This window comes from Acidovorax sp. AC410 (assembly GCF_979253235.1).
The window spans coordinates 3,231,679-3,684,219 of the sequence record NZ_CEEDCG010000001.1 but is presented as its reverse complement, the minus strand read 5'-3'; the positions used below and the strand labels follow the sequence as shown (position 1 = coordinate 3,684,219).

General features: G+C 66.0%; 399 protein-coding genes, 1 tRNA gene, 5 pseudogenes and 1 riboswitch (2 of these 406 cut by a window edge). Of the genes and pseudogenes, 230 read left to right on the top strand and 175 right to left on the bottom strand.

Annotated features, from left to right (window positions below):
* Both AC0IZS_RS17115 and pmbA read right to left on the bottom strand, forming a co-directional pair.
* On the bottom strand, nucleotides 1-14 hold the 5' end (the start) of the coding sequence (locus tag AC0IZS_RS17115; RefSeq protein WP_471636697.1) for a class I SAM-dependent methyltransferase. It extends 796 nt beyond the left edge of the window; 14 of the gene's 810 nt are visible here — the first part of the coding sequence; its start codon is at nucleotides 12-14; its stop codon lies off the left edge, out of view.
* A gap of 326 nt (nucleotides 15-340) precedes the next feature.
* On the bottom strand, nucleotides 341-1,771 hold the full coding sequence (gene pmbA, locus AC0IZS_RS17110) for a metalloprotease PmbA (protein WP_471636696.1): 1,431 nt from the start codon (nucleotides 1,769-1,771) through the stop codon (nucleotides 341-343).
* A 64-nt stretch (nucleotides 1,772-1,835) separates the two neighbouring features.
* On the opposite strand from pmbA, the gene yjgA reads away from it, so the two are divergent.
* The 3 genes from yjgA (at nucleotide 1,836) to AC0IZS_RS17095 (ending at nucleotide 4,140) form a co-directional block, all read left to right on the top strand.
* Entirely contained in the window at nucleotides 1,836-2,495 is a 660-nt protein-coding gene (yjgA, locus tag AC0IZS_RS17105; protein ID WP_322594834.1) for a ribosome biogenesis factor YjgA, read from the top strand.
* Nucleotides 2,488-3,084 (top strand): molybdopterin adenylyltransferase, encoded by a 597-nt coding sequence (mog, locus tag AC0IZS_RS17100; protein WP_471636695.1) that lies wholly within the window; start codon nucleotides 2,488-2,490, stop codon nucleotides 3,082-3,084. Before yjgA ends, mog begins: the two co-directional genes overlap by 8 nt.
* Before the next feature lie 165 nt (nucleotides 3,085-3,249).
* Nucleotides 3,250-4,140, top strand: a complete 891-nt coding sequence (locus tag AC0IZS_RS17095) for a hypothetical protein (RefSeq protein WP_471636694.1) — start codon at nucleotides 3,250-3,252, stop codon at nucleotides 4,138-4,140.
* 36 nt (nucleotides 4,141-4,176) lie between these two features.
* Here AC0IZS_RS17095 and cysE read toward each other — a convergent pair whose 3' ends face one another.
* Both cysE and AC0IZS_RS17085 read right to left on the bottom strand, forming a co-directional pair.
* Entirely contained in the window at nucleotides 4,177-4,956 is a 780-nt protein-coding gene (gene cysE / locus AC0IZS_RS17090) for a serine O-acetyltransferase (RefSeq protein WP_179684011.1), read from the bottom strand.
* A gap of 34 nt (nucleotides 4,957-4,990) precedes the next feature.
* Nucleotides 4,991-5,767 carry an RNA methyltransferase gene (locus tag AC0IZS_RS17085; protein ID WP_471636693.1) on the bottom strand — a complete coding sequence of 259 codons (777 nt, stop codon included), beginning with the start codon at nucleotides 5,765-5,767 and terminating at the stop codon, nucleotides 4,991-4,993.
* A 158-nt stretch (nucleotides 5,768-5,925) separates the two neighbouring features.
* On the opposite strand from AC0IZS_RS17085, the gene AC0IZS_RS17080 reads away from it, so the two are divergent.
* Nucleotides 5,926-6,858 (top strand): inositol monophosphatase family protein, encoded by a 933-nt coding sequence (locus AC0IZS_RS17080; protein WP_471639543.1) that lies wholly within the window; start codon nucleotides 5,926-5,928, stop codon nucleotides 6,856-6,858.
* Nucleotides 6,859-6,897: 39 nt separating this feature from the next.
* Here AC0IZS_RS17080 and AC0IZS_RS17075 read toward each other — a convergent pair whose 3' ends face one another.
* The 3 genes from AC0IZS_RS17075 to AC0IZS_RS17065 are packed head-to-tail and all read right to left on the bottom strand — an operon-like array spanning nucleotide 6,898 to nucleotide 15,497.
* Complete coding sequence (locus AC0IZS_RS17075) at nucleotides 6,898-8,028, bottom strand: response regulator (protein WP_471636692.1); 1,131 nt, start codon at nucleotides 8,026-8,028, stop codon at nucleotides 6,898-6,900.
* A 26-nt stretch (nucleotides 8,029-8,054) separates the two neighbouring features.
* Nucleotides 8,055-12,923, bottom strand: coding sequence for a PAS domain S-box protein (locus AC0IZS_RS17070; protein ID WP_471636691.1), 4,869 nt, complete (start codon nucleotides 12,921-12,923; stop codon nucleotides 8,055-8,057).
* A gap of 27 nt (nucleotides 12,924-12,950) precedes the next feature.
* Nucleotides 12,951-15,497, bottom strand: a complete 2,547-nt coding sequence (locus AC0IZS_RS17065) for a sensor domain-containing protein (RefSeq protein ID WP_471636690.1) — start codon at nucleotides 15,495-15,497, stop codon at nucleotides 12,951-12,953.
* 375 nt (nucleotides 15,498-15,872) lie between these two features.
* Between AC0IZS_RS17065 and AC0IZS_RS17060 the strand changes: the two genes are divergently transcribed.
* Together AC0IZS_RS17060 and AC0IZS_RS17055 are read left to right on the top strand one after the other, a co-directional pair.
* Entirely contained in the window at nucleotides 15,873-16,331 is a 459-nt protein-coding gene (locus AC0IZS_RS17060; protein WP_471636689.1) for a DUF2141 domain-containing protein, read from the top strand.
* A gap of 26 nt (nucleotides 16,332-16,357) precedes the next feature.
* Entirely contained in the window at nucleotides 16,358-17,881 is a 1,524-nt protein-coding gene (locus tag AC0IZS_RS17055; RefSeq protein WP_471636688.1) for a carotenoid oxygenase family protein, read from the top strand.
* Between the two features lie 49 nt (nucleotides 17,882-17,930).
* On the opposite strand, the gene AC0IZS_RS17050 is transcribed toward AC0IZS_RS17055, so the two are convergent.
* Nucleotides 17,931-18,848 carry a LysR family transcriptional regulator gene (locus AC0IZS_RS17050; protein WP_471636687.1) on the bottom strand — a complete coding sequence of 306 codons (918 nt, stop codon included), beginning with the start codon at nucleotides 18,846-18,848 and terminating at the stop codon, nucleotides 17,931-17,933.
* Nucleotides 18,849-18,936: 88 nt separating this feature from the next.
* Between AC0IZS_RS17050 and msuE the strand changes: the two genes are divergently transcribed.
* From msuE to mutS, 4 genes are all read left to right on the top strand, one after another.
* A complete protein-coding gene (gene msuE / locus AC0IZS_RS17045; protein ID WP_471639542.1) occupies nucleotides 18,937-19,518 on the top strand; it encodes an FMN reductase in 582 nt (193 codons plus the stop codon).
* 43 nt (nucleotides 19,519-19,561) lie between these two features.
* Nucleotides 19,562-20,545, top strand: a complete 984-nt coding sequence (locus AC0IZS_RS17040) for a DUF1852 domain-containing protein (RefSeq protein ID WP_471636686.1) — start codon at nucleotides 19,562-19,564, stop codon at nucleotides 20,543-20,545.
* Between the two features lie 96 nt (nucleotides 20,546-20,641).
* Nucleotides 20,642-21,667 (top strand): methionine synthase, encoded by a 1,026-nt coding sequence (locus AC0IZS_RS17035; RefSeq protein ID WP_471636685.1) that lies wholly within the window; start codon nucleotides 20,642-20,644, stop codon nucleotides 21,665-21,667.
* A gap of 341 nt (nucleotides 21,668-22,008) precedes the next feature.
* Nucleotides 22,009-24,630, top strand: a complete 2,622-nt coding sequence (mutS, locus tag AC0IZS_RS17030; protein WP_471636684.1) for a DNA mismatch repair protein MutS — start codon at nucleotides 22,009-22,011, stop codon at nucleotides 24,628-24,630.
* 9 nt (nucleotides 24,631-24,639) lie between these two features.
* Here mutS and AC0IZS_RS17025 read toward each other — a convergent pair whose 3' ends face one another.
* From AC0IZS_RS17025 to AC0IZS_RS16990, 8 genes are all read right to left on the bottom strand, one after another.
* Nucleotides 24,640-25,623, bottom strand: a complete 984-nt coding sequence (locus AC0IZS_RS17025) for a Bug family tripartite tricarboxylate transporter substrate binding protein (protein ID WP_471636683.1) — start codon at nucleotides 25,621-25,623, stop codon at nucleotides 24,640-24,642.
* A gap of 109 nt (nucleotides 25,624-25,732) precedes the next feature.
* Nucleotides 25,733-26,545, bottom strand: a complete 813-nt coding sequence (hpaI, locus tag AC0IZS_RS17020) for a 4-hydroxy-2-oxoheptanedioate aldolase (RefSeq protein WP_471636682.1) — start codon at nucleotides 26,543-26,545, stop codon at nucleotides 25,733-25,735.
* Nucleotides 26,546-26,555: 10 nt separating this feature from the next.
* Nucleotides 26,556-27,359: a 2-oxo-hept-4-ene-1,7-dioate hydratase gene (gene hpaH / locus AC0IZS_RS17015; protein ID WP_471636681.1), complete on the bottom strand. Its 804-nt coding sequence runs from the start codon at nucleotides 27,357-27,359 to the stop codon at nucleotides 26,556-26,558.
* A gap of 5 nt (nucleotides 27,360-27,364) precedes the next feature.
* On the bottom strand, nucleotides 27,365-27,823 hold the full coding sequence (locus AC0IZS_RS17010; protein ID WP_471636680.1) for a 5-carboxymethyl-2-hydroxymuconate isomerase: 459 nt from the start codon (nucleotides 27,821-27,823) through the stop codon (nucleotides 27,365-27,367).
* 10 nt (nucleotides 27,824-27,833) lie between these two features.
* A complete protein-coding gene (hpaD, locus tag AC0IZS_RS17005; RefSeq protein WP_471636679.1) occupies nucleotides 27,834-28,751 on the bottom strand; it encodes a 3,4-dihydroxyphenylacetate 2,3-dioxygenase in 918 nt (305 codons plus the stop codon).
* 2 nt (nucleotides 28,752-28,753) lie between these two features.
* Nucleotides 28,754-30,211 (bottom strand): 5-carboxymethyl-2-hydroxymuconate semialdehyde dehydrogenase, encoded by a 1,458-nt coding sequence (gene hpaE, locus AC0IZS_RS17000; protein WP_471636678.1) that lies wholly within the window; start codon nucleotides 30,209-30,211, stop codon nucleotides 28,754-28,756.
* Nucleotides 30,212-30,243: 32 nt separating this feature from the next.
* Nucleotides 30,244-31,011, bottom strand: a complete 768-nt coding sequence (locus AC0IZS_RS16995) for a fumarylacetoacetate hydrolase family protein (protein WP_471636677.1) — start codon at nucleotides 31,009-31,011, stop codon at nucleotides 30,244-30,246.
* Nucleotides 31,008-31,682, bottom strand: coding sequence for a fumarylacetoacetate hydrolase family protein (locus AC0IZS_RS16990; RefSeq protein WP_471636676.1), 675 nt, complete (start codon nucleotides 31,680-31,682; stop codon nucleotides 31,008-31,010). Before AC0IZS_RS16990 ends, AC0IZS_RS16995 begins: the two co-directional genes overlap by 4 nt.
* Nucleotides 31,683-31,852: 170 nt before the next feature.
* On the opposite strand from AC0IZS_RS16990, the gene hpaR reads away from it, so the two are divergent.
* Nucleotides 31,853-32,314, top strand: a complete 462-nt coding sequence (gene hpaR / locus AC0IZS_RS16985; RefSeq protein WP_471636675.1) for a homoprotocatechuate degradation operon regulator HpaR — start codon at nucleotides 31,853-31,855, stop codon at nucleotides 32,312-32,314.
* Between the two features lie 49 nt (nucleotides 32,315-32,363).
* Here the strand turns inward: hpaR and AC0IZS_RS16980 are convergent, their stop codons facing one another.
* Nucleotides 32,364-33,569: an alpha/beta hydrolase family protein gene (locus AC0IZS_RS16980; protein WP_471636674.1), complete on the bottom strand. Its 1,206-nt coding sequence runs from the start codon at nucleotides 33,567-33,569 to the stop codon at nucleotides 32,364-32,366.
* A gap of 281 nt (nucleotides 33,570-33,850) precedes the next feature.
* Between AC0IZS_RS16980 and AC0IZS_RS16975 the strand changes: the two genes are divergently transcribed.
* The 8 genes from AC0IZS_RS16975 (at nucleotide 33,851) to AC0IZS_RS16940 (ending at nucleotide 45,390) form a co-directional block, all read left to right on the top strand.
* On the top strand, nucleotides 33,851-34,678 hold the full coding sequence (locus AC0IZS_RS16975) for a proteasome-type protease (RefSeq protein ID WP_471636673.1): 828 nt from the start codon (nucleotides 33,851-33,853) through the stop codon (nucleotides 34,676-34,678).
* A 69-nt stretch (nucleotides 34,679-34,747) separates the two neighbouring features.
* On the top strand, nucleotides 34,748-35,566 hold the full coding sequence (locus AC0IZS_RS16970; protein ID WP_471636672.1) for an alpha/beta fold hydrolase: 819 nt from the start codon (nucleotides 34,748-34,750) through the stop codon (nucleotides 35,564-35,566).
* Nucleotides 35,567-35,798: 232 nt separating this feature from the next.
* Nucleotides 35,799-36,623, top strand: a complete 825-nt coding sequence (locus AC0IZS_RS16965) for a carotenoid biosynthesis protein (protein ID WP_471636671.1) — start codon at nucleotides 35,799-35,801, stop codon at nucleotides 36,621-36,623.
* The gene (locus AC0IZS_RS16960; protein ID WP_471636670.1) at nucleotides 36,620-38,113 is read left to right on the top strand and encodes an oxygenase MpaB family protein; all 1,494 of its coding nucleotides are present in this window, start codon (nucleotides 36,620-36,622) and stop codon (nucleotides 38,111-38,113) included. Before AC0IZS_RS16965 ends, AC0IZS_RS16960 begins: the two co-directional genes overlap by 4 nt.
* 91 nt (nucleotides 38,114-38,204) lie before the next feature.
* Nucleotides 38,205-39,941 (top strand): diguanylate cyclase domain-containing protein, encoded by a 1,737-nt coding sequence (locus AC0IZS_RS16955; RefSeq protein WP_471636669.1) that lies wholly within the window; start codon nucleotides 38,205-38,207, stop codon nucleotides 39,939-39,941.
* A 282-nt stretch (nucleotides 39,942-40,223) separates the two neighbouring features.
* Nucleotides 40,224-41,984 carry a diguanylate cyclase domain-containing protein gene (locus AC0IZS_RS16950; protein ID WP_471636668.1) on the top strand — a complete coding sequence of 587 codons (1,761 nt, stop codon included), beginning with the start codon at nucleotides 40,224-40,226 and terminating at the stop codon, nucleotides 41,982-41,984.
* A 2-nt stretch (nucleotides 41,985-41,986) separates the two neighbouring features.
* Nucleotides 41,987-43,780 (top strand): diguanylate cyclase domain-containing protein, encoded by a 1,794-nt coding sequence (locus tag AC0IZS_RS16945; RefSeq protein ID WP_471636667.1) that lies wholly within the window; start codon nucleotides 41,987-41,989, stop codon nucleotides 43,778-43,780.
* A gap of 104 nt (nucleotides 43,781-43,884) precedes the next feature.
* On the top strand, nucleotides 43,885-45,390 hold the full coding sequence (locus AC0IZS_RS16940; protein WP_471636666.1) for an FAD-binding oxidoreductase: 1,506 nt from the start codon (nucleotides 43,885-43,887) through the stop codon (nucleotides 45,388-45,390).
* Between the two features lie 55 nt (nucleotides 45,391-45,445).
* Here AC0IZS_RS16940 and AC0IZS_RS16935 read toward each other — a convergent pair whose 3' ends face one another.
* Complete coding sequence (locus AC0IZS_RS16935; protein ID WP_471636665.1) at nucleotides 45,446-46,774, bottom strand: diguanylate cyclase domain-containing protein; 1,329 nt, start codon at nucleotides 46,772-46,774, stop codon at nucleotides 45,446-45,448.
* Nucleotides 46,775-46,909: 135 nt separating this feature from the next.
* Nucleotides 46,910-47,734: an undecaprenyl-diphosphate phosphatase gene (locus tag AC0IZS_RS16930; protein WP_471636664.1), complete on the bottom strand. Its 825-nt coding sequence runs from the start codon at nucleotides 47,732-47,734 to the stop codon at nucleotides 46,910-46,912.
* 207 nt (nucleotides 47,735-47,941) lie between these two features.
* Here AC0IZS_RS16930 and AC0IZS_RS16925 point away from each other — a divergent pair, with 207 nt between their 5' ends.
* The 8 genes from AC0IZS_RS16925 (at nucleotide 47,942) to AC0IZS_RS16890 (ending at nucleotide 54,203) form a co-directional block, all read left to right on the top strand.
* Entirely contained in the window at nucleotides 47,942-48,352 is a 411-nt protein-coding gene (locus tag AC0IZS_RS16925; protein WP_471636663.1) for a DUF2306 domain-containing protein, read from the top strand.
* 225 nt (nucleotides 48,353-48,577) lie between these two features.
* Entirely contained in the window at nucleotides 48,578-49,153 is a 576-nt protein-coding gene (locus AC0IZS_RS16920) for a DUF6622 family protein (protein WP_471636662.1), read from the top strand.
* A gap of 41 nt (nucleotides 49,154-49,194) precedes the next feature.
* Nucleotides 49,195-49,491, top strand: coding sequence for a 2TM domain-containing protein (locus tag AC0IZS_RS16915; protein WP_471636661.1), 297 nt, complete (start codon nucleotides 49,195-49,197; stop codon nucleotides 49,489-49,491).
* Nucleotides 49,492-49,515: 24 nt separating this feature from the next.
* Nucleotides 49,516-50,580: an alpha/beta hydrolase family protein gene (locus AC0IZS_RS16910; protein ID WP_471636660.1), complete on the top strand. Its 1,065-nt coding sequence runs from the start codon at nucleotides 49,516-49,518 to the stop codon at nucleotides 50,578-50,580.
* A gap of 33 nt (nucleotides 50,581-50,613) precedes the next feature.
* Nucleotides 50,614-50,910 carry a 2TM domain-containing protein gene (locus AC0IZS_RS16905; RefSeq protein WP_471636659.1) on the top strand — a complete coding sequence of 99 codons (297 nt, stop codon included), beginning with the start codon at nucleotides 50,614-50,616 and terminating at the stop codon, nucleotides 50,908-50,910.
* A 21-nt stretch (nucleotides 50,911-50,931) separates the two neighbouring features.
* Entirely contained in the window at nucleotides 50,932-51,996 is a 1,065-nt protein-coding gene (locus AC0IZS_RS16900) for a sensor histidine kinase (RefSeq protein WP_471639541.1), read from the top strand.
* The gene (locus AC0IZS_RS16895) at nucleotides 51,993-52,823 is read left to right on the top strand and encodes a LytR/AlgR family response regulator transcription factor (RefSeq protein WP_471636658.1); all 831 of its coding nucleotides are present in this window, start codon (nucleotides 51,993-51,995) and stop codon (nucleotides 52,821-52,823) included. The genes AC0IZS_RS16900 and AC0IZS_RS16895 overlap by 4 nt, the downstream gene beginning before the upstream one ends.
* A 123-nt stretch (nucleotides 52,824-52,946) precedes the next feature.
* Complete coding sequence (locus AC0IZS_RS16890; protein ID WP_471636657.1) at nucleotides 52,947-54,203, top strand: putative Na+/H+ antiporter; 1,257 nt, start codon at nucleotides 52,947-52,949, stop codon at nucleotides 54,201-54,203.
* Here the strand turns inward: AC0IZS_RS16890 and AC0IZS_RS16885 are convergent, their stop codons facing one another.
* On the bottom strand, nucleotides 54,204-54,815 hold the full coding sequence (locus AC0IZS_RS16885) for a glutathione S-transferase family protein (protein WP_471636656.1): 612 nt from the start codon (nucleotides 54,813-54,815) through the stop codon (nucleotides 54,204-54,206).
* 121 nt (nucleotides 54,816-54,936) lie between these two features.
* Here AC0IZS_RS16885 and AC0IZS_RS16880 point away from each other — a divergent pair, with 121 nt between their 5' ends.
* Nucleotides 54,937-55,923, top strand: a complete 987-nt coding sequence (locus AC0IZS_RS16880; RefSeq protein ID WP_471636655.1) for a helix-turn-helix transcriptional regulator — start codon at nucleotides 54,937-54,939, stop codon at nucleotides 55,921-55,923.
* Nucleotides 55,920-56,579: a hypothetical protein gene (locus AC0IZS_RS16875; RefSeq protein WP_471636654.1), complete on the top strand. Its 660-nt coding sequence runs from the start codon at nucleotides 55,920-55,922 to the stop codon at nucleotides 56,577-56,579. Before AC0IZS_RS16880 ends, AC0IZS_RS16875 begins: the two co-directional genes overlap by 4 nt.
* Nucleotides 56,580-56,600: 21 nt before the next feature.
* On the opposite strand, the gene AC0IZS_RS16870 is transcribed toward AC0IZS_RS16875, so the two are convergent.
* From AC0IZS_RS16870 to AC0IZS_RS16850, 5 genes are read right to left on the bottom strand one after another with little or no spacing between them, the layout of a single operon-like run.
* Nucleotides 56,601-57,173 carry a TIGR00725 family protein gene (locus AC0IZS_RS16870; RefSeq protein WP_471636653.1) on the bottom strand — a complete coding sequence of 191 codons (573 nt, stop codon included), beginning with the start codon at nucleotides 57,171-57,173 and terminating at the stop codon, nucleotides 56,601-56,603.
* Nucleotides 57,124-57,945 carry an ABC transporter permease gene (locus AC0IZS_RS16865; protein ID WP_471636652.1) on the bottom strand — a complete coding sequence of 274 codons (822 nt, stop codon included), beginning with the start codon at nucleotides 57,943-57,945 and terminating at the stop codon, nucleotides 57,124-57,126. Before AC0IZS_RS16865 ends, AC0IZS_RS16870 begins: the two co-directional genes overlap by 50 nt.
* A 14-nt stretch (nucleotides 57,946-57,959) precedes the next feature.
* A complete protein-coding gene (locus tag AC0IZS_RS16860; protein ID WP_471636651.1) occupies nucleotides 57,960-59,042 on the bottom strand; it encodes an extracellular solute-binding protein in 1,083 nt (360 codons plus the stop codon).
* Nucleotides 59,043-59,086: 44 nt separating this feature from the next.
* Nucleotides 59,087-60,115, bottom strand: a complete 1,029-nt coding sequence (locus AC0IZS_RS16855) for an ABC transporter ATP-binding protein (protein ID WP_471636650.1) — start codon at nucleotides 60,113-60,115, stop codon at nucleotides 59,087-59,089.
* Nucleotides 60,112-60,879, bottom strand: coding sequence for an ABC transporter permease (locus AC0IZS_RS16850; RefSeq protein ID WP_471636649.1), 768 nt, complete (start codon nucleotides 60,877-60,879; stop codon nucleotides 60,112-60,114). Before AC0IZS_RS16850 ends, AC0IZS_RS16855 begins: the two co-directional genes overlap by 4 nt.
* A gap of 181 nt (nucleotides 60,880-61,060) precedes the next feature.
* Here AC0IZS_RS16850 and AC0IZS_RS16845 point away from each other — a divergent pair, with 181 nt between their 5' ends.
* On the top strand, nucleotides 61,061-61,972 hold the full coding sequence (locus AC0IZS_RS16845) for a LysR substrate-binding domain-containing protein (protein WP_471636648.1): 912 nt from the start codon (nucleotides 61,061-61,063) through the stop codon (nucleotides 61,970-61,972).
* Nucleotides 61,973-62,035: 63 nt separating this feature from the next.
* On the top strand, nucleotides 62,036-62,434 hold the full coding sequence (locus AC0IZS_RS16840; protein ID WP_471636647.1) for a Cif family virulence factor: 399 nt from the start codon (nucleotides 62,036-62,038) through the stop codon (nucleotides 62,432-62,434).
* Between the two features lie 20 nt (nucleotides 62,435-62,454).
* Here AC0IZS_RS16840 and AC0IZS_RS16835 read toward each other — a convergent pair whose 3' ends face one another.
* From AC0IZS_RS16835 to AC0IZS_RS16810, 6 genes are all read right to left on the bottom strand, one after another.
* Nucleotides 62,455-63,909, bottom strand: a complete 1,455-nt coding sequence (locus AC0IZS_RS16835; protein WP_471636646.1) for an efflux transporter outer membrane subunit — start codon at nucleotides 63,907-63,909, stop codon at nucleotides 62,455-62,457.
* Nucleotides 63,909-67,043 (bottom strand): efflux RND transporter permease subunit, encoded by a 3,135-nt coding sequence (locus AC0IZS_RS16830; protein WP_471636645.1) that lies wholly within the window; start codon nucleotides 67,041-67,043, stop codon nucleotides 63,909-63,911. The genes AC0IZS_RS16835 and AC0IZS_RS16830 overlap by 1 nt, the downstream gene beginning before the upstream one ends.
* Entirely contained in the window at nucleotides 67,040-70,171 is a 3,132-nt protein-coding gene (locus AC0IZS_RS16825; RefSeq protein WP_471636644.1) for an MdtB/MuxB family multidrug efflux RND transporter permease subunit, read from the bottom strand. Before AC0IZS_RS16825 ends, AC0IZS_RS16830 begins: the two co-directional genes overlap by 4 nt.
* 35 nt (nucleotides 70,172-70,206) lie before the next feature.
* A complete protein-coding gene (locus AC0IZS_RS16820; RefSeq protein ID WP_471636643.1) occupies nucleotides 70,207-71,955 on the bottom strand; it encodes an efflux RND transporter periplasmic adaptor subunit in 1,749 nt (582 codons plus the stop codon).
* A gap of 148 nt (nucleotides 71,956-72,103) precedes the next feature.
* A complete protein-coding gene (locus AC0IZS_RS16815; RefSeq protein WP_471636642.1) occupies nucleotides 72,104-72,739 on the bottom strand; it encodes a LysE family translocator in 636 nt (211 codons plus the stop codon).
* 87 nt (nucleotides 72,740-72,826) lie between these two features.
* The gene (locus AC0IZS_RS16810; protein WP_471636641.1) at nucleotides 72,827-73,465 is read right to left on the bottom strand and encodes an ABC transporter ATP-binding protein; all 639 of its coding nucleotides are present in this window, start codon (nucleotides 73,463-73,465) and stop codon (nucleotides 72,827-72,829) included.
* Nucleotides 73,466-73,563: 98 nt separating this feature from the next.
* Between AC0IZS_RS16810 and AC0IZS_RS16805 the strand changes: the two genes are divergently transcribed.
* The 3 genes from AC0IZS_RS16805 (at nucleotide 73,564) to AC0IZS_RS16795 (ending at nucleotide 75,505) form a co-directional block, all read left to right on the top strand.
* Nucleotides 73,564-73,932: a hypothetical protein gene (locus tag AC0IZS_RS16805; protein WP_471636640.1), complete on the top strand. Its 369-nt coding sequence runs from the start codon at nucleotides 73,564-73,566 to the stop codon at nucleotides 73,930-73,932.
* A gap of 383 nt (nucleotides 73,933-74,315) precedes the next feature.
* Entirely contained in the window at nucleotides 74,316-75,224 is a 909-nt protein-coding gene (locus AC0IZS_RS16800; RefSeq protein ID WP_471639540.1) for a transglutaminase-like domain-containing protein, read from the top strand.
* Nucleotides 75,225-75,334: 110 nt separating this feature from the next.
* Nucleotides 75,335-75,505 carry a hypothetical protein gene (locus tag AC0IZS_RS16795; protein ID WP_007853534.1) on the top strand — a complete coding sequence of 57 codons (171 nt, stop codon included), beginning with the start codon at nucleotides 75,335-75,337 and terminating at the stop codon, nucleotides 75,503-75,505.
* Between the two features lie 105 nt (nucleotides 75,506-75,610).
* On the opposite strand, the gene AC0IZS_RS16790 is transcribed toward AC0IZS_RS16795, so the two are convergent.
* Nucleotides 75,611-76,528, bottom strand: coding sequence for a LysR substrate-binding domain-containing protein (locus AC0IZS_RS16790; protein ID WP_471636639.1), 918 nt, complete (start codon nucleotides 76,526-76,528; stop codon nucleotides 75,611-75,613).
* A gap of 124 nt (nucleotides 76,529-76,652) precedes the next feature.
* Between AC0IZS_RS16790 and AC0IZS_RS16785 the strand changes: the two genes are divergently transcribed.
* From AC0IZS_RS16785 to AC0IZS_RS16755, 7 genes are all read left to right on the top strand, one after another.
* Entirely contained in the window at nucleotides 76,653-77,651 is a 999-nt protein-coding gene (locus tag AC0IZS_RS16785; protein ID WP_471636638.1) for a Bug family tripartite tricarboxylate transporter substrate binding protein, read from the top strand.
* Nucleotides 77,648-78,538: an N-formylglutamate amidohydrolase gene (locus AC0IZS_RS16780; protein ID WP_471636637.1), complete on the top strand. Its 891-nt coding sequence runs from the start codon at nucleotides 77,648-77,650 to the stop codon at nucleotides 78,536-78,538. Before AC0IZS_RS16785 ends, AC0IZS_RS16780 begins: the two co-directional genes overlap by 4 nt.
* Before the next feature lie 91 nt (nucleotides 78,539-78,629).
* Complete coding sequence (locus AC0IZS_RS16775) at nucleotides 78,630-79,316, top strand: glutathione S-transferase family protein (RefSeq protein WP_471636636.1); 687 nt, start codon at nucleotides 78,630-78,632, stop codon at nucleotides 79,314-79,316.
* 265 nt (nucleotides 79,317-79,581) lie between these two features.
* Entirely contained in the window at nucleotides 79,582-80,688 is a 1,107-nt protein-coding gene (hppD, locus tag AC0IZS_RS16770; protein WP_471636635.1) for a 4-hydroxyphenylpyruvate dioxygenase, read from the top strand.
* Entirely contained in the window at nucleotides 80,685-80,987 is a 303-nt protein-coding gene (locus AC0IZS_RS16765) for a 4a-hydroxytetrahydrobiopterin dehydratase (protein WP_471636634.1), read from the top strand. The genes hppD and AC0IZS_RS16765 overlap by 4 nt, the downstream gene beginning before the upstream one ends.
* Nucleotides 80,988-80,996: 9 nt before the next feature.
* Nucleotides 80,997-81,899 carry a phenylalanine 4-monooxygenase gene (gene phhA, locus AC0IZS_RS16760; protein ID WP_471636633.1) on the top strand — a complete coding sequence of 301 codons (903 nt, stop codon included), beginning with the start codon at nucleotides 80,997-80,999 and terminating at the stop codon, nucleotides 81,897-81,899.
* Nucleotides 81,900-81,963: 64 nt separating this feature from the next.
* Nucleotides 81,964-82,473 carry a low molecular weight protein-tyrosine-phosphatase gene (locus tag AC0IZS_RS16755; RefSeq protein ID WP_471636632.1) on the top strand — a complete coding sequence of 170 codons (510 nt, stop codon included), beginning with the start codon at nucleotides 81,964-81,966 and terminating at the stop codon, nucleotides 82,471-82,473.
* Nucleotides 82,474-82,481: 8 nt separating this feature from the next.
* Here AC0IZS_RS16755 and AC0IZS_RS16750 read toward each other — a convergent pair whose 3' ends face one another.
* Genes AC0IZS_RS16750 through AC0IZS_RS16720 form a run of 7 tightly spaced genes read right to left on the bottom strand, consistent with a single transcriptional unit; the run spans nucleotide 82,482 to nucleotide 90,166 of the window.
* The gene (locus AC0IZS_RS16750; RefSeq protein WP_471639539.1) at nucleotides 82,482-83,558 is read right to left on the bottom strand and encodes an XdhC family protein; all 1,077 of its coding nucleotides are present in this window, start codon (nucleotides 83,556-83,558) and stop codon (nucleotides 82,482-82,484) included.
* Between the two features lie 58 nt (nucleotides 83,559-83,616).
* Nucleotides 83,617-84,300 (bottom strand): CoxG family protein, encoded by a 684-nt coding sequence (locus AC0IZS_RS16745; protein WP_471636631.1) that lies wholly within the window; start codon nucleotides 84,298-84,300, stop codon nucleotides 83,617-83,619.
* A gap of 33 nt (nucleotides 84,301-84,333) precedes the next feature.
* Entirely contained in the window at nucleotides 84,334-85,551 is a 1,218-nt protein-coding gene (locus AC0IZS_RS16740) for a vWA domain-containing protein (protein WP_471636630.1), read from the bottom strand.
* 1 nt (nucleotide 85,552) lies between these two features.
* Nucleotides 85,553-86,461 (bottom strand): AAA family ATPase, encoded by a 909-nt coding sequence (locus AC0IZS_RS16735; RefSeq protein WP_471636629.1) that lies wholly within the window; start codon nucleotides 86,459-86,461, stop codon nucleotides 85,553-85,555.
* Between the two features lie 4 nt (nucleotides 86,462-86,465).
* Nucleotides 86,466-87,257, bottom strand: a complete 792-nt coding sequence (locus AC0IZS_RS16730; RefSeq protein ID WP_471636628.1) for an FAD binding domain-containing protein — start codon at nucleotides 87,255-87,257, stop codon at nucleotides 86,466-86,468.
* A 13-nt stretch (nucleotides 87,258-87,270) separates the two neighbouring features.
* Nucleotides 87,271-89,658 (bottom strand): xanthine dehydrogenase family protein molybdopterin-binding subunit, encoded by a 2,388-nt coding sequence (locus AC0IZS_RS16725; protein ID WP_471636627.1) that lies wholly within the window; start codon nucleotides 89,656-89,658, stop codon nucleotides 87,271-87,273.
* A 37-nt stretch (nucleotides 89,659-89,695) separates the two neighbouring features.
* Nucleotides 89,696-90,166 (bottom strand): (2Fe-2S)-binding protein, encoded by a 471-nt coding sequence (locus tag AC0IZS_RS16720; RefSeq protein ID WP_057201248.1) that lies wholly within the window; start codon nucleotides 90,164-90,166, stop codon nucleotides 89,696-89,698.
* A 202-nt stretch (nucleotides 90,167-90,368) separates the two neighbouring features.
* Here AC0IZS_RS16720 and AC0IZS_RS16715 point away from each other — a divergent pair, with 202 nt between their 5' ends.
* Nucleotides 90,369-91,514 (top strand): helix-turn-helix domain-containing protein, encoded by a 1,146-nt coding sequence (locus AC0IZS_RS16715; protein ID WP_471636626.1) that lies wholly within the window; start codon nucleotides 90,369-90,371, stop codon nucleotides 91,512-91,514.
* 11 nt (nucleotides 91,515-91,525) lie between these two features.
* On the opposite strand, the gene AC0IZS_RS16710 is transcribed toward AC0IZS_RS16715, so the two are convergent.
* Both AC0IZS_RS16710 and AC0IZS_RS16705 read right to left on the bottom strand, forming a co-directional pair.
* On the bottom strand, nucleotides 91,526-92,302 hold the full coding sequence (locus tag AC0IZS_RS16710) for a TOBE domain-containing protein (RefSeq protein WP_471636625.1): 777 nt from the start codon (nucleotides 92,300-92,302) through the stop codon (nucleotides 91,526-91,528).
* 18 nt (nucleotides 92,303-92,320) lie between these two features.
* Nucleotides 92,321-92,953, bottom strand: a complete 633-nt coding sequence (locus AC0IZS_RS16705; RefSeq protein ID WP_471636624.1) for a LysE family translocator — start codon at nucleotides 92,951-92,953, stop codon at nucleotides 92,321-92,323.
* A 111-nt stretch (nucleotides 92,954-93,064) separates the two neighbouring features.
* Between AC0IZS_RS16705 and modA the strand changes: the two genes are divergently transcribed.
* From modA to AC0IZS_RS16670, 7 genes are all read left to right on the top strand, one after another.
* Nucleotides 93,065-93,823 carry a molybdate ABC transporter substrate-binding protein gene (gene modA / locus AC0IZS_RS16700; RefSeq protein WP_471636623.1) on the top strand — a complete coding sequence of 253 codons (759 nt, stop codon included), beginning with the start codon at nucleotides 93,065-93,067 and terminating at the stop codon, nucleotides 93,821-93,823.
* 42 nt (nucleotides 93,824-93,865) lie between these two features.
* Entirely contained in the window at nucleotides 93,866-94,546 is a 681-nt protein-coding gene (gene modB / locus AC0IZS_RS16695; RefSeq protein ID WP_471636622.1) for a molybdate ABC transporter permease subunit, read from the top strand.
* Nucleotides 94,546-95,637, top strand: coding sequence for a molybdenum ABC transporter ATP-binding protein (gene modC, locus AC0IZS_RS16690; RefSeq protein ID WP_471636621.1), 1,092 nt, complete (start codon nucleotides 94,546-94,548; stop codon nucleotides 95,635-95,637). Before modB ends, modC begins: the two co-directional genes overlap by 1 nt.
* A gap of 92 nt (nucleotides 95,638-95,729) precedes the next feature.
* Nucleotides 95,730-97,433 (top strand): EAL domain-containing protein, encoded by a 1,704-nt coding sequence (locus AC0IZS_RS16685; protein WP_471636620.1) that lies wholly within the window; start codon nucleotides 95,730-95,732, stop codon nucleotides 97,431-97,433.
* Nucleotides 97,430-98,569 carry a saccharopine dehydrogenase NADP-binding domain-containing protein gene (locus AC0IZS_RS16680; RefSeq protein ID WP_471636619.1) on the top strand — a complete coding sequence of 380 codons (1,140 nt, stop codon included), beginning with the start codon at nucleotides 97,430-97,432 and terminating at the stop codon, nucleotides 98,567-98,569. The genes AC0IZS_RS16685 and AC0IZS_RS16680 overlap by 4 nt, the downstream gene beginning before the upstream one ends.
* A complete protein-coding gene (locus tag AC0IZS_RS16675; protein WP_471636618.1) occupies nucleotides 98,566-98,934 on the top strand; it encodes a DoxX-like family protein in 369 nt (122 codons plus the stop codon). The genes AC0IZS_RS16680 and AC0IZS_RS16675 overlap by 4 nt, the downstream gene beginning before the upstream one ends.
* A complete protein-coding gene (locus tag AC0IZS_RS16670; protein ID WP_471636617.1) occupies nucleotides 98,931-99,410 on the top strand; it encodes a DUF2269 family protein in 480 nt (159 codons plus the stop codon). Before AC0IZS_RS16675 ends, AC0IZS_RS16670 begins: the two co-directional genes overlap by 4 nt.
* Before the next feature lie 7 nt (nucleotides 99,411-99,417).
* Here the strand turns inward: AC0IZS_RS16670 and AC0IZS_RS16665 are convergent, their stop codons facing one another.
* The 4 genes from AC0IZS_RS16665 to AC0IZS_RS16650 are packed head-to-tail and all read right to left on the bottom strand — an operon-like array spanning nucleotide 99,418 to nucleotide 102,562.
* Entirely contained in the window at nucleotides 99,418-100,230 is an 813-nt protein-coding gene (locus AC0IZS_RS16665) for a molybdate ABC transporter substrate-binding protein (protein WP_471636616.1), read from the bottom strand.
* Nucleotides 100,231-100,245: 15 nt separating this feature from the next.
* Nucleotides 100,246-101,082 (bottom strand): ABC transporter substrate-binding protein, encoded by an 837-nt coding sequence (locus AC0IZS_RS16660; protein ID WP_471636615.1) that lies wholly within the window; start codon nucleotides 101,080-101,082, stop codon nucleotides 100,246-100,248.
* The gene (locus tag AC0IZS_RS16655) at nucleotides 101,079-101,828 is read right to left on the bottom strand and encodes an ATP-binding cassette domain-containing protein (protein ID WP_471636614.1); all 750 of its coding nucleotides are present in this window, start codon (nucleotides 101,826-101,828) and stop codon (nucleotides 101,079-101,081) included. Before AC0IZS_RS16655 ends, AC0IZS_RS16660 begins: the two co-directional genes overlap by 4 nt.
* Complete coding sequence (locus tag AC0IZS_RS16650; RefSeq protein WP_471636613.1) at nucleotides 101,825-102,562, bottom strand: ABC transporter permease; 738 nt, start codon at nucleotides 102,560-102,562, stop codon at nucleotides 101,825-101,827. The genes AC0IZS_RS16655 and AC0IZS_RS16650 overlap by 4 nt, the downstream gene beginning before the upstream one ends.
* 49 nt (nucleotides 102,563-102,611) lie before the next feature.
* Between AC0IZS_RS16650 and AC0IZS_RS16645 the strand changes: the two genes are divergently transcribed.
* The 4 genes from AC0IZS_RS16645 (at nucleotide 102,612) to AC0IZS_RS16630 (ending at nucleotide 106,654) form a co-directional block, all read left to right on the top strand.
* Nucleotides 102,612-103,724, top strand: a complete 1,113-nt coding sequence (locus AC0IZS_RS16645) for a substrate-binding domain-containing protein (protein ID WP_471636612.1) — start codon at nucleotides 102,612-102,614, stop codon at nucleotides 103,722-103,724.
* Nucleotides 103,725-103,936: 212 nt separating this feature from the next.
* Nucleotides 103,937-104,476 carry a TRAP transporter small permease subunit gene (locus tag AC0IZS_RS16640; RefSeq protein ID WP_471636611.1) on the top strand — a complete coding sequence of 180 codons (540 nt, stop codon included), beginning with the start codon at nucleotides 103,937-103,939 and terminating at the stop codon, nucleotides 104,474-104,476.
* Nucleotides 104,477-104,594: 118 nt separating this feature from the next.
* Nucleotides 104,595-106,133, top strand: a complete 1,539-nt coding sequence (locus tag AC0IZS_RS16635; RefSeq protein WP_471636610.1) for a TRAP transporter large permease — start codon at nucleotides 104,595-104,597, stop codon at nucleotides 106,131-106,133.
* Nucleotides 106,134-106,159: 26 nt separating this feature from the next.
* The gene (locus tag AC0IZS_RS16630; protein ID WP_471636609.1) at nucleotides 106,160-106,654 is read left to right on the top strand and encodes a hypothetical protein; all 495 of its coding nucleotides are present in this window, start codon (nucleotides 106,160-106,162) and stop codon (nucleotides 106,652-106,654) included.
* A gap of 348 nt (nucleotides 106,655-107,002) precedes the next feature.
* Here the strand turns inward: AC0IZS_RS16630 and AC0IZS_RS16625 are convergent, their stop codons facing one another.
* The 5 genes from AC0IZS_RS16625 to xseB form a co-directional block, all read right to left on the bottom strand.
* Nucleotides 107,003-108,085 carry a TRAP transporter substrate-binding protein gene (locus AC0IZS_RS16625; RefSeq protein ID WP_471636608.1) on the bottom strand — a complete coding sequence of 361 codons (1,083 nt, stop codon included), beginning with the start codon at nucleotides 108,083-108,085 and terminating at the stop codon, nucleotides 107,003-107,005.
* 280 nt (nucleotides 108,086-108,365) lie between these two features.
* Nucleotides 108,366-109,448 (bottom strand): TRAP transporter substrate-binding protein, encoded by a 1,083-nt coding sequence (locus AC0IZS_RS16620; protein WP_471636607.1) that lies wholly within the window; start codon nucleotides 109,446-109,448, stop codon nucleotides 108,366-108,368.
* 181 nt (nucleotides 109,449-109,629) lie between these two features.
* Nucleotides 109,630-111,513, bottom strand: a complete 1,884-nt coding sequence (dxs, locus tag AC0IZS_RS16615) for a 1-deoxy-D-xylulose-5-phosphate synthase (RefSeq protein WP_471636606.1) — start codon at nucleotides 111,511-111,513, stop codon at nucleotides 109,630-109,632.
* Between the two features lie 111 nt (nucleotides 111,514-111,624).
* Nucleotides 111,625-112,572 (bottom strand): polyprenyl synthetase family protein, encoded by a 948-nt coding sequence (locus AC0IZS_RS16610; protein WP_471636605.1) that lies wholly within the window; start codon nucleotides 112,570-112,572, stop codon nucleotides 111,625-111,627.
* Nucleotides 112,569-112,811 carry an exodeoxyribonuclease VII small subunit gene (gene xseB / locus AC0IZS_RS16605; protein ID WP_007853400.1) on the bottom strand — a complete coding sequence of 81 codons (243 nt, stop codon included), beginning with the start codon at nucleotides 112,809-112,811 and terminating at the stop codon, nucleotides 112,569-112,571. Before xseB ends, AC0IZS_RS16610 begins: the two co-directional genes overlap by 4 nt.
* 350 nt (nucleotides 112,812-113,161) lie before the next feature.
* Between xseB and AC0IZS_RS16600 the strand changes: the two genes are divergently transcribed.
* The 5 genes from AC0IZS_RS16600 to flhC all read left to right on the top strand — a co-directional run bounded on the left by AC0IZS_RS16600 (nucleotide 113,162) and on the right by flhC (nucleotide 117,489).
* Entirely contained in the window at nucleotides 113,162-114,301 is a 1,140-nt protein-coding gene (locus tag AC0IZS_RS16600) for an aromatic ring-hydroxylating oxygenase subunit alpha (protein ID WP_471636604.1), read from the top strand.
* A gap of 126 nt (nucleotides 114,302-114,427) precedes the next feature.
* On the top strand, nucleotides 114,428-115,339 hold the full coding sequence (locus tag AC0IZS_RS16595; protein WP_471636603.1) for a DMT family transporter: 912 nt from the start codon (nucleotides 114,428-114,430) through the stop codon (nucleotides 115,337-115,339).
* 65 nt (nucleotides 115,340-115,404) lie between these two features.
* Nucleotides 115,405-116,307, top strand: a complete 903-nt coding sequence (locus AC0IZS_RS16590) for a sulfurtransferase (protein WP_471636602.1) — start codon at nucleotides 115,405-115,407, stop codon at nucleotides 116,305-116,307.
* Between the two features lie 248 nt (nucleotides 116,308-116,555).
* Nucleotides 116,556-116,882 (top strand): flagellar transcriptional regulator FlhD, encoded by a 327-nt coding sequence (flhD, locus tag AC0IZS_RS16585; RefSeq protein ID WP_007853391.1) that lies wholly within the window; start codon nucleotides 116,556-116,558, stop codon nucleotides 116,880-116,882.
* A 49-nt stretch (nucleotides 116,883-116,931) separates the two neighbouring features.
* The gene (gene flhC, locus AC0IZS_RS16580; protein ID WP_145695296.1) at nucleotides 116,932-117,489 is read left to right on the top strand and encodes a flagellar transcriptional regulator FlhC; all 558 of its coding nucleotides are present in this window, start codon (nucleotides 116,932-116,934) and stop codon (nucleotides 117,487-117,489) included.
* Between the two features lie 99 nt (nucleotides 117,490-117,588).
* On the opposite strand, the gene AC0IZS_RS16575 is transcribed toward flhC, so the two are convergent.
* On the bottom strand, nucleotides 117,589-118,155 hold the full coding sequence (locus AC0IZS_RS16575; protein WP_471636601.1) for a FlgO family outer membrane protein: 567 nt from the start codon (nucleotides 118,153-118,155) through the stop codon (nucleotides 117,589-117,591).
* A complete protein-coding gene (locus tag AC0IZS_RS16570) occupies nucleotides 118,152-118,919 on the bottom strand; it encodes a hypothetical protein (protein ID WP_471636600.1) in 768 nt (255 codons plus the stop codon). Before AC0IZS_RS16570 ends, AC0IZS_RS16575 begins: the two co-directional genes overlap by 4 nt.
* A 213-nt stretch (nucleotides 118,920-119,132) precedes the next feature.
* On the opposite strand from AC0IZS_RS16570, the gene AC0IZS_RS16565 reads away from it, so the two are divergent.
* A complete protein-coding gene (locus tag AC0IZS_RS16565) occupies nucleotides 119,133-120,452 on the top strand; it encodes an AI-2E family transporter (protein ID WP_471636599.1) in 1,320 nt (439 codons plus the stop codon).
* Between the two features lie 59 nt (nucleotides 120,453-120,511).
* Here AC0IZS_RS16565 and AC0IZS_RS16560 read toward each other — a convergent pair whose 3' ends face one another.
* The 3 genes from AC0IZS_RS16560 to ppc form a co-directional block, all read right to left on the bottom strand.
* A complete protein-coding gene (locus AC0IZS_RS16560; protein WP_471636598.1) occupies nucleotides 120,512-120,847 on the bottom strand; it encodes a hypothetical protein in 336 nt (111 codons plus the stop codon).
* Nucleotides 120,848-121,023: 176 nt separating this feature from the next.
* Entirely contained in the window at nucleotides 121,024-123,036 is a 2,013-nt protein-coding gene (locus AC0IZS_RS16555; protein ID WP_471636597.1) for an EAL domain-containing protein, read from the bottom strand.
* A gap of 166 nt (nucleotides 123,037-123,202) precedes the next feature.
* The gene (ppc, locus tag AC0IZS_RS16550) at nucleotides 123,203-125,992 is read right to left on the bottom strand and encodes a phosphoenolpyruvate carboxylase (RefSeq protein ID WP_471636596.1); all 2,790 of its coding nucleotides are present in this window, start codon (nucleotides 125,990-125,992) and stop codon (nucleotides 123,203-123,205) included.
* 108 nt (nucleotides 125,993-126,100) lie between these two features.
* On the opposite strand from ppc, the gene hemC reads away from it, so the two are divergent.
* The 7 genes from hemC (at nucleotide 126,101) to AC0IZS_RS16515 (ending at nucleotide 132,410) form a co-directional block, all read left to right on the top strand.
* Nucleotides 126,101-127,060 carry a hydroxymethylbilane synthase gene (gene hemC, locus AC0IZS_RS16545; protein ID WP_471636595.1) on the top strand — a complete coding sequence of 320 codons (960 nt, stop codon included), beginning with the start codon at nucleotides 126,101-126,103 and terminating at the stop codon, nucleotides 127,058-127,060.
* 1 nt (nucleotide 127,061) lies between these two features.
* A complete protein-coding gene (locus tag AC0IZS_RS16540) occupies nucleotides 127,062-127,865 on the top strand; it encodes a uroporphyrinogen-III synthase (protein ID WP_471636594.1) in 804 nt (267 codons plus the stop codon).
* Entirely contained in the window at nucleotides 127,862-128,941 is a 1,080-nt protein-coding gene (locus AC0IZS_RS16535; protein ID WP_471636593.1) for a uroporphyrinogen-III C-methyltransferase, read from the top strand. The genes AC0IZS_RS16540 and AC0IZS_RS16535 overlap by 4 nt, the downstream gene beginning before the upstream one ends.
* A gap of 14 nt (nucleotides 128,942-128,955) precedes the next feature.
* The gene (locus tag AC0IZS_RS16530) at nucleotides 128,956-130,233 is read left to right on the top strand and encodes a heme biosynthesis HemY N-terminal domain-containing protein (RefSeq protein WP_471636592.1); all 1,278 of its coding nucleotides are present in this window, start codon (nucleotides 128,956-128,958) and stop codon (nucleotides 130,231-130,233) included.
* A 308-nt stretch (nucleotides 130,234-130,541) separates the two neighbouring features.
* On the top strand, nucleotides 130,542-131,117 hold the full coding sequence (locus AC0IZS_RS16525) for a cytochrome b (RefSeq protein WP_471636591.1): 576 nt from the start codon (nucleotides 130,542-130,544) through the stop codon (nucleotides 131,115-131,117).
* A 62-nt stretch (nucleotides 131,118-131,179) separates the two neighbouring features.
* Nucleotides 131,180-131,752 carry a YceI family protein gene (locus AC0IZS_RS16520; RefSeq protein ID WP_471636590.1) on the top strand — a complete coding sequence of 191 codons (573 nt, stop codon included), beginning with the start codon at nucleotides 131,180-131,182 and terminating at the stop codon, nucleotides 131,750-131,752.
* A gap of 73 nt (nucleotides 131,753-131,825) precedes the next feature.
* Nucleotides 131,826-132,410, top strand: coding sequence for a YceI family protein (locus AC0IZS_RS16515; RefSeq protein ID WP_471636589.1), 585 nt, complete (start codon nucleotides 131,826-131,828; stop codon nucleotides 132,408-132,410).
* Nucleotides 132,411-132,490: 80 nt separating this feature from the next.
* Here AC0IZS_RS16515 and AC0IZS_RS16510 read toward each other — a convergent pair whose 3' ends face one another.
* A complete protein-coding gene (locus tag AC0IZS_RS16510) occupies nucleotides 132,491-134,212 on the bottom strand; it encodes an ABC-F family ATP-binding cassette domain-containing protein (RefSeq protein ID WP_471636588.1) in 1,722 nt (573 codons plus the stop codon).
* Nucleotides 134,213-134,437: 225 nt separating this feature from the next.
* On the opposite strand from AC0IZS_RS16510, the gene AC0IZS_RS16505 reads away from it, so the two are divergent.
* Entirely contained in the window at nucleotides 134,438-135,058 is a 621-nt protein-coding gene (locus AC0IZS_RS16505) for a VOC family protein (protein WP_471636587.1), read from the top strand.
* Between the two features lie 69 nt (nucleotides 135,059-135,127).
* Here the strand turns inward: AC0IZS_RS16505 and AC0IZS_RS16500 are convergent, their stop codons facing one another.
* Genes AC0IZS_RS16500 through AC0IZS_RS16480 form a run of 5 tightly spaced genes read right to left on the bottom strand, consistent with a single transcriptional unit; the run spans nucleotide 135,128 to nucleotide 141,389 of the window.
* A complete protein-coding gene (locus AC0IZS_RS16500; RefSeq protein ID WP_471636586.1) occupies nucleotides 135,128-136,756 on the bottom strand; it encodes a dipeptide ABC transporter ATP-binding protein in 1,629 nt (542 codons plus the stop codon).
* Nucleotides 136,757-136,794: 38 nt separating this feature from the next.
* Nucleotides 136,795-137,610, bottom strand: coding sequence for an ABC transporter permease (locus AC0IZS_RS16495; protein ID WP_471636585.1), 816 nt, complete (start codon nucleotides 137,608-137,610; stop codon nucleotides 136,795-136,797).
* Between the two features lie 11 nt (nucleotides 137,611-137,621).
* On the bottom strand, nucleotides 137,622-138,578 hold the full coding sequence (locus AC0IZS_RS16490; RefSeq protein ID WP_471636584.1) for an ABC transporter permease: 957 nt from the start codon (nucleotides 138,576-138,578) through the stop codon (nucleotides 137,622-137,624).
* 36 nt (nucleotides 138,579-138,614) lie between these two features.
* Nucleotides 138,615-140,192, bottom strand: a complete 1,578-nt coding sequence (locus AC0IZS_RS16485) for an ABC transporter substrate-binding protein (RefSeq protein ID WP_471636583.1) — start codon at nucleotides 140,190-140,192, stop codon at nucleotides 138,615-138,617.
* A 36-nt stretch (nucleotides 140,193-140,228) separates the two neighbouring features.
* A complete protein-coding gene (locus AC0IZS_RS16480) occupies nucleotides 140,229-141,389 on the bottom strand; it encodes a C45 family autoproteolytic acyltransferase/hydolase (RefSeq protein ID WP_471636582.1) in 1,161 nt (386 codons plus the stop codon).
* Between the two features lie 81 nt (nucleotides 141,390-141,470).
* On the opposite strand from AC0IZS_RS16480, the gene AC0IZS_RS16475 reads away from it, so the two are divergent.
* The 3 genes from AC0IZS_RS16475 to AC0IZS_RS16465 all read left to right on the top strand — a co-directional run bounded on the left by AC0IZS_RS16475 (nucleotide 141,471) and on the right by AC0IZS_RS16465 (nucleotide 145,275).
* A complete protein-coding gene (locus AC0IZS_RS16475) occupies nucleotides 141,471-142,346 on the top strand; it encodes a GntR family transcriptional regulator (RefSeq protein WP_471636581.1) in 876 nt (291 codons plus the stop codon).
* A 147-nt stretch (nucleotides 142,347-142,493) separates the two neighbouring features.
* Nucleotides 142,494-143,819 (top strand): omega-aminotransferase AptA, encoded by a 1,326-nt coding sequence (gene aptA / locus AC0IZS_RS16470; protein ID WP_471636580.1) that lies wholly within the window; start codon nucleotides 142,494-142,496, stop codon nucleotides 143,817-143,819.
* A gap of 10 nt (nucleotides 143,820-143,829) precedes the next feature.
* Nucleotides 143,830-145,275: an aldehyde dehydrogenase family protein gene (locus tag AC0IZS_RS16465; protein WP_471636579.1), complete on the top strand. Its 1,446-nt coding sequence runs from the start codon at nucleotides 143,830-143,832 to the stop codon at nucleotides 145,273-145,275.
* Nucleotides 145,276-145,306: 31 nt separating this feature from the next.
* Here the strand turns inward: AC0IZS_RS16465 and AC0IZS_RS16460 are convergent, their stop codons facing one another.
* From AC0IZS_RS16460 to AC0IZS_RS16445, 4 genes and pseudogenes are all read right to left on the bottom strand, one after another.
* Nucleotides 145,307-146,941: a SpoVR family protein gene (locus AC0IZS_RS16460; protein ID WP_471636578.1), complete on the bottom strand. Its 1,635-nt coding sequence runs from the start codon at nucleotides 146,939-146,941 to the stop codon at nucleotides 145,307-145,309.
* Nucleotides 146,938-148,208 (bottom strand): annotated as a pseudogene (locus AC0IZS_RS16455) (YeaH/YhbH family protein). The gene AC0IZS_RS16460 and the pseudogene AC0IZS_RS16455 overlap by 4 nt, the downstream one beginning before the upstream one ends.
* Before the next feature lie 79 nt (nucleotides 148,209-148,287).
* Nucleotides 148,288-150,210, bottom strand: coding sequence for a PrkA family serine protein kinase (locus AC0IZS_RS16450; protein WP_471636577.1), 1,923 nt, complete (start codon nucleotides 150,208-150,210; stop codon nucleotides 148,288-148,290).
* Between the two features lie 319 nt (nucleotides 150,211-150,529).
* Entirely contained in the window at nucleotides 150,530-152,383 is a 1,854-nt protein-coding gene (locus tag AC0IZS_RS16445; RefSeq protein ID WP_471636576.1) for a M48 family metallopeptidase, read from the bottom strand.
* 322 nt (nucleotides 152,384-152,705) lie between these two features.
* Here AC0IZS_RS16445 and AC0IZS_RS16440 point away from each other — a divergent pair, with 322 nt between their 5' ends.
* Both AC0IZS_RS16440 and galU read left to right on the top strand, forming a co-directional pair.
* Nucleotides 152,706-155,603 (top strand): valine--tRNA ligase, encoded by a 2,898-nt coding sequence (locus tag AC0IZS_RS16440; protein WP_471636575.1) that lies wholly within the window; start codon nucleotides 152,706-152,708, stop codon nucleotides 155,601-155,603.
* A gap of 85 nt (nucleotides 155,604-155,688) precedes the next feature.
* Nucleotides 155,689-156,576, top strand: coding sequence for a UTP--glucose-1-phosphate uridylyltransferase GalU (gene galU, locus AC0IZS_RS16435; protein ID WP_322594951.1), 888 nt, complete (start codon nucleotides 155,689-155,691; stop codon nucleotides 156,574-156,576).
* Between the two features lie 126 nt (nucleotides 156,577-156,702).
* On the opposite strand, the gene AC0IZS_RS16430 is transcribed toward galU, so the two are convergent.
* The 3 genes from AC0IZS_RS16430 to cysM all read right to left on the bottom strand — a co-directional run bounded on the left by AC0IZS_RS16430 (nucleotide 156,703) and on the right by cysM (nucleotide 158,541).
* Complete coding sequence (locus AC0IZS_RS16430) at nucleotides 156,703-156,942, bottom strand: sulfurtransferase TusA family protein (protein WP_471636574.1); 240 nt, start codon at nucleotides 156,940-156,942, stop codon at nucleotides 156,703-156,705.
* Nucleotides 156,943-156,947: 5 nt separating this feature from the next.
* Nucleotides 156,948-157,514, bottom strand: coding sequence for an NUDIX hydrolase (locus tag AC0IZS_RS16425; RefSeq protein ID WP_322594953.1), 567 nt, complete (start codon nucleotides 157,512-157,514; stop codon nucleotides 156,948-156,950).
* Nucleotides 157,515-157,638: 124 nt separating this feature from the next.
* Entirely contained in the window at nucleotides 157,639-158,541 is a 903-nt protein-coding gene (gene cysM, locus AC0IZS_RS16420; RefSeq protein WP_471636573.1) for a cysteine synthase CysM, read from the bottom strand.
* A 41-nt stretch (nucleotides 158,542-158,582) separates the two neighbouring features.
* Between cysM and AC0IZS_RS16415 the strand changes: the two genes are divergently transcribed.
* Nucleotides 158,583-158,667, top strand: a tRNA-Leu gene (locus AC0IZS_RS16415).
* A gap of 130 nt (nucleotides 158,668-158,797) precedes the next feature.
* Nucleotides 158,798-159,022: a hypothetical protein gene (locus AC0IZS_RS16410; RefSeq protein ID WP_471636572.1), complete on the top strand. Its 225-nt coding sequence runs from the start codon at nucleotides 158,798-158,800 to the stop codon at nucleotides 159,020-159,022.
* Between the two features lie 33 nt (nucleotides 159,023-159,055).
* Here AC0IZS_RS16410 and AC0IZS_RS16405 read toward each other — a convergent pair whose 3' ends face one another.
* Nucleotides 159,056-159,721, bottom strand: coding sequence for a GntR family transcriptional regulator (locus AC0IZS_RS16405; protein ID WP_471636571.1), 666 nt, complete (start codon nucleotides 159,719-159,721; stop codon nucleotides 159,056-159,058).
* Between the two features lie 181 nt (nucleotides 159,722-159,902).
* Here AC0IZS_RS16405 and pcaC point away from each other — a divergent pair, with 181 nt between their 5' ends.
* The 3 genes from pcaC (at nucleotide 159,903) to AC0IZS_RS16390 (ending at nucleotide 162,264) form a co-directional block, all read left to right on the top strand.
* Nucleotides 159,903-160,301 carry a 4-carboxymuconolactone decarboxylase gene (pcaC, locus tag AC0IZS_RS16400; RefSeq protein ID WP_471636570.1) on the top strand — a complete coding sequence of 133 codons (399 nt, stop codon included), beginning with the start codon at nucleotides 159,903-159,905 and terminating at the stop codon, nucleotides 160,299-160,301.
* Between the two features lie 14 nt (nucleotides 160,302-160,315).
* Nucleotides 160,316-161,179, top strand: coding sequence for an NAD(P)-dependent oxidoreductase (locus AC0IZS_RS16395; RefSeq protein WP_471636569.1), 864 nt, complete (start codon nucleotides 160,316-160,318; stop codon nucleotides 161,177-161,179).
* A 116-nt stretch (nucleotides 161,180-161,295) separates the two neighbouring features.
* Nucleotides 161,296-162,264, top strand: coding sequence for a tripartite tricarboxylate transporter substrate-binding protein (locus tag AC0IZS_RS16390; protein WP_471636568.1), 969 nt, complete (start codon nucleotides 161,296-161,298; stop codon nucleotides 162,262-162,264).
* A gap of 9 nt (nucleotides 162,265-162,273) precedes the next feature.
* On the opposite strand, the gene AC0IZS_RS16385 is transcribed toward AC0IZS_RS16390, so the two are convergent.
* The 3 genes from AC0IZS_RS16385 to AC0IZS_RS16375 form a co-directional block, all read right to left on the bottom strand.
* Complete coding sequence (locus AC0IZS_RS16385) at nucleotides 162,274-162,480, bottom strand: hypothetical protein (protein ID WP_471636567.1); 207 nt, start codon at nucleotides 162,478-162,480, stop codon at nucleotides 162,274-162,276.
* A 102-nt stretch (nucleotides 162,481-162,582) separates the two neighbouring features.
* Complete coding sequence (locus AC0IZS_RS16380; protein ID WP_007855510.1) at nucleotides 162,583-162,816, bottom strand: hypothetical protein; 234 nt, start codon at nucleotides 162,814-162,816, stop codon at nucleotides 162,583-162,585.
* 222 nt (nucleotides 162,817-163,038) lie between these two features.
* Nucleotides 163,039-163,968, bottom strand: a complete 930-nt coding sequence (locus AC0IZS_RS16375; protein ID WP_471636566.1) for a LysR family transcriptional regulator — start codon at nucleotides 163,966-163,968, stop codon at nucleotides 163,039-163,041.
* A 209-nt stretch (nucleotides 163,969-164,177) separates the two neighbouring features.
* On the opposite strand from AC0IZS_RS16375, the gene AC0IZS_RS16370 reads away from it, so the two are divergent.
* From AC0IZS_RS16370 to AC0IZS_RS16360, 3 genes are all read left to right on the top strand, one after another.
* Entirely contained in the window at nucleotides 164,178-165,377 is a 1,200-nt protein-coding gene (locus AC0IZS_RS16370) for an acyl-CoA dehydrogenase (RefSeq protein ID WP_007855513.1), read from the top strand.
* A gap of 102 nt (nucleotides 165,378-165,479) precedes the next feature.
* Nucleotides 165,480-166,733 (top strand): CaiB/BaiF CoA transferase family protein, encoded by a 1,254-nt coding sequence (locus tag AC0IZS_RS16365; RefSeq protein ID WP_471636565.1) that lies wholly within the window; start codon nucleotides 165,480-165,482, stop codon nucleotides 166,731-166,733.
* Between the two features lie 193 nt (nucleotides 166,734-166,926).
* Nucleotides 166,927-168,516 (top strand): methyl-accepting chemotaxis protein, encoded by a 1,590-nt coding sequence (locus tag AC0IZS_RS16360; protein ID WP_471636564.1) that lies wholly within the window; start codon nucleotides 166,927-166,929, stop codon nucleotides 168,514-168,516.
* A gap of 88 nt (nucleotides 168,517-168,604) precedes the next feature.
* On the opposite strand, the gene AC0IZS_RS16355 is transcribed toward AC0IZS_RS16360, so the two are convergent.
* From AC0IZS_RS16355 to AC0IZS_RS16345, 3 genes are all read right to left on the bottom strand, one after another.
* Nucleotides 168,605-169,102: a 6,7-dimethyl-8-ribityllumazine synthase gene (locus AC0IZS_RS16355; RefSeq protein WP_471636563.1), complete on the bottom strand. Its 498-nt coding sequence runs from the start codon at nucleotides 169,100-169,102 to the stop codon at nucleotides 168,605-168,607.
* 185 nt (nucleotides 169,103-169,287) lie between these two features.
* Nucleotides 169,288-169,486, bottom strand: a riboswitch (FMN riboswitch).
* A gap of 85 nt (nucleotides 169,487-169,571) precedes the next feature.
* Nucleotides 169,572-170,057 (bottom strand): hypothetical protein, encoded by a 486-nt coding sequence (locus tag AC0IZS_RS16350; RefSeq protein WP_471636562.1) that lies wholly within the window; start codon nucleotides 170,055-170,057, stop codon nucleotides 169,572-169,574.
* 156 nt (nucleotides 170,058-170,213) lie between these two features.
* Entirely contained in the window at nucleotides 170,214-171,191 is a 978-nt protein-coding gene (locus AC0IZS_RS16345; protein ID WP_471636561.1) for a LysR family transcriptional regulator, read from the bottom strand.
* A 147-nt stretch (nucleotides 171,192-171,338) separates the two neighbouring features.
* On the opposite strand from AC0IZS_RS16345, the gene AC0IZS_RS16340 reads away from it, so the two are divergent.
* The 6 genes from AC0IZS_RS16340 to AC0IZS_RS16315 all read left to right on the top strand — a co-directional run bounded on the left by AC0IZS_RS16340 (nucleotide 171,339) and on the right by AC0IZS_RS16315 (nucleotide 177,799).
* Nucleotides 171,339-172,349: a TRAP transporter substrate-binding protein gene (locus tag AC0IZS_RS16340; protein ID WP_471636560.1), complete on the top strand. Its 1,011-nt coding sequence runs from the start codon at nucleotides 171,339-171,341 to the stop codon at nucleotides 172,347-172,349.
* Between the two features lie 68 nt (nucleotides 172,350-172,417).
* Nucleotides 172,418-174,199 carry an IlvD/Edd family dehydratase gene (locus AC0IZS_RS16335; protein ID WP_471636559.1) on the top strand — a complete coding sequence of 594 codons (1,782 nt, stop codon included), beginning with the start codon at nucleotides 172,418-172,420 and terminating at the stop codon, nucleotides 174,197-174,199.
* Between the two features lie 51 nt (nucleotides 174,200-174,250).
* A complete protein-coding gene (locus AC0IZS_RS16330; RefSeq protein ID WP_471636558.1) occupies nucleotides 174,251-175,465 on the top strand; it encodes a fumarylacetoacetate hydrolase family protein in 1,215 nt (404 codons plus the stop codon).
* Between the two features lie 38 nt (nucleotides 175,466-175,503).
* Complete coding sequence (locus tag AC0IZS_RS16325) at nucleotides 175,504-176,088, top strand: TRAP transporter small permease (protein WP_471636557.1); 585 nt, start codon at nucleotides 175,504-175,506, stop codon at nucleotides 176,086-176,088.
* The gene (locus AC0IZS_RS16320; protein ID WP_471636556.1) at nucleotides 176,085-177,365 is read left to right on the top strand and encodes a TRAP transporter large permease subunit; all 1,281 of its coding nucleotides are present in this window, start codon (nucleotides 176,085-176,087) and stop codon (nucleotides 177,363-177,365) included. Before AC0IZS_RS16325 ends, AC0IZS_RS16320 begins: the two co-directional genes overlap by 4 nt.
* 113 nt (nucleotides 177,366-177,478) lie before the next feature.
* Nucleotides 177,479-177,799, top strand: a complete 321-nt coding sequence (locus AC0IZS_RS16315; protein ID WP_471636555.1) for a hypothetical protein — start codon at nucleotides 177,479-177,481, stop codon at nucleotides 177,797-177,799.
* 6 nt (nucleotides 177,800-177,805) lie between these two features.
* Here the strand turns inward: AC0IZS_RS16315 and AC0IZS_RS16310 are convergent, their stop codons facing one another.
* Nucleotides 177,806-178,756, bottom strand: coding sequence for a class I SAM-dependent methyltransferase (locus AC0IZS_RS16310; RefSeq protein WP_471636554.1), 951 nt, complete (start codon nucleotides 178,754-178,756; stop codon nucleotides 177,806-177,808).
* A gap of 964 nt (nucleotides 178,757-179,720) precedes the next feature.
* On the opposite strand from AC0IZS_RS16310, the gene AC0IZS_RS16305 reads away from it, so the two are divergent.
* The 7 genes from AC0IZS_RS16305 (at nucleotide 179,721) to AC0IZS_RS16275 (ending at nucleotide 185,219) form a co-directional block, all read left to right on the top strand.
* On the top strand, nucleotides 179,721-180,185 hold the full coding sequence (locus tag AC0IZS_RS16305) for a hypothetical protein (protein ID WP_471636553.1): 465 nt from the start codon (nucleotides 179,721-179,723) through the stop codon (nucleotides 180,183-180,185).
* On the top strand, nucleotides 180,182-180,499 hold the full coding sequence (locus tag AC0IZS_RS16300) for a hypothetical protein (RefSeq protein ID WP_471636552.1): 318 nt from the start codon (nucleotides 180,182-180,184) through the stop codon (nucleotides 180,497-180,499). Before AC0IZS_RS16305 ends, AC0IZS_RS16300 begins: the two co-directional genes overlap by 4 nt.
* Before the next feature lie 167 nt (nucleotides 180,500-180,666).
* Entirely contained in the window at nucleotides 180,667-181,326 is a 660-nt protein-coding gene (locus AC0IZS_RS16295) for a metallophosphoesterase (RefSeq protein ID WP_471636551.1), read from the top strand.
* Nucleotides 181,327-181,705: 379 nt separating this feature from the next.
* On the top strand, nucleotides 181,706-182,539 hold the full coding sequence (locus tag AC0IZS_RS16290; protein WP_471636550.1) for a metallophosphoesterase: 834 nt from the start codon (nucleotides 181,706-181,708) through the stop codon (nucleotides 182,537-182,539).
* A complete protein-coding gene (locus AC0IZS_RS16285; protein WP_471636549.1) occupies nucleotides 182,536-183,336 on the top strand; it encodes a metallophosphoesterase in 801 nt (266 codons plus the stop codon). Before AC0IZS_RS16290 ends, AC0IZS_RS16285 begins: the two co-directional genes overlap by 4 nt.
* A 38-nt stretch (nucleotides 183,337-183,374) precedes the next feature.
* Nucleotides 183,375-184,625: a type II toxin-antitoxin system HipA family toxin gene (locus AC0IZS_RS16280; protein WP_471636548.1), complete on the top strand. Its 1,251-nt coding sequence runs from the start codon at nucleotides 183,375-183,377 to the stop codon at nucleotides 184,623-184,625.
* Between the two features lie 42 nt (nucleotides 184,626-184,667).
* Nucleotides 184,668-185,219, top strand: coding sequence for an HAD domain-containing protein (locus AC0IZS_RS16275; RefSeq protein ID WP_471636547.1), 552 nt, complete (start codon nucleotides 184,668-184,670; stop codon nucleotides 185,217-185,219).
* Between the two features lie 705 nt (nucleotides 185,220-185,924).
* On the opposite strand, the gene AC0IZS_RS16270 is transcribed toward AC0IZS_RS16275, so the two are convergent.
* The gene (locus tag AC0IZS_RS16270; protein WP_471636546.1) at nucleotides 185,925-186,080 is read right to left on the bottom strand and encodes a hypothetical protein; all 156 of its coding nucleotides are present in this window, start codon (nucleotides 186,078-186,080) and stop codon (nucleotides 185,925-185,927) included.
* Nucleotides 186,081-186,466: 386 nt separating this feature from the next.
* Here AC0IZS_RS16270 and AC0IZS_RS16265 point away from each other — a divergent pair, with 386 nt between their 5' ends.
* The 4 genes from AC0IZS_RS16265 (at nucleotide 186,467) to AC0IZS_RS16250 (ending at nucleotide 191,637) form a co-directional block, all read left to right on the top strand.
* Nucleotides 186,467-186,892, top strand: a complete 426-nt coding sequence (locus AC0IZS_RS16265) for a helix-turn-helix domain-containing protein (RefSeq protein WP_471636545.1) — start codon at nucleotides 186,467-186,469, stop codon at nucleotides 186,890-186,892.
* 311 nt (nucleotides 186,893-187,203) lie between these two features.
* A complete protein-coding gene (locus AC0IZS_RS16260) occupies nucleotides 187,204-188,109 on the top strand; it encodes a TnsA endonuclease N-terminal domain-containing protein (RefSeq protein WP_471636544.1) in 906 nt (301 codons plus the stop codon).
* Nucleotides 188,097-190,361 (top strand): transposase, encoded by a 2,265-nt coding sequence (locus AC0IZS_RS16255; RefSeq protein ID WP_471636543.1) that lies wholly within the window; start codon nucleotides 188,097-188,099, stop codon nucleotides 190,359-190,361. Before AC0IZS_RS16260 ends, AC0IZS_RS16255 begins: the two co-directional genes overlap by 13 nt.
* Before the next feature lie 166 nt (nucleotides 190,362-190,527).
* Nucleotides 190,528-191,637, top strand: coding sequence for an AAA family ATPase (locus AC0IZS_RS16250; protein ID WP_471636542.1), 1,110 nt, complete (start codon nucleotides 190,528-190,530; stop codon nucleotides 191,635-191,637).
* 68 nt (nucleotides 191,638-191,705) lie between these two features.
* Here AC0IZS_RS16250 and AC0IZS_RS16245 read toward each other — a convergent pair whose 3' ends face one another.
* The 6 genes from AC0IZS_RS16245 to AC0IZS_RS16220 all read right to left on the bottom strand — a co-directional run bounded on the left by AC0IZS_RS16245 (nucleotide 191,706) and on the right by AC0IZS_RS16220 (nucleotide 199,365).
* On the bottom strand, nucleotides 191,706-192,641 hold the full coding sequence (locus AC0IZS_RS16245) for a TniQ family protein (protein ID WP_471636541.1): 936 nt from the start codon (nucleotides 192,639-192,641) through the stop codon (nucleotides 191,706-191,708).
* Nucleotides 192,642-192,664: 23 nt separating this feature from the next.
* Nucleotides 192,665-192,994 carry a hypothetical protein gene (locus AC0IZS_RS16240; protein WP_471636540.1) on the bottom strand — a complete coding sequence of 110 codons (330 nt, stop codon included), beginning with the start codon at nucleotides 192,992-192,994 and terminating at the stop codon, nucleotides 192,665-192,667.
* Nucleotides 192,995-193,141: 147 nt separating this feature from the next.
* Nucleotides 193,142-194,884 carry a TnsD family Tn7-like transposition protein gene (locus AC0IZS_RS16235; RefSeq protein WP_471636539.1) on the bottom strand — a complete coding sequence of 581 codons (1,743 nt, stop codon included), beginning with the start codon at nucleotides 194,882-194,884 and terminating at the stop codon, nucleotides 193,142-193,144.
* 670 nt (nucleotides 194,885-195,554) lie between these two features.
* Entirely contained in the window at nucleotides 195,555-196,946 is a 1,392-nt protein-coding gene (locus AC0IZS_RS16230) for an iron-containing redox enzyme family protein (RefSeq protein WP_471636538.1), read from the bottom strand.
* 170 nt (nucleotides 196,947-197,116) lie between these two features.
* A complete protein-coding gene (locus tag AC0IZS_RS16225; RefSeq protein WP_471636537.1) occupies nucleotides 197,117-198,415 on the bottom strand; it encodes a phosphoribosylamine--glycine ligase in 1,299 nt (432 codons plus the stop codon).
* Nucleotides 198,412-199,365, bottom strand: coding sequence for a methyltransferase (locus AC0IZS_RS16220; RefSeq protein ID WP_471636536.1), 954 nt, complete (start codon nucleotides 199,363-199,365; stop codon nucleotides 198,412-198,414). The genes AC0IZS_RS16225 and AC0IZS_RS16220 overlap by 4 nt, the downstream gene beginning before the upstream one ends.
* 675 nt (nucleotides 199,366-200,040) lie before the next feature.
* Between AC0IZS_RS16220 and AC0IZS_RS16215 the strand changes: the two genes are divergently transcribed.
* From AC0IZS_RS16215 to treZ, 7 genes are all read left to right on the top strand, one after another.
* Nucleotides 200,041-200,808 (top strand): histidine phosphatase family protein, encoded by a 768-nt coding sequence (locus AC0IZS_RS16215; RefSeq protein WP_471636535.1) that lies wholly within the window; start codon nucleotides 200,041-200,043, stop codon nucleotides 200,806-200,808.
* Entirely contained in the window at nucleotides 200,805-201,770 is a 966-nt protein-coding gene (locus AC0IZS_RS16210; protein WP_471636534.1) for an NAD(P)H-hydrate dehydratase, read from the top strand. The genes AC0IZS_RS16215 and AC0IZS_RS16210 overlap by 4 nt, the downstream gene beginning before the upstream one ends.
* Before the next feature lie 113 nt (nucleotides 201,771-201,883).
* Complete coding sequence (locus tag AC0IZS_RS16205; RefSeq protein ID WP_471636533.1) at nucleotides 201,884-202,105, top strand: hypothetical protein; 222 nt, start codon at nucleotides 201,884-201,886, stop codon at nucleotides 202,103-202,105.
* A 251-nt stretch (nucleotides 202,106-202,356) separates the two neighbouring features.
* A complete protein-coding gene (gene glgB / locus AC0IZS_RS16200; protein ID WP_471636532.1) occupies nucleotides 202,357-204,261 on the top strand; it encodes a 1,4-alpha-glucan branching protein GlgB in 1,905 nt (634 codons plus the stop codon).
* A gap of 21 nt (nucleotides 204,262-204,282) precedes the next feature.
* Complete coding sequence (locus tag AC0IZS_RS16195) at nucleotides 204,283-205,587, top strand: glucose-1-phosphate adenylyltransferase (RefSeq protein WP_471636531.1); 1,305 nt, start codon at nucleotides 204,283-204,285, stop codon at nucleotides 205,585-205,587.
* Nucleotides 205,584-207,776 (top strand): glycogen debranching protein GlgX, encoded by a 2,193-nt coding sequence (glgX, locus tag AC0IZS_RS16190; protein WP_471636530.1) that lies wholly within the window; start codon nucleotides 205,584-205,586, stop codon nucleotides 207,774-207,776. The genes AC0IZS_RS16195 and glgX overlap by 4 nt, the downstream gene beginning before the upstream one ends.
* Nucleotides 207,773-209,581, top strand: a complete 1,809-nt coding sequence (treZ, locus tag AC0IZS_RS16185; protein WP_471636529.1) for a malto-oligosyltrehalose trehalohydrolase — start codon at nucleotides 207,773-207,775, stop codon at nucleotides 209,579-209,581. The genes glgX and treZ overlap by 4 nt, the downstream gene beginning before the upstream one ends.
* Nucleotides 209,582-209,613: 32 nt before the next feature.
* Here the strand turns inward: treZ and AC0IZS_RS16180 are convergent, their stop codons facing one another.
* On the bottom strand, nucleotides 209,614-209,808 hold the full coding sequence (locus tag AC0IZS_RS16180) for a hypothetical protein (RefSeq protein ID WP_471636528.1): 195 nt from the start codon (nucleotides 209,806-209,808) through the stop codon (nucleotides 209,614-209,616).
* A gap of 139 nt (nucleotides 209,809-209,947) precedes the next feature.
* On the opposite strand from AC0IZS_RS16180, the gene treY reads away from it, so the two are divergent.
* From treY to AC0IZS_RS16150, 6 genes are all read left to right on the top strand, one after another.
* Nucleotides 209,948-214,558, top strand: a complete 4,611-nt coding sequence (treY, locus tag AC0IZS_RS16175) for a malto-oligosyltrehalose synthase (RefSeq protein ID WP_471636527.1) — start codon at nucleotides 209,948-209,950, stop codon at nucleotides 214,556-214,558.
* The gene (gene glgA, locus AC0IZS_RS16170; protein ID WP_471636526.1) at nucleotides 214,555-216,057 is read left to right on the top strand and encodes a glycogen synthase GlgA; all 1,503 of its coding nucleotides are present in this window, start codon (nucleotides 214,555-214,557) and stop codon (nucleotides 216,055-216,057) included. Before treY ends, glgA begins: the two co-directional genes overlap by 4 nt.
* Nucleotides 216,058-216,333: 276 nt before the next feature.
* A complete protein-coding gene (locus AC0IZS_RS16165) occupies nucleotides 216,334-217,347 on the top strand; it encodes an acyl-CoA dehydrogenase (protein WP_471636525.1) in 1,014 nt (337 codons plus the stop codon).
* A complete protein-coding gene (locus tag AC0IZS_RS16160; protein WP_471636524.1) occupies nucleotides 217,335-218,129 on the top strand; it encodes a PIG-L deacetylase family protein in 795 nt (264 codons plus the stop codon). The genes AC0IZS_RS16165 and AC0IZS_RS16160 overlap by 13 nt, the downstream gene beginning before the upstream one ends.
* Nucleotides 218,126-218,743 (top strand): class I SAM-dependent methyltransferase, encoded by a 618-nt coding sequence (locus tag AC0IZS_RS16155; RefSeq protein WP_471636523.1) that lies wholly within the window; start codon nucleotides 218,126-218,128, stop codon nucleotides 218,741-218,743. Before AC0IZS_RS16160 ends, AC0IZS_RS16155 begins: the two co-directional genes overlap by 4 nt.
* A gap of 217 nt (nucleotides 218,744-218,960) precedes the next feature.
* Nucleotides 218,961-219,116: a hypothetical protein gene (locus AC0IZS_RS16150; protein ID WP_179684605.1), complete on the top strand. Its 156-nt coding sequence runs from the start codon at nucleotides 218,961-218,963 to the stop codon at nucleotides 219,114-219,116.
* Nucleotides 219,117-219,255: 139 nt separating this feature from the next.
* Here AC0IZS_RS16150 and AC0IZS_RS16145 read toward each other — a convergent pair whose 3' ends face one another.
* The 7 genes from AC0IZS_RS16145 to ku form a co-directional block, all read right to left on the bottom strand.
* Nucleotides 219,256-219,507, bottom strand: a complete 252-nt coding sequence (locus AC0IZS_RS16145; protein ID WP_471636522.1) for a hypothetical protein — start codon at nucleotides 219,505-219,507, stop codon at nucleotides 219,256-219,258.
* A 21-nt stretch (nucleotides 219,508-219,528) separates the two neighbouring features.
* Entirely contained in the window at nucleotides 219,529-220,206 is a 678-nt protein-coding gene (locus AC0IZS_RS16140; protein ID WP_471636521.1) for a glycosyltransferase family 2 protein, read from the bottom strand.
* Nucleotides 220,207-220,246: 40 nt separating this feature from the next.
* Nucleotides 220,247-220,495, bottom strand: a complete 249-nt coding sequence (locus AC0IZS_RS16135; RefSeq protein WP_471636520.1) for a hypothetical protein — start codon at nucleotides 220,493-220,495, stop codon at nucleotides 220,247-220,249.
* A 515-nt stretch (nucleotides 220,496-221,010) separates the two neighbouring features.
* On the bottom strand, nucleotides 221,011-221,442 hold the full coding sequence (locus tag AC0IZS_RS16130; RefSeq protein ID WP_082608145.1) for a GFA family protein: 432 nt from the start codon (nucleotides 221,440-221,442) through the stop codon (nucleotides 221,011-221,013).
* Entirely contained in the window at nucleotides 221,439-224,876 is a 3,438-nt protein-coding gene (gene ligD, locus AC0IZS_RS16125) for a DNA ligase D (protein WP_471636519.1), read from the bottom strand. The genes AC0IZS_RS16130 and ligD overlap by 4 nt, the downstream gene beginning before the upstream one ends.
* 7 nt (nucleotides 224,877-224,883) lie before the next feature.
* Nucleotides 224,884-225,066, bottom strand: coding sequence for a DUF3606 domain-containing protein (locus AC0IZS_RS16120; protein WP_471636518.1), 183 nt, complete (start codon nucleotides 225,064-225,066; stop codon nucleotides 224,884-224,886).
* Between the two features lie 33 nt (nucleotides 225,067-225,099).
* A complete protein-coding gene (ku, locus tag AC0IZS_RS16115) occupies nucleotides 225,100-225,996 on the bottom strand; it encodes a non-homologous end joining protein Ku (protein WP_471636517.1) in 897 nt (298 codons plus the stop codon).
* 140 nt (nucleotides 225,997-226,136) lie between these two features.
* Here ku and AC0IZS_RS16110 point away from each other — a divergent pair, with 140 nt between their 5' ends.
* Entirely contained in the window at nucleotides 226,137-227,312 is a 1,176-nt protein-coding gene (locus AC0IZS_RS16110) for a sensor histidine kinase (protein WP_471636516.1), read from the top strand.
* Between the two features lie 98 nt (nucleotides 227,313-227,410).
* On the opposite strand, the gene AC0IZS_RS16105 is transcribed toward AC0IZS_RS16110, so the two are convergent.
* The gene (locus tag AC0IZS_RS16105; RefSeq protein ID WP_471636515.1) at nucleotides 227,411-228,811 is read right to left on the bottom strand and encodes an ATP-binding protein; all 1,401 of its coding nucleotides are present in this window, start codon (nucleotides 228,809-228,811) and stop codon (nucleotides 227,411-227,413) included.
* 4 nt (nucleotides 228,812-228,815) lie between these two features.
* Entirely contained in the window at nucleotides 228,816-229,439 is a 624-nt protein-coding gene (locus AC0IZS_RS16100) for a hypothetical protein (RefSeq protein ID WP_471636514.1), read from the bottom strand.
* Nucleotides 229,440-229,994: 555 nt separating this feature from the next.
* Here AC0IZS_RS16100 and AC0IZS_RS16095 point away from each other — a divergent pair.
* Nucleotides 229,995-231,362 (top strand): cation:proton antiporter, encoded by a 1,368-nt coding sequence (locus tag AC0IZS_RS16095; RefSeq protein ID WP_471636513.1) that lies wholly within the window; start codon nucleotides 229,995-229,997, stop codon nucleotides 231,360-231,362.
* Between the two features lie 554 nt (nucleotides 231,363-231,916).
* On the opposite strand, the gene AC0IZS_RS16090 is transcribed toward AC0IZS_RS16095, so the two are convergent.
* The 6 genes from AC0IZS_RS16090 to AC0IZS_RS16065 all read right to left on the bottom strand — a co-directional run bounded on the left by AC0IZS_RS16090 (nucleotide 231,917) and on the right by AC0IZS_RS16065 (nucleotide 236,206).
* Nucleotides 231,917-232,924 (bottom strand): hypothetical protein, encoded by a 1,008-nt coding sequence (locus tag AC0IZS_RS16090; RefSeq protein ID WP_471636512.1) that lies wholly within the window; start codon nucleotides 232,922-232,924, stop codon nucleotides 231,917-231,919.
* 153 nt (nucleotides 232,925-233,077) lie between these two features.
* A complete protein-coding gene (locus AC0IZS_RS16085) occupies nucleotides 233,078-233,632 on the bottom strand; it encodes a low affinity iron permease family protein (protein WP_471636511.1) in 555 nt (184 codons plus the stop codon).
* A 14-nt stretch (nucleotides 233,633-233,646) separates the two neighbouring features.
* A complete protein-coding gene (locus AC0IZS_RS16080; protein ID WP_471636510.1) occupies nucleotides 233,647-234,438 on the bottom strand; it encodes an SDR family NAD(P)-dependent oxidoreductase in 792 nt (263 codons plus the stop codon).
* 189 nt (nucleotides 234,439-234,627) lie between these two features.
* A complete protein-coding gene (locus AC0IZS_RS16075) occupies nucleotides 234,628-234,861 on the bottom strand; it encodes a hypothetical protein (RefSeq protein WP_471636509.1) in 234 nt (77 codons plus the stop codon).
* A 302-nt stretch (nucleotides 234,862-235,163) separates the two neighbouring features.
* Nucleotides 235,164-235,658 (bottom strand): hypothetical protein, encoded by a 495-nt coding sequence (locus tag AC0IZS_RS16070; RefSeq protein ID WP_235516165.1) that lies wholly within the window; start codon nucleotides 235,656-235,658, stop codon nucleotides 235,164-235,166.
* A 146-nt stretch (nucleotides 235,659-235,804) separates the two neighbouring features.
* Nucleotides 235,805-236,206, bottom strand: a complete 402-nt coding sequence (locus AC0IZS_RS16065) for a hypothetical protein (protein ID WP_471636508.1) — start codon at nucleotides 236,204-236,206, stop codon at nucleotides 235,805-235,807.
* 187 nt (nucleotides 236,207-236,393) lie between these two features.
* On the opposite strand from AC0IZS_RS16065, the gene AC0IZS_RS16060 reads away from it, so the two are divergent.
* The gene (locus AC0IZS_RS16060; RefSeq protein WP_057201342.1) at nucleotides 236,394-236,726 is read left to right on the top strand and encodes a hypothetical protein; all 333 of its coding nucleotides are present in this window, start codon (nucleotides 236,394-236,396) and stop codon (nucleotides 236,724-236,726) included.
* A gap of 59 nt (nucleotides 236,727-236,785) precedes the next feature.
* On the opposite strand, the gene AC0IZS_RS16055 is transcribed toward AC0IZS_RS16060, so the two are convergent.
* Nucleotides 236,786-237,832, bottom strand: a complete 1,047-nt coding sequence (locus tag AC0IZS_RS16055) for an SDR family oxidoreductase (RefSeq protein WP_471636507.1) — start codon at nucleotides 237,830-237,832, stop codon at nucleotides 236,786-236,788.
* Nucleotides 237,833-238,354: 522 nt separating this feature from the next.
* Between AC0IZS_RS16055 and AC0IZS_RS16050 the strand changes: the two genes are divergently transcribed.
* Nucleotides 238,355-238,615 (top strand): hypothetical protein, encoded by a 261-nt coding sequence (locus AC0IZS_RS16050; protein ID WP_471636506.1) that lies wholly within the window; start codon nucleotides 238,355-238,357, stop codon nucleotides 238,613-238,615.
* Between the two features lie 187 nt (nucleotides 238,616-238,802).
* Here AC0IZS_RS16050 and AC0IZS_RS16045 read toward each other — a convergent pair whose 3' ends face one another.
* The 3 genes from AC0IZS_RS16045 to AC0IZS_RS16035 all read right to left on the bottom strand — a co-directional run bounded on the left by AC0IZS_RS16045 (nucleotide 238,803) and on the right by AC0IZS_RS16035 (nucleotide 240,396).
* Nucleotides 238,803-239,387, bottom strand: coding sequence for a cysteine hydrolase family protein (locus AC0IZS_RS16045; protein WP_057267972.1), 585 nt, complete (start codon nucleotides 239,385-239,387; stop codon nucleotides 238,803-238,805).
* 310 nt (nucleotides 239,388-239,697) lie between these two features.
* A complete protein-coding gene (locus AC0IZS_RS16040) occupies nucleotides 239,698-240,048 on the bottom strand; it encodes a nuclear transport factor 2 family protein (protein WP_471636505.1) in 351 nt (116 codons plus the stop codon).
* Between the two features lie 108 nt (nucleotides 240,049-240,156).
* Entirely contained in the window at nucleotides 240,157-240,396 is a 240-nt protein-coding gene (locus AC0IZS_RS16035; RefSeq protein ID WP_057201347.1) for a hypothetical protein, read from the bottom strand.
* A gap of 677 nt (nucleotides 240,397-241,073) precedes the next feature.
* Here AC0IZS_RS16035 and AC0IZS_RS16030 point away from each other — a divergent pair.
* From AC0IZS_RS16030 to AC0IZS_RS16005, 6 genes and pseudogenes are all read left to right on the top strand, one after another.
* Nucleotides 241,074-241,571 carry a hypothetical protein gene (locus tag AC0IZS_RS16030; protein WP_082604096.1) on the top strand — a complete coding sequence of 166 codons (498 nt, stop codon included), beginning with the start codon at nucleotides 241,074-241,076 and terminating at the stop codon, nucleotides 241,569-241,571.
* A 59-nt stretch (nucleotides 241,572-241,630) separates the two neighbouring features.
* The gene (locus AC0IZS_RS16025) at nucleotides 241,631-241,876 is read left to right on the top strand and encodes a hypothetical protein (protein ID WP_057201348.1); all 246 of its coding nucleotides are present in this window, start codon (nucleotides 241,631-241,633) and stop codon (nucleotides 241,874-241,876) included.
* A 554-nt stretch (nucleotides 241,877-242,430) separates the two neighbouring features.
* Nucleotides 242,431-242,907 (top strand): (2Fe-2S)-binding protein, encoded by a 477-nt coding sequence (locus AC0IZS_RS16020; RefSeq protein WP_200961091.1) that lies wholly within the window; start codon nucleotides 242,431-242,433, stop codon nucleotides 242,905-242,907.
* Nucleotides 242,904-243,941 (top strand): FAD binding domain-containing protein, encoded by a 1,038-nt coding sequence (locus AC0IZS_RS16015; protein WP_057201350.1) that lies wholly within the window; start codon nucleotides 242,904-242,906, stop codon nucleotides 243,939-243,941. Before AC0IZS_RS16020 ends, AC0IZS_RS16015 begins: the two co-directional genes overlap by 4 nt.
* The gene (locus tag AC0IZS_RS16010; RefSeq protein ID WP_471636504.1) at nucleotides 243,938-246,280 is read left to right on the top strand and encodes a xanthine dehydrogenase family protein molybdopterin-binding subunit; all 2,343 of its coding nucleotides are present in this window, start codon (nucleotides 243,938-243,940) and stop codon (nucleotides 246,278-246,280) included. Before AC0IZS_RS16015 ends, AC0IZS_RS16010 begins: the two co-directional genes overlap by 4 nt.
* A gap of 668 nt (nucleotides 246,281-246,948) precedes the next feature.
* Nucleotides 246,949-248,109 (top strand): annotated as a pseudogene (locus tag AC0IZS_RS16005) (fibronectin type III domain-containing protein); the annotation flags it as partial.
* A gap of 1,962 nt (nucleotides 248,110-250,071) precedes the next feature.
* On the opposite strand, the gene AC0IZS_RS16000 reads toward AC0IZS_RS16005, so the two are convergent.
* Together AC0IZS_RS16000 and AC0IZS_RS15995 are read right to left on the bottom strand one after the other, a co-directional pair.
* The gene (locus tag AC0IZS_RS16000) at nucleotides 250,072-252,690 is read right to left on the bottom strand and encodes a sensor domain-containing diguanylate cyclase (protein ID WP_471636503.1); all 2,619 of its coding nucleotides are present in this window, start codon (nucleotides 252,688-252,690) and stop codon (nucleotides 250,072-250,074) included.
* A 407-nt stretch (nucleotides 252,691-253,097) separates the two neighbouring features.
* Nucleotides 253,098-253,385 (bottom strand): hypothetical protein, encoded by a 288-nt coding sequence (locus AC0IZS_RS15995; protein WP_471636502.1) that lies wholly within the window; start codon nucleotides 253,383-253,385, stop codon nucleotides 253,098-253,100.
* 455 nt (nucleotides 253,386-253,840) lie between these two features.
* On the opposite strand from AC0IZS_RS15995, the gene AC0IZS_RS15990 reads away from it, so the two are divergent.
* The 9 genes from AC0IZS_RS15990 to AC0IZS_RS15950 all read left to right on the top strand — a co-directional run bounded on the left by AC0IZS_RS15990 (nucleotide 253,841) and on the right by AC0IZS_RS15950 (nucleotide 263,018).
* Entirely contained in the window at nucleotides 253,841-255,229 is a 1,389-nt protein-coding gene (locus tag AC0IZS_RS15990; protein ID WP_471636501.1) for an RAD55 family ATPase, read from the top strand.
* A gap of 15 nt (nucleotides 255,230-255,244) precedes the next feature.
* Complete coding sequence (locus AC0IZS_RS15985) at nucleotides 255,245-255,691, top strand: response regulator (RefSeq protein ID WP_471636500.1); 447 nt, start codon at nucleotides 255,245-255,247, stop codon at nucleotides 255,689-255,691.
* Between the two features lie 992 nt (nucleotides 255,692-256,683).
* The gene (locus AC0IZS_RS15980; protein ID WP_471636499.1) at nucleotides 256,684-257,487 is read left to right on the top strand and encodes an alpha/beta fold hydrolase; all 804 of its coding nucleotides are present in this window, start codon (nucleotides 256,684-256,686) and stop codon (nucleotides 257,485-257,487) included.
* Nucleotides 257,487-258,623 carry a PAS domain-containing sensor histidine kinase gene (locus AC0IZS_RS15975; RefSeq protein ID WP_471636498.1) on the top strand — a complete coding sequence of 379 codons (1,137 nt, stop codon included), beginning with the start codon at nucleotides 257,487-257,489 and terminating at the stop codon, nucleotides 258,621-258,623. Before AC0IZS_RS15980 ends, AC0IZS_RS15975 begins: the two co-directional genes overlap by 1 nt.
* A gap of 200 nt (nucleotides 258,624-258,823) precedes the next feature.
* On the top strand, nucleotides 258,824-259,255 hold the full coding sequence (gene tnpA, locus AC0IZS_RS15970; protein WP_471636497.1) for an IS66-like element accessory protein TnpA: 432 nt from the start codon (nucleotides 258,824-258,826) through the stop codon (nucleotides 259,253-259,255).
* Nucleotides 259,252-259,587, top strand: a complete 336-nt coding sequence (tnpB, locus tag AC0IZS_RS15965; RefSeq protein WP_444825658.1) for an IS66 family insertion sequence element accessory protein TnpB — start codon at nucleotides 259,252-259,254, stop codon at nucleotides 259,585-259,587. The genes tnpA and tnpB overlap by 4 nt, the downstream gene beginning before the upstream one ends.
* 78 nt (nucleotides 259,588-259,665) lie before the next feature.
* Complete coding sequence (gene tnpC / locus AC0IZS_RS15960) at nucleotides 259,666-261,174, top strand: IS66 family transposase (protein WP_471639538.1); 1,509 nt, start codon at nucleotides 259,666-259,668, stop codon at nucleotides 261,172-261,174.
* A gap of 196 nt (nucleotides 261,175-261,370) precedes the next feature.
* Complete coding sequence (locus AC0IZS_RS15955) at nucleotides 261,371-262,444, top strand: hypothetical protein (RefSeq protein WP_471636496.1); 1,074 nt, start codon at nucleotides 261,371-261,373, stop codon at nucleotides 262,442-262,444.
* A 223-nt stretch (nucleotides 262,445-262,667) separates the two neighbouring features.
* A complete protein-coding gene (locus tag AC0IZS_RS15950; RefSeq protein ID WP_057267959.1) occupies nucleotides 262,668-263,018 on the top strand; it encodes a hypothetical protein in 351 nt (116 codons plus the stop codon).
* A 220-nt stretch (nucleotides 263,019-263,238) separates the two neighbouring features.
* On the opposite strand, the gene AC0IZS_RS15945 is transcribed toward AC0IZS_RS15950, so the two are convergent.
* Nucleotides 263,239-264,099, bottom strand: coding sequence for an NmrA family NAD(P)-binding protein (locus tag AC0IZS_RS15945; protein WP_471636495.1), 861 nt, complete (start codon nucleotides 264,097-264,099; stop codon nucleotides 263,239-263,241).
* Nucleotides 264,100-264,362: 263 nt separating this feature from the next.
* Between AC0IZS_RS15945 and AC0IZS_RS15940 the strand changes: the two genes are divergently transcribed.
* Nucleotides 264,363-265,037: a response regulator gene (locus AC0IZS_RS15940; protein WP_471636494.1), complete on the top strand. Its 675-nt coding sequence runs from the start codon at nucleotides 264,363-264,365 to the stop codon at nucleotides 265,035-265,037.
* 64 nt (nucleotides 265,038-265,101) lie between these two features.
* On the opposite strand, the gene AC0IZS_RS15935 is transcribed toward AC0IZS_RS15940, so the two are convergent.
* The 5 genes from AC0IZS_RS15935 to AC0IZS_RS15915 form a co-directional block, all read right to left on the bottom strand.
* Nucleotides 265,102-265,311, bottom strand: coding sequence for a DUF3606 domain-containing protein (locus AC0IZS_RS15935; protein ID WP_471636493.1), 210 nt, complete (start codon nucleotides 265,309-265,311; stop codon nucleotides 265,102-265,104).
* Nucleotides 265,312-265,826: 515 nt separating this feature from the next.
* Nucleotides 265,827-266,150, bottom strand: coding sequence for a hypothetical protein (locus AC0IZS_RS15930; protein ID WP_157422030.1), 324 nt, complete (start codon nucleotides 266,148-266,150; stop codon nucleotides 265,827-265,829).
* Nucleotides 266,151-266,197: 47 nt separating this feature from the next.
* Nucleotides 266,198-266,698, bottom strand: a complete 501-nt coding sequence (locus tag AC0IZS_RS15925) for a DUF4142 domain-containing protein (protein WP_471636492.1) — start codon at nucleotides 266,696-266,698, stop codon at nucleotides 266,198-266,200.
* 51 nt (nucleotides 266,699-266,749) lie between these two features.
* Complete coding sequence (locus AC0IZS_RS15920; RefSeq protein WP_471636491.1) at nucleotides 266,750-269,170, bottom strand: catalase; 2,421 nt, start codon at nucleotides 269,168-269,170, stop codon at nucleotides 266,750-266,752.
* 511 nt (nucleotides 269,171-269,681) lie between these two features.
* A complete protein-coding gene (locus AC0IZS_RS15915) occupies nucleotides 269,682-270,590 on the bottom strand; it encodes an alpha/beta fold hydrolase (protein WP_471636490.1) in 909 nt (302 codons plus the stop codon).
* Between AC0IZS_RS15915 and AC0IZS_RS15910 the strand changes: the two genes are divergently transcribed.
* From AC0IZS_RS15910 to AC0IZS_RS15885, 6 genes are all read left to right on the top strand, one after another.
* Nucleotides 270,580-270,771 (top strand): hypothetical protein, encoded by a 192-nt coding sequence (locus tag AC0IZS_RS15910; protein ID WP_471636489.1) that lies wholly within the window; start codon nucleotides 270,580-270,582, stop codon nucleotides 270,769-270,771. The genes AC0IZS_RS15915 and AC0IZS_RS15910 overlap by 11 nt on opposite strands.
* 263 nt (nucleotides 270,772-271,034) lie before the next feature.
* Nucleotides 271,035-271,832: a translesion DNA synthesis-associated protein ImuA gene (gene imuA / locus AC0IZS_RS15905; RefSeq protein WP_471636488.1), complete on the top strand. Its 798-nt coding sequence runs from the start codon at nucleotides 271,035-271,037 to the stop codon at nucleotides 271,830-271,832.
* Nucleotides 271,768-273,093: a DNA polymerase Y subunit UmuC family protein gene (locus tag AC0IZS_RS15900; RefSeq protein WP_471636487.1), complete on the top strand. Its 1,326-nt coding sequence runs from the start codon at nucleotides 271,768-271,770 to the stop codon at nucleotides 273,091-273,093. The genes imuA and AC0IZS_RS15900 overlap by 65 nt, the downstream gene beginning before the upstream one ends.
* Before the next feature lie 28 nt (nucleotides 273,094-273,121).
* Complete coding sequence (locus tag AC0IZS_RS15895) at nucleotides 273,122-276,220, top strand: error-prone DNA polymerase (RefSeq protein ID WP_471636486.1); 3,099 nt, start codon at nucleotides 273,122-273,124, stop codon at nucleotides 276,218-276,220.
* A gap of 105 nt (nucleotides 276,221-276,325) precedes the next feature.
* Entirely contained in the window at nucleotides 276,326-276,637 is a 312-nt protein-coding gene (locus AC0IZS_RS15890) for an HU family DNA-binding protein (protein ID WP_471636485.1), read from the top strand.
* Nucleotides 276,638-276,755: 118 nt separating this feature from the next.
* Nucleotides 276,756-277,205, top strand: a complete 450-nt coding sequence (locus AC0IZS_RS15885) for a helix-turn-helix domain-containing protein (protein WP_471636484.1) — start codon at nucleotides 276,756-276,758, stop codon at nucleotides 277,203-277,205.
* 44 nt (nucleotides 277,206-277,249) lie between these two features.
* On the opposite strand, the gene AC0IZS_RS15880 is transcribed toward AC0IZS_RS15885, so the two are convergent.
* The 4 genes from AC0IZS_RS15880 to AC0IZS_RS15865 all read right to left on the bottom strand — a co-directional run bounded on the left by AC0IZS_RS15880 (nucleotide 277,250) and on the right by AC0IZS_RS15865 (nucleotide 282,701).
* Nucleotides 277,250-277,525 carry a hypothetical protein gene (locus AC0IZS_RS15880; protein WP_471636483.1) on the bottom strand — a complete coding sequence of 92 codons (276 nt, stop codon included), beginning with the start codon at nucleotides 277,523-277,525 and terminating at the stop codon, nucleotides 277,250-277,252.
* Nucleotides 277,526-277,593: 68 nt separating this feature from the next.
* Nucleotides 277,594-281,076, bottom strand: a complete 3,483-nt coding sequence (locus tag AC0IZS_RS15875) for an AAA family ATPase (protein WP_471636482.1) — start codon at nucleotides 281,074-281,076, stop codon at nucleotides 277,594-277,596.
* 25 nt (nucleotides 281,077-281,101) lie between these two features.
* Nucleotides 281,102-282,382 carry a metallophosphoesterase family protein gene (locus AC0IZS_RS15870; protein WP_471636481.1) on the bottom strand — a complete coding sequence of 427 codons (1,281 nt, stop codon included), beginning with the start codon at nucleotides 282,380-282,382 and terminating at the stop codon, nucleotides 281,102-281,104.
* A gap of 46 nt (nucleotides 282,383-282,428) precedes the next feature.
* On the bottom strand, nucleotides 282,429-282,701 hold the full coding sequence (locus AC0IZS_RS15865; protein WP_471639537.1) for a hypothetical protein: 273 nt from the start codon (nucleotides 282,699-282,701) through the stop codon (nucleotides 282,429-282,431).
* Nucleotides 282,702-282,921: 220 nt separating this feature from the next.
* Between AC0IZS_RS15865 and AC0IZS_RS15860 the strand changes: the two genes are divergently transcribed.
* Nucleotides 282,922-283,332 (top strand): dihydroneopterin aldolase, encoded by a 411-nt coding sequence (locus AC0IZS_RS15860; RefSeq protein WP_471636480.1) that lies wholly within the window; start codon nucleotides 282,922-282,924, stop codon nucleotides 283,330-283,332.
* Between the two features lie 149 nt (nucleotides 283,333-283,481).
* Here AC0IZS_RS15860 and AC0IZS_RS15855 read toward each other — a convergent pair whose 3' ends face one another.
* Genes AC0IZS_RS15855 through AC0IZS_RS15845 form a run of 3 tightly spaced genes read right to left on the bottom strand, consistent with a single transcriptional unit; the run spans nucleotide 283,482 to nucleotide 287,433 of the window.
* Entirely contained in the window at nucleotides 283,482-284,219 is a 738-nt protein-coding gene (locus AC0IZS_RS15855) for a hypothetical protein (RefSeq protein WP_471636479.1), read from the bottom strand.
* A 9-nt stretch (nucleotides 284,220-284,228) separates the two neighbouring features.
* A complete protein-coding gene (locus tag AC0IZS_RS15850) occupies nucleotides 284,229-287,078 on the bottom strand; it encodes an HsdM family class I SAM-dependent methyltransferase (RefSeq protein ID WP_471636478.1) in 2,850 nt (949 codons plus the stop codon).
* Nucleotides 287,079-287,112: 34 nt separating this feature from the next.
* The gene (locus AC0IZS_RS15845) at nucleotides 287,113-287,433 is read right to left on the bottom strand and encodes a helix-turn-helix domain-containing protein (RefSeq protein WP_471639536.1); all 321 of its coding nucleotides are present in this window, start codon (nucleotides 287,431-287,433) and stop codon (nucleotides 287,113-287,115) included.
* Nucleotides 287,434-287,696: 263 nt separating this feature from the next.
* On the opposite strand from AC0IZS_RS15845, the gene AC0IZS_RS15840 reads away from it, so the two are divergent.
* On the top strand, nucleotides 287,697-291,521 hold the full coding sequence (locus tag AC0IZS_RS15840) for an RNA-directed DNA polymerase (RefSeq protein ID WP_471636477.1): 3,825 nt from the start codon (nucleotides 287,697-287,699) through the stop codon (nucleotides 291,519-291,521).
* Between the two features lie 361 nt (nucleotides 291,522-291,882).
* Nucleotides 291,883-292,605, top strand: a complete 723-nt coding sequence (locus AC0IZS_RS15835) for an SDR family NAD(P)-dependent oxidoreductase (protein WP_471636476.1) — start codon at nucleotides 291,883-291,885, stop codon at nucleotides 292,603-292,605.
* A 1,256-nt stretch (nucleotides 292,606-293,861) separates the two neighbouring features.
* Here the strand turns inward: AC0IZS_RS15835 and AC0IZS_RS15830 are convergent.
* Nucleotides 293,862-294,503 (bottom strand): NAD(P)-dependent oxidoreductase, encoded by a 642-nt coding sequence (locus AC0IZS_RS15830; RefSeq protein WP_471636475.1) that lies wholly within the window; start codon nucleotides 294,501-294,503, stop codon nucleotides 293,862-293,864.
* Nucleotides 294,504-294,611: 108 nt separating this feature from the next.
* Here AC0IZS_RS15830 and AC0IZS_RS15825 point away from each other — a divergent pair, with 108 nt between their 5' ends.
* From AC0IZS_RS15825 to AC0IZS_RS15785, 9 genes are all read left to right on the top strand, one after another.
* Nucleotides 294,612-295,514 carry a LysR family transcriptional regulator gene (locus AC0IZS_RS15825; RefSeq protein WP_471636474.1) on the top strand — a complete coding sequence of 301 codons (903 nt, stop codon included), beginning with the start codon at nucleotides 294,612-294,614 and terminating at the stop codon, nucleotides 295,512-295,514.
* 112 nt (nucleotides 295,515-295,626) lie between these two features.
* Entirely contained in the window at nucleotides 295,627-296,034 is a 408-nt protein-coding gene (locus AC0IZS_RS15820) for a nuclear transport factor 2-like protein (protein WP_471636473.1), read from the top strand.
* Between the two features lie 14 nt (nucleotides 296,035-296,048).
* A complete protein-coding gene (locus AC0IZS_RS15815) occupies nucleotides 296,049-296,909 on the top strand; it encodes a LysR family transcriptional regulator (protein ID WP_471636472.1) in 861 nt (286 codons plus the stop codon).
* Nucleotides 296,910-296,974: 65 nt separating this feature from the next.
* On the top strand, nucleotides 296,975-297,271 hold the full coding sequence (locus AC0IZS_RS15810; RefSeq protein ID WP_471636471.1) for an antibiotic biosynthesis monooxygenase family protein: 297 nt from the start codon (nucleotides 296,975-296,977) through the stop codon (nucleotides 297,269-297,271).
* A gap of 192 nt (nucleotides 297,272-297,463) precedes the next feature.
* A complete protein-coding gene (locus AC0IZS_RS15805) occupies nucleotides 297,464-298,423 on the top strand; it encodes a chemotaxis protein (protein WP_057203486.1) in 960 nt (319 codons plus the stop codon).
* A gap of 284 nt (nucleotides 298,424-298,707) precedes the next feature.
* Nucleotides 298,708-299,229 (top strand): hypothetical protein, encoded by a 522-nt coding sequence (locus AC0IZS_RS15800; protein ID WP_471636470.1) that lies wholly within the window; start codon nucleotides 298,708-298,710, stop codon nucleotides 299,227-299,229.
* A gap of 30 nt (nucleotides 299,230-299,259) precedes the next feature.
* Nucleotides 299,260-300,144, top strand: coding sequence for a DUF4124 domain-containing protein (locus tag AC0IZS_RS15795; RefSeq protein WP_471636469.1), 885 nt, complete (start codon nucleotides 299,260-299,262; stop codon nucleotides 300,142-300,144).
* Nucleotides 300,145-300,166: 22 nt separating this feature from the next.
* Nucleotides 300,167-300,880 carry a DUF4124 domain-containing protein gene (locus AC0IZS_RS15790; RefSeq protein WP_436219207.1) on the top strand — a complete coding sequence of 238 codons (714 nt, stop codon included), beginning with the start codon at nucleotides 300,167-300,169 and terminating at the stop codon, nucleotides 300,878-300,880.
* Nucleotides 300,881-301,059: 179 nt separating this feature from the next.
* Complete coding sequence (locus AC0IZS_RS15785) at nucleotides 301,060-301,956, top strand: hypothetical protein (protein ID WP_471636468.1); 897 nt, start codon at nucleotides 301,060-301,062, stop codon at nucleotides 301,954-301,956.
* Nucleotides 301,957-301,986: 30 nt separating this feature from the next.
* Here the strand turns inward: AC0IZS_RS15785 and AC0IZS_RS15780 are convergent, their stop codons facing one another.
* On the bottom strand, nucleotides 301,987-302,934 hold the full coding sequence (locus AC0IZS_RS15780) for an NAD-dependent epimerase/dehydratase family protein (RefSeq protein ID WP_471636467.1): 948 nt from the start codon (nucleotides 302,932-302,934) through the stop codon (nucleotides 301,987-301,989).
* A gap of 43 nt (nucleotides 302,935-302,977) precedes the next feature.
* Between AC0IZS_RS15780 and AC0IZS_RS15775 the strand changes: the two genes are divergently transcribed.
* Both AC0IZS_RS15775 and AC0IZS_RS15770 read left to right on the top strand, forming a co-directional pair.
* The gene (locus AC0IZS_RS15775) at nucleotides 302,978-304,039 is read left to right on the top strand and encodes a CDP-6-deoxy-delta-3,4-glucoseen reductase (RefSeq protein ID WP_471636466.1); all 1,062 of its coding nucleotides are present in this window, start codon (nucleotides 302,978-302,980) and stop codon (nucleotides 304,037-304,039) included.
* 57 nt (nucleotides 304,040-304,096) lie between these two features.
* Entirely contained in the window at nucleotides 304,097-305,080 is a 984-nt protein-coding gene (locus tag AC0IZS_RS15770; protein ID WP_471636465.1) for a Bug family tripartite tricarboxylate transporter substrate binding protein, read from the top strand.
* Nucleotides 305,081-305,123: 43 nt separating this feature from the next.
* Here the strand turns inward: AC0IZS_RS15770 and AC0IZS_RS15765 are convergent, their stop codons facing one another.
* Complete coding sequence (locus AC0IZS_RS15765) at nucleotides 305,124-306,437, bottom strand: aspartate aminotransferase family protein (RefSeq protein ID WP_471636464.1); 1,314 nt, start codon at nucleotides 306,435-306,437, stop codon at nucleotides 305,124-305,126.
* A 118-nt stretch (nucleotides 306,438-306,555) separates the two neighbouring features.
* Here AC0IZS_RS15765 and AC0IZS_RS15760 point away from each other — a divergent pair, with 118 nt between their 5' ends.
* The gene (locus tag AC0IZS_RS15760; RefSeq protein ID WP_471636463.1) at nucleotides 306,556-307,293 is read left to right on the top strand and encodes a TetR/AcrR family transcriptional regulator; all 738 of its coding nucleotides are present in this window, start codon (nucleotides 306,556-306,558) and stop codon (nucleotides 307,291-307,293) included.
* On the opposite strand, the gene folK is transcribed toward AC0IZS_RS15760, so the two are convergent.
* From folK to hda, 4 genes are read right to left on the bottom strand one after another with little or no spacing between them, the layout of a single operon-like run.
* Nucleotides 307,290-307,784 carry a 2-amino-4-hydroxy-6-hydroxymethyldihydropteridine diphosphokinase gene (gene folK / locus AC0IZS_RS15755; RefSeq protein ID WP_471639535.1) on the bottom strand — a complete coding sequence of 165 codons (495 nt, stop codon included), beginning with the start codon at nucleotides 307,782-307,784 and terminating at the stop codon, nucleotides 307,290-307,292. The genes AC0IZS_RS15760 and folK overlap by 4 nt on opposite strands.
* A gap of 14 nt (nucleotides 307,785-307,798) precedes the next feature.
* Complete coding sequence (gene pcnB / locus AC0IZS_RS15750; RefSeq protein WP_471636462.1) at nucleotides 307,799-309,457, bottom strand: polynucleotide adenylyltransferase PcnB; 1,659 nt, start codon at nucleotides 309,455-309,457, stop codon at nucleotides 307,799-307,801.
* Nucleotides 309,454-310,158 carry a histidinol-phosphatase gene (locus AC0IZS_RS15745; protein WP_471636461.1) on the bottom strand — a complete coding sequence of 235 codons (705 nt, stop codon included), beginning with the start codon at nucleotides 310,156-310,158 and terminating at the stop codon, nucleotides 309,454-309,456. Before AC0IZS_RS15745 ends, pcnB begins: the two co-directional genes overlap by 4 nt.
* 54 nt (nucleotides 310,159-310,212) lie before the next feature.
* Nucleotides 310,213-310,911, bottom strand: coding sequence for a DnaA regulatory inactivator Hda (gene hda / locus AC0IZS_RS15740; RefSeq protein ID WP_471636460.1), 699 nt, complete (start codon nucleotides 310,909-310,911; stop codon nucleotides 310,213-310,215).
* 271 nt (nucleotides 310,912-311,182) lie between these two features.
* On the opposite strand from hda, the gene AC0IZS_RS15735 reads away from it, so the two are divergent.
* The 3 genes from AC0IZS_RS15735 to AC0IZS_RS15725 all read left to right on the top strand — a co-directional run bounded on the left by AC0IZS_RS15735 (nucleotide 311,183) and on the right by AC0IZS_RS15725 (nucleotide 314,678).
* Nucleotides 311,183-312,400 carry an MFS transporter gene (locus AC0IZS_RS15735; protein WP_471636459.1) on the top strand — a complete coding sequence of 406 codons (1,218 nt, stop codon included), beginning with the start codon at nucleotides 311,183-311,185 and terminating at the stop codon, nucleotides 312,398-312,400.
* 75 nt (nucleotides 312,401-312,475) lie between these two features.
* The gene (gene purM / locus AC0IZS_RS15730; RefSeq protein ID WP_471636458.1) at nucleotides 312,476-313,519 is read left to right on the top strand and encodes a phosphoribosylformylglycinamidine cyclo-ligase; all 1,044 of its coding nucleotides are present in this window, start codon (nucleotides 312,476-312,478) and stop codon (nucleotides 313,517-313,519) included.
* Nucleotides 313,520-313,532: 13 nt separating this feature from the next.
* Nucleotides 313,533-314,678, top strand: a complete 1,146-nt coding sequence (locus AC0IZS_RS15725; protein ID WP_471636457.1) for an AI-2E family transporter — start codon at nucleotides 313,533-313,535, stop codon at nucleotides 314,676-314,678.
* An 18-nt stretch (nucleotides 314,679-314,696) separates the two neighbouring features.
* On the opposite strand, the gene AC0IZS_RS15720 is transcribed toward AC0IZS_RS15725, so the two are convergent.
* Complete coding sequence (locus tag AC0IZS_RS15720) at nucleotides 314,697-315,803, bottom strand: extracellular catalytic domain type 1 short-chain-length polyhydroxyalkanoate depolymerase (protein WP_471636456.1); 1,107 nt, start codon at nucleotides 315,801-315,803, stop codon at nucleotides 314,697-314,699.
* A 293-nt stretch (nucleotides 315,804-316,096) separates the two neighbouring features.
* Between AC0IZS_RS15720 and AC0IZS_RS15715 the strand changes: the two genes are divergently transcribed.
* The 6 genes from AC0IZS_RS15715 (at nucleotide 316,097) to AC0IZS_RS15690 (ending at nucleotide 320,047) form a co-directional block, all read left to right on the top strand.
* Complete coding sequence (locus AC0IZS_RS15715) at nucleotides 316,097-316,663, top strand: isochorismatase family protein (RefSeq protein WP_471636455.1); 567 nt, start codon at nucleotides 316,097-316,099, stop codon at nucleotides 316,661-316,663.
* Between the two features lie 14 nt (nucleotides 316,664-316,677).
* A complete protein-coding gene (locus tag AC0IZS_RS15710) occupies nucleotides 316,678-317,445 on the top strand; it encodes a carbon-nitrogen hydrolase family protein (RefSeq protein WP_471636454.1) in 768 nt (255 codons plus the stop codon).
* Between the two features lie 22 nt (nucleotides 317,446-317,467).
* Nucleotides 317,468-318,097, top strand: coding sequence for a DJ-1/PfpI family protein (locus AC0IZS_RS15705; protein WP_471636453.1), 630 nt, complete (start codon nucleotides 317,468-317,470; stop codon nucleotides 318,095-318,097).
* The gene (locus AC0IZS_RS15700) at nucleotides 318,079-319,083 is read left to right on the top strand and encodes a GlxA family transcriptional regulator (RefSeq protein WP_471636452.1); all 1,005 of its coding nucleotides are present in this window, start codon (nucleotides 318,079-318,081) and stop codon (nucleotides 319,081-319,083) included. Before AC0IZS_RS15705 ends, AC0IZS_RS15700 begins: the two co-directional genes overlap by 19 nt.
* Before the next feature lie 62 nt (nucleotides 319,084-319,145).
* Nucleotides 319,146-319,673 carry a GAF domain-containing protein gene (locus AC0IZS_RS15695; protein ID WP_471636451.1) on the top strand — a complete coding sequence of 176 codons (528 nt, stop codon included), beginning with the start codon at nucleotides 319,146-319,148 and terminating at the stop codon, nucleotides 319,671-319,673.
* Complete coding sequence (locus AC0IZS_RS15690) at nucleotides 319,670-320,047, top strand: response regulator (RefSeq protein WP_471636450.1); 378 nt, start codon at nucleotides 319,670-319,672, stop codon at nucleotides 320,045-320,047. Before AC0IZS_RS15695 ends, AC0IZS_RS15690 begins: the two co-directional genes overlap by 4 nt.
* A gap of 32 nt (nucleotides 320,048-320,079) precedes the next feature.
* On the opposite strand, the gene ppk2 is transcribed toward AC0IZS_RS15690, so the two are convergent.
* Nucleotides 320,080-320,994: a polyphosphate kinase 2 gene (ppk2, locus tag AC0IZS_RS15685; protein ID WP_471636449.1), complete on the bottom strand. Its 915-nt coding sequence runs from the start codon at nucleotides 320,992-320,994 to the stop codon at nucleotides 320,080-320,082.
* 171 nt (nucleotides 320,995-321,165) lie between these two features.
* Here ppk2 and AC0IZS_RS15680 point away from each other — a divergent pair, with 171 nt between their 5' ends.
* Together AC0IZS_RS15680 and AC0IZS_RS15675 are read left to right on the top strand one after the other, a co-directional pair.
* Nucleotides 321,166-322,224 carry a transporter gene (locus AC0IZS_RS15680; RefSeq protein WP_471636448.1) on the top strand — a complete coding sequence of 353 codons (1,059 nt, stop codon included), beginning with the start codon at nucleotides 321,166-321,168 and terminating at the stop codon, nucleotides 322,222-322,224.
* 65 nt (nucleotides 322,225-322,289) lie between these two features.
* A pseudogene (locus AC0IZS_RS15675) lies at nucleotides 322,290-323,131 on the top strand (ParB N-terminal domain-containing protein).
* A gap of 38 nt (nucleotides 323,132-323,169) precedes the next feature.
* Here the strand turns inward: AC0IZS_RS15675 and AC0IZS_RS15670 are convergent.
* Nucleotides 323,170-324,021, bottom strand: a complete 852-nt coding sequence (locus AC0IZS_RS15670; RefSeq protein ID WP_471636447.1) for a SirB1 family protein — start codon at nucleotides 324,019-324,021, stop codon at nucleotides 323,170-323,172.
* An 89-nt stretch (nucleotides 324,022-324,110) separates the two neighbouring features.
* A complete protein-coding gene (gene murJ / locus AC0IZS_RS15665; RefSeq protein ID WP_471636446.1) occupies nucleotides 324,111-325,682 on the bottom strand; it encodes a murein biosynthesis integral membrane protein MurJ in 1,572 nt (523 codons plus the stop codon).
* Nucleotides 325,683-325,975: 293 nt separating this feature from the next.
* On the opposite strand from murJ, the gene rpsT reads away from it, so the two are divergent.
* Nucleotides 325,976-326,275 carry a 30S ribosomal protein S20 gene (gene rpsT / locus AC0IZS_RS15660; protein ID WP_007848982.1) on the top strand — a complete coding sequence of 100 codons (300 nt, stop codon included), beginning with the start codon at nucleotides 325,976-325,978 and terminating at the stop codon, nucleotides 326,273-326,275.
* 196 nt (nucleotides 326,276-326,471) lie between these two features.
* On the opposite strand, the gene AC0IZS_RS15655 is transcribed toward rpsT, so the two are convergent.
* Nucleotides 326,472-326,807 carry a DUF3579 domain-containing protein gene (locus tag AC0IZS_RS15655; protein WP_471636445.1) on the bottom strand — a complete coding sequence of 112 codons (336 nt, stop codon included), beginning with the start codon at nucleotides 326,805-326,807 and terminating at the stop codon, nucleotides 326,472-326,474.
* 246 nt (nucleotides 326,808-327,053) lie between these two features.
* Here AC0IZS_RS15655 and AC0IZS_RS15650 point away from each other — a divergent pair, with 246 nt between their 5' ends.
* The 8 genes from AC0IZS_RS15650 to AC0IZS_RS15615 all read left to right on the top strand — a co-directional run bounded on the left by AC0IZS_RS15650 (nucleotide 327,054) and on the right by AC0IZS_RS15615 (nucleotide 334,664).
* On the top strand, nucleotides 327,054-328,250 hold the full coding sequence (locus AC0IZS_RS15650) for an aspartate aminotransferase family protein (protein ID WP_305745130.1): 1,197 nt from the start codon (nucleotides 327,054-327,056) through the stop codon (nucleotides 328,248-328,250).
* Between the two features lie 33 nt (nucleotides 328,251-328,283).
* A complete protein-coding gene (gene argF, locus AC0IZS_RS15645) occupies nucleotides 328,284-329,192 on the top strand; it encodes an ornithine carbamoyltransferase (protein WP_471636444.1) in 909 nt (302 codons plus the stop codon).
* Between the two features lie 11 nt (nucleotides 329,193-329,203).
* A complete protein-coding gene (locus AC0IZS_RS15640; protein ID WP_471636443.1) occupies nucleotides 329,204-329,884 on the top strand; it encodes an HD domain-containing protein in 681 nt (226 codons plus the stop codon).
* A 104-nt stretch (nucleotides 329,885-329,988) separates the two neighbouring features.
* Nucleotides 329,989-330,321 carry a YkgJ family cysteine cluster protein gene (locus AC0IZS_RS15635; protein ID WP_471636442.1) on the top strand — a complete coding sequence of 111 codons (333 nt, stop codon included), beginning with the start codon at nucleotides 329,989-329,991 and terminating at the stop codon, nucleotides 330,319-330,321.
* Nucleotides 330,322-330,432: 111 nt separating this feature from the next.
* Nucleotides 330,433-331,089, top strand: coding sequence for an arylformamidase (gene kynB / locus AC0IZS_RS15630; protein ID WP_471636441.1), 657 nt, complete (start codon nucleotides 330,433-330,435; stop codon nucleotides 331,087-331,089).
* 25 nt (nucleotides 331,090-331,114) lie between these two features.
* Nucleotides 331,115-332,422, top strand: a complete 1,308-nt coding sequence (gene kynU / locus AC0IZS_RS15625) for a kynureninase (RefSeq protein ID WP_471636440.1) — start codon at nucleotides 331,115-331,117, stop codon at nucleotides 332,420-332,422.
* 3 nt (nucleotides 332,423-332,425) lie between these two features.
* On the top strand, nucleotides 332,426-333,316 hold the full coding sequence (gene kynA, locus AC0IZS_RS15620) for a tryptophan 2,3-dioxygenase (RefSeq protein ID WP_471636439.1): 891 nt from the start codon (nucleotides 332,426-332,428) through the stop codon (nucleotides 333,314-333,316).
* Between the two features lie 91 nt (nucleotides 333,317-333,407).
* Nucleotides 333,408-334,664, top strand: coding sequence for an MFS transporter (locus AC0IZS_RS15615; protein ID WP_471636438.1), 1,257 nt, complete (start codon nucleotides 333,408-333,410; stop codon nucleotides 334,662-334,664).
* On the opposite strand, the gene AC0IZS_RS15610 is transcribed toward AC0IZS_RS15615, so the two are convergent.
* On the bottom strand, nucleotides 334,636-335,094 hold the full coding sequence (locus AC0IZS_RS15610; RefSeq protein ID WP_471636437.1) for a hypothetical protein: 459 nt from the start codon (nucleotides 335,092-335,094) through the stop codon (nucleotides 334,636-334,638). The two genes, AC0IZS_RS15615 and AC0IZS_RS15610, sit on opposite strands and share 29 nt — an antisense overlap.
* A gap of 86 nt (nucleotides 335,095-335,180) precedes the next feature.
* Between AC0IZS_RS15610 and AC0IZS_RS15605 the strand changes: the two genes are divergently transcribed.
* Nucleotides 335,181-335,534 carry a MerR family DNA-binding protein gene (locus tag AC0IZS_RS15605; RefSeq protein ID WP_436219228.1) on the top strand — a complete coding sequence of 118 codons (354 nt, stop codon included), beginning with the start codon at nucleotides 335,181-335,183 and terminating at the stop codon, nucleotides 335,532-335,534.
* Here AC0IZS_RS15605 and AC0IZS_RS15600 read toward each other — a convergent pair.
* The 5 genes from AC0IZS_RS15600 to AC0IZS_RS15580 all read right to left on the bottom strand — a co-directional run bounded on the left by AC0IZS_RS15600 (nucleotide 335,531) and on the right by AC0IZS_RS15580 (nucleotide 346,480).
* Nucleotides 335,531-336,769: an FAD-dependent monooxygenase gene (locus AC0IZS_RS15600; protein ID WP_471636436.1), complete on the bottom strand. Its 1,239-nt coding sequence runs from the start codon at nucleotides 336,767-336,769 to the stop codon at nucleotides 335,531-335,533. The genes AC0IZS_RS15605 and AC0IZS_RS15600 overlap by 4 nt on opposite strands.
* A gap of 37 nt (nucleotides 336,770-336,806) precedes the next feature.
* Entirely contained in the window at nucleotides 336,807-339,368 is a 2,562-nt protein-coding gene (locus AC0IZS_RS15595) for a putative bifunctional diguanylate cyclase/phosphodiesterase (RefSeq protein WP_471636435.1), read from the bottom strand.
* Nucleotides 339,365-342,715 carry an EAL domain-containing protein gene (locus tag AC0IZS_RS15590; RefSeq protein ID WP_471636434.1) on the bottom strand — a complete coding sequence of 1,117 codons (3,351 nt, stop codon included), beginning with the start codon at nucleotides 342,713-342,715 and terminating at the stop codon, nucleotides 339,365-339,367. The genes AC0IZS_RS15595 and AC0IZS_RS15590 overlap by 4 nt, the downstream gene beginning before the upstream one ends.
* A gap of 283 nt (nucleotides 342,716-342,998) precedes the next feature.
* Nucleotides 342,999-345,899: an aconitate hydratase gene (locus AC0IZS_RS15585; protein WP_471636433.1), complete on the bottom strand. Its 2,901-nt coding sequence runs from the start codon at nucleotides 345,897-345,899 to the stop codon at nucleotides 342,999-343,001.
* A 173-nt stretch (nucleotides 345,900-346,072) separates the two neighbouring features.
* Nucleotides 346,073-346,480 (bottom strand): hypothetical protein, encoded by a 408-nt coding sequence (locus tag AC0IZS_RS15580; RefSeq protein ID WP_471636432.1) that lies wholly within the window; start codon nucleotides 346,478-346,480, stop codon nucleotides 346,073-346,075.
* A 117-nt stretch (nucleotides 346,481-346,597) separates the two neighbouring features.
* Between AC0IZS_RS15580 and AC0IZS_RS15575 the strand changes: the two genes are divergently transcribed.
* Complete coding sequence (locus tag AC0IZS_RS15575; RefSeq protein ID WP_471636431.1) at nucleotides 346,598-347,473, top strand: helix-turn-helix domain-containing protein; 876 nt, start codon at nucleotides 346,598-346,600, stop codon at nucleotides 347,471-347,473.
* A 137-nt stretch (nucleotides 347,474-347,610) separates the two neighbouring features.
* Here AC0IZS_RS15575 and AC0IZS_RS15570 read toward each other — a convergent pair whose 3' ends face one another.
* Nucleotides 347,611-347,901, bottom strand: coding sequence for an H-NS histone family protein (locus AC0IZS_RS15570; protein ID WP_471639534.1), 291 nt, complete (start codon nucleotides 347,899-347,901; stop codon nucleotides 347,611-347,613).
* 137 nt (nucleotides 347,902-348,038) lie between these two features.
* A complete protein-coding gene (locus tag AC0IZS_RS15565; protein WP_471636430.1) occupies nucleotides 348,039-349,343 on the bottom strand; it encodes a hemolysin family protein in 1,305 nt (434 codons plus the stop codon).
* A 21-nt stretch (nucleotides 349,344-349,364) separates the two neighbouring features.
* Here AC0IZS_RS15565 and AC0IZS_RS15560 point away from each other — a divergent pair, with 21 nt between their 5' ends.
* Entirely contained in the window at nucleotides 349,365-350,207 is an 843-nt protein-coding gene (locus AC0IZS_RS15560) for a symmetrical bis(5'-nucleosyl)-tetraphosphatase (protein WP_471636429.1), read from the top strand.
* 173 nt (nucleotides 350,208-350,380) lie between these two features.
* On the opposite strand, the gene AC0IZS_RS15555 is transcribed toward AC0IZS_RS15560, so the two are convergent.
* The 3 genes from AC0IZS_RS15555 to ypfJ form a co-directional block, all read right to left on the bottom strand.
* Nucleotides 350,381-351,901: a DEAD/DEAH box helicase gene (locus AC0IZS_RS15555; protein WP_471636428.1), complete on the bottom strand. Its 1,521-nt coding sequence runs from the start codon at nucleotides 351,899-351,901 to the stop codon at nucleotides 350,381-350,383.
* A gap of 160 nt (nucleotides 351,902-352,061) precedes the next feature.
* On the bottom strand, nucleotides 352,062-354,176 hold the full coding sequence (locus AC0IZS_RS15550) for a SulP family inorganic anion transporter (protein WP_471636427.1): 2,115 nt from the start codon (nucleotides 354,174-354,176) through the stop codon (nucleotides 352,062-352,064).
* 56 nt (nucleotides 354,177-354,232) lie between these two features.
* On the bottom strand, nucleotides 354,233-355,117 hold the full coding sequence (gene ypfJ, locus AC0IZS_RS15545; RefSeq protein WP_471636426.1) for a KPN_02809 family neutral zinc metallopeptidase: 885 nt from the start codon (nucleotides 355,115-355,117) through the stop codon (nucleotides 354,233-354,235).
* Nucleotides 355,118-355,241: 124 nt separating this feature from the next.
* Here ypfJ and pcp point away from each other — a divergent pair, with 124 nt between their 5' ends.
* From pcp to AC0IZS_RS15530, 3 genes are read left to right on the top strand one after another with little or no spacing between them, the layout of a single operon-like run.
* Nucleotides 355,242-355,916, top strand: a complete 675-nt coding sequence (gene pcp / locus AC0IZS_RS15540) for a pyroglutamyl-peptidase I (protein WP_471636425.1) — start codon at nucleotides 355,242-355,244, stop codon at nucleotides 355,914-355,916.
* 52 nt (nucleotides 355,917-355,968) lie between these two features.
* On the top strand, nucleotides 355,969-356,973 hold the full coding sequence (locus tag AC0IZS_RS15535; protein ID WP_471636424.1) for a delta(1)-pyrroline-2-carboxylate reductase family protein: 1,005 nt from the start codon (nucleotides 355,969-355,971) through the stop codon (nucleotides 356,971-356,973).
* Nucleotides 356,970-358,676 (top strand): sensor domain-containing diguanylate cyclase, encoded by a 1,707-nt coding sequence (locus AC0IZS_RS15530; RefSeq protein WP_471636423.1) that lies wholly within the window; start codon nucleotides 356,970-356,972, stop codon nucleotides 358,674-358,676. The genes AC0IZS_RS15535 and AC0IZS_RS15530 overlap by 4 nt, the downstream gene beginning before the upstream one ends.
* On the opposite strand, the gene AC0IZS_RS15525 is transcribed toward AC0IZS_RS15530, so the two are convergent.
* Nucleotides 358,619-358,951: a hypothetical protein gene (locus AC0IZS_RS15525; protein ID WP_471636422.1), complete on the bottom strand. Its 333-nt coding sequence runs from the start codon at nucleotides 358,949-358,951 to the stop codon at nucleotides 358,619-358,621. The two genes, AC0IZS_RS15530 and AC0IZS_RS15525, sit on opposite strands and share 58 nt — an antisense overlap.
* Nucleotides 358,952-359,095: 144 nt before the next feature.
* Complete coding sequence (gene dcd / locus AC0IZS_RS15520; RefSeq protein ID WP_471636421.1) at nucleotides 359,096-359,668, bottom strand: dCTP deaminase; 573 nt, start codon at nucleotides 359,666-359,668, stop codon at nucleotides 359,096-359,098.
* 111 nt (nucleotides 359,669-359,779) lie between these two features.
* Here dcd and AC0IZS_RS15515 point away from each other — a divergent pair, with 111 nt between their 5' ends.
* Nucleotides 359,780-360,085, top strand: a complete 306-nt coding sequence (locus AC0IZS_RS15515; RefSeq protein WP_471636420.1) for a hypothetical protein — start codon at nucleotides 359,780-359,782, stop codon at nucleotides 360,083-360,085.
* Here AC0IZS_RS15515 and guaD read toward each other — a convergent pair.
* The 13 genes from guaD to AC0IZS_RS15450 all read right to left on the bottom strand — a co-directional run bounded on the left by guaD (nucleotide 360,075) and on the right by AC0IZS_RS15450 (nucleotide 374,676).
* On the bottom strand, nucleotides 360,075-361,364 hold the full coding sequence (guaD, locus tag AC0IZS_RS15510) for a guanine deaminase (RefSeq protein WP_471636419.1): 1,290 nt from the start codon (nucleotides 361,362-361,364) through the stop codon (nucleotides 360,075-360,077). The two genes, AC0IZS_RS15515 and guaD, sit on opposite strands and share 11 nt — an antisense overlap.
* Nucleotides 361,365-361,442: 78 nt before the next feature.
* Complete coding sequence (locus AC0IZS_RS15505) at nucleotides 361,443-362,576, bottom strand: BMP family ABC transporter substrate-binding protein (RefSeq protein WP_471636418.1); 1,134 nt, start codon at nucleotides 362,574-362,576, stop codon at nucleotides 361,443-361,445.
* A 113-nt stretch (nucleotides 362,577-362,689) separates the two neighbouring features.
* Nucleotides 362,690-364,264 carry a methyl-accepting chemotaxis protein gene (locus AC0IZS_RS15500; RefSeq protein WP_471636417.1) on the bottom strand — a complete coding sequence of 525 codons (1,575 nt, stop codon included), beginning with the start codon at nucleotides 364,262-364,264 and terminating at the stop codon, nucleotides 362,690-362,692.
* A 199-nt stretch (nucleotides 364,265-364,463) separates the two neighbouring features.
* The gene (locus AC0IZS_RS15495; RefSeq protein WP_471636416.1) at nucleotides 364,464-365,516 is read right to left on the bottom strand and encodes an adenosine deaminase; all 1,053 of its coding nucleotides are present in this window, start codon (nucleotides 365,514-365,516) and stop codon (nucleotides 364,464-364,466) included.
* Nucleotides 365,516-366,493: an aromatic ring-hydroxylating dioxygenase subunit alpha gene (locus AC0IZS_RS15490; protein WP_471636415.1), complete on the bottom strand. Its 978-nt coding sequence runs from the start codon at nucleotides 366,491-366,493 to the stop codon at nucleotides 365,516-365,518. The genes AC0IZS_RS15495 and AC0IZS_RS15490 overlap by 1 nt, the downstream gene beginning before the upstream one ends.
* A gap of 134 nt (nucleotides 366,494-366,627) precedes the next feature.
* Nucleotides 366,628-367,797 (bottom strand): BMP family ABC transporter substrate-binding protein, encoded by a 1,170-nt coding sequence (locus tag AC0IZS_RS15485; protein ID WP_057201412.1) that lies wholly within the window; start codon nucleotides 367,795-367,797, stop codon nucleotides 366,628-366,630.
* A 183-nt stretch (nucleotides 367,798-367,980) separates the two neighbouring features.
* Nucleotides 367,981-368,901 (bottom strand): ABC transporter permease, encoded by a 921-nt coding sequence (locus AC0IZS_RS15480; RefSeq protein ID WP_057201413.1) that lies wholly within the window; start codon nucleotides 368,899-368,901, stop codon nucleotides 367,981-367,983.
* Between the two features lie 48 nt (nucleotides 368,902-368,949).
* Nucleotides 368,950-370,023 (bottom strand): ABC transporter permease, encoded by a 1,074-nt coding sequence (locus AC0IZS_RS15475; protein ID WP_471636414.1) that lies wholly within the window; start codon nucleotides 370,021-370,023, stop codon nucleotides 368,950-368,952.
* Nucleotides 370,016-371,605, bottom strand: a complete 1,590-nt coding sequence (locus AC0IZS_RS15470) for an ABC transporter ATP-binding protein (protein WP_471636413.1) — start codon at nucleotides 371,603-371,605, stop codon at nucleotides 370,016-370,018. The genes AC0IZS_RS15475 and AC0IZS_RS15470 overlap by 8 nt, the downstream gene beginning before the upstream one ends.
* An 80-nt stretch (nucleotides 371,606-371,685) precedes the next feature.
* Nucleotides 371,686-372,618 carry a LysR family transcriptional regulator gene (locus AC0IZS_RS15465; protein ID WP_471636412.1) on the bottom strand — a complete coding sequence of 311 codons (933 nt, stop codon included), beginning with the start codon at nucleotides 372,616-372,618 and terminating at the stop codon, nucleotides 371,686-371,688.
* Between the two features lie 192 nt (nucleotides 372,619-372,810).
* A complete protein-coding gene (locus AC0IZS_RS15460) occupies nucleotides 372,811-373,281 on the bottom strand; it encodes a nucleoside deaminase (protein ID WP_471636411.1) in 471 nt (156 codons plus the stop codon).
* Nucleotides 373,278-373,913, bottom strand: coding sequence for a flavin reductase family protein (locus AC0IZS_RS15455; protein WP_471636410.1), 636 nt, complete (start codon nucleotides 373,911-373,913; stop codon nucleotides 373,278-373,280). Before AC0IZS_RS15455 ends, AC0IZS_RS15460 begins: the two co-directional genes overlap by 4 nt.
* A 91-nt stretch (nucleotides 373,914-374,004) precedes the next feature.
* Nucleotides 374,005-374,676, bottom strand: a complete 672-nt coding sequence (locus tag AC0IZS_RS15450; protein WP_471636409.1) for a GntR family transcriptional regulator — start codon at nucleotides 374,674-374,676, stop codon at nucleotides 374,005-374,007.
* A gap of 245 nt (nucleotides 374,677-374,921) precedes the next feature.
* On the opposite strand from AC0IZS_RS15450, the gene xdhA reads away from it, so the two are divergent.
* Both xdhA and xdhB read left to right on the top strand, forming a co-directional pair.
* Complete coding sequence (gene xdhA, locus AC0IZS_RS15445; RefSeq protein WP_471636408.1) at nucleotides 374,922-376,424, top strand: xanthine dehydrogenase small subunit; 1,503 nt, start codon at nucleotides 374,922-374,924, stop codon at nucleotides 376,422-376,424.
* Nucleotides 376,421-378,847 carry a xanthine dehydrogenase molybdopterin binding subunit gene (gene xdhB / locus AC0IZS_RS15440; protein WP_471636407.1) on the top strand — a complete coding sequence of 809 codons (2,427 nt, stop codon included), beginning with the start codon at nucleotides 376,421-376,423 and terminating at the stop codon, nucleotides 378,845-378,847. The genes xdhA and xdhB overlap by 4 nt, the downstream gene beginning before the upstream one ends.
* A gap of 6 nt (nucleotides 378,848-378,853) precedes the next feature.
* Here the strand turns inward: xdhB and AC0IZS_RS15435 are convergent, their stop codons facing one another.
* Nucleotides 378,854-380,965, bottom strand: a complete 2,112-nt coding sequence (locus AC0IZS_RS15435; RefSeq protein ID WP_471636406.1) for a sensor domain-containing diguanylate cyclase — start codon at nucleotides 380,963-380,965, stop codon at nucleotides 378,854-378,856.
* A 325-nt stretch (nucleotides 380,966-381,290) separates the two neighbouring features.
* Nucleotides 381,291-381,914, bottom strand: a complete 624-nt coding sequence (locus AC0IZS_RS15430; RefSeq protein ID WP_471636405.1) for a Crp/Fnr family transcriptional regulator — start codon at nucleotides 381,912-381,914, stop codon at nucleotides 381,291-381,293.
* A 229-nt stretch (nucleotides 381,915-382,143) separates the two neighbouring features.
* On the opposite strand from AC0IZS_RS15430, the gene AC0IZS_RS15425 reads away from it, so the two are divergent.
* Nucleotides 382,144-383,181, top strand: a complete 1,038-nt coding sequence (locus AC0IZS_RS15425) for a porin (protein ID WP_471636404.1) — start codon at nucleotides 382,144-382,146, stop codon at nucleotides 383,179-383,181.
* 30 nt (nucleotides 383,182-383,211) lie between these two features.
* On the opposite strand, the gene AC0IZS_RS15420 is transcribed toward AC0IZS_RS15425, so the two are convergent.
* Nucleotides 383,212-384,555: a glycerate kinase type-2 family protein gene (locus AC0IZS_RS15420; RefSeq protein ID WP_471636403.1), complete on the bottom strand. Its 1,344-nt coding sequence runs from the start codon at nucleotides 384,553-384,555 to the stop codon at nucleotides 383,212-383,214.
* Between the two features lie 112 nt (nucleotides 384,556-384,667).
* Here AC0IZS_RS15420 and AC0IZS_RS15415 point away from each other — a divergent pair, with 112 nt between their 5' ends.
* Nucleotides 384,668-386,539: an EAL domain-containing protein gene (locus tag AC0IZS_RS15415; RefSeq protein ID WP_471636402.1), complete on the top strand. Its 1,872-nt coding sequence runs from the start codon at nucleotides 384,668-384,670 to the stop codon at nucleotides 386,537-386,539.
* 28 nt (nucleotides 386,540-386,567) lie between these two features.
* On the opposite strand, the gene AC0IZS_RS15410 is transcribed toward AC0IZS_RS15415, so the two are convergent.
* Entirely contained in the window at nucleotides 386,568-387,878 is a 1,311-nt protein-coding gene (locus tag AC0IZS_RS15410) for a urate hydroxylase PuuD (protein WP_471636401.1), read from the bottom strand.
* Nucleotides 387,879-388,095: 217 nt separating this feature from the next.
* The gene (gene xdhC / locus AC0IZS_RS15405; protein WP_471636400.1) at nucleotides 388,096-388,983 is read right to left on the bottom strand and encodes a xanthine dehydrogenase accessory protein XdhC; all 888 of its coding nucleotides are present in this window, start codon (nucleotides 388,981-388,983) and stop codon (nucleotides 388,096-388,098) included.
* On the opposite strand from xdhC, the gene AC0IZS_RS15400 reads away from it, so the two are divergent.
* Nucleotides 388,982-389,533, top strand: a complete 552-nt coding sequence (locus AC0IZS_RS15400; protein WP_471636399.1) for a hypothetical protein — start codon at nucleotides 388,982-388,984, stop codon at nucleotides 389,531-389,533. The genes xdhC and AC0IZS_RS15400 overlap by 2 nt on opposite strands.
* Nucleotides 389,534-389,539: 6 nt before the next feature.
* Here AC0IZS_RS15400 and uraH read toward each other — a convergent pair whose 3' ends face one another.
* Nucleotides 389,540-389,890, bottom strand: coding sequence for a hydroxyisourate hydrolase (gene uraH / locus AC0IZS_RS15395; protein WP_471636398.1), 351 nt, complete (start codon nucleotides 389,888-389,890; stop codon nucleotides 389,540-389,542).
* A 90-nt stretch (nucleotides 389,891-389,980) separates the two neighbouring features.
* Here uraH and AC0IZS_RS15390 point away from each other — a divergent pair, with 90 nt between their 5' ends.
* The 5 genes from AC0IZS_RS15390 (at nucleotide 389,981) to ggt (ending at nucleotide 396,637) form a co-directional block, all read left to right on the top strand.
* Nucleotides 389,981-390,670, top strand: a complete 690-nt coding sequence (locus AC0IZS_RS15390) for a GntR family transcriptional regulator (protein WP_471636397.1) — start codon at nucleotides 389,981-389,983, stop codon at nucleotides 390,668-390,670.
* 4 nt (nucleotides 390,671-390,674) lie between these two features.
* Nucleotides 390,675-391,643, top strand: a complete 969-nt coding sequence (puuE, locus tag AC0IZS_RS15385; protein ID WP_471636396.1) for an allantoinase PuuE — start codon at nucleotides 390,675-390,677, stop codon at nucleotides 391,641-391,643.
* Between the two features lie 5 nt (nucleotides 391,644-391,648).
* The gene (gene uraD / locus AC0IZS_RS15380; RefSeq protein ID WP_471636395.1) at nucleotides 391,649-393,433 is read left to right on the top strand and encodes a 2-oxo-4-hydroxy-4-carboxy-5-ureidoimidazoline decarboxylase; all 1,785 of its coding nucleotides are present in this window, start codon (nucleotides 391,649-391,651) and stop codon (nucleotides 393,431-393,433) included.
* Nucleotides 393,430-394,689 carry a M20 family metallopeptidase gene (locus AC0IZS_RS15375; RefSeq protein WP_471636394.1) on the top strand — a complete coding sequence of 420 codons (1,260 nt, stop codon included), beginning with the start codon at nucleotides 393,430-393,432 and terminating at the stop codon, nucleotides 394,687-394,689. Before uraD ends, AC0IZS_RS15375 begins: the two co-directional genes overlap by 4 nt.
* Before the next feature lie 154 nt (nucleotides 394,690-394,843).
* Nucleotides 394,844-396,637, top strand: coding sequence for a gamma-glutamyltransferase (gene ggt, locus AC0IZS_RS15370; protein ID WP_471636393.1), 1,794 nt, complete (start codon nucleotides 394,844-394,846; stop codon nucleotides 396,635-396,637).
* A gap of 296 nt (nucleotides 396,638-396,933) precedes the next feature.
* Here ggt and AC0IZS_RS15365 read toward each other — a convergent pair whose 3' ends face one another.
* Nucleotides 396,934-397,152 carry a hypothetical protein gene (locus tag AC0IZS_RS15365; RefSeq protein ID WP_471636392.1) on the bottom strand — a complete coding sequence of 73 codons (219 nt, stop codon included), beginning with the start codon at nucleotides 397,150-397,152 and terminating at the stop codon, nucleotides 396,934-396,936.
* 298 nt (nucleotides 397,153-397,450) lie between these two features.
* Here AC0IZS_RS15365 and AC0IZS_RS15360 point away from each other — a divergent pair, with 298 nt between their 5' ends.
* A complete protein-coding gene (locus AC0IZS_RS15360) occupies nucleotides 397,451-399,133 on the top strand; it encodes a PAS domain-containing protein (RefSeq protein WP_471636391.1) in 1,683 nt (560 codons plus the stop codon).
* Between the two features lie 268 nt (nucleotides 399,134-399,401).
* Nucleotides 399,402-399,680 (top strand): annotated as a pseudogene (locus AC0IZS_RS15355) (gamma-glutamyltransferase); the annotation flags it as partial.
* Nucleotides 399,681-400,103: 423 nt separating this feature from the next.
* Here the strand turns inward: AC0IZS_RS15355 and AC0IZS_RS15350 are convergent.
* The 3 genes from AC0IZS_RS15350 to AC0IZS_RS15340 are packed head-to-tail and all read right to left on the bottom strand — an operon-like array spanning nucleotide 400,104 to nucleotide 403,406.
* The gene (locus AC0IZS_RS15350) at nucleotides 400,104-400,856 is read right to left on the bottom strand and encodes a hypothetical protein (protein ID WP_471636390.1); all 753 of its coding nucleotides are present in this window, start codon (nucleotides 400,854-400,856) and stop codon (nucleotides 400,104-400,106) included.
* Between the two features lie 19 nt (nucleotides 400,857-400,875).
* The gene (locus AC0IZS_RS15345; protein WP_471636389.1) at nucleotides 400,876-402,063 is read right to left on the bottom strand and encodes an AAA family ATPase; all 1,188 of its coding nucleotides are present in this window, start codon (nucleotides 402,061-402,063) and stop codon (nucleotides 400,876-400,878) included.
* A complete protein-coding gene (locus AC0IZS_RS15340; RefSeq protein ID WP_471636388.1) occupies nucleotides 402,060-403,406 on the bottom strand; it encodes a GmrSD restriction endonuclease domain-containing protein in 1,347 nt (448 codons plus the stop codon). Before AC0IZS_RS15340 ends, AC0IZS_RS15345 begins: the two co-directional genes overlap by 4 nt.
* Before the next feature lie 402 nt (nucleotides 403,407-403,808).
* On the opposite strand from AC0IZS_RS15340, the gene AC0IZS_RS15335 reads away from it, so the two are divergent.
* From AC0IZS_RS15335 to AC0IZS_RS15275, 13 genes are all read left to right on the top strand, one after another.
* The gene (locus tag AC0IZS_RS15335) at nucleotides 403,809-405,137 is read left to right on the top strand and encodes a C4-dicarboxylate transporter DctA (protein WP_471636387.1); all 1,329 of its coding nucleotides are present in this window, start codon (nucleotides 403,809-403,811) and stop codon (nucleotides 405,135-405,137) included.
* Nucleotides 405,134-405,829 (top strand): GntR family transcriptional regulator, encoded by a 696-nt coding sequence (locus AC0IZS_RS15330; protein ID WP_471636386.1) that lies wholly within the window; start codon nucleotides 405,134-405,136, stop codon nucleotides 405,827-405,829. Before AC0IZS_RS15335 ends, AC0IZS_RS15330 begins: the two co-directional genes overlap by 4 nt.
* 208 nt (nucleotides 405,830-406,037) lie before the next feature.
* Nucleotides 406,038-407,525, top strand: a complete 1,488-nt coding sequence (locus tag AC0IZS_RS15325) for a nucleobase:cation symporter-2 family protein (protein WP_471636385.1) — start codon at nucleotides 406,038-406,040, stop codon at nucleotides 407,523-407,525.
* Nucleotides 407,526-407,779: 254 nt separating this feature from the next.
* On the top strand, nucleotides 407,780-408,451 hold the full coding sequence (locus AC0IZS_RS15320; RefSeq protein ID WP_322595065.1) for a hypothetical protein: 672 nt from the start codon (nucleotides 407,780-407,782) through the stop codon (nucleotides 408,449-408,451).
* A 14-nt stretch (nucleotides 408,452-408,465) separates the two neighbouring features.
* Nucleotides 408,466-410,178 (top strand): phosphate ABC transporter substrate-binding/OmpA family protein, encoded by a 1,713-nt coding sequence (locus AC0IZS_RS15315; protein WP_471636384.1) that lies wholly within the window; start codon nucleotides 408,466-408,468, stop codon nucleotides 410,176-410,178.
* A gap of 10 nt (nucleotides 410,179-410,188) precedes the next feature.
* Nucleotides 410,189-410,992 (top strand): ABC transporter permease, encoded by an 804-nt coding sequence (locus AC0IZS_RS15310; protein WP_471636383.1) that lies wholly within the window; start codon nucleotides 410,189-410,191, stop codon nucleotides 410,990-410,992.
* Between the two features lie 48 nt (nucleotides 410,993-411,040).
* The gene (locus AC0IZS_RS15305; RefSeq protein ID WP_471636382.1) at nucleotides 411,041-411,883 is read left to right on the top strand and encodes an ABC transporter ATP-binding protein; all 843 of its coding nucleotides are present in this window, start codon (nucleotides 411,041-411,043) and stop codon (nucleotides 411,881-411,883) included.
* Nucleotides 411,880-412,770, top strand: a complete 891-nt coding sequence (locus AC0IZS_RS15300) for a hypothetical protein (protein ID WP_471636381.1) — start codon at nucleotides 411,880-411,882, stop codon at nucleotides 412,768-412,770. Before AC0IZS_RS15305 ends, AC0IZS_RS15300 begins: the two co-directional genes overlap by 4 nt.
* An 8-nt stretch (nucleotides 412,771-412,778) precedes the next feature.
* The gene (locus AC0IZS_RS15295; RefSeq protein WP_471636380.1) at nucleotides 412,779-413,633 is read left to right on the top strand and encodes a hypothetical protein; all 855 of its coding nucleotides are present in this window, start codon (nucleotides 412,779-412,781) and stop codon (nucleotides 413,631-413,633) included.
* Nucleotides 413,634-413,649: 16 nt separating this feature from the next.
* Complete coding sequence (locus AC0IZS_RS15290) at nucleotides 413,650-414,354, top strand: PspA/IM30 family protein (RefSeq protein WP_007861927.1); 705 nt, start codon at nucleotides 413,650-413,652, stop codon at nucleotides 414,352-414,354.
* 142 nt (nucleotides 414,355-414,496) lie between these two features.
* The gene (locus AC0IZS_RS15285; RefSeq protein WP_471636379.1) at nucleotides 414,497-416,329 is read left to right on the top strand and encodes an ATP-binding protein; all 1,833 of its coding nucleotides are present in this window, start codon (nucleotides 414,497-414,499) and stop codon (nucleotides 416,327-416,329) included.
* Nucleotides 416,326-416,643: a DUF6471 domain-containing protein gene (locus AC0IZS_RS15280; protein WP_471636378.1), complete on the top strand. Its 318-nt coding sequence runs from the start codon at nucleotides 416,326-416,328 to the stop codon at nucleotides 416,641-416,643. The genes AC0IZS_RS15285 and AC0IZS_RS15280 overlap by 4 nt, the downstream gene beginning before the upstream one ends.
* A gap of 238 nt (nucleotides 416,644-416,881) precedes the next feature.
* Entirely contained in the window at nucleotides 416,882-419,179 is a 2,298-nt protein-coding gene (locus tag AC0IZS_RS15275; protein WP_471636377.1) for an NADP-dependent malic enzyme, read from the top strand.
* A gap of 87 nt (nucleotides 419,180-419,266) precedes the next feature.
* Here AC0IZS_RS15275 and AC0IZS_RS15270 read toward each other — a convergent pair whose 3' ends face one another.
* The gene (locus AC0IZS_RS15270) at nucleotides 419,267-420,085 is read right to left on the bottom strand and encodes an HDOD domain-containing protein (RefSeq protein WP_471636376.1); all 819 of its coding nucleotides are present in this window, start codon (nucleotides 420,083-420,085) and stop codon (nucleotides 419,267-419,269) included.
* 329 nt (nucleotides 420,086-420,414) lie between these two features.
* Here AC0IZS_RS15270 and AC0IZS_RS15265 point away from each other — a divergent pair, with 329 nt between their 5' ends.
* The 10 genes from AC0IZS_RS15265 (at nucleotide 420,415) to AC0IZS_RS15220 (ending at nucleotide 428,984) form a co-directional block, all read left to right on the top strand.
* Nucleotides 420,415-421,446, top strand: coding sequence for an ABC transporter substrate-binding protein (locus AC0IZS_RS15265; protein ID WP_471636375.1), 1,032 nt, complete (start codon nucleotides 420,415-420,417; stop codon nucleotides 421,444-421,446).
* A 103-nt stretch (nucleotides 421,447-421,549) separates the two neighbouring features.
* Nucleotides 421,550-422,386 carry an ABC transporter ATP-binding protein gene (locus AC0IZS_RS15260; RefSeq protein ID WP_471636374.1) on the top strand — a complete coding sequence of 279 codons (837 nt, stop codon included), beginning with the start codon at nucleotides 421,550-421,552 and terminating at the stop codon, nucleotides 422,384-422,386.
* A gap of 15 nt (nucleotides 422,387-422,401) precedes the next feature.
* Entirely contained in the window at nucleotides 422,402-423,169 is a 768-nt protein-coding gene (locus AC0IZS_RS15255) for an ABC transporter permease (protein ID WP_322595077.1), read from the top strand.
* A 10-nt stretch (nucleotides 423,170-423,179) separates the two neighbouring features.
* Nucleotides 423,180-423,650, top strand: a complete 471-nt coding sequence (locus AC0IZS_RS15250; protein WP_471636373.1) for a nucleoside deaminase — start codon at nucleotides 423,180-423,182, stop codon at nucleotides 423,648-423,650.
* Nucleotides 423,651-423,718: 68 nt separating this feature from the next.
* Nucleotides 423,719-424,771, top strand: a complete 1,053-nt coding sequence (locus tag AC0IZS_RS15245) for a patatin-like phospholipase family protein (RefSeq protein ID WP_471636372.1) — start codon at nucleotides 423,719-423,721, stop codon at nucleotides 424,769-424,771.
* Nucleotides 424,772-425,032: 261 nt separating this feature from the next.
* A complete protein-coding gene (locus AC0IZS_RS15240) occupies nucleotides 425,033-425,668 on the top strand; it encodes a hypothetical protein (RefSeq protein ID WP_471636371.1) in 636 nt (211 codons plus the stop codon).
* A 348-nt stretch (nucleotides 425,669-426,016) separates the two neighbouring features.
* Nucleotides 426,017-427,051, top strand: a complete 1,035-nt coding sequence (locus AC0IZS_RS15235; RefSeq protein ID WP_471636370.1) for an ABC transporter substrate-binding protein — start codon at nucleotides 426,017-426,019, stop codon at nucleotides 427,049-427,051.
* Between the two features lie 13 nt (nucleotides 427,052-427,064).
* Nucleotides 427,065-428,045, top strand: coding sequence for an isopenicillin N synthase family dioxygenase (locus tag AC0IZS_RS15230; protein ID WP_471636369.1), 981 nt, complete (start codon nucleotides 427,065-427,067; stop codon nucleotides 428,043-428,045).
* Nucleotides 428,042-428,467: a VOC family protein gene (locus tag AC0IZS_RS15225; RefSeq protein ID WP_471636368.1), complete on the top strand. Its 426-nt coding sequence runs from the start codon at nucleotides 428,042-428,044 to the stop codon at nucleotides 428,465-428,467. Before AC0IZS_RS15230 ends, AC0IZS_RS15225 begins: the two co-directional genes overlap by 4 nt.
* Nucleotides 428,468-428,498: 31 nt before the next feature.
* Nucleotides 428,499-428,984, top strand: coding sequence for a ribosomal protein L7/L12 (locus AC0IZS_RS15220; RefSeq protein ID WP_471636367.1), 486 nt, complete (start codon nucleotides 428,499-428,501; stop codon nucleotides 428,982-428,984).
* A gap of 23 nt (nucleotides 428,985-429,007) precedes the next feature.
* Here the strand turns inward: AC0IZS_RS15220 and AC0IZS_RS15215 are convergent, their stop codons facing one another.
* Nucleotides 429,008-430,042: an isopenicillin N synthase family dioxygenase gene (locus AC0IZS_RS15215; protein ID WP_471636366.1), complete on the bottom strand. Its 1,035-nt coding sequence runs from the start codon at nucleotides 430,040-430,042 to the stop codon at nucleotides 429,008-429,010.
* A gap of 649 nt (nucleotides 430,043-430,691) precedes the next feature.
* On the opposite strand from AC0IZS_RS15215, the gene AC0IZS_RS15210 reads away from it, so the two are divergent.
* The 16 genes from AC0IZS_RS15210 (at nucleotide 430,692) to AC0IZS_RS15135 (ending at nucleotide 445,007) form a co-directional block, all read left to right on the top strand.
* Nucleotides 430,692-431,735 carry an ABC transporter substrate-binding protein gene (locus AC0IZS_RS15210; RefSeq protein WP_471639533.1) on the top strand — a complete coding sequence of 348 codons (1,044 nt, stop codon included), beginning with the start codon at nucleotides 430,692-430,694 and terminating at the stop codon, nucleotides 431,733-431,735.
* Nucleotides 431,732-432,253 (top strand): nucleoside deaminase, encoded by a 522-nt coding sequence (locus AC0IZS_RS15205; protein WP_471636365.1) that lies wholly within the window; start codon nucleotides 431,732-431,734, stop codon nucleotides 432,251-432,253. The genes AC0IZS_RS15210 and AC0IZS_RS15205 overlap by 4 nt, the downstream gene beginning before the upstream one ends.
* A gap of 105 nt (nucleotides 432,254-432,358) precedes the next feature.
* Nucleotides 432,359-432,889 carry a nucleoside deaminase gene (locus AC0IZS_RS15200; protein WP_471636364.1) on the top strand — a complete coding sequence of 177 codons (531 nt, stop codon included), beginning with the start codon at nucleotides 432,359-432,361 and terminating at the stop codon, nucleotides 432,887-432,889.
* Nucleotides 432,890-432,908: 19 nt separating this feature from the next.
* Entirely contained in the window at nucleotides 432,909-433,613 is a 705-nt protein-coding gene (locus AC0IZS_RS15195) for a TetR family transcriptional regulator C-terminal domain-containing protein (protein WP_471636363.1), read from the top strand.
* A gap of 133 nt (nucleotides 433,614-433,746) precedes the next feature.
* On the top strand, nucleotides 433,747-434,052 hold the full coding sequence (locus AC0IZS_RS15190; RefSeq protein ID WP_471636362.1) for a 2Fe-2S iron-sulfur cluster-binding protein: 306 nt from the start codon (nucleotides 433,747-433,749) through the stop codon (nucleotides 434,050-434,052).
* A gap of 16 nt (nucleotides 434,053-434,068) precedes the next feature.
* Entirely contained in the window at nucleotides 434,069-434,656 is a 588-nt protein-coding gene (locus tag AC0IZS_RS15185; protein WP_471636361.1) for an NAD(P)H-dependent oxidoreductase, read from the top strand.
* A 10-nt stretch (nucleotides 434,657-434,666) separates the two neighbouring features.
* Nucleotides 434,667-436,001, top strand: a complete 1,335-nt coding sequence (locus AC0IZS_RS15180; RefSeq protein ID WP_471636360.1) for an amidohydrolase family protein — start codon at nucleotides 434,667-434,669, stop codon at nucleotides 435,999-436,001.
* The gene (locus AC0IZS_RS15175) at nucleotides 435,998-436,468 is read left to right on the top strand and encodes a RidA family protein (protein WP_428002269.1); all 471 of its coding nucleotides are present in this window, start codon (nucleotides 435,998-436,000) and stop codon (nucleotides 436,466-436,468) included. Before AC0IZS_RS15180 ends, AC0IZS_RS15175 begins: the two co-directional genes overlap by 4 nt.
* A gap of 37 nt (nucleotides 436,469-436,505) precedes the next feature.
* Nucleotides 436,506-437,369, top strand: a complete 864-nt coding sequence (locus tag AC0IZS_RS15170; protein ID WP_322595091.1) for a creatininase family protein — start codon at nucleotides 436,506-436,508, stop codon at nucleotides 437,367-437,369.
* A 79-nt stretch (nucleotides 437,370-437,448) separates the two neighbouring features.
* On the top strand, nucleotides 437,449-438,453 hold the full coding sequence (locus AC0IZS_RS15165; RefSeq protein WP_471636359.1) for an ABC transporter substrate-binding protein: 1,005 nt from the start codon (nucleotides 437,449-437,451) through the stop codon (nucleotides 438,451-438,453).
* Between the two features lie 74 nt (nucleotides 438,454-438,527).
* Nucleotides 438,528-439,361 carry an ABC transporter ATP-binding protein gene (locus AC0IZS_RS15160; protein ID WP_471636358.1) on the top strand — a complete coding sequence of 278 codons (834 nt, stop codon included), beginning with the start codon at nucleotides 438,528-438,530 and terminating at the stop codon, nucleotides 439,359-439,361.
* Entirely contained in the window at nucleotides 439,358-440,254 is an 897-nt protein-coding gene (locus AC0IZS_RS15155; RefSeq protein WP_471636357.1) for an ABC transporter permease, read from the top strand. The genes AC0IZS_RS15160 and AC0IZS_RS15155 overlap by 4 nt, the downstream gene beginning before the upstream one ends.
* Nucleotides 440,255-440,482: 228 nt before the next feature.
* On the top strand, nucleotides 440,483-441,844 hold the full coding sequence (locus AC0IZS_RS15150) for an FAD-binding oxidoreductase (protein ID WP_471636356.1): 1,362 nt from the start codon (nucleotides 440,483-440,485) through the stop codon (nucleotides 441,842-441,844).
* A 69-nt stretch (nucleotides 441,845-441,913) separates the two neighbouring features.
* The gene (locus AC0IZS_RS15145) at nucleotides 441,914-442,753 is read left to right on the top strand and encodes an urease accessory protein UreD (protein WP_471636355.1); all 840 of its coding nucleotides are present in this window, start codon (nucleotides 441,914-441,916) and stop codon (nucleotides 442,751-442,753) included.
* 45 nt (nucleotides 442,754-442,798) lie between these two features.
* Entirely contained in the window at nucleotides 442,799-443,902 is a 1,104-nt protein-coding gene (locus AC0IZS_RS15140; RefSeq protein ID WP_471636354.1) for a M14 family metallopeptidase, read from the top strand.
* 202 nt (nucleotides 443,903-444,104) lie between these two features.
* On the top strand, nucleotides 444,105-445,007 hold the full coding sequence (locus AC0IZS_RS15135; RefSeq protein WP_471636353.1) for a hypothetical protein: 903 nt from the start codon (nucleotides 444,105-444,107) through the stop codon (nucleotides 445,005-445,007).
* Here AC0IZS_RS15135 and AC0IZS_RS15130 read toward each other — a convergent pair.
* The 3 genes and pseudogenes from AC0IZS_RS15130 to AC0IZS_RS15120 form a co-directional block, all read right to left on the bottom strand.
* Complete coding sequence (locus AC0IZS_RS15130; RefSeq protein WP_471636352.1) at nucleotides 444,997-445,518, bottom strand: GAF domain-containing protein; 522 nt, start codon at nucleotides 445,516-445,518, stop codon at nucleotides 444,997-444,999. The two genes, AC0IZS_RS15135 and AC0IZS_RS15130, sit on opposite strands and share 11 nt — an antisense overlap.
* 176 nt (nucleotides 445,519-445,694) lie before the next feature.
* Nucleotides 445,695-446,926, bottom strand: a pseudogene (gene alaC, locus AC0IZS_RS15125) (alanine transaminase).
* A gap of 133 nt (nucleotides 446,927-447,059) precedes the next feature.
* Entirely contained in the window at nucleotides 447,060-448,292 is a 1,233-nt protein-coding gene (locus AC0IZS_RS15120; RefSeq protein WP_471636351.1) for an MFS transporter, read from the bottom strand.
* Nucleotides 448,293-448,531: 239 nt separating this feature from the next.
* On the opposite strand from AC0IZS_RS15120, the gene AC0IZS_RS15115 reads away from it, so the two are divergent.
* The gene (locus tag AC0IZS_RS15115; protein WP_471636350.1) at nucleotides 448,532-449,257 is read left to right on the top strand and encodes a haloacid dehalogenase type II; all 726 of its coding nucleotides are present in this window, start codon (nucleotides 448,532-448,534) and stop codon (nucleotides 449,255-449,257) included.
* Nucleotides 449,258-449,273: 16 nt separating this feature from the next.
* Here the strand turns inward: AC0IZS_RS15115 and AC0IZS_RS15110 are convergent, their stop codons facing one another.
* The 4 genes from AC0IZS_RS15110 to AC0IZS_RS15095 all read right to left on the bottom strand — a co-directional run.
* On the bottom strand, nucleotides 449,274-450,359 hold the full coding sequence (locus AC0IZS_RS15110; protein ID WP_471636349.1) for an adenylate/guanylate cyclase domain-containing protein: 1,086 nt from the start codon (nucleotides 450,357-450,359) through the stop codon (nucleotides 449,274-449,276).
* Between the two features lie 180 nt (nucleotides 450,360-450,539).
* Nucleotides 450,540-451,547: a fumarylacetoacetate hydrolase family protein gene (locus AC0IZS_RS15105; protein WP_471636348.1), complete on the bottom strand. Its 1,008-nt coding sequence runs from the start codon at nucleotides 451,545-451,547 to the stop codon at nucleotides 450,540-450,542.
* Entirely contained in the window at nucleotides 451,544-452,359 is an 816-nt protein-coding gene (locus tag AC0IZS_RS15100; RefSeq protein WP_471636347.1) for a cyclase family protein, read from the bottom strand. Before AC0IZS_RS15100 ends, AC0IZS_RS15105 begins: the two co-directional genes overlap by 4 nt.
* A gap of 14 nt (nucleotides 452,360-452,373) precedes the next feature.
* Nucleotides 452,374-452,541: the final stretch of a tripartite tricarboxylate transporter substrate-binding protein gene (locus AC0IZS_RS15095; protein ID WP_471636346.1), read on the bottom strand. Its footprint extends 825 nt past the window's final position; only the last 168 of its 993 coding nucleotides appear in the window; the start codon falls outside the window, past its right edge; the stop codon is at nucleotides 452,374-452,376.

Sequence of the window (452,541 nt, the reverse complement as noted above, 5' to 3'; positions counted from 1 at the left end):
GCGAGGCGCGGCATGGCCAATTATTGCATGTGACTTTTTGCGGCAAACGCCGCGCGCGCGTGTCCTGCCGGTGAAGAATCGTCCCGCCATCGATCGGCCACGATGGTCCCGCTGGCTACCGTGAGACTCTCATCCTTGGAAGTGCTGGTACGGCGCGTCGCTTTCCAGCCAGACTGCCCCAGCTGGTCCTTTCCGCAGCAGCCGAAAAGTTGCCTCTTCGCGGTATGGAACCTGAACGAATGCTGCTGAGAGTGGAAAAGAAGCATATCCGCGCCCTCTGCAAAAGAAGCACAAGCGTACCGAAGTGGCACGCTCATGGGTACAGGGACACCGCGCTGCCTCAGCTGCCCGCCACCTTCATCCGGTTCACGAGGATGGAGCCGACGGTCTTGGCACCATAGTTGTAGGTGTCCGCGCCCACGGCCTCGATGCCCTTGAGCATGTCTTTCAGGTTGCCGGCGATGGTGATCTCGTGCACCGGGTAGGCGATGCGGCCGTTTTCGACCCAGAAGCCGCTGGCGCCGCGCGAGTAGTCGCCGGTCACGTAGTTCACGCCCTGGCCCATGAGTTCGATCACGAACAGGCCGGTGCCCAGCTTTTGCAGCATGGCATCGAGGTCGTCGCTGGCCTGGGTCAGGCGCGAGGTCATGGTCAGGTTGTGCGAGCCGCCGGCATTGCCGGTGGTCTTCATGCCCAGCTTGCGCGCCGAGTAGGTGGACAGGAAGTAGCCTTCCACGCGCCCACCCTTGACCACCTTGCGCGGTGCCACGCGCACGCCTTCATCGTCGAACGGCGAGCTGCCTTTGCCGCGCAGGATGAAGGGGTCTTCCTCGATGTCGATGTGCTTGGGAAACACGCGCTTGCCCAGCGAATCGAGCAAAAAGCTGCTCTTGCGGTACAGCGCGCCGCCGCTCACGGCCTGCACGAAACCGCCCAGCAGGCCGGCGGCCAGGGTGGATTCGAACAGCACCGGGCATTGCGTGGTCGGGATCTTGCGGCTGCCCAGGCGCGAGAGTGCGCGCTCGGCCGCATAGCGGCCCACGGCCTGCGGCGAGGCCAGCTCGGCTGCGTCGCGCATGGAGCTGTACCAGGCGTCGCGCTGCATCTCGGCGTTGCGGCCGGGCAGCGAGGCAATGGGCGCCACCGAGAAGCTGTGGCGCGACGAGGCATAGCCGCCGCGAAAGCCGCGCGTGTGGGCACTGAAGAAGTGGCTCTGCTGGGCCGAGACGCCTGCGCCTTCGCTGTTGGTGATGCGGCGGCTGGCCTTGAGGGCTGCGGCCTCGCATTCCATGGCCATCTTCGCGGCCTGCTCGCTGTCGATGGACCAGGGGTGGAACAGGTCCAGGTCGCGGTGGCTGTCGGCGGGCGCGATGTCATCGGCGTCGGGCAGGCCGGCCATCGGGTCTTCGGCCGTGAAGCGGGCGATGTCGTAGGCGGCCTGCGCCGTCTGCTCGATGGCCTTGCTGGAAAAGTCGGAGGTGCTGGCATTGCCCCGGCGGTTGCCGATGTAGACGGTGATACCGAGCGACTTGTCGCGGTTGCGCTCCACCGTTTCGAGCTCGCCCTTGCGCACGCTGACCGACAGGCCGCAGCCTTCGGAGGCCTCGGCCCCGGCGTCGGTGGCCCCGAGCTTTTTGGCATGCGCGAGGGCGCGGTCCACCAGTTCTTCGAAGAACGGACGGCTGTAGCTGAAGCCGTTGTCGGGGGTGCCGGATGCGGTGGCGGCCGGGGCGCTGGAGGCGCGCGGCGTGCGGATGGAGGGTTTATTCATAGCGGCAGCTATGATACTTGCCGCTGTGGCGCGCGCTGCGCCACCTCCCCATTTGCCCCCACCCATGTCACGCAAACCCAAAAAAGGCTACTTTGTGAAGGGCCAGTTCGTTGCCGAAGGCAGCGAAATGGACATTCAGCTCAAAGCCGAACTCAAAGGCACGCCCGATGCCAGCCGAACCGATCTCAAGCGCGAAAGCGATGCCCTGCAGGACCTGGGCAAGGAGCTTCTGAGCCTGCGCGCCGACCTGTTCGAGAAGGTGGGCCTGCCCGACAAGCTGGTGGACGCGCTGGCCGAGGCCAAGCGCATCACCAACTTCGAGGGCAAGCGCCGCCAGATGCAGTACGTGGGCAAGATCATGCGCAAGCTCGACCCCGAGCTGGTGCAGGCCGCGCGCCAGGCGCTCGAAGAGCAGCACAAGGGCTCGGCCGACGAGAAGCTCAACCTGCACCTGGCCGAACATTGGCGCGACCGCCTGATTGCCGACGACGAAGCCCTGGCCCCGTGGATGGCCGAGCACCCCGATACCGACACCCAGCAATTGCGCGCCCTGATCCGCCAGGCGCGCAAGGACGCGCCACCGGCCGACAAAGCCGCCGTGTCGCAGGGCCTGGCGCCGCGCAAGGGCCGCGCCTACCGCGACCTGTTCCGCCTGGTGCGCGAGCACATGGGCGATGTGCCTGCGAACGACGAAGACGGCGACGAGGACGGGGACCATGCCTGACGCCGCGCACGACGCCGTACGGATAGGCATCGTCTCCATCAGTGACCGGGCCAGCAGCGGCGTGTACGAGGACAAGGGCCTGCCGGCACTGCAGGATTGGCTCACCCGGTGCCTGCTCAACCCCATCACGTTCGAAGCGCGCCTGATCCCCGACGAGCAGGCGGGCATCAGCGCCACGCTGATCGAACTGGTGGATACCGCTGGCTGCAGCCTGGTGCTGACCACCGGTGGCACCGGCCCCGCCCTGCGCGACGTCACGCCCGAGGCCACGCTGGCCGTGGCGCACAAGGAAATGCCGGGCTTTGGCGAGCAGATGCGCCAGATCAGCCTGAAGTTCGTGCCCACGGCCATCCTTTCGCGCCAGGTGGCGGTGGTGCGCGGGCAGAGCCTGGTCATCAACCTGCCCGGCCAGCCGAAGGCGATTGCCGAGACGCTGGAGGGACTGCGCGCTGCCGATGGCAGCCAGAGCGTGCCCGGCATCTTCGCTGCGGTGCCCTACTGCATCGACCTGATCGGCGGGCCTTACCTCGAAACCCGCGACGAGGTCTGCAAGGCCTTTCGACCCAAGAGCGCGGTGCGCAGCCGCTGAGCACCTGCTTTGAGCGCGGCGGCCGGCGCCCGCCCCTGCGCTCCATTTGCACTTTGTAACCATCCATGCGATGGATGGCCCGGGCAGGTGCGCCCGGTCACACGTGCCTGCGCCGTGCGGCCCCTAGACTGGCCGGCACATTCACTTCACTCGACCGATAGCATGATGAAGAAAAGACTCGTTCTCCAGCTCACCCTGGTGGCCCTGCTCACTGCCTGCGGTGGTGGGGGCGGCGGCAGTGACGGCCCCGCACCGGCACCCCAGCGTCTGGTGGGCGAGATCTTCGGCACGCCCGAACAGGTGGCCACCTCGGACCTCGTGACCAATGCAGGCTACGGCGGATACGGTGGCGCACTGGAAACCTCGCGTGCGATCCAGAAGGCCGGCAAGACCAACATGCTGGACTTTTTGTTCCTGTTCAACATCTCCGACAAGGGGGCTGCCCGCCTCGCGGGCGACGCCCCGGCCCTGCTGGAGGCCTACATTGCCAGGAACAGCGATCTGCTGCAGCCCGGCGTCTATGTGTACCTGATCGACGAGATGTACCTCAAGGCCTCGCTGGTGGCCGACGACCCGGTGGAGTACCAGGCGCAGCTCGACGATCTGCGGCGTGCCGCCACGCTGGTGCGCCAGCGCCTGCCGCAGGTGAAGATCGGCCTGTCGTTCAGCCCGCATGCCACCTTCGGCCACCCGAAGGTCATGCCGTTCATCGCGCGGGCGATCGCACTGGTCGACTGGGTCGGCACCACCACCTACTGGCTCGGCGACAAGGCCACCACGGCCGCGCTGCACGAGTGGTCGCGCAGCCTGCCGGGCCTCGCGCGGGCCGCGCAACCCAAGGTGGAGACCTGGTACATCGCCCAGGCCTTCCGCGAGCCCGCATGGGACAGGCAGGCGTTCCGCGAGTTCATGCAGACCGAACTGCAGATCTCCGACAGCTACGACGCGATCATCTTCTTCGGCTGGCAGGAGACCTCGGAGCTGTCCAGGCAGACCGCCGGGCGCTACTTCGAGGCCGAGACGCGGGCGGTCTACAGCAGGTTCCTCAAGAAGTGATCGCGCGGATGAGCGGCAGGAGCCCTGGAACGGGTCCTACTTGCCCACCAGCTCGTTGAGCTTGCCGGCCTCGAACTGCTCGGTGGTCGCTGCATCGCAGGGCACGCAATCCCGGGTGGCTGGGGCCGCCGTCGAGAGCTTCTCGATGGCCTGCCACAGCAGCATGATCTGGTGCTCCTGCGAGGAGGCGTTGTCGATCAGGCCGCGCATGGCCTGCGACAGCGGGTCGTCCTCCTGCGTGATGCCGTAGGCCGTGAACTTGCGCGACTGCGGCTCGGTCACGTCGGCGCTCTGGCCTGCCTTGGAGGGGATGATGCGCGCCGGGATACCGACCGCCGTGGCGCCCGCAGGCACGGGCTTGATGACCACGGCGTTGCTGCCGATCTTGGCACCATCGCCGACCTCGAAGCCCCCGAGCACCTTGGCGCCCGCGCTGACCACCACGTCCTTGCCCAGCGTGGGGTGGCGCTTGGCGCCCTTGTAGAGCGAGGTGCCGCCCAGGGTCACGCCCTGGTAGATGGTGCAGCCGTCGCCGATCTCGGCGGTCTCGCCGACCACCACGCCCATGGCGTGGTCGAAGAACACGCGCTCGCCGATTTTGGCGCCCGGGTGGATCTCGATGCCCGTGAGCCAGCGTGCAATGTGCGAGATAAAGCGCCCCAGCCACTTGAAGCCATGGCCCCAGCACCAGTGCGCCGGACGGTGCAGCCAGATGGCGTGCAGGCCGGGGTAGCAGGTGATCACCTCCCAGGTGCTGCGCGCAGCGGGATCGCGGTCGAGGATGCACTGGATGTCGGAACGCAGGCGTGCAAACATGGCTATGGCTGTTTTTGGAATATGGAAATGCAGTCTAGCGCTTTGCCTGCGCTGTCTCGATCATGGCTTTTGCGACACCACGCAGGATGTGGATTTCCTCGGCCCCCAGTTGCGCGCGGTTGAAAAGCTGGTTCAGGCGCGGCATGAGCTTCTTGGGCGCCTCGGGGTCGAGAAAGCCGATGTCCACCAGTGCCCGCTCCCAGTGCGCGAGCATGCCGGCCACCTGGGCGGCATCGGCCAGCTCACGCGCCGGGGCGGCATCGGCCACCTCGCGCTCCGGCGCAGGCACAGTGGCCGGCCCATCGAAGCCGCCCAGGGCCATGCGCCATTCGTAGGCGACTACCTGGATCGCCGCGCCCAGGTTCAGCGAGCCGAAACCGGGGTTGGTAGGAATCGACAGCGCCACATGGCAGCGGTAGACGTCCTCATTGGCCATGCCGAAGCGTTCGGACCCGAACAGGAAAGCCACACCCGACTCCACGGCGGCGTCTGTGGCCCTGGGGGCGACCAACTGCGCAAAATGCTCGCGCGGCGAGCGGGTCGGTGGCCCGAAGTCCCTGGGTGTCATGGCCGTGGCGCACAGGTGGCTCATGCCGTCCAGGGCCTCGTCCAGCGTGGCGACGATGCGCGCCTTGTCCAGCACATCGAGGGCACCACTGGCGCGCTGGATGGTCTCTTCACGCCGCAGCACGTTGGCCCAGCGCGGCTCGACCAGCACGAGATCGTCGAAGCCCATGGTTTTCAGGGCGCGAGCGGCGGCGCCCACGTTGCCGGCATGGCTGGTGTTGATCAGGACAAAACGGGTCTTCATGGGATAACAGGGGGGCCGGATAAGCCCCAAACCAGGACAAAAAACGGCAAAGCAGGTAAAATTAGCGCCCTATTGTCGCCGCCCGCATCGCCGGACGGTGTTCCACGCTCCTCTTTCGCAAGGCGCCCCTGCCGGCGCACTGCTTGAAACCACAATTTATGTCGTCCAACCTGCACCCCATGCTCAACGTGGCCATCAAGGCCGCACGCGCCGCCGGCGCCATCATCAACCGCGCGGCCCTCGACGTGGAGGCCGTGCGCATCTCGCAAAAGCAGGTGAACGACTTTGTGACCGAAGTGGACCACGCGGCCGAGAAGATCATCATCGAAACCCTGCTGACGGCCTACCCCGGCCACGGCATCCTGGCCGAGGAGTCGGGTTCGGAATACGGCGCCAAGGATTCGGAATTCGTCTGGATCATCGACCCGCTGGACGGCACCACCAACTTCATCCACGGCTTCCCGGTCTATTGCGTGAGCATCGCCTTGTCCGTCAAGGGCAAGATCGAGCAGGCCGTCATCTACGACCCCTCGCGCAACGACCTGTTCACCGCGACCAAGGGCCGTGGCGCGTACATGAACGACCGCCGCATCCGCGTGAGCAAGCGCACCCAGCTCAAGGACTGCCTGATCTCCACGGGCTTTCCGTTCCGCCCGGGCGACAACTTCAAGGCCTACATGAACATGATGGCCGACGTGATGCAGCGCACGGCCGGCCTGCGCCGCCCCGGCTCTGCCGCGCTCGACCTGGCCTACGTGGCCGCGGGTTTCACCGACGGCTTCTTCGAGACCGGCCTGTCCATCTGGGACATCGCCGCCGGCTCGCTGCTGGTGACCGAGGCCGGTGGCCTGGTGGGCAATTTCACGGGCGAGGCCGAGTTCCTGGAGCAGCGCGAGTGCCTGGCCGGCACCCCCCGCATCTATGGCCAGTTGGTGCCCATCCTGGGCAAGTACAGCAAGTTCGCGAGCGCTGGCGACAAGGCAGCCGTGCGCCAGGCCGCCGATGCCGGTGAGCCGGATGCGGCCCCAGCGGCGGACGCCGCTCCCGACGCACAGGACGGCACAGCCAAGGACGAGAGCGCCCCGCTCTGACCACCTTTGGGGTGGCCCATCGCCACCCTCTCCACCCCATCAACCCGGGTCGGGGTACTTCTGCGCGATGACGCGGAAATCCTCGGCGATGTCCACGAAGGCATCCACCATGTCGGGGTCGAAATGCGTGCCCCGGCCGCGCACGATGGTGCTGCAGGCCTGGTCGTGTGAGAAGGCGGGCTTGTAGACGCGCTTGCTGATCAGCGCGTCGTACACATCGGCCACGGCCATGAGCCGGGCCGACACGGGGATGGCGTCGCCCGCCAGCCCCTCGGGGTAGCCCGAGCCATCCCACTTTTCCTGGTGGCTGTAGGCGATTTCCTTGGAGACGCTCAAGAACGCCACGCGCATGCCCAGGCGTTTTTCGGCGTCCTCGATAGCGGCACGGCCCAGCGTGGTGTGGGTCTTCATGACCTCGAACTCTTCCACCGTGAGCTTGCCGGGCTTGAGCAGGATGCTGTCCGGGATGCCGATCTTGCCAATGTCGTGCAAGGGCGCCGACTTGTACAGCAGGTCGATCATGCGGTCGTTGAGCACATGCTCGAAGCGCGGGTGGTGGCGCAGGCGCTCGGCCAGCGTCTTCACGTACAGCTGGGTGCGGCGGATGTGGTTGCCGGTCTCGTTGTCGCGGGTCTCGGCCAGCGAGGTCATGGCCATGATGGTCACGTCCTGGATGGCCTGCACCTCCAGCGTGCGCAGGGCCACCTCGCGCTCCAGGTAGGAGCTCTTGTCGCGCAGGAAGTCGGCCGTGGCCTTGAGCGCCAGGTGGGTGTTCACGCGCGCCAGCAGGATGGGCGGGCTGATGGGCTTGGTGATGTAGTCGACCGCGCCCAGGGCCAGGCCCATGCGCTCGTCATCGGGGTCGGAGCGGGCCGTGAGGAAGATCACCGGGATGTCGCGTGTGGCGGGCGAGGCCTTCAGGCGCCGGCAGACCTCGTAGCCATCCACCTCGGGCATCATGATGTCCAGCAGGATGAGATCGGGCTTGGTGTCCGACTGGGCGATCTTGAGCGCCTTCTCCCCGTGGTTGGCCACCTTCACCAGGTAGTGCTCGCGCAGCAGGCTGCCCATCAGCGTGAGGTTGTCGGGCGTATCGTCCACCACCAGTACCGTGGCAATCGGCTTGTCCACCAGGGTCGGCTGTTGCGAAGCGAAGGGCGCGTTGTCCATGGGCTTTCCTGCGAAGAGGGGACCGTTCAGGGGGCGATGGCGGAATCGGACGGGGATGGCGGCTCGGGTACCACGGAGGCGATGGTATCCAGCGCCTGTTCGAAATCAAAGTTCCGAATGTGCATATCCACTGCCTTGAACACCGGGTCCAGAAATCCCTCCAGCACGATGGCATTGTGTTGCAAAAACTCGGCGGCTGCCGGGTCGTCCTGCAACAACAGCGTGCGCAACTGGTGCAGCAACTCGGCGGGGGCCTTGGCCGGCGCCGCGCTGCCGGCATCGACCAGGTCCGGCGCGCTGGCGGTCCACTGCTGCAGCGCATCGATCAGGGGTTTGAGCGCGCCGTCCAGCGCCGCGAGCAGGGGTGCCGTGGTCTCGGGCGGTTGCGGGCCCCTGCGCAGCAGGTCTTCGAGCTGGTTGGCGCGGTCTGCCACGGGCTGCGCGCCGATGTTGGCGGCCACTGAACGCAGCGTATGCGCAAGGCGTTCCGCCAGGCCCACCTCCCCCGCGTTGAGCGCCGCCTGTATCTCCTGCACCACCGCCGCCTGACCATGCGCGAAACGGCCCAGCATGTCGCCATAGAGGGCGGGCTTGCCCAGGGCACGCTGCAGCCCCAGCACCGTATCCAGCCCGGCCACCAGCGGCCAGGCCACGGGCCTGGGCGGGTTCGGCGGCAGCGCGGCGCCGTTGCGCAGGGGCGGTGGCGGCAGACCCTGGGGAACGCCCAGCCCGGGGCGCGGCTGTATCCAGCGCGCCAGCGCCTTCCACAGGGCGGCCGGGTCGATGGGCTTGGCCACATGGTCGTTCATGCCGGCATCAAAGCAGCGCTGGCGATCGGCGTCCATGGCATTGGCTGTCATGGCCACGATGGGCAGTCGCGCAAAGCGCGGGTCGGCGCGCAGGTGCCGGGTGGCGGTCTCGCCGTCCATCACGGGCATCTGCATGTCCATCAGCACCAGGTCGTAGCTGTCCTCGTGCAGCCGGCGGATGGCTTCCTGCCCGTTGCCGACCACGTCCACGTCGAAGCCCGCATCGCGCAGCAGTTCCACGGCCACCATCTGGTTGAGTTCGTTGTCCTCCACCAGCAGCACCCGCGCGCCCCGGATGGCCAGCGGCAGCTCGTCGGACACAGGCGGCGGCACGTACTGGCGCTGCAGCGCGGGCAGTGCGTGCTCCAGGGGCTGCATCAGCGTCTCCAGCAGCAGCGAGGCATTCACGGGCTTGATCAGCACCGTCTCGATGCCCTGGGCACGCGCAGCGCGCATCACATCCTCACGCCCATAGGCCGTGACCATGAGCATCTGCGGCACCTGGGGCATGCCCAGGCTGCGGATGTGGCCCGCCAGCTCGACGCCGTCCATGCCCGGCATGTGCCAGTCGAGCAACAGCAGGCCGAAGAAACGGTTCTTCGCCATGGACTCGCGCAGGATCTCCAGCGCCTGCAGGCCGGAGTAGGCCTGCTCCACCTCGAAGCCCATGGCCTGCAGCATGTCCGACAGCACGGTGGCCGCCGTGTGGTTGTCGTCCACGACCAGCACCCGTCGGCCCACCAGGTCCGGCGGCGGCAGCAGCACCCGGGCCGGAGCGCCGCGCTCCAGCGGCAGGCTGACCCAGAAGGTGGAGCCCTTGCCGAACTCGCTGATCACCCCGACCTCGCCGCCCATCAGCTCGGCCAGGCTCTTGCAGATGGCCAGCCCCAGGCCGGTGCCGCCATAGCGCCGCGTGGTCGAGGTATCGGCCTGCTGGAAGCTGGCGAACAGCCGCCCCATTTGCTCGGCCGTGAGGCCAATGCCCGTGTCACGCACCTCGAAACGCAGGCTCACCCGCTTTTCGCTTTCTTCGAGCAGCCGCACGGCAATGCTGATCTCGCCCTGATCGGTGAACTTGATCGCATTGTTGGCAAAGTTGATCAGGATCTGGCCCAGGCGCAGCGAGTCCCCCACGAGGTTGGGCGGCACGTTGGCGGCGACATCGCACACCAGCTCCAGCCCCTTGGCCCCGGCCTTGTAGCCCACCACGTCGGTCACGCTCTCGAGCATGCGGTCGAGCACGAAGGGCTGCTTTTCGACCGTGAGCTTGCCCGCCTCGATCTTGGAGAAATCCAGGATGTCGTTGATCACGCCCAGAAGGTGCTGCCCGGCCTGCTGGATCTTGCTCACGTAGTCGTGCTGGCGCGTGTTCAGCCCCGACTTGAGCGCCAGGTGCGACATGCCGATGATGGCGTTCATCGGCGTGCGGATCTCGTGGCTCATGTTGGCCAGGAAGTTGGACTTGAGCGCAGTGGACTCCTCGGCCAGCTCCTTGGCGCGGCGCAGGTCCTCCTCGGCACGCTGGCGGTCGGTGATGTCCACGAAGGTGCCGATGGCGCCACCGGGCGAGCCATCGGCGCGCGCGAAGGCGTGCAGCCAGAACAGGGTGTGGTGCACCTGCCCGTCGGCATAGGGCATGTCCACCTCCCGGTGTACCGAGTGCAGGCCGTTCATGGCCTGCAGGTTGTCGCCCTGGAAACGCGTGCGCTGCTCGGGCGGCAGGAAGTCGAGGTCGAGTATCGTCTTGCCCACGAGGTCAGCGCGTCGCACCCCGAAGGCCTGCTCGTAGGCGCGATTGAAGCCGATGTAGCGGCCGTCGGCCCCCTTGTAGAACAGCGGCACGGGAATCGCGTCGATCAGCGCCTGCTGGAAGCCGAGCTGCTCCTCCACCTGCTCTTCGAGCTGCTTCTGGTCGTGGATGTCCACGCTCACGCCCACCACACGCACCGCGCGGCCCGCGCCGTCGCGCAGGATGCGCGCGGCCATCAGGAACCAGCGCACCTCGCCGTCCGGGCGCACGATGCGCCAGGAGTTGCGCAGATCGGTATCGTCCCCGTCCAGGCTGGCCCTGAAGTTGGCACTCGCCTCCTCACGGTCGTCGGGGTGCAGGCGGTCAAGCCAGTAGCCCAGGCCTGCGGGCTGCGTGCCCGCCGGCAGGCCCAGCATGGACACGAGCTTGTCGGACCAGACCACGGTGTCGGCCACCAGGTCGATGTCGAACACGCCCACCTTGCCGGCTTCCTGGGCGATCTCCAGCCGCTCATTGGCCTGCTGGATGGCGATCTCGCCCTTGCGCGCCTCGGTCACGTCCTCGATGACCCAGATGGAGGCCGAGCGGTAGCCCTCCATGTTGATGCTGCGCCCGGCCAGCCGGGCCTCGAAGCTGCTGCCATCCAGCCGGCGCAGCGTGGCGCGCTCGCGCAGCGCCTGGCCCGAGGCGAGCCGCTGCGCGATGAGCGCCGCAAAGCTGTCCGACTGCGCCTGGTCGCCGAACAGCGCGGCCACCTCGCCGCCCAGCAACTGCGAGGCCGTGCCGCGCATGAGTTCCACAAAGGCCGGGTTGAACTGGCGGAACTGCCCTTCACAGACCAGCAGGATGGGCGGCGCATTGTCGAAGATGGCCGTCTGCTGCTCCAGCAGCTCGTTGAGCAGGCGCTCGCGCCGCTCCAGCTCGGACTGCGCGCGCATGCGCTCCGAGACATCCTCGTGCAGCCCGACGATGGCGATGCGCTTGCCGCGCCCATCGAACACCGGCGACAGGGTGGCCTCGTCGTGGTAGATGCTCGCGTCGCGGCGCCGGTTCACGAAGCTGCCGCGCCAGGAGCGGCCTGACAGCAGGGTGGCCCACATGTCCTTGTAGGTCTGCGGCGGCGTCTGGTCGGTGGAGACGATGGACGGCTTCTTGCCGCGCACCTCGTCCAGCGCGTAGCCGGTGTTGCGCTCGTACTGGGGGTTCACCCAGTCGATGCGGCCGTCCCCATCGGTGATGACCACGGCCACGGGGCTGCTCTCCAGCGCCGCGCCCAGCACCCGGAAACGCTCCAGCGCCGCTGCCATGCGTGCGCGGCTGCGCAGCAGGTCCAGCAGCAGCAATCCCAGCAGGGCCAGCAGCACAAAGGCCGCAGCCCCCACCTGCCAGCGCAGCAGGGCCGGCACCAGGGTGCTGATATCGTCGAGCACCACCAGTTGCCACTGACCCCCAGGGTCGTTCCATTCGACGCCGCGGCTTGCCACCGCATAGGTCACCCCATTGAGCAGAACCTCGCCGGCATCGGGCGCAAACGGCAGTGCGGAGGCCACGCCGTTCTCGAAATGGCGCCCGAACTGGCGCGAAGCACGGATCGCGTCGATGCGTGCCTGCGTGAGCGGCGGCGCCACGGCGAACTGCCATTCGGGCCGGGTGGACGAGAACGCCACGCCCTGGGGTGACATCAGCAGGGCCGGAATGCCGGTGCTTGCCAGCAGCGCATCGACCACCTCGAAGCCCACCTTGAACATCACCACGCCGATGATGGTGCTGGTGGGCGAATCCGTCTCGTACAGGGGCGCCGCGTAGTACAGCCCCCGCTCCTGGCTGTTCACGCCAATGGCGGCATAGACGCTGATGGCGCCCTTCATGGCCTGCTGGAAATAGGGGCGGAATGCGAGGTTCGACCCCGTTGCCTTCTCGCCTGCCGTCTCGTGCGCGACCACCGTGCCATCGGCCGACATCACATACACGCCACTGATCAAGAAACGTCCACGCGCCACCGCCAGCCGCGCCAGCGAACCCGGATCGTCGGGCGGCGTGTAGCCGCGTGCCATGTCCTTGAGCTGGGGCTCGCTCAGGCCCATGAGCGAGACGGCCCCGATCAGGCCGCCCCCCGTGGTCTGCGTGATCAGTGCATCGGCCGCCTGCTGCACGATGCGCGTGCGCTCCAGCGCCCGCTCCTGGCCGCGCCAGTAGACCACCGCCTGCACGACCAGCCAGGCCCCCAGCAGCGACAGCGCCACCACCAGCGCCAAGCCCCGCGTCCAGGCGGGATCGCGTTCGAGCACGCGATCCAGGAATCTGCCCTCCTTGTCGTTCCTGTTCACCTGTGCCATGCACAGCCTCCCAGGCAGGTCGATGCATCAGCGCGTCGGGTCCAGCATTCCATCGATTTCCTCCACCGGCACAGGCCTGCCAAACAGATAGCCCTGGAAGCCCTCGCAGCCATGCAGCCGAAGGAACCCCAGTTGCCCCGTCGTCTCCACCCCCTCGGCCACCACCTGCAGGTCCAGGCTCTTGGCCAGCGCCAGTATGGTGCGCACAATGGCCGCGTCGTTGGGGTCGCTCAGCACGTCGCGCACGAAGCTCTGGTCGATCTTGATCTGGTCCAGCGGCAGCCGCTTGAGGTAGGAGAGGGACGAGTAGCCGGTGCCGAAGTCATCCAGCGCAAAACCCACGCCTTCGGCCTTGAGCTGCTCCATGCGCACGATGGTGTCTTCGATGTCGCCCAGCAGCAGGCTTTCGGTGAGTTCGAGCTTGAGCAGCTGGGGCTTGGCCTGGCAGTCTTTCAGGGTGCCCAGCACTTCGGCGACGAAGCCCGGCTGCCGGAACTGGCGCGCGCTGACGTTCACCGAGATGGACAGGTGGGCGGTGGTGGGCGATTGGCTCCAGCGCTGCAGTTGGCGGCAGGCGGTCTCCAGCACGTACTGGCCCAAGGGGAGGATGAGGCCGGTCTGTTCGGCCAGGGGGATGAAGTCGCCGGGGCTGATCATGCCGCGCTGGGGGTGGCGCCAGCGCACCAGGGCTTCGGCTCCCACCAGGCGGGCCTGGTGGTCGACGACGGGCTGGTAGTGCACGAGCAGTTCGTTCCTGGCCAGGCCCTGGCGCAGGTCGGCTTCCAGGTTGGAGCGGGCGTTGACGGCGGCCTGCATGTCCGGGTCGAAGAAGCGCTGGGTGTTGCGCCCGGCGGCCTTGGCCTGGTACATGGCCAGGTCGGCGCGTTTGAGGAGTTCGTCCACCGACAGGCGTTCGTCGCCAAACAGGGTGATGCCGATGCTGGGGGTGCTGTAGTGCTGCTGGCCTCCGAGGGCAAAGGGCTGGTTCAGGCTGGCCAGGAGTTTTTCTGCAACGGTTTCGGCCTGGGCGGCGGCGTCCTGCAGCTCGGGGTTCAGGTTGTCCAGCATGACGACGAATTCGTCGCCGCCAAAGCGCGCCACGGTGTCGGCTTCGCGCACGCTGCCCACCAGGCGGGTGGCGACCTGGGACAGCAGCTGGTCGCCCATGTCGTGGCCCAGGGTGTCGTTCAGGTCCTTGAAGTTATCCAGGTCGATGAACAGCAGGGCCCCGAGGTTCTTGCTGCGCTGGCAGGCGGCCAGCGAGCGTTGCAGCCGGTCCAGCAGCAGGCGCCGGTTAGGCAGTCCGGTGAGCGCGTCGTAGAACGCCAGGCGTTCGATCTCCTGCTCTGCGCGCTTGCGGTCGGTGATGTCCATGGTGAAGCCATGCGAGATCACCGAACCATCGGCCTCGCGGTGCGGCACGGCATTCGTCATGTGCCAGCGGATGCTGCCATCGGGCATGCGCACCCGGTACTCGCACTGCCAGGGCACGAGCTTGCGCACCGACTGCAGGGCCGAGCGCTGCAGGGCCTGCAGGTCCTCGGCCAGCACCCAGTTGGAGAGCACGCCATGGTCGGCCGTCACTTCGTGGGGCTCCACGCCCATGAAGTCGCGCACCGCATCGCTGATGTACTGGACGCTGGTGACGCCATCGAGGTGCAGGCGGTACTGGTAGATGAAACCCGGTATGCGGCTGGCGATGCGCTGGATGAACAGCAGTTGCTCGCGCAGTTGCTCGGCGGCGCGGCGCTCGTCGGTCACGTCCTGCACCACGCCCATGTCCACGCGCATGCCATCCTTGGCCGTGAGGCGGCGCACGCGCGAGCGCATCCAGCGGATCTCGCCATCCGGGCGCTTCCAGCGGTACTCGACATCGGCGCCGGTGCCGCGCTCGCGCGCGGTCTCGAACACATGGCGGTCCTCGGCCAGGATGCCGCTGACCGCACGCTCGGGGCTCATCCACTCCTGCCGCTCCACACCGGCGATGTCGCACAGGCCGGGGGACCACAGCAGCACTGTCTCGCCCGGGTCTTCGATGCGCCGCCAGTGCCCGGTCTGGGCCAGGCTTTCCATGGTGTTGAAGACATCGGTCTGCTCGCGCAGCTCGCGCCGCAGGTCCTGCAGCGCATGCTCGGAAGCGGCCAGCGCAGCGCGCAGGCCCTCGGCCTCGCTCGCATCGCGCACCGTGACGACGATGGAGCCGTTGTCGAGCCGGCGTGCCGACACGTCCCAGGCCACCAGCAGCCGCCCCGGCTCGCGCGCGACCTGGCGGCACTCGAGCAGCATGCCGGTGCGCGCCACCGTCTGCAGCTGGTCCACGAGGTTGGTGCCCGCCAGCAGGTCGAAGACATCGACCGCATCGGCACCACTGACGCGCACGCCCCCCAGGCCCGGCATGCGCCGGGCAGCGGAGTTGGCTGCGCGCAGCAGCAGTCGCCCATCCTGCGGACGGAATTCCATCAGTGCCACAGGCACGGCGTCGAGCAGGGCCTGCAGGCGAACCTGCGCCGAAGACTCCACAAAGTCCTCGCTGGCACCCGCAAACAGATCGGTCAGGAGTTCGGCAGAAATCACAGTCGCTCTGAAACCTCTCACAAACGATGGGCCGCACATAGTCATGGCGGCGGCAGCCACCAATGTACACCGCAAAGTATGTCAAAACGTAACAACCCTGGGTCACCCATTTGGGCAGGGGAATACCCGATGGCACAGGCGCATGTTCCCACGTTCTGCCGCCATGGCGCGCTTATTTGTGTGCTGGCCGGCATGCACCCAGGCCGGTGCCCGGCAGCGGGGGGCGAGCCTCCCCCGCGCCACCGGCGCCCTCTGAAGCCCCTTTCGCGCCCCGCTGGCGCCACTTCGTCGCACGCCGCTGGCGGCACGGCCAGGGCCTTCCTAGAGTGCGGGCACTGGAGACGCGGTGTCTCCATCCACCCTGGAGAACTGCACATGACGATGGCTTTCGCCCCTTTGGCCACCCCCTTCCTCCCCCGCACGGCACGCGCCCTGGCCCTGGCCGGCGCATGCCTGGCCCTGGGCAACGCACACGCGCTGGACCTTACCGTGGAGGTGAAGAACACCAAGGCGGACAAGGGGCCGGTGCTGGGCGCGGTCTATGGGTCTACCGACGGCTGGCTCCAGTTCAGCAAGGCGGTGCAGAGCGGGATGGCCCCCGTGTCGGGCGACAACGCCGTGATGGTGCTGCGCGACCTGCCCGCAGGCAGCTATGCGCTGTCGATCTACCAGGACGAAAACGGCAACGGCAAGCTCGACACCAATCTGGTCGGCATCCCCCAGGAGCGCACCGGCTTCAGCCGCGACGCCCGGGGCAACATGGGCCCGCCCCGCTTCCAGGATGCGGCCGTGGATCTGCAGCAGGACACCACCATCACCATCCAGCTGCGTTGACTGCACCGCGCACAAGGAGCATGCACATGGACCGCCGCCTCTTTTGCCAATCCCTGGCCTTGGGAACCGCCGGCAGCGCACTGACCGCTCTGCCTTTTGCTGCACACGCCGGCGGAGCCGAGGACGGGTCCACGCTGAGTGCCTTCAACGAGCAGCGCAGCCGCGCACCCTGGACCCTGGGCTTCGAGGGCCTGCAGGCCGACCTCGCGCCCCAGCCCATGCAGTTGCGCGGCAAGCTGCCCCGGGACCTGCGCGGCACCCTGCTGCGCAACGGCCCGGCGCAGCACAGCCTGGGCACTGTGCGCTACCAGCACTGGTTCGACGGCGACGGGATGATCCAGCAGTACCGCTTTGGCGACCAGGGCCTCACGCACCAGGGGCGCTTTCTGCGCACGCAGAAGTTTGTCGCCGAGAACGCCGCCGGGCGCCGCCTGCTGCACAGCTTCGGCACCGAGGTGGCCGGGGCCAGCCCCATGCCGACGGCCGACGCGGGCAACGTCGCCAACACCAGCGTGGTACACCACGCGGGCGAGACCCTGGCCCTGTGGGAAGGCGGATCGGCCACGCTGTTCGATGCCCGCACGCTGGAAACCGGCGGCCTCAAGACCTGGACACCGGAACACGCGGGCATGCCCTTTTCGGCCCACCCCAAGATCGGCGCCGACGGCAGCCTGTGGAATTTCGGCGTGAGCAGCGCCCATGGGCTGCTGTCGATCTACCAGGTCTCGGCCCGGGGGCAGGTGCGCACCGCCACGCTCAAGGTGCCGAACATGGCCATGGTGCATGACTTCGCGGTGACCGAGCAGCACCTGGTGTTCCTGCTGCCCCCGCTGATATTCGATGCGGACCGGGCCCATGCGGGCAGCACCTTCATGGACAGCCACGTCTGGAGGCCGGAACTGGGCATGCGGGCACTGGTACTGCACAAGGACCGGCTCGACCAACCGCAATGGATGGAGCTGCCCGCCGGCTTCCTGTTCCATACCGGCAACGCCTGGGAAGACGGCAAGGGCGTCATCCACCTGGACTACGTCCGCACGGAGGATGCCTCGGGTGTGGTCCAGGGCTTCCGCGCGCTGATGCGTGGGCAATTCGAGGGTGAGCCTTCGCATGCCGTGGCGCGGGTCGCACTCGACACGCGCAGCGGTCGCGCGCGGCAGAGCCTGCAGGCGCACCATGCCGAATTCCCGCGCATCGACCCGCGCTTCGTCGGCCGCCGGCACAGAGAGCTCTTCATGGCCGAGCGCGTGGCCGTGTCGAACCGCCCAGGTTTCGACTGCGTGGCGCGGCTGAACGTAGACACCGGCAAGGTGGACCGCTACCGCTACGGCGACGACGTGATGGTCGAAGAGCATGTGTTCATCCCCGCCCGCAGCGCCAGCGCCAAGGAGGGCGAGGGCTGGCTGGTGGGCACGGCGCTGGACCTGCTCCGCCGACGCACGCTGCTCTCGGTGTTCGACGCGCGCCGGCTGGCCCAGGGACCGCTGGCCCAGGGCAGCATGGACCGGGTGGTGCCACTGGGCTTTCACGGGACTTTCATCCCGGCCTAGGGTGCAGCAATCGAACGCGACACCAGCGGTTTGCGTTCGATCGCGGCGCTCAGCGTTTGGCTCCTTGCGCAACGGCGCTGCCAGCGGCAGGCTGGCGGGCCAGTTCGATGAAGGCCCTCACGTAGTCGATGGCGGTATCCGCCTCGCGTGCCCCCAGGAAGATCTGCTTGGCGATGCCGCGCGCGCCCAGCCGCACGGGCACCACGTCCATCTTGGCCGCGTACTCCTCGACCAGCCAGCGCGGCAGCGCGGCCACACCGCGGCCGCTGGCCACCATCTGCAGCATGATGTCGGTGGTTTCGATCGCCTTGTGGCGCCTGGGCGTTACGCCGGCGGGCAACAGGAACTGGTTGTAGATGTCCAGGCGCTCGATGTCCACGGGGTAGCTGATGAGCACCTCCTGGGTCAGTTGCTGTGGCTTCACGTAGGCCGCCGAGGCCAGGGCATGGCCCCGGGCCACGACGAGCACCTGCTCGTAGTCGAACACGGGCTCGAACTTCAGCCCGGGCTTGAACAGCGGGTCGGGCGTGACCAGGAGGTCGATCTCGTAGCCGAAGAGCGCGCCGATCCCGCCGAACTGGAATTTCTGCTTCACGTCCACATCCACGTCGGGCCATGCGGCCAGGTAGGGTGACACCACCTTGAGCAGCCACTGGTAGCAGGGGTGGCATTCCATGCCGATGCGCAGCGCACCGCGCTCGCCCTGCGCGAACTGACCCAGGCGCTCCTCGGCCAGGTCCAGTTGCGGCAGCACCCGGTTGGCCACCGCCAGCAGGTACTGGCCCGCCTGCGTCAGGCGCAGGCTTCGACCTTCGCGCAGCCAGACATCGGTGCCCAGTTGCTGCTCCAGCTTTTTCATGCTGTGGCTCAGGGCCGACTGGGTCAGGTTCAGCACGCCTGCGGCGGCCGTCAACGAGCCTTGCTTCTCGACCTGCTGGACGATGGCGAGGTGGATGCGCTCAAGCATTCAGATGATCCAATTTCATGGATTTATGAAATAAGACCATTTTACTTCATGACCAACCCCCACTAGCATCCACCCCATGAGAGCAAACATTGCACATCCACTGCGTATCGTCGCTGTTTCCGGCGGGCTGCAACGCCCCTCCAGGGCGGCAACCCTGGCAGGGCATCTGCTGGACCTGATCGCCGACGAACTCCCGTGCGAACAGCGCCTGGTCGAACTGGGCCAGCTCGCACCGCAGTGGGCCGGCGCGGTCTGGCGCTCGCAACTGCCCGACACGGTGGAGCGGGAACTGGCAGCGGTCGAACAGGCTGACGTTCTCGTGGTCGCAACACCGGTCTACCGCGGCTCGTACACGGGGCTGTTCAAGCACTTCTTCGACTTCATTCACCAGGACGCCCTGGTCGACAAGCCGGTCTTGCTGGCGGCCACCGGCGGCAGCGAGCGCCATGCCCTGGTGATCGACCACCAGCTGCGGCCGCTGTTCAGCTTCTTCCAGGCACGCACCCTGCCGCTGGGCGTCTACGCGACGGACCCCGATTTCGCCGACTACCGCCTGCAGAACGAGGCCCTGATCGAGCGCGCCCGGCTAGCGGTCCAACGGGCATTGCCCTTGGTCGAATTGGCACGCCACGCCCGGCCCTCACGGGCCGAGAACGTGGTTGTGGCCTGAAACAGGAACCGCCTTCTCTCCCACATCAGCCCACCCGATCGCCATGCACCAAGAACCTGCCTTTCACCTCAAGAGCATCTGTTTCGATGAAAACTACCAGCCATCGGACAGCACGCGCATCACCACCAACTTTGCCAACCTGGCCCGCGGAACAAGCCGGCAACAGAACCTGCGCAACACGCTGAGGATGATCGACAACCGCTTCAATGACCTGGCGCATTGGGACAATCCGACGGGAGACCGCTACGCGGTCGAGCTTGAGATCATCTCCGTCGAGATGAGCATTGGCGCCAAGGGCAGCAGTGCTGCGTTTCCGCTGATCGAGATACTGAAACCCTGCATCCTCGACAAGAAAACGAACAAGCGCATCGACGGCATCGCGGGGAACAATTTCTCCTCCTACGTGCGCGACTACGACTTCAGCGTGGTGCTGCCGCAATACAACGCCCATCGCGCGGAATTCGGCACGCCGGAGGATTTTGGCGACCTGCATGGCAAGCTGTTCCAGCAGTTTGCCAAATCAGGCCTGTACAAGGAGCGTTTCGGCAAGCCGCCTGTCATCTGCATCAGCGCCTCGACCAGCAAGACCTACCAGCGGACCGGCAACCAGCACCCGGTGCTGGGTGTCGAGTACCAGCAGAATGAACTGTCCTCAACCGACCAGTACTTTGCCAAAATGGGGATGCAGGTGCGATTCTTCATGCCGCCGAATGGCGTTGCGCCATTGGCTTTCTACTTTTTTGGCGACCTGCTGGGCGAATACACGAATCTTGAGCTGATCGGCACCATCAGCACCATGGAAACCTTCCAGAAGATCTATCGCCCCGAAATCTACAACGCCAATTGCGCCGCAGGCAAACTCTACCAACCGAGCCTGAAGAACCAGGACTACTCATCGACCCAGATTGTCTACGACCGCGAAGAACGCAGCCAGCTGGCTGTCACGCAGGGGAAATTTGCAGAAGAGCACTTCATCAAGCCGTACAGGAACGTTCTTGAACAATGGGTTGCCACCTGCGCGATCTGAGCGCGCGATCTGGTACCACGGCATAGCCCACCCATCGGGCACAACGGTCTGAGCATATGCTCACCCAACCCATCTTTGCTTTAAAGGAATTCTCAGATGTTTGAAACCTCCATCGCCGGCAGCCTGCCCAAGCCCGCCTGGCTGGCCGAAACCAACAAGCTCTGGCCCCAGTGGATGGCTGAAGGCGATGCGCTGCGCCAGGCCAAGGCCGACGCGACCCTGCTGTGGATCAAGGCCCAGGAAGATGCGGGCCTGGACATCGTGGGCGACGGTGAGCAATCGCGCCAGCATTTCGTGCACGGCTTCCTGGAGCAGGTCGAGGGCATCGACTTCGAGCACAAGGTGAAGATGGGTATCCGCGACAACCGCTACGACGCGATGGTGCCGCAGGTGGTTTCGGCCCTGCGCCTGAAGGGCCGCGTGCATGCCTTCGAGGCACAGCTGGCGCGCGCCCACACGAAGAAGAAGCTGAAATTCACCCTGCCCGGCCCCATGACCATCGTCGACACCGTGGCCGACCGCTTCTACGGCGACAAGGTCAAGATGGCCTTCGCCTTCGCCGAACTGCTCAACCAGGAAGCGCTCGCACTGCAGGCCGATGGCGTGGACATCATCCAGTTCGACGAGCCCGCGTTCAACGTCTACATGAAGGATGCCGCCGACTGGGGCGTGCAGGCACTCGAGCGTGCGGCACAGGGCCTGACGTGTACGACGGCGGTACACATCTGCTACGGCTACGGCATCAAGGCCAATACCGACTGGAAGAGCACCCTGGGCGACGAATGGCGCCAGTATGAAACGGTGTTCCCTGCCCTTGCCAAGAGCAGCATCGACCAGGTGAGCCTGGAATGCATCCACTCCCACGTGCCGCCCGACCTGATGAAGCTGCTGGCCGGCAAGGACGTGATGGTCGGCGTGATCGATGTGGCCAGCGACGTGGTCGAGACCCCCGAGGAGGTGGCCGACACCATAGCCCGGGCGCTGCAGTTCGTGCCCAAGGAACGGCTGTTTCCATGCACGAATTGCGGTCTGGCACCGATGGGGCGGGATGTGGCATGGCGCAAGCTGCAAGCGCTGGCGGCAGGCACCCAGCTGGCCAAGGAGCGGCTTGCCGCGGCGTGACGCGCACCCGGTCAGTCATCCTGGCGCAGGCGGCCGCTGTTGATCGCAACGGCCGCAAGACAGCCCATGGGGCCGGTGGGTCCGCGGCCACAGAGTCCCATTGAGTCACCCACAAGCATCTCCCGCTGCGGCGGGCGTTCCGCCTTGCATTGCGCGGCGGCAACCGCCCATGGCTGGAAGGCGCGAAAGCAAGTGATCAACGACTTCTCCCTACCCAGGCCCCGGCACTCCAGGCAGGGCGACCTGGTGCGGCGGGCGAGAATACGGCCCCGCGCACTGCACCGCATTGCGCCAGAATTACCCCCAGCGCTGGCCTCCATGCCGCCAAGTCATTGATTTAAATGGATAAAGCAGACCTGTCCTCGCACACCCCCATGATGCAGCAGTACTTCACCCTGAAGGCTGCACACCCGGACACGCTCGTCTTCTACCGCATGGGCGACTTCTACGAGCTGTTCTATGCCGATGCCGAGAAGGCCGCGCGCCTCTTGGACATCACGCTGACCCAGCGCGGCCAGTCCGGGGGCCAGCCGGTGATCATGGCGGGCGTGCCCTTCCATGCCCTGGAGAACTACCTGGGCCGGCTGATCAAGATGGGCGAGTCGGTCGCCATCTGCGAGCAGGTGGGCGACGTGGCCACGGCCAAGGGGCCGGTGGAGCGCAAGGTGGTGCGCGTGGTCACGCCCGGCACGCTGACCGATACCGAGTTGCTTTCGGACAAGACCGAGTCCATGCTGCTGGCCCTGCACCAGGGCCCGCGCGGGCGCGCCGGCCTGGCTTGGCTGAGCGTGACCCAGGGCCGCGTGTACCTGGCCGAATGCGCGCAGGACGAGGTGGGCGCCTGGCTGGCGCGCGTGGCGCCCAGCGAGGTGATCTACAGCGCCGGTGTGACCGAGCGCTTCGAGCAGCAGTTGCAGGTGCTGCGCCAGGGCGGCGCCTTCACCTGCCCCATGGGCCCCCGGCCGGACTGGCAGTTCGACGCCACGCTGGGCGAGCGCAAGCTGCTCGAGCACCTGGGTGCGGCCAGCCTGCAGGCCTGGGGCGCGCAGGAGCTGACCCAGGCGCATGCGGCCGCCGCAGGCCTGCTGGCCTATGCCGAGCACACCCAGGGCCGCACCCTGACCCACGTACACAGCGTGCAGGTGCAGCGCGGCGACGACCTGATCGACCTGCCGGCCAGCACGCGGCGCAACCTGGAGATCACGCGAACCCTGCGCGGTGAGGATGCGCCCACCCTGTTCTCGCTGCTGGACACCTGCATGACCGGCATGGGCAGCCGCCTGCTCAAGGCCTGGCTGCTGGAGCCGCCACGCGAGCGCACGGCCGCGCGCCAGCGCCTGGCCGCCACCACCGCGCTGCGTGGCGCGGGCGGAGCCGGTGGCGGCGCCGGCCCCTGGGCCACGCTGCGCGGCGAACTCAAGGGCGTGAGCGACGTGGAGCGCATCACCGCACGCATCGCCCTGCGCCAAGTGCGCCCGCGCGAGCTGGTGGGCCTGTGCAAGACGCTGCACAAGGCGGCCCTGCTGGCGCGTGCCGGCCAGGCGGCCGAGCCCTACCTGGCGGAGATCTTCGAGCAGTTGCACCCACCGGTGGACTGCCCCGAGCTGCTGCAGCGCGCCATCACCGAAGAACCCGCCGCCCTGGTGCGCGACGGCGGCGTGATGGCCACGGGCTTCGACAGCGAGCTCGACGAGCTGCGCGCCATCCAGACCAACTGCGACGACTTTTTGCTCGACCTGGAGACGCGCGAGAAGGCCCGCACCGGCATCGCCAACCTGCGCGTGCAGTTCAACAAGGTACACGGCTTCTACATCGAGGTCACCAGCAGCAACCTGGACAAGGTGCCCGATGACTACCGCCGCCGCCAGACGCTGAAGAACGCCGAGCGCTTCATCACGCCCGAGCTCAAGACCTTCGAGGACAAGGCGCTGTCCGCCAACGAGCGTGCGCTGGCGCGCGAGAAATGGCTCTACGAGCAGGTGCTGGACCAGTTGCAGCCCCACGTGCCCGCCCTCACCCGCCTGGCCCAGGCGCTGGCCGCGCTGGATGTGCTGTGCGCGCTGGCCGAGCGCTCGCTCACGCTGAACTGGTGCGCCCCGCAGTTCGTGGCCGAGCCCTGCATCGAGATCGAGGACGGCCGCCACCCGGTGGTGGAGGCACGCCTGGCCGAGGTCTCGGCCGGCAGCTTCATCGCCAACCACACGCGGCTGAACGCCAACACGCGCATGCAGGTCATCACCGGCCCCAACATGGGTGGCAAGTCGACCTACATGCGCCAGGTGGCGCTCATCGTGCTGCTGGCCAGCATGGGCAGCCACGTGCCGGCCAGTGCCTGCCGCCTGGGGCCCATCGACGCCATCCACACGCGCATCGGCGCGGCGGACGACCTGGCCAATGCGCAATCGACCTTCATGCTGGAGATGACCGAGGCCGCGCAGATCCTGCACGCCGCCACGCCGCACAGCCTGGTGCTGATGGACGAGATCGGCCGTGGCACCAGCACCTTCGACGGCCTGGCCCTGGCCAGCGGCATCGCCACCCACCTGCACGACAGGACGCGCGCCTTCACGCTGTTCGCCACGCACTATTTCGAGCTGACCGAGCTGCCCGCCAAGGCGCGGCACGCGGTCAACATGCACGTGAGCGCGGCCGAGGCGGGGGCCGACATCGTCTTTCTGCACGAGATCCAGCCCGGCCCCGCGAGCCGCAGCTACGGGATCCAGGTGGCCAAGCTCGCGGGCGTGCCCGGTGCGGTGCTGAACCACGCGCGCCATGCGCTGGCCGCACTGGAAGAACGCGCGGGCGAGGACGAGTTGCAGGTGGACCTGTTCGCCGTGCCGGCCATGCCCGAGAGCGCGGGCGCCAGCCCGGTCGAGGCGCTGCTGGCCAGCATCCACCCCGACGCGCTGAGCCCGCGCGAGGCGCTCGACGCGCTCTACCAGCTCAAGAAGCTGGTGGGGTGACGGGAAACGTCACTCCAGCTTCAAGCCGATGTCCTTGATGAGCTGGCCCCAGCGCGCACGCTCCACCTTGGCGTAGGCGTTCATCTGCTCGGGCGTGCCGGGTACGGCCTCCACGCCCAGGGTCTGAAAGCGCGCCTTCACCGGGGTGGAGTTCAGGGCCTGCTGCAGGGCGGCGTTCAGGCGCTGCACCTCGGCTGCGGGCATGGAGGCGTTGACCGACAGGCCCTGCCAGGCAAAGGCCTCGAAGTCATGGAGGCCCTGCTCCACCAGCGTGGGCACCTCGGGCAGCGTGGCCATGCGTTTGGCGCTGGCCACCGCGATGGCGCGCAGGTTGCCGCCCGTGATGTTGGGCAGGCCGCCGGCCGATTCGACGAACATGAAGGGCACCTGGCCGCCCATGATGTCCTGGATGGCGGGCGTGACGCCGCGGTAGGGCACGTGCGTCATTTTGAGGCCCGTGCGCTGGCGCAGCAGCTCCATGGCCAGGTGGTGCGGCGTGCCGGCTCCCGGCGATGCGAAGTTCACGCCCTCCGGCTGCGCCTTGGCCCAGGCGACGAACTCCTGGAAGTTGCGCACCGGCAGCTTGGGCGAGACCACCAGGATCAGCGGAAAGCGCACCAGCATGCCCACGGAGGCGAGGTCCTTGTCCACGTTGTAGCTGAGCTTGCTGTACAGCCAGGGGTTGGTGGCCAGCACCGCGTAATCGCCCGTGAGCAGCAGGTTGCCGGGGGTGGACGAGCGCGCCACGTAGTCGGCTGCGATGTTGTGCGCCGCGCCGGGCTTGTTGACCACCACGATGGTCTGGCCGAGCGTCTTGCCCATCTGGTCGGCCACGGTGCGGGCCACGATGTCGGTGCCACCCCCGGGGGACATGCCCACCACCCATTCGAGCGGGCGGCGCTCCTGGGCGCCGGCGCCCGGGGACAGGCAGGTGATGGCGAGCGCGGCGGCGGCGCACAGGGTCGAGCGGCGGTTGGGATGGGTCGTTGGCATGGCTTGTCTCCTCACGGGTGGTTGGCTGTAAAGGCGCTGGTCAAGTTAATTAATTAACTAGCTCACTGGCTAAATTGGAGTGGTGGCAATGGACTGGAATGCGGCGCACTCAGTACGGGCTTGCCACGCCCGGCACGGCCTGGATGGCCGGGCGACCGGCAAAGTGGCCAGCCAGCTCGGTCGCGGCGCGCACCAGCAGCGTGGTATCCACCCCCACCGCAACGAACAGCGCCCCGGCGTCGAGGTAGGTCTGCGCCAGTGCCCGGTCGGCCATCAGGATGCCAGCGGCCTTGCCGGCGCGGCGCACGGTGGCGATGCCGTCCAGAATGGCGCGCTGCACCTCGGGGTGCCCGTGCTGGCCGCGGTGGCCCATGGCGGCCGACAGGTCGGCCGGACCGAAGAACACGCCGTCCACGCCCTCGGTCTCGGCAATCGCCTGCAGGTTCTGCAAGGCCAGCGGTGTCTCGGCCTGCACCAGCAGGCACATCTCGTCGTTGGCGCGGTTCAGGTAGTCCCCCACCTGGTTCCAGCGCGAGGCGCGGGCCAGCGCCGCCCCCATGCCGCGCATGCCCTCGGGCGCATAGCGCATGGCGCGCACCATCAGCGCGGCGTGCTCGGGCGTATCGACCATGGGGATGAGCAGGGTCTGCGCGCCCACGTCCAGGTACTGCTTGACCAGGGCCACATCGCCCTGCACCGGGCGCACCACGGGCTGCACCGGGTACGGGGCCACGGCACGCAGCTGGTCGAGCACGGTGCGCACGTCGTTGGGCGCGTGCTCGCCATCGAGCAGCAGCCAGTCGAAGCCGCAGCCGGCCAGGGCCTCGGCGGCGTTGGCGTCGGCCAGGCCGACCCACAGGCCGATCTGCGGGCGGCCTGCGCGCAGCGCGTTGCGGAAATGGTTCTCGGGGATCTGCTGCATGGCGTGCCCCTCACACGAATCGGAACGAGACCGAACCCAAAGGCCCGTAGTCCCCATGGAAGTTGTCCCCCCGCACTGCCGCCACGGGCCGCGTGAAGGAGCCGGCCAACACCACATCACCGGCATTCAGTTGCTCGCCGTGCGGCGCGATCTTGTTCGCCAGCCAGGCCACGCCCGTGGCCGGGTGGTTGAGCACGGCGGCGGCCAGGCCCGTCTCCTCAATCACACCGTTCTTGTGCAGCAGGGCCCCGACCCAGCGCAGGTCCACGTCCATGGGCTTCACGGGCCGGCCGCCAAGCACGATGCCGGCATTGGCGGCAAAGTCGGAGATGGTGTCGAACACCTTGCGCATGGCCCGGGTGTCGCGGTCGAACTGCTCGATGCGCGCATCGATGATCTCGATGGCGGGCACCACGTAGTCGGTGGCCGAGAGCACGTCGAACAGCGTCACGCCCGGGCCCTTGAGCGGCCGGGCCAGGAGAAAGGCCAGCTCCACCTCCACGCGCGGGGCGATGAAGCGCTCGAAAGGGATGTCACCGCCGGCGTCGAAGAACATGTCGTCCATCAGCGGCGCGTAGTCGGGCTCGGTGATCTGGCTGGCCTGCTGCATGGCGCGCGAGGTCAGGCCGATCTTGCGGCCCTTGATGGTGCGGCCGTCGGCCTGCTCCAGTTTCACCCACTCGCGCTGGATGGCATAGCCGTCCTCGATGGTCATGCCGGGATGCTGGGTGGAAAAGTGGCGCAGCTGCGTGCGCTGCTTGCGCGCCTGGTAGAGCTGTTGCGCCAGGGCGGTGATGGTGTCGTTGGAAAGCATGGGGGTCACACGCCCAGCACGGGCTTGTTGAACAGGGGATGAAGGGAACTGTGCCTGGCGTCGAACACCTCGGGCCCTTCGTCGATCTGCAGGGTGACGCCGATGGGGCGCGAGGCCAGCAGCGGTGCGAAGTGCGCCTGCGCCACGGCAGACAGGGCCTGGCCCACGGCCTGGTGCGTGGCGGCGCTACGGCCGCGCCCCATGCGCAGGTTGAGGTACACGAAGCCGTAGCCCGGGGAAGGGCCACCGGCCGGCTCTGCCTCGCCATCGTCGGCCACCGCATGGTGCGCGGCCGGGTAGGCCAGCACGCGGATGCCGCCGGTGGGGAAGACCGGCTTGCCCGCCTCGTCCACCTGCTGGCGCATGGCGCCTGCCAGGGCGCGGCACAGCGCGCTCATGTCGCTGCCGCCCTGTGCCACGGGCCGGTCCAGGTCGGGGGTGTAGAGGATCACCAGGTGGGGCATGGCGCGCTCCTCACAGCCGGCTGGCCGATGGCTGCTGCCCCGAGGCCTGCGGCCCGGGCACCGCCCCACCCGTCTGCGGCGTGACCGGGAACACGGCATTGATCTGCCCCGTGCCCGAGGCGCCGAAATACGGCGTGAGCACCTCGGCCCGGCCCGCATAGTCCGACCAGCCGAGCGCGCCGATGAGCATGGCGGTGTCGTGCATGAAGCCCTCGCCATGGCCCTTGGCTGCGTACTCGGGCAGCATGGCGCAGAAGGTGGCCCAGTCGCCCGCCTCCCACATCTGGACCACGCGGTGGTCCAGCGTTTCGAGGAACGGGCTCCAGATCTTCGTGGCGAAGTCGGGGGCGGTGCCGTTCTGCGCGAAACGGTGGCTCAGGCTGCCGCTGGCCAGGATGGCCACGGTGCCCTCGTACTGCTCCTCGATGGCCTGGCGCATGGCCCAGCCCAGGCGGGCGCTGTCGTTGAGGTAATGCACCTGGCACAGGGCCGAGACCGAAACCACCTTGAAGCGCTGGTCGGCATTCATGTAGCGCATGGGCACCAGGGTGCCGTACTCGGGCGCCAGCGTGGTCGCAGGGTGGGCCAGGGTCTCCACGCCCTGCGCGCAGCAGGCCTGGGCCAGCAGTTGGCCCAATGCGGGGTTGCCCGGGAAGGCATAGGGCAGGTTGCTGATGAAGTGCGGCAGCTCGTTGCTGGTGTACACGCCCTCGAAGCGCGGTGCGCAGTTGATGTGGTAGCCCGCATTCACCAGCCAGTGCGTGTCGAACACGACGATGGTGTCCACGCCCAGTTCGCGGCAGCGCCGGCCGATCTCCACATGGCCGTCGATGGCGGCCTGGCGAAAGCCCTTGCGCGGGCCATCGAGCTCGCTCAGGTACATGGACGGCACATGCGTGATCTTGGCCGCCAGTGCGAGTGTGCCCATGTTCAGGCCCCCCAGTGTGGAATGTGGTGGCTGCCCAGCGAGACGGCGACGTTCTTGGGCTCCAGGAACACCTCGTAGCTCCAGCTTCCGCCCTCGCGCCCGGTGCCGCTGCCCTTGGTGCCTCCAAACGGCTGGCGCAGGTCGCGCACGTTCTGGCTATTGACGAAGCACATGCCGGCCTCGATGCCGGCCGCCACGCGGTGGGCGCGGCCGATGTTCTCGGTCCACACATAGCTCGACAGGCCGTACTGCGTGTCATTGGCCAGGCGGATGGCCTCGGCCTCGTCCGCAAAGGGGATCAGGCAGGCCACGGGGCCGAAGATCTCGTCCTGCGCGATCTTCATGCGGTTGTCCACGTCGGCGAACACCGTGGGCCGCACGAAATTGCCCTGCTTCAGATGGGCCGGCAGGTCCGGCGCCTCCAGCCCGCCGCACAGCAGGGTGGCACCCTCCCTGGGGCCCAGCTCGATGTAGCTGCGCACCTTGGCCAGGTGGGCCGGGCTGATCATGGGACCGATGATGGTCTTGTCATCCATCGGGTCGCCCACGGGGATGCGGCGCGCGCGTGCGGCGAACTTCTCGGCGAAGTCGGCGTAGATCGACTTGTGCACCAGGATGCGGGAGCCCGCGGTGCAGCGCTCGCCGTTGTTGGAGAAGATCATGAACACTGCGGCATCGAGCGCACGGTCCAGGTCCGCATCATCGAAGATGACGAAGGGGCTCTTGCCACCGAGCTCCATGCTGAACTTCTTGAGGCCTGCCGCCTGCACGATGCGGTTGCCCGTGGCGGTGGAGCCGGTGAACGAGATGGCACGCACGTCGGGGTGGGCGCACAGCGGCTCGCCGGCCTCCTTGCCGAAGCCATGCACCACGTTGAGCACGCCGGCCGGGATGCCGGCTTCGAGCGCCAGCTCGCCCAGGCGCGCGGCCGTGAGCGGCGACAGCTCGCTCATCTTGAGCACCGCCGTGTTGCCGAAGGCCAGGGCTGGCGCCACCTTCCACGTGGAGGTCATGAACGGCACGTTCCACGGCGAGATCAGCGCGCACACGCCCACGGGGTGGAACAGCGTGTAGTTCAGGTGCGTGGGGGTCGGGTAGGTGTGGCCGTCCACGCGGGTACACATCTCGGCGAAGTAGTAGAAGTTGTCGGCCGCGCGCGGGATCAGCGCCTTGCCGGTCTGGGCGATGACCTGGCCGGTGTCGCGCGTTTCGGTGGCGGCGATCTGCGGCACCTCGGCGGCGATCAGGTCGCCGAGCTTGCGAATCAGCTTGGCGCGCTCGGGCGCGGGCAGGCCGGCCCAGGCGGGGAAGGCGTCCTTGGCGGCGGCCACGGCGGCATTCACCTCGGCCGCGCCGCCGCTGGCCACCTCGGCCAGCACCTCCTGGGTGGCGGGGTTCACGGTCTCGAAGTAGTCGCGGCCGGGCACGGCCTTGCCGGCGATCAGGTGGTCTATGCGCATGGGATCAGTCTCCAGAATGTCAGTTGCAGGGCTCAGAGCCCGAAAGCCTCATCGCCCACGATGGTGTTGACCAAACGGCCGATGCCGTCGATCTCGGTCACCACCTCGTCGCCCACATGGACGTTGACCACGCCCTCGGGCGTGCCGGTCAGGATCACGTCGCCCGCGCGCAGGGTCATGAAGCTGCTCAGGTAGGCGATCAGCTCCGGGATGTCGTTGACCATGTTGCCGGTGTGGCCCTGCTGGGTCACTTTGCCGTTGACCAGGGTGCGCAGCGCCAGGTCGTGCGGGTCGGGCACGTCGGCCGCGTCCACAAACCAGGGGCCGAGCACGGTGCAGGTGTCGCGGTTCTTCACGCGCAGGTTGGGGCGGTACCAGTTCTCCAGGTAGTCGCGGATGGCGTAGTCGTTGCACACGGTGTAGCCGGCCACATGCTGCAAGGCGTCGGCCCGCTGTACGTTGCGCGCCGTCTTGCCGATCACCACGGCCAGCTCGCACTCGTAGTGCATGAAGGCAACGCCCGCAGGGCGGCGGGTCTGGCCCTTGTGGCCGATCAGCGCGCCCGGGCCCTTGAGGAACACCAGGGGCTCGTCCTTGGCGGTGATGGTCAGTTCGCCCGACAGCTCCTTGAGATGGTCGGCATAGTTGAGCCCCAACGCAATGATGGTGCCGACCTCGAAGGGCGGCAGCCAGACCACGGCGTCTTCTGCCACCACCCGGCCATCGGCCAGGCGGATCTTTTCTCCGTGGGGCATGGCCTCATGGATGGCGCCTGCGCAGGCAACCCTGGCCTTCTTCATGGAAGAGCTCCTTCGGCAACGAAATGGTTGTCGAGCTGGCCCAGGCCGTCAATCTCGATACGGGTTCGCTGCCCGGCCCGCACGCGCGGCGCCCCGGCCGAGGCGCCCAGCAGCAGCACGTCGCCGGGCGAGAGGGTCATGAAGGCGCTGACCTCGGCCAGCAGCCGTGCCACGGGGCGAATGCGCCCGCCCGTGCTCGTCCCGTGTACCAGTGCGCCATCGGCATGGACCTGCACCGCGAGCGCATCGGGGTCGGCGATCTCGCTGCGCGGCACCATGCGGGGCCCGATGGGGCAAAAGCCGTCGCGCGCCTTGAAGCGGATCGAGGGGCGGTAGAACGAATCGTGCGGCACACTGATGTCGCCCACGATGGTGTAGCCGGCCACATGCTCCAACGCATGCCCCTCGGGCACGCGGCAGGCGGTGCGACCGATCACGATGCCCAGGCAGGCGCCGACCTCCAGTTCCGGCACATCCGCCGGGACCACGATGGCGTCGCCATGGCCGGCCAACGTATTGCGCGGCTTGATGTACAGAACCGGTGCGACCGGTGCGGTGTTGTAGGGCGGCTTGTGGGCGGCAGCCTCCATCGCGGCCTGGGCGGGTGCGTGGTTGAGCAAGGCGCCATAGACGACGCCGGACAGTCGAAAAGGCGCGACGTCGAACTCCATCCGGCATGGGGCGCGTTGCGGGGTCTGGTACATTGCTAACATGTGAGTAGTTTATTTACTAACATGCTAGTAAGTCAATGGACCGCCGGCTCCTTCTCGTTCGGGTTTGTACCGAGGGGTGTCGCGGCGGCTGTGACCTGCTCCCCTGCTTTCGAGGATGATTTCGCCCCATGGATTCCCCACCACCGCAACTGGTCCACCGCAACCTGCCGCTCCTGTTCCTGCAGGCACGCGAGAGCGTCTTTGCGCGCTTTCGGCCCATCCTGCATACGGTCGGCCTGACCGAGCAGCAATGGCGCGTGGTGCGCGCCCTGCTCGACCACGGGCCGCTGGAGCCGCGCCAGATCGGCGACATCTGCCGCCTGTCGAGCCCCAGCCTGGCCGGCATCCTCGCGCGCATGGCGGACCTGGGCCTGGTGCTGCGCGAGCGGCTGGAGCATGACCAGCGGCGGGTGATGGTGTCGGTAAGCCCCGAGGGCAAGGCGCTGGCGGCAAAGCTCGCGCCCACCATCGAGGCGACCTACCGCGCGCTGGAGGAGGAAATGGGGGTGGAGTTCATCGGGCAGCTGTACGCCACGCTCGATGCAGTCATCGCACGGCTCGGTGAAGCGCCTGCGGGTGACGAAGGCTGAGGAATGCGTGCGGTACGGATGCCCCACCGCGGGGGCATCCGCGCAGGGATCAGAGGTCCTGCGCCACGGGCGCCAACTGGCCCAGCATGAAGTTGATGAACGGCGGCACGCAGCCGACGTGGCTCGAAGGCACGGCGGTGCAGTCGGTCAGGGTCACGAGGTCGCCCGCGCCCTGGGCGCGCATGGCCTGCAGGGTGGTGACCGAGCTGCCATAGGGCACGGTGACGTCGTCGCGGCCATGGTACAGGCGCACGGGCACCTGGGGCTTCCAGTCATGCACGCTGCTCACGCGGGCCACGGCCTGCACGTCATCGGCCAGGAAGTTGTCGATGAACTGGTTGTCGAAGCTCACGTCGGCATCGCCGGGCAGCAGGGCGCGCAGCAGCAGGCGCCGCACCTCGCGCTGCACGCTGCCGCCCAGGTAGCGCAAAAAGCCGGGGTTGATCAGCGCGCCGATCACGGGCTCGCGATCGCGCACCACATTCACCAGCCCGTCGAGCGTGGCCTGCACGTTGTAGGGGCCCGCGCCCGTCACCACCATGCGCAGCGCCTGGCGCTCGGGTGCCGTACCGGCCTGCAGCGTGCGGTGGGCGGCCATGGTGGCGTAACCGCCCTCGGAGTAGCCGGTGAGGAACAGCTGGCCGTTGTCGGCCGCATTGCCCTGGCCGCGCCAGGTGCGCGCTGCGGTAAGCATGTCCAGCGTGGCTGCCGCCGTGGGGGCCGACAGCAGGTAGGGGTGGGGCGTGCCCTTGGAAACACCGTAGCCCACGTAATCGGGCGCCACGACGATGTAGCCCAGCGAGGCCATCACCACCGCCACCTCGGAGCCCACGGCGTTGTTGCTGGGCGCCTCGGCGCTCGTGAAGATGGTGCCATGCTGGTAGCCCAGCACGGGGCTGCGCGCACCCACGGCCTTGACGGGCACGCTGACCAGGCCCGAGGCGCGCACCTCGCGGCCCTGGGCGTCGGAGGTGATGTACTCCAGCCGGTAGGAGGTGACGGAGTAGCGCGGCACGATGCCCTGCACCTTGGAGGCGTCCTTGGCGAGGGCCTCGGTGATCTGGGCTGGCGTGATGGTGTTGAGCAGCGCGGCCGACTTGAGTTCGCCGGCCGTGGCGACCGGCGGCGGGGTCGTGTCACCGCCCCCGTCGCTCTTGCTGTCCCCGCCTCCGCAGGCGGTCAGCGAAACGGCCGCAGCCAGGAGAACGCTGCGCGACAGGAGCGCAGGGCGTGCAAGGGTAGGAAAGTGGAACAAGATGCTGCTTTCAGGTGTGATTTGTGAATGATAGTAAGGAACGGCCCGCCAGGCCTTGTCGGAAAACACGCCGTGGCGGTGTCGGACATGGCCCCTGGAACAGGGGCTTGGCCCGCAGAAAAGCCCAGGCCGTACGATTGGCCATAAAATCAGACTTTTCTGCGGCACTTGCTGGCACGTTTGCTATTGTTTTTGAAACACCAGGCTGCGCAGGTCACAGAGTCCTTCGCTGCGTCGAAGGCGCCCCACAATGCTTCCCTTTTTGCCGACCTAAGCTTTCCATGACGTATTGCGTCGCCATCAAACTCAATGCCGGGCTGGTTTTCCTGTCCGATTCCCGCACCAATGCGGGCCTGGACCAGATCAGCTCGTTCCGCAAGATGATGCTGTACGAGAAGGCGGGCGACCGCTTCATGGTGCTGCTGTCCGCCGGCAACCTGTCCATCTCGCAATCGGTGCGCGAGATCCTGCAGACCGAGCAGATCATCGACCGCGACGAGGAAGAGCCGATCACCATCTGGAATGCCAAGAGCATGTTCGACGCCGCGCGCGTGCTGGGTGCCGCCGTGCGCCATGTGCATGAACGCGATGGCGCGGCGCTCAAGCGCTCGGGCGTGGACTTCAACGTGTCCATGGTCTTCGGCGGCCAGATCAAGGGCGAGGGCATGCGCCTGTTCCAGGTGTACTCGGCCGGCAACTTCATCGAGGCCACGTCCGAGACGCCCTACTTCCAGGTCGGCGAGTCCAAGTACGGCAAGCCCGTGCTCGACCGCGTGCTCACGCCCGAAACCCCGCTGGACGAAGCCGCCAAGTGCGCCCTGGTGTCCATGGACAGCACGCTCAAGTCCAACCTCTCGGTGGGCCTGCCGCTCGATCTGGTGGTGTACGAGGTGGACCGCTTCGCCACCGACAAGATCATCTGCATCGACGAGCACAACCCCTACTTCCGCATGCTGCACGACAGCTGGGGCCAGAAGTTGCGCCAGGTGTTCGACAGCATCGAAGATCCCGCCTGGGGCGGCGGCGACACGAGCGTGCCCATCATGGTGAACCCGTCACGCAGCAAGCCGCTCAAGAAGATCACCAACCACCTGGACAAACTCATCTGAGGGTGCACGCACGCGGCTGGGCGCCGATCGCCCGGCGCACTCGCGCGCGCCCCGGACTTCCCGCCTTCCATGCTCCCGATCGTCTTCTCGCACGCCAACAGTTTCCCTGCGGGCACCTACCGCCTTCTCTTCAAGCTCCTGAGACAACGGGGCTTCGACATCAGCGCGGTGGAGCGTTACGGCCATGAGCCGCAGTACCCGGTGTCCAACAACTGGCCGCACCTGGTGCAGCACCTGGCGGACTTTGCCGGCGAGCAGGTGCAGCGGCTGGGCGAGCCGGTGTTTCTGGTGGGACATTCGCTGGGCGGGTTTCTGAGCGTGATGGCAGCGGCCCGCCACCCGCACCTGGTGCGCGGCGTGCTGCTCATCGACTCGCCGCTGATCGGTGGCTGGCGCGCCAATGCGCTGGACGTGGCCAAGCGCACCCAGGTGGTGGGCTCCATCTCGCCCGGCAAGGTCAGCCGCCAGCGGCGCTTTTCCTGGGCCAGCAACGACGAGGCGCTGGAACACTTTCGCCGCAAGAAGGCCTTTGCCCACTGGCACCCCGAGGTGTTGCGCGACTACATCACCCATGGCCTGGCGGACCAGGACGGCAAGCGCGTGCTGGGCTTCGACCGTGCGGTGGAGACCGCCATCTACAACACTCTGCCGCACAACCTGGGCCGCCTGCTGAGCCGGCACCCGCTGCAGTGCCCGGCCGCCTTCATTGGCGGGCGCGACTCCGAAGAAATGAAACAGGTGGGCATGGCCATGACGCTGCGCGTCACCGAAGGCCGCACCATGATGCTCGACGGCAGCCACCTGTTCCCCATGGAGCAGCCCCAGGCCACGGCCGCCGCCATCGAGGCTTCGCTGCTGAACCTGGTCGCCGTGGCGGCACGCAGCTAGTCACTTGTCGGACGGGGCTGCCAGGGCCCCGGGCACATGGAACGCCCCCTGAATGGGGGCTTCTCTAATCCTTCCTGTCTATTCACGGGTGCGCGCAATTGACGCCACAATGGTTGAACCGATAAATAGAGGGGGAAAAGCGCGCTGTTGGCGGATTCTCAGGACAAAAAAGCGGGGGATCTGTCGCAACAATCCCCTACACTGGGGTTTTGTAACAGCGTGTACACGTTTCATGCCTGCTTCCAATTCGCTGACCGTCCGTCTGCCGGTGCTGATCTTCGCGCTGGTATCCGCTTACCTGATCTACACCTCGATAGGGCCCGGTAAAGGCGTCACCCTGGCCATTGCCATCGCCTCGGTGCTGATGTTCGCCGCCACCTGGGCCAGTGCTGCCCGTTTGCTGGGCGCTGCGGCCGCGCTGCACTTTCTGGTGATTTCCGTCTCGCTGGGCTGGTTTGCCGAGCAGATGGGCAGCACCCACGGCTGGTTCTTCGGCAGCTACACCTACACAGACGTGCTGGGCCTGCGCTTCGTGGGCGTGCCGGTGGTCATCCCGATGATGTGGTTCGCGCTGACCTATGCGGGCTATGTGATCAGCAACCTCATCGTCTGGCAGGCACCGGTGGACGGCGCGCCCGGGGTGGGCAATGCGCTGTTCCTGTCGTTCCTGGCGGCCATGATCGTCACAGCCTTCGATCTGGGTGCCGACCCCTACCTGGTGTACGTACTCAAGGCCTGGATCATGACCAAGACCGACGGCGCCTGGTTCGGCGAAACCGTGCAGGGCTTCTTCGGCTGGGTCTTCGTGAGCTTCTGCATCCTCTGCGCCTTCCGCTTCTCCACGCGCAAGATGCCGCTCAAGGCGGGCTCGGTCAACTTCCTGCCGCGCCATGCCACCGTGCCGCTGGGCATCTACAGCGCCGGCATCGTGTTCCAGGTGTTCCTGGGACATCCGGTGGAAATCAAGTCCATCGCCCCGTTTGCCATGGGCATCCCCCTGCTGTGCGCCCTGGGTGGCCTGCAGCGCTGGCGCAACCAGCTGAAAGCCGCACAATGAGCCACAAGAACACGGAGCCCACCATCTCCGACGCGGCCCTGGCGTCCATGGAGCAGCACGCCGATCCGCTGGCCGACGACACCATCGCGGACATCCTGGGCCCATGGCCGCCTGGAATGCCCGCGGTGAATGCCCCCCAATGGGAGCGCATCGCCACCGTCAACCGCCTGTTCGGCGACTGGACCACCAATGCCAGCATCGATGGCTGGACGGCCACCGGCCCCGGTGTGGACGACACGCTGGCCACCGCCCTGCAGAACTACCTGGCCACAGGGCAGGCGCTGCCCGACTGGGCGGACGCCCGCAAGATCGAGCGCGCTGAAAAGATATTCTTCGACCACGGGGCGCTGTCGTGCATCCTGCTGTTCTGCGCCAGCCTGCCCGAGTGCTATGTGATCCCCGACCTGTCGAGCGTGCTGCACACCGCCGGCCAGCTGGAGCAGCACACGGAGTACCGTATCCGCTCCACGGCGGCCATGATCTTCCCGGTGATGATGCATGGCGGACTGACCCGCGGCGATGGCGCCGGCGTGGCGCAGATCCTCAAGGTGCGCCTGATCCATGCCACCATCCGCAACCTGATCATGCGCGGCAAGCCCGAATCGGCCATGAAGGACCTGCTGGCGCAGTTGAACATCGTCGGCGCAGGCCAGCTTGGTGCACTGCCGGGCCTGCCGCCCAAGCCCACCATGTACCAGGCGCTGTTTGCGCGCGGCTGGGACCTGGCCAACGACGGCCTGCCCTGCAACCAGGAAGAACTGGCCTACACGCTGCTCACCTTCGGCTATGTGTTCCTGCGCAGCATGCGCCGCCTGGGCATCGGCCTGCCGCCGCGCGACGAGGAGGCCTACCTGCACGCCTGGAACGTGGTCGGCCACATCCTGGGCATCGAGCGCGAACTGATGGTCGAAACCATGGACCAGGGCAAGGAACTGATGGCCCGCATGCAGGCCCGCGGCCGTGCCGAACCCGTGACCCCCGACCCCCGCCCGGGCCTGGGCCAGGCACTCATGGCCACCATGGCCAACTCCATCCCCTGGGACATCGCCAAGCCCTTCCCGCAGCTGATGACGCGCTTCCTGTGCGGGCGCGCCACGGCGGGCGACCTGGGCCTGACCCAGAGCGTGCCCTGGTCCTCGGCCCTGCTGTTCTGGGGTGTGCTGCTGGTGGCCCGGGTCATCGACTGGGTGCTGCGCCTGGTGCTGCCGCGCTTTTCCATCGTGCGCACGCTCACGCGCATCCTGGGCTACCACTTCATGAGCCGCGTGCTGATGAGCCAGACCCGGCCGCTGCAGCTGCCCAGCGAGCTGCTCAACCAGGTGGACGGAGTGGTACACAGCTGGAGCGATGACCCCCATGTGCCCCAATGGATCAACCGCATCGAGGACCGCCTGACCACGCACGGCACCTGGAGCCTGAAGCTGGCCGCCAGTGCCCGCCCGGCGGCCACGGCCTCCCAACCTGCAGCCACCGCGCAGGAGACAGCGTAGCCCCATGGCCCGCCACCCCACCGCTCCCCGCCGCACGTCGGCAGGACACGCGAGCCGGCCGCCTGCGTGGCGCGGCGCATGGCGGCGGTGGATGGCATGGCTGGCCCTGGTCCTGCTCTGGCCGGCGCTGGCAGCAGCGGCAGCACCGGCCGCTCAGCCGCTGGTGCTGGACGACCAACAGCCCTCAGTGAACGCCTGGTCCCATGTGCGCATGCTGCCCGACGCCAGCCGCTACCAGACAGTGCAGAACATGATCGGGCGCCTGCCCGAGTTCGCGCCCCCTACAGGGGCACAAGGAACCCTGGGCGTGCGCCAGGATGCGGTGTGGCTGCACGTGCCGCTGACGGTAGCCCAGGCACCGGCCCTCCCCTGGATCCTGAGCATCGACTACCCCGTGCTCAACGAGGTCGATGTCTACCTCACATCGCAGGGCGCGGTGGTCCAGCAGGCCCTGATGGGCAATCTGCGTCCCTTCTCCGATCGGCCGCTGCGCGGGCGCACGCCATCGATGATGTTGAACCTGCAGCCCGGCCAGCACTACGAGCTGCTGGTGCGCGTGCGCACCGGGGGTGCGATGATCGTGCCGCTGACAATCAGCAAGGCCCAGGTGCTCCTGCCGCTGGCCCTGCGCGAGCAGATGCTGCAGGGCCTGTTGGCCGGCCTGGCCCTGTGCCTGGTGGTCTACAGCCTGACCCAGTGGGCCAGCCAGCGTGAGAAGCTGTTCCTCTTCTACTCCCTGCTGGTCACGGGCAGCGCGGGCTTTTCGATCCAGTTCTTCGGCATCGGCAGCCAATTCCTGTGGAGCAACAACCATTGGATGGAGGTCCATGCCGCCAGCTCCGCCGGGCTGCTGGCCCTGGGGGCTTCGTTCCTGTTCATGGGCTATGCGCTGGCGGGCGACAATCCGCGCAGCCGCTTCCTGCGCATCATGCAGGGCGGGGCCACGCTGTGCGGCCTGGTGGGCATCGCCTTTCTCACCGACCTGATCGACACCCGGCAAGCCACCGCCTTCCTGAGCGTCTTCGGCCCGCTGCCCTCGCTCATCAGCCTGCCGCTGGCCTTGAAGCGGGTGCGCCAAGGCGACACCGTGAGCACGACGCTGCTGGCCGCCTGGATCGCCTACTTCGTTGCGGCCGCCGTGATGGTGGGCCTGGTGCAGGGCTGGGCCCCGCTGTCGTTTTGGACCCTGCATTCCTTCCAGATCGGCGCCACGGTGGACATGCTGCTCTTCCTGCGCGTGCTGGCCCTGCGCACCGACGCGCTGCGCACCGCCACCGACGATGCCCTGCGCGAGCGCGACGCCATGCGGGCCCTGGCCTATACCGACGCGCTCACGGGACTGCCCAACCGGCGCGGCCTGCAACTGGCCCTGAACTCGGCCATCTCCCTGTGCGCGCCCAACCGCCTGGTGGCGGTGTACCTGCTGGACCTCGATGGCTTCAAGCCCATCAACGATCTGCACGGCCATGACGTGGGCGACGACCTGCTGGTGGCCGTGAGTCACCGGCTGCAGGACCACGTGCGCCGCAAGACGGACGTTGTCGCGCGCCTGGGTGGCGACGAATTCATCATCATGGCCGCCGACCTGGTCCGCGCCGAGCAGGCCGAGGACCTGGGCAATGCGCTGCTGCACGCGTTCCGTGAGCCGTTCGTGATGAGCCATCTGCAGATGCATGTGGGCCTGACCATCGGCTATGCACTGGCCCCCATCGATGCCGCCGAGCCCCGCGAGCTGATCCGCCTGGCCGACGCCGCCATGTACAAGGGCAAGCAAAACGGCAAGCACTGCCTGGTCCGCAACGAAGCCAGCGTGGCGCTGCCAGCCTGATCCCCATGCGCCTGACGAGCCCCGCCCCCCTGCTCGGCATGCTTTGTGCACGTGTCCCGCATTCCGAAGGCATACTGGGTAGCCACCGCCTACCAAACGGCCCTACAGGCCTGCCGCCACCGCGCATGCACCCAGCCCCCTGACAACCATGTCCAGCGCTTCGTCCCCCTGCATTGCCGATGCCTGGCACCGGCTGCCACCGCCACCCCGATGGCGCAAGGCAGGGCCTGGGCATCTGGCCACCTCTGGGGCGGCCCATCGATGAGTGTGCTGCACCGTTTCATGCGTTCGGTGGCCCGCCACGCGGCGGTGGCCGCCGTGGCGGCGCTGTGCCTGCTCATGCTCCCGGCACTGCCCGTGCACGCGGCCACGCCGCTCGTGCTCAGCCCCGACGCCCAGAGCCTGGACGCCTGGAAGGTGATCACGGTGCAGGCCGATGCCTCGCGTGAGCTCACGGTCCAGGACATGCTGGGGAGGCTCGACCGGTTCGATGAGCCGGCCCGTCGCGGCGGCGCGCTGGGCCTGCGCCCGGAGGCCATGTGGCTGCATTTCCCCTTGGTCACGCCCGCCACCTTCTCCAACCAGTGGATCGTCAACATCGATTACAGCTCCCTGCTGGAGGTGGACTTTTACCTGACCCGGGACGGCGAGGTGCTCCAGCACTCCCTGCAGGGCTACCAACGCGCGCCTGGCAAGGAGGCCGGCGCCAGCCGGACTCCGGCCATGGCACTTGACTTGCAGCCGGGGCAGCACTACGACGTCCTGATCCGCGTGCGCACCCTGGGGCCAATGACCCTTCCCATCACGGTCAGCGAAATGCCCCACCGGCTGAAATTGGCGCTGCGCGAGCAGATGCTGCAAGGCCTGCTCAACGGACTGGCCTTCTGGCTGCTGCTGTACAGCCTGCTGCAGTGGGTAGGGCAACGTGACCGCCTGTTCGCCTACTACGCGCTGGTGGTGTTCGGCAGCGCGACGTTCTCCCTGCAGTTCTTCGGCATCGGCGTGCAGTTCCTGTGGCCTGGCAATGCCTGGATGGAGGGGCACTCGGCCATCATCGCGGGGTTGCTGGCGCTGGCGGGCTCTTTCCTCTTCCTGGGCCATGCGCTGGCGAGCGACGCACCGCGAGGCCGGTATGCGCGCACCATGCAGGGCTGCGCCGTGATCACAATCCTGGTGTGCCTGGCCTTCCTCCTCGACGTGCTGAGCGTGCGGACGGCGAACGTCTACATGGCCCTTTTCGGTCTGCTGCCCACGGTGCTGAGCATTCCTGCTGCACTGCGCCAGGCGCGCCACGGTAACCCTGTCGGCGGCACGCTGCTGGTGGCCTGGACCGTGTATGCCGTCGGTGCCGGCACCATCGGTGCACTGAGCCAAGGACTGGTGCCCGCAAACTTCTGGACCCTGCACGCCTTCCAGTTCGGAGCCACGGTGGACATGCTGCTCTTCCTGCGCGTGCTGGGGCTGCGCTCGGAAGCATTGCGCAAGGCCACGCTCGATGCCCTGCGCGAGCGCGATGCCATGCGCTCGCTGGCCCACACCGACCCGCTCACCGGCCTGCCCAACCGCCGCGGCATGCAGATCGCGCTGAACTCTGCACTCCAGCAATGCGCGCCCGACCGCATGGTGGCGGTGTTCCTGCTGGACCTGGACGGTTTCAAGCCCGTCAACGACATGCATGGCCATGACGTGGGCGATGACCTGCTGGTGGCGGTGGGCAACCGGCTGCGAGACAACGTGCGGCGCCAGACCGACGTGGTGGCGCGCCCTGGTGGCGACGAGTTCATCATCCTGGCCCCCGAGCTCGCCCGGCCCGAACAGGCCCGGGAGATCGGCGAAGGCCTGCTGCATGCGTTCCGCGAGCCGTTCACGCTGCGCAACCTGCGCGTGCATGTAGGCCTGACCATCGGCTACGTGGTAGCCCCCTTCGACGGCAAGGATGTGCGCGAACTCATCGCCAAGGCCGACGCCGCCATGTACAGGGGCAAGCAGGCCGGCAAGCACTGCCTGCTGCGCGGTGACGGCCCCATGGCACTCGCATCCTGACCATGCAAGCCGTCGCACACCGCCCATCCACCCACCCGCTGCCCGCATTGCGCAGGTTCTGGCTGGTCGCGGCATGCTTGCTGCTGGGCATGCTGGCGGGCGCCGGCAAGGCCCATTCGGCAGAGCCCCTGGTGCTGCACGACAGCAAGGCATCCGTGGAGCTGTGGCCTGCAGTCCGAATGCTCTCGGACCCCACGCTCAAGCTGGGACTGGAAGAAGTGCTGGCGCGCGCGGGTGATTTCGTGGCACCCCCATCCAAGGGCGCCACGCTGGGTGTGCGCTCGGACGCCATCTGGCTGCGCGCCCCGCTGCTGGTGCACCTCACTTCCGACGGGCGCTGGACACTGGACGTCAACCACCCGGACCTCAACCGCATCGACGTCTACGTGCTCAGTGCCGGCCATGTGACCAAGCACGTGGTTCTGGGCAGCCTGCAGCCTTATTCGGAGCGCCCGTTGCAAAGCCGCTCACATGCGGTAGCGCTCGAATTTTTGCCCGGCCAGCAGTACGAGTTGCTGATGCGCGTGGAAACCCGGGCGGCCATGATCCTGCCGATCACGCTCAACAAATCGTCGGCCATGCTCGCCACGGCGGTGGACGAGCAGATGCTGCAGGGCGTGCTCACGGGCCTGGCGCTGTGCCTGCTGATCTACAGCCTGGCCCAGTGGACCAGCCTGCGCGAGCCGCTGTTCATCTTCTATGCGATGCTGATCACGGGCAGCCTGATGTTCTCGCTGCACCTGTTCGGCATCGGCCGGCAATACCTGTGGAGCAACAGCCTGTGGTTCACCGAGCATGCCGCGGGGCTGTCGGCCCTGCTGGCGACCTGTGGGTCGTTTCTGTTCATCAGCCAGGCACTTGCCGGCGACCAGCCCAAGAGCCGCTTCCTGCGCACCATGCGCGGTGGCGCTGCACTGTGCGTGCTGCTCGGCCTGGCCTACAGCCTGGACGTGCTGAGCACGCGCGCCATTGCCGCGATCGTGAGCATCCTGGGCCTGGTGCCCGCGCTCATGGGCATCCCTGGCGCGGTGCGCAAGGCCATCGCAGGCGACGGGGTGGGCACCAGCCTGCTGGCGGCCTGGCTGATCTATTTCGTGACCACGGCCGTCATGATCGGCGTCATCAACGGCTGGGTGCCGGTCAATTTCTGGACGCTGCACTCTTTCCAGTTCGGCGCCACCATCGACATGCTGTTGTTCATGCGCGTGCTAGGCCTGCGCACGCACGCCCTGCAGTTGGAGGCCCTGCATGCCAACCGCGAGCGCGATGCCATGCACTCGCTGGCCCACACCGACCCGCTCACCGGCCTGCCCAACCGCCGGGGGCTGAACATGGCCCTGGCCGCCGCCCTGCCCCGCTGCAGCAAGAGCGAGCTGCTGGCGGTCTACATGATGGACCTCGATGGCTTCAAGCCCGTGAACGACCAGCACGGCCACGATGTCGGCGACGAGCTGCTGGTGGCCGTCACACGCCGCCTGCAGGGCCATGTGCGGCAAAGCGACGTGGTCGCGCGCCTGGGCGGCGATGAATTCGTGGTGATGGCCGGGCACCTGGGAAGCCCCCAGCAGGCGCAGGAGCTGGGGCTCAAGCTGCTCGATGCCTTTCGCCTGCCCTTTTCGCTGGGGAGCATCCAGGTCCATGTGGGCCTGACCGTCGGCTATGCCATTGCCCCCAACGACAGCAGCGATGCCGCCGGGCTGCTCAAGCTCGCGGACGCGGCCATGTACAGCGGCAAGCAGAGCGGCAAGTTCTGCCTGCGCCGCAATACCGGGGACCTGGCACTTTCGTCGGCATAGGCAGCCGCGCCGGGGCGCATGGCACCTGGGGAATCCATTGCTGGTCAAATGGTGCGCGTTCCGTTACACAGGAGGCCTCGCAACTTCCCAACGGACCCTGTGCCATGGCCCATCGCAAAAGTCCCGCCCGCATTGCCAAAGCTGCGCGTGTCGCGCAATTCCATGCCCTTGCCGCCTCGGCAGCCGATGCGGCGGGGGACACCGGCGAGACATCCGACACCGCGATCGCGCTGGAATCGCTGGCCCATCTGGAGCACATGCTGGTGGGCCGGGTGGTGCTGCCGTCGAGCCCCACCTACGACGAGGACCGCCAGGAATCGAACCCCGCCTTCCAGTCGTTTCCCAAGATCATCGTCTACTGCGCGGTCGAGAACGACGTGCTCGAATGCCTGGCCGTGGCGCGCAAGTACAAGGTGCCCGTGGCCGTGCGCTGCGGCGGGCACAGCACGGCCGGCTACTCGGTCAACAACGGCATGGTGATCGACCTGAGCGACATCAAGGGCGTGGTGCTGGACCCGCCGAACCAGCGCGTGTACGTGCGGCCCGGCACCGACTTCGACCACTTCAACGGGGCCATGAACCACACCGGCTGGCACGTGCCCACCGGCGCCTGCGGCAGCGTGTGCGTTGGCGGCTTCGTGCAGGGCGGGGGCTACGGCTATACCTCGCGGCGCTACGGCATCCAGAGCGACATGGTGGAATCCCTGCGCGTGGCACTGGCCGACGGCAGCATCGTCACGGCCAGCGAAAGCGAAAACCCGCTGCTGTACTGGTCCATGCGTGGCGGCACGGGCGGCAACTTCGGCGTGCTGCTGCAGGTCACCTACAGCATGGTGCCGCTGGACACGGTGTGGGCCTGGTCCATCGGCTGGGACATGTCAGAGGCCGCCAACGTGCTGACCATGATGCAGCAGCGTTACATGCAGAGCGGTGCGCCCGACGCCCTGGGCTACATGATGAACCTGGGCTACTACGGCGGCAAGCCGGTGGCCATGGTGCAGGGCATGTTCTGCGGCACGCGCGAGGCCGGAATGCATGCGATTGCCTCCTTGATGGCCATCCCCAGCGCCCAGTTGCTGGTGGACCAGACTGGCACCTACCCGGACATGAACATCTGGCTTGAAGACCACCCCTATTCACTGCCCGACAACCTGCCCGACGGCATTGCCGAGAGCAAGGCCTCGGGCTACATCAGCCGCCCGCTCACCACGGCGGACTGGCAGTCCATCATCGACTACTTCCTCACCTCGCCCAACCAGTGGTCGCTGGCCTACCTGGAGCCCTACGGCGGCGCCATCAACCGCTACCCCATCGAGGCCAGCGCCTTCATCCACCGCCGCGTGGACGCCGACCTGGTGGTGGACGTGTTCTGGCGCAATCCGGCAGAGCGCGCACAGACCGAAGCCTGGCTGGCCGGTTTCATGAAGCTGGTGCAACCCTTCCTGAACGGGCATGTGTACCAGAACTACCCCGATGCCAGCCTGCAGGATTTCGAAACCGCCTACTTCGGCCCAGCCTACCCTACCCTGCAGCAGGCCAAGCAGGAATACGACCCGACCAATTTCTTCAAATTCCAGCAGAGCATTCGCCTGCCGAGGAAGGAAGAGTAGCCCAGCCACGCCCTGAGATGCCCGCAGCAGGGCGGGCCTCCAGGAGCATGCTTCATCAGGTCTGCTGCAGCTCCCGTTGCGCGTAGTGCAGCCGCCCCTTGCCCGCGCGCTTGGCGGCGTACATCGCCTGGTCGGCGCGGTTCATGAGGGCATCGGTCTCCCCTTCCAGCGGGGGATGCACCGCCACGCCGATGCTGGCACCGATGCGCAGCTCGCGGCCCTCCACCCACATGGGTTCCTGTAGCGCGTCGAGGATGCGCTGTCCGATGCCATCGGTCACGTCGCGCGTGACCTCGCGGTCGAGCATGACCAGGAACTCGTCGCCGCCCAGTCGGGCGATGGTGTCGCCCGCCCGCACCATGGAAGAGAGCCGCTGGGCTACCGTGCGCAACACTTCGTCCCCTGTCCGGTGGCCTTCCGTGTCGTTGACGCGCTTGAAGCCGTCGAGGTCGATGAACAGCAGCGCTACCGAGCCTGCGCTGTGGCGCACCTGGGCCAGCGATTGTTCGAGGCGGCTGTGGAAGGCCGCGCGGTTGTACAGGCCCGTCAGTGAATCGTGGTTGGCCAGGTACTGCTGCTGGCGCGCGATCTGTATCTTGGCCGAGACATCCTGCACCAGGGCCATGATGGAGGTCACCCGCCCCTCGGCATCGGTCAGCGCGGAGTTGAACCACTCACAATGCACCTCGGAGCCATCCTGGCGCGTGAAGGAGGTCTCTGCCCGGTTCTGCGCCTCCTGGCCTTCCTGCAGGCGCTGCAGAGCCTCGTGCAGGCCTTCGTCCGAGGTGTGACCCAGCAACTGGGTGAGTGATCGCCCCTCCAGGTGCGCCACGGGGAGCCAGCCCATCAGTTGAACCGCCCGCTGCGAGCAGTGCAGCAGGCGCAGGTCCTGGTCCATCTCCAGCACCGCCAGGGGGCTGTTTTCCATGTGCGACGACAGCCGCTGGTTGGCGGCACGCAAGGCGTTCATGGTGACCTGCAGCTCATGCACGTCGAGCGCGGTGGTGATGAAGCCGTCGATGACGCCATTGCGGGCTGGCCAGGGCGTCAGGCAGATCGTGCGCCATTCGTCGAAGCCGTACGGGGTGCGCAGCAGGCGCTGGTACTGCACCCGCTCACCACTGAGCACGCGCTCGACAAAGGGCATGAAGCGCGCCGCATCGCTTTCACCGTAGAGGTCGATGATGGTCTTGCCCACGAGGCGCTCGGGCGTGCTGCCGAACCAGCGCGCGTACTCCTCGTTCACATAGACCATCTGCAGGCCCCGGTCCACCGCGGCCAGGGTAGCGCCCGCACTCTTCGTGATCAGCTCAAGCAACTCCTCCTTGGACCAGTCGGTGTGCCTGGCACGGCGGCGAAATCTTTCTGGCTCATCTGGCGTCATGTGGCGAAAGTCCCGGGGGCAAGGATCATCTGTAGGCCAAGCGAAGGCACGGTAGGCGCTGGCAGACAGCGCAACCACAAGTTACAGCTTATCACCTTAGCCACCCTTACATGGCCGCGGCATGCCCTGAGCCCGCTACTCGGCCCAGCGCACCCACCCGCCCCAGGCGGTGATCAGCACCACCATGCCGAACACGATGCGGTAGTAGGCAAACGGTACGAAGCTGTGGCTGCTGATGTAGCGCAGCAGCCAGCGCACGCACAGCCAGGCACTGAAGAACGAGAACACCAGTCCGGTGGCGAACATCGGGATGTCGGCCACCGACAACAGGGCGCGCTCCTTGTACAGGCTGTACACCCCGGCACCGATCAGGGTGGGCATGGCCAGGAAGAAGGAGAAATCCGTGGCCGCCTTGCGCGACAGCCCGAGCAGCATGCCGCCGATGATGGTGGCACCGCTGCGGCTGGTGCCCGGCACCATGGCCAGGCACTGCACCAGGCCAACCTTGAGCGCGTCCAGCGGGCTCATGTCGTCCACCTCGTGGATGCGCGTGGCGCCCGCCGGGCGCTTTTCGGCCCACAGGATCACGAAGCCGCCCAGGATGAAGGTGCTGGCCACCACCACCGGGATGAACAGGTGCGCCTTGATGGCCTTGCCCAGCAGCAGGCCCAGCACCACCGCCGGCAAAAATCCGATGAGCACGTTGAGCACCAGGCGCTGCGCGCTGCGCTCGCGCGGCAGCGCCACCAGGGTGGAACGGATCTTCTGCCAGTACACCAGGATGACCGCGAAGATGGCGCCGGTCTGGATGGCGATGTCGAACACCTTGGCCTTGGCATCGTCGAAGCCGAGCAGGGAGCCCGCCAGGATCAGGTGGCCGGTGGATGAGATGGGGAGAAATTCGGTCAGGCCTTCGACCACGCCCATGAGGGCGGCCTTGGCCAGCAAAACGAGGTCCACGCGCGTCCTTTGGCCCTGGAGGGCCTGCAAAAAGTGCCGATTATCCCTGGCCGCCCGCTTCCGCCGGGCGCCAGAACACTTGCACTCCACTCCGGTCCGCTGCATTTCGCTCCATTGCACCTGCATTTCATCGCAGGCCGGTGGCAGGCCCGGGAGGCGATCGGCACAGTACGCCCATCGCTGAAACCTGCCCCCAGGAGCCCCACCATGCAGATCACCCCCGTCATCGCCATCCACATGGCCGCCGCGCTGGCTGCCGTTGCCATCGGCCCGCTGGCCCTGTGGGCCCGCAGGGGCCGCGACCAGCGCCCCCGCCTGCACCGCGCCGCCGGCTATGCCTGGGTCACGCTGATGGTGGCTGTCGCCCTGTCGGCCGTGTTCATCAGCGGCGACAAGGGCCCTCGCCTGGCAGGCTTTGGCGTGATCCACCTGCTGGTTCCCATCACCCTGGGCCTGATCGCCCTGTCGTTTTACTTCCTGGTGCGCGGCAATGTGACGGCGCACCGCCGGATCATGCAGGGCACCTACGTCGGCTCCTGCCTGGTGGCAGGCGCCTTCACCCTGCTGCCCAACCGCCTGCTCGGCCAATGGCTCTGGAGCCAGTTCGGCATCGCCTGAAGTGAAACACCCCCTGAGTCGCTTCGCGCCTTCACCCCTCTCTCATATTGCTGCGCAATCTGGGAGGGGGACGCCCCCAGCGCGGCGGGGCGGCCCTTGCGCGGGGGCACTGGCCTTGGCCGCGCCGGTTTCATACGTCGCGAGTGGCGCGCAGCGCAATGGATAACTGATACGCCAATTCCTCCCATCGACACGAACTTTCCCCCTTCACCGGAGCACACCACCATGATCATCGACCTCCTCATCCACCACCCCGAAGCGCTTGGCACCGTCCTGCAGAAGACCCCCACCTGGGTCTGGGGCCTGCTCGCCGGACTCATCGCCCTGGGTGCGAGCCAGTTGGTGGCCCGCACCGCCAGCCTGACCCGCGTGGCCGTGATGCCCGTGGCCATGACCCTGTTCTCGGTCTACGGGCTGGTGTCGGCCTTCGGCAGCTCGGGCCAGGTGCTGGGCGCCCTGGCCGCGTGGCTGGCCGCGGCCGCCGTCGTGGCCACCATCGCCCTGGCGCTGATGCCCGCCACCCCGGCCCGCACGCAGTACCTCGCCGCCTCGCGCAGCTTCCAGCTGCCCGGCAGCCCGCTGCCCCTGCTGCTGATCCTGGGCATCTTTTTGACCAAGTACCTGGTCGGCATCGAGATGGCCATGCAACCCGCCCTGGCGCATGACGCCACCTTCGACCTGCAGATCGCCGCGCTCTACGGCGTGTTCAACGGCCTGTTCATCGCCCGCTCGGCCCGCCTGTGGCGCATGGCCCTGGCGCCCCAGGCCGCAACCGCCGCATCCGCTCCCGCCACCGCCTGATCCGTACTTGCCCAGCCACCCGCATTCCAAGGAGATCCACCATGTCCCGCCGCTACCCCCTGTCGAGCGACCCCATCGAAAACTTGGCCCGCCGGCGCGCCGGCGCCAAGCTGGGCTGGTTCATCCACGCCACCGTGTATGTGCTGGTCAACCTGCTGCTGGTATCGCTGTCGCTGTCCAGCGGCCGGCACTGGGCAGTATTCCCGGCCGCTGGCTGGGGCATCGGCCTGCTGGTGCACGGCATGGTGGTGTTTTTCCTGACCGGTGGTTCGAGCTGGCACGAACGCTTGGTCCAATCCGAGCGCGAGCGCATCGCCCAGAACAACAACCGTCCCTGAACGCGGGCCAAGGAGACAATAACCATGCACCAATCCATCCACCTGGCATGGGCCGGCCTGCTCGCCCTGACCGCCAGCCTGGCCCAGGCAGGGGTCGGCCTCAAGGAGATCGCCGGACTGCAGGGCGATGGCCCGGTCACCGTGTACTACCCCAGCAGTGCCGCCGACCAGTCCCTGCAGCGCGGCCCGTTCAACCTGCAGCTCGCCTGGCAGGGCGCACCGGTGGCGGGCAACGGCCGGCTGGTCGTGGTCTCGCACGGTTCGGGGGGCAACCCCTGGGTGTATTCGGACCTCGCACGCGCACTGGTGTCCGCCGGCTTCGTGGTGGCCATGCCCGAGCATGCGGGTGACAATGCCAAGGACCCTTCCAAGCCCGGGCCCGACAGCTGGAAGAAGCGCCCCGCCGAAGTCTCCCGCGCCATCGACGCCCTGGCCAGGGACACTGCGCTGGCGCCCCTGCTCTCGCTCGACCGGGTCGGCATGTACGGCATGTCCGCCGGCGGCCACACGGCGCTGAGCCTGGCGGGCGGTCGCTGGTCCCCGGCCCTGTTCAAGCAGCACTGCGAGGCCCACATCGCCGACGACTTTGCCACCTGCGTGGGCCTGTTCACTGAGCTCAAGGGCAATTTCCTCGATGGCGTGAAGAAAAGCGTGGCCCTGGGCGTGATCCGCCAGCGCTATGAGGACACCACCTGGTACACGCACGAGGAGCCGCGCATCGCGGCCTTGGTGTCGGGCGTGCCGGCCGCGGCGGACTTCGACATGGAGTCGCTGGCCCGGCCCCGGGTGCCGCTGGCGCTGATCACTGCCGGCAAGGATCTGTGGCTGGTGCCGCGCTTTCACAGCGACCGGGTGATCGCCTCCTGCGCCGAGCGCTGCACCGTGCTCGCCGCCCTGCCCGATGCCGGCCACGGCGCCCTGCTCTCGCCCCAGCCGCCGCTCTCGCGCATGCCCGACCTGGCCGTGCGCCTGCTGGGCGACCCGCCCGGCTTCGACCGCGGCCAGATGCGCGCGGTGGACACGAAGATCGTGCGCTACTTCGAACAGCAGCTGCAGGTGCCTGCGCCCGTGCAGGCCAAGGCCCCGTAGCGCGCCGCGCTGCAGCCTAGAATCACCCCATCCATGACTGAACCCCTGACCCCTGAAGCCATCGAGAAACTCGCCCGCAAACGCGCCGGCGCCAAGCTCGGCTGGTACATGCATGCCGTCCTGTACGTGGTGGTCAACCTGATCGTGTTCTCCCTATCGCGCTACGGCTTCGGCAACCGCCCCTGGTCGGTGTACCCGCTGCTGGGCTGGGGGCTGGGGCTGGCGCTGCACGGCGTTTCGGTGTTCGTTCTGGGCACCGGCAGCGGCCTGCGCGAACGCATGGTGCAGAAGGAGCGCGAGCGCCTGCTGCGCCAGCGCGACGGCCACTGAGGTGGCGTGAACGATCCCGCCATGAAGATCGACTGGCTCGACAAACTGCAGCGCCTGCTGCAGACCCTGGCCTTCTGTCTGGCGGTCTCCGGTATCCAGTACGCCTTCCGACCCGACAAGCCCTACTACATACCGGCCACCTACTCGCTGGCCATCGGTACGCTGACCTGGGCGCTGGTCGATTTTGGCCGCCACCTGTTTTCCTCCAGCGAGGAGTACGGCTGGCCCAAGGGCGTCGCCGGCTTCGCACTGCCCCTGGTGGGCATCGTGCTCGGCTACCTGGGCGGCACCCTGCTGGCAGACTGGTGGTGCGGCGTCTCGTCCTGGGACAGCGCGGGGCGCGCACAGTTGCGCATCTCCATCGGCATCACCGTGGTGGCGGGGACCGTCATCTGCTACTACTTCTATGTGAATGGCAAGAGCGCCTGGATGCAGGCGCGCATGACCGAGGTACACAGCCAGGCCACCGAAGCCCAGCTCAAGCTGCTGGAGACGCAGCTCGAGCCCCACATGCTGTTCAACACCCTGGCCAACCTGCGCATGCTGATCGGCACCGACCCAGTGCGCGCACAGGACATGCTGGACCGCATGATCGCCTACCTGCGTGCCACGCTGAGCGCATCGCGCAGCACCCGGCACCCGCTGGCCGACGAGTTCCAGCGCCTGGCCGACTACCTGGAGCTCATGGCCGTGCGCATGGGCCCGCGCCTGGCCTACACGCTGGACCTGCCCGACGCCCTGCGCGAGGTGCCTGTGCCCCCGCTGCTGCTGCAGCCGCTGGTGGAAAACGCGATCCGCCACGGGCTGGAGCCCCAGGTGGAGGGCGGCCACATCACCGTGCAGGCGCGCACGCAGGCCGGCCCTGCGGGCAAGACACTGCTGGTGCTGGAGGTGAGCGACACCGGCGCGGGGTTGGGCACCCTCTCCCCCGCCGCCGCCACGGCACCGGGCACCAGCTTCGGGCTGACCCAGGTACGCGAGCGCCTGGCCACGCTGCATGGCGCGGCCGGCCACTTCGTGCTGGCGGCGAACACGCCCAAGGGCACGCGTGCCACCATCACCTACCCCCTGAGCACCCCCGTATGAACACCACCGCCGCTCCGCGCGCCCTGATCGCCGAAGACGAACCCCTGCTGGCGGCAGCGCTGCAGCAGGAGCTGGCCCGCGCCTGGCCGGAACTGCAGGTCGCCGCCACCGTGGGCGATGGCCTCTCGGCCGTGCGCCAGGCGCTGGCGCTGCAGCCCGAGGTGCTGTTTTTCGACATCCGCATGCCAGGCCAGAGCGGTCTGGATGCCGCCGTGGAACTGGCCGACGCCTGGCCTGGGGACAGGCCTTTCCCGGCCCTGGTGTTCGTGACGGCCTACGACCAGTACGCCGTGCAGGCCTTCGAGGCGCAAGCCGTGGACTACCTGCTCAAGCCGGTGCAGGCCGTGCGGCTGCAGAAAACCGTGCAGAAGCTGCAGCAGGCCCTGGCCGCCCAGGCCCCCGCGGCCAATGCACTCGAAGCCACCATGGCCCAATTGCGCCACCTGCTGGCGGCCCCCGGGGTGGCGGCCGCGGCGCCGGCCAGCGCCCCCGCAGCCGCCGGGCCGCTCACGCTCATCCAGGCCAGCAGCGGCAGCCAGATCCACATGGTGCCGGTGGCCGAGGTGCTGTACTTCGAGGCCGCCGACAAGTACGTGCGCGTGCTCACCGCCGGGCGCGAGTTCCTGATCCGCACGCCGCTCAAGGAGCTCACGGAGCAACTGGACACCAGCGTGTTCTGGCAGATCCACCGCAGCACCCTGGTGCGCGCCAGCGCCATCACCACCGTGACGCGCGACGAGGCCGGCAAGCTGCACCTGGCGCTCTCGGGCCGCCCCGAGAAGCTGGCCGTGAGCCGGCTCTACGCGCACCTGTTCAAGGCCATGTAGAGTCAGCTGCGGGCCGCGCGTGCGCGGTCTGGTAAAATCGGGGCCGGGTGTACACGCCACAAGGGCGTGACAGGTTCATGCGTTGGTCGGGCCGCCACGCGGCTTCACTGCGACTGGAAACCCATGCAACCCCACGCCATCCACTGGATTGCGGCGGCCATCTTCGGCATTGCCCTGCTCCACACCTTTGCCGCGCGCCTGTTCGAGCGCCTGTCCCACCGCTACCCCCGCCATGCCGGCCTGCTCCACCTGCTGGGCGAGGTGGAGGTGGTCTTCGGATTCTGGGCCATCGTGCTCGTGGTGGCCATGGCGCTGATCTCGGGCGGCACCGAAGCGCTGGCCTATGCCGAGTCGCGCAACTACACCGAGCCCCTGTTCGTCTTCGTGGTCATGGTGATCGCGGCCTCCAGCCCGGTGCTGCGCACCGTGATCGCCGTGATCGACGCCATGGCACGGCGCATGCCCCTGCCCACGCCGCTGGCCACCGCCTGGCTGGGGCTGGCGGCCGTGCCGCTGCTGGGTTCGCTGATCACCGAGCCAGCGGCCATGACCATTGCCGCCCTGATGCTGGCGCCGCAGATCTTTCGCCCGGCGGTGCCCGAGCGCGTGAAGTACTTCGCGCTGGGCGTGCTCTTCGTCAACGTGTCCATCGGCGGCACGCTCACGTCGTACGCCGCACCACCGGTGCTGATGGTGGCCACCACCTGGCAGTGGGACAGCGCCTTCATGCTCGCCACCTTCGGCTGGAAGGCCGCCATCGCCGTGCTGGTCAACGCCACTGTCTGCGCCGCCGTGCTGCGCCGGCACCTGCTGCCGACCCCGGACGCCACCGCGAGCCGCGTGCCAGCGGTCCCCATGGCCGTGGTGGTCGTGCACCTGGCCCTGCTGGCCGGCGTGGTGCTGTTCGCCCACCACCCTGTCGTGTTCCTGGCGCTGTTCCTGATGTTCCTGGGCTACACCCAGGCCTACGACAAGCACCAGAGCCCGCTCATCATCAAGGAAGCCCTGCTCGTGGGCTTCTTCCTCGCCGGGCTGGTGGTGCTGGGCGGCATGCAGCAGTGGTGGCTGCAGCCCATCGTCTCGGGCCTGCAGCCCCTGGCCCTGTTTGCAGGTGCCCTGGGTCTCACGGCCATCACCGACAACGCGGCCCTGACCTACCTGGGATCGCTGATCGAAGGCATGTCCGACGCCGCCAAGTACATGCTGGTGGCCGGCGCCGTGGCGGGCGGCGGCCTCACGGTCATTGCCAATGCGCCCAACCCCGCCGGCGTGGCCCTGCTCAAGGGCGGCTTCGAGGACGGCAGCATCGGCGCGGGTGGGCTGCTGGTGGGGGCGCTGTTGCCCACGGCCATCGCAGCGGCTGCATTCCTTGTGCTGTGATCAATCGGGCTTGAGCTGCATGGAGGGGCGCGCCTGCACGCGTTCCAGCCAGGCCTGCACATGCGGGTGCGAGGCCACCGGCGCGCCGATGTAGACGCTGTAGCCAATGACCGAGCCCACGATCAGGTCCACCAGCGAATAATCCGCGCCCAGCATCCAGGGCTGTGCGGCCAGGCGCGCGTCGAGCAGCGCCAGCAACTGGTCCAGGCCGCTGCGCGCGGCTTCTGCATACGCCTCGCTGCGCAGGGCCTCGTCGCCCTGCGTGGCCAACTGCAGGCGCACCAGCACGGTGCCATAGGTCACATAGGCCCAGGTGGACCAGGACAGGGCCTGCATGCGCTCGGGCGTGCCCTCCTTGGGCCACAGGCCACGCTCCACGCCGTACTGCCCGGCCAGCCAGAAGTGGATGGCCAGGGCCTCGAACATGGGGTTGCCGTCCACCACCACGGTGGGCACCTTGCCATTGGGATTGAGCGCCAGGAACTCGGGGCGGCGCTGATCGCCGGCCTTGAGGTCCAGCGCGACGCGCTCGTGCGGGATGCCGAGTTCGACCAGTGCGCTGGCGATGGGGGTGGCGCTGGACATGGGGTGCCAGTAGAGGACGATGGACATGGGAGGCTCCTTGAAGTTGCTGTTTGAGAAAAAGCCGCTGTGGCAATGCACCGACAACGTGGATGCAATGTAGGATTGATTGCGGACAGATTCCGCCCTCAATAAGAGCTGGAGTTGTTTCATGTTGTCTGCGTCCTCCCGCCTCTTGCGCGTGCTCTCCCTGCTGCAGACCCGCAGCCACTGGGCCGGCGCCGAACTGTCCGAGCGCCTGGAAATCCACCCGCGCACGCTGCGCCGCGACATCGACCGGCTGCGCGAACTGGGCTACCCCATCCACGCCAGCAGTGGCGTGGCCGGCGGCTATGCCTTCCGCGCCGGCCAGGCCTTGCCACCGCTGCTGCTCGACGACGAGGAGGCGCTGGCCGTGGCGATTGCCCTGCGCCTGGCCACGGCCGGCACCGTGGGCGGGGTGGAGGAAAGCTCGTTGCGCGCCATGGTCAAGCTCGAACAGGTCATGCCCGCGCGCCTGCGCAAGCGCATCGACGCACTGCGCTCGGCCATCCTGCCCACCGAACATGCAGGCCCCACCGTGCATGCCGCGGCGCTCTCGGTGCTGGCCACGGCCTGCCGCGACCAGTTGCGCGTGGATTTCGCCTACCTGGACGGCAAGGGCCAGGCCAGCCAGCGCACGGTGGAGCCGCAGGGTCTGGTACACACCGGCCAGCGCTGGTACCTGGTGGCCTGGGACCCGGCACGCGGCGACTGGCGCAGCTTTCGCATCGACCGCATTGCGGGCGATGCAGTGGCCGGCAGCCACTTCGCGCCCCGCGCCGGGCCGGAGGGCGGTGACCTGCGTGCCTACGTCTCGCGCTCGGTGGCGCTGACGCAGTACCCGCAGCAGGCGCGCATCGTGCTGCACCAGCCGCTTTCCACCATGGCGCGGCGCATACCGCCTTCGGCGGGCGTGCTCGAAGCGCTCGACGAGACCCGCTGCGTGCTGGCCTGCGGCTCCCACCAGCAAGGCACGCTGGTGTACTGGCTGCTGGCGCTGGACGTGGAGTTCGAGGTGCTGGAGCCGGAGAGCCTGCGCGCCTACCTGCAGGCCGCCACCGAGCGCGTGGCACGGGGACTGGCGCGCGGGTCTGGCAACATGGCGCCTTCGCCATGAGCACCCCCGCCCCCATGCCGCACCTGCCCTACCCCGACCTGTTCCAGATGCTGGGCCGCGCGCTCAGGCCCACGGATGCGGTGGACCCGCATGCCATCACCAAGGCCGAGCAGGCCCTGGGCCTCGCTGCACCGCGCGCCCTGCAAGAGTTCTACCTGCTGGCCGGCAATGCGCGCGACTTCACCACCGTGTACGACCAGTTCCTGCCGCCGGCCGACTGGAGCGTGCAGGACGGCAAGCTCGTCTTCCTCGAAGAGAACCAGGACGTGGTGCGCTACGGCGTGGACTGCAGCGCCGCGGCGGGCGACGACCCGCCGGTGTGGATCACCACCACGGGTGGTGCCACCGAGTGGTACCGCGTGTGCGAGAGTTGCTCGGAATTCATCGCCACCATGCTGGTCTGGCAGTGCACGTTCGGCGAGGCGCTGCCGCATGCCGCCTCGGGGCTGGCCGGGCCCGACACCGCGCACGCGCTGCAGGGCCGGTGGCACCATGTGGGCACCGTCAACGAAATGCACGCCTACGTCCAGCCAGGGCATGCGGCCTGCCTGGTGGAGTGGAGCGATGGCATGCGGGTCTTCGTGGCTGCGCTGAGCGACGACACGCTATGGGCGCTGGAGGATGCACTGGGCGTGGTGCTGGAGGCCGACGATTGAGAGGCTGAGCACCGCACACTTTTATCCCAGCAGGCAGTCGAGCACCTTGGTCAACAGATCGTTCACATCGCTGGCCGGAACCGCCCCCGGCAACTGCACGCCGCCGTAGAGTTCGAAGACGGGCTTGCCCCACTTGAGCCCCATCGCCATCTCCGACAAGGTGCCCATGTTGCTGCCGATGGCCACCAGGCAGACACCGCTGCGGGCAATGATGGCGTTGCGCATCTCCCCCATGCCGGTGGGTACCGCCACACTCAGCCACTCGTTGGCCTGGGAGTCGTCGTCCTCGGGCAGGATGCCGACGGCAATTCCCCCGGCCTCGCTGGCCCCGCGCGATGCAGCCGCCATGACACCGCCGCGCCCGCCGCAGATCACCACCATACCCGCGCCGGCCAGCGCATGCGCCACGGCATAGGCGGCGGCGCACTCGGCCTCGTTGGCATCGCCGGGCCCGATCACGGCCACCGGCTGGCGGTGGCGCGCGGGCCCCTGCTGTTTCAGGGCCAGGCGCTGCAGCGACTGCATGACAGGCGCAGACAGCACCTCAATGACCGGCACCGACCGCACCACGCTCGCGCCTTCGCGTAAAGACATCGCCCACTCCCATCACGACCACACACACCACCATCAGCACCAGCGACAAGGCCGCCGCCACGGCGAAATCCGACCCGCCATCGCTGACCTGCGCGAGCAGCATCAGCGGCAGGATGTTGAGCTGCGTGCCCACCAGCGCCAGCGCCGTGCCGTAGGTGCCCATGGCAATCGCGGCCACCATGCAGGCGTTGGACAGCACCGAGGGCAGCACCTCGGGCACCACCGTGTCCCAGAAAGCCCGCGCGCGCGATGCACCCAGCGTGCGCGCGGCTTGCACCGGGCGCAGGTCCAGGTTGGCGAACACGGGGTACAGCGACAGGGCCACGCGCGGGATCAGGTAGTAGGCATAGGCCACGCCCAGGCCCGAGATGCTGTAGATCCAGCTGCCGATCACCGCCGGGTCGCCGCCCAGCCCCGCCAGCAGTTGCGTGACGAAGCCCGCGCGCCCGAAGGCCAGGATGAAGCCATAGGCGATCACCAGCCCCGAAAAGGCCAGCGGCAGGCCCAGCAGGGTCATCATCCACTGGCGCCGCGATGGGCTCTGGCGTGCCAGCTCGATGGCAATGCAGGCGCCCACCAGCGCCGACACCGCGCCCGCCGCCAGCCCCAGCGCCAGCGTGTTGCGCAGCGCACCGAGGAACAGCGGGTTGCCGAACAGCCGGGCAAAGGCGCTGCCGCCATCGCCAAACGCCTCGGGCAGCAAGGCCGCCAGCGGCACCGCGAAAAAGAGCGCCATGAAGGCCCATGCGGGCCAGGCGCCGAAACGTCGCATGCGGGAGGGCCTGCTTACTTGTTGCCCAGGGCCGCCTGGGCCCACAGGCGGTCCACCTCGGCCTTGCGCTCGGAAGCCTTGACCACGTCGAGCGGGCGGATCTGCGGCGCGGCCGGCATCTTCGCGGCCACGTCGGCAGACAGCGGCGTGCCCGGCACGGCAGGGCGCACGAAGCCCTGCGCGAACAGCGTCTGCCCGGCCTCGCTCATGATGAAGTTGAGCCAGAGCTTGCCGGCATTGGGGTTGGGCCCGTTCTTCACGAGGCTGATGGCATAGGGCGCGGCCACGCTGGCCTCCTTGGGGATCACCACCTCGACGGCATCGCCCATGCCGTCCACATGCTTGGCCTTGAGGCCGTCGTTCTCGTAGCTGATCCACACGGGGATCTCGCCCTTCAAGAACTTGGCGTAGGGCGTGGTGCCTTCCACGCGCAGCACGTTGCCGGCGGCATGCAGCTTGCCCAGGTAGTCGGTGCCGGGCTGCACGTTGTCCACGCCGCCGCCGTTGGCGTAGGCTGCGGCAAAGGTCAGCACCTGGCCGATGCCGGTGGAGCGCGGGTCCAGGTAGACCACGGTGTTCTTGAACTCGGGCTTGAGCAGGTCGGCCCAGCCGGTGGGCACGTTCTTCACCAGCTTCTTGTTGACCAGGAAGGCGATGTTGAGCGTGTGAATGGTGAACCAGCGGCCCTCGGCCTCGCGGAACACGGGGGGCAGCTTGTCGAAGTTGACGGGCTTGAAGGGCGCGACCACGTCCTTCTTTGCGGCATCCACGGCCGACGCGGCGAAGTAATAGGCGGTGTCAGCCTGCGGGCGGCGCTTAGTCTTTTCCAGCGCCACCACCGTGGCGGCCGAACCGATGTCGTTGTAGGTCAGCTCGATCTCGGGGTAGCGCTTCTTGAAGTCGCGGAACAGCGACTTCCAGTTGGCCCATTCGGGGCCCGTGTCGAACGAGACGCACAGTCCTTCCTTTTGCGCCTCGGCGTACAAGGCCTTCTCGCCCGCATAGAGCTCGGGGCCATCGAAGGCGAAGGCGCTGCGGGCGGCAAGCGTCGCCAGGGGCAGAGCGCCGGCGGCCTGGATCAGTTGTCTGCGGTGCATGGTGAAGACTCCTCGGGTTCGGGTTGGGAGAGGTAAGGAAGACATCAGTGGTCGAGCAGGCGGATGTGCTCGGGGGCGATGGAGATCGCCTCCACAGCCGGCACAGCCGACTCGGCAAGAAAAGGCTTGTCTGCACCCGTCACGGCGAAGTCGTAGCGCGTGAGTGCGCCCAGGTAGCGCTGGGCGCCGCACTGCCCTTGCAGCCGGTTCACGCTGCCGGGGGCCGGATCGGGTCGCATGTGCTCAGGCCGCACCATCACGTACAGTGCGGCGCCCACAGCGCGTCCACCCGTGTGGGCGTGGAGTTCGGCAAAGCCCAAATCCACCCGGCCCGGCGCGCTGACCTTGCCGGGCAGGATGGTGGACAGGCCCACGAATTCAGCGACCGCACGGCTCGCAGGCTGCTCGTACAGCGCGCGCGGCGTGGCGATCTGCAAGAGGCGCCCGTCCTTGAGCATGGCCACGCGGTCGGCCATGACCAGCGCCTCCTCCTGGTCGTGCGTGACCAGCAGCGTGGTGGCGCCAAAGCGCTGCTGGATGGCGCGAATCTCGTCACGCAGGTGGCCACGCACGCTGGCATCGAGCGCCGACAGAGGCTCGTCGAGCAGCAGGGCCAGCGGGTCGATGGCCAGAGCGCGTGCCAATGCCACGCGCTGCTGCTGCCCGCCCGAGAGCTGGGCAACGCCGCGCTGCGCGTAGCTGCCCAGGCCCACGATGTCGAGCAGTTCCTGCGCGCGCCGGTGGCGCTCGGCCACGCCCACCTTGCGCAGCTTGAGGCCGTAGGCCACGTTGTCGAGCACCGACAGGTGCGGGAACAGCGCATAGCTCTGGAACACCATGCCCATGCGGCGCTGGTGTACGGGCGTGGCGGACATGTCCTGCCCGCCGAAGACGATGCGGCCCGTGTGGCCGGTGGTGAGCCCCGACACCAGCTGGAGCAACGTGGACTTGCCCGAGCCACTGGGCCCGATCACCGCCACCAGCTCGCCGGCGCGCACATCCAGGGAGACCTCGTGCAGGCCGTGCGTGCTGCCGGGGTAGTGGTAGCTGACGTTGTCGAGGACGAGGCTCATGGGCGGGCTTTGACGAGGGAGGAGGACAGCAGGGCCGATGCACCCGCCAGCACCAGCAGGATCACCGTGGCGGCACAGGCAAAGCCCGTGGCGCCATAGAAGGCCTGTAGCAGCACGACGGGGTAGGTGCGGTTCTGGAAGCTGGTGAGCAGGTTGGACACGCCGAACTCGCCGACCGAGATGGCGGCCACCATCACCAGGCCGCTGAGCAGGCTCTGGCGCAGGCTGGGCAGCACGATGCCGGTGAACTGCTGCCAGCCCGAGGCGCCCAGCGTGGCAGCGGCCTGCTCCAGCCGGTAGAGGTTCAGGTGGCGCAGGTCGGCCAGCAGCGTATTGGTCAGGTAGGGCAAGGTGAGGATGGCGTGCGCCGCGATCAGCAGCGGCATGGAGCCGAGCCAGGGCGCTAGATCGGTGTTGAACACCACCATGTAGCCAAAGGCCAGGGTGATGGCCGGCACGGCCACGGGCATGGCGCTCACGACGCGCGCCGCCATGCCGCCGCCACGCCGTGCGCCGTGGTACAGCGCATAGGCCAGCGGCAGGGCCAGCACGGTGTTGATGGCGCAGGCCGCCATGGCCACCACCAGGCTGCTCACGAAGGCCTTGCGGAACGAGGTGTCCTGCCAGAGGTCGAGGTACCACTGGCCCGTGGTGCCCGTGGGCAATAGCGTGTTGGTCCAACTGCCGCCCACGCTGCCGACCACCAGCAGCGCGATGGGCAGCAGCAGGTACAGGCCATAGAGGAGGGAAATACCGCGAACCACGTTGTTGTCTCCAATGCCAGAATCACCGGCATACTTTCCGGATGCGCTACTGTCCGCCACACGGCATGCCGCAGCACTGGCCAAATTCTAGGGAGAGACCGCCCCATGATGGGTGAAACCTGGATGAGGACAGCTGAGCAATTGGAAAACGTTTTTCACACAGCATTCATCAAACCCGGATATGAAACGCGACTGCCCGACCATCCAGGAATTGCTGGCCTTCGACGCCGTGGCACGGCACCAGAGCATCACCCTGGCCTCGGGCGCGCTGTGCATCACCGCCAGCGCGGTCAGCAAGCAGGTCGCGGGACTGGAGGCCTTTCTGGGCCGCCAACTGCTGCAGAAGAACGGCCGCGGGGTGGAGCTGACACCGCAAGGGCGGGTGTACTGGCAGAAGATCTCGGGCGGGCTGCGCGCCATCGAGGCGGCCACCTTCGAGGCCCGCTCGGGCGATGCAGGCGCAGGCCTGCTCACGCTGGCCAGCGTGCCCACCTTCCTCACCAAGTGGCTGATCCCGCGGCTGCCGGACTTCAGCCAGAAAAGCCGCCACGTGATGCTCAGCTTCAGCCGCCACCTGGAGCCCAGCGACGGCATACCGGCCGGTGTGGATGCCGCCATCCGCTACGGGCCTGACGGCTGGCCGGGCGTGGTGTCCGAGTACATCGCGGGGCGCGAGTTCGTGCTCATCGTGGCGCGCAGCCTGGTCGAGGGGCGCCACCGCATTGCCCAGCCGGCCGACATTCTGGGCCACACCCTGCTGCACCACGAGGGCGCGCCCACGGCCTGGCGACAATGGGCCGCGCAGCACGGCGTGCCCGAAGTGCAGACCCTCGCGGGCCCACGCTTCGCCCAGTATTCGGCGCTGATCCAGGCCGCACTCAACGGCCTGGGCATCGGTCTGGTGCCGGCCCTGCTGGTGCAAAAGGAGTTTGCCGAGGGCTCGCTGCTCGCCCCCTGCGGCAGCGCCATTCGCGTGGACCAGGGCCACTACCTGTGCTACCGGCCCGACCGGCTGGACCTGCCGGCGTTCGCGGCGTTTCGCGAGTGGTTGCTGGCCGAAGGGCTGCAATCGCGCGGTGGGGCTGCGCAATGAGGCGGCCCCACCCGCCCGGCCCGTCTGCCGCAGGACACCCATCGCACAACAGGAGGACATCGCATGCCCGCCACCACTGACCTGCTCCACCAGATCCGGCAATTCTTCGACGACTTCGTGGTGGCCTTCGCCACGTTCGACGGCTTCCTCGTGGCCCAGCGCTATGCCGAGCCCTGCATCTCACTGGATGCCCAAGGGGCGCTGCGGTCCTTCCACAGCGCGCAGGAGATTGCCGGCTACTTCCAGTCCGTACTCACCACGTACCATGGACAAGGCTGCCGGTCGTGCCGGTACCGCGATCTGGAGGTGGTGTCCATGGGAGCACTCGGCGTGCTGGCGACCGTCTCCTGGGAGCTCTTGCGAGCCGATGGCAGCGTGGTCAGTGGCTGGCGCGAGTCCTACAACCTGCTGCACAGCGACCAGGGCTGGCGGGTGTTCGCGTCCACGGACCATGCGGGCTGACCTGCCCGCAGGCGGGCGCCTCACCTCCCCAGCGGCTCCCAGTTCCCCGCCACGTTCTTGAGCAGCGTGTTCACAGCTGCCAAGCGGCGGTTCTTCACGTCGATCAGGCTGCGCTGCGACGAAAGCACCGAGGCCTGGGCCGTGATCACGTTGAGGAAGCCCACCGTGCCCGCGCGGTACTGGTTGTTCACCACGTCGAGAGCGCGCTGGGCGGCCGCCAGGGCCTCGGTCTGCAGTTGCTGCTCCTGCGCCAGCGCGGTGGCGGCCGTGAGGTTGTCCTCCACCTCCTGCAGCGCGGTCAGCACCGTCTGGCGGTAGCTTGCGGCGGCCAGGTCGTTGCTGGCGCGGGCCGATTCCACGGCGGCAGTGCGTGCCCCGCCGTCGAACAGCGACACCGCCAGCGCCGGGCCCAGCGACCAGAACAGGTTGGGCGCGCTCAGCAGGTTGGACAGCTCCGAGCCGCGGTAGCCGGCCGAGCCCGAGAGCGTGAGCGCCGGGAAGAAGGCCGCGCGCGCCACGCCGATCTGGGCATTGGCGGCGGCCACGCGGCGCTCGGCGGCGGCGATGTCGGGGCGGCGCTCGAGCAGCTGCGACGGCAGTTGCGCAGGCACGGGCGGCGGGACCGGCAGCTCGGCCGTGGCCGGCAGGCTGAAAGCGGCGGGCGCCTGGCCCACCAGGGCGGCCAGCGCATGCTCGAGCTGGCTGCGGCTGGTCTCGGATTCGAGCAGCTGCACCTGGGTGTTCTTGTACTGCGCCTCGGCCTGGGCCACGTCGGCCAGCGATGCCACGCCGGCCGCCTGGCGGTTGCGCGTGAGCTCCCAGCTCCGGGAGTATGCGTCCAACGTTTCGCGCAGCAGCCGGGCCTGGGCCTCGGCGGCGCGCAGCGCAAAGTAGGTCTGCGCCACCGTGGCCTGCACCGACAGGCGCATGGCGGCCAGGTCGTCGGCGCTGGCCTGGGCGCTGGCGCGGGCCGCGTCCACCGTGCCCGCAATGCGGCCCCACAGGTCAAGCTCCCAGCTGGCGTTCAGGCCCAGTGAATGGCTGGTGCCCACGCGCGCATTGCTGCTGCCGTCGGCCTGCAGCGTGCTGCCGCTGCGCGAGCGCGAACTGCTGGCACTGGCGCCCAGGGAGGGCAGCAGGCTGGCGCTGCTGCTGGCCACCGCGGCCTGCGCGGCGCGCAGGCGGGCCACGCTCTGCGCAATGTTCTGGTTGCCGGCGGCCGCCTGCTGTTGCAGCGTGTCGAGCGTGGCATCGCCATACAGCGACCACCATGCTGTGGGCACGGCCTGGTCGCCACCGGGCTGGGCGGGCTGCCACAGGCCCTGGGCGGCAGCGCTGCTTTCCTTGTAGGCCGGCGGGATGTCCATGGCCGGGCGCTCGTAGGCCTGCTGGCTGGCGCAAGCACCGAGCAGGGCCAGAACGGCCAGCGAGAGCGCCAGGCGTGCAGGAAAGGAAGGGGAAATAGGGGAAGGCATCAATCGTTTCCTTGAAGCGCCACGGCGCTGGGCGCTGGGCGCTGCCTGCGCCAGCGCCGCGCGGTGCGCAGCACGCGGGCGCGCAGGCGGTCCAGCGCCACGTAGACCACGGGCGTCGTATACAGCGTGAGCACCTGGCTGAACAGCAACCCGCCCACGATGGCGATGCCCAGCGGCTGGCGCAGCTCGGCACCATCGGCCCGGCCCAGGGCCAGCGGCAGCGCACCGAAGATGGCGGCCATGGTGGTCATGAGGATGGGCCGCAGGCGCAGGTTGCAGGCGCGGTAGATGGCCTGGGCGGCGCTCACGTGGCCGCCGCGCTGGCGCACCAGCGCGAAGTCGATCATCATGATCGCGTTCTTCTTGACGATGCCGATCAAGAGGATGACCCCGATCAGCGCGATCAGCGAGAACTCGGTCTTGAACAGCATCAGCGCCAGCAGCGCCCCCACGCCGGCCGAAGGCAGGGTGGACAGGATGGTCAGCGGATGCACCAGGTTCTCGTACAGGATGCCCAGCACCAGGTAGATGGTGATGATGGCCGCCAGGATCAACAGCGGCTGCCCGGCCAGCGCGTCCTGGAAGGCCCCCGCCGTGCCGCCAAAGGTGCCGCGGATGCCCACCGGCACACCAAGTTCGGACACCGCGTTGTGTACCGCGTCGGTAGCCTGCGACAGCGAGACGCCCGGCGCCAGGCTGAAGCTCACCGTGCTGGCCGGCGTGCCCCGGTCGTGGCTGACCGACAGCGGCGTATTGGTCTGCGTGATGCGCGCGAACGCCGTGAGAGGGATCTGCTGGCCCAGGTTGTTCACGAAGAAGAAGCTGCGCAGCGTCTCGGGGTCCTGCAGGTACTGGGGTGCGGCCTCCATCACCACGCGGTACTGGTTCAGCGGGTTGTAGATCACGCCCACCTGGCGCTGGCCGAAGGCGTCGTTGAGCGTGGCGTCGATGGTGGCCACCGACAGGCCCATGCGCGAGGCGGCATCGCGGTCGATCACCAGCGTGGTCTGCAGCCCATAGTCCTGCACGTCGCTGTTCACGTCCTCCAGCTCGGGCAGTTGCGACAGGGCCTGGCGGATGCGCGGCTCCCAGGTGCGCAGCTCGGCGATGTCGTCGGCCTGCAAGGTGTAGTCGAACGAGGCACTGCTCTGCCGCCCGCCGATGCGGATGTCGCGCTGGGGGGTCATGAACAGGCGCGCGCCGGGCTCGTCCTTGAGCTGCTCGCGCAGCCGCGCGATCACGGCCTCGGAGCTCTCCTGCCCCGGCCCGCGCTTGAGCGACATGAACATCATCGCCGCATTGCGCTGCCAGCCCCCCGTGAAACCGGTGACATGCTCCACGGCCGGGTCGGCCTGCACGATGGCCAAAAAGCGCTGCAGCCGCTGCTCCATGGCCTGGAACGAGGTGGCCTGGTCGGCCCGGATGAAGCCCGAGATGCGGCCGGTGTCCTGCTCGGGCATGAAGCCCTTGTCGATGGCGGTGTAGAGGTAGACATTGCCGGCCACCACGCCCAGCAGCACCAGCAGCACCACGGGCTGGTGGCGCAGGCACCAGGCCAGGCTGCGGCGGTAGGCGCGCAGGCCACGATCCTGCAGCCGGTCGACCCAGCGCGAAAAGCGCGCCCACCACGACTGGCTGGGCGCCCTGGGCGTGCGGTGCTGCTTGAGCAGCACCGCGCACATCATGGGCGTGGTGGTCAGCGAGACCAGCAGCGACACCAGGATGGCCGCCGACATGACGATGGCGAACTCGCGAAAGAACCGGCCCACGATGCCGCCCATGAACAAAATGGGCACGAACACCGCGATCAGCGAGATGCTCATGGACACCACCGTGAAGCCGATCTCGCGCGCCCCGTCGAGCGAGGCCTGCAGCGCCGTCTTGCCGCGCTCCATGTGGCGCATGATGTTCTCGAGCACCACGATGGCATCGTCCACCACGAAGCCGGTGGCCACGGTGAGCGCCATCAGCGACAGGTTGTCGAGCGTGTAGCCCGCCAGGTACATGATGCCGAAGGTGCCCGCCAGCGACACCGGCACCGCCACGCTGGGGATCAGCGTGGCGCGCGCATTGCGCAGGAACAAAAACACCACCATGATCACCAGCGCCACGGCGATCAGCAGGGCGCGCTCCACCTCCTTGACCGAGGCGCGCAGCGTGGGCGTGCGGTCGGAGACGATCTCGATGTCGATGGCCGCGGGGATGGAGGCCTTGAGCGCCGGCAGCAGCGCGCGCACGCGCTCTACCGCTTCGAGGATGTTGGCGCCCGGCTGCTTGTACACCTGCAGCAAGATGGCCGGCTTGCCGTTGGCCACGCCGAAGTTGCGCACGTCCTGCACCGAGTCGGTGACCTGGGCCACGTCGGCCAGGCGGATGGCGTTGCCGTCCTTCCAGCGCAGCACAAGCGGCGCATAGTCGGCCGCCACGCGCGCCTGGTCGTTGGCGGTCACCTGCCAGTAGTGGTCCTCGCGCTCGACCGAGCCGAGCGGGCGATTGGCATTGGTGCTGGTAATGGCCGCACGCACCTGCTCCAGCGAGACGCCGTTGGACGCCAGGCGCAGCGGGTCGAGCTGCACGCGCACGGCGGGCAGCGCGCCGCCGCTGATGGACGCCTGGCCCACACCCTCGACCTGCGAGAGCTTTTGCGCCATGACGGTAGAGGCCGCGTCGTACATCTGCCCGCGCGTGAGCGAGTCGGACGTGAGCGCCAGGATCATGATGGGCGAATCGGCCGGGTTCACCTTGCGGTAGGTGGGGTTGCTGGGCATGCCCGTGGGCAGCAGCGTGCGCGACGCGTTGATGGCCGCCTGCACGTCGCGCGCGGCGCTGTCCACCGTGCGGCTCAGGTCGAACTGCAGCGTGATGGAGGTGCTGCCCAGCGTGGAGCGCGAGGTGATTTCATTGACGCCTGCGATGGCCCCCAGGGCCCGCTCCAGCGGTGTGGCCACGGTGGCGGCAATGGTGTCGGGGCTGGCCCCGGGCAGGCTGGCCGAGACGGAAATGGTCGGGTAGTCTACCTGCGGCAGCGGCGCCACGGGCAGCAGAAAGTACGACACCGCCCCCGCCAGCGCCAAGCCGATGGTGAGCAGCATGGTGGCGATGGGCCGGTGGATGAAGGGGGTGGACAGGCTCACACCGCTCCCTCGGCATGTGCCGCCTTGGCGGCGCGCCGTGCGCGCCAGCGCTCGGCGGCGTTCTCGAACGTGAGGTAGATCACCGGCGTGGTGAACAGCGTGAGCAATTGGCTCACGATGAGGCCACCCACCATGGTCACGCCCAGCGGATGGCGCAGCTCGCTGCCCACGCCCGTGCCCAGCATCAGCGGCAGGGCGCCCAGCAGCGCGGCCAGCGTGGTCATCAGGATCGGGCGAAAGCGCAGCAGGCAGGCCTGGTAGATGGCCTCGCGCGCGGGCAGGCCCTGGTCACGCTGGGCCTCCAGCGCGAAGTCGATCATCATGATCGCGTTCTTCTTGACGATGCCGATGAGCAGCACGATGCCGATGATGGCGATGATGTCCACATCGAGCCCCGTCACCAGCAGCGCCAGCAGCGCGCCCACGCCGGCCGACGGCAGGGTGGAGAGGATGGTGATCGGGTGGATGGTGCTCTCGTACAGCACGCCGAGCACGATGTACATGGTGACCACCGCCGCCAGGATGAGCAGCAGCGTGTTCGACAGCGAGGCCTGGAAGGCCAGCGCCGCGCCCTGGAAGCTGGTCTCCACCGACAGCGGCAGCAGCCCTGCCTCCTTGGCGGCCGCCTGCTCGGCCTGGATGGCCTTGACCGCGTCGCCCAGCGCCACGCCGGGCGCGGTGTTGAAAGAAATGGTGGCCGCGGGCAACTGGCCCACGTGGTTCACGCCCAGGGCCATGGGCCGCTCCTCGATGCGCGCCACGGTGGACAGCGCCACGGGCTTGCCCGCCGTGGAGGTGACGTAGATGTTGGCCAGCGCCTCGGGGCCCACCTTGAACTGCGGCGCCACCTCCAGCACCACACGGTACTGGTTGGACTGCGTGAAGATGGTGGAGATCAGGCGTTGGCCGAAGGCGTTGTACAGCGCCGTGTCGATGCCCGACACCGTGACCCCCAGGCGACTGGCCTGGGCCCGGTCGATCTGCACGAAGGCCTGCAGGCCCTGGCTCTGCAGGTCGCTGGCCACGTCGGCCAGCTGCGGCAAGCCGCGCATGCGGCGCACCAGGTCGGCGGTGCTGACCTGCAACTGCGTGGAATCGGGCGAGGAGACCAGGAGTTGGTACTGCGTGCGCGCCACGCGGTCCTCGATGGTCAGATCCTGCACCGGCTGGGCATACAGGCGGATGCCGGGCAGGTCGGCCGTGTCGTCGGCCAGGCGGCGCACCACGGTGGACGCCTTGTCGCGCTCGCCATGGGGCTTCAGGTCGATCAGCAGGCGACCGGTATTGAGCGTGGTGTTGGCGCCGTCCACGCCGATGAAGGACGAGACGCTTTTCACCGCCGGGTCGCGCAGGATGCGCTCGGCCAGTTGCTGTTGGCGCTCGGCCATGGCGGCGAACGAGATCGACTGGTCCGCCTCGGTCGTGGCCTGCAAGGTGCCCGTGTCCTGCACCGGGAAGAAGCCCTTGGGCACCACCATGTACAGCAGCACCGTGAGCGCCAGCGTGGCGATGAACACGATCCAGGTGAGCCCCTGGTGGCCCAGCACCCAGTTCAGGGCACGCCCGTAATGGGCGATGGTGCGGTCGAAGAAGCGGCCCGTGGCCTGGTACAGGCGGCCATGGCTTTCCTCGGGCGTGTGGCGCAACAGGCGCGCGCACAGCATGGGCGTGAGCGTGAGCGAGACCACGGCCGAGATCAGAATGGCCACGGCCATGGTGATCGCGAACTCGTGGAACAGCCGGCCCACCACGTCGCCCATGAAGAGCAGCGGGATCAGCACCGCAATCAGCGAGATGGTCAGCGAGATGATGGTGAAGCCGATCTGCTTGGCACCCTTGAGCGCGGCCTGCAGCGGATGTTCGCCCTCCTCCACGTAACGCGCGATGTTCTCGATCATCACGATGGCATCGTCCACCACGAAGCCGGTGGAGATGGTCAGCGCCATCAAGGTGAGGTTGTTGATCGAGAACCCCGCCATGTACATGACGCCGAAGGTGCCCACCAGCGACAGCGGCACCGCCACGCTGGGGATGAGCGTGGCCGAGGCGCTGCGCAAAAACACGAAGATCACCGCCACCACCAGGCCGATGGCCAGCGCCAGCTCGACCTGCATGTCCTTGACCGACGAGCGGATGGTCACCGTGCGGTCGGTGAGGATCTGCACGTCCAGCGAAGCCGGCAGCGTGCTCTGCAGCTGGGGCAGCAGGGCCTTGATGCGGTCCACCGTCTCGATCACGTTGGCGCCGGGCTGGCGCCGGATGTTGAGGATCACGCCGGCGCGCGCACCGGTGTCGGGCGTGCCGGCCCAGGCGGCCAGGCGGGTGTTCTCGGCATCGTCCACCGTGGTGGCCACGTCGCGCAAGCGCACGGGCACCCCATTGCGCAGCGCGATCACCAGGTTCTGGTACTCGGCAGCGGACTGCAGCTGGTCGTTGGCGTCGATGGTCGATGCCCGCGCCGGGCCGTCGAAACCGCCCTTGGCCTGCTTGACGTTGGACGAGGCGATCATGCTGCGCACGTCTTCGAGCGTCATGCCCACCGCCGCCAGCGCCACCGGATTGACCTGGATGCGCACGGCCGGGCGGCGCCCGCCCGCGATGGCCACCAGTCCCACACCCTTGACCTGCGAGAGCTTGGGCGCCAGGCGGTTCTCCACCAGGTCGTTGACGCGGATCACCGGCAGTGAGGGCGAGGTGATGGCCAGCGTGAGGATGGGGGCGTCCGCCGGGTTCACCTTGCTGTAGATGGGCGGCATGGGCAGGTCGTTGGGCAGCAGGTTGCTGCCGGCGTTGATGGCCGCCTGCACCTGCTGCTCGGCCACGTCCATCGCCATGTCGAGCGCAAAGCGCAGGGTGATGACCGAGGCCCCGCCCGAGCTGGTGGAGGACATCTGCGCGAGGCCCGGCATCTGGCCGAACTGGCGCTCCAGCGGCGCGGTGACGTTGGAGGTCATCACATCGGGGCTGGCCCCCGGGTACAGCGTGGTGACCTGGATGGTGGGGTAGTCCACCTCGGGCAGGGCCGAGATGGGCAGCAGCCGGTAGGCCAGCAGGCCCGCAATCAGCAGCGCCACCATCAGCAGCGAGGTGGCGATGGGGCGCAGGATGAAGATGCGCGAAAGGTTCATGGGACGGTGCCCGCGTCAGGGTGGTCGGGGCCGCGTCAGCGCGAAGCCGCTGCGCCAGGGGTGGCCATGCCGGTCGCCTGCATCCTGCTGCGGATGAAGGCACGCCGCTCGTCGGGCGCCATGGCCTGCAGCTTCTGGCGCTCCTCGGGGCTCATCTTTTCAAGCAGGGCCCGCACCTCGGGCGACATGCCAGGGCGGCGCTCGCCGTCGGGGGCTCCCCCTTCGGGGCGCATGGCACCGCCGGATTCAATGCCGGCAGCGGGTGCTGCACGCGCCGCACCTTCGGAAGCAGCACCGGCGGATCGACCGCCTGCAGGCCTTGAGGCGGCGGATGCTGCAGGCACCGGTGCCGCAGTGGTGGACTCACCTCCCACCGTCCCGCTGGCTGGCCCTGCAGGCCCTGCCGCACCGGGCTGGTTGCGCTTGCTGCGGAAGAACGCGCGGCGTTCCTCCTGCGTCATCTTGGCGAGCTTGTCGCGTTCTTCCTGGGTCAGGTTGCGCATCATCGCGGCGCGGCGGGCGCCGCCATCCTGCGCGGCCTCGTCGGCGCGGGCGGCGGCACCCGAATCGATCACCGCCACCTTGGCGCCTTCGCGCAGGCGGTCGATGCCGTCAACCACCACCTGGTCGCCGTCCTTGAGTTCACCTTCGACCGCCACGCGGTCGCCGTCGGCCACGCCCACGCGGATACGCCGCTGCGTCACCGTGCCATCGGGCTGCACCAGATAGACGTAGTTGTTCTGGATGGCCGTGCCGGGCACGGTCAGCGCGTCCTGCAGCAGGTTGACCTGCAGGCGCACGTTGACGAACTGGTTCGGGAACAGCGTGCCATCCTCGTTGCCGAAGGTGGCCTTGACCTTGATGGTGCCAGTGGTGGCGTCGATGGCATTGTCCAGCGCGCCCACCTTGCCGCGGCCCAGGCGGCGCTTTTGCTCGCGGTCCCACAGCTCCACGGGCAGCTCGGCACCTTCGGAAAGGCGCTGGTTGATCTGCGCCAGGTGCGCCTCGGGCACGGAGAACACCGCGTCGATGGGGCGCACCAGGTTGATGGTGACGATGCCGTTGGCGTCCGAGGGGCCGACCACGTTGCCCCGGTCGGCCTGGCGCAGGCCCAGGCGCCCGGCGATGGGCGCGGTGATGCGGGTGTAGCTCAGCTGCAGCTTGGCAGCGTCCACCTGCGCCTGGTCGGCGGCCACCGTGCCTTCGAGCTGGCGCACCTGCGCAGCCTGGGTGTCCACCTGCTGGCTGGCGATCGAGTCCTTGGCCAGCAGGTCCTGGTAGCGCTTGAGGTCGAGCTGCGCGTTCTTGAGCAGGGCCTGGTCGCGCTGCAGATTGCCCTGCACCTGGCTCAGCGAAGCCTGGTAGCTGCGGGGATCGATTTCGGCCAGCAACTGGCCGGCCTTGACCTCTTCGCCCTCCTTGAAACGCAGGCTGGTCAGCTCGCCGCTGACCTTGGCCCGCACCACGGCCGTGGCGCGTGCGCTCATGGTGCCAATGGCGTTGACCTGCACGCGCACGTCCTGGCGCCGCACCACGCCCACCGAGACGGGCTGTGTCTGGCCACCGGCGCTGAAGCGCGCCGGCCCACGCCCACCCGGACCTCCCGGACCGCCCCGCCCCGCAGGAGCGTCGGCCTGTGCAGGCGCTGCCTGGCGTTGTTTCCACCACAGCCCGCCTCCCACGGCAGCGGCAATGAGCACCAGCAGCACGACCCACCAGAGGGCCCGCCCCTGTTGGCGCAAGAGGGACTGCGGAGACACAGACAGGAAACGGAGGGACGGCATGGTGGACGCAACGGGTGGAATCGTGGCTATGGTAGCCACCCACCAAGGCACTCCGGCGCGCAGGCGCAAGGATTTACCCTGCCTTTACCCCCGGTTCACAGCGCTTCATGGGCGCGCGACGGTGCAGCCGGGCCCCGCCGCAGCCGTTTCAGCGGTTGGTGGCCAGCAGCAGGCCGCCTGCGCCCATGAAAAAGCCACCCGTGGCCTTGTTCAGGCGCACCACCCCGCGCGAGGTGCGGATGAAGCGGCGGATCTGCCGGCCACCTGCGGCATAGACCGCCGTGGCGACGAACTCGGCCGCCAGGTACACGCTGCCCAGCACCAGGAACTGGCGCGCTGCCGGCTGGGCCGGGTCGATGAACTGCGGAAAAATGGCCGCGAACAGGATGATGGCCTTGGGATTGGTGATGCCCAGCAGGAACTCCTGCGTGACCAGGGACCACAGGCGCACGGGCGCGGCACCGGCGGCCGACACCTCGGCGCCGTCAGCCACCTCCAGGCCATTGAACTCGCGGCTGCGCCAGGCGCGCCAGCCCAGCCAGAACAGGTAGACGGCCCCCACCCACTTCACGGCGGTGAAGGCGGCTTCCGATGCCAGCAGCATGGCGCCCAGGCCCACGGCCGACACCGTGAGAAAAATCGCGAACGCCGCCGCGCGCCCGATGGTGCCCACCAGGGCCGCACCCACACCTGCGCGGATGCCGTTGTTGAGGCCGCAGAAGTTGTTGGGGCCGGGCGTGAGCGCGATGGCTACGGCGACGGGGGCGAAAAGAAGGGCGTCCATGGGAGGGGTATCCGGAAAAACGGCCGCCGGCGCGGCCCAGCCCGCCAGTTTAGGGCTTTGCGCACTGCGCTGCAGGCCGCTGCGGCATCACCGGTCCGGCAATGCGATGGTCGCCTGCCAGGGCACGCCAACCAGCGCATCGTAGTGCGCGACCACGATGGCCTGGTCCGGCTGCTCCGCCAGAGCGCCCAGCGCCTGCTGCAGGTACTGCACCGAGGGCTTGTCCAGCCCCGCCACGGGCTCGTCGATCAGCGTGAGCGCCGCGCCCGAGGCCAGGGCCCCGGCCGTCCACACCTTGCGCCGGGTGCCGGTGGACAGCATCAAAAAGCGCTTGTGCAAATGCTCCTGCAGCTCGAAGCCCTCGATGTGCCGGGCCAGCGCCACGGCGTCGAACTGCGGGTAACGGGCGGGCAGCGCAGCCAGCCAGTCCTGCGCCACCTGTTCGCTCAGCGCGTCCGAGCGTGGGTCGCCCTGGAACACCTGGGCGCGGTAGGCGGCAGGTGAGGCGTGCAAAGGCACACCCTTGAGCACCAGTTGGCCGGCGCCAGCGACAAGCTCGCCCGCCAACAGGCGCAGCAGGCTGGTTTTTCCGCTGCTGTCGGCGCCGAGCACGAGCGTGGTGCCGGCCGGCAATCGGGCGTCCAGGCCCTGGAACAACGGGCATTCGGGGTAGGCAAAGCACAGGCCGTTGATGTGCAGGATGGCATCGGAGCTGGCAGCAGGCATGGAACGGAAGACCTTGGAGAAGCGAAGCCAGCCATTCTAGGAAAGGCAGCCCCCTGCTGCGCGACAATGCACGGCCCACCCTGCCCCAACCTCACGCCATGCCCCTGCGCTACCTGGATTTTGACTACAGCGAAGACTTCGAGGGCACCGGCACGTTCGATGCGATGGCTGCGGTAGCCCCAACGCAGGTGGCAGCCCTGCATGCCGAGGTGGCACAGGTGCTGGTCTGGGCACATGCACAGTTCCCCGGCGGCTGCGGTCCGGCCGACGAGGGCGGTGAATGGGACTACGACCTGGCTTGCGTGCAGGAGGTGGCCACGCCCCTGGACCTGGCATTCGACGACGCCAGCGGCACCATTGCGGTGCAGGCGGGCACGCCCGGCCCGGCGCGCACCATCCTCACCCTGTCGATCAGCGGCAGCAACATGTTCAGCAGCGCCCTGCGCGAGGCCTTCGGGCTCGACTGAGCCAGCGCGGTCTCCAGGGCTCGCTGTGTAAAGACGCAGCTGTCAGCGCCGTTGACAACGGCAACAGGCTCTCAGCCTACATACAGCACCCGGGTAAACGCCTATCCTGCAATGGCAGCGGTGTGCAGGGGTTGCCTTGCACTGGCCACGCAAAGCCCAAGGTCAGGCGCACAGCGCCTGCCAGAGCTGCACCCACAAGAGAGGCTCACTTCATGCTCGCGCAATCGTCTTCTTCCATGGCCCCGCCCTTCAACCCGATGACGGCGCCCTTGCCCCTTGCAGCGGCCAACGAGTCGCCTGCTGCGGTCACACCTGCTGCCAACCACCTCCAGCAGTCGCAAGGCATGCAGACTGCGCCCATGCAGGCCACTGCAGCGCCGTTCATGGCCAACACCCGGGTGCGCATGGAGCTGGAGATCGAACTGCACTACGAGATCGACCAGTACGGTGCCGACTTCGTGTTCAACATCCACGCCGCGCACACGCCCAGCCAGGCCGTCAGCAACGAACGCCTGGTGATCAACCAGAACATCCCGCAGCAGATCCACACCGACCCGGCCACCGGCAACCGCTACCTGCGCCTGCATGGCGAGCCCGGGCCGCTGAGCGTGGCGTACTCGGCCACAGTGGACATCACCCACCACCGCACCGACCCCATGCAACTGGCCGAAGTGCCCGTGCGGCGGCTGCCGCAGGAGGTGATGGGCTACATCTACCCCAGCCGCTACTGCCAGTCCGACCGGCTGCTGCGCCTGGCGCTCAATGAGTTCGGCGCCCTGTGGCAGGGCCACAGCCGGGTGCAGGCGATCCGCGACTGGGTGCAAAAGCATGTGGCGTTCACGTCCAACACGTCCAACTCCAACACCTCGGCGGTGGACACCCTTGTCGAGCAGGTGGGGGTTTGCCGCGACTTTGCCCACCTGATGATTTCGCTGTGCCGCGCGATCAATATCCCCGCACGCTTCACCACCGGCACCGACTACGGCGCCGACCCGGCCCTGGGCCCGCCCGACTTCCATGCCTATGTAGAGGCCTACCTGGGCGACCGCTGGTACCTGTTCGACCCCTCGGGCACGGCCATTCCCATGGGGCTGATCCGCTTTGGCACCGGGCGCGATGCAGCCGACGTGGCCTTTGCCACCATCTTCGGCGGCGTGCGGGCACAACCCCCGGTGATACGCACCAAGGCCGTGGAGGATGCAGGCCGCGGTTTCGTGCTGCCGCACCACTGCCGCGAGGCGCTGTCGACCGACCATGGGGCGGCTTTTGCCACCCGGTTTGCGGGCACCTGAGGGGCCGCAAACCAACCCTGCCACAGGCGCGGAAAAGCCGGTGTTCTGGGCATCCGGCCCGACCTATGGCCTAATACGCGTTTTTCCACCATCTTTTCCAGAGAATTCCCATGGGCAACAAGATCGTCACCGAAGCAGACCGCAAGCGCACTCCCCGCCCTACGCCAGTCGCTGGCTACACCCTGCCAACCGGCGGCCGCGGCCAGCGCGTGAGCCTGGAGCGCGGCGTCGCCACGCGCAGCAAGAAGAACCCTGGCAAGCGCTCCAAGAAGGGCGGCTGATCGCCAGATCGCCACGGGCTGGCTGCGGCCGGCACCTTGCAAAAAAGCCCTCTCGCGAGGGCTTTTTGCTTTCTGGGAACGAGCGCCTGCACGCCCTGTGCGACTTCATGCAGGCATGGCGGCAATGTCCTGGCGCGCCCTCTCCAGCAACCACTGCCGAAACACCGGCAGGCTGGCTGCAGCCGCCCGTCGCCCGGGCAGGCGGCACAGGAAGTAGCCGCGCTGCAGGGTGATCGGCAGATCGAACGGCGTGACCAGGCGGCCGGCATCGAGCTCGGCCCGCACCAGGCAGCGCTGGACCAGCGCAACCCCCATGTCGGCCATGGCCGCCTGGACCAGGATGGACACCTGGTCGAACACCGTCGACAGCTCGGGCTCGGCCCCCGTGGCGCCGGCGGCCCGCAGCCACTGCGCCCAGTTGCCGGGCGAGGTGGAATGGGCCAGCAGCGGCTCGGCGGCCAGGTCTGCCGGGTGCTGCCAGCGCTGCCGGGCGGCACGTGCGGGGTGGCACACCGGGACCACCTCGCGGCCAATGACGTAGTCGCACTCCCACCCGGGCCACTGCGCCGCCCCCAGCCCCGTGAGGATGGCCGCATGCGGCGTGGGGCCCGAGAAGTCTTCGTCCTTGCGGTAGGGGACGAAGCGCAGGCGCACGTCCGGGTGCCGGGCCTGGAAATCCGGCAGGCGCGGCACCAGCCACACGCTGGCCAGCGTGGGCACCACGGACAGCACCAGTTCCGTGGTGCGTGAGGGCCCCACGCGCAAGGCCTCGCTGGCCGCCTCGATCGCTGCCAGGGGCTCGCGCACGGCTGCCAGCAATTGCTCGCCCGACTCGGTCAGCAGCATCTGCTGCGAACTGCGCTTGAGCAGCACCTTGCCGTAGTGGCCCTCCAGCCGCGCCACCGCCCGGCTGATGGCGCCCTGGGTCACGCACAGCTCATCCGCCGCGCGCGAAAAGCTGCCCGTGCGCACCACGGTGACGAAGGCGTGCAGCTCGGACATGGATGGCGAATGCAGGCGCATGGGCAGCAAGGAGGGGTGGTGTATGACCAATGGTAATACAGGAATGCCCGACTGTCGTTTGCGGGTGAGCGCTGTTCGCCAGAGACTGCCAGCACCCTTTGGCCACCGAGAGAACCCCCACACCATGGCAAGCCCCCTCCTCCCTTCTTCCCTCAACCGCCGGGCGACCCTGCTGGCCCTGGCCCTGGCACCGCTGGCTGGCGCGGTGCATGCGCAGGCCAGCTACCCGGACCGGCCGATCAAGCTGATCGTGCCCTTCGCGCCCAGCGGCTCCACCGACCTGGCGGCGCGGCTGATTGCCGAATTTGCCGGGCGCGAGCTCGGCCAGCCCATCGTGGTGGAGAACAAGGCCGGCGCCGGCGGCTCCCTGGGCATGGAGCAGGTGGCCAAGGCCCGCGCCGACGGCTACACCCTGGGCATGGCCACCATGAGCACGCACGGCTCCAACGCAGCGGCCTACGGCAACCGCATGAAGTACGACCCGGTGAAGGATTTCGCCCCGGTGTCCAACGTGGCCACCGTCCCCAGCGTGTTCGCGGTGAACGCCAACTTCCCGGCCCGGACCATGCAGGAGTTCATCGCGCTGGCCAAGGCCAACCCGGGCAAGTACAACTTCGCCTCCCCGGGCACCGGCTCGCTCGGGCACGCCAACGTGGAACATTTCTCCAGCCTGGCCAAGATCCAGCTGCTGCACATTCCCTACAAGGGCGCGGGCATGGCGCTCAACGACGCCGTGGCAGGCCAGGTCGATGGCATCACCGACAACCTGCCGTCGGCACTGCCGCACATCAAGGCCGGGCGCCTGCGGGCGCTGGCGGTGCTCTCGGACACCCGCTCGCCCCTGCTGCCCGATGTGCCGACCTACGGCGACCTGGGCTTCAAGGAAATGGGTGCCGGCGGCTGGTTCGGCGTGGTGGCACCGGCGGGCACGCCCGCGCCCGTGATCAACCGGCTCAACCAGGCGATCCACGCGGCCATGAAACACCCCGACTTCATCAAGAAGATGGACGAGGCCGGCGCCACGCTGATCCCGGGCACGCCCGCGCAGTTCGGCGTGCAGATCCGCCAGGCGCTGGACCGCTACGCACGCGTGGCCAAGGTCGCCAAGCTGACCGCGGAATGATGCCCATGGACGACCTGCACCGCGACGCCCCCGCCTTCACCCTGCACGCGCCGGTGGCGCCGGCCATTCCCCTGGTCTGCGACTCTCCGCACAGCGGCACCGCCTACCCTGCGGATTTTGGCCATGCCGTACCCCGTTCCCTGTTGCGCGCGGCCGAAGACACGCACGTCGAAGCCCTGTGGCAGGCCGCGCCCGAGGTGGGCGCCAGCTTGCTGGCTGCGCACTTCCCGCGCAGCTACATCGATGCCAACCGCACGCTCGACGATCTGGACCCGGCCTTGCTGGACGGGCCCTGGCCCACGCCGCTGGCCCCGGGCGAGAAGACGCGCCTGGGCTATGGCCTCATCTGGCGCAACGTGAATGCCAGCATGCCCATCTACGAGCGCAAGCTCACCGTGGCCGAGGTACAGGCCCGCATAGCGCGCTGCTACCAGCCCTACCATGCGGCGCTGGCGGCCGCCATCGGACAGGCGCATGCGCGCTTCGGCGCCGTCTGGCACCTGAACCTGCATTCCATGCCCAACAACGCCTACGAGCGCCTGCAGATCCAGAGCGTGCATCCGCTGGCCGACTTCGTGCTGGGCGACCGCGATGGCACCACCTGCGAGCCGGCCTTCGTGGACCTGGTGGAAAAGGAGCTCAAGTCCCGGGGCTATACCGTGGCCCGCAACGACCCCTACAAGGGCGTGCAGCTCATCGCCCGCATCGGCCAGCCCGCGCACCAGCGGCACAGCATGCAGGTGGAGATCCGCCGGCCGGTCTACATGGACGAGGCCAGCCGTGAGCGCAACGCCCACTTCAGCACCGTGCAGCGTGACCTCACCTGCGTGCTGCAGGCCATTGCACGCTACCTGCGCGAGCACCCGGCCGTGCAGGATCGGGGCTGAACTGCCAGGCAAAGGGCCCGTTTGACCCCAGCATCGCCCAGGCGACACAAAGGGCGCCCAAAGCATCGGCAACAGCGCCTAAGATGCGCGCATGATCACCGTCCACCACCTTGAAACCTCGCGCTCGCAGCGCGTCCTCTGGCTGCTCGAAGAACTGGGCGTGCCCTACGAGCTCAAGATCTACCAGCGCGACAAGGCCACCAAGCTGGCCCCGCCCGAGCTCAAGAAGATCCACCCGCTGGGCAAGTCGCCCGTGATCACCGACGGCGACGAGGTGATCGCCGAGTCCGGCGCCATCGTCGAGTACCTGGTGGAGACCTATGGTGCGCAGGCCGGTGGCGACCTGGCCCATCTGCAGCCTGTGCGCGGCACGCCCGAGTACCGCCAGTGCCGCTTCTGGATGCACTACGCCGAAGGCTCGCTGATGAACTGGCTGGTGATGAAGCTGGTGTTCATGACCATTCCGCGCCAGCCCATGCCCTTCTTCGTCAAGCCCATCGCCAAGGCGCTGTGCGGCAAGGTGCTCGACAAGATGGTGGACCCGAACGTGAACACCGCCATGGACTTCATGGAAGCCCACCTGGGCAAGAACACCTGGTTTGCCGGCGAGCACCTGACCATGGCCGACTTCCAGATGAGCTTTGCGGTGGAAGCCGCCCTGTCGCGCTCCAGCAAGGCCAGCACCTGCCCGAACATTCTGGCCTACAAGAAGCGCATGGAGGCACGGCCGGCCTACCAGCGCGGCATCCAGAAGGGCGGCCCGGTGGTCATGGGCTGAGCCGGGGTCCAGGGCGCCCGGCGCCCTGCGATGCCGACATGGCGGCAGGGCTTCTCGCGCAAGGGGCCTGCCGCCCGAACAAGCAGCAAGTTTGCGCCAATCGAGGATTCAGAGCTTTTCACATGCTCTACCCTTGATTTTTCACATGAATCGAGCGCATACCAGCCCTTGGCGTCTTGAACTTGCAAGATAACTGCGCCCCACAGTCTCTACAGTCTCCATACCCCCTCAGCCAACCAACGGCTGCTCATTTTGGAGACGATGTATGACCGACCTGTTTGACAACCCCATGGGCCTGTGCGGCTTTGAGTTCGTGGAATTCTCTTCGCCCAAGCCCGGTTTGCTGGAACCCATGTTCGAAAAAATGGGCTTTTCGCTGGTCGCCAAGCACCGCTCCAAGAACGTACTGCTGTACCGCCAGGGCGGCATCAATTTCATCGTCAACAACGAACCGGGCACCGCTGCCTACTTTGCCGGCGAGCATGGCGCCGCGGCCTGCGGGCTGGCGTTCCGGGTGCGCGATGCCCACAAGGCCTACAACCGGGCGCTCGAACTCGGTGCCCAGCCCATCGAGATCCCGACCGGCCCGATGGAGCTGCGCCTGCCCGCGATCAAGGGCATCGGCGGCGCGCCGCTGTACCTGATCGACCGCTTCGAGGACGGCAAGTCCATCTACGACATCGACTTCGAATTTTTGCCCGGTGTGGACCTGCACCCGAAGGGCCACGGCTTCCAGGTGGTGGACCACCTCACGCACAACGTGTACCGCGGCCGCATGTCCTACTGGGCCGACTTCTACACCAAGCTGTTCAACTTCCGCGAAATCCGCTACTTCGACATCTCGGGCGAGTACACGGGCCTGACCTCCAAGGCCATGACGGCACCGGACGGCCTGATCCGCATCCCGTTGAACGAGGAATCGCGCCAGGGCGGCGGCCAGATCGAAGAGTTCCTGATGCAGTTCAACGGCGAAGGCATCCAGCACATCGCCCTGTTGACCGACAACCTGCTCGAATCCATCGACCAGTTGCAGATGGCCGGCATACCCCTGTTGACCGCACCCAACGAGGTCTACTACGAGAACCTGGAAAAGCGCCTGCCCGGCCACGGCCAGTCGGTGGGCGAGCTGCAGGCCCGCGGCATCCTGCTGGACGGCACCACCGAAGGCGGCCAGCCGCGCCTGCTGCTGCAGATCTTCTCTCAGCCCATGCTGGGCCCGGTGTTCTTCGAATTCATCGAGCGCAAGGGCAACTACCGCGAAGGCTTTGGCGAAGGCAACTTCAAGGCGCTGTTCGAATCGCTGGAGCGCGACCAGATCAACCGCGGCGTGCTCACTGCCACCGACAAGGCGCCCGCCAAGGAAGCGGCATGAAGCTCACGCCCGAGGAGCTGGCAGCGCAACTGCCCTCCCTGGCCGGCTGGACGCCTGCCGAGGCGCGCGGCGGCCTGATCACCAAGGAGTTCCAGTTCGCGGACTTCGTGCAGGCCTTCGGCTTCATGGCCCAGGTCGCCCTGCATGCGGAGCGCATGAACCACCACCCCGAGTGGTCCAACGTCTACCACCGCGTGTCGGTCACGCTGACCACGCACGACGTGGACGGCATCTCTGGCAAGGACATCGAGATGGCCCGGCTGATGAACCGCATCGCGGCAGCCCAGGCCGCCGCATAGGAGACAGGCATGCTGCAGCAGCAACTCAAGGAAACCGCCAAGCACGGGCTGGCGGCCGGAGAGGCTCAAGCCCCGGAGCGCCCCGACTGGACCATCGACCAGGGCTGGGCCAACTACACGAAGGAAGAGCACAGCGTGTGGCGCACCCTGTTCGAGCGGCAGTCGAAACTTCTGCCCGGGCGGGCCTGCGACGAGTTCATCCGCGGCATGCAGGACCTGCCGATCGGGCCCGAGCAGATTCCCGATTTCGAGCAGATGTCCAAGGTGCTCAAGAAGCGCACCGGCTGGGAAGTGGTGGCCGTGCCCGGCCTGGTGCCCGACGAGGTTTTCTTCGAGCACCTGGCGAACCGGCGCTTTCCGGCCGGCCAGTTCATCCGCAAGCCGCATGAGCTCGACTACCTGGAAGAACCCGATGTCTTCCACGATGTGTTCGGCCATGTGCCGATGCTGATGAACCCGGTGATCGCCGACTACATCCAGGCCTATGGCGAAGGCGGTCTCAGGGCCTACCGCCTGGGCGTGCTGGAGAAGCTGGCCCGGGTCTACTGGTACACGGTGGAGTTCGGCCTGGTGCAGCAGAGCGATGGCCTGCGCATCTACGGTGCGGGCATCGCCTCCTCGGCAAGCGAGACGCGCTTCTCGGTCGAGAGCGATTCGCCCAACCGCGTGCGCTTCGACCTGGAGCGGGTGATGCAGACCAACTACCGTATCGACGACTTCCAGGAGACCTACTTCGTGCTGGGCCACCTGGACGAGCTGCTGGAGCTGGCCAAGATCGACTTCGCGCCGATCTACGACCGGCTGAAGGGGGCCCCCGAGCACGATGCGGGCGCGGTGCTGCCCGGCGACAGCGTGGTGACCCGCGGGACGCTGGCCTACCACGACGCCAAGCGCCAGGTGGCACACGCCTGATCGCCCTGCCATGCGACACTCCAGAACGGCCCCACGCGGGCCGTTTTGCATGAGGGGCACACACATGGCACAGCAACCAACCGCAGCAGGCTACTCCGTCCTTTTTCTCTGCATGGGCAACATCTGCCGCAGCCCCACGGCGCACGGCGTGTTCCGCCACCGCGTGCAGGCGGTCGGTCTGGCCGACCGGTTGCGCGTGGACTCGGCCGGCACGCACAACTACCACCCGGGCGAGCCGCCGGACCACCGCTCGCAGCGCCACGCCTCACGGCGCGGCTACGACCTGTCGGATTTGCGCGCGCGACAGATGCTGCTGGCCGACTTTGCATCCCACGACCTGGTGCTGGCCATGGACTGGGACAACCTGGCCATGGCACAGGAGCTGTGCCCGCCAGCGCACTCCCACAAGCTCAGGCGCCTCACAGAGTTCTGCCTGCACATGGACAGCCCAGTGGTGCCCGACCCCTACTATGGCGGCGCCACGGGCTTCGATGATGTGCTGGACTTGGTGGAGGATGCCTGCGAGGGGCTGCTACTGCATGTGCAGCGGGAACTGCAGGGCCGCAGCCGCTGAAAAAACGGTCAGCGGCGCACCGCGCAGACCAGCGGCCCGGGATCGTTGTGCGCCACATCCCGGTCGTTCTTGGCCTGGCCGACCTCCATCACGCGCGGCAGGGCCACGCCGTTCTTCACGGCCAGGATCTCGGCCATCACGCTCACGGCGATCTCGGGCGGGGTCTTGCTGCCGATGTAAATGCCGATGGGCCCGCGCAGGCGCATGAGGCCGGCCTCGGTCTGGTCGAAGTGCTCGATCATGCGCGCACGCCGTGCCTCGTTGTTGCGGCGCGAGCCGATGCCGCCGACATAGAAGGCTTCGCTGGACAGGGCCTCCAGCAGCGCCAGGTCGTCGAGCTTGGGGTCGTGCGTGAGCGCCACGACGCAGCTGCGCCGGTCCGGCTTGAACTGCACCACCACGTCGTCGGGCATGTCGCTCACCAGGGTGGCGCCGGGCACCTTCCAGCCATGGCGGTATTCCTCGCGCGGGTCGCACACGGTCACGGCGAAACCGTTGAACAAGGCCATGGTGGCCAGGTACTCGGCCATCTGCCCGGCGCCGATGATCAGCATGCGGTACTCGGGGCCGAAGGTATTGGTCAGTTGCTGTGCATCCACGGCCAGTTCGGCGGGCTCGGTCGCCATGGCCAGGGTGGCTGCGCCATCGGCCAGGCGCACGGTGCGCTGCACCAGCCGGCCGGCGTCGAGCGCGGCGATCAACTCGGCGAGGCCGGCGGGATCGGGGTCGTATTCGAGCAGCAGTTCCAGTGTGCCGCCGCAGGGCAGGCCGAAGCGGTGTGCCTCGTCGGCCGTGATGCCGTACTTGGCGAAGGACGGCGGGCCATGGGGAATGCGGTGTTCATGCCCCGTGGCCCCGGCGCGCTCCTGCGCGTAGGCGCGGGTGTGGCGGTCGATCAGGTCGTCCTCGATGCAGCCGCCCGAGACCGAGCCCACCACCGCACCGTCGTCGCACAGCGCCATGATCGAGCCCACGGGCCGGGGGGATGAACCCCAGGTGCGCACCACCGTGGCCAGCAGCGCACGCCGGCCGGCCGCACGCCAGCCGTGCAGGGAGCGCAGCACCATCACATCGAGGTTTTCCATCGTCATCGTGCGTAGATTGTGCCCAAGGCCCGGCGGTTCCGTGCGCAGAGGGATACCGCTAGTTCAGCCACCAGGTCAAGGCCACCAACACCGCGGCGCCGGCTACCCAGACCCAGACGGGAATACCGCCGCCGGGGGCGTCTGCCCCGCCTGCGGCCTGCAGGCCGGCGCGCTGGCTGGGCACGAAGCCGCTCGGCGGCCCGGCGTCCTCGCCCGGCTGGGTGGGGATCTCGGTGGGCACGGTGTCGGGGGGGTCGGCATCGCTCTCCCCCTGGGCGGGCGGGTGGCGGCGCTGCATCTCGTTGTCAAAGCGCTTGAAGAAGTCCTCGGCCATGCCCTTGGCGGCGCCGTCGATCAGGCGCTGGCCCAGCTGGGCGATCTTGCCGCCCACCGTGGCATGCACGGTGTAGTGCAGCGTGCAGCGCTCCTCGCCGCCTTCGGGCGGCAGCGCCTCCAGCCGCACCTGGGCATTGCCCTTGCCGAAGCCGGCCACGCCGCCCGAACCGTCGAAGGCGATGGTGTAGCTCTCCGGCGGCACGATGTCGGACAGCGTGATCTTGCCCGCGAACTTGGCCGACACGGGCCCGATCTTGAGGGCCATGGCCACGCTGTACTGGTTCTCGCCCGTGGGCTCGATCTTCTCGCAGCCGGGGATGCACAGCTTGAGCACCTCGGGGTCGTTGAGCGCCTCCCAGGCCTGGCTCTGGCTCGCGGCAAGGGGGCGGCTGGCTTGCATTTCCATGGTGGTATTCCTCGATGATTCAGGTCAGTGCCATCACTGGCGCAGCACGGCCGCCAGGCTGCCGGCCAGGTCCTGCAGGCGGCTCAGGTTGTGTACGGCCAGCATGCCATGGGCTTCTCGGTGCAGAACCGACGCGCCGCGCGCCGCTGGCACATAGCCCTCAAAGCGCAACAGTGGGTTGAGCCACAGCAGGCGTGCGCAGTGGCGGCGCAGCCAGGCGAGCTCTTGCCCCAGCAGTTCGGGCGTGCCGGTGTCCAGGCCGTCGGTGATGAGCAGCACCAGCGTGCGCCGGCCCACCAGCCGGCGCGCATGGCGCAGCCGCAGGGTGCGCAGGCTCTCGCCCATGCGGGTGCCGCCGGCAAAATCGTCGATGGCATGGCTGGCAGTCTCCAGCATGGCATCGGTGTCCGAGAGGCGAAAGGCCGGGGTCAGGTCCGTGAGGCCGGTGCCGAAGGCGAACACGTCGCGCCGCAACGCACCTGCGCGGCGCGGCGCCGTGGCGGCGTGCAAAAAGGCCAGCAGCAGCCGTGCATAGCGCTCCATGGAGCCCGACACGTCCACCAGCACCAGAAGCGGCAAGGGCTGGCGGCGGCGCTGCAGCAGCGGCACCCGCAGGAATTCACCGCCCGTGCGCGCCGCCTGGTGCATGGCGCCGGGCCAGTGCGGGCGGCTGCCGCGCGCTCCGGGCCGGGTGCGGCGCGCGGCAAAATCGGGCAGCGGCAAAGGAATCTCGCGCGCGAACTGCGCCACCAGCCGGTACTCGCTGGCCGAGAGCTGGTTGAAATCGGCCTGGCGCAGCCGCTGCATGTCACTGGCGGTCATCGCGGCGTCGAAATCGACCTTGTCCTCCTCGCGCGGCGGGGCGTTGCGCGCAGCACGCACGGGGGCCAGCGCCTCGCTCACGCGCGGGCGGCGCTTCACGGGCTCGGCCTTGGATTCGGCGCTGGGCAGCATCTGCGCCAGCAGCTTCTGCGCCACGTTGGGGTTCTTGAAGTAGGCGTCGAACAGTTCGCGGAACACCAGGCGGTCCTGCTCGCGGCTGACCAGCACGGTCTCCAGCGCGGCCGCGAAATCCTGGCGTTGCATGCCCACCAGCATCACCGCCTGCTGGGCCAGCGCCATGCGCGCGGCGTCCACGCGCACACCGGCGCGGCGCAGGGTGCGGCCAAAGCCCGTGAGGTTGTCGGCCAGCTTGCCGGTGCGGGCATCGCCGAGCTGGGATGCTGTGGCGGCAGAGGGTGCGGCATTCATGTCAGCCCGCTTCTTCCACCGGCTTCAGGAGTTCTGCCGCCATGTCCCGCGTCAGCGCCGCTACATCCTCGCGCTGCTTGAACAGGATGCCTGCGGTGTCGGAAACGATCTCGGGGTCCACCACCAGGGTGTCCAGGGCCACCAACGCCTTGGCCCATTCCACGCTTTCGGCGATACCAGGCGCACGCTGGAAGGCATTGGCAAACGGCTGGCTGCGCAGCCGGTGCACGAAGTCGGCCACCTGCGCAGCCAGGGCTTCGCTGGCACCGGGCACCTGGGCGCGCACGATGGCCAGTTCGCGCTCGCGCTCAGGGTAGTCAAGCCAGTGGTACAGGCAGCGGCGCTTGACGGCATCGTGCAGGTCGCGCGTGCGGTTGCTGGTGAGCAGGGTCACCGGGGTAGCCGTGGCGCGCACCGTGCCGATCTCGGGAATGCTGACCTGGTACTCGCCCAGGTATTCGAGCAGAAAGGCCTCGAAAGGCTCGTCGGCCCGGTCCACCTCGTCGATCAGCAGCACGGCGCCGGGTGCGGGGGCCTGCAGCGCCTGCAGCAGCGGGCGGCGGATCAGGTAGCGCTCCTGGTAGACCTCGGCCTCGATGTCGCGTGCGCCTCCTGGCTCCAGTTCGGCGGCACGCATGTGCAGCAACTGGGCAGCGTAGTTCCACTCGTACAGCGCCTCGCGCTGCTCCAGCCCGTCGTAGCACTGCAAACGGATCAGGCTGCGCGCCAGCACTTCGGACAACGCCTTGGCCAGCGCCGTCTTGCCCACGCCGGGCTCGCCTTCGAGCAGCAGCGGGCGCTGCAGCCGCAGCGCCAGGAACACGGCGGTCGCCAGCCGCCGGTCGGCAAAATAGCCCACGCGCTGCAGGGCCTGCACCAGGTCGTCGATGGAGGCCAGTTCTGGTGGCAAGGCGTCAGCCCAGCATCTGCGCCACGGCCCGCTGCGCCTGCACGCTGATCAGGTTGGCACGGTAGATGGCGCTGGCGTGGATGTCGGTGTTCAGGTCGCTGGCGTCCACCTTCACCCCGGCGGCCGATGCCACCGAGAAGTCCTTGTTCAGCACGGCCTCCAGTGCCTGCTGGCGGAACACGCTGCTCGCGGCGCCGGTGACGGCCACGCGCACGCCGGCATCGGTCTGCGCCACGAACACGCCCACCAGCGAGAAGCGCGAGGCCGCCTGCTTGAACTTGAGGTAGGCCGCGCGTTTCGGGATAGGGAAGCGGATCGCGGTGATCAGCTCGCCCTCCTGCAGTGCCGTGGTGTACATGCCCACGAAGAAGTCGTCCGCCGCGATCTCGCGCTGGTCGGTGATGACGGTGGCACCCAGGGCCAGCACGGCGCTGGGGTAGCAGGCGGCGGGGTCGTTGTTGGCCACCGACCCGCCCAGCGTGCCACGGGCACGCACCTGGCGGTCGCCGATGTGCGCGGCCAGGTCGGCCAGGGCCGGGATGGCCGCCTTGACCTCGGCGCTGGCGGCCACGTCCATGTGCCGCGCCATCGCACCGATCACCAAGGCATTGCCTTCGCGGCGGATGCCTGCCAGCTCGGGAATCCCATTGAGATCGATGATCTGGCCCGGGTTGGCCAGGCGCAGCCGCATGGAGGGCAGCAGGCTCTGCCCGCCCGCGATGGGCTTGCCACCGGCCGCTGCCAGGCGCGCCGCATCGGCCACGCTGGCCGGGGTTTCATAGGTGAATGCGTACATGGTGTGCTTCTCCTCAGGCCTTGGCGGATTGAATGGCATCCCACACGCGGTGAGGAGAGGCCGGCATGTCGAAATCCTTCACGCCCAGCGGGCGCAGGGCGTCGAGCAGGGCGTTGATCACCGCCGGCGGCGAGCCGATGGCGCCGGCCTCGCCGCAGCCCTTGGTACCGAGCGGGTTGTGCGTGCAGGGCGTGCAGACATGGCCGAGCTTGAACTCAGGGAAGTCATCGGCGCGCGGCATGGCGTAGTCCATGAAGCTGCCGGTGAGCAACTGGCCGGTCTCGCGGTCGTACACGCAGTTCTCCATCAGCGCCTGACCGATGCCCTGCACCAGCCCGCCGTGCACCTGGCCCTCGACGATCATGGGGTTGATGATGGTGCCGAAGTCATCCACCGCAGTGAAGCGGTCCACCCGCGTGGAGCCGGTCATCGGGTCCACCTCCACCTCGCAGATGTAGGTGCCGGCCGGGAAGGTGAAGTTGGTCGGGTCGTAGAAGGCCGTCTCGTTGAGCCCCGGTTCGAGCTTGTCGAGCGGGTAGTTGTGCGGCACGTAGGCCGTGAGCGCCACCTGGCCGAAGGGGATCTTCTTGTCCGTGCCGCGCACGGTGAACTCGCCGCCGCTGAAGTCGATGTCGGCGTCGCTGGCCTCCATCAAATGGGCGGCGATCTTCTTGGCCTTGGCCTCGATCTTGTCCAGCGCCTTCATGATGGCCGCGCCACCCACGCTGATGGAGCGCGAGCCGTAGGTACCCATGCCGAAGGGCACGCGGCCCGTGTCGCCATGCACGATGTCCACGTTCTCCACCGGGATGCCCAGGCGCGCGGCCACCACCTGCGCGAAGGTGGTCTCGTGGCCCTGGCCATGGCTGTGCGAGCCGGTGAACACCGTCACGCTGCCCGTGGGGTGTACGCGCACCTCGCCGCACTCGAACAGGCCGGCGCGCGCCCCCAGGGCCCCGGCGATGTTCGAAGGCGCGATGCCGCAGGCCTCGATGTAGCTGCTGTAGCCCACGCCGCGCAGCAGGCCCTTGGCGGCGCTGGCGCTCTTGCGCGCCTCGAAGCCGGCCACGTCGGCCAGCTCCTGCGCCTGGTTCATGCAGGCGTGGTAGTCGCCCACGTCGTACTGCAGAGCCACCGGGGTCTGGTAGGGGAAGGTGGTGATGAAGTTGCGCTTGCGGATCTCGTCCTGCGACAGGCCCAGCTCCCATGCGCAGCGGGTCACCAGGCGTTCGAGCAGGTAGGTCGCCTCGGGCCGGCCGGCGCCGCGGTAGGCATCGACCGGCGAGGTGTTGGTGAACCAGGCGTCCACCTCCACGTAGACCTGGGGCGTGGTGTACTGCCCGGCCAGCAGCGTGGCGTAGAGGATGGTGGGCACGGCGCTGGCAAAGGTCGACAGGTAGGCGCCCATGTTGGCATCGGTGTGCACGCGCATGGCCAGGAACTTGCCGTCCTTGTCCATCGCCATCTCGGCATGGCTCACATGGTCGCGGCCATGCGCGTCCGTCAGGAAGGACTCGCTGCGGTCGGCCACCCACTTGATGTTGCGGTTGAGCTTCTTGGCGGCCCAGGTCAGGCACACGTCCTCGGCATACAAGAAGATCTTGGAGCCGAAGCCCCCGCCCACGTCGGGCGCGATCACGCGCACCTTGTGCTCGGGCAGGCCCATCACGAAGGCCGTCATCAACAGCCGCTCCACGTGCGGGTTCTGGTTGCTCACGTACAGCGTGTACTCGTCGTTGGCGCGGCTGTAGGAGCCGATGGCCGTGCGCGGCTCCATCGCATTGGGGATCAGGCGGTTGTTCACCAGGTCCAGCTGCGTCACGTGCGCGGCATTGGCGAACACCGAGTCCACCGCGCCCTTGTCGCCAATCGCCCACTTGTAACAGTGGTTGTCGGCGGCGGCATCGTGCAGGCCCGCACCGGCCACCTTGCCGGCCGCAGCATCGGCCACGCTGACCACGGCGGGCAGCACGTCGTAGTCCACCTCCACCAGCTCGGCCGCATCGCGTGCCTGCTGCTGCGTGAGGGCCACGATCATGGCCACCTGGTCACCCACGTAGCGCACCTTGCCCTGCGCCAGGATGGGGTGCGGCGGCTCCTTCATGGGCTGCCCGTCGGTGCTGGTGATCAGCCAGCCGCAGGGCAGGCCGTTGATGTTGTCGGCCGCCACGTCGGTGCCCACGAACACGCCCAGCACTCCAGGCGCGGCCTTCGCCGCGTCGATGTTGATGCTGACGATGCGCGCATGCGCGTGCGGCGAGCGCAGAAACACGGCGTGGCTCTGCGCCGCCAGCACCACGTCGTCGGTGTACTGACCGGCGCCGGTCAGAAAACGGTAGTCTTCCTTGCGGCGAAGCGATTCGCCGATGTGGGGAAGCTTGGAAAAGTCGGATGCACCCATGGTCTTGTCTCCTGGTGTGTGAGGTCTGGACGGGGGCTCAGGCCGACGCCATGGCTTTTTGGCCGTGCTGGACGGCTCGCACGATGTTCTGGTAGCCGGTGCAGCGGCAGATATTGCCCTCCAGCAGCTCACGGATCTCGCCCTCGCTGGCCTGGGGATGGTTCTTGCACAGGTCCACGGCGCTCATCACCATGCCTGGTGTGCAAAAGCCGCACTGCAGGCCGTGGCACTCCTTGAAGGCCGCCTGCATGGGGTGCATGGTGCCGTCGGGCGCGGCCAGGCCCTCGATGGTCTGCACCTCGGCGCCCTGGGCCTGCACGGCCAGCATGGCGCAGGATTTGACGGCCCGGCCGTTGACATGCACCGTGCAGGCGCCGCACTGGCTGGTGTCGCAGCCCACATGGGTGCCGGTGAGCAGCAGGTGCTCTCGCAGCGCGTGGACCAGGAGGGTGTTGGGGGGAACGTCAACGCTGGCCGCGCGGCCGTTGACCGTGAACTGGACTTGCATCTGGCTGTCTCCTCGGGAGGGTGTTGGCTGGATCTGCAAGCCGCATCTTGGGCTGGGCACGGGGCCCGATTCCTAGGGTCAACCCTAGATTCATGGCGCGCTGCGGCGGATATTCTCAAAATGAAACATGTTGCAGCGCACACCCGCGCATCATGCGGAGTGCCAGCCACCGCCGCCAGCCAGCACCTCCCCGGGAGTCCCCATGCTTTCCGCCGCCCTGTCCCCGCCCGCCGAGCGCCAGGCCCTGATCACACAGGCGCGCGCTGCCCTGCTCAGCCAGGGCCAGGTGCCAGCCGCGCTGGGCATCGAGCCCTGGATCGTGCGCTCCTGGCAGCGCTGCCTGGCCGGCGGCCAGCGCCCGGGCCAGCAGGTGGCGTTCGACCTGGTAAGCGCACCGGCCCTGCGGCGACTGGCCGAACAGCACCACCCCCTGCTCCAGGCCGCGCGCCCGGTGCTGGCCCAGCTCACGCGGGCCATCGCCAGCATGCGCTATTTCGCGGTGCTGACCGATGTGCGCGGCGTGGTGCTGGACGTGCAGGGTGCGCTGGACCCGCACGATGCCCGCGTGCGCGCCATCGGCCGCGTGGGCATCGACCTGTCGGAGAGCGCCGTGGGCACCACGGCCATCGGCGCGGCCCTGGCCGAACTGCAGCCGGTATGGCTGCACCGGGGCGAGCATTTCTTTGACGGCAACGGCAGCTACAGCTGCGCGGGCGCCCCGCTGTTCAGCCCCGAGGGCCAGTGCATCGGCATGCTGGACCTGACGGGTGTTGACGTTCCCGAGCGCCCCGAGCTGCGCCACCTGGTGGCCCGCTCGGCCCGCGCCATCGAGGACGCGCTGCTGCTGCAACTGCCGTACGCGGTGCTGCTGCGCCTGAACTGGCCCGGCAGCACGCTGGGCAGCGAGAGCGACGGCCTGATGGCGCTGGACAGCGACGGCCATGTGCTGGGCAGCAATGCCATGGCACGCCAGCTCGTGCCGCAGCCGCTGCGCGCACCAGGCAGCCGCCCGCACTGCAGCGACCTGCTGGCCCTGCCCTGGCCCCTGCTGTTCGACGCCGCGCTGCACCGCCGCGCGGCGCCGCTCGACCTGCCCTTGTGGTCGGGCCTGCGCCTGCAGGGCCTGGCGCTGCCTGCGCAGCACACCGGCTCGCTCGTGCAGCCCGCCGTACCGCACCGGGCCGCCACCGCGGCAACACCCTACACGGCCCCCTTGCGCGAGGCGGAAACCGCCCTGATCCGCCAGGCCGTGCAGGAGGCGCGCGGCAACGTCGCCGAGGCGGCGCGCGCGCTGGGCATCAGCCGGGCGACCGTCTACCGCAAGCTCGGTACGCCCAAGGGGCACTGAGGGGGATTCGCTCAGCCCTGCGCCAGCGCGATCACGACGGCGTTGTCTTCGACCACCAGCAGCACCCGGCTGCCAGCGCGCAGGCCGCTGTCGGGCACGGCAAAGCCCACCATCTGGATACCGACTTCCAGCTCGGCAGACACCTCGTCGCCCGTTTCGCCGCGCACCACGCGCACGGCCTTGGCTGGCAGCCGGCAGAAACCGGGCTCGGCCAACGGCAAGTCGGACCCGGCGCGCTCCACCCGCACCGCCGTGGCCTTGCACAGGGCCTGCACCATCAGGCCCGGAGCCAGGCCCAGCAGCTCGGCGCTTTCGCGGGTGATGCGGGCGCAGAGGAAGGCGTCGGCATCCCCGCCACGGCCCAGGTGAACGCGCACGATCTGGCCCAGTATTTCAAGCCGCTGCACGGTGCAGGGCCACTGGTTGCGCATGCTGGTGCGCACCGCCAGGCGTGCTGCCGCCGGGCCTGCCCGGCCCTCCCAGCGAGCAAGCACGGCGCTGCGCGCCTGTGCCATGGCATCGGCGGCGGCCAGCAGCTGATGGCCGGCATCGGTCAGTTGTGCACCACCGCCGCCGGCCCCCCCTACGGCGCGGTCCACCAGGGACGTGCCCGCCAGGTTGGTCAGGGTGTCGAGCGCCTGCCAGGCGGCCTTGTAGCTCACGCCCACGGCGCGCGCGGCCTGCGAGATGGAGCCGCCCGCGCCGATCTCGCGCAGGATGGCGATGCGCTTGTCGGCCATGTCATGGCTGAGCGCACCGGCGAACGAAACGCAAGGGCTGCCGGGCATCGCGCGGGGATGCTGTGCCTAGCGCCGATTGCCCAGCGCCAGCACCGAGATGCCCGAGGCGATGAAGGTGATGCCGGCGCCGGTGTTGAGCCACTTCGTGGCGCGCGGGCGCCGCGCCAGCCAGCCCGAGAGCTGCGCCGCGCAACTGCCCAGCACCGAGAAAATGAGGGCCGTGAGCACCGCGAAGATGGCGCCGTACACCAGCATCTGCGTGGCCACCGGGCCGCGTGCGGCATCCACGAACTGGGGGATGAAGGCCAGCACGAACAGCCCCGGCTTGGGGTTGAGCACGTTGGAGAACAGGCCCACGCCGAACACCTTGGCCAATGGCTGGCGCGCGGCCGGCGTGAACGAGATCAGGTTGCCCGAGGTCAGCGCCTTGAAGCCCAGGTACAGCAGATAGGCGGCGCCCGCGATCTTGACGGCCCAGAAGGCCAGCGGCGACGCCTGCACGATCAGCGTGAGCCCCAGCGTGGCCGCCACGGTATGCACCATGATGCCCAGGCCCGCGCCGATGGACGACAGCGTGGCCGCCAGACGCCCCTGGCTCAGGCCCCGGCTGATCGCCAGGATGTTGTCGGGCCCCGGCGCAAAGACCACGATGATCACGGCGGCAAGGTAGGCGGCGAGGATTTCGGGAGGGAACATCATGGCCACAGTGTAGGGTGTGCCGCCCCGAAAGTCCTTTCCGGGCGGCATCGGGGCAGTGCTTCTATACTTTCGCTATTCCATCACTGAATAGCGCTTGCGCGCCCTACCGCCATGCAGATGCCCGCCGCCCGCCTTCTCTCCCTTCTCGGCCTGGCCCTGGCTGCCGCTGCCACGGCCCATGCCGGGCAGGTCTCGGTGGCCGTGGCCGCCAACTTCACGGCGCCCATGCAGAAGATCGCCGCCGCGTTCGAGGCCGACACGGGTCACAAGGCCGAGTTGTCGTTCGGCGCCACGGGCAAGTTCTATGCGCAGATCACCCACGGCGCGCCGTTCCAGATTTTGCTGTCGGCCGACGACACCACGCCGGCCAAGCTGGAGCGCGAGGGCAAGGTGGTGGCCAACTCGCGCTTCACCTATGCCATCGGCACGCTGGTGCTGTGGAGCGCCAAGGAGGGCTACGTGGACGACAGGGGCGCCGTGCTCAAGACCGGCGACTTCAAGCACATCGCCATCGCCAACCCCAAGCTGGCCCCCTATGGCCTGGCCGCCACGCAGGTGATGGACAAGCTCGGACTGACCGCCACGCTGCAGCCGCGCTTCGTGCAGGGCGAGAACATTGCGCAGACCTACCAGTTCGTGGCCACGGGCAATGCGCCACTGGGCTTCGTGGCCCTGTCGCAGGTGATGGTGGACGGCAAGATCGCCCAGGGCTCGGCCTGGCAGGTACCGGCCGAGATGCACGAGCCGATCCGCCAGGATGCGGCGCTGCTGGAAACCGGCAAGGGCAATGCAGCGGCCATCGCATTGATGCAGTACCTCAAAGGCGAGAAAGCCAGAACCATCATCAAGTCCTACGGCTATAGTTTCTGACGCGCGACTGCTTTCAAATACATAAGACCGACTCAACCACCCATGCCTTTTTCCAGCGCCGATCTTGCGGCCATCGGCCTCACGCTGCGGCTGGCGGGCACCACCATGGCGCTGCTGCTGGTGCTGTGTACGCCACTGGCCTGGTGGCTGGCGCACACGCCCTCGCGCTGGCGCGGGCCGGTGTCGGCGGTGGTGGCACTGCCGCTGGTGCTGCCGCCCACGGTGATCGGTTTCTACCTGCTGGTGACCATGGGGCCCAACGGGCCCATCGGGCAGTTCACGCAGTGGCTGGGCATTGGCGCCCTGCCCTTCACCTTCTGGGGGCTGGTGGCGGGTTCGCTGATCTATTCGCTGCCGTTCGCGGTGCAGCCGCTGCAGGCGGCGTTCGAGGCCATCGGCAGCCGGCCGCTCGAAGCCGCGGCCACGCTGGGCGCCGGGCCGCTGGACCGCTTTTTCACCGTGGCGCTGCCGCTGGCGCGCCCGGGCTTCATCACCGCGGCCATCCTGAGCTTTGCGCACACGGTGGGCGAGTTCGGCGTGGTGCTCATGCTGGGCGGCAACATCCCGGGCGTGACGCGCGTGGTCTCGGTGCAGATCTATGACCATGTGGAAGCGCTCGAATACACACAGGCGCACTGGCTGGCGGGCGGCATGGTGCTGTTCTCCTTCCTGGTGTTGCTGGGGCTGAACCTCACGCGCCGCCGCGCGTCCATGGTGTCGTGATGGCCGACGACCAGATTGCCGCACGCCTGGTGCTCGCCCGCCCCGGCGGCTTCACGCTCGATGTGGACCTGCAATTGCCGGGGCGCGGCGTCACCGCCCTGTTCGGCCCCTCGGGTTGCGGCAAGACCACCAGCCTGCGCGCCATCGCGGGGCTGGTGCGCGCGCAACCGGGCCGCGTGGTGGTCAACGGCGAGGTCTGGCAGGACGATGCGCAGCGCATCTGGCGGCCCACGCACCAGCGCGCGCTGGGCTACGTGTTCCAGGAGGCCAGCCTGTTCGACCACCTGAGCGTGCGCGGCAACATCGACTACGGCCGCAAGCGCACGCCCCGGGAGCGGCAGCACACCGTGGCACTGGACCAGGCGGTGGAGCTGCTGGGCATCGCCCACCTGATGGACCGCAAGCCCCATGCCCTCTCGGGCGGCGAGCGCCAGCGCGTGGCCATGGCCCGGGCCCTGGCCACCGGCCCGCGCGTGCTGCTGATGGACGAGCCCCTGGCCGCGCTCGATACCCAGCGCAAGGCCGAGGTGCTGCCCTACCTGGAACGGCTGCACCAGGCGCTGGACATACCGGTGCTCTATGTGAGCCACGCCATCGACGAGGTGGCGCGCCTGGCCGCGCACATGGTGCTGATGCAGGACGGCCGGGTGCTGGCCAGTGGGCGCACCGAAGACATGCTGGTGCGGCTGGACCTGCCGCTGGCGCATGGGGACGCGGCTGCCTCGGTGGTTGAGGGCACGGTGCTGCGCCACGATGCGCACGACCACATCACCACCGTGCAGTTCCCCGGCGGCCAGCTGCTGCTGGCCAGCCCCACCGAGCGACCGGCCGGTGGGGCGGTGCGCCTGCGCATCCAGGCGCGTGATGTGAGCCTGACCTTGGCCGAGCAGGTGGATACCAGCATCCTCAACATCCTGCCCGCCACGGTGGTGCAGGTCAGCGAAGACAGCCCCGGGCAGTGCATGGTGGCGCTCGATGCCGGCCCCACGCGGCTGCTGGCGCGGGTGACCCAGCGCTCGGCCGTGGCCCTGGCGCTGGAGCCGGGCCAACGCGTGTACGCCCAGGTCAAGGGCGTTGCCATCGTGAACTGATCTCCGAGGGCCTTTCGTCACGGACAATCCCCCAGGCCTCGCCATCGGCAGGTCGTATGATGACCGCCCAAGATTTGGGGGGAAGGGAAAGAATGTTTTCAATCGGGCATGACGCCACGCAGGCGTTCGCAGTGGGCTTTCCACCGCTGCTTCACAGCCTGCTGTTCTGGATCTTCGCCTCGCTGGTCGTGCATGTGTGCCAGCGTCTCGTGGAGCACACGGCCTTCGCCATCGACCCGTCGAGCCGGCGCATCAGCGCCTCGCATGCCGCCCTGTGCATCGGCTGCATCGTGTGGGCGCTGGACGTGGTCGGCATGCTCATGTATGCCGAGCTGGCCGGCCATACGCTGGGCCTGGTGCCGGCGCTCACCGGCCTGGTCATCATGGCGCTGAGCGCGCGGCTGACCGTTCCCACACTGAGCACCAGCACCAGCAAGGCGCGCATCGTGCTGGCGGGGGCCGGGCTGTCGCTGGGCATGTTGACCGCGCACTTCACGATCTCCGAAGGCTATGTATCGAGCTATGCGCGGGTGAACGGCCCGGCCATCGTGCTGGCCCTGGCCACGGCCATGGGCATCGCCGTCTACACCTCCATACGCCACCGCGCGGCCAAGATGAGGGCCTTGACGCGCATCTACACTCCCCAGACCTGGCAGGACAAGCTCCTGGCCGGCGCCGCCATCCTGGTGCTGCACTGGCTGCTGGTGAACACCTTTCCCCTGGAATGGCACGACAGCGCCGCGCCCACCGACGGGGTGGCGCTGCTGGTGATCGTGCTGCTGTTCGGCATGGCCATTGCCACAGAGCAGTTGAGCAACATGCGCTTTGACCAGGCGCGCCAGCAATTGCTGCGCCGCGGCCTGTCGCTGATGCGCACCTCCAGCTATGAAGTGCGCCCGCCCGAAGGAGACATCCAGCTGTCGCTGATCGCGGACCAGTTGCCCCTGCTGCTGCAGCCCGACCAACTGGCCCTGCACTTCCAGCCGATTGCCGACCTCGACCGCGGCGAGGTGCAGTTCGAGGCGCTGCTGCGCGTGCGCAGCGAGCTGCTCGGCGCCATCCACCCCGAGGCCTTCCTGCTGGTCTGCGAACTGCAGGGCAAGACTCCCCTGGTGGACCGGCTGATCCTGGTCAACGCCATGGGCTGCGCCTGCCGATGGCGTGGCGAAGGCATGGCAGGCGCGAAGTTCAGCGTGAACGTGGCGCCGGCCACCCTGCTCGAAGAAGACTTTGCGCCCTGGCTGCAGGCCGAGCTCGCGCGCCATGCCCTGCCCGGAAGCGCTCTCAAGCTGGAGCTGACCGAACACGCCCTGATCGCCAGCGGCCCGCGCATGCTCGACTCCATACGCCGCCTGCAGGCCATCGGCGTGGGCGTGCTGATGGACGACTTCGGCGCGGGCTATTCCTCGCTGGGCATGCTGGCCGACCTGCCGATTGCCGGCATCAAGTGCGACCGCCTGTTCGTGCGCCAGCTGGCCCAGGACCCGCGGCGCCAGTCGATGCTGCGGCATGTGGGGGCGCTGGCCAGCGAATTCGGCCTGTCGGTGGTGGTGGAAGGGGTCGAGACCCCGGCCGAGCTGCAGACCCTGGCGGCCTGCGGCCTGCCCACCATCCAGGGCTATGTCTTTTGCAGACCCATGCCGGCCGCTGACGTGCCCGGCTGGAACCAGGCCCAGTGGCCCCAGCACCTGGCCACACTGCGTGCCCAGGCGGGCACGAGCGACTCCCCCGAACCCCACGCCCCCACGCCCACAGCTGCCGCCTGGATGCAGCAGCCCCAGGGGGCCAGCCAATGAGCACCGCTGCGCTGACCGCCCTGGTGCTGGGGGGCTATGGCAACTTTGGCGCACGTATCTGCCGCGCACTGGCCGGCGACCCCAGCATCCACCTGCTGGTGGCCGGCCGCAGCGCCGCCCAGGCCCAGGCCCTGGCAGCCACGCTGGGCCCGGGCGCCCAGGGCGTGGCGCTGGACCACAGCGCGCCCGGCCTGGTGCAGGCATTGCGGGCGCTCGGCGTGGGCCTGGTGGTCCACACGGCAGGGCCCTTCCAGGCCCAGGGCTATTCGGTGGCCGAGGCGGCTGCCGAAGCCGGCGCGCACTACATCGACCTGGCCGACGGGCGCCGCTTTGTCTGCGACTTCCCGGCGGCGCTGCACGACCGGTTCACGGCGGCGGGGCGCACGGCGGTTTGCGGCGCCAGCACCGTGCCGGCGCTGTCCTCGGCCGTGGTGGACCACCTGTGCGCCGGCTGGCAGCGCATCGACAGCATCGACATCTGCATCGCACCGGCCCAGCGCGCGCCGCGCGGCCAGGCCACTCTGGCGGCCGTGCTCAGCTACTGCGGCGAAGCCATTGCCGTGTGGGAGCAAGGCCGCTGGCAAAACCGGCTCGGCTGGGCAGCGCCCACCCCTGTGCAGTTCCAGCGCCTGCGCCCGCGCCTGGCGGCGGTGTGCGACATCCCCGACCTGGAACTGCTGCCCGCCCACTACCGGGTCACGCAGCGCGTGAGCTTTCGCGCCGCGCTCGAGGTGGGCCTGGCCCAGCGGGCCTTTGCCGCCATCGCCGCACTGCGCGCCTGGGGCCTGCTGCGCCGCCCCGAGCGCCTGGCTGGGCTCATGCACCACACCGGCTGGGTGTTCGACTTTTTGGGCACGCCGCTGGGCGGCATGGTGGTGCGTGTGGCCGGTGCCGATGCAGAGGGCGCCGCACACCACCGCGCCTGGCACATTGCCGCCGACAACGACCACGGCCCCGAGATCCCGTGCATGGCCGCCATCCTGCTGGCACGCCAGCTCGCCCGAGGCCAGGCCTTGCCGCCCCTTCCCCTGGGTGCCCACACCAGTACCAGCCTGCTGCCGCTGGCGGCCTTCGCGCCCGAATTCGCGAAATGGGGCATGGTGACGGATGTGGTGGAAGAGGCCACAGCCCCATGAGCGAAGCGCACCGCCGCCTGCTGCGCTACAGCCTGGTCTTCGTCTGGCTGGCCACCGCGGTCGCCAGCGTCTGGGAACTCGACGGGCAAAGCCGCCAGTTGCTGTCCACCCTGCCCTTCAACAGCCCGCAGCTCACCACCGCGCTGATACTCTGCGGTGCCGTCGCCGATGCGCTGGTGGGCCTGTGGATTGCGTTCCGGCCCGGCCGCGCGGCCTATGCCGTGGCGCTGCTGCTGATGGGGGTGATGACGCTGCTGGCCACCGCCATCGAGCCCGGGTGGTGGCTGCACCCCTTCGGCCCGCTGACCAAGAACCTGCCGATCGCCGCCATCCTGATCGTGCTGCTGCGCGACGCCAAGCCATGAGCCTGTACCTGACCCTCAAGTGGATCCACATCGTCTCCAGCGTGCTGCTGGTGGGCACGGGCCTGGGCTCGGCCTACTACATGTTCTTTGCCAACCGCAGCGGCAACCTGCAGGCCCAGGCCGTGGTGTCGCGGCTGGTGGTGCGGGCGGACTGGTGGTTCACCACGCCCACGGTGTTCATCCAGCCCGCCACCGGGCTGGCCATGGTACACATGGCAGGGCTGCCGCTGTCCACCCCCTGGCTGGCCGTCTCGCTGGCGCTGTTCGTGCTGGCGGGCCTGTGCTGGCTGCCCGTGGTGTGGCTGCAGCTGCGCATGCGCGCCCTGGCCCAGCAGGCGCTTGACGCCGGCAGCGATGCCCTGCCCGCCACCTACTGGCGCTATGCCCGCTGGTGGGAGGCGCTGGGCTACCCGGCCTTCGTGGCCATGGCCGTGGTGTTCTACCTCATGGTGGCCAAGCCCTCTCTGGAATTCTGAACGCCGGTCAGGGTGCCGCAAAGCCCATCCGTCGGAACACCGCCTGGGCCGGTTCCGAGAGCAGGGCCTGCACGAATGCATGGGCGGCGGGCGGTGCGTCCGAACGCACCGCCACGCCGTAGGCTGCGCCCACCTGCAGTTCAGGGGGTACCTGCACCACCTGCAGACGCGGCAGTTCCCGCTGGCTGGCGATGGCGTTGGTGCAGTAGGTCAGGAAGACATCGGCCTGCCCCTGGTCCATGACCCAGGCATAGGTGCCGCGCCCTGCAGGCGACTTGGGCGAGTGGGCACCGCCCGTGAGCTGCAATGCCTTGGCGTCCAGCACCGCGAAGGCCCCCGGCTGCACCGCCTCGGCACGGCGGAACAGCTCCCAGGCATAGTCGCCCGACGGGTCGGCGAGGGGTGTGGAGGTGCCCACCCGGATATCGGGCCGCAGCAGCGTCGCCAGCAGCGTGGTGGAAGCCACCTGCACCTGCTCGCCAGCCAGCGCACACAGGCCGTTGCGCACGAACACCACGGGCGCCTGCCAGCCGCCCCGGGCCGCCAGGCGCGCCGGGTGCTGCGTATCGGCCGAGGCGAACACCTGGGCCGGCGCGCCCTGCTCGATGCGCTCGCGCAGCAGACCCGAGGCGCCGAAGCTCAGTTCCACCGGCTGGCCGGTGCGCGCCTGGTGCGCGGCGGCCACTTCGGTGAACACCTCGCGCAGGCTGCCTGCGGCATAGACCTGCAGCGCTGGCGCGTGCGCCGCGGGCGGGCTAGCGCAACCCGCCATGGCCAGTATGGCCCCTGCCACCAGGGCCGTGGGTATCCAGCGGTGCATGGCGCGGGCCCACCCCTACTTGCCGGCGTTGGGGAAGAACAGCTGCTCGCCGCCGATCTTGTAACCGGCGATGCTGGCCTGTCCGCCAGGCGATACCACCCAGTCCACGAACTTCTGCGCGTCCGGCACCTTGACCTGGGGGTGCTTGGCCGGGTTGACCACCATCACGCCGTACTGGTTGAACAGGCGCGTGTCACCCTCCACCAGCACCACCATGTCGGCGCGGTTCTTGAAGTTCAGCCAGGTGCCCCGGTCGGCCAGCACGTAGGCGCCGCTGGAGGCGGCGATGTTCAGCGCCGGGCCCATGCCGCAGCCGCACTCCTTGTAGCCGCTGCCCTTGGCCGCCTCGGCGCCCGCCAGCTTCCAGTAGCGCAGCTCGGCGGCGTGCGTGCCGCTCTTGTCACCGCGCGAGATGAAGGCGACATTTCCGGTGGCCAGCTTCTTCAGGGCCTCGACGATGTCCTTGCCCTGCGTGCCTGCCGGGTCTGCCTTGGGGCCCACGAGGATGAAGTCGTTGTACATCACCGGGTAGCGCTTGACGCCCCAGCCATCGGCCACGAACTTCTCCTCGGCCACCTGGTCGTGCACGAAGAGCAGGTCGGCATCGCCGCGGCGCGCCATGTCCAGCGCCTGGCCGGTGCCCAGGGCCACCACCTTGATGTCGATGCCGCTGGCCTTCTTGAACTCGGGCAGCAGGTAGCCGAACAGGCCCGACTGCTCGGTGGACGTGGTGGACGCCATGGTGATGTGGGCCTGCGCCGATGCCGCGCCGTGCGCAAGGACGATGGCCAGCGCGACCACATGGGGCGCGAACGGGAGGTGGCTGCGTGGGGTGGTCTTGTGCTGTCTCATCCGATTTCTCCTTTGACGAACAAACGCGCGGCCTCCGGCAGGGGGCCGTTGAAAAACTCATGCACTGGCAGGTCGGCCACGATGCGGCCCTGCTCCAGGTAGACCACGCGGCTGGCCAACCGCTTGACCTGGCCCAGGTTGTGGCTGCTGAACACCATGCTCACTGCCTGTGCGCTGCCATCCGCAGGGCTGGCTGCCAGGTCGGCCATCAGGCCCTCGACCTCGCGCTTGGCATGCGGGTCCAGGCTGGCGGTGGGCTCGTCGAGCAGCAGCACGCCGGGCCGCAGGGCCCAGGCCCGGGCCAGCGCCACGCGCTGCTGCTGGCCACCCGAGAGGGTGCGCGCGTTCTGCAGGGCGATGGATTCGAGCCCCACGCGCCGCAGTGCCGCCAGGGCCTGGGCCCGCGCGTCGCGCCAGTGCGTGCCGCGCAGCCACAGCGCCAGCGCCACATTGTTCAGCGCACTTGTGCGCAGCATGTGCGGGCGCTGGAACAGCATGGCCTGGCGCTGCGTGGCGTCGCGCTGCACTTGGCCGGCACTGGGCGCCACCAGGCCGTGCAGCACGCGCAGCAGGGTGCTCTTGCCACTGCCATTGGCGCCCACCAGGGCCACGCGCTCGCCGGGGGCAATGCGCAGGTCGATGTCGGCCAGCGCCTGCACGCGCCCGTAGCGCACGGCCAGTCCGTTCAGCTCGAAGAGCAGGGACAGCGCGGGCAAGGCCACGGGAAGGGGCTCCGGGTGCCTCATGCCGCCACCCCTACCAAGGCGTCGGAGGCGCCGCCATCGACCCGCTCGCGCCAGCGGCGCAGCAGGGCGATCAGCACGTTGAGCGCCAGCACCACGCCCAGCAGCACCAGGCCCAGCGCCAGGGCCAGGGGCAGGTCGCCCTTGCTGGTCTCCAGCGCGATGGCCGTGGTCATGACGCGGGTGAATCCATCGATGTTGCCGCCCACGATCATCACCGCGCCCACCTCGGAGATGGCGCGCCCGAACGAGGCGATCAGCACCGTGAGCAGCGCATAGCGCTCATCCCAGGCCAAGAGCAGGCTGCGCAGCAGCGTGCCCGCGCCCAGCGAACGCAACTGCTCGCCATGGGCGCGCTCGGCGTCTTCCACCACCTGGCGCGTGAGCGCGGTGACCACCGGCAGCACCAGGATGGCCTGGGCCAGCACCATGGCCTTGAAGCTGAACAGCCAGCCCAGGGCGCCGAACGGGCCGCTGCGCGAGAGCAGCAGGTAGACCACCAGCCCCACCACCACCGAGGGCACGGCGAGCAGGGTGTTGAGCACCGCCAGCACCGCGCTGCGGCCTGCGAACCGGGCCACGCCCAGCCAGGCCCCGAGCACCAGTCCTGCGGCACAGGCCAGCGCGCAGGCCGTGGCGCTGACCGACAGGGACCGGCCGACGATGGTCCACAACGCCGGATCCCCCGACAAGGTCAGTTCAAGGGCGGTGGCGGCGCTTTGCGTCAGGGTGGACATGCTTGGGCTATCGTATGGACCTCCTCCTTCTCCAGCGATATGAACGTCCGTGCATAGGGTCCAACTTCACTACACACTCAGCCGCGATGCGGGCGACACCCAGATCCGCAATCCCCTGCCCGAACTGCTGCAGGCGGTGGCCGAGCAGGGATCCATCTCGGGTGCGGCGCGCGCGCTGCAGCTGTCCTACCGCCATGTCTGGGGCGCCCTCAAGCGCTGGGAGGAGCAATTGGGCGGTGAATTGATCATCTGGGGCAAGGGGCAGTCCGCGCAGCTCAGCGAGTTCGGCGCCAAGCTGCTGTGGGCCGAGCGCCAGGCCCAGGCCCGGCTGGCACCGCAGATCGCCGCCCTGCACGCCGACCTGGAGCGCGCGTTCGCCGTGGCCTTCGACGACCAGGCGCATGTGCTCACCATGTATGCCAGCCATGACGATGCCCTGGCCGCGCTGCGTGCCTACGCCGCCACGCCGGGCGAAACCGGCGCGCTGCACCTCGATATCCGCTTCACCGGCAGCGTGGACGCGATCCGCGCGCTCAACGAGGGCCGCTGCACGATTGCCGGCTTCCACACCCGCGAGGCCCCCGCCGCCGGTTCGCTGGCCGCCCGCACCTACAAGCCGCTGCTGCGACCGGGGCACCACAAGATCATCGGCTTTGCCCAGCGCACCCAGGGGCTGATCGTGGCGCGTGGCAACCCGCTGGGCCTGCAGACGCTGGCCGACGTGGCCCGCCAGGGCGTGCGCTTCGTGAACCGCCCCCTGGGCACGGGCACGCGGGTGCTGCTGGACGACCTGCTGGTGCAATCGGGCCTCGGCCCCGGTGACCTGCAGGGCTATGCACACTACGAGCCCTCGCACACCGCCGTGGCCCAGGCGGTGGCTGCGGGCGCGGCCGACGTGGGCGTGGGTATCGAACTGGCGGCCCATGCCCGGGGCCTGGGCTTCGTGCCGCTGGTGCAGGAGCGCTACCACCTGGCCTGCCTGAAATCCACGCTGGAGCAGCCGGCCACCCAGGCGCTGCGCGACCTGCTGCAGACCGCCGCCTGGCAGGCGCAGATGGCGGCGCTGCCCGGCTATGCCCCCATGCACTGCGGCGAGGTGCTTTCCATGAGTGCCGTGCTGCCCTGGTGGCAGTTCGCCCGGCCCAAGCCTGCGCGGACCTGACAAGAAAGCCCCGCAGGCAGCCCGCGCAGCCGGGGCCATCCCTGCGGCAATCCCAGCAGCGGCAAGGCCTGGCACGGGGTGACTGAGGAAAACCCTATCCCCGCGCGTCAGGCTTTATTCAGCGCCCAGGGGGTACCATCCGCGTTACTTTCAGACACCCGGCAGCGCTTCGGGTGCGTCTGCGCTCTTTTCAAAACCCCAGGAGACACAAGGTGTCAGCACTTCTCAAATTGGCTTTGGGCATGGACTGGATCTCCAGCCAGCTCAGCAAGGTGGCAACATGGACCGTGCTTGCGGCGGCCATGATTTCGGCGGGCAATGCCTTCGTCCGCTACGGTCTTGACTACAGCTCCAACGCCTGGCTGGAGATCCAGTGGTACCTGTTTGCCGCCACCGTGATGATGGGCGCGCCCTTCGTGCTGTACATGAACGAACACGTGCGCGTGGACATCATCTACGGCAAGCTGCGCGGCAACAAGCAGGTGTATGTGGACATCATGGGCCTGGCGCTGTTCCTGCTGCCGGCCATGGGGCTCATCGCCTACCTGAGCTGGCCCTTCTTCCTGCGCGGCTTCGTCTCCGGTGAAATGTCCGGCAACTCGGGCGGCCTGATCCGCTGGCCCGCCCTGCTGCTGTTGCCGGTGGGCTTTGGCCTGATGTTCCTGCAAGGTGTCTCCGAGATCGTCAAGCGGGTGGCCCACCTGCGCGGCATCTACCAGATGAACACCCACTATGAAAAGCCGGTGCAATAACCGGGGCCGATGAACACCCCATCGTGACACGGCAGTCCTCCCTGCGCAGCCCGCCGGCCCGCCCCGCCCGCTAGCGCCCCGACTGCGCCTTCATTCCCGGATACTCAGGAACAACAAAATGCATATGGAAAACTTTGCCCCGATCATGTTCGCGGGGCTGGTGCTGGTGATGCTGATCGGCTTCCCCGTCGCCTTCTCCCTGGCCGCTCTCGGGCTGGCTTCGGGCTTCTTCGCCATCGAGATGGGCTGGTTCCCGGCCGTCTTCATGTCCAACCTGCCGATCAACATCTTCGGCATCCTGAGCAACGAACTGCTGCTGGCGATTCCGTTCTTCACCTTCATGGGCGCCATCCTCGAAAAGTGCGGCCTGGCGGAGGACATGCTCGACTCCATGGGCCAGCTGTTCGGCACCGTGCGCGGCGGCCTGGGCTACTCGGTGATCATCGTGGGCTTCATCCTGGGCGCCATCACCGGCACCGTGGCTGGCCAGGTGATCGCGATGGCGCTGATCTCGCTGCCCGTGATGGTGCGCTATGGCTACAACATGCGCTACGCCACCGGCGTGCTGGCGGCCTCGGGCACCATCACGCAGCTGGTGCCGCCATCGCTGGTGCTGATCGTCATGGCCGACCAGCTCGGCCGCTCGGTGGGCGACATGTACCGTGGCGCCTGGGGCCCCTCCATCCTGCAGGTGCTGATCTTCGCAGGCTACACCTTCATGCTGGGCGTGTTCAAGCCCCACTACATCCCCGGCATTCCGAAAGACGCGCGCACGATGTCTGGCGCCAAGCTGTGGCTCAAGTGCCTGCGCGGCATCATCCCTTCGGCGCTGCTGATCTTTGCCGTGCTCGGCTCCATGGGCGGCCTGCCCGGCATCGACACCGCCATCGCCACGCCGACCGAGGCCGGCGCCATGGGCGTGGTGGGCGCCATGGTCCTGGCGGCCATCCACAAGCGCCTGACCTTGGCCCTGATGTGGGAGGCCATGCAGGGCACCATGCGCCTGACGGCCATGGTGGTGTTCATCCTGATCGGCGCGCGCGTGTTCTCGATGGTGTTCCAGGGCGTGGACGGCGCCAAGTGGGTGGAGCACATGCTGTCGGGCCTGCCCGGCGGGCAGATCGGCTTCCTGATCGCGGTGAACCTGTTCATCTTCTTCCTGGCGTTCTTCCTCGATTTCTTCGAGATCGCCTTCATCATCCTGCCCATGCTCGGCCCGGTGGCCGACAAGCTGGGCATCGACCTGATCTGGTTCGGCGTGCTGCTGTGCGTGAACATGCAGACCAGCTTCATGCACCCGCCCTTCGGCTTCGCACTGTTCTACCTGCGCGGGATTTCCAATACCCTGTTCAAGGAGGGGCGCATTCCCAAGCCCATCCTGTCGAGCGACATCTACATGGGCGCCATCCCCTGGGTGATCATGCAGCTGCTGCTGGTGACCATCGTGATCTTCGTGCCCCAGACGGTGACCATGTTCCTGCCCAAGGCCGAGGTCATCGACACCGACAAGGTGCAGATAGAGGTGCCCGCGGACGACCTGATGAACTCCGAACCCAACTCCTCGGGCGCTGGTGAGAATCCGTTCGGCGACCCCGCTCCGGCGGCCTCGGATGCCGCACCGGCAGCGGCGCCTGCGGGCTCCGACGCCAAGCAGTGAGAACGCAAGAAATGGCGACCCTGTCCATGCTGAACCAGACCCCCATGTCCATGCCGGAGCCGTTTCGCTTCACCCCGCAAGGCGGTGAGGTGGCTGGATCGGCCTTCTCGCCGACCTTTCGCGCCCTGGCCACGGTGATCGTGGGTGGCTGCGCCATCTGGTTCGCCCAGTTGTGGACGCGCGGCGCCCTGGGCTCCAGCACCGGGGTGAGCACCGGCGCGGGCTGGTTCATCGCCGGCCTGGTGCTGATGGCCTGGACCTGGTGGAGCATCATGGTCAGCCGCACACGCATCAGCAAGGACGGCCTGCACCAGCGCTGGGTATGGGACAAGGCCCTGCCCTTCGACGACCTGGCCTACGCCAAGCTGATCCGCGTGCGTGGCCTGGGCTGGCTCATCGCCCCGCGCCTGTACGTGCGCACACTGGCCGGCAAGTTCACCGTGTTCTACGGCGCCACGCCGGAGCTGATCCAGGAGTTCGAGCGCGTCAGCGCCGAACTCAAGGCCTTCCGCAGCTTCTGAGCGCCTGCCCTCCCCACTCAAACCGCGCCCTGGCGCGGTTTTTTCTTGGGTGTTTGTAGCCCATGCAATCCGGCGATGGCCGACCACCAGGAGCGTGCGCAGCCGATGCTCCCTCTCTCGCGCACGCTCCTGGCTAGAGTCGCCAGCCCTGCATGGCACTGCGAAGGCCTGGCTGCACCCACCACCCTGCTGGCACCTGCGAGGGGAAATCGCCAAGACCCGAGCCCGCGCTGGACTGAACCGGACCGAGAAGCGCCGCCCCTTGTCAGCTGGCAACAGGCCCCCGTCAGCACCATAAAAAAACCGCGCCGAGGCGCGGTTTGTGGGCAATGACGGGCCAGGGCCGTATCAGAGCTTGACGGTCTGCATGTAGCTGTCGAAACGGCTTTCGGCCACGCGGAACCATGCCACCTGGTCGCGCTGGAAGGCACGGAAGTCGGCGAAGATCTTCTTCCACTCGGGGCTCTTGGCGTCGTTCTCGGCATACACCTCTTGCGATGCCTTGAACGAGGCGTCGAGCACGTCCTTGGTGAAAGGCAGGAGCTTGATCTTGGCGCCGATCAGCTGCTTCAAGGCCACGGGGTTGCGAGCGTCGTACTTGGCCAGCATGTCCGATGCGGCCTGGGCCGATGCAGCCTGCACGATGGCCTTGTTTTCAGGCGTGAGTGCGTCGAAGGCCTTCTTGTTGATGTAGAAGTCCACCTCAGGACCGCCTTCCCACCAGCCAGGGTAGTAGTAGTGAGGCGCAACCTTGTTGAAGCCCAGCTTCTGGTCGTCGTACGGACCCACCCACTCGGCGGCATCGATGGTGCCCTTTTCGAGCGCCTGGTAGATTTCGCCGCCTGGCAGGCTCTGAGGAACCACACCCAGCTTGGTCATCACGTCACCGACCAGACCGCCACCCAGGCGCATCTTCAGGCCCTTGAGGTCGGCGACCGACTTGATTTCCTTGCGGAACCAGCCACCCATCTGGGTGCCCGTGTTGCCGCCGGCAAAGCTGATCATGCCGTAGGTGGCATAGAACTCGTCCATGAGCTTGCGGCCGTTGCCGTGCATCATCCAGGCATTCATCTGGCGTGCGTTCATGCCGAAGGGAATGGCCGAACCGATGGCGAACGCGGGGTTCTTGCCATAGAAGTAGTAAGGCACGGTGTGGCAGGCTTCCACGGAGCCTTGCTGCACGCCGTCCACCACGCCGAAGGCGGGCATCAGCTCGCCGCCGGCATGCACGGAGATTTCGAACTTGCCGCCCGACATGGCCTTGACCGCGTTGGCAAACACTTCGGCACCGCCGTAGATGGTGTCCAGGGGCTTGGGGAAGCTCGATGCCAGGCGCCAGCGCACGGCGGCCTGCGCATGCACGGCCGGTGCCACACCGGCGGCGAGGACACCGGCAATACCGGCATGCTTGATGATTGAACGACGATCCATGAGTTCTCTCCGAATACTTGTGATTGCACACCCTGGCATGCAGGCGGGTCGCCCGCGGCCAAGAACCTTCTAGCCCGATTGATTGTAGGAACATGCCCCCCTGTGGATTTGCGGGTTTTCCCGTGAAATCCCGCCCTCTGGATGAGGGCTTCAGGGTTCTGCAAGCATCGGTCCCCGATCTGAACGCCAGGCCATCGAAAACGGCGCGGACCCAAGCCAGGCACTGCCCGCCGCACGGGTGGCGCCCCTATGGCGGGCTGGCGCACAGCGACTGCGGAAGTTAGATCTTCTGATCCGACATGAAACTGTCGAAACGTGCCTCCGCAAATCGGAACCACAGGATCTGGTCGCGCTGGAATTTGCGCATGTCCGCATAGATCTTCTTCCACTCGGGGCTCTTCGCATCGTTCTGCGCAAAGGTCTCCATCGAGGCGCGGAAAGCGGAGTCCAGGATCGCTTGCGAGTACGGCAGCACCCGGGTCTTGGCGGCCACCAGTTGCTTGAGTGCATTGGGATTGAGCGCGTCGTAGCGGGCCAGCATGTCGGTGTGCGCAATCGAGGTCGCCGCCTCGATGATGAACTTGTACTCGGGTGAGAGCGTGTTGTAGGCCTTTTTGTTCACGTACAGGTCAACCTCGGGCCCGCCCTCCCACCAGCCGGGGTAGTAGTAGTACGGCGCCACCTTGTTGAAGCCCAGCTTCTGGTCGTCGTAGGGGCCGATCCACTCGGCCGCATCAATGCTGCCCTTTTGCAGCGCCTGGTAGATGTCGCCCCCCGGCAGGCTCTGCGGAATGGCACCCAGCCGCGCCATGACCTCGGCCACCAGGCCGCTGCCCACGCGGATCTTGAGGCCCTTGAAGTCGGCCGGGGTCCTGACCTCGCGCAGGTACCAGCCGCCCATCTGCGTGCCGGTGTTGCCGCAGGCAAAACTCACTATGTTGAAGCCGGCATAGAACTCGTTCATGAGTTTGCGGCCATTGCCGTGCAGCATCCAGGCGCTCATTTGCCGGGCATTGAAGCCGAAGGGCACCGTGCATCCCAGAGCGAATGCGGGGTTCTTGTCGTAGAAGTAGTAGGGTACGGCATGGCACATCTCCACCGTGCCGCTCTGCACGCCATCGACCACCTCGAAGGCCGGCATCAGTTCGCCGCCACCATGCACGGAAATCTCGAACTTGCCGTTGGAGAGAATGCGCACGGCCCGTGCGAACACCTCTGCGCCACCAAAGATATTGTCCGAGGACCGGGGGAAACTCGATGCGATCCGCCACCGCAGCGTGGCCTGCGCATGCACGGCTGGTGCGGCGCCCGCAGCCAGTACACCCGCCAGGCCGGTGTGCGTGATGAGCGAACGGCGATCCATACAGCGTGTCTCCTGTTTCCGCGGGGGGTGGGGGCGGCAGCGAGCGCTGCGCAGGAAGGGGGTGCGCGTGCAGATCCTTGCAGCGCGCCTGCATTGTAGGAGGTGACACGCCGGCCCGCTGTGCGGGTTTTCGGCAGGCGCGTGGACCTATGCCCTCGCAGCGCTGCCTCTGTCGGCCAGGTCAGGCCAGGAAGCGCGCGCGCACCGCGCGTTCGATGCCTGCCGCATCCAGGCCCTGCAGCGACAGCAGCTTGGCCGGGTCGCCGTGCTCGATGAACAGGTCGGGCAGGCCCAGCTGCAGCACCGGGCGCACGATGCCCGCGGCGTTCAGTGCCTCGGTCACGGCGCTGCCGGCGCCCCCCATGGTGGCGCCTTCTTCGACCGTGACCAGCACGTCATGGCGCTCGGCCACGTCGCGCAGCAGCTCCACGTCGATGGGCTTGGCCCAGCGCATGTTGGCCACCGTGGCGTCGAGCGCCTCGGCCGCTTCGAGCGCGGGGTACAGCAGCGTGCCGAAGGCCAGGATGGCGATGCGCGGGCCGGCCTCGCCCACAGCGGACTTGCGCTCGCGGCGGATCTCGCCCTTGCCGAAGGGCAGGCTTTCGAGCCCGGCCAGTGGTGCCACGCCGGCACCACTGCCGCGCGGGTAGCGCACGGCCACCGGATGGTCCTGCGCAAAGGCGGTGCTGAGCAACTGGCGGCACTCGCGCTCGTCGGCCGGGCAGGCCATGCTCATGTTCGGGATGCAGCGCACAAAGGGAATGTCGTAGGCGCCCGCGTGGGTGGCGCCATCGGCCCCCACCAGGCCAGCGCGGTCGAGCGCGAACACCACGGGCAGGTTCTGCAGCGCCACGTCGTGGATCAACTGGTCGTAGCCGCGCTGCAGGAAGGTCGAGTAGATGGCCACCACGGGCTTCAGGCCCTCGCAGGCCATGCCAGCCGCGAAGGTGACGGCATGCTGCTCGGCGATGCCCACATCGTAGTAGCGCTCGGGAAAGCGCTTTTCGAACTCCACCATGCCCGAGCCCTCGCGCATGGCGGGGGTGATGCCGACCAGGCGCTGGTCCTGAGCACCCATGTCGCACAGCCACTGGCCGAACACCTGGGTGAAGGTCTGCTTGGGGCTGGCCGTGCCCTTGACCAGGCCCACGGCCGGGTCGAACTTGCCCGGACCATGGTAGGCCACGGGGTCGGCCTCGGCCAGCTTGTAGCCCTGGCCCTTCTTGGTGACCACGTGCAGGAACTGCGGGCCCTTGAGGCTCTTGATGTTCTCGAGCGTGGGGATCAGCGAATCGAGGTCGTGGCCGTCGATGGGCCCGATGTAGTTGAAGCCGAACTTCTCGAACAGCGTGGCCGGCACCACCATGCCCTTGGCCTGCTGCTCGAAACGCTTGGCCAGCTCCAGCAGGGGCGGCACCGGGCGCAGCACGGTCTTGCCCATGTTCTTGGCGGCCGCGTAGAACTGGCCACTCATGAGCTGGGCCAGGTAGCGGTTGAGCGCACCCACGGGCGGGCTGATGCTCATGTCGTTGTCGTTGAGCACCACCAGCAGGTTGGCATCGGCCACGCCGCCGTTGTTCAGCGCCTCGAAGGCCATGCCGGCCGTCATGGCACCATCGCCGATGATGGCCACGGCATGGCGGTTCTCGCCCTTGACCTTGGCCGCCAGCGCCATGCCCAGCGCGGCCGAGATGCTGGTGCTGGAATGCGCCGTGCCGAAGGTGTCGTACGGGCTCTCGGCACGCTGCGGAAAGCCCGAGATGCCGCCCATCTGACGCAGCGTGTGCATACGGTCGCGCCGACCGGTGAGGATCTTGTGCGGGTAGGTCTGGTGGCCCACGTCCCACACCAGCCGGTCTTCGGGCGTGTTGAAGACGTGGTGCAGGGCCACGGTGAGCTCCACCGTGCCCAGGTTGGAGCTCAGGTGCCCGCCCGTCTGCGACACGCTTTCGAGCACGAAGGCGCGCAGCTCGGTGGCCAGTGCCTTGAGGTCGGCCCGCGGCATGGCGCGCAGGTCCGACGGGTCGTTCACGTTCTGCAGCAGGGGATAGGAGGTCGTGGACATTGGCAATTCTTTTTCGGATCGATCAGTGCTCACTGGGCAAGAGACAGCCCCCGGTGGGCACCTGGTCTGGGTGCATCGTATCAACGGACGCGGGGAGTGCAGCCGCAGCCATCAATGCGTGCGGTCCACCACCATGTCGGCCAGTGCGGCGAGCGCGCGCGTATCGGCCAGGCCGCTGCGCGCCAGGGCGGCGTGGGCCTGCACCTGCAGCTCGCGGGCATAGGCCTGCGCGGGTGCCAGGCCCAGCAGCGACACATAGGTCGGCTTGTCGCTCGCGGCATCCTTGCCGGCGGTCTTGCCCAGCGTGGCGGAATCGGCCACCACGTCGAGGATGTCGTCCACCACCTGGAAGGCCAGGCCCATGACGGCGCCGTAATCGGACAGGGCCTCGTGCGCCTGCGCATCCGCCGGGCCGCAGGCCACACCCATCATCACGCTGCCTTGCAGCAGCGCGCCGGTCTTGAGGCGGTGCATGTGGCGCAACTGGTCTTCGGTGAGGGCCACGCCCACGCTGGCAAGGTCGATGGCCTGGCCGCCCGCCATGCCGGCCGAACCGGCCGCGCGCGCCAGCAGCCGGCACAGGGTGGCCTGCGTCGCCGGGGGCACGCTGCCATCATCGGGGGTGAGCAGCTCGAAGGCGAAGGCCTGCAGCGCGTCACCGGCCAACAGGGCCTGGGCCTCGCCGAACTGCACATGCACCGTGGGCTTGCCCCGGCGCAGCACATCGTTGTCCATGCACGGCATGTCGTCATGCACCAGGGAATAGGCATGGATCAGCTCGACGGCGCACGCGGCGCGCAGGGCCGCTTCGTCAGACTGGGCGCGCGAGGCGGCTTCGCGCAGGGCGACACCACTGCACACGGCCTCCTCGGCTGCCAGCACCAGCAGCGGGCGCAGGCGCTTGCCGCCGTCGAGCACCGCGTAGCGCATGGCCTCGCCCAGGCCGGCCGGCGCGCCCTCGCCCACCCAGCGGGACAGGGCGTCTTCGACACGGGCCAGGTGCCGCTGGCTCCAGGAAGCCAGGTCGAGGGGGGAATTCACCACGGGCGCCGCGCTCATTCGGGCGTCCAGGCGTGCAGGCCGCCTTCGTCCAGCACCTTGATCTGGTCCTGTACGGCATCCAGCCGCTTGCGGCAGAAGGCCAGCAGCGCTGCGCCACGCTGGTAGCCCGCGAGCATCTGGTCCAGGGGCAGTTGGCCCGACTCGATCCGGCCCACGAGCTGCTCCAGTTCTTCCAGCGCAGCTTCGTAGCTGGCAGGTTCTGCAGGGGGCGCGGCGGTGGCGGGGGCCTTGGGCATGGGAGGAGGCGGTGGACAAGCACCGCGAATGGAAAAACCGCTGATTTTAGGCCCAGCGCATGGCGCCCCTGCGCACAGGTCCCCGGTTTGGAGAGCGCAGCCGGTAAAGACGGGCAGCACCCACGGGCCCACGCAAGCGGGACACCGGCGGTACGAACACTGCCCCATCCGGGCGCGGGCCGCAGCCCGCTTGCCAATACACGCAGGGGGGGTGCGGGAATGGCGGCGGGGAATAACCCCATTGGCTATAATCCCATTCTCGTCCAGCCGGCCTATGCGCCGGTTTCTTTTTTCCAGATGTGCCAAGCATGGCACACCTCCCTGTGGGGAGTCTTTAGGTCAGGTCATCCATGTCTGATTTAAGTCTTCAACTGCAGCAGGCCGCAAGCCAACTACCAGTTTCAAGCTATTTTGACCAGGCGCTGTTCCAGCGCGAGCTGGACACCATCTTCCAGCGCGGGCCCCGCTATGTGGGGCACCAACTGTCCGTTCCCCATGCCGGCGACTACCACACCCTGCCCCACGAGGCCGGGGGCCGCGCTCTGGTGCGCAATGCCCAGGGCGGGGTGGAGCTCGTCTCCAACGTCTGCCGCCACCGCCAGGCGGTCATGCTCAAGGGCCGCGGCTCGCTGCACACCCAGCAAAAGGGCAGCGCGGGCGGCAACATCGTGTGCCCGCTGCACCGCTGGACCTACAGCCCCAAGGGCGAGCTGCTGGGCGCGCCGCACTTTGCCGACGACCCCTGCCTGAACCTCAACAACTACCCGCTGCGCGAGTGGAACGGCCTTTTGTTCGAGGACAACGGCTACGACGTGGCAGCCGACCTGGCCCAGATGGGCCCGCGCGCCGACCTGGACTTCGGCGGCTACGTGCTCGACCACGTGGAGTTGCACGAGTGCAACTACAACTGGAAGACCTTCATCGAGGTCTACCTGGAGGACTACCACGTGGGGCCCTTCCACCCGGGCCTGGGCAGCTTCGTGACCTGCGACGACCTGCGCTGGGAGTTCGGCAAGAACTACTCGGTGCAGACCGTGGGCGTGGCCAACCGCCTGGGCAAGGCCGGCAGCCCCGTGTACGAACGCTGGCACGAGGCCCTGCTCGCCTTCCGCGGCGGCAAGCCACCCAAGCACGGCGCCATCTGGCTCACGCTGTACCCGCACATCATGGTGGAGTGGTACCCGCACGTGCTCACCGTGTCCACGCTGCACCCCATCAGCCCGACCAAGACGCTGAACATGGTGGAGTTCTACTACCCCGAAGAGATCGCCGCCTTCGAGCGCGAGTTCGTCGAGGCGCAGAAGGCCGCCTACATGGAGACCTGCATCGAGGACGACGAGATCGGTGAGCGCATGGATGCTGGCCGCAAGGCCCTGCTGGCGCGCGGCGACAACGAAGTGGGCCCTTACCAGAGCCCCATGGAGGACGGCATGCAGCACTTCCACGAGTGGTACCGCAACGCCATGGGCGAGGCAGTCCCCCAGCGTTGAAAAACCGAACAGCAAGGTAAACGCCGCCGAATAGCGGCAATTGCCCGAAACGCTCTCATTACAATAGCTGCCAGTGCTTGTTTGGCAAGCACGGCAGCTATTTTCACTTTCGAGTTCCATTTCCCCATGCAAGCCCTCTGGATGGTGTTGGCCGCGTTCCTCTTTGCGAGCATGGGGGTGTGCGTGAAGATCGCCTCGGCCCATTTCAATGCGGCCGAGCTGGTCTGCTACCGGGGCATCATCGGCATGGGCATCCTGTGGCTGCTGGCACGCTCGCAGAAAGTCTCGCTGGGCACGGCCTACCCGGGCATGCATGCCTGGCGCAGTTCGGTGGGCGTGGTCTCGCTGGGTGCCTGGTTCTATGCCATCGCCCACCTGCCGCTGGCCACGGCCATGACCCTCAACTACATGAGCAGCGTCTGGATCGCCGCCTTCCTGGTCGGCGGCACGCTGCTGGCATGGCGCCCCTCGGCCGCCACGCCGCGCCCGGCACTGCAGGGCACGCTGATCGTCACCGTGCTCACCGGCTTCGTCGGCGTGGTGATGATGCTGCGCCCCAGCCTCGACCAGAACCAGGCCTTCGCCGGCATGATCGGGCTGATGTCCGGCCTGTCGGCCGCGTTTGCCTACATGCAGGTGGTGGCCCTGTCGCGCCTGGGCGAGCCCGAGTCGCGCACGGTGTTCTATTTCGCGCTGGGCTCGGCAGTGGCCGGCGGCCTGGCCCTGCTGTTCACCGGCACCTCGGTGTGGCCGGGCTGGCAGGCGCTGTGGCTGCTGCCCATCGGCATCCTGGCCGCCGGCGGCCAGCTGTGCATGACCCGCGCCTACGCCAGCGCCAAGACACAGCGCGGCACCCTGGTGGTGGCCAACCTGCAGTACTCGGGCATCGTCTTCGCGGCGATCTACAGCGTGACGCTGTTCGGTGATGTGCTGCCGCCCATCGCCTGGGCGGGCATGGTCCTCATCGTCGGCAGCGGCATCGCCGCCACCGTGCTGCGCGCCCGCGCCGCACCGGGAACCCCCGCCGAGGAACATTGATACGACTTTCGGCGCCCAGCATTGACACAATGCAGGACATCACCCTCCATTGCCCCACTGTTGCCATGACTTACACCACCCTGATCTCCGCCACCGAACTGCAAACCCTGATCGCCAGCGGCGCGCCGCTGATGGTGTTCGACTGCAGCTTCGACCTGACACAGTCCACGGCCGGTGCGCAGCAATATGCACAGGCCCACATCCCCGGCGCGGTGTATGCCGACCTGAACGAGAACCTGAGCGCCAAGCACGGCGCGCCCGGTGCTTCGGGCGCGGTGGTGACGGCGCAGGAGGCGGACAAGCCCGCATCGGGCGGGCGCCATCCGCTGCCCAGCCGTGAACGCTTTTCCATCTGGCTGTCGAGCGTGGGCTTTGCCAACGGCATGCAGGCCGTGGTGTACGACCGCCAGGGCGCCAACTACTGCGGTCGCCTGTGGTGGATGCTCAAGTGGGCCGGCCACGATGCCGTGGCCGTGCTCGACGGTGGGCTGCAGGCCTGGCAGGCGGCGGGCGGCGCAGTCGCCAGCGGCGAAGAACCCGCGCACTTCCAGTCGAACTTCGAACTCAAGGAGCCACTGCGCCGCCTGGCCACGGCCAGCGACGTGCTGGCCAACCTGCAGCAACCCGGCCAGACCGTGGTGGATGCCCGCGCCGCCCCCCGCTACCGCGGCGAGGTGGAGCCGCTGGACCCGGTGGCCGGCCACATCCCGGGCGCCCTGAACCGCCCGTTCGTCGAGAACATCGGGCCCGATGGCAAGTTCAAGCCCGCGGCGGTGCTGCGCGCCGAGTTCGACACCCTGCTCCAGGGCCGCGACCCGGCCAGCGTGGTACACCAGTGCGGCAGCGGCGTGAGCGCTTTGCCCAACCTGATCGCCATGGAAGTCGCCGGGCTCGGAAAAACATCGCTTTTTGCCGGCAGCTGGAGCGAATGGGTGAGCGATTCTTCGCGCCCGGTGGAACGCGGCTGAGCGGCATTTGGCGGTGGGGGCCGCCCCGCGGCAGCAGGCCGCTGCGCTCCTGAGCGCAGGACCGGGGCTTGGTGTTTTGTAAGGCAAATTCCTACAAGCACCACCTCTGAGCCAGACACGTTGCACAGAGCTGCGCCGACTTAATTTTTGATTGGCCCGGTTTCACAATCCATTTCATCGGATCACGCAAAACATGCAAACAGCATGGCAAGGCGAAGACCCGGAACTGGACCAAAGGAAACCCCGCCATGACCAACGAACAACTGCTCGCCGAAATCCGCGAAGCCAACCTGACCTACCTGATGCTGGCGCAGAACCTGATTCGCCACGACAAGGCGGAAGCAGTGTTCCGCCTGGGCATGAACGAAGACGCTGCCGATATTCTGGCATCGCTGTCGGCCGCCCAAGTGCTGAAACTGGCCTCCAGAAACACGCTTCTTTGCAGCTTCCGCGTGGACGACAACCTGGTGTGGAGCTTGCTGACCAACCACACGGCCAAGAAGGTGGGCAACGAAGCCACCAACACGCTGCACGCCAACATCCTGATGGCCAGCCGCGTTTCGGAAGTGCTCTGAAGCACTGCGCTCCTGCCCCGTTCGTCCACCGCCTTTCCGAAAGCCTGCCATGACCACGACTGCCGCCGCCAAAGCCCCTGCCAAGAGCGTCCTCAACGAATCCAAGCAGATCGAACGCGCTGCCATGTTGATCGGCATGGGGGCCCGCATGCAGGTGCTGGAGTCGGAGACCACGCTGTCGTACGAACGCCTGATCCGCCTGTACAAGGAGATCGCCGGCAAGTCGCCTTCCAAGGGCCAACTGCCCTTCTCGACCGACTGGTTCCTGACCTGGCAGGAAAACATCCACAGCTCGCTGTTCCTGAACATCTACGAATACCTGTCCAAGGGCGTGGACCTGGATTCGGTGGAACTGCTGACCAAGGCCTACCGCCTGTACAACGAGCAGGTCACCACGGCCGAGATCGAACCCCTGCTGTCCTTCACCCGCGCCTGGCGCCTGGTGAAGTTCGTGGACGCCGGCATGCTCACCCGCACCCAGTGCGCCGACTGCAAGGGCCAGTTCGTCACCGAGCTTTATGAAAACCGCCACTACACCTGCGGCCTGTGCAACCCGCCCGCCCGTGCCGGCAAGAGCAAGAATGCTGGTGCCCTGATGTTGCATTGACCCCGCGCCCGGCAACACCGGGCTGCGCAAGAATGACAAAGCCCCGCCGGCCATGCCGAGCGGGGCTTTTTGCTGGGAAAAAGCGCTTGAGCCCGGGGTCTACCGCGCTGCCAGCAGCGAGCGCACGTTCTCGTCCACCGGCATCGCGTAGTCGTGCGCGGCCACCACGGCATTGCCCACCGGGTTCACGATCTTGAGGCTGATGAACAGCGTGGTGGTGGAGACGGCGTAGGTGCCGACCACCACGGCCTGTGCGTCGTGCGCGCGGCTCACCTCGCGCACCTCGCGCGAGAGCAGCAGCTCGCCTGTGCCGCGCTGCATGGCCACGTTCTCGCGCAGCTTGAGCTCGGTCACGCGCAGGCCGCGCTGCACCAGGCGCGAGCCAATCTGCTCGGAGAAGATGCGCCCCAGGCGCGAAGACTCGTTCAGGCGGTCCACATTCACCAGCGTGGCCACCAGCACGGCGTGCTGCGAGTCCAGCGGCGCCTGCTGCAGCAGCGCATCGGCCGCACGGTGATTGCGCTCGATGGTACTGGGGGTGATCAGGTCCATCAGCCCGCCACCACTGCCACCGGCCTTGTCGCCGTAGTAGTACGAAGCGCAGCCCGGCAGGGCCAGCACCGGCAACAGCGCGCCAGCCGAGCGCATCAGGGTGCGCCGCTTCATGGTGCCACCATCATCATCACCGGGGGACTCACCACCTGCCAGGTCTTGACCGGGGTGGGAGCGGGCGGCGGGGGCGGCGGGGGTGGCGGTTGCTGGACCTGGTAGAGCACGGCATCGTCCTGCTCGATGTAGTACACGTCGGAGGTGCGGGCCAGGTAGCGGTCGCCGCTTTCCAGCGACGTGGTGATGAGCACCTCGGTGCGCGTGGGGCCGCCCGCGGCAGGGCCGTCGGTGGTGTACTGCGCAGCATCGGCCAGTGCCCCGATCGCGGTCATCCCGGCCACGATGGAGGTGGCGCTGGGTGCACGGTGGACCCAGTCGCGCGCCACGCCGACGCCCAGGGCCAGCCGGGTCAGGGGCATGGGCAGGCTGTTGGAGACGCGGCCCGGGTGCTGCACCAGCTGGGTTTCGAACGCCAGGGTCACGGCCGAGGGCTGGTTGGTGAGCACCACGCCGCGGTCCAGCAGGCGGGTGATCAGCAGCTTGCGAAAGCCGTTGTTAAAGCTCGTATCGCCCGAGGCGGACACGTAGATCGGGTGCTCGCCCGCAGGCCAGTTGCGGATCTTGTCGGTGATGCGCGTGGCCACATCGTCGGCCAGCACGTCCCAGTGGTGTACGGCACGCGCCTTCTTCTGGTTCGACGCCGGATAGTTGTCGGCCCGCGGCACGTCCAGCGACGAGCAGCCAGCCGCCAGCAGCGAGGCCACGGCCAGCAGTGGCACGAGCACACGGTGCACGACGGGCCGGGGCGCGGTCGCTGCCATGCCGGACTGCCCGGCGGGCAGTCGTCCTTGGGATGGGCCCTGCGGCAGACCGCCAGGCAATGGTTCAACTTGCATGCAGCCATGCTAGCGGCCCGCTGCCGCACCCATCGCGCGAATAGCGAGGCAATTGCGTTGTATTTTTGCGCGGCATGCAGGCTGCGCGTTGGGCGGGCGCCTACACAACATTTGCTCACAGTGCGTGACAATCCCCGCATGACCGCCGCGACAGCCCCTTCCCCTCCCGACGCTTCTTCCACCGCCCTACCGCCGCCGGCGGGGACGGCGGCCGTGTACGAAGGCAGCGAGCCAGGCGGCTTGCAGCCGGCCCCGGCAGCCGCCGATCCGGAACCGGGGCCCGGCCCCGCTGCCAGCCAGACCGATGCCATTGCTGCGCTTGCGCCCCCACCTCCCCCGCCGCCCGCCACCCCCACCGCGCTGATGCTGCAGATGCCGGTGGATGTGCGCAACCTGTCCCTGGCGCTGCTGGCCCTGTTTGCCGGCGTGGCGCTGCTGCACTGGGCCAGCGCGGTCTTCATCCCCCTGATGCTGAGCCTGCTGCTGACCACGGCGCTGCGCCCTGCCGTCAACATACTGCGCCGCTGGCACCTGCCGCGCCCCGTGGGTGCCGCCCTGCTGCTGATCGCCCTGGTGGGGGGCATGGCCAGCATGGCCTGGTCCCTGAGCGACCAGGCCGTGCAACTCGTCGACTCGCTGCCGGTTGCGGCCAAGAAGGTGCGCGACAACCTGCGCGCGCGCGCCGGCATGCCCAGCACGCTGGACACCATGCAGAAGGCCGCCGCGCAGATCGAACAGGCCGCCGCCGAAAGCGCAGCCGCCGCCCCCGCCCGGCGCGGCGTGCAGCGCGTGGTGGTGGAGCGCCCGCCCTTCAACATCCGCGATTACCTGTGGAGCGGCACCATGGGCCTGGTGTCGGCGGTGGGCCAGCTCACGGTGGTGGTGTTCCTGACCTATTTCGCGCTGGCCTCGGGCAACCTGTTTCGCCAGAAGCTGGTGCGCATTGCCGGCAGCAGCCTGGAGCGGCGCAACATCACCATGCAGGTGCTCGACGACATCACCGGCCAGATCCAGCGCTACCTGCTGGTGCAGGTGTTCACCAGCATCCTGGTGGGCGTGGCCACGGGCTGCGCCTACTGGGCGCTGGGGCTGGAGAATGCGGCCGTCTGGGGCGTGGTGGCCGGCGTGCTCAACCTGGCGCCCTACATCGGTTCGGCCCTGACGGCCGGCGCCTCGGCGCTGGTGGCCTTCCTGCAGTTCGGCACCATCGACATGGCCCTGGCCATCGGCGGTGCCTCGCTGGTCATCCACACCCTCATCGGCAACCTGCTCACGCCCTGGCTCACCAGCCGCACCAGCAGCATGAGCCCGGTGGCCGTGTTCGTCAGCGTGCTGGCCTGGGGCTGGCTCTGGGGGCTGTGGGGCCTGCTCCTGGGCATCCCGGTCATGATGGCCGTCAAGGCGGTCTGCGACCGGGTGGAGGACCTCAAGGCGGTGGGCGAGCTGCTGGGGGACTGAGTTGCCCGACTATCGCATGCAAGCTTTCCGGCCAATCAAACTAGAGCCGGACATGCTGATCAGCATGGATATTTTTTTGCCAAGGCCATGAACATGTAGGTAGTTCCGCCCTGATCGGTATTTGGAAAACCAGCCGGATCAAGCTCATTGAGCGCCTGCATGGCGTTCCAGTTGGCTGGTGCACAGATCATTTTCGGAACTGCGCCGATTCCTTGCAAGGTGTCAACGGTACTCATAAATCCAGCCGAGTACCCTGTGAACATTGCAAGCCGGGTGGACTGGGTAAACAGATCCGCATTGGCAAATTCGCGCAGAAGGGATGGCGTGAAACCTCCCAAAGCCATAGCCGAAGACATGCCCAAACCAAGGCTCAAAGCGACAATTGCACGTTTCATATATCCCTCATGTGTAGTTATGCTCCGCGCGAGTTTTAGCCCAGAGGTTTAGCAGCGGTCAAGCGAAAAACACACACCCATACACGCCAGCTCGGCTTTCGACCACGTGGAAGACCTGCAATCGGCAGGAGACCGGTTGGGGGATTGAAACGAACCGTGATCCGGAGAGCGCGCTATCAGGCAGACTCTGTTGCAACGCCTACCGTACAGCGCTGCACGAAGGCCGGCAGCTCGTCGGCCGCCATCGCCCGGCCGTAATACCAGCCCTGCACCTGCAGGTCCATGTCGCCAGGCAGCACCTGCAATTGTTCCAGCGTCTCCACCCCCTCCACCACGATGGCGACCCCCAGGCTCTGGCAGAAATGCAGCAGGCCCTGCAGCAGGCGAGCGCCCCGGGGGTCGGCGCTGGCCACCACGAAACTGCGGTCGATCTTGATGGTGTCCACCGCAAAGGCGTGCAGGTAGCTGAGCGAGGAATAGCCGGTGCCGAAGTCGTCGATGGCCACATGGGCGCCCACGGCGTGGATGCGGGCGATGGCGTCGCGCATCTGGCCCACATCGGCGGCCAGCGCGTCCTCGGTGATTTCGACACTGATACAGCCGCCGGCAGGCGCTATCAACGCCACCAGCCGCTGGCAATGCGCGGCCGACATGAGCGTGGGCCCGGTGACGTTGATGGAGATGGGCAACTCGAAGCCCGCGCTGCGCCAGCGGCGGTACTGCTGCAGGGCCGCACCGGCCACCCACAGATCGACATCCTTCATGAGCCCGGCCTCGGTCAGCCACGCCAGGAACGCCCCGGGAGACTGCGTGCGCCCCTGGGTATCGCGGGCCCTGAGCAGTGCCTCGCAGCCCACGCATTCGCCGGTGCGCGGCGACACCTGGGGCTGGTACTCCAGGAAGAATTCGTACTCGCCCATGCGCCGCACCTGGGCCAGCAGTTCCTCGCGGCCGGCCTGCCGCTGCTGCGCCAGCACCACCGGGTCGCTGGCATACAGGCGGCCCTGCTCCTGCAGGCGCGAAAACGTGGTGTCCAGCCCCGGCAGGTGCACCGTGGTGGCGTTGTGGCGCTCCAATGCCCGCACTGCCGGCGCATAGATGCAGGCCCCCAGCAGCACCAGCGCCAACTGCAGCACCACCGCTGGCCAGGAGCCCTGGGTGCTGGCATAGGCGTTGAAGAGGACGGGGGCATTCAACGGCATCGCCATCGTGGCCACTGGCACCCAGCCGGCCTGCACGGCGCCCAGCGCCAGGCAGGCATTGACGGCCGGCACCAGAATGAACGGCAGCAGCAGGCGCGGATTCAGTATCAGTGGAATGCCGAACAGCAGCAGTTCGTTCACGTTCAGCAGGGCCATGGGCAGGCTGGCCAGGGCCAGCAGGCGCAGGCCGGGGCTGCGCGCACGCCACAGCACGGCCACCACCAGCGACAGGGTGCCCCCTGCCCCGCCGATGAAGGCGAAGGCCCCGAGCAGGCCGGCGTTGAGCAGGTAGGGCGGTGGCTGGTCGGCCAGCACCTCGATGGCATTCCACCCCACGGCCAGCTCCAGCACCTGGAACAGCGGCTGCAAGGCATGGTAGCCATGGATGCCGAAGAACCACAGCAGCGAATTCATGCCCGTGATCACCACGGCATTCAGGTAAGGCCGGTCCGGGTCCACCACATCCAGGGGCAGGCTCCAGTGCGCCAGGCCCGACCACTGCTGCAGCAGGGTCAGCACCACGACCAGCAATCCTGCCGTGAGCACACCGGGCAACACCATGTTCATGGCGTCTTCCACGTTGTCGCTGACCAGCGAGCCGCGCGACAACTGCAGCCAGCGCACCTGCATGAGCCGCGCCATGAGGGGCACGTTGACGATGGGCGAGGCGATGGCGATGAACAACACCAGCGTGGCGGCGGCACGCGGGTGCCCGCGCAGCAGGTAGGCGGCCAGCGCCACGTAGACGAAGCACAGAAAGGCCACGGGCAGGCGCGGCAGGCTGTGGCGGATGGCCAGCATGTAGCCGATGGAGGCCGCGATCAGCAGCGGCAGGATGCGGCTGATCTCGGCATGCAGGCCGGCCAGCAGATCGGTGGTCTGCGTGGGCAGGCCCAGCATGCGCGTGAGCACCGACGACACCAGGAACACCGCCGACACCATGAGGCAGGGCAGCACCCAGAGCAGCCCCTCGCGGATGGCGCGCATGGAATCAGCACGTGCAACGGCCTGCAGCCGCAGCGACAACCGCAGCTTCAGGGCAGCCAGATCAATGCCCACACCATGCCCTCCCTGCCGCGTACTGCGGTCAACCCCATGCTAGCAGGCAGGCACCGGGATGGCAAAGTGGCCGCACCAGCTCGGCCCGACCAGTTCAGCCCGTATTGCGCAGCCCCGCCGCGATCCCGTTGATCGAGATATGGATACCGGTCTGCACCCGCTCGTCGCCCTGGCCTGCGCGCCAGCGGCGCACCAGCTCGACCTGCAGATGGTGCAGCGGGTCGATGTAGGGGAAGCGGTGCTTGATGGAACGTGCCAGGGCTGCGTTGTGCGTCAGGCGCTGCTTGTCGCCGGTGATGCGCGTGAGCGCATCGGCCGTGCGCTGCCACTCGCCCTCGATGGCGGTGAAGACCTTCTTGCGCAGGCGCGCGTCGGTGACGAGCTCGCTGTAGCGCGAGGCCAGGGCCAGGTCGCTCTTGGCCAGCACCATGTCCATGTTGGACAGCAGGGTGCGAAAGAACGGCCACTGGCGGTACATCTTCTGCAGCAGGGCCATTTGCGCCTTGGGGTCTTTGCCCTCGGCGTTCACGAAGGCATCGACTGCCGCGCCAAAGCCGAACCAGCCCGGCAGCGTGAGGCGGCACTGGCCCCAGCTGAAGCCCCAGGGGATGGCGCGCAGGTCCTCGATCTTCTGGCTGGCCTTGCGCGACGCGGGGCGCGAGCCGATGTTGAGCTCGGCGATCTCGCGGATCGGCGTGGAGTTGAAGAAATACTCGGTGAAGCCCGGGGTCTCGTACACCAGCGCACGGTAGGCGCCCATGCTGGCCAGCGAGAGCTGCGCGGCGGCCTCCAGGAAGGCCTTGGTGGCCGGCTTGGTGGGCTGCAGCAGCGTGGCTTCGAGCGTGGCCGCAACCAGGGTTTCGAGGTTGCGCCGGCCGATCTCGGGGTTGGCGTACTTGGAGGCGATGACCTCGCCCTGCTCCGTCAGGCGGATCTGGCCGCGCACGGTGCCCGGGGGCTGGGCCAGGATGGCCTGGTAGCTCGGGCCGCCGCCGCGGCCCACGGTGCCGCCGCGGCCGTGGAACATGCGCAACTGGATGCCGTGGTTGGTGGCAAGCTCGTCGAACAACTCCACCAGCGCGATCTCGGCGCGGTACAGCTCCCAGTTGCTGGTGAAGATGCCGCCGTCCTTGTTGCTGTCGGAGTAGCCGAGCATGATGTCCTGCTCGCTGCCGCTGCGGTGTACCAGACCCGCCACGCCAGGCAGGGCGTAGAACTCGCGCATGATGGGCGCGGCGTTGCGCAGGTCTTCGATGGTCTCGAACAGCGGCACCACGATCAGGTCGTTGCGGGCATCGCCGTCCAGCGTGCCCCGCATCAGGCCCACTTCCTTTTGCAGCAGCAGCACTTCGAGCAGGTCGCTCACCGTTTCGGTGTGGCTGATGATGTAGTGGCGGATGGCCTGGTGGCCATAGCGCTGGCGCATGACCAGGGCCGCCTCGAAGATGGCCAGTTCGCCCCGGGCGTGGTCCGAGTAGCTGGCGCCCATCACGCGCAGGGGGCGAGCGTCGTTGAGCAGGCGCAGCAGCAGGGCGCGCTTGTCGGCCTCGGCCAGCGCGGAATAGGCGGTCTCGATGCGGGCCGTGGCCAGCAGCTCGGCCACCACCTCCTCGTGCTTGTCGGAGCTCTGGCGCAGGTCCACCGTGGCCAGGTGAAAACCGAACACCTCGACGGCACGGATCAGCGGGTGCAGGCGCTCGGCGGCCAGGGCCTCGCCGTGGTGCGACTTGAGCGACGCCTCGATCACACGCAGATCCGCCAGGAAGGCCTCGGCGCTCACATACGGGTTTTGCGGGGCCACCGCGTGGCGCGCGGCCTCGCCGCCGGTCAGTTCCTTGAGCGACGCGGCCAGGCGCGCGTAGACGCCCGTCAGGGCGCGGCGGTAGGGCTCGTCCTGGCGGTGCTCGTTGGTGTCGGGCGAGCGCGCGGCCAGGGCCTCCATCTCGGCCGACACCTGCACCAGGCGGGCCGACAGCGAGAGTTCGCCGCCCAGGTAATGCACCTCGGTCAGGTAATGGCGCAGCGCCACCTCGGCCTGGCGGCCCAGCGCGTACTGCAGGGTCTGCGCGGTCACGTTGGGGTTGCCGTCGCGGTCGCCGCCGATCCACTGGCCCATGCGCAAAAAGCTGTGCACGGGGTACTGGCCCAGCTCGGCCTCCAGGTCGGCATAGATCTTGGGGATCTCGCGCAGGAAGGTGGCCTCGTAGTACGACAGCGCGTTCTCGATCTCGTCGGCCACGGTGAGCTTGCTGTAGCGCAAGAGGCGCGTCTGCCACAGCTGGGCCACGCGGGCGCGCAGCTGGGCCTCGTTGGCAGCCAGCTCGCGCGGGGTGAGCGCGTCCTTGGCGGTGTTGTACAGCTGGGCACGCACCTGGATGTCGTCGCGTGCGGCCAGCAACTGGGCAATGTCGCGCTCGGCGTCGAGGATGCTCTTGCGCTGCACCTCGGTCGGGTGGGCCGTGAGCACCGGGGCCACATAGCTGCCGGCCAGGGTCTGGGAGATGGTCTTGGGCGCGATGCCGGCCCAGCGCAGCCGCGACAGGGCGACTTCGATGCTGCCCTCTTGCGTGTCGCCCGCGCGCTCGTGTACGGCGCGGCGGCGGATGTGGTGGCGGTCCTCGGCCAGGTTGGCCAGGTGGCTGAAGTAGGTGAAGGCGCGGATCACGCTCACCGTCTGGTCGCCCGAGAGGGACTTGAGCAGCTTCTTGAGCGCGCGGTCGGCCTCCTGGTCGGCGTCGCGGCGGAAGGCGACCGAGAGCTTGCGCACCTGTTCCACCAGTTCGTAGGCGGCCACCCCCTCCTGGTCCCGGATCACGTCCCCCAGAATGCGGCCAAGCAGGCGGATGTCGTCAATCAGGGGCTGGTCCTTGTCGGATCGTTTCATGCGAGGGTCTCCGGGAATGGGGGGCGGCGGCCTGCAGGCATCACCCTGCTAGTGCGGGCGCATGCTAGCATCGCCCGCCCCTGAATGATTACAAACAGGTTACGAATCTTGAGCTCCGCCGCGCGCCCCCTGCCCCATCCCATCATCATCGCCACGCGAGAAAGCCGCCTGGCCCTGTGGCAGGCCGAGCACGTGCAGGCCCTGCTGCAGGCCCGCGGCCACACCGTGGAGCTGCTGGGCATGACGACCAAGGGCGACCAGATCCTGGACCGCTCGCTTTCCAAGGTGGGCGGCAAGGGCCTGTTCGTCAAGGAACTCGAAGTCGCGCTCGAAGAAGGCCGCGCCCACATCGCCGTGCATTCGCTCAAGGACGTGCCCATGGAGCTGCCCGAGGGCTTCGCCCTGGCCTGCGTGATGGAGCGCGAGGACCCGCGCGATGCTTTCGTCTCGCCCCGCTACGCCTCCCTGGACGAACTGCCCCAGGGCGCGGTGGTCGGCACCTCCAGCCTGCGCCGCCAGGTGCTGCTGCAGGCCCTGCGGCCCGACCTGCGCATCGAGCCGCTGCGCGGCAACCTCGATACACGCCTGCGCAAGCTCGACGAAGGCCAGTACGACGCCATCGTGCTTGCGGCCGCAGGCCTCAAGCGCCTGGGGCTGGAATCACGCATCCGCCTGGCTTTCGAACCCACCACCATGCTGCCCGCCGCCGGCCAGGGCGCCCTGGGCATCGAGGTGCGCAGCGACCGGCAGGACCTGATCGCCGCGCTGGCGCCGCTGGCGCACCAGGCCACCTGGCTCACCGTGGCCGCCGAGCGCGCCGTGAGCCGCGCCATGGGCGGTAGCTGCTCCATGCCCCTGGCAGCGCACGGAACCCTGGGCGCCGACGGCACGCTGCAGCTCGACGCGGCCTGGGGCGACCCCGAAGACGCGCATGCGCCGCTGGTACGCGCGCACACCAGTGCAGCCGTGGCTACCCTGGCCCAGGCCGAAGCGCTGGGCGACGAGATTGCCCGGCGCCTGCGCGCGGGCGGCGCGCGGGGCGTGGACCCCGCCGCCACGGCCAGTTGACATGGCCGCCGCGCTGCCCCGGGTGATCGTCACGCGCCCCGAGCGCGAGGCGGTCCAATGGGTGGAACAGCTCACCGCGCGCGGCCTGGCCGCCACCGCCCTGCCCCTGATCGCCATTGGCCCCTGTACCGACCCACAGGCCGTGCAGGCCCTGGCCGAAGCCCGCGCACGGCTGGCCCAGGCCCCCGGCTACCGTGCGCTGATGTTCGTGAGCAGCAATGCGGTGCTGCATTTCCTGCCCGGCGCCCCGCCCCTGCCATCCGACACCCGTGCATGGGCCCCCGGCCCGGGCACGGGGCGTGCCTTGGAGCAGCTGGGCGTAGCACCCGCCGCCATCGACGGCCCCGCCGCCGATGCCCCGCAGTTCGACTCCGAATCCCTGTGGCAGCAGGTAGGCGCCCAGGTGCGGTCTGGTGACCGCGTGCTCATCGTGCGCGGCCGCTCGGCCGGGGTGCATGAATCCGCCGAGGGCTCGGGCCGCGACTGGCTGGCCCGCCAGGTGCAGGCCGCTGGCGGCCAGGTGGACTGGGCCGTGGCCTACGAGCGCGGCGCGCCCAGCTTCACCCCCGAGCAGACCGCGCTGGCAGAGGCAGCCACCCACGACGGCTCCCTGTGGCTGCTGAGCAGCTCCGAGGCCGTGGCCCACCTGGCCCAGGCCCTGCCCGGCCAGTCCCTTGCCTCGGCACGGGCCCTGGCCACGCACCCGCGCATTGCCCAGACCGCACGTGCCATGGGCTTTGGCCATGTAAGGGAGTGTCGGCCGGCGCTGGAAGACGTGGTGGCGTCGATAGAATCGGCCCCATGAGTTCCGCGCCCCACAACGACCTGCCCGCCGCAGCCCCCGCTACCCCCGCTGTCCCTCGTGGCAGCAGCCTGCCCACCCTGCTGGCGGGAGTGCTGGCCGTGGCCGCCGTGACCAGCAGTGGCCTGCTGTGGCAGAAACTGAGCGTGATCCAGGAGCAACTGGCGCGCCAGTCGGCCGATTCCGGGGCGCTGGCCATCGAGGCACGCACCATGGCCCGCCAGGCCGAAGAGCTGGTGCGCGAGACCGCCGCCCGCCTCTCGGTGGCCGAAGCCCGCGTGAGCGAAGTGGCACTGCAGCGCAGCCAGCTTGAGGAATTGATGCAGAGCCTGTCGCGCTCACGCGACGAAAACCTGGTGGTGGACATCGAATCTGCCCTGCGCCTGGCGCAGCAACAGGCCCAGCTCACCGGCAGCCTGGAGCCGCTGCTGGCCGCGCTGAAGACGGCCGACCAGCGCATCGAGCGCGCCGCGCAGCCGCGCCTGACGCCGGTGCAGCGCGCCATCGGCCGTGACATCGAGCGCATCAACCGCGCCCAGGTGACCGACACCGCCGGCCTGCTGGCCCGCTTGGACGACCTGGTGCGCCAGGTGGACGAGCTGCCCGTGCTCAATGCCGTGGCGCAGGCCGCGTCCACCAAGCGCCTGGGCCTGTCTCCCGCTGCGCCGGGTTCTGCCGGCGGCACCGCGGCAGGGGCCGAGCTGCCCTGGTGGCGGGCCACCCTGCAGCGCAGTTGGGAGGTGGTGCGCGACGAAGCCCGCAGCCTGGTGCGCGTGAGCCGGGTGGACAACCCCGAGGCCATTTTGCTCGCGCCCGAGCAGACCTTCTTCCTGCGCGAGAACCTCAAACTCAAGCTGCTCAATGCGCGCCTGGGCGTGCTGGCGCGCCAGTTCGACTCGGCCCGGGCCGACCTGGCCGCGGCGACCACCGCGCTCAACAAGTATTTCGACCCGGCCTCGCGCCGCACCCAGGCGGCCGCCACCACCCTGCAGCAGGCCCAGGCCGGCATGAAGGCGGCCGATTTGCCGCGCCTGGATGAAACCCTCTCCGCACTGGCCACGGCCGCTGCGGGGCGCTGAGAGGGGCAGCACGCATGCGCGCAGCACTCTGGCTCCTGGCGTTGTTTGGCGTGGCCGTTGCGGCCGCGCTGTTTGCAGGCAACAACCAGGGCACGATCACCCTTTACTGGCCCCCCTACCGCGTCGACCTGTCGCTGAACATGGTGGTGCTGCTGCTGGTGGGCGGTTTCGTCACCGTGCATGCCGCCCTGCGGGCCCTGGCGGCCCTGCTGGAACTGCCGCACCAGGCGCGCCGCTGGCGCGTGCAGCAGAAGGAACGCGCCATGCACAGCGCGCTGCTCGACGCCATGACGCACCTGCTGGGCGGGCGCTTCATCCGTTCGCGCAAGGCCGCAGTGGCCGCACTGGCCCAGGAAAATGCCCTGGCAGCCGCTGGCGAGTCGGTGCCGCACAGCCACCAGCTGCGCTCGCTGGCCCACCTGGTGGCGGCCGAGGGCTCGCACGCCCTGCAGGACACCGCCACGCGCGACAGCCATCTGCAGCGCGCGCTGGAAGACGCGCCCGCGCGCGGCACGGCCCTGGAGCTGGAGCTGCGCGAAGGCGCTCAGATGCGTGCCGCACGCTGGACGCTGGACGACCGCGACGCCGATGCCGCCCTCGAATGGCTGGCCGCCCTGCCCCAGGGCGCTGCACGCCGCACGCTGGCGCTGCGCATCAAGCTCAAGGCCACGCGGCTGGCCCGCCGCACGCAGGAGGCGCTGGACACGGCCCGCCTGCTGGCCAAGCACCGCGCCTTCTCTCCCACAGCGGCACAGAGCATCGTGCGCGGCCTGGCCACCGAACTCATCCAGAGCGCCCATGACACGGCGCAACTGCGCCGCGTGTGGGACGACCTGGAAACCGCCGAGCGCAACATGCCCGAGCTGGCCATCCAGGCCGCGCAGCGCATGGCCGCCCTGGGTGGCGACGCCACACAGGTGCGCGCCTGGCTGCTGCCGGTGTGGGAGCGCATGGTGGAACTGCCCGATGCGCTGGCGGAACACCATGCGCTCAAGCTGGTGCGCGCGCTCGAATCGGGCCTCGACGCCGTGGACGCGCCCTGGCTGGCGCGCATCGAAGCCGCCCAACAGGCCAACCCGCGCGATGCGCGCCTGCAGTACCTGGCGGGCATGGCCTGCCTCAAGCGCCAGCTCTGGGGCAAGGCCCAGCAGTTGCTGACCCAGGCGGCCCACCAGCTCTCCGACGCCAGCCTGCGCGCCAGCGCCTGGCGCCATCTGGCGGAACTGGCCGAACAGCGCGACGACGAAGCCGCCGCCGCCGAGGCCTGGAAAAAAGCCGCACTCGCCCGCTGACCAGGCAGGCGGGGGTGCCTGCCCATCCCCCGGCCATCTACCGGCCATCCCTCTGCGCCCACCTTTTGGCAAACAAGAGGGAACTTTGAGCGCTCGCCCCCTATCAATTCAGTTTTTTTGAACTGAAGCATCAATCCTGCTGAAGCCGAAGGCGCTGGCAGCTTCCTACACTGCGCTCATCGCGGGGCCTTGTGCGCACGGCACAGGGTGCGGCGTGCGGGGCAGCGACGGATGCGCCAGCCCGAAAAACCTGCTCCCACCGCTTGCTGCCCACCCCTGCCCGCCACCCCACTGCCGATCCCACCACGATGCCCCACTCCACGCCGCCCTCCACCAGCCGACCGGCCCGCTACACCCGCACCGCCATGCTGATGCACTGGGTGCTGGGCCTGGCCCTGATCGGTGCCTTCTGCGTCGGCCTGTACATGACCAGCCTGCCCTTCTCACCAGCGCGCCTCAAACTCTACAACTGGCACAAGTGGGCCGGGGTCACCATCCTCACGCTGTCGGTGCTGCGCATCCTCTGGCGCCTGACGCACCGCCCCCCGGCCCTGCCGGCGGCCATGGTGCAAGCCATGCCGCGCTGGCAGGCGCTGGCGCACCATGCCACGCACGGCCTGCTGTACGCGCTGTTCCTGGCCGTGCCGCTGATCGGCTGGGCCTACAGCTCGGCGGCGGGTTTCCCCATCGTCTTCCTCGGCATGTGGCAGTTGCCCGATTTCGTGCCCGTGAGCAAGGAGCTGGCCGAAGCCATCAAGCCCTGGCACCAGTACACCGCCTTCGCCATGGCGGGCCTGGTGGTGCTGCATGTGGCCGCTGCGCTCAAGCACCAGTTCATCGACCGCGACGGCCTGATCGGCCGCATGCTGCCCGGCCCGCGCTGAGCCCCCGCCCCAGTCCCCCGCCCTCTTCCCTGTTCTTCCGCACCGATCTTTCAGGAGCCTTCATGCAAGCATCTTCCTTCGTCTTGAGCCTCGTGCTGGGCGCCGCCGCGCTGGCCGCACCGTCCGCCTTCGCACAGCAGCAACTGGTCCCCGCACAGAGCGAGGTGCAGTTCACCGCGCGCCAGATGGGCGTGCCGCTCGAAGGCCATTTCAAGAAGTTCGATGCCAAGGTGGCCTTCGACCCGGCCAAGCCCGATACCAGCAAGATCAGCTTCACCGTGGACACCGGCAGCGCCACGCTGGGCTCGCGCGAGACCGATGCCGAGCTGCCCAAGCCCACCTGGTTCAACGTGCCCAAGTTCCCCCAGGCAGCGTTCGAGTCCACCAGCATCAAGGCGCTGGGCGGTGGCAAGTTCGAAGTGGCCGGCAAGCTCACCATCAAGGGCAATGCCCAGAACGTGCTCGTGCCCGTGACACTGGCCCAGAGCGGTGCCACCACCACGGCCACCGGCACCCTGCCCATCAAGCGCCTGGCCTTCAAGATCGGCGAGAACGAATGGGCCGACACCTCCATGGTGGCCGACGACGTGACCGTCAAGTTCAAGCTGGCCCTCACTGGCGTGGGCAAACTCTGATCACCCTGCGCCTGCCTTTTCCGCGTTCCCGTTCCCTGTCCCCTTGACCCTTCCTTTTTCAGGAGTTGTTTACATGCGCAAGTTTTCGTTCGCCCTGCTCGCCCTGGCCGCAGCCGCCGTTCTGTCCACGGGCGCAGCCCAGGCCCAGAGCGCCGCATACGCCATCGATCCGACGCACACCTTTGTGACGTTCGAGATCAGCCACTTCGGCGCAACGACCAACCGCGGCCGCTTCGACAAGAAGGAAGGCACTGTGCAGTTCGACCGCGCCGGCAAGACCGGCAAGGTGGAGATCACCGTGGACACCACGTCGATCAACTCCGGCACGCCCCCGTTCGACAAGCACCTGCAAAGCGCTGACCTGTTCAACGCCGCCAAGTACCCGACCATCAAGTTCGTGTCCGACAAGTTCACCTTCAACGGCGACAAGGTCAGCGAAGTGGCCGGCCAGCTGACGCTGCTGGACAAGACCCTGCCCGTGACCCTCAAGGCCACACAGTTCAACTGCTACCAAAGCCCCATGCTCAAGCGTGAAGTCTGCGGCGGCGACTTCGAAGCCACCATCGACCGCACCCAGTGGGGCCTGAACTACGGCGTGGAATGGGGTTTCCCCAAGAACGTGCGCCTGGTGGTGCAGATCGAAGCCATCAAGCAGTAATCCCCTGCGCAGCGACAGGCGCTTGCCGCCTGCCGTTTCGACGCGAAGCCACCCGCAGCGGTTTGCAGCGGGTGGCTTTTTTACGGGGGCTCAGCGGCTTCCAGTACGCTCATCGGCGCATCGAGCCGCCAGCCCTGGGCATGCCAGGCCCACACCGCCGTGGGCTCCACCGCCTGCAGAAAATGCAGGTCGTGCGAGACCACCAGCAGTGCCCCGGTGAAACCCTGCAGCGCTGCCTGCAAGGCCTCCACCGAGGCCAGGTCCAGGTGGTTGGTGGGCTCGTCCAGCAGCAGCATCTGCGCCGGCTCGCCGCACCACAGGGCGCAGGCCAGCGCGGCCTTGATGCGCTCGCCGCCGCTGAGCACCCCGGCGGGCCGCTGCACGCGATCAGCATCCAGCCCCAACTGCGCCAGGCGCATGCGCAGCGTGGCCTCGGGCAAGGGCGAGCCGAGTTCGGCCAGGCGCTGCAGCACGCTTGCGGACGGCGGTAGCACCTGCGTGTTGTGCTGGTCCAGCCAGGCCGCGCGCACGCCACGCACCACGCTGCCCGATGCAGGCGCCACCTGCCCGGCCACCAGGCGCAGCAGGGTGCTCTTGCCACAGCCATTGGGCCCGGTGATCGCGATGCGCACGGGGCCACACCAGACCCCATCGAGGGCGGGCAGGGCCTTCGGTGCAAACGGCGCCCGCACCTGCTCCAGCGCCAGCACCTGCTTGCCGGCGGGCACGCTGCTTTCGGGCAGGGCCAGTGCCACGGGTGCCTGCTGTGGTGCCTGGCGGGCGGCATCGCGCACGGCTGCATCCAGCTTCCCGCGCGCCTCCTGCTGGCGTTCATGCTCATGCCCGGCATGGGCCTCGGCGCTGTTCTTCATGCGGCCCAGCAGGATCGGGGCGAGGTTGGCCTTGCGTGCCACCCGGCGCCCCTGCGCGGTGCGGCGCTGCTGCGCGTCGTGGTCACGCTGCAGCGCCTTCCTGCCCCGGTCGCGCTCGGTGCGTGCATGGTCGAGAGCGGCCTGCGCGGCGGCGCGCTCCTGGTCCCGTTGCGCCGCATACAAGGCCCAGTTCCCGCCGTAGCGCCGCAGCCCGGCGGGCGACAGCTCCACGATGGCATCCACCACGCCCAGCAGTTCCCGGTCATGACTGGCCACGAGCGTGCCGCCCTGCCGTGCCGCCAGTTGGTCCAGCAGCCAGCGCCGTGCATTGCGGTCCAGGTGGTTGGTGGGCTCGTCGAGCACCAGCACCTGGGCGTCGCAGACGAAGGCCCCGGCCAGCGCCACGCGCATGCGCTCGCCGCCGCTCAGGCGTTCCGCACCGCCGTCGGCAGGCAGATGCCCCAGGCCCAGCGCCTGCAGCGCGCGCTGCCAGCGCGCGGGCAGGTCCCACTGGCCATCGGCCCGCAGCAGGTCTTCGGGCGTGCCCTGGCCCGCCTCCAGGCGCGCCAGGGCCTGCAGCACGGGCGCCAGGCCTGCGAGGGCGGCCACGGTGCTGCCGGGGCCACCCTGCACCTCCTGCGCCACGGCATGCAGGCGCGCGTTGCACAGCACCGTGCCGCCAGTGGGCTGCAGCCGGCCCAGCAGCAGTTGCAGGAACACGCTCTTGCCCACGCCATTGGCGCCCACAATGCCGGTGGACCCGGCGCCCAGGGCCACGTCGAGGGGCTGGCTCCACAAGGGCTGTCCATCGGGCAGCGTCCAGACAACGTCCTGGAACTGGAGCGAAAGAGAAGAAGAAAGGGAAGCAGAAGCGACAGCAGCCTCGCTGTCGCCCCGGGCGCGCTGGCCCGAATGCTTGGTCGTCGCCATGCCTGAGAACTCCACGGTCACCATCAAGCCGCACCTGCGCAAAAAGGCAGGAGCGGAACAGCGTGAAAGTGGCTTACAGGCGCATCGGTGAAAACACCCCGGGTGGTTGGCGAGAGGCGCAATGTACCGCAAATACCCGCACCTTCAAAATTCCCTTTACGTAAATTGATTACGAATAGTAGAATTTCCACATCGACACCCGCATGGACCCAAGGAGACAACCGCATGAATGCCGTTCTGAAGCCCGACCTCGCCAGCCTGCCCGCACCTGCCGCCTTCCAGCAGCTGCACCACTACGCCTACAAGGCGCGCGACGCGGAGGAGACACGCCAGTTCTACGAGGACATCCTGGGCCTGCCGCTGTACCACATCATCCAGAGCGACCACGTGCCCAGCACGGGCGAGTACTGCCCGTACACGCACTTCTTCTTTCGCCTGAAGGACGGCTCGTTCATCGCCTTCTTCGACCTGGGCGACGACGTGAAGGCCGAGCCTTCGCCCAACACGCCGCTGTGGGTGAACCACATCTCGTTCCGCGTGGACACGGTGCAGGAATTGCAGAACACCAAGGAGCGCCTGGAGGCCTTCGGCATCGAGGTGCTGGGCGTGACCGACCACCACATCTTCAAGAGCATCTATTTCTTCGACCCCAACGGCATCCGCCTGGAGCTCACGGCGCAGCTGGCCGACGCCAATGCCATGGCCAAGGACAGCACGGTGGCCCATGCGCGCCTGAAGGAATGGACGGCCCGCAAGGAGCAGTGGCGCAAGGAGCGCGCCGAGGGCAAGGCGGCCGAGCCGCTCAAGCCCCAGACCAATGACCGGCCTGAATTCGCCAAGGCCTGAGCCCCGGCCCCGTAAAAAAGGCGCCACCCTCGCGGGCGGCGCCTTTCGCTTTTTTACGCAGGCCGGTGGCTACACCGCGTCCAGCTCGGCCAGCAGGTCGCTGGTGGTCGCAGCCTCCAGCAGCGCCCGGGTGTAGGGCTGCTGCGGCCGGTCGAAGATGTCGGCCACGCTGCCCTCCTCGACGATGCGGCCGTTCTCCATCACGATGATGCGGTCGGCGATCTCGGACACCACGGCCAGGTTGTGCGAGATGAACAGGCAGCCAAAGCCGCGCTCGGCCTGCAGGCGCCTGAGCAGCTCGAGCACCTGCTTCTGGATCGTCATGTCCAGGGCCGAAACGGGCTCGTCGGCCACCACGAAGGCGGGCTTGCGCACCAGCGCCCGTGCAATCGCCACGCGCTGGCGTTGGCCGCCCGACAGGGCGTGCGGGTAGCGCTCGCCAAAGCCCGCCAGGCCCACCTCGTCGAGCATGGCGTCCACCGTGGCCTGCAGCGCATCGCGCGTGAGCGGCGGGCCGTGGCGCAGCGGCTCGGCCACGATGTCGCGCACGCGCTGGCGCGGGTCGAGCGAGGAATACGGGTCCTGGAACACCAGTTGGCAGGCCAGGCGGAAGTCGCGCCGCCCGGCCGCATCGGCCCGGCCCAGCGGCGTGCCGCGAAAGCACACATCGCCGTCCGCCACGGGCAACAGGCCAATCATGGCGCGGCCCAGCGTGGTCTTGCCCGAACCCGAGCCGCCGACCACGGCCACCACCTCGCCCGGCTGGATGGCCAGGGACACACCGCGCACCGCCAGCTTGGGCGCTGCCTTGGACAGCCAGCCCTGGCGCGCGCCCGGAAAGCTCACATGCACGTCCTTGGCCTCGATCAACGGCGCCTGTGCGGGCCGTGCCGGACGCTGGGCACTGCGCTGGGGCAGCGCATCGATGAGGCTCTTGGTGTAGGCCTGGCGCGGCGCCGTGAGCACGCTGCGCACCGGGCCGGCCTCGACGAGCCGGCCTTTTTCGAGCACCACCACCGACTGCGCGTAGCGCGCCACCAGCCCTAGGTCGTGTGTGATCAGCAGCACCGCCGTGCCCTCGGTGCGCGTGAGCTCGGCCATGATCTCCATCACCTCGCGCTGGCTCAGGGAGTCGAGCGCCGTCGTGGGCTCGTCGGCAATCAACAGACGCGGCTTGAGCAGCATCACCGAGGCCAGCATGATGCGCTGGCGCATGCCGCCCGAGAACTGGTGCGGGTAGGCGGCCAGGCAGCGCTCGGGGTCGGCGATTTGCACGCGGCGCAGCATGGCGATGGCGCGCTCGCGCGCCTGGGCCACGCTCAGCTTCTCGTGCAGGCGCAGGCCCTCGAAGAGCTGCTCGGCAATGGTCATGGCCGGGTTGAGCGAGACCATGGGCTCCTGGAACACCATGCCCACGTCGCAGCCGCGCAGCGCGCGCAGTTCGTTCGCCGACAAGGCGCCCACATCACGCCCCTGCAGCAGCACGCAGCCGCCGCTCTGGCGCACCTGGGGCGGCAGCAGGCCGAGCACGGCGCGCCCGGCCATGGTCTTGCCGCTGCCCGACTCGCCCACCAGGGCGACCACGCCGCCAGCGGGCACGTCGAACGAAACGGCGTCCAGCAGCGGACGGGCATGGGGGCCATGCACCGTGAGCTCGCGCACGGACAGCAGGGGCAGCGGGTTCTTCTCGGTCGTCATGTCGGTTCTTTCCGCCAAAGGGTAGGACGATGGCCGCATCAGCGGTGCTCCATGCGCGGATCGAGCCAGTCGCGCAGCGCATCACCCAGCAGGTTCACGCCCAGCAGCGTGAGCGCGATGCAGGCGCCGGGCGCAATGCCCAGCCAGGCGGCGGTCTCGATGTAGGGCCGGCCTGAGGCCAGCATGTTGCCCCAGGTGGGCGCGGGCGGCGGCACGCCCAGGCCCAGAAAGCTCAGCGCGCTCTCGGCCAGGATGACCCAGCCGAACATGGAGGTGGCCAGCACCACCAGGGGGGCCACGCAGTTGGGCAGGATGTGGGCGAACACCGTGCGCAGGCCGGAGTTGCCGATGACCTCGGAGGCCTCGATGTACTCCTTCTCGCGCAGCGAGAGCACCGAGCCGCGCACCACACGCACCGCCGTGGGCGCATAAGCCAGGCCCAGCGCGACGATGATGCCCCACTGGTTGGCGCCCACGATCACCATCACCCCGAGGGCCAGCAGGATGCCGGGGAAGGCCAGCATGGCGTCGTTGAAGACCATCAGCACCCGGTCCAGCCAGCCGCGGAAGTAGCCGGCCACGAGGCCGATCACCACGCCCAGCACCAGGGCCAGGGCCACGGTGAGCGCGGCCACCAGCAGGCTGGTGCCGGCCCCGGCCATCAGGCGCGAGAGGATGTCGCGCCCGAACTCGTCGGTGCCCAGCAGGTAGCTGCCCGAGGGCGGCTGCAGGCGCTGGCGCAGCGCCACGCCCATGGGGTTGTACGGCGTCCAGAACACGGACAGCAGGGCCATGGCGCCCACCAGGGACACCAGCAGGCCACCGATCAGGGCGTTGGTACGCAGACGTTTCATCAGGCGCTTCATCATGACGCGGACACCCGGGGATCGAACAGGGGATAGCACAGGTCCACCACGAGGTTGACGAGCACGTAGATGGCGGCCGTGAACAGCAGGCAGCCCTGCACCACGGGGTAGTCGCGCGCAAAGATCGCATCCACCAGCAGGCGGCCCAGGCCGGGCAGCGTGAACACCGTCTCCAGCACCGCGATGCCGCCCAAGAGGTTGCCCAGCACCAGGCCGATCATGGTCCAGGTGGGCGCAAACGCATTGGGCAGCACGTGGCGCAGCAGCACCCGCCGCTCCGACAGGCCCTTGGCCCGCGCATGCGTCACGTACTCCAGGCGCAGCACCTCCACGGCGCTGGCGCGCGCCATGCGGGTCAGGATACCGAGCTCGATCAGCGCCAGCGTGATGGTCGGCAGGATGAGGAAGGTCAGCGCCGAGCGCCAGTCCTCGCTGAACGGCACGTAGCCCACCACCGGCACCAGCCCGAGCTTGAGCCCGACGAAGAGCAGCAGCAGCAGGCCCAGCCAGAAGCTCGGGATGGACAGGAAGAACGTGGCGGCGGCCACCACCATGGTGTCGAGCACGCTGTTCTGCTTCCACGCGGCCAGCAGGCCGGCGGGCACGGCCAGCAGCGCGGCCAGGGCTACCGCCACGAGTACGATGGCGGCGCTCACCTGGAAGCGCTCGAGCAGCAGCGGCAGCACGGCCTCGCCGCTGGTGATGGAGTGGCCCAGGTCACCCTGCAGCATCTTGCCGAGCCACAGCGTGAACTGCACGGGGATCGGCCGGTCGAGCCCGAACTGGGCATGCAGGTCGGCCAGTTGCTCGGGCGTGGCGCTGTCACCGAGGATGAGCAGCGCCGGATCGCCGGGCACCAGGCGCATGAGCACGAAGACCATCAGGCTCACGAGAAAGAGGGTCGGCAGCGTCCACAGCAGGCGCCGGCCAACATAGGCGGGGAAGGAGGAACCCATGGTGTGTCGAGGGATCAGATCAGCAGGCCATCGGGATCACGGTGCGCGCAGCGCCACGCCCCAGGCACGCGGCGTGCCCAGCGCCCAGCCCTTGTAGCCCTTGGCGTACGAGCGGGCGGCGCTGGTGTTCACGGCCGAGTACATGAAGATCGCGGGCACGTCCTCACGCATGCGGGCTTCGAGCTTGTCGAACAGCGCCTGGCGCTGGGCCGCGTCGCTGGTCTCCATGCTCTTGGCCAGCAGTTCGTGGGCCAGGGGTTCGTCCCACACCTTGCGCGGCTGCTTGTCCTTGGGGCCTGTCACCATCTCGTACGACAGCGCCGGATCCAGCCGGGCCGAGAAGGTGAAGGCCATGGCCTGGTAGTTGCCCTTGGTATAGCGGTCGAGCAAGGTGGCCCAGTCGAGCACCTCGACCTCGGCCTTGATACCCGCCTCCTGCACCATGGCCTGGGTCAGCACGGCGATGTTGAACACGCTGTTGTAGCGCTTGGTGGCCAGGATCTTGATGGGCTCGCCCTTGTAGCCGGCCTCGGCCAGCAGCTTTTTGGCCAGCGCCAGGTTGCGCGGCGGCACCGCGGCCTGCGGCTTCTTGTAGAAGGCGCTGGGCGTGGGCACGACCGAGCGGCTGGGCGGGGCATTGCCCGACGTGACGGCGGCCACGAGTTCGGGCATGTCCAGCGCGAGCGCGATGGCGCGGCGGATGCGCGCGTCCTTGAGCAGCGGGTCACGCGTCTGGAACAGCAGGCCCTGCACGTTCATGGTGGCCTGGGTCTCCATCAGCACGTCCTTGCGGCCCTTGTATTCGGCCATGTCCTCGTCGTTGATGTCGTAGTTCAGGTCGATGCCACCCGAGAACAGCGCGGCCTTGGCGGCCGAGGCATCGGGGATGATGATGAAGCGCACCTTGGGCGTCTCGGCGACCTTGGCGCCGGTGTTGCCGTCGCGCGGGCCGGGCAGCGCCGTGTAGCCGTCGTTGCGCAGGAGTTCGATGTACTGGCCGCGCTTCCATTCGCCGAGCTTGTAGGGCCCGGTGGCCACGGGCTCGCGCCACTTGCCGTCGGCTTCGAGCGAGCTGCGGTGGTAGATGCCGGTGCCGCCGCAGTCCACACGCGCGAGCGTCGCCAGGAACAGCGCCGAGGGCTTGTCCAGCGTGTAGACCACGGTGGCCGGATCGGGCGCATCCACCTTGACCACCTTGGCCAGGCCGCGCCCGTCGAACTCGGCCAGGCAGCGCCAGTTGTTGGCGGGGGTCATGTAGCGGTTCCAGGCAAACACCACGTCATCGGCCGTGAGCGGAGCCCCGTTGTGGAACTTGACGCCCTGGCGCAGCTTGAAGGTGTAGGTCTTGCCGTCCGCCGAGGTCGCGACCGACTGGGCCAGCAGCGGCGCCACGGAAGCGTCCTCGCGGTAGGCCACCAGGCCTTCCAGCACGTGCATCATCACCGCGTCGGTGTTGTTGTCGCGGTTGACGCCGGGGTCGGTGGAGCGGATGTCGGCATTCAGGCGGATGCGCAGGGTATCGGCCTGCGGCTGGGCCTGGGCCAGGCCAACCGCGCAGAAGCCGGCGAGCAGGGCCAGGCCTTTGGACAGCCAGCGCGAGGGAGCAGTAGTCATCTCGGGGTCCTTTCTTCGTGGGGCAAGCGAACGCGCTCAGGCCAGCGCCAGGTGGCGTTCCAGGTCCAGGCGGTAGGCCTCAAAGCGGCGGCTGAGCGCGGGCAGCATGGCGACTTCCATCTCGCCGAGGGCCGGCTCCATCACCACCATGGCCACCGTCGCCGAGAGGTTGCTGCTGGAGTTGGGGCGTGGCGGGCGGCACACCGACCAGGGCGACTGGAAGTCGTCGAACAGCGCGGCCTTGATGTGCTCGCGCGTGAGCGCGCCGATGTGCGGCTCGACCAAGGCGCGCACGCGCAGGTCGCGGTACAGCGAATCGGGCGTGTTGACGATGCCCATGTCCTTGATCTTGGCCAGCGCAATCGGGCTCTGGAAATGGTTGGCATGCACGATGACGCCGCGCTCTGGGTGGATCTGGAAGGTCTCGTCCGGCGCGCATTCGAAGTCGATGGCCACGCCCGTGGCGTGCGAGACCATCACGTTGTTGGACGCCGACTTGGGCGTGCAGTACACGATGCGCATGGCCAGTGCCAGTTGCACCTGCTCCAGCGCCTTGCGGCGCAGCAGGGCCAGGGGCACGCCGAGCTGGCGGTAGTCCCGGTCGGACTCCAGGTAGTTGGCGGTGATGGAGATGCCCGCAGAATTCATGCCCGAGCGCGCCATGCCGCCGGCCTCGGTGAAGGTCAGGATGTCCGGGCCGTCGTCGCGCAGCACGCGCAGCACCACGGCTGTCTCGGCGCACTCGGCCTTCCAGTCCCAGTTCTGCGCATGGATCACGCGGCCCGAGGCCGTGGCTTCGGGCATCGCGACCACGCCGGTGCAGCCGTCGGGGTCGATCTGCGCGGGCTGGCCCTTGCGGCGACGGTCGGCAAGCTTGAGGATCTCGGTGCGCGCATTGAGCATCACGATGGCTTCATACGACACACCGGCCCCCTCGGCGATGCCGCGCATCTCGTCCAGGTAGGCCGCATCGAAGGCTTCGATGGTGGGCTCGAAGGTCTTTACCAGCGTGCCGATCTCGGGCCAGCCGAGTTTGCTGCCTTCGAGCTGGGTGGAGTAATGTGCGATGCCGCGCAGGATGCGCGCCTTGGCCTGTTCGCCATACTGGCGGCCACGCTCGCGCGGTGCACCGCGGACCTCGATCAACGGGCAGGAAGGAATGGGCAGCTGTGCGCCCCAAGGGAAAGTCTGGTCCATGGCGATGGGTGGAGTGAGCGATCATTGATCGATGGACTGAATTGTATTTTGTAGAATAAAAAACATCAACTGTTTCAAGCTATGGTTTCTACCCCCCTGCATCTGGAGCTGGCAGACCGCATCAGCCGCCTCATCCACGAGGACGGCCTGGCGACCGGTGCGCGCCTCAATGAAAACCAGCTCGCCGAGCGCCTGGGCGTCTCGCGCACGCCGGTGCGCGCTGCACTCGACCACCTCGCCCAGCAGGGCTTTGCCGAGCGCAAGCCACACCGCGGGGTGGAGCTGCTGCGCCTGCCGCCCCTGCCCTCCCCCGCCCGCGAGGCGGCCGATGGCAGCGACGAGCTGCTGCGGCGCATTGCCTACGACCGCCAGCATGGCAACCTGGGCGAGTACGTCTCCGAGAAGGAACTGATGGAGGCCTATGCCCTGGGCCGCCCGGCCATCCGCAATGCGCTGGAGCGCCTGGCCGACCTGGGCGCCATCGAGCCCAAGCTGGGCTATGGCTGGCGCTTTGCCACGGGCGCCTGGGACGCCAGCGTGCGCCACGAGAGCTACCGCTACCGCATGGTCATCGAGCCGGCCGCCATCCGCGAGCCCGGGTTTGCGCTGCCGCCCGCCTGGGCGCTGGACATGCGGCGCCAGCACGAGGAGTTCCTGCGCACGCTGTCGGAGGATTCGTCGAGCATCGCCTTTTTCGAGATGAATGCCGCCTTCCATGAGGGGGTCGCCGCGGCCTCGGGCAACCGCTTCTTCCACATGGACATCCAGCGCCAGAACCGCCTGCGCCGCCTGTCCAACTACGACTGGAAGTATGGCCCCGAGCGCATGCAGGTGAACTGCCGCGAGCACCTGGAGATGCTGGACCGCCTGCAGGCCGGCGACACGGAGCTGGCCGCGCTGCTGATGCAGCGCCACCTCGACGTGGCCAGCCGCCTGCGCCCTCCCGCCAAAGCCTGAGCGGACGCAGTGCGCGAAGGCTTCGCGCTGGCGTATTGATTTTTGTTAAAACAAAAAACATAATAGAAGGCATGCAGGGGCCCATGCCTCCATGGCGCGCACGCGGCTCCCTGCCCTTCCCTGTGCAGCACCCACCGAAAGCCCCCCATGACTTCCGCCTCTCCCTCCCGCGCCCCGAACGACGACGCGTTCTGGCTACCCTTCACCGCCCAGCGCCAGTTCCAGCAGCAGCCCATGCTGTTCACCGCCGCCCAGGGCATGCACTACACCACCGACGACGGCCGCCAGGTGCTGGACGCCATGGCCGGCCTGTGGTGCTGCAACGCAGGCCACGGCCAGCCGCGCATCACCGAGGCGATCCGCGAGGCTGCAGGCCGCATGGACTTCGTCTCGTCGTTCAAGATGAGCCACCCGGCCGCCTTCACGCTGGCCCGGCGCATCGCCGACCTGGCGCCGGGCGGCATGGACCATGTGTTCTTCACCAACTCGGGCTCCGAGGCGGTGGACACCGCCCTCAAGATCGCCCGCGCCTACCACCAGGCGCGTGGCGATGCGCGCCGTACGCTGCTGGTGGGCCGCGCCAAGGGCTACCACGGCATGGGCTTTGGCGGCCTCTCGGTGGCCGGGCTCGGGCGCCACAAGCGCGATTTCGGCCCACTGCTGCCCGACACCGCCCACCTGCCCCTGCCCTACGACGCGGATGCGCGCTTTTCGCGCGGCCAGCCCGCCACGGGCGCGCACTACGCGAATGCGCTGGAGCAGTTGTTCGTGGTGCACGACCCGGCCACCATTGCCGCGGTGATCGTCGAGCCGGTCACCGGCTCGGGCGGTGTGTACCCGCCGCCCGTGGGCTACCTGCAGCGCCTGCGCGAGCTGTGTACGCAGCACGGCATCTTGCTGATCTTCGACGAGGTGATCACCGGCTTTGCGCGCGTGGGCGCCGCCTTCGGGGCCCAGGCCTTCGGCGTCACGCCGGACCTGATCTGCTGCGCCAAGGGCATGACCAACGGCGCTGTGCCCATGGGCGGCGTGGTCGTAGGCAATACGGTGTACGACGCGTTCATGCAGGGCTCCGCCAGCATGATCGAGCTGTTCCACGGCTACACCTATTCGGCCCACCCGCTGGCCTGCGCGGCGGGCCTGGCCACGCTCGATGTGCACGAAGAGCTTGACCTGGCCGCGCGCGTGCAGGCCATTGCCCCGGTGTGGGAGGCCGCGCTGCACGGCCTGCGCGACGCACCGCACGTGGCCGATGTGCGCAACATCGGCCTGCTGGGCGCTGTCGACCTGGCATCGCGCCCAGGCGCTGCCGGCGCGCGTGGCAATGCCGTGCATGCGGCCTGCTTCGAGGCGGGCGTGCTGGTGCGCAACTCGGGCGATACGCTGGTGCTTTCGCCGCCGCTGGTGATCAGCGAGGCAGAGATCGGCGAGGTGGTGGACAGCATCCGCACTGCCCTGCGGGCCACCGCCTGAAGCGAGCACCATGCAGGAACACCTGAATTTCTACATCGACGGCGCCTGGACCACCGCTTTGGGCACGCGCACGCAGGACGTCATCGACCCCAGCACCGAACAGCCCGTGGCGCGCATCGCGCTGGGCGATGCGCGCGACCTCGACCGCGCCGTGGCTGCCGCGCGCCGCGCCTTCCCTGCCTGGGCTGCCCAGGGCCGTGAGCAGCGCCTGGCGGTGTTGCACGCGGTGATTGCAGCCTACGAAAGCCGCATGGACGATATTGCCATGGCCATCTCACTGGAGATGGGGGCACCCATCGCACTGGCCCGCCAGGCCCATGCGGTGGCAGGCCTGTCGCACCTGAAACAGGCAGCCCAGGTGCTGGCCGGCTATGCATTCGACGAGGTGGTGAACCGCACCCGGGTGGCGCGCGAGCCCATCGGCGTGTGCGGTCTGATCACGCCCTGGAACTGGCCCATGAACCAGATCACCTGCAAAGTGGCACCGGCCCTGGCCGCGGGCTGCAGCGTGGTGCTCAAGCCCAGCGAGACGGCACCCCTGTCGGCCCTGCTGTTCGCGCAGGTGCTGCACGAAGCGGGCGTGCCACCCGGCGTGTTCAACCTGGTCAACGGCGACGGGCCGGGCGTGGGCGCGGCCATGGCGGCGCATGCGGACATCGACATGATTTCCTTCACCGGCTCCACCCGCGCCGGCGTGGCCGTGGCCAAGGCGGCGGCTGACAGCGTCAAGCGCGTGGCGCAGGAGCTGGGCGGCAAGTCGCCCCACATCGTGGTGGACGGCGTGGACCTGCCGGCCACCATCCGCCATGCGGCGCTGCAGTGCTTTCGCAACACCGGCCAGTCGTGCAACGCGCCCACGCGCCTTTTGGTGCCCATGCACCTGCACGACGCGGCCACGGCCATCGCGGTAGACGTGGCGCAGTCGCTGCGCATGGGCGACCCGCGCGACGCGGCCACCACGCTCGGTCCGGTGGCCAACGCGGTGCAGTACGCCAAGGTGCGCGAACACATCGCCGTCGGCCTGCGCGAGGGGGCCCGGCTCGCCACCGGCGGCCTGGAACAGCCCGCAGGCCTGGCCCAGGGCTATTTCGTGCAGCCCACGGTGTTTGCCGACGTGCGCAACACCATGGCCATTGCGCGCGAGGAGATCTTCGGCCCGGTGCTCTGCATCCTGCCCTACGGCACCGAGGAAGAGGCCATTGCGATGGCCAACGACACGGTGTACGGCCTGTCGGCCTACGTGAGCGCGCCGGACCTGGCCCATGCCCGCCGCATCGCTCGGCGGCTGCGCGCCGGCATGGTCCACATCAACGGCGCACGCGCCGACCACGCAGCGCCCTTCGGCGGCTACCGGCAGTCGGGCAACGGGCGCGAGTGGGGACGCATGGGCTTCGAGGAGTACCTGGAGGCCAAGTCCATGTTCGGGTACGAGGAGCCGGAAGTGATCACCCCCTGAGTCACTTTCGCGCCTCAGGGGGTGCTTCAGCTCATTCCGTGGGCGCGGGCACCGAGTGCAGCATCACCGGGTGGTTGCCATAGGCGTCCACGCTCTCGATCTGCACGCCAAAGCCCCACAGGCGTGCCACGTGGCGCAGCACCTCCTGCGTGTCATCGCCCAGCGGACGGCCCTGGTACTGGGTGTGGCGCAGGGTCAGGCTGCGGTCACCACGCAGGTTCACGTTCCACACCTGGATGTTGGGCTCGCGCGTGCCCAGGTCGTACTGCTGCGAGAGCATCTGGCGCAGGTTGCGGTAGCCGTTCTCATCGTGGATCTCGCTGACCACCAGCTCGTTCACGCGGGCGTCGTCGTGCAGGGCGAACAGGCGCATCTCGCGCATCAGGTGCGGGCTCAGGTACTGGCCGACGAAGCTCTCGTCCTTGAAGTTGCGCATGGCATGGTCGAGCGTGGGCAGCCAGGGGGCGCCGGCGATGTCGGGGAACCAGCGCCGGTCTTCGTCCGTGGGGTTCTGGCAGATGCGCTGGATGTCGCGGTACATGGCAAAACCCAGTGCGTAGGGGTTGATGCCGCTGTAGGCACGGTGCCCCACGGGGGGCTGGAAGATCACGTTGGTGTGCGAGCCCAGCCACTCCACCATCACCCCGTCGCTGAGGTAACCCTCGTCGTACAGTGTGCTCAGCAGGGTGTAGTGCCAGAAGGTGGCCCAGCCCTCGTTCATGACCTGGCTCTGGCGCTGGGGGTAGAAATACTGCGCGATCTTGCGCACGATGCGCACGATCTCGCGCTGCCAGGGCTCCAACAGCGGCGCATTCTTCTCGATGAAGTACAGGATGTTCTCCTGCGGCTCCTTGGGGAAGCGGTTGCTCTCCTGCGCGGCGCCGTCCTTGCCAGGGCGCGTGGGCAGGGTGCGCCACAGGTCGTTGACCTGCTGCTGCGCATAGGACTCGCGCTGCTCGCGCTCCAGGCGCTCGCGCGCCAGGTTCTTCTTGGACGGGCGGCGGTAGCGGTCTACCCCGAAGTTGGCCAGCGCGTGGCAGGAGTCCATGAGCCGCTCCACCTCGTCGAAGCCGTAGCGCTCTTCGCACTGGGCCACATAGTCTTTGGCATACACCAGGTAGTCGATGATGGAAGACGCATCCGTCCACATGCGAAACAGGTAGTTGCCCTTGAAGAAGCTGTTGTGGCCGTAGGCGGCATGGGCGATCACCAGCGCCTGCATGGCGGTGGTGTTCTCCTCCATCAGGTAGCTGATGCAGGGGTTGGAGTTGATGACGATCTCGTAGGCCAGGCCCATGTGGCCACGCCGGTAGCGCCGCTCGGTGGCCAGGAACTCCTTGCCGTAGCTCCAGTGGCGGTAGTTCACCGGCATGCCCACGCTGGAGTAGGCGTCCATCATCTGCTCGGCGGTGATGACTTCGAGCTGGTTGGGGTAGGTGTCGAGCCCGAAGCGCTCGGCGGTGGCCGCGATCGCGGCGTGGTAGCGATCGATCAGCTCGAAGGTCCAGTCGCTCGGATCGGGCAGCGGCTGTGCAGGCCGCGCGCCCGCGGGCAGGGGCTGCTCGGGCACGGTGCGGTGGCGGCGCTCGCCGACGACGGCAGTCTTCCACGGGTTGTCGCGCATGCGGCGCTCCAGCACCGGGTACTGGGCCATGTTGTGATTCATACCTGCACCCCCTCCTTCTTGAAGAGGTCGCGGAACACGGGGTAGATATCCCCCTGCTCGGACACCTTGCGCATGGCGAAGTGGGGGTACAGCGGCACCAGCTGGCTGTACTCCTCCCACAGGTTCTGCTCTTCCTGGGCCACCTGCACATAGGCAAAGTAGCGCGCCAGCGGCAGGATGCGGTCGACCAGCAGGTTGCGGCAGTTGCCGCTGTCGTTGGTGAAGTTGTCGCCATCGCTGGCCTGGGCCACGTAGATGTTCCAGTCCCCTGCAGGGTAGCGCGCGCGGATGATCTGGTCGAGCAGCACCAGCGCGCTGCTGACCACCGTGCCCCCGCTCTCGGTGGAGTGGAAGAACTGCTCCTCGCTCACCTCGGCGGCCTGGGTGTGGTGGCGGATGAAGACGATGTCGATCTTCTCGTAGTGCCGCGTGAGGAACAGGTACAGCAGGATGAAGAAGCGCTTGGCCAGGTCCTTGCGCGCCTGGTCCATGGAGCCCGAGACGTCCATCAGGCAGAACATCACCGCCTGGCTGTTGGGCACGGGCACCTGCACGCGGGAGCGAAAGCGCAGGTCGATGGGGTCCAGGTAAGGGATGCGGCCGGTGCGCGCCTTGAGCTCATCGATGCGCAGCCGCAGCGCTGCCGCCTCGTCACTGGTGCCCTGGCCTTCTTCCACCAGGGCATCGAGCTGCAGTTGCAGCGCCGCCAGCTCGCGGTGCGCCGACTGGCCCAGCGCGATGCGCCGCCCCAGCGCCCCGCGCATGGTGCGCAGCACCGCCAGGTTGTTGGGAATGCCGTTCTGGCTGTAGCCGGCGCGGCGCGGCTTGTACTTGGGGGTCTCGCCGATGTGCGTGCGCAGCAGGTTGGGCAACGCCAGGTCCTCGAAGAAGAGCTGCATGAACTCTTCCTTGGTCAAGGTGAAGGTGAAATCGTCCTCCCCCTCCCCGCTGTCGCTGGCCTGCGAACCGCCGCCGCCTCCGCCCCCCCCTGGGGCCGCTGGATGCGGTCGCCGCGCACGTGCTCGGCATTGCCAGGGTGCACCCGGTCGTGGATGCCGCCCCGGCCATGGTGGAACACGGGCTCGCCGATGTCCTTCTTCGGAATGGTGATGTTCTCGGCCTGCTCGATGTTGCGGATGTCGCGCTGCGACACCGCACGGCGCACGCCCTCTGCGATCTGCTCCTTGAAGCGGCGCACAAAGCGTTCGCGGTTGCCCACCGATTTGTTCTTGCCGGCGAGCCTGCGGTCGATGATTTGCAATGCCATCCCTTGCCCCCATCATGGGCCAGCGCCCCGGTGGGATGCACTGGCAAAACCTTCAAGCGCTTGTCTGTCTGCGGTTGCGCTAGCTGCTCTTGCGCACGCGCAGGTACCATTCGCACAGCAGCCGCACCTGCTTGGGCGTGTAGCCCTTTTCCACCATGCGGGTGACGAAGTCCTCGTGCTTGCGCGCCTCCTCGGCGCTGCCCTTGGCGTTGAAGCTGATGACGGGCAGCAGCTCCTCGGTGTTGGAGAACATCTTCTTCTCGATCACCAGGCGCAGCTTCTCATAGCTGGTCCAGCTCGGGTTGTTGCCCTGGTTGTTGGCGCGCGCCCGCAGCACGAAGTTGACGATCTCGTTGCGGAAGTCCTTGGGGTTGGCGATGCCCGCGGGCTTCTCGATCTTCTCGAGCTCGGCGTTGAGCGCGCTGCGGTCGAACACCTCGCCGGTGTCGGTGTCGCGGTACTCGTTGTCCTGGATCCAGTAGTCGGCGTAGGTGACGTAGCGGTCGAAGATGTTCTGGCCGTACTCACTGTAGCTCTCCAGGTAGGCGGTCTGGATCTCCTTGCCGATGAATTCAGCGTAGCGCGGCGAGAGGAACTCCTTGATGTAGCTGGTGTACTTGGTTTCCAGCTCGGCGGCGAACTGCTCGCGCTCGATCTGTTGCTCGAGTACATACATCAGATGCACCGGATTGGCCGCCACCTCGGCGCTGTCGAAGTTGAAAACCTTGGACAGGATCTTGAACGCAAAGCGCGTGGAGATGCCGGTCATGCCCTCGTCCACGCCACCGTAGTCGCGGTACTCCTGGTAGCTCTTGGCGCGCGGGTCGGTGTCCTTCAAACTCTCGCCGTCGTACACCTGCATCTTGCTGAAGATGCTGGAGTTCTCGGGCTCCTTCAGGCGCGTCAAGATGGCGAACTGCGACATCATCTTGAGCGTGCCCGGCGCGCACACGGCGTTGCCCAGCGACGATTCGCGGATCAGCTTGTCGTAGATGCGGATCTCCTCGCTCACGCGCAGGCAGTACGGCACCTTGACGATGTAGATGCGATCCAGGAAGGCCTCGTTGTTCTTGTTGTTGCGAAACGCCTTCCACTCGCTCTCGTTGCTGTGGGCCAGCACCACGCCATCGAACGGAATGGCACCAAAGCCTTCCGTGCCCTTGTAGTTGCCCTCCTGCGTGGCGGTGAGCAGTGGGTGCAGTACCTTGATGGGTGCCTTGAACATCTCCACGAACTCCAGCAGACCCTGGTTGGCCAGGCACAGGCCGCCGCTGTAGCTGTAGGCGTCGGTGTCGTCCTGGGCAAAGGTTTCGAGCTTGCGGATGTCGACCTTGCCCACCAGGCTGGAGATGTCCTGGTTGTTCTCGTCGCCCGGCTCGGTCTTGGCGACACCCACCTGCTTGAGGATGCTGGGGTAGCGCTTGACCACCCGGAACTGGCGGATGTCGCCACCGAACTCCTCCAGCCGCTTGACGGCCCAGGGCGATAGCACCCGCTGCAGGTAGCGCCGGGGGATGCCGAACTGCTCTTCGAGCACCGGGCCGTCCTCCAGGGCGTCGAACAGGCCCAGCGGCGACTCGTTCACCGGCGAACCCTTGAGCGCATAGAACGGCACCTTCTGCATCAGGTGCTTGAGCCGCTCGGCGATCGAGCTCTTGCCCCCGCCCACGGGACCCAGCAGGTAGAGGATCTGCTTGCGCTCCTCCAGCCCCTGTGCGGCATGCCGAAAGAAGCTCACCACCTGCTCGATGGCATCTTCCATGCCGTAGAACTCGGCGAACGCGGGGTAGCGTTTGATCACCTTGTTGGCAAAGATGCGCGACATGCGCGAGTCGTTGCGCGTATCGACCATCTCGGGCTCGCCGATGGCGGCCAGCATGCGCTGGGCCGCCGTGGCGTAGACCATGGGATCGCGCTTGCACTCGGCAAGGTACTCGTCGATCGACATCTCTTCTTCGCGGCCGCGGGCATAGCGCGCTGCGAAATTGCTGATGGCATCCATACGTCCTCCTGTGGTGGCACCCTCCGCATCGGGGCCACGGTTTGCAGTGGGAATCGCTACCGGTTCTGGTCCTTTTTAGCACCACCGCCTGTCTTTGAACAGGGAATTCGTGTAGGTGCGCAACGCTTTTTTGCACCGCCCACACACTCAGAGATAGAGCGTGGCACACTGCACAAGTTCACTCGCCGCGCGCATTCAGTGAACGTAGAACGTCAGGGATTTCCTGGGTATATGCATATGCCGCGACTGCCGCACGGCATGCAGGGGCGCGGTGCCGGTACGGCCGGCCCATGGTGCACCGGGGCGCAAGGCGCCGGGATCAAGCTTCGCGCTGGTGCGCGCGCATGATCTGGTGGCGCTGCCAGTAGTGGCCCACGGTGGCGTTGAAGTCGTCCTTTTCCTTCTTGAGCCCGGCCAGCTTGATCTTGCTGGTCTTGGCGCCCAGGCCCAGGGCATTCTTCTCGGGATGGGTCACAAGCAGCGCGTTGCCAAAGCTGCTTTCCTTGAATTCCAGCGCCTTCACGGCATCCCAGAACATGGTGGTGCCGTCGGCCGAGGTGCTGATGCCGTCGATGCTCACGGTCACCGTTTCGCTACCCTTGAGGGCGAACACCACGGGCGGAAAGTACTGCAGCACCAGCGCGCGCTCCTCGTCGGTGGCGGGTTCGTAGCGGTAGGCCAGGCTGCGCTCGTGGTCGGCGGCAAAGGCCTGCTCGTAGGCGCCCCACATGCGCTGCTCGATGGCATCGGCGCTGAGTATCTGCTGCACCCAGGTGGCAGCCGGCGGGCGCACGACGATGGCGCCATAGGCGCTCTCGGGCAGGTTCACGCCGACTGCGCGCATGCGCTCGGTCATGGCCGGGTGCGAGTCGAACGGGTGCGGCACGTTGGCGGTCTTCATCTCTTGCAGGAAATCGGCCGAGGCGGCATACGGCGGCAGGCCCTGGGCCACGTAGCTGGCAATGCCCAGTGCGGCATCGTGCCGGCGGTTCTGGCCGAACAGTTCGTGCTCGATCCTGGAGCGGTACTGCGCATAGGCCGCGATCTTCACCAGCGACTGCGCGATGGCGTGGGGCGAGATGAGCTTGGCGGCAATGCGGTCGGCCTTGAATTCGCGCTCGCGGCTCTCACGCGCCAGCGCGATCTCGAAGATCATGCGGTACAGGTCCAGCAGGGGCGAGACCACGGCCGACAGGCCGCCCGTGCGCATGGCATGGCGGTAGTGGTCGTACTGGGCAATCTTGGGGCCGAGCATGGCGCTGCGCCGGGTGTCACCGCCGCGCAGGTGGGCCAGCTCGTGGCCCAGCACGGCATCGGCCTCCTGCTGGTCCAGCAGGCGCAAGAGGGGGATGCTCACGAACAGCGTGCGCCCCGTAAGCTCCTTGCCGCCTACGGTGAGCGGTGCCTCGGTCACGAAGAAATTGGCGTCGATACCGGCCACGATATGCCGCGGCGGCTCGGTCTTGAGGCGATCGGCCATGTAGCGGATGCGCTTCCACAGCACGGGGGCATCGGCCTCGGTCACGAGCTCGCCGTCCACCCGGTTGTTCAACTGCACGCGCGTGAAGATGCTCTTGATCGCCATGAGCACGCCGATGGCCACCGCAATGCCCACGAAGATGATGAGCTTGGGCGAGTATTTTTGGAAGAAGAAGGCCGTGAGCCAGAACGACAGCCACACCGCCAGCGCCCCCTGCACCACCAGCGCGGCAGCGCTCGCCCAGGTGGTCAGGTGCCAGCCGGTGACAAAGCTGGTGTACTGCATCTTGCGGTCCACGAAGGCCAGCGCCCCCAGGCCCAGCACCGCCGCCAGCAGCAGCACGCCAGCCACCAGGGTCCACAGCGAGGCCTTGCGCACCAGGTTGAACTGCCACAGCTCGCCGTACTGCGCGCACACCGCCTCGCGGTACTCCTGCACTTCGGCCGCGGGGTTGGTGCAGACCCTGGACGGCGGATTGGCGCGGTAGAAATCCTTGCGGACCTGCTTTTCGGCCGCAGGCATGCCTTTTTCGGCGTCGATGCGCTGGCTGATGCGGGCGATGAACTGGGTGTCCTCGTCGCGCTGCGCGTAGCCGGTGAACAGGTAGGCGGCCAGCGGGATCAAAAACAGCGACAGCAGCGAATAGGCAAAAACCTTGGCCAGGCCCAGGCGCAGGGCGGATGGAATGTTCATACGGAAAGCCGACAGGTGGTTGGAATGGTTTTTGGATCCGGCGAAGCACAAAGGGGCCCAGGCACGCCTGCAGCGCACCATGTCCTCACCCCTTCGCGCCGGATTATCGGCAAACCCCTGCTTTGCGCCAGTCCGTGCGAAGCAACAATGGGACCAGTGGCGGCAGCACCCGGCTGAAAGGCGAATGCCCGCCACCACCCGCAAAGCGCCTGCCAGCGCCGGGGCCTGCCGACTCGGCCCACAGCTGACTTAAAATGCCCGGTCCACCCTCTCGAAAGCGGAAGGCGGGCCGACCGGGCCGCCTCCACCACCTGCCCCACCCATGAGCTCGCCCCTGCAACAAACCGGCCTCGACAGCCTTTCCAAGTCCTTTGAACCCGCCGCCCTGGAGGCCCATTGGGGCCCCGAATGGGAACGCCGTGGCTACGGTGTAGCGGGCTTTCGGGGCACCGGCACGGCGCAGGCGGGCGAGCCGGCGTTTTCCATCCAGCTGCCGCCACCCAATGTGACGGGCACGCTGCACATGGGCCATGCGTTCAACCAGACGATCATGGACAGCCTCACGCGCTACCACCGCATGCGCGGCTTCAACACGGTCTGGGTGCCCGGCACCGACCATGCCGGCATTGCCACGCAGATCGTGGTGGAGCGCCAGCTGCAGGAGCAAGGCATCAGCCGCCACGACATGGGCCCGACCCCGCCCGAGGCGCGCAAGAACTTCGTCGCCAAGGTCTGGGAGTGGAAGGAACAGAGCGGCAACACCATCACCACGCAGATGCGCCGCATGGGCGACAGCGTGGACTGGAGCCGCGAGTACTTCACCATGGACGACAAGCTCTCCAAGGTGGTGACCGATACCTTCGTGAAGCTGTACGAGCAGGGCCTGATCTACCGCGGCAAGCGCCTGGTGAACTGGGACCCCAAGCTGCAGTCCGCCGTGTCCGACCTGGAAGTCGAGAGCGAAGAGAAGGACGGCTCGCTGTGGCACATCGCCTACCCCCTGGCCGATGGCTCGGGCAGCCTCACCGTGGCCACCACCCGCCCTGAAACCATGCTGGGCGACGTGGCGCTGATGGTGCACCCCGAGGACGCACGCTACACACACCTGATCGGCAAGAACGTGGTGCTGCCCCTGGTGGGCCGCGAGATCCCGATCATTGCCGACGACTACGTGGACAAGGAGTTCGGCACCGGCGTGGTCAAGGTCACGCCCGCGCACGACCCGAACGACTATGCAGTGGGCCAGCGCCACCAGTTGCCGATGATCGTGGTGCTGACGCTGCAGGCCACCATCAACGACAACGCCCCTGAAAAATACCGCGGCCTGGACCGCTTCGTGGCGCGCAAGGCCATCGTGGCCGACCTGGAAGCCTCGGGCGCCCTGGTGGAGACCAAGAAGCACAAGCTCATGGTGCCGATCTGCACGCGCACCGGCCAGGTGGTCGAGCCCATGCTCACGGACCAGTGGTTCGTGGCCATGAGCAAGGTGAGCGAGCAGGACCCCACGGGCAAGAGCATTGCGCAAAAGGCCATCGACGCCGTGGCCACGGGCGAGGTGCAGTTCGTGCCCGAGAACTGGGTGAACACCTACAACCAGTGGATGAACAACATCCAGGACTGGTGCATCAGCCGCCAGCTGTGGTGGGGCCACCAGATCCCGGCCTGGTACGACGAAGACGGCAACGTGATCGTGGCCCGCAACGAAGCCGAAGCCCAGGCCAAGGCCCCGGGCAAGACGCTGCGCCGCGACGAGGATGTGCTCGATACCTGGTATTCGTCCGCCCTGGTGCCCTTCTCCACCATGGGCTGGCCTGAACAAGGCGACGGCCCGACCGACGACTACAACCTGTACCTGCCCAGCAGCGTGCTGGTAACCGGCTACGACATCATCTTCTTCTGGGTCGCCCGGATGATCATGATGACCACGCACTTCACGGGCCGCGTGCCCTTCAAGCACGTGTACATCCACGGCCTGGTGCGCGACGCACAGGGCAAGAAGATGAGCAAGTCCGAGGGCAACGTGCTCGACCCGGTGGACCTGATCGACGGCATCGCCCTCGACCCGCTGCTGGACAAGCGCACCACCGGCCTGCGCAAGCCCGAGACCGCGCCCACGGTGCGCAAGAACACGCAAAAGGAGTTCCCCGAGGGCATCCCGGCCTACGGCGCCGACGCGCTGCGCTTCACCTTTGCGGCGCTGGCCAGCCTGGGCCGCAGCATCAACTTCGACAGCAAGCGCTGCGAGGGCTACCGCAACTTCTGCAACAAGCTCTGGAACGCCAGCCGCTTCGTGCTGATGAACTGCGAGGGCCAGGACTGCGGCCTCAAGGAGCACACCAAGGAAGAGTGCCAGCCCGGCGGCCCGGCCCACGGCTACATGCAGTTCAGCCAGGCCGACCGCTGGATATCCTCGCTGCTGCAGAAGACCGAGGCCGAGGTGGCCAAGGGCTTTGCCGAGTTCCGCCTGGACAACGTGGCCAACACGATCTATGACTTCGTCTGGAACGAGTTCTGCGACTGGTACCTGGAGATCGCCAAGGTGCAGATCCAGACCGGCACCGAGGCCGAGCAGCGCGCCACGCGCCGCACGCTGATCCGCACGCTCGAAGCCATCCTGCGCCTGGCCCACCCGATCATCCCGTTCATCACCGAAGCCCTGTGGCAGACGGTGGCGCCGGTGGCCGGCCTGCAAGGCGACTCGGTCAGCATCGCCCGCTACCCCGAGGCGCAGCCGAGCAAGATCGACGAAGCCGCCATTGCGCACATGCAGCGCGTCAAGGGCCTGGTGGACGCCTGCCGCACCCTGCGCGGCGAGATGAACGTCTCGCCATCGACCCGCCTGCCGCTGTACACCGTGGGCGATACGGACTTCATGCGCGGCGTGGCGCCGGTGCTGCAGTCACTGGCCAAGCTCAGCGAAGTGAAGGTGTTCGACGACGAGGTCGCCTGGGCCGCCGCCGCACAGGCCGCTCCCGTGGCCGTGGTGGGCGAGGCGCGCATGTGCCTGCACATGGAGATCGACATCGAGGCCGAGAAGGCCCGTATTTCCAAGGAAATCGCCCGCCTGGAGGGTGAATTGGCCAAGGCCAACGCCAAGCTCGGTAACGAGGCCTTCGTGGCCAAGGCGCCGCCCGCGGTGATCGACGAGGCCAAGAAGCGCATTGCCGACTTCACCGCCACATTGGGCCGATTGCGCGATCAGCTGACACGCTTGGGGTAAAAATCCCGCGATACTGAGGGCAGATGCGCCCGGCTCCGTGCCGGGCCCTGCCCTCTTTTTATTTCCCATTCCTGCAAGGAGCCCCATGACCGCTGCATCCGCCATCCGCAAAGCCGTTTTCCCCGTTGCCGGCCTGGGGACACGCTTTCTGCCTGCCACCAAGGCATCGCCCAAGGAGATGCTGCCGGTGGTGGACAAGCCGCTGATCCAGTACGCCGTGGAAGAGGCCTATGCCGCCGGCATCCGCCACATGATCTTCGTGACGGGGCGCAGCAAGCGCGCCATCGAGGACCACTTCGACACCGCCTACGAGCTTGAAAGCGAACTCGAAGCCGCCGGCAAGCAGGAGCTGCTGGCCCTGGTGCGCTCGGTGCAGCCCGACGACATGGACTGCGCCTTCGTGCGCCAGCCCCGCTCGCTGGGTCTGGGCCATGCCGTGCTGTGCGCCGAGCCCCTGGTGGGCAAGGAGCCGTTTGCCGTGCTGCTGGCCGACGATTTGATGGTCGGCCCCAAGGGCGGCCAGCCGGTGCTGGCGCAGATGGCGGCAGCCTTTCGCCAGCAGGGCCGCTCGGTCATCGCCGTGCAGGAAGTCCCCGAGGACCAGGTGCACAAGTACGGCATCGTGGCCGGGGAATCCGCCGGAGGCCCGCTGATCCGCATCGACCGCATCGTCGAGAAGCCCAAGGCCGACGTGGCACCCTCGCGCATGGGCGTGGCCGGCCGCTACATCCTCACGCCCGGCGTGTTCGACGAGATCCGCAACCAGCCGCGCGGCGTGGGCGGCGAGATCCAGCTCACCGACGGTATCGCCCGCCTGATGCAGCACGAGGCGGTGTACGCCTTCCAGTACGAAGGCAAGCGCTACGACTGCGGCAGCAAGGAAGGCTTTCTCGAAGCCACGGTGGAACTGGCCCTGCAGCACCCGCAGGTGGGCGCCCACTTCCGTGAATACCTCAAGGGGCTGAGCCTGTAAGGCAACCCCCATGCCGCACCAGATGCGGTAGACCCCACGAAAAAAGTCCTCCCGCCGCGACCGCAGCTGGAGGACTTTTTTGCTGGGGAGCGAGGTTCTCGCCTCGCTCCCTCCACGCCGTCGCCGTTACCTGCGGCGCAGGACGTGGATGAACTCCTTGGTGTCGTCCGCCCCTTCGGTCGTCTGCTCCACCAGCTCGTTGCCGGTCTGCTTGGCAAACGCCTGAAAGTCGCGCACCGAGCCCACGTCGGTGGCCACCACCTTGAGCAACTGGCCGCTGGCCAGGTCTGCCAGGGCCTTCTTGGCCTTGAGGATGGGCAGGGGGCAGTTCAGGCCGCGTGTGTCGATTTCTTTGTGGATGTCCATGGTCGTCAGTCCTTTGGCGGCAGGTCCAGGCCGCGGCGTCGCTCTGCATTTTCTTCGGCGGTGAAGAACACCGGCTCGTGCCCGCGCGTGCGCAGCCAGTCGGCCAGCGCATAGCCGGTGCCGGCGGGCCAGCACTTGAGGTCTGCCAGATCGTACATCCGGTAGTCCACCAGCTCGGGCGAGAGCTTCACCTCGCCATGGGCCACCACATGGTAGGCAATGATGACCTGGTTCATGCGCAGGAACTCGTACGCCCCCACCAGGGTGGTGGCGGTCACGTCGAGGTTCGTCTCTTCCTTGACCTCGCGCGCGATGCCTTCCTGCGGCGATTCACCCGCCTCCATGAAGCCGGTGATCAGCGCGAACATCTTGCCCGGCCAGGCCGCATTGCGCGCCAGCAGCACCTGGCCGTTGACCTCCACGATGGCGGCGAGCACCGGCGTGGGGTTGTTCCAGTGCGTCCAGCCGCAGGCCGGGCAGCGCAGGCGCTGCTTGTCGCCGCCGTCTTCGGCCACGGTGATCAGGGCCAGCGGTGTGCCGCAATGGGTGCAATGGCGGGGTTCGTACTGCATGTTGCTCTTGATTTTATAGCATCAGCCTTCCCGGATGGGGGCCGGCTGTTGCATGGATTGGTTCATCGTGCGGAGCCAGCGGGCCACGCCACCACAGCGTAGCAGCGGTGGTCGACCCCTGCTGTCAGGCGGGGAACACCCCGGTGGAAAGGTAGCGGTCACCCCGATCGCAGACCACGAAGACGATGGTCGCGTTGCTCACGCGCTGCGACAGCTGCAGCGCCGCCCAGCAGGCCCCGGCCGCCGAGATGCCGCCGAAGATGCCCTCCTCGCGCGCCAGGCGCCGGGCCATGTCCTCGGCATCGTCCTGGCTCACGTTCACGGTTTCGTCCACGGCGCGCGGGTCGAAGATCTTGGGCAGGTATTCCTGCGGCCACTTGCGGATGCCGGGGATGCGCGAGCCCTCCTGCGGCTGTGCACCGATGATCTGGATGCCAGGATTCTTTTCCTTCAGGAAGCGCGACACGCCGGTGATGGTGCCCGTGGTGCCCATGGCGCTCACGAAGTGGGTGATGCGCCCACTGGTCTGCTCCCACAGCTCGGGGCCCGTGGTCTCGTAGTGGATGCGCGGGTTGTCGGCATTGGCGAATTGATCGAGCACCTTGCCCTCGCCGCGCTTTTGCATGGCCTCGGCCAGATCGCGCGCATGCTCCATCCCGCCGCTCTTGGGCGTGAGCACCAGGTCGGCGCCAAAAGCCTTCATGGTCTGCGCGCGCTCGACCGACAGGTCTTCGGGCATCACCAGCACCATGCGGTAGCCCTTGATCGCCGCCGCCATGGCCAGCGCAATGCCGGTATTGCCCGAGGTCGCCTCGATCAGCGTATCGCCCGGGCGGATGTCGCCGCGCTCTTCGGCGCGGCGGATCATCGACAGCGCCGGCCGGTCTTTCACCGAGCCCGCGGGGTTGTTGCCTTCGAGCTTGCCCAGGATCACGTTGCCCCGCGCGGTGCTGTCTGCCGCCCCAATGCGCTGCAGCGCCACCAGTGGCGTCTTGCCAATCGCGTCTTCAATCGTCGGATATTTCATGCGCCCTACTGTGCCATAATTTGAGTCTTCACGAATTCCCTGCCCGGGTGGTGAAATTGGTAGACGCAGGGGACTCAAAATCCCCCGCCGCAAGGCGTGCCGGTTCGATTCCGGCCCCGGGCACCATGGCTTTCTTGCTATGGTTTTTTGATGAACGTTCCGCACCCTGCCGCATCAAGCGGGTGCCCGCAACGTTCCCCTTCTTGACTTGAATGCTGCTGTGGCGCCGCGAAACCGGCAAACGGGAGGTCAATCAATGTTCGACACAGGCCGATGGAATGTGACCGACGCGTCCGGGCGACACGTTGGCGTGGTCGATGGCGACGAGTACGTGCGCGATGGCGACCACCTGCTCTACCGCATCGATGGCAATGAACTTTACTCTGCGGGTCCCGAAGGCCGTCTTTACGGCTTCTTCGAGGGTGAGCTGGTGATTGCCCCTGCAACCAGCGCACTGCTGCTGCGGTTCACCAGGGAATAGAACCCTTCGGGAAAAACTCCCGCTGCGGGCTGGCTACGCCTGCATGCTCTGCAGCACATTCTCGGCCGCCTTGCGCACATGCTCTTCGCACAGGCGCGCGGCCATCTCCCCATCACCCTGCTCAATGGCCGCCACGATGGCATCCAGCTCCACCAGCGTGTGCGGAAAGCGCCCGGGCTGCGCCATGGAGATGCGCCGCAGCACGGTCACGCGGTTGTTGAGCTGCTGCAGCAGTTGCCCGGCCACCAGGTTGCCGCAGCCTGCGATCAGGATGTCGTAGAACTGGTTCTTGACGTTGAGCATCAGTGCCCGATCCTGTGTGAGCGCGGGCTGTGACAGCTCGGTGAGCTTGGCGCGCAGGGCGCGCACCTGCTCCTTGGAGGCATTCAGGGCAAATCCCCGGCCCGCCAGGCTTTCGAGGTGGGCGCGCACTTCGTAGATGTCGCGAACTTCCTTGGGCGAAATCGTGGTGACCTCGGGCCCGCGGTGCGGAATGATGGTGATCAGCCCCTCGGCCTGCAGGTGCTGCAGGGACTCGCGCACGCAGGAGCGGCTCACGTCCAGGCTTTCGCACAGCTCGCGCTCCGAGAGCTTTTGCCCAGGCGTGAAGTGGCCGTCAAGGATGGCCTGGCGCAGCGTGTGCGTGGCGCGCTGGCGCAGGGAGGTCTCTTCGCGGGGGACTCGCAGCATCTGGTTCATGGCGCCATCCTACTGGATTTTCATACATACATATTGTCATACAAACATATGGCGCATCCGTCAATCCGCGCTTTCCATATGTATGATTGTCTGACAATCATAATAAAGTCCATCCATCGCGGTGCCGTACTGCCGCCCGCCCTTTTCACCCCGGTCTTTCCCTTGCAACCAGGAGCCTTCCATGACCCGCGCATACGCCCCCAAGAACCCCGCCCTCTTCGACCAAGGCCTGTCCACCCGCCGCGAGGTGCTGGGCGCCGAGTACGTCGATGCCTCGATCAAGAACGCCACCGACTTCAACATCGACATGCAGGAGCTGGTCACCCAATACTGCTGGGGCGATGTGTGGAACCGCCCAGGCCTGGACCGCAGGACGCGCTCGTTCCTGAACCTGGCGATGATCACGGCGCTGAACCGCCCGCATGAACTCAAGCTGCATGTGCGCGGTGCCATCAACAACGGCCTGACCCGGGACGAGGTGAAAGAGGTGTTCCTGCAGACGGCCATCTACTGCGGCGTGCCGGCGGCGATTGATTCGTTCCGCGTGGCGGCCGAAGTGTTCAAAGAGATGGACCTTTGAGCCGGAGCGCGACGATGAGCCGCATTGCATTCATCGGCGTGGGCATGATGGGCCAGCCCATGGCCCACCTGCTGCACGCCGCAGGCCACCAGCTCGTGGTGAAGGACGCCAACGCCGAAGCCGGGGCGCAGTTCGTCGCGTCGCATGCGGGCGCCGTGGTGGCCACCGACAACGCCTCGTACGCAGGGTGCGACGTGGTCATCACCATGCTGCCCAATTCCGACATCGTGGATGCGGTGGTGTCCGACCTGGCGCCGCATCTGTCGGCGGGGGCCTGCGTCATCGAGATGAGTTCTGCCGACCCGATCCGCACGCGGGCACTGGCGGCAGCGCTGCGCGGCAGGGGCATTGCGCTGATCGATGCACCGGTCTCTGGCGGCGTGAAAAAGGCAGTGAACGGCACACTGGCCATCATGGTGGGCGGCGAGCCTGCAGACTTCGAGCGGCAAAAGCCGGTGCTCGAAGTGATGGGCAAGGCCATCACCTATGTGGGCCCAGTGGGCGCGGGCCATGCACTCAAGGCGCTGAACAACTACGTGTCGGCTGCGGCGCTGATCGCCACGGCCGAGGCCATCCACGTGGGTGCGGCGTTCGGCATCGACGCGGCCACCATCGTGGACGTGATCAATGCGTCGACCGGCAAGAACAATACGACCGAAAACAAGGCCCACCAGTTCATGCTGAACCAGGCCTTCAACTCGGGCTTCTCGCTGGCCCTGCAGGCCAAGGACGTGGGCATCGCGGCGGGTCTCGGCCGCTCCATGCAGTTGCCAATGGACCTGGCCCAGAAGGTGTGCGCCATGGCGGCCGAGGCGTCTAGCGCGCTGGGCCCCAAGGCCGACCACACCGAGCTCTACCGGTTCGTCGGCAAGCCCTGACTGCTGCCTGGGCGCCCCCCGTCGGGCGCCTGCCGCAAGCCTGAACGCAAACAAAAAAGCGCCACTGCCTGGCAGGCCAGGCCCTGGCCGCCATCACCCTTCATGGAGACAAGACAATGCGCCATCTGACCAAGACTTTGCTCGCAACCGCGCTGGCCCTGGCCTCGGCGGCAGCCGCCGCCTTTCCCACCAAGCCGGTGACCATCGTCGTGCCATACGCGGCGGGCGGCTCCACCGACGTGCTGGCCCGCGTGCTGGCCGAAGCCATGGCACGCGACCTGGGCCAGCCGGTGATCGTGGACAGCGCGGGCGGTGCCGGCGGCACCATCGGCACCAGCAAGGTGGTGCGTGCGCCCAATGACGGCCACACCATCCTGCTGCACAACATGGGCATCGCCACGGCGCCCGCGCTGTATGCCAAGCTGCCGTTCGACGTGAACAAGGACCTGGAGCCCATTGCCCTGGCGGGCGACGTGCCCATGATCCTGGTGCGCAACAAAAGCTTTGCTCCCATGAGCGTGGCCGACCTCATCAAGCACATGAAGACGAATCCTGGCGGGGTGAAGTTCTCGCATGCAGGCATTGGCGCCACCTCGCACCTGTGCGCGATGTTGTTCAACCAGACGGCCGGCACCACTGTGACCATGGTGCCCTACCGCGGCACGGGCCCCGCCCTACAGGACCTGGTGGCGGGCAATGTCGACGTGATCTGCGACCAGCCCGTGGCCACAGGCCCGCACATCCAATCGGGGGCATTGAAGGCCTACGCCATGGCGACCAAAGAGCGCATCCCGACTATGCCGGAAGTACCCACCTTCGCGGAATCGGGCCTGCCGGGCTTCGAGTTAGCGGTGTGGCATGGGGTGTATGCACCCAGGGGTACGCCGACCGCTGTCATCGAGCGCCTGAACAAAGCCGTGCGCACAGCCCTGGCCGATCCCGGCCTGGCGAAACGCTTCACCGACATGGGCGTCATCATTCCGCAGGGCGACCGGCTCAAGCCCGAGGCCCTGCGCCAGCAGACCGCCGCCGAGATCAAGCGCTGGGACCCGGTGATCAAGGCAGCCGGCACCAAGGCCGAGTAAACGCGGCCCTCAGGGCTTGCGCGCCCCGGACGCGATCTCGTCCAGCGCCTGCATGGCCTCCTCGCGGCTGGACCAGCCGTCGTTGGTCACGGGGGTGTTGTGCCCATCGATCACCAGGTTGCTGCAGTAGTACCGGCCCGCCTGCTCGCGCAGCGTGGCCGAGTAGGTCGATCCGTCGTATTCACCGAAAACGTTCTCTTCCTGCGGGTCTTGCATCATGGCCTCCTTGTGGTTGCCATTGTGCGATGACCTGCTGCCCCGGTGTGTAGGCGCAGTGCGCAGGGCCTGCCCAAGGCGGCAGGCCGCGAGCGCTCCGAGTCAGTTGTTCTGCCTGCGCACCAGGTGGCGGCCGGTGTCGGTGATGGTCAGTTGGCCGTGGGCATTCTTGGCAATGAAGCCGTGCTCGTACAAACGCCCGGACACATGCTCCTTGAGCGCCGAGGTGACGCTGATGTTCTCCATCTCCAGGTGCTTCAGGGCGGCGAGTTCGTCCACCGTGGGCTCGAAATGGGGGGCATGGTAGACGGGGCTGTAGTTCGCGTTCAATGTCATGACGGCTCCTTGATGAAATAGTGAAGGTATGAGGTGCCTGCATGGCCCTGGGGATGCCTCCCCCAAGCCACACACGGGTGTGACCCGCGCACCGCGCATACGTTCCGTCCATCTTTCCAACCGGGCTGTAGGACCAGGGAGGACGCGGCCCTCACCCCACCATTGCCCGCACCACCAGCGTAGACCTGTCCGCCGCAGGGCGCAAGCGGGGGAGCCCCTTGCTCAGGCACTGCCCCGAGCGGCCTCCTGGAGCCATTGCGAAAACGCCGTCAGAACCGGCGACTGCACATGCGCAGGACTCACTAGGTAGTAGCCGCGCTCGCCCTGCAGCGGCTGGTTGCAGGCGACCACCAGTTCGCCGCGCGCCAGCTCCGCCTCGATGAGCAAGGGCGGGATCAGTGCCACGCCCAGGCCGCAGGTGGCGGCCACGGCGAGCATGGAGAACAGCTCGTAGCGCGGGCCGTCGAGCGCATGGGGTGCGTCCACGCCCATGGCCTCGAACCACTGGCGCCAGCCATAGGGGCGCGTGCTCTGCTGCAGCAGGGGCAGCTCGGTGAGCACTGCGGGGGCCACGGGCTGGTAGGCGCGGCCCAGGCCGCGCTGGGCGGCGGCCTCCAGCAGGCGCGGGCTGCACACGGGCACCACGTCCTCGGTCATGAGCAACTGCGCGGTGATACCCGGCCAGTTGGCCACCTGCTCGGCCGTGCCGGCGTACAGGGCGGCATCGAAGGGGGCGTCGGCAAACAAAAAAGGCCGGGTCTGCGTCTCGATGTGCACCACGATGTCGGGGTGCAGCTGGGCCAGTTGCGGCAGGCGCGGTATCAGCCAGCGCGTGGCAAAGGTGGGCACCGCCGCCAGCGACAGCGTGCCGCCCTGGCCCTGGTGGGCCATCACATCGAGCGTGTCGCGCTCCAGCCCCTGCAACCAGCGCGCGACCTGGCGGCCATAGTGCGCGCCGGCCGGCGTGAGCACCACGCCATGGCGTGTGCGCCGGAACAGCGCCACGCCCAGGAATTCCTCCAGTGCCTGGATCTGGCGCGACACGGCGCTCTGCGTGAGCGACAGCTCCTGTGCGGCACGGGTGTAGCTCTCGTGCCGGGCGGCGACTTCGAAGCAGGCCAGGGCCTGGGTAGAGGGAATGTTGCGGCGCATGCTGAACAGGAACTTGAAAACACGTTGAGCCTGCCAACCCTTGGCTCAAATTGGGCTGCTAGTATTTCATACATTCCAAAAACGCATTTCTGGATGAAAAGAACTCGCTTGCTGCCAGGCCGGGGCAGGCCTACGATGGCACCCATTCGCAGCACGGCCCCGTACCGTGCCCCCTGTCTTTCATCTGCTTCTTCACGGAGACACGCACCATGGCCAAAAACGCCGCCTTCCATTGGGATGACCCCTTTCTTCTCGACCAGCAACTGAGCGACGACGAGCGCATGGTGCGCGATGCCGCAGCCGCCTACTGCCAGGACAAGCTGGCACCGCGCGTGCTCGAGGCCTTCCGCCACGAGAAGATGGACACGACGATCTTCCGCGAGATGGGCGAAGTGGGCCTGCTGGGCCCCACCATCCCCGAGCAATACGGCGGCCCGGGCCTGAACTATGTGGCCTACGGCCTGATCGCCCGCGAAGTGGAGCGTGTGGATTCGGGCTACCGCTCGATGGCCAGCGTGCAGAGCTCGCTGGTGATGGTGCCGATCTATGAATTCGGCACCGAAGCCCAGCGCCAGAAGTATTTGCCCAAGCTGGCCAGCGGCGAGTGGATCGGCTGCTTCGGCCTGACCGAGCCCGACCACGGCTCCGACCCCGGCAGCATGGCCACGCGCGCCTACAAGGTGGACGGCGGCTACAAGCTCAAGGGCAGCAAGATGTGGATCACCAACAGCCCCGTGGCCGACGTGTTCGTGGTCTGGGCCAAGGAAGTCTCCGAAGGCGGCGCTGTGGGCCCCATCCGCGGCTTCGTGCTGGAGAAGGGCATGAAGGGCCTGTCGGCCCCGGCCATCCACGGCAAGGTGGGCCTGCGCGCCAGCGTGACGGGCGAGATCGTGATGGACGATGTGTTCGTGCCCGAAGAAAACGCCTTCCCCGAAGTGCAGGGCCTGAAGGGCCCCTTCACCTGCCTGAACAGCGCACGCTACGGCATTGCCTGGGGCGCGCTGGGCGCGGCCGAGTTCTGCTGGCACACCTCGCGCCAGTACACGCTGGACCGCAAGCAGTTTGGCCGCCCCCTGGCCGCCAACCAGCTGATCCAGAAGAAGCTGGCCGACATGCAGACCGAGATCGCCATCGGCCTGCAGGCCTGCCTGCGCCTGGGCCGCATGAAGGACGAAGGCACCGCTGCGGTGGAAGCCACCTCCCTGATCAAGCGCAACAGCTGCGGCAAGGCACTGGACATTGCCCGCCTGGCGCGCGACATGATGGGCGGCAACGGCATCAGCGACGAGTTCGGCGTGGCCCGCCACCTGGTGAACCTGGAAGTGGTGAACACCTATGAAGGCACGCACGATGTGCATGCCTTGATCCTGGGCCGCGCGCAAACGGGTATTGCTGCGTTCAGCAACTAAGCCCAACAAGGGCGCGCCAGCGCGCCCCGCCCTTTTGCGGCCGCTGCCCCATGCATGGTGCGGCGGCCGTCTGTCCTTTCATGATTTGCGGTTCTTGATCCTATGACCACACCTTCTGTCGGCGCCCTCGATGGCATCAAAGTCCTGGACCTCTCGCGCGTGCTGGCGGGCCCGTGGTGCACGCAGATCCTGGCGGACCTGGGGGCCGACGTGGTGAAGGTGGAGCGCCCCGGCGCGGGCGACGACACGCGCCACTGGGGCCCTCCGTTTCTGAAAGACGCCGAGGGCAACGACACCACGCAGGCCAGCTACTTCACGGCCTGCAACCGCAACAAGCGCTCGGTCACCATCGACATGGCCACGCCCGAGGGGCAGCAACTCATCCGGGACATGGCGCTGCAAAGCGACATCGTGGTCGAGAACTTCAAGGTCGGCGGCCTTAAACAGTACGGCCTGGACCATGCCAGCCTGCGCGCGCTGAACCCGCGGCTGATCTACTGCTCGGTCACCGGTTTCGGGCAGGACGGGCCCTACGCAGAGCGCGCAGGCTACGACCTCATGATCCAGGCCATGACCGGCATGATGAGCATCACCGGCCGGGCCGACGGCGAGCCCGGCGGCGGCCCGCTGCGCGTGGGCGTGGCGCTGACCGACCTGTTCACCGGCGTGTACGCCAGCACGGCCATCGTCGCCGCGCTCAACGTGCGCCAGCGCACGGGCGAGGGCCAGCACATCGACATGTCGCTGCTGGACGTGGGCATGGCCATTCTGGCCAACCAGGCCGCCGGCTTTCTGGCCACGGGCAATGCGCCCACGCGCCAGGGCAACAGCCACCCGAGCCTGGCGCCCTACCAGGACTTCCCCACGCAGGACGGCGCGATGCTGCTGGCCATCGGCAACGACGGCCAGTTTGCGCGCTTTTGCGCCGCCGCCGGCCAGCCCCAGTGGGCCAGCGACGAGCGCTTTGCCAGCAACACGCTGCGCGTGAAGCACCGCACTGAACTGATCCCGGCCATGGAGGCGCTGACGCGCACGCGCACCACGGCCGACTGGATCGCCCTGCTCGAAGACAAGGCCGTGCCCTGCGGCCCGATCAACACCATCGCCCAGGCCTTTGACGACGCCCAGGTGAAGGCGCGCGGCCTGGCCGTGGCCCTGCCGCGCTGGAAGGACGGCGAGGCCGGCGACGGCGTGGCCCACATCACCGGCGTGGCCAGCCCGCTGCGCCTGTCGGCCAACCCGCCCACGCTGCGCAATGCGCCGCCGGCGCTGGGGCAGCACACCGACGAGGTGCTGTCCGAGCTGGGGCTGGGCGCGGAGCGCATTGCCCAACTCCGGGCTGCCGGGGTTTTGTAACACCAGCGCGCCCTTCCTCCAGGCTTGGCCTTGCAAGCCAGGCCTTTTTCGTTGTGGAGGGGATTTGCCGCGCACCGGCCGGGCGGCAAAAAAGCCGGACACAAACATTTACAACGGCCCATAATGCAGTGGAATGCCTTGGCATGCCGACTGCCATGGCTGCAGTGATTTGTGGAATCCAAGGAGTCCCGTCATGAAGCTCAGCCTCAAGCTCCCCCTGGCCTTTACCGCATCGTTGTTGCTGCTGTTTGCAGCCGCCATGTTCGGCATCAGCCGCCTGAACCAGGCCCTGGGCACCTACGAAACCACCGTGGCGCAAAGCTTCCAGCACGAACGCATGGCGTCGGATGTGCTCAATGGCTTCAAGGTGCAGGTGCAGGAATGGAAGAACGTGCTGATCCGCGGCAAGGACCCGGCCCAGCTCACGCGCTACTGGGCTGCCTTTGAAAAGCAGGAAAAGTCGGTCAGCGACCAGGCGCAGAAGCTGCTGGCCGCCCTGCCCCCGGGCGAGGGCCGCGAGCATGTGGCGAAGTTCGTGCAGGCGCACGAGCGCATGGGTGCGGCCTACCGCAAGGGCTTCGAGGCCTTCAAGGCCGCCGGGCAGGACGTGGAAGCCGGCGACAAGGCCGTGCAGGGCATGGACCGGGAGCCCTCCCAGTTGCTCGACCAGGCAGGCGAGCTGATCGGCAAGGCCAGCAGTGAAGTGGCCGACCGCGCGGCTGCCACCGCATCGCGCGCCACCACCATCAGCCTGGTGGTGATGCTGGTGGTGTGCGCCCTGGGCATCGGCGGCGCCATCGTGTTCAGCCGCACGGTGACGCAGCCGCTGGGCAATGCCGTGCTGGTGTCGCAGGCCGTGGCCAGTGGCGACCTCACGGTGGCCACCGAGGTGCGTGGCCGGGACGAGATCGCGCAACTGCTCAACGCCCTGCATGCCATGCAGGGCAGCCTGTCGAACGTGGTGAGCAACGTGCGCACCAACGCCGACAGCGTGGCCCTGGCCAGCGCCGAGATCGCGCAGGGCAACAACGATCTGTCGGCCCGCACCGAACAGCAGGCCAGTGCGCTCGAAGAGACCTCGGCCTCGATGGAAGAACTCAACTCCACCGTGCAGGCCAATGCCGACAATGCCCGCCAGGCCAACCAGCTCGCGCTCAATGCCTCCACCGTGGCGGTGCAGGGCGGCGATGTGGTCTCGGAGGTGGTCAAGACCATGAAGGGCATCAACGACAGCAGCAAGAAGATCGCCGACATCATCAGCGTGATCGACGGCATTGCGTTCCAGACCAACATCCTGGCGCTCAACGCGGCGGTGGAAGCCGCCCGGGCCGGCGAGCAAGGCCGCGGCTTTGCCGTGGTGGCCAGCGAGGTGCGCAGCCTGGCGGGCCGCAGTGCCGAGGCGGCAAAAGAGATCAAGAGCCTGATCCACGCCAGTGTGGAGCGCGTGGAGCTGGGCACGACCCTGGTCGACAAGGCCGGCGCCACCATGACCGAGGTGGTGGCCTCGATCCGCCGCGTGACGGACATCGTGGGCGAGATCAGCGCGGCCAGCAACGAGCAGAGCCTGGGCGTATCGCAGGTGGGCGAGGCCATCACGCAGATGGACCAGGCCACGCAGCAGAACGCGGCCCTGGTGGAAGAAAGCGCGGCGGCCGCCGACAGCCTGAAGGTGCAGGCGCAGCAACTGGTGGACGCGGTGGCCGTGTTCCGGCTGCAAGGCGGCGACCAGGTCGCCCGCCCCGCCGCCAGCGCAGGGCGGGTACCCCGGCTCGCAGCGGCATAGAGAACGCGAGGCGGCAGCCCTTCGAGGGGGCTGCGCGCCCGCTATCGCCGGTTGTCGCCGGTTGTCGCCGGTTATCTTCCGCCTGTTGTCAGTAGGCGCGCAGGTGCGCCATGGTGGCCAGGCAGGCCTGGGCCACTTCCGTGCCCTTCTTCACGAAGTGCTCGCGGAAGAAGCGCACATGCTCTTCGTGCTCATGGAAGTCGCGCGGGGTGAGCACGGCACTCATCACCGGCACCTCGGTATCGAGCTGCACGCGCATCAGGCCGTCGATGACGGCCGTGGTCACGAACTCGTGGCGGTAGATGCCGCCATTGACCACCAGGGCGCAGGCCACGATGGCGTCGTAGCGCCCGGTTTGCGCAAGCTTCTTGGCCAACAGCGGAATCTCGAATGCGCCGGGCACGTCGAAATGCTCGACCTGGTCGGCCGCCAGGCCATTGCGGCCGAATTCCGCCACGGCCGCATCGCGGGCCTGGTGGACGATGTCCCGGTGCCAGCTGGCGCAGATCACCGCAACGCGTTCACCGCGCGGGGCGCCGCTGCCGGCAATGGCCGTGACTGCTTGGGGAGGGAGAGGCTGATTCATGGATTTTCTCGTACGAAAGAAAAGGATTACCAGAATCAGGGCGCGCGCGAACGAACAAGGCGGCTGCACACAGCGCTGCGCACGCGCGGGCCTCCATCCCCAGCGCCTGCCGGCCCGAAGGCCGGCCGCACCGAAGCGGCAATGCATCCACGCGGGCGCCCACACCGGCGGCAGGGCCCATGGCTTCGCGATCTCTTTCATCCGGACTGTGACCGTCGGCTCTGGCATCGCACCAGATCTGCTGACCCCGCTGCACCAGGCGTGGACCCCAAGGTCCACCAGCCAGCCGCTGCGGGCGCTCGCGGGCTCCTGCACGCACCTTCGATGACCGAAGACAGCACAGATACCGCCGGTGGGGAATTGCACCCCGCCCTGAGAACGCTGCCGGACGGAAAGAATTCGAGCCCGGCGGAATTATTCTAGGGCAAACCCTGAGATCGTGCAGTCGCCTGCAAGACCAGCAACATGGTCAGCGCGGCTTTTCGAACCCGCCCTCGACCCAGGCCGTGGCGCTGGCCACGGTGAGCTTGAAGCTTGGCGACACGGGCACGCGCGCCAGTTCCTCGCCCAGCTCGTCCTGCGCGCTCAGCGTGGCCGTGGCGCCCTCCTCGTCGGGCACGATGGCCAGCGCCACACGCAGGCGCTGGCCCTGGGCGGTGGTGATGGCCAGGTTCTTGTTGAGCTGGGCGTGCAATTGCTGTTCATGCCGGCGCAGCACCTCGCTGGCGGTCTTCACCAGGGTGTTGAAGGCCGAGACATCGAGCGGCTTGGGGTTCTTCTTGTCGCGCCCCATGGTCCAGGGGCCCACCAGCGCGGGCTCGGCCTCTCCGTGCAGGGTCATGGACACGGCCCAGCCATCGTCGTCCTCGTTCTTGATGACGCGCGCCATCCAGCGCTCGTCGCTCCACAGGCGCGGTTCGTTGATGGGTTCGGGGATGTCCGGGTGATCTGGCATGGGGGTCCCGCAGGGATTCAGAGAGAGAAAGAAAGGGCGCAGAGCATAACGGCCTGCGCGCCGGCACCCCTGTACATGCGGGCTGTCCGCGGGGGAATTGCCTCCATTTTCCAACAAGCGCTTGTTACCGGAGAAGGAGGGGCGGCTGCGGTCGGATCACGGCGCGGCGTCGATGGACGGGGCCGCAGCTTCGCGCAGTACCTCGATGAAGGCCTGCGCGGCCGGTGTGGGCAGCTCGCCCAGCCGCGTGATGAGGCCATAGTCCGGCATGCGGTCCGGCAATTCCACCGGAATGCGCGCCAGCAGCCCCTTGTGGATGTAGCGCTCCACCAGCGCCGAGGGCTGCAACGAAAGCATGTCGGTCGCCTGCATCATTTCCAGCGCGAAAAGGAAGGAAGGAGTCTCGACCACCCCCGAAGCGAGTGCCAGCCCGTTGCGCCCGAAGATGTCGTCGGACACCTTGCGCAAGGCGGTGGATGCGGGGTACAGGATCCAGGGCCAGTGGGACAGCTCCGCCATGCCCAGGTCGCGAACGCCGCGCAGCGGGTGGTGTACGCCCGCAACCACCTGCAGCGGCTCGCTGGACAGGCGCTCGTACTGGAACTGCGTTCGTTGCGAGTCGTCGGTGAAGCGCCCGATCATGAGGTCGATCTTGCGCTCCGCCAGCCAGGCGATGAGCTGGTCGCTGCTCTGCTCCAGCACCTTGAGCACCAGCAACGGGCGCAGCCGCTGTATCTCGGCCACGGAGGCGATCAGCACGTGCGCAGCGGACCCTGTGATGGCGCCTATGGTGAGGTGGCCGTGCCCGCCTTGCTTGAGCGCATTGAATTCTTCGACGAATTTGCGGTGCCCGGCCAGCGAGGAGGCGGCATAGCGCAAGGTGAACAGACCCAGCTCATTGGGCCGCATGCCGCGCGAGAGGCGCTCGAACAGGCGCGATTCGAGGATCTCTTCGATGTCCATCAGGATCTTGGTGGCCGCCGGCTGCGTGATGTGCATCTGCTCGGCCGTCAGGCGCAGGTTGCGCGTCTGGCCCAGGATGTCCAGAAACTGCAGGTGCCGGAAACGCAGCCTCGCGCAGGCCTGGGCCAGCGACAGGGGCTTGCCCGGAAACGGGCCTGAAGTCATAAGCATTTGGAATGGATGCTAGCAAAAAAGTGAGTGGACCCGGCAAGGCCCAAAACCTAATCTCTGCCTTGCGTTCAGGAGGGTCCGCCAGAGACCTGAGGGCGCCGATGGGGCAGCCCACCGTGTCCAGCCATTCCATATTTGGAGACATTCATGAAGTTCAAAGCACTGGCCCTGGCGGCCACGATCCTGGCCGTCCTGGCCACTCCGGTTTCTGCACAGATCAAGGAACACGTGTTCAAGGTGGGCATCGGCCTGAACGATGACCACCCGCAGGCGCTGGCCGTCAAGCACTTTGCCGAGCAGTTGTCGGCCAAGAGTGGTGGCAAGCTGGTGGCCAGGCTGTATGCGAGCGGGTCGCTGGGCAACGACGTGACCATGACCTCGGCGCTGCGCGGCGGCACCCTGGAGATGACGATTCCCGACAGCTCGACCCTGATGTCGCTGATCAAACCCTTCGGTGTGCTGAACCTGCCCCTGACCTTCAACACCGAGCAGGAGGCCGATGCCGTGCTCGATGGCCCCTTCGGCCAGAAGCTGCTGGCCAAGCTGCCAGAAAAAGGCCTGGTGGGCCTGGGCTTCTGGGAGAACGGGTTTCGCCACGTCACCAATTCGCGCCGCCCGATCACCAAGGCGGATGACCTGGCCGGCCTGAAGCTGCGCGTGATCCAGAGCCCCCTGTTCCTGGACACCTTCAACGCCCTCGGGGCCAACGCCACGCCCATGCCCTTCACCGAGCTGTACTCGGCGATGGAGCAGGCTGCCGTGGACGGCCAGGAGAACCCGCCCGCCACCATCCTGTCGAGCAAGTTCTACGAGGTGCAAAAGCACCTGGTGCTGTCGCGCCACATGTACAGCGCCTGGGTGCTGCTGATGTCCAAGAAGGCCTGGGATGGCCTCTCGGCCCAGGAGCAGAAGATCGTGCAGGAGGCGGCCCGCGAGGCCACGCTGTTCGAGCGCAAGACCATCCGCGCCTTCAGCGAGACGGCCCTGGGCGAGCTCAAGAAGGTGGGCATGCAGGTGACCGAGCTGGCTCCGGCCGAGCAGGCCCGCATGCGCGCCAAGCTGCAGCCGGTGCTGGCCAAGTACGGCAAGGAATTCGGGGAAGAGACCACCGGCGAGCTGAACGCCGAACTGGCCAAGGTACGCGGCACCGCCAAGTGATACGGCCGGCGCGGGCTCTGGCCCGCGCCAGCGCGACAGCCTTTCTCCCCATTTTCAGAAGCCACGCCATGGACAAGAAACCCGTCCGCCCGTTTCGCTCGCGCGAATGGTTCGCCGACCCCGAGCGCTCGGACATGACCGCGCTCTACCTCGAACGCTTCATGAACTACGGGCTCACGCCCGAGGAACTGCGCTCGGGCCGGCCCATCATCGGCATTGCGCAGACCGGCAGCGACCTGTCGCCCTGCAACCGCATCCATGTGGACCTGGCGCGGCGCGTGCGCGATGGCATCCGCGATGCCGGCGGGATTCCGATGGAGTTCCCGGTGCACCCGATCTTCGAGAACTGCCGCCGCCCCACGGCCGCGCTGGACCGCAACCTGGCCTACCTGGGCCTGGTGGAGATTTTGTACGGCTACCCCATCGATGCCGTGGTGCTGACCACGGGCTGCGACAAGACCACGCCGGCAGGCATCATGGCGGCCTCCACCGTGGACATACCGGCCATCGTGCTGTCGGGTGGCCCCATGCTGGACGGCTGGCACGACGGCGAGCTGGTGGGCTCGGGCACCGTGATCTGGCGCAGCCGGCGCCAGCTGGCGGCGGGTGAGATCGGCGAAGAGGAATTTCTGCAGCGCGCCTGCAGCAGTGCCCCGTCGGCTGGCCACTGCAACACCATGGGCACGGCCTCCACCATGAACGCGGTGGCCGAGGCCCTGGGCCTGTCGCTGCCGGGCTGTGCCGCCATCCCCGCGCCCTACCGCGAACGCGGCCAGATGGCCTACGAGACCGGGCGGCGCATCGTCGAGATGGCCTTCGAGGACCTGCGGCCCTCGCGCATCCTGGACCGCGACAGCTTTCTCAATGCCCTGTCGGTGGTCAGCGTGGCCGGCGGATCGAGCAATGCGCAGGTACACATCATGGCGATGGCGCGGCATGCCGGCGTCGACCTGCGCCCGGAGGACTGGACCACCCACGCCTACGACCTGCCCCTGCTGCTCAATATGCAGCCGGCGGGCAAGTTCCTGGGCGAGCGCTTCTTCCGCGCCGGAGGTGTTCCAGCCCTGATGTGGGAGCTGCACCAGGCCGGGCGCCTGCGGGGCGACTGCCTGAGCGTGACCGGTAAGACCGTGGCCGACAATCTGCAGGGCCGCGAGACCCGCGACCGCGAAGTGATCTTCCCCTTTGAAGCGCCCTTGATGCACAAGGCCGGCTTCCTCGTGCTCCAGGGCAATCTGTTCGACTTCGGGATCATGAAGACCTCGGTGATCTCCGAGGCGTTTCGCCAGCGCTACCTGAGCCGGCCCGGGGCAGAAGGCATCTTCGAGGCGCGCGCGGTCGTGTTCGATGGTGCCGACGATTACCACGCGCGCATCAACGATACGGCGCTGGAGATCGACGAAGGCTGCATCCTGGTGATGCGCGGTGCCGGCCCCATCGGCTGGCCGGGCTCGGCCGAGGTGGTCAACATGCAGCCGCCCGACGCCCTGATCCGCCGCGGCATCACCACCTTGCCCACCCTGGGGGATGGCCGCCAGTCAGGCACGGCCGACAGCCCCTCGATCCTCAACGTCTCGCCCGAAAGCGCGGTGGGCGGCGGCCTGTGCTGGCTGCAGAGCGGCGACACCATCCGCATCGACCTTGCGGCCGGCCGCTGCGATGCGCTGGTGGCGCCCGAAGAGATCGCACGGCGCCGCCGCGAGCTGCCAGCGCCCCCGGTGCCCAAAAGCCAGTCGCCCTGGGAAGCGCTGTACCGCGAGAAGACCGGGCAACTGGCCGATGGCGCGACGCTCGACTTTGCCCTCGACTATCGCCGCATCTCAGAAACGACACCGCGCCACAACCACTGACCGGCCCCCGGGGCGGGTTGGCACCGACCTCGAACTTTCAAGGACTTCCCGATGAGTGACACAACAGCGGCCACCGTGGCCGGTGCGGCGACGCACGCCCATATCCTGCCCGAAGACGGCCTGGCCGGCACCCTGGTAGGCCGCGCCTGGGTCGATGGCAGCCCGCCCGGGCCCGCCGTGGTGGCGCTGCGCGCCGATGGCGTCTACGACCTGAGCCAGCACTACCCGACCATGAGCACCCTGCTGGACACGCCCCGGCCCGCCGAGGCCGCGCAGGCGGCCCCGGGCCGCTACCTGTGTAGCGTGCTCGAACTGCTGGCCAACAGCCAGCCCGGCATGCGCGACACGGCACGCCCCTGGCTGCTGGCGCCCTGCGACCTGCAGGTGGTCAAGGCCGCTGGCGTGACCTTCGCGGCGAGCCTGATCGAACGGGTGATCGAAGAGCAGGCACGGGGCGACGCCAGCCGCGCCCAGGGCCTGCGCAGCCAGGTTATTGGGCTGATCGGCGACAGCCTGGCCGACATCCGCCCGGGCTCGGAGCAGGCCATGGCCCTGAAGGCCTTGCTGCAGCACAAGGGCCTGTGGTCGCAGTACCTCGAAGTGGGCATCGGCCCCGATGCCGAGGTGTTCACCAAGGCCCCGGTGCTGGCCTCGGTGGGCACGGGCGAGGACATCGGCATCCGCGCCGACTCGGCCTGGAACAACCCCGAGCCCGAGGTGGTGCTGGCGGTGAACAGCCGCGGCGACATCGTCGGCGCCACCCTGGGCAACGACGTCAACCTGCGCGACATCGAAGGCCGCAGCGCGCTGCTGCTGGGCAAGGCCAAGGACAACAACGCCTCTTGCGCCATCGGCCCCTTCATCCGCCTGTTCGATGCCAGCTTCGGCCTGGACCAGGTGCGCAGCGAGACCGTGCACCTGCGCGTGGCGGGTGCAGACGGCTATGAGTTGCGCGGCATCAACACCATGGCCAGCATCAGCCGCGACCCGGCCGACCTGGTGGCCCAGACCCTGGCCGCGCACCAGTACCCCGATGGCTTCATGCTGTTCCTGGGCACCCTGTTCGCTCCCATCGAGGACCGCGACCAGCCCGGCGGCGGCTTCACCCACAAGCTGGGCGATGTGGTCACCATCCACAGCGCCTGGCTCGGTGCCCTGCACAACACCGTGACGCACAGCGAGACGGCACCGCCCTGGCGCTTCGGCCTCAGGGCCTTCATCGCCAACCTGGCCGCGCGCGGCCTGCTGCAAGGCACGGTGCTCTGAAGAAGCGGTAGTTCAGCCATCCAGGAGGCAATCAATACATGCTCGATACTTTCATCGACCGCTACGTCCGCGCCATCAACCTGCTCATCGCGCTGGCGCTGGCCGCCATGGTGGTGCTGGTCTTTGGCAACGTGGTGCTGCGCTACGTTTTCAACTCCGGCATCACGGTCAGCGAAGAGCTTTCGCGCTGGCTCTTCATCTGGATCACCTTCCTGGGTGCGGTGGCCGCCATCAAGGAGAACGCCCATCTGGGCACGGACATGCTGGTGTCCCGGCTGCCCGTGAAGGGCAAGAAGGTCTGCATGGTGATCGGGCAGGTGCTGATGCTCTACATCACCTGGCTGTTCTTCGAGGGCAGCTACAAGCAGATGAAGATCAACTGGGATGTGGAGGCGCCGGTCACCGGGGCCTCGATGGCCTTCTTCTACGCATCGGGCGTGGTGTTCTCGGTGTGCGCAGGCTTTCTGCTGGCGCTGCAGTTGCTGCGCGTGCTGGCCGGCAAGCTCAGCGAGGCCGAGCTGGTGATGGTCAAGGAGTCCGAAGAGCAGGCAGAGCTGGAGGCCCTGCAGGCCGAACTCGCACGCGAGAACGCAGCCCCCGGAAAACCGGAGACAAGACCATGACCGTGCTGATTTTTCTCGGCGGCCTGCTCGGCGCCATGGCCCTGGGCATCCCCATCGCCTATGCGCTGCTGGCCTCAGGCGTCGGCCTGATGTGGCACCTCGATCTGTTCGACTCCCAGATCCTGGCGCAAAACTTCATCAACGGTGCGGACAGCTTTCCGCTGTTGGCCGTGCCCTTCTTCATGCTGGCGGGCGAGATCATGAACGTGGGCGGCCTGTCGCAGCGCATCGTGAACTTCGCGCTGGCACTGGTCGGACACGTCAAGGGCGGCCTCGGGTATGTGGTGATCCTGGCGGCATGCCTGCTGTCATCGCTGTCGGGCTCGGCCGTGGCCGACGCTGCGGCCTTGACGGCGCTGCTGCTGCCCATGATGGTCAAGGCCGGGCACAAGAAGGAGGTGTCGGGCGGGCTGATCGCGGCCTCGGGCGTCATCGGGCCCATCATCCCGCCGAGCATCGGCTTCGTGATCTTCGGCGTGGCGGCCAACGTCTCCATCAGCAAGCTGTTCATCGCCGGCATCTTTCCGGGCATCATGATCGGCCTGGGCCTGGCGGCCACCTGGTGGTGGGTGGGGCGCAAGGAGGTGCTGGCCCTGCCCGAGAAAAAGAGCACCGCCGAGCTGTGGCGCGCCGCACGCGAATCGGTCTGGGCCCTGACGCTGCCGGTGTTCATCCTGGTGGGCCTGCGCATGGGCGTGTTCACCCCGACCGAGGCCGCCGTGGTGGCGGCCGTGTACTCGCTGTTCGTGGCCAGCGTGATCTACCGCGAGCTGCCACTGTCCGCCCTGCTGCCAATCTTCACCACCGCCGCCAAGACCACCGCCGTGGTGATGTTCCTCGTGGCCGCGGCCATGGTGTCGTCGTGGCTGATCACGGTGGCCAATCTGCCGGCCCAGATGGTCGAGTTGCTCAAGCCCTTGATGGGCAACCAGACCCTGCTGCTGATCGCGATCATGGTGCTGGTGATGCTGGTGGGTACCGCGATGGACATGACACCCACCATCCTGATCCTGACCCCGGTGCTGATGCCCGTGGTCAAGGCGGCCGGGATCGACCCGGTGTACTTCGGCGTGCTGTTCATCATCAACAACTCGATCGGCCTGGTCACCCCGCCGGTGGGCACCATCCTGAACGTGGTGGCGGGCGTGGGGCGCATGAAGATGGACGAGGTGACCCGGGGCGTGCTGCCCTTCATGGCCGCCCAGTTCGCCGTGCTGTTCATCATGGTGCTGTTTCCGCAAACGGTGCTGGCGCCGCTGCGCTGGCTCACGGGCTGACCCGCAGGCGCGTGCTCCGGGGCAGGAGATTGCCAGAATTTTCTGGATCGGGCGCGGCTTTTGGCGTGCAATCCCTTCTTCTGCCGCAGCCAACCCACCTGGAGATATGCGCCATGCCCGATTTCTACATGCCCTTGTCCGGCCCCGTGAACCAGGCTTTCCAGTACTGGACGAAGATGACGGTGGGCCAGGTGGGCCTGATCAACATCAACATGGGCAAATCCTCGGACCCCGCGCTGGAGCAGAAGATCATCGAGGACGTGGGCAGCTATGGCCGCCAGATCGGGCAGTTGAGCGACGCGCTTCTGGCCGTGCTGCAGCACATGAAGACCGAGTCCTGGGACGCGGAATCCAGGGACGCCGTGGAGGCCTTCCGTCTGCAGGTGAAGGAGGTGGCGAAGCTCAAGGAGCGCCATCAACGCGCCAGCCGGTAGGCTGGGTCACACCGGCTCCACCCGTGCGGGCAGCCGGTACGCCAGCACCTTGAGCGAGCGTTCCTGCGACACATCGGCGAACACCGCCGGATTCGCCACGCGCTCGACAAATTCCAGCTCCGGTGCGATCTCACGCATCTGGTCCTGCAAAAAGGCCAGGCCCAGCTCGGGCGCGTTCAAACACAGCAGCGCATGGCCCCCAGGGGCCAGCAGGTCCGGCAGGCGGCGCATCAGGCGCGCGTAGTCCTTGGTGGCAACAAAACTGCCGCGCTGAAAGCTGGGCGGGTCCACGATGACCAGGCCATAGGGCCCGCCGCGCGTGATCTTGCCCCAGGTGGAGAAGATGTCGTGCGCGAGGAAGCTCGCGCCGGTGGTGAGGCCGTTGAGCTGGTGGTTCTGCTGGCCGATGGCGATGGCTCCCTGGGCCATGTCGACATTGACCACCTGTTTCGCGCCAGCCTGCAGGGCCACCACCGAGAAGGCGCAGGTGTAGGCGAACAGGTTGAGCACCTTGAGGCCGTAGCGGTCGGTGCTGCGCGCAGCGGCGTAGTCGCGCACCCAGCGGCGGCCCTCGGCCATGTCGAGGAACAGGCCATGGTTCTGGCCCCGGGCCACGTGTACGCGAAAGCGCGCGCCCTGCTCGGTGACCACGTGCGGGTCGGGCACGCTGCCGGCCATCGGCCGCGTTTCGCTGCGGCCTTCGTGCCGGGTCTGGAAGACCCAGTTCAGCGGCTCGCCCGGGTGCAGTTGCTCCCAGCGCGCAGCCAGGGCGACGCCGATAGTGGCCAGCTCCTCCTCGGCCACGGGCTGGAAGCTGGTGAGCACCCACACGGGCGGGAACACGTCCAGCACCCAGTGCTCAGAGCCCGGGTACAGGCCGCCGCGGCCGTGGAAGATGCGCTGGGCGTCGGTGGGCAGGGGGGCCATCGTGGCGATGGCGGTCAACAGGGCTTGCATCAAAATGAAGGGGGAATGCGGAGCAGGGAGTGTATGCACTGTGCGCCACGCAAAGCGCCCGGCAATGCCGGGCGCTTTGCCATTCGGTCCCCCGCTATTCCTGCCAATTAAAGTCGTAAACACAGACTGAGCACCGACGCGGCTTTGCGGCTTGACTTAGCGGGTAGCCGCCTTTCTAAAGTCATAAACACCACCAAGCGCGGTTCCGTCGCACTCACCTTGAACTCTTTACTCCTGTCCCGACGCAAACCCATGCGTCCAGGATCCGGGTTTGAAGACAACCACGCGCCTCGGATACCAAGGCATGGATGGATACCAGCTGACGGAAAGAATCTTTCGACCACCCTCCTCAGGCCAGATATCCAGAAGGGAGGACAGGGCTGGCTCGATCGGACTGAGCAACACACCTTCTGCCAATTGCATCACCAAACCGTAGGCTGTCCGGCACCTGCACGCGGGCAAAGTACCAGTGGCGGGAGAAAAAGTGCCACTGTGCCGAAGCACTGGCACGAGCTTCGCGATGATCGTGTTGACTGCGAGCAGCCTGTTACTGGTCGAGAGAGTGCAATCCGCAGCGGTAAAACCACCATTCAAGAACACGTGGCGCAAGTTTGAGGCAGAGACATCCAGGGTCGTTTTCTCGCGCCCTTGCCCGACGAGTATTCGTCCCCGTGTGGGCTTGGCACATAGATTTGGCGATGCCGCTCACAGAGTTGTTTCGTACCAACCTACGGCCACAAAAGAATGAGCTTCGCACAGGCCTGCCGCCTGCAAACACACTATTGACGGCCTTGCGCGCCCTCAGGATGATGAGCATCATGTCCTGCTGCACCACCACCATTCGTCACGTCGCGATGGCCATGAACACGGCCATCTTGCGGCTTAGAGTCCGGCTGAAAACCTTAAACCTCATCCTTCCAGCAAGCCCGCAGTGCCAACGCCGCGGCGCCCGCTGATTACGACAATGACCAGCACCGACTTTCAGTATCGCGCTGGTGACGCCGGTACGCCACTCACCGCGCACGACTTTGCTACCCTGCTTGGGATGTCGGAGAAAGCCATTCGGCGACGCCATCACGATGGGAAGCTGATCGCAATCTCCCTTGAAGGTCGTGAGCCAGGCAGAGGATTTCCCGTCTTTCAAGCATGGCCAGGCATCGAAGGTAAGCCGTTGGAGCGCATCCTGAAGGCACTCCGGTACCTGGGGCCTCTTCAAAACACAGGCGCTCCCGCCGCGCAGGTCTATCAGTTCTTCACCGGCATGCACGAGCTGCTTGGAGGGTTCACTCCTATCCAGGTACTGACTGGAGTAGGCGCTGATGTGAACGATCAGGAAGCGGTCGGTTTCCTCGCCAAGCCACATGAGGAACGCCTCGATTTCGTCCTTTCAGTCGCCGAGGCAACCTACGCCCGCGAACGATACGAATGACTGTGGTGTCGCCGCGCATTGACGACAAAATTCTGCAGATCAGCGTGCGCGACCCCGAGTTCCTGCAGGGCAAAAATAGGTTGCACGGGTGCCGTTTCACGAGGGTTCCTGCGGCGCCAATCATGGAGTTATTTCGCACCATAGTGCCGCCACAAAAGAATGGGCTGCACACAGGCCATCTGCCCGTAAACGCACTGTTGACAAGGCTCCTGCGCTCCCGGATGATGAGCGCCATGTACCGCCGCACCACCTGTATGCAACCCGTCTTGATAGTCATGAATACGACCATCTTGCGGCGCGTGGTGCCCGGCTGAAGACCTAGACTTTTCACCCTCCCCCACCAGCCCGCAGTTTCAACACCGCGGAGCCTGGTACCCAAATCTCAGGCCGTCCCCATCGGGCTCCGCACAAGGAGCCCGCCATGCCTTTCAGATCCGCGTCGCCATCCATGCATCTTGGCCTCTTCAACTGAGGAGGCAGCATGGATTTCAAAGTTGCAATGGACCTCTTCACGTGCACGCTGGCTACGGAGAGAGACCGCCCCGACGTGCACGCCGCCATGCTGGACCTGGCTCATCCCAACGTCATCCAGGAGATCAGCGCGCAGATCCTAAACGCGCTGACCGCCGGTGAGCGGGTTTGGATGACGGCCGACCTGCACCTGAACCACGCGAACGTCATCCAGTACTGCAACCGCCCGTTCACCGACGCAGCCCAGATGAACGAGCACTTGGTCGCACAGACCCGGAAGGTGAAGGACGACGAGTGGCTGGTGATCGTGGGCGACTTGTCCATGGGCGACCACGACGCGGCCATGACGTGGGTCAGGCGCATCCCGGGCCGCAAGGTCCTGGTGCTGGGCAACCACGACCTCACGCGCGCCGGCAAATGCCGCTACCTGAACGAGCGGGCCGAGGACAGGCGACGCCCGCTGTTCGAGGCGGTCGTGCCCTTTCTGGCCTGGCAGGACGCACTGGGGCAGCACGTCTTCGTGAGCCACTATCCGGCCGCGGTGGATTACCCGTTGCCCCGGATCCTGAACTACCACGGCCATCTGCACCGGCAGGTGGTGCCTCCAACCGAGACCACCCACTTCGTCAATGTGGGCTGGGATGTCACGCAAGGACTGGTATGCCTCTGAAACCCAAAACCGTAATTCGGCGTTCGGAACCCACCGGCTTGGTATGCATCGATAGCCGCCATCGCCTTTCTATGCCGGAATCGCAGGCTGGGGCCCGCGTGTATTTCTCGCAGACGCGAGGTACCGGCGACCTGTACAAGCTATGCCTGACAAAGGTCACGGACAAGCCAAAGAGGCTCATTCAGGGCAGATTGGTTTCTGCGCGCATTCGAAGAAGCGCCTTCGCACTGCGCACCAAGGGGCGCAAGGGCGAAGCATTCGCGATAGTGAGCGCGCCCAAGGCACGGCTGCCCAGTCGCAGCCGTTTCGCCCGGCCCCGTCGGTCGAACCACTTCGTCTCACTCGACGATGTTCACAGAAGACTGCAACGGAGCTGGCTATGAAACTGCTCATCCTTTCTGACCTCCACGTGGAGTTCGCGCCCTTCGTTCCCGATCCAGTCGCGACCGCGGCTGCCGATGTGGTGGTGCTGGCCGGCGACATCCACAAGGGCAGCCAGACGGCGCGCTGGGCCCGCGAGACCTTCGCGGACAAGCCCATCGTGCTGGTCGCGGGCAACCACGAGCTCTACGACGGGCACTGGGAGCGCACACTCGACGAGCTTCGGGAGGCGGCCCTGCGCGAACAGGTGCACTTCCTGGAGAACGACGCTGTCTCCATCGGAGGCGTGCAATTCCTTGGCGCGACCCTGTGGACCGATTTCGAATACTTCGGCGCCGGCAACGTGGTGAAGTCCATGATCATGGCGAGCAAATTCATGGCGGACTACCGCACCATCGAAGGCTGCACGCCCAAGGCCACTGTGGTGCGCCACCGGGCCAGCCGGGGCTGGCTGGAAGCCGAGCTGGCCAAGCCCGGATCTCCGAGCGACCGGGTGGTGGTCAGCCACCATTACCCGCGCAAGAGATCGACCGCGCGGCAGTACCAGGAAGACTTGTGCACGGCCGCCTTCGGGTCCGAACTGCCTGCCGAACTGCTTGACCAGGCCGGGCTGTGGATCCACGGGCATACGCACTCATCGTTCCAGTACCGCGTGGGCCGGTGCCGTGTGGTCTGCAACCCGCGCGGGTATCCAGTGGGCTGGCTTGCCGGCGAGTACGAGAACCGCTATTTCAATCCTCGGCTTTTGGTGGAGCAGACCACAGAAGGTCGCTGGGTCCCCTGCGACATGTCCGATGGAGAGTCGACAAGCCTCGCTGAGGAGCAGCCATGAAGCTGCTCGTCTACTCGGACCTGCACCTGGACCTGTCGCCCTTCAGGCCGCAGCTGGACCCGGACTTCCTCAACACCGTCGACTTGGTGGTGCTCGCTGGCGACACCACCGAGGGCACGGGCGGGTTGCGCTGGGCACGCGAGACTTTCCCTGACAAGGCCATCATCTACGTGGACGGCAACCACGAGTTTTACAGCCAGCATTGGGACAAGCACATCGAGGTGATGCGCAAACTCGCCACTGACTACCAGGTCCACTACCTGGAGAACGATGCCGTCGTGATCGGCGGCGTACGGTTCCTGGGATGCACGCTCTGGACGGACTATGCGCTGCACGGCGCCGAAGAGAAGCTCACGGCGATGAACACGGCGCGCCATCGCATGAGCGACTACCCGCGGATCAAGATCACCCGGCCGGCGGAGCTGTACTGGCAGGAACGCAAGCACCGCCTGGTGCCGGCGATGGCCGGGCGCCGGCACGATGCGAGCAGACAGTGGCTGGACGAACAACTGGGTCTGGGCGACCCGGAGAACACCGTGGTGGTCACCCACCATGCACCGCATCCCCGGTCCATCCCACAGGAGTTCGAGGGCCACCCGCTGTCACCCTGCTACGCGAGCGACCTGGAAGCCCTGATGGGAAAGGCCAGCACCTGGATCCATGGGCACATCCATGACAGCGTCGACTACCAGGTACTGGGGACCCGGATCGTCACCAATCCGCGTGGGTACAAGCTTGCCGGGGGCGGCATGCAGAACCCGGAGTTCCGGGTGGACTTCTGTGTTGAGGTGGGCTGAATGGGCCCGCAGACACCTTCAATCTGGAGCTGCCAACCATGACTGCTGAGATTTTCGTATGGGCCTATCTGCCCGGGGACGTCGAGCCCACTTTGTGCGGGTGCTTCGACCATACGGCCACGGCTCCCGGAGGACCCTCGGGCAGGTTTGCGTACGACAGGTCGTATCTGGCGAACCCCAGCGCGATCGCCATGGATCCGATCGCGCTGCCGTTGCAAGCGTGGCCATTTTGGACGAACCTGAGCAATGGGGTCTTCGGGGCCTTGCTGGATGCCATGCCGGACCTCTGGGGGCGACACGTCATCGACACGGGCAATTGGAGGGAGGACTTCCCGGCAAGGTACATGCTTCACACGGCTGGAGATGCCGTCGGGAACTCTGCATTCAGCAAATCGCGCAAGGAACCACCGGTCCCCAAGCGCCCCATTGGCATCGAGGACATCGACCTTGCGCGAGCCGTTCTGCGAGACCTGGATGTGCACCCTACGGTGGTGCGACCTAGTTTGCTGCAGCGGGTTCGGGGACGCACGGCCATGGGCGGCGCCAGGCCGAAGCTCACGGTGGAGAAGGATGGGCGGCTGTGGTTGGCGAAGTTTCCTTCTCGCAATGACCATGAGCTCCTGCCCATGGCCAAGCTCGAGGCCGCGATGCTGGAGCTGGCCAGGCGCTGCGGCATCGATTCGGCACGTGCGCAAGTGGTAGCCGGCGATGTGCTGTTGGTGGAGCGCTTTGACAGGGGGCCGATCGATGGCAACGGGAAGTCCAGGCGCGATGCGTTCTTGAGCGCTCGAACGCTCTTCGAGTGCACGGGAGCCCGCTGGAGTTCCACTGGAAGCTATCCTGGATTGGCAGCGGCCCTATCGAGCTACTCGTGCCAAAGCGCACAGGACCAGGTGGAACTGTTTCGGCGCATGGTCTTCAATGCACTCATCTCCAATACGGATGATCACGACCGAAACCATGGATTGATCGCCGATGACTTGCCCGGCACCTTCCGGCTGAGCCCGGCCTACGACATGGTGCCCAGCATGCGCGGCACCCGGTCCCGGCACCAGGCAATGATCGTGGGCAAGGAGTCCTACCTGACAACCAAGTCAAACCTGCTCAGCGATTGCGAGACGTTTGGCCTGAGGCAGCGAAATGCTGAGGAAATCTATGAGCAGGTGGCGGAGCGGATTGCTGCCAACTGGCGCGAGTGCCTCGCTGCCCAAGGCGTAGCCGACAAGGGCATCGCCATGGTGGAGGGGTGTTTCTCCGGCATCCCAACCACAGCGCCTAGTCAATTGTAGAAAGCTGATCGCGTAGAGCTGGGCAATGAAGGAGCAGTGCAGATGAAGCTACCTAAGGGTCGTGGACAGCAGGTTCTCTATCTCGACTTCGACGGTGTACTGCACCACGAGGACGTGTGGCGCCACCCACGTCGAGGGCTCTACTTTGGAGCCAAGGGCGTCGGTCACACCTTCTTTGAAAACGCGCTCCTTCTTGAGCACCTTCTGACCCCCTACCCGGACGTGCTCATCGTGCTGTCAACGTCCTGGGTGCCATCACTGGGGTACAGCCGCGCTGCTTCGAAGCTTCCACCGGGCCTCAAGGCGCGCATTGTTGGGGCGACATTTCACACGCGGATGAATCGCAACCTCTTCAACTGCCTCACCCGTGCGCATCAGGTCTTGGATGACGTGGACCGCAGGCAGCCTGGCGCTTGGGTAGCTGTGGATGACGCTCTGGGATGGCCGAAGGGATGGCTGCCGCACTTCGTTGCTTCCAATCCGGTTGCTGGCATTGCCGACCCGGAGGTGACACAGGACCTTATGACCAAGCTGCAGTTGCACTTCGGAAGTTCCGCCGCTGGAGCTGCGGATGCGCCCGCCCCAAGGACGTGAATGCGATCGCAGCCGCGGGTATTGGCCTTGTTCGATCCGTTCTGCTGGACCTAGACTGGCGAAGAGGCCTGCGCAGATCTGCGAGGGGTTTGTGCTCGCGGCCTGCGGTATTGGCGCTCAAGCGGTATGCTAATGCATGGTTTGCGCTCTGCGCATTGCCAGTGGCGCTGAGCCAAATGTGGGTAAAATCTAAGTAAGACGGTTCGAGAGCGAGTGAGTAGACGGACCAGCTGCCTGTCCACCAGGTCTTGCATACCAGCAGGGGCAACAGAACCTCGCATGGATCTTCCTTCGGGTGGATCCGGAGAAGGGCCTTCGGGCCCTTTTTTCTTTTGTGGGGCTGCGGATCTGGCGCAGCTGGGATGTGCCACGCACCGATAAAGCACTCCCAATTCAGCCCAGGAACTACTTTCTAGGACGACCAAAGAGATCGCGATCTCCACGGCGGCCCAGCGTTGGCCAAGGACTTGAATGCGCGTTGTAAGGTCATCGCCGAGTCGGTTGATCGGGCCCCGCAGACGAGGAGGGCCTGTCTTCAGCTCTATCGTCGTACGCTGCTTGCCAGAGCCGCTACACGGGCACCGCTTCGACGTGCACCAAAGCCCGGCGCTTGTCGGGTAGGGTGTTCGGCGTCAACACGTCAACCGGCGTGCTAAGCACGCTTGCGCAACTTCACGCGAATCGGGCTGATGTCGAGCACCGTCGTTACGGCGTCGGGTCAACGGGGATGTCCATGTCGCTGCTGCCGGTGTCCTGGCCGCGCAGGACAGAGGCGAGCACCCGGATATTCCGGGCGCAATGCGACTCGACCACTTCCCTGATCGCGGCCCGGTTCGAGGCCAAGGCTTCAGAGGGGTTCACGTCTTTTTCTCAATCCCAATCATTCACAGCATCTCGTCGACTGATGGGCTCCTGATCGTCTGGAGCAGGACCGGAGCCATGGGCGTAAATGTCTCGATGGCCACGTGGGACGGATCGCCTTTTATCGTCTTAGTTGGACCAAGTGTCCCTTGAGGATCGGCTTTGCCTAGGACAACCAAAGCCGGGAAGGCGCAGCTCAGAACGCCTCTTGTACCTCCGACATTAATTCGCATCGACACCACGCTGCGAAACATAATTGCTTAAAACTTACCTATTTCGCAGTTTTATTGCGGCATATCGAAAAAAGGAGCACACTCCAGCATATCGGCAAAACTGCCTAACTCTGCGCGCGCTCACGTTAGCGTCACCAGCATGGCTCTTCAACGATGCTCATCGAACATTGCGATCGACATGCAAGCACCACAGAGGGAGGAGCCTATTCCGCGCGGAGGTTTGGCGAGTTCCTATTTGTTGTGCGGAATGCGCGTCAGCAAAGCTTGCGTCAGCTCGCCGAACGAGCCAACGTGGCTGCATCCATCATCAGTGAGTTTGAAAACGGGCGGCGTCTCCCACCTGACGCGCCCGTCGTAGACAGACTGGCACAGGCCCTCGAACTTCGACCAAGTGACGCCAGCCAGTTCGCGCTCCTCGCATCGCAGGAGCGCAAGACTATCGGACTCAGGGTGGCGCGATCCACACCTCGCCAAGTCGCCGACCTGCTCAGGGATATCGCGTGCTTGGGGCAGAACTTGTCGCCCGCACAAGTTCGATCTATCCGACAAACCTTGGACTTGGAGGTTGCCATGAAATAAGAATCGGCAGGACCCCTTTTCAGAAGCCCCGCCGCCCGGGTGCTCAGACCGAAGTCTTTGCGAGTCGCAGCGCTAGATTAACCGATCTGATCAATGGGTGGTGGATCTGTTCGCGCCTATGGGGCGAACAACCCTGAGACCAGATCCATGCAACTATTCACTTATTGCGGTGAGGTCTTGGCGTGTCCGCGCCAAACTCTCCACTCCACCCTCAGCTATTCGGTTGAGCTGGTCAGCCACCGCATCGAACCTTCGCCTGCCAGGTCTGTGTATCAGCTCAAGGCCAGCTTCCGGTACACGGAGGCAAGGAGATGAGGACCGAAAAGCGCTTCACTCCGACCGTCCTCGAACGCTTTCTTCGGGAAGGAAGAGGGACAGGTAGCTATGCTGAATACTTACCCTGGCACAGGGTCTCCCGGGGAGATCCATCCAGTTTGGGCCGCTCGCATCTAATCCCATGGCGGCAACGCCAACGCGAACTTCTATCCGACGGGGAATGGACTGGTCTCAACTTTGCCGGCCTTCTGTCAGATCTGGTCGATCTCGTCGAACAGTTTCCGCTCAGTCAGGACTACGCTCTGCACGAGATTTCTCGCTGGCATGTGGGTGGAGGGCTCACACACTATCCAGGGACGCTGGAAACAGCAAGGCTACTGGGTATCAAACACCCCAAGGTGAGCGAAGGCGACCTGACCCACATATGGACGAGCACCACCGACTTGTTGCTGGTTCTGCGAACTCCACGGGGAACGCTGGAACTCCTCGCCGTTTCCTGTAAACCTTCATACGCGCTCACCCCGCGAGCGAAGCAACTGCTACTACTGGAGAAGACCTATTGGGAGCAGCGCGGGGTGCCTTGGCTACTCATCACGCCGGAACAGTACGAAGCGAGCGTCGCTACGACGCTTCGCCGCAGCTCGCCCTGGGGATTTGACGAGCAAGCGTCGGCACACCAAATCAGCGCCGCGTGCGACGTGGTTCGGGAAATGCCAGGCCATCGATTCTCCCGCGTTGTGCAACAGCTTACTGATCTGTTGGGAGGAGAACCCTACCGCTACAACGCTCAGAAAGCGCTCTGGCAAGCCATCTGGCGCGGACTATTGCCAGTAGATTTGCGACGGGGCTGGAGGCCTCATCAACCTCTTGCATTGATCTCGGACCAAGAGTTCTTCTCGCTCAATCCAATCTTGGTGCGGAGGTCCGCATGGATTATTTGATGCACAACCAGTTGTACCGGCTGACCAGCAATACACACGGACTTGCCGCCGGCATATACCGCGTCATTGTGGATGACGGTGCTGTAAACGCGGTCTACTGCGCGCTCATCCAACCAACGGCGTCCCCGATTAAGGGCAGAGGTGGCAGGCCCCGCATCGAAGAATCAAAACTAAAACGCAGACGTCGATTTACGCAAGCGCCTCGGGTTGGCGCTTTATTTAAGATTGAGCGGCAGGACTTCCTCGATCTCATCGAGAGTCTTGATCTGGTTTCTGTCAGCTTCGAGCTTCCAGGCTCGTACTACGGACCTATAGAGCAGCCATCCGCACTGCTTGATTTTCAGCGGCGCTGCCGGATCATGGAACCGTTCTTCGACCATGAAAAGCTCAAGGAATGTCTTCAGATTCATGGGAACCTTGCCAGCATGAAGCGAGAGGCAGCGCTGGAGCACAACGTGAGCGAAAACTACGTTGACAAGCTTTGGTCGATTCTCTGTCGCCTCGGACTGGACCAACGTAGTCTTCGCACGAGAAGAGACAAATGCGGCGCACCAGGCAAAAAGCGGCCTCTGTCTGCCGATAGCCCCAGAAAGAAAGCGGGCAGAAAGACTTCTGCGCAGACGCTCAACAAGCGGATCTATGGCTGCTGGGGCGAGCCGGTTCAACCAGGTATGAGTGTTGTATGGCTCGCGAAAATTACCCATGCGGACAAGCTCATCGAGACACCAAAGCCTTCGATGCGAGCGCGGTACGAGCGCATCATCGAAAGTCAGTTCAGCACCCGAATGACTCTCGATGAGAACGGCAAGATCGTGGCCATCGGGCTTGAAAAGGGGCAGTACCCGAACTATCAACAAGTCAAACGGGCGCTGACCAAAGACATCAGTGACATCGAGCGAATCCGAGAGAAGACAAGTCAGGGACACTTCAAACGCTCCCTCCGAGGACTTTCGGGGTGCAGTTGGCAGGGTGCTGAAGGCCCGGGGATGATGTATGCCATCGACTCAACGATCGGCGACGTTTATCTAAGGTCATCGATTGATCCCACTTGGATCATCGGCCGGCCCATCGTCTACCTCATCGTCGATGTCTTTTCGACAGCTGTGGTGGGTTTCTACGTCTGTCTGACTGGCCCCAGTTGGGCGACGGCTGCGGTAAGCATTTTCAACACGGCCGCATCTTCCTCGTTGCTAAGCGACCTGTGGGGATATGACATGCGGCAATCGCTATTCCCTGCACCGACCCTGTCCGCCAGTCTTTTGTGCGATCGTGGAGAGTACCTGTCGAAAGACGCCAAGGCAACAGGGATGAAGTTGCGCACCACGCTGCGCTACACACCCCCGTTTCGACCGGACCTGAAGGGCGTGGTCGAAGTAATGCATCGCATCGCAAAGGACACTCAGTACGGTTTCCTGCCTGGTGCGATGGATGCGCGTCGAGCTGAATACGAACTGCGTCGCTCCAACCCGGCTGCTGCCACGATGACAGTGCGTCAATACATGCAGTTTCTCCATGAGGTCTTCTATATCTACAACCTGACGGCGGACCGCAGCCATCGACTCGATGCGCACATGGTGGCCGATGGGGTCTACCCGAGCCCAGGCGGACTATGGACTTGGGGTCATAAGATGGGCATTGGGTTTTTGCGCGCTCAGCCGCAAGCAGAGCTGATAGCCTCTTTGCTGCCACAGGACGTTGCTCGCGTAACCGCAAACGGTGTGAAGTTCCGGAAGAGCTTGTACCAATCGCCGATCGTAGATTGTGAGCAGTGGAGCACCCTCGCTCGGTCAAAAGGCGGCTGGGAACTGCCAGCATATTACTACCCGGGCTCGGTCTCCCGGATTTGGACGCCACATAGCCGAGGCGATGAACTCATCGACCTCTCTATCTCAGACCACAGCCGCGCGTCGCCAGAGCTCACCTACGATGAGGTCGCAGACGCGTTCGAATTCCAAAAGCTGAAAGCGGCCGACATTGAGCATCAAAACGTCAAGGAGAAGGTCCTGGGCCTCAAGCGCATGCAAGCCATTCGTGCAAACGCGGAGGAAGAAGTTCGAGCTGCGGCAGGCTCCTCCACAGTCCTGTTCCCAAACATTTCAGAGGCCAGGGCCATGGAGGTCGAGTTGGCAGGTCGCCTCGGTGTAGGAGAAATTCGTGGCTCCAAGGAGGTTCGCTCTGAAGCGATGGAGGCCCACGAGCAATTGATGAACCAAGTGTGGGCAAGCATGGATTTGGAGGGCGAGAATGCCTAAGGCTACGAGCACCCAAGAGTTCGACCCATATGCAGGCAATGCACTCATCTCCGGACTTGGCCCAATTCTCCCTCGGTTAGAGGTTGCGAAACGCCTGATCGAGTTGCCTCCAAAGCCACCTCGAGACATCGCTTCAATACCGCGGCACATTCGCTTGCATTTGCTGATGGCCGTGCTTCAGCTTCACCTACCTAGCCTTGAGGAGCTTCGGCTGTTCGAGACGATAGACCTCATGATTCGGCAAAACTATGACCGCCTCAGTCCTCTCTCACCGACCACTTGGGGCCACGTTAGCGGCCATTCGGCAACAACCGATCTGCCCTTGAGAGCTACACCATCTGCTGCCGCAGTCGTGGGAATCTCCGGGACGGGAAAGAGCGAAGCAATAAGCCGCTGCCTGAGCCTCTATCCGAACCAAGTCATTCGACATGATTCATTCTTCCGCATGGTCAACGGCTTAACGCAGCCTCTGTTCATCTCTCTCAACGCCCCCTATAGCGGGAAGACAGAAGATCTCGCAATAGGCCTCATGTTGGCCTATAAGCAAGCGACAGGCAGTTCCCGATTTGATAAGTCGCTGGATGATGTCAGAAAAAACGGCCCAAGGCTTCTACAAGAATGGCTGCAGGTCGCTTCCAGTCACTTTTTAGGATTGCTTCATATTGACGAGATCCAAAATCTGTTCAAGCTTGCTACAGCCGCAAACAGGAAGCAGCGCAAACTAGGCGATAGAGTGCCAGAGCTGCGAATCGTTGAAGACCAGACGCTTAAGTGGATTCTTACGTTCCTCAACACCTCTCGCATCCCACTACTGATCTCTGGAACGCCGGACGGCATGAGCGCCATCCAAACGCGTATTAGCAACACCCAGCGGATCACTAGCTTTGGACATCATGTATTCCAGCACTTCGATGGCAACAACGAATCGACGTTCAAGAAAGAATGGCTTCCGTTGTTGATCCAGTACCAGTACGTCGCGAGCCCCCTGGCGGCATCCGATGAATTGGTTGAACTCATTCTCACCAAAACGGGTGGAGTGCAACGACTGATCATCGCACTTTGGATCGCTGCGCACCGCGTTGCGTTTGAGAGGAAGGATGATGACTTGCGTCTCAAAGATTTCGAGACTGCAGCAAATGCGAATTTAGCATTAGTAGCCAGTGCAGTAGATGCACTGCGGAGCAACGATCCCAGGCGGTTGGAACGCTACGAAGACCTGTATCCGCGAGACCCAGGCCTGTGGGCTCAGATTTTTGGGCCGACGTTGGGCCCGTGAACTCGCTCGGCTGACGCGGTGTATCTCCGCGATGCGGCGTACTACACCCCAGAGGCAAACTATGGCGGTCAGAAAGCTCTGGCCATCCGGACATTGAAGTGATCGGAAGGGTCAATTGGCTCATGACTCCCGCTGACGGCTGCGGTTGCGAGTGCGTTGATTGCTTCGTCGGTATTCTCAAAGAGCACGGCAATCACCAGCAGGTGCCAAACGACACTTGCTGAGGGGTTGAAAGGACAGCCGCTCGACGGCGTCTTTCCTCTTAGAACAGCCGAAAGCCATTGCGCGGGAAAAGCGTTCTGGACTCGATCGTCAACAGGGTGCTTGCTCCTCACGCGCTGTGTTTTCACAAGCCCCAGCTTTTCGGCGCGGCCTTTGATAATCGGCCCAACGCTTCGCGAATCAAGCGGTGCCGTTCGGTCGTACATTGCGTTTGCGAGTTCGAGGTAGCGCTGTACAAATAAATTGCCCCGTGCCTCTGAAACGAATTTCGCATCATGCATTTGGCTTCTACCCAAAAGCTCCTTCGGAAACGCGCCGAAGCTGTCCTTGGACTTTGCAAAGTGCAGAGGAATTGCATGCTTTGGGCACCATATCTGCCCGGGCATCTGATGATCGCGACGCCAGTAGCTTATCCCGTGGAAGTTAACATCCTCTTTGACACATTCTTCACAGAAAAATACCTGGAAGTCACCGTGATGTGGGGTTCGACCAAACAGCAAGGTTCTCATCTGGAGACTGCCGTGGGGAATGTGCGGGTAGTTCCGCGTGATTGCCCGTCTGAATGGAATGGAGGTGTGATTCCGGGCGAACTGTTCGGACGTCTGGCCGGCCATTTGGCTGAGCAACTCATGCTTGGTAGCACCCTTGCCCGAACCAACATGCACTGCGATTGCTCGCCACAGTAGGTGGTCATATCTGTAGCCGTTGGTGTGCCGAATCCGACCAAGGTAGCCTAGATCCATTTCTTCCGGAAAAGGAGCGGGCTGCAAAAGCATGTCCATGAGTTAACTCCAGACAGTTGAGATCACATAGGTTTGAGAACGGCCAATGATCGAATCACTGCGGCAAGCGCCTTAGCGTGCGATGCGGATCCATCCCACGTGACCTGAAGTGCCTCAATCAGCTCACCATTGCTTCGCACCAGATTCGCACTAACACCCCCTTCAAAGCGCTCCACGAACAAGCAGACTTCCTCAAACAGGCGAGATGCCCGAATGCCGTCTCCTTTGAGGATCCGGCTGACTTGGGACTGGCTTGCCCCCACATGCGCTGCGATATCAGCCTGGGCAATTCCGCGAGCCACACAGATGCGGCGCACGTTCGCTACCCGCGCGCGAATCTCAAATTCAATCATGCATAAAGCATAACTCAATACATATATGCATATCAAGCTCGAGCTTTCGCGAGATCGGCTTGTCTCAGCAAAAAGCGGTCTTGCGCGCGGAGGTGTGCGGTCAACGCAGCTTGAGAAGCTGCGGGAGTGCTGGGCAGATTTATTTAGTCAAGTGAGGAGGTCGCTTGCTCCCTGCGGCCGCGCAGCGATAGAACGCTGGATCGCCAGCCTCGTTAGAGGCAGCTTGTCCAGATGCCCTCGCTTGGCGTGCAGTTGGGGAACCAATGGATAGAGCTCATTGACGTGCCTCAGGTGTTCACCACGCTCTTGCAGCAGTTGCAAGCAAGCCCTTTCCACAGCAGCGCTCAACTTCTCATCCCGCGCTTGCCAATCGATGGCTGCTGGATGCGAAGGACGATGAGATGGATTCGGAGAAGGCTTGTTCTCGATCAGCCATGAGCGATCATTGCGATATAGCCAAGCGTATGCGGCAGGCTCGATAGTCCGCATCCATTTGAGCCCCATGGCGCTCGATGTGTTTAGCAATTTGGCCCAGACTTTTCGCGCTTGGACGCGAGCCCTTTCGTGTCTTGCCCCAGACCAAGCTCGTTGGAGACCTACTTCTGTCCACAGCAATCGGGATATGGTTTCTATGGATACGCCAACCTCTGTGGCAACTGCCGATTTATCAGCGCCACGACGCAGCCTCTTGATCGCTAGCTTGCGCAAGTCTGAGTTGAATATCTTGGGTCGCCGTCGTACGGCTACTCCCGACTTCGCCGCCCAAACCAGCGCGGTTTGCGGATCGATTCCAACGCTCAATGCTGCAGCCCTCAGCGAAAAATTTTTGTCGCGTACCAGGACATTGAACTCTTTCCTGCGAGCACAGTCGACGTCGCCTTTTCGCGACTGAGTCAGATCATCTATCAGAGCAGCTCGCTTTTCCACCGGCGTGGACTGCACGAATCGATCCCATGCTCCAAACAGCCAGTGGATCATCACGAGATGTCGGAAGGGATGCGTTTTGGCTCTAGGAGAACTGAAAAATCGGCCTAGCTGTGCTGAGGCTTGATGGAGGGTCACGGGAAAGCCCGCAAACTCTTCGTGGGCCTGAAACAATTGAACGTGATTCAGGAACGACGTAGAAATCTCTTTGAGACGCATATGGCCGCCCGCAGACAACCATCCACGGTTCATGAATTCCGCCCGATAGTGTTCATTGAACCGATCTACGTCCAGTCTTGATCGAGCGCCCTCTGAAACTGCTGTCTCAACCAGCGTCGCAAAGCTGGCCAAGAACTCAAGTTGAGGCGTGGCCGAATGAATTGCACCGGCGAAGCTCTCACGAAGCTCATCAGCTCTGGGCAGCGCCCAATGAAACCTACCTACGCTGGTTGACCTGGATTGCCGGAGAAGCATTGCGTGCTTGGTGCAGACCCAGACACCGGGATACTGATGCTTGATGCGCCAGTAGGCCCAGCCAGTGCTACTCAGGTCCTCTTGCATGCAGCCGAAACAAGCCTTCAGCGGATGGTTGGCAAGGAATCGGCTTGTTGCGATTCCGAGCCGGATTCGAAGGCTCAGGATGTGCCCATGCGAAAGGCAATCGACGGCATAGCTCACGTCTTCTGGAGGTAAAAACGGTCGGTAGAATTTCAGCAGGGTTAGATTGAGTGCAACGTCCCGGGCATCTCCATAGACCGCCCCAGTGCGCTCCACAAAAATTTGAAGACGATTGGGAAAGTCGTGCAGAGACCCACATCGCGAATGAGAGAAGAACTGCTTGCTGGTAGTCGATGCGAGTGAGTTTCCCCAAAGAAAATGATGGCGACTCACCAAGCTGAATAGTGACTCGTCTGGCAACCGCGTCAGCAGTGGCGCTGCCGGAAACAGGTCGAGACGCTCGTTCATGGATGAACTCCTTTGAAGTCTCCGTACCAGGCCTTCCAGCAGTTCATGCAGGCCATTGCGCAGCGCCAGGGCGCTACCATTCACTGAATCTCAATCGAACCGTTTCAACAAGCAGTGTTGCGCTTCGGATTTGAGACCGCCACTAACATAGGCCCCGCGACCGCACCTGTCCGTTCAAGCCGGCGGCATCGAGCGCTGCTTGCTCGTGGATCCGTCCTTGAGTAGCTCCAACGCGCAGGGCTCGCTGGGATATGTTGTTCGCACCTCCCCATTGACCATTACGGTCACCGGCATACCCACGCGAAGGGCCTCTCTCACGGCTGCATGCGTGGCGCCCTGCGCGAGGCTTGCCCACTCAGTGGCGTCCATGCCGAGAATGATGGGTCCGTGTTCAGACATGGTTCGAGACTAGGCGCGTTCCCTTGAGGGGTCAAGCGGAAGGCCACTTTGGGCCGTCGACCGATTGGCTGGGCTGCCTGCCAATCCCTGGCTGCGATGCAGTCGCCCTCCTTGATCCTGGCGGCCACACGCGGATTGCATTGTTGCATCAGCGCGCTCCATGCCTTCCTTGAATTTATGGACCCCATCGATAGTCAGGTTGATCGATAGCAAGGCTTTCGAGCGTCGTCGCCCACAAATGCGCGTGGATCCAGCTAGGCCCCGTTTTTGACTAGACTGAACGGTCGAGGAACATTCTGGTGGCCAGCAGGCCCACCGGAGTCCAGTGCAGGGCCGGCGACATGGCCTGGACCAGCAAGTCGCGCCTTTCGGCCGAGCCTAGCGTGGGATAGCGCTGCTCGAAGATTTCCAGGTCCGTGTCCAGCCCCGCCGCAGCGGGCTCGGACCGCCCACCCTGGGCAGCCTTGAGCCGCTCGGCCACGCGAAAGCTCATCTGCCGCTTCCCGGTGCCAGGCGTGGCACCGGTCTCGAAGGGTGCCCCATCGGCACTGGCCGGGCCGCGGATCCAGTCGTGGATCACCTGCAGTTCGTAGGGCGAGAAAACGCCGAACATCTCGGCGCGCTCGCCCTGCAGCAGGTGCCAGAAGCGGCTGTCGGTCACCGGTTGGTTGCGCTTGATCCAGCCCGCTTGCTCCAGTGCGGCCAGAAACTGCGGCAAATCTTCGGCGCTGGAGAGCCAGTCGTTCACGCTGCGGCCCGCCACCTTGCAGAAGTCGGAGTGCGCACCATGGCCCGATGGCGCCTTGCGCGCGAGGATGGCGACCACCTCGCTGTCGATATCGAAACCGTTGATCACGTCCAGTGTGCTGACGCCCACGTTGCCCAGCTTGGCGCCGGCACGCACCCGGCGCCAGTAGTCGCCGCCATCGTCGATGCGCGGTGCGGCTTCCAGCGCCGCCACGCAGGCGCGCTTGGCATGTCCGGTGTCGGCATTGTCGACCGTGACGTGCAGGGTGAAATAGTAGGGGTCGATGCCCAGTTCGTTGAGCTCGTAGGCGGTGATGAGCAGGTGCAGGGGCAACTGCTCATATCCCAGGTTGAAGCCCACGATCTCGGGCAGAAACTCCTGCGCATTCCAGCCCAGTGCCACCTGCACCAGACCTTGCTGGTACAGAGCGTCGGGCAGGTCGTCGACCGGGTCGAGCCCATAGTTGGCCAGCAAGGCGCGGTAGAGCTTCACATGGTTCTTGTCGGCCAGGCCATCGCCCAGTTCTTCCACATAGGTGGTGACCAGGTCGGACAGGCGGGAGTTGTCGGCATGTGCGCACAGACCGTACAGCCAGGAGCCATCGACCAGCTTGGTGGGCGCGACATTGCGCAGAAAGTACAGGGCATGCGCGCGATTCGAGAAATAGCGGCGCGGCGAACCGGCCCTGCGCTCGTCCAGATAGGCCTGGTACTGGCCGTGCACCTTCTGGATGTTGGCCTCCATCCAGGCCGTCAGGTCGGCGGGGTTGTCGGGAAGGTCGTCCTCCTGCGCAGCCACGTCCTGCAGGGTGCGGCGCAGGACATCGGCTGCGGCCTCACGCTCCTGCAGCGATGGAATGTGGTTGGCCAGACGGTCGTACAGCTGCGCATGGAGCGCAGCCGGGGCGGATGCCATGGGAGCAAAAGGGGCGATGGTCGGTTCGGAACGAAGGCGTTCCTGAAGATGGAGGTACATGGCGTGTTATGGGTAGGTATGCCCTCAAGGGTGGGCCATCGCCGCCTGCGCCACCATCGGGCCAGCGCTCCGATCCGCGTGAGCGGCCTCCTACGGTATACCTCTGGCGCCTACAAGTAGCCCCACCGCCGCAGATTGCCAAGGGCCTCGTCCGACACCCGTACACCGATGTCTTCGCGGTAGCGCAGGTTGGGCACGTAGACCTTTCGCGCCAACGCAAGCGCGCTGGCGCGTGCCGCCTGCACGGTGGGCGCGCAGCCGGTGGCCACGCCCACATAGCCGCTAGTGCCGCTGGTGATGAGCGCGCCCTGGCGCAGTTCCACCTCGGCAAAGGCGATGGCCGCGCGCTCTGCGATCGACAGGCCCTCGTCCAGGATCAAGGGAATGCCCTTGGAGATTTCCTCGTATCCCTGGGTGTAGGGGAACGGCGGCACCGTCAACACGATGCCCACGGCAAAATCCGGCACTGTGTCGAAATGGGTGGCCGAGCGGTGGAGCATCTTCTGGAAGATGGCTTCCCACGGCTCCCGGTGCAGGCGCTCGCAGATGGCGTAGCCGGGGTAGCCGAAGCGGCTGGTGAACTCCAACGGCCAGAGGCCGTCTGCATTGGCCATCAGGTTCACGTTGATGTAGCCGCAGTAGCCGCCATCGCGCAACACGCCCGCCAGGGGCTTGAGCGCCTGGTCACGCAGCCTGCCGCTGCCGGCATAGCTGACCACGGTGCCCATCTCGCCTGTCAGCTCGCCCAACTCACCCGGAAAGAATCGCTTGTGCTCGAAGTCGATGCACGCAGTTTCCAGGAAATCCGTGCCGTTGAAATACCCGCCGACACCGATCTCGATGCCGTCGATGTACTCCATGAGCACGAAGTCCGGGCGCGGTAAAGGTGCCTCGTGCGCGCTGTAGAAATGGAGCAGCGCGGCCAGGTCGCTGCTGTCGCCCTTCTGGGCGATGTAGTTGCGCGTGCGCGGGCTGTTGGCGCCGTTGAACTTGAGCACGTAGCGCTGCCGCCGCGAGGCGAGGAAGTCCGAGGCCTCACGGTAGCTGGTGAACGAGTGGCTGGCCGCGGTGCACAGGCCCGCCTCGCGCAGCACGGCCTGGCCATACTCGCGCTCGGCCTCCAGCCGGTCGCCCAGGGCGCTGCCGCCGATAACCTGAAAGCCGTCCCTGCGCAGCGCATCCTGCTGAGCGCCTTGGTCCGCCGTCTCGAAGAGGATCAGGCCCTCGGGCCCAGCCTCCCTGATCCAGCCCAGCTCCTTTTGCCAATCATGGGTGCGCGTGAGCATGCCGGCAAACACACCGTGGCTGGCCGGGTCGCGCACGAACACCCGCACCTCGTGGCCGCGCGCCTGCATGCCGCCGTACATGGCAGCCAGGTCGTTGCAGTCACCGATGCCCAGAATCCTCACGCCGGTGGCCTTTGCACCACGAGCCCGATGGCGGCGATGCGGTCCACCCCTGCGTACTCGGGCCGGTCGAGTTCTTCGCCAAAGACGTCGGGGTCAATCTCGCGGCGCGTGAACGCGCAGCCCGTGCGTGCTGCAATGCCGGCGGCCCATACGGAAAACGGGTCTACCCCCTGCACCACGGCACTGCCGGTGTAGAGGATCAGGCGGCCGCCAGGCCTGAGGTGGGCGATGGATTGCTCCAGGATGCGCTGCGACAGCCCTTCGCCGTAGTCGCCGCCGCCATGCCGGTACGTGCGCCGCTCTGCGTCGACCAGGTACGGCGGGTTGGTGACGATCAAATCGAAGTCGCCCGTGATGCCTTGGAACAGGTCAGATTGGACGAAGGTGCAGAACTCCACCTGTGCAAGGCGTGCGTTGGCTTTGGCCAGGGCCAAGGCCTTAGGGTTGATGTCGGCAAGCACCACTTCATGGACACGGCCCCCTGCAGAGCGCGTCGCAACAATGCCGCCCGGCCCGCCACCGCAGCCCATGTCCAGGATGCGACCGTGCGCTCCCAACGGTTGGGTAGCCAACTCTTGAGCAATCAGTGCCGCAAAACGGTAGGTGTCAGGGCCAAAGAAAACGGCGTCCTCCTCCGACGTGGGGAACCGCGAATGGACGTAAAGCTCATCTCCCAAGCTACTGACGCGCACCGTGCTTTGGTACACGCCCGTATCCTGCAATTGAGTGAGTCCTTCCCTGGCAAGCTGGTCACGCAATGGCAATGGCAGCAACGCGCCATCGAACGGCAAATTCCAGCCGAAAATGTCGCGCAAATCCCGCCCCGCTTTTTCCACGCGATTGCGCAATACGCGATGGTGGGTCAACGGCGTGGGAGTAGTGAATTCGTAATGCCTTGACTTCAGGAAATTGCCCAGGTCTACCAACCGGGCAACGCAGTGATCATTCATGATGCTGATCGTTATTTAGGGCTGGTCGACGTCGCCGGTGCGGTGCAATTGTTCAGCATCCTTTGAATAAGTGGACCTCCAGCCGGTGCCCGAGGCATTGGGCTAAGTCGCCTTCAGGCCCAACTTTGATCGGTTGTACCTCAGACGGCGCCTCCTCCCCAGCAATCATTGTCTCTGCTGGCTCAATCAGTCCGACGGAAGCCGATGCGCCGTAGGCGACCATGGACAAGCCGGCACCGATGATGGTCGCCGCGCGGAAAGTGGAATGCGGGGACAGGAACATGAAGCACCTCCATACAGAATCCATCATGGAACTGGGGCTTGCGCAGATGTGTAGGAGAAACGGCAAATCTGATGCCCGCTGCGTAGGAGGCTTACCACCCGCTTTCAACGCTGACACTGACAGCCACACCAAAAGCATGGCCGGAAGATTGAAAAGCTCCTGAACACAAGAAGAGAGTTCAAATGCCCCTGCAGCAAGAAAGCAATGACATTCGCCGGCGGAAGGACGCTCACTCCCGGACTGCCGGGGCGCCATGGCCCGCACTAGGTGCGGGCCTTCTGGAATGCGCCGCCGCAGTCCAAGATGCGCCCTCCTGCGTGGCGCGCACTTTTGACGAGCGCATTGCCTTGCATTTGCGCTTGCTTTCCGCGACCTGCTGCAGGTAGAGGCCCGTGCAGACACAATGGCCCCATAAGCTCTGGATCGTTCGCCACGGTCAGAGCGCAGGCAACGTAGCGCGGGATGCGGCCGAGTCGGCCGGGCTTGAAATGATCGACTTGGCCTGGCGCGACATAGACGTACCACTATCCGACCTTGGCGAGCAGCAATCCATCGCATTAGGCCAGTGGTTTGGCCGGCAGCCTGGCGATTTCCAGCCTGAAGTAGTGCTGTGTTCTCCATACGTGCGTGCCGTGCAGACCGCGCGTCTGTTGGTGAAGCACAGCGGTTTGCAGGACTGTAGCCTTCGCCTTGACGAGCGGTTGCGCGAGAAGGAATTCGGCGTCTTGGACCGGCTGACCAGGTACGGGATTAAGCAGAAGCATCCTGCACTCGACGAGCAACGCACACACGTGGGCAAGTTCTACTTTCGCCCGCCTGGCGGCGAAAGCTGGTGCGACGTGATCCTGCGCCTGCGCAGCCTGCAGGAAATGGTCACACGCGAATACGCTGGGCAACGCGTGCTGGTAGTGGCGCACCAGGTCATCGTCAACTGCATGCGCTACCTGATTGAGCAAATGGACGAGCGCCAGATCCTCGACATTGATCGCCAAGGCGATGTTCCGAACTGCGCCGTCACCATCTACAGGCTGCAAAGCCCGGATGACCCGGCGCAGGCAGCAGGGATGAAGTTGATCCAAGCCAACTTCCTTGCGCCGCTGCAGGAGGCTGCCACGCCAGTCACGGTTGCGGCTGACATTCCTACAGGACCCAAACCGTGAGCGACGACAAGGTCTCTCGAAGTACAAACCGCCCACGCCCGCTGACAGCGTCGCACCTAGCGCGCTGGCCGCTTCCCGCGACTGCCTCCGAAGCGGACAAGGAGCTGCGAGGGCACGTACTTGTCGTCGGCGGCAGTGCAGAAATACCGGGGGCGGCGCTCCTCGCAGCCACCGCAGCACTCAGGGCGGGTGCCGGGAAACTGACGATGGCGGTGCCCCGATGCGTGGCCCAGGGCTTGGCGCTTGCCATGCCGGAAGCGAGGGTCATTGGCCTGGGCGAGGTAAGGAGTGGGGCGATCTCGCCCAGCGAAGCCGGACGCCTCGCCAGTCTGGGCGACGAAGTCAGCGCAGTGGTGATCGGTCCCGGCATGGTCGGCGAGGCACAAACAGTGCAGTTCGTGCGCGAGCTGTTACCGCACTTTCAAAACAGCGTGATCGTCTTGGACGCGTATGCGATGTCAGCTGCACAGGGAATGCGCTTCGCACAGCCGATTGCGATGACGCCTCACTGCGGCGAAATGGCGCATCTCACTGGCGACTCAAAGGAACAGGTTGTCGCCAACCCGCTTGAATTTGCGCGATCCGCTGCTAATCTTTGGGGAGCATGCATCGCGCTCAAAGGGGCAGACACATATTTGGCTGAGCCACGCGGCGCTGCATACCGATACAAAGGAGGCACGCCAGGCTTGGCAATTTCTGGGTCAGGTGACACTCTCGCTGGCATCATCGCAGGCCTTGCGGCCCGTGGTACTCCTACTCTGCAAGCATGCGCATGGGGCGTAGTGCTTCACGCACTGGCTGGCCGGACGCTCGCGCGCCGTCAAGGCCCGCTGGGATTCTTGGCGCGAGAGCTCGCAGATCAAATACCGCGACTGCTGGCCGCACACAGTTGTCCGCGTCCGCACAGTGCTAACGGTGGAACGCGAGCTGCGAGGTCCTATGGCTCTAGGCGCGACGTGTGAAAGATGCACCTCCTAGCTACGAAAGGGAGGGGCTGTGTCTTACCACTGCGCTGCCGCCCTTCACAAAAAATGGCGGGTCCTGGCGACCATTCTGCGCTGGGTGGGAGAAACAAATGACGATCAGTATCCAATCCTCGCTTTCGTCCTGGCCATTTCCGGTCATCGGTCAGTTCCGCCTTTCCCCCGGCTCAGGCGAAAAAATGGACCATGACACTACTCCAGACGAAGAGCAACCCGACCTTGTGGAGAAGGAGCTTGTGGAAGAGCAACTTGAACGAGACCGCAAGGCAAGCAAAGCCGTCGATTCGAATTTGAAAAGCAAGGACCGTCACTAAACCGTGCTCCTTGAGATGCGGCGCGTCCTCTCCGTCAAGGAGGCCCGAATGCAAGTCCCATCCTGGCGGCTTCGTCATGATGGGTATCGGAATCGGTGACTTAGGAATTACTCCCCGGTGAGGTGCTCAGAGCTCCTCTATGCACTGCGGGAGGCTTTTTGGCATGCACGTCAACAAGAACCGTTTGTAGGCAAACGCCTACCGCAACAGTGCTGGAGATCTGGCAAATCCATATTGCACTGCAGCAGAACATGGAGGCCAACCACCCCTCCGCCATGAACGCCGCAGCGCACTCAACCTCTCTTGCAGCCCCTGAGGCTGCGGCTTTCTCCCACTTCCGGCAGTACGAAGTCCTGGGTGCCCATGCGGACTCCACAGGCACTCATTTCGTAGTGTGGGCCCCCAACGCCAAGCAGTTGGAACTCATCGGCACGTTCAGCAATTGGATGCCTGTGGCGATGCAACGCGCACAGGACGGTTCCGGCCGCTGGAGCGCGCGCGTCGAAGGGGCCGGCCATGGCGACCTGTACAAGTACCGCATCGAAGATGCCCACGGCCAATGGACCGAAAAGGCCGATCCCTACGCCACCCGGCAGGAACATCCTCCTGGCACAGCCTCCCAGATCTGGAAGCTCGACTACGAATGGAACGACCGCGCCTGGATGGCCGCACGCGCCGACCGACAGGCGCTGGGCGCGCCGATGTCCATCTATGAGGTGCATCTGGGATCCTGGCAGCGCCAGGAAGGCGGGCGTTTTCTCAACTACCGTGATATCGCGCAACGCCTGGCTGCCCATTGCATCGCCCTGGGCTTCACGCACGTGGAGCTGATGCCCATCACAGAACATCCTTTCTATGGATCGTGGGGCTACCAGACCACTGGCTACTTCGCACCCACGGCGCGCTATGGCGATCCGCAGGACCTGATGGTGCTGGTGGATACCCTGCACCAGCACGGCATCGGCGTGTTGCTGGACTGGGTGGTGTCGCACTTTCCATCGGATGCGCATGGCCTGGCCCGCTTCGACGGCACGGCTCTGTATGAGCATGAAGACATGCGCAAGGGCTTTCACCCCGAGTGGAACAGCCTGATCTTCAACTACGGCCGCTACGAGGTACGCGACTTCCTCATCGGCAACGCGCTGTTCTGGCTCGGCAAGTACCACTTCGACGGCATTCGCGTGGATGCGGTGTCATCCATGCTCTACCTGGACTTCGCGCGCAAGCCCGGTGAATGGGTACCCAACGCCGATGGTGGGCACCAGAACTGGGAAGCCGTGCGGTTTTTGCAGGACCTCAACTGCGCCGTCTACGCCGAGTTCCCCGACGTGCACGTGATCGCCGAAGAGTCCACGGCCTGGGCCGGGGTATCGCGCCCTGTGGATGCCAACGGCCTGGGCTTCGGCATGAAGTGGAACATGGGCTGGATGAACGACACGCTGCGCTACATGCAGCGTGACCACGGTCATCGCCATTGGCACGAGGGCGATATCCGCTTCTCGATGGTTTACGCCTTCGACGAGAACTTCGTGCTGGCGCTCTCGCACGACGAAGTGGTATATGGCAAGCGCAGCCTGCTATCGCGCCAGCCCGGCGACCAGTGGCAGCGCTTTGCCGGCCTGCGCACGCTGTACGGAATGATGTGGTCGCACCCTGGCAAGAAGCTGCTGTTCATGGGCGGCGAATTCGGCCAGGTCGACGAGTGGCACCACGAGCGGACTCTCGACTGGCACCTGTGGGCCAAGGCCCGCCACAGCGGCATGGCGCGCTGGGTTGCCGACCTCAATCGCATCTACCGCGAGCGCCCTGCCCTGCACGCACACGATTTCGACGCCGAAGGCTTTGCCTGGGCGCCCATGGCACCGCACCAGACCACCGTGCTGGCCTTCATCCGCCGCGCTGGCGACGACATCGTACTGGCCGTGCACAACCTGACGCCGCAGCCTGTCGCCGCACTGCGGGTTGGCGTGCCGGTGGCCGGGCACTGGCATGAGTTGCTCAACAGCGATGCCGAAGCGTACGGCGGCAGCGGCATGGGCAACTTTGGCGGAGTGGATGCAACGCCCACTCCGCTCGAAGGCCAACCGGCCCACGTGCACCTGACCGTGCCCCCTCTTTCGACCGTTCTTCTTTCCAACCGCCCCACAAGGGCTTGATTCTTCACTGGAGCTGATGCTATGTCGCGTACCCGAAATGTGTTGGCGATCGTGATGGCAGGGGGCGAAGGCTCCCGCCTGCACCCCCTGACGGACGAGCGCTGCAAACCTGCAGTGCCCTTCAATGGCAAGCACCGCATCGTGGACTTCGTGCTGTCCAATTTGGTCAACTCGGAGATCTATTCGATCTACCTGCTGGTGCAGTACAAGTCGCAGTCGCTGATCGAGCACATACGCAGCTCCTGGACCATGACGCGCTTCATCCCCCAGCACTTCGTGACGGTGGTGCCGCCGCAGATGCGCAACGGCCCTGAGTGGTTCCAGGGCACGGCCGATTCGGTCTACCAAAACATCCACCTGATCGAGTCTTTCCAACCCGACATCGTGGCCGTGTTCGGCGCTGACCACATCTACCGCATGGACGTGCGCCAGATGGTGGATTTTCACCGCGCCAGCGAGGCCCATGTGAGCGTGGCCACGCTGCCTGTGCCCTTGTCGCAGTGCAACCAGTTCGGTATCGTGGAGGTGGACGCCCACCACCGCATTGCCAACTTCGTCGAGAAGCCCAAGAACACGCGCCCGATGCCTGGCAGCAGCACGCATGCCCTGGCCTCCATGGGCAATTACCTGTTCAATGCCGACGTGCTGCTCGATGCGCTGAAGAATGCGCACGCCACCGGCCACAGCGACTTTGGCCGCGATATCCTGCCCACCATGCTGCAATCGCACCGGCTCATGGCGTACGACTTCACCCAGAACGAGATTCCGGGTACAGCCTCGTATGAAGAACACGCATACTGGCGTGACGTGGGCACCATTGACGCGTACTTCGACGCGCACTTCGACACCCTCGGCGCCACGCCGCGCTTTCGCATGACCAATCGCGACTGGCCCATCTACGCCAGCCCCGACCAGGCGGAATCGGCCCAGATCGAGAATGGCGTGATCCACCGCTCGGTCGTGGGCTCGGGCAGCATCGTCGATGGCGCTGCGCTCGACCACGCCATGTTGCGCCGCTCTGTGCTGGTGGAGCGCGATGCACGGCTTGAACACTGCATCGTCATGGAGCGCTCGCGCATCGGCCGGGGTGCCCATGTGCGCCGCGCGATCATCGACCAGGACAATGACATTCCGCCCGGCGAACGCATCGGCTTCGATGAAGAAGAGGACCGTCGGCGCTTCCATGTGACGGAAAGCGGCATTGTGGTCGTGCCGCGGCAGTTCTTTCCGGTGCGCAGCAGCATCGTGAGCAACACGCTCAAGGTGGACCGGGTGCGCCAACCCGTGCCAGCATCCCTGGGCAGCGACTACAAAGCTGCTGCATGAAGCCCGAGGTACATGCCACGGGCCCCTTGCCTACCACCCAGCCCAAGCGAGCGCGTCCCACAAGGCAAGTCGACCCCGGCCGCCCCTGGCCCCTGGGGGCGACCGTGGACCGGATGGGCGTGAACTTCGCGGTGTATTCCTCGGTGGCTACGCGCGTGGAAGTCTGCCTCTTCTCCGAGAATGACAGGGAGATGGAGCGCATCGCCCTGCCCTGCTTGACCGACGATGTGTGGCATGGCCATGTGGCGGGCGTCAAGGCAGGCCAGAAGTACGGCCTGCGCGTGCACGGGCCTTATGAACCCGAGGCCGGCCAGCGCTGCAACAGCGCCAAGCTGCTGATGGACCCGTTCTCCAAGGCGCTGGACAGGCCAGTGCGCGGCGCGACGGACCAGTTCGGCTACGAACTAGCGCAGCCCGATGAAGACCTGGCGCCCAGCACCCGGGACAATGGCCGCACGGCACCCAAATCCCGCGTCGTGCGCTCGCGCTTCGACTGGGGCGAAGACCGGCCGCCACGCGTGCCCGCGCGCGACACGGTTTTCTACGAAGTGCATGCCAAGGGTTTCACCCAGACCCATCCGGGCGTCCCGGAGAACCTGCGGGGCACCTATGCGGGCCTGGCATCGCCGGCTGCCATCGCACACTTCAAGCAACTGGGCGTGACCAGCATCGAGCTGCTGCCCGTGCAGGCCTTCATCGACGACCACCGGCTGGTCGAGATGCAACTGGCCAACTACTGGGGCTACAACACGGTGGCCTTCTTCGCACCCGAGCCGCGCTATGCAGCGCGCGCCGGTGCCGACGGCGGGGTCGATGAATTCAAGGCCATGGTCAAGGCGCTGCATGCGGCAGGCCTGGAGGTGATCCTGGACGTGGTCTACAACCACACTGGTGAAGGCAACCATCTGGGGCCCACGCTCAGCCTCAAGGGCATCGACCACGCCGCCTACTACCGCCTGACGGAAGACCGGCGCATGTGCATGGACTACACCGGCACCGGCAACACGGTGAACACCAGCAGCCCGCCCGCCCTGCAACTGGTGATGGACAGCCTGCGCTACTGGGTGCAGGAGATGCATGTGGACGGCTTTCGTTTCGACCTGGCATCGGCCCTGGGGCGCGACGCGGCCGGTGCCTACACCCTGAGCGCACCGTTCTTCGCAGCGATGGCGCAGGACCCGGTGCTCTCACGCACCAAGCTGATCGCCGAGCCCTGGGATCTGGGGCCCTATGGCTACCAGCTGGGCGGCTTTCCGGTCGGCTGGATGGAGTGGAACGGCCGCTACCGCGATGCCGTGCGCGATTACTGGATCAACGCGGACGGCAGCCTGCCAGCCTTTGCGGCCTGCCTGTGCGGCTCGGCCGACATGTACCAGCCACGCCGGCGCCGGCCCACGGCCAGCGTGAACATGGTCACCGTGCACGACGGCTTCACCCTGGCCGACCTGGTGAGCTACAACGAAAAGCACAACGAGGCCAATGGCGAGGGCGGCCAGGACGGCGAATCGCACAACCGCAGCTGGAACTGCGGGGCCGAAGGCGAGACCGAGGATAGCGAGGTGCTCGCCCTGCGCGCGCGGCAGGTGCGCAACTTCCTGGCCACCCTGTTCATGTCCCATGGCACGCCGCTGCTGCTGGGTGGCGACGAACTGGGGCGCACCCAGCAGGGCAACAACAACGGCTACTGCCAGGACAGCGCCCTGTCTTGGTACGACTGGGAACGCGCGGGCCGGCATGGCGAACTGCAGTCATTCACCCAGGCGCTGGCGGCCTTGCGCCGGGGTTTGCCCGTGGTCCGGCCCCACACCTGGCCCGTGGACGAGGCGGGCCTGCCGCAACTTGTCACCGTGGGCTGGCACAGCGTGTGGGGAATGGACATGACCGCGGAGGAATGGGACGACCCTGCCGTGCGCTGCGTGGGCGCGGTCATGGAAAGCGTGGCCGAGGAGGAGCTGTCCGTGATGCTGCTGTTCAACGCCAGCGACGCCGATGCCATCTTCACCCTGCCTGCGGACGGCTCGGGCCGCAGCTGGACGCTGCGCCTGGACACCCGGGATGCCCGTGTGGTGGCCATTGGCGAAGAAGCCGGTGCGCCCACGGTGGCAGCCGGCGGGCAGCACACCCTCCTCGCGCGTTCGATGGCGGTACTGACGGCACCCTTCGCAGCAAGCAACCCTGCGACCGCATGAGGCGCACGCACACCATGCCCTTCGGCGCCCGGCTGCTGGCCGGTGGCGGCGCGCGGTTCTCGCTGTGGGCGCCCGCGGCGCAGGAGGCAGCCCTGTGGTACCGCCCAACACCCCACACTGCGGCCCGTACCCTCCCCGCTACCCGGGCCGATGGCGGTTGGTGGCAGGCGAACGCGGCCGATGCCGGTGCGGGCACCCCGTACCGCTGGCTCATCGACGGCAAGCTCACCGTGCCCGACCCGGCCTCGCGCAGCAATCCCTGGGGGCCGCACGAGCCCAGTGTCGTCACCGATCCCGCCAGCCATGAATGGAAGACGGACTGGGCCGGCCGACCCTGGAACGAATTGGTCTTCTACGAGCTGCATGTGGGCAGCTTCAGTCCGCTGGGTACCTATGAAGGCGCCATCCGCAAGCTGCCGGAGCTGGCGGCCCTGGGCTTTACCGCCCTCGAGCTGATGCCGCTGGCCGCCTTTGGCGGGCAATGGGGCTGGGGCTATGACGGCGTGCTGCCCTTCGCGCCGCATGCTGCCTATGGCAGCCCGCAAGACCTCAAGCGCCTGGTCGACGAAGCGCATGCGCTGGGCATATGCGTCTTCCTCGATGTGGTGTACAACCATTTCGGGCCAGACGGCAACTACCTGCATGCCTACGCGCCCCAGTTCTTTTCAAGCAGCCATGCCAGCCCCTGGGGCGCTGCCATCAACTTCGATCAGGAGGGCAGCGCCGTGGTGCGCGACTTCTTCGTGCACAACGCGCTGTACTGGATCGAGGAGTTCGGCATGGACGGCTTGCGCCTGGACGCGGTGCACGCCATCGCCGACGACAGCCGGCCCGACATCCTGCAGGAATTGAGCGCACGCGTGCGCGAGCTGGCCACGGCCAGCGGACGCTTGGTGCACCTGGTGCTGGAGAACGAGAAGAACCAGCCCGCGCGCCTGTCCTCCTCACCCGAGCCCGGCCTGTACGATGCCCAGTGGAACGACGATTTTCACCATGCAGTGCATGTGGCCCTGACGGACGAATCCCAGGGCTACTATGCCAAGTTCGCGCGCCACCCGCTGGTGCTGCTGGCGCGGGTGCTGACCCATGGCTTCGCCTTTCCCGAGGCGGCCAACGTGGCCGGTGGCGATCCGGTGCCGCTGTCCTGCATGGTCAACTTCATCGGCAACCACGACCAGATCGGCAACCGCGCCTCCGGCGAGCGGTTGGGGCAACTGGCGCCTGCCGAGGGGGCAGAACTGGCGCTGCTGCTGGCCTTGCTAACCCCGGCCACACCCATGGTGTTCATGGGCGATGAATTTTCAGCGTCCACACCGTTCCTGTACTTTGCCAACTGGGACGGCGGCCTGCACGACGCGGTGCGCGAAGGGCGCGCGCTCGAGTTCGGCCACGCGGTGACCAGCGATGCCGTGCTGCCCGACCCTTGCGACGTGGCCACTCTTCAGGCCAGCCGACTGCAATGGGACGAATCGGACACGTCAATCGGGCAGACTCGCCGGGCCTTGGTGCAGCGATCATTGGAGGCGCGGCGCACCTGGTTGCAGCCCCGTGCGCAGCAACTGTGCGCAGGGGGCCACACGGCGGAGTTCGTGGGAGAGAGCGGCCTGCGCGTGGCCTGGCACTACCAGGACGGAGCAATACTGAGGATGGAAATGAACCTGGGACCAGACACGGTGGACGCCACACCGTCCGCAACTGCGGCGGACATCGCTGCCGTTGAGGTATTCAGCCACCACTGGACAGGTGACGAGCGGCAGTGGGCCCCATGGTCGGCCCGGTGGACCTGCACCGAAGGTTTGGCATGAGCCAGGAGCCAGCTGTTCATGATGCGCTCGGTTCAGACCTGCACCAGCGCGCCGAGCGCGCCGGCATCGCTACCGAATACGCAAGCTTCTGGGGCGAAACCCTGACCGTGAGCCCCGAAGTCCTGGCCAGGGCCCTGGCCGCCATGGGCGCGCATGCCGATGGCAATGCGCCGCAACCCATCGTGGTGGAACAGGGCCATGCCGCGCAGGTGCCGCTGGATGCGCATGGCGCATGGCAACTGCTGCCCGAGGAACCTGACGCGGCCGCACTGCTGGAGGGGATCGGCAGCGTCGCAGAACTGCCTGCTACGCTGGGCTTCTGGGTACTACCTCCTGCACTCGCCCGGTGCCGAGAGGCTGCTCATCGTGGCGCCCCGGCGCTGCTGGCTCCCCGAGGGCCTGCAGTCTGGCGAGCGCTGGTGGGGCATCACCGCACAGATGTACGCGCTGCGTTCGGAGCGCAACTGGGGCATCGGCGACTTCACCGACCTGGCCACGTTGGTCCGGCTGGCGGCTTCGCGGGGTGCTGCGTTCGTCGGCGTGAGCCCGCTGCATGCCCTGCGCACGGAACACCCCGAACAGGCAAGCCCCTACAGCCCCAGCAGCCGACTGGCGCTGAATGTGCTGCACATCGACGTAGCGGCTGTGCCCGAATTTGCCTGCTGCACCGAAGCCCAGGCCCTTTTAGCGGACAGCGGCTTTCAGCAGCGCTTGCGCGAGGTGCGTGCCAGCCCGACCGTGCGCTACGCCGAGGTGGTGGCGCTCAAGGAACCCGTTCTGGCCTTGCTGTGGCAGGAGTTTCGCTCCACCCACTGGGAGGCCGCCACAGCAAGAGGCCAGGAGTTTGATGCATTCATGGCGCAGCACCAGGCGACACTGGGCCTGCATGCGCGCTACGAGGCCATCCAGCTGAACCTGGGTGCGCGGGATCCGCAGGTCTGGGGCTGGCCCGCCTGGCCGCAGGATCTGCAAGACCCGCAAGGCGCTGCGGCACTGGTCTTCGCACGCGAACATGCCGATGCGGTGGCGTATAGGTACTGGCTGCAGTGGCTGGCCTACGTCCAGCTGGGCCAGGCGTTCGAGCAGGCGCGCGCGTGCATGCCGCTGGGCCTGTACTGCGACCTGGCCGTGGGCGCCAGTGACGGCGGCTCAGAAACCTGGATGTCCCCCGGCCTCTATGCCCGGGGCATGAACGTGGGCGCCCCGCCCGACCCCCTGAGCACCCAGGGCCAGGATTGGGGCCTGCCTCCCGTCAATCCCGTGGCACTCAGCGATGCGCGCTTCCTGCCGTTTCGACAACTGCTGGCCAGCGTGATGCGCCACGCCGGCGCGCTGCGCATGGACCATGCCATGGCGCTGATGCGGCTGTACTGGAACAGCCCCGCGGGAGGCACCTACGTGCGCTACCCGCTGGAGGCGCTGGTCGCGGTGATGGCCATCGAGAGCCACCGCCACCAGTGCATGGTGATCGGCGAAGACCTGGGCAATGTGGCGCCGCGCATGCGCGAGGCCATGGCCGAGCATGCGCTGCTGTCGTACCGCCCACTGATCTTCGAACGCCTGGAGGGCGGCGCCTTCCGCCCGCCGGCCGACTGGCAGCCGCAGGCGCTGGCCGTGGTCAGCACCCACGACCTGCCCACGCTCAAGGGCTTCTGGGGTGGGGACGACATCGCCATCCAGCACTCGCTGGGCTGGCTCGGTGACAGCGATGCCCAGGTGCGCGCCCAACTGGCACGCGCCCAGGACCGCACCCACCTGCTGGCCGCCCTCGACGCCCAGCAACTGCTGCCACAGGGCACCACGCTCGACGCCCAATCCACCCCTGAGATGACACCCGCACTGGCCGCCGCCGTACATGCCTTTCTGGCACGCACGCCATGCCAGCTGCTGGGCGTGCAGCTCGAGGACCTGACCGGCCAGCGCGAACAGCTCAACGTGCCGGGCACCACCGAAGACCGCTACCCCAACTGGCGCCACCGCATGCCGGTGCCGCTGGAGCAGGTGAGCGGCGATCCGTATTTCGAAGCCATCAGCCAGGCGGTGGGCAGTGCCCGCCGCGCTGCCCTGGTCGAACCTGCAGCCGAACTGCCACCGCTGGCATCGGCCGACGTGCCGCAGTCCACCTACCGGATGCAGCTCAACCGCGGGTTCACCTTCGCGCAGGCCACTGCGGTCGTGCCCTACCTGCACGCGCTGGGCGTGAGCCACCTGTATACCTCCCCCTACCTCAAGGCAGCCGCGGGCAGCATGCATGGCTACGACGTGGTGGACCCCACGGTGCTCAACCCCGAGATCGGTACCGAGGCCGAGCACGCCGTACTGTGCCAGGCGCTGGCCGAACGCGGCATGGGCCACGTGCTTGACATCGTACCCAACCACATGGGCGTGGAGGACCCGTCCAACCGCTGGTGGCAGGGCATGCTCGAACATGGCGAGGCCTCGCCGCATGCCGCTACCTTCGACATCGAATGGCAGCCGGCCAACCCCCAGACCGGCCGGCGCGTGCTGTTGCCGGTGCTAGGCGACCACTATGGCAAGCTGCTGGAGGCGGGCGAGCTGCAGCTGCGCTTCGATGCCGCCCAAGGCCGTCTGCAAGTGGGCTACTGGGACCATGCGTTTCCGCTCGATCCGCGCAGCTACGCCCTCGTGCTGACGGCCGTGTCCATGCCGGCGGCCGCACCGGCTGGGGAACTGGCCGAAATGGCCTCGCTCGTGGATGCGCTGGGCCAGGTGCCGCCCCAGGGCAGCGACGATCCGCAGCAGCGCGCGGCGCGTCTGCGCGATGCCCCCTTGTATCAGCGCCGGCTGGCCGAGATGGCGCAGGCCTACCCCTGGGTACCCGACTGGGTGCAGGCCTGCCTTGTTCGGGCCAACGGGCAAAGGGGAGATGCCGCGAGCTTCGACCTGCTCGACACGGTGCTGCAGGCCCAGGCCTACCGGCTGGCCGACTGGCGCGTGGCGGGCGACGACATCAACTACCGGCGCTTCTTCGACATCAATGCCCTGGCGGCGATCCGCATGGAGGAGCCCGAGGTCTTCGAGGCGGTGCACGCCCTGCCCCTGCGCTGGCTGGCCGAAGGCAAGGTCACGGGCCTGCGCATCGACCACCCCGACGGCCTGGCCGACCAGGCCCGGTATTTCGAGCGGCTGCAGCAGCGCCATGCCGCGCAGCGCCAAGCCCGCGGGCAGCCGCCGCAGGCGCTGTACTTGGTGGTCGAGAAGATCATGGCCGACCACGAGCCGCTGCCTGCCGACTGGCTGGTGCACGGCGGCACTGGCTACCGCTTCAGCACCCTGGTCAACGGCCTGTTCGTCGCGGCGGACGCGCAGGAGCGCTTCGACGCCATCTATGGCGCGTTCACCGGGGACACGAAACCCTTCGAAGAAGCCACCTACGAGTGCAAGCGCCTGATCATCGAGACGGCGCTGTTCAGCGACATGGCCTGGCTGGTGGCCACGCTGAGCAAGATCACGCGGGCCGATCGCGCGGTGTGCGACTTCACGCGCAACCAGTTGCGCGTGGCCCTGGTGGAGGTGGCAGCCCAGTTCCCCGTGTACCGCACCTACGTGGTACCCGGCGGCGCGCCGCCCAGCGAGGCAGACCGGCAGCACATCGCCTGGGCCATCAGCGCCGCGCGCCGGCGCCTGGGGTCTGCCGAAGGCGGCGTGCTGGCCTATCTGCAGGCAGTGCTGCAGGGCGAGCCAGGGGCCGAGCCCGCTTTGCGCGCGCGGTTCATCCGCCGATGGCAGCAGTTCACGGCACCGGTGATGGCCAAGTCGGTCGAGGACACGCTGTTCTACCGCTACGTGCGGCTGGTCTCGCTCAACGACGTCGGGGCGGAGCCGCGGCGCTTCGGCGTCTCGGTGGCGGCGTTCCACCAGGGCAACCTGCAGCGCTCGCGGCACCTGCCGCACGAACTGCTGGCCACCTCCACGCACGACAGCAAGCGTTCGGAAGACGTGCGCGCGCGGCTCAATGTGCTGTCTGAAATGCCCGATGCCTGGCAGGACACGGTGCAGGCGCTGCAGGCGGCAGGCCAGCGCTTCGAAGTCGAAATCGATGGCCAGGCATCGCCCCTGCCCCACGACCTGTGGGGCTTGTACCAGGCCATGGTCGGCATCTGGCCCGCCCACGCCACGGACGCCCAGGAGCGCCAGGAGCTGGTGCAGCGCATCCAGCGCTACAAGGAAAAGGCCATGCGCGAGGCCAAGCTCATGAGCAACTGGCTTTTCCCCAACGAGGTCTACGAGGCGGCCGTGCGCGATTACATCGAAAAGGCCCTGTCCACGGAACGCTTCGTCACCGTGCTGGAGGACTTCGTGCAGCGCATCGCCCCCCATGGCTTTCGCAACGGGCTGGGCCAGCTCGCGCTCAAGCTCACGGCGCCGGGGGTGCCCGACATCTACCAGGGCTGCGAGGTCTGGAACTTTTCGCTGGTGGACCCGGACAACCGCCGCCCCGTGGACCTGGCGGAGCTGGCCGCTTCGCTGCAGCCGCTGCGCGCGCTGTACCAGGGCAATGCACAATTTCCGAGCCCTGCCGACTGGCATGCGCTGTTGGGCGACAGCCCTGCCATGCCCCCCGGTGCCAAGCAACTGGTCACTTGGCGCCTGCTGCAACTGCGCCGGGAGATGCCTGCGCTGTTCCGCGATTCACTGTACCTGCCGCTGGCCGTGGAGGGCGCGTCTCAGGCCCACGCACTGGCCTTTGCCCGCATTGGCGGGGACCAGGCCGTGGTGGTGGTTTGCGCCCGCCTGCTGCTGGGCCTTGGCGAGAGCGGATGGGGTGACACCCGTGTTGCCCTGGCCTCGGCCCACCCGGCCCTGGCGCGCCCAGGCCGCTGGCTCGACTGGATGACCGGTCAAACGCTGGCCAATTCAGCGGAACATTCCCTGAACGACGTGCTGGGCGATGTCGGCCCTGCCAGCGCCCGCCTGCCCTTTGCCATTTTGGTGGCGCAAGATACCCCTTTATGAAGATCCTGTTCGCCACGCCCGAATGCGCCCCTCTGGTCAAGACCGGTGGGCTCGGTGATGTCAGTGCCGCCCTGCCCCGTGCTCTCAAGGCACTGGGGCACGAGGTGGTCATCCTCATGCCCGCGTATGGCGGCATGGCCATCGACGGCACGCTCGACGCGATCGTGCCCGTGCCCGCCTACGGCCCCTGGCCGGCCGCGCAACTGCTGCAGGTGATGTCGCCCGACGGCATGCCCTTTCTGCTGTTGTCGTGCCCGGCCCTGTACGCGAGTGCCGGCACGCCCTATGGCGACCCGGCCCACATGCCCATGCACGAGCAGGCCCTGCGCTTCGGCCTGCTCAGCCGCGTGGCGGCTTTGATCGGCACGGAGCACAGCCCCTGCGACTGGCGCGCCGACATCGTGCACGCCAATGACTGGCCGTGCGGGCTGGCGCCCCTTTATCTGCACCAGGCGCGGGCCGCCGGGCAGCAGGGTGTGGCCCACAGCCTCATCACCGTCCACAACCTGGCGTTCCAGGGCGTGTTCCCCATGAAGGCCTGCGAGGTGCTGGACATCGCACCGATATACCGGGGTATGGAGGGCGTGGAGTTCTGGGGTCAGTTGTCCATGCTCAAGGCCGCCCTGCAGTTCGCTGACGCCATCACCACGGTGAGCCCGACCTATGCGCGAGAAATACAGAAACCGGCCCTGGGCTTCGGGCTCGACGGTGTGCTGCGCGCCCAGGCCGGCCGGCTGCATGGGCTACTCAACGGCATCGATACAACGGTATGGAACCCTGAGAGCGATCCGTTGATCGCAGCCAACTACGGGGTGAAAAACCTGGAGGCCAAGGCGGTGAACAAATCCGCCTTGCGCAAGCGCTGCGGCCTGGCCGAGTCGCCAGGCCCGCTGCTGGGCCTGGTGGGGCGGCTCACCTCCCAGAAGGGGGTGGACCTGGTGCTGGCGGGGGCCCCTGCCCTGCTGTCACGCGGGGCCCAACTGGTGGTGCTGGGCCGGGGCGAGGAGCCGCTGGAGGCCGGGCTGCGAGCGCTCGCCAAAGCGCATCCGGGGCAGGTCCACGCCACGCTGGGCTTCGACGAGGCGCTGGCGCACCAGATCGAGGCCGGTGCCGATTGCTTTCTGATGCCCTCGCGCTTCGAGCCCTGCGGCCTGAACCAGATGTACAGCCAGGCCTATGGCACGCCGCCAGTCGTCACGGCCACCGGTGGCCTGGCCGACACGGTGAGCGATGCCGGCCCTGGCCTGGACGAGGGAACCGGCTTCATGATGGCCACCCCCACGCAGGCCGAATTCGACCGGGCGCTGGACCGAGTCCTCAAGGCCTGGGCGCAGCCCGCGCTCTGGAAGGGCCTGCAGCGCCGGGGCATGGCGCGGCCCTTCGGCTGGGAAGCGGCGGCGCGGCAATACGGGCAGCTGTACACCCAATTGCTCAGTCAGAAGCCGTCGCTCTCGACAGCGCCGGTGCATAACGTTATCAGCATGGAAACCAAGCGCTGAGCGCCTAAATGTGCTTGACTATTGAGGCGCCCAACGCCGCCGTGGGTCAGACGAGTTTCGGTAACGAGCGAGCGCGTACACGATATAGCTCCGGTGGATCGAAGAGGCTCTCGCGCGCACGCGATCAGTTCAGGCGGCTGTCCCACAAAAGGGGGCGCCGCCTGCTTACCATCTGTTGAGAGCTGTACTGCCAAATTGGGCGGGGTCAAGAACAAACAGCCTCACGCCCGCATGTCCGTCTCCGACCGTTGTGCCCACCCCCGTCCGACGGCCTCCGTGTCTGCACTCGCCCAGGCCTTGTCCAGTCTCACAGCGCTGCCGGTTGCCGCACAGCTTCGGCAACTGGTGGGCATGGGCCTGGCTCGCTTGCCCGTACCGGGCTCGGGCGCGACCCTGCAGCGCTGGCAGGCGCTGAGTCACGTGGCGCAGCACAGCCTGTCACTAGCGAAGCTTTATGAAGGGCACTGCGATGCGCTGGCCATTCTGCTAGAGCTGGGCCATGATCGACGCGAAACCAACGAGACTTGGGCGGTTTGGGCGGCCGAGGTACCTAGACAGCGGGTGCAAGTTCTGCCACAGGGCGACAGCGGTCTCGCCAAGCTGTCCGGCGCTAAGGCCTGGTGCTCTGGTGCACAGGGGGCCAGCCACGCCCTGCTGACCGCATGGCTGCCGGGGCTGGACCGGAGCCAGTTGGTCGCCGTCGAACTTGACCACGCCAGCATCCGCATGAACACCGGATCCTGGCAGGCCGTGGGGATGGCAGACACACTGAGCGCCGAGGTGGCTTTCGATGGCACGCCTGCCACACTGGTGGGCGCGCCTGGAGATTACCTGCGCAGGCCCGGCTTCTGGCATGGCGGTGCAGGCATTGCCGCTTGCTGGTTTGGCGGCACGCTGGCCGTGGCCGACTCCCTGTATCGCGGTATGCGCGGTCAGTCGTGCGAGCACCCGGCTTTCGCATACCGCGCTGCAGCCTTCGGCAAGGTGGATCGGGTGTTGGCAAGTATGGCCGCGCTGCTGCGCGAGAGCGCCGCCTGGATCGATGCGAACCCGGATGCGGACGCGATGGCCACGGCACTGCGTGTACGCCAAGCCGCAGAGGCTGCGGCCCACTGCGTGCTGGAGGAAACCGGGCGCGCGCTGGGCGCTACGCCCTACTGCCGCGACGCGGCGTTTGCACGCGCTGCGGCAGACCTGCCGGTTTTCATTCGACAGAGTCACGGAGACCGCGACGACGCGGCCCTTGCCAGCGCCGTGCTGGCGCAAGAGAACTACCCATGGGCACTCTGAACCATCCCGCTGCGGCCGAGGGCCTCCGCCCGGCCACTCGCCTCATTAGCGAGCCGTGCGTGGACGCGCGGTTCTGGGAGTCTTGGCTGCAGGAGCAACGCATCCCTCGATTGTCTATCAGCGAGTTGGTGGGCAAATGGCAGCGCTTAATAGTGGTCGCGCCCCACCCCGACGATGAAATTCTTGCCTGCGGTGCCCTGCTGCACAGCCACGTGGCCCGCGGGGGCGCCTGCTTGGTGGTGGCGGTGACAGATGGCGAAGCCAGCCATCGCGCTGCGGACGGTAACGATGCACGGGCTTTGGCCCGGCAGCGCAGACACGAAAGCGCCGCCGGCCTGCAGCTCCTCGGCGTTTCGACCGAGTCCGTGCTACGCCTGGGCCTGCCCGACGGCGGGCTTACCGGGGAAGCCGCCAACCTGCAAGCCCGATTGACTGACTTGGTTCAGCCATCGGATGTGGTCGTGACCACTTGGCGCCTGGACGGACACCCGGACCACGAAGCTTGTGGCCGTGCCTGCGCTGCAGCCTGCCAGGCCAAAGGTGCCGCGCTGCTGGAGGCGCCGGTGTGGATGTGGCACTGGGCCGAGCCTTGGGATCCGCAGGTGGACTGGACCCGCCTCGCAGGCGTGGGAATTGATGGCGACTCGCATGCGCGCAAGCTCCACGCACTGGCCTCCCACCGCTCGCAGCTCATGCCCCGCTCGCCCAGCCTGCCCCCAGTGCTGGACCCGGAGATCGTTGACCGCGCGAGTTGGAACACCGAATACTTCTTTGTGCCATGACTGCACCCGCCCCGCAGAAATTCTTCGATCCGCTGTTCGCCCGGGGCCCTGACCCCTGGCATTTCGAGGGTAGCTGGTATGAAGCGCGCAAGCGTCACCTGTTGCTGGCCAGCTTGCCGCATTCGCGATACGAATCCATTTTCGAGCCGGGCTGCGCTGGCGGTTTTGTTTCCGAGGCTTTGGCGCAGCGCTGCGACCGACTTCTGGCCTGGGACGGAGCAGTGCGAGCCGTGGAGTACGCGGCCAACCGGCTCAAGCCCTTTGCCCACGTCCAGGTTGCACAAGGTTGGGTGCCCGACCAATGGCCTGAGGGGCGCTTCGAACTGATCGTGCTCGGCGAGTTCCTGTACTACCTTCAAGAGACTGATATCGAGCTTCTAGCACAGCGATGCCGCGCCACTCTGCTCGCTTCTGGCTCGGGTGCCACCGTTGCTTCCTGTCACTGGCTACATCCATTCGACAGCTTCCCGTTGGGCGGGGCTCGCGTGCACGAGATCATGCACCAGCACCTTCAGGTTCCGCGTGTGGCCCAATGGCGTGACGCGGACTTCTGCCTGGACATCTGGTCAAGCACGCTGCAGAGCGTAGCCCAACGAGAGGGTCGCCGAGAGTAGTAGCAAGTCATCCGGCCAGTGCGTTGCCCGTTTGCCGCTGCACTCCACTTTCCACATCCCGGCATGACTGACGGTACTCTTTTGTGCATCTTATCGACGTTTTCGGGTGTCATCTTTGCTACTATGCGAGGCCTGAGAACACTTGGGGGGTGATGGTATGCCGTTGGAATACTTGCGGGAACTGTCTCGTGGGTCGCTCCCACTGGAAGTGAGCAGCTTGGAACAAATCGACAAGCTGAGGGTGCTAGCAGCGGCCGACATGGTGGTTGCAGATTTACCCGAAGTGGGCAAGGCGGGCCCAGCAATCATTCGCGAAATCACCGGATATGGCCGCGCCGCGCTTTCTGCGTCCAGCCTGAACAGACCTGCGTAGCCGATAGAGGGGAGTCAAGCGCCTGGCAGTGATTCCACTGAGCACTCGTGCACCCGCAACCTCCGGCGCAAGGCGCTGGGCTTGCACTCCTCACGCTCAGAAACCGAAATGCCATGACTGGGCTCACATGAGCCGTCGGCTAGCCCCCGTCATTTTTCTTGTCTTCGGTTTTGGACAGTCCCCGGATGTTCATGAAAGCCAGACACACCTGTAGTGAAACAAGCGCCATTGCGTGGGTATATAGGCCCCAAGCCATCCACAGGACATTGCTCGCAAGGAACACCCAGAACCCGAAGTTGCGGCGACTGGCGTCGTTGGAACCGACCAGCCAAGCAGCCAGCACAGATGCCACGAAAGCGGGCCACTGTACCCAGTCTACCCAGTCATCCATAGTTGAGGTCTCCGCTAAGGTTCAGGATGCCGAAGAGGCCACCAGTGCTCCGCTCAGTTGCATCAGCGTGGCGCCAAAGCCTCCAGGTGCCCGAAAATGCTTTCGAGGGCTGGTGGTCACGCGCGCTGCGGCGGTCCACGCGATCGACAGCCCCCGCTCCAGCAGGCGGTGTACGAGGGCTACATCCTCGCCCGTAGCTAGCGGCAGGAAACCGCCGGATAGCCGATAAGCGTCGGCCGTGATGCCTAGATTGGCGCCGTGGATATGTCGATGGCCGTCGCAGTCTTGGTAGAACGATTGGAAACGTGCACGCACCTCATCGCCGTGTGCGCCCCAGTCGCGCACCTGTACCGTTCCGCAAACCGCGTCTGCCTGCAACCCGAGCTGCTGACTGATCCAATCGGGCGCCACCTCACTGTCCGCATCGGTGAATGCAAGCCATCGCGCCCCGGTAGCCAGCGCCGCTTGTGCTCCGATGGCCCGAGCCGCGCCAACGTTGCGAGCCCGACTCTGTACGGCCCGAACACGCCCGAACCCTCGGGCAATGCGAGCAGTGCCATCAGAGCAGTCGTCGAGCACTACGATGACGATCACAGATTCGCCCGCCAAGGCGGGACACAGGGCTGCCACAGTAAGGGAGCGCAGACACTGCTCGATGTGTTCTTCTTCGTTATGGGCGGGAACGACAACCGCAATCATCGCCGGGCGCCTCGCGAGTTGAGCAAACGGTCAAAACCGGTCACGGTTTCACCTCGGTTGCGGCGACTGAAATCGAGATGGCTGACGGCGCTGTCTGCGCACGGGCCCCCGCCTCGACCCGGGCAATTTCCTCAGGAACCAATCCACCTATGAGCAGCCATATGGCAAAAGCTGCCGTCGCCACCACTTCGGCCCAAAGTAGCCCACGGTTCTCCCATGGCGAAACAGGTTGGGGAAACTCGCCGGCCAAGTTGCGAGAAGTAGTGGCATGGTTCTGTTCGGTCGCCATTTCGGCCTCCTGCGTGTGATGGAAGCAACGCTAACGTTTGCCTTCTGGGCTTCATGTCGGACGGCTCCCTCAGCAGATGTCATGGTGCGGCGCATGCCTGCAAAGCAGCATTGCCCTTCAAGGCAGATTGGCAATCAACAGCGTTGAGGTGCCGCGGGCGAGCAGCTAGGGTATCGTCAGCGCCGCATTGCGCAGCGCAGGCCCAGTCCGATCAGCATTCGCGCCCACGGGGACGAAGCCGGCAAGCAAAATTAGCTCCCGGCGGCGCAAGCAGGCCAGCGCTACAAATCGGATCTCCACGCGTAGAGGTTGGTCAGACGCAGTTCGTTCTCCAATTCGCGGGCGTCATTCATATTGTCAGACCCGACCCTTGCAGTAGCACATCGGCCGGTTCTGAAGGTCAGACCGGAACGCCGGAGCTCGCGGACCCGGATGCATCGTTCCTCGGTACAGCCTTTCGTCGGGCTAGGCATTGAGACTGCAGTTGAATGCCTGTCGGACTGGACGAATCTCGCTCATCGTTCATGTTGCCTTGTGGTGCTGAAGTAAGGCAATGCATGCGAGCTACCCATCCAGGAAAGTTGGCTTCGCGCGTAGGTCTGGTCTCGGGGGGAAACGGCTTCTGCGTTCGGATCGTCCAAGCTGGCTGTCGTGACGTCAATGCACGTCTCCCCATCCTCACGAAAAGTCAGTTGTGTGCCGCACTTGGCGCAGAAGGTGCGCATGCCACGCGGCGTTGACCGGTAGTTGCGCGGGAAGCCTTGCGTGAACCGAAAATTCATCGCCTCAACACTGCACCAGGCGACCACCGGCGCCCCCGTTGTCGCGCGGCACAGCGTGCAGTGGCATAAAGTGGCATTGGCCACGTCTCCCTGCAGCTCGTAACGCACTTCGCCGCAATGGCAACCGCCAGAGCGGATCTTCGATGTCGATGAAGGGCTTGTCATGATCGTTTCAAGTCGGGGATGGTTTTACTGAGCATCTGGGATGCGCGGGTGATGGCCTGCTTCTTCTTCCAGTAGCCAAGCCAAGGGTCCTCCTGCTGGAAGCTCAGGTATTCACGGGCTGTCGCGATGGTCCACTGCGCCCCGCCCTTGAGCTCCCTGATCTGCTCCCAGGCCACCGGCATTGAGACACCCATGCCTGGCCGTGACCGCGCCGAGAACGCGCACGCCGTCGTTTGCCCGTGCCCGTTGCGCAGGTAGTCGATGAAGATCTTGCCCACCCTGTTCTTGCCGCCCATGACGGCCACGAACTTGGACGGGATGACCTTGGCCATGTGCTTGACCACGGCCTGCGAGAACGCCTTCACCTCATCGAAATAGAGCTTCGGGGTGATAGGGACCACGACGTGCAGGCCTTTGCCCCCGCTGGTCTTGAGCCAGCTCTCCAGCCCCAGCTCGGTCAGCATCACCCGCGTGAGTTCGGCCGCCTCCTGCAGCATGGGCCAGGTCACGCCTTCGCCAGGGTCCAGGTCGAGGATGAACCGGTTCGGCTGGTTGATCCGCGCGATCTTCGAGTTCCAGGTGTGAAACTCCACGGCATTCATCTGCGCCGCGGAGATCAGTCCTTGCGCTGAATCGACCGCCAACAACGCTGCATGCTCAGGCCACAGGGCAGGGTCCAGGTCCTTGACGCCGGGCATCTTGCTTTCGGAATGCTTCTGGAAGAACAACTCTCCGGTGATGCCGGTGGGCGCGCGCACCAGCGACACAGGCCGGTTCTTCAAGTGCGGCAGCATGCGCTCGGCGATGCTCTCGTAGTAGCGCACCAGGTCGATCTTGCGCAGCCCAGTCGTGGGATCGATGACGCGCTCTGGATTGCTGATCTTCAGGCTGCTGGCCTTCGTCTTCGCTTTTGGCGCGGGGGCGGCAGTGGAGCTCGCGTTTGCTGGCGCCGCCTTGGCCCGCTCCCGAACGATCTCGCTGGCCGGCTTGTCCGTGCGGATTCCCCGGAACACGGCATGGCGGATGTGCTGGTCAGGCGTCCATTCTCCGAATGCGACCTCCACCACCATGGTCGGCTTCACCCACCGTTCGCTGCCGGCCCGGCGCTTGGACCACCGGCCGGGTTTGACTTCCGCCGCACTCACCGGCGGTGTTTTCACCTCCAGTTTCGTCAGTCGGGTGTGCAGGTCCCTGCCTGCAGCCGAATCCCAACCCGTACCGACCGAGCCCGCGTGGCGAAGGTGCCCCTCATCGTGGAAGCCCAGCAAAAGGCTGCCCACCTCCCTGGTGGCGTTAGACCGTTCAGTGAAGCCCAGCACCACGAATTCCTGGCGGTGCTGGCATTTAAGCTTGACCCAGGTGTCGGTGCGACCGGACACATAAGGTGCATCTGCGCGCTTGGCCATCACGCCTTCCAGCCCCATCTGGCAAGCCGCGCCCAACAGCTGCGCTGGCGGCACTTCGAACGACTGGCTGAAGCGCACGGTGTCGCTTTCACGTTCGTAGAACAGCTCTTTGAGCACGGCCCTTCTCGCTGCGAGCGGCACTGCGCGCAGGTCCATGTCGCCGAGGAAGGGCACGTCGAACACAAACAGCACGATGTCGGTAACCTGGGCGCTGTCAATGGCGTTCTGCAGGCGGTTGAAGTCGGGGATGCCGGCGTCGCTGAGCACGGCAATTTCGCCATCCAGCCAGGCGCTGGTCAGGCCCAGCTGGGCAACAGCATCGGCGATGGGGCGCAGCCTGTCGGTCCAGTCATTGCCGTTGCGCGTGAAGATGCGTATGTCGTCGCCGTCGATGCGGGCCATCACGCGGTAGCCGTCGAACTTGGTCTCGATGACCCAGTCCCCTTCCGGCACGGAGGACACAAGAGTGGCGAGTTGAGGCGCAAGCTTGGCGGGCAGCTTGGCTTTTCGGGCCGCCTTCAGTGCGGTGTCGGTGTCCGCTGCGCTTGTGCGCCGGGGTGCTGTAGCTTCCCTCGGCTCCCGCTCCTCGATCAATCCAAGGGGCTTGTCCACCACGCTATCAGGCAGCGCGGTGATCACGTCGTACTCGGTGCCTGGCCTTGCCCATGCGTCGCCGCGCTTCTTGAACAGCATCCACTGGTCCTGCTTTTTTTCGCCGGGCTTGGAGATGCGCACCAGCTCCCACAACCCGGCCAGCTTCTGGCCGTGCAGCTTGAACATCAGTTTGCCCTTGGCCAAGCCGTCGCGCGGATCGCCCACGGACTCCCATGTGCCGCGGTCCCATACGATGACCTTGCCCGCGCCGTACTCGCCCTTGGGTATTGAGCCTTCAAAGGTGTTGTAGTCGATCGGGTGGTCTTCGACGTGGATCGCCATGGACTTGGCGGCCGGATCGTACGACGGCCCCTTGGGCACGGCCCAACTGACCATGACGCCATCCAGCTCCATCCTGAAGTCGTAGTGCAAGCGCGAGGCCCAGTGCTTCTGGATGACGAAGTGCAGCGCATCCGATGGGACTGCCTTCTTGCCGCGCCTAGTGGGCTTGTGCACACCTGCAGGCTCTGCGGTCTTGCTGAAGTCGCGCTTCGCGTTGTATTTGGCGAGGGGGGTGTCCGGCGCCGATGCCGGCGGGGCCTTTGACATCTTCGCTGGTGCCGGGCTGGCTGCCGCTAAGGTCTTGCGGCGTGCGGGAGCCTTCTTCTGCACCGCCAGTTCAGCCCACACGGGGGCGTGGTCGCTGGCGCCTTCCCGACCACGTTCCTCGCGGTCCACACCGGCGTCCACCACCTTGAGCATCGGCCCTGCCAGGATATGGTCGATGCGCAGGCCGGCGTTGCGCTCCCAGCGGTTGCGGCGGTAGTCCCAGAAGGTGAAGGGCACGCCCTTCCTGTGTACCTGTTCGATGGCATCGGTCCAGCCCTGGGCCAGGATGGAGGCGTACGCCGCGCGTGGCTCTGGCTGCAGCAGCGCGTTGTCGCGCCAGGTGTCGGGCTTGTAGATATCGGCGTCGGTCGGCACGACGTTCCAGTCGCCCATCAGCACCACGGGGTAGCCAGAATCCCACAGCTCCTGCGTGCGCAGGCACAGGCGCTCGAACCAGCGCAGCTTGTAGTCGAACTTGGGGCCGGGCTGCGGGTTGCCGTTGGGGAGGTACAAGCAGGCGTAGAGTACGCCGTTGATGGCGGCTTCTACGTAGCGTGCCTCCTTGTCCGCCGTGTCGCCGGGCAGTGTGGTGATCACCGGCAAAGGCTCATGCCCGCGAGACAGTAGGGCCACACCGTTCCAGGCGCGTTGGCCCACCACCACGGCGCTGTAGCCCGCCGCTTCGATGGCTGCGGTGGGGAACTGCGCCGTAGGGCATTTGAGCTCCTGTAACGCGACGACGTCAGGCTGCGTGCGGCGCAGCCAATCGACAAGCAGCTCTATGCGCTTGTTGACGTGGTTGATGTTCCAGGTCGCAACGCGCACCGAATGCTCACCGGCCGCCCTTCAGGTGCGCCTCGACTGCTTTGGCGTCGTTGCCCACGGCTTTTACGGCGGCCTTGAGCTCGTCGACGGTCACACCGAACTTCTTGGCCCAGTCGCGCACTTCGTAGTCTTCACTCAGGCTGATGCGGGTGCGGTCCTGGCCGCCGGTCTTGGTCTTGTCATCGGACATGGTCGTCTCCTTGGGGTTGGTGGTCTATGACCGTCAGGCGGCTTTTCTTTGAGGGGCGGCTTTTGCTGGTGTTCTCTTAGCAGCTGCTTTCTTCGCGGGGGCCTTCTTGGCAGGGGACTTCGCTTCTTCCTTGGCGCCGCCCTTCAGGCTGCGCTTGAGCAGCGCGGTCAGGTCGATCACCTCGCCACCAGACTGTGGCGCTTCCTCTTCGGGCTCCACCACGGTCTTGCCTTCCCCGGCCTTGGCCTTCTTCTCGACGAGCTTCATCACCTGGATGCGGAACTCGTCCTTGAAGTCGTCGGGGTTCCATTTGCCGGACATCTCGGCGACGAGTTGCTTGGCCATCTTGAGGTCGGCGGCACTCACGCTCTTTGCGCCGGCAGGCGGCAGTTCCAGGGAGTCGAAGCCCTTGACCTCGTCGCCCCAGCGCAGCAGATTGAGTACGAGTGCCGGGCCCGAAGGCACCAGCGCGGCCAGGTGCTGCTTTGTGGCGATGACGACTTTGGCCAGGCCGATCTTGCCGGTGGCGATCAGCGTCTCACGCAGCAACGCATACACCTTGTCGCTCTTGTTGACCGGCGCCACGAAGTACGGCCGCTCCAGGAAGATGAAAGGCATCTCGTTGGCGTCGATGAAGCGCTCGATCTCAATCGTCTGCGTGGTCTTGGGGAACACCGCTTCGACTTCTTCGGGGCTGATGATGACGTACTTGCCGTCCTCGTATTCCACGCCCTTGACGATGTTGTCCTTGTCGATTTCCTTGCCGGTGCGCTTGTTGATGCGCTTGTAGCCAACCGGGTCCATGGTGCGCTTGTCCAGCCAGTCGAAGTCCACACCCTCGCTGGTGGCGGCTGTGTGCAGGCCCACCGGGATGTGGACGAGGCCAAAGGTGATGGCACCTTTCCAAAGGGTGCGGCTTCCAGTTGCCATGCTGATCTTCTCCACGCGCGGGGATCCCGGGTGGTCGCAATTTTGCGATCCGCCCATATTTGCTTACGTAGGTGCTTTCTCACGCATTTCGTAGGCCATCGCACCATCTATCGGTTAGGTGTCACGAGGGACAATGCGTTATGCGACTTGCCGTATTCATCACCGAGAACCACGCCGCCATCTTGCATGCGTGGATCGATTTTGCGCGCGATCAACTGCCCGCTGCGCGGGACCTTGACGATGTCGGGCTGGAAGACCACGGCAAGAAAATCCTGGAAGAGCTGGTCCGCAACATGGAATTGCCTCAGGATGAGGAAGAACGGCGCAGAAAGTCTGAAGGAAAGAGCCAACTGGCCTCCACCTCGGCGGGAGTACCCTCTCGAAGCCATGCGCGTCAGCGTGAGCGACAGGGGTTCGAAGTGGGCCAGATGGTGGCTGAATACCGTGCGCTGAGGGCAACGGTGTTGAGGCTCTGGCGAGCATCGGGCCGAGAGGCGCAGCTGCAGGACATAGACGAGGTGATTCGGTTCGATGAGGCAGTTGACCAGGCACTTGCTGAGTCCGTCGAAGTGTTCATTGCAGAACTGAACAAGGCACGCGACCTTTTCCTGGGAGTACTGGGGCATGACCTACGGGGGCCCCTCAGCACGATAGCGGGCGCAGCCACGGTGGAGCTGCGCAAGTGGCCGGGCGACGTACGCCACGCGCCGGTCGTCCTTCGCAGCGTGGCCCAGATGAAGGCTCTGCTTGATGACCTCATGGAGTTCACAACCCATCGCCTAGGCAAAGGACTCAGGCTATCCCCCTCGCATATGCAGCTCGACCAATTTGCTCGCAACACCCTCGATGAGATCGATGCCATATCAAGCGAGCGCGAGCTGATCCTGCAGAGTGATGGTGACCTCAGCGGCGAATGGGATCCTCGGCGGCTGCACCAAGCCCTGTCGAATTTGGTGTTCAACGCGTTGAAGTACGGATTTCCGAGTTCGCCCGTGTGGGTAGGGCTAGATGGGACCGGAGACGATGTGCTACTGACCGTGCGCAACACCGGTAAGCCCATTGCGGCCTCATTGCTGCCAAAGCTATTCGATCCCCTGGTGCGTGATGACTCTCGCGAGGAGTCTGAGGCTACAGACAGCAGCGCGCAGGTGGCGGGTGCGAACCTGGGCTTAGGCCTGTATGTGGTGCGCGAGATTGCCACCGCGCACGGGGGCTCGGTTGAGGTGACATCCAACGCCAGCGGCACCGAGTTCACGCTGCGGCTGCCACGATATTCCGTAGCCACCGAACACCCGCCAACTGGCAGCGAAAGGTAACCCCGCGGCGCGTGTCTGTTGATCCGTTGCACCTGCGGCAAACCCGCCCCACAATGTAGCAGCGCCACTGGATTGCCAGAAGTCCGCCATGTCGTTCGCTACTTCAGATCAAGCATCTGGCGCACCTTGCCAACGAGCGTCTCTAACTCGAAAGGCTTGGTCATCACCTCCATGCCTTGCGGAAGCAGGCCATTTCCCACTGCCGCCTTGTCCGCATAGCCGGTGATGAACAGTATGGGCAGATCGGGCAGCGTGGTGCGTACCATATCAGCGACCTGACGCCCATTCATTCCTCCCGGCAGCCCGACGTCGGTCACCAGCAACTGTATTCCCGCCACCGATTTGAATATGTGCAAGCCTTCGGTGCCATCCTGCGCACCCAGGGGGTTGTATCCAGCGTCCTTGAGCGTCTCTAGCACCAGCATCCGGATCGTCGGCTCGTCCTCGATCACCAGTACCATTTCTCCCGAGCTTTTTACCATTGGCTCGACAGGTAAGTCTTCTTCATCCGCTTCAACCGCGCCCGTGTACCTGGGTAGGTAGATCGATACCGTAGTGCCTACACCCACCTCCGATTCGATCACGACCTGCCCACCCGATTGCCGGACGAACCCATACACCATTGAAAGTCCCAAGCCTGTACCCTGTCCCAGCGGCTTGGTCGTGAAGAACGGGTCGAACGCACGCGCCTTCACATCTGCATCCATGCCGTATCCCGTGTCACGCACCTTCAAGCATACGTAGCTCCCTGCCTGGAGATCGAGCTCGTGGGCACATCGCGGGTCGAGCACCTCGTTTGATGTCTCTATGAGCAAACGCCCACCGTCTGGCATGGCATCACGTGCATTGATGCACAGATTCAGCAGTGAGTTTTCAAGCTGCGACGCGTCGATCATCGACGCCCATTCCTCTGCCACAAAGTGGGTTTCCACTTCGAGGGCTGGTCCCAGAGTCGTTTGAATCATCTCGACTACGCCGGAGACGAGCTGGTTGATGTAGATAGGCTTGGGATCGAGGGTCTGTCGCCTTGAAAAAGCGAGCAGCCGTTGGGTGAGCGATGCAGCTTTTCTTACGGACTTCATCCCCAAGTCGATGTAACGCCGGGCATCGTCCAACTTGCCCGCATCCAGGCGCTTCTGCAAAACCTGCAAGCTTGCGCTGACGCCGCCTAGCAAATTGTTGAAGTCATGGGCGATGCCCCCAGTAAGCTGCCCCACGGCCTCCATTTTTTGAGATTGCCGCAGGGCATCCCGGGCAGCAAGAAGTTCGGCCAGAGCAGCTCGCTCGTCGGTAATGTCGCGACCTACGGTATAGAAAGTGCCGTTCGGTGGATCCAACTCCGGCACTGCCGACCAAGCATAGGAGATGGGGACACCGTCGGCCTTGAGCAAGCGAACTTTGAAATGGTGGACAGGGCGACCTGCCACCAGTGCTTCAATGACGCTAGCGGTCTCCTGCAGATCGTCAGGGTGGATGATTTGAGCGAACGGCGTCGCCAAAAGCTCAGCCTCTGAACGCCCGAGTTGGCGGCTCCACGCCGGATTGATGGACAGCAGCCCGTCCCTCAAATGAAGCCACCGCGAAAAGATCGCGGCTCATATCCAGGATTCGTGTTCGCTCCCGGTCGGCCATAGCGAGCTGCTGTTTTTGCGACTCCACTTGTGCGGTGGTTTCGATGCAAACGCCGAAGAGCCCGGCCACTGCCCCGCCCGCTTCAGAGCGCACCGGGGTGTATGAAAAATCGAACACCGCGTTTTCCACCGTGCCCTGGCGGTCAAGCCCCACATGGAATCCCCTGAGCGCAATTGACTTACCTACAAGCACACGCTCGAAGTGTGGGCCCGGGTCTGCCCAGGCCTCAGCCCAGACCTTGCGCGCAGGCATCCCCAAAGCCTGTGGGTGTTTGCTGCCGGCTATCGAGATGAACGCATCGTTGTGGATCCATGTCTGTTCCTGCCCCCAGGCCAGAAACATGGGTTGGCGGGAACTGAGCACCAACTCCACCATAGCAACAAGAACTGGAGACCAGGAGGCATACGGCCCCAACGGAGTCGCCGACCAGTCGAACTCGTCGATCCGCTGCCGCATTTCCTGGCGTAGCGAGAGAGGTAAATGGATATTCGACACGGTAAAAGCAGTGGGCGCGTGAAATGCGAAGACTTGCCAAAAGCAGTTTTGACCAGCCAGAGCGTTTTAAACCCGAGCTGAACCCCTCGTACTGTTGTGGTCCATCACCGCGTACGCGTGTAGGCCTCATACGGGGTATGGAGCTCTACGCCCAGCAGGTATTTACAGCGCAGAGCGTTCGTGGCACAGCTGGCTGGCCATGGGCCGCCCTCCTTCAACTTCATGAACCCCATGCGAGGCCTCACCCAATTCGGCGTCAACGACGGGCGCGTCGAGACCGTGCCCGACGCTTTCCTTTGCCACGAATTCACCGGGTCTTAGCGTCCGGCTACAACAGGCCTATCGCGGCCCGATCTGACAGGCAATTGCGCCCCACGCTGGCATCCATGGCGCGGTGCGGCTTGCAATCTGGCACATGCACTCAGCCCCGAACCCACTCAATCCCCACGTCGCGGCAGCGAGCTGGAGCGATCGTGTCGCCCGTTACGTCGCCGCCGGACACCGCAGCCCGCGTTTCAAGGCCTCCGGTGCCGGCCCACAGGCTGCGTTCAGCCGATGAACGAAGCACTGCTCCCAGCCCTTAGCTTTGCGCTGGTGGGCCTTCTGCTCGTGGTGATGACGCTGACCAGTTCCTTCATCGCGCGGGTTCCGCTCAGCTCGGCCATCCTGTACTTGGGCGTGGGCGTGTGCATCGGCCCTTGGGGATTGGAGCTGCTCACCCTCGATCCGATCAAGGACGCAGGGCTGATCGAGCGCCTGACCGAAGTCGCAGTCCTGATCTCGCTATTTACTGTGGGCCTAAAGCTGGAGCTGCCGTTGCGCGACGCCCGCTGGCGCATTCCGCTGCAGCTGGCCACGGTGTCGATGCTGATCACCGTGGGAGCGATCACGGCCGTTGGCGTGTGGCTGTTGAACTTGCCGCTGGGCGCTGCCGTACTGCTGGGCGGGATTTTGGCGCCCACCGATCCGGTGCTGGCGTCGGACGTACAGGTTTCAGACCCGCAAGACCGCGACCGACTGCGTTTTGGTCTGACGGGCGAGGGAGGGCTGAACGATGGAACGGCCTTTCCCATAGTGATGCTAGGCCTGGGGATGCTGTCGCTGCACGACCTGGGCCACGGCGGCTGGCGCTGGTGGACAGTGGACGTGCTCTGGGCCGTGGTGGGTGGCGTGGGCATCGGCTTTGCGCTGGGCGCCGTCGTGGGCCGCGCCATCCTGTACCTGCGCATCCGTCGGCGCGAGGCGCTGGGGCCGGATGAGTTCATGGTGCTGGGCCTCATCGGGCTGGCCTACGGGGTGGCGATGCTGTGCCACGCCTACGGCTTTTTGGCCGTGTTTGCGGCGGGGCTAGCGCTGCGGCGCGTGGCCGCGCAGCCGCTGGCACAGGTGGCGCCGGGGCATGTTGAAGACCCCGAGCCTGCCATGAAGGAGCAAAAGGCCAAGGACGATGCGCAGGCCGCCGAGCGCTCGCCCGAGACGCCGCTCATTGATGAGTTGCCCACTTACCTGATGGAGTCGGTCGAGCGTTTCAACGCCCAGCTCGAACGCCTTGCCGAAGTGGCTGTGGTGCTGGTGGTCGGTGCTTTGCTCGCGGTGGTGGACTTTGGCGCCGAGGTGCTGTGGTTTGTGCCGCTGCTGCTATTCGTCATTCGGCCGCTGGCGGTCTACGCCGGGCTGGTGGGGGTTCGGATGCAGCGATCACAGCGCCGTCTGATCGCCTGGTTCGGCATCCGCGGCATCGGCTCGGTGTACTACCTGATGTACGCGATCACCCACGACCTGCAGCCCGTCATCGCCCAGCGGCTGCTAGCTATCACGCTGGCGGTGATCCTGGTGTCGATGTTGTTGCACGGGGTCTCCGTCACGCCACTGATGCGGGGTTATGAGAAGCGCAAGGAGGCGAGACGTGCGGTGGAGGAGTGAGGGCTGGGTCGGTGGTGCGTTCTGATTCGTGCTCGACCAATTTGGCGCAATCAGCCAAGCAGACCAGCGGCCCCTTGAGGCGATGCTTCAGTGCGGGATGCCGGAGAGGGATTCCGGTCACTGCATGCCTGTAGAAGATCCTGGTATGAGGGTTCACCTTTTCCAGGAGCACAACGCGCAAATCCAAAGCGTCTTGATCATGTCCGTGAGATGGTTCGGTGCAATGCTCGTTCATGAGAGCGGATCTTGAAGTCTTTCATGCTGCAGCCGGCCACACTCTTGCAGCGACGATGTGGCTGAGATCGTTCATGGGAACCAAAGCCCCGATTACCCACCGGTCACGGCGAGGCGGCGGATACAGCGCTGTCACACGTATCAACGTCGTTCGGCTGCAGGAGCGGCACCTCCGCCAGAAAAGGAGAGAGCCCGAAGGCTCTCTTGCTGGTCAGCGAAGGAAGATCGCGATCAGGATGATGATCGGAATGGGGACACCGAGGAACAACAAGAGCAGAGAGCGCATGGGAAACTCCTTGGGGGTTGGTTGATTGCGGGGATTACAGGTCGCGGTGGCGGCCGCCGAAGGTGGCCGCGAAGCTGGCGACGAAGGCGCCGACCAGCAGGGACACGAAGAGCCACAGCGCACCGTAGGCAGAGGCCTTGCGCGCCGTGTCTGCCGCTTCGGTTGCCTTGGCCTTGGCCTCGGCCAGCTTGGCCTGGGCCTTGGTGTAGGTTTCCGCCACGCGCTTTTCAGCTTCTTGCTGCGGGATGCCGGTGCGCTGGGCAACCACCTGGGCGACATACTTCACGTCCTCCACCGGCAGTGGAGCACCAGCGCTCAGGCTGTTGGCGAAGATGCGCGCCACTTCGGCGGTGGAGGTGGATGCAGATTGCGGGCTCGACGCGGCCGGCGCGGCCGGCGCGGCGGTAGCGTCCGCTGCAATGGGTGCCGATGCGGCTGCAGCCGGATCGGCCGCCGCCACGTTCTTGCGGAACAGCGAGTCCACCAGGTAGCTCGGCGACGAGTCGCTTTGCGATGCCTGGCCGGCCGCTGCAGCGGCGGCCCCCGTGCCGGCAGCGGCTGCGGTGGTGGCTGCGCCACCCGCCACGGCCGCACCCGCCTGCACCCCGCTGTCCACGATGGAGCCGATGGCCGAAGTCAGCATGGCTGCCGTCACCAGCGTGGCCACGGACCAGGCCAGAAAGCCGTGGGCCGTATCGCGGAAATAGGTTTCGTCGGTGTGCACCCCCACCCACTTCACGCGCAGCCGCCCGGCCAGGTAGCCGCCCATGCCGGACGCAGCGATCTGCGTGAACGTGATCCACAGGATGGTGGAGATACCGAAGGTGGTGGCGGCAATCCCCGATTGGGCCCACGGTGATACCGACGACAGCCCGAGCCCGGTGCCCAGTACCAGCAGGATGAGCGACAGCGAAGCAGCGCCTGCGGCACCGGCGAGAATGGCCGCCCAGCTCACGCCGCTTGCGTTTCGCAAAGAAACGTCACCCTCCAATGGTTGTGCGACCAGTCGGTCGGAGCCCGGTTCATAGGCGGTGGTGGTCATGGCTTTTGCCTCCTGTTGAGATGCCCCTAGGGTAGGCAGCAGGCAGCGCGCAAGGTGTTCCGTTTTGGTGCGTACCCATGTAGGCAAAAAGCCTGTGAGTGGAATCGGTTGGATACCGGCGTTTCAGGCTGCTACAGCACGCCTTGCCCCGGCTCACTGCCCCATCTGTGTGCGGGGGCCGCCCTGCGCCCTGTCAGCCTGCGAGGCAGGCATGCCCTCCTCGTCGATGGAGTGCACCTCCTTGTTTGAGCCAGCGACCTTGGCCCGCTCGGCCAGGCGCACATAGAAGCTGGCCACGTCGCGCAGGTCCTGCTCGTCCAGGTCCTCGATGCCTATCATGCGGTTGCTGGCCTCACGGTTGGCGGCCAGCAGCTCGTTGAGCTTGAGGTGGATGGCCACGCTGTCCTTGTTCTGGCTCTGCTGGATCAAAAACACCATCAGGAAGGTGACGATGGTGGTGCCGGTGTTGATCACCAGCTGCCAGTTCTCCGAGAAGTGGAAGATGGGCCCGGCTGCCGCCCACAGCACCACCGTGATCAACGCCGCACAGAAGATGCCGGGCGAACCCGCCCAGCGCGTGACGCGCGAGGCGAAATGGTCGAACGCGGTCTGCAGTGCCGAGCGGTCCGCATACGAGGGGCTGCTGGTCGACGGCATCGAGCCCAGGGCATCGGTGCCATCGCCCTGGGTCAGGACTTGCTGGTTCATGGAATGCCTGCCCCTCAGTCCTTGAGCGCCGAGCCCGGCTCGGCCATTTTGCGGTGCTGCTCGGCCAGCACCTGCGAGGGCGTGACCTTCGCCATGATGGCCTGCAGCTTGTTCTTGAGGCCGTGCACCACGTCGGCCTCGCCGTCCATCATCGCCGTAAAGCCGACCTTGGCCACGTCCGCCGGGTCGGCCTTGCCTTCGTCAGCCCCCAACTGGGTGTCCAGCATGTCGGCGCGGGCGAAGAACTCCGTGTCGGTGGCACCAGGCATCAGGCAGGTGACGGTGACGCCGGAGTCCTTGAGCTCGTTGCGCAGTGCCGCGGCGAATGAGTCGATGAAGGCCTTGGTGCCGTTGTAGACGGCCTGGAAACTGCCTGGCATGAAGCCTGCGACGGATCCGGTGATGAGGATGCGCCCCTTGCCGCGCCGGCGCATCGGGTGCCCGATCCTGTGCAGCAGATACAGGGTGCCCGTGATGTTGGTGTCGATCACATGCTGCACATCGGCAAAATCCTGCTCCAGAAAACCTTTGCCCAGCCCATGCCCGGCATTGGCCAGCAATGCATCCACAGGGCGCCCGGCGATGGCCTCGACCAGCGCGTCCACACCCTGGCGGCTGGCGAGTTCTGCCTGCACCACCGCCACCTGGGCGCCCAGCATGCGCAGGTCACTGGCCGCCTGGTCCAGTGCCTGGTCGGCCGCGATCACCAGGTCAAAACCCTCTTCGGCGCAGCAGCGGGCCAGGTGGAAACCGATGCCGGAGGAGGCTCCAGTGACGACGGCAAGGGGGCGATAGGGGTTGGACATAGTACGACTCCTGAAACGAGCCATTGTGGAATTGCGCCCTTCCCCGGATCGTCAGGAACCAGCCCAACGCACAGGGTGCGGAGTCCTACGTGGCGCGATGATCTGGAGGTGCAAAGAGGCCCTGGCGCCATGGCCTAGTAACTCTGGTGAACTGGCTTTTCTTCGAGGGGCGGCTTTCACTGGAGCCCGCTAGGCAGCCGCGTGCTTCGCGGGAGTCTTCTCGGCAGGTGCTCTAGCGCCGTCTTTGGCGCCGCCCTTCAGGCTGCGCTTGAGCAGTGCGGTGAGGACCATCACCTCGTCACCGGACTGTGGCGCTTCCTCTTCAGGCTCCACCACGGCCTTGCCCTCGCCAGCCTTGGCTTTCTTCTCCAAGTGCTTCATCACCTGGATGCGGAACTCGTCCTTGAAGTCGCCGGATTCCATTTGCCGGACATCGCGGCAACAAGCTGCTTGGCCATCTTGAGTTCGGCGGCGCTCACGCATTTAGCGCCCAGGTGGGGGCCAACCTGGGGCTTGGCCTGTACGTAGTGCGCGCGATTTCGACCGCTCACGGAGCTACGGTCGAGGTGACATCCGATGCCAGCGCCACCGAGTTCACACAGCGTAGCTTCGGTTCTCCACCCCTGCCGACCATGGGCGAATTGCTCGTAGCAGCTAGATCAATGCGCTCACTCGTGCGCGCAGCACTCTCGAACAGCTGCGGGTGTTTTCTATGCACTCCCGTTTTAGAAGTGCAGCAGCGCCGCATCTGACGCCAACGCATTGCGCTGGCCATCTCCGCCTATTCGGAAGTGGGCATTGGGGGCCTTGGCGATTTCCAGCCAGGAAGTGAAGTGCTTCCCCGGCAGGATCAAGGTTCCCACTGCTTCGTTGCTGCGAAGCTCGAAAGTGCCGATCGGCCCTTGGTCCTGGTTTGAGAATCCGACGAGCAGAGATGTCGCGGCGGTGCCTGAGCGCGGACCGATCAGTTCGATGAAGCCGGTCGCTTGCGGAACCTCGAGCGCATCGGCCCTGAAGGTTTCCAGGCCGCTTAGAACCAGGGCCCGATAGCTTCTTACCTTGATGATGACAGGGCCCTGCCATTGCGTGGCCAGATTCAAAGCCACATGTGCGAAATCGAGGCCGCGCTTGCTGTTGGGGTGAGTAAGGTTGCTCATAGTTGCTTTGGCTATGCGCCATGTTTTTGAGAATATGTCGATGGAAATCAGCTGAACCTTCAACAAAAACGCACCATATCTTTGCTTGCAGTACCTCCTTTTCGCCGGTGCACGGCTCTTTATTTCTTCGTAGATCTGCCGCTGATGAGACCGCGGTAAGCCCCGCCAATCGAGGGGGGCATACTTCAGTCATGCACGGCACAGTGCAGCTACACGCGGTGCACTTTGGTCAAGGTCGTCCGGGCCCATTCATCCAGCGACCAAGCCCAGTTGCGGCGCCACAGGTAGCGGTCCGGGCCATGTTGCTCGGCCAGCTGCATGCGGTGTGTAAACACGAACTCGATATCGAGCTGTGCCCCCAGGGGCAATTTCAGCGCACGCCGGGTGGCGACCAAGGCCGACTCCCATAGCGCAGCGCCCTCCCGTTCTGCGGCGGACACCATGCCATCGGCAGACCAGTGGCCGTGCCAAGCCTGCAAGGCAACGTGGTCTCGCCAAGCCATAAGGGGCTCCACGCCGCCCAGGGCGCAAACCATCCGCACGGCGTCGAGCGCTCCCAGGGCGGTGCGTTCATCCGGATACGGCGCGTCGGTAACTAGTTTGAGAAACATGGTGTGTACTCAGTAGCAGACAGGACGAGCTTCTGGTTGGACAGAGCGATGGTCGGGCCCCCTGCACTGGATGTAAGTCAGACAACATCCTGTGTTCGAACCGGACGCTCCCCATCGACTACCCTGTGTAGTAGTGAAGGCGAAACCCTTACGCCTTTCCAACTAACCAAGCCCGGGAGAGACCGACATGACGACGCCGAAAGACGAGCTGCCAGAGCGCATGGCAGAACTTTTTGACCGCTTGGCCGAACCCTTTCACACGGAGCTGATGGAGCAAAGCGCCAGACTTTCCGCTCAGCGCTACCTGCTGGAGATGCTGTATGCGCAGCAGTTCCTGAACCAGCCCGAGGCCTTCGAGGAGTTCATGGAAGGCGCCATCGACATGGCGCGCACGAGTTCCCGGCGTACAGAGCCCATGTCCGAAGACGTGGCGCTAGAGTTGCAGGCCCGGGTAGCCACCCAGCTGCAGCGGTTTCGGGAGTCCGTGGTGCAGCGGCTTGAACAGGGCTTGGGGGAGTAGGCTAGCAGCCGCAGCTTAGCCTGGGCAAGGGGCTTGCGTGCTTGAGCTGATGCCGAAGCTCAGCGCCCGGTCGTCCGTTGCCGTTCGGATCGCTGACTTCCAACCCAAAGACCGATGGCCAGACCTACAAGGCCAAACGCCACGAGGTTGGCGGCTGCACTGTGGGTAGCGTCGCGCTGACCCCCGTCGATAGCGGTGCCTCGCGAGGGCGAGAAAAGGTTGCCATCGGAGCGCGCGGCGGGCTTGGCACGGCGCAGTGCCCAGCGCGTGACCCTTTCCATGGTGGCGCCAACCCAGTTAGGCGCGAGCACATGGGCCAGCCGCCCCGGGCCCGCGCCCGCACCGAGCCAGGTCACCGCGCGCGGTCGGTCTATCAGTGATACCACGGCACTCGCCACCCTGCGCGGGTCCACCAAAGGGATGCGCGGCTGGATGTTGCTACCGGTGTAGTTGGCGCCGTGGGACAACCCCGGCGAATTCACGAATGTGGGGGCCACGTCGCACACGTGGACGTGCGGCAGGCTGGACACCTCAGCGCGCAGCGCTTCTGAGAGGCCGCGCAGACCGAACTTGCTGGCGGTGTAAGCCGCAGCATAGGGGGCAGGGATCCATCCGCCCACCGAGATCATATTGATGAGCGTGCCGCGCCCACGCTCGCGGAAGTGGCGCAATGCCACATAGGCCCCATTCATATGGCCCATCAGATTGGCCTCGACCACGCGCCGGTGCGATGCCAGCGGCGTCTCGTCAAATCGGCCAATGGCACCTACCCCAGCGCCGTTCACCCACACGTCGATGCGCCCATGCGCCAGCAGTGCCGCCTGAGCCAGGCGATCCATGGCATCGGCGTCGGTGACATCCGTCGGCACGCCGAGGGCGCCGTGGGCGCCTGCGGCCATGCAGGACATGGCCACAGGTGACAGGGTCTCCTGGTCACGCCCGGCCAAGATCAAGCGGGCACCGCGGCTGGCAAATTCAAGTGCAGTGGCATGCCCGATGCCGCTAGAGGCCCCCGTGATCACCACCACGATGCCCCGATGCGCTGAGACAGATGCTGGCGCTGAAGAAACTACAGCATTGGGGGAGATTTCTACAGGTGTCGTCATGGCTCTGGCTCGGGTTGGTACGGGACTGCGATCACGCCTGAGGCGGAGCTTGCAGGCATCGCCTGGGCCGTGGCTCGCGATCGCGGTTCATCGTTGTAGTGCGAGGGTGCACGAAGCGCTGTAGGACCAAGCCACTAACAGGCACATACCGACAGCAGCCATCGGTTAAAAGCTGTCTATCGGCACCGTCCTACTCTGAAACACCTTTGCCAGTTTCAGCATGCGTGCAGGTGGCGCCTTGCTACTCTTCTAAGGAGACAACTATGACCCATTCTCACCAAGGTTCCAACCCTGTTTCACGCCGCTGGATCGCTGTGCCACTGATCGCGGCTTCCATGCTTGCGATGACAGCTTGTGATCGCAACAAGACCCCGCAGACTGGTACCACGCCTAGCTCATCGATGGGCCCAGCATCCGCGCCGACGCCAAGCTCTGCAGACAGCATTCCCTCCGGCTCTACAAGCAGCGGCAGCATGGCGCCCAGCGGAGGCACAGCGGCAGGTGATGCGGGTACCGGCTCCGTTGGAAGTACGACATCAGGCGCTGCTTCTGGGAGCCCTGCTGGCAACACAAACGCTGGTAGCGGCAACCCTGGCAGCGATGGAGGTGCCGGCACAGGCGCTGGAACTGGACCAGGCGCGGGTGCAGGTTCCGGAGCAGGCAGCGGAGGAGCAGGTACTGGCGCCGGAGCGGGCACAGGCAGCGGAGCTGGCACTGGCACTGGCGCAGGTACCCGCTGATCCGCTCGTGGCGCGATCTATCGGAAGCCATCGTGTCGGATGAGCGGCAGTGGCGCTTGGGCACCAAGAGCTAGCGTATTGGTTCGAGCAGCTCAAAACAATGCTGAGCAATTGTCTTTCTGCCAAACCCTCAAGGCTATCTCGCGCGCGTGCACGAGGCGGTGAAAGCTCTTGGCTTGGCATCTTCCCGCGCACTGTCTTGATACGCCGTCAAAGCGTGAGTCCTCCAATCAGGTAATGGAGGAGGACTTTCGCACAGAGCACTTGAGCACCTGCGACATTTGCCGCAGCGCAGCCTCTTTGAACTCCTCGTTCTCCGCGGCCGTACAGTCGCGCGGCACCCACACCTTATAGCCACGCATGTACGCATCCATCGCCGTAAGGTGCACGCACATATCGGCAGCCAACCCGGCAACAATCAATTCGCGCGCCTTGAGCTGCTTGAGCAGGTGCTCTAGCGGAGTGCTATGGAACGCAGAATGCAGCGGCTTGAGGATGGTGAGGTCGTTGTCCCCAGGCTCCAGCAGCGTGGCCATTTCCCCGCGCGCCCCAGGCAGAGCCTTGCAGGCGGTAAGAAGGTCTTTGAATTCCGAGCGCCAGATCCCGTAGTTGTCGTTGGCGTAAATGGCCGTCACGCCGCTGGCGGCCAAGCGCTTTTTGAGCCGCGTTGTGGCTTGCGCGGCCTGCAATGCGGCCGGCACCAGCTTTTCAGCCCCAGGAAACTGCATGGGATTGATGAAGTCCACCAGCAGCAGCACCCTCGGGCTGGGCCGAAGATGTGGTTTTCTGGCCTGTTGAAAGTAGCTTGGCTGCATTCCTCAACTCACTTCACTCTCGTTATCGGTCTTTGCCAGGCCGCGCATGTTCATGGCGGCCAGGGAGATCCTGGAACAGTGCCACGTCCTGTCCCGTCACCGATGGACGGAAGCCCCCAGCAGCGTTGTAGGTTGGGCAGTGATACCCAGATTGGCTCTATGAATGTGGAGGTGCCCATCGCGGTAGAACGAATGGCAATGGGCGCGCACCTCATCCGCTTGCGCATTCCAGTCGCGCACCTTCACCGTGCCGCACACCGCAGGGGCGTTATGAAGGTGACCCAATAGATGCGGACAGCACATCAACGGTTCACTCCACAGGAATCACGAAAGCTTGCAACTGGTGCAGCTTGCCATCCTTGAAGCGCCACACATCGCAGTAGGAGTGCCGTACGGACTCGCCGGCGTCGTTCTTCAAAGTGATTTCGCCAATGGCGGTGAGCCAGTCGCCGTCGGCCACCATGTGCTGCACCTGGAATATTGGTGGCTCTGGATACGCCGTTGGCATCCATTGGCGCACGGCTTCCTTGCCCCGCAGCGTTTTATCGCCCACGAATGCCCATTCCGTATCCTCGGTGCAGAGTGCGAGAAATCCCTCAAAGTCGAGTCGCGAAATGGCCGCGTTGGCTTGTCTCAAAGTTTCCTTGTTGGCGTCCTTCATGCATGCTCTCCTGGCTTTGATTGGTTTCTCCCCCGGCACGAAATCTCAGAAACCACGGTGAGCCTTGCCTCACGCGCAAATCGGAGGCCGGCTGCGGTGGCGCGGTGCTCAGCGCGTAGGGTCTTTGCCTGTGATGGCGGTAATCGTGTAACCCAGTTCGGCGAGCCGTTCTTCCGCTGTGGCGCCCTCCCGGCCGTCCGGTATAGAGCCGCCCGCCTTTTCCATCGCGAGAGTGCAGAGGCCTCGGGCCAATGCAGAGCGCGAGGGCTCAGTTTCGAAGAGGTCCGAGAGATAAATTTCGGTGCCTTCATCGTTTTCGGCCGTGATGGTCCATAAGCGCTTTGGCATTGCGGCATATCCTCCATTGGAATCTCGACGCTACCCAGGGCGGTAAGTGGCCAGGGTAGAACCGGCGCAGTCATCGCCGTTGGCAGATCAGGCCTGAGGCGTTTTATCCTTGGGATCCGGAACGCTGGGGCCGTTACCGTCTGACAAGCCCGCACCAGGCGCTTTGCCAACATCGCCTTGATCACCTGTATTGTGGTCTGGCATAACCCAAGTTCCACCAGTGCGCCTGGTGTTACCGCGCGGGTGGTCCTCACTCCCATCGTCAAAGTTCAGTTGTTCGGACGTCGTGGGCGGCGAATCCACGACACCACGATCGCCTTTGTTCAAGCCACTTGGCGGCACCTGTCCGGCCTGGTTGCGATCAGACTGATTGCCGTCGTTCTGTGACGACAACTGAGTTTGGTGTTGAGACATAGCATTTCCTGATGAGGCGCCGACCGTAGGGTGGGCGAACACATTCATGGTGCGCCGCAGACGAATGTATGGGTGTCGGCATCGTGCGAACTGCCGCGTAGGAAAGGGCGCAGCGGGCGGGGCCCTCTGTAGGAGATCCCTGCCGGGAAGTTGGCATGTCTGCCTAGTCTCACCTGCGTTTGCAGGCCGTACTTTGACAGTTTTCCAACCCAGCCCGGCAGGCCTCAATCGAGCAGTCTGCGGGTGACCCCAAGGAGACCATCATGAGCGAGCTTCGTACCAGTCCACTTGATCCCGAGAACAAACCTGGCGCTGGCGCCGTCGTCGGAGGCGCAGCAGGAGGGATTGCCGGTGGAGCCGCTGCAGGCGCCCTGGCAGGCGGTCTGACTGGGCCAGCAGGCGCTGCCATAGGGGCAGTGGTGGGCGTCGTGGCAGGCGCCGTTATGGGCAGCAAGGCAGTGAATCCCGCAGCGGAAGACACCTACTGGCGCGAGAACTTTTCTTCGCGTCCTTATGGCAGCGGATCGACCTACGAGGAGTATCAACCTGCCTTTCAGTATGGCGTGGATTCCTATGCCAGGTACCCGAATCGCACGTACGAAGACATCGAACCCGAGCTTGGCAGAGACTGGGGCGGAATCCGCGGGCGGTCTTCACTTGAATGGGAGAAGGCGAAGCACGCGACCCGCGATGCATGGCACCGGGTGAGCAACGCTGTGGAGCGGGCAGTTCCCGGTGATTCCGACAAGGACGGTCGCTAAGAACTGCATGCGGGGCATCTTCAATGCCTCTTTGCTGTCCTCAACTTTTGGAGAAACCCATGCAAGAAAAACCCAATGATCCACATCCTCTCAGCGACCTCGCCTACGACTGGATCACCTTGATTCAGAACAAGGCCCAGGCACTGATGGCCTACGACCAGTACATCAAGGACGCCGAAGCAGCAGGCTCGCCAGAGTGCGCCGCATTCTTCAAGAAGGTCCACGACACCGACAAAGCACAGCTCGCCGAAGCGAAACAGCACCTGCTGGCGGTGCTTCAAGGCAAGATGGGTGATACCAAGTAGGTCTCAGCAGCGAGTGCACCAGAATGCACCGTGGGAGGGCTGTAAAGGCTGCATAGAACCATCCCGGCTGTTTAAGCTTGCCCAAGATGCAAGCCCATCAGCGCAGGCAGTTACGGATCAATGAGCCCGCGTAAGTCCGCTGCTGCGGCCTTGCCTCAACGCTGCCAGCTAGCCCGGGTACTCCGTTCGCGATCGCCGATCTGCTCGAGGATCTGGCGTTCGCTGAGCGTGAAGTGCTTCTTCCTTCATGAGTGCAACGTTCGCCAGCATCGGATGGGCCCCTAGCGGCCCCATGTCGCCATCGAGCCCAGGCTCGCTTCGACGAGAAATCTCGTTTTCCACGGCTGGCCTAGCGATTCGAGCCTCGGGAGGGCGGGATGTCGTTGATAGCGTTTGGTCCGGCTTTGGTGAAGAAGTGCTCTAACCACTCGGTGTTGAATCTCGTGCAGCAGCCGAACTACGCAGCCGAGTAACGGGATGGCTTGTTGTCCGACAGGGTCACCTAGCGCCACTCATAAGAATCGATGTCCCAGATTCGTCAAAAGAGCCGCCCCATGCCGCATTCCATTTCCCTGACAGTCAACGACCGAACCCGCAGGTTCGACATCGAGCCATCGGTCACGTTGCTGGACCTCCTTCACGACAAGCTCGGCCTCACGGGGGTCAAGAAGGGTTGCGACCATGGCCAGTGCGGTGCTTGCACTGTGCTGGTCAATGGCGAGCGCATCAACTCCTGCCTGACCCTGGCTGTCATGCGGGATGGCTCCCAGGTGACCACCGTGGAGGGCCTTGCCAGGGACGGCCAATTGCACCCCTTGCAGCAGGCGTTCGTGGCGCATGACGCTTTCCAGTGCGGGTACTGCACGCCTGGCCAGCTGTGTTCCGCCGTGGGCCTGATGAAGGAGGGCCATGCCAGTACGCGCGACGAGGTGCGCGAACTCATGAGCGGCAACCTGTGCCGGTGCGGTGCGTATGTGCAGATTCTCAGCGCGGTGAGCGAAGTCGCATTGGGCGAGCGAGGAACGCAATGAAAGGCTTCACCTACTTGGCGGCCACAGACATGGCGCAGGCGCTGGCGGCGAGCCGCGAGGGCGCGTTCATTGCCGGGGGCACGAACCTGCTCGATTTGATGAAGGAGGGCGTGGCGCACCCGCGGACGCTCGTTGACATCAACCCGCTGCCGCTGAGCGCCATCGAGGAAACGCAGCACGGCGGGGTGTTGCTTGGCGCGCTGGCCCGCAACGCGGCCACCGCATACCATCCGCTGGTGCGCCACAGGTATCCCATGCTCTCGGCTGCCATCCTTTCGGGCGCGTCACCACAGATCCGCAACATGGCCACCGATGGGGGCAACCTGCTGCAGCGCACCAGGTGCTATTACTTCTACGACACCGGCACGCCCTGCAACAAGCGCGAGCCCGGCAGCGGCTGCTCGGCAATAGGCAACCTGGCGCGCCAGCACTCCATCCTGGGCGCTAGCTCTCAGTGCATCGCCACCCACCCTTCAGACATGTGCGTCGCGCTCGCTGCGCTGGACGCGGTGGTGCACGTCCAGTCCCCCACTGGTGCTAGAAGCATTCCATTCGCCGAGTTCCACCGGCTGCCCGGGGACCGTCCCGAAATCGACAACACCCTGCAACAGGGCGAGTTGATCACGCACATCGAGCTTCCCCCGTCCCCCCAGTTTGCCCGGCACAGCGCCTACCTCAAGATCAGGGAAAGAGCGTCGTACGCCTTCGCTCTCGTGTCGGTGGCTGCGGCACTTCACCTGGATGAGGGTGGCCGGATCGCCGAAGTACGAATCGCCGTCGGCGGCGTTGCGCACAAGCCCTGGCGCCAAACGCAGGCGGAGGCCTTGCTGCAGGGGAAAAAGCCCGAGCGCACGGTATTTTCCGAAGCGGGTGCGGCCCTGCTGGCTGGCGCGGTCCCGCAGGGCAGCGGACCCGGGAGCAACGCTTTCAAAATCCCCATGGCCCAGCGCGCCGTGGTGCGCGCCCTTGAAATGGCCCTGGCCGGGCAAACCAGCCTGTTGCCAGGCAGCACCGCGACAGGAGATGCCGCATGACATTTACGATCAATCAGAGTTCTCAGCAGCCCATGGCGGAAGCCGGAACGGGCTATGTCCAGATTGGAGACTCCATTTCGCGCACGGACGGGCGTGCCAAGGTCACGGGCCAAGCGCTGTATGCGGCAGACCACTTCGTGCAGGGCATGCTGTTTGGCGTGGTGGTGAACAGCACGATCACCCGGGGCCGCATTGCCCGCTTCGCGCTCGAACGCGCCATGGCCGTGGCGGGCGTGCGCGACATCCTGACGCATGAGAACCGGCCCAAAACCCGGTCCATGGACATCTTCTACAAGGACATGACGGCACCGGGTGGCTCGCCGTTCAAGCCCCTGCACAGCGATGCGATCCTCTACAGCGGGCAACCCATCGCCTTGGTGCTGGCGGAAACCTTCGAGGCAGCCCGCGAAGCCTCCCAGCTGGTGGAGGTCGAGTACGAAGTCGAAAAGCATGAAGCCGACCTGATGGCCGCGCTTCACCGGGCCCACGAGCCCAAGGGGTTCAAGGCCGGCTATGTGCCCCCACCCAAGCCCAAGGGGGATGCGGACGCCGCGTTTGCGGCGGCACCAGTGAAGATCGATGCGCAGTACTACAGCGGAGCCGAATACCACAACCCCATGGAGATGCACGCCACCACAGTGATCCGCGACGAGGAAGGGCACCTCACCATCTACGACAAGACGCAGGGATCGCAGAACAGCCGATGGGTGGTATCGCGTGTGTTTGGCCTGGGTAAGGACAAGGTCACGGTCAAGAATCCATTTGTCGGGGGTGCCTTCGGATCGGGACTGCGGCCGCAGTACAACCTCATCCTCGCGGTGATGGCTTCACTGCATACAGAGCGCTCCGTACGGCTCGTGCTGACCCGCCAGCAGATGTTCACCTTCGGGCATCGGCCGGAAACCGTGCAGCGAGTGCGGCTCGCCGCTGACCACGATGGAAAGCTCCAATCCGTCATCCACGAAGCGGTTGCAGAGACATCGCGCCTGGAAGACTACGTTGAAGTGGTCGTGAACTGGTCGGGCCAGTTGTACACGAGCGACAACGTTCGCCTGGAGTACAAGCTCGTCGACCTGGACCGCTACAGCCCCATCGACATGCGCGCACCCGGCGCCGCCCATGGGGTCCACGCGCTCGAAATCGCGATGGATGAACTCTCCTACGCACTCGGGATGGACCCCCTGGCGCTGCGGTTGAAGAACTATGCCGAGCGCGACCCGTCCAGGGACCTGCCACATTCCACCAAGGAGCTGAAGGCCTGCTATGCACAAGGCGCCGAGCGCTTCGGCTGGGCAAAACGCCCGCTGGAGCCACGCTCCATGCGGGAGGGCAACGAGTTGGTCGGCTGGGGCATGGCAACGGGTGTTTGGGATGCGATGCAGATGTTCGCCCGCGCCCGGGCAGTGCTCCACTCTGACGGCCGGCTTGAAGTAAGCAGCGCCGCGAGCGACATTGGCACGGGAACCTACACCGTCATGGCGCAGATTGCCGCCGCGGCACTTGGCCTGCCACTGGAGAACGTGACCTTCAAGCTCGGGGACTCCACCCTGCCGGTCGCGCCTATCGAGGGGGGCTCATCGCACGTGGCCACGGTGGGGTCGGCCGTGGAAGGCGTGTGTGAAAAGCTGCAAAAGAGGTTGTTCAAGATTGCGCGCGGCCTGGACGATTCGCCGTTTGCCAAGGCGCGCTTCGCAGACGTGGAGTTCTTTCGCAGTACCCTGCGCCTGAAGGGGGTAGCGGGAGCTCAGTTGCCCCTTTTGCAGATCCTGGCAGCTGCTGGCGGCGAGCCTCTGGAAGAGAAGTACCTGATGCTGCCGCACATGCTCAAGCAGCGCAAGTATTCCCGGGCAACCCATTCTGCTGTGTTCTGCGAGGTGCGGGTGGACGAAGAGCTGGGCACCGTCCGTGTGACACGCGTGGTAAGCGCCATCGCAGCTGGGCGCATCATCAGCGCGAAGACGGCCCGCAGCCAGATCTACGGCGGCGTGGTGTGGGGCATCAGCCAGGCTCTTCATGAGGAAGCGCATTCCGACAGTTCACTGGGTCGCTTCATGAACCACAGCTTTGCCGAATACCACATCCCGGTGCAGGCGGACATCCACGACATCGACGTCATCTTCGTCGATGAAGATGACCGGATCGTGAGCCGGCTCGGCGCCAAAGGGGTGGGTGAAATCGGCCAGGTGGGTGTCGCGGCAGCCATATCCAATGCCATCTTCCATGCCACCGGCAAACGCGTGCGAAGTACGCCCATGACGCCCGACAAGGTGATGCAACTAGAGAACGAGGGTAAGCGTCCAGGCAGCCATATGGATAGCGCTGTTCTCGCCGTTGACTAGCTCAGCCACGGTGCCGTCGTGGTAGTAGCAGCCGGGCACGCGGGCCAGCCGCTTGAACAAGGCTTTCAACGTTCCGCCGGCGCGGCACGCGAGCGTGGCCAGAGTGTTGTGGCTGGCGTCAAGCAACTACTCAGAGATGAGTATGTGGGGTGGAGCAGCTTCTTCGGCGTTGACCAACGAGGACGTGGAGCGCCGCTGGCGCCCCCAGCTCACGGCCTATAAAGTGCCGCGCAGATAGCGTTACGCGATCAGCTGCCCCAGTCGCCGGTGGTCAAGATATTCTGCAGCTGGGCAGGCAGATGCAGGCGGTGCGCCTGGCCGATTGAGCCATCGGTGCATGCTGGGTAAGCGGGCGAGCGCCATCCCCGCTTCATCCGGCGCGGTCTGCTCGACATCGACTGTGCACCCCTGGGTCGGCCACCCTGGTCTGCCTGCGCAGAAATTATCGGCAGTGGCGCGCCGCTGTCCATCATCAGTTCTGGGGACTGACAGTCGGGGTGAAAGCGTCTAGAGTGCAACCGCACCATGCATTGCCAGTGCACTGCCCGGCCCTGGGCTGCCTCGTTTCAGCATCCACCACGTCTAGGAGCCAGGGGACGGGCCTGTGTGCTGCCATTCTTGTTTTCCACCGTTCACTGCAAGACGCCTGTCTTGCCAACGAGGTACCCATGCTTTTTCCGTCTGTGCCGGGCATTTACCCCACATCCCCCACGCTGCGCAGGCACCCGGGCCTGTGGCTTGTGCGGCTTGCAGTGGTGTTGCTGTCGGGCTGGGTGCTGGCCCACGGCAGCCTGGCGGTTGCCGCTCCCGGCCCGCAGTCCATCACCTTCAACAATCCGGGCAATCAGAACTTCGGCACCACGCCCACCTTGACTGCCAATGCAACGTCGGGCCTTGCGGTCGAATTCAGCACGCCCACGCCAAGCGTGTGCACCATCACGCTGGGGGGCGTGTTGAACTTTGTCGCCGCAGGCAGTTGCACCGTCAACGCCGACCAGCCTGGCGAGGGGGCTTGGCTTGCAGCGTCCACCGTCAGCCAGACTTTCACGGTGCTGCCCATCACCCCCGGGGCACCCACATCGGTGGTGGCCACGGCGGGCGACACGCAGGCGGGCGTGGCCTTTGTGGCGCCGATCAATCTGGGAGGCTCGGCCATCACCGGCTATACCGTCACCGTCAGTCCACCTGATGTGGCGCCGGTGAGTGGCCCCTCGTCACCGGTCATCGTCGTGGGGTTGACCAATGGGCAGCTCTACACCTTCACCGTGATCGCCAACAACCTGGCCGGCCCGGGGATTGCGTCCGCACCCTCTGCGCCGATCAATCCCGCAGCGACGCAGACTATCACTTTTGCCGCGCCAGGGGCGCAGAACTTCGGCACCACCCCGACATTCAACGCCACGGCGGATTCGGGCCTGAACCCTGTATTCTCGTCATCCACTACGGGGGTGTGCACCATCACCACCTTGGGGGCGCTGACCTTCGTGACGGCAGGATCGTGCACCATCAACGCAGACCAGCCCGGCAATGGCACGTTCCTGCCAGCCGCGCAGGTCACCCGCACCTTCACGGTGAATGCGGTCGTCCCCGGGCCCCCCACGATGGGCAGCGCCACGGCGGGCAACGCGCGGGCAGTGGTGGCCTTTGCCGCCCCGGCGTTCACCGGCGGAGCGCCGATCACCGGCTACACGGTCACTGCGACCACCGTGCCCGGTGGCGCCACCAGCACGGCCACGGGCGCGGCGTCGCCCATCACGGTAACGGGCCTGTCCAACGGCACCACCTATGCCTTCAGGGTCGCCGCCATGAATTCCGCGGGAACGGGTGCACTGTCTGCGGCCAGCGCCAACGCCACGCCCGTCGCAGCGGATGAACCACCCGCCCCACCTGCCAAGGAAGATGTCACGCTGGCACCCGGCAGCAGCGGCACTTTGTCGACGCCCGGCAGCGCCACGCTGAGTGCGGGGTCGGCGTTGGCGGTGCAAGCCGCCGCGGCAGGCGGCTCCATCACGCCACCTTCTGCAGGCACTGCCACCGTGCGCCTGGGCGGGCAGGGAGGCAGCGTCACCCTGGCGCAGGCACTGGGTGGAGGCCGGGCGCTGGTGCTGGCGCCCGCTGCGGGCTCAGGCGCCATGGTGCTGGGACTGGCGTCAGGCAGTTTGTACATAGGCTCCATTGCAGGCACTGCTCCAGGCACCGCTACAGGCAGCGGCCAGGGCGGGCAGGTGCTGCTCGACGTGGGCGCGCCCGGGGCGGGCAGCACGGCCAGCGGGCGGCAAGCCGTTGCCGGGCCCGGTGGTGCGCGCATCCTGGCCGATCTCGCAGGCGATGGCAGCCTGACGGTGCAGGTGCTCGAAGGCAGCGTGCTCATCCCTTGCGCCGGGCCTTGCGTGAGCCCGGCGACCACCATCACCCTGCTGGCTGGCGAAAAAGCCCACGTCAACAGCCAGGGCCTGGTGCAGACGGTCACCTTGCTGCCCGCGCCGCTGCCCACGCCCGTGCCCGCCGGCCTGCAACTGCCCAGCGCGCCCGCAGACCTGAGCGGCACCACGCCAACGCGCACGCCGGGTGCATCGCTGCTGGCGCAAGCCAACGGCGCGCTGCAGGCGCTGTTCGGGGCCGCTGTCACAGGCCATGGCCAGCAGGCGCTGGGCAACGCGCTGTGGACGCTGCCTGACGGCAGCACCCTGGGACTGCTGCCGCTGGCCTTGCCGCATATCGACCTGAACACGCCCGACGGCGCCACGCTGCGGCCCGATGGCACGCTGGGCATCGCCTGGCGCGGTGTGGTGCAAACCTTCGGCCCCGCGCCGGTAGACCTGCACGCGGCACTGCAGGCATTGCAGGCGCTGGTGCCCGCGGCACAATTGAGGGTGGGCGCCACAGGCACATGGCGCATCGACGCATCCGCACCCGGCCCCAACGGCTTGGCCTTGGCTGTGCGCCCGGGCTGGCTGGCAAGTCCAGGGGGTGCGCCAACGCAGGCCCTGCGCTTCGAGCTGGATGCCGCTGGCCACCTGTGGCTGCTGCAAGCCAACGGGCTGCAGACCCCGGTGCTGCCCGCCTTGGCCGAACCCCGCGCGCTGCAGGCGCTGCTGGTAGGTGCCGACTCCCTGTTGCAATGGCAGGTAGGGCTGGACGGCACGGCCACGGGGCTGCTGCTGGGGCAGGCCTACCGGTTTTATCCGCAACCGGTACTCCATCGCGCAACGGGTGCAGAGGCTTTCTGGCTGGAGAGCATGCAGGGGCAACTGCTGCTGCATTTGCGCCTAGCCGATGGCCTGGTGCAGACGGTGGTCGTGCAGTTGCGGTGACAGAGATCATGCCGGCACCCGGATTGCCGGCATCCACCCGCTTCGCGTTGTGTCCCCTCATGCAGCGCTCTCGGGCAAGAGCGGCCCCTTGCGCCCGTGTGTACCAACCACGATCAGGTCTGCCTTCCATTCGCGAGCTTGAATGGCTATCGGTTCAGTTTGCCAATCCTTTGATGGGCGATAGACCTACAAAACAAAACCCCGCCACGCTTTCGTGCGGCGGGGTTTTCACTGTACTTACAACGCGGCTCTGAACGCGATGCACGCACGGCGGTTGGAATGTACCCAAAGCTTTTGGGATACAAAACCCCTTTGCCAGATTTCAGCCGATTTCAGCCGGTTGTCTTACATGCCGCTTTCAGCCCGGTATCCGGTAGCCGTCAACCAAGCACGCCATTCATGTCGTAGTCCACGATCCACCGTCATATGCAATAGATCACCAGCGTCAGGTTCAGCGTCTGGCGCCCTACACCGGGATTAAGTACCCGGGGAGGCCAGATGGATTCGGCGCTTGCCTGACCGTTTGGCCAACAGCATTGCCTCGTCGGCCTCCGCCACCAAGGCTTCAGCCTGGGTTCGCCCGTTGGCCAGGGCCACGCCAATGCTCATCCCCACGGCAACCATGACTTCGCCCCGAAGCGCCACCGGTGCCTCCACCGTCTGCATGAGGCGTTCGAGGATCGCCCGCCATTCCCCCTCAGCAACCGGTGCCAACAGCACCACGAATTCGTCGCCGCCTAGGCGGGCTGCGGAATCCGTGGCCCGGATGCATCGGACAATGCGCGCCGCGATTTCGATGAGCAGCTTGTCGCCTGCGTCATGGCCGTGCATGTCATTCACAGCCTTGAATCCATCCAGGTCAATGAAGCACACCGCAACCTGATACTTGAAACGCTCGGCCGCAGCCAGTGACTGCCTCATCCGGTCGATCAGCAGCAACCGGTTGGGCAACTGCGTGAGCGGGTCATGGAAAGCAACGTGGGAGATCTGGTCATGCGCACGCTTGGCTTCGGAGATGTCGACAGCCATCCAGAACGACTCGTCTGCCGAAAGTTGCACGCCGTTCAAGTCGACCCAGATGGCTTCGCCGTCCTTGCGCGCGAGACGCACGTTCTCTCTAAAATTGAAGCTGCCGCTCACCAGGAGCGTGCGCTCCGTGGCAATCAACTGGCGGTCATCTTCATCCACGCACAGGGTTTCGAGATCGACCCCGTACAGCTCGCCGTCGCTGTAGTCGAGCATGCGCTCGAAGACCGCGTTTTTCCAAATGATCTTTCCGCCGCGCAACTTGGCCATCCCTACGATGTCGCTGTTGAGCATAGCCGACTGGTCGCGCAGGAGTGCCTGCACCTGCTGCTGAGCCTCGTACTGCGCGGTGATGTCCACCGCGACGGTGCGGCTCATGCTGAATGTCCCATCGGCATCGCGGATGGCGGTGGAGTTGATGCGCACGTATCGCCGTCTTCCCGCCCTGGGATGCAACCAGACTTCGATTTCAGGTCCGTGCTGCTCGGCAGCGAGCGACACGAAGTGGTTCTTGAACACCTCCCGCCCGACCGGGTCGAGCACGTCCGAAAACCGGTTTCCTGCGGTCGCGAAGTCCGCTCCCATCCATTCGCTCGCGGCAGAGTTGGCGTGGACAAAGCGACCTTCCCCGTCGAGAGAAAAATAGCCGCAAGGCGCATGGTCATACAGGTCTCGCAGTTGCGCAGCCGCCTCCTCCACATCTTTGAGAAGTCGTTTTCTTTCGGTGATGTCCCTTGCCGACCCAAAGACCAGCAGGTGGCCATCGATTTCAACCGCTCGCCAGTGAAGGTCGACATCGATGATGCCGCCGTCCGAGCGCCGGTGCTGCACCTCCACGCGCTGCCGGTCTCCATCATGGATACTTGCCAGCCAGGCGTTGATGCGGGCTTCATCCTGGTTCACGTCCCAGCTCGAGATGTGCCGGCCCTGCAGTTGCTCCCGGGTGGTGCCGTGCATCTCGGCGAAGGAATCGCTCAACTCCAGTAACGTGCCAGCGTCATCGACGATGTGGATTCCGTCGCCTGCCACGCGAAACAGGGTCTGCGTGCGCCGGCTGTTGGATTCGAGCGCTGTAATGGCTCGCATTTCGCGTTTGCCGAACCTGAATACTGCAAACGTCGCTGCACAGCTGAGCACCCATACCAACAATGCCAGCGTCGACAAGGTTCGCATTTCGCCGCGCCACTGCTCAAAGAACGGCCCATTGTCAAACCCGGCAATGGTGAGCAGCGGCCACCCATTTACCTGGTGGTAGGCAACGGTGCGACTTTGCGCATCCACCTGGGAGGTTGCAAAAAAACTGCCCGCGGATGGGTTCTTTCCAATCGACTCCTTGAGCTCCGGTGTTACGCCCTGCGTGCCCACCTCTGCGGTGGCGGTGCTTCCAGGTGACAGCCAGGCAATCAGCTTCAAATCGGACGACCTGAGCGCGATCGCATCGTGCTGTCCCAGGTCGTATCGCTTGAAGATGTGCTTGAAGTGCTCGACGTTGATGCTTGCGTAGAGCACGCCCTTGAACTGACCCTCCCACGTCATCGGGCGGGCCACGATGAGGACCCAGTTGCCTGAGATGCGCGAGACCACAGGGCCCGAGACAATCGCGTTGCCGGAACTGGGCTTCTTGGCCCGCTGAAAGAAGTCGCGGTGGACCACGTCGGGCGGCTCAGAGGCATCGACGAGGTTTCCCCACCGGACAAGGCCGTGCTCGTCCGACAGCCGGAAGCCTTCGACTCCACTGAGCTCCCGGTGCGTCGATGCGAGGGTTTCGTTGATGTCGGCGTCGGACACTTGACCAAGGAACCGTGCACGCTGGAGGTCTTTGACCGAAATTCGCAATGCGGTATCGATCATGCCCAGTTCAGCTTCAAGACTGGCGCTTGCGATGCCGACTAGCCGCTCGGCCGCCGCTTTGGACTGCTCCTCGTGCGTTTCGCGCGAGGATGTGAGCACGTAAGCAACCATTACGGCCAGCAAAGCCCCCAGCACAACGTTGCCAAGGGTGAGCAGCGTTGCGAGCCGTCGACGCTGTTGCTCGGCATGTCTCAACGAAGATGCTGAGTTGGACGGCATGCGACGATGGTAGCGAGTTGATGCCAGCCCGAGTAAGGGTTTACCCCAATATCAATACGACAGATGGCGCAGTGGAGTGCATGGACTGCCAAAAAACGCATCGAACAAAACAGAGGCAGAGTACCAATCCGTGGATGTCCGCCCGCTTCAGCCCCCTTGTTGCCGAACTGCGCGCGTGATGGCGGCGATTCCTGCGCGCGATCCACAGGCGCACATCGTTTCCGCAGATCACGCGCACAACAGCGCTGCCCCAGCCATGTCAAAGCTTGGCCCGAAAGGAGGTCGCCGTGGTACGGTATTGCCAAAAAGCACCATCAATAGGTTCCTGCATTACTGGCACAGTTGTCTATGGGCGGTTACATCCGCTGCATCATCGGCAGTGTGATCGAGCTCCAGCAGCACCGGACTCAAGCCTCAGTATTCGAGCGAAGGCCGTCTTTGGCCTTCAATGTCGCGCGTCCAAAGCCAGTAACTTCAAGCACCAATGCTGCGCCGGGTTGGTCCACTTCGGGCAGCTGAGCCAAGATCATCCCGGCTGCGGCGAGGACGCGCACCTTGTCAATATCTACCTCACTCGCGACTTCGAGCGGAAGCGCTCCAGTCACGATTTCACGCAGCAATTCCAAAGGCATGACAAGACCCGTTAATTTTTCGCATCGTAGCAGGCGCCGTGCGCTGAAATTCAGTTCATGCAAATCGACCACTGATGCGGAGAAGACCAGGGACCCATGACACGCATGAGGGTTTATCTGCTGCGACCACCTCAACGCGCGCCTGATCTGGGTTGGCGGCATGGGTGGCGGCACGAGAGACGTTTAGGTGGGCGGCAAATGTACGCGCCGTTAACTCCGCCTGAGGATCGGAGGTTGGCGTCCCGACCGAAGTGGAACGCCAGGGTTCCAACGTGGCTTCAGCAAGCCTGGATATTGGAGTTACGTATGTGCCCTGTGCCCCGGGGTGGGGTCGCGGCTGGGGAGCTGGTAGCCCCGGTGAACTTGGGGAGCTCAACGAACTTTAGACTGAGAGCGTGACGTTTTGGCATCGTCAATATCTCGCACTCACGTCATCTAAAATTGCCCGTAAAGGCTTGACATCGCTACTTGTAGATGAACTGCCTTCATCAATTTCTTGACTTCCGTTGCTGCATAAAATGAAACGATTGCCTACCCTTGTTGAAGGTTTGGACGAGATACTCAACGGCGGCTTGTTTGAGGGCGGTGTTTATATCTTCGAGGGGCCGCCGGGGGTGGGCAAGACCACGCTGGCCAACCAAATCGCTTACACCCTGGCCCGGCGCGAGACGCGCACGCTGTACGTCACCATGCTGGCGGAATCACATGCGCGCATGCTGCAGCACATGGAGCAGCAGATCTTCTTTGATCAGCAAGAGGTTAGCGCTACAGTCTTCTACGTCAGCGGCTACCGTGAGCTGGAACAAGGCGGGTTGAAAGCCGTGGTCGGTCTACTGCGCGGCGAGCTCATGCGTCACCGCGCATCCTTGCTGGTGATAGACGGCTTGGTAGTTGACAACCTGGAGGTGATGGCCAGCGATTCGGTACGCCAATTCGTGCATGAACTGCAGAGTCTGGTGAGCGCGATGTCATGCACCTGCCTAGTGCTCACCACCGGCCATGGCAATGCCCTGAGTGCAGAGCAGACGATGGTCGATGGCATCTTCTCGTTCGAAGACCACGGCTTTCACTGGCGTGCGGAGCGCCGCATGCAGTTGCGCAAATTCCGGGGCAGCCAGGTCATCCGTGGTCAGCACACGTTCTGCATATCGACGCAGGGGCTGCAGTTCTTTCCCAGGCTCGAAAGCCTGCCGTTGGTCGATGCCCATGCAAGGCTGGGCAAGACCGCCATTTCGACGGGTTTGCCGGCGCTAGATGATGTCCTACACAGCAACGGAGTGTTCACCGGCAGTGCCTCGGTGGTCATCGGGCAAACTGGCACTGGTAAAACCACCTTTGCGTTAGCGTTTGCGGCTGCTTCAAGTGTTGGCGAACCCGGATTGGTGCTTTCATGCACCGAGCTGGCCGCCGATCTGCGTCGGCTCGGCTCTGAGATGGGCATAGGTGTGGAGGCGGCCGTCAGCGCTGGTGCACTGGTCATCAGAAATCTGGGCCATGAAGACGAGTCTATGGATGAGATGGGGCACAAGCTGCTGCGCTTGGTGGACGAGTTGAAGATTCGCCGCTTGGTGTTGGATGGGGTGGCTGGATTGGCCGACACGCTGGCGTTCCCTGAGCGCGGATACCGCTTTCTGGGACGTCTGTTGGTGGAACTCCGGCGCCGAGGCGTGACCTCTCTGTTCACGGTGGATCCGGATGCCCTGGCTGTGGCGGCCGGAACACCGCTGGCGGATGGCGTAAAGGGCTGGTTCGACAACGTTTTCAGCTTCGAGCCGGTGGCGGCCGTGGACAGGAAGGTGAACGAGCGCATTCTTTCGATCGCGAAGGTACGCGGCGGCGGGGCCGCCCAAGCCTCGGTGGACATTTTCGTTTCTCCGCCCCAGGCGGTTAGGCAGACAACTGTATAAAGAAAGACCATCGCGATGCATATGGTTCTGATCGTTGAGGACGAATATGGCAACGCCGAGATACTGCAGTTGCTGCTTGAGGCCGAGGGCTATCGGGTAGCAGTAGCATCCAATGGCAAGCAAGCGCTGGACATTTTGCGAGATGGCGAAAAGCCCGCTCTGATACTCTCCGACTTCATGATGCCGATCATGAACGGCGGCGAGTTTGGGCGGGCCATCCGGCAGGACGAAATGTTGGGTCAGATCCCATTCGTGTTCATGACCGGGACCAGCGAGGATGTGGTGCAACGAGTCTTTGATGCCTACGACGCATTCCTAGCCAAGCCCATCGAAGTCGATTCGTTGCTGCTGGTGGTGAAACGTCTCATTGAAGATGGTCGGCCGAATCAAGCTAGCAATGACAGGGTCGAAGAGTCAATTCGCAGCTTATTGAAGAGCGTCAAAGTTCTGAGTCGCGATTAAGTTGTTGCCATGGATGCCTTGGTGTGGGCCCATGGTGATCCTGGTGATCTTCCTTTGATATCCGGCTTGCTTCACTGCCGCCAGTCTCCGCCCCAAACTCAATGATGGCGGTCTTGAGCCGTCAGCGCTTGCATTTCTGCAACACGGAAGCGCGTCAGGGCAGTCCTGCACGCGCCGTCCTCGGTTACTTGAAAGAACCGCCGAGACTTGAACTCCGACCGACGTTGCAAATTTCAATTTTGATGCAGCCCTCCGGAGGAACCGCAGTCCGCTTTTATCCGATAACGGCCTCCACTCCGCAGAGCCACCGGTATCCTGGGGCGCAGGTTTGCGAGGTCCTCATTGGCAGACCTATTCGTGGTGCGGAGTTTTGATCCGGGGATCCCGAAGCACACCATGCATCACTGCTGTAGGACAACAACGCGTGACTAAAGAGTCATTCAGCAGTCGGGCAGTTCGCACCATTTACGGGCTATCCTGCCCGGTCCACAACGCGGAACCTTTGCGCCCGATGTCTAAACATCTGATCCCTGTCGTGATCATCGATGAGGACCTAGCCGACTTCAGTGGCCCGGCGCTCTCCGCCAGTTTGAAATCGAGGACTGGTGAAGTTTGGCAGGGTGCAAGGTGTAGCACGATCGTCGTCGGGGGGAATGCGACGCTGCGTGGAAAGACTTTGACTACGTGATGCCGAAGCTGCTGGATTACGAGCATTTCGACGTTCTTGTGGCCAAGCTGTGTTTGACTGTAGAACGCAGTCCCACGAATAGCTACAACGATGTCTCCTACCGACCAATCCGACGGCAATTTGAAGTAGAGGCAATGTGCTGGAGTTGATGTGGAAGCGCGCACGTATCCACATTGTTCGTTCCTGGCAATCTAGCTTCCAAAGCTGACCCTTGTGAGCTAGGCCGTAAGAATCTGCAGCTCAATTTGGCAAGGTAGCGGAATTGAGTTCGGTCCAATTCAAGGTTTTCTACTCGAAAGGTGTCATGTCAACAGCGGTTAGAAACAACGTCCGTGTTTCAGGCTCGGGCCCTGCGACGCTCTTCTTCGCCCATGGGTTTGGCTGCGACCAAAACATGTGGCGCCTCCTCGCCCCGGCATACGCAGACCGCTACAAGACAGTCTTGTTTGATCTGGTAGGAAGCGGAAGCTCAGACCTTACAGCGTTCGATCCTTCCAAGTACAGCACCCTACAAGGCTACGCTGACGACTTGGTTGAGATCGTCGAAGAGTTCAGTGATGGCCCAGCCATTCTCGTCGGTCACTCCGTCAGTGCGATGGTAGGCATCTTGGCTGACCTTGCTGCACCAGGAAAATTTGCGGCCCACGTCATGGTGGGCCCCTCTCCCTGCTACATCAACGACGGCGACTACATCGGTGGATTTTCACGCGAAGACATTGAGTCTCTTTTGGACACGCTGGAAAGCAACTACCTCGGCTGGTCCAGCACGATGGCGCCCGCGATCATGGGCAATCCAGAGCGGCCTGAGCTGGCCGAGGAACTGAGCAACAGCTTCTGCCGTACCGATCCTGAAATCGCCAAGCACTTTGCTCGTGTCACCTTCCTCTCGGACCACCGGGCTCAGCTGCAGCAGCTGACGACCCCCGCCCTGATTCTTCAATGCGACGAAGACATGATTGCGCCTGTCGCGGTAGGTGAGTACATGCACCGGATGCTGCCAAACAGCACGCTCAAAATCATCGAGAACGTGGGTCACTGTCCGCATTTGAGCCAGCCCAGTGCGAGCGCAGACGCTATCGATCAGTTCCTGGCGGAACATAGTCTTTGATGGAAGCAGTTGGCTCCAGTCCCGATTCCGATCCGCTGGAAGATCTCCCTTGCGGAGTGCTGACCACTGACTCGAAAGGCCTGATTCTTCAGGCGAATTCCACGTTTTGCGAATGGGCTGGATATGGATGCGATGAAGTAATCGGCGTGCGCCGCCTTCAGGACTTTCTGACCATGGGGGGTCGGCTTTTCTACCAGACCCACTTGGCGCCGTTATTGGTCATGCAGGGTTCCATCTCAGAGGTGAAACTTGATGTACTCCACAAAGACAGGAGCCACATCCCCATCGTCATCAACGCCAAGCGCCTCCTGCGCGACGGCGAATGGCTACTGAAGGTTGCCGCGTTCATCGCCCGCGATCGGGACAAGTATGAGCGTGAGCTTCTTCTTTCACGGAAGACACTTGAAGGCGCTGCAGCCGAAGCAACCCGCCTCAAGAAGCAGTCTGAGGATCGCGCGCTTTTCGCGGAGCAGATGATCGGCATCGTTAGCCATGATCTGCGCAATCCACTTTCTGCTATCCGTCTCGGAATGCAGCTATTGGACAGGCAAGGGGTAACGCCTCAACAGCGAGAAACGCTTGGTCGCGTAAATAGAGCAGTTGATCGAGCCCACCAATTGATCAAAGACCTCCTCGATTTCACCTCGGCACGTATAGGCTCTGGAATTGCTGTAAACCTCAAATCCTCAAATCTGCATGATGTGGTTGCCGATACCGTGGAAGAGCTGACACTGGCTTTTCCTGACCGGCGGATTGCTCATCTTCGCGAGGGAACGGGGAGCTGCGAGCTTGATGCCAACCGGATCGCCCAGGCACTTGCAAATCTGGTCAGCAACGCGGTCGCCTATGGGCAGGTCGCTACCGACATTACGGTGACTTCGGCAATGACTCCGAAGGGATGGTACGTTGAAGTGCACAACTGGGGTCATCCCATTGCTGACGGCGCAATGGAGAGATTATTCATGCCCATGGTGCGAGGCGTGGCGGAAGACAGCGGAAACAGAAACGTGGGCTTAGGACTGTTCATCGTCAACGAGATTGCGAAAGCCCATGGAGGAGTGATCGAGGTGACATCCACCGCAGCACTGGGGACTGCGTTCCGGCTGGCTTTCAACGACATGCCCAGGGATGCTTGAGTTCGAGCGTCTCACCCTTTGCACTGTCTGCCAGGAAGTCTCAGAGTCAAGGCCATTGAGGACGCAACCGCGCCGATAGACGAACCCAGCGTGCGTGGAAAGCCTGGTTTCGATCCACGGCAGGATGGCCGCAACACCCAGGAGAAAAAAGGTAAGCGGACGGTGAACTCATCTTGAGCCGTTCTGCTCGATAGGGCATCGTGTACACGAAGGAGATCGTGGACACGATGCTAAGAGAGTCAACACTCGAAGTGCCCAAGCGCCGGGCATACAGCGCGCAGTTGAAGGCCCAGGTCCTGCTGCAATGCTCTCAGGTGGGGGCGTCGGTCTCGGGCGTCGCGCTCAGCCACAGCCTGAACGCGAACATGGTCCACCGCTGGATCCGAGAAGCGCGTCAGCGCGTTCTGGTCGAGGCGGCTGAAGCATCAGGTCAGCAGTTCGTGCCACTCCAACTGCAGGATGCCACTGTGATTGAAGCCGAGACCGGTACAGCTCCTGTGCCATCTGAGGCGACCGGTTCGAGCTGTGCAATCCGCATCGAAGTGCGCCGCGGATCGGCTGTCGTCTCCATCGACTGGCCTACCGACTGTGCCACGTCCTGCGGGGCCTGGCTGCGCGACTGCCTTCGATGATCCGCATCGACGCCGCCTGGCTGGCCATTGCCCCTATGGACATGCGTGCAGGCACCGAGACGGTACTGGCGCGCGTGGTCATCGTCTTCGGAGCTGCCCATCCCCATCATGCCTACCTCTTCGTCAACAAGCGCGGCAACCGACTGAAGGTGCTCGTGCACGACGGGATCGGCGTCTGGCTGTGCGCGCGCAGGCTGCACCAAGGCCGCTTCGTGTGGCCGATGCCAGGTGGCGCGCACCAGCTCTCGATCAGCCAGGCACAGCTGAGTGCCCTGGTCCTCGGCCTGCCATGGCAGCGCCTTGGCGACGATGGCGTCATCGCGCTCGTTTGAGGCAATTACGCTCGCCTGGCAATCCGGGCATTCGACAGTTCCTCGCTGGCCCAATCGGATCCACACTGCCAAGCCATGGTGGTGCAGTCGCAATCCCTGGATGGTCTCAGCGCAGCGCAGCTGCGCGAACTCACTGTCCGTCTCACTGCAGAGGTCAAGCACAAGCAGGCGTTGATCGACAAGCTCACCCACGAGAACGCACTGCTCAAGCGCATGAAGTTCGCCGCGCAATCAGAGCGATTCGGTGCCGAGCAGTACAGCCTGCTCGACGAATCTCTCGTTGAGGATGTGGCGAGCGGTGCAGACACCCCAGTGCCGCAGGCTATGGTCCATAGCGCCAGAATGCAGCCCAAGCGGCAACTGCTCCCGCCCCAGTTGCCGCGCCGCGAGGTGCTGCACGAGCCCGAATCGACCGTGTGCCCATGCGGCTGCCAGATGAAGCGCATTGGCGAAGACATCGCAGAGAAGCTGGACTATGTCCCAGGCGTGTTCACCGTCGAGCGCCACATACGCGGCAAGTGGGCGTGTAGGAAGTGCGAGCGGCTGGTGCAAGCGCCGGTCGCTGCGCATGCCATCGACAAAGGCGTTCCAACCGCTGGCCTTCTGGCGCACGTCCTGGTGGCCAAGTTCGCAGATCACTTGCCGCTGTACCGCCAGGAAGCGATTTTCGGCCGCGCAGGCTATGCGGTCCCGCGCTCCACGCTCGCGCAGTGGGTTGGCGCCTGCGGCGTGCAGCTGCAGCCTCTCGTTGATGCACTCCGCGCCGAGGTACTGGCCCATCCAGTGCTCCATGCCGACGAGACACCTGTTGCGATGCTCAAGCCCGGTACAGGCAAGACGCACCGTTCCTATCTCTGGGCCTATGCACCAGGTGCGTTCGAAGACACCCGAGCAGTGATCTACGACTTTTGCGAGAGCCGTGCTGGAGCGCACGCGCGCGCGTTCCTGCAAGGCTGGCAGGGTAGCCTGGTCTGCGACGACTTCTCTGGCTACAAGGCATTGATGACCCAGGGCATCACCGAGGTCGGTTGCCTGACCCACGCCAGGCGCAAGTTCTTCGACCTGCATGCCACGAGCAAGAGTGTCGTTGCCGAGAGTGCCTTGAAGCAGTTTGGCCGAATCTACGACGTCGAGAGAGACCTGCAGGGGTCAAGTGCCGAGGAGCGATTGAACGAGCGCCAGGCTCGGTCCAGACCGATCCTCGACGCGCTTCATTGGTGGATGGTCCAGACGCGGCAGAAGGTCCCGGAAGGATCAGCGATCGCACGCGCCCTCGACTACAGCTTGAGGCGATGGGAGGCGCTGACACGCTTTGCCTTTGATGGGCGATTGCCCATTGACAACAACCACATCGAGAACCAGATCCGCCCCATTGCCATCGGGCGCAACAACTGGCTTTTCTCGGGCAGTCTTCGGGCTGGGCAACGTGCGGCTGCTGTAATGAGCCTTGTCCAATCGGCACGCATGAATGGCCATGATCCGTATGCCTACCTGCGCGACGTGCTTGAGCGGCTACCAACGCAGCAGGCCAGCTTGATCGGCGAGCTGTTGCCTCACCGCTGGAGCGCAGAGAGGTCGTTGAAATAGGCTTTCGTTGCTTCTCCGTTACTATGGCCGATATCGGCGGAAGCAGGCATTCATGGTCGGCTAGTTTGGTAGCCTGCACGTGAGATTCGTCGAAGTGAATGTCAGGCACAAGGGGGTGAGTGTGAGCGTTGGATTACCATTAAAAAAAGCAGTGCATCGGTTAGCGTCGGAAGATGGGGAGTATGTCTCTGCCACCATGCGTAGTGATTCGCTGTATGTGCTGTACCAGCCTTCCGCGGACGAAGGCATCAATTTCCTGCGAGAGTTCAAGCTCAATGAGTTTGATGGCGAAGAGGACGATGTCCAGCAGATCTATGCACTGAAGGCCACGACGTCGTACCGCTCCATTTTCTGTGCCGACAACCGGCTGTACATGACGGGCCAGCGCCCGGAGATCCTGGACCTGACGACCAACGAGGTGCTATACAGCGAGTACGTGGCGCGCGCCAACCCCGAGTGGTCCGACTTCGGCTTGGTCTTCAGCCACGGCGGCGCTGTGTACCGCAGCGTGGTCTGGAACGACGCCAGCCAGGGCCTGGACGTTGTGCGGGACTACCAGGTTGTGGGCCACCTGGCGCTGGACATCGCTTTCGGATACCCACCCACCGACCAGTATTTCTACGGCTTCGGCACGGCGCGCGACGTGTTCCGTGTCTACTGCCTTGAGACGCAGGCCATGCTGCTGGAGCTGGATCTAGCGCCCTACCGCATTGGCGAGTGGCCCTTGAAGAAGCACGTGGACCGGGCTGGAAACCGGCTGTTCGTGCTGGCCGGCAACACGGTGCTGCTCGTTGACCTGGGGCCGAATACAAGAGCAGCAACGGCGGTGGTGGTGAATCAGCTCAACTACGTGGAGGAGCCGGTCTTGCAGGGCCTGCTGGCCAGCGGGCACCTCACCGGCAACAGCTACGCCTACAAAATCAGCGCGGCGCGCGATGGCTTCGCCATCTTCAACGCCAGATCGCGCTCGTTCATGATGTATGTCGCAATCTCCGAGACGGGCGACAAGATGCGGCCCGTCTGGGTGGAGCATACCCGGCGCGAGATAACCGCCATCAACACCGAGGGCGACCTGCTGTTCGGCATCGAGGACTACCGCCCCAAGGCCTGGGACAAGTTCAACGGCGATCAGGTCTGGCAGGCCTCGGCGGGCACCATGGCCAACGCCATACAGCTGGGCGACCACTGGGTGGTGTTCACCCACCCCTCGGGCGACCTGCAGTGCTTTCGGTGGAAGAAACCGTATCTGTCGCCCCATCGGCCGGGCTGATGGGCATTTCGGTCAGGGCGGTTCAGCTGAAGAGTGATTTATATGTTGGCCTCGCCAACGCCCGGGTTGGGCCCTTTGCCGAAGCTGGCCTCACCCGCCCGCCTCGCGTGTTCTGAGTGACTGGTTCCGGGCGGACGGACGGCGACTATGAGCCCAGAGCGGAAGTCCAAGGCTATCGAAAGCTGGCGGTCAAGATGGGATGGCCGCCCGCTTACGAAAAAAGATGGACAAAAAGCGATGGAATGCCGAGACCCTCATGCGCGGCGAAAAGGCTATGAGCGACCTTGAGACCTTTTGGGGTAACTTCAAGGCCAGTACACGCGAAGGGCGAAGGCTCATGATGTCGCAACTTCCCAGCCTCCGCTCAGAACTCGCGGGGGTGAGTGAAGCCGACAGTTATGTGCTTGAGCGCCTGACCAAACTGGATGACGCATGCAGGCAACTATCGCGACTCCAACCTATGAGCTTCAGCGAAGAAGATCAGATCGTGTTCGCACTAGGTGACGTCTCCGTGATCCGCGGCCAGCTGCACATGCTGGGCATTGTTGAAGAGGAAACGGCCGCCCCCAAATAGCCAAATACCGCCTCCTAGCGCTACCCTCCTACACATCAGGACACTGGCAAGGCGTCCGATGGCCTGCTCCACCAAGAAGCCCCCCTGTAGTGCGGCTGGCACCAAGTTTTCAGTTCCGGGAAACTCCATCGGACTGATGAAGGCCAACAGCACTAGGCTTGCGACTCACGTGGAACCCGTACCTCTCCGCGATCTCGCCGTGGAGGGCCGCCGGGACCGATCAAGCTCTTGCAAATGCACTATGCAGATATTCGTCAAAGCTGGTATCCCCCCGCACAGAGTCGTCCGGCATCGCAAAACCATTGTCTATGCTGAGGCGTGTCATCCTGGCGTATGACTCAGCCGCCGCTGCCGAGAATCCCAGCGCCCGGAACGCCTCTTCCAGTTGGGCGCGCGGCGTGACAACCACCTCCACGGGTCTGCCCAACACTTGAGAAAGGCTTTGTGCCACGTCCCTTGGACTGTATCGCCTAGGCCCTTCGACATGGCGAAGGGCCACGTCGCCCACCGAGGAAAGCAATCGTTCAGCTGCGTACTTGCCCAAGTCGCTTGGCGCCACCATCGGAATCGCCATGTCAGCGGGGATCATTGAATGCAACTGGCCTGTTTGGCGCACGGCGTCGATCTGAGCGAACCAATTGGTCATGTAGTAAGCACCGCGCTGCACAGCGGCGGGAGTGGATAACCTCCCCAGCCCCTGCTCTAGTTCCCAAAGCACGTTGAGATCCCCGATGCGATCTCCGGCCTGGGCCCCGCCGGTTGAAGCCGCAACCACCTTCTCCAGCCCCGATTCTTCCAACGCTTCCAGGATATTGGCGACAGTCTGCCGTTCCACGATATCCGTATCCAGCGATGTGTCTGCGGGCGGATTGAGCACGAAAGCGCGGCGCCCTTGCTTGAACGCGGCCCTGAGAGAAGCAGGCTTCCAGATATCCGCCACCAGAATCTCCGCTCCGCGTTGTTTCCATTCCTTCGCGTGCTCGGCGTGATGGGTGACGATGCCGACAGGCTCAGCTCGCGCCAAAAGAGTTGAGACCACACCAGAGCCCACGTGACCGGTGCCTCCCATGACTACGTACATATGCAGATCCTCCATAGGAAATTCAGGTATCCATTTTTTGACCTCCTACCGACAGATCCTGTCAGCAGGTCAGGCAAATTGGTAACAGGGCGATTCCTAACGAGGGCAGCGCGACCAACCACTGAGCACGTCCTTGAGCCGCCAATGCTGAGCTGCCTTCGGAGTTTTCCTACATCGAAATCAGAAAGGTTGGAACTGCTATGGCAGTTCCGATTGATAGAGTGATTGCGGTTTCCAACCAATAAAAAGTTTGTGAGGGATCAATGCTGCAAGCAGACTTTAAAAAATCTAAGCTCACGCAAAAGAACTTCAGAGTTGCACTGGTGGACGACCATGCGATCGTGCGCAGAGGGTTGCGCGAATACCTCGAAAGCCATGACGACATTCACATCGTTGCCGAAGCAGGCAACGGTCGTGAAGCGATGAACTTGGTGCGCGACCACGCCATTGACGTTCTGGTGCTTGATCTGACGATGCCCCAATTCAGTGGCTTGGATGCATTGGCCAGCTTGAAGGCCCGCTCGCCAGATACGGGTATTCTCATTTTCTCGGGCATGCCAGTTTCGCAATACGCCATCACCCTCCTGCAACAAGGGGTAGCTGCCTACCTCAATAAGGACTGCGATCCTGAAGAAGTGGTGCGCGCTATTCGAGTCGTCGGCGAAGGTCGCCGATACCTCACAAACGAGGTGGCTGAGTTGCTCGCCCAGGAGGTTTTCAAACCAACGCCAGGCCTCCCCCATGAGTCGCTGAAGGGGCGGGAGTTTCAGGTCTTCTTGAAACTGGCTCAAGGGGAGGATGTTGGTGCAATCGGCAGAATGCTCAATTTAAGCACCAAGACAGTAAGCACCTACCGCACCCGAACCTTGAAAAAGCTCGGGCTGGAAAGCAACAGTGAGGTGACCTACTACGCGCTAAAGCACGGCCTCATCGATTGACAAGGGCATCCATTGAGGGCTGTGCGTATTCGCAAGGGCGACGCAACACCTGCCGCCGAGTCCGCTATTTAGAGCCCGCCTGTTGAACCCTATCAGCATTTGTTGTACTTCGCGCTCCCTTAAGGTGCATCTCAATATCGGCCGCCTTGTCGCCGACCTGGGCAACTGCGTCCTTCAGTTGTTCTTCAGTCGTGTCAAGCTCACGCGTCCAACGAGCCAGTGATGCGGCGTCATCGACGTCAATGCGATCTGGTTGAGGGTTTGATTGCGTCATCAGATATGTCCTTTGTGGTTGGTCTGTCGTTCCAAATGCTAGCCATGTGAGCCGGTCCGCACTGTAGGCGAACAGCACCATCTGCCTGCTGCAACGGATGAACTACCGGATTGAGGCACCGGCCCTCGTTGCGGGTTGGAATCCCACCTTGAAACTCCGAAGGATGATTGCTCACGCCGTTCGAAATTCGATGGACGCCCTGTCTCCAGCATCAAATTTGCGCGAAGAAAATCGGCGCGGCCGTTTGTTATCTGGGCCCTGTAGACGCAGGAGCCAGAAGTGCTTGTGCCTTGTTTCCCCCCAACAGGCCTGGATGCCGCACCCCACCTCTGGCCACTCTTTGACCCGAAGCCTATAAGTAAGCAAAATACGACGGAGGCGATGGCTGCGCCGACTTTCACCTTCGCCGGTGTACGCACGCTCTGAAATGGCGTTGCCCCGCGGCCAGCGGTCGAGTCGGCCGGTTTTGTGGGCTTCACTTTTGCGTCAATCAGTGAGGAATAGGCGCAGTGCGATCAAGGATGACTCCGGCGGTTGACCACATCCAGTATGAACATGTTGATCTTCTGAATGTCATCACGATACCGTTCCGCCTGCTCACTCGACACAACACTACCGACGAGGTCGATCTGGTCGAGAAAGCTTTTTGCCACGGCAGAAGGTGTGGGGTGAGATTCGACTAGGGCCTGACCCAGCGCAATCAAGGCAGCAATTGTCGAGTGATTGCGTTCCGCCTCTGCTGCCAAGCCGGCAAGCATTTGGGATTGGCGCTCAATGGCCGCCTCCAAATCTTGGATGGACGCCGGCGGCGAATGCGCTTCACTTGGATGTTGTTCCATAGGTCCTCGGTCAACTCCACCACCGAAATCGCCTTACGCTCCCGGCATCAATGCTTGTGCGCTTTCTTGAGACCTTCAGCGTGTTCCTTGTGCGCCTTCAATGTGGGCAGTGTCTTTGAGGCAAATGCCCTGACCTCTGCGTCATCGGCGCGCTTAATGGTGTTCTCAAATAGGGCGACATCCATTTTGTGGTCATCAATGCCCACCTCTTTCACAAATTCCTTGTCGAAGTCCTTTGCGCTTGCGATCTTCTCCAGCCTTTTTTGCTTGTCGGCGGGGACCGCCTCAGGCAGCACGGCCCCCTTCGCCTTCGCCAGTGCCTTCAGCTCTTCATTTGCGGCACCATGGTCTTTAACCAACATTGCGCCGTAGGACTTCACTGCTTCAGATCCGCCCTTTTGCTGTGCAAGCTTTCCGGCCTCCACCTCGTACAGGCCTCCACCACCAGCCTTGGTGAAGAATTCTTGATCTTTCTTGCTAACCTCCGCATGAGCGCCAAAGGACAAAATGGCCACGCATACGGCCGCTGCGACTTGAGCTGTATTCATCAGTTATCTCCGGTGAAAGGACGGAAGGAAGGGCCCGAGTGGGCCCGTCTGTTAAACCATTGGCGGGTCAGTTTCCCGCTCTGGGTGCCGATGTCGCGCTATCCCTTGGATGAACGAGTTGAAGTCGGTGGCCGATGCTCCAAGGAACATTCCAGGATCCGGGTCGCCTGACGGCAGAGTTGCTGGAATCTGCGCCTTGAGCATCAGAGCTGCCGACGCCGGCATCACCAAAATGGTTTTGCAGTGGCGATGCTGATCCTTGATGAATTCCGCAGTGTGACCATCCCCCGCCAATGCCTGCACACCTGCTTCACCATCCGGCAAAGCCAGTGCATCGAAGAGGAACCCGGGCTCGTTCTCCAGTGAAGCGTCGGCATTAATCGCCACACCGTCGCTGGTCTTGACCGGGCCAATGCGTGGCGCAACGAAGCGCGGTACGGCGCCTTGGGTGAAAAGGGCTTCGTGCAGCGCCACCGCGCTTTTGCCAACAATGCCATCAGCAACAAGAATGGCAACTTTGCGTCCCTTGATGCTTCCGTCACCTGGTCGAGCGAGAAGGGACAAGGCCGGCGATTTGGACACCTCAGGCTTTGGTGCTTTAGCCAGCGCCCGGGGCATTGCTTCAGGCAATGCTGCCATGCCAAGACCCGTTGCCACCTGCTGCGCGAGGTCATCGGACACATTGCGCAGGGAGGCAACCATGCGCTCACGAATCGCTGGCACCGTCACCTTGCTCAATTCAAAGCGGAACGCGGCCGCAATGTGGGCTTGCTCCACAGGAGTCTGGCTGTTGAAGAACAGAGTTGCCTGGGTGTAATGGTCCGCGAACTTTTCAGGTTTTGCGCGTACCTTGCCTTGGGACTCCTTGGCCTGAATCCTGGCGGGCACGGAGACAAAGCCTTGGGCTGCACCGGCTTGGAACGGACAGCCGCCGCCCAGCGAGTTAGGCTCATACGCGACCTTGCCGCGATGGATGGCCTGGCGGTGCATGCCGTCACGCTGGTTGTTATGCACCGGGGCGATGGGTGAGTTGATGGGCAGCTCGTGAAAGTTGGGGCCGCCCAGGCGCGAGATCTGCGTGTCCACATATGAGTGGATGCGCCCCGCAAGCAAAGGGTCGTTGGAGAAATCGATGCCCGGCACCACGTGCGCGGTGCAGAAGGCCACCTGCTCGGTTTCGGCAAAGAAGTTGTCGGGGTTGCGGTTGAGCACCATGCGGCCGATGGGGCGTACGGGGATCAGCTCTTCCGGAATGATCTTGGTCGCGTCCAGGATGTCGAAGCTGAATTTCTCCGCCTGCTCTTCCGTGAATACCTGCACGCCGAGCTCGTATTCGGGATAAGCGCCCGCCTCGATACGCTCCCACAGATCACGGCGGTGAAAGTCTGGATCGGCGCCGGAGATCTTGACCGCTTCGTCCCACACCAGCGAATGGGTGCCTGCCTTCGGGTTCCAGTGGAACTTGACGAAGACCGACTCGCCCGCGGCATTCACGAAGCGAAAGCTGTGAACGCCAAAGCCCTGCATAGTGGCGTAGCTGCGTGGAATACCGCGGTCCGACATGGCCCACATCAGCATGTGCGTGGACTCGGGCATCAGCGAAACGAAGTCCCAAAAGGTGTCGTGCGCGCTCGCGGCCTGTGGCATCGCATGGTGTGGCTCAGGCTTGACAGCATGCACCAGGTCCGGGAACTTCATCGCGTCCTGGATGAAGAACACCGGCATGTTGTTGCCCACTAGGTCCCAGTTGCCTTCGTCGGTGTAGAACTTGACAGCAAAGCCGCGCACATCGCGCGCCGTGTCCTTGGAGCCTCGCTCACCCTGCACGGTAGAAAAGCGCACGAACACGGGGGTGATCTTGCCGGCCTCATTGAACGGCGCGGCGCGCGTGAGGTCCGTCAGGGGTTCGTAGCATTCGAAGAAACCGTGCGCACCAGATCCGCGCGCGTGCACGATGCGCTCGGGGATGCGCTCATGGTCGAAATGCGTGATCTTCTCGCGCAGGATGAAGTCTTCGAGCAGCACCGGGCCGCGCTCGCCGTACTTGAGAGAATTTTGGTTGTCGGCGATTGGCACACCCTGGTTGGTGGTGAGCACCTGGCCGGCGGAATCGACGCGCACGTGGTCGAGCGGTGCGATGGTCGCATTGACGCCGTCAGGGGCAACCGTCCCAGTCTTGGCACTGCTGTTTGCTTCCGACACGGTGCTACCTGATGGCAGCCGCGAGGCCGGCTCCACAGTAGCACCCGGCGCAGGGCTAACCCCGTTGGTGAAACCATGCTCTCCCGCTTTATTGGCGTTGTATGGTTTCGCGGACGCGAGGTCGTTGGTTTCTCCCGCCTTCGCAGAGAGAACGTCAGCAGCTGGCCCGAGAGCGGAAGGCGCGCTGTCCGTATTTCTGGCAGGTGCTGCAGCAGTTGATGGAACAGGCGCGGCAGCGCCCTTGGCAGCACGCGTAGGATCTTTGGGCATTGTGTACCTTCGTCACTGGGTTGTGGGGAAGGCACAGGTTAAGGTCCTCGCCGTGACGGTTTGTAGGACTTTGGCTCAACCGATCAGCACAAAGCAATAGCCCGGCGGAGCAGGCAAGTTGCAACTAAATGATGGTCAGCCCGAGCGACTTGTCAGCGTCACCCGTTTTGTTGCGGCTGGCAAACTGCGCATATTGAAGGGTGGGCAACTGGCGTTGTCCTACGAGGGCCTGAACCCAAAAGCTGCAGTCTCGCTCTACATCAAGGATGTTGCTATGACTCAGCCACTCTTCAAACTTCCGAACAGCCGGGTCTCGGACACAACGCGTGAATGTGCTGTGCACAAGGACCAACGCAGTATCCAAGGCGGATGCGAAATTCGACCGTCCGTCTGGATATGCGCCGAGTGCTGGCAGGCCAAACTTGGAATCATCAAGGGCAGGCGCAGCCAGTCTTCCAAATAGCCACGTCAACGGCTGGGCCTGGATTTCGGAAGTGATGCGCCAGCGCGGTCAGCCTCTGTCCCTGACTAGTTCCAGCACCGCCATGGCGAACTCCTGAGGTGCTTCTTGCGGTAGGTTGTGGCCGACGCCGTCCAGGATTCGATGGTCGCGCAGAGCGCTGAAGCGTGCTGCATGTACCGACGCATCCGCAGGCGGACGCACCCCGTCGTTGGCGCCATCCAAGGTGATAGATGGAACGGTGATGACGGGTTGCTGGGCAAGCTTCGCTTCGATGTTTGCATAGGCCGGATCACCAGGCACCAAGGCGTAGCGGTGCCGGTACGAGTGGATTACCACTTCGACGAAATCCGGGTTGTCGAAGGCGGCAGCGCTCTGCTCGAAAGTCGCATCGTCGAAGCGCCAGGTCGGTGACCACAGTTGCCACAGTAGCTTGGAAAATGCCCTGCGGTTTTGCTCAAGCCCAGCTCGACCGCGCTCGCCATGGAGGTAGTATTGATACCAGAGCCGCAGCTCTTTTTCAGGTGCTTCCGGCTCCATGGCCCTGGCGATGTTCTGGATGTTGTAGCTGTTCACCGAGACCAGACCCGCGCAACGCTGGGGCCACAGCGCGGCGACCACACACGCGGCCCGGCCACCCCAGTCGTAGCCCGCAAGCACCGCCCGCTCAATGCCAAGGCTGTCCAGGAACGCGAGCAAATCGGCCCCAAGCGCGGCCTGCTCGCCGGATCGCAAGTTTGACGCGTTCACAAACCGCGTGCCGCCATACCCGCGCAGGTAAGGCACCAGCACGCGGCAGCCTGCATCCGCCAGCAAAGGAGCTACTTCTTGGTAACTGTGGATGTCGTACGGAAAGCCATGCATCACTACCACAGGCGGCCCGGCGGTAGGGCCTTGCTCGAAGTACGCGATGTCGAGCACGCTGGCCCGAACGTGGCGAAGTGGTTCCATGCGTTTCATTCGTATTTCCTCGCGCATCGGTCGCCGGTCACAGCTAGAAGGGGATGTCATCGTCCCACAACAAGCGATCGCCGTAGCGCATCGCTCCCTGGGCATCGCGCTCGACCACCCTGCGGTAGTTGGTAAATCCACAGTAGCCACAGCGATTCATGGGGGCAGTCTGATCGGTTTCCATCGTTGAGCTCTTATACAGAAATGTGCCTTTCAGTCATTTCAGGCATAGCGGCATCCTGACCTTGCACCAGGGTTTCGTCGGGATGGCCCGCCTGGTCATCGCAAATATTTTCCACCGTACTCGATCACTTGATCCTCCCGCGCAGGCGCTGATTTCGCCGCTATCGATTTCAGTGCGAGCCGCATGCAATGGCCTTCAACCGCCGTCGGAACCCTCTTTCCATGTCAGTAAGTCTGTCCATATACTGTATTTAATTACAGTATTTTGCCATGCCTGCCTCCCACGCTTCCCAGTCCTTCGACACCCAGAGCCTGCCCATTTCGGTACGGGAATCTGTATGGCTGGGCGACGACCTGGTGCACGACGGCCACCCGACAATCTCCACGGGTTTTGACCTGTTGGACGCCTCCCTGCCCGGGGGTGGCTGGCCCACACGCGCCCTGACCGAGGTCCTCCTGGCCCAAGCACCGCTGTGCGAATGGCGCCTGCTGGGCAGAAGCTTGCCCAGCCTGGTCCAGAACGGCGGCCAGATACTGCTCGTTGCCCCACCCCAGCAGCCCCATGCCGGTGGCTTGGCTCAGCTCGGAGTTCCCGCCGACCAGATCGTCTGGATTCAGGCCAAGACGCCAGCCGAGCGCTTGTGGGTGACGGAGCAATTGGTGAAGTCCAATCCCCGCGGCGCGGTGCTTTCCTGGCTCCCCCAAGTCCGCTCGGACCAGATCAGGCGCCTGCAGGTGCATGCCCAGTCCTGCCAGTCGCCTGTCTTTCTCTTTCGGCCTTTGAACGCGCAGCGAGAGGCCTCGCCGGCGCCACTGCGCACCCTGGTGTCGCTCGGCACAGGCTGGAACATCGACGTGCGCATCCTCAAGCGCCGTGGTACGCCCTGCCATGACGTGCTGGAACTGCAGGCCATCCCCGGCCGCCTGAGCCAGGTGCTGCCGCCGCGACTGCGCCGCCTGGACACCGATTTCGCCATCCCCCTGCGCAGAGAGGAGGCCACCGATGATCGGCATCTGGGCCGCACTGCTACCGCACAAGACCAGCACCGAGTCCTGCACCGCCATTGACCTGCCTTCCCTGGCTGTTTGGGCGCTGCAGTTCTCTCCAAGGGTGGCAGTGCGCGAAGAAGTGGTCCTGGTTGAGGTCGGGGCCAGCGCACGCCTGTTTGGCGGCCTGTCGCACTTGCGAGGGCGCATCGAATCGGAAGCCAGTGAGTTGGGCGTTGAAGCCTTCGCTTGGGCCCCGACGGGCACCGCCGCGCTGGCTCTGGTGCGCTCGCGCGTGGTGGATGGCTTTGCCGGCCCGCTGCCATCCATCCTCGACAAACTACCGCTGGAGATGATCACCGCCGTGGCGCGCCATCAAGGCACGCTGCACCGCCTCGGATCACGCACGCTGGGTGATGTGCGCAAGCTGCCCCGGGGTGGCCTGGGTCGGCGCTTCGACAAGGACCTGCTTCACAGCCTGGACCAGGCCTACGGACTGCGTCCCGAGGTCTGCGAGTGGCAGCAACTTCCCGAAACCTTCAGTGCCCGCCTGGAGTTCATGTTCCGTGTCGAAAACGCGATGGCACTGATGTTCGGCGCCCGCCGCTTGTTACTCCAGATGTCCGGCTGGCTAGCGGCCAGGCACATGGGCGTCACCTCGTTCACGCTGCGGTGGGCCCATGACGCGATGCGCGCCAAGACCGCAGGCACTGGGGGGGAGATCACCGTGCGCACCGCGGAGGCTACGCAGAACGTGGACCACCTGGGCCGCCTGCTCAGCGAGCATCTGGCCAAGGTCGAGCTGCTGGCACCCGTCGGCGACATTGAGCTGCTTGCCTCCGAAACCATCGCTATCAGGCAGGAGAGCAAGTCGCTCCTGCCTGAGACCATCCGCCAGGGCGAAGCCACGTCCCTGGTGCTGGAGCGCGTGCAGGCCCGCCTGGGCAAGGATCGCGTGGTGCGCCCCGTCCTGAATGCCGACCACCGCCCCGAATGGATGCAGTGCTGGCAGGGTGCGGAGATGGTGCGCCCCCGCGCTTCGCTCCCCTGCCACGAGCTGCCGCTGCCCGCATGGGTGCTGCCCGAACCGCTGCGTCTGGCCGAGCGGGAGCACCGCCCGATCTACCAGGGGCAACTGCAGTTGCTGCTGGGCCCGGACCGCGTGGAAGGCGGCTGGTGGCACCGAGAGCGTTCGGCGGCTGCAGGTACACAGGGCGGTCAGCTCAACGTGCAACGCGACTACTGGATCGCGTTGAGCCGGCATGCAGGGGTGCTGTGGATTTTCCAACGCCGCCTGGCCGAGGACGAGACGGGCTGGTTCCTTCATGGCCTGTACGCCTGAACGATGCATAGACCTTCAGGCAACAGTCATGGCGCTTCCCTTCTACGCAGAGCTGCGCTGCGTTTCCAATTTCACGTTCCTTGTCGGGGCCAGTTGGCCTGACGAACTGCTCGAGCGCGCCAAGGAGCTGGGCTACAGCGCCATTGCCATCACCGACGAATGCACGCTGGCCGGTGTGGTGCGCGCGCATGTCGCCGCCAAGAAGGAGGGGCTGCAGTTGCTGGTGGGCTCGCAGTTCAAAGTGCAGGCCGGCCTGGCCTTCACGATGGTGATCCTTGCGCAGAACCTCGATGGTTACGGCAACCTATGCCAGTTCATCACGCGGCTGCGGCGCACCGCAGAGAAAGGCACCTACCTTCTTGAACGCTCAACCATCGAAGGCGATGCTCTGGCCGGCTGCCTGGTGATGGTGACGCCCGACCGGACAGGGACGGACGAGCAGCTGGAGGAACTGGGGCGCTGGACCTTGACGCACTTCATCGGGCGAACATGGATTGGCGTGGACCTGAACCGCCGCATCGATGACGAGCTGTGGCTGCACCGCATGCGGGAGTTGTCGGCGTTGACTGCCATACCGCTGGTGGCCATGGGCGACGTGCACATGCACCGGCGCAGCCGCAAACCACTACAGGACGTGATGACCGCCACCAGGGTAGGACTGCCTCTAACCGAGTGCGGCTACGAACTGCAGCGCAGCGCCGAGCGCCATCTGCGAAGCCGCCTCCGATTGGCACAGACCTACCCCGATGAATTGCTGGCTGAAACGATTCGCGTGGCTGAGCGATGCACGTTCAGTCTCGACGAGCTGAGGTACCAGTACCCGGACGAAGTCGTACCCGAAGGCCACACCCCTGCCAGCTACCTGCGCCAGGCCACCTACGAAGGCGCCGGCCGCCGCTGGCCACACGGCATCACCGCGAAGGTGCAGGCGCAGATAGAGCACGAGCTGGAGTTGATCTGCGACCTGCACTACGAGCACTACTTCCTCACCGTGTTCGACATCGTCAGCTTTGCGCGCTCCCAGCACATCCTCTGCCAAGGCCGTGGGTCCGCTGCGAACAGCGTGGTCTGTTACTGCCTGGGCGTGACCGAGGTGGACCCTGATCGCATGTCAACGCTGTTCGAACGCTTCATCAGCAGGGAGCGCAACGAGCCGCCGGACATTGATATCGACTTCGAACACCAGCGCCGCGAAGAAGTGATCCAGTACCTGTACAAAAAATACGGGAGGGACCGAGCTGCACTGGCCGCGATTGCGGTGACGTACGGACCCAAGTCAGCGATACGCGATGTCGGCAAGGCACTTGGCTTCAGCCTGGAAACCGTGGATGCCTTGGCCAAAGGGCACCAGTGGTGGGACGGCGAAGGTGTGCGGCTGGAGCGCTTCGAGGAGCTGGGGTTGTCCGAGAACGACCTGGCGGTGAAGCAGCTCATCTTGCTGACAAGCCAGCTGATCGGTTTTCCCCGGCATCTGTCACAGCACCCCGGAGGTTTTGTGCTTACGCGCGGCCTGCTCAGCCGCATGGTTCCAATCCAGAACGCCAGCATGGAAGACCGCACGGTCATCGAATGGGACAAGGACGATCTCGATGCAGTGGGTTTGCTCAAGGTCGATGTGTTGGCCCTGGGCATGCTCACTGCCATCCGCAAGGCCCTGAACCTGGTGGGCAGGCGCAAGGGGTACGACTTTGGAATGCAGGACATTCCAGTGGAGGACCGCGAAACGTACAAGATGATTTCTCGTGCGGACACGGTGGGCGTTTTCCAGGTGGAGAGTCGTGCGCAGATGTCGATGCTGCCAAGGCTTAAGCCACGGTGCTTCTACGACCTCGTGATCTCCGTGTCCATCGTGCGCCCCGGCCCGATCCAGGGCGGTATGGTGCATCCGTACCTCAACCGCCGACAGGGTCTGGAACCTGTGATCTATCCAAGTGAGGATTTGAAGCAGGTGCTCAGCCGCACCCTGGGCGTAACGCTGTTCCAGGAACAGGTCATGCAGGTGGCGATGGTCGCTGCCGGCTTTACAGCAGGCGAGGCCGACGACCTTCGGCGGGCCATGGCGGCATGGAAGAAGCGCGGGGGCCTGGAGAAGTACCAGACCAAGCTCATTGAGGGCATGAGGGCGCGGGGATATGACGAGCCTTTTGCCCAGTCGATCTATCAGCAGATCAAAGGTTTCAGCGGGTACGGGTTTCCGGAAAGCCATGCGGCGTCATTCGCGTTGCTGGTCTATGCCAGCTGCTGGCTCAAGCGGCATGAACCCGCAGCCTTTCTGACGGCACTGCTCAACTCGCAGCCGATGGGTTTTTACACGCCAAGCCAGCTGGTGCAGGATGCCAAGCGACACCGCGTGGATGTGCTGAGGATCGACGTGATGCACAGCGCCGTCGAATCAACACTGGAGGACTTGTCGGCAATCCCTGCCGTGCGGCTTGGATTGCACATGGTTGCAGGCCTGCACGCCACTTCGGCCGCGCGCATCGTTGAGGCCCGCGAACGTGGGCCATTCGACAGTGCAGAAGATCTGGCCAAGCGGGCAGGATTGGAACAGCACGAGATGAAACTCTTGGCTGCGGCAGATGCGCTGCTCAGCCTGTCAGGCCACCGCCGCCAGCAGGTTTGGGACGCGGCAGGCCTGCACTCAACGCCGGGGCTGCTGCAGGACGCGCCGATCAACGAGGAGTATCTGGAGCTGCAGGAGGCCCCGGAGGGCGAGGAAATCGTGTGGGACTACGCATCCACCGGACTGACTTTGCGCCGGCATCCGCTGGCCTTGCTGAGGCCACGGATGGCCGCCAGGAAACTCCTGTCTTCGCGCGATCTGCGCCATATCCCCGACGGCCGGGTAATCCGCACGGCTGGCATCGTGACGCTACGGCAGCAGCCGTCTACGGCCAAAGGCACGATCTTCGTATCTTTGGAAGACGAGTTTGGGACCGTGCAGGTGATCGTGTGGTCGTCGGTGCGTGATGAGCAGCGGCAGGTGCTGCTGGAATCGCGGCTGCTCGCAGTCAAAGGGGTGTGGCAGCGGCGGGGGCAGGTGACCAATCTGATCGCGGATCGGTTGGTCGATCTGACGCCATGGTTGGGGAGGCTGGGGCGGTTGGAGAGCCGCGATTTCAAATAGCCTGAAATTTCGACACGCGAGGGCTGACGCTACCCATGTCAGCAACCACCCTTCGAGCGTGGCAAATGCGCTATAAACTGCCTTCCAACTCATTCTTAAAAGCCTATGAACCGCGCTGATCTCGTTGAAGTCCTGTCCGCCAAACACGACCTGTCCAAGGTCGCCGCTGGTGCCATCCTCGAAACCCTGATCGACACCATCCAGACCGCCGTCAAGAAGGGCGATACCGTCCAGCTGGTCGGCTTCGGTAGTTTCAAGTCGGCAAAGCGTGCGGCACGCACCGGCAAGAACCCGTCCACCGGAGCTGCATTGAAGATTGCGGCATCGACCGTGCCGAAATTCGTGGCTGGTGCAAAGTTCAAGGCTGTAGTCGATCCCAAGGCTGCGAAGCGCAAGGCAGACAAGGCCGGCAAGTAATCTCTCTGGCTCCCAAAGCCAAACAATTCAAAAGACCGCCAAGGCTTGAGGCCTTTGGCGGTTTTTCATTACTAGTGCTACTTTCAAGTGTCGCAGCAGATTCATACACAATGCCTCCATGAATACTTTCTCGAATGCATTCCGCGCAGAAGTTGTGCGCATGGCCCGCAAGGAACTCAAGCCAGAGATCCAGGGTATGCGAAAGGCACTGACATCCCATCGCTCCGAGATAGCCGCGCTGAAGCGTGATGTGAAGGCGCTGACGTCGCAGCTCAAAGCCGCACAGCGACAGGTCAAGGCTCCTGCGAAGGCGGCGGTGGAAGAAGAGACACCCGCGCGCAAAAGCGGCCGCAAATGGGTTTTCAAACCAGAGGCGTTGGTAGCCAAGCGCGCCGAACTGGGCCTCACGGCCAAGGAAATGGCCAAGTTGCTTCAGGCAGGCCACCTTTCGGTTTACCGATGGGAGACTGGCAAGGCATATCCTCGCGCAGCGCAACTGCTGCGAATCCACGAGGTTCTCAACCTGGGCAAGCGCAAAGCCCTGGCTTTGCTGGCCGAGGCCCAGTAGCAGTTTTTGCGCGGCTTCAGCGGCCTCAGGCCGTCTCGCTGGCCTCAAGCACCTTCGTCCCAGAAGAAGATGCACTCCAGCTTCTCGTTGATGTAGTTCGACATCACGGGATGAAGCGGCAGTGTCTGCCCGTTGTGGACATTGCACTGCGTGAAATCAATGCCCTTGGCGTGCGCGGCGCGGCAAGCTGTGATGTACTCGTTCATGAGCCCTGCAAACTCGATGAATGGATGGTTGCCGATCGACACCGCGCTGCGATAGAACGCACCCGACGTCTCCTGCATGCGGCTCAAAGCCACCAAGCGTTCATTGGCATCCATTCTTTCTCTCCGCTTCAATGCTGATGAAGAAAGCATAGCAGGCAGACTTTGCAACTCAGCTTGTTCCATCAGAGCGTAACCACATTGAGCTCGTCACCGAGCACCTCCCTGGCCAGGGGCACCAGGTGATCATGGTGGGTTAGGAAGATCACCTGCATCTTCCTCGACAGCTCACCCAGAACTTGAAGCCCAGCCGCGGTGCGCCGGTCATCGAAGTTGATAAACAGGTCATCCGCGATCAGCGGCATGTTCAGGCCTTGCTCGATCTGCAGCTCCAGGGCCGAGAGACGCAGTGCCAGATACAGCTGGTCCCGGGACCCCTCGCTCATCCCCGATACCTCAACCTGTGCACCATTGGGACGAATCCCGAAGAGCTTGGGTTTCTCGTCAGCGGAGTCAACCAGCAGGCGCTCAAACGAACCCAGGGTCAGGGTGTTGAACGTTGCTGAAGCCTTGGCGAGCATCGGGCCTTGCCTCGTTTCGCGGAATTTCTCCATCGACCATTTCAGCAGGCGGGCTGCCGTGTGCAGCTTGAGGTAGCGCTCGGCCGCATCCGCCATGGATGCCACTGCTTCCTGGCGGCGTGCATCGGCCCTCGCTGCGGCGTCTGTCCCGTCCAGAGCTTCAAAGGCTTTGCGCTGTGTTCCGTGCTGGCTGCTCAACTGGGCGATCTCTTCCACCAGTTGGGCAGATTGCGCGCCCAGTCGCTCGATCTCGGCCATCAGCTCGTCGGGAGCGACGCCTTGCGCCTCTTGGCGGAGTTGGTCCAGGCCCAGTCCATCCCCGCCGTGCACCAGGTCGGACTGGGCTGCACTGACTTTGGCTTCGAACGCCCGGCGCTGTTCGGACTGCTCGGCTGCCGCGGCGAGCGCGTTGATATCGTCCACACCTGCCGTGGCCATCAAGGGCGCCAAGCGCGCGTTTTGAGTCGCTTGGCGCTGCTGGACCTCGGCGAGCTCCGCCTCGACCTGGGCTTGTCTGGCCCGCAGTTCGCGTTGCGTCTTCTCGGACTGCTTGGCGGTCGTGAGACGCGCGAAGAGCTCCTGGGCGATCACGTCGGCATCCTGCTCGACCAAGTCCAGGGCGGCACGCTGAGCAAGGGCCTCTGCGGACGCTTTCAGGTCGGAGAGATCCATCTGCATGGGTTCAATGCGTTCACTGCGAATACTGCGGATCAGGGTCAGCAACCGTTCAACCTCCTGGATTGCTTCGAACTCCGCTTCGATCTGGCCAGCAGTCGCCGCACTCTCGTAGCCTGCGGCTTTCACGGCCGCCTGCCAAGCGGTCTCCCACTCGCTCCACGCTGACTGCGCTTGCTGCACCAAGTTCTGCAGTCTGGGAACGCTGTTTTGGGCGTCGGCCACCTGCTGATCCAGCGCGCTGCGTTGGCCTTGCGCCTGGTCGACAGCGGCCAGCAGCTTGCGTGCTCGCTGCAGGCCATCGTGAAGAGTGGGCATCTCAGTCTCTTCCGCGGCACCGCCCAGCATCGACCAGAGGGCAGTTGCGAGTTCTACACCGGCGGCCACCAGATCCTTGTGCTGCTGTTCGTGTTGGCCCAGTTCGGCACTGATCTCCAGCACTGTCCTGCGCTGGCGTAGCCACGCCGGCGCCATCTCCAGCGGCAGCTGTGGCAGTCCACTCGCCTCCGCCAGGGTTTGCCATTGGCACGTTCGGGCCTCGATCCGGTCATTTGCGGCCTGGAGCCGTGTCTGCTGTCCCTGCAGCTCCAGACGCACATGCTCGATGCGTTCGGCCCTGGACCGGTGGGTCGCTTCATGTTGGACGCGATCAAGCCTGGTATCAGCGAGCCCATCGGCCTTGCCCACCCATTGCTCATAGGCATTGGCCTTGGCGGTCAGCTCGCTTGGCGCGGACTTGATCGCTTGCCATTCCTGGTCTCGTGACCGGCGGGCCTCGTCGACCTGCTCTCGGGTCACCGGTTGGAAGTACTGGACGAACTGCTGCAGCTCCAACTCCAACCGTTGCAATTCCTCTGCCTTTGTCGCTACCGCGTCTTGCAGCGCCTGGGCCTCCGCGACTCCAGTGCGGCCCTCATCCAGCAGGCCCTGCACAACGGTGTCGTCGGGCACAAGCATGCCTGCGAGAGCGTCCGGTTCGGCTCGCCACTTCCCAAGGCCGGCCAGGGCAGTCGCAAGGGACGCCCTCTGTGCATCCGCCTTCTGAGCCAGTTGGGAGACTGCTCCGGCATGGTCGCCGAGCTTCAACGCCTTCTCGACAGTGCCTGCCAGCCCTGGATGTACGTCGCGCGCAACCAGGCGCTCCAGCGCTTGCTGCGCCTGCTCCATCTGCTGCTCGCGATCGGTCAGCGCGGATTGGGCGCTGCGCAGTTGCTGGTTCAATGTGCCTCGCTCTTTGAGCAGGCTCACCAGGCGGCTGCGCGTGGTCGCGGCTGGCAGGCGCTTGCGCACAGCGTCTTCGGTATCGGTCAACCAATCCAGACCGCCGGCGAGTTCTTTCACCCGAGTCCAGTGGGTCTGGATCTCTTCGGTGCGCTTGACGATGTCCGTTCTGTGGCTGCGGTACTGCAGCCTGCGTTCGTTGAGGTCGGTGATATCCGCGGCCAGGGACAGGATGGTCTGGTCGACTTGGATATCCTCCAGGTGGGTGCGCAGCGCAGAGCTCTCCTGTCCCAGGCGATCGCTCTCCGCTCGCGCCAGGGCCATGGCCTGGGCCGCATCCCGAATGGTGGAGGATGCGTTCTCGGGTAGCAGTGGAACGTCGTCATTGAGGCCGAGCGCTTCCTTTTGGGTCTGGGCGGCATCCAGCGCCTGCAGCATGGGCCGCACGCGGCGAATGCGTTCCAGTTGGTTCAGCTGCTGGCGGGTGTCCCGGTCGCGCTGGCGTGCGTCGGCGAGGGCATGTTCGGCGGCAACCAAGGCGTCGTGCTGGGATTTCCAATCCTTAGTCTTAAGCACCGCCTGCTTGAACTGGGTGCCGGCCGCCTCGTAGGCTTCGTGTGCTTGGTGGTAGACCCGGTGGCCGGCCTTTCGGGTTCCCCAGAGGCTGTCCGCTTCGGCTTCCAGCTTCTGCAGGACATCGGCGAGGCCTTCAATGCCTGCGGCCGACTGGAACAGCAGCCGTCCGACATCATCCGACGCCGACAGGATGCCGGCGCCGCCTTCGACGAGCGTGGAGTGGTCCAGCGCATACATGCGCGTAAAGGCCTGGAGCTGCATTCCGCCCAGCCAGGGCTGCAGCACAGCGTCCTGCAATACCGCGTCTTCGGGCGAGCGCACGGTGTTCTTGTTGCCCTTGGTGCGGTCGTAGTTCAGTTGCTGTTGCACTGCCGTGCCCGTTGCCATGCGTTCCAGCACGCCGCCGATCCGCAGCTCGGACATCGGGTGCAGGAACCCTAACGACGTTCGGACGGGAATGCCAAACAGCCAGTCTCCGATGGCCGAGCGGACTGTGGACTTGCCGGCCTCATTGGGTCCCACGATGAGGTGGATGTCCTTTGCCTGCTTGGGCAACGACAGGTGGCGGTCGGTGAATTTTCCGTACCGGATCAGCTTGAGTTCGCGGATGCGCATGGAGGTGTCGAGCTGGGAGGTGAGGTCAGGCTGCGGCGCTGGCGCCAGCTACCCGTGCCATGAGTACGGGGGTGGCCTGGCGGACCCGCTCGGCAATGAGCGATGACTCCGCCTGGCGAAGCTCTGCGAGTTCGAGGGATGCCTGCAGCACGTCGTGCGGAAGCTTTTCCAGCATGGCTTGCCAGTCGGCCTGGAGCGACTGCAGGAATTCCGGATCCGCGTGGGCAGAAGCGGCCAGCTCCTGCAGCGCGTTGAGCGCGTCCTGGGCTTCGCCCTCCAGGCCGGCGGCCTGTGTCGCTGGCGCCGTGGTGTCGACACGCACCTTCTCGATCCAGATGCGGTCGGGGTCGAGCGCCACGGCCTGGGCGATCATCTCCTGGCGCAGTTGCCCCTCGTCGCTGGCCAGCGCCGCGTGGGTCTCGGATTGGCCCGTGAAGCTCACTCGGACCGCCAAGGGCAGGCCGGCAGGCGAGCTGGTGAGCAGGTCCTCCATGGCCTGGCCCGCCAGCCGGACGGCGGTGCGCAAGTCTTTGCAGGCGCTGACATCGATGGCCAAGGCGTGCCAGCGCAGAACGTCGACTTCGACCCGTTCGACCTCGGTGATCTCGCCTCCTTCGGCGCTGACCAGCAGTGCTCCGCGCGGGCCAGTCTCGCGGATGTGGCGGCCTTGCAGGTTGCCCGGGTAAGCAATGGTGGTGTCACCGCGCTCGATCCAGTGCTCGTGCACATGGCCCAGGGCCCAGTACTGGTAGCCCTTGGCCTGCAACTCGGCCACGGAACATGGGGCGTACTTGGCATGCTCGTTGTTGCCTTCGAGAGCGGTGTGCAGCACGCCGATGTTGAGCCAGCCGGCCATGGGCATGGGGTAGCCAGGGAGCAGGTTTTCCGTGGTGGCGGCCACCTTGAAGCTGCGGCCATGCAGGGCAACCTTGAGCGGCTCGATGCGGAAGGTCTCGGCCTTGCGCGAGGCGAAGGCGTGGACGTTGTCCGGGAGTTCCAGGCCCTTGGTCATCTCGCTGTCGGCATCGTGGTTGCCGTAGAGCAGGTACACGGGGATGCCAGCCTGGCGCAGGCGGCCCATCTGGCGTACGAAGAAGAGCCCGGTGTTGAAGTCCTTCCAGTCGCCGTCGTAGACGTCGCCGGCGATGACCATGAAGTCCACTTTCTCGTCGATGGCCACCGTGACCAAGCGCTCGAAGGCATCGCGCGTGGCGGTGCGCAGGCGCTCGGCGGGGGCATCGGGATAGGAGGACAGTCCGCGCAGGGGGCTGTCCAGGTGCAGGTCTGCGGTGTGGATGAATTTCACAAGCGAGTCTCTTGTTGATTGCCCACGGCCGGACTGAGCGACTGCCTCACTTGCGCGGGACGATCTGGATGGTGCCGACGCACGAATCAGGCGGTGGAGCGATCCAGTGGACCCAGACGCCACGCATCCAGGCGCCCAGGTAGATCACGCTCACGAGGAAGATACCCCACTGGTCCGCCTTCCACGCGGCGTAGAACCAGGCGGGCTGGCCCAGCATGCCGAAGATGCAGGCCCAGCGCCGCAGCTTCTCGCTGCGGGCCTGGGACAGCCAAGCGGCGAGGGCGCCGAACAGGGCGATGGCTATCTGGTCGAGTTCCATACAGCGATTGTGCATGACTGGATGAAATCACAGCATCAGATCTCTGGGCGTATCCGTTGAATGCGCGTCCATTCTTCACTCGCGAAAGTGACAGCCGCAGTGCTGTTGATTCCCACTCGGGGCTGACCCACTGACTCCAAAAGGGTCGTCTAGATGGGAATCCGCAGCCAGCATAATCACAATCCATCCGACTCCTGCGCCAACACTGGAACCAGCACATATGGAAACCGAGTCCACCTCGCTAACACTTGAATGGCTCCGCTGGAACTGTCGGCGCATGTTTTTGCGCGCGATGGTCATTGACCTGAAGATTGGCGCGAATGATGACGAGAGAACGGTCGCGCAGCGCGTCCAGTTCGACATAGACGTCTACGTGCCTTTGGTTAAGAGCTCGCCACAAGCAGACAATGTTGAAGAGGTCGTCGAGTACAACATCATGCGACATGCAGTCAGGAACGCGACCTCTGGCGATCACGTTGAGCTGCAAGAAACGGTATGCGACGATATCCTTACAAGGCTGCTTGCGGAGCACGATGTTGTTGCCGCACGGGTGCAAATGCAAAAGCTTCGCATCTACCGAGAGTGCGATGGAGTAGGAGTCGAAGCCTTTCGTGCCAAGCCTCTGCCATGACTAGCTGACACGCAACTAAACGGTTCGATGTCACGTCTGGGGTCCGTGTGGCGCCCATCTGCGATTACGGGAGAGGCTTGAGCAGAGTGGCGTTGAATGCGCGTGATGGATCGGCAGGAACCGAAGATAGTAGTTGCTCTATGAGCCGCTCAAGCCGGCCTCGATGCCATGTTCATGTCTATCCATAGATGCCTGATGTCGATGTTCCCCAAATCTCTAGCCCGCGCATGCTGGGACTGAAACAAAGCTAAGCCATCTGGGCTTTCTAGTTTCTGGCTTCGGATCAGGTCCGCAGAGGACCAGCCGTGTTCCTTGGTGGCATCAAGATCTGCGATCCAAGAGTTTAAGCGGTCATGCCACACAGTTGACGAATCCGCTTGCACATACCCGATCATGGCGGCAAGACGATGCTCCGCACCATGATTGCCCGCCTTGAATCGCTGGATGCCTCCAGTCGTAGCCTTTCTATCGACCACGTATTCGCGCTCATCACGGCGCCCATCTCTGGGAATCGGCAGACGCTTGCACTCTATGGGCAACAGCGAGTCGAAATGGGTGCATCGGCGGCCGCCGATCCAGAGCGTTGGGCCGCAAGGCGAGGCAACTAGGTCAATTTTTCGGCCACGTCTTTGCTCATCCGGTTCTTCGACTCGAAACTGCAGAATGTCCCACCCGTTTGAGAGGCGAGCAGCGACATTGAGATGGCCGCAGAGCTGGGACGTCAGTGCGGTTTCCGCAGTCTGGCTTTTTCGATCAGGGCTGTCCCTCCAGCGAGGCAACTCCGCGGCGATGAAGTCGATCAGCCGGACCAATGACTCCGAAGGCAGATGGATGCCCGGCTGCAATGAGCCAATCTGGACATATCGATCAAAGGAGTCTGCCAACATGGTTGGGAATCAAAATCCTTGGTCCCGAAGGTCCGCCAGCGTCTCGTCTGCATCGCGCAAAGCCACGGAACGCAGCCAGAAACGCTTGCGGTCCGGCTTAAGGAGAAAGATGAAATTGCCGTCGTATATGCGTGCGATTCGAGTTACCTGAAGCGATTGCCCTTGCCCATCACGCAGCAACGACTCAAGTTTCCCGCGAAGTGCGTCTGCGCCTACCCAGTCGATCTGACCGGAACCAAACGAGAAAGGCTGGCAAATAACTCCAGGCCAGTGCTGCGGGTTGAGAACTCGTAGCGGCATCTTCCCGTACACGGCATCTACCTGGCGCTTGAAGACGTCGGTGAATGCCTCTACAGAACTGCGCGCGCTGCTCTTCATCACTTCAGAGTCCTCGCCCAACCGAACCAAATCGCGGTAGTGGTCCACGATGTCATCGACTAGGATCGCTTCGTTCGAACTGAGATCGACGCCTCCTTGTTCGGGGTATGGGATCGAAAAAACGTCGTCTGCTTGAAGCGCGGTAGCCTTTTGAACAAATAGCCGAGGGCTAACTAGCGCTACATAGGCCTGCAGAACTCGGCGTTGCGTCGCAATCCAGCGGTCGATTTTTTGCAGTTCTGGGAGGTCGCGGCTGGGCGCGCAAAAGCCCACAATTTGCTGCCCATAAGTAAGGCCTGACTTTGTCCAAAGCCCGTGGTGAACATCCATGTGCTCTCGCACTAACAGCATGGGCGGCGTGTACCGGCTTTTGGGCCTGCGCTGATTGAACAGTTTGGGCGTTGCAGTGGCTATTTGGCTGGCGTCGATCCCGTCTTTGGTCAGCGCTTCAGATGGCAGATACTTCTTGCCGGTGATGTAGTCGGCTGGCACCAAGGTACCACTCTTACCTTCGATGAAGCCCTCGCCGGCATCCCACCCCTTTTCGTTCGCAAATTCACCTAAAGTACGAAAACCTCCCAACCGGTCGGCTAGTCCCAGCATGCGCCCGCCGCCAAGCAGGTTGGCTCGCCACACGCGGTCATTGGTCAGTGCGATTTCTCGAGGAATCCAGTGTAGATCGTAGTAGTCGAGGTCGAACCCTTGCTCTGCATCTGAGCGGCTGCTGCGTCGGATCGTTGCGTGTAATATCTTTCGACCGGCGCTCGCAGACCTGGACTCTGCAACAACGATCACGACCTTCGTGTCTGCCTTACCCTTTTGGAAAAGGCCTCGGACGGAAATGAAGTCGAGTATCTCCCTGACGTCCCAGCGCTTCATGAAGTCGCGGCGGAACTGAAGAGACTGCTGGTTGTAGAGAAAGTTGTACTGCTGAAGCATGCTCAGCACGCCACCTTCTGCCACCAGCTCCATCGCTTCATGAAGAAACAGGTAAGCAATCTGCTTATCTGGCAGTTTCCCGTTTTCCGCGTTGTAGCGCTCGTAGCTGCGTTCCGCTCCTGGAGTGCTCAGTCTCGAGGTAAAAGGCGGATTTCCGAGGATGATGCCCACTGGCCCCTCGATGAGCCCCTGCTCCTTCGCCTCAAAGAAGCAGGAGTGACGCAACGTCTTACCTGCCAACTGTGGAAAGAGTTTGATGCTTGAGCGGATAGCCTCTGGCTCGAGCGCATCGCAAAGCGCAAGGCACAGGCTGAACGCAGCCAGTTCAATCGCACCTTCCTCACGGTCAATGCCGTGCACAGACCTGAGCAGGCTCTTGAGTACCGCGACGCCTGGCTTCTGCCACCCGTTCCGACTTCGCCAATGCAAAACAAGCCGTCGGTAGGCCTCCACCAAGAAAACGCCCGAACCGCAGGCTGGATCCAGAACAATCTCGGCTCGCTCATGAAGACGGTCCAGCCGCTCCCAACTCATTGCCTCTTCAAGCATCAGCCGAACCATGAACGGCGGTGTGTAGACAGAGCTTCCGCTGTCCTGCACAAACATCTGATAGATGTGGCTGATCAGCTCGACAGGCAAATCCTTAAACGAGTACAGCTCCCAAAGAGTGAGTTGGCCGCCAAGCTCCTCGCGGCTTTCAATGAGTCGTGAAAACTTGCTGAGCTGTTGACTACTTCTGAGTCGTTCCAGATCGGCATTGGTAAAGGAGAAGACGTGCCCATTGAACCGCTTTTCGAGGTCCCCGAGCAGTGCCACGAGCGCCGGTCCGCTGGCAAGTACCTGGAAGAACCTCTCTGCCCCTGGCAGGAAGCGCGAGAAATAGCCATCCTTGAAGACTTCTCGCTGCTCAAGGTACGCGACAAGGAGCGACAGGATCAGCAGCTTGCGACGCAGATGCTTAAGGAGTATTCCTTCATCATTCAACTCCTCGCTCAGCTCTTCGATCGCCTTGATGAGCCTTTTATGCGCGGACTTAGTTGGCGACAAAAGTACTTTGCAAACCGCATTGTCGTCCCACAGAGTTCCATTGCGAAGTCGCTCTGCGTTCCACCATGGGTCGCTTGCGATTGCTGAAGCCAAGCCCAGCGTGCTGATGGGCTTACATACAAGTTCTCCAGAGGGAGAAATGAAATCGGGACCGTGAGCGCATCGAAAGAGCTGCAGTTGCCCTGGAAGCTTGCGATAAATCAGCGGAACTCCACCCCAGTTCCAAAGCTTCTTATGGATTGCCGCGAACTCAAGGTCTTGCTCCGGACCAGCAGCGACGAATACGAAAGCCTGCGGCACCGGGCTCCTCCCGTTGCGGCTGCCTTCAAAGAAAACTGCTTGTGCGCCGTACTCGCGCGCCTTCTCCATCAGAACCACCTCTTCCGGAGGCCGATTCTCGCGCTGATAGGATGCGAGATGAACGAGACCTTCCACAGAACCGTCGGCCACGTCCAGGCAGTCCCACCAGGGAGTACAGCCAGCTTCGTTCAGCATTCCACCCTCGCGCCATGCATAGCTACTATGTGACTCACAGTGCCACCGAAATGCCGGCTGAGCGGTCTGCGCGAGCCGGCCGCACCAAGATCTCGACGCACTGATCCAGCGAAACGAGTGCCTGCATGAGGCGCTGGAGCGAAATATTCTGCAGCTTGTAACGTCGCACCTGGGAAATTTTGGGCTGAGTCATTCCGGTAAGGTGGGCGGCTTCTGTTTGGCTAAGCCCACGCCTGTCGAGCAGCAGGTTCAGCTTGGCAGCAAGAACTGCTTTTGCCGCCGGCTCTTCAGCGTCGCTAGGACTGATCACCGTCGAGCGAATCCAGCGGCCAGTAGTGGCGTCCCCATGCGTCATCAGCTCGCTTCTTTTCGACCTGATCGACGTTCTTTGCGGTTGAGTCATCGCCACTCCATCTATTCGCAAGTACTTCGGTATCGCAATTATACCCGAACAGGTATACATAAGGAGGGCTCTGAGCGCATTTAACTTCCAGTAAAAACAGTCCCCATGACCCGCTGAGGGACGAGTTGCTGAAGATTCAGCGCGCCGACCGTTTTTCTCTAGTTATTTAGTAACTATCTGTATATTCTCCTCCATAGTTTAATTGAGGGCTTCTTATGAGCGTTGTGGATTCGCGGTACGACAGGTTGGACCCAACAACAAAAACGCTTCAAGACGAAGTAGTTCTTGCTCAAGCTTGGAAGAAGACACACACATTCATTCGGCGGCACAACTGGTATGCCGACGTTTTGGAGCTTGACGCCTCTGGAATTTGCCTTTCCGAAAATCTAGCCGAGTGGTCCGCCGATATTGCGAAAGGCGACTACAAGACATCTCCTGCATGGCTCGTTCCCGCACCGAAAAATGCGTTGTGGTGTTTCCGATCTGAGTCACAAGGTGGGTGGCAGCCGAGGCTGGCCGAAAGCGACCCAGCGCCGGTATTGCGTCCACTGGCTCACATCGGGGTGCGGGAGCAAACGGTTGCCACGGCTGTCATGCTGTGCCTCGCGGACTGCATCGAATCAGCGCAGGGTGACACGTCCCTTCCTTCGGAGACCGCTGCGAAGAAAAAAGTCTACAGCTATGGTAACCGCCTCTTCTGCAATTGGAACAACGACCACACCATTGCATCGTTCGCATGGGGCAACTCGAACACCTACAGCAGGTATTTCCAAGACTACCAAAAGTATGTCGAAAGACCTCTGACAGTCGCCAAAGGGGTGGAAGTCGACGCGGACGGCAAGGTGTTCATTGTCAGCCTCGACCTTAGCGCCTTCTTCGACAACATCGACATACCGTTGCTGGTGAAAAAGTTGGAAGCTGCTTATCGCACTTTCCGCAACAATTCTGAGGAACACCGATTGCCCGCAGACAATGCATTCTGGGAAACGACACGGCGGTCATTGACCTTTGAATGGCGAGATGAGGACCACCTCTTGCAAGCACTGTTCCGGGAAGGCAAGCTTCCCCGTGGGCTCCCCCAAGGATTGGTTGCGAGCGGCTTCTTCGCAAATGCTTACCTCCTCGACTTCGACCGCGCGTTGGGCGCTTTCATTGACCGCAAGCCTCGCGGAAAGACCTTCCGGGTTCATGACTACTGTCGCTATGTGGACGACCTGAAGCTCGTCATTTCAGTCGATAGCGCCGAGGATGCGCCGCATGGCCTTGCGAAACTTGGCAGAGAAATTAGCGCATGGGTTCAAGGCCTGCTCGATAAGCACACAACGCCATCCAGTTCCAGCGGTAGCCCCTTGCGGCTGAACCAAGACAAAACCCAGCTGGAATCTCTTGTTGAGATCGGCACCGAGTCTGGGATAGGGGCCCGCATGAAGGCGCTTCAGCAGCAACTGAGCGGTCCGTTCGATTTGGACTCTCTGCGCCAGGCGGAAGCAGGCCTCAACGGCCTCTTGTCCTTGGCCGAGCTTGGTCTCATCGAAGAGGTCAAGCCAGGATTGGGAAGCCTTCGTCTGGCGACCGTAGCTTCGCTGAAGCACGAAGTGAGAGACGATACGCTCACGCGTTTTTCGGCCTATCGTTTGGTACGCTCCCTACGTCAACGGCGGGGGATGACGGATCCGACGGAAACACTCGATGGAGAGCGCGCGATCGATGCTTTGCGACATGATTTCCAGGCCGCTTCGCGGCGATTAGTGTCAGCATGGGCTATGAATCCATCCCTGGTGCAGGTGCTCAGATATGCGCTCGATCTATGGCCTAGCATTGAGCTCCTGAAACCCGTGGAGGAAGCACTTCTAAGCAAGCTGCAAAGCGCCAGATACGATTCAGAGTTTGGGCGCAGAGTTGCGTTCTACATTCTTGCAGATCTATTCAGGGCAGGAGCCACCGAGACCGGACGGGAGGCCATGAAGGACCAGATCTTCGACAGCGCAGAGGTGGATGGCTACCGGTCCGCGCTAGCTGATCTCGCAACACGCGCGCTTACTATCAGTGAAGTGCCCTGGTACGTCCAACAACAAGCCAGCCTCTTTCTGGCATCGGTTCGACAAGCCGCAGCGCTGCCCGATGGTGCGCCGGAGCTCCGATTCCATAGGGCCTTGCACATGTTCGGCCGGGCAAAGTCTTTCGCAGAGGGCGTCACCGCCGAAGAGGAAGTCGTCGTTTCGTTAGTCGGGCATCAGCTTTTCGGGGATGAAACACACTATGTGCGCTGGTTCATCAACTATGGCGATGCTTGGCAAAGAAAGCAAATCTCTAGGGCATGGCTGATCGTGTCCCAGAATTCGCCATCACTGCTGAGGCATTTGCTGAAGTCAAAACGCAATGCTATGGCGTCGTTGATCGAGTGGGCGCCCAAGCACCTGAGGAGGTTTGAGGAGTGCCGCTGGTCCGACGGCGACGCCCCTATTCCAACAAAGAAATGGTTGCCGCTTCTAACGGTCATAACTCATCCCTCACAAATTTTTAGCCAAGAGAATGCGCTGCTTAAACTTGCGGAGGCCCTAGGAAATTCGAAATCGATACGAACATCTGAACCCGAGCTGCTCACACCGTTGAATGTTCAGATCCGGTCAGACGACTGGCGGATGTTGAGTAACCCCAACCTCGCGACGCTTGAAGCACAGGCCACCGAGACACTGAAGACGTCGGACGGAACTTATGACACTCCTGCGTGGTGTCCGCCACAAGATGCCTGGATGTATGCTTTCGGTCGTTTGCTGAGAGCCGCGGCGACAGGGGAACCAGACTTCACCGCGCGTCACTGGCTCGCAAGCGAAGACACGGGCTGGTACAACGGCCTCAAGAGCACATGGCAAAAGCGCCGAATGGGAATGCTGCACTCCGCAGAAGGTCTGAGAGGTACCACTGCAGCTATAACACCCTGGTTCTCTGACCTCTTACTGCATCTCTTGCGATGGCCGGGCGTGGCCGAGCGGCAAGACCAGGAGGCTTCCATCATCGCAACGCGGCGAGACTTTAGCCGCGTTATTAGGGGGCGTCTGGAAGCACAGAAGGCTCTCTACGGTGGCAGCAGCCAGCTGCCGATCTATCGCTACCCTGTGGAGTGGCCACTTGATGCCACCCGTGGCCTGCGCGTTGCAATGGTTCAGGGTCTAATGCCTCTCCATCATCACTTCAACGATGGGTTGTCAGGCCTTGAAGTTGCCGGTTACCGCGAAAAGCATCGCAACCATACCGCCGCCTTGCTGCACCTCACACACAAACACCTCACTGCACGCGACTATGTTCTCGGAAAGTCGGACAAACCGCACTTCGACCTGGTCGTTTTTCCAGAGCTGAGCATTCATGTAGACGACCAGGACCTCATGCGGGGGTTCTCAGATGCCACCGGAGCCATGTTGTTCTATGGATTGTTGTCCGCTCAAGAGCCTGTAAGCAATGAACCTATCAATGCCGCTAGATGGCTGGTCCCGCAGCGGCGAGCAGGCCGGCGGTCGTGGGTGGAGGTTGACCAAGGAAAGCTCAACCTCACCCCTGAGGAGCATGCATTGGGGATAAAGCCGTGGCGACCGTATCAAGTCATCGTTGAACTTCGCGACCCGACCAATGCGTCGAAGAAGCCATACCGGTTAACGGGCTCAATCTGCTTTGACGCAACCGATCTTTCGCTCGCGGCGGACCTTCGCAACGAAAGTCACATGTACGTTGTCTCAGCGATGAACAAGGACGTCAAGACCTTCGATGGCATGGTCGCCGCCCTGAGGTATCACATGTACCAACACATCTTGATCGCAAACATCGGGGAGTTTGGAGGGTCAACCGCTCAAGCGCCCTACGACAAGGAACATCAACGGCTAATTTCGCATTCACACGGAGGCAATCAACTAGCGATATCCGTTTTCGACGTGCGCTTAGAGGATTTTGGGCCAGAGCTTGAGGCAGCCCAACCAGGTGTAGAGAAATGGAAGAAGATAAAGGAGCGCATCGGCAAGGCGCCGCCTGCCGGTTTGCATCGTAAGTAGATCGGTAATTCGCGAAACACCTCTCTGTTAGCAAACCACGCGGGTACCCACCAGACAGACCTCAATTACGCTCGTCGCGTGAAGCCTGCTCAAGTTCCGGCTACGATGTCTCAGGGCGGCAAAGAGCTTACAGTGGACAAAATTACGAGGGATCCACAAAGTCTCATCTGAACACGGGCGGCAGGATGTTCGGCCTTGGTCGGGTTTGTCGTGCCTGATCACCGGCCCGCCAGCCTGGATCACCTGATGGATGCAAACAATTTTCGGAAGAAGCATGCGAGTATGTTTCACGACTGGCAATACGTGTATTCGATGTTCTGCCGGTTTGAATCAAAGATAGGCCCCAAACCAGCATCCCATCATGCGTCTGGCAATACTGACTGGTGGCTCTAAGGGCCTTGGCCTCGCGCTCTGCGAAGCGCTTGCTGGGCGCGGCTACCGCGTCCTTGAGTTTTCTCGTAGCGCTCCTCACATCTATTCGGTGAGAGTAGATCTTTCCTCACCGAGTGGCAGCCAACAAATCGTAGCTGCCGCACTCGCCTTGCTTGGCGACGGACACATAGAAGAACTACTTGTCATCAACAATGCCGGAACGCTCGACCCGATCGGTCCGGCCTCTCGCAAACACCGAGACGCAATACTGGGCAATCTGAATACGAACTTCACGTCCGCGATTCTCGTCTTGACAGAAATTGTGGCTCACTTCCAAGCTACCGAATGCCGAAAGGTACTGGCCAATATTTCGTCAGGAGCAGCACAGAAAGGCTATGCGGGCTGGTCGCTGTACTGTGCAGCGAAGGCGGGTATGGAGAACTACATCCGCGCACTGGCCCTTGAGCAGCAGGCCGAGCCTCACCCATTCATTCCAGTCAACATTGACCCCGGCGTCATTGACACCGACATGCAAGCCCTCATCCGTGGTTCGTCGGCATCTGATTTCCCGGAGATCGAGCGTTTTATCAAGCGAAAGGGACAAGGTGCACTCGTGTCGCCCGCGATAGTCGCCGCTGCTGCCTGTCGTATCCTCGAATTACCATCGCTCTCCTATGGCGCGCGCTATGAAGTTGGAGACCATGGGGTCTAATCCAAGAACCTCCGCTCCAGAAGTACCCCCCGGCCGCTCTTGGCCGGCTGCTGAAGTCCGGCGTTGGAGCTGGGGAGCAGCTACCGATCAGGATAGCATCGCTGGCCGCTTACGGCCAAACAGCCTTGCCACAGAAGAATGTCCACTCAAGCCGTGGATGAACCTGTGGATATCTCCGTAGTATGTCCTGCAGAGCCTGCACCGGCGCGGGTCCTGACGGAGTGCCTAATTCCTAGGCAAGACAGAGCGCGGGCTGCAGGTCCTACCTGTTGAAGTGCGTCCAACGCTGCCCAATCATGGCTTTCGAGGGACACCTTGGGTGCACGCAGTGGCTTTGCTATCCTGCTTGTCTCTAGACGAACAACGAGGTTCATCATGGAGCTTCACCTTGTCAACGAACGTCCGGCGCCGGATATCCTTTCGCAGCCTGAGGTCCAACTGCACCACTGGCGGATCCTGCGGCGGGGCAATGGAACCCTGCACATTGCCGCCCAACTTGATTCGGGGTCACTGCGTATCACCTCCTTACTGCAAGCCATAGACCTGCCCAGGGCAATAGTCAAAACGGAGTCAGGGCGGAGCTACCAGCTGTGCAATCCACCTGAGGAAGACCAACTGCTGAGGTCGCTCATGCTGCTAAACGCAGTCCGAGGCCTCGTTCAAGTCTCGGAGGATGTGAGTGACGCCATCTGGGCCGCGATCACTACTGGCGCTTGGCCCTTTGAAGGCTCCAGCTTGCTGCCTTCGGTGCAATAGCTCCGGTCAAGCCGTTTGGACCGTCGACCTTATGCCATGAGGGCAGCAGGAGCCCGCTGATTTCCACAATGCAGGAAATGCCCGACGGACCTTCTTTTCATCCGACGGACTTTATTTGTTGTAGTCAACAGGCCTGGCAACGCGGACTTCCTCCATCACCGTAACTCTCTTGGCAAGTTTCAAAACTTGTCTACGAGTGCGCATTTCGGATGAGGCCGAGCGTTCGACCTGACCCGGTCATACCGCCACACGCTCCCTCAAAAAACTAGTCAGTCATCAAGCACGGACGGGACTCGACAGCCGCCTGAAGGTTGGCCAACTTCGACCGGCAGTTAGTCAAGGCCCGCCCAGTCACCTCGGGCGGGCTCTCCACTGCAGGACGCTGTTTACGACTTTGACTGACTCAGGTAGAGGGCGGCAAACCCGCATGGATGCTAGAGACCTGTTTATGACTTTATTTGCGTGTTTACGACTTTAATTACCCGGAATACCCGCCGCGGTCAGTTGGCCACGGTGAAACGCTGCTGCAAGTGGCGCGGACTCTCCAGTTCGTCCACGATGGCCACGGCCATGTCGGCCACGCTGATGCCGCCGGGGGCTTCGCCGTTCATCAGCGGCGCATCGGTGCCCAGGCGGTACTGGCCGGTGCGTTCGCCGGGGGCCAGCAGGATGGGGGGCGACAGGAAGGTCCAGTCCAGCGAAGTCTCGCTGCGGATCAGGTTCAGGGCCTCGCGCGCGGCCAGGGCGCCTGCCTTGTATTCGGCGGGGAAGTTGGGCGTATCCACCAGTTGCACGCCGGGTGCCACGAACAGGCTGCCCGCGCCGCCCACCACGAGCAGGCGCTTGACGCCGGCCTGCTTGACGCCTGCATAGATGGCGCGGGTGCCGACGAGGAACTGGTCGTGGATGTCGGGCACGGTCCAGCCGGGGTTGTAGGCGTTGACCACGGCGTCGTGGCCTGCCACGGCCTTGGCGACCTGGGCGGCGTCCTGGGCATCGGCCTGCACCACGGTGAGGCCGTCGCGTGCAGCCAGTTTGCCGGGGTTGCGGGCCAGGGCGGTCACCTTGTGCTGGCGGCGCAGCAGCTCGTCGAGCACGGCCGAGCCGACAAATCCGGTGGCGCCGATCAATGCGATGTTCATGTCATTTCCTTGGGTTGAGGTCGATGCAGTGAGAATAGGGGCTTGTCAAACAAGCCGGTAGAGGGCAAAAATTGCCTTCACCTTGAAGTGCAGCTTCACAAAAGCCCTATGGACGACTTGAAACGCATGGCTGTGTTCGCCTCCGTGGTGCAGCACGGCTCGATGAGCGGCGCCGCGCGCGCCCTGGGCATGAGCACCTCGGCCGTGAGCCAGCAGGTGCGCAAGCTCGAAAGCGATGGCGGCGTGACCTTGCTGCACCGCTCCACGCGCCAGCTGGCGCTGACCGAGGCGGGCCAGCGCTACCACGCGCGCTGCGCGGCCATGTGCGCGGCGGCCGACCAGGCACGTGCGGAACTGGCCGCCTCGCGCGATGCACCCAGCGGCGAGCTGCGCCTGTCGGCCACGGTGGGCTTTGCGCGCCACATCGCACCGGCCCTGGGCGAGATGCTGGCGGCCAACCCGGCCCTGCGTCTGCGCCTGCTGGTGGACGACGCGCCCATCGACCTCATCAACGCGCGCATCGACCTGGCCGTGCGCTTCGGCCGGCTGCAGGATTCGAGCTGGGCAGCGCGGCGCCTGTGCGCGATGAACGTCTACCTGTGCGCCTCGGCCGGCTGGGTGGAGCGCCACGGCATGCCCCAGCACCCCGATGCGCTGCTCTCGCACAGCTGGCTGGGCCTGGTGCGTGACGGCGAGGGCATGTTCGCCGAGTTGCGCAACAGCCAGGGCGAGGCGCGCGCACTGCGCATGGAGCCGCGCATCGCCAGCAACAACCAGTTGTCGCTGCAGCAGATGTGCGAGGCCGGCCTGGGCGTGGCCATGCTGGGCAGCAGCGACGTGCACGAGGCCCTGCAGACCGGGCGCCTGGTCCGCCTGCTGCCGCAGTGGGAGCTGGGCACGCTCGACGTCTGGGCCGTGACGCCCCAGCGCGACGCCCAGCCCGCCAAGGTGCGCCAGGCGATCGCGGCGCTGCACGCCTACCTGCGCCAGGTACCCGGCATGCTGGACTGAAGATTCGGCGATCCATCGATTTTTTATCGCTGCGGACCACAAATTCCATCGTTGTGCGAAGGCCGGGGCCTGCCTACAGTCGCGGCTTCTTTCTTCCCCCAGGAGCCTTGCCATGACGACGAACCCCGCCACCCCCACCCACCCCATCGACCAGGTGATCGCCGCCTTTGCGCGTGGCGACGTGCCCACGCTGCTGGGCCATGTGGCCGACGACGTGGACCTGCGCATCGACCACTACCACGATGGCGCCGACACCAGTTGGCAGGTGGCCCGCGACAAGCAGGGCCTGATCGCCGTGCTGCAGCGCCTGGCAGTGGAGGTGTTCCCCCGGGGCACGCAGATCCTGCACACCCACAGCCAGCCGCTGGGCAACGACTGGGTGCTCACGCAGTTCCACCAGCGCTTCTTTTATGCGGTACAACAGCGGGAGGTGGAAAGCCTGACCTGGATCATGAGCCACTCTGTGGCGGGCCAGATGGACTATTTCCGAGAAACCGTCACCACCATCACCCCGGTCTGATTCGAACTTGATCCATGCTGTTTGACCTGCGCGCGCTCGGTTACTTCGTGGCCGCCTACGAGGAACGCTCGGTGACGGCGGCCGCGCGGCGCTGCTTTGTGGCGCAGCCGTCCATCAGCATGGCCATCAAGGGGCTGGAGGATGCGCTCGATGCCGTGCTGTTCGAGCGCAGCCGCAGCGGCCTGGCCCCCACGCCCGAAGGACACCGCCTGTACCCGCGCGCCTGCAGCCTGCTGGCAGAGGCGAGCGCCATGGTGCGCGACTTCCGCGAGGCGCCGCGCGAGACCCTGCGCGTCTTCCTGCAGGACACCCTGCTCGTGGGCCCGGCTGCGCCGCTGCTGGCGCAGCTGGAGCAGCACCTGCCCCAGGCCCTGGTCCGCCTGACCGCCAGCGCCGAGGATGCCAGGCTGCGCCTGGTGGCCGAGCATTGCAAGGCGCCCGGGGATACCTTTTTCCCGCTGTGGCGCGAGCCCTATGTGATGCTGGTGCCCGCGCAGCACCCGCTGCGCTTCAAGAAACGCTTTGGCGTGGCAGACCTCAAGGGCCTGCCGCTGATCGAGTGGCCCCACTGCCCGCTGCACCAGTCGTTCATCCGCCTGCTGGCCGAGCGTGGCATTGCGCTCGCGGTGCGCGCCAGCGCCGAGCGCGAAGAACTGCTGCTGCACATGGTGGACGCCGGCATCGGCCTGGCGGTGGTACCGCAATCGCACGCTGCCCATGCGCGCCACGCGGTGGTACGGCCGCTGGACGGGGCACTGGCCTTCGACCGGCACATGGGCCTGGCCTGCGATGCGTCCGACGCGCCCATGCTGGCGCTGCTCGGTGTTCTGGCCGCAGGGGCGGTCGCACCGGCCCCATTGTCGAGCGTGGCGTAGAAAGCCCTGGCACCGGTGCCCTTTGCGGTACAACCGGGGCTGCATCCACACCGACAGGCCACCCGATGATCCTGGAAATCGCCCAATTGACCATCCGCCCCGGCCAGACCGGTGCCTTCGAGCAGGCCTTTGCCCAGGCACAGCGCATCATTGCCTCGATGCCGGGCTACCAATCGCACGAATTGCAGCGCTGCATCGAGCGCCAGGATGACTATGTGCTGCTGGTGCGCTGGGCCACGCTGGAGGACCATGAGGTGGGTTTTCGCCAATCCGCGCAGTACCAGGAGTGGAAAGCCTTGCTGCACCACTTCTATGACCCTTTCCCCACCGTGCTGCACTACGGCCCGGTGGCAGGCCTGTAGCACAATGAGAGGAGCCTCTGCGCCACGCCGGGCGGGGGCTGGCATGGGGCGTGCATGGGCAGATGTCTCGGCGCCGCGACGCTGGGGGGCGGGCAGACCCCATTCGGGTACGACCTGACAATTTAACGTGCTGCGCACACCGTTCTGATCCTAGAATTTGTAAACGCGCGTATCCGCGCAAAGGACATCCCCATGAAAGCAGTGCAGCAGGACATCGACGAGCGGACCAACCTCACCAGCACCAACAAGTTCGAGCTGCTGCTGTTTCGCCTGGGCACCGACAGTGCCCTGGGCAAATCCGAGCTCTTCGGCATCAACGTGTTCAAGATCCGCGAGATCGTGGCCATGCCCAGCATCACGCCCATCGCGGGCACCACAGCCCACTCGCTGGGCGTGGTCAACCTGCGCGGCCAGGTGATCCCCGTGCTGGACCTGCCCTCCATCGTGGGCTGCAAACCCCAGACGGGCCTGAACATCATGCTGGTGACGGAATACGCCCGCACCACCCAGGCCTTCGCCGTGGAGTCGGTGGAAGACATCGTGCGCCTGGACTGGAAGCAGGTGCTCTCGGCCGAGACCAGCGGTGCCGCCGGCAAGCTGGTGACCAGCATCGCCCGCCTGGACGGCAACACCGACGAGTCGCGCCTGGCCCAGGTGCTGGACGTGGAAGCCATCCTGCAGATGGTCTCCCCCTCGGACGGCCATGAGGTGACCGAAGAGAAGGTGGGCGCCAAGCTCAAGCTCAAGCCCGGCAGCATCATCCTGGCGGCCGACGACTCCTTCGTGGCGCGCTCGCTCATCGAGCAGGAGCTCAAGGTGCTGCACGCACCCTATGAGATGGTGAAGTCCGGCAAAGAGGCCTGGGACCGATTGAACGCGATTGCCAAGAGTGCCGAAGCCGAAGGCAAGACCGTGCTGGACCGCGTGGCCATGGTGCTGACCGACCTGGAAATGCCCGAGATGGACGGCTTCACGCTGACGCGCAACATCAAGCAGGATGCGCGCTTCCACGGACTGCCGGTGGTCATCCATTCCTCGCTGTCGGGCTCGGCCAACGAAGACCACGTGCGCAGCGTGGGTGCCGATGGCTATGTGGCCAAGTTCGTGGCCGAAGACCTGGCGGAGACCATCCGCCGCGTGTTGCCCAAGTGAGTGGAACGGGCGGCGGCACACCGCCGCCCCAGAGCTGCGAGCGCAGCGCCTGCGCACTTGCGTGATCCATTTCACGCGGCCTACCCGCCAATGCGCCTTCGGCCTACCCATGGGGGCTTTCGCAGTGCATTGGTCTGCGGCACACTGGTTGCCAGTCAACCAAACACAGGGCTCAAACGTCAAGTTGTAAGTCGCCTTCGGGATGTAACACCTTCATGGTGTTGTTTTCCGGGGCTTTACCTGCAACGCGGAACGCGCCCCGTCCGCCGGGAGTCTGAATCCATATGACAAATACCATCGCCCGCGTTCTTTCCGCCACGGTCCTGGGCGCCGTGCTGACTGGCTGTGCCACGGTACCGGGTGACCCGTACTACGCACCCGCCCCCACCTACTACCCGCCGAGCTCGTCGACCATCATCTACGACTCGCCGCCGGTCTACCACTCGCCACCGCCCGTGTACGTGGCGCCGCCACCGGCGTACTACGGCAACCGGCGCGACGAGCGCGACTGGGCGCGCGAGCGGGAACGTGAACGCGCGCAGCAGCAATGGCGCGATCAGGCCGAGCGCGAACGCCGCGACCGGGACCGTGATCGCGACCGCGACAACGCCCGCCGTGACCAGGATCGCCGCAACCAGGCGGATCGCGAGCAGGCGCGCCGCGACCAGGTCGAGCGCGACCGCCGCGCGGCAGAAGAACGCCGCAATCGCGAGGCACGCCCAGGCCAGATGGCGCCAGGGAGCTACACGCCTGCTCCGAATGACTGGCGCGCACGCCAGCAATCGAACAGCAAGGAACAGCCTTGAGCCAGGGTTAGCCGCTCCGCAGGACGCGCCATGATCCCGGCTCGGCACCTTGTCGTTGGCCTTTGCACGGCCTGGCTGTGCCTGGGCGCGCAGGCCCAGGTGACGCGCTGTACCGATGCACGCACCGGCAAGGTCGCCTACACCGATGGCGTGTGCAACCACGGCGAGGCCGCACTCCAGGTCAAGATACGTCCTGCGCCTGACGAGGTACGGCGCTACCAGCAGTTTTACGCCGAAGCGCTGGAGCGCAGTCGGCAGCGGCTGCAGGCGGACAATGGCGCCGCGCCATCCGATGCACAGCGTGCGGCGGACCTGCAGCGCGCACTCGCCGACTATGCCCCGCGGCAGTATGACTATGCAAGTTCGCCGGGGTGCGCAGGCTCCCGCGGTGCTTACGACCTGCTGCGCATCCAGCAGGACCATCGCTCCACGCGGGAATATGGCCCACTCAAGGAATCCGCCCAGCGGCGCATGGACATGGATTGCATGGGCCCGGAGGCCTATGCCGAACGCGAGCGCCAGCGTGAGCAGGACCGGCGCGAGAAGGAGTACCGGGAGGCGGCACTGCGCCGAGAGACCGACCTGCGCGACCAGATGGAGCGCGACCACCGCTACCACCAGGAACGCGAGCGCGAACGGGACAAGGAACGGCAGCGCGAGCGCGACCGGGAGCAGGCCCAGCGCGAGCAGGCGGACCGCGAGCGCCGCGACCGGGAGCATGACATCGCCCGGCGCGAGCAGGAGCGCCGCGTGCAGCAGGCGGAGCGGGAGCGCGAACAGGCACGGCGCGACCAGGTCGAGCGCGACAACCGTGCCGCCGCGGACAGCAGGCGCAACGAAAGCCGGCCGGTCCAGTCCGGCCTCAGTCCGACATCGACCGGCTGGCGCGGCGCCAGCCTGCGATCCACCCCCTGAGGGCCGCAGCTTGCGAAACACCATGGCCTGCATCCTCCGACCCGCCCTCTACGGACTGTTCCTGGCAGGCCTGTGCCTGGGTGCGCAGGCCCAGGTCACCCGCTGTACCGATGCGCGCACCGGCAAGGTGACGTACACCGACGGGGCCTGCAGCGGCGGCGAGGCGGCCCGCGAGGTGGAGCCCCGCCGCACGCCCGAAGAGATCCTGCTGGACCGGCAACTTTCAGCCGAAGCGCTGGACCGCAAGCAGCAACGGCTGCAGGCCGAGAATGAGGCCGCGCAGGCCGACGCACAGCGCGCTGCAGACCTCCAGCGCGCACGCGCCGCCAATGCCCCGCTACCCCAGGACTATGCGCGCTCTCCCGAGTGTGCGCGCTCGCGCCGCAACTACGACCTGCTGGCCGGCGAAGGCCCACGCTCCACGCAGGAACACGGGCAGCGCCTGGAAGCCGCCCAGCGGCAGATGGACCTCGATTGCCTGGGCCCGCAAGGCTATGCCGAGATAGAGCGCGCCCGCGCCGCACAACCGCGCGTGGTGGTGGTACCGCCGCGCTACGGCATCGGCTACCCTGCGCCGTTCCCCACGGTGCCGCAAAAGCCGCCTCCGCGCCTCACGCAGTGCTCGGACTACCGCTGCACGGACAACCAGGGCAATACCTATCCGCGCAACGGCCCGGGGCGCTTCCCGGGGCCCGGCGGGGTCTGCAGATCCAACGGCGGACAGGCGCCCTGCTGAGGCCTGCGGGGCCGCCCAGCCCTGCGCTGTTCCACCTCCTCCCAGGCACGTCCGCCGCACGGCACTGCGCGCGGCCCTGGCACTCACCCAAATACCGCAGGCGCTGGCGTCAACCGCCCGGTCCCATCGCGCGTCTAGAGCGGACACCGCCGCAGTTTGGCGATTGCCCAAGGAGCTCCATGACCCCTTTGCCTGTGCGCCTGGCATGCCTGTCCCTGATCGCTGCGGCGTTGGCCGCCTGCGCCCCGCGCGGCACCTACCCGGCACATCCCCTCGCCCTGCAGCGAGCCCGTCTGGCCAGCCATCCCTCTCCCGTACAGCCGCCGCCAACCCCGGCGACTCTACCCAGCCCTGCCGCCGCACCTGTACAGGATTCGACGGTGGCGGCGCCCCTGCCTCCCACCACGGCCTCCGTGGGCGCGCACCGCCCATCGGGCCTGCCAGGTCTGCAGCACGTCGACCTGGCCAGCTACCCCTCGCCCATTCCACCCGGAGCCGCCGCAGCGGGCAGCTCTGCGAAGGCGGCGAAGACCTCGGCAGCGGCCCCACCGCCCGCGACCGTCCGGCCCCACCCCGGTAGCACGCCGCCCGCGATCGCACGCCCCACCTCTGCGCAGGACCTGGAACGCATGCGCCGCATCGAGGAAGAGGCCCGGCGCGACAGCGAACTGCGCATGGAGGCCATGGCGCGCGAGATGGAGCGCGACCGCAGGGAACGCGAGCGCCAGCGCGAACAGGACCGCCTGGAGCAGGAGTACCGCGAAGCCGCGCTGCGCGACCAGATCGAGCGCGACCGCCGCTACCACCAGCAGCGCGAACAGGAACGCGAGCGTGAACGAGACAGGGAACGGGACAGAGAACGGGAACGAGAGCGCGACCGGGACCGCGAGCAATCCCGCAGGGACCAGGAGCGGCGTGACCAGGCTCGCCGCGAGCAGGCCGAGCGTGACCGCCGCGCGGAGGAAGAACGCCGTAACCGTGAGACACGCCCAGCGCAGATGGCCCCTGGAAGCTATGCGCCTGACCCCAAGGACTGGCGCGCACGCCAGCAGTCGAACAGTGCCGAAAGGCCCTGAGTGAAAGGTGGTGGCCGCGTGCGGTAAAGCTCAGGCCCGCAAGCCCTCGGCCACGCTGGGGTAGCGCAGGCGCAGCCCCAGCTCCTGCAGCATGCGCCGGTTGTCCAACCGGCGCGATTCGCTCATGAAGCTCAGCAGCACCACCGGCAGCTCGGTCTGTGCCATTCTGCGCGGCAGGCGCGGCGGGCGCGGCAGGCCATAGAGGTCAGCCGCCAGGTCGAAGTAGTCGCCCATCTTCAGGTGGCTTTGGTCGCTGACGTTGTAGATGCGCTGCGCGCGCCCCTTCCACAGCGCACGCAGGCATGCGCGGGCCAGGTCGTCGGCGTGGATGTGGTTGGTGTACACGTCGTCCTCGGCCAGCAGCACCGGCGTGCCCTTGCGCAGCCGGGCCTCGGGCGTGCCGCCTGCGCGGTCGGGTGCGTAGATACCGGGAATGCGCAGGATGCTGGCGCGCACGCCCGTGCGCCCCAGGTGGCGCACGGCACGCTCGGCATTCACGCGGCGCTGCGCGCGCGGGGTGGCGGGGGCCAGGGCCCGGGTCTCTGGCACCCGTGCGCCCTGGCAGTCGCCATACACACCGCTGGTAGATGCGTACACCAGTGAGACCGGTCGGCTGCGCAGGCGCAGCGCGCGCGCCAGCGCCACCGTGCGGGGGTCGCGCCACCAGGCAGCGCCGCCGGCGCCCTCGCCGGGCGGCGGAGCCAGGTGCATGACCCGGGTGGCCACGCCCGACAGGCGGCGCAGGCTGGCCGCATCGTCCAGGTTGCCCAGCAGGGGGGTGATACCCCGCGCGCGCAGGTCGTCGACCCGGGTGGGGCTGGAGGTGAGCGCCAGCACGCGCAGGCGCGGGGCCGTGGCGCCGGGCGTCTGCAACTGGCGCACCACGCGCTGGCCCACGTCGCCACAGCCAACGATCAGCAGGCGTTCACGGCGAAAGCGCGCCGGCAGGGCGCCAAGGGGGCTTTGGTTTGAGGGCAAAATCGGGTCCGCGAAGAAGACAAGCTCCAAGGATACCCACAACATGACCAGCGCCGAGGCGGCCCCCGCGACCACGTTCCAGATTTCCGTGCAGCCCAGCGGCCGCGCCTTTGCCGCACAGGGCGATGAGTCCATCCTGGCTGCCGCCATCCGCAGCGGCGTGGGGCTGCCCTATGGCTGCAAGGATGGCGCCTGCGGCTCCTGCAAGTGCAAGAAGCTCAGCGGCGCGGTATTCCACGCCAACCACCAGTCCAAGGCGCTCTCGGCCGACGAGGAGGCCGCCGGCTTCGTGCTGACCTGTTGCGCCAAGCCCCTGACCGATGTGGTGCTCGAATCACGCCAGGTGACGGACGAGAGCGCCTACCCGGTCAAGAAGATGCCGGTGCGCGTGTCCACCCTCACGAAGAAGTCGCACGACGTGATGCAGGTGCGCCTGCAACTGCCGGCGGCCGACACCTTCCGCTACCACGCGGGGCAGTACATCGAGTTCATCCTGCGCGATGGCGCGCGCCGCGCGTACTCCATGGCCAATGCACCGCACACCCAGGGCGAAGCGCCGGGTGTCGAGCTGCACATCCGCCACATGGCGGGCGGCAAGTTCACCGACCATGTGTTCGGCGCCATGAAGGAAAAGGAGATCCTGCGCGTGGAAGGCCCGTTCGGCAGCTTCTTCCTGCGCGAGGACTCGGACAAGCCCATCGTGCTGCTCGCCTCGGGCACGGGCTTTGCACCCACCAAGGCACTGATCGAGCACCTGCAGTTCAAGGGGAGCACGCGGCCCACGGTGCTCTACTGGGGTGGCCGCCGCCCGCAAGACCTGTACATGGCCGACTGGGTGCAGGAGCGCGTGGCCGAGATGCCCCACCTGCGCTATGTGCCCGTGGTCTCCGACGCCCAGCCCGAAGACGGCTGGACGGGCCGCACGGGTTTCGTACACCAGGCGGTGATGGACGATTTCGCCGACCTCTCGGGCCACCAGGTCTATGCCTGCGGTGCGCCCATTGTGGTCGAGTCGGCGCGCGGCGCCTACAGCGCCCAGCGCGGCCTGCCGCCCGAGGAGTTCTTTGCCGACGCCTTCACCTCCGAGGCCGACAAGCACGGCTGACAGCCGGCAAGACCGTTTTTTTTGGAGTGGACACTCCATTTTTTGCACAATGGCACCATGAACCGCAGAAATCTCACCACCCTTCTCGCCAGCGCCGCCATCGTGGCCGCTGCCCTCCCACACGCCGCCATGGCCCAGGACTCGGGCCAGCCGATCCGCCTGATCGTGCCCTACGCACCGGGGGGCCCCATCGACGTGACAGCACGTGCGCTGGCCGAGCGGGTGCGTGATTCGCTGGGCACGGTGATCATCGACAACAAGGGCGGTGCGGGCGGCAACATCGGCGCCGATGCGATCGCCAAGGCGGCGCCGGACGGCCTGACCATCGGCATCTCGGCCACCGCGACGCACGCGGTGAACCCCTGGCTCTACACCCGCATGCCCTACGATGCGGCCAAGGACTTCGCGGCCATCACGCAAATGGTGCGCGTGCCCAATGTGCTGGTAATCAACGCCGCCAAGGCCGAGCAGCTCAAGATCAACACCCTGGCCGACCTGGTCGCCTACGCCAAGGCCAACCCGGCCAAGCTCAACTACGGCAGCGGCGGCAACGGCAGCGCCGGCCACCTGGCGGGCGAGATGTTCAAGCAGCGCGCCGGCATCTTCGCGCTGCACATCCCCTACCGCGGTGCCAACCCGGCCCAGTTGGCCCTGCTGGCTGGCGAGGTGGACTTCAACATCGACAACCTGGCGGCTGCAGCCCCCAACATCCGCGCCGGCAAGCTCAAGGCCCTGGCCGTGACCTCGCTGGCGGCCAGCCCCTCGCTGCCGGGCGTGCCTCCGCTGTCGGCCACCTACAAGGACTTTTCCATCGACACCTGGTGGGGCCTGGTGGCCCCTGCGGCCACGCCCAAGCCGGTGATCGACAAGCTCAACAAGGCCTTCGTCGCGGCCCTGAATGCGCCCGAGACCAAGACCCGCTTCGGCCTGCTGCTGGCCGAGCCCGTGCCCACCACGCCTGCGCAGTTCGAAGCCTTCATGGCCAGCGAGCGTGCCAAGTACCAGCAGGTGGTGAAGGCCTCTGGGGCAAAGGTCGACTGAGCGCCCCACCGCTCCATTCCTCAGCGCCCCGCGGGGCGCTTTTTCATGCCCGTTCCGGCAGCACGTTGCGCTGCCTTGCCGCCACGGCCCCCAGCGCGGCCACCATGGCGTCGCATTCGGCGTCGCCCACGGGCAGCGACAGCGCGATCAGGCCGCGCCGCGCCATGAACACGCCTTCTTCGAGCAGGCCAAAGAACACCAGGTCCTTGGCGCGCCCATCGGTGCCCTGCAGATCGGCAGGGGAGCGCACCGGCGCCGCCGTGGCGTGCAGGGTCATCAGCGATCCGGTGCCGGTGAAGGCCATGTCCACGCCATGGCGCTCCAGCACGGCGTTGAAGCGTGCGCGCAGTTGCTCGCCTCGGGCATTGAGCGCCTGCACCACCTCGGCGCTCAGCACCCGGGTGAGCCCGGCATGGCCGGCGGCCATGGTGAGCACGTTGTTGTTGAAGGTGCCGGCATGGGCCAGCGCATCGGGGCGGCGCGGGTCGAAGCGCTCCATGACGTCGCGGCGCCCGCCGAACACCCCGAACGACATGCCGCCCCCGAGGTACTTGCCTGCCGTGGTGAGGTCCGGCCGGATGGCCAGCAGTGCCTGGCGCCCGCCGAAGGACAGGCGCGAGGTCATCACCTCGTCGAACACCAGCAGCGCGCCGCAATCGTCGGCCAGGGTGCGCAGCGCCTGCAGGAAGGCCGGCTCGCCAGGAATGCAGCCTCCGGCCCCGAGCATGGGTTCGACCAGGATGGCGGCGATGTCCGCTCCGTGCGCGGCCACCAGCGCGCGCACGCTGTCGGCATCGTTGTAGCGCGCCAGCACGAATTCGTGCGGCACGTTCATCGGCGAGCCCCCGCCCGCAAAGGTGAGCACGCCGCCGTGGTAGGCCCCGTCGAACACGATCACCTTGCTGCGCCCCGTGTGCGCCTTGGCGGCGGCCAGGGCCAGCAGGTTGGCCTCGGTGCCCGAGTTGGCGAAGCGCAGCAGCTCCATGGACGCAAAGCGCTTCTGGATCTCGCGCGCCAGCAGGCCCTCGCGCGCCGTGTGGGAGGAGAGGTTGATGCCGCCGGCCAGCGCCTCCTGGATGGCGTCCATGATGACCGGGTGCGAATGGCCGTAGAGCCCCGCCGTGAACTCGCCCAGCGCGTCGATGTATTCGTGGCCGTCGGCATCCCACACCCGGCACCCAGCGCCACGCGCCATGCTGAGCGGGAAGGGCCCGTGGAACAGCACGCTGCGGGTGTTGCCACCGGGCAGGGATTTTTCCGCCTCGGCCAGCAAGGAGGCGCTGCGCGGGTTGCGTGCGCGGTAGGTCTCCACCGCCTCGAAAAGGGCGTGGTCCAGGGGGGTTGGGGTGGCATTCATGCGATCTCCTGTACAGTGTACAAGAAATTATGGATCCGAGGAGGCGATCTGGCAAGCGGCGGCGTTCAGCGCAGCGGGATGCCCGACAATCCAGCAACTGCCTTCGCCCTTGTTCCCAATGCCCCGCGCCCGCACCAAAGCCCCCTCTCCCCCTGACACTGCCGCCGACACCGTGGCCACGCCCTTGTCGCGCGAGAGCGTGCTGGCGGCGGCCCTGGCGCTCATCGACCAGCGCGGGGTGGAGGCTTTCAGCGTGCGCGACCTGGCCCGCTCGCTGGGGGTCTACCCGACAGCGCTGTACTGGCATGTGCCCGGGGGGCGCAATGCGCTGATCGCCGGGGCGGTGACGGCCGCGGTGGGCGGCCTGGAACCACCCGACCCGGCAGGCGACTGGCAGGCCGAGCTGCGCACCCTGTTCGCACGCTACCGGCAGGCTGTACACCAGCACCCGCGCATCGCCCCGGTGCTAGGGGCCCAACTGGTCTCCAACGCCAGCCTGGACCCGCTGCTGCTGGACCGCATCCTGGCGCTGCTGGAATCGGCCGGGTTCGCGGACCAGGGCCTTTTCGATGCCTACAACGTGGTGATTGCCGCCATGGTCAGCTTCGTGACCCTGGAACTGGCGCCGCAGCCCGATGACGACCCCGACGGCTGGGCCGCAGGCCACCAGCAGCGCCTGGCGCAGATCGATGGCGATGCCTGCCCGACCCTGGCGCGCCACCTGCCGCAGATGGCCAACCGCGCCTTCGTGGTGCGCTGGAGCAGCGGCAGCACGCACCCGCTGGACGCGGGCTTCGATGCCTGGACGGAGGTGGTGGTGCAGGGACTGGCCGCGCGGCTGCCCCGCAATACTTAGCGACCAGAGCCTGCCACTGGCCAGAGCAAGGTGTCTGTGCGCTCGATGCGCTGATTGGCCACGCCCGCCAGTTGGCCTGGGGTGACACGGGCAGGTGCCAGCTCGGACAGGGGCTGCAGCACGAAGGCACGCTCCCCCATGCGCGGGTGCGGCACGGTGAGGTCCGGGGTGGCGATGGTCTCGTCGCCATAGAGCAGGATGTCGAGGTCCAGCGTGCGCGGCGCATTGCGGTACAGGCGCTCGCGGCCTGCTGCCGCCTCGATGGCCTGCAGGGCCTGCAGCAGGGCCGTGGGCGACAGCCCGGTGGCCAGCTCGGCCACGGCGTTCAGGTAGTCGGGTCCATCGGCATCCACCGGCGCGCTGCGGTACAACGAGGAGACCTGGCGCACCTGCGTTTGCGGCAGGGCGGCCAGGGAGGCCAGCGCCTGCTGCAGGGCGGCGCCCCGGTCACCGAGGTTGGCACCCAGACCGATGAAGGCCTCGACGGCCATGCCGGCGGTGCCGTTCACTCGGCCGCAGGCGCGGCAGAGCCTTCACCGCCACCGGCACCACTGCCGCCCACCGGCTTGCGGCGACGGCGGCGGCGCTTCTTGGGGGCACTGCCGTCGGGTGGCACGGCATCGCTGCCCTGGTCGGGTGCAAAGTCGTCAGCATCGTCCTGCCCGCCGTCGGCAGAGGCAGCGCGCGGCGCACGCGGCTTGGGCTGCGGGGCCGGGGCCTGGCCCTCGCCAGCGGGCGCCGCCTTGGGCACGCGGCGCGCCGTGGGCTGGGCAACGCGCTGGCGCGCCTTCTGTTCCTCGCGGGCCTGGTCCATCAGGTCTTCGCGGCGGTCATCGTCGGCGGCCTGGAAGTCCTGCCACCACTCGGCCAGGGCCTCGCCGATCTCGCCCACGTCAGCCCGCAGGCGCAAAAAGTCGAAGCCGGCACGAAAGCGCGGCTGCATGACCATGCCGAAGGGCGTGCTGCCCACGCGCTTTTCGAAGCGTGGCTGCATGACCCAGATCTCGCGCATGTCGGCCGCCAGCTTGCCGCGGCCCGAGACGTCGCCGATGCGCTTGTCGAACACCTCGTCGATGGCCTCCTGCAGTGCCGGCAGCGCGTGCTGGCGCTGGTTGGTCATGCGCGCATCCCAGCCGTTGCGCACGTCTTCCCACAGCACGCAGGCGAGCAGGAAGCTCGGCGCCACGGGCTTGCCCTCGCCCACGCGGCGGTCGGTGTCAGCCAGGGCGGCGCTCACGAACGGCGTGTCGGCACGCTCCACCGCCACGTCCAGCAGCGGGTAGATGCCCTTGGCCATGCCGAGCTTCTTGAGCTGGGCGATGGTGGCGATGGCATGGCCGGTCTGCAAGAGCTTGAGCATCTCGTCGAACATGCGGCTTTGCGGCACGTCGGCGAGCAGCGCCTGCGACTGCACCAGGGGCGCGGCGGTCTTGGTCTCGATGGTGAAGCCCAGGGCGCTGAGCTTGGCCGCGAAGCGCACGGCGCGGATGATGCGCACCGGGTCTTCGCGGTAGCGCGTGGCGGGGTCGCCGATCATGCGCAGCGTCTTCTTCTTGGCGTCCTGGATGCCCTTGTGGTAGTCCACCACGATCTGGCTGACCGGGTCGTAGTACATGGCGTTGACGGTGAAGTCGCGGCGCGTGGCGTCCTCGTCCTGCGGGCCCCAGACGTTGTCGCGCAGCACGCGGCCGCTGGCGTCCACGGCATGCTGCATGCCCGACAGCTGCTGCTTGCTGGTCTTCTCGTTGCCCGCGACCTGGCCGGCCGCGGCGTTGTCCAGGTAGGCGCGGAAGGTCGAAACCTCGATCACCTCGTGCTCGCGGCCCCGGCCATGCACCACGTGCACGATGCGAAAGCGCTTGCCGATGATGAAGGCGCGGCGGAACAGCCCCTTGACCTGCTCGGGCGTGGCATTGGTGGCCACGTCGAAGTCCTTGGGCCGCAGGCCCAGCAGCAGGTCGCGCACCGCGCCGCCGACGATGTAGGCCTCGTAGCCGGCCTGCTTGAGCGTCGCCACGACCTCGGCCGCCCGGCGGTCCACCAGTTCGGGGTTGATGCCGTGCACGGTGGCGGGCACCTCTTCGCGCTTGCCGAAATGCGGCTTGCCGCCCGAGGTGCCGGGCGTCGATTTGCCCAGCAGTTTGTCGATGAACTTCTTGATCATGGGTGTGCAGTAAACAGGTCCAGTATGCGCCAGCCGCGCTCCTGGGCCAGCGCCCGCAGGCGCGGGTCGGGGTTGGTGGCGACCGGGTGGTCGACCTTTTCGAGCAAGGGCACGTCGTTCATCGAGTCACTGTAGAACGTGCTCTCGACATCACCCCAGGTGAGCCGGCGCTGGGCCAGCCATTGTTCCATGCGCGTGACCTTGCCTTCGCGCATGGTGGGCACGCCGTCGATCTCGCCGGTGTACCAGCCGCTCGCATCGCGCACCAGCTGGACGGCCAGCAACTCGCCCACCCCCAGCGCCTTGGCGATCGGCGTGGTCACGAACTCGTTGGTGGCGGTGACGATCAGTACCTCGTCCCCGGCAGCGAGGTGCTGTTGCACCAGGGCCAGGGCCTGGGGTTGTATCGCCGGGGTGATGACCTCGCGCATGAACTGTTCATGCGCCGCAGCCGCCGCCTCGGGGCCGCGCAAACGCACAGCCTCGGTGGCAAAGCGCACATAGTCATGCACGTCGAGTGTACCTGCCTGGTAGTGGGCATAGAACTCGCCATTGCGGCGCGCGAACTCGACGGGGTCGTTCCAGCCGATGCGGATGGTGAACTCGCCCCATTCGTAGTCGGAGTCGAGCGGCAGCAGCGTGTGGTCCAGGTCGAACAGCGCGAGCCGGGGACGGGTGGCCGGGGAAGCAGGGGTGGTCATTCGGTCAGGCGCCGGGATGCAGCGGCACGGGGATGCGGATCGGGCACGCGCGGATCATTCGGACTCGAGCATCGCCTTGAGCAGCGGGATGGTGATGGCGCGCTGGGCGCGCAGCGCGTAGGCGTCGAGTTGATCGAGCAACTGCATCAGGCTGCCCAGGTCGCGCGAGAAGCGGTTGAGCATGTAGTCCATGACCTCATCGCTCAGGAACACGCCGCGGGCGTCGGCCTCCTGGCGCAGCACGGCGCGGCGCTCGGGCTCGCCCAGCAGCTGCAGCTGGAACACATGGCCCCAGCCCAGGCGGCTGCGCAGGTCGTCACGCAGCGGCAGGTCGGCCGGCGGCAGGCTGCCGGCGGCCAGCACCCAGCGCTGGCTGCCGCTGGCCGGGCTGATGGCGTTGACAAACCAGTTGAAGGCCGTGGCCTGCTGGGACGTGCTGTACAAATGCACATCGTCCATGAGCACGGCGGACCAGCCTTCGTCGAACTCGGGCGGCTCGCCCATGGAGGGGTCGAGCCAGCCCACGGCGTCGCCCTGCTCGCGCAGCGCCTGGCGCACGGCATTGAGCAGATGCGACTTGCCGCTGCCCGACTCACCCCAGAGGTAGGTCGGCACGGGTGAACGGGTGGCCGGGCTGCTGCCGACACCGGCCGCCAGGCGCAGGTGTTGCAAGGCGGCCTCATTCGGGCCGGCGAAGAAACGGGAAAGCGTCGGCCCCGTGGCCAGGCCGATGTCGAGCGCCAGTTGCTTCATGCGCGGCACCCGGACAGAAGGGAGCAGCCCGTGGCGGTGGGTGCAAGAGCGGCGGGCAGGGAGAGGATCAGCAGCGGCATCACAGGTGGCATTGAAAGATGTCTGGCCGTAGGTGACTGCGGCGGAACGCGGCGAAGGTAGCGGCACAGAGCCGTTGCGTTGCCCCGGGGGTCCTTCGGCGAAAGATCCCGGCAGCGACAATATGGCCGATTTTAGTCTCCTGTCGGCGCCGCCACGCAGCGCACCTCCTTTGCCACCCACCCAGCCCCCCATGGCCGACCTGCCGCCCCGCCCCCACCGCCTGCCCGCCAGCATCTGGGCCCTGGGATTTGTGAGCCTGCTCATGGACATTTCCTCCGAAATGATCCACAGCCTGCTGCCCGTCTTCCTGGTCGCGGCACTCGGGGTGAGCATGCTCACCGTGGGCATCATCGAAGGGGTTGCCGAGGCCACGGCACTGGTCCTCAAGGTGTTTTCGGGGGCGCTGAGCGACTGGTGGGGGCGCCGCAAGCCCCTGGCGGTGCTCGGCTACGGGCTGGGTGCCCTGGCGAAGCCGCTGTTTGCCCTGGCTTCCACCGTGGGTTGTGTGGTGGCGGCCCGGCTGATGGACCGGGTCGGCAAGGGGATTCGCGGCGCACCGCGCGACGCCCTGGTGGCCGACCTCGCGCCGCCCGGCATGCAGGGCGCCGCCTTCGGCCTGCGCCAGTCGCTCGACACGGTGGGCGCCTTTCTGGGCCCGCTGATCGCCATGGGGCTGATGTTGCTCTGGGCCAACGACTTTCGTGCCGTGTTCTGGGTGGCCGTGCTGCCCGCCGTGCTGTGCGTGCTGCTGTTGCTGGTCGGCGTACGGGAGCCCGAGCGCCCCGCCGGCACGCCCCGTACCAACCCGATCCGCCGCGAGAGCCTGCGGCGCCTGGAACCACGCTACTGGTGGGTGGTGGCGCTGGGCGCCGTGTTCACCCTGGCCCGCTTCAGCGAGGCCTTCCTGCTCCTTCGCCTGCAGCAGGACGGACTGCCGCTGGCGTGGACGCCCCTGGTGCTGGTGCTCATGAATCTGGTGTTCGCGCTCGGCGCCTATCCGCTGGGCAGGCTGTCCGACCGGATGAGCCACACCACGCTGCTGGCCTGGGGGCTGGTGGTGCTGATCGCCGCCGACGCCCTGCTGGCCTGGCGCGGCCACGGCATGCTGGCCGGGCTGGGCATTGCCCTGTGGGGGCTGCACATGGCCATGACCCAGGGGCTGCTGGCCACCATGGTGGCCGCCACGGCCCCTGCCGACCTGCGCGGCACGGCCTTTGGCATGTTCAACCTGGTCAGCGGCGGGGCGCTGCTGGTGGCCAGCGTGCTGGCAGGCCTGCTGTGGGACCGGTGGGGCCCGGGCGCCACGTTTGCCGCCGGAATGCTGTTTGCCGCCCTGGCGCTGGCCGGCGTGCTGCTGCAGGCGCGCCGGGTCGGGCGTGCGCCAAAGCCCCCGGCCGGGCAGGGCTGAGCAAGTGGCGCGGCGATGCCCCTTAAAATCCCTGGATTCCAGCCCGCCCGGCGGGCCTACCAGCCCACACCCCCCATGAGCTCTTCCGCGACCCCCACTCCCCTTTCCTACAAAGACGCCGGCGTTGACATCGACGCAGGCGACGCGCTGGTCGAACGCATCAAACCCCTGGCCAGGAAGACCATGCGCGAAGGCGTGCTGGCCGGCATCGGCGGCTTCGGCGCACTGTTCGAGGTGCCCAAGCGCTACAAGGAACCCGTGCTGGTCTCCGGTACCGATGGCGTGGGCACCAAGCTCAAGCTGGCCTTCGAGTGGAACATGCACGACACCGTGGGCATCGACCTGGTGGCCATGAGCGTCAACGACGTTCTGGTGCAGGGCGCCGAGCCGCTGTTCTTCCTCGACTATTTCGCCTGCGGCAAGCTCGACGTGGACACGGCGGCCGCCGTGGTCGGCGGCATCGCCTGGGGCTGCGAGCTCAGCGGCTGCGCGCTGATCGGCGGCGAAACGGCTGAAATGCCCGGCATGTACCCCACTGGCGAGTACGACCTGGCCGGCTTTGCCGTGGGTGCGGTCGAAAAATCCAAGATCCTCACGGGCAAGGACGTGCAGCCCGGCGATGTGGTGCTGGGCCTGGCCAGCCATGGCGTGCATTCCAACGGTTTCAGCCTGGTGCGCAAGTGCATCGAGCGTGCCGGCGCCGACACCCCCGCCACGCTCGACGGCAAGCCCTTCAAGCAGGCCATCATGGAGCCCACGCGCCTGTACGTGAAGAACGTGCTGGCCGCGCTGGCCACCCACCCCATCAAGGCACTGGCCCACATCACCGGCGGGGGCCTGCTCGAGAACATTCCGCGCGTGCTGCCCGAGGGCACGGCCGCCCACCTGCAAAAGGGCAGTTGGCCCCAGACCGAGTTGTTCGCCTGGCTGCAGAAGACCGCGGGCATCGACGACATCGAGATGAACCGCACCTTCAACAACGGCATCGGCATGGTGGTGGTGGTGGATGCCGCCAACGCCGCCGCCACGGCCGCCACGCTGGCCGCCGCCGGCGAGAAGGTCTACACCATCGGTGCCATCGCACCGCGTGGCGACGGCGCCGCCGTGGTCGTTGCCTGAGACGACCCAGCGCATGGCGCAGCCACCGCTGGAACCGCCTGAAGCGGGCACCGACATCGTGCCCGCTCCCCTGCCCGACACCCCTGCCGTGCCGGCTTCCCTGTCCGGGGCGGAGCATCCGCGCCCTTTCGGCCCGCTGCCCCGTGGCGTGGCGCTGGCCAGCTACCTGCTGATGGCCGGCGCGCTGCTGCTGGTGATGTGGCGCAACCTGCTGCCCGGCCTGCTGTGCGTGTGCCTGGGCTTCCTCGCCACCCGGGCGCTGGCGCGCTGGCTGGCGCAGTTGGCCCAGCGCCGCGCCAACGCGCACTCCGCCACGCTGCCACGCATCGCCGAACTGGCGGCCGCGGCCGCAGTGATGCTCTCGCCCCTGGTGCTGCTGGCCATCGGCGTCACCCATTCGCGCGGCTACCTGGTGGAGGCGCCCCAGCAGTACCGCGAACTGCTCGACTACATGGCGCGCACGGTGCTGGAACTGCGCCTGAAACTGCCGGCCGACATGGCCAGCCACCTGCCCGAGGGCGCAGCGGAGATCCAGCGCATCATCGCCAGCTACCTGGGGGCCAAGGCCGGCGCCCTGGCCATGGCCGGGCGCGCCTGGCTGGCAGGGTTGCTGTTTGCCTACGTGGGCCTGTTGATCGGCGCGCTCGCGGCCGTGCGCCCGCTGGCGCCCCCGCGCGGGCCCCTGGCCATCGCCCTGCAGCAGCGCATCACGCTGCTGGGCGAAGCCTTCCGCCAGATCGTGGCCGCGCAGTTCTGGATCGCCAGCTTCAACACCCTGCTCACGGCGCTGTTCCTGCTGTTCGTGCTGCCCATCTGGAAGCTGGAGCTGCCCTACACCCCGGTGCTGATCACGCTGACCTTCGTGGCCGGGCTGGTGCCCATCGTCGGCAACCTGCTGTGCAACGCGGTGATCACCATCGTCGGCCTGTCGGTGTCGCCCATGGCGGCCGCGGCCTGCCTGGGCTTTCTGATCCTGATCCACAAGGCCGAGTACGTGATCAACGCCAAGGTCGTTGGCCGGCGCACGCACATGGGCGTGTGGGAGCTGCTCAGCGTGATGTTCGTGGCCGAGGCCGTGTTCGGCCCCGCCGGGCTGGTGGCGGCTCCGCTGTTCTACGCCTACCTCAAGAAGGAACTGGTCGCTGCGCGGCTGGTGTGAGCCGGCCGGCGCGCCCGGTCATTGGCGCGCGAACTGCTTCTCCGCGAAGGCCCACACCAGGGCCGATGCGTCCGGCCCTTGCGGGTCGCTGTAGGGCAGGCTGGGCGTGCCACCGCTCCAGGCATGGCCCAGGCCCACGATTTCGCGCAATGCCACCACCGAGCGGGAGCGTGCCCTGTATTCGGTCACCCGCGTGGCATGGCGCTTGCCGCGCTGCAGCATGCGCGCCGTGCCAGCCCGTGCGCCCAGCGCCTCGGCCCAGAGCGTGGCCGTGGCCACGGCGTTGCGCACGGACACGACCCCATCGGCATCGCCGTGCAGGATCAGCAAGGGCGGCAGCGGCGGCAACGGCGTCCCGTCGATGCGCAGGCCCGGCACCAGGGCGCTGGCACCCGGCGGCTCGGGCAGATGCGCCTCGCGCTTGCCATGCATGGCGGCCATGGCCGTGGCAGCCGATTCGGCCGTGCCCGGTGCCACGCCGGAATGCATGGCCACGGCGCAAAAGCGCTCCGGGTAGGTGGCGCCCAGCAGGGCTGCCATGCTGGCGCCGGCCGACAGGCCCGCCACCGCGACGCGGTTCAGGTCCACCGGATGGCGGCGCGCCACCTGGTCCACGGCCGCCAGCAAGGTGGCGGCTTCGGCAGCGGCCTTGCCATTGCGACGCTCGAACCAGTTCCAGCAGCCGTGGGCATTGGCCATGCGCTCCTGCTCGGGGTAGAGGACCAGGAAGCGCTTGCGCGCCGCCAGCCGGTTCATGCGCGAACTGGCGGCCAGGTCACGCCCGGTCTGGCCGCAACCATGCAGCATGACCAGCAGGGGCAGCGTCTCGCCCTTCTTGAGCGCCAGTGCGGGCGGAATGTACAGGTGGAAACGCCGCGCTCCCGCAGGCCCCGGCGCAATGCCTGCCAGCCACTCGCCACTGACGGGCTGGGGCTTGCGCGGGCGCGGGGCCACGCTGCGGATGGGCGGCTGCCTGGCGGCTTTCTGGGCCAGCTTGGGCACGGCCCGCAGCGCCGTCACCGCCTGCGCACGCATGGGCTTGGCCGCCTTCTCAAAGGCCTTGAGGTTGCGCTGGTAGGCGCGGGTGAGCGCTGACAGCGAGAAGAGACGGGAGCGGCGGGCCATGGGCAGTTGTGCGGGTGCGATCCATAGATAGGGAAAACCCTATGCACCATAGCAGCTTATGGCTTCATGCGCCTGACGCTATCCCATCAATAGCAAACCAGCGTTACCAGCCAGCGTTCACGCCGTGCAAGACGCCGAGACAAAGGGTATTCGGCAGGCCGCAGTCTCCAAGCCTTCGTCCAGACAGGAAATCATGGCAGAAATTGATCGATAGATGTCCAGGGCCGGCGGGACTGCGCTGATCCCCCAAGGGAAGATACGTCCATTGCAACCCGAGCCTCAAGGGCATGACCATGAAAACCTGTCTGATTGTGATTGATGCGCAGGAATCCTTCCGCCAGCGCCCCTACTTCACGGCGGGCGACCTGCCGGCCTACCTGGCGGCGCAGAACGCGCTGATCGAGGGCTGTGTGGCGCAGGGCGTGCCGGTGGTGCGCATCTTCCACAGCGACGGCCCGGCCGATGCCAGCAACGCCTTCGCGATCGAATCCGGCCATGTGCGGGCGCTCGATGGTCTGGCCGCCTTCGACGCTGCGGCCACCTTCACCAAGTCGCGCCACAGTGCGCTGGTGGGCACCGGCCTCGATGTCTGGCTCACCCGCCACGGCATCCAGCGCCTGGTCGTGAGCGGCATCCGCACCGAACAGTGCTGCGAGACCACCACGCGCCATGCGTCGGACCTGGGCTGGGAAGTGGACTTCGTGGCCGACGCCACCTTGACCTGGGACATGGTGCAGCCCGATGGCCGCACACTGCCCGCCGCCGACATCAAGGCCCGCACCGCCACCGTGCTGGCAGGGCGCTTTGCCACGCTGCGCACGGTGGACGAAGCCCTGGCCGCCGCCGCAGCGGCAGGCTGAGCCGGGAGACCACCATGCGCGCCACTGTCTGCGAACTGCCCTACCAGCCCGCCTTGCTCGAACCGGCCTGGGAAGCCCTGGCCGCGCACATGCGCAGCGAACACTCGGAACTGGTGCTGCTGCCCGAATTCGCGTTCGTGGAGCCGGTGTGGGAGTCCACGCCGCTCGACCGCGCGCGCTGGGCGGCGGCCGTTGCGCTCAGCGATGCCTGGACGGCGCGGCTGCACGAGCTGGGCGCCGCCTGGGTGGTGGGCGCCCGCCCGGTCACCGTGGACGGGCGCCACTACAACGAGGGCTTTGCCTGGTCAGCCCAGGGCGGCTACCAGCCACTGCGGCGCAAGTTCCATCTGCCCGATGAACCCGGAGGCTGGGAGGCCACCTGGTTCGAGCGCGGCGATGCCGAATTTGCGCGCTGCTCCGCCGGCCCCCTGGCGTTCGGCCTGAGCATCTGCACCGAGCTCTGGGCGCTGGACACCTACGCAGGCTATGCAGCCCTGGGCGTGGAGGCGATCCTCACGCCGCGCGCCACTGCGGCGGCAACCACCGCCAAGTGGTTGGCCGTGGGCGCCGTTGCTGCGGTGCGAACCGGTGCCTACAGCCTGTCGTCGAACCGGGTCGATACGGGCTACGGTGGCGCTGGCTGGGCGATCAGCCCCGATGGCGCCCTGCTCGCGCAGACCAGCGTGGACCGCCCCTTCTGCACGGTGGACGTGGACCTGGCGGTGGCTGCTGGCGCCCGCAACACCTACCCGCGCTATGTGTTCGCCCGACCGGCCCCTTGACCTTTTAACCTTTGTTCACTCCATGACTCCTGTTTCCGCTTCCCCTCGCCCCTTGCAAGTCTCCATCCTGGTGTTCGACGATGTCGAGGCCCTGGACCTGGGCGGCCCCTACGAAGTTTTCACCACCGCCTGCCGCATGCAGCAGCGCCTGCAGCCCGGGGCACCCGCGCCCTTTGCCGTGCAGTGCGTGGCGCGCAGCCTGCAGCCGGTGCAGGCACGCGCCGGCCTGCGTGTGCTGCCCGATGCCGACTTCGCCACGGCCGCCGCACCGGACGTGCTGATCGTGCCTGGCGGTGTGGTCGATGTGGCCGCCGCCTGCGCCGAGACCCGCGCCTGGGTGGCCCGGGCCGCCGCAGGCGCACAGATCACCGCCTCGGTCTGCACGGGGGCCTTCATCCTGGCTGCGGCCGACGTGCTGACCGAGGGGCCGGCCACCACGCACTGGGAGGACATTGCCGACCTGCGCACGCAGTTTCCGGCACTCGGCGTGCAGGAGAATGTGCGCTGGGTGGACTGCGGTGCGCTGGTCACGTCGGCCGGCATCAGCGCCGGCATCGACATGAGCCTGCACCTGGTCACGCGCCTGGCCGGCTCCGCGCTGTCCGAGCGCACTGCCCGCCAGATGGACACACCATGGAACCCCAACCCCTGACACCGCACGCACCGATCCACGTCTATTTCGCGCTGCTGCCCGGCAGCCTGGTGCTGGACTGGGCCGGCCCGGCAGAGGCGCTGCGCATCGCCAACCAGTTGCTGCGCGCCCAGGGGCAACCCGAACGCTTCGTGCAGCACTTCACCAGCCCCACGCCGGAGGCGGTGACCTCGGTGGGCGCCATGCTGACCGGGCTGGAGCCCCTGCCTGCCACCTTGCCCCAGCCGGCCTGGGTGGTGCTGGTGGGCCTGCCGGGCAAGGCCATCGCGGTGGACAACAGCGAGGCCCGCGACCTGCTGCACTGGCTGCGCGGCATGCGCCTGGCCACGGGCCGGCTGGAGCTGGTCACCATCTGCGCGGGCGCGGTGCTGGCGGCCCACGCCGGGCTGCTGACCGGCCGGCGCGCCACCACGCACCACCAGCACCTGGGCGAGCTGGCCATGGTGGACCCGCACTGCGACGTGGTGTCCAACCGCGTCTTCGTACACGACGGCGCCCTGCACAGCAGCGCCGGAGTGACCACCGGCATCGACCTGGTGCTCTACCGCATTGCCGACACCTGCGGCCCGGCCATTGCCGCCCAGGTGGCCCAAACCATGGTGGTGGCCCTGCGCCGTGGCCCGCAGGACCCGGAGCTCTCGCCCTTTCTGCACCACCGCAACCACCTGCACGGCCCGCTGCACCGCGTGCAGGACGCCGTGGGCCAGCAACCCCAGGCGCCCTGGAACGTAAGCGCCATGGCCGAGGTAGCGCACACCTCGCCCCGGCACCTGAACCGGCTGTTCCTGGAGCACGCCGGCATTGCGCCACTGCAGTACCTGCGCCGCATCCGGCTGGCCGCTGCCGAAGCGGCCCTGCAATCGGGCCACAACGTGACGCAGGCGGCGGCGCTGGCCGGTTTCAGCTCGGACACGCAGTTGCGCCGCGCCTGGCACCAGTTCGGCCGCCCCGGCACCCCGGCGCGGGACGCGGCAACCCACCACTGACCGCAGGCTTGCACTATCGCGGAACATAATGGCATTCCGTGCGTTTGGAATGCCTGATCGACATGCAAGAGCCGCCCACCCCTGCCAACGAAGACGACCGACTGCAGGCCCTGCGCCAGTTGCTGATCCTGGACACGCCGCCCGAGGAGCGGTTCGACCGCATCGTGGCCTTCGCGGCGCAGGAGTTCGACATGCCCATTGCGCTGATCTCGCTGATCGACGCCGAGCGCCAATGGTTCAAGGCGAAGGTGGGGCTGGATGCCCCCGAAACGGCGCGCGACATTTCGTTCTGCGCCCATGCCATCCTCAAGGACGAGACCATGGTCGTGCCCGACGCCGCGCAGGACCTGCGCTTTGCCGACAACCCGCTGGTGACCGGCGGGCCGGGCATCCAGTTCTACGCTGGCGCCCCGCTCAAGCTGCCCAGCGGCGAGAGCATCGGCACCCTGTGCATCATCGACCAGCAGCCGCGTGACCTGGACCGGGTGGACCTGGCCATCCTGGCCTCTCTGCGCGACCTGGCGGTGGAGGAACTCGTGCGGCGCGACGCCCAGGCGGCCACGCCTGGAGACACAGGCGACGCAGCATGAACGCACGCGACATCCTGCTGGTAGAGCCCAGTATGCTGACCGGCAGCATCATCGTCTCCACCGCACGCCAGCTGTCGCTCCCCGAAGTGCGCCAGGTGGCAAGCGTGCGCACCGCGCAGCAGCAACTGGCGCAGCGGGATTTCGCGGGCGTCATCGTCTCGCTGGAAGAGCAGCAGGAGGCCATGCAACTGCTGGAGAGCGTGCGCGCATCGCAGCTGGCGGTGGCCTCGTCCGTACCGGTCGCCGTGACCACCTCGCAGATGGATGCCACGACGGCCGAACAGATGAAGGCGCTGCGCGTGCGCCGCGTGCTGCTCAAGCCCTTCAAGGTGAAGGACGTGATCTCCACCATCGAGTTGCTGAGAGACACCTGACCGGCCTCGCCGCACACCTGCCCGGCGCGGCCTCAGTACGAATCAGGGACATACATGTTGGCGGGAACCGGCTGCCGCAGGTATTCGGGGTTGCGCACGCGCTCGGGAAGCACCACGGGGGGATGGGGCACATCTTCATAGGGGAACTGCGACAGCAGGTGCGAAATGCAGTTCAAGCGGGCTTTCTTCTTGTCCACGGCCTGCACCACCCACCAAGGGGCTTCGGGGATGTGGGTGCGCTCCAGCATGGTTTCCTTGGCCTTGGTGTAGGCTTCCCAACGGATGCGGCTCTCCAGGTCCATGGGGCTGAGCTTCCACTGCTTGAGCGGGTCGTGGATGCGGCCCAGAAAGCGCAGATGCTGCTCTTCGTCGGTGATGGAGAACCAGTACTTGACTAGGGTGATGCCCGAACGCACGAGCATTTTCTCGAACTCGGGCACGGTGCGAAAGAACTCCTCGTACTCGTCGTCCGAGCAAAAGCCCATGACGCGCTCGACACCGGCGCGGTTGTACCAGCTGCGGTCGAACAGCACCATTTCGCCGGCAGCCGGCAGGTGCGCCACATAGCGCTGGAAGTACCATTGCGTGCGCTCACGGTCGTTGGGTGCGGGCAGCGCTGCCACGCGGGCCACGCGCGGGTTCAGGCGCTGGGTGATGCGCTTGATGACGCCGCCCTTGCCGGCCGCGTCACGCCCCTCGAACAGGATCACGACCTTCTGGCGGCTGTGCTGCACCCAGTCCTGCAGCTTCACGAGCTCGCCCTGCAGGCGGAACAGCTCCTTGAAATACTGCTGGCGCGCATGCTTGTCCGTGGGCATGGCGTCGCCGAAATCGTCCACGTTGCGGTCCTCGATCTCCAGCTCCAGCTCTTCGTCGTAGCTGTCGATCAGGTCGTTGGCGATGCGCTGCATCAGGTCCTGCGCATCGATGGGGGCGTTCTGGAACATGGCGTCTGTGGAGCAAATAAGGGATCTCCCATGATGCGCCCACCCGGTGACAAATGCATGACACGCACATGAAGTGTCACACCGCTGTCATGCGGTAACAGCAATATCGGCAGCCATGTGCTGGCATGTCCCGCCGCTGTGGCGGCCTTTAGGTTCCTCTTTTCGCCTTCCATGAATGCACCCGCCGCCAGTACCGCAGGCCAGAACTATGGGGGCGATGCCGCAGGCCTGATCTGTGGCTACCGCATGGGCACCACGGATGCGCCGCAGGCCATCGACTCGGTGGAGGCCGCGCAGTGGCTGCAGTCGCTCGACCAGCCGCCCGCCACCCCTGCCGGGGACGGCGAGACCCTGCCCTTCGTCTGGCTGCATTTCAACCTGAGCCACACACAGGCCGTGCGCTGGATGGAGCGCCACGCCGGGCTGCCCGACGCGTTTTTCGAGGCGCTCAAGGACGGCTCGCACTCCACCCGCATCGAGCGCGACGATGACACGCTGATCGCCGTGCTCAACGACGCGCATTTCGATTTCGCCTTCGAGCCCTTCGACATCGCCACGCTGTGGATCAGCGTGGCGCCGCAGCTGGTGGTCACCGCCCGCGCCCACCCGCTGCGCTCGGTCGATGCGCTGCGCACGGCGGTGCGCAATGGGCATTCGCCACGCTCCAGCGTGGCCCTGCTGGAACAGCTCATGCGCACCCAGGCCGGCGGCCTGGTGGACATCGTGCGTGGCGTCACGCAGCGCATCGACCGCATCGAGGACGAGTTGCTGGCCGGCCGGCTGGACTACAAGCGCTCGCGCCTGGGCGTGCTGCGCCGGCTGCTGGTGCGCCTGCAGCGCCTGCTGGCGCCCGAGCCGGCGGCCCTGTTCCGCCTGCTGCAGAACCCGCCGGCCTGGATGGGCGCCGAGGACGCCCAGGAGCTGCGCGACTCGACCGAGGAGTTCTCGGTGGTGCTGCGCGACATGCAGGGCCTGCAGGAGCGCATCAAGCTCTTGCAGGAAGAGGTGGCCGCCAACGTGCAGGAGGCCAACAGCCGCAGCCTGTTCGTGCTGACGGTGGTGACGGTGCTGGCCCTGCCCATTAACATCATGACCGGCCTTTTGGGCATGAACGTGGGCGGCGTGCCGCTGGCGGACAGCCCGCACGGCTTCTGGATCATCGTGGGCATCCTCGTGGTGTTCACGGCCGTGGCGGCCTGGATCGCCCTGCGGGGCACCCGGGACCGGTAGGAAGCGCCACGGGGCGGGCCATTACAATCCCGCCCCTTGCCTCGCTCCCCGGATTCCGCGCCACCATGAACATCGTCGTCAACGAAGAACTCAAAGCCTACATCGATCCCCTGACCCGCGACGAACACGACGCCCTGGAACGCAGCCTGCTGGCCGAGGGCTGCCGCGATGCCCTGGTGCTCTGGGGCGACGTGCTGGTGGACGGCCACAACCGCTACGGCATCTGCCAGAAGCACGGCCTGCCCTTCCAGACCGTGCAGAACACGCATTTCCAGAGCATGGAAGACGTACACCTGTGGATGATCGACCAGCACCTGGGCCGCCGCAGCGTCTCGGACTTCCAGCGCGGTGTGCTGGCCCTGCGCAAGCGCGAGATCGTGGCCGCGCGCCGCAGCCGTGCCGCCGCCATCCCGCCCGAGCCGGTGGACGAGGCCGACCTGCCCTGGTCGTCCGACGGTCCGGTGGCAGCCCCCCGCCGCCCGCCCCCGCGCCCGACGAATCCTCCGAGACCCTGAGCAGCCGCGAGGCCATTGCCCGCGCGGCGCGCCTGAGCAGCAGCCAGGTGGTGGCGATCGAGAAGATCCAGAAGCAGGCGGCGCCCGAGCTGGTGGCGGCCGTCAAGTCCGGCACCATCTCGCTGGCCACCGCCGCCACCGTGGCCACCCTGCCGGCCGAGGAGCAGGTGGCTGCGGCCAAGGGCGGCAAGGACGAGCTCAAGCAGGCCGCCAAGCGCGTGCGCGATGCCAAGCAGCGCAAGCCGCGCGAGGACAAGGAAGCCGCGGACGAAGCGCCCGCGCAGGAATCGGCAGCGGCCGGCGACGAACTGCAGGCCCTGCGCCTGCGCGTGGCCGAGCTGACCGCCGAGAACGAGGCGCTGCGCGCCGAACTGGCCCGGCTGCAGGGCTGAGGCAGCCCGCCTGGCCCTGCGCGAAAAACGGTTCGTGCCTATTCGTTCGCGCTGCGCAGGGCGACCAAGCGCTCGGTGACGTGGTCGATGTCCAGGCCGTCCTCTACATGCTGGAGGTAGGTTTCCAGGTCAAAGATGGCCTCGGTCAGGTTGCCGCGCTCAGCGTGCGCGAGCCCGCGATCGCGCCACTCGCCCCAGGCCTCGGGCTGCAGCACGATCAGGCGGTCCTGCACCGCGATCAGCCGCTGCCAGTCCTGCTGGGTGCGGTGTACCTCTTTCAGGTTGCGCAGCATGCGCGCAATGATGTCGCGCGGCGTGGCGGCCTGCAGGTACAGGCCCAGGGGCACGTCGTAGTCGTCCACCAGGCCGTTGCGGCGCTTGTAGGGCTCCAGCCGTTCGCCCAGCTCTTCGCGGCTCAGGGACTGGCCGGTGATCGGGTCCAGCACCACCTGCCCCTTGGGCAGCAGCACCTTGACCATGAAATGCCCCGGAAAGGCGATGCCGCGCGCGTGCAGGCCCAGGCCCTGGGCCAGCTCCATCCACAGCACGGCCAGGCTGATGGGGATGCCCCGGCGCGTGCGCAGCACGGCATTGAGGTAGCTGTTCTCGGGGTCGTAGTAGTTGTTGACGTTGCCGCCGAAACCCATGTCGGCAAAGAAGAACTGGTTGAGCGTGCGCAGGCGCTGCAGCGCGGGCGCATCGGCCGGCAGGCGGCGCTTGATGCGCGCCTGCAGCTGGTCCATGTCGCCCAGCAGCAGTTGCACGTCGAATTCGGGGTATTCGTCCTGCGCCAGGCTGGCGGCGGCCTCCAGCAGGGGGAAGTGGTCATCGCTTTGCACCAGCGATGCGAAGTACTCCAGCGAGGTCGGTACGGTCAGGCTCAGTGGCATGGCAAGGTTGTAAGGTGCGGTTCCCGCCGCGTCAAGCTGCAAAAGTCACGCGGGACAGGGTTATTTCGCTTGGCCGCGGTCAGGGCGGTTCAGCGCCGCAGCATCTTGCGCAGCTTGAGCCCGGCCGCCCACAGGGCGCCGAAGTACAGCGCGGCCGATGCCGCCATGAGCGCCGCCAGCAGGCCGATGCGCTGCCACTTGGCGGCGCGCAGGCCCAGCCAGTCGAAATGGTACGACGACCACACCAGCAGCGTGGCCAGCAAGGCACTTGCAGCCACCACCTGCAGGATGAAGCGGCCCCAGCCCGGCAGCGGCTGGTAGCTGCCGCGCCGCAGCAGGCCGATGAGCAGCCACAGCGCGTTGATGAGGGCCCCCAGGCCAATGGACAGGGCCAGGCCGGCGTGCCCAATCCCGATCCACCACACCAGCGCCACGTTGAGCAGTTGCGTGATGACCAGCACCGAGATGGCGATCTTGACCGGCGTGCGCACGTCCTGGCTGGCGTAGTAGCCCGGCGCCAGCACCTTGATGGCCACCAGGCCCAAGAGGCCCGCGCCGTAGCCCGACAAAGCCATCGCGATCTTGCCCACGTCGCCGTCTTGCAACTTGCCGTAGTGGAACAGCGTGGCCACCAGCGGCTTGGAGAAGGTGAGCAGGGCCACCGCGCAGGGCACGGCCAGCAGCACCACGATGCGCAGGCCCCAGTCGAGCATGGCGGAGTACCTGTCGGCATCGCCTGCGGCCTTGGCCGCCGTGAGCTGCGGGGTGAGCACCACGCCCAGGGCCACGCCCAGCAGGGCGGTGGGGAACTCCATCAGCCGGTCGGCATAGAACAGCCAGGTGACGCTGCCTGGCTCCAGGTAGGAGGCGATCTGGGTGTTGATCATCAGCGAGATCTGCGCCACGCCCACACCCAGCAGGATGGGGCCCATGAGCGACAGCACCTTGCGCACGCCCGGGTCGGCCCAGGCCGCGCGGATGGCGCGCCAGCGGACGCCGATGCGCGGCAGCAGCCCCATGCGCGCCAGCACCGGAATCTGCACCGCCAGTTGCAGCACCCCACCCAGCAGCACGCCGCCGGCCATGGAGTAGATGGGCTCGATGCCGCGCGCCTCCAGCTGGGGCGCGCCGAGCAGTGCCGCGCCGATCATCGACAAATTGAGCAGCACGGGCGAAGCCGCCGGCACGGTGAAGTGCTTCCAGGTGTTGAGCACACCGGCCGACAGCGCGACCAGCGACATGAAGCCGATGTAGGGGAACATCCAGCGCGTCATGAGCACGGCGGCGTCGTAGGCCGCTGGGGTCTGGCGCATGCCGCTGGCCAGGGCCCAGACCAGCACCGGCGCCCCCACCACGCCGAGCACGCAGGTCAGCAGCAGCACCCAGGCCAGGGCCGTGGCCACGTTGGCGATGAGCACGCGCGTGGCGTCCTCGCCCTGCTGCGCCTTGCTGGTGGCCAGCACGGGGATGAAGGCCTGGCTGAACGCCCCTTCGGCAAAAAAGCGGCGAAACAGGTTGGGAATGCGAAAGGCGACGTTGAAAGCGTCCGTCAGGGCGGTGGCCCCGAAGAAGGACGCCATGAGCAGGTCGCGCGCCAGGCCCGTCACGCGGGAGGCCAGGGTCAGCAGGGAGACGGTGGAAGCGGCTTTGAGCAATGACACCGCCGGGAGTGTATGCGCTGGCGGGTGGCGGGCGGCCGCAGCGGCCGCTGGCGGGGTGGGCAAGAAGGGGGCCAAGGGATCCTCCGGGTGGATGGGGTGGGCCAGTCTGGGCGGCCCCCGTGAGGTGGGGATGAAGTTTGCGGGGCGGGTGTGAAGTGGCGCCTTGCGTTGCACCCGCTTACCAAAAGCCCTCGCGTTGGCCGTACAGATGCAGCGTCTAGGCCCGGTTGGCCGACTGGGCTATAATCGCGGGCTTTGCTGGCATCATCCTCAGACCTTAAGGAAACACATCAATGGCATCCGCTAAACCCAAGAAGAAGAACCCGCGCCTGGCGTCGGGCCGCAAGCGCGTCCGTCAGGACACGAAACTCAACGCCGCGAACACCTCGCTGCGCTCCAAATACCGTACCGCTGTGAAGAACGTCGAAAAGGCTGTTCTGACCGGCGACAAGACCAAGGCGACCGAACTGTTCGCCAAGATGCAAGCTGTGGTTGACTCCGTGGCCGACAAGGGCATCTTCCACAAGAACAAGGCTGCTCGCGACAAGAGCCGTCTGTCTGCCAAGGTGAAAGCCCTGGCCCTGGCCGCCTGACCCTCTTCAGGCAAACAGCCCGAACGGCCCGCGCCGTTCGCCGTTTGTAACGGGTGCGCTGCCAGCAAAAAACGAACGAACCGCCTTAGGGCGGTTTTTTCGTTTCCGGGGCGCGAATGCGGCAGATGCCATGCCCCGTCCAAGCACAAAAAAAGCCCCGAGGGGCCTTCATGCTTGGCGTGGACGCGCCCCGGTCTCAGGGCTTGGTGGGAGGCGGTAGCACCGGAGCATCCGGCACCAGGCAGGCTTCGGCCACCTGCAGGTTGTTGTCGCGCGCGAAGTTGACGACGAAATCCCAGGCCATGGGCTCGTGGTCGCGCAGGTCGCGGTGCACCACCACGCACTTGATGCCATTGAGGGTGGTCGGAATGCACCAGGGCGAATAGCTCAGGTGGCTGCCCGGCCGTGCCCCGCCCGGGCGAAAGCTGCTCATCACCCCTGCCAGACGCTCGGCCCAGTCGCTGGGACGGAAGGTTTTCCCGTCCTGGGTGACGCCTTGGATGAAGATCTCTTTGGAGGTGGGGGAAACCATCGGGTCGAAGTGTAATGGACAGCCAGCAGCCACAGGATCACTGCATGCTGCACTGCAGCGTAGCATTCTAACTCTTATATAAGAGCTACCTCCCTATTTCCTACCAGCGCACAAGGCATCGCCGGCCACGTGCATTGCAGTGATGCGCAATCGTCAACAGCGGGTCATCGCATGGCCCCTAGAATCGTGCTTCGTTTTCGGGGTGGACAAACCCACCCTCTCACCGCACCGCCAGGAGATTTCTGCATGACCGCTTTCATTGAGGCCGCCTCGCCCCACGTGATGAACACCTATGGCCGCGTGCCAATTGCGCTGGCCCGCGGTCAAGGCTGCCGCGTGTGGGACGTGAATGGCAAGGAATACCTCGATGGCCTGGGTGGCATCGCCGTGAACACGCTGGGCCACAACCACCCCCAGCTGGTGCCCGCGCTGCAGCACCAGATCAGCCAGATCATGCATTCCTCCAACTACTACCACGTCCCCCTGCAGGAGACCCTGGCGGCCAAGCTGGTGGAACTGTCGGGCATGACCAACGTGTTCTTCTGCAACTCGGGCCTGGAAGCCAACGAGGCAGCGCTGAAGATCGCGCGCAAGTACGGCGTGGACAAGGGCATCGCCAAGCCCGAGATCGTGGTCTACGAGAAGGCCTTCCACGGCCGCTCCATCGCCACCATGTCGGCCACCGGCAACCCCAAGATCCACAACGGCTTCGGCCCGCTGGTGGAAGGTTTCGTGCGCGTGCCGCTCAACGACATCGAGGCCATCAAGCAGGCCACCGAGGGCAACCCCAACGTGGTGGCCGTGTTCTTCGAGACCATCCAGGGCGAAGGCGGCATCAACCCGATGCGCGTCGAGTACCTGCAGCAGTTGCGCAAGCTGTGCGACGAGCGCGGCTGGCTGATGATGATCGACGAAGTGCAGTGCGGCATGGGCCGCACCGGCAAGTGGTTCGCGCACCAATGGGCCGGTATCGTGCCGGACGTAATGCCCCTGGCCAAGGGCCTGGGCTCGGGCGTGCCCATCGGCGCGGTGGTGGCCGGCCCCAAGGCCGCCAACGTGCTGCAGCCGGGCAACCATGGCACCACCTTCGGCGGCAACCCGCTGGCCATGCGCGCCGGTGTGGAAACCATCCGCATCATGGAAGAAGACGGTCTGCTGCACAATGCAGCCACCGTGGGTGAGCACCTCAAGGCCGCCCTCGTGCGCGAACTGGGCAGCCTGCCCGGGGTCAAGGAAGTGCGCGGCCAGGGCCTGATGCTTGGCGTGGAACTGGACAAGCCCTGCGGCGTGCTGGTGGCCCAGGCGGCCGAAGCCGGCCTGCTGCTGAGCGTGACCGCCGACAAGGTGATCCGCCTGGTGCCCGCGCTGATCCTGTCCACCGCCGAAGCCGACGAGATCGTCGCCAAGCTGGTCCCGCTGGTCAAAGCCTTGCTGGCCGAATAAACCCTGGGCGCGCATGCAGCGCGCCGCAATGCCATGAAACATTACCTGCAGTTCAACGATCTCGGCGCCGACGAATACACCTACCTGTTCGAGCGTGCCGCGCTCATCAAGAAGAAGTTCAAGGCCTACGAAAAGCACCACCCCCTGGTGGACCGCACGCTGGCCATGATCTTCGAGAAGGCCAGCACCCGAACGCGCGTGAGTTTCGAGGCCGGCATGTACCAGTTGGGCGGCAGCGTGGTGCACCTGACCACGGGCGACAGCCAGCTCGGCCGCGCCGAGCCCATCGAGGACAGTGCCAAGGTCATCAGCCGCATGGTGGACCTGGTGATGATCCGCACCTACGAGCAGACCAAGATCGAAAGCTTCGCGGCGCACTCGCGCGTGCCCGTGATCAACGGCCTGACCAACGAGTTCCACCCCTGCCAGATCCTGGCCGACATCTTCACCTTCATCGAGCACCGCGGCTCCATCGCCGGCAAGACAGTGGCCTGGGTGGGCGACGGCAACAACATGGCCAACACCTGGCTGCAGGCAGCGGCGCTGCTGGGCTTCAAGGTGCATGTGAGCACGCCGCGCGGCTACGAGGTGGACGAGAAGCTGGCCGGCGCCACCACTGGCAGCTACCAGTTCTTCAGCGATCCGCTCGAAGCCTGCAAGGGCGCCGACCTGGTGACCACGGACGTGTGGACCAGCATGGGCTACGAGGCCGAGAACGAAGAACGCAAGAAGGCCTTTGCCGACTGGTGCGTGGACGCCGAGATGATGGCCGTCGCCAAGCCCGATGCGCTGTTCATGCACTGCCTGCCGGCGCACCGCGGTGAAGAGGTCGAGGCCGACGTGATCGACGGGCCGCAGTCTGTCGTATGGGACGAAGCAGAGAACCGGATGCATGCGCAGAAAGCGTTGATGGAATACCTGCTGCTGGGCAAGGTCGCCTGATTTCATTCACCATGCCCTGGCGCCGCCAGCCTGCCCACTGCGCCGAATTGCTGGCGCACTGGCAGGCCTTGGGCCGGGACCTGGGCCACGATACGCCCGCCTGGCGCAGCGAAGGCCGCCGCTTGGTGCTGGCCTGGGCGCGCTGGCCGCGTGCCTACCATGACACCACGCACCTGTGGGCCTGCCTGCGCCACCTGCAGGCAGTGCAGGCCGCCGTGCCCGGCGCGCTGCAGCAGCCGCATGCGGTGGCGCTGGCCCTGTGGTTCCACGACGCTGTGTACCGGCCCTGGGGCCGGCTGAACGAGGAGAAGAGCGCCGACTGGGCGAGCCGCTTCCTGGCTGCGCAGGGCCTGCCCGCTGCGCTGGTGCAGGCCGTGCACCAGTTCATCCTGGACACGTGCCACAACCCCGGCCCGCTCAGCGGCGACGCGCAGTGGGTGGTGGACATTGATCTGGCGGTGCTGGGCCAGAGCGACGCGATTTACCGCCAGTTCGAGCGCAATGTGCGACGCGAGTATTTCTTCGTGCGCTGGCCGCGCTATGTGGCGGGCCGCAGCGCGGTGCTGCGGGGGTTTCTGGAGCGGCCGCGCATCTACGGCACCGAGTGGTTCCACGGGCGGTACGAAGCCCAGGCGCGCGCCAACCTGGCAAATGCCTTGGCAGCACTGGCACAAGGCAGCTTGTACGGCTGAAAAGCCCGACGCGATCACCGTGGCAAGCGGCCGGATCGCAAACCGCTGGCGTACCATTTCACCCCCTCGACAAGTCCCTTGAGCCCACGACGGCACGCTTTCGTATGTCCGAATCCGCACACCCCTGCCTGACCTGTGGCGCCTGCTGCGCGAGCTTTCGCGTGGATTTTTCGGCCCACGAGATGCAGGAGATGGGTGGCACCGTGCCCGGCGGCCTGGCCGTCGAGGTCACCGAGAGCACCTGCCGTATGCGCGGCACCGACCACGTGCCCGCGCGCTGCGCAGCGCTCATCGGCAAGGTGGGCGAGAAGGCCGCCTGCGGCATCTACGAGTGGCGGCCCTCGCCCTGCCGCGAGTTCGAGGCCGGCGACCCAGCCTGCAACCGCGCACGCATGCGCCACGGCATGCAGCCCCTGCAAGACGGCATTATTTTTTGAAGGCCCCGCCAGGGCAGCACAGGCAAACTAGTTTAGGCTTCAACAAAAAATCCCCCTGCTGTTGGAAATAACCGACACCACGGGTTTTCCGGGACATGCAAACTTTGTCCCATGCAAGCCAGCCACACCCCCGCCGCACGCCCGCTCTGGGACATTTCGCCGCCCGTGCATGCGGGCAGCCCGGTGTTCCCCGGCGATACGGCCTACAGCCAGCAGTGGTGCGCCACCATCGGGCCCGGCTGCCCGGTGAACGTGAGTGCCATCACCCTCTCGCCCCACGTGGGCGCGCATGCCGATGCGCCGCTGCATTACGACGCCGAGGGCGCCACCATCGGTGACGTCTCGCTGGAGGCCTTTCTAGGCCCCTGCCGCGTCATCCATGCCATCGGCCGTGGTCCGCTGATCGAGTGGGAGCACATTGCCCACGCGGTGGATGCCACTCTGCCCCAGCGCGTGCTGGTGCGCACCTACGAGCGCATGCCGGTGGACCGCTGGGACGGCGCCCTGGCCGCCTACGCCCCGGCCACCATCGCGCGCCTGGCCGATCTGGGCGTGCTGCTGGTGGGCATCGACACGGCCAGCATCGACCCGGCCGACAGCAAGACGCTGGACAGCCACCAGGTCATCCGCCAGCGCGGCCTGCGCGTGCTCGAGAACCTGGTGCTCGACGAGGTGCCCGAGGGCGACTATGAGCTGATCGCCCTGCCCCTGAAGCTCACCACGGCAGATGCCTCCCCCGTGCGCGCCGTACTGCGCGCACTGGCCTGATTCCAAGACTTATCCCACGACTCCCATGACGACACTGCAAGACTGCCGCGCGCTCGACGCGCAAGACCCCCTGGCCCCGCTGCGCGGGCACTTCAGCCTGCCCGAGGGCTTGATCTACCTGGACGGCAATTCCCTGGGCGTGCTGCCCAAGGCCGCCGCGGCCCGCGTGGCCGACGTGGTCACGCGCGAATGGGGCACCGACCTCATCCGCTCGTGGAACACCGCCAGCTGGTTCGACCTGCCGCAGCGCCTGGGCAACCAGCTCGCGCCCTTCATCGGTGCCGGCAAGGACGAGGTGGTGTGCACCGACAGCACCTCCATCAACCTGTACAAGGTGCTGAGCGCCGCGCTCAACATCGCCCGCGAGGACAGCCCCACCCGCAGGCGCGTGGTCAGCGAGCGCAGCAACTTCCCGACCGACCTGTACATCGCCGAGGGCCTGTGCAGGGAGCGCGGGCTGGAGCTGGTGCTGGTGGAGCCCGAGGAGATCACCGCCGCGCTGACGGCCGACGTGGCCGTGCTGATGCTCACCCACGTGAACTACCGCACCGGCGCCATGCACGACATGGCGGCCACCACGGCGGCTGCCCATGCCGCCGGCATCCTCACCGTGTGGGACCTGGCGCACAGTGCCGGTGCCGTGCCGGTGGACCTGAACGGCGCAGGCGCCGATTTCTCCATCGGCTGCGGCTACAAGTACCTCAACGGCGGCCCCGGCGCGCCGGCCTTCGCCTGGGTGCATCCGCGCCATGCCAACCGCTTCTGGCAGCCGCTATCGGGCTGGTGGGGCCATGCCGCACCTTTCCAGTTCACGCCGGACTACCAGCCGGCCCCCGGCATCACACGCTACCTGTGCGGCACGCAGCCCATCATCAGCCTGTCGGCTCTGCAGTGTGGGCTGGACGTGTTCGACGCGGCCCAGCCCCTGGGCGGCATGGCCGCGCTGCGCGCCAAATCGCTGGCACTGACCGACCTGTTCATCGCGTTGGTGCAAGAGCGCTGCGCGGGCCACGGCCTGGGCCTGGCCACGCCGGTTGCGCACGCGCAGCGCGGCTCGCAGGTGTGCCTGACGCGCGACGAGGGCCAGGGCCTCAATGGCCAGGGCAGCGGCGCCTACGCCATCGTGCAGGCGCTGATCGCGCGCGGCGTGATCGGCGACTTCCGCAAGGGCGACGGCGGCCAGGGCCCGCACAAGGACATCCTGCGCTTTGGCTTCACGCCGCTGTACATCGGCTACGAAGACGTGTGGAACGCCGTGGAGCACCTGCGCCAGGTGCTCGACGCCGCCGAGTGGCAGCGCCCCGAGTTCAACCAGATCCACGCGGTGACCTGAGCCATGTGCCCGTTCTCCAACACCCCTGCAGAGCCCGGTGAGGCAGCGCCCGCCACAGGCAAGCCCGAATCCATCGTGCACGAAGAGCGCGCCCAGCTCGACTTCAGCCAATCCATGAGCTATGGCGACTACCTGCAGCTCGATGCCATCCTGACGGCACAAAAGCCGCTGTCGCCGGCGCACGACGAGATGCTGTTCATCGTGCAGCACCAGACCAGCGAGCTGTGGATGAAGCTCATGCTGCACGAGCTGCGCGCCGCCATCGGCCACATCGCCCGGGACGAACTGCAGATGGCCTTCAAGATGCTGGCCCGCGTCTCCAAGATCATGGAACAGCTGGTGCATGCCTGGGACGTGCTGGCCACCATGACGCCGCCCGAGTACAGCGCCATGCGGCCCTACCTGGGCCAGTCCAGCGGCTTCCAGAGCTACCAGTACCGCAGCATCGAATTTTCGCTGGGCAACAAGAACCGCGCCATGCTGAAACCCCACGAGCACCGCGCCGACCTGCTGGCCCAGGTGCAGGCGGCCTACGAGGCACCTTCGCTGTACGACGAAGCCCTGCGCCTGCTGGCGCGCCGAGGCATCCCCGTGCCCGCCAGCCACACCGAGCGCGACTGGAGAGAGCCCTATGTGGAGAGCGACGGCGTCGAGCAGGCCTGGCTCACCGTGTACCGCGCGCCCGAGAAGCACTGGGACCTGTACCAGCTGGGCGAGGAACTCACCGACCTGGAAGATGCCTTTCGCCTGTGGCGCTTTCGCCATGTGACCACGGTGGAGCGCGTGATCGGCTTCAAGCGCGGCACCGGCGGCACGGGCGGCGTGAGCTACCTGCGCAAGATGCTGGACGTGGTGCTGTTCCCCGAGATCTGGAAGCTGCGCACGGACCTCTGAGACATCCTCCGCATGGGGGACAGCCAGTCGCGCGCGCACCGTGTACCCTCGAACGCGGCGCGCACCGTGCGCGCCCTCCCGGAGACCCCCCTTGCCGCCCCAGCCCGCAGAGTCCGCCCACACGCCCCCACCACCACCTTTGCTCGCACCCCGCGTCGCCTGGGTCATGCTGCTGGCCCTGATCTCAGGCTTTGCGCTGAGCCAAGCCTTTCGCACCATCACGGCGATCATCGCCACCGGGCTGCGCGCGGAGTTCGGTCTGTCGGCGCAGGCCCTGGGCGCGTTCGCCGGGGCCTTTGCCTTTGCCTTCGGCGGCATGCAGCTGTTCATGGGCGTAGGCATCGACCTGTACGGCGTGCGGCGCACACTGCTGGTGGCCTTCCCGCTGACCATCGCCGGGTCGCTGCTGTCGGCACTGGCACCGGGCTACGGCACGGTGCTGCTCGGGCAGGTGCTGATCGGCGTGGGCTGCGCGCCGGCCTTCCTGGTGTGTACGGTGTTCATCGCGCGCTACTTCCCCCCGGGGCGCTTTGCCATGGTCTCGGGCGTGGCCATGGGCATCGGCGGCCTGGGCATGCTGTTCACCGGCACGCCGCTGGCCTGGCTGGTGCAGCACTCCTCCTGGCGCGCGGGCTTTGCCGTTCTGGCGGGGCTGGCGGCGCTGGCCTGGCTGCTGATCTGGTGGAAGGTACACGAGCCTGCGCAGCCGCAGCACACCGCCGATGCACCGCGCGAATCGATCGCCTCGGCCGTGCGCGGCTTCGGCGCCTTGTTCCTGCTGCCGCACACCGCCGGCATCATGCTGCTGGCGCTGACCACCTATGCCTCCTTCCTGACCCTGCGCGGGCTGTGGCTGGGGCCGCTGTTGATCGAGCGGCACGGCTATTCGCTGGTGGCCAGCGGCAATGTGGCCATGCTGTCCTCGCTGGTGTCGCTGTTCACCCCAGCCTGGTTCGGGCGCATGGACCCTGGGCCTGCGCACCGCCGGCGCTGGATCACGGGCTTCACCGCCATCCTGTGCGGCCTGTTCCTGGCCATCGGCCTGCTGCACCGGGAGTGGCTGGACGTGGGCGGCGCCATCGCCGTGGGCCTGCTCTCGGGCTACATGGTGCTGCAGTACGCGGACGTGCGCTCGGCCTATCCGGCGGCCATGACCGGACGCGCCATGGCGGTGTTCACCATGGCGCTGTTCCTCGGCGTGGCGCTGATGCAGTGGCTCACGGGGCTGACCGCCTCGCTGGCTTCTGCGCACGGCGTCGATCCGTATGTGGCCGTGATGCTGACCATCTCGGCGCTGCTGGCGGCCGGGGTGCTGTCGTTCAGGCTGCTGCCGGCGCCCGCGCATTGATCTGCGGCGGGCACACGGCCCCCTGCCCAGCCACGCGCCACCACTGCAGCACGCCGAACAGCAGTTCGAAGGCGGTAAATCCGAGAACGATGGCGCTGGCGCCATGGGCTACCGCATAGATTTGCCAGGCGGCAAACAGCAAGCGCGCCAGCCCATCGAGCCGGCCCAGCAGCATGCCGGGTGCCGCAATGCGCGCAATGGACCAGACCACCACCACCGAGCCGAGCAGATTGGCCAGCAGCATGTGCGTGCCATCGAGCGGGTGCAGGGTACCGGGCAGGCCCAGTGTGGTGGACACCGAGGTCAGCAGGCCATAGAGCCAGGCAAAGGTCCACGGCAGCGCGAAGGGCCAGGTGACGAACAGGTCGTACCAGCCGCCGGCGCGCACGATGGTCAGGTAGCGCGGCGAGGAAAAGGCAGGGATGTGCATGGTGCAAAACAATCGAAGTGAAGAAGGCTCCTAGCTTCCACCTTGAAGTACGCTTCAGGGTCAAGCACTTTTTGAAAGACGCGCCCATGCTGATCGGAGAACTCGCCACCGCTGCCGGACTGAGCCGCGAAGCCCTGCGTTTCTACGAGCAGCAGGGGCTGATCCGCGCCCGCCGCCTGCCCAACGGCTACCGCGACTATCCCGAGGAGGTGCTGATGCTGGTGCAGTACATCCGCACGGCGCAGCAGTTGGGCTTCACGCTGGCCGAGATCGGCGACCGGCTGCCCGCGATCTGGGACGCACCCGACCCGGCGCCCGCCGTTACCGAAGTGCTGTCCGCCAAGCTGCTCGAAATCGACGCACGCATCGCCGCGCTGCAGGCCCTGCGCCAGACGCTGGCGGAGCGGGTGCTGGCGGACTGTCCGCTGGCAGCCTCTTAGAGTGAGCTGGCCACCGAGCCGTCGCCCCGGTACAGCCAGGGCAGGTCCAGCACGCGCGCGCCCAGCAGGCGCAGCGAGGCGTCGCGCCCCCAGCGCACGGGGCCCATGGCGTGGAAGATGCGGCCATTGCGCGTGGCGCGGGCCTGCACGCGGGCGTTGCGTTGCCAGCGGTTCAGGGCGTAGCGCGTCAGGCGCAGCGGCACCTCCAGGTCGTGCATGGACAGGGCGCGCTGCAGCTCGGCTGCGTCCTCGATGGCCATGCCGGCCCCCTGGGCCAGGTAGGGCAGCATGGGGTGGGCGGCATCGCCGAGCAGGGCCACCAGGCCCTGCGCCATCTCCGCTGCGCTGCGCACGGGCGGGCGGTCACACAGCGGCCACAGGCGCCAGCCACCGCCGGCCGCCGCGACACCAAACACGGCGTGCTGCAACGCCGGGCAGGCGCCCTGCAGGGCCTGCTCCAGATCGGCCGCATTCGCGGCATGGTCCCAGCCCTGCATGTCCCCGGGCGCCGGGCCTTCGATGATGACCACCAGGTTCTGCAGCTCACCACGCCGCACGGGGTACTGCACCACATGCAGGCGCGGGCCCAGCCAGGCAGTGATCTGCTGGGTGCGCAGGGCATTGGGCAGGGCGTCCTGCGGGACCAGGGCGCGGTAGGCCAGGTGGCCCGTGGCGCGCGGCGTGGCGCCGCCCAGCAGTTGCAGGCGCGTGCCACTCCACAGGCCGTCGGCCCCCACCAGCGCATCGCCCTCCACCTCCTTGCCCCGGCTGGTGCGCACGGTGACGGCAGTCTCGGCACCAGGAATGGCGTTCACTGCCGCGCTGCCGTCGGTAAAACCCTTGATGGCGTGCGCCAGGTTCAGCTGGGTGTCGGTGTACTTGGTGACCGCCGCCAGCAGCAGCCCATGCAGGTCGGCGCGGTGGATGGTGGCGTAGGCGGCGCCATAGCGCTCGATGGCGGTGGCGCCCAGCGGCAGTTCGGCCAGTGCGCGCCCCGTGAGCGCGCTGCGCACCTGCAGCCGGGCCGGGAAAGCCGCCACGGACTGCAGCGGCTTCTGCAGGCCCCAGGCCTGGAGCCGGCGCACCACGTTGGGCCCCAGTTGCACGCCTGCCCCCACCTCGCTGAAAGCGGAGGCACGCTCGTACAGCCGCACATCCCATCCGGCACGCGATGCGCCCAGGGCTGCTGCCAGCCCCCCTATGCCACCACCCGCCACCAGCACCTGTTTCTTCATGCGCCGATTGTCGCGCGCCGGGCACGCCCTGCGTTTGTCATGGAGCAGGAAGCAGGGCGCGCTCCAGCATCTCGGCCGGCATGGGGCGGGCGAACAGGTAGCCCTGGAAGGCCTGGCAGCCGTGGCGCTGCAGGAATTCGAACTGGCCCGGCGTCTCCACCCCCTCGGCCACCACCGAGAGGTCCAGGCTGCGCGCCAGGGCCAGGATGGTGCGCACGATGGCGGCATCGTTGGGGTCGGTCTGCAGATCGCGCACAAAGCCCTGGTCGATCTTGAGCTGGTCCAGCGGCAGGCGCTTGAGGTAGGACAGGGACGAGTAGCCGGTGCCGAAGTCGTCCATCGAAAAGCCCACCCCGTGGCGGCGCAGTTGCTCCATGCGGGCGATGCTGTCCTCCACGTCGGTGAGCAGCAGGCTTTCGGTCAGCTCGAAGCGCAGGCGCTCGGGGTTGGCGCCGCTGGTCTGCAGCGCGCCCAGAACCTGGGTCACGAAATCGGGCTGGCGGAACTGCCGCACACTGACGTTGACCGACAGGAAGAAGGGCCGCGTGAGCGCGCTGCGCGACCACAGCACGAGCTGCGCGCAGGCGGCTTCCAGCACCCACTGGCCCAGCGGCAGGATGAGCCCCGTCTGCTCGGCCAGCGGGATGAACTCACCGGGCAGCACCAGACCCCGGCGCGGGTGGTTCCAGCGCACCAGGGCTTCGGCGCCGAGCAGCTTGCCGGACCCGTCCACCACGGGCTGGCAGTACAGCAGCAGTTCCTGCTGGTTCAGGCCACGGCGCAGGTCGGCCTCCAGCGCCGCGCGCATGCTCACGGCAGCCTGCATGTCGGGGTCGAAGAAGCGCTGGGTGTTGCGCCCCGCCGCCTTGGCCTGGTACATGGCCAGGTCGGCATGCTTGAGCAGCTCATCCGGCGTGGACGGGCGCTGCCCGAACAGCGCGATACCGATGCTGGGCGTGCTGTGGTGGCTGATGCCGTCCATGTCGTAGGGCTTGCCCAGGGTGGCGAGGATCTGCTGCGCAATGGTTGCGGCCTCGCTGCTGGCATGCGCCACGTCGGTGTGCAGGCCATCGAGCAGCACCACGAATTCATCACCGCCAAAACGGGCCACGGTGTCGCTCTCGCGCACGCAGGCCAGCAGGCGCCTGGCCACGCGCACCAGCAACTGGTCGCCGGTGTCGTGGCCCAGCGTGTCGTTGAGGTCCTTGAAATTGTCGAGGTCGATGAACAGCAGCGCACCGTGTGCGTGGTTGCGTCCGGTCGCCACGGTGGCGCGCTGCAGGCGGTCCATCAGCAGGCGGCGGTTGGGCAGGCCGGTGAGTGCGTCGAAGAACGCCAGCCGCTCGATCTGCAGCTCGGCCTCCTTGCGCTCGGTGATGTCGCGCCCCACGCCACGGTAACCGCGCAGCACGCCCTGGGCATCGAACACCGGCACGCCGCTCACCGAGATCCAGTGCATGCTGCCGTCGGGCCGCTGGCGCTGCAGCTCCAGGTCGCGGAACGGCTGCTGCGCCGTGAGCACCGCGCGGTGGGCGTCCCATTCGGCATCGCCCATGTTGAGCGCACCGATCTCCCAGCGGGTGCGGCCCATCACGCTCGACAAGGGGATGCCGTTGACGCTCAGGTCGCCCGCCAGCTGCACGAAGCGGCCCTCCGCATCGTGCTCCCAGTACCAGTCGGACGACAGGTCGCTCAGGCCGCGAAAGCGTGCCTCGCTCTCGCGCAGCTCGTTTTCCACGCGCACATAGTCGCTCACGTCGGTGAAGGTGCGCACCAGCCCGCCATCGGGCAGGCGCGTGGTGCGCACTTCGAACGTGCAGCCATCGCGCGAGGTGCGCCAGTAAACTTCGGGCGAGGGATCCACGGCGGAGCGGGCGATGTAGTCGCGCCCGCGGTGGTCCACCAGGTTGTAGCCCGTGCCGAAGTCACCGCGCTGGGCCTGCAGCTGCGTCAGCTCGGCCAGGGTGGGGCGGGCGGCCATCAGCGATTCGGGCAGGTCCAGCAACTCCAGCACGCGCTGGTTGTAGATGGTGATGCGACCGTCCGGCCCGGTCCTGAAGATGCCCTGGCTCATGCTGGCCAGCGTGACCTGCAGGCCCTGGCGCTGCTCCTGCAGCAGGGTCAGCGCCTCGTGCCAGATGCGTGCGTCCACCGTGCGCATGGGCTGCGCCGCCCCGGCGACGGCGACCGCGCCCTGGCGGCCCACCAGCGCCGACAGGCGATGCACCAGCTCTGGCAGGTGGCTGCCATCCGCGGCACGCAGCGCGTAGTCCCCCAGGCCGCAGCGAAAGCCACGCGCCGCCAGGGCCTCCTGGTGCGCATCGAGGCACAGCAGCACGGGGCGCCCGGCACACAGCTCCAGCAGGCTGGGCAGTTCCTGGATCTGCGGATCCAGGCACAGCACCAGCGCATCCCAGGTCTGCGCGGCCAGCAGCAGGGAGGCGGCATCGGCCGAGGGGCTGTGCACCACGCGCCAGCCCGGGCAGCGCTGGGCCAGCACGGCGATGGCCGCCTGCGCGTGCAGCGCATCCCCATCCACCCACAGCACGGTGGCGGTGGATGCAGGCACTGCGAGAGCGGGGTCTGGCGCGGCAGTCATGGCGCTTGGGCAGCAGGGGCCGGCACCGGGGGCTCGGGCAGGTGCTCGCGCTCGAACAGGTCCACCGGCACAGGCCTGCCAAACAGATAGCCCTGGAAGCCCTCGCAGCCATGCAGCCGAAGGAACCCCAGTTGCCCCGTCGTCTCCACCCCCTCGGCCACCACCTGCAGGTCCAGGCTCTTGGCCAGCGCCAGTATGGTGCGCACAATGGCCGCGTCGTTGGGGTCGCTCAGCACGTCGCGCACGAAGCTCTGGTCGATCTTGATCTGGTCCAGCGGCAGCCGCTTGAGGTAGGAGAGGGACGAGTAGCCGGTGCCGAAGTCATCCAGCGCAAAACCCACGCCTTCGGCCTTGAGCTGCTCCATGCGCACGATGGTGTCTTCGATGTCGCCCAGCAGCAGGCTTTCGGTGAGTTCGAGCTTGAGCAGCTGGGGCTTGGCCTGGCAGTCTTTCAGGGTGCCCAGCACTTCGGCGACGAAGCCCGGCTGCCGGAACTGGCGCGCGCTGACGTTCACCGAGATGGACAGGTGGGCGGTGGTGGGCGATTGGCTCCAGCGCTGCAGTTGCCGGCAGGCGGTCTCCAGCACGTACTGGCCCAAGGGGAGGATGAGGCCGGTCTGTTCGGCCAGGGGGATGAAGTCGCCGGGGCTGATCATGCCGCGCTGGGGGTGGCGCCAGCGCACCAGGGCTTCGGCTCCCACCAGGCGGGCCTGGTGGTCGACGACGGGCTGGTAGTGCACGAGCAGTTCGTTCCTGGCCAGGCCCTGGCGCAGGTCGGCTTCCAGGTTGGAGCGGGCGTTGACGGCGGCCTGCATGTCGGGGTCGAAGAAGCGCTGGGTGTTGCGCCCGGCGGCCTTGGCCTGGTACATGGCCAGGTCCGCCCTTTTGAGGAGTTCGTCCACCGACAGGCGTTCGTCGCCGAACAGGGTGATGCCGATGCTGGGGGTGCTGTAGTGCTGCTGGCCTCCGAGGGCAAAGGGCTGGTTCAGGCTGGCCAGGAGTTTTTCGGCAACGGTTTCGGCCTGAGCGGCGGCGTCCTGCAGCTCGGGGTTCAGGTTGTCCAGCATGACGACGAATTCGTCGCCGCCAAAGCGCGCCACGGTGTCGGCTTCGCGCACGCTGCCCACCAGGCGGGTGGCGACCTGGGACAGCAGCTGGTCGCCCATGTCGTGGCCCAGGGTGTCGTTCAGGTCCTTGAAGTTATCCAGGTCGATGAACAGCAGGGCCCCGAGGTTCTTGCTGCGCTGGCAGGCGGCCAGGGAGCGTTGCAGCCGGTCCAGCAGCAGGCGCCGGTTGGGCAGTCCGGTGAGCGCGTCGTAGAACGCCAGGCGTTCGATCTCCTGCTCTGCGCGCTTGCGGTCGGTGATGTCGCGGCACACCCCGAGAACGCCCGTGACCCGGCCATGCAGGTCGCGGATGGGGGTTTTGATGGTCTCGAAATACCCCTGGTAGCCATCCTCGGCAAAGGTCAGCTGTTCTTCATAGACCAGGGGCTGCCAGGCCTGCATGGCGCGCCGGTCGTAGGCACGGAACTGCTCTGCTTCCGCTGCGGGCGAAATATCGAAATCGGTACAGCCGATGATCTCGCGCTCGGGCTTGCCCGCAAAGCGCTCGAACACCGGGTTGCAGGAGATATAGACCCCTTGCGCATCCTTGAGGAAGACCATGTCCGGTATGGCGTTCACCACGCGCGCCAGGTGGGCCTTTTGCTGGGCCAGCTCCATCTCGATGCGCTTGAGCTCGGTCAGGTCGTAGGCGAACACCACCACGGCCATCACGCCCTGCTCCCTGATGGACTCGGGCACCAGGGTGGTGTGGCGGTACTGCGCGCCATCCAGGCCATCGATGCGGTTTTCAAAGACCGCCGTCTCTCCGGCAAAGGCCTTTTGCAGCTGGGGCTGCATGCGCGCCATGACCGCGGCGGGAATCACCTCCTGCAGCAGTTGCCCCTGCAACTGCTCGGGGCTGCGGTGCAGCCACCGGGCCTGCTGCTCGTTCACATACAGCACCCGGTAGTCGCGGTCCAGCCGTGCCACGCCACCCGGCACCTGGCGCAGCATGTTGGCCATCTGCACCTCGTGCGCATGGGCGGCCTGCTCGGCCTCGCGCACGGCGGTGATGTCGCTTTGCACGCCATCCCAGATGACGCGCCCGCCATCGAGCAGCCGGGGCGAGGAACTCAGGTGTATCCAGCGCACCGCCCCCGAGGACACGCGCATGCGGAAAGTGGCCTCCATGGGCCCCATGGTGCGCAGCGAGCGATCCCTGGCCTCCTCCAGCGTGGGGAGGTCTTCGGGAAGGATTTGCTGGTACAGCACCTCGGGGTCGCGCAGCACATCCTCGGGGCGCAGGCCGTTCAGGCGCTCGATGGCATCGCCGATGTGCACGAAGTGCATGCGGCCATCGGCTTCGCGCACCACCTGGTAGAGCACGCTCAGCGGCAGGTTGCGACCCAGCAGCTGCAAGCGCGTTTCGCTTTCGCGCACCTGGGCCTCGGCCTCGGACAGGCGGGCGTAGGGCAGGCGGATACCGGCAACGAACACGGCCTGGTAGAGCAGCGCATAACCCACCACGCGCAAGGCGTGCGAAAGGAAGTCAGCCTGCCTGGCATGCGCGAATGCCTCGATCCCCAGCAGCAGTTCGCTGCCGGCAAAGGCCACGGCAGCCCAGCCCATGAGCCGCTCACGCTCGCTGCCATTGCCATTGCCATTGCCATTGCCATTGCCATTGCCATTGCCATTGGCATTGCGCAGCATGCGCCAAGCCGCCAGCCCCAGGCCACTGACCAGCCCTGCAAGCAGCAAGCCATGCCAGACCCCGCCCGACGCCTGGGCCACCCAACGCGCAGCTGGCCCCATGGCAATCCATACCAGCGCCAGCGAAATCGCGCCTGCCACCACGGCCCACATCCTGGCGGGACCGGGCAAGGACACCCGCAGCGCTATCAACAGCAGGGTGGCACATTCGGCAACACGCACCCAGCCCTCCAGCCACAGGGCCGTGTCGGCCACGGTGCCTGACACGGAAGCCGGGGTACCGTGCGCCAGCACACCGTGCAAAAAGTTGCACACGACCGCCACACCGAATCCCACCACCAGCACGTTCGCATAGCCCTGGGTCTGCCGGTCCAGCACATGCAGGGAGACCGACACCACCAGCAGCGCCAGCAGCATGGCCACCAGCTCCATGAAGGGTTCGAGTTCAGGCCCGGTGCCTGCCCCGTGGCCCAGGATACGGCCCAGCAGCAGCACCACCAGCGCCAGCGCGGCCACGACCAGCACCACCGTGATGGCGGGGCTCTCCGACGCGAAAATCCGCCGCAATGGGCGGTGGGCAGGTGGATTCATGGAACCTGTGGGTGGGCTGTCGACAACCGGACCTCACAAGTGTATCGGCCAGTAAGCGCCAGCGGCGATTCCCGACCGGACGCCGCTGCACCGGCGCCACAACCGCCGGCAGTGGGCCGGCTCAGAGGCTGGGAATTTTTCGGCCGTGACCGAGGGGCGCGTCAAAGCGCCTCGGATCTAGGCGCAAAGCACAGCCATAGCTCGGGCTATGGCGAGCATTTGCAACGACGATCCGGGGTGTTTTGGCGTGCAAGGCGGGTATGGACGAAGGATTCTCAGCCTCTCAGCCTTCGAGCAGCTGGCGCAACACGAACGGCAGAATGCCGCCCGCCTGGTAGTAGTCCACCTCGATGGGGGTGTCGATGCGCAGCGTGACCACCACATCCTGGCTGGAACCGTCGGTCCGGCGGATCACCAGGGTGGCATCGCTCTGGGGCGTGAGCGCCGGGTCGGGCAGCACATGGATGGTTTCGTTGCCCGTCAGGCCCAGCGACTCCCACGAATCCGTGCCCTTGAACTGCAGGGGCAGCACGCCCATGCCCACCAGGTTGGAGCGGTGGATGCGCTCGAAACTGCGCGCCACCACCGCCTTGATGCCCAGCAGTTGCGTACCCTTGGCGGCCCAGTCGCGGCTCGATCCGGTGCCGTACTCCTCGCCGGCAAAGATCACCGTGGGCGTTTTTTGTGCCATGTACTGCATGGCGGCGTCGAAGATGAACATCTTCTCGCCCTGCAAAGGCCCCTCGTTCTGGAACACCGTCACCCCGCCCTCTTCGCGCGAGCCATCGGCCGTGGGCGGGAGCATGAGGTTCTTGATGCGCACGTTGGCGAAGGTGCCGCGCATCATCACGTCGTGGTTGCCGCGGCGCGCGCCGTAGCTGTTGAAGTCGGCCTTCTGCACGCCGTTGAGTTGCAGCCACTGGCCGGCGGGCGAGGTGGCCTTGATGGAGCCTGCGGGCGAGATGTGGTCGGTGGTGATGGAGTCGCCGAACAGCGCCATGATGCGCGCGCCATGCACCGCAGAAGCCGTCGCCGCACCCTGCTCGAGTGCGAAGTTGGCGAAGAACGGCGGCTCGGCGATGTAGGTGCTGGCCGGCCAGGTGTAGGAGTTGCCGCTCACACCCTTGATCTTTTCCCAGAGCTTGCCGGGGTCGGTGGCGACCTTGGCATAGTTCTCACGGAAGGCCTTGCCGTTCATCGCGAACTTCATGAGCTTGTGCACCTCCTCGCTGCTCGGCCAGATGTCGCCCAGGTAGATGTCGCGGCCGCCCTTGCCCTTGCCCACGGGCTCGGTCATGAGGTCCTTGAGCACCGTGCCGGCGATGGCATAGGCCACGACCAGGGGCGGGCTGGCCAGGAAGTTGGCCTTGAGGTTGGGGTGGATGCGCGCCTCGAAGTTGCGATTGCCCGAGAGCACGGCCGCGCAGATCAAGTCGTTGCCAGTGATGGCTTCGTTGAGTTCGGGCGTGAGGTCACCCGCGTTGCCGATGCAGGTCGTGCAGCCGTAGCCGGCCAGCGCAAAGCCCAGTTTCTCCAGGTAGGGCAGCAGGCCGGTCTCGGTGAGGTAGTCGGTGACGATGCGCGAGCCGGGAGCCAGCGAAGTCTTGATGTGCGGCTGCACCTTGAGGCCCGCCTCCACCGCCTTCTTGGCCAGCAGGCCGGCGGCCAGCAGCACGCTGGGGTTGGAGGTGTTGGTGCAGCTGGTGATGGCGGCGATCAGCACATCGCCATTGCCCACCGTAGGGTCGGCCCCCTTGGTGGGCATGGCTGCGGCCGCATCGGCATGGGCGGTGGCCAGCGCGGGCTTGTTGCCCTCCATCTCGGCCACCGAACGGGGGGCCCCCGCGGGTGCGGGCTTGTCCTTGGGTGCGGCCTCCTGCACCACCTCCTGGCCGCGGTGGATGTGGTGGCGGGTGTGCAGCAGTTCGGCCGGGCGGTTGAAGCCGTTGTCGGCATTGGGCTTGCTGAACAGGTCGACGAACTGGCTGCTGACCTTGCCCAGCTCGATGCGGTCCTGCGGCCGCTTGGGGCCGGCCAGGCTGGGCGTGACGCTGCCCAGGTCGAGCCGGACGACCTGCGAGTAATCGATCTCGCCGGCCAATGGCACCCCGAACAGGCCCTGGGCCTTGAAGTAGGCCTCGAAGGCCTCGATCTCGGCCTTGGTGCGGCCCGTGCCCTGGAAGTAGTCGATGGTCTTCTCGTCCACCGGGAAGAAGCCCATGGTGGCGCCGTATTCGGGTGCCATGTTGCCGATGGTGGCCCGGTCGGGCAAGGCCAGGGTGCGCGTGCCCTCGCCGAAGAACTCGACGAACTTGCCCACCACCTTGTGCTGGCGCAGCAACTCGGTCACGGTGAGCACCAGGTCGGTGGCGGTCACGCCCTCGCGCAGTTGGCCCGTCATCTCAAAGCCCACCACGTCGGGCGTGAGGAAGTACACGGGCTGACCCAGCATGGCCGCCTCGGCCTCGATGCCGCCCACACCCCAGCCGACCACGCCGATGCCGTTGATCATGGTGGTGTGGCTGTCGGTGCCTACCAGGGTGTCGGGGTAGTGCACACCTGCCTTGGTCTTGTGCACGCCGCGCGCCAGATACTCCAGGTTCACCTGATGCACGATGCCGAAGCCCGGTGGCACGACGCCGAAGGTGCTGAAGGCCTGCATGCCCCACTTCATGAACTCGTAGCGCTCACGGTTGCGCTGGAACTCCAGCTTCATGTTCAGGTCGAGCGAATTCTTCTTGCCGTAGTAGTCGACCATGATGGAGTGGTCCACCACCAGGTCCACCGGCACCAGGGGCTCGATCTTCTTGGGATTCTTGCCCAGCTTGGCGGCCACGCTGCGCATGGCGGCCAGGTCGGCCAGCAGCGGCACGCCGGTGAAATCCTGCAGCACCACGCGCGAGACCACAAAGGGAATCTCATCCTTGCGCTCGGCCGTGGGCGCCCAGTGCGCGAGCTGGCGCACATGCTCGGCCGTGACCTTGCGGCCATCGCAATTGCGCAGCACCGATTCGAGCACGATGCGAATGGACACCGGAAGGCGCTTGACGGAGGGATACTCCTTGGCGAGCGCAGGGAGCGAATAGAACTGCCCGGTCTTGCCGGAAGCTGTCGTGAAGTTCTTGAGCGTGTTGGCAAACGCGTGGCGGGCGGGCTGGGGCGACGACTTGGTCGATGTGGCCATGGCTGACTCCTGTGATGCGACAAGGCCTATTCTGGCAGTCCCGCGGGGCGGATGAAACGGTGGGGGTATGAAAGCACATGAACGCGGTGCCCGCCTACACGCCGAAAGGGGGCCGAAGCCCCCTCCCATGGCCTATGCAACACAGGCCCTGTGGCCGATGCGTGTGCAGGCCTTCAGGCAGCAGCGGCCATCGACGGCAGGCGGCGCACGCCAAACCATTGCAGTTCGGCCAGCAGACCCACCGACACCACATGCACGACCAGGTAGGCCTGGCCCCACACCGTGGGCGCGATGGCCGAGGACAGGAGCAGTGCCAGGCTCGCGAAGACCCATGCGGCATTGCCCACGATCAACAGCCACAGCAGGCCACGGGGAATATTGCGCGGGCTGGCAATCGCCATGGCCAGGACCGCATAGGCAATGAGCGCCAGGCCACTGGCCGAGACCAGCCCCGCCGGCAGGCCCAGCCACCCTGCAAGCGTGTCGGTCAGCGCCAGGTGCAGGGCGGCGAGAAGCACGCCGGTGGCGGCATCGAACCAGACGACGGCACGCAGGAACGAGGGGGAAGACAGAAGGGACATGGTGGACTCCTTGGATCGATCGGGTTGAAAGAGCCTCCATGGTTGCGGCCCGGCTGCGCCGCGTCGATGACATGCCAGGTAATGGCCTGCACGCCGACAGGCCCTAGGATGCAGGGCATGACCAGCACCCACCGCCCCCCACGCCCCACCCTGCCCCACCGGCCTGCGGCCGCAGGCCACCGCAGCAGCACGCCGGGTCCCGCCTCCTTCGGCGACCACCTGCGCACCTGGCGCCAGCAGCGCCACCTGAGCCAGCTGGAGCTGGCCGACGAGGCGGATATCTCCACCCGCCATGTGAGCTTCATGGAAACCGGTCGCACCAACCCCAGCCGCGAGATGGTGCTGCGCCTGTGCGAGCGCCTGTCGATTCCCCTGCGCGAGCGCAATGCCCTGCTGGTGGCCGCGGGCTATGCGCCCATGTACCGCGAACGCGCTCTGGACGACCCGGCCCTGGCAGCCGCTCGCCAAGCCGTGGAGCTGGTGCTCAAGGGGCACGAGCCCTGCCCCGCGCTGGCACTGGACCGCTGCTGGAACGTGGTGGCCACCAACCGCGCCGCCCAGGCGCTGCTGGCCAACCATGTGAGCCCCGAACTGCTGGAAGGGCCGGTGAATGTGTTCCGTCTGAGCCTGCACCCCAAAGGCCTGGCACCGCACATCGCCAACCTGGCCCAGTGGCGGGCCCACCTGTTCGAGCGCCTGCGCCAGCAGATACAGGCCACGGCCGACCCGATGCTGATCGCACTGCAGGCCGAACTGCTGGAATATCCGGCGCCGGAGGAATCGAGCCCCCTGGTGCTCGATGGGGAATTGCTGGGCGTGGTAATGCCGTTCTGCTTTCAAAGCGCACGGGGAACGCTTTCGTTTATCAGCACCACCACCATATTTGGAACCCCGGTGGACGTGACCCTGCAGGAACTGGCCGTGGAATCATTCTTTCCGGCCGACGAATTCACGGCCCAGGTATTGCGCGAGATCGCTGCAGCCCCTCTCTGAGCGGTGCCGGCCGATGCGCCCTGTGCAGCGCCATCCGACCAGCCCCACAGGGTGCGCGCCATGCAAAAAGCCCGCGGCTGCGGGCTTTTTTTATGCGGCCCGGCAAAGGGCCGCCCTGCAATCAATGATTCAACCCATCAAATGGCGAATTTCTCGCGGTTTTCGTTTTGAATCCACTTGGGTGCCTTGCCACGGCCCGTCCAGGTCTGCCCGGTGGCTGGGTCACGGTACTTGGGAGCCACCTTGGTGCCCGCACTGGCGCTGCGTGCGCGGCCACTGGGGAACACGTCCTGTGCGGTCAGACCAAACTCCGCCACCAGAGCGCGCACCTGTGACACCGCATCCGACAGCTCACGCTTGCGCGCTTCACCGATTTGCTGTTCCAGGGCTTCGCGTTGCTTGAGGAGTTCTTTATAGCTGGTTGTCATGGTATGTTGGACTGCTGGGTGGACAAAGGAGGCCCCATTATAGGAATAATGGGCAAACTTTGCTGTGTTTGTCAAAAAATTCGTGACAGGCTGTTGAAACAAGCCCTTGGTGAAAATAGATCCCTGCATCCAGGTAATCAGCCGGACTGGTCGGGATGGTCCATTTGCGCCAATACCCTGTCGATTCTCTTGCCCTCCAGGCCCAGCACCTCGAATATCCACCCTGCACAGGCAATGCGCTCGCCCACCCCGGGCAAATGGCCTGATTCGGCCATCAGCAATCCTGCGAGCGTGTTGTAACGGCCCCGCTCCTCCCCAGGTAAATCGCGAATATCCAGGCGCGCCTTGAGTTCATTGACCGGCATCAGGCCGTCGAGCAACCATGCGCCATCCTCGCGCTGCGTGGCCCAGGCGTCGGTGGCCGCGCCAGGCTGGAGCTCTCCGGTAATCGCCTCCAGCAGATCGCGCGGCGTCATGATGCCCTGCACCACGCCGTATTCATCCACCACGAAGACCATGCGGCCGGAGCGCGCGCGGAACTGCTCAAGCAGCTCCATCCCGCTCAGCGTTTCGGGCAGGAAGGCCGCCGGCAGCGCGTACTGCTCAATGGAGCCTGGGGCCTCCACCCCCAGCTCCAGCAGACGCGCCACACTGACCAGACCCACCACCTCATCGAGCGACCCGCGGCACACCGGATACCAGGAATGGGCACCGTGCCCGCCACCGGTGCCCGCCATCTGCAGGCCTTCGGCCACGCTCAGCCGCGCGTCGAGCCACTGCAGATCCGTGCGCGGCACCATCAGCGAGGTCAGTGGCCGGTCATCGAGGCGGAACACGTTGCGCACCATCTGGTGCTCGTGGTGCTCGATCACACCGGCATCGCGCCCCTCCTCCAGGCTGGCCACGATCTCCTCCTCCGTCACGGCGCGGCCGGCGTTGTTGTCGATGCGCAGCAGGCCCAGCACGCCCTGGGTGGACAGCGACAGCAGGCGCACGAAGGGCTTGGCCGCCAGGGCCACCCAGGCCATGGGGCGGGCCACCAGGCGGGCCACGGTTTCCGGGTAGAGCTGGCCGATGCGCTTGGGCACCAGTTCGCCAAAAACGATGGTGATGAAGGTAATGGCCGTGACCACCAGTGCCGTGGCGGTGATGCCTGCAGCCCGCTCGGGCGCGCCCAGCATCTGCAGCCAGCGCCCCAGGTCGTCGCTGAAGGCGGCCTCGCCGATGATGCCGTTGAGCATGCCGATGGAGGTGATACCCACCTGCACCGAGGAAAGGAACTGCGTCGGGTTGTCCAGCAGTTCGAGGGCGGCCTGCGCCCCCTTGTCCCCCTCGGCCGCGAGGGCCGCCAGGCGCGACTTGCGGCTCGATGCCAATGCCAGCTCGGACATGGCAAATACGCCATTGAGCAGCGTGAGCAGCGCAATCAGCAGAAAATCCATGATTCAAGGCATAGGAACACGATGGCACTTTACTGTATTGGCGATATCCAGGGTTGCGACAGCGCGCTCGGCCGCCTTCTGGACGAGATCGGCTTTTCCGCGAGCCGCGACACGGTCTACCTGCTGGGCGACCTGGTGAACCGGGGGCCTGAATCGGCGGCCGTGCTGCGCCGCTGCATGGGCGCAGGCGATGCGCTGCGCCCGCTGCTGGGCAACCACGACCTGCACCTGCTGGCCGCGGCGCACGGGGCGCGCAAGCCCTCGCGCAAGGACACGCTGGGCCAGGTGCTTGAAGCGGATGACCGCCATGCCATGCTCGGCTGGCTGCGCCAGCAGCCGCTCATGCGCTTGCATGTGCATGCTGGCGAACGCCTGGCCATGGTGCATGCCGGCCTGCTGCCGGCATGGACGGCGGACGAAGCGCTGGCGCTGGCCGGTGAGGTGCAGGAGGTGCTGCGCGGCCCGGGCCTGCCGGATTTCCTGAACCAGATGTACGGCAACGGCTCGGACCGCTGGGATCCGGCGCTCACCGGCATGGACCGGCTGCGCACCATCGTCAACGCCATGACACGGCTGCGCTTTTGCTCGGCAGTCGGGGTGATGGATTTCGAGAGCACCGAGAGCGCGGAGAAGCCCCCCGAGGGCCTGATGCCCTGGTTCGATGTACCGGGCCGGCAGGCGGCTGGTACGCTGGTGGCGTTCGGGCACTGGTCCACGCTCGGCCTGCTCGACCGACCGGACACCCTGGCGCTGGACACGGGCTGTGTCTGGGGCGGTTGCCTGAGTGCCATGCGCTTTGGCGCCACGCTGGCCGACCGCGAACTGCTGCAGGTGCACTGTGAGCAGTCACAGCAACCAGGATGATGGTGTGACAAGGGCTGCCGAAGCAGCCCTTTAAGCATTCAGAGCGGCTAACAAAACTCTTCTGGCGTCGTTGCCGCGTCTTGTCGTACTACTCGTACTGCCTGCGACGCAGCGCCTAGCCAGAACCGCTTCGCTGAGTTCTGTTAGCCGCTCTCACCGCCCCGACCTGCGCTTCAGTCGGCGGTGACGGCCTGCGCCTGGTCGGCGGCGACTGGGGCGGCCGCCTTGAACAGCGCCGCCACCTTGCGCTTGGGCTTGATGTTGGCCGACACGCTGCTGCGCGGCGCAGACTTGGCGGATTCCCAGGCGGGGGCTGCATCGGCAGCCGCGCTGGATTCGTAGGGCTTTTCAAAGAACGGGTCGCGCGATGCCACTGCGGGGCGGAAGCCCCGGTGCTGCTCGCGCGGCTCGCGGGTTTCACGACCAGGGCGGTGCTCACGTTCGCGCTCACGGCGCGGGCCGGGGGAGGCAATGGCGTCGCGGCCATCGCCGGTCTCACCCGCTTCGCGCCAGGCACGGCGGCCGTCGTTGATGCGGCCACGGGGCTGGTCTTCGTCGTACTCGATGGCTTCGAGCTCGATCTTCTTCTTGATGAGCTTCTCGATGTCGGCCACCAGGCGGGCATCGCTGCCCGACACCAGCGTGACCGCCAGGCCCGAGGCGCCGGCACGGCCCGTGCGGCCGATGCGGTGCACGTAGTCTTCGGCGTTGAAGGGCACGTCGAAGTTGAACACCGCCGGCACGTCCTTGATATCGAGGCCGCGGGCGGCCACGTCGGTACACACCAGCAGATCGACTTCGCCCTTCTTGAAGGCCTCCAGGGCTTTCAGGCGCTCGTCCTGGCTCTTGTCGCCGTGCAGCGCGGTGGTCTTGAGGCCTTCGCGCTCCAGGCTGCGCGCCAGGCGGGCGCAACCGAGCTTGCTGTTGACGAAGATGAAGGCCTGCTTGATGCCCCGGGTCTTGAGCACCTGGTGGATGGCACGGCGCTTGTCATCGTCGTTGGCGCTGTAGAAGCGCTGCTCCACCGTGGAGGCCGTCTCGTTGGGGCGGGCCACCTCGATGGTGATGGGGTTTTGCAGGTAGCTGCTGGCCAGGCGCTTGATCTCGGGCGAGAACGTGGCCGAGAACAGCAGCGTGGTGCGCTGCTTGGGCAGGTAGGACAGGATGCGCTGCAGGTCGGGCAGGAAACCGATGTCCAGCATGCGGTCGGCCTCGTCGAGCACCACGTACTCGACCTGGTTGAGCACCGCGTTCTTGGCCTCGATGTGGTCCAGCAGGCGGCCGGGCGTGGCCACCAGCACCTCGACACCCTTCTTGAGCTCCAGGGTCTGGGGCTTCATGTCCATGCCGCCAAACACCACGGTGCTGCGCAGCTTGGTGTACTTGGCGTACAGCGCGATCTGCTGGGCGACCTGGTCGGCCAGTTCACGCGTGGGCAGCAGCACCAGCGCACGCACGGGGTGGCGGGCCGGGGAGGTGGAACTGCTCTCGTGCTTGAGCAGGCGCTGCAGCAGTGGCAGCGAGAACGCGGCCGTCTTGCCGGTGCCGGTCTGGGCTGCGCCCATCACGTCCTGGCCGGTGAGCACGACCGGAATGGCCTGCTCCTGGATGGGCGTCATGGACTCGTAGCCCATTTCGGCCACGGCGCGCGAGAGCGGCTCGGCCAGCGATAGATTGGAAAAAGAACTTGTCATTTAGCCCTCTATTGTCGCACCGGTGGCCCAAACACACCATGGGGGTGGTAAGCAAGGGTGTATTCACCGAGCCATGCCGCCAGAGGACTGGCTTTGGTGCTTTTAATTCGATAGCACCAAAACAATAACCATCAATTCACAGATGGCAATATTCAGGAATTCACTCCAGCACCGCGCGCAGCTGGCGCGTGGTCACCGCCAGACGGCGGGCTCCGATCTGGGCGATGTTGTTCATCACCGTGAGCGCCGCCTCGGGGTAGCGGTGCGCCCAGGCGTCGAAGTGCGCGCGCGAGAGCCGCGCCAGTTGCGCAGGCCCCAATTCGGCCCCGGCGCTGGCCGTGCGGGCCGCGCCGTTGAGAAAAGCCATCTCCCCGAACGCCATGCCCGGCCCCACGGTGGCCAGGCGCAGACCGCGCTCGGGCGGCCACTGGGTCACGAGCGTGATGTGGCCCGACTGCACGACCAGCAGGTCGCGGTCGGTATCGCCAGCGTTGAATACCACACCGTGGGCCGCCATGGGTAGCGCCTCCAGCACCGCTTCCAGCGCCAACCGGGCCTCGGCGGCCATGCCCTCGCCGATTTCGCCGAGCCGATCCTGCTCGGGATAGACGGGTCTTTCGTTCTCGGGCCGCTCGGCCAGGATGGCCGCCTCGGCCCATTCCAGGGCCCGGTCGCCGTCGGCGAAGCAGCGCACGCCGGGGCCCACGTGCTCGGCCGCCACGCGGTCGAGCGCGGCCACGGCGCAGGCCACGCCCTGCTGGCCGAGGTCGCGCACCAGGGCCCGCAACTGCGCCAGGGCGGTGCTGTCCCAGGCCGGCACGCGGCTGGCATCCAGCACCACCCAGCGGTGGCGGGGCTGCAGCATCAGCCGCACCTGCTCGGCCAGGTGCGCGGCCACGCCGAAGGACATCACGCCCTGCAGTTCGAACACCGCGACCTGGTTCATGCGCGGGGCCAGCCAGGTGTCGGAGCCCGCACGGCGCAGGCGGCGCGAACGCAGTTGCCCGTCCAGCCGCACATGGCGCAGCACCTTGGAGGCCGAATCGCGCAACAGCACGAAGGTGGCCACCACCAGACCGGCCACCAGCGCCCCGACACCACCCAGGATGGCGAACACCAGCGCCACCAGCCAGCTTTGCGCCCAGGTCACACTGGAGCGGCGCGCATAGCCTGGTGACCACAGCAGGCCGGGCACCTGCATCAGCCCGGCCAGCACCAGCCCGCCGGCCAGGCAGGCCATGGGCACCCAGTGCAGCCACCAGGCGCCCGTGAAGGCCACCACCAGCATGATGCCGGCATGCCAGCGCGGCGCGCTGGCCGAGGCACCGGCCTGCGCCAGCACGATGCGCGAGCGCGAGGCACTGGTGGACGCGGGGATCATGCCCACCAGGCCACACAGCACGCCCAGCAGGCTCTCGCGCCGCAGCGCCTGGTTGGGGTTGCCGCGCAGGCCGTGGTCGAGCTCCAGCTCCTGGTTGAAGACCAGGATCTCCAGGCTGTTGACCAGGGCCATCAGCAGGGCCAGCACCACCAGCGCCGAGCCGTGCCGGTGCGCCAGTTCCAGCCAGGGAATGCCCGTCCAGTCGGGCCACAGCGGCCCCGCAAAGGCGCTCTGGCTGACGGCCGGGGCGAACACGTTGCCCATGCCCACACCCCACAGGCCCGCCACGGCCACGGCCAGTGCCACCAGCACCACGGCCGTGAGCAGACCCGGCATGCGCGGCCAGCGCCGGCGCAGCAGCACCGCCAGGCCCACCACCGCGAGGGCGGCCACGGCGTGCCACAAGGTACGCAGGTCCCAGCCCCACCCGGCGCCAGCACCCAGGCCATTGCGCAACTGGCCCACGACCATGGACAGGCCCACGCCGGCGGCAAAGCCATGGGTCACAGAAATCGGCAGGAAACGCGCCACCGAGGCCAGCCGCAACACGCCCAGCAGCCACTGGAAGCCGAAAGCCAGCGCCACCGTGGCACCGCTCACCGCCAGCACCTGGCGCGCCGTGAGGCCCAGGGTGCCCGCCGCGCCATGGGCCGTGGCCACCACGGCAGCGAACAGCAGGGCCACCACGGTGGTCGGCGCGTAGACCACGCCAGGGCGCGGTGCCAGCACCGTGAGCAGCAGGCCGGGCAAGGCGGCCGACCACAAGGCCAGGGCCGCCAGCGAATAGCCGCCCGCCAGCGGCGCAAAGGCCAGCAGCCCCAGGCCCACGGCATGGGGCACCGTGACGGCAGCCGCCGACCAGGCCGCGGCCGCCCCCGAGGGCGGCGACGCCACGGGCCCGGCGCCAGCCGTCCCCCCGCGAACCACTGAGGAGGACGGCTCAGCGCCCATCACAGAGTGCGGGCGGAGAAGGTGTCACAGCCCTTGACGCTGCCGTTCTGCAGGCCGTTGTTGAACCAGCGCTGGCGCTGGGCGCTGCTGCCATGGGTGAAGCTTTCGGGCACCACCTGGCCGCCACCGGCGCGCTGCAAGGCATCGTCGCCGATCTTGGCAGCCGCGTTCATGGCCTCTTCCACATCGCCCTGCTCCAGTATCTTGCGAGCGGACTGCGCGTGGTGCGCCCACACGCCGGCAAAGCAGTCGGCCTGCAGTTCCAGCCGCACGGACAGGGCGTTGTACTCGGTCTTGCTCACGCGGCCGCGCATCTGGTCCATCTTGCCGCTGATGCCCAGCAGGTTCTGCACATGGTGGCCAACCTCGTGCGCGATCACGTAGGCCTGGGCGAAGTCGCCGGGTGCGCCCAGGCGGTTCTTGAGGGTTTCGTAAAAGCCCAGGTCGATGTACACCTTCTGGTCGGCCGGGCAGTAGAACGGCCCCATGGCCGCCTGGCCCGCACCACAGGCCGTGGGCGTGGAGCCCCGGAACAGCACCAGCCGGGGCTCCTGGTAGGTGCCGCCACCCTGGCGGAACACGGCCTGCCACACGTCCTCGGTATCGGCCAGCACCGTGGAGACGAAGCGCGCCATGGTGTCGTCCGCCGGGGGGCGTTGTGCCGGTCCCTGTTGCTGCTGCACCTGCGCGGGCGGGCCACCGCCGCTGAGCAGGCCCAGGATGGTCAGTGGGTTGATGCCCAGCACCCAGCCGCCCACCAGCGCAATCACGATGGTGCCGATGCCGATGCTGCGCCCGCCGAAGATGGGCGAACCGCCACCACCACCCCCGCCACCCCGGCGGTCCTCCACGTTGTCGGATTCCCGATTGCCTTCCCATTTCATCGTCGATTCTCCAGCGCCTCACCGGATGGGGGCATGGACAGCATGTTACGCGCGGCGCGCCCTCGCGAACACCCGATGCAGGTAGGAAACCGGCGCGCTACCATGCAGGCTTTCGCGCCCCCCCATGCTGCCCCATCCCCACCACCTGCCCTGCGCCGCCAGCAACCCTGTCATCCTGCTCACGGGCTTCGACCCCTTCGGCGGCGATGCCATCAACCCCAGCTGGCTGCTGGCCAAGGCGCTGCAGGGCCAGCGCATCGGCGGGCATACTGTGGTCTCGGCGCAACTGCCCACCGTGTTCGGCCAGGCCCTGGAGCGCCTCGCTGCCCTGCACCGGCAACTGCGCCCCGCCCTCACCGTGTGCCTGGGGCAGGCCGGTGGCCGGGCGGCCTTGTCGATCGAGCGCATCGGCATCAACGTGGACGACGCGCGCATCCCCGACAACCGGGGCGCCCAGCCCATCGACACGGCCATCGTGCCGGGCGGCGCGGCGGCCTACTTCGCCAGCCTGCCCATCAAGGCCATGCTCCGGGCGGTGCAGCGCGCGGGCGTGCCCTGCGAGGTGTCGCAGACCGCCGGCACCTTCGTCTGCAACCACGTGCTCTACGGCCTCATGCACCTGCTGGCTACCGAGGGCGCTGCCGGCATGCGCGGCGGCTTCATGCACGTGCCCTGGCTGCCCGGGCAGGGCGCGCCCCACCTGGCGCTGCGCGACATGGTGCGCGGCCTGCACGCCGCGCTGTGGGCGGCCGTCCTCGCCCGGCAAGACATCGTCCTGGGCGCGGGCGCCACCCACTGACCGCCGGGTACGCCCTGTGCCACCGGCCGCGCATGCTGTGTACAGTCCCGGTATGCGCCCCGCCCCGCTTTCTGAACCCTCCGCCACCCTGGGGCCCCAGGCCACCGCCGACCTGCTGGACTGGACAGCGCTGGCCGATGAAATAGCCGCCCTGCTGGTGGACGACGGCATCCAGGTGCCGCCCCGCAGCGTGCTGGCGCTGGCAGGCGGCGCCAGCCTGTTCGTGATGCCGGCCAGCGACCGCACGGTCGCCATGGCCAAGCTGATCACCCTCACCCCCGGCAATGCGGCGCGCGGCCAGCCCACCATCCAGGGCGATGTGGTGGTGTTCGATGTAGCCACCGGCCAGCGCCGCGTGGTGCTGGACGGCCCCACCGTTACGGCGCGCCGCACGGCCGCCGTCTCGTTGCTGGCAGCGCAGCGCCTGGCGCCGGTGCCGCAGGGCCCGCTGCTGGTGGTGGGTGCCGGCGTGCAAGGCCTGGCGCATGTGCAGGCCTTTGTGGAAGTGCTGGGTGTGCGCGAGGTCTGGGTGGCATCGCGCAGCGCGGCCAGTGCCGAGGCCCTGGCGCAAGCGGCCCGCGCCCTCGGCGCAAAGGCCCGGGTGGTGCAGGACGCCGACGCGGCCATGGCGCACTGCCCTCTGGTGGCCGCATGCACCCCGGGCACGGCCGTGGTCCTGAGCGCCCAGCCCCGGCCCGATGCCTTCATCGCGGCGGTCGGCGCCTACACCCCTGCCATGGCAGAGCTGTCGCCCGGGCTGTGCCAGTGGATGGCGCAGCATGGCACGGTGGTGGTCGATACGGCCGATGCCGGGCACGAGGCCGGCGACCTGCTGCAGGCCGGGCTGGATGTGGCGCGCCTGCCCACGCTGCAGGACGTGGTGCGGCAAGGCGCGCGCGCCCGCACCGGGCCCGTGCTGTTCAAGAGCTGCGGCTGGGCAGGCTGGGACCTGGCGGCTGCCCGCCTGGTGCTGCGCGCCACCAGCACCCGGCATTCGGACATGGGCGGAAACACGGGATCAGGAGCACATTCCCAGCCGGGGAGCGGCACCCCATGAGCCCCCCCACCCGCTTTCGCGGCCAGAGCCTGCGCACGCAGATCTCATTGGTATTTGCGCTGCTGGTGATCGGGCTGGCCGTGCTGCTGTCCCTGGGTTTCGGCGAACTGCTCAAGCTGCGCGTACAGCGCGACGCCAGCCACGCGCTGCACACCGTGGCCGACAATGCCAGCCGGCAGCTCGCCCAGGGCTTGCTCGAACGCAGCCGGGTGGTGCAGGTGCTGGCCGATGCGCCGGGCATGTGGGAGCGCGGCCTCGACTCGGTCGAGGTGCGCCAGTTGCTGGCGCGCAGCCAGGCCATCGACCCGCACAGCCTGTGGATCGGCGTGGCCGATACCCAGGGCGTGGTGCGCGCGGCCACCAAGGGACTTCTGGAAGGCCACAACGTGCGCGAGCGCCCCTGGTTCGTCGCCGGCCTGCAGGAACTGCATGTGGGCGACGTGCATCCGGCCAAACTGCTGGAGAAGCTGCTGCCGCCCAACGCCTCGGGCGAACCCTACCGTTTCGTGGACTTCGCCGCCCCCATCCGCACGGGCCAGACGACGCTGGGCGTGCTGGGCATGCATGGCAGCTGGGAGTGGACGCGCGAGGTGCTGCAAAGCCTGGCCCCCATCGGGATCCAGGGCGCCTCGGTGGACCTGTTCGTCTTCGACCGCGCGGGCAAGCTTATCTTTTCGCCCCAGGAGTACCGCAGCCAGCTCGAAACCCGCGATCAGCGCCTGCCCGTGCCGCTGACGGTGGCCACCCGGGAGTCAGGCGCCCGGCCCGCGAGCGTGGTGCAGTGGGCCGATGGAAAGAGGTACCTCACCGCCAGTGTGCGCATGGAAGCCCGCAACGCCCCGAGCGACCTGGGCTGGCACATCGTGGCCCGGGAACCCGTGGAAATCGCGTTTGCGGACGCCGACCGGGCGGTACACATGGCCGTGGTGATCGGTTTGCTCGTAGCCGTGCTGGCCGCTGCCCTGGCATGGTTTGCGGCCCGCCGCCTGAGCGAAGACCTTTACGTTCTGGCCGATGCCGCCAGCCTCGTGGAGTCAGGCAAGCCGGGAGCCACCATTCCACTCGTCACCCGCAACCGCGAGGTGCACCAGCTGTCATCGGCACTGAGCGGCATGACACAGCGCCTCATGGGGGCCCACGAAGCCATGGAGGACCAGGTGCGCCTGCGCACCCTGGAATTGCAAGCCGCCAACCGCGCACTGGACCTGCAGGCCCGTACCGACGCGCTCACCGGTCTGCTCAACCGCCGGGGCTTCGAAAGCCGGATGGAGTTTGCGCTGGCCCTGGCACGCCGCAGTGGCCGGCCCCTGAGCCTGATCTCCGTGGACGTGGACCATTTCAAGCGCGTGAACGACAGTTTTGGGCACGAAGCGGGTGACGAAGTGCTGCGCCGACTGGCGCTGACGCTGCAGCAACGCCTGCACGCGTCCGACGTGATCGCACGGATGGGCGGGGAAGAGTTTGCCGTGGTGCTGCCAGACACCGACCTGGAAGGTGCCCGCGCCATCGCCCAGTCCATCGTGGACGGCATGGCCGCGCAGGAAGACCCGCTGGTGGGACGAATCACGGTCAGCGCTGGCATCTCCAGCCTGGGTGGTGGGCAGGACAACGCCCACGAGATGCTGCGCCGAAGCGATACCGCGCTTTATGAAGCCAAGGGCCAGGGCCGCAACAGGGTGTGCGCCGAATCGCCGCCGAAATAGTCACCCAGGCGGTTCGCGAGCTCATCCAGTTCGCCGTCATGGTGCAGGCGCGCCGTGGCCAGTTGCTGCTGCGCATAGGGTGGGTGGCCCAGCATCATGGCCGTGTTCACGCAGTGGCCGCGCTTGGCCATGTGCAGGATGAAGGCATCCAGCACCTCGCAGGGCCAATAGTGGATGTCGGCCTCACCATGGTCGTCATGGCGGGGAGTGGGCACGCTGGGCAGGTCGGCACCCGCCGTGGCGCGGGGTGCGGACGGTTCAACAAAGTCGATCATGTTGGACTCCTTCACACGGACCCTGCGAACATCCGCAGGCATGCACCCATGCTACGGCGCTTACCAACGCTTGCACTTCAGTCGATGCGCATTGCCCTTGTAGGACGGCACCACCGGGCGGTGGGCCGAACATCGGCAGGGGGTTCAGGCCTTTGGCAGGGTGACACCCACCTGGCCCTGGTACTTGCCGCCACGGTCCTTGTACGAGACCTCGCAGACGTCGTCCGGATCGCTTTCGAAGAACAGCACCTGCGCGCAGCCCTCGCCTGCATAGATGCGTGCCGGCAGCGGCGTGGTGTTGGAGAACTCCAGCGTCACATAGCCCTCCCACTCGGGCTCGAACGGGGTCACGTTGACGATGATGCCGCAGCGCGCGTAGGTGCTCTTGCCCAGGCAGATGGTGAGCACATTGCGCGGGATGCGGAAGTACTCGACCGTGCGCGCCAGGGCAAAGCTGTTGGGCGGGATGATGCAGCTGTCACCATGGAAGTCGACAAAACTCTTTTCGTCGAAGTTCTTCGGGTCCACCACCGTGCTGTGGATGTTGGTGAAGACCTTGAATTCCGGCGCACAGCGGATGTCGTAGCCATAGCTGCTGGTGCCATAGCTGATGATCTTGCGGCCTTCGGCCTCGCGCACCTGGCCGGGCTCGAAGGGCTCGATCATGCCGTGCTCGGCCGCCATGCGGCGGATCCATTTGTCGCTTTTGATGCTCATTGACTTCACTCCTGCCCACATTCTAGGAGCCCGCCGCATATCACCGCCCTGACACGGATGTTTTGCATGCTTCTTGCTAAAGAAACCGTGTTCCCTTTCTTGCCTGACACCATGCAGCCCATCCCACCACGTGCTTTGATCTCCCTGGCCCTCACGGCGGCCCTTCTGGCCTGCGGCGCCGCCCGGGCTCAGTTGGCCAGCGACTCGCCCGCAGCCAAACAGGCGCAGGACGCATGCCGCACCGAGGTCTCAAAGTTCGAGGAAGCCATCGGCTTCGTTCGCCGCTCGCAGGGCAACCAGGCGGCGGCCGAGCTCAAGGAAAAGCTGCTGCCCGCCAAGGTCGAGAGCGACATCCTCTTCAAGGACGGCTACTGCGGCCTGGCCCGCTATATCCGCGACAAAAAGCTCAACCGCTGAGGGCCTGGCTGATCACCGTGCGCTCGACCAGGCGGTCGTCGCCCAGCACGATCATCGCGAACAGCAACTCGTCCAGGTTCTCGGCCTGGGCCGTCTTGCGCGCCAGCAGCGGGGTGGCTGCGGGGTTGATGACCACGAAGTCGCCCTCGCAGCCGGGCTGCAGGTTGCCCACCACGCCAGCCAGGCCCAGGGCCTGGGCAGCGCCCGCGGTGTGCTGCCACCACAGCTGCTGGGGTGACAGGCTCAGGCCGGGCTTGGTCTGCCCCTCGCGGCCCACGTAGTAGGCGGCCAGCATGGTGCGAAACGGGCTGAAGCTGGTGCCCCCGCCCACGTCGCTGGCCAGGCCGTAGCGAAAGCCCACCCGGTCGGCGCCCGCATAGTCGAAGAAGCCGCTGCCCAGAAACAGGTTGCTGGTGGGGCTGACGGCGGCCACCGTACCGGTGTCGCGCATCAGCGCGCGGTCGTCGTCGTCGAAATGGATGCAGTGGGCATACACCGCGCGCTGGCGCATGAGGCCATAGTCGCCATACACGCCCAGGTAGCTGCGCGAGGCCGGGAACAGTTCGCGCGCCCAGCGCACTTCGTCGAGGTTCTCGGCCACGTGCGACTGGATCCACACCTCGGGGTGGCGCGCGGCCAGTTCGCCCGCGCCCTGCAGCTGCTCGTGCGTGCTGGTGGGTGCAAAGCGCGGCGTGATGGCATAGCCCAGCCGGTCCACGCCATGCCAGCGCCGGATCAGCGCTTCGGTGTCGATCAGGCTTTGCTCGGTCTGGTCGCGTACGCCGTCGGGCGAGTGGCGGTCCTGCAGCACCTTGCCGGTGATCAGGCGCAGTTGCTGGCGCTGCGCCTCGGTGAACAGCGCATCCACGCTGGCCGGGTGCGAGGTGGCGAAGGTCAGCGCGGTCGTCACGCCGTTGCGCAGCAGCTCCGCCACGAAGAAGCCTGCGACCTGGGCCCCGTAGGCCGGGTCGACGAAGCGCGATTCGTGCGGAAAGGTGTAGTTTTCCAGCCAGGGCAGCAGGCCCGCAGCCGGCGCGCCGATCACATCGGTCTGGGGAAAGTGGATGTGCATGTCCACGAAACCGGGCGCGATGAGGCGGCCCGGCAGGTGCTCGACCGCACCCTGGCCGTAGGTGGGTGCCAGGGCCGTCCAGGCCCCCGCGGCCACCACGCGCTGGCGGCCTGCGCCATCGGGGGCGATGGCCAGCAGGCCATCCTCGTCGTACAGGGCCGAGCCATCGTCGGCGAAACGCAAAAGGGCAGAACGGTAGACACGCATGGCGCTAGCTTAGCGGCAGCGGCGCGCCGCTGCATAAGCGGCTGCCCATAATGCCTATGCGCCCGGACGGAAGCAGGATCAGTGGCCCAGTTTGCCCTGCACGCCTTCGACCAGCCAGTTCATTTTGAGGATCTGCGCATCACCGAGCACCTGGCCAGCGGCGATCACCTCGCGGCCCTCGTTGTCGCGCACCGGCGCCTTGCCGGCACGGAAAGGGTGCAGCGTACCCGCACCCACGGCCTTCTGCGCCGCCTGCACCTCCTGCTGCACGGCGACGGGCACCTTGGGGCCAAAATCGCCCACGCGGATCATGCCCTCGCGCACGCCGCCCCAGACGTTGCCGCTCTTCCAGGTGCCGGCCTGCACGGCGCGCACACGCTCGGTGTAGTACCTGCCCCACTGGTGGGTGACGGCGACGATCTGCGCATCGGGCCCCGTGCCGCGCATGTCGGAGTGGTAGGCCACGGCCATCTTGCCGCGCTCCTGCGCGGCGGCCATCACGGCGGTGGAGCCGGTGTGGAAGGCGATCACGTCCACGTCCTGGTTGAACAGCACCATGGCGGCATCGCGCTCCTTGGGCGGATCGAACCAGACGTTGAGCCACACCACCTTGACCGTGGCCTGGGGGTTCACTGAGCGCATGCCCAGCGTGAAGGCGTTGATGCCCTGCAGCACTTCAGGGATGGGAAAGCCCGCCACGTAGCCGGCCACGCCGGTCTTGCTCATGCGGCCCGCGGTGATGCCAGCCAGGTAGCGGCCCTCGTAGTAGCGCGCATTGGCGGCGGCCACGTTGGCCGTGGTCTTGTAGCCGGTGATGGACTCGAACTTCACGTGCGGATAATCCTGCGCGACCTTGAGCGTGGGCTCCATGTAGCCGAAGCTGGGCGTGAAGATGATCTGGTGGCCCGTGGCCGCCAGGTCGCGGATCACGCGCTCGGCGTCGGCCCCCTCGGCCACGTTCTCGACGAAGGTGGTTTTGACGTCCTTGCCCAGCGCCGCCTCCACGGCCTTGCGCCCGTCGTCGTGCTGCTTCGTCCAGCCGGCTTCGGTGATGGGAGAGACATAGACGAAGCCGGCCTTGACCGGCCCGGTTTTGGGCGCTGCGGCCGCTGGCTGGCCAGGGGATTGAGAAAGGGCGGGGGAGATGGAAATGGCGCCGAAAAGCGCACTCACACAGACCGCACGCAGTGCGGTGGCGAGGTTTTTGTACATGGTAGTCCTCTACATGGTCCCGATGACAGAAAAGCAAAAGGCTGCCGGGACAGCAGCCTTTGCAAGGCCATTATTGTATCCGTGGGCTGCGCCAGCGCTGGCGCCGCGCTTTCTCAGCGCAACCGCAGCGCGCCAGATGGCGCACCCAGGCGGAAGGCCCCCACCACGTCCGCCAGGCGCGCAGCCTGGTCCTTGAGGCTCTCGGCCGCGGCGGTGGATTCTTCCACCAGCGCAGCGTTCTGCTGCGTCATCTGGTCGAGCTGGCTGACGGCCACGTTCACCTGGCTGATGCCCTGGCTCTGCTCGGATGCGGCGGCGCTGATCTCGCCGATGATGTCGGTCACGCGGCGCACCGAGCTCACGATCTCGTCCATGGTGCTGCCGGCGTTCTGGACCAGGGCCGCGCCCGATTCGACCTTCTCGACCGACTGGCCGATCAGGGTCTTGATCTCCTTGGCCGCTTCGGCGCTGCGCTGCGCCAGGCTGCGCACTTCGCTGGCCACCACGGCAAAGCCCCGGCCCTGCTCGCCGGCACGCGCCGCCTCCACTGCCGCATTCAGGGCCAGGATGTTGGTCTGGAAGGCGATGCCGTCGATGGTGCCGATGATGTCGGCGATCTTCTTGCTGCTGGCGTTGATCGCGTCCATGGTGCTCACCACCTGGGCCACGACTTCGCCGCCGCGCTGCGCCACCTGGGCAGCCGAAGCGGCCATCTGGTTGGCCTGCACGGCCGAGTCGGCGCTCTGGCGCACGGTGCTGGTGAGCTCCTCCATGGAGCTGGCCGTTTCCTCCAGGTTGGCCGCCGTCTGCTCGGTGCGCGCGCTCAGGTCCTGGTTGCCGATGGCGATCTGCGTGCTGGCGGTGGAGATGCTGTCCACCACGCCGCGCACCTGCTGCAGCGAGCCATGCAGCGCACTGCGCATCACGTCCAGCGAGCGCAGCAGGTGGCCGGTCTCGTCATTGGCGTAGCTCGCCTGGGGCGCACCGGTCAGGTCCATGCCTGCGATGGATTCGGCAATCGCTTCGGCCTGGCGCAGGGGGCGCGTGATGCTGGTGGCCAGCAGCCAGGCCAGCAGGGCGCCGAGCACCAGTGAGATGGCAGTACACACCTGCAGCAACAGGGTGGTCTGGGCGCGCAGTTCCTCGGCACGCTTGCCAGCGGCGTCCAGTTGGGCGCGCTGGGCGTCCACCATCTGCTGCACACCGGCCAGGTAATCGCGCGAGGTGGGCTCGAAGCGCTCGGTGAACACCTTGCTGGCATTTTCCGCATCGCCGGCCTGCTTGAACTTGCTGACCTCCTCGCGCGCGGCCAGGTAGCTCTTGCGCAACTCGCCGACCTTGGTGAACAGCTGCTTTTCCTCGGCCGTGTCCATCTTCGATTCGATGAACTTCTGCAACTCGTTGGTCTGGCTGATCGAGGCGGCCGTGGCCGGTGCGAAATACGGGATCAGGGCCGCGTCGCTGCTCTTGGCGATGGCCGCCGCGCGCTGCACGCCCGAGGTGGTGTGGCGCAACCAGTCGGCACCGGCACGCTCGGCCTTGATGTTGTCGTTGACCATGGTGTCGATCTCGGTGCCGAGCTGGCCCAGTCGGAGCACCGCCACGATGGAGCTGAGCAGGAACAGGGCAAGGATCGCACCGAGCACCAGGGTCAGGCGCTTGCCGATGGACAGCTGATTGAGAAACATGGGGAAGGCTCCGGCCAGGAAGGGGCGTGGGTTGCACAAAAAAAATACGGCCCCCAGGGGGCCGCATTCAGCAGTGCCAGCACCTCATGGGAGCCAACAAATGCTTACAGAAAATTGAATTATAGGGTTTACCCTTAATTCCTGCAGACGAGGGCACTCCACCTCTGGTGTGGCTGCGCCTTCCCCCTGCCAGGGTCTCTCAGTAATCGTGCTCCATGAAACGCTCGAAGCGCTCCTTAAGCTTGTGCTCCCAAACGCGCTTGTCGGCGTTGCCTGCAAAGCTGGCCTCGAAGCTGTTGAACGCCAGCTGGTAGGCATGGCGCACCGTCATGCCGGTGGCGGCGAACACCTGGGTGAAGTTGTCGTTGATGTAGCCGCCGAAGTAGGCCGGGTCGTCCGAATTGACCGTTGCGGCCAGGCCGGCATCGAGCAGCTTCGCCAGGTTGTGGTCCGCCAGGTTGGGGAAGACGCACAGCTTCTGGTTGGACAGCGGGCACACGGTGAGTGCGATGCGGTCCTGGGCCAGGCGCTGCATCAGCGCGGCGTCGTGCACGGCCTGCACGCCATGGTCGATGCGCTCGACCTTGAGCACGTCGAGTGCGCTCCAGATATAGGCCGGCGGGCCCTCCTCGCCTGCGTGGGCCACCAGGTGCAGGCCCAGTTCGCGGCAGCGCGCGAACACGCGTGCGAACTTCTCGGGCGGGTTGCCGACTTCACTGCTATCGAGGCCCACGCCGACGATCTTGTCCAGAAACGGCTGGGCCTGCTCCAGCGTCTCGAAGGCCGACTCCTCGCTCAGATGGCGCAGGAAGCACAGGATCAGCGTGGCGCTGATGCCAAGATCGGCGCGCGCATCCACGCAGGCGCGGTGCAGGCCGTTGATCACCGTTTCCATCGCCACGCCACGCTCGGTGTGGGTCTGCGGGTCGAAGAACAGCTCGGTGTGCAGCACGTTGTCGGCCGCGGCACGCACCAGGTAGGCACGCGCCATGTCGTAGAAATCCTGCTCGTGCAACAGCACGCTGGCGCCCGCGTAGTAGATATCGAGGAAGCTCTGCAGGTTGGTGAAGGCATAGGCGCTGCGCAGCGCCTCTACGTCGGCATAGGGCAGGGACAAGCCATTGCGCTGCGCCAGCGCGAAGATCAGCTCGGGCTCCAGCGAGCCCTCGATGTGGATGTGCAGCTCGGCCTTGGGCATGGCGCGCAGCAGCTCGGGGATGCGCGCGGCGGGGATGGGGGGAACCTTGAACATCAGCAAACTCCAAAGGTGATGCCGCTCGCGCGCAGGTAGCGGCGGTAGGCGGATGATGCCTTGTCGGCGGCGGTATGCAACTCGGCACGCAGGTCCAGCGGCAGGCGTTGCGGTGTCTGGGACTCCAGCACGGGCTGGTCCTGGGTGAAGATGGTGTGCTGGAAGGCCTGCAGCTTCTCGTCGGGCGACTCGAAATCGGCCACGGCCAGGCGGAACCACACGCGGCTGGTCTCGGGCGTGAGCGGGCACACGAACAGCGCGATGGACTCGCGCCAGTCGGCCACTGCGGTGGTACCGGCCTCGGGCACCTTGGTCAGCACCGCCGTGTAGGGGCCCGTGACCTCGTAGGTGTACTCCACCTGGGCTGGCGCCGTCGAGTGCAGGTTGGACTGCGGCTGCCAGGCCTTGCAGCCCGTGGCGCGCAGGCCCGTGGGCGTGGGCTCGACGCGGTAGTCGTCGATGGCCGTGGCCTCGCGCATGCCCAGCCAGCCGTCATGCACGAAGCCAAAATGCGCCATGTCCAGGAAGTTCTCGACGATGCGCGGGGCGCTGGTGGCCACATCGTAGGGGCCGCAGTGGAGCTTGCGCAGGCGGCCATCGCCCTCGGCCTCAAAGGCCGGTGGCACGGCCTCGCCCGCCGCGAGCTGCACCCACACCAGGCCGTACGCCTCCAGCACGCCATGGCGCAGGGCGCAGTGCGTGGCGGGCGGCGTGAACTGCGGCAGGGCCGGCACATGGACGCACTGCCCGTTGGCCGCGAACTGCCAGCCATGGTAGGGGCACTCCAGGCGGCCACCCTGCACCCGGCCCAAAGACAGGCGCGCGCCCCGGTGCGGGCAGCGGTCCGTGAAGGCCTGCACCTGGCCCTCTGCATCACGCCAGAGCACGAGGGCATGCTGCAGCAGTTGCACAGCCAGGGGCGCCTGCTCCACGGCGTGCGACAGGGCCACGGGGTGCCAGAGGGTGGTTTCGATCATGGGAAGGCTTTTTGTTTTTCAAGGGCTCGGCGTGCGGCCCTGTGGACATTCTGTACGGCCCCAACGAAAAAGGGAACGTGCCGCGCACGTTCCCTTTCCTGGACCAGGCCGCCAGGGCCTGGTGACGGGGCTGCTTACTTCTTGTCGCCGCCGGGGATCTTGCCTTCCACGCCCTTGACGTAGAAGTTCACGCCGCTCAGGAACTTGTCGTCGGCGACGGCGTCCTTGGCGACCACTTCCTTGCCGTCCTGGCCCACGATGGGACCCTTCCAGATCTGGAAGCTGCCGTCGGCCAGGCCCTTCTTGACCGCTTCGACCTTGGCCTTGGTGTCGGCAGGCACGTCTTCGGCGATGGAGACGATGTCGATCGCGCCTTCCTTCACGCCCCACCAGCTCTGGCCCGTGGCCCACTTGCCTTCCAGCGCGTCCTTGGTGGCCTTGATGTAGTACGGGCCCCAGTTGATCACGGCCGATGCCAGGTGGGCCTTGGGGCCGTAGGCGGTCATGTCGCTGTCCCAGCCGAAGGCGCGCTTGCCCTTTTCCTGGGCGGTCTTGAGCACGGCAGGCGAGTCGGTGTTCTGGAACAGCACGTCGGCGCCGCCATTGATCAGCGAGGTGGCGGCTTCGGTTTCCTTGGGTGGGCTGAACCATTCGTTCACCCACACCACCTTGGTCTTGACCTTGGGGTTGACCGACTGCGCACCCAGCGTGAAGCTGTTGATGTTGCGGATCACCTCGGGGATTGGCACCGAGCCCACCACGCCCAGCGTGTTGGTCTTGGTCATGGCACCGGCGATCACGCCGGCCATGTAGGCGCCTTCGTAGGTGCGGCTGTCGTAGGTGCGCACGTTGTCGGCGGTCTTGTAGCCGGTGGCGTGCTCGAACTTCACGTCCTTGAAGTCGGGGGCGATCTTCTGGATCGACTCCATGTAGCCGAAGGTGGTGCCGAAGATCAGCTTGTTGCCCTGGCCGGCCAGGTCGCGCAGCACGCGCTCGGCATCGGCCGATTCGGGCACGCTCTCAACGAAGCTCGTGACAACCTTGTCGCCGAATTCCTTCTCGATGGCCTTGCGGCCGTTGTCATGGGCAAACGACCAGCCGCCGTCACCCACGGGGCCGACATAGGCGAACGCGATCTTCAGCGGCTCGGGCTTGGGCGCGGGCGCAGAGGCCACGGGCGCCGGGGCGGGCGCAGGCGCCGCAGCGGCCGGCTCTTCCTTCTTGCCACAGCCCACCAGTGCGGCAGCGGCTACAGCGGAGAGTGCAGCCACCTTGAGCAGGGAGCGTTTCTGCAGATCAGTCATGTCGGTTCCTTATAAGAAAGAAGGAGGGTTGCAAGGTTGGGGACGAAAACGGTGATTATGGGGTGATCTACCGGGCGGTAACCAAAGGTTTTTGGGGGAGACGCGGCCGGCAAGGCTCCAGCACCCGGCAGGATGCAAGATCCAAGCCGAGGCCGTGCGCCAAGAGAAGGCATGCGCCCGTATTCACGAACCCGGGTAGAAAGGTTTGCCCAGCGAGGCCGGCATGTTGATGCGGATCCACGCCGGGTTGCGCGAGATCAGGGCCAGCACCACGATGGTGGCCACGTAGGGCAGCATGCTCAGCAACTGGCTGGCCACCTGCACGCCCGTGGCCTGCAGGTGGAACTGCAGCATGGTCACGCCGCCGAACAGGTAGGCCCCGAGCAGCACGCGCGCGGGCCGCCAGGTGGCGAAGGTGGTGAGCGCCAGCGCGATCCAGCCGCGGCCGGCCACCATGCCCTCCACCCACAGCGGGGTGTATACGGTAGAGATGTAGGCCCCCGACAGGCCGCACAGCGCGCCGCCGGCCACCACGGCCGCCAGGCGGATGCGGCGCACCGGGTAGCCCAAGGCATGGGCCGACTCGGGCGATTCGCCCACCGAGCGCAGCACCAGGCCGGCGCGCGAGCGGTACAGGAACCAGATCAGCGCGGCCACCAGCAGCATGGTGAGGTAGACCACGGGGTGCTGCTGGAACAGCGCAGGCCCGAGCAGCGGCACCTCGGACAGGCCGGGGATGGCGTACTTGGGCATCTCGGGCAGCTTGGCCTGCACGTAGCTGATGCCCAGGAAGGCCGAGAAGCCCACGCCGAACAGGCTCAGCGCCAGGCCCGTGGCGTACTGGTTGGTGTTGAGCCAGATCACGAGCACGCCGAAGATGGCGGCCAGCACGGCACCGGCGGCCATGCCGGCCGCGAAGCCCAGCCAGCTGTTGCCGGTGTGTACCACAGTGGCGAAGCCGGCGATGGCGGCGCACAGCATCATGCCTTCGGCACCGAGGTTCACGATGCCGGCCTTCTCGTTGATCAACAGACCCAGGGCCGCGATGGCCAGGACGGTGCCCGCACTCAGCGTGGCGCCTATGAGCAGTGCATAGGATTCCATATCAAGCTTCCTTCCTGTCCGGGTGGTTCATGCACAGACGGTGGTGGTTCATGCCTTCACCCCTTTCGTGCCGACCCAGCGCACGCGGTAGGCGATCAGCGTGTCACAGGCCAGCAGCGTGAACAGCAGCAGGCCCTGGAACACGCCGGTGAGCGACTTGGGCAGGCCCAGGCGCGACTGCGCCAGCTCGCCGCCGATGTAGAACATGCTCATCAGGATGGCCGAGAGCACCATGCCCACCGGGTGCAGGCGCCCGACGAAGGCGACGATGATGGCCGCGAAGCCGTAGCCCGCCGGCACATAGGGCGTGAGCTGGCCGATGGGGCCCGCCACTTCGAGCGCACCGGCCAGGCCGGCGGCACCGCCCGAGATCAGCAGCGCCACCCACAGCGCCCGGCGCGACGAGAAGCCCGCGTAGCGCGCCGCCGCCGGTGCCAGGCCGCCCACCTGCTGGGCAAAGCCGGCCCGCGTGCGGAACAGGAAGACCCACAGCGCGGCCGCGCCGGCCAGGGCCAGCAGCAGGCCGATGGACACGCGCGAGCCCTGCATCAGGCGCGGGATCTGCGTCACGCGCTCAAAGGTCTTGGTCTGCGGGAAGTTGTAGCCCATGGGGTCCTTCCACGGGCCATAGACCAGGTAGCCCAGCACCAGCGTGGCCACGTAGACCAGCATCAGGCTGACCAGGATCTCGCTGGCGTTGAACTTGTCGCGCAGCAGTGCCGTGAGCCCCGCCCAGGCCATGCCGCCCAGCACGCCGGCCAGCAGGATGGCGGGCACGATCCAGGGCCCGGTGGTCTTGTCGGCCAGCAGCGCCATGCCACCGGCCGCCACGGCGCCGATGACAAACTGGCCCTCGGCACCGATGTTCCAGACATTGGAGCGAAAGCACACGGCCAGGCCGAGCGCGATCAGCAGCAGCGGTGTGGCCTTGACCATGAGTTCGCCGATGGCGTACGGCGTCTTGATCGGCTCCCAGAAGAAGATCTGCAGCGCACGCACGGGGTCCTTGCCGAGCGCGGCGAAGAGGATGACCCCGATCAGCACGGTGAAGGCCAGCGCCAGCAGTGGCGAGCCGAAGGTCCAGAGGCGCGAGGCCTGGGGGCGCGGTTCGAGCTTAAGCATGGTGCGGCTCCCCGATTGCGGCCACGGCCGCCTGCGCCAGGTGGGCCTGTGCGTCGGCGTGCCACAGCCCGCTCATCCATTCGCCGATGCGCTCCACGGTGGCCTCGGCACGTGGCACCGAGGGCGAGAGGTGGCCCTTGGCCACGACATGCAGGCGGTCGCAGATTTCAAACAATTCGTCCAATTCCTCACTGACCACGAGCACGGCGCAACCGGCATCGCGCAGCGCCAGGATTTCGCCGCGGATCTGTGCGGCGGCGCCCACGTCCACGCCCCAGGTGGGTTGCGAGACGATGAGCAGCCGGGGCTTGGCGTCGATCTCGCGGCCCACGATGAATTTCTGCAGGTTGCCGCCCGACAGCGACTTGGCAGCCGCATGCGGGCCACCCGCCTTGACGTGGAAGCGCTCGATGATGGCGCGCGCATGCGATTCGAGCGCACCCACCTTGATCCAGCCGCTGCCCGCCACCGAATTGGTGCGCGTGAGCAGCAGGTTGTGCGCCAGGCCCATGGTGGGCACGGCACCGCGGCCCAGGCGCTCTTCGGGCACGAAATGCAGGCCCAGCGCACGGCGGCGGCTCGGCCCCATGCGGCCGGCGTTCTGGCCGGACACCTGGATGCTGGCGGGCTCGGCGCGCTGGTCTTCGCCCGACAGGGCGTAGAGCAGTTCCTTTTGCCCGTTGCCGGAGACGCCGGCAATGCCGACCACCTCGCCGGCCTTCACCTCAAAGGCCAGGTCCACCAGGTCCACGCCGAACTGGTCGGCGCGCGGCAGCGACAGGCCCCGCACGCTGAGCACGGTGGCGCCGGTCTGCACCTCGCGGTGTTCCAGCGCCGGCGGCTCGGCGCCGATCATCAGGCGCGAGAGCGAGGCATTCGACTCCTCGGCCGGGTTGCACACGCCCGTGACCTTGCCGCCGCGCAGCACGGTGCAGGCGGTACACAGCGCCCGGATCTCGTGCAGCTTGTGGCTGATGTAGAGGATGCTGCAGCCTTCGGAGGCCAGCTTGCGCAGGACCACGAAGAGCTTTTCCACCGCCTGGGGCGTGAGCACCGAGGTGGGCTCATCCAGGATCAGCACCTTGGGGTTGGTGAGCAACGCACGGATGATCTCCACGCGCTGCATCTCGCCCACGCTGAGCGTATGCACGGGGCGCAGCGGGTCGATATCGAGGCCGTACTCGGCCGCCTTGGCGGTGATGCGCTGCGTGACCTCGGCAAGGTCCTGGCTCTTGTCCAGGCCCAGCCAGACGTTCTCGGCCACGGTCAGCGTATCGAACAGGCTGAAGTGCTGGAACACCATGGCGATACCGAGGGCCCGCGCCTCCTGCGGGTTGCGCACCTGCACGGCCTGGCCGTTGAAATGCACGCTGCCCTCGTCGGGCTTGACCGAGCCGTAGATGATCTTCATCAGCGTGGACTTGCCCGCGCCGTTCTCGCCCAGCACGGCATGGATCTCGCCCGGCTGCACCGTGAGCGAGACACCGCTGTTGGCCACCACGGCCGGATAGCGCTTGGTGATGCCTGTGAGCTGCAGCCGGGGCGCCAAGCCCGGGGCATTGGAAAGAGGTGGTGAACTCATGCGGTGGATTGTCTCTCAGTTTGGTGGGTCGTTATGGGGTTGAAACTGCCTGCCATCGCTTGTTCAGCATGATCGCAAAGCTATTCTTTTCGTAGCGAAGCGGCCACCGCCTTCACGCAGTCGCGCAGCCACACGGCGGCGGCGGAGTGGTGCGTGCGGGCATGCCACAGCTGGTAGTACATGAGGCGTGGAAACTCCACGGGGGCTGGCAATATGGCCAGCGGCAGATGGCCGACGTAGCGCTCGCAGTACTGGCGTCCGGTGGTCAGCACAAGCAAGCTCGATGCCACGATGTGCGGTATGGCGCTGAAGTGCGCGCAGCGCGCGGTGATGTTGCGCGCCAGGCCCAGGCCATCAAGGTGTACATCGATCACGCCGCGCGCCCCCGGGTGGGTGGGCGTGGGGGCGATGTGTTCTGCAGCCAGCCAGCCCTCGGCGTCCCAGCCGCGGCGCACCGCAGGGTGATCGCGGCCAACCAGGCACACCACCTCGTCGCCGAACAGCCGGCCCATGTGCAGGTCGTCCGGGGGCTGCGGCCAGTTGCCGATGACCACGTCCACATCGCCCTGCGCCAGATGGGCGTGGTAGTGCGTGTCGCCCGACAGGGGCAGGATCTCGATCGGGCACATCGGCGCCTCGACCTTGATGCGCGCCACCAACTGGGGCAAAAAGAACGGGTCCAGGTAGTCGCTGGCGGCCACGCGGAAGGTGCGCGTGGCGGTGCGCGGATCGAAGCCGCGCGCATCGGAGAACAGGGCCTCGGCCGAGCGCAGGATGGCCGCCGCCGGCTCCACCATGCGCAGCGCGGCGTCGGTGGGCATCATGCTGGCGCCCGAACGCACCAGCAGCGGATCGCCCGCCAGGTCGCGCAGCCGCTTGAGCGCGGCCGACACCGCCGGCTGGTGCATGCCCAGACGGACGGCTGCCCTCGATACGCTGCGTTCAGTCAACACGGTGTGCAAGACCCTTATGAGATGGAGGTCTATCTTGTCGAAAAGGGCGTGGTCTCGCATACAGGGGCCTGCATTCTTGTCATACGCCATCACGTATGCCGCTGTGCGCGAGGGCTGCGCTGCGCGGTGTGGGGAGTGGGGGCGCGGGTGGGGTGGGGGAAAAAGTGTCGGCGCACTGTACACCGCACACCCCCTGCGCCGTGCCCCTGGAAATCCCTGTGCAGGGCCGCTGGCCCTGCACATCCAGCGCTGTCAGGCCCCGCGCAGTGCGGCTGCGGCCTCTGCGCGCAGCAGGCCGCCTTGCACGGCCACGGGCGGGCGCGCCTGCGCCAGCAGATCGGCGCAGGGCGTGGCCAGTTGCGGCCCGCCCAGCGCCTGGGCGATGTCGTCCTGGCTTGCGGCGTAGACCACGCGTGCAATGCCGGCCCAGAACATGGCGCCGGCGCACATGGCGCAGGGCTCTCCACTCGCGAACACGGTGGCCCCGCGCAAGGCCTCGGAGCCGAGCGCCGCAGAGGCCTCACGCACCAGCACCATTTCGGCGTGGCCGGTGCAGTCGCGCGTGGTGTTCTGGTTGTTGCGGGCGGTATGGAGCACCTGCCCTTCGGGCGAAGCCAGTGTGGCGCCAAAGGGGTTGTCGCCCGCAGCCAACGCCTTGCGCGAGGCCTCGATGGCCAGGCGCATGGCGGCGTGGTCCTGCTCGCTGAATGCGGTCTGACTCATATCTCGTCGATCGCGGTGGTGCGCGCCTGCGCTGGCGTGTCCGCGCCGATGGCGAAGCGCTCACCGGTCTTCACGTAGAAGCTCGCGCCGAAGCGCCCCACGGGGTGGAAGTCCTGCAGGCGCACGCGCCAGCGTTCGGTGTCTACCAGGCCCTCGCGCACGCCCAGCCACTGCACGCGGCCGATGAAGACGTAGCGGCTTGCGGTCTCCAGGGTTTCGTGCAGCACGCATTCGAAGGCCACCGGCGCCTCGGCGATGCGCGGCGGCGCCACGCTGCGTGAGGGCACCGGCGTGAGGCCGGCGTGCGCCAGTTCGCTTTCATCCGGTGGCAGGCTGTCGCCGCAGGCATGCATCTGCGCGGCCATGGCTTCGTCGGTGATGTGTACCACGAACTCGCCGGTGCGCAGGATGTTGGCCGCCGTGTCCTTGAGCAGGCCGTCTTTCAGGCGGTTGATGCTGACCATGACCACCGGCGGGTCCTCGCCCAGCATGTTGAACATGCTGAACGGCGCCGCGTTGACCGTACCGTCCTCGCCCAGCGTGGTGATCAGCGCGATGGGGCGCGGCACGATCAGGCTGGCCATGAGCTTGTAGCGCTGGTAGGAGTCTATCTGCGAAAAGTCGATGTCCATGGCACGGCGTTTCAAAAAATCGTATACGAAATTTTAAACCATTTGACATGTTTTCAATGATTTTCAAAAAATCGTATACGATTTTCATCAATCAGCCCGACGGCACCTCGTCTGGCAGCGACAGGCGCGCCTCCAGCGCCAGCAGGTGGCGGTCCATGGCGTCGGCGGCGGCAGCGCCATCGCGCAGGGCCAGGTGCTCGACGAGCTGCTCGTGCTCCTCGTGCTCGCAGGTGGACTCGCCGGGCGCCTCGTACAGCGCCACGATGAGCGAGCAGCGCGTCATGAGTTCGGTCAGGATGCGCTGCAGCTCGGCATTGCCCGACAGCTCCGCCAGCGCCAGGTGAAAGCCCCCCGCCAGCGCCACCCAGCGCGCATGGTCCTGCTGGTGCAGGGCCTCGTGCTCGGCGCGCATGCGCTGCTTGAGGCGCTGCACCTCGCCGTGCGTGATGCGCGCAGCCACCATGCGCACGATGCCGGCCTCGACCACGCGGCGCGCGGCGAAGATGTCGCGTGTCTCCTTCGGGCCGGGGCGGGCCACCGTCGCACCCTTGTTGGGCACGATGTCCAGGATGCGCAGTTCGGCCAGCCGGTGCAGGGCCTGGCGCACCACTGTGCGGCTCACGCCGAAGCGCTCGCACAGCGCGGGTTCGCCCAGGCGCTCGCCAGGGCGCAGCCGGCCGTGCATGACGGCGTCGAGCACGGCCTCGTACACCGGCTGGTCCAGCGTGGCGGCGGGTGGGCGGGAAGGTGTTGCGGCGGGCATGGGCAGAAAGGGTGCGCGGTGGGGTGCAGTGATGAGGGGGCGCAGCAGTGTAGCCAGCAGCCACTGTGCCACGGCAGCCGGCCGGTGCCCACGGGGTGTGGCGGCAGCCGCCTTTTTTTGCCCCCGATGGGCGCGCAGTCATAGCGCGGCAGGCATCCTCGTTATACGCTCTGGCATATGCGGTCCCAGGCAGGCGCGCATACGCTCTGCTTCTGACCGATTTGCCCGTTTTTGAGCACCCACGCATGACGATGACCCACCGACCTCTTCGCTTCATCCGCCGCGGCCAGCCCGCGGCGCTGCACGACGTACCACCCGACCGCACCTTGCTGGAGGTGCTGCGCGAGGACCTGGGCTGCACCGGCACCAAGGAAGGCTGCGGCGAAGGCGACTGCGGCGCCTGCACCGTGGTGCTGGGCGAAGAACGCCATGGCAAGCTGCACTACAGCGCCGTCAACAGCTGCATCCGCCTGGCCCACTCGGTGGACGGCATGGCGCTGTGGACGGTGGAAGACCTGGCCGAAGACCCGCTGATCCGCCCCGCCGGCCCGGCCCCGTCGGCCGAGAAAGCCATCACCCTGCACCCCGCCCAGGAGGCCATGGTGCAGTGCCACGGCTCGCAGTGCGGCTTTTGCACGCCGGGCTTCGTGATGAGCCTGTTCGGCATGTACCAGAACCATGTGTGCCACGGCCAGCCGATCACGCGCGAGCTGGCGCAGGAAGAACTCTCGGGCAACCTGTGCCGCTGCACGGGCTACCGCCCCATTCTCGACGCGGCCCAGCAGATGGCTGCCCTGCCCCCCGTGGCCGTCGATGAGGCGCAGGTGTTGCGCCAGCTGGCCCAGTTGCAGGCACCGGCGGCCGACGGCACGGCCTACCTGGCCCCCACCACCCTGCCCGCCCTGCTCGCCGCACGCGCTGCGCACCCCGGTGCCCAGGTGGTGGCCGGCTGCACCGATGTGGGCCTGTGGGTCACAAAGATGCACAAGCAGTACGCGCAGATCCTGGACGTGACGCGCACGGCCGAGCTGCTGCAGCTCGATGAAGACACGCAGCGCATCACCATCGGCGCAGCGGTGTCGCTGACCGATGCCTTTGCCGCCCTCACGCGCCAGTGGCCGCAGCTGCACAGCTTTGCCACACGCTTCGCAGGCCTGCCGGTGCGCAACTCGGGCACGCTGGGCGGCAATGTCGCCAATGGCTCGCCCATCGGCGATTCCATGCCGCTGCTGATCGCCTTGCGCGCGCAGATCGTACTGGCCAGCACGCGCGGCGAGCGCACGCTGGCGCTGGAAGACCTGTACACCGGCTACCGCCAGAACGTGATGGCGGCCGACGAGCTGCTGGTGCGCATCGTGGTGCCACGCCCGGGCGTGACCGAGGCCTTGAGGGCGTACAAGATATCGAAGCGCTTCGACGACGACATCTCCGCCGTGTGCCTGGTCATCAACCTGGACATCGAGGCCGGCGTGGTGCGCCGCGCCAGCATCGGTGCCGGTGGCGTGGCCGCCACGCCAGCACGCGCGCGGCAGGCCGAGGCCGCCCTCACCGGCCAGCCCTGGTCGGCCGAGACCGTGCAGAAGGCGGCCGACGCCCTGCAGGCCGAGTTCAACCCCATCTCCGACATGCGCGCCAGCGGCGCCTACCGGCGCACCGTGCTGGCCAGCCTGCTGCAGCGCTTCTGGCTCGAAAGCCAGGGCCAGGACGCGGTGAGCGTGGACAACTTCCGACTGGAGGCCAGCGTATGAACCAGCGTGACCCCTCTCCCGTGAGCCGCGACGCCGTGGACGACCCGGTGGTGGTGCAGGCCGATGCACACGCCGACAAGCCCGTGGCTGCGCCGCTGGCACCCACGCCCCTCGCCACGCTGCGCGCCATGGGCCATTCGCACATCCATGAAAGCGCACGCGCCCAGGTGGCGGGTGCCGCCCACTACATCGACGACCTGCCCGAGATCAAGGGCACGCTCTACGCCTCGCCCATCCTCTCCACCGTGGCCCACGGGCGCCTGAACGGCGTGGACGCCAGCGCCGCCCTGGCCCTGCCCGGCGTGCGCGGCGTGGTGCTGGCGGCCGACGTTCCGGGCGACAAGATGCTGGCCGCCTTCGCGCACGACGAGCCGGTGTTTGCCATGGACACGGTGCAGCACATCGGCCAGGTGATCGGCCTGGTGGTGGCCGACACGGTGATGCAGGCGCGCCGCGCCGTGCGCGCCGTGAAGCTCGACATCACGCCGCTGCCGGCCGTGCTCACGGTGCAGGACGCGCTGGCGGCCGAAAGCTATGTGCTGCCGCCGGTGTTCGTGCGCCGCGGCGATGCTGCGGCCGGCCTGGCCGGCTCGGAGCACCGCCTGCAAGGCACTTTCGAAGTCGGCGGGCAGGAGCACTTCTACCTGGAGGGCCAGATCGCCTATGCCATGCCGCTGGAGCAGAAACAGTGGTGGGTGTATTCGAGCACCCAGCACCCGGGCGAGGTGCAGCACTGGGTGGCGCATGCCCTGGGCATCGACAACCATGCCGTGCGCGTGGAGTGCCGGCGCATGGGCGGTGGCTTTGGCGGCAAGGAGACGCAGGCCGGCCACCTGGCCGTGTGGGCCGCCGTGGCGGCGCACAAGCTGGGCCGACCCATCAAGCTGCGCCTGGACCGGGACGAGGACTTCATGGTCACCGGCAAGCGCCACCCGTTCGCCTACCGCTACGACGTGGGCTTCGACGGCACGGGCCGCATCACCGGCCTGAACCTGCACATGGCGGCCAACTGCGGCTTCTCGGCCGACCTGTCGGGCCCGGTGGCCGACCGCGCCGTGTTCCACAGCGACAACGCCTATTACCTGAGCGACGTGGAGATCGCCTCCTACCGCTGCAAGACCAATACCCAGAGCCACACCGCGTTCCGCGGCTTCGGCGGACCGCAGGGCGTGATCGTGATCGAGGCCATCCTGGGCGACGTGGCGCGCGCCCTGGGCCTGGACGCACAGGACGTGCGCCTGCGCAACCTCTATGGCCGCGACGAGTCCGAAGGCCGCAATGTCACCCACTACCAGATGACCGTGGAGGACAACATCCTGCACGAGCTCATGCCCCAGCTGGAGCGCGACGCCCACTACCGCGAGCGCCAGGCCGCCATCGCGACCTGGAACGCCACCAACCCGGTGCTCAAGCGCGGCCTGGCGATCACGCCGGTCAAGTTCGGCATCAGCTTCACGGCCACCTTGTTCAACCAGGCCGGCGCGCTGGTGCACGTGTACACCGACGGCAGCGTGCAGGTGAACCACGGCGGCACCGAAATGGGCCAGGGCCTGCACACCAAGGTGGCGCAGATCGTGGCCGACGAGCTGGGCGTGCCGCTGCAGCGCGTGCTGGTCACGGCCAGCGACACCAGCAAGGTGCCCAACGCCAGCGCCACCGCCGCATCGAGCGGCACCGACCTGAACGGCCGCGCGGCCCAGTTCGCCGCGCGCCATGTGCGCGACAACCTGGCGGCCTATGTCTGCGGGCTCGATGGCTGCGGCGCGGGCGCGATCCAGTTCTCAGGCGGGCAGGTGATCTCGCCCAAGAAAGTGCGCGCCTTCGACGACGTGGTCAAGGAGGCGTACGCCAACCGCATCCAGCTGTGGAGCGACGGCTTCTACCGCACGCCCAAGATCCACTACGACAAGAGCACGCTCACGGGCCGGCCGTTCTACTACTTCTCATACGGCGCGGCCTGCACCGAGGTGGTGATCGACACGCTGACCGGCGAGAGCCGCGTGATCGCCGTGGACATCCTGCACGACGTGGGCCACAGCATCAACCCCGCCATCGACATCGGGCAGATCGAGGGCGGCTTTGTGCAGGGCATGGGCTGGCTCACCACCGAGCAACTGGTGTGGAACGACAAGGGCTACCTGGCGACGCACGCCCCCAGTACCTACAAGATCCCGGCCACGGGCGACATCCCCGCGCATTTCCGCGTGAACCTGTGGCCCGAGGCCAACCGCGAGGACAACGTGGGCGGCAGCAAGGCCGTGGGCGAACCGCCCTTCATGCTGGCCATCAGCGTCTACGAGGCGCTGCGCAATGCCGTGGCGGCTGCGCGCGGCGCAGGCGAGAACGAGCGTGCGCCGGTGCAGCTCACGGCGCCCGCCACGGCCGAGAACGTGCTGCGGGCGCTGGGCAAGGTCAGCGGCTGACGGGCATCAATACGGCCCCAGCGCCATGCGACCGGAGGAGGTCATGTCGCGCGCGTGGCGCGTCTCCACCCGGTTGCGCCCGGCGCGCTTGGCGTCGTAGCAGGCCATGTCGGCCGCATTCAGCACCGAGGCCACATCGTGCAGGTGGGCGTCGAGCACCACCAGGCCGATGCTCACGCCCAGCGTGAAGCTGCGCCCCTGGTAGGACGGCTCCCAGGCCTGCACCGTGGCGCGCAGCTGCTCGGCCACGGCTTGGCCGCGCGCCAGCGGACAGCCGGGCAGCACCACGGCGAACTCGTCGCCCCCGAGGCGCGCGGACCACCCCACCTGGCGCACCTGGGTCTCGATGAGCCGGGCCACGTGGCGCAGCACATCGTCACCCGCATCGTGGCCGGCCACGTCGTTGACCAGCGTGAAATGGTCGAGGTCGAGGAACAGCACCACCCCGTCGTCGGGCGCATCGTCCACCGCTGTGCCCGGTGCGCCCGGTGCACCGGTGGTTCGCGTGCGTGCCGAACGCTCGGCCAGCAGCAGGGCCAGCCGGTGGTCGAAGGCCGAGCGGTTGTGCAACTGGGTGAGGGCATCGTGCGTGAGCTCCCAGGCCTGCTGGTACTGCGCCTCGCGCGCGGCGGTGATGTCCTCCAGCATCCACACGGTGCCTCCGCCCAGCGCCTCGGAGTCCACCTTGCGGCCCTGCACGCGGGCCCAGACAGGGCTGCCGTCCTTGCGCACGAAGCACACGTCGCCATCGAAGGTGCCATGCGCCGCAAAGGCCGACTGCACGCGCTCGCCCAGGCGGGCGTAGTCGGCGTCCGAGCCGTACAGCGTGCGTGCCGGCCGGCCCTGCAGCTCGCTTTCGGCATAGCCCAGCATCAGGCAGGCCTGGCGCCCCACCACTTCAAGAATGCCGTGGCGCGTGATGACGATGCCCACCGAGGCGTTCTCCAGAATGGCCTGGAACTGCCCGTGCAGCAGCGCGTGCAGGTGGTCCTGCTGGCGCTTTTGCTGCGCCAGCCCGTCGAACACCCGCACCAGCGCGCCCACCTCGCCCCGGCCACCGGGCCACTCGAAGGGGCGCCGGGAATCATGCCGAAGCAGCTGCTGCGCGCCCCGGCACAGCTGGGCCAGGGGCTGGGCCATCCAGGCCATGGCCACGGCCAGCAGCAGCACGCCCAGCGCAATCACGGCAGCGGCCAGCCACCAGGCATCGCGCTGGGCGCCCTGCAGCGGCGCCAGCAGCGCCTGCGAATTGCTGACCCGGGCCACGAACCACTGCGGTAGCGGCATGCCGGCCACGCTCACGATGTGCTCGGGCTGCACCTCGGTGACCCCGCGCCCGACCACCGGCTGCGCACGGCGCAGCCACTCGGCGAACACGGGGGCCAGGCCCGGCTCGTCGCGCACCTGGCCCATGATGCGCGCGGGGTCGGTGTGCGAGAGGATGGTGCCGTCGCGGGTGAAGACCACCAGGCGCGAGTCATCGCGCGCCGGCAGCGCCATGGACTGTGGCAGCAGGCCCTGCGACTGCAACCTGAGCGCCCCGGCCACCACCCCCAGCACGGCGCCCTCCTCGCTGTGCAGCGGCAGCGTGAACAGGATGCGCGCATCGCTGGTGCGCCCTGCAATCAACTCCGACACCTGCGGCTTGCCGTCGATCAGCGTGCGGCGCAAGGCATCGCGCTCGGACGGGTCCAGATCGGCCGCCTTGACCAGTTGGCCCGCGCGGATGTTGAGCCGCAGCTCACCGTCCTTGCGGGCGACGTGCAAGGCGTCGAAGAAGCCCACCGCGGGCAGGCCCTGCTGCAGCAGCCAGTCCAGCGACGACGGCGACTCCAGCATGGCCGGGGTGATGCCCTGTGCCACCGTGCGCAGCACCTTCTGGCTCTGCTCGATCTTGCTGGCCAGGAGCCGTGCCACCACCTCCACCTCATCGGTCTGCTGGCCGACCACGCGGCGCATGGCCTCCTGGCCTGCGGCACGCGATACCAGCCACACCGATGCCGCACTGGCCAGCACCATCACCAGCGCCGCCACCGCCATCAGCCGCAGCACCAGAGAGCCCGGCAGACTCCAGGCAGGCTCTTGCGCAGCAGCGACGGGGTTGGCGGGTGGCGTCATGCGCTGTCCCGGTCTGGAGGGCTGCAGGTACGGACGATGAAGGAGGCAGGCATGGAAGCTGTAGGAAACAACAGGGCTTCCAACAAATATACGCAGCACCCGCCCGCCCGGGCTTGGGTGGAACCCTCACATCGCCCCAAGGAAAAACCCTGAGAGGAGACACCCCCTGAGTCGCTTCGCGCCTTCACCCCTCTCTCGACTCGCTGCGCGAGTCGGGAGGGGGACGCTCCCAGTGCGGCGGGGCGGCCCTTGCACGGGAGCACTGGCCTTGGGGCGCGCCAGTCTCATGGGCTGCGCCGCCAGCAGAGGGTTGGCCGAACTTGTCTCAGCCGCCTGCGACCGACTGCAGCGCCATCGGCTGCGGCAGCCTGAGCACGTTGCCGGTGCCCGCCACCAGACCATGCTCGCGCAGGTGGCGCATCACGCGCGAGAAGGTCTCGGGGGCGATGCCCAGCTGGGCGGCGATGAGCCGCTTGCGCTGGTGCAAGGTGACACTCATCGCGCCACCCGTGTCGGGCTCGGCGTTCTGCAGCAGCCATTGGGCGCAACGCGCCTGGGCGTCTTGCGCCAGGCGGCTCACGGCCAGGCCCGACTGCTGCTGGTAGCCCGTGGCCATGTTGCGCAGGAGGGCCTGCACGGCATGCGGCAGCTCGGCGCAGTGGCTGCGAAAGGCCTCCACCGACACATGGCGCAGGTGCACAGGGGTCTGGGCCACCATGTCCATGGCGCAGGGCTCACCCAGCAGCGCCGAGGCAGCGTCGAGCCAGAACGGCGCCTCCACCACACCGAGCTGGTGGCGCATCTGCCCGTGCTCGCAGACCCCCAGCAGCACCCGCCCGCGCTCCAGGTGCGCCACGGTGGCCAGGGTCTGGTGGCGGTGGCGCAGCACGTCACCGGCCGCAGCGATCTGGACCTGTGCAGGCAGGGAGAAAAGCGAAGAGGGCAGCATGGCCCGAACTGTGCCGCGCGGGGCCGGTGGGCGCATTGAGCAAGATCAAACCGGCGCCACGGGCGTGGCCCTGGCCCGGTGTCCGTTTTCTGTAAGCACTTGTCAGCCAGGGGCATGGAACTTGCGAACCCGGCCGGCTGGTTCCGCCCGCGCACCAAGGTGCGGCATGCGGCCGGTACCAGAGCCCCGCGCCGGATCTCCGGCCATTCCCTCACCCCAGGAGTACACAATGAAAACAAACCTGATTGCCCTCTCACTCGGCGGCGCCCTGCTGTGCGCCAGCGCGGCCACCCAGGCCCAGAGCTCGGTCCAGCTGATGGGCCTGACCGACGTGTTCGTCGGTTCCCTGCGCAACGCCGGTGATGCCGGCCGCGCCACGGTGCTCAACAGCGGCGGCATGACCACCTCGTGGTTCGGCGTCAAGGGCACCGAAGACCTCGGCGGCGGCCTCAAGGCCAACTTTGCGCTGACCTCGTTCATCAAGGTGGACAGCGGCGTGCAGGGCCGTTTCGTGAACGACACCTTCTTCTCGCGCGACGCCAACGTGGGCCTGTCCGGCGGCTTCGGCACGGTGACGGTGGGCCGCGGCCTGGCGCCCAACTTCCTGCCCTCGATCCTGTCGAACCCGCTGGGCGATTCATTCACCTTCGCGCCGCTGATCCTGCACATGAACGTGCCCCTGTTCAACGGCACCGGCTGGACGGCCACCACGCCCTCGGACACGGGCTGGTCCAACGAAATCATCTACAGCACGCCCAGCCTGGGCGGGCTCACGGTGAACGCCCACTACCAGGTGGGCGAGGTCGCCAATGACAATGGCAAGAAGAACATCGGCCTGAACGCGCTGTACTTCAACGGCCCGCTCACGCTCACCGGCTTCTACGAGCGCGACCAGGTCGGCAACCCCGCCGTGCCCAGCACCTACCTGGGCACCACCAAGAGCGACTGGATGCTGGGCGGCGCCTACGACTTCACCGTGGTCAAGGCGTTTGCCAGCTACGGCCAGGCCAAGGCCGACAACACCAGCAACAAGGCCAAGACCGCGCAGGTGGGCGTGTCCGTGCCGGTGTTCGGCACCGGCAAGGTGCTGGCATCGTGGGCCCAGACCGAGCTGTCGGACACCGACGTCTCGCGCAAGACCTTCACGCTGGGGTATGACCACTTCCTGTCCAAGCGCACCGACCTGTATGCGATGCTGATGAACGACCGCATCACGGCGCGCACCACCGGCAACAGTGTCGGCCTGGGCGTTCGCCACAGGTTCTGACCCCAGGGCCGCGCAAGCGGCCCTGGCAAGCTACAGCACCAGGATCGCCCGGAAGTCGTTGACGTTGGTGTGCGTGGGCCCGGTGACCAGCAGGTCACCCAGGGCCGCGAAGTAGCCCCAGGCGTCGTTGCGCTGCAGGGCGTCTTCGATGTCGGCGCCCGCCGCGTGGGCGCGGTGCAGGGTGTCGGGCACCACGAAGGCCCCCGCGTTGTTCTCGACGCCGTCGATGCCGTCGGTGTCGGCCGCCAGCGCCCAGACCGATTTTTCGCCCTGCAGCGCCTTGGCCAGCCCCAGGCAGAACTCCCCGGCGCGGCCACCCCGGCCACGCGGGGCATCGGGCGCGCGCGGGCGCACCGTGACCGTGGTTTCGCCACCCGAGAGGATGACGCAGGGCTTGGTGAACGGCTGGCCCCGGCGCGCCACCGAGCGCGCCATGGCCGCATGCACCTTGCCCACCTCGCGCGACTCGCCTTCGATCTCGTCCGAGAGGATGACGGCATCCACGCCTGCCGCACGCGCCGCTGCGGCGGCCGCCTCCAGCGCCTGCCAGGGCGTGGCCACCAGGTGCACCGCGTGGCCTTCGAACACGGCGTCGCCGGGCTTGGGCGTTTCCAGCGCGCCGTCGCGCAGCGCCTGCAGGGTCTGGTGCGGCACCTCGATGCCGTAGCGCACCAGGATGGCCAGCGCATCGGCGCAGGTCGTCGCGTCGGGCACGGTGGGGCCGCTGGCGATGACCGAAGGGTCGTCGCCCGGCACGTCGCTGATGGTCAGCGTGACCACGCGCGCCGGCGCGCAGGCCGCCGCCAGCCGTCCGCCCTTGATGCGCGAGAGGTGCTTGCGCACGCAGTTCATCTCGGCGATGTCGGCCCCGCTCTCCAGCAGGGCGCGGTTGATGCGCTGCTTGTCTTCAAGCGTCAGACCCTCGCCCGGCAGTGTCAGCAGCGAGGACCCCCCGCCCGAGATCAGGCACAGCACCAGGTCGTCGGCCGTGAGGCCTTTGGTCAGGTCCAGCAGGCGCTGTGCGGCGGCCTCGCCGGCGGCATCGGGCACGGGGTGCGCGGCCTCGACCACCTCGATGCGCTGCACCAGGCCCTCGGGCCGGGGCGGGATGTGGCCGTAGCGCGTGACGACCAGGCCCGACAGCGGCGCGTCGTGCGGCCACAGGGCTTCGAGCGCCTGGGCCATCGCCCCCCCGCCCTTGCCGCCGCCCAGCACCAGGGTGCGCCCGCGCGGCGGCGCGGGCAGCCAGGCACGCATGCCATGCAGGGGCTGGGCGCTGCGCACGGCAACGTCGAACAGGCCGCGCAGAAAGCCGCGGGGATCGGTGTGGAAATCAGGCAACGCGCCGGCTGGGGAAGGAGAAATTTCGGACATGGTGCCCATTGTGCGTGGCCTCGGGCGACCCAGTGGAAACCCGAACGGGCTGTAACGCAACTGTCACGGCCAGCCGGTATGGTGGACCCCCTAGAAGTGACAAATTGCAACCATGGCGCATCCCAAGCAAGAACGTCTCGACCGCATGCTGGCGCTGCTGTCGCCTGCGGCGCGGCTGGGGTCGGGACCGCTGGCGCGGCTGATGCGCGGTGGCGGCCTGTACTGCGTTTTTCAGCCGCTCGGGGACCTGCGCGAGGGCAGCATCTTTGCCCATGAGGCCCTGATCCGCGGCCCCGAGGGCTCGGCCCTGCACACGCCCGACGTGCTGCTGGACCTGGCGCGGCGCGAGGGCCTGCTGCTGGATTTCGAGCTGGTATGCGTTTTCACGGCGCTGCGCGACTGGGGCGACCACGGTGCCCCCGGCCGGCTGTTCGTGAACATCAGCGCCGATGCACTGGTCCACGCCGTGGAACTGTGCGGCGAGCGCCGCCTGGGCGAGGCGGTGCGCAGCTTCGGTGTGAGCGCGCGCATGCTGGTGTTCGAGATCACCGAGCACGAGCGCGTGACCGACATGCCCGCCCTGCGCGAGGCCATCCGCGAGGTGCATGCCTGCGGCGCGCGCCTGGCGCTCGACGATTTCGGTGACGGGCGCTCCAGCCTGCGCCTGTGGTCCGAGGTCAAGCCCGACTTCGTGAAGATCGACCGCTACTTCATCCACGACATCAGCGAGCACCCCGAGAACCTGCAGATGCTGCAGGCCATCAAGGGCATTGCCGACGTGTTCGGCACCACATTGATCGCCGAGGGCATCGAGACGCGCGACGACCTGCGCGCCCTGCGCGACCTGGCCATCCCGTACGGCCAGGGCTGGGTGCTGGGCCGCCCGGCGCGCACCCCGCGCGAAGCCATCGACGGCCCGGCGCTCGACGTGCTGCAGGACCGCCGCGTGGCCGTGCTGCCGCACCTGGGCCAGACGGCGCGTCCGGGCATTCTGCGCAGCCTGCTGGTGGTGCAGGCGCCCACCGTGACACCGGCCACCAGCAACGACGAAGTGGCCGCCCTGCTGCAGGAGCGCGTGGACCTGCATGCACTGGCCGTGGTGGACGGCACGCGCCCCGTGGCGCTGATCAACCGCCAGCAGTTCATGAACCATTACGCCACGCTGTACTTCCGCGAAGTGCATGGCCGCAAGCCCTGCACCGTCTTTGCCAACAGCACGCCGCGCGTGGTGGAGCTCGACTGCGACGTGGACCAGCTCGTGGGCATCCTCACCTCGCAGGACCAGCGCTACCTGAGCGACGGCTACATCGTCACGGACAACGGCCGCTATGTGGGCCTGGGCACGGGCGACCAGCTGGTGCGCGCCGTGACCGAGACACGCATCGAGGCGGCGCGCCATGCCAACCCGCTGACCTTTCTGCCCGGCAACATCCCCATCAGCATGCACATGCAGCGCCTGCTGGAGAGCGGCACCGAGTTCGTGGCCTGCTATGCCGACCTGAACAACTTCAAGCCCTTCAACGACCACTACGGCTACTGGCGCGGCGACCAGATGATCCGCCTGGTGGCGCGCCTGGCCACCACGCACTGCGACCCACGCCGCGACTTCGTGGGCCATGTGGGGGGCGACGATTTCATGCTCATCTTCCAGAGCAGCAACTGGCTGCAGCGCTGCAAGAACATCGTGGACGAGTTCGCGCGCGAGGCACTGACCCTGTTCGACGACGGCGCGCGCGCCATGGGCGGCATCCATGCGGAAGACCGCCATGGCGTGCGCCGCTTCTTTCCCTGCACCACGCTGGCCATCGGCGCGGTGCGCATCCAGCCCGGCACCTACCGCCATGCCGAAGAGGTGGCCAACCTGGCCGCCGTGGCCAAGCACGAGGCCAAGCTGGCCTCCACCGGGGTGGTGCTGCATGGCGGCGAACTGGCCGGGCCGCCGCACAACGCGCTGCGCGCACTGCAGAGCGTGCTGGCCGCCTGATTCAGTGCTGCTGACGGCAGCGCGTTGATCAGGGCGTCTTCGCCCCGTCCTGGAACCAGCGGCCGATGAGGGCGCGCTCGGCGTCCGTCATCTGCGTGGCGTTGTTCATGGGCATGAGCTTTTGCACCACGGCCTGCTGGTAGACCGCCTGGGCATGCTGCTTGACCAGGGCCGGAGAATCCAGGCGCAGGTTCTTCATCTGCACCTGGGCGCCATGGCACAGGTAACAGCGCTGCTCCAGCACCGTCTGCACGGCGGCGAATTCGCTACCGGCGCCCGCCGCAGCGGGTGCGGCGGCAGCCGGGGCCGTGGCCGCTGCGGGCGCTGCAGCCTGCGGCGCCTCGGAAGCGGCAGGGGATGCAGCAACAACGGCCGCCGGCTTGGCCGCAGCCACGGGTGCCGGTGCCGGAGGGGCGGGCCGCATCCAGACGATGGCGCCCAGCAGGGCCACCACGCCCACCAGCGCATAGGGCAGCGGGTTGGGGTTGCGGCCGAGCTTGTAGCCGTGACGCATCACGAAGAACTGGCGGATGGCGGCGCCCGCGAACATCATGACGATCAGCACCAGCCAGTTCTGCGCGTGGCTCCAGAGGAAGCTGTAGTGGTTGCTCAGCATCGCGAAGATCACCGGCAGCGTGAAGTAGGTGTTGTGTACGCTGCGCTGCTTGCCGCGCTTGCCGTGGATCGGGTCCACCTTCTGGCCGGTGCGGATCTGGCGCACCACGGTGCGCTGGCCGGGGATGATCCAGAAGAACACGTTGGCGCTCATCGAGGTGGCGATCATCGCGCCCACCAGCAGGAAGGCCGCGCGCCCCGCGAACAGATGGCAGGCCAGCCACGAGGCGATGCACACCAGCACCAGCACCAGGCCGCCGACGATGGCGTCACCGTTCTTCTTTTGCCCGAAGATGCGGCAGATGCCGTCGTACAGCAGCCAGAACACGACCAGGAAGGCCAGCGCCGCGCCAATGGCTGCGGGCGGTGCCCAGTCCATGCGCGACTTGTCGATCAGGTAGGTGCCCGCGCTCCACAGGTAGGACAAGGTGAACAGCGCAAAGCCGCTGAGCCAGGTGCTGTAGCTCTCCCAATAGAACCAGTGCAGGTGCTTGGGCAGCTCGGGCGGGGAGACGGCGAACTTGACCGGGTGGTAGAAGCCGCCGCCGTGTACGGCCCAGAGCTCGCCGCTCACGCCCTGCTTCTTGAGGTCCTCGTCCTCGGGCGGCGTGAGGCTGCTGTCCAGAAAGACGAAGTAAAACGAGGAGCCAACCCAGGCGATGGCGGTGATGACGTGGACCCAGCGCAGCAGCAGGTTGGCCCAGTCGAGAAGGTAGTGTTCCATTTTTTTCTCAACCTTGGCGGCGTGGGGGGACACACCGCCTGAACAACCTGCTCACCACTGCGGGCGCTCTGAGCAGAATAGGGGGTCGCGCACCTTGGCAAGCCAAGCTTGCCGGGGCACCGCTGCGACCCATGGGACCGATGCCGCAACGGCCGGACAGATCCCGGGTGAAAGTGTATGCAAAAATTGTTCTCAACTCCAGCCCGCAGAGAAACAATCAGGCCTGGGAATACCCTTGAAGCGGATTTGCGACAGCCTGGACTGCCGCCACTGATTGCAAGAGTTGTGCCGCCACCGCCACGGCAATCACTTCGGGCTCCTTGCCCGGGATGCCCGGCACGCCGATGGGGCAGGTCACATGCGCCAGCTCGCGCGGGCTGAAACCGCGCGCCGTGAGCCGGCTGGTGAAGGTGGCCCACTTGGTCTTGCTGCCGATGAGCCCGATGAAAGGCAGGTCGCCGCGCTCGCGCTGGCGCTTGAGGCAGACAGCCACCACGTCCAGGTCCTCGGCATGGCTGAAGCTCATGATGAGCACGCGCGATCCCGCCGCCAACGTGGGCACGGCCATCTGCACCGGCTCGGAATGCTCGCAATGCACATTGGGCGGCGGCGCGTCCGGAAAAATCCCGTCACGGCTGTCGATCCAGGTCAGCGCAAAAGGCAGCGGCGCCAGCACGCGCGCCAGGGCGTGGCCCACATGGCCGCCGCCGAACAGCGCCACCGGGTGCAAATCGGCCGTGAGGCGCCGGGCCAGGGCGGGCGCGTCCTGCGCGGCCACGCATTCGAATTCGAGGTACACCACGCCACCGCAGCACTGGCCAAGCGCCGGGCCCAGGGCAAAGCGCATGGGCGCCGGGTCGTTCGCGGCGCCGGGCTCCGCCAGGCGGCAGCGCGCCTCGGCAATGGCCTGGTGCTCCAGGTGGCCGCCACCGATGGTGCCCACCAACCTGTCTGCGAACACGGCCATCCACGCGCCCGATTCACGCGGGACGGAGCCTTGGGTAGACTCCACGCTCACCAGACACGCCGGCCCGGCCGCAAGGCCGTCCAGCAACAAACGCAAGTTCTCCACTGCCGCCGTCCTTTCGTTACACCAGCCCACCATGCCCGATACCCCGCCAAATCATCGCCCCGGCAAAGGCCGCCACTGGCTGCTGGCAGGCATCATGGCCGCTGGTGGCGCCCTGATCGCTGCCTGCAAGTCTGCGCCAGAACCCGCACCCGCGCCAGCCACGCCAGAGACCCGCCCTCCCACCAGTACCGACATCCAGGGCGTCAAAGGCCCCGTGCCGGCCACCGCAGGTTCGGCCCGCCCCTCTGCGGCGGCCACGCCCCGTGCCTACCGGCAGGACGGAGCCACCCACCTCTACGGCCTGAACGCCGAGCGCATCTTCAAGGGCAAGCTGCCCCCGCAGCTGTACGCCATCGGCGTGATCGAGGTGGACATCGACCGCACCGGCAAGGTCATGCGCGTGAACTGGCTGCGCGCCCCGCGCCATGCACCCGAGGTGGTCAAGGAGATCGAGCGCACCATCCGCGCCGCAGCCCCCTTCCCGGTGCCCACGCGCCTGGGCAAGGTGACCTACACGGACACCTGGCTGTGGGACAAGAGCGGCAAGTTCCAACTCGATACCCTCACTGAAGGTCAGTTGTAGGACCTGTCAGGAGCCGCGGTAGGTGGAGTAACTCCACGGGCTCACCAGCAGCGGCACGTGGTAGTGCTGGTCTTCGTGCGCAATGCCGAAGTCCAGGCTCACCTGGTTCAAGAAGTTCGGCTCGGGCAGTTCCACGCCCTTGGCCTTGAAATACCCCGCCACGTCAAAGCGCAGCCGGTAGGTACCGGCGCGCAGGCTGGCGTTGTCGAACAGCGGCGCATCGGTGCGGCCATCGTGGTTCAGCGTCAGGCGCTGCAGCAGCGTGGCGGCGTCGCCGTGGGTGGAATACAGGGCCACTTCCATGCCGGCGGCGGGGCAGCCGTGCATCGTGTCCAGAACATGTGTGCTCAAGCCCATAGGGAATCTCCTGAAGGATGGAGGCCGTAAAAATGCGACCTGTAGACTAAAAGTGTATACACTTTTGGCCAATCCTCCTATCATGTCGCCATGGAATCTTCATCCACCAATGCCATCGTCGAGGCGTTGACCCGCGCCATCGTTGAACACCGCCTGCAGCCGGGCACCAAGCTCGCCGAGCAGAAGCTTGCCGACCATTTTGGCGTCTCGCGCACGCTGGTGCGCCAGGCGCTGTTCCAGATGGCGCAGAACAAGCTGGTCACGCTGGAGCCCGCGCGCGGCGCCTTTGTCTCCACCCCGTCGGTCGAAGAGGCGCGCCAGGTGTTCGCCGTGCGCCGCATGCTGGAGACCGAGATGACCCGCGCCTTCGCGCGCAGCGTCACGCCCGCCAAGATCAAGGCCCTGCGCGCCCACGTGGCCAGCGAGAAAGCCGCCATGGGCACGGCCGATGCCAGCAGCCGCACCGAGCTGCTGGGCGACTTCCACGTGCGCATGGCCGAGCTCATGGGCAACGAGGTGCTGGCCCACCTGCTGGGCGACCTGATCTCGCGCTGCGCGCTGATCACGCTGATGTACCAGTCGGCCAGCGCCGCAGAGCACTCGCACGAAGAGCATGGCGAAATCGTGACGGCCCTGGCCGCGCGCAACGAAGACCATGCCGTGGCCCTCATGCAGTCGCACCTCGAGCATGTCGAGGCCAGCCTGACCTTCGACCGCAAGCGCCCCGCCAGCGACCTGGCCATGGCGCTCGCCCCCGTGACCGCTTCGCAAGTCCACTGACACCATGATCTACGACGCCACCCAACCCTACCCCCGCGACCTCGTCGGCTACGGCCGCAACCCGCCCCATGCCCAGTGGCCCGGCCAGGCGCGCATTGCCGTGCAGTTCGTGCTCAACTACGAAGAGGGCGGCGAAAACGCTACCTTGCACGGCGACGCGGGCTCCGAGCAGTTCCTGTCGGAAATGTTCAACCCCGCCAGCTACCCCGAGCGGCACATGAGCATGGAGGGCATCTACGAATACGGCTCGCGTGCCGGCGTGTGGCGCATCCTGCGCGAGTTCGACAAGCGCGGCCTGCCGCTCACCGTGTTCGGCGTGTCGAGCGCGCTGCAGCGCCACCCCGAGCTGACCCAGGCCTTCGTGCAGGCCGGCCATGAGATCGCCTGCCATGGCCTCAAGTGGATCCACTACCAGCACATCCCCGAAGAGGTGGAGCGCGCCCACATGGCCGAGGCCATGGCCATCATCGAGCGCATGACCGGCCAGCGCGCCACGGGCTGGTACACCGGGCGCGACAGCCCCAACACCCACCGCCTGGTGGCCGACTTCGGCGGCTTCGAGTACGACAGCGACTACTACGGCGACGACCTGCCCTTCTGGATGAAGGTGCAGCGCAGCGACGGCAGCGTGGCGCCGCAGCTCATCGTGCCCTACACGCTGGACTGCAACGACATGCGCTTTGCCCTGCCCCAGGGCTTCTCGCACGCCGACCCGTTCTACCAGTACCTCAAGGACACCTTCGACGCCCTGTACGCCGAAGGCGACCCCGATGGCGACAACGCGCCCAAGATGATGAGCATCGGCATGCACTGCCGGCTGCTGGGCCGCCCCGGCCGCATCACGGCGCTGCAGCGCTTCCTGGACCACATCGCCCAGCACGACAAGGTGTGGGTGGCGCGCCGCGTGGACATTGCGCGCCACTGGGCCCAGGTACACCCTTTCAACGACACCACTGTCACCAGCAAGGCCTGACCACCATGGCACTCACCCTTGACCAACTCAACGCGGCCACCCCGGCCGATGCCCTGCAGTGGCTGGACGGCGTGTACGAGCACTCGCCCTGGATCGCAGAGCAGGCCCTTGCGCAGCGCCCCTTTCGCTCGCTGGCGCACCTGCGCCACGCGCTGGCCCACGCCGTGCGCACCGCGCCGCAGGATGCGCAGCTGGCGCTGATCCGCGCTCACCCCGAGCTCGCGGGCAAGGCCATGGTGGCCAATAGCCTCACGGCCGAGTCGACCAACGAGCAGAGCAAGGCGGGCCTGGCCCAGTGCACGCCCGAGGAGTTTGCGCGCATCCAGCAGCTCAATGCGGACTACAACACGCGCTTCGGCTTCCCCTTTATCCTGGCGGTGCGCGGGCCGCGCGGCGCGGGCCTGCCACGGCAGGAGATCATCGCCACCTTTGCGCGCCGGCTCGACAACCACCCCGACTTCGAGCTGGCCGAGGCGCTGCGCAACATCCACCGCATTGCCGAGATCCGCCTGAACGACAAGTTCGACGCCGAGCCCGCACTGGGCAACGACGTGTGGGACTGGCAGGAGACCCTGGCCCAGCACTCCGACCCCGGCTTTGCCGAAAAGGGCCAGCTCACCGTCACCTACCTGACCGACGCGCACCGCGCCTGCGCCCAGCGCATCAGCCACTGGATGCGTGATTGCGGCTTCGACGAAGTCGAGATCGACGCCGTGGGCAACGTGGTGGGCCGCTACCACCCGGCTGCCGGTGCAGCGCAAGGCAAGTACCTGATGACCGGCTCGCACTACGACACGGTGCGCAACGGCGGCAAGTACGACGGGCGCCTGGGCATCTTCGTGCCCATGGCCTGCGTGCGCGAGCTGCACCGCGCCGGCAAGCGCCTGCCCTTCGGCATCGAGGTCATCGGCTTCGCCGAGGAAGAAGGCCAGCGCTACAAAGCCACCTTCCTCGGGTCGGGCGCGCTGATCGGCCACTTCAACCCCGCCTGGCTGGACCAGAAGGACGCCGACGGCGTGACCATGCGCGCCGCCATGGAGCATGCCGGCCTGTGCATCGCCGACATCCCCAAGCTGCAGCGCGACGCCGCGCAGTACCTGGGCTTTATCGAGGTACACATCGAGCAGGGCCCCGTGCTCAACGAGCTGGACCTGCCCCTGGGCGTGGTCACCTCCATCAACGGCGGCGTGCGCTACATCGGCGAGATGATCGGCATGGCCAGCCACGCCGGCACCACCCCCATGGACCGCCGCCGCGACGCCGCCGTGGCGGTGGCCGAGCTGGCCCTGTACATCGAGCAGCGCGCTGCCAAGGACGGCGACTCGGTGGGCACCATCGGCCTGCTCAATGTGCCCGGCGGCTCCATCAACGTGGTGCCCGGCCGCTGCCAGTTCAGCCTGGACCTGCGCGCCCCCACCGACCCGCAGCGCGATGCGCTGGTGAAAGACGTGCTCGACCAGTTGGGCCAGATTGCCGCGCGCCGCGGCATGCGCTACACGCTGGAAGAATCGATGCGCGCCGCAGCCGCCCCCAGCGCCCCCGCCTGGCAGCACCGCTGGGAACGCGCCGTGGACGCCCTGGGCGTGCCCGTGTTCCGCATGCCCAGCGGCGCCGGGCATGACGCGATGAAGCTGCACGAAATCATGCCCCAGGCCATGCTCTTCGTGCGCGGGCTCAACGCCGGCATCAGCCACAACCCGCTCGAATCCACCACCAACAACGACATGCAGCTGGCCGTGGACGCCTTCACGCATGTCCTGAACCAGATCGCCGAGGAAACCCCCGCATGACCGCCACCACCGCTCCACTGACCTCCACCTACAGCGCCCTGGATGCGTGGATCGACCAGCACTTCGACGAGGAAGTGCAGTTCCTGCAGGCGCTGGTGCGCGTGCCCACCGACACGCCCCCGGGCAACAACGCGCCCCACGCCGAGCGCACGGCCGAGCTGCTCAAGGACTTTGGCTATGAGGCCGAGAAGCACGCCGTGCCCGCCGCCGACGTGCAGGCCTATGGCATGGAGTCCATCACCAACCTGATCGTGCGCCGCAAGTTCGGCAGCGCTGATGGCAAAGGCCCCACCATCGCCCTGAACGCCCACGGCGACGTGGTGCCCCCCGGCGAAGGCTGGACGCACGACCCCTACGGCGCCGAGATCGTGGACGGCAAGATGTACGGCCGCGCCACCGCCGTGAGCAAGAGCGACTTCGCCAGCTTCACCTTCGCGCTGCGCGCCCTCGAAGCCGTGGCCAAGCCAACGCATGGCGCGGTGGAACTGCACTTCACCTACGACGAAGAGTTTGGCGGCGAGCTCGGCCCGGGCTGGCTGCTCGAAAAGGGCCTGACCAAGCCCGACCTGATGATCGCGGCCGGCTTCTCATACGAAGTGGTCACCGCCCACAACGGCTGCCTGCAGATGGAAGTGACGGTACACGGCAAGATGGCCCACGCCGCCGTGCCCCACACCGGCGTGGACGCGCTGCAGGGCGCCGTACACATCCTGAACGCGCTATACGCGCAGAACCAGGAATACCTCAAGGTCACGTCCAACGTGGCCGGCATCAAGCACCCCTACCTCAACGTGGGCCGCATCGAGGGTGGCACCAACACCAACGTGGTGCCCGGCAAGGTGACGTTCAAGCTCGACCGCCGCATGATCCCCGAGGAGAACCCGGTGGAGGTGGAAGCCAACATCCGCCGCGTGATCGAGCAGGCCGCCAGCGAGCGCGCCGGCATCTCGGTGGACATTCGCCGCCTGCTGCTGGCCAACGCCATGACGCCGCTGGCCGGCAACAAGCCGCTGGTCGATGCCATCCAGAAGCACGCGCAGGAGCTGCTGGGCGAGCCCGTGCCCGCCCTGGGCACGCCCCTGTACACCGACGTGCGCCTGTACGTGGAGCGCGGCATTCCCGGCGTGATCTACGGCGCCGGCCCGCGCACTGTGCTCGAATCGCACGCCAAGCGCGCCGACGAGCGCCTGGACCTGCAGGACCTGCGCCGCGCAACCAAGGTCATTGCACGCACCTTGAAGGACTTGCTCGCATAACTCGCTTACAGATCGGCATGGCGTGGAGTCCAACCGCCATGCCGACCCGACCTACACTTGCTGCGGGCGCATTCCACCAGGGATGCGCCCGTTTGTCATTCCGACGCCCGGAGCGGCACACCCAAAAGATTGATAACAGAGGAGCACCTACCCAATGAGCATCCGCCACACCTTGCTGGCCAGCAGCGTCGCACTGGCCCTGGCCAGCCTGACCGCCTGCGGCAGCACCACCCCGGCCGTTACGGCTTCGGCCCCGCCAGTGGCCGCCGTGCAGCAGACCGCAGCGGCCCAGGCCGCCAGCGCCGCCTATGACTTCGACATGGACGTGTTCCACCCCGTGGTGGCGCGCAACGGCATGGTCGCCACCGAGCAGGAGCTGGCCTCGCAGATTGGCCTGGATATCCTGAAAGCCGGCGGCAACGCGGTGGACGCGGCCGTGGCCATCGGCTTCGCGCTGGCCGTGGCCCTGCCCAATGCGGGCAACCTGGGCGGCGGCGGCTTCATGATGGTGCACGACGCCAAGACCGGCAAGAGCGTGGCCCTGGACTTCCGCGAAGTGGCGCCCATCAAGGCCACGCGCGACATGTACCTGGATGCCAAGGGCAACGTGGTGGACGGCAAGTCGCTGTACACCCACTACGCCGTGGGCGTGCCCGGCACCGTGGCCGGCATGGAGCATGCGCTCAAGACCTGGGGCACCCTGCCCCTGTCGCGCGTGATCGCCCCCGCCATCGAACTGGCCGACCGGGGCTTCCCCGTCAGCGAAACCTTGGCCAAGATCCTGGACCAGGAAAAGAAGAACATGGGCAAGTGGCCCGCCACCCAGGCCATCTTCTGGAAGAACGGCGCACCCCTGAAGGTGGGCGATGCGCTGGTGCAGAAGGACCTGGCCCAGTCCATGCGCCTCATCGGCCAGCAGGGCGCCAAGGCGTTCTACGAAGGCGAGATCGCCCAGAAGATCGCCGCCGAGATGGCACCGCACGCCGGCGCCCTCACGCTGCAGGACCTGCGCGAATACAAGGTGGCCGAGCGCATGCCCACGCGCGGCACCTACCGTGGTTATGAGATCGTCACCATGCCGCCACCCTCCTCCGGCGGCCCGCACCTGGTGCAGATCTTGAACATGCTGGAGCCCCTGCCCCTGGCCCAGTGGGGCCCCAACAGCGCCCAGACCATCCACTACATGGCCGAAAGCATGAAGCTGGCGTATGCCGACCGCGCCGAGTACCTGGGCGACCCGGACTTCGTGAAGATCCCGCTCAAGGGCCTGACCTCCAAGCGCTACGCCGAGTCGCTGGCCAAGGGCATCGACGCCAACACCGCGCGCAGCGGCAAGAGCATCAAGCCCGGCCAGCCCCAGCCGTACGAGAGCGACCAGACCACCCACTATTCGGTGGTGGACAAGGCCGGCAACGCCGTGGCCGTGACCTACACGCTGAACACCAACTTCGGCAGCGGCATCGTCGCCAAGGGCACCGGCATCATGCTCAACAACGAGATGGACGATTTCTCGGCCAAACCCGGCGTGGCCAATGCCTACGGCCTGGTCGGCGGCGACGCCAACGCGGTCGCCGCCAAGAAGCGCCCCCTGTCGTCCATGACGCCCACCCTGGTCCTGAAGGACGGCAAGCCCACCCTGGTGACCGGCAGCCCTGGCGGCGCGCGCATCATCACCACGGTGCTGCAGACGGTGGTGAACACCATTGACTTCGGCATGAACCCCGCTGAAGCCGCTGCCGCACCGCGTGTGCACCACCAGTGGACGCCGGACGAACTGCGCGTGGAAAAGGGCTTGTCGCCCGACACCCTGGCACTGCTCAAGCAGCGCGGCCACAACATCGCGGTGAAGCCGTCGATGGGGCGCACGCAGACGATTCAGCTGCGTGGTGGTGCGCTGTACGGGTACTCGGATCCGCGCAATCCGGATGGGAAGACGTTGGGGTATTGATGCATGGTCTGACGGGCCCGCGCCGCAGGCCCGTCATGGTTGATCCCTAGGGCAACGCTGAAACAAGTCCCTCGCGCGCCGCGCGCCCCGCTTTGGGTGGTCTGCGGCGTTGCAAATGCTCGCCATAGCAACGGCTATGGCTGCGCTTCGCGCCTAGCAGCCCATCCCAAATCAGGGCACGCGCCATCGCGAAGACTTATTCAGCGTTGCCCTTGCTCAGCCAACAAGGCACCAACGAACAAAGGCCGCGCCCTGTGAGGGACGCGGCCTTTGTCTTTGTAGCGCCTGTGCCGGCTTTATCGCCTCATCAGGCCGCGCCAAAAATCATCGCCGTAGCGGACTGCGCAGAACGCAAACACCAGGCAGAAGCCTATGGTGATGGCCAGCATCGGCAAAAAGCCGGAGAGCTTCAGTCTAAAGCCCATCCAGAAACCCACGAGTGCACCAACCAATGCGCCGCAGACAAAGCGCACCACGGTTTCCAGCGGGTCATGTTCTTTCTTGCTACTGAACATTCGGATCACCCTCGCACTTCTAATTTCATGGTCGCATTTTGAGCGAATGCCTGATTCTGTCGCCTGTGCGCCCCCTTCTCAGTAACTTAGACTGACGGTTTCGACTCGTAGCGGTCGGTGGCGACCAAAGAAAAGCAGTCGCTCAACGTTGATTGCAGTCATTCACGTTCGACGGGCTGAACAACTGCTTCGATCATGACCTGCCAATCAACTAACGACTCGTCAGTGGTTTATGGCACGAGCCTGCCCAAAACCCCTGCCATACTTTCACCTGACTCCCTTTTTGCGCCAGCCCCGCATGCCTACCATTCTCACGCCGTCCGCAAAACTGTTGCAACTGCTACCCGAGGCGGTGGTGCAGACCGATGCGCTGTGGGAGATCACTTACCTGAATCCGGCGTGGACAACGCTCACCGGCCATTCGGTGGAGGCAGCGCTCGGCAGGTCTCTGCTTGAATTTGTGCATCCCGGCGACATTGGCACCATGCGCTCGGGCATGCCGGTGTTCCGGTTGCGATTTGCCGACGCGAACTATCGCTGGGTGCGTCTGAAACTCCACCCGGAGACGGATGCAGCGGAGCGGGTGATCAGCCGCCAGGGTGTCCTGATCGAGATCACCGAGGTCACCGAGCAGGTGCTGGTGGAGATTCGCCAGCGCTTTTTGCGCTTGCTGGAAACCATTGATGGCGTAGTTTGGGAGGCTGAAATCGGCGTGGGCAATACTTTCCTTAGCCCGCAGGTCGAACGCTTGTTCGGTTTCTCCGTGGAGGAGTGGCGGTCTGACCCGGGCTTTTGGCGGGCGCATGTGCATCCCGATGATCTAGCGCAGGCCCTGCTTATCGATGATGCCGCCTACAACGCGACGCACAGCTATGCCTACGAGATGAGTTATCGGCTGATTGCAAAATCCGGCAAGGTGGTGTGGGTGCGCGATCTGTGCCGCGCAGTGGTCGAGCCGGGGCGGCCGAACCGCATGATCGGCCTGATGATCGACGTCACCCAGCAGAAGAACACCGAACTTGAGTTGTTGCGCTCCGAAAACCGCTATTCGCTGGCGACCCTTGGATCCAATGACGGCATCTGGTACTGGGACTTGCGAACTGACGCCCTGCATGTGTCCGGGCGCTTTCACCAGATCGTCGGGCTGGGTAGCGGCGATCATGTACACGACGGTGGCTGGAGCTTTCTGGAGCAACTCATCGATCCCGAAGATCGGGTGCGCGTGCAGGCGGCCTACCGCAGGCATCTGTCGGGGAACAGCCCGAACTTTTCGGTGGATTTCCGCGCGTTCCACGCGGATGGACGGCTGGTGTGGGTCAATTGGCGCGGGCTTGCCGAGTTTGAAGACGGCGTTGCGGTGCGCATGGCGGGCTCGTTGAGCGATCTGGCTGACCGTGGCAGTTCCTACGATGCGCTGACCAGCCTGCCCGGCCGGCCGTTGTTCCGCGATCGCCTTGCGAATCTCATGGCGCTGCACCAGAACGAGGCTGGGAATGGTGATGGCGTGCCAACACGCGATGGAGCCACCATGTTCGCCGTGCTGCTGCTGGATCTCAACGGGTTCAAAGCCGTCAATGACAACTACGGGCATCATGTGGGCGACCGGCTGCTGCAGCAGGTGGCGCGGCGGCTCGAATCCTGCGTGCGGGCGGTTGATCTGGTCGCCCGCATGGGTGGCGACGAATTCAATGTGTTGTTGGAGTCCATTGATCCCGCTGAAGCCAGCAACCGCGCTCAACAGATCGCCGCCGCCCTCGCAGCGCCTTATGTGGTCGGCGAACACACCGTGATCAGTGGCGCGAGTATTGGACTTGTCAGCAGTGCATCCAGGCTGGCGACGGTGGACGAATACCTGCGCGCCGCAGACACCGCAATGTACCAAGCCAAAAGCCAGTCATCGGGCGTGTGCGTGTTTCAACAAAAGGTGCCAGAGACGACTTCCTGCGCGGCTGACCAGCAGCGACCGAAATACGCACCATAGGGTCACCGCACAGCATTGGCGTGGCAGGCCTTCTCCACATCGAACCAGCCCGGCGGGTCATCGGCTTCGGAGTGCAGGTACTCCTGCAATTTGGAAGGATCGGTCTGGAAGCGCAGAGGGTCTTCAGGGAATACCGAGGCAAAGAGGTGGCCATTCCCATGGAGGTTTTCTTTCCTTTGTTGCATCAAGGCCTGGGCGGGCTTGCAAGCCAGCCCCAACGCCTGCCCGTCATTGTGGCCAAAGCGGCTGCCGTACCCGAAGGTGTTACGTCACTGCGGTGCTGCAGACGTTGGTGAACACGATTGACTTCGGAATGAACCTCGCCAAAGCCACCGCCGCACCGCGTGTGCACCGCCAGTGGACGCCCGACGAGCTGCGTGTGGAAAAGGGCTTGTCGCCCGACACTCTGGCACTGCTAAAGCAGCGCGGCCACAACATCGCGGTGAAGCCGTCGATGGGGCGTACGCAGACGATTCAGCTGCGCGGTGGGGCGCTGTATCGGTACTCGGACCCGCGGAATCTGGATGGGAAGACGCTGGGGTATTGATTAGGCCCCTGGTCCGCATAGCGAACCATTAAATGATAAAGGCAGCGCACGTCACAATGCGCGGCCTTTTTTTGCGGCGTGTAAGAGCCCGGGGATCCACAGTGCTGCTATGCTCAGACGAGTGCGATAGTCCGTATCTGTCGCCTTCATTTCAATAGGCGGCTCCAAAAACCACCGCCATAGCAGATCGCTCAGTACACGAATACTAAGCAAATAAGGGTGATGCCGAGCAGGGGCAAAAAAGCCCGGAAGATCGAGTCGCAAATCCGGCCCCGAAATTCGACCATCGCACCACCTGGCGCGAAGCATATGACACGCACCAAGGCCTTTAGCGGATCAGACTTATGCATGCCTATTAACTTGTGTGACTCGTCTTAACCTTTATGCCTTTCTGATTTTAGAATCATGACCAGACATACAAAGCTAGTCACTAATACGTGCAGTCACATTAGCTGGGACTTCATTTTCTCGCACCTCAAATCCGTGATAAACATTCCCCCTCGTCGGCTTAAATCGATAGAATTTTTGCCTTTCCTTATGCCAACCCCAATAATCGTCACCATGCCGAACACTTTGAATCAATAGATCCTGCGCCTCCGAAGCATTAAGCTGCATCGGGGCAACGGGCTCGCCTCGCTTTGTATCGAAATATGGCTCGGCACTATGTTTCGGAGAAGCCTCGTACTGAGGAAAAAGCAAAACAACGGAATCAATGCTCCATGCATTTATTACCTCCATATCCACTTCTGAACCACTACGGACGGAGATCATGCCACTCTCCAATATTGGATTTCCACCTAAACTTAAAAGCGCGTATCCTTCGAGAAGAAAATTCTTATGAAACTCGCCAGAAATATATTTACCTTCAGCGCCTGGCACAGCAAGAGAAACATGACAGTGGTCGATCAGCAATTTTTTGGAACGGTTTTTGGTATATAAAAACCATTTTTTTCTAATATCCGGACCTCGCTTACCACCAAGACGCGATATAGACACGACTACATCCTCACCAGCCAAGATGGGTCTTGAATCCAAAAGCGGGTCGTAAAAAAGTGTCGTCCTCCCACAATCAAGTCCAGGCAATATGTATTCAAAGCAATTCGTGATGGCCGAAACCAAAAATTCCAACTGCCCAATCGTCGTGCACTGATCAGCAGCAGAGAGTGGATTAATCAATATTCTTTCCAAAATTGCCTCACAGTCGAGCCAAATCGTGTTCGATCTGGTCAAAAAAACCAGAAGGCCATTCATCTAGAGCACCGTCAGCCTCAGCAAATATTTGTTTGAAGTCTGTCTTACCTCCATCTTCACGATTTTTAAAATAATTGAACACTATGTCTTCGTGACCGACAACTCCATACTTTATGGCGAGCCTGATTCCATTGACAACATGATCGCTGTGCGTTTCAACCACCACCTGTCTACCAAGTGCGGCTAAGAGTGCTAAAAAAACCCCGATTCGCGACTGACTGAACGGGTGCAAATGTGCCTCGGGATTTTCAACCAAAATAATTCCATCTTCACTGAGGCTAAGTCCAGCAGCGATTATTGGGAGTACATACGCCAACCCAAATCCAACGTGAGTGGCACGCGTCTGCACGCGAGTAGCGCTAGCATCACGAATGAATTTCAGAGGCGCAATATCAACATCTTCCGTTTCTTGGGCCAAAAATGCAGCCCCCGGTATAATCCAACCCAAAATGGAGTTGCAAACCAAATCAAGACGCCCTTGAGAATTTTGCAATTCCAAATCGGAATTCACTCTATCAATTTTAATTTGCGCTTGGCTTATCTGAATTCTTAGAGCGTCATCCCATCCCGGAACAATTTTTCGACTATCACGGGGCTGCTCCGTCGACTCTCCAGTTGCACTTCGAGCCAGAAGACCAGCAGTGTATTGGCCTTGCTTTCCGACCAAGCCTGACAAATCAACATCGTCCGCCGGTAATGGATAGGAAACTCGCGGGCCAATTCGTTCTGCATTTAAATACGCAAACGCCCCCCCTCTGTCCCCAAGTTTTGGAGGCAGCAAGTACTCGGATTCAGCTTTTAATTGACGTTTTTTCGCAGTGGGATCATTTCGATCAAAACTGAATTTATAGGAAAAATTTTTCCCGTCAGCCCAAATCCCTATATTAATAGCATGTTCGGCTTCCGGATTTAAAACATCAATAGCTGTCCCACCCTCGTACAGATCCCCGGAAAGGCGAAGCACCTTGAATTTCCCTTGCTCGTTTGCAGACTGCCGCAGCAACAAGAGCGTCTGCAAAACACTGGACTTTCCAGACGCATTCGCCCCCACAAGCACATTAAGGCGCTTAAATGCCAGAGGCTCCATCATTAAAAGACATTTATAACCGTGCACATATAATTTATCAATCATCGGTTCACGCACTCCGTCAAAAGTTTACCAATAGCTCCAAATCTCTCCCTGACCGCCGAGTAGCTTGCAGTACTAGAGCTAATGGAGCGCACAAATGAGGGGGAAGTTGTTATCAAGTCAACAAATCTGCTAGCAACCATTTCTCTATTTCTCTTTAGATCTACGCCCGAGTAATCGCGAACCGCCACTGTCCACACTTCAAAAAGTGCTTTATTAAACGGAGATCGACGACCATTTAGCTGAGTAAATTTGCGATAGGCATATTTTCCAAACAATTTCTCCACTTTATCAAGAGATTCAACAAAATCCTCCGCCAACTCCGTCAGCTCATTTGAACCAATGGAATTTAACGATGACATCGCTGCAAGAAGAAAGCCATCCATCTCATTGTAATTTTTATAATCATCAACACCCATATGCATAAATGCGAGTGATCGAAGTATCAGCTCCCTATCACTCATTCTCAGGCTTTCAACCACGCCTCTCGTGGCGTCACGAAATGACTTATCCTTTGCCAATCGACCAAGAAGCTTAGTAACCTGCCCTTGACTTAATGCGTGCCTTATTTCCTGTGGCGTGAGCTGCATACCCCCCGTATTCACTCGTGAAAATATAGTGAATTTTGCCTCTATAGGCGTACCAGGCATTAGATTATAAAAAAGAAGCTGAGTATCATCTTCAATAAGAACTCTATATTTTGAGGGCAAATCATCAAAACGAATACCTTCCAACTCACGCAAAAACTGCAACCCTATTAACGGAAATGATTGCCCGCGACAGTATCTACGAAGCGTTGTTAGGCGCTGCAACCCATCTACTACACTCCAGCGCACTTGGTCAGTGGCGTCAAGATAGAAGGCTGGAAGCGGTATACGAATTAGAATAGACTCGATCAATCTACTCTGTTTAATTTCATCCCAAACAAATGCTCTCTGGAACTCAGGATTCAAATCAATTTCTGATTTTTCCATTTTTCTTAGAGCCTGAAAAACACTAAGATTTTTCGTCTCCATTTTCAGCTTTGCCACAGCATAGGGCTTTGTTGGCCTGCCATTTTCGGAATCCAGGTCCTCATCCTCTACATTAAGTTCATATCCATTTTGATCCAGCCATTTTTCGCCATCAGACGTAAGCCGGATTCCAAGCTTTGTCTCCGCAATTAACCCTAAAAGCCGCACATGCGCAAAAAGTAGAGGGAAAAGTCTATCGTCATCGACGTGGCGCTCGATTTTCGCCTGCAACTCCAATTCTGTTTGATATGTATGATTTCTTAGCGCTCGCAACAGCACCGCCACATCACCATCCTCAAATTTCGCTTGAGCTGCCTTCAAATCGTCCGTCATATATAAATTTCTTAACACTTAATCGGCCAACATTGACCATCAAAGGGATGAAACCGATCCACTTGCTGCAACATATTTTTGAATAAATTCCTATCACCCTTAACTGGGCGAGGATTCCCACCCCACGACATCAGCGTCGTACGCAAAATTTCAAGTATCTCGCTGGTATGAAACATCATCATCCCGAAGCGCTCACTGTAAGCAGCTGATCATAGTTGCGCAACGTAAAAGATTCGATCAACAAAGCGCATCACAAGCGTGCAGCCTAGCCCCATCCCCCTCAGGCATCGCAAGAGGCAAATACAAACACTCGGGCATACCCTCATACGCCCCATGCCACAACTTGCCTACAGTTCTTGTATGCAAGATTTGCTTTCAAGACACAACTGAAGGAGACGGGGCATGCCGCGGTTTTTCAAATCCCTTTTTGGCCAGGTGATCCTGGCCCTCATAGCCGGCGTGGCGGTGGGCCTAGTGTGGCCCGACACCGCCATTGCCCTCAAGCCCCTGGGCGATGGCTTCATCAAGCTGATCAAGATGCTGATCCCTCTGATCGTGTTCTGCGTGGTGGTGCATGGCATCGCGGGCACGGGGGACCTGAAGCGGGTGGGCCGGGTGGGCATCAAGTCGCTGATCTACTTTGAGGTGGTGACCACCGTGGCGCTGGTGCTGGGGCTGGCGCTGGCCTTCATCTTCGAGCCGGGCGTGGGCATGAACGTGGACCCCCGAGCGCTGGACCCCAAGGCCATGGGCGCCTATGTCGAGAACGCGGGCAAGCTGACGGGGGGCGGGTTTACCGACTTTCTGCTCAAGCTGATCCCCAACACGGCGGTCAGCGCGTTTGCCAATGGCGATGTGCTGCAGGTGCTGCTGTTCTCCATTGTGTTCGGCTGCGCGCTGGCGATGCTGGGTGAGCGCGGGGCGCGGGTCACGGTGCTGATCGAGGACCTGTCGCACGTGCTGTTCAAGACCATGGGCATCATCATCAAGCTGGCGCCGCTGGGGGTGTTGGGTGCGATTGCCTTCACGGTGGGCAAGTACGGCATCGGCTCGCTCAAGCAGTTGGGCATGCTGGTGGTGCTGTTCTATGCGGCGGTGTTCATCTTCGTGGTGGTGGTGCTGGGCACCATCATGCGGGTGTCGGGGTTCAGCCTGTTCAAGCTGTTGCGCTACCTGCGCGAAGAGCTGGCGGTGGTGTTTGCCACCACCTCGTCGGACAGCGTGCTGCCGCAGATCATGGCCAAGCTCAAGCACATGGGCATTCGCGATTCCACCGTGGGGCTGGTGATCCCTACGGGGTATTCGTTCAACCTGGACGCGTTTTCGATCTACATCACGCTGGCGGCGGTGTTCATTGCGCAGGCGACCAACACGCCGATCTCGATGGCGGACCTGCTGACGATTCTGGCGATTTCGCTGGTCACGTCGAAGGGCGCGCACGGGGTGCCGGGCTCGGCCATCGTGGTGCTGGCGGCCACGCTGCAAGCCATCCCCGCCATCCCGGCCATTGGCCTGGTGCTGGTGCTGTCGGTGGACTGGTTCATGGGCATTGCGCGGGCCTTGGGCAACCTGATCGGCAACTGCGTGGCCACGGTGGCCGTGGCCGCGTGGGAGGGCGACATCGACCGCGTGCGCGCCCATGCGGTGCTGGACGGCAAGGACGTGGCGCCCATCGATCCGCAGGCAGCGCCCCATTCGGCGCCCCACACTGCCCCACAATCGGCGGCATGAGCACCATCAGCCAGACCCAGATAGCACAGCAGGTGGTCGAATCCATCTTGGCCCAGAAGCTCGCCCCCGGCGAGCGCCTGGGCGAGCAGGAGCTGGCCGACCTGTTCGGCGTGAGCCGCACCCTGGTGCGCGAGGCGCTGATGCAGCTGCAGGCGCGAGGCTTTGTCGAGGTGCGGCCGCGTAAGGGCTGGTACGTGGTGGAGCCCACGGTGGAGGATGCACGCGATGCGTTCTCGGCCCGGCGCATCATCGAGTCGGGCATATTGGCCGATGCGGGGCGGCCACTGCAGTCGGTGACGCCCCGGCTGCGCGCGCACATTGCCGAGGAGCAATTGGCCATTGAGGGGGCGGATGCGGCCACGCGCGCCTTTTTGCTGGCCGATTTTCACGTGTGCCTGGCCGAGAGCATGGGCCACCGCAGCCTGAGCGACATATTGCGCGACCTGACGGCGCGCACCACGCTGGCGGCATCGCTGTACCAGTCGAGGCACGAGGCCAGCCAGTCGTGCGCGGAGCACGAATCGATTGTCGAGGCGCTGGAAGCCGGCGACACGGCTCTGGCGCGCGAGCGGCTGCTGGCCCACATCGGCCATGTGGAGGCGGCGCTGAACCCGGGCCAGCCGCTGGTGCGCGACCGGCTGCGCGATTCGCTCACGCCGCTGACAGGCACGCGCCCGGCAGCGCCGGGGTAGCCCTCCCCCTCTCCATCCTTCTTCTTGCTACCACCTTGCGCCCAGCAAGGTGGTGTGCCCTGCCGCGCCCCTGGCTAGGGTTTACCGGGATAAGACTGTCGCCATAACGTGTATACACTTTTTGTATGGATCGATGTACACGTGCCTGTGTGCAGGCCATCCACATTTCCCACGACACCCGACAGACCCACCCCGAAGGAGCTTTGCCATGCAACCGTCCGTGCACCCTGTGGATGAACAACTGCCCATTGGGCGCCTGGGGGCGCTGGGCTTGCAGCATGTGCTGGTGATGTATGCGGGGGCGGTGGCGGTGCCGCTGATCGTGGGCCGGGCACTCAACCTCACGCCCGACCAGGTGGCCAAGCTGATCTCGGCAGACCTGTTCGTCTGCGGGCTGGTCACGCTGATCCAGGCGCTGGGCGCCACGCGCTGGTTCGGCATCCAGTTGCCGGTGATGATGGGGGTGACCTTTGCCTCTGTGGCGCCCATGGTGTCCATGGCGCAGAGCACCAGCGGCACGGCGGGCGCGGGGCTGATCTTTGGCTCGGTGATCGGGGCGGGGGTGATCTCGATCCTGATCGCGCCCATGGTCAGCCGCATGCTGCGGTTTTTTCCGCCGGTGGTCACGGGCACCATCATCGCGGTCATCGGCATCAGCCTGATGCGCGTGGGCATCAACTGGATCTTTGGCAACCCGGTGGGCCCCACGGCACCCAATGTGGTGAACCCCGAGCACATCAAGTGGCTGACCGAGGCGCAGTCGGCTGCCGGGGCGCCGGGCTCGTCGCTGCCGCCCGTGCCCAAGGGTTTTGCCGTGGTGCCCACGGTGCCCAACCCGCGCTATGCGGACCTGACGGGCGTGGGCATCTCGGCGCTGGTGCTGGTGTCCATCCTCTTGATCGCCAAGTTTGCCAAGGGCTTCGTCGCCAATATCTCGGTGCTGCTGGGCATTGTGATCGGCGGGGTGGTGGCGGCGGCCATGGGGCTGATGTCGTTCGAGAAGGTGGGCAAGGCCGACTGGTTCGACCTGGTGCTGCCGTTCGAGATCGCGCTGCCGGTGTTCGACCCCATCCTGATTTTGACCATGACGCTGGTGATGATCGTGGTGATGATCGAGTCGACCGGCATGTTCCTGGCCCTCGGGGACATGACGGACCGCAAGATCGAGCAGGACGACCTGACCCGTGGCCTGCGCACCGATGGCCTGGGCACGCTGCTGGGCGGCATTTTCAACACTTTTCCGTACACCAGCTTCTCGCAGAACGTGGGGCTGGTGGCGGTGACGGGCGTGAAGAGCCGCTTTGTCTGCGTGGCCGGGGGCGTGATCTTGATCGTGCTGGGGGTGCTGCCCAAGATGGCGGCGCTGGTGGAGTCGCTGCCCACCATGGTGCTGGGCGGCGCGGGGCTGGTGATGTTCGGCATGGTGGCGGCCACGGGCATCCGCATCCTGGGCGGGGTGGATTTCCGCAACAACCGCTTCAACGGCATGATCGTGGCGGTGTCCATCGGCGTGGGCATGATCCCGCTGATCGCGCCGAGCTTCCGCCAGTGGATGCCGCACGCCATCCACCCGCTGATCGAGTCGGGCATTTTGCTGGCGTCGATCACGGCGGTGGCGCTCAATGTGTTCTTCAATGGCGCCAGCAAGGACACCAGCGCTGCCGTGAACGCAGCGCGCCAGGCAGAAGCGCACTGATCCCCAGTCACCCAACAGCCCCCGCGGCCCGCCCTGTGCGGCCCGCGGGGCTTTGTTTTTTCAGGCCTCGCCCAAAAGTCCATGCAATGCCGATGGAAAAGCGGGCCACACGCCCAAAAGCCCGCGCCTCTGTGGAAAAGTGCCGGGGAAGGCGCAACAGAGGTTGACAACTTGCGCCCGTGCAACATAGCGTACCCCTTGGTACGTTACATTGATCCTTTGCAAGGAATCCAATGCGCACAAAATTCAGCAAAATGTTGGCGGCCACCGGTCTTGTGACGCTCGACCCGGAGGAAGACACCCACCTGGACGCGCCCGCCGAGGCCTACCCCGAGCCCGAGGCGGAGCCCGAACCCGCGCCTGCGCCCGCTGCGCCCGCGCCGGTGCTGGCGCCCGAGCAGAGCGTGGTGGCCGAGCAGAAGGATTTTGCCGACCTGTACCGCGAGGCCAACGTGCCCGTGGTGGCCTACTCGGCAGAAAAGCTGCTCAAGCTGATGGGGGGCCTGGAGAGCATGCCGATGGAGGTGCGCAAGCAGGCCATCAAGGCCATGGACGACGCCGACGAGACCTGGACGGTGGACGATTCCGTGCTGGACGCGCAACGCAAGGTCAAGGCGCTGGCCATCGCCAAGCAGAAAATCGCGCAGCAGGTGGCTTCCGCGCTGCAAAATGCGGACCGCGAGATCGCGGCCATCCAGGCCGAAGAACAGGACAAGAGCGCCCAGGTGCGCAAGCAGATCGCCGAGCTGACGGCGCTGCTGGACCGGGGCGTGGCGCGCGCCGCACAGCAGACGGCCGATGTGCGCGCAGCGGCCAGGACGAATCAGGAGGCCGGGGAGAGGGAATCCGCCCGGCTGGATGCAGAAATGAACCGCCTGGGCCAGATCGTCATCACGTTCTCGGGCCAATCACAGGTTCAAAAATAAAGTAGGAGTTGGCAATGCAATTGACTGGCATGGGTAAGGCGCTGATCGCGGTCATCGTCGTGGGGGCTGCGGGATCCGTCCTGTGGAACATGGGCGGCAAGATGTGGGTGCAGGACAAGCTGGGCAAGACCGAGGCGTCGGCCCCGGCTGGCAGCAGCAGCCCGCAGGGCAGCACAACCGCTCCCGTGGTGGTGGCCGGCAACACGCCGTCCGCCCCCGCCGTGGCGGCGCCCAAGGGCGGTGCCCTGGGCTCGGCCGGCAACCCGCTCAAGGTCAGCATCGTGAGCTTTCATGGCTATGCGCCGGCCCTGGTGGCCAACGGCAACAGCCTGAAGACGCAGCCGGGCTCGATCTTCCAGAAGGCTGGGGTGAACGTGGAGTTCATCATCCAGGACGACATCCCGACGCTGACCACCATCTTCGAGAGCAACACGGCGCAGTGCGCCTGGCGTACCTCGGACTTCTGGGCGCAGGAGCAGCCCAACCTGATCAACACCAAGCTCGATGGCCGCGCCATCATGATCGTGGACAACACCCAGGGCGCCGACGCCGTGATCGCGCGCGACCCGGACATCAAGCGCATCGAGGACCTGGTGGGCAAGAAGGTGGCGCTGCTCAAGTACACGCCATCGCACGGCCTGTTCATCAACGCCATCAACAACTCCAGCCTGAGCGCCAAGCAAAAGGCCAACGTGCTCGACCGCGTGGTCTACATCAACGCCGACGAGGGCACGCCCGGCGTGCGCGCCGCGTTTGCCGCCGGCAGCGTGGACGCTGCCGTGCTGTGGGACCCGGACCTGTCGCTGGCCGTCAAGGCCACCCCTGGCGCGCGCGTGGTGTACTCCACCAAGGTGGCCACCAACCTGATCTACGACGTGATGGTCTGCAACCAGAAGATGCTGCAGGACCCTGCCAGCCAGCAGGCCTTCCAGGGCTTCGTCAAGGGCTGGATGGACGGCGTGACCGCCGCCCGCGCCAACCCCGCGGGCGCTGCCGAGGCGCTGGTGCGCACCGAGCCCTTCTTCGACCAGTTGGCCAAGAAGGAGGGCATGCCCTTCATCTCGAGCCTGTTCTCCAACCTGGTGTGGACGGGCCTGGACGACAACGCCCGCATTCTGGGCCTGGCGGGCGACACCAACCACTATGAGCGCGTGTACCGCGAGTTCGACGCGATCTACCGCGCCGCCGGCTCGCTGGCCAACCCGAACTCGCCCGTGGTCTCGCCGCAGAACTCGTTCGACTACCGCTTCATCAACGCGCTGCTCAAGGACAACCAGGCTGCGCGCGCTGCCGCCGCCAAGCCCGAGTTCACCTTCGACACGGCCGGCATGCAAAAGGCCGAAACCCGCCCCGCTGCGCTGACCAAGCCGGTGAGCGTGAACTTCCCCGTGGGCCAGGCCGAGCTGACCAAGAAGGCGCAGGAGGTGATCGACACCCAGGTGGTGCCCTTCATCAACAGCAATGGCTCGGCCTACTTCGAGATTTCGGGCAACACCGACGCGACCGGCAGCGCGCAGGCCAACCAGCGCCTGTCCAAGGCGCGTGCCGACGCGGTGACCAAGTACGTGGTGACGCAGTGGGAGATTCCGGCGGCGCGCTTCAAGGTGGTGGGCAATGGCTCGAACAACCCGATCTGCAACGAAGGCAACCCCGCCGCACTAGAGGTGGACCTGGATACTTGCCGCCAGATGAACCGCGCCACCCGCATCGCCGTGCTGGCACGCTGAGGGGCCGGCGATGGCCCAATTCTGGAACCCCAGCCATCCGATATCGCCCCAGACCCAGCGCATGCTGGGCGTGGGCGCCGTGGTGGTGGTGCTGGCGACCTGGGCGCTGGTGAGCGCATCGGGCCTGGTCAACTCGAACCGGCTGCCCGCACCGTGGGAAGTGGCCATGGCCTTCTCGCGCCTGGCGTGGGACCCCGTGCGCCAGGAAAGCCTGCTGCTGACCTCGGTGCTGTGGTCGGGCGGGCGGCTGGTGGTGGCGGGCATTCTGGTGATCCTGATCGGCCTGCCCATCGGCATCCTGATGGGGGCATCGCCGCGCATCAACGCCACGCTGTCGCCGCTGATCGACCCGTTCCGCTCGGCGCCCATCGTGGCGCTGCTGCCCATCATGGTGATGTGGTTCGGCATTGGCGAGGAGATGAAGATCGTCTTCCTGTTCTCGGGCGCGGTGGTCTACCTGATCCCGCTGGTGCGCGACGCGATCCGCTCGGTACCCCAGTCGTACTGGATCAGCGCGCGCGACCTGGGCGCCACACCGTGGGAGTGCATCCGCCGCGCGGTGATCCCGATGGCCATGCCGCGCATCGTGGACGGCATCATCATCGCCATCTCGGTGATGTGGACCTACATCACCGTGGCCGAGTACGTGAACGCCAAGGAGGGCCTGGGCCAGCTGATCCAGAACGCGCGCCGCTTCTCGGCCATGGACCAGGTGTTCGCGGGCATCATCACCATCATTGCGCTGGCGCTGATCACGCACCGCGTGATGACCTGGGCAAAACGCAGAATGTTCCCGTGGGAACAGAGCGTTTGACGGCCCGGGCATGCACCACCAATAAGACCTGATACAACAAAGCCAAGCATGACATCGACCCCGAGCGCTGCGAGCATTTCCATCCACATGAGCGGCATCGTGCAGGAGTACCCTGCCGCCAACGGCAAGGGCGTGCTGCGCGTGATCGACGGCATCGACCTGCAACTCACGAACCCGAGCATCAACATGCTGCTGGGCCCCTCGGGCTGCGGCAAGTCCACGCTGATGCGCATGATGGGCGGGGTGCGCCCGTTCAACGTCAAGACACCGACCATCGGCCGGGTGGAGATCGACGGCCGCGAGTGCCTGGACCAGCACGACGATGCGGTGACCGTGTTCCAGCAGTACGCCAACCGCCCCGACCTGACGGTGTGGGACAACGTGGCCTTTCCGTTCACGCTCAAGCTGTGGAAGGGGCGCATCAGCCAGGCCGAGATCAAGGAGCGGGTGGACACCATCCTCGCTGCCGTGGGTCTGGCCGACAAGAAGGCCATGCGCCCGGCGCAGCTGTCGGGTGGGCAAAACCAGCGCGTGGCCTTGGCGCGCGCCCTGGTATTGCGCCCGCGCATCCTGCTCATGGACGAGCCCTTTGGCGCGCTGGACCCACAGACGCGCGAGGAAATGCAGCGGCTGCTGCTGTCGCTGTGCCAGGCCAACCCCTGCCTGGTGGTCTTCGTCACGCACGACGTGAGCGAGGCGCTGGCCCTGGGGGACCGGGTGATCGTGCTGTCGCCCCAGCCCGCAAAGATTGCCGATGACTTCGTGATCCACGCCGAGCACCCGCGCTCGGAGGCCTGGGCGCGGTCCACCGAGACCCTGCGTATGCAGGACCGCATCCTCACGTCGCTGCGCGACGCGAAGGGCCATGGCCAGATCACGCTGAGCGTATGAAATTCGACCCGGGCGAACGGGAAGAGCCCCCGTACATCCAGGAGTTTCTGACCAGCAAGTGGAACGTCACGGCGTCGCTGGGCGCAGCCGCGCTGGCGGTGCTGGCGTCCTTCCCGTACGGGCTGCCGGGCTTCGTCTTCGTGGGTACGGCGTATGCCGCCATCGAAGGGCTGGCGCTGCTGTACGTGCCGGGCATGTCGACCTTTCGCTACAGCGTGCGGCGCAAGTACGCCACGCTGCGCTACCAGGCGCAGGTGGACAGCCTGCTCAAGGAGCTGGGCGACCGCAATGAATGCGACCCCAGCTCCAAGCGCATGCGCGTTTACCTGCAGACGCTGGACCGCATCGACGCGCTGGAGCGCATGGTCAAGGCCCGCACCTGCGCGCTGAGCGTGGAGGACATCGACCGCCTCAAGGACGTGACGCGCGACTACCTGGCGCGCTGGCTGGCCATCGTGAGCGCCAACGAGCGCCAGAGCCAGCTGAGCAAGAAGGAGATCGCCGACCGCCTGCGCAGCGTGGAAGAACAGCTGGAAGCAACCACCGGCGAGCGCGAGCGCCGCCAGCTGCTGCAGGCACGCAAGGACTACCAGAGGCTGATGGAGAGCAGCAGCCGCCTGAGCAGCCGCATGTTCGCCATCGAGGCGGCCATGGTCTCCATGCCCGACATCATCGAGGAGGTCTTTCAGCAGGCCGTGTCGATGCCCATGGCCACGGATGCCTCGGCCCGGCTGCGCGAGAGCGTGGACCGCCTGGCGATCGAAGAGAACCTGGAGGCCGACATCAGCGAGGAGCTGGACACCATCGGCGTCCACGTGCCCAGCCCCGCCGTGGCGAAAGCTGCTGCTGCACCCGTGCCCCGCCCCGTGGCACAAACCATGAAATGACCCCTGCCATGACGAGCACCATCGTACAGAAATCGCACCTGCAGACCCTCGTCGATTTCGACGAATACACGCGCCTGATGGAGGCCGCGTTGAAGGCCGCCATCGTCTCCGACGAGCCGGGCCGGCTGGTGCGCTTCTTCGCGCGCTACATCGCCTGGAACGGCTACTTCGGCTGCAGCGTGGCCTCGCTGGCGGGCAAGATCGGCTGCGCGCGGCATTTGTTCACCGACCCGGCCGAGCCCTTTCTGCCGGCGGCCGACCGCAACGTGCTGGTGGCCAGCTACATCTTCGATGCGGCGCGCGACGAGTTCGACGACCACTCCACCCGCGCGCGCGACCCGCACCGCAGCCTGGCGCAGGCCTTCCTCAAGGGCATCGTGCAGACCACGATGCCGGGGGCCGACATGGCCACGCTGAACGCGCTGGCGGCCGAGCCGGCCTGGCTGAAGGCGCTGAACCAGGGCGTGCTGCGCGGCTATGGCGGCGGGCAGGACGATTCGCTCGAAGCCATCTTCCACGCCATGGGCTACCACCTGGGCAGCGAGCTGCTGGCCGACCGCGAGTTCACCGTGATCGGCGCCACCTTGCGCGAGGCCGGCGGCGGCCTGGCCGAGCGCCTGTTCCACACCGAGGTGGACATCGGCAGCACCCGGCACAAGGCCTTGTCCTGGGTGGGCATCCACTCGGGCGAGGGTGGTGCCGTGGAGGCCGACCACTTCGAGTGGGCCACCCAGGGGGTGAACGCCGCCTTCGAATTCATCGACCCCGCACAGCGCGCGGCCATGCTGGCCCAGGTCGAGCAGGGCTTTGCCGCCTTTGCCCAGGACCACCGCACCTTCTTCGACAACGTCAACATCAGCTAAGCAAGGGACCTGCACCATGGCTTCTTCCAACTTCCTCGGCCGCCTGAGCAACCTGTTCACCGGCTTTCTCTCGCTGTTCGTCTCGGGCATCGAAAAGAACAACCCCGAGATCGCGTACGAGAACTCGATCAACAGCATGAAGGCCAACTACGACCGCCTGAAGAAGGCGGCGGGCGCCATCATCCGCCAGCGTGACGACGTGACCACACGCCTGCACAACGCCAAGCAGAAGCAGGCCCAGCTCGAAGCCAACCTGCAGCAGGCCATGGACACCAACCAGGACGACCTGGCGGTGAGCATCCTGCAGATGAAGAACGACAACGACCAGTCGGTGACCGAGCTCACGGCCGAGGCCGAGACGGCCATGGCCGAGGCCGAGAAGATCAAGGACGCCCTGCTGGAGATGAAGAGCGAGATCAAGCGCGTGGAGGACGAGCGCGACCGCAACCTGGCCAAGCTGGCCGGCGCCAAGGCCAAGATCCAGATCCACAGCCAGCTCGAAGGCCTGTCGGTGGATGCCGAGATTCGCGCGCTGGACAACGTGCGCGGCCACATCGCCAACGTGATCTCCGAAGCCAACCTGGGCGACGAGCTGCGCGGCGCCGACCTGGACGTGCGCATGAAGGGCCTGCAAAAAGGCGCCTCGCGCGCCACGGCCGAAGCCCAGCTGGCGCAGCTCAAGGCGGCACGCGCCCAGGGTGCTGGCGCCAAGCAGATGTAGTGCGGCTTTGCCTTCAAGCGCCTAACGTCGTTGGTTCGCCTTGCCGTGCCAAAGCACTGTCTACGGCTTCCCGCCTAGTTATCCGCCTGAAGGCAAACCCGCACAAGACCAAGCGACAGCTTGCCATCGCCCAAGGAGTCCTGTGAGCACACCTTCCTCCCCCGCCACGACCGGAACGCCTGCCACGCCGGCCTGGGTCGACACCGTGCGCCGGCGCTACCTGGGCGGCGATGCCTCGGTCTTCGTGCTGTACCGCAACATCTACGACCGCATCCTGCTGGATGGCAAATTCGTGGAGCTGGAGCAGTACCTGTTCCGCTCGCTGCTGGAGGGCAAGAAAAAGCGCGTGCTCTCGCACAGCATCGCGTCGGGCACGCAGGCGCTGGCGGGCCGTGCCTTCGACACCGAGGCCGAGCCGCTCGATGGCATCGAGCAGGCGCTGACGCACGAGAGCGGCACGGCCGTGGTGATCCACTACGCGGGCTCGCTGTTCCCGGCGGGTGACCCGTCGATGATGACCATGCAGGACCGCCAGGCGATCGCCAAGCTGCACCGCTGGTCGCTGGACCCGCAGATCGGCGACAGCGACAACGTGGTGTTTTTGCTGGTCGAATCGCTGGCCGAGCTGAACGCACAGATTTTGTCGAACCCGCGCATCGCCACGGTCGAGATCCCCATGCCCGGCCAGACCGAGCGCGAGACCACCATCCGCATGGCCGACGCCTCGCTCGATGCCGGCCAGGTCACGCGGCTGGCGCAGCAGGCCTCGGGCCTGCGCCTGGTGCAGCTGTTCGGGCTGCTGGGCAACGACAGCAAGGCGCCCGCGCCCAACGATGCCGAGCGCGAGGCGCTGATCCGCGAGCTGATCGCCGGCACCGAGGACGCCGAGGCGCGCGCCAAGCAACTGACCAAGCTCACCAGCGGGCAGACCAACGAGCAGATACGCCACCTGCTGCAGCCGGGCAGCAAGGCGCCGGCCAAGGGCAACGCCTTCGAGGAGATCGCGGCGCTGCTGCGCACGCGCAAGCGCGAGCTGGTGACGCAGGAGTGCTTTGGCCTGATCGAGTTCGTCGAGCCCAAATTCGGTCTCGAAGGCGTGGGCGGCATGACCATGGTGAAGGCCGAACTGGCGGCCATTGCCACCGCCATCCGCTCGGGCAACGTGGCGCGCATCCCCATGGGCATCCTGGTGGTGGGGCCCATGGGCTCGGGCAAGACCTTTGTCACCAAGGCCTTCGTGCGCGAGGCCGGCATACCGGCGGTGATGCTCAAGAACATCCGCTCCAAGTGGGTGGGCGCGACCGAGAGCAACCTGGAGAAGGTGCTGGCCATGGTCAAGGCCATGGGGCCCATCGCGCTGATCATCGACGAGGGCGACCGCAGCCTGGGTGGTGAAGGCGACGAGGACGGGGGCACGTCGTCGCGCGTCACAGCGCGGCTCAAGGAGTTCATGTCGGACACCGACAACCGCGGCCAGGTGCTGTTCATCATGATGACCAACCGGCCCGACAAGCTCGATGCCGACATGAAGCGGCCCGGCCGCTTCGACACCAAGATTCCGCTGTTCTTCCCCGAGAACGGGGCCGAGCGCGCGAACATCGTGCGCGTGATCCTGAAGCGCTTTGGCAAGGCGGTCGAGGAGCCGACGCCGCAAGATGACGACGATGGCTCCAGCGAAGGCTGGATGGAGGCGGCGCTCGAAGACACCGAGTTCTCGAACGCCGAGCTGGAGGCGCTGACGCTGCTCTCCATCGACCTGGCCGAGCGCGCCGATGGCCGGCTCACGCGCGAGGTGTTTTTGCAGGCCGCCGTGGACTACATGCCCACGCGGGACACGCTGATGATCGAGTACATGGAGCTTTTGGCCATCTCCGAAGCATCGCGCCGCAGCCTGCTGCCCGAGAAGTTCAAGCACCGCACCACCGACGAGCTGCACGCCGAAATGAAGCGCGTGCGCAGCCAGTTGCGCCTATGAGCAGCGCCAGCGACCATGTCCACACCCTCGCCAAGGACCAGGTGCGCAAGGCCCTGACCGCCGCGAAGAACGACAAGCGCTGGGGCTGGCAGGAGGTGTCGGAACTGCTCACCGAGCTGGGCATCGAGCAGACCCCGAACAACCTCACCACCCGGCAGAGCCGGGGTGCGTTCAAGGCCTCGGACTTTTTGCTGCTGCTGCGCAGCATGGGCGTGACGCACCTGGACCTGACCACCCTCGAAATCCCGGGCCTGGCGCCGGCCACCCGCAAGGTGGAGGCCAACAAAAAGGCACGGCTGTCCAAACCTGGATAGGCCTATTGGCTTTCTGAAAAGGAAGACAATCCGATTTTTGCCATGCACCGGGGCCCACCGCCCCCTCCGCCTCACCTGCCCCACCCGGGCAAGGTCAGGCTCCTCCCCGAAGCCATCGCACCCATGGAATCAGGGTTGGATCCCATGCAATCAACGCATTAACCCTCACTCCCATCGCCTCCGCCATGGAGTAAGCTCATTTTTGGCATTTGCTGAGAATCTCCTGCAGGATTTCCGTATGACACAGAACCTTTCCGCTGCCGAAGCGGCATTGCGCGACGCCGCTCGCGAATACCACCGCAACCCCAGCCGGGGCAAGATCGCGGTCACCCCCACCAAGCCCCTGTCCAACCAGCGCGACCTGTCGCTGGCGTACTCGCCGGGCGTGGCCTATCCGTGCCTGGACATCGAGGCCGACCCGTCCAAGGCGTTCGACTACACCTCGCGCGGCAACCTGGTGGGCGTGATCACCAACGGCACGGCCGTGCTGGGCCTGGGCGACATCGGCCCGCTGGCCAGCAAGCCGGTGATGGAGGGCAAGGGCTGCCTGTTCAAGAAGTTCGCCGGCGTGGATGTGTTCGACATCGAGCTGGCCGAGCGCGACCCGGACAAGCTGGTCGAGATCATCGCGGCGCTGGAGCCCACGCTGGGCGGCATCAACCTCGAAGACATCAAGGCGCCCGAGTGCTTCTACATCGAGAAGAAGCTGTCGGACCGGCTGAACATCCCCGTCTTCCACGACGACCAGCATGGCACGGCCATCATCTCCAGCGCCGCGCTGCTCAACGGCCTGGAGCTGGTGGGCAAGGAGATCGGCGCGGTGAAGATCGCCGTCTCGGGCGCGGGCGCTGCCGCCATTGCCTGCGTGGACGTGATGGTGGGCCTGGGCGTGAAGCGCGAGAACGTCTTCATGGTGGACTCCAAGGGCGTGATCTACGAAGGCCGCCCCGGTGGGCTCGATGCCTCCAAGCAGCGCTACGCGCAAAAGACCGAGGCCCGCACCCTGGCCGACGTGGTGAGCGGCGCCGACGTGTTCCTGGGCTGCTCGGCCCCCGGCGTGCTGACAGCCGACATGGCCAAGAGCATGGCGGCCAAGCCCATCATCCTGGCGCTGGCCAACCCCGAGCCCGAGATCCGCCCCGAGCTGGCCAAGGCCGTGCGGCCGGACTGCATCATCGCCACGGGCCGCTCGGACTACCCGAACCAGGTCAACAACGTCCTGTGCTTCCCCTACATCTTCCGCGGCGCGCTGGACTGCGGCGCCACCAAGATCACCGAGGCCATGAAGCTGGCCTGCGTGCGCGAGATCGCCGACCTGGCCAAGGCCGAGATGAGCGACGAGGTGGCCGCCGCCTATGCGGGCAAGGAACTCTCCTTCGGGCCCGACTACCTGATCCCCACGCCCTTCGACGCGCGCCTGATCCTGCGCATCGCGCCCGCCGTGGCCAAGGCCGCCGAGGCATCGGGCGTGGCCACGCGCCCCATCACCGACTATGCGGCCTACCGCGAGAGCCTGACGCGCTTCGTCTACCAGACCAGCATGTTCATGCGCCCCGTGTTCGCAGCGGCCAAGGCCGACCTCAAGCGCGTGGCCTATGCCGAGGGCGAGGATGAGCGCGTGCTGCGTGCCGTGCAGGTGGCGGTGGACGATGGCCTGGCCAGGCCCATCCTGATCGGCCGCCCAGCGGTGATCGCCACGCGCATCGCCAAGGCCGGTCTGCGCCTGCAGCCGGGCAAGGACGTGGAGATCTGCGACCCCGAGGACGACCCGCGCTTTCGCCAGTACTGGGAGACTTACCACCAGCTCATGGGGCGCCGTGGCGCCACGCCCGAGGCTTCGAAGGCCGCGGTGCGCCGCTCCAACACGCTGATCGCCGCGCTCATGGTCAAGCTCGGTGATGCGGACGCCATGCTCTGCGGCCTGGTCGGCAAGTTCGACAGCCACCTGGACCACATCCGCGACATCATCGGCGTGAAGAAGGGTGCGCCCGGCTTTGCCACGGTGAACGCGCTGATGCTGCCCGAGCACACGCTGTTCATAGCAGACACCTACATCAACGAAGACCCCGACGCCGAGCACCTGGCCGCGATTGCCCAGATGGCCGCGGACGAGGTGCAGCGCTTTGGCCTGCCGCCCAAGGTGGCCTTTCTGTCGCACTCCAACTACGGTTCGTCCAACCGCGCATCGGCGCGCAAGATGCGCCTGGCGCGCGATTTGTTCGCGCAGGCCGCGCCCCACATCGAATGCGACGGCGAGTTGCATGGCGATGCGGCCCTGTCCGAGAGCGTGCGCAAGACCAGCCTGCTGGAGACCACGCTGCAGGGCGCGGCCAACGTGCTGATCTGCCCCAACCTGGATGCGGCGAACATCCTGTTCAACGTGCTCAAGACCACCAGTGGCCAGGGCACGACCATCGGCCCCATCCTGCTCGGTGCGGCCGCCTCGGCCCACGTGCTGACGCCGTCGGCCACGGTGCGCCGCGTGGTGAACATGACGGCGCTGGCGGCTGCCAACGCGGCGTCACGCGCGAAGTAAGCAGGCACTGCGGCTGCACCAGCAGCCCCAGTGTGCAAGGCCCGCAGGCTTCACGCCAGCGGGCCTTTTCTTTGGTCAGCGCCGCTTCTAGCGCACGGACACGTCCACGTAGCCGGCCACGGGCGGCAGGTGCTCGATGAGCCAGTCGGCATCGAGCTGCAGGGCGCGGGTCACTTCGGCGGGCAGGCTGGCAATGGTGTCGGCGGGGGATTTGGGTTCTTCGAGCCCGATCTCGGCCAGCAGGGTGGCCACGTGCAGGATGCCGCCCAGGCGGCAGAACGGATTGGAGGCCACGGGGTCCTCGGCCGTCTCCAGCGCACGCACGATGGTGTCCGGGAAGCGCCAGCGGCGCGCCAGCTCGCCGGTGACCTGCGCTTCGGTGAAGCCCAGCAGCGAGCGCTCGCGCTCCCAGCGGCCACCCGCATGGTGCGGTAGCTGTTCGATGGCGGGAATCTGCTCGGGCATCTTCTGCGCGATGATGAGCTCGCCCAGGCGCACCAGAAATCCGGCCAGCCAGGACTCCTGCACGTCCGAGCCCAGGGTGCGCGCCAGCCACTGCGAGTAGCCGGCGATGGCCATGCTTTCCCTCCAGAAGGCTTCGGCGTCCACACCCTGCGCGTCCTTGAACACGCCGGACATGCACGATGCCAGGGCCAGCGTGCGCACCTGGTTCAGGCCCACCATGGTGATGGCGTCGTCGAGCGAGGCCACCTGGCGCGGCAGGCCGAAACGGGCGCTGTTGGCCAGGCGGATCAGCTTGGCCGTGAGGGCCGGGTCCTTGGAAATCGCGCCGCGCACCTTCTCGAAGGGGATGTCGTCGTCCTTCATGGTGGCGATCAGCTCGCGCGCCACATCGGGGATGGTGGGCAGTTGCACGTTCTCGAAGAATTCCTGGATATTCGCCATGGGGTTCCCTCCTTGTCCGTTGGATTCGAATGGACTTTCGTTGTACCACCGGCACGCCGGTCGCGGGTGCGCGTTTGCCCCAATGCGCGCACCTGCCTGGGGAATCGCGGATGTACCACCGTGGCATACAGCGCTGATGCACCATTTCGGGAAAGCCTCTAGGGCTGCACGCACCAATCTGGCGAACAATAGGCGCCACACCGGCCCCGCTCCCCTGAAAGCGGGCATCGTTTTTGCTGATTGCTTGGCATCGCACGCAGGCGGTGCATCCCGGCTGCCAGCGCGTTTCGCTTTTTACTTCTCTGCCACTCCCGACAGGAACCTTACCCATGAACAAACGCTCCCTCCTGCAAGCCGCTGTGCTGCTGGTCGCCGCCGGCAGCTTCTCCGTGGCCCATGCGCAGGCCACCACGCCCATCAAGTTCCAGCTCGACTGGCGCTTCGAGGGCCCTGCCGCCCTGTTCCTGCAACCCGTGGCCAAGGGCTACTTCAAGGCAGCGGGCCTGGACGTGACGGTGGACGCCGGCAACGGTTCGGGCGGTGCCGTGCAGCGCGTGGCCTCGGGCACCTACGACATGGGCTTTGCCGACCTGGCCGCCGTGATGGAATTCCACGCCAACAACCCCGACGCGCAGAACAAGCCCGTGGCGGTGATGATGGTCTACAACAACACCCCGGCCTCGGTCATGGCGCTCAAGAAGAGCGGCATCACCAAGCCGGCCGACCTGGCAGGCAAGAAGCTCGGCGCCCCGGTGTTCGACGCCGGCCGCCGCGCGTTCCCGATCTTCCAGAAGGCCAACGGCGTGGGCAGCGTGCAGTGGACCGCCATGGACCCTCCGCTGCGCGAGACCATGCTGGTGCGCGGCGACGTGGACGCCATCACCGGCTTCACCTTCACCTCGCTGCTGAACCTGGAGGCGCGCGGCGCCAAGGCCGCCGACGTGGTGGTGCTGCCCTATGCCGACTTCGGCGTGAAGCTCTACGGCAACGTGATCATCGCCTCGCCCAAGCTCATCAAGGAGAACCCCGCCGCGATCAAGGCCTTCCTGAAGGCCTTCACCAAGGGCGCCAAGGAAGTCATGGCCAACCCGGCCGCCTCCATCGAGCATGTGAAGGCGCGTGACGGCATCGTCAACGTGCCGCTGGAAACCCGCCGCCTGCAGCTGGCCATCGACACCGTGATCAACAGCCCCGACGCGCGCGCCGAAGGCTTCGGCAAGGCCGTGCCCGGCCGCCTGTCGCTGATGGCCTCGCAGGTGTCCGACGCCTTCAACACCAAGACCCGCGTGAAGGCCGACGACGTGTGGACCGACGCCTTCCTGCCCCCTGCAGCCGAGCTGAACATCCTTCCCAAGAAGTGACCCCACGGCCAGCGGCGTGCCGCTGGCCGATGCATTCCCTCCGACCCGCCCGCCCAGCCGCCTTTTACGGGCTGGCGGGCCCAGCCCACAAGAACACCATCCAATGACGGCTGCCGATTCCTATTTCGTGGATTTTCGTGACGTCTGGCTCGCCTACAACGACGAGCTGCGCGCGCAGAACCACTTCGCCGTCGAGGCCATCGACCTGCAGGTCCGCCAGGGCGAGTTCATCGCCATTGTCGGCCCCTCGGGTTGCGGCAAATCGACCTTCATGAAGCTGGCAACGGGCCTGAAGATGCCCTCGATGGGCAAGATCCTGATCGACGGCAAGCCCGTGACCGGGCCGCTCAAGATATCGGGCATGGCCTTCCAGGCGCCTTCGCTACTGCCCTGGCGCACCACCGTGGACAACGTGCTGCTGCCGCTGGAGATCGTGGAGCCCTACCGCAGCAACTTCAAGCAAAAGCGCAAGGAGTACGAGGAGCGTGCGCGCAAGCTGCTGCAGAAGGTGGGCCTGGGCGGCTACGAGGACAAGTTCCCCTGGCAGCTGTCGGGCGGCATGCAGCAGCGCGCCAGCATCTGCCGCGCGCTGATCCACGAGCCCAAGATGCTGCTGCTGGACGAGCCCTTCGGCGCGCTCGACGCGTTCACGCGCGAGGAGCTGTGGTGCATTCTGCGCGACCTGTGGACCGAGCAGAAATTCAACGTCATCCTGGTGACGCACGACCTGCGCGAATCGGTCTTTCTGGCCGATACGGTGTACGTGATGAGCAAGAGCCCCGGCCGCTTCGTGGTGCGCCGCGAGATCGAGCTGCCGCGCCCGCGCGACCTGGAGCTGACCTACACCAAGGAGTTCAGCGACATCGTGCACGAGCTGCGCGGCCACATCGGCGCCATACGCCAGGGTGCAGGCAAGCCTGCCACCCCCATCCCGCAATAGGCTCCATAGATTCCCATGCACAACAAGAACCTCGAACGCTGGTCGCCCTGGATCCTGCTGGTGGCCACCATCATCCTGTGGCAGATCATCTGCTCGGCCTTCAACGTCTCGGAATTCATCTTCCCCAGCCCGTGGGCCATCGGCACGCAGCTGGTGGAGTTTGGCGGCGTCATTGCCGGCCACGCATGGCGCACCTACTGGGTCACCATGGCGGGCTTTGGCATCGCCATCGTGGTCGGCGTGCTGCTGGGCTTCGTGATTGGCTCCTCGCGCCTGGCGTATGCCGCCGTGTACCCGCTGATGACGGCCTTCAACGCCCTGCCCAAGGCGGCCTTCGTGCCCATCCTGGTGGTGTGGTTCGGCATCGGCGTGGGGCCGGCCATCCTCACGGCCTTTTTGATCAGCTTCTTCCCGATCATGGTAAACATCGCCACCGGCCTGGCCACGCTGGAGCCCGAGCTGGAAGACGTGCTGCGCGTGCTGGGCGCCAAGCGCTGGGACGTGCTCACCAAGGTGGGCCTGCCACGCTCCATGCCCTACTTCTTCGGCTCACTCAAGGTGGCCATCACCCTGGCCTTCGTGGGCACCACCGTGTCGGAGATGACCGCCGCCAACGAGGGCATCGGCTACCTGCTGATCAGCGCCGGCTCGTCCATGCAGATGGGCCTGGCCTTTGCCGGCCTGATGGTGGTGGGCGCCATGGCCATGGTGATGTACGAACTGTTCAGCTGGATCGAGAAGCGCACCACGGGCTGGGCGCACCGGGGTTCGCAGGGTGAATAAAGCGACGGCGTTGAGCGAAGCCCAGGCGGCCACGCTGCTGCGCCGCGCCAACACCGTGGCGCAGCGCGCCATGGGCATGGGCCGCCACCCCTTCGGCGCCCTGCTGGTCGCACCCGACGGCGAGACCGTGCTGGCCGAGCAGGGCAACATCGACACCGTGAACCATGCCGAGAGCACGCTGGCACGCACGGCAGCGGCTAATTACCCCGGCGCCTACCTGGCGCAGTGCACGCTGGTCACCACCTTCGAGCCCTGCGCCATGTGCGCCGGCACCATCTACTGGGCGGGCATCGGCCGGGTGCTGTATGGCGCCGAGGAATCCGCGCTCAGGGCGCTGACCGGCGACCACCCCGAGAACCCGACGCTGGACCTGCCCTGCCGCACGGTCTTCGCCGCCGGCCAGCGCGCCACCGAGGTGCTGGGGCCGGTGCCTTCCCTTGAAGAAGCGATCACGGCCCTGCACCGGGATTTCTGGCGCTGACCCTGGGCCCGACTGCGGAAAGAGGCTATCGATATACTCGCCGCCCTGTCGACCACAGGATCTTTCGCATGCGCCTGGACTTCTTTTTCCGCCCCCTGGCGCTCGCACTGGCCGTGGCGGGCCTGGCCGCATGCGGCGGCGGCACCGCCCCGAGCCAGCCGGCAGCCGCTGCGCCAGCGCCTGCCATCCAGGCCAGCGGCCCGGCCCCCATCAAGGTCGGCATCGCCCTGGGCGGCGGCGCAGCCAAGGGCTTTGCGCACATCGGCGTGATCAAGATGCTGGAGGCCAATGGCTTTGCGCCCGCGTTCATTGCCGGCACCAGCGCGGGCAGCGTGGTCGGCGCACTGTATGCGAGCGGGATGAACGCCTTCGAGATGCAGGAGAAGGCCGTGGCCCTGGACGAGGCCAAGATCCGCGACCTGCAGTTTTCCACCGGCGGGCTGGTGCTGGGCAAGAAGCTCGAAGACTATGTGAACGAGCAGGTGGGCCGCAAGCCGCTGGAGCAGATGGCCAAGCCCTTCGTGGTGGTCGCCACGCGCCTGGAGGACGGCGAGCGCACCGTGTTCGCGCGCGGCAACACCGGCCAGGCGGTGCGCGCATCGAGCAGCGTGCCCGGCGTGTTCCAGCCCGTGACCATCGGCAAGTACCACTTCGTGGATGGCGGCATCGTCAGCCCTGTGCCGGTGGATGCCGCGCGCCAGCTGGGCGCCGACGTGGTGGTGGCGGTGGACATCTCAAACAAGGCACGTGGCAAGTCGCCCGGTGACATGCTGGGCACGCTGGGCCAGTCCATCGCCATCATGGGCCAGAAGCTGGGCGAGGCCGAGCTGGCCCGCGCCGACGTGGTCATCCGCCCGCTGGTGCTGGACATCGGCGCTGCCGATTTCAGCCAGCGCGCCAGCGCCATCCTCGAAGGCGAAAAGGCTGCCCTGGCCGCCATGCCGCAGTTGCGCGAGCGCATCGCCCAGCTGCAGGCCGAACGCGCGCGTGCCGCGCAACAGACCCGCCAGCAGATCATCGATGCCGAGCACAAGGCCTGCCTGGACAACCGCTCGCGCCTGCAGCGGCTGGCCGGTATGGCAGGCATGGGCGAGGGCTGCCCCGCGCCGTCGGCCAGGTAACGGCCTGCCAGGAAAAGGCGGCAAAAGAACCTGCGCTCGCGCACCGGGGCGCGGTGACATGCCCTGCAAAACCCGCCGCGAGCGCCCGGCGCCCGAAAGTGCGAGACTTGGCACGATGAAGAGCGACTACAGAGTATCCCGGTCGAAGGCGACGTGGACCCAGGCCCGCCAACCCATGAAGGGCCACCGGTGATGGGCAGACCAGGGATGGTGGTACTGGCGCGGCAATCGAGTTGGTGGCCGACCGCAACAGGGCGGCGTGTGTTGCTGACCTTCCTGTCCCTGGCCTTGGTGCTGGGATACGCCCTTGCCATTCGCCTGCCGCCGTCGGCCGGATGGGAGAACGGCTGGATCGAAAACAGCCAGGTGCTGGTACTGGTCGGTGGCGGGCTGATGGCAGTGCAGTTTGCCCGGGTCAGCACGCGCGAGGGCCTTCCATCCGCGATCAGGGCATTCGGCCTCCTCTGTGCGCCCACCTGGTTCCTGATGGGCGCGCGCGAGCTGAGCTGGGGCGCCGCGTTGGGCGCTCCCGTGGTGGTCATGCCCGACGGCCCTTTTTATTCCTCCTCGGTCCTGTGGTACCACGAGGCGATTCGGCCGCTGGTCGCTGTCTTTGCCCTTTGCGCACTGGGCTTTGCTGCGCGATTGCGTCTTGACCGGATGCTGTGGCGGCTCGTGCGCACGGGGAATTTTCCGTCGGCGGAGTTCACCATCCTGCTGTTCGCAGCGCTGGGCAGCACCTACGCGGACGGGCATCTGTTGGGACTCCCCATTGTGCAGATGCTCCACGGGCATGAAGTCGTTCTTGAAGAATGGATGGAGCTGGTCGGCTATCTGGCCATGCTCATGGGACAGCGGCATGTCTTTGCGGCGCTGAACGGCTTGCGCGAGGAGTAGGTCACGCGCTCTGCGAGCGAACTGGCAGCGCTGGCGCTTCCAAGCCGGTGAGGAGGGCGGCCCCCCAGCCGGCCAAGCGCTGGCGTGTCACCGGCCCAATGGCACGGATGTTGCACCTGCACCCCCAAGAGTAGAAGCGTTCACCGCCATGGTCCGCGCCTGCACCGCCACGGTGCTGCGCACGGCCCGGGCGTCCGGAAATTGCTCTTGAAGACCGCTGCCCATGCACCGCATGGGCGCCGGCTGTGTCTTCAAGCGCGCGGGTGCACCGGCTTCGTTCATCTCTCCCATGCACCCGCCTTGCTGGCACTGCCGGTGGTTCCGACCCACCTGTGACGGAGTGCCATCATGATGAAACGTCGTTCCCTGCTTCAAGCCGCCGGCGCCGCAGCCTTTGTCGGCTCCGCTTCTCCCCTGGCCTTTGCCCAGGGCAACCTGCAGAAGTTCAAGTTCAACCTGGGCTGGAAGATCGAGGCCTCGGGCGCGGGCTTTCTGCTCGCGCACCAGCGCGGCTACTACAAGGACGCAGGGCTGGACGTGGCCATCGACACCGGCAACGGCTCGGCGTCGGCCATCAGCCTGGTGGCGGGCGGGGCCTACGACGTGGCCTCGGCCGACCTGTCGACCATGATCGAGTTCAACACCGCCAACCCGAGCGCCAGGCTGGCCGCCGTGGCCATCCAGTACGACCTGAACCCCAACGCAGTGATGGTGCGCAAGGACGGCCCCATCAAGAAGCCCGCCGACCTGGCCGGCAAGACCATCCTCGGGCAGCCCTTCAACGCCTCGCGCAAGCTGTTTCCGGTGTTCGCCAAGGCCCAGGGCTTCGACACGGGCGGCGTGAAGTGGGAGAACGTGGCGCCCGATATCGGCGACACGCGCTTCGTCAAGGGCGACTTCGACGCGGCGGCCTATTTCTTCTTTACCGGGCTGCTCAACCTCAAGGCGCGCGGCATGGGGCCCGAGCAGCTCACTGTGTTCCGCTTCTCGGACTTCGGCATGCAGTCGTACGGCAACGGCCTGGTGGCCAGCCCCAGGACGATGCAGGAGTCGCCCGACGCGATGAAGGCCTTCGTGAAGGCCACCACGCGCGGGTGGATCGAGGCGATTGCCGACCCCAAGGCCGGGGCCGCCGCCATCAAGGCGCGCGAGCCGCTGGCCAACGAGGCCATCGAGCTCGAACGCCTGCAGCTCATCGTGGACGGCACCATGAAGACCGCCGAGACCCGCGCCAACGGCTGGGGCGCCGCCACCCCGGCGCGCCTGCAGGCCACCATCGACGAGACGGTGGCGGCCTTCGGCCTCAAGACCAGCCTGGCCGTGGCCGACATCTGGACCGAGCGCTTCCTGCCCACGGCGGCAGACCGCAAGCTCAAGGGCTGACCGAGGCATTGCCATGGGCATCCCCCTCATCGACCTCACCGGGGCGCTGCACACCGGCGCCCCGCGCGGCGCCGACGTGGCTGCCGCGCTGCGCCAGGCCTGCATGGGCCCCGGCTTCTTCTACGTGGTGAACCACGGCGTGCCGCAGGAGCTCATCGCGCGCCAGTTCGCGTTGGTGCAGCAGTTTTTCGACCTGCCCCTGGCCGAGAAGGAGGCCATCTCGCTGCACCGCTCGCCCTCCATGCGCGGCTATGAGAGCCTGGGTGGCCAGACGCTGGACGCCGGCGCGCGCCCCGACCTCAAGGAGAGCTTCTACTGCGGGTTCGACTACGCGGCCGACCACCCCTACGTGCAGCGCGGCTACCACTCGTACGGCAGCAACCAGTGGCCCGCGCAGTGGCCCGAACTCGGCGACCAGTGCCGCGCCTACATCGCCGCCATGCAGCAACTGGCGCTGCGGCTCATGCAGCTCATGGCCCTGTCGCTCGGCCTGCCCGAGGACTACTTCGACCACACGCATGCCAACCCCATGCTCACGCTGCGGCTACTGCGCTACCCGCCGCACCCCGAGGGGGCCGACGCACTCACCTTCGGTGCGGGCGAGCACACCGACTGGGGCGCCATCACCCTGCTCGCACAGGACCAGCATGGCGGGCTGGAGGTGAAGCTGCCCAGCGGCGAGTGGACGGCCGCCACGCCCGTTGAGGGTGCGCTCGTCGTGAACCTGGGCGACATGATTCCGCGATGGACCAACGGCCTGTACCGCTCCAACCCGCACCGCGTGCGCAACCTGCACAGCGGCGGGGTGCCGCGCCACTCGATCCCTTTTTTCTACACGCCCGACTACGAGGCGCGCGTGGCCCCGGTCGCCACCTGCGTGCCCGCTGGCGAGGCACCGCGCTTCGAGCCCTGCACCGTGGGCGAGCACCTGCAGGCCATGTACCGCAAGACCTATGGTCTGGCCGATGGCAAGAAAAAGGCGGCGATGGCATGACGGCGACGAAGCTTTGGTTCAACCTGTTTTGCCGCGACATCGAGGCGCAGTTGCAGTTCTACCAGGCGCTGCTGCAACTTCCCGAAGCCCCGGGCACGCGCTCACCCATCTACCGCGCGGTGGAGACCGAGCACTTCCAGCTGGGCTTCAACGCGCCCGAAGCCTATGCCCTGCTGGGCCTGGCCGACCGCCGGCCCGACGAGGCCCAACTGCCACCCCGCAGCGTGACGGGCTACGCTACCTTCATGCTTGCCACGCCCGAGGCCGTGGACGCTGCGGGCCACCAGGCCACGGTGCTGGGCGGGCAGCTCATCAAGCCGCCCTACCCCACCTACTACGGCCAGTGGCAGGTGGTGCTGGCGGACCCGGAGGACAATGTGTTCCGCCTCAGCGCCTTCGGCCGGGCTGCCGCATCGGCATGAGCGGCGCCGGGGCGCGTGGTACAACGCGCCGATGCAGAACACCCCCAGCCCCGGACACCCTTTGCCGCCCGACGTGCAGGCCGCGCTCGACGCGGGCCAGCCCATCGAGGCCATCAAGCGCCTGCGTGCCGCCACGGGCCTGGGCCTCAAGGAGGCCAAGGACCTGATCGACGCGCACCAGCGTGGCGATGCACTGCCCTTGGCGGCCCGCGCCGCACAGCCCATGGACCGTTTCCACGTGCCTGACGCAGTGCGCCAGGCCCTGGCCGAAGGCAACAAGATCGAGGCCATCCGCCTGCTGCGCGACCATGAGGGCCTGGGCCTCAAGGAGGCCAAGGAGCGGGCCGATGCGATCGAGCAGTCCATGGGCGAGCCTGCCTCCATCGGCATGGGTGCGGGCACCCCGGGCCTTTCGCCCGGCCAGCAGCCCAGCGGCAGCGCGGGCAACTGGATCGTGGTGGCCGTGGTGCTGGTGTTTGCAGTGGGCGCGTACTTCTGGATGCGCGGCGGGACCTGAGCCCCGCACGCCCTTTCCCTCACTCAGTACTTGTTGGAGAAGTTCGCGCTGATGCGCTGGCGCAGGTACTCGGCGCCGGTGATGGGCGGGTACTTCTTCGCCGGGCCTTCGATGACCGCGTCTTCATTGGCCTGGCAGAAGAAGGCCAGGCTGTAGCGCGCGCCCTGGTATTCATTCGGCAGGGGGTTGCGCACGCGGTGGAAGTTGCTGGGCAACTGGTCGTCGCTCCAGCGCGTGAGCATGTCGCCGATGTTGCAGGTGATCACGCCCTCGGCCGGCTCCACGCTGGTCCACTGGCGGCCCTCGGCTTCCTTGCCAGGCAACACCTGCAGGCCGCCTTGGCCGGGGCGCTGGAACAGCAGGGTGAGGCAGTCGAAGTCGGTGTGGGCGCCGGCACGCCACAGGCCCAGCTCGTCCTTGAGCGCCGGGTCTACTGCAAAGTAGTGCAGCATGCGCAGCGTGCTCTGGTAGGTGGGCAGATCGGGGTTGTGGGCGCGGGTGAAGAAGTCCGCATCAAAGCCCAGCTTGTAGGCAAAGCACGAGAGCAGGCGCATACCCACCTCCCAGCACTGGCGCTCGAAGGCCAGCGTAGCGGCCTGGAAGCCCGGCAGCTCGGCCTCGGTGGGCCACAGGCCGGCCATGCGCGGGCGTGTGATCTGGTAGGACTCCTTCTGGTCCGGCGTGCGCGTGGAGGGGCGGATTTGCGCCTTGTGCTCCCAGCCGGAGTTGCGCGACAACGGCCACTGGGCCTTGGTGTCCTTGGGCTGGTCGAAGAAGACCTGCGCCCGCGCGAAGGCGGCGCGGATGTCCTCGATGGGGATGCCGTGGTTCGTCACCTGGAAAAAGCCGATATCGACCGATGCGGCCCACAGCTGCTCGGCGATCTCTTCCTTGCGCTGGTCGAAGTTGGAGATGTCGATGCGGCGCACTTCGCGCGTGGAGGTCTCGCCGTCCATCGCGCCGCCCATGCGCGATTCTTTCTCCAATTCGCCCAGCACGTCGGGGGCGACGGTGGGCTCGTAGACGGTTGTGGCGGGGTTTGCGGCGGTGGTCTGCATGATGTCTGTGTCCTCGTTGGATCAAAACAAGGCACACGGCAGGCCGCTGGGGATGAAGCGGCACGGCGCCATGTGGCTCTTGAAGGGAACAATGGCAACGGCCCGCAGGCTGCGCGGGCCCGCAAAAGGCACGCGCACTGCACACAAGCCGCCACCGGCTTCAAGAGCAATGACCCGCCAACCGGCCCGCGCAATGCGGATCTGCTGGACTGAACGCTTCTACTCTCAGCGCGGATGCTAGCAAACAGCAGGCCAGCAACACAGCCATGCCCATCACAGGAAAGCCCCTTGGCACCTTCAGACCCAGGGCCTGCCCCTCACCAAACCAGGGCGTCAACGCACCAATCAACGCACCAAGCCAGCGCACCGCGGGTGCGTGCCCGGCGCCAGCCAACCCCGATGCACAAGAGGCCCGGCAGGGACTTGCGCCAAGGCAAGTCCCTGGCAAAAAGGGCCTGGCACACAGCACGGCGCAGCGCTTTCGCGACACCGGGCACGCTTTCTGCATCAGCCTCTGCCGAGTAGAAGCGTTCAGCGCTGCCACCCTTTTCTGATGGTGGCGCCCGGAAATTGCTCAGTTCGACCTGGTCCCGCGGCAGCACACGCCCGTGGGCCCGGGAGATTCCACCGAACCTGGGCCTCCGCCATGATGCAACGCCGCCGCTTTCTCTCGACCACCCTTGCCTCCTCCATCGCCACCACGCTGGGCGCAGCCAGCCTGGCCGCGCCTGCCGTGGTGCATGCGCAGGGCGCGCTCACCCCGCTCAAGTTCACGCTCGACTTCCGCGTCACCAGCCAGACCTCGCCCTTCTTCCTTGCGCAGGCCAAGGGCTACTTCAAGGACGAGGGCCTGGATGTGAGCATCGACGTGGGCGCAGGCTCGGTCGCCTCGATCACGCGCGTGGCCAGCGGTGCCTACGACATCGGCCTGGGCGACATCAGCGCGCTGGCCGAGTTCCACGCGCAGAACGCCGACACACCGGTACAGGCCATCTACCAGTACTACAACCGCGCGCCCTTCGTCATCATCGGCCGCAAGGACCGCGGCATCACCACCGATTTCCAGTCGCTCAAGGGCAAGAAGGTGGCCGCCGCCGCCGTGGAAGCCACGCGCCGCAGCTGGCCCATGGTGGCCCGCGCGCTCAAGACCCCACCCGAGCTGTTCAGCTGGGTGACCACCGACTTCAGCGCGCGCGACAACGTGGTGGTGCGCGGCGATGTCGATGCCGCCACCTACTTCCACGACTCCGCTGTGTCGCTGTTTGCGCGCGTGCCGCCCAAGGACCTGTCGGTGCTCGAATACAACAAGGCGGGCCTGCACCTGTATGGCAACGCCGTGCTGGCCGGCAAGCTGCTGCAGGAGAAACCCGAGGTGGCCAAGGCCTTCCTGCGCGCCAGCAACCGCGCGCTGCGCGAGACGCTGGCCAACCCCGAAGCAGCGTTTGCCGCCATCAAGGCGCGCGAAGCCATCCTGAACATGGAGGTGGAACGCGAGCGTTGGGCCATCACGCGCCAGTACCTGCAGACGGCAGAGTCGCAGGCCGTGGGCCTGGGCGGCGTGCAGGGCTCCGTGCTGGCGCACCAGATCGAGGAGGTGGGCACCGTGTTCAACCTGGCGCGCAAGCCCGCGCCCGAGCGCGTGTTCAACCCTGCCTTCCTGCCCGCCCTGGCCGAGCGCAAGGTGGTGGCATGAACAGCGCCGCCCCCGCAGACCTGCTGCCGCAGGAGGCACCCCTCGACGAGCGCGACGGCAGGTACCTGCGCCAGGCCATCGTCCTGGCCGACAAGGCCCGCGCACGCGGCAACCGGCCCTTTGGCGCCCTGATCGTGGCAGCCGATGGCCGTGTGCTGGCCGAGGCCTGGAACGCCACCGGCGAGAACGGCGACTGCACCGCGCATGCCGAGACCTCGGCCGTGCGCCTGGCCAGCCCCGTGCATAGCCGAGAGGACCTGGCCGGCGCCACGCTGTATTCGTCGGCCGAGCCCTGCGTGATGTGCGCGGGTGCCATCTACTGGGCGAATATCGGGCGCGTGGTCTATGGCATCGACGCGGTGCGCCTGCGCGTGTTCCGCGGTGAGCGGCTGGACCAGCGCGATGCCGAGCTCTCCTGCCGCGACGTATTCCATGCCTCACCCCACCCCATCACTTGCGTGGGCCCGGCGCTGATCGAGGAATCGTCCACCTCGCACCAGGGCGCTTGGAAGAGCTGAGCACCGGCGCGTACGGCGGCAGAAGGCATGCATACATGTCACACATTGTTCATGGCATGCCAAATGCATAACGGGGGCAAGCCAACCCTTCGACGGAGACACCCCATGCATGCCCTGATGTCCGCAGCGCCGACTTACCAGCTCGATGACCCGGCCGACATCGACGACACCGACGGCACCTACCTGCGCCAGGCCATCGCCTGGTCATGCACGGCGCGCGCACGCGGCAACCGGCCTTTTGGCGCGGTGGTGATCGGCGGCGACGGCACGCTGCTGGCCGAGGCCTACTGCAACGCGAGCGAGACGGGCGACTGCACGGGCCATGCCGAGACCAATGCCGTGCGCCAGCTCAGCCCGCGCCTGGGCCGCGATGCGCTGGCCCAGGCCACGCTGTATTCGTCGGCCGAGCCCTGCGTGATGTGCGCAGGCGCCATCTTCTGGTCGGGCATCGGCCGCGTGGTGTTCGGCATCGACGCGGTGCGGCTGCGCGAGTTCCGCGGCGAGCGGGCCGAGCAGCGCGACGCCGAACTCTCGTGCCGCGACGTGTTCGCCGCCTCGCCGCACGCCATTGAATGCATCGGGCCGGCCCTGATCGAAGAGGCCAGCGCACCGCATGTGGGCTTCTGGAAATCGTGACCAGCGACAATCGCCTTCCATGCCGACCAACGCCCCGCCCGTGAATGAAGCCGACATCGAGACCAGCAGCAATGTCGTCTCCGGCACCCTGCTCAGCCGCTCCAAGCAGGGGCGCGAGCGCATCCTGGGCGCCATCCGCGAGGCGGCGATTGCCGAGTTCAGCCGCCATGGCTTCAAGGGTGCGTCCACCAAGGCGATTGCCGAGCGTGCGGGCCTGACCAAGCCACAGCTGCATTACTACATCGCCAGCAAGGAAGAGCTCTACGAAGAGCTGCTGTACTCGGTGCTCAACGGCTGGTCGGGCGCCTTCCAGTTCGACAGCCAGAGCGACGACCCGAAGAAGGTGCTGAGCAGCTACGTGCGCAAGAAGCTCGACTACGCGCTGGACAACCCGGGCCTGTCGCGCATCTTCACCACCGAGGTGCTAGGCGGCGGGCGCAACCTGGGCAGGTACTGGCCCGTGGCCGTGAAGTCCACCCAGCAGAAGGTGGATCTGATCGACCGCTGGATCGCCGAGGGCCGCATGCGCCCGCTGGACGCGCGCCTCTTGCTCATGCAGATCTGGGGCATGACCCAGCACTACGCCGACTACGGCGTACAGGTACACATCATGCTGGGCCTGGCGCCCGAGGAGACGATAGACCGCGAGCCCATCGTGCGCGAGCTCACCAACTTCGTGCTGTTGGGCTGCGGCCTCGCACCCGATTCGCACCAGAGTGAATAGGTCTGCACGCTTGCGGGCGTAGCAGAACCCCAGCACAGCGCTTTGACCCAGGCAAAGCAGGCAATAGCCCGAAAGCCCTGCTGGCACAGCATTTGCAATAGTTTGACCAATCGATCAAATCAAGTGGTCAAACATGCACACCCCAGCCACGGCAACCCTGCTACCCGCCACGGAACAGGCCTCCTTTGAACTGGTGCTCGCGCGCAGCCACCTGCGGCTGCCCGTGGAGCCCGGCGAGAGCATGGCCGATGTGCTGCAGCTCGCCGGCATCGCCATCGACACCCTGTGCGAGCAGGGCGTGTGCGGCACCTGCGCCACGCGCTGGCTGGCGGGCGCCCCGGACCACCGCGACAGCTGCCTGAGCCCCGAAGAGCAGGCCACTCATGTGGCCGTGTGCTGCGCGCGCAGCCACGGCCCCTCGCTCACGCTCGACCTCTGAAGAAGGACACCCCGCCATGCGCATCCTCGTGATCTATTGCCACCCGGTGGAGACCAGCTACAACGCCGCCCTGCACGACGAGGTGGTGCGCAACCTGCTCGCGGCCGGCCATGAGGTGGACGACTGCGACCTGTATGCCGAAGACTTCAACCCCGTGCTCAGCCGCGAGGAGCGCCTGGGCTACCACGAGGTGCCGAGCAACCGCCTGCCGGTGCAGGGCTATGTGGACCGGCTGCTCCAGGCCGAGGCCGTGGTGTTCTGCTTTCCCACCTGGTGCTTTGGCATGCCGGCCATGCTCAAGGGCTTTTTCGACAGGGTGCTGATGCCCGGCGTGGCCTTCGACATCAGCGACCCGCACAACGTCAAGCCATCGCTCACGCACATCAAGCGCATCTCGGCCGTGGTGACCTATGGCCGCCCGCGCTGGACGGCCCTGCTCATGGGTGACCCGCCGCGCAAGTCCGTCACGCGCTACATGCGCCTGCTCACGGGCGGCAAGGCGCGGGTGGACTACCACGCCTACTACCACATGAACGTGGCCACCCCGCCGCGGCTGGAGGCCTTCAAGGCCCGTGTAGGCCAGGCCATGGCGCGCTTTGCATAAGGGGGACAGCATGCACGCCTCCAACGCCCCCGACCACATCCTCAACGCCCGCCTGCCGCGCTGGCTGCTGCCTCGCACCTGGCCCGCCAGCGCTGGCCAGCCCGCGCTGGCCGACCTGCACCTGGCCCAGGGCCGCATCCAGGCCATGGTGCCGCACGACCCCGCGCGCGCCCTGCCCGAGGGCAGCACCTGGGACCTGGCCGGCGCGCTGGTGCTGCCCGGCCTGGTGGATGCACACACCCATCTGGACAAGGCCTTCACCCTGCCGCGCATGGGCACCGTCCAACCCGGCCTGCTGGGCGCCATCGAGGCCATGATGGTCGACCGCCAGGGCTGGACCGAGGCCGACATACGCCAGCGTGCCAGCCGCGCCCTGCAATGGGCCCATGAGGCCGGCACGGTGCATGTGCGCACCCACTGCGACTGGTGGGAGCCCGAGGCCCAGCCCCTGGCCTGGGGCGTGCTGCGCGAGCTGGCGCAGGAATGGGCCGGCCGCATCACGCTGGAGCGCGTGGGCCTGATCCCCCTGCACCTGTACACCGAGCGCGCCACCGCCATGCAACTGGCCGCCACCGTGGCTGCCAGCGGCCCGGGCGCGCTGCTGGGCGGCTTCGTGCATTCGACCAACTGGAGCCCGCAGGCCCTGCGCCACCTGTTCGAGGCCGCACAGCACCACGGCCTGGACGTGGACCTGCATGTGGACGAAGAACTGCACCCCGGCGCCCTGGGCCTGGCCACCACGGCCGCGCTGCTCAAGGAACTGCGCTTCGAAGGCCATGTGGTCTGCGGCCACACCTGCGCCCTGGCCGCGCAGGACGAGGCCACCGCCCTGGCCACGCTCGACGCCGTGGCGGCAAGCCCCATCACCCTGGTCACCCTGCCCATCACCAACCTGCTGCTGCAGGACGCCACCACCGGCCGCACGCCGCGCCTGCGCGGCCTGACCCTGGTGAAGGAGGCGCATGCGCGCGGCATCCCCGTGCTGGTGGCCAGCGACAACGTGCAGGACCCGTTCTGCCCCGTGGGCAGCTTCGACCCGCTGGAGGCCCTGGCCACCGGCGTGCTGGCCGCGCAGCTCGACGCGCCGTTCGACCGCTGGTCCGAAGCACTGTGCCGTGCCGACTGGCTGCGCCGCGGGCCCGATGCCCTGCCCCTGCAGCCCGGCAGCGCGGCAGACCTGATCGTCTTCAACCAGGCCGACCGCTGGGGCTTTCCCTCGCGCACGCAGCCCCGCGTGGTGCTGCGCCAGGGCCGCGTCACCAGCGGCCACGCCGGCGCTGCATGGCACCTGGCGAATGCAACCCCCGCACCATCCACCCCCATCCCTGCACGGAGCCTTGCATGAGCGACAACGCACCCAACACCCCAGGCATCGCCCAGCCCTTGGCCCGCTACGCCGCCTGGCGCCGCGCGGGCGACCTGGTGTTCCTGTCCGGGATCATCGCGGTCGACCCGGCGGCCAGCCGCATCGTGCGCGGCTATGCCGACATCCCCGACGAGGCGGCCACGCTGATCGGCCGCACCGGCGAGTTCAGCAGCGACACCAAGGAAGGCCCCATCCTCGCGCAGAGCTGGTACGTGCTCGACCGCATCCGCCTGACCATCGAGGCCGCGGGCGGGCAGATGTCCGACGTGTTCAAGCTGGTGCAGTACTTCAAGAACCTGGACCACTTTCCCCAGTACAGCCGCGTGCGCAAGCTGTTCTTCCCGGGCGAGCCCCCGGCCTCCACCGTGGTGGAGGTCAGCGGCATGCTGCCGACCCCGGACATCCTGATCGAAGTCGAAGCCACGGCGTACCTGCCGCTGCGCTGACCCATCGCCCCCACACCCTCCTCACGAAAGCCCATCCATGCTGCACGGCTACAACCCGCCCCACCGCTACCTGCCCTACCTGAGCTGGACCGAGATCGTCGACCTGCCGGACAAGGAGAACACCGTCATCGTGCTGCCCACGGGCGCCACCGAGCAGCACGGCCCGCACCTGCCCTGCGCGGTGGACACGGTGATCAGCGCCGGCGTGGTGGGCCATGCCCTGGCGCGCCTGCCGGCCGAGGTGCCGGCGTTTGCCATGGCCCCCATCACCTACGGCAAGTCCGAAGAGCACCTGCACTTTCCGGGCACCATCACCCTCTCCGGCGAGACCCTGCTGGCCACCATGAACGAGGTGGGCGAGTCGGTCTACCGCGCGGGCTTTCGCAAGCTGCTGTTCGTCAACGGCCACGGCGGCCAGCCGCAGGTGATGGAGATGTGCGCGCGCGAGCTGCGCCTGCGCCATGGCGACTTCATCGTGGTGCCCAGCTTCACCTGGCGCGTGCCGCACGTGGCGGGCAAGTACCTGTCCGAGCAGGAGAAGAAGCTGGCCATGCACGCCGGCCATGCCGAGACGGCGCTGATGCTGGCCCTGGCCCCCGACACCGTGCACATGGAGCGCGCGGTGGTGAACTACCCGCCCGTGTTCGACTCGCCCCTGCTCTCGCCCGACGGCCGCCCCGCCTGCGCCTGGAGCGCGCGCGACTTCGGGCCCAGCGGCATCATCGGCGACCCGCTGCCGGCCACGGCCGAACAAGGCCACGCCATCCTTGACTCGCTGGCCGTGAGCTGGGCCGCCGCCATCACCGAGCTGCACAAGCTGCAGTGGGCAGCACGCCCCGAACCCACCTGGGGCCGCGCCAACCACACGGGCCATGTGGAGAACTCCTCCGCACTGGCCTGAAAACTGCGACGCAGCCGCACCCCCACACCCCTTTTCGCCACCTGTTTCGTCCCTTCTCCCCACCTAACGGAGTACTGCCATGATGAAGACCGCCCCCCGCCTTTCCAAACTTGGTGCAGCCGCGCTGCTCGCTGTTGGTGCCGCCGGCACCATGTCGGGCACTGCCCAGGCGCAGGAAAAGTTCACCTACATGACCAACTGGTACGCGCAGGCCGAGCACGGCGGCTTCTACCAGGCTGTGGCCACGGGCCTGTACAAAAAGTACGGCCTGGACGTGAGCATCAAGATGGGTGGCCCGCAGGTCAACATCGTGCAGATGATGGCGGCCGGCCAGGCCGAGTGCGTGATGGGATCGAGCGACCTGCAGATGATCCAGATGCGCGAGGGCGGCGTGCCTGTGACCACGGTGGCAGCGGTGTTCCAGAAAGACCCGCAGGTGCTGATCGCGCATGACGACGTGAAGAAGTTCGAGGACTTGAAGGGCAAGACCATCCTCATCGCCTCGTCGGCCCAGCGCGGCTACTGGCCCTGGCTGAAGGCCAAGTACGGCTTCACCGATTCGCAGACGCGCCCCTACACCTTCAACATCCAGCCCTTCGTGGCCGACAAGAACACCGCCCAGCAGGGCTACCTGACGTCAGAGCCGTTTGCCATCGCCAAGGCCGGCGTCAAGGCCAACACGCTGATGTTCAGCGACCAGGGCTACCCCGCCTACGCTACCACCGTGAGCTGCATGGACAAGACGCTCAAGGAGCGCAGCGCCGCCGTGGCCTCGTTCGTGAAGGCGTCGATGGAAGGCTGGAAGAGCTACCTGGCCGACCCCGCCCCCGGCAACGCACTGATCAAGAAGGACAACCCGAACATGACCGACGAACAGCTGGCCTACAGCGTGGCCAAGCTCAAGGAGATGGGCATGGTGACGGGCGGCGACGCGGCCAGCATGGGCATCGGCACCATGACCGACGCACGCGCCAAGGCGAGCTACGACTTTCTGGTCGAGTCCAAGCTGATCGACCCCGCCAAGGTGAAGCTGGCCGACACGTACAGCACCAGCTTCGTCAAGGACCTCAAGGTTCTGCCCTAAGCCCACCCTGCCCTGAAACAGCGGCCCTGCCCCACGCGCAGCGGGGCGGGCCGCATCCATCGAAAGGCCACTCCATGCATTCCGCCGAGCCCACCCCTTCTGCACCGACAACAGCCCACCGCCCCACGCCCGCCGTGCAGGTGCTGTCGGCCGAGAAGACCTACCCCAACGGCACGCAGGCCCTGCTGCCGGTGGACCTGACCATCGAAGAAGGCGAGTTCGTCACCCTGCTCGGCCCCTCGGGCTGCGGCAAGAGCACGCTGCTGAAGATGGTGGCCGGCCTGCTGGAGCCCACCGATGGCCGGCTGCAGCTGTGGCACAAGCCCGTGGCGCAGCTGGACGAAAGCGGCAAGAAGATGGCCTTCGTCTTCCAGTCGCCCACGCTCATGCCCTGGGCCAGCGTGCAGACCAATGTGCGCCTGCCGCTGGACCTGGCCGGCGTGCCGCGCCAGGAGGCCGATGGTCGCGTGGCCGAGGCCCTGGCCCTGGTGGGCCTGTCGAAATTTGCCAGCGCGCTGCCTCGCGCCCTGTCGGGCGGCATGCAGATGCGCGTGTCCATCGCGCGCGGCCTGGTCACCCAGCCCGACCTGCTGCTGATGGACGAGCCCTTTGGCGCGCTGGACGAGATCACGCGCCACAAGCTCGACGCCGACCTGCTGGACCTGTGGCGCAAGAAAAAACTCACCGTGATCTTCGTGACCCACTCGATCCACGAGGCGGTGTTTCTGTCGAGCCGCGTGGTGATGATGGCCGCGCGCCCCGGCCGCGTGGTGGAAGAGTTCACCATCGACGCACCCTACCCGCGCACGGCCGACTTCATGGTGTCGCCCGAATTCAGCCGCTACGCCAAGCAGCTGCAGGACAGCCTGCTGCGCGCCAGCGCAGACACAGAGGAGACCGCAGCATGAGCACGCCTTTCCCTGCAGCGCCCATCGCGGCGCCCGCCACCGCAGAGCGCAGCACACCCACGCGCGCACCAGCCCCAGCCAAGCCCGCCGCACCGCGCATCCCCCTCATGGCCCAGCCGCGCGTGCAGCGCGTGGTCTACCCGCTGCTGGTGGGGCTGGTGCTCATTGCGCTGTGGCAGGGCCTGGTCACGGCGATGGAGCTGCCGCCCTACCTGGTGCCGTCGCCCCTGCTCATGCTCAAGACGCTGTTCACCGACTGGGCGGCCCTGGGTGGCTCGCTGTGGGTGACCGTCAAGATCACGGTGCTGGCCTTTGGCGTGGCCACCGTGGCCGGGGTGCTGATCTCGTTTCTGTTCGTGCAGAGCAAGCGCATCGAGACGGCCCTGTTCCCCTACGCCGTGCTGCTGCAGGTCACGCCCATCGTAGCCGTGGCACCGCTGATTATCATCTGGGTGAAGGACCCGACCGCGTCGATGGTGATCTGCGCCGCACTGGTCGCCCTGTTCCCCATCATCAGCAACACCACGCTGGGCCTGCGCAGCGTGGAGCCCGACCTGCAAAGCTACTTCCAGCTCAACCGCGCCACGCGCATGCAGACCCTGCTGCGCCTGCGCATACCGAGCGCGCTGCCCTACTTCTTCGGGGGGCTTCGCATCTCCAGCGGGCTGGCCCTGATCGGCGCCGTGGTGGCCGAGTTCGTGGCCGGCACCGGCGGCCAGGGCGCGGGTTTGGCGTACCAGATTTTGCAGGCAGGGTTTCAACTGAACATACCGCGCATGTTCGCCGCGCTGCTGCTGATATCGCTGACCGGCGTGGCGCTGTTCGCGCTGATGGCCTGGGGCACCCGAGTGGCCCTGGGCAGCTGGCACGCCAGCGAAAACTCGATGGATTGAGAAGCCCCCTGAGTCGCTGCGCGCCTTCCCCCCAGGGGGACGCCGCCCCTGCGGCGGGGCGGCCCTTGCACGGCGGCACTGGCATGGGCCGCGCGTGTTCGACGTCTGTGGATGGCGCGTAACGCGCCGAACAACTGAGCCATCCCTTCACCGCCACTGCGCACTTTCGCGCGCGGTGCAGGCCCCCTTTTTCCCAAACCGGCCGCCGACGGCCCAGGAGATACAGACATGACCACCACCACCGCCCACCAACTGCCCGAACAACTGCCCGGCCTGGACTGGATTGCCGACCCGCTGCGCGTGGGCCGCCTGTCGCAGGACTTTGCCTGGTTCAGCCCCGTGCTCAAGCGCGACCTGGCCGGCAAGCGCGGCGACATTGCCGTGCGCCCGCGCACCGAGGACGAGATCCGCCAGGTGGTAGCGGCCTGTGCCAAGGCGCAGATGCCCCTCACCGTGCGCGGCAGCGGCACCGGCAACTACGGGCAAAGCACACCGCTGCATGGCGGGGTGATCCTGGACCTGTCGGGCTACAACGGCTTTGGCTGGGTGCGCGGCGGCGTGGGCCGGGCGCAGGCCGGCATCCGCCTGTCGGAGTTCGACGCGCAGGCCAAGCCCCAGGGGCAGGAGCTGCGCTGGCTGCCCTCCACCTACCGCAGCGCCACGCTGGGCGGGCTATTCGGCGGCGGCTTTGGCGGCGCCGGGTCGATCAACCACGGCCCGCTGGCCGCGCCCGGCAACGTGCTGGCGGTGCGCGCCATGACGGTGGAGCCCGAGCCCCAAGTCATCGAGCTGCGCGGCCCCGAGGCCATGCTGCTGCACCACACCTACGGCACCAACGGCATCGTGCTGGAGCTGGAAGTGGCGCTGACCCCCACGGTGGCGTGGACGGAATGCATCGTCACCTTCACCGAATTCGATGCCGCGCTGGAGTTTGCCGACCGCTTTGGCGCCGCGCCGGGGCTGGAGAAAAAAGAGGTGTGCTTTCTGGCCGCGCCCATCCCCGACTACTTCACCAGCCTGGCCGAGCACCTGCCCAAGGGCTGCCATGCGGTGATGCTGCTGGTGGCCCCGCATTCGGAAGACGGCATGCGCGACATGGCCGCCAAACATGGCGGCAGCGTCAGCTACCGCAAGACCGCCGACGAGGTGGACAAGAGCCACAAGACCCTGCTCGAATACACCTGGAACCACACCACCCTGCACGCGCTGAAGGTGGACAAATCGCTCACCTACATCCAGAGCGGCTTCACCCCCGCCACCCGGCTGGAGCAGGTGAAGGCGCTGGAAAAAGCCCTGGGCGGCGAGGTGATGATGCACCTGGAGTTTCTGCGCACCAAGGAAGGCGCCTTCAACTGCAGCGGGCTACAGCTCATCCGCTACAGCACCGAAGAGCGGCTCAACCAGATCATGCAGATCTACCGCGACCACGGCGTGCAAATCAACAACCCGCACGTGTACATCGTGGAAGACGGCAAGCAGAACAACCTGGACCCCGCCGTGGTGGGTATCAAGCAGCGCTTTGATCCGCAAGGTTTGCTCAACCCCGGAAAACTGCGCAGTTGGGTGCCGCCGGTGGCGAAAGCCGCATAGCCCCTGGCGCAGCGGCTGCAGGCGGGGCGAAGGCATAATCAGCTATTCATTTAATAGCAGTTTCCATCCATGTCCTGGCACGCGCGCCTGCAGCTCGACTACACCGTTGAAGGCCCCACCACCCGCACCGTGGCGCGCTACGAGCACAACGGGCCGCTGCGCATCCTGCAAAGCCTGTACCCCGAGGGCGACGGCATCTGCCACAACGTGCTGGTGCACCCGCCCGGCGGCCTGGTGGGCGGCGACACGCTGGACATCACCGCCACCGTGGGCCCGGGCGCGCACGGCCTGGTCACCACGCCGGGGGCCACGCGCTTTTACCGCTCCACCGGCCCGCTGGCGCTGCAGCGCAGCCACCTCACGCTGGGCGAAGGCGCACGCCTGGAATGGCTGCCGCTGGAAGCCCTGTGCTACAGCGCCTGCAATGCCGAGAACCACCTCACCCTGAACCTGGCCCCTGGCGCCGAATGCATGGGCTGGGACGTGACGGCCCTGGGCCTGCCCCATGCCGAACAGCCCTTCGTGCAGGGCCGCTTCGTGCAGCACCTCACCGTGCCCGGCCTGTGGCTGGAGCGCGGCGTGATCGACGCGGCCGATGAGCGCCTGCTGCAAAGCCCCCTGGGCCTGGCTGGTCAGCGCTGCATGGCCAGCATGTTCTTTGCCGCCGGCAGCGCGCTGGAGCGCAACCGCCGCGACGCCGCGCTGGATGCGGCGCGGGCGGTGATGGATGCGCACCCGACCTTGACTGCCACCGCAGGCGCCACCAGCCCCAATGCGCAGATGGTGGTGGTGCGCGTGCTGGCGCCGCAGGTGGAGCCGGCGATGAAGCTGCTCAAGGCCGTGCGCATGGCCTGGCGCCAGCAGATGTGGGCACTGCAGGGCGAGGCGCCACGCGTCTGGGCGATGTAGCCCCAACGGACCCACACCCGCCACAACACAGGAACCCCACGCACCATGTCCATACAACCCAGCGGCGCCACGCGGTATTTCTCGGGCACGTATGCCGAAGCCCGCGCCAAGTTTCTTAGTGCCGCAGCCCAGAGCGGCGCAACCATCAAATCCTTCGTGCACCCGGACCACCGCGGCGCGCTGGGCGAAGAGTTGGCCACCGACGTCGCGCTGATCGGCGCCATGGATGCGAAGAAGATCCTGCTCGTCACCTCGGGCACGCACGGGCCCGAAGGCTTTTGCGGATCGGGCACGCAGGTGGCCACACTCTATGATGCCGACCTGCTGGCACGCCTGGGGCAGGCCGGCGTGGCGCTGCTGCTGGTGCATGCGGTCAACCCGCACGGGTTTTCGCACCTGCACCGCACGAACGAAGACAACATCGACCTGAACCGCAACCACATCGACTTCACCGCGCCGCTGCCGGTGAACGCGGCGTATGCCGACGTGGAGCCGCTGATGCTGCCCACCACCTGGCCGCCCACGCCCGCCGACGACGCGGCCGTGGACGCCTATATTGCCAAGCATGGCCTCGCCGCCTTCCGCAATGCCGTGTTCAAGGGCCAGTACACCTCGCCCGACGGCTTGTTCTACGGCGGCACCGCGCCGTCGTGGAGCAACAAGACCATCCGCGCCATCCTGCGCAAGTACGTGGCAGCCGCCACGCACCTGGGCTGGATCGACGTGCACACGGGCCTGGGCCCCTACGGGCACGGCGAGAAGATCTACCCCGGCCGCAACACGCCCGAGGACCTGGCGCTGGCCCAGTCATGGTGGGGCGCCGACGTGTTCTCGCCCTTCTCCGGCGACTCGGCCTCGGCCGATGTGTCGGGCCCCGTGGTCACCACCGCCTTCGACGAATGCCCCAACGCCCGCATCGCCCCCATGGGCCTGGAGTTTGGCACCCTGCCCGAGGCAGACATGCTGCTGCGCCTGCGCGCAGACACCTGGCTGCGCAGCCACCCCGAGGCGCCGGCAGCGCAGCAGCGAGAGATCCGCGCCCAGTTGCGCGACGCGTTTTACTGCGACAACGAGGAGTGGAAGGGCATGGTGCTTGGGCAGACGCGGGTGGTGTTGTTGCAGACGGTGCAGGGGTTGCGGAAGGGGTGAAGGGGCTGGGGCCCAGGCGCGCTGGATTGCAGTTGACGTACGGCATTCCCGGACCGATTCCCCGCCTTCGCACATGTCAGTGCAGTTCGGGTGACTTGGCCGGAGAGGGTTTATGCTTTAGTGGGGATGCGTCGCGATATGGACGATCCAGGGAGAGTTCACATGCTGAACCCATGCCCCGAGTAACACCTATAGTTCAAAAATGGAAGCCAATGAAGCTGCTCGATCGCACACGTTCAAGGTCAACCATATTGCTATTGTTGAATCGCTTGCAACCAGCGAATTTCTGACCGGCCGCGAGCTGGCAGGGTATCTCCGCGGACAGCTTGAAGACTCGCAAACGCCGATCACTGTTTCGTACTCCGAAGTGGCGACACCCGATGACTTTCGAGCGGTTGTTGCGAGTCTGGCGACGCGTGCTGAGTATGAAGGCCTGCGTCCAATATTGCATGTAGAGGCACACGGTGAAGACGATTTCGGGCTTCACTTTCGTAGTGGAAAACTTCACTGGCGGGAAATCTGTGACGCGTTAATTCCTTTAAACCAGGCTAGTGACTTTAACCTGCTGCTGTCAGTATCAGCATGCTTTGGCGTGAACTTCATCTCTGGAGTAACGCTGAGCAGAGGAGCCCCCTGCTATGCATTGCTGGGGCCTTCGCATGACCTGTCGGGTAGCGATCTTCTAAACAGGTTTCGGATTTTTTATCGGGAAGTGATCCACTCACAAAACTTGGATTCGGCATTGACCACGATGAATCAAGATCAGCTTGAGCAAGGACACATGGTATTTCTACTTGCGGAGAATTGGTTCGAAGATCTGATGCTGGAATATCTCAGAAACGCGACACATACGAAGGAACTGAAGGCTGCAGCCATGCGCATGTATGTCAAGGCGAAGGGAGCCGGAGCTGCGTCTACGCTCACCGATATAAAAAGGCACTTGTTGAAGAATAGGCCGCTGATCGCCCGAAACTACTATGCCGAATTTTTCATGGTCGAGCATGTACCGGAAAATGCACAGCGCTTCGCCGCGCTCCTGCATGCCATGGAAATGACAATAGCTGCGGATAGTAGCGATGTGCCACTGAGCAGATTCAGCCGGTGATCTGTATTGCGCCAGGCGACAACTTCTCGCTCAACAGGTTAGCGGTGTAGCGCAGCCGATCAATATCTGCATCCTTTTGCACGCCCCGGCTGAAGCAGCACAGCGTGCCATAGACCTGGCCGTCTGCCAGGCGTACAGGGGTGCTCAGATGCGTGCCGATGTCGAACCCGGGGTCGGGCGCCTGGCCTGCCTTGACGAGGGGCACGGCGTTGTCGATCTTTTCTGGCAAGCGGCCTTCGACCACATACTGGCACCAGCTTTCTTCGGCCGGGTCAGACATGCCCGCCACGACGGGCGCAAAATCGGGCGCGCTGTCCACCGCCTTGAAGGTGCGGCGGCCGTCTGCAATCTGCGAGACGAAGGCCACGTCCATGCCCAGGCGCTTGCGCAGCAGTTTCAGAACCGCCGGTACCACAGCGGGAAGCTCATGGTCGGCAGAGTCGCTGGTGGCGACCAGCATTTCGGAAATGGTGACGTCCAGGTCGTCGGGGTTGTAGTCGAGCATGTGCATACCCATCAGTCTAAACCGCGACTGGGCAGACTGTCGTAAGCGAACGTCTGTTGCGTATCGAATCACACGCGACCCGATGATGGCCCTGCGCAACGGGAGGAGACGGTTTGGTTGCCCGCCCACCGCTCCTCGTTCGCGGGCCTGCCCATACCGGGCAGGCCGTCATCACTGCAGCATCAAGCCGTTGTCGCCGCCACCGCAGGCACCTTCAACAACCCATCGGCCTTGAACATCGCCCGAATCCCGCGCACAGCCTGCCGGATACGCGCCTCGTTCTCGATCAGCGCAAACCGCACGTACTCATCCCCCTGGTCGCCAAAGCCGATGCCGGGCGATACGCAGACCTTGGCCTTGTCGAGCAACTGGCGCGCGAATTCGAGCGAGCCCAGGGCGCGGTAGGGTTCGGGGATGCGGGCCCAGATGTACATGCTGGCTTTGGGGCAGTCCACGGCCCAGCCCGATTCGGTGAGGCCTTTGAACAGCACGTCGCGGCGGCGCTGGTACTGGGCGGCGATGTCTTTCACGCACTGCTGGTCGCCCTCCAGCGCGGCGATGGCGGCGACCTGCAGGGGAGTGAAGGTGCCGTAGTCGTGGTAGCTCTTGATGCGGGCGAGCGCGGCCACGAGGTCGGGGTTGCCGACCATGAAGCCCACGCGCCAGCCGGCCATGTTGTAGCTTTTGGAGAGGGTGAAGAACTCCACGGCCACGTCCTTGGCGCCGGGCACTTCCATGATGCTGGGGGCGCGGTAGCCGTCGTACACGATGTCGGCGTAGGCCAGGTCATGCACCACCAAAATGTCGTGCTTCTTGGCCAAGGCGATGACGCGTTCGAAGAACGACAGCTCCACGCACTGCGCGGTGGGGTTGCTGGGGAAGCCGAAGATCATCATCTTGGGCTTGGGGTAGCTGCCGCGGATGGCCTTTTCGAGCTCGGCAAAAAAGTCGACATCGGGCGCCACGGGCACGCTGCGGATGTCGGCCCCGGCGATCACCGCGCCGTAGATGTGGATGGGGTAGCTCGGGTCAGGCACGAGCACGGTATCGCCCCGGTCCAGCGTGGCCAGCATCAGGTGGGCCAGGCCCTCCTTGGAACCGATGGTGACGATGGCCTCGGTGTCGGGGTCGATGTCGACTGCGTAGCGGTCTTTGTACCAGTGGCTGATGGCGCGGCGCAGGCGGGGGATGCCCTTGCTGGCGGAGTAGCCGTGGGTGTCGGGCCGCTGGGCCACCTCGGTGAGCTTGGCCACGATGTGCGGCGGGGTCGCGCCATCGGGGTTGCCCATGCTCATGTCGATGATGTCCTCGCCACGGCGGCGGGCAGCCAATTTAAGCTCGGCCGTGATGTTGAAGACGTAGGGGGGAGGCGATCGATGCGCGCAAAGCGGCGCTTGCCCTGAGAAGCAGACATGCTGGTGAACTTTCACGTAAGCGCCCGGAACCGTCCGAGCGACGTGGCTGGCAGAAAGGCCGGCCCGCATTCAATGTACATCAAACGCGGTATTCGTTCCTCACATTGCGGCGGTGTCGCACCGCCGCTACGCTCAGGCTTTCAGGCCTGCGCTGGCGCGTGTGGTGGCCTTTTCGCTCGACATGGACCACGCGAAGATGCCCACGCCGCAGATGCCCAGCACCACGCCCACCCAGCCCGTGGAAGTCCACCCCAGGCCGGCTGCGATGGACATGCCGCCCAGCCAGGCGCCCAGCGCGTTGGCGGCGTTGAAGGCCGAGTGGTTGAGCGCGGCAGCCAGGGTCTGCGCATGGCCCGCCACATCCATCAGGCGGATCTGCAGCGCGGGGCCGATGGCGACCAGGGTGCCCAGGAAGAAGGTGGAGAGCGCAGCCGTGACGGGATGGTGGGCTGCAGGCACGGACAGCGCCAGCACCACGATGGACCACAGCAGCACCTTGCCCACGGTGGGCATGAGGGCCTTGTCGGCCATGCGCGAGCCGACGATGTTGCCCACCACCATGCCCAGGCCGAACAGCGCGAGCACAAAGGGCATGAGCGCGGGCGGCATGCCGGCCACCTCCAGCAACGTGGGCTTGATGTAGCTGAACACGGCGAACATGCCGCCAAAGCCGATGGCGCCGATGCCCAGGGTGAACCACACCTGCTTGCGCGCCAGGGCGCCCAGCTCGCGCAGGGGGCTGGCGCCGTGCGATGCCGGCATCTCGGGCACCCACAGGCGCACCATGACCACGGCGGCCACGGCAATGAGCCCCACGAAGACGAAGGCCGCGCGCCAGCCGAAATGCTCGCCCAGCGCGGCGGCAATGGGCACGCCCACCAGCGTGGCGGTGGTCAGCCCCAGCATGACCCAGCCCACGGCGCGCGCGCGGCGCCCCGGGGGTGCCAGGGCGGCGGCCACGAGGGCCGCCACGCCGAAGTAGGTGCCGTGTGGCAGGCCGGTGAACAGGCGCATGGCGCTGAGCGAGCCGTAGCCCGGTGCCAGGGCCGACGCGAAGTTGCCCAGGGCGTACACCACCATCAATGCCATGAGCAGCGCACGCCGCCCCCAGTTGGCGCACAGCACGGCCAGCACGGGCGCGCCCACCACCACGCCCAGCGCATAGGCGCTGATGACGTGGCCGGCCTGCGGAATGCTCACGTTGATGTCGCGCGCCACCTCGGGCAGCAGGCCCATGATGACGAATTCACCCGTGCCGATGGAAAAGCCGCCGACCCCCAGGGCCAGCACGGCGCGCACCAGGGTGCGGTCGTCGGTAGGGGTGTGGGCGATGGGCGACGACGTGGGGGACAGGGGCGCGGTCATGGCGGCAGCAGCAACGGCAACAGGGCGACGCCGCACCAGCCATGGGCAGGCGGGCGCAGGAGAAGCACAGGGTGGGGAAGAAACGGAGTTACGGGGGTAAACCCGATTCATGTAACCATAGCACGCCCCGCGCTGCGCTGCAGGGGCGGGGATATCTGTAACCTTGGTGAACAGGCCTCGCCAGCGGGGCTGCTACGCTAGTTGACTGAGCACGCCCCTCCTCCCACCAAGGACCGCGAATGACGACACCCAGCACAGCCGACCACATTGCCGACACCGTCAAGGTGCTGGCCTTCGACATTTTCGGCACCGTGGTGGATTGGCACGGCTCTATCGTGCGCGAGATGCAGGCGCTGTACCCGGCCGTGGATGGAGATGCCTTTGCCATCGCCTGGCGCAGCGGCTACCAGCCGGCCATGGCGCGCGTGATGCGTGGCGAGCAGGGGTGGACGCGCATCGACTCGCTGCACCGCGGCATCCTCGACGAGATACTGCCTAAATTCGGCCTGACCCACCTCACCGAGGCCGAGCGCTGGCACCTGAACCATGTGTGGCAGCGGCTGGACCCATGGGCCGACAGCGTGGCCGGGCTCACGCGGCTCAAGACGCGCTTCACCATCACCACGCTGTCGAACGGCAACATCAGCCTGCTGACCCACATGGCCAAGCGTGCGGGCCTGCCGTGGGATTGCATCCTGAGCGCCGAGGTGTTCCGCGCGTACAAGCCCCACCCGGACACCTACCTGGGCGTGGCGCGCACCTTTGACCTGGAACCCGCGCAGGTGGCGCTGGTGGCCACCCACCATGACGACCTGGAGGCTGCGCGCGCCTGCGGGCTGCGCACCATCTATGTGGAGCGGCCGCTGGAACTGGGCGCAGCCCGCCCCAAGGACTGCACGCCGCAGCCAGGCAACGACCTGCACACGTCCAGCATCCTCGACCTTGCCCAGCGGCTGGGTTGCTGAGCGCAGGCCTCGGAACCTATCGCGCCGCCACCAGCAGCTGCACGAACATCTGCACCTTGGTATGGCACTCGGGGCTGATGGAGGTGAACTCCAACCCCGCCAGCCACTGCCCGCCCTCGGGCTTCAAGGTGATGACGCGGGCGTAGACGTCGGTGGCGTGGTATTCGACCAGGGTCAGGTCGAATTCGAGCTTGAGCTCGCTGTGCAGAGCCAGTTCTTCGGTCAGCTCCACCAACAGGCCGTGGTAGCCGATGTCGCGGATGGCGGCATGCACGATCTGCGGCACGATGATCTTGTCCTGGATGCGCTGGCACAGGCAGGGCAGGCGCGTGTCCACGCGGTGGCTGCGCCGGAACTCCTGGCGCGGCACCTTGAGCTTGCGCGAGGGGATGGCCACCAGCTCGCGCAGGCCCACGGGCTGCTGGCGCCCCTTGACGTAGACCTGCATGGGGGCCGATGCCGACACCAGCCCCCAGCAGCGCTGGTAGGTGGCCTCGCTGATGAGCACCTGGCCACGCAGGCTGAAGGCCTCGATGCGCGAGGCAAGGTTGACCTCTTCGCCGATGACGGTGTATTCGGAATACACGTCGGAGCCGAAACGCCCCGCCATCACCGTGCCGGTGTTCACACCGATGCCCAGGAAAACCTCGGGCAGGCGCTCGCGCATGTGGGCCAGGTTCAGGTCGCGCATGGACATCTGCATCTCGACGGCGCACATCAGGGCGCGGTCGACATCGTCCTCGCGCGCCACGGGTGCGCCGAAGAGGACCATGATGGAGTCGCCCATGAACTTGTCGATGGCGCCGCCGTGCTTGAAGACCACCTCGCTGAGCATGGCCAGGCACCGGTTGAGCGCAGGGATCACCACGCCCGCCGGCAGCGATGCCGACAGCGCCGTGAAGCCGCGCAGGTCGGCCAGCAGGATGGTGACCTCGCGCGGTGCCACCGACAGGCTTTCATTGAACACGCCGTCAGGCCCCTCGCTGCCACGCAGGATGGCCGCCATCTCGACCGTGGCCGCCTCGTTGAGCGGCGCGCCCGTCTCGCGGGCAATCAGCGCCTGCAGGCGGCGCAGGGCATCGTGGTTGAATTCTTTGTGCATGGGCGGCAAGCTGGTTCCACTGGGGGCCGGGACTGTCGCAGCATAGCGTTATCGACCAGCCGCGCGGGCTGCAGTCCACGCCAGCCAGAATAGGCGCGCCCCGGGGGCGGGTCAAGCCGGCCCCGGGAAAACAACGAGGGGAAAGCGCCCTATGGACGCAGGCCCCACGCCGTGCTGGCATCAGCCTGCACCGGCCCCTGCGGCCTGCTGCACCACCTGGTCCAGCATGCCAAAGGGCCCCGGGCGGCCCTGGCCATCGAGCGCCACCATGCGCACCCGCTCGCCAAAGCGCAGAAAGGGCGTGCGCGGCGCGCCCTCGGCCAGGGTTTCGAGCATGCGGCGCTCGGCGATGCAGCTCGAACCCATGGCCGCGTCGGCATTGGAGACGGTGCCCGAGCCGATGACCGTGCCGGCCGACAGCCGGCGCGTGCGCGCGGCATGCGCGATCAATTGCCCAAAATCAAAGTGCATGGCGCCGCCGTGCGGGTGGCCGCACCAGGCACCGTTGCGGTAAGTCTGCAGCTGCAGGTGTACGCGGCCCTCGTGCCAGGCGGGGCCCAGCTCGTCGGGCGTGACGGCGATGGGGGCGAAGGCGGTGGCGGGCTTGGCCTGCAGAAAGCCGAAGCCGCTTCGGGCCTCGCGTGGGCCAAAGCCGCGCAGGCTCCAGTCGTTGAGCAGCACCACCAGGCGCACATGCTGCAGCGCCTGCCGTGCATCCACCCCCATGGGCGTGGCGCCCAGCACCACGCCGAACTCGCCTTCGTAGTCGATGCCGTCGCCCTCCGAGGGCAACGGCACCGGGTCGTGCGGGCCCAGGAAATCGTCGGCCGCGCCCTGGTACATCAGCGGGATGGTCTCGAAGTCGGCGATGGGCGGGGTCTTGAAGGCGCGCTCCATCAGCCGCCCATGGTTCAGAAAGGCCGAGCCGTCGAGCCATTGGAAGCTGCGCGGCAGCGGCGCGGCGCACTGGCGCGCGTCGAACGGCACGGCGCCCACGCTGGCGCGGGTGTCGGGGATGTTCAGGGCCAGCGACAGGCGTTCGAGCGCCGGCAGCACTTCGTCCCAGCGCTGCAGGGCGTCGAGCAGGGTGGGAGCCACGGGGCTGGCGTCCACGCAGTGGCTGGCGTCGGCCGAGACGACGACCAGGCGGCCGTCGGGCTGGCCGTTCTTGAGGGTGGCGAGTTTCATGCCGTGGCCTTGCCCAGGGGGAGTGCAGGGTCGAAGATGGCGACGGCGCGCGTCCACCCGGCGGAGGCGCCGCGCACCTTGACCGGGAAGCACGATACATAGAAGCCGCTGGCGGGCAATGCCTCCAGGTTGTGGAGTTTTTCGAGGTGGCAGTAGCCGATGTCGCGACCGGCCTTGTGGCCTTCCCAGATCAGCGAGGCGTCGCCGCTTTCGGCATAGCGCTGGGCGGTGTAGGCAAAGGGGGCGTCCCAGCTCCAGGCGTCGGTGCCGGTGAGGCGCACGCCGCGCTCGAGCAGGTACATGGTGGCCTCATACCCCATGCCGCAGCCGGCGCGGGTGTAGCCCGCCGTCCCGTAGGCGCTGCCTGCGCGGGTGTTGACGACCACGATCTCCAGCGGCTGCAGGGTGTGGCCGATGCGCGCGAGCTCGGCCTCCACGTCGGCGGCCTGCACCACGTAGCCATCGGGCAGGTGGCGAAAATCGAGCTTCACGCCGGGCTGAAAGCACCAGTTCAGGTCCACCTCGTCGATGGTCAGGGCGCGCTGCCCGCCGTCCATGGTGGAGGCGAAGTGGTACGGCGCGTCGAGGTGGGTGCCGTTGTGGGTGTTGAGCTGCACGTCCTCGACCGCCCAGGATTCGCCGTCGGGCAGGTCCTCCCGGCGCAGGCCGGGGAAGAAGCGCGCCAGGTCGTCAAAGCTCATGTGGTGGTCGATGTAGCTGATGCGCGGGCCCAGGCCCGGGGGGTCGGAGACCACGTCGTTTTCAAGGTGCATCGAGATATCGACGATGCGGCGCTCTGGGTTGTTGGTCATGGCGTGCACAGTGCTCAGGACTCGGCGGTGAAGCCGGTTTGCTTGATCAGCGTGCGCCACTGCTCGGCGTCGGCTCGCAGCAGCTGGGCCAGCTCGGCGGGGGTGGAGGGCTTGATCTCCAGGCCGTACTGCTTGCCGTACTCGACCACCTCGGGGTGGGCCAGGGCGGCCTGCAGGGCGTC

Bases quoted from the DNA above. Each gene is read 5' to 3' on its own strand.
- AC0IZS_RS16075 (WP_471636509.1), bottom strand. From the start codon at position 234,861: ATGGAATCCGGCGACTTCAAGGACGAGTTCCGCATCCAGGTGATGAAG.
- AC0IZS_RS15825 (WP_471636474.1), top strand. From the start codon at position 294,612: ATGGACGACTTGAAACGCATGGCTGTGTTCGCCTCCGTGGTGCAGCAC.
- AC0IZS_RS15215 (WP_471636366.1), bottom strand. From the start codon at position 430,042: ATGCAGACCACCGCCGCAAACCCCGCCACAACCGTCTACGAGCCCACC.
- AC0IZS_RS15820 (WP_471636473.1), top strand. From the start codon at position 295,627: ATGACGACGAACCCCGCCACCCCCACCCACCCCATCGACCAGGTGATC.
- AC0IZS_RS15485 (WP_057201412.1), bottom strand. From the start codon at position 367,797: ATGACTGATCTGCAGAAACGCTCCCTGCTCAAGGTGGCTGCACTCTCC.
- AC0IZS_RS16945 (WP_471636667.1), top strand. From the start codon at position 41,987: ATGCAAGCCGTCGCACACCGCCCATCCACCCACCCGCTGCCCGCATTG.
- AC0IZS_RS16520 (WP_471636590.1), top strand. From the start codon at position 131,180: ATGCAAGCATCTTCCTTCGTCTTGAGCCTCGTGCTGGGCGCCGCCGCG.
- AC0IZS_RS15650 (WP_305745130.1), top strand. From the start codon at position 327,054: ATGACCGCTTTCATTGAGGCCGCCTCGCCCCACGTGATGAACACCTAT.
- hpaD (WP_471636679.1), bottom strand. From the start codon at position 28,751: ATGGGCACACTCGCACTGGCGGCCAAGATCACGCATGTGCCGTCCATG.
- AC0IZS_RS16010 (WP_471636504.1), top strand. From the start codon at position 243,938: ATGACATTTACGATCAATCAGAGTTCTCAGCAGCCCATGGCGGAAGCC.
- AC0IZS_RS16160 (WP_471636524.1), top strand. From the start codon at position 217,335: ATGGGCACTCTGAACCATCCCGCTGCGGCCGAGGGCCTCCGCCCGGCC.
- AC0IZS_RS16810 (WP_471636641.1), bottom strand. From the start codon at position 73,465: ATGCCTGCTGCCAGCTCCGATGCCATCCTGCACATCAACGGCCTGTGC.
- glgB (WP_471636532.1), top strand. From the start codon at position 202,357: ATGGAGGCCAACCACCCCTCCGCCATGAACGCCGCAGCGCACTCAACC.
- AC0IZS_RS15855 (WP_471636479.1), bottom strand. From the start codon at position 284,219: ATGTTGGCAGACTCCTTTGATCGATATGTCCAGATTGGCTCATTGCAG.
- AC0IZS_RS15765 (WP_471636464.1), bottom strand. From the start codon at position 306,437: ATGAATGCCACCCCAACCCCCCTGGACCACGCCCTTTTCGAGGCGGTG.
- AC0IZS_RS16130 (WP_082608145.1), bottom strand. From the start codon at position 221,442: ATGACAAGCCCTTCATCGACATCGAAGATCCGCTCTGGCGGTTGCCAT.
- AC0IZS_RS15195 (WP_471636363.1), top strand. From the start codon at position 432,909: ATGCCGACCAACGCCCCGCCCGTGAATGAAGCCGACATCGAGACCAGC.
- AC0IZS_RS15315 (WP_471636384.1), top strand. From the start codon at position 408,466: ATGCAATTGACTGGCATGGGTAAGGCGCTGATCGCGGTCATCGTCGTG.
- AC0IZS_RS15705 (WP_471636453.1), top strand. From the start codon at position 317,468: ATGACTCCTGTTTCCGCTTCCCCTCGCCCCTTGCAAGTCTCCATCCTG.
- AC0IZS_RS17050 (WP_471636687.1), bottom strand. From the start codon at position 18,848: ATGCTTGAGCGCATCCACCTCGCCATCGTCCAGCAGGTCGAGAAGCAA.
- AC0IZS_RS16960 (WP_471636670.1), top strand. From the start codon at position 36,620: ATGAGCCACAAGAACACGGAGCCCACCATCTCCGACGCGGCCCTGGCG.
- AC0IZS_RS16910 (WP_471636660.1), top strand. From the start codon at position 49,516: ATGCACCAATCCATCCACCTGGCATGGGCCGGCCTGCTCGCCCTGACC.
- AC0IZS_RS15160 (WP_471636358.1), top strand. From the start codon at position 438,528: ATGCATTCCGCCGAGCCCACCCCTTCTGCACCGACAACAGCCCACCGC.
- AC0IZS_RS17070 (WP_471636691.1), bottom strand. From the start codon at position 12,923: ATGGCACAGGTGAACAGGAACGACAAGGAGGGCAGATTCCTGGATCGC.
- AC0IZS_RS16660 (WP_471636615.1), bottom strand. From the start codon at position 101,082: ATGAGACAGCACAAGACCACCCCACGCAGCCACCTCCCGTTCGCGCCC.
- AC0IZS_RS15720 (WP_471636456.1), bottom strand. From the start codon at position 315,803: ATGGCCCGCCGCTCCCGTCTCTTCTCGCTGTCAGCGCTCACCCGCGCC.
- AC0IZS_RS16095 (WP_471636513.1), top strand. From the start codon at position 229,995: ATGAACGAAGCACTGCTCCCAGCCCTTAGCTTTGCGCTGGTGGGCCTT.
- AC0IZS_RS15275 (WP_471636377.1), top strand. From the start codon at position 416,882: ATGACACAGAACCTTTCCGCTGCCGAAGCGGCATTGCGCGACGCCGCT.
- AC0IZS_RS16535 (WP_471636593.1), top strand. From the start codon at position 127,862: ATGAGTTCCGCGCCCCACAACGACCTGCCCGCCGCAGCCCCCGCTACC.
- AC0IZS_RS16320 (WP_471636556.1), top strand. From the start codon at position 176,085: ATGACCGTGCTGATTTTTCTCGGCGGCCTGCTCGGCGCCATGGCCCTG.
- AC0IZS_RS16840 (WP_471636647.1), top strand. From the start codon at position 62,036: ATGCCCGCCACCACTGACCTGCTCCACCAGATCCGGCAATTCTTCGAC.
- modB (WP_471636622.1), top strand. From the start codon at position 93,866: ATGCCTTTTTCCAGCGCCGATCTTGCGGCCATCGGCCTCACGCTGCGG.
- AC0IZS_RS16950 (WP_471636668.1), top strand. From the start codon at position 40,224: ATGCGTTCGGTGGCCCGCCACGCGGCGGTGGCCGCCGTGGCGGCGCTG.
- uraD (WP_471636395.1), top strand. From the start codon at position 391,649: ATGGCACTCACCCTTGACCAACTCAACGCGGCCACCCCGGCCGATGCC.
- AC0IZS_RS16035 (WP_057201347.1), bottom strand. From the start codon at position 240,396: ATGCCAAAGCGCTTATGGACCATCACGGCCGAAAACGATGAAGGCACC.
- AC0IZS_RS16755 (WP_471636632.1), top strand. From the start codon at position 81,964: ATGGCACAGCAACCAACCGCAGCAGGCTACTCCGTCCTTTTTCTCTGC.
- AC0IZS_RS15880 (WP_471636483.1), bottom strand. From the start codon at position 277,525: ATGGATGCCAATGAACGCTTGGTGGCTTTGAGCCGCATGCAGGAGACG.
- AC0IZS_RS15230 (WP_471636369.1), top strand. From the start codon at position 427,065: ATGGGCATCCCCCTCATCGACCTCACCGGGGCGCTGCACACCGGCGCC.
- treZ (WP_471636529.1), top strand. From the start codon at position 207,773: ATGAGGCGCACGCACACCATGCCCTTCGGCGCCCGGCTGCTGGCCGGT.
- hpaI (WP_471636682.1), bottom strand. From the start codon at position 26,545: ATGCAGCAGATCCCCGAGAACCATTTCCGCAACGCGCTGCGCGCAGGC.
- AC0IZS_RS15490 (WP_471636415.1), bottom strand. From the start codon at position 366,493: ATGATCGAAACCACCCTCTGGCACCCCGTGGCCCTGTCGCACGCCGTG.
- hpaE (WP_471636678.1), bottom strand. From the start codon at position 30,211: ATGCGCATAGACCACCTGATCGCCGGCAAGGCCGTGCCCGGCCGCGAC.
- xseB (WP_007853400.1), bottom strand. From the start codon at position 112,811: ATGCCCAAGGCCCCCGCCACCGCCGCGCCCCCTGCAGAACCTGCCAGC.
- hppD (WP_471636635.1), top strand. From the start codon at position 79,582: ATGACCGACCTGTTTGACAACCCCATGGGCCTGTGCGGCTTTGAGTTC.
- AC0IZS_RS16845 (WP_471636648.1), top strand. From the start codon at position 61,061: ATGAAACGCGACTGCCCGACCATCCAGGAATTGCTGGCCTTCGACGCC.
- AC0IZS_RS16490 (WP_471636584.1), bottom strand. From the start codon at position 138,578: ATGGGTTCCTCCTTCCCCGCCTATGTTGGCCGGCGCCTGCTGTGGACG.
- AC0IZS_RS15980 (WP_471636499.1), top strand. From the start codon at position 256,684: ATGTCAACAGCGGTTAGAAACAACGTCCGTGTTTCAGGCTCGGGCCCT.
- AC0IZS_RS16610 (WP_471636605.1), bottom strand. From the start codon at position 112,572: ATGAGCGCGGCGCCCGTGGTGAATTCCCCCCTCGACCTGGCTTCCTGG.
- AC0IZS_RS16905 (WP_471636659.1), top strand. From the start codon at position 50,614: ATGACTGAACCCCTGACCCCTGAAGCCATCGAGAAACTCGCCCGCAAA.
- tnpB (WP_444825658.1), top strand. From the start codon at position 259,252: ATGATCCGCATCGACGCCGCCTGGCTGGCCATTGCCCCTATGGACATG.
- AC0IZS_RS16650 (WP_471636613.1), bottom strand. From the start codon at position 102,562: ATGTCCACCCTGACGCAAAGCGCCGCCACCGCCCTTGAACTGACCTTG.
- xdhC (WP_471636400.1), bottom strand. From the start codon at position 388,983: ATGGTGGGCTGGTGTAACGAAAGGACGGCGGCAGTGGAGAACTTGCGT.
- AC0IZS_RS15875 (WP_471636482.1), bottom strand. From the start codon at position 281,076: ATGCGCATCCGCGAACTCAAGCTGATCCGGTACGGAAAATTCACCGAC.
- AC0IZS_RS15910 (WP_471636489.1), top strand. From the start codon at position 270,580: ATGCGTTTCATTCGTATTTCCTCGCGCATCGGTCGCCGGTCACAGCTA.
- AC0IZS_RS15235 (WP_471636370.1), top strand. From the start codon at position 426,017: ATGATGAAACGTCGTTCCCTGCTTCAAGCCGCCGGCGCCGCAGCCTTT.
- AC0IZS_RS16805 (WP_471636640.1), top strand. From the start codon at position 73,564: ATGCCCCTGCGCTACCTGGATTTTGACTACAGCGAAGACTTCGAGGGC.
- flhC (WP_145695296.1), top strand. From the start codon at position 116,932: ATGACCACGACTGCCGCCGCCAAAGCCCCTGCCAAGAGCGTCCTCAAC.
- AC0IZS_RS15770 (WP_471636465.1), top strand. From the start codon at position 304,097: ATGAACCGCAGAAATCTCACCACCCTTCTCGCCAGCGCCGCCATCGTG.
- AC0IZS_RS15565 (WP_471636430.1), bottom strand. From the start codon at position 349,343: ATGGATTTTCTGCTGATTGCGCTGCTCACGCTGCTCAATGGCGTATTT.
- AC0IZS_RS15900 (WP_471636487.1), top strand. From the start codon at position 271,768: ATGATCGGCATCTGGGCCGCACTGCTACCGCACAAGACCAGCACCGAG.
- AC0IZS_RS16935 (WP_471636665.1), bottom strand. From the start codon at position 46,774: ATGACGCCAGATGAGCCAGAAAGATTTCGCCGCCGTGCCAGGCACACC.
- AC0IZS_RS15700 (WP_471636452.1), top strand. From the start codon at position 318,079: ATGGAACCCCAACCCCTGACACCGCACGCACCGATCCACGTCTATTTC.
- AC0IZS_RS16570 (WP_471636600.1), bottom strand. From the start codon at position 118,919: ATGGCAGCGACCGCGCCCCGGCCCGTCGTGCACCGTGTGCTCGTGCCA.
- AC0IZS_RS16955 (WP_471636669.1), top strand. From the start codon at position 38,205: ATGGCATGGCTGGCCCTGGTCCTGCTCTGGCCGGCGCTGGCAGCAGCG.
- AC0IZS_RS15895 (WP_471636486.1), top strand. From the start codon at position 273,122: ATGGCGCTTCCCTTCTACGCAGAGCTGCGCTGCGTTTCCAATTTCACG.
- AC0IZS_RS15975 (WP_471636498.1), top strand. From the start codon at position 257,487: ATGGAAGCAGTTGGCTCCAGTCCCGATTCCGATCCGCTGGAAGATCTC.
- AC0IZS_RS16425 (WP_322594953.1), bottom strand. From the start codon at position 157,514: ATGCAGTACGAACCCCGCCATTGCACCCATTGCGGCACACCGCTGGCC.
- AC0IZS_RS16345 (WP_471636561.1), bottom strand. From the start codon at position 171,191: ATGCTTATGACTTCAGGCCCGTTTCCGGGCAAGCCCCTGTCGCTGGCC.
- pcp (WP_471636425.1), top strand. From the start codon at position 355,242: ATGCTGCCCCATCCCCACCACCTGCCCTGCGCCGCCAGCAACCCTGTC.
- AC0IZS_RS16375 (WP_471636566.1), bottom strand. From the start codon at position 163,968: ATGCGCCGCAACATTCCCTCTACCCAGGCCCTGGCCTGCTTCGAAGTC.
- AC0IZS_RS16255 (WP_471636543.1), top strand. From the start codon at position 188,097: ATGGATTATTTGATGCACAACCAGTTGTACCGGCTGACCAGCAATACA.
- AC0IZS_RS16140 (WP_471636521.1), bottom strand. From the start codon at position 220,206: ATGATTGCGGTTGTCGTTCCCGCCCATAACGAAGAAGAACACATCGAG.
- AC0IZS_RS15205 (WP_471636365.1), top strand. From the start codon at position 431,732: ATGAACAGCGCCGCCCCCGCAGACCTGCTGCCGCAGGAGGCACCCCTC.
- AC0IZS_RS15845 (WP_471639536.1), bottom strand. From the start codon at position 287,433: ATGACGCATGGGGACGCCACTACTGGCCGCTGGATTCGCTCGACGGTG.
- AC0IZS_RS17025 (WP_471636683.1), bottom strand. From the start codon at position 25,623: ATGCCAACGACCCATCCCAACCGCCGCTCGACCCTGTGCGCCGCCGCC.
- AC0IZS_RS16085 (WP_471636511.1), bottom strand. From the start codon at position 233,632: ATGAACCAGCAAGTCCTGACCCAGGGCGATGGCACCGATGCCCTGGGC.
- AC0IZS_RS16460 (WP_471636578.1), bottom strand. From the start codon at position 146,941: ATGAATCACAACATGGCCCAGTACCCGGTGCTGGAGCGCCGCATGCGC.
- AC0IZS_RS16205 (WP_471636533.1), top strand. From the start codon at position 201,884: ATGACGATCAGTATCCAATCCTCGCTTTCGTCCTGGCCATTTCCGGTC.
- AC0IZS_RS15480 (WP_057201413.1), bottom strand. From the start codon at position 368,901: ATGGAATCCTATGCACTGCTCATAGGCGCCACGCTGAGTGCGGGCACC.
- AC0IZS_RS15580 (WP_471636432.1), bottom strand. From the start codon at position 346,480: ATGTCCCTTCTGTCTTCCCCCTCGTTCCTGCGTGCCGTCGTCTGGTTC.
- AC0IZS_RS15865 (WP_471639537.1), bottom strand. From the start codon at position 282,701: ATGGAACTCGACCAGATAGCCATCGCCCTGTTCGGCGCCCTCGCCGCT.
- AC0IZS_RS16715 (WP_471636626.1), top strand. From the start codon at position 90,369: ATGCTTTCCGCCGCCCTGTCCCCGCCCGCCGAGCGCCAGGCCCTGATC.
- ppk2 (WP_471636449.1), bottom strand. From the start codon at position 320,994: ATGTTCCAGAACGCCCCCATCGATGCGCAGGACCTGATGCAGCGCATC.
- AC0IZS_RS16530 (WP_471636592.1), top strand. From the start codon at position 128,956: ATGCGCGCAGCACTCTGGCTCCTGGCGTTGTTTGGCGTGGCCGTTGCG.
- AC0IZS_RS16685 (WP_471636620.1), top strand. From the start codon at position 95,730: ATGTTTTCAATCGGGCATGACGCCACGCAGGCGTTCGCAGTGGGCTTT.
- AC0IZS_RS16880 (WP_471636655.1), top strand. From the start codon at position 54,937: ATGTTGTCTGCGTCCTCCCGCCTCTTGCGCGTGCTCTCCCTGCTGCAG.
- AC0IZS_RS16720 (WP_057201248.1), bottom strand. From the start codon at position 90,166: ATGCAAGTCCAGTTCACGGTCAACGGCCGCGCGGCCAGCGTTGACGTT.
- AC0IZS_RS16620 (WP_471636607.1), bottom strand. From the start codon at position 109,448: ATGGATCGCCGTTCGCTCATCACGCACACCGGCCTGGCGGGTGTACTG.
- AC0IZS_RS16120 (WP_471636518.1), bottom strand. From the start codon at position 225,066: ATGTCCGATGACAAGACCAAGACCGGCGGCCAGGACCGCACCCGCATC.
- AC0IZS_RS15505 (WP_471636418.1), bottom strand. From the start codon at position 362,576: ATGTACAAAAACCTCGCCACCGCACTGCGTGCGGTCTGTGTGAGTGCG.
- AC0IZS_RS16940 (WP_471636666.1), top strand. From the start codon at position 43,885: ATGGCCCATCGCAAAAGTCCCGCCCGCATTGCCAAAGCTGCGCGTGTC.
- AC0IZS_RS15465 (WP_471636412.1), bottom strand. From the start codon at position 372,618: ATGCGAGACCACGCCCTTTTCGACAAGATAGACCTCCATCTCATAAGG.
- AC0IZS_RS15585 (WP_471636433.1), bottom strand. From the start codon at position 345,899: ATGGCCACATCGACCAAGTCGTCGCCCCAGCCCGCCCGCCACGCGTTT.
- AC0IZS_RS16495 (WP_471636585.1), bottom strand. From the start codon at position 137,610: ATGAAACGTCTGCGTACCAACGCCCTGATCGGTGGCCTGCTGGTGTCC.
- AC0IZS_RS16430 (WP_471636574.1), bottom strand. From the start codon at position 156,942: ATGGACATCCACAAAGAAATCGACACACGCGGCCTGAACTGCCCCCTG.
- modA (WP_471636623.1), top strand. From the start codon at position 93,065: ATGCAGATGCCCGCCGCCCGCCTTCTCTCCCTTCTCGGCCTGGCCCTG.
- AC0IZS_RS15600 (WP_471636436.1), bottom strand. From the start codon at position 336,769: ATGAAGAAACAGGTGCTGGTGGCGGGTGGTGGCATAGGGGGGCTGGCA.
- AC0IZS_RS16795 (WP_007853534.1), top strand. From the start codon at position 75,335: ATGGGCAACAAGATCGTCACCGAAGCAGACCGCAAGCGCACTCCCCGC.
- rpsT (WP_007848982.1), top strand. From the start codon at position 325,976: ATGGCATCCGCTAAACCCAAGAAGAAGAACCCGCGCCTGGCGTCGGGC.
- AC0IZS_RS15860 (WP_471636480.1), top strand. From the start codon at position 282,922: ATGGAAACCGAGTCCACCTCGCTAACACTTGAATGGCTCCGCTGGAAC.
- AC0IZS_RS16180 (WP_471636528.1), bottom strand. From the start codon at position 209,808: ATGCGCATCCAGCGGCACCTGCGCGGCATGGCCCTGTTCCACCACGAT.
- AC0IZS_RS16445 (WP_471636576.1), bottom strand. From the start codon at position 152,383: ATGAACATTCCATCCGCCCTGCGCCTGGGCCTGGCCAAGGTTTTTGCC.
- AC0IZS_RS16030 (WP_082604096.1), top strand. From the start codon at position 241,074: ATGAGCGAGCTTCGTACCAGTCCACTTGATCCCGAGAACAAACCTGGC.
- AC0IZS_RS16510 (WP_471636588.1), bottom strand. From the start codon at position 134,212: ATGGCGACGACCAAGCATTCGGGCCAGCGCGCCCGGGGCGACAGCGAG.
- AC0IZS_RS16405 (WP_471636571.1), bottom strand. From the start codon at position 159,721: ATGAACCAGATGCTGCGAGTCCCCCGCGAAGAGACCTCCCTGCGCCAG.
- uraH (WP_471636398.1), bottom strand. From the start codon at position 389,890: ATGGGCTTGAGCACACATGTTCTGGACACGATGCACGGCTGCCCCGCC.
- AC0IZS_RS15280 (WP_471636378.1), top strand. From the start codon at position 416,326: ATGAGCAGCGCCAGCGACCATGTCCACACCCTCGCCAAGGACCAGGTG.
- AC0IZS_RS15225 (WP_471636368.1), top strand. From the start codon at position 428,042: ATGACGGCGACGAAGCTTTGGTTCAACCTGTTTTGCCGCGACATCGAG.
- AC0IZS_RS16855 (WP_471636650.1), bottom strand. From the start codon at position 60,115: ATGAGCCTCGTCCTCGACAACGTCAGCTACCACTACCCCGGCAGCACG.
- AC0IZS_RS15305 (WP_471636382.1), top strand. From the start codon at position 411,041: ATGACATCGACCCCGAGCGCTGCGAGCATTTCCATCCACATGAGCGGC.
- AC0IZS_RS16325 (WP_471636557.1), top strand. From the start codon at position 175,504: ATGCTCGATACTTTCATCGACCGCTACGTCCGCGCCATCAACCTGCTC.
- AC0IZS_RS17085 (WP_471636693.1), bottom strand. From the start codon at position 5,767: ATGAAGACCCGTTTTGTCCTGATCAACACCAGCCATGCCGGCAACGTG.
- pcaC (WP_471636570.1), top strand. From the start codon at position 159,903: ATGACCCGCGCATACGCCCCCAAGAACCCCGCCCTCTTCGACCAAGGC.
- AC0IZS_RS15990 (WP_471636501.1), top strand. From the start codon at position 253,841: ATGAAACGATTGCCTACCCTTGTTGAAGGTTTGGACGAGATACTCAAC.
- AC0IZS_RS15360 (WP_471636391.1), top strand. From the start codon at position 397,451: ATGCCTACCATTCTCACGCCGTCCGCAAAACTGTTGCAACTGCTACCC.
- AC0IZS_RS16295 (WP_471636551.1), top strand. From the start codon at position 180,667: ATGGATTTCAAAGTTGCAATGGACCTCTTCACGTGCACGCTGGCTACG.
- AC0IZS_RS15790 (WP_436219207.1), top strand. From the start codon at position 300,167: ATGGCCTGCATCCTCCGACCCGCCCTCTACGGACTGTTCCTGGCAGGC.
- AC0IZS_RS16915 (WP_471636661.1), top strand. From the start codon at position 49,195: ATGTCCCGCCGCTACCCCCTGTCGAGCGACCCCATCGAAAACTTGGCC.
- galU (WP_322594951.1), top strand. From the start codon at position 155,689: ATGACCGCTGCATCCGCCATCCGCAAAGCCGTTTTCCCCGTTGCCGGC.
- AC0IZS_RS16875 (WP_471636654.1), top strand. From the start codon at position 55,920: ATGAGCACCCCCGCCCCCATGCCGCACCTGCCCTACCCCGACCTGTTC.
- AC0IZS_RS15320 (WP_322595065.1), top strand. From the start codon at position 407,780: ATGTTGGCGGCCACCGGTCTTGTGACGCTCGACCCGGAGGAAGACACC.
- AC0IZS_RS15525 (WP_471636422.1), bottom strand. From the start codon at position 358,951: ATGATCGACTTTGTTGAACCGTCCGCACCCCGCGCCACGGCGGGTGCC.
- AC0IZS_RS15725 (WP_471636457.1), top strand. From the start codon at position 313,533: ATGGCGCAGCCACCGCTGGAACCGCCTGAAGCGGGCACCGACATCGTG.
- AC0IZS_RS17075 (WP_471636692.1), bottom strand. From the start codon at position 8,028: ATGGACAACGCGCCCTTCGCTTCGCAACAGCCGACCCTGGTGGACAAG.
- AC0IZS_RS17010 (WP_471636680.1), bottom strand. From the start codon at position 27,823: ATGCCCCACCTGGTGATCCTCTACACCCCCGACCTGGACCGGCCCGTG.
- AC0IZS_RS15495 (WP_471636416.1), bottom strand. From the start codon at position 365,516: ATGTTCAAGGTTCCCCCCATCCCCGCCGCGCGCATCCCCGAGCTGCTG.
- AC0IZS_RS16600 (WP_471636604.1), top strand. From the start codon at position 113,162: ATGTCTGATTTAAGTCTTCAACTGCAGCAGGCCGCAAGCCAACTACCA.
- AC0IZS_RS16925 (WP_471636663.1), top strand. From the start codon at position 47,942: ATGCAGATCACCCCCGTCATCGCCATCCACATGGCCGCCGCGCTGGCT.
- AC0IZS_RS16595 (WP_471636603.1), top strand. From the start codon at position 114,428: ATGCAAGCCCTCTGGATGGTGTTGGCCGCGTTCCTCTTTGCGAGCATG.
- ypfJ (WP_471636426.1), bottom strand. From the start codon at position 355,117: ATGAAATGGGAAGGCAATCGGGAATCCGACAACGTGGAGGACCGCCGG.
- aptA (WP_471636580.1), top strand. From the start codon at position 142,494: ATGACTTCCGCCTCTCCCTCCCGCGCCCCGAACGACGACGCGTTCTGG.
- AC0IZS_RS16220 (WP_471636536.1), bottom strand. From the start codon at position 199,365: ATGAATGATCACTGCGTTGCCCGGTTGGTAGACCTGGGCAATTTCCTG.
- xdhB (WP_471636407.1), top strand. From the start codon at position 376,421: ATGAACCAGCGTGACCCCTCTCCCGTGAGCCGCGACGCCGTGGACGAC.
- AC0IZS_RS15260 (WP_471636374.1), top strand. From the start codon at position 421,550: ATGACGGCTGCCGATTCCTATTTCGTGGATTTTCGTGACGTCTGGCTC.
- mog (WP_471636695.1), top strand. From the start codon at position 2,488: ATGCCTGACGCCGCGCACGACGCCGTACGGATAGGCATCGTCTCCATC.
- AC0IZS_RS16680 (WP_471636619.1), top strand. From the start codon at position 97,430: ATGAGCACCGCTGCGCTGACCGCCCTGGTGCTGGGGGGCTATGGCAAC.
- AC0IZS_RS16330 (WP_471636558.1), top strand. From the start codon at position 174,251: ATGAGTGACACAACAGCGGCCACCGTGGCCGGTGCGGCGACGCACGCC.
- AC0IZS_RS17035 (WP_471636685.1), top strand. From the start codon at position 20,642: ATGTTTGAAACCTCCATCGCCGGCAGCCTGCCCAAGCCCGCCTGGCTG.
- AC0IZS_RS16155 (WP_471636523.1), top strand. From the start codon at position 218,126: ATGACTGCACCCGCCCCGCAGAAATTCTTCGATCCGCTGTTCGCCCGG.
- AC0IZS_RS15210 (WP_471639533.1), top strand. From the start codon at position 430,692: ATGCAACGCCGCCGCTTTCTCTCGACCACCCTTGCCTCCTCCATCGCC.
- AC0IZS_RS15605 (WP_436219228.1), top strand. From the start codon at position 335,181: ATGCTGATCGGAGAACTCGCCACCGCTGCCGGACTGAGCCGCGAAGCC.
- AC0IZS_RS15460 (WP_471636411.1), bottom strand. From the start codon at position 373,281: ATGAGTCAGACCGCATTCAGCGAGCAGGACCACGCCGCCATGCGCCTG.
- AC0IZS_RS16055 (WP_471636507.1), bottom strand. From the start codon at position 237,832: ATGACGACACCTGTAGAAATCTCCCCCAATGCTGTAGTTTCTTCAGCG.
- AC0IZS_RS16385 (WP_471636567.1), bottom strand. From the start codon at position 162,480: ATGCAAGACCCGCAGGAAGAGAACGTTTTCGGTGAATACGACGGATCG.
- AC0IZS_RS16065 (WP_471636508.1), bottom strand. From the start codon at position 236,206: ATGTTTCTCAAACTAGTTACCGACGCGCCGTATCCGGATGAACGCACC.
- AC0IZS_RS15835 (WP_471636476.1), top strand. From the start codon at position 291,883: ATGCGTCTGGCAATACTGACTGGTGGCTCTAAGGGCCTTGGCCTCGCG.
- AC0IZS_RS16080 (WP_471636510.1), bottom strand. From the start codon at position 234,438: ATGTCCAACCCCTATCGCCCCCTTGCCGTCGTCACTGGAGCCTCCTCC.
- AC0IZS_RS16465 (WP_471636579.1), top strand. From the start codon at position 143,830: ATGCAGGAACACCTGAATTTCTACATCGACGGCGCCTGGACCACCGCT.
- AC0IZS_RS16060 (WP_057201342.1), top strand. From the start codon at position 236,394: ATGACGACGCCGAAAGACGAGCTGCCAGAGCGCATGGCAGAACTTTTT.
- AC0IZS_RS15175 (WP_428002269.1), top strand. From the start codon at position 435,998: ATGAGCGACAACGCACCCAACACCCCAGGCATCGCCCAGCCCTTGGCC.
- AC0IZS_RS15340 (WP_471636388.1), bottom strand. From the start codon at position 403,406: ATGACGGACGATTTGAAGGCAGCTCAAGCGAAATTTGAGGATGGTGAT.
- AC0IZS_RS16370 (WP_007855513.1), top strand. From the start codon at position 164,178: ATGGCCAAAAACGCCGCCTTCCATTGGGATGACCCCTTTCTTCTCGAC.
- AC0IZS_RS15560 (WP_471636429.1), top strand. From the start codon at position 349,365: ATGGCACTTTACTGTATTGGCGATATCCAGGGTTGCGACAGCGCGCTC.
- pmbA (WP_471636696.1), bottom strand. From the start codon at position 1,771: ATGAATAAACCCTCCATCCGCACGCCGCGCGCCTCCAGCGCCCCGGCC.
- AC0IZS_RS16740 (WP_471636630.1), bottom strand. From the start codon at position 85,551: ATGAATGCCGCACCCTCTGCCGCCACAGCATCCCAGCTCGGCGATGCC.
- AC0IZS_RS16335 (WP_471636559.1), top strand. From the start codon at position 172,418: ATGGACAAGAAACCCGTCCGCCCGTTTCGCTCGCGCGAATGGTTCGCC.
- AC0IZS_RS15985 (WP_471636500.1), top strand. From the start codon at position 255,245: ATGCATATGGTTCTGATCGTTGAGGACGAATATGGCAACGCCGAGATA.
- AC0IZS_RS16285 (WP_471636549.1), top strand. From the start codon at position 182,536: ATGAAGCTGCTCGTCTACTCGGACCTGCACCTGGACCTGTCGCCCTTC.
- purM (WP_471636458.1), top strand. From the start codon at position 312,476: ATGAGCTCTTCCGCGACCCCCACTCCCCTTTCCTACAAAGACGCCGGC.
- AC0IZS_RS16505 (WP_471636587.1), top strand. From the start codon at position 134,438: ATGAATGCCGTTCTGAAGCCCGACCTCGCCAGCCTGCCCGCACCTGCC.
- hpaH (WP_471636681.1), bottom strand. From the start codon at position 27,359: ATGCTTTCCAACGACACCATCACCGCCCTGGCGCAACAGCTCTACCAG.
- AC0IZS_RS16240 (WP_471636540.1), bottom strand. From the start codon at position 192,994: ATGATTGAATTTGAGATTCGCGCGCGGGTAGCGAACGTGCGCCGCATC.
- AC0IZS_RS15830 (WP_471636475.1), bottom strand. From the start codon at position 294,503: ATGAACATCGCATTGATCGGCGCCACCGGATTTGTCGGCTCGGCCGTG.
- cysE (WP_179684011.1), bottom strand. From the start codon at position 4,956: ATGTTTGCACGCCTGCGTTCCGACATCCAGTGCATCCTCGACCGCGAT.
- AC0IZS_RS15555 (WP_471636428.1), bottom strand. From the start codon at position 351,901: ATGACAAGTTCTTTTTCCAATCTATCGCTGGCCGAGCCGCTCTCGCGC.
- AC0IZS_RS16725 (WP_471636627.1), bottom strand. From the start codon at position 89,658: ATGGGTGCATCCGACTTTTCCAAGCTTCCCCACATCGGCGAATCGCTT.
- AC0IZS_RS15345 (WP_471636389.1), bottom strand. From the start codon at position 402,063: ATGATTGATAAATTATATGTGCACGGTTATAAATGTCTTTTAATGATG.
- AC0IZS_RS15420 (WP_471636403.1), bottom strand. From the start codon at position 384,555: ATGTCCGAAATTTCTCCTTCCCCAGCCGGCGCGTTGCCTGATTTCCAC.
- modC (WP_471636621.1), top strand. From the start codon at position 94,546: ATGGCCGACGACCAGATTGCCGCACGCCTGGTGCTCGCCCGCCCCGGC.
- AC0IZS_RS15930 (WP_157422030.1), bottom strand. From the start codon at position 266,150: ATGGAACAACATCCAAGTGAAGCGCATTCGCCGCCGGCGTCCATCCAA.
- glgA (WP_471636526.1), top strand. From the start codon at position 214,555: ATGAAGATCCTGTTCGCCACGCCCGAATGCGCCCCTCTGGTCAAGACC.
- AC0IZS_RS15165 (WP_471636359.1), top strand. From the start codon at position 437,449: ATGATGAAGACCGCCCCCCGCCTTTCCAAACTTGGTGCAGCCGCGCTG.
- AC0IZS_RS16865 (WP_471636652.1), bottom strand. From the start codon at position 57,945: ATGCGACGTTTCGGCGCCTGGCCCGCATGGGCCTTCATGGCGCTCTTT.
- AC0IZS_RS15130 (WP_471636352.1), bottom strand. From the start codon at position 445,518: ATGCACATGCTCGACTACAACCCCGACGACCTGGACGTCACCATTTCC.
- AC0IZS_RS16350 (WP_471636562.1), bottom strand. From the start codon at position 170,057: ATGCCAGATCACCCGGACATCCCCGAACCCATCAACGAACCGCGCCTG.
- AC0IZS_RS16525 (WP_471636591.1), top strand. From the start codon at position 130,542: ATGCCCCACTCCACGCCGCCCTCCACCAGCCGACCGGCCCGCTACACC.
- AC0IZS_RS16625 (WP_471636608.1), bottom strand. From the start codon at position 108,085: ATGGATCGTCGTTCAATCATCAAGCATGCCGGTATTGCCGGTGTCCTC.
- AC0IZS_RS15220 (WP_471636367.1), top strand. From the start codon at position 428,499: ATGCAGAACACCCCCAGCCCCGGACACCCTTTGCCGCCCGACGTGCAG.
- AC0IZS_RS15135 (WP_471636353.1), top strand. From the start codon at position 444,105: ATGGAAGCCAATGAAGCTGCTCGATCGCACACGTTCAAGGTCAACCAT.
- AC0IZS_RS15140 (WP_471636354.1), top strand. From the start codon at position 442,799: ATGTCCATACAACCCAGCGGCGCCACGCGGTATTTCTCGGGCACGTAT.
- AC0IZS_RS16015 (WP_057201350.1), top strand. From the start codon at position 242,904: ATGAAAGGCTTCACCTACTTGGCGGCCACAGACATGGCGCAGGCGCTG.
- AC0IZS_RS16390 (WP_471636568.1), top strand. From the start codon at position 161,296: ATGCGCCATCTGACCAAGACTTTGCTCGCAACCGCGCTGGCCCTGGCC.
- xdhA (WP_471636408.1), top strand. From the start codon at position 374,922: ATGACGATGACCCACCGACCTCTTCGCTTCATCCGCCGCGGCCAGCCC.
- AC0IZS_RS15810 (WP_471636471.1), top strand. From the start codon at position 296,975: ATGATCCTGGAAATCGCCCAATTGACCATCCGCCCCGGCCAGACCGGT.
- AC0IZS_RS15330 (WP_471636386.1), top strand. From the start codon at position 405,134: ATGAGCACCATCAGCCAGACCCAGATAGCACAGCAGGTGGTCGAATCC.
- AC0IZS_RS16300 (WP_471636552.1), top strand. From the start codon at position 180,182: ATGACTGTGGTGTCGCCGCGCATTGACGACAAAATTCTGCAGATCAGC.
- AC0IZS_RS16885 (WP_471636656.1), bottom strand. From the start codon at position 54,815: ATGTCCATCGTCCTCTACTGGCACCCCATGTCCAGCGCCACCCCCATC.
- puuE (WP_471636396.1), top strand. From the start codon at position 390,675: ATGATCTACGACGCCACCCAACCCTACCCCCGCGACCTCGTCGGCTAC.
- AC0IZS_RS15155 (WP_471636357.1), top strand. From the start codon at position 439,358: ATGAGCACGCCTTTCCCTGCAGCGCCCATCGCGGCGCCCGCCACCGCA.
- AC0IZS_RS16000 (WP_471636503.1), bottom strand. From the start codon at position 252,690: ATGCCGTCCAACTCAGCATCTTCGTTGAGACATGCCGAGCAACAGCGT.
- AC0IZS_RS15745 (WP_471636461.1), bottom strand. From the start codon at position 310,158: ATGACCACCCCTGCTTCCCCGGCCACCCGTCCCCGGCTCGCGCTGTTC.
- imuA (WP_471636488.1), top strand. From the start codon at position 271,035: ATGCCTGCCTCCCACGCTTCCCAGTCCTTCGACACCCAGAGCCTGCCC.
- AC0IZS_RS15410 (WP_471636401.1), bottom strand. From the start codon at position 387,878: ATGGAACACTACCTTCTCGACTGGGCCAACCTGCTGCTGCGCTGGGTC.
- AC0IZS_RS15640 (WP_471636443.1), top strand. From the start codon at position 329,204: ATGCCCTGGCGCCGCCAGCCTGCCCACTGCGCCGAATTGCTGGCGCAC.
- AC0IZS_RS16315 (WP_471636555.1), top strand. From the start codon at position 177,479: ATGCCCGATTTCTACATGCCCTTGTCCGGCCCCGTGAACCAGGCTTTC.
- AC0IZS_RS16260 (WP_471636544.1), top strand. From the start codon at position 187,204: ATGAGGACCGAAAAGCGCTTCACTCCGACCGTCCTCGAACGCTTTCTT.
- AC0IZS_RS16395 (WP_471636569.1), top strand. From the start codon at position 160,316: ATGAGCCGCATTGCATTCATCGGCGTGGGCATGATGGGCCAGCCCATG.
- AC0IZS_RS16575 (WP_471636601.1), bottom strand. From the start codon at position 118,155: ATGAAGCGGCGCACCCTGATGCGCTCGGCTGGCGCGCTGTTGCCGGTG.
- AC0IZS_RS16895 (WP_471636658.1), top strand. From the start codon at position 51,993: ATGAACACCACCGCCGCTCCGCGCGCCCTGATCGCCGAAGACGAACCC.
- AC0IZS_RS15590 (WP_471636434.1), bottom strand. From the start codon at position 342,715: ATGAATCCACCTGCCCACCGCCCATTGCGGCGGATTTTCGCGTCGGAG.
- AC0IZS_RS16110 (WP_471636516.1), top strand. From the start codon at position 226,137: ATGCGACTTGCCGTATTCATCACCGAGAACCACGCCGCCATCTTGCAT.
- AC0IZS_RS16040 (WP_471636505.1), bottom strand. From the start codon at position 240,048: ATGAAGGACGCCAACAAGGAAACTTTGAGACAAGCCAACGCGGCCATT.
- AC0IZS_RS16265 (WP_471636545.1), top strand. From the start codon at position 186,467: ATGCTCATCGAACATTGCGATCGACATGCAAGCACCACAGAGGGAGGA.
- AC0IZS_RS15455 (WP_471636410.1), bottom strand. From the start codon at position 373,913: ATGGACATCGACTTTTCGCAGATAGACTCCTACCAGCGCTACAAGCTC.
- AC0IZS_RS16890 (WP_471636657.1), top strand. From the start codon at position 52,947: ATGCAACCCCACGCCATCCACTGGATTGCGGCGGCCATCTTCGGCATT.
- AC0IZS_RS15120 (WP_471636351.1), bottom strand. From the start codon at position 448,292: ATGACCGCGCCCCTGTCCCCCACGTCGTCGCCCATCGCCCACACCCCT.
- AC0IZS_RS16245 (WP_471636541.1), bottom strand. From the start codon at position 192,641: ATGGACATGCTTTTGCAGCCCGCTCCTTTTCCGGAAGAAATGGATCTA.
- ggt (WP_471636393.1), top strand. From the start codon at position 394,844: ATGAGCATCCGCCACACCTTGCTGGCCAGCAGCGTCGCACTGGCCCTG.
- AC0IZS_RS15415 (WP_471636402.1), top strand. From the start codon at position 384,668: ATGGCGCATCCCAAGCAAGAACGTCTCGACCGCATGCTGGCGCTGCTG.
- AC0IZS_RS16665 (WP_471636616.1), bottom strand. From the start codon at position 100,230: ATGCACCGCTGGATACCCACGGCCCTGGTGGCAGGGGCCATACTGGCC.
- AC0IZS_RS16275 (WP_471636547.1), top strand. From the start codon at position 184,668: ATGAAGCTACCTAAGGGTCGTGGACAGCAGGTTCTCTATCTCGACTTC.
- AC0IZS_RS16555 (WP_471636597.1), bottom strand. From the start codon at position 123,036: ATGCGCGCCATCCGCGAGGGGCTGCTCTGGGTGCTGCCCTGCCTCATG.
- AC0IZS_RS15100 (WP_471636347.1), bottom strand. From the start codon at position 452,359: ATGACCAACAACCCAGAGCGCCGCATCGTCGATATCTCGATGCACCTT.
- AC0IZS_RS15710 (WP_471636454.1), top strand. From the start codon at position 316,678: ATGCGCGCCACTGTCTGCGAACTGCCCTACCAGCCCGCCTTGCTCGAA.
- AC0IZS_RS16025 (WP_057201348.1), top strand. From the start codon at position 241,631: ATGCAAGAAAAACCCAATGATCCACATCCTCTCAGCGACCTCGCCTAC.
- hpaR (WP_471636675.1), top strand. From the start codon at position 31,853: ATGGATTCCCCACCACCGCAACTGGTCCACCGCAACCTGCCGCTCCTG.
- AC0IZS_RS16045 (WP_057267972.1), bottom strand. From the start codon at position 239,387: ATGCAGCCAAGCTACTTTCAACAGGCCAGAAAACCACATCTTCGGCCC.
- AC0IZS_RS17080 (WP_471639543.1), top strand. From the start codon at position 5,926: ATGTCGTCCAACCTGCACCCCATGCTCAACGTGGCCATCAAGGCCGCA.
- AC0IZS_RS16995 (WP_471636677.1), bottom strand. From the start codon at position 31,011: ATGAAGAAGGCCAGGGTTGCCTGCGCAGGCGCCATCCATGAGGCCATG.
- AC0IZS_RS16860 (WP_471636651.1), bottom strand. From the start codon at position 59,042: ATGCACCGCAGACAACTGATCCAGGCCGCCGGCGCTCTGCCCCTGGCG.
- AC0IZS_RS16790 (WP_471636639.1), bottom strand. From the start codon at position 76,528: ATGCGCCTGCATTCGCCATCCATGTCCGAGCTGCACGCCTTCGTCACC.
- AC0IZS_RS16340 (WP_471636560.1), top strand. From the start codon at position 171,339: ATGAAGTTCAAAGCACTGGCCCTGGCGGCCACGATCCTGGCCGTCCTG.
- AC0IZS_RS15935 (WP_471636493.1), bottom strand. From the start codon at position 265,311: ATGACGCAATCAAACCCTCAACCAGATCGCATTGACGTCGATGACGCC.
- AC0IZS_RS15570 (WP_471639534.1), bottom strand. From the start codon at position 347,901: ATGACAACCAGCTATAAAGAACTCCTCAAGCAACGCGAAGCCCTGGAA.
- AC0IZS_RS15785 (WP_471636468.1), top strand. From the start codon at position 301,060: ATGACCCCTTTGCCTGTGCGCCTGGCATGCCTGTCCCTGATCGCTGCG.
- AC0IZS_RS16820 (WP_471636643.1), bottom strand. From the start codon at position 71,955: ATGCCGTCCCTCCGTTTCCTGTCTGTGTCTCCGCAGTCCCTCTTGCGC.
- dcd (WP_471636421.1), bottom strand. From the start codon at position 359,668: ATGAGCATCAAAAGCGACAAATGGATCCGCCGCATGGCGGCCGAGCAC.
- AC0IZS_RS16305 (WP_471636553.1), top strand. From the start codon at position 179,721: ATGACCAGCACCGACTTTCAGTATCGCGCTGGTGACGCCGGTACGCCA.
- AC0IZS_RS15515 (WP_471636420.1), top strand. From the start codon at position 359,780: ATGCAGCCCATCCCACCACGTGCTTTGATCTCCCTGGCCCTCACGGCG.
- AC0IZS_RS16135 (WP_471636520.1), bottom strand. From the start codon at position 220,495: ATGGCGACCGAACAGAACCATGCCACTACTTCTCGCAACTTGGCCGGC.
- AC0IZS_RS16235 (WP_471636539.1), bottom strand. From the start codon at position 194,884: ATGAACGAGCGTCTCGACCTGTTTCCGGCAGCGCCACTGCTGACGCGG.
- AC0IZS_RS15150 (WP_471636356.1), top strand. From the start codon at position 440,483: ATGACCACCACCACCGCCCACCAACTGCCCGAACAACTGCCCGGCCTG.
- AC0IZS_RS15265 (WP_471636375.1), top strand. From the start codon at position 420,415: ATGAACAAACGCTCCCTCCTGCAAGCCGCTGTGCTGCTGGTCGCCGCC.
- AC0IZS_RS15365 (WP_471636392.1), bottom strand. From the start codon at position 397,152: ATGTTCAGTAGCAAGAAAGAACATGACCCGCTGGAAACCGTGGTGCGC.
- mutS (WP_471636684.1), top strand. From the start codon at position 22,009: ATGGATAAAGCAGACCTGTCCTCGCACACCCCCATGATGCAGCAGTAC.
- AC0IZS_RS15430 (WP_471636405.1), bottom strand. From the start codon at position 381,914: ATGCTGCCCTCTTCGCTTTTCTCCCTGCCTGCACAGGTCCAGATCGCT.
- AC0IZS_RS15200 (WP_471636364.1), top strand. From the start codon at position 432,359: ATGCATGCCCTGATGTCCGCAGCGCCGACTTACCAGCTCGATGACCCG.
- AC0IZS_RS15805 (WP_057203486.1), top strand. From the start codon at position 297,464: ATGAAAGCAGTGCAGCAGGACATCGACGAGCGGACCAACCTCACCAGC.
- AC0IZS_RS16970 (WP_471636672.1), top strand. From the start codon at position 34,748: ATGCTCCCGATCGTCTTCTCGCACGCCAACAGTTTCCCTGCGGGCACC.
- AC0IZS_RS15800 (WP_471636470.1), top strand. From the start codon at position 298,708: ATGACAAATACCATCGCCCGCGTTCTTTCCGCCACGGTCCTGGGCGCC.
- AC0IZS_RS15145 (WP_471636355.1), top strand. From the start codon at position 441,914: ATGTCCTGGCACGCGCGCCTGCAGCTCGACTACACCGTTGAAGGCCCC.
- argF (WP_471636444.1), top strand. From the start codon at position 328,284: ATGAAACATTACCTGCAGTTCAACGATCTCGGCGCCGACGAATACACC.
- AC0IZS_RS15535 (WP_471636424.1), top strand. From the start codon at position 355,969: ATGCGCCCCGCCCCGCTTTCTGAACCCTCCGCCACCCTGGGGCCCCAG.
- AC0IZS_RS16355 (WP_471636563.1), bottom strand. From the start codon at position 169,102: ATGAATCAGCCTCTCCCTCCCCAAGCAGTCACGGCCATTGCCGGCAGC.
- AC0IZS_RS15110 (WP_471636349.1), bottom strand. From the start codon at position 450,359: ATGCACAAAGAATTCAACCACGATGCCCTGCGCCGCCTGCAGGCGCTG.
- AC0IZS_RS16590 (WP_471636602.1), top strand. From the start codon at position 115,405: ATGACTTACACCACCCTGATCTCCGCCACCGAACTGCAAACCCTGATC.
- AC0IZS_RS15375 (WP_471636394.1), top strand. From the start codon at position 393,430: ATGACCGCCACCACCGCTCCACTGACCTCCACCTACAGCGCCCTGGAT.
- AC0IZS_RS15435 (WP_471636406.1), bottom strand. From the start codon at position 380,965: ATGACGCCACCCGCCAACCCCGTCGCTGCTGCGCAAGAGCCTGCCTGG.
- AC0IZS_RS15295 (WP_471636380.1), top strand. From the start codon at position 412,779: ATGACGAGCACCATCGTACAGAAATCGCACCTGCAGACCCTCGTCGAT.
- AC0IZS_RS16360 (WP_471636564.1), top strand. From the start codon at position 166,927: ATGAAGCTCAGCCTCAAGCTCCCCCTGGCCTTTACCGCATCGTTGTTG.
- AC0IZS_RS15595 (WP_471636435.1), bottom strand. From the start codon at position 339,368: ATGACTGCCGCGCCAGACCCCGCTCTCGCAGTGCCTGCATCCACCGCC.
- AC0IZS_RS15890 (WP_471636485.1), top strand. From the start codon at position 276,326: ATGAACCGCGCTGATCTCGTTGAAGTCCTGTCCGCCAAACACGACCTG.
- AC0IZS_RS16675 (WP_471636618.1), top strand. From the start codon at position 98,566: ATGAGCGAAGCGCACCGCCGCCTGCTGCGCTACAGCCTGGTCTTCGTC.
- AC0IZS_RS16815 (WP_471636642.1), bottom strand. From the start codon at position 72,739: ATGGACGCCCTTCTTTTCGCCCCCGTCGCCGTAGCCATCGCGCTCACG.
- AC0IZS_RS15795 (WP_471636469.1), top strand. From the start codon at position 299,260: ATGATCCCGGCTCGGCACCTTGTCGTTGGCCTTTGCACGGCCTGGCTG.
- dxs (WP_471636606.1), bottom strand. From the start codon at position 111,513: ATGTCCACGACCTCCTATCCCCTGCTGCAGAACGTGAACGACCCGTCG.
- AC0IZS_RS16730 (WP_471636628.1), bottom strand. From the start codon at position 87,257: ATGTACGCATTCACCTATGAAACCCCGGCCAGCGTGGCCGATGCGGCG.
- AC0IZS_RS15470 (WP_471636413.1), bottom strand. From the start codon at position 371,605: ATGAGTTCACCACCTCTTTCCAATGCCCCGGGCTTGGCGCCCCGGCTG.
- AC0IZS_RS16975 (WP_471636673.1), top strand. From the start codon at position 33,851: ATGACGTATTGCGTCGCCATCAAACTCAATGCCGGGCTGGTTTTCCTG.
- AC0IZS_RS16480 (WP_471636582.1), bottom strand. From the start codon at position 141,389: ATGGACCAGACTTTCCCTTGGGGCGCACAGCTGCCCATTCCTTCCTGC.
- AC0IZS_RS15255 (WP_322595077.1), top strand. From the start codon at position 422,402: ATGCACAACAAGAACCTCGAACGCTGGTCGCCCTGGATCCTGCTGGTG.
- AC0IZS_RS16965 (WP_471636671.1), top strand. From the start codon at position 35,799: ATGCCTGCTTCCAATTCGCTGACCGTCCGTCTGCCGGTGCTGATCTTC.
- AC0IZS_RS15105 (WP_471636348.1), bottom strand. From the start codon at position 451,547: ATGAAACTCGCCACCCTCAAGAACGGCCAGCCCGACGGCCGCCTGGTC.
- AC0IZS_RS15400 (WP_471636399.1), top strand. From the start codon at position 388,982: ATGCCCGATACCCCGCCAAATCATCGCCCCGGCAAAGGCCGCCACTGG.
- AC0IZS_RS16500 (WP_471636586.1), bottom strand. From the start codon at position 136,756: ATGACGACCGAGAAGAACCCGCTGCCCCTGCTGTCCGTGCGCGAGCTC.
- AC0IZS_RS15185 (WP_471636361.1), top strand. From the start codon at position 434,069: ATGCGCATCCTCGTGATCTATTGCCACCCGGTGGAGACCAGCTACAAC.
- AC0IZS_RS15170 (WP_322595091.1), top strand. From the start codon at position 436,506: ATGCTGCACGGCTACAACCCGCCCCACCGCTACCTGCCCTACCTGAGC.
- AC0IZS_RS15115 (WP_471636350.1), top strand. From the start codon at position 448,532: ATGACGACACCCAGCACAGCCGACCACATTGCCGACACCGTCAAGGTG.
- AC0IZS_RS15390 (WP_471636397.1), top strand. From the start codon at position 389,981: ATGGAATCTTCATCCACCAATGCCATCGTCGAGGCGTTGACCCGCGCC.
- AC0IZS_RS15655 (WP_471636445.1), bottom strand. From the start codon at position 326,807: ATGGTTTCCCCCACCTCCAAAGAGATCTTCATCCAAGGCGTCACCCAG.
- AC0IZS_RS15425 (WP_471636404.1), top strand. From the start codon at position 382,144: ATGAAAACAAACCTGATTGCCCTCTCACTCGGCGGCGCCCTGCTGTGC.
- AC0IZS_RS16195 (WP_471636531.1), top strand. From the start codon at position 204,283: ATGTCGCGTACCCGAAATGTGTTGGCGATCGTGATGGCAGGGGGCGAA.
- AC0IZS_RS15180 (WP_471636360.1), top strand. From the start codon at position 434,667: ATGCACGCCTCCAACGCCCCCGACCACATCCTCAACGCCCGCCTGCCG.
- AC0IZS_RS15450 (WP_471636409.1), bottom strand. From the start codon at position 374,676: ATGCCCGCCGCAACACCTTCCCGCCCACCCGCCGCCACGCTGGACCAG.
- AC0IZS_RS15310 (WP_471636383.1), top strand. From the start codon at position 410,189: ATGGCCCAATTCTGGAACCCCAGCCATCCGATATCGCCCCAGACCCAG.
- AC0IZS_RS15840 (WP_471636477.1), top strand. From the start codon at position 287,697: ATGAGCGTTGTGGATTCGCGGTACGACAGGTTGGACCCAACAACAAAA.
- AC0IZS_RS16825 (WP_471636644.1), bottom strand. From the start codon at position 70,171: ATGAACCTTTCGCGCATCTTCATCCTGCGCCCCATCGCCACCTCGCTG.
- AC0IZS_RS15925 (WP_471636492.1), bottom strand. From the start codon at position 266,698: ATGAATACAGCTCAAGTCGCAGCGGCCGTATGCGTGGCCATTTTGTCC.
- AC0IZS_RS15715 (WP_471636455.1), top strand. From the start codon at position 316,097: ATGAAAACCTGTCTGATTGTGATTGATGCGCAGGAATCCTTCCGCCAG.
- AC0IZS_RS16780 (WP_471636637.1), top strand. From the start codon at position 77,648: ATGATGCCCATGGACGACCTGCACCGCGACGCCCCCGCCTTCACCCTG.
- AC0IZS_RS16365 (WP_471636565.1), top strand. From the start codon at position 165,480: ATGACCACACCTTCTGTCGGCGCCCTCGATGGCATCAAAGTCCTGGAC.
- AC0IZS_RS16670 (WP_471636617.1), top strand. From the start codon at position 98,931: ATGAGCCTGTACCTGACCCTCAAGTGGATCCACATCGTCTCCAGCGTG.
- AC0IZS_RS16565 (WP_471636599.1), top strand. From the start codon at position 119,133: ATGACCGCCGCGACAGCCCCTTCCCCTCCCGACGCTTCTTCCACCGCC.
- AC0IZS_RS15270 (WP_471636376.1), bottom strand. From the start codon at position 420,085: ATGGCGAATATCCAGGAATTCTTCGAGAACGTGCAACTGCCCACCATC.
- AC0IZS_RS16475 (WP_471636581.1), top strand. From the start codon at position 141,471: ATGGTTTCTACCCCCCTGCATCTGGAGCTGGCAGACCGCATCAGCCGC.
- AC0IZS_RS15885 (WP_471636484.1), top strand. From the start codon at position 276,756: ATGAATACTTTCTCGAATGCATTCCGCGCAGAAGTTGTGCGCATGGCC.
- AC0IZS_RS15610 (WP_471636437.1), bottom strand. From the start codon at position 335,094: ATGCACATCCCTGCCTTTTCCTCGCCGCGCTACCTGACCATCGTGCGC.
- AC0IZS_RS15335 (WP_471636387.1), top strand. From the start codon at position 403,809: ATGCCGCGGTTTTTCAAATCCCTTTTTGGCCAGGTGATCCTGGCCCTC.
- AC0IZS_RS16560 (WP_471636598.1), bottom strand. From the start codon at position 120,847: ATGAAACGTGCAATTGTCGCTTTGAGCCTTGGTTTGGGCATGTCTTCG.
- AC0IZS_RS16145 (WP_471636522.1), bottom strand. From the start codon at position 219,507: ATGGATGACTGGGTAGACTGGGTACAGTGGCCCGCTTTCGTGGCATCT.
- ku (WP_471636517.1), bottom strand. From the start codon at position 225,996: ATGGCAACTGGAAGCCGCACCCTTTGGAAAGGTGCCATCACCTTTGGC.
- AC0IZS_RS16900 (WP_471639541.1), top strand. From the start codon at position 50,932: ATGAAGATCGACTGGCTCGACAAACTGCAGCGCCTGCTGCAGACCCTG.
- AC0IZS_RS15680 (WP_471636448.1), top strand. From the start codon at position 321,166: ATGAATGCACCCGCCGCCAGTACCGCAGGCCAGAACTATGGGGGCGAT.
- AC0IZS_RS16750 (WP_471639539.1), bottom strand. From the start codon at position 83,558: ATGGAAAACCTCGATGTGATGGTGCTGCGCTCCCTGCACGGCTGGCGT.
- cysM (WP_471636573.1), bottom strand. From the start codon at position 158,541: ATGAAATATCCGACGATTGAAGACGCGATTGGCAAGACGCCACTGGTG.
- AC0IZS_RS15815 (WP_471636472.1), top strand. From the start codon at position 296,049: ATGCTGTTTGACCTGCGCGCGCTCGGTTACTTCGTGGCCGCCTACGAG.
- AC0IZS_RS15245 (WP_471636372.1), top strand. From the start codon at position 423,719: ATGCGCCTGGACTTCTTTTTCCGCCCCCTGGCGCTCGCACTGGCCGTG.
- AC0IZS_RS15940 (WP_471636494.1), top strand. From the start codon at position 264,363: ATGCTGCAAGCAGACTTTAAAAAATCTAAGCTCACGCAAAAGAACTTC.
- AC0IZS_RS16540 (WP_471636594.1), top strand. From the start codon at position 127,062: ATGGCCGCCGCGCTGCCCCGGGTGATCGTCACGCGCCCCGAGCGCGAG.
- AC0IZS_RS17055 (WP_471636688.1), top strand. From the start codon at position 16,358: ATGGACCGCCGCCTCTTTTGCCAATCCCTGGCCTTGGGAACCGCCGGC.
- AC0IZS_RS15635 (WP_471636442.1), top strand. From the start codon at position 329,989: ATGTCCGAATCCGCACACCCCTGCCTGACCTGTGGCGCCTGCTGCGCG.
- AC0IZS_RS15775 (WP_471636466.1), top strand. From the start codon at position 302,978: ATGACCAGCGCCGAGGCGGCCCCCGCGACCACGTTCCAGATTTCCGTG.
- AC0IZS_RS16630 (WP_471636609.1), top strand. From the start codon at position 106,160: ATGCTGAACCAGACCCCCATGTCCATGCCGGAGCCGTTTCGCTTCACC.
- AC0IZS_RS16745 (WP_471636631.1), bottom strand. From the start codon at position 84,300: ATGGAAATGCAAGCCAGCCGCCCCCTTGCCGCGAGCCAGAGCCAGGCC.
- guaD (WP_471636419.1), bottom strand. From the start codon at position 361,364: ATGCGTGTCTACCGTTCTGCCCTTTTGCGTTTCGCCGACGATGGCTCG.
- AC0IZS_RS15530 (WP_471636423.1), top strand. From the start codon at position 356,970: ATGAGCCCCCCCACCCGCTTTCGCGGCCAGAGCCTGCGCACGCAGATC.
- AC0IZS_RS17095 (WP_471636694.1), top strand. From the start codon at position 3,250: ATGAAGAAAAGACTCGTTCTCCAGCTCACCCTGGTGGCCCTGCTCACT.
- glgX (WP_471636530.1), top strand. From the start codon at position 205,584: ATGAAGCCCGAGGTACATGCCACGGGCCCCTTGCCTACCACCCAGCCC.
- AC0IZS_RS15670 (WP_471636447.1), bottom strand. From the start codon at position 324,021: ATGCCACTGAGCCTGACCGTACCGACCTCGCTGGAGTACTTCGCATCG.
- AC0IZS_RS17040 (WP_471636686.1), top strand. From the start codon at position 19,562: ATGCACCAAGAACCTGCCTTTCACCTCAAGAGCATCTGTTTCGATGAA.
- AC0IZS_RS17060 (WP_471636689.1), top strand. From the start codon at position 15,873: ATGACGATGGCTTTCGCCCCTTTGGCCACCCCCTTCCTCCCCCGCACG.
- AC0IZS_RS16310 (WP_471636554.1), bottom strand. From the start codon at position 178,756: ATGCAAGCCCTGTTGACCGCCATCGCCACGATGGCCCCCCTGCCCACC.
- AC0IZS_RS16280 (WP_471636548.1), top strand. From the start codon at position 183,375: ATGACTGCTGAGATTTTCGTATGGGCCTATCTGCCCGGGGACGTCGAG.
- AC0IZS_RS16870 (WP_471636653.1), bottom strand. From the start codon at position 57,173: ATGTCTTTACGCGAAGGCGCGAGCGTGGTGCGGTCGGTGCCGGTCATT.
- AC0IZS_RS16380 (WP_007855510.1), bottom strand. From the start codon at position 162,816: ATGACATTGAACGCGAACTACAGCCCCGTCTACCATGCCCCCCATTTC.
- AC0IZS_RS16785 (WP_471636638.1), top strand. From the start codon at position 76,653: ATGGCAAGCCCCCTCCTCCCTTCTTCCCTCAACCGCCGGGCGACCCTG.
- AC0IZS_RS15500 (WP_471636417.1), bottom strand. From the start codon at position 364,264: ATGTTTCTCAATCAGCTGTCCATCGGCAAGCGCCTGACCCTGGTGCTC.
- AC0IZS_RS16250 (WP_471636542.1), top strand. From the start codon at position 190,528: ATGGCCGTGCTTCAGCTTCACCTACCTAGCCTTGAGGAGCTTCGGCTG.
- AC0IZS_RS15950 (WP_057267959.1), top strand. From the start codon at position 262,668: ATGGACAAAAAGCGATGGAATGCCGAGACCCTCATGCGCGGCGAAAAG.
- AC0IZS_RS15955 (WP_471636496.1), top strand. From the start codon at position 261,371: ATGCGTAGTGATTCGCTGTATGTGCTGTACCAGCCTTCCGCGGACGAA.
- AC0IZS_RS16775 (WP_471636636.1), top strand. From the start codon at position 78,630: ATGATCACCGTCCACCACCTTGAAACCTCGCGCTCGCAGCGCGTCCTC.
- AC0IZS_RS15290 (WP_007861927.1), top strand. From the start codon at position 413,650: ATGGCTTCTTCCAACTTCCTCGGCCGCCTGAGCAACCTGTTCACCGGC.
- AC0IZS_RS16835 (WP_471636646.1), bottom strand. From the start codon at position 63,909: ATGCCTTCCCCTATTTCCCCTTCCTTTCCTGCACGCCTGGCGCTCTCG.
- yjgA (WP_322594834.1), top strand. From the start codon at position 1,836: ATGTCACGCAAACCCAAAAAAGGCTACTTTGTGAAGGGCCAGTTCGTT.
- kynA (WP_471636439.1), top strand. From the start codon at position 332,426: ATGTGCCCGTTCTCCAACACCCCTGCAGAGCCCGGTGAGGCAGCGCCC.
- hda (WP_471636460.1), bottom strand. From the start codon at position 310,911: ATGAAGCAACTGGCGCTCGACATCGGCCTGGCCACGGGGCCGACGCTT.
- AC0IZS_RS15475 (WP_471636414.1), bottom strand. From the start codon at position 370,023: ATGCTTAAGCTCGAACCGCGCCCCCAGGCCTCGCGCCTCTGGACCTTC.
- AC0IZS_RS16410 (WP_471636572.1), top strand. From the start codon at position 158,798: ATGTTCGACACAGGCCGATGGAATGTGACCGACGCGTCCGGGCGACAC.
- ppc (WP_471636596.1), bottom strand. From the start codon at position 125,992: ATGAAACGATCCGACAAGGACCAGCCCCTGATTGACGACATCCGCCTG.
- AC0IZS_RS15325 (WP_471636385.1), top strand. From the start codon at position 406,038: ATGCAACCGTCCGTGCACCCTGTGGATGAACAACTGCCCATTGGGCGC.
- AC0IZS_RS16230 (WP_471636538.1), bottom strand. From the start codon at position 196,946: ATGGCATCCGCCCCGGCTGCGCTCCATGCGCAGCTGTACGACCGTCTG.
- AC0IZS_RS16655 (WP_471636614.1), bottom strand. From the start codon at position 101,828: ATGAGGCACCCGGAGCCCCTTCCCGTGGCCTTGCCCGCGCTGTCCCTG.
- AC0IZS_RS16710 (WP_471636625.1), bottom strand. From the start codon at position 92,302: ATGCCCGGCAGCCCTTGCGTTTCGTTCGCCGGTGCGCTCAGCCATGAC.
- kynU (WP_471636440.1), top strand. From the start codon at position 331,115: ATGACGACACTGCAAGACTGCCGCGCGCTCGACGCGCAAGACCCCCTG.
- AC0IZS_RS16290 (WP_471636550.1), top strand. From the start codon at position 181,706: ATGAAACTGCTCATCCTTTCTGACCTCCACGTGGAGTTCGCGCCCTTC.
- AC0IZS_RS15735 (WP_471636459.1), top strand. From the start codon at position 311,183: ATGGCCGACCTGCCGCCCCGCCCCCACCGCCTGCCCGCCAGCATCTGG.
- AC0IZS_RS15695 (WP_471636451.1), top strand. From the start codon at position 319,146: ATGCAAGAGCCGCCCACCCCTGCCAACGAAGACGACCGACTGCAGGCC.
- AC0IZS_RS16990 (WP_471636676.1), bottom strand. From the start codon at position 31,682: ATGGAGTTCGACGTCGCGCCTTTTCGACTGTCCGGCGTCGTCTATGGC.
- AC0IZS_RS15850 (WP_471636478.1), bottom strand. From the start codon at position 287,078: ATGCTGAACGAAGCTGGCTGTACTCCCTGGTGGGACTGCCTGGACGTG.
- AC0IZS_RS16450 (WP_471636577.1), bottom strand. From the start codon at position 150,210: ATGGATGCCATCAGCAATTTCGCAGCGCGCTATGCCCGCGGCCGCGAA.
- AC0IZS_RS16765 (WP_471636634.1), top strand. From the start codon at position 80,685: ATGAAGCTCACGCCCGAGGAGCTGGCAGCGCAACTGCCCTCCCTGGCC.
- AC0IZS_RS15300 (WP_471636381.1), top strand. From the start codon at position 411,880: ATGAAATTCGACCCGGGCGAACGGGAAGAGCCCCCGTACATCCAGGAG.
- AC0IZS_RS16920 (WP_471636662.1), top strand. From the start codon at position 48,578: ATGATCATCGACCTCCTCATCCACCACCCCGAAGCGCTTGGCACCGTC.
- AC0IZS_RS15190 (WP_471636362.1), top strand. From the start codon at position 433,747: ATGCACACCCCAGCCACGGCAACCCTGCTACCCGCCACGGAACAGGCC.
- AC0IZS_RS16485 (WP_471636583.1), bottom strand. From the start codon at position 140,192: ATGACTACTGCTCCCTCGCGCTGGCTGTCCAAAGGCCTGGCCCTGCTC.
- AC0IZS_RS16020 (WP_200961091.1), top strand. From the start codon at position 242,431: ATGCCGCATTCCATTTCCCTGACAGTCAACGACCGAACCCGCAGGTTC.
- folK (WP_471639535.1), bottom strand. From the start codon at position 307,784: ATGGCCGTCGAGGCCTTCATCGGTCTGGGTGCCAACCTCGGTGACCGG.
- AC0IZS_RS15920 (WP_471636491.1), bottom strand. From the start codon at position 269,170: ATGCCCAAAGATCCTACGCGTGCTGCCAAGGGCGCTGCCGCGCCTGTT.
- kynB (WP_471636441.1), top strand. From the start codon at position 330,433: ATGCAAGCCAGCCACACCCCCGCCGCACGCCCGCTCTGGGACATTTCG.
- AC0IZS_RS15760 (WP_471636463.1), top strand. From the start codon at position 306,556: ATGCCCCGCGCCCGCACCAAAGCCCCCTCTCCCCCTGACACTGCCGCC.
- AC0IZS_RS15575 (WP_471636431.1), top strand. From the start codon at position 346,598: ATGACCAGCACCCACCGCCCCCCACGCCCCACCCTGCCCCACCGGCCT.
- AC0IZS_RS16090 (WP_471636512.1), bottom strand. From the start codon at position 232,924: ATGACCACCACCGCCTATGAACCGGGCTCCGACCGACTGGTCGCACAA.
- AC0IZS_RS16440 (WP_471636575.1), top strand. From the start codon at position 152,706: ATGAGCTCGCCCCTGCAACAAACCGGCCTCGACAGCCTTTCCAAGTCC.
- AC0IZS_RS15945 (WP_471636495.1), bottom strand. From the start codon at position 264,099: ATGTACGTAGTCATGGGAGGCACCGGTCACGTGGGCTCTGGTGTGGTC.
- AC0IZS_RS16800 (WP_471639540.1), top strand. From the start codon at position 74,316: ATGGCCAACACCCGGGTGCGCATGGAGCTGGAGATCGAACTGCACTAC.
- AC0IZS_RS16635 (WP_471636610.1), top strand. From the start codon at position 104,595: ATGCATATGGAAAACTTTGCCCCGATCATGTTCGCGGGGCTGGTGCTG.
- AC0IZS_RS15690 (WP_471636450.1), top strand. From the start codon at position 319,670: ATGAACGCACGCGACATCCTGCTGGTAGAGCCCAGTATGCTGACCGGC.
- AC0IZS_RS15915 (WP_471636490.1), bottom strand. From the start codon at position 270,590: ATGAAACGCATGGAACCACTTCGCCACGTTCGGGCCAGCGTGCTCGAC.
- AC0IZS_RS16705 (WP_471636624.1), bottom strand. From the start codon at position 92,953: ATGATGTTCCCTCCCGAAATCCTCGCCGCCTACCTTGCCGCCGTGATC.
- AC0IZS_RS16515 (WP_471636589.1), top strand. From the start codon at position 131,826: ATGCGCAAGTTTTCGTTCGCCCTGCTCGCCCTGGCCGCAGCCGCCGTT.
- pcnB (WP_471636462.1), bottom strand. From the start codon at position 309,457: ATGATCAAGAAGTTCATCGACAAACTGCTGGGCAAATCGACGCCCGGC.
- phhA (WP_471636633.1), top strand. From the start codon at position 80,997: ATGCTGCAGCAGCAACTCAAGGAAACCGCCAAGCACGGGCTGGCGGCC.
- flhD (WP_007853391.1), top strand. From the start codon at position 116,556: ATGACCAACGAACAACTGCTCGCCGAAATCCGCGAAGCCAACCTGACC.